At 68.5% G+C, this 443,910-nt stretch carries 419 protein-coding genes, 8 tRNA genes and 2 riboswitches (1 of these 429 only partly in view); of the genes, 178 read left to right on the top strand and 249 right to left on the bottom strand.

Translation table 11 applies throughout. From position 1 onward, the window contains the following. The 11 genes from AC1RL8_RS02135 to AC1RL8_RS02085 all read left to right on the top strand — a co-directional run. Nucleotides 1-1,102, top strand: partial view of an MFS transporter gene (locus tag AC1RL8_RS02135; RefSeq protein ID WP_492685681.1) — the 3' portion only. 329 nt of this gene lie to the left of the window's left edge; the window shows 1,102 of its 1,431 coding nt (coding positions 330-1,431); its start codon lies off the left edge, out of view; the stop codon is at nt 1,100-1,102. Between the two features lie 20 nt (nt 1,103-1,122). Continuing rightward, nucleotides 1,123-1,767 (top strand): paraquat-inducible protein A, encoded by a 645-nt coding sequence (locus tag AC1RL8_RS02130; protein WP_062480238.1) that lies wholly within the window; start codon nt 1,123-1,125, stop codon nt 1,765-1,767. A gap of 2 nt (nt 1,768-1,769) precedes the next feature. Then, a complete protein-coding gene (locus tag AC1RL8_RS02125; RefSeq protein WP_492685713.1) occupies nt 1,770-2,507 on the top strand; it encodes a paraquat-inducible protein A in 738 nt (245 codons plus the stop codon). Beyond that, nucleotides 2,504-4,165, top strand: coding sequence for a PqiB family protein (locus tag AC1RL8_RS02120; RefSeq protein WP_070060642.1), 1,662 nt, complete (start codon nt 2,504-2,506; stop codon nt 4,163-4,165). Before AC1RL8_RS02125 ends, AC1RL8_RS02120 begins: the two co-directional genes overlap by 4 nt. Then, nucleotides 4,162-4,791: a PqiC family protein gene (locus AC1RL8_RS02115; RefSeq protein WP_369628874.1), complete on the top strand. Its 630-nt coding sequence runs from the start codon at nt 4,162-4,164 to the stop codon at nt 4,789-4,791. The genes AC1RL8_RS02120 and AC1RL8_RS02115 overlap by 4 nt, the downstream gene beginning before the upstream one ends. A gap of 62 nt (nt 4,792-4,853) precedes the next feature. Beyond that, on the top strand, nt 4,854-6,464 hold the full coding sequence (locus AC1RL8_RS02110; RefSeq protein WP_492685680.1) for an MFS transporter: 1,611 nt from the start codon (nt 4,854-4,856) through the stop codon (nt 6,462-6,464). 19 nt (nt 6,465-6,483) lie between these two features. Continuing rightward, complete coding sequence (locus AC1RL8_RS02105) at nt 6,484-7,968, top strand: flavin-containing monooxygenase (RefSeq protein ID WP_492685679.1); 1,485 nt, start codon at nt 6,484-6,486, stop codon at nt 7,966-7,968. Between the two features lie 184 nt (nt 7,969-8,152). Beyond that, nucleotides 8,153-9,589, top strand: a complete 1,437-nt coding sequence (locus AC1RL8_RS02100; protein ID WP_492685678.1) for a PAN domain-containing protein — start codon at nt 8,153-8,155, stop codon at nt 9,587-9,589. A 211-nt stretch (nt 9,590-9,800) separates the two neighbouring features. Further along, nucleotides 9,801-10,310 (top strand): RNA polymerase sigma factor, encoded by a 510-nt coding sequence (locus tag AC1RL8_RS02095; protein ID WP_062480225.1) that lies wholly within the window; start codon nt 9,801-9,803, stop codon nt 10,308-10,310. A gap of 69 nt (nt 10,311-10,379) precedes the next feature. Then, the gene (locus tag AC1RL8_RS02090) at nt 10,380-11,396 is read left to right on the top strand and encodes a FecR family protein (RefSeq protein ID WP_492685677.1); all 1,017 of its coding nucleotides are present in this window, start codon (nt 10,380-10,382) and stop codon (nt 11,394-11,396) included. A gap of 103 nt (nt 11,397-11,499) precedes the next feature. Further along, nucleotides 11,500-13,917 (top strand): TonB-dependent siderophore receptor, encoded by a 2,418-nt coding sequence (locus AC1RL8_RS02085; protein ID WP_492685676.1) that lies wholly within the window; start codon nt 11,500-11,502, stop codon nt 13,915-13,917. A 1-nt stretch (nt 13,918) separates the two neighbouring features. Here the strand turns inward: AC1RL8_RS02085 and AC1RL8_RS02080 are convergent, their stop codons facing one another. Further along, on the bottom strand, nt 13,919-15,253 hold the full coding sequence (locus AC1RL8_RS02080) for a serine hydrolase domain-containing protein (RefSeq protein WP_492685675.1): 1,335 nt from the start codon (nt 15,251-15,253) through the stop codon (nt 13,919-13,921). 147 nt (nt 15,254-15,400) lie between these two features. Here AC1RL8_RS02080 and AC1RL8_RS02075 point away from each other — a divergent pair, with 147 nt between their 5' ends. Further along, a complete protein-coding gene (locus tag AC1RL8_RS02075) occupies nt 15,401-15,877 on the top strand; it encodes a VOC family protein (RefSeq protein ID WP_062480220.1) in 477 nt (158 codons plus the stop codon). Nucleotides 15,878-15,895: 18 nt separating this feature from the next. Here AC1RL8_RS02075 and AC1RL8_RS02070 read toward each other — a convergent pair whose 3' ends face one another. The 8 genes from AC1RL8_RS02070 to AC1RL8_RS02035 all read right to left on the bottom strand — a co-directional run bounded on the left by AC1RL8_RS02070 (nt 15,896) and on the right by AC1RL8_RS02035 (nt 21,603). Further along, the gene (locus AC1RL8_RS02070; protein WP_070060636.1) at nt 15,896-17,335 is read right to left on the bottom strand and encodes an MATE family efflux transporter; all 1,440 of its coding nucleotides are present in this window, start codon (nt 17,333-17,335) and stop codon (nt 15,896-15,898) included. Next, nucleotides 17,332-17,904: a DUF2239 family protein gene (locus tag AC1RL8_RS02065; protein ID WP_070060635.1), complete on the bottom strand. Its 573-nt coding sequence runs from the start codon at nt 17,902-17,904 to the stop codon at nt 17,332-17,334. The genes AC1RL8_RS02070 and AC1RL8_RS02065 overlap by 4 nt, the downstream gene beginning before the upstream one ends. Nucleotides 17,905-17,972: 68 nt before the next feature. Continuing rightward, nucleotides 17,973-18,413: a MarR family winged helix-turn-helix transcriptional regulator gene (locus AC1RL8_RS02060; RefSeq protein ID WP_492685674.1), complete on the bottom strand. Its 441-nt coding sequence runs from the start codon at nt 18,411-18,413 to the stop codon at nt 17,973-17,975. Beyond that, nucleotides 18,410-18,772, bottom strand: coding sequence for a GIY-YIG nuclease family protein (locus AC1RL8_RS02055; protein WP_492685673.1), 363 nt, complete (start codon nt 18,770-18,772; stop codon nt 18,410-18,412). The genes AC1RL8_RS02060 and AC1RL8_RS02055 overlap by 4 nt, the downstream gene beginning before the upstream one ends. A gap of 56 nt (nt 18,773-18,828) precedes the next feature. Further along, the gene (locus tag AC1RL8_RS02050) at nt 18,829-19,338 is read right to left on the bottom strand and encodes a hypothetical protein (RefSeq protein ID WP_095745288.1); all 510 of its coding nucleotides are present in this window, start codon (nt 19,336-19,338) and stop codon (nt 18,829-18,831) included. A 91-nt stretch (nt 19,339-19,429) separates the two neighbouring features. Then, nucleotides 19,430-19,768, bottom strand: a complete 339-nt coding sequence (locus AC1RL8_RS02045; protein ID WP_062480212.1) for a hypothetical protein — start codon at nt 19,766-19,768, stop codon at nt 19,430-19,432. A 23-nt stretch (nt 19,769-19,791) separates the two neighbouring features. Next, nucleotides 19,792-20,832, bottom strand: coding sequence for a hypothetical protein (locus AC1RL8_RS02040; RefSeq protein ID WP_492685672.1), 1,041 nt, complete (start codon nt 20,830-20,832; stop codon nt 19,792-19,794). A 78-nt stretch (nt 20,833-20,910) separates the two neighbouring features. Continuing rightward, the gene (locus AC1RL8_RS02035) at nt 20,911-21,603 is read right to left on the bottom strand and encodes a hypothetical protein (protein ID WP_062472930.1); all 693 of its coding nucleotides are present in this window, start codon (nt 21,601-21,603) and stop codon (nt 20,911-20,913) included. A gap of 379 nt (nt 21,604-21,982) precedes the next feature. On the opposite strand from AC1RL8_RS02035, the gene AC1RL8_RS02030 reads away from it, so the two are divergent. From AC1RL8_RS02030 to AC1RL8_RS02010, 5 genes are all read left to right on the top strand, one after another. Beyond that, on the top strand, nt 21,983-22,777 hold the full coding sequence (locus AC1RL8_RS02030; RefSeq protein WP_492685671.1) for a LuxR C-terminal-related transcriptional regulator: 795 nt from the start codon (nt 21,983-21,985) through the stop codon (nt 22,775-22,777). Between the two features lie 91 nt (nt 22,778-22,868). Next, nucleotides 22,869-23,786, top strand: a complete 918-nt coding sequence (locus tag AC1RL8_RS02025; protein ID WP_492685670.1) for a sensor histidine kinase — start codon at nt 22,869-22,871, stop codon at nt 23,784-23,786. Nucleotides 23,787-23,865: 79 nt separating this feature from the next. Next, a complete protein-coding gene (locus tag AC1RL8_RS02020) occupies nt 23,866-26,241 on the top strand; it encodes a Tex family protein (RefSeq protein ID WP_070060629.1) in 2,376 nt (791 codons plus the stop codon). Between the two features lie 40 nt (nt 26,242-26,281). Then, on the top strand, nt 26,282-27,358 hold the full coding sequence (locus tag AC1RL8_RS02015) for a phospholipase (RefSeq protein ID WP_492685669.1): 1,077 nt from the start codon (nt 26,282-26,284) through the stop codon (nt 27,356-27,358). A gap of 95 nt (nt 27,359-27,453) precedes the next feature. Beyond that, entirely contained in the window at nt 27,454-28,440 is a 987-nt protein-coding gene (locus AC1RL8_RS02010) for a tripartite tricarboxylate transporter substrate binding protein (RefSeq protein ID WP_159272713.1), read from the top strand. A gap of 15 nt (nt 28,441-28,455) precedes the next feature. Here the strand turns inward: AC1RL8_RS02010 and AC1RL8_RS02005 are convergent, their stop codons facing one another. The 7 genes from AC1RL8_RS02005 to gbd all read right to left on the bottom strand — a co-directional run bounded on the left by AC1RL8_RS02005 (nt 28,456) and on the right by gbd (nt 37,446). Continuing rightward, complete coding sequence (locus AC1RL8_RS02005) at nt 28,456-28,842, bottom strand: DUF4150 domain-containing protein (protein WP_056580973.1); 387 nt, start codon at nt 28,840-28,842, stop codon at nt 28,456-28,458. 21 nt (nt 28,843-28,863) lie between these two features. Next, the gene (locus tag AC1RL8_RS02000; RefSeq protein ID WP_492685668.1) at nt 28,864-29,550 is read right to left on the bottom strand and encodes a DUF3540 domain-containing protein; all 687 of its coding nucleotides are present in this window, start codon (nt 29,548-29,550) and stop codon (nt 28,864-28,866) included. After that, nucleotides 29,547-30,671, bottom strand: coding sequence for a pentapeptide repeat-containing protein (locus tag AC1RL8_RS01995; RefSeq protein ID WP_492685667.1), 1,125 nt, complete (start codon nt 30,669-30,671; stop codon nt 29,547-29,549). The genes AC1RL8_RS02000 and AC1RL8_RS01995 overlap by 4 nt, the downstream gene beginning before the upstream one ends. After that, a complete protein-coding gene (locus AC1RL8_RS01990) occupies nt 30,668-33,325 on the bottom strand; it encodes a DUF2169 family type VI secretion system accessory protein (protein ID WP_492685666.1) in 2,658 nt (885 codons plus the stop codon). The genes AC1RL8_RS01995 and AC1RL8_RS01990 overlap by 4 nt, the downstream gene beginning before the upstream one ends. A 5-nt stretch (nt 33,326-33,330) precedes the next feature. Then, the gene (locus tag AC1RL8_RS01985; protein WP_492685665.1) at nt 33,331-33,768 is read right to left on the bottom strand and encodes a hypothetical protein; all 438 of its coding nucleotides are present in this window, start codon (nt 33,766-33,768) and stop codon (nt 33,331-33,333) included. Between the two features lie 23 nt (nt 33,769-33,791). Further along, entirely contained in the window at nt 33,792-36,134 is a 2,343-nt protein-coding gene (locus tag AC1RL8_RS01980) for a type VI secretion system Vgr family protein (protein WP_492685664.1), read from the bottom strand. 175 nt (nt 36,135-36,309) lie between these two features. Beyond that, nucleotides 36,310-37,446, bottom strand: coding sequence for a 4-hydroxybutyrate dehydrogenase (gene gbd / locus AC1RL8_RS01975; protein WP_095947634.1), 1,137 nt, complete (start codon nt 37,444-37,446; stop codon nt 36,310-36,312). A gap of 63 nt (nt 37,447-37,509) precedes the next feature. On the opposite strand from gbd, the gene AC1RL8_RS01970 reads away from it, so the two are divergent. The 3 genes from AC1RL8_RS01970 to AC1RL8_RS01960 are packed head-to-tail and all read left to right on the top strand — an operon-like array spanning nt 37,510 to nt 40,228. Beyond that, complete coding sequence (locus AC1RL8_RS01970) at nt 37,510-38,382, top strand: 2-keto-4-pentenoate hydratase (RefSeq protein WP_492685663.1); 873 nt, start codon at nt 37,510-37,512, stop codon at nt 38,380-38,382. Nucleotides 38,383-38,432: 50 nt separating this feature from the next. Then, nucleotides 38,433-39,347 (top strand): alpha/beta hydrolase, encoded by a 915-nt coding sequence (locus AC1RL8_RS01965; RefSeq protein ID WP_492685712.1) that lies wholly within the window; start codon nt 38,433-38,435, stop codon nt 39,345-39,347. Next, nucleotides 39,344-40,228, top strand: coding sequence for a YbgC/FadM family acyl-CoA thioesterase (locus AC1RL8_RS01960; protein ID WP_492685662.1), 885 nt, complete (start codon nt 39,344-39,346; stop codon nt 40,226-40,228). Before AC1RL8_RS01965 ends, AC1RL8_RS01960 begins: the two co-directional genes overlap by 4 nt. Before the next feature lie 18 nt (nt 40,229-40,246). Here AC1RL8_RS01960 and AC1RL8_RS01955 read toward each other — a convergent pair whose 3' ends face one another. After that, entirely contained in the window at nt 40,247-41,176 is a 930-nt protein-coding gene (locus tag AC1RL8_RS01955; protein ID WP_492685661.1) for a hypothetical protein, read from the bottom strand. A 146-nt stretch (nt 41,177-41,322) separates the two neighbouring features. Next, a complete protein-coding gene (gene ygfZ / locus AC1RL8_RS01950; RefSeq protein ID WP_070060618.1) occupies nt 41,323-42,249 on the bottom strand; it encodes a CAF17-like 4Fe-4S cluster assembly/insertion protein YgfZ in 927 nt (308 codons plus the stop codon). 138 nt (nt 42,250-42,387) lie between these two features. Here ygfZ and mltG point away from each other — a divergent pair, with 138 nt between their 5' ends. The 6 genes from mltG (at nt 42,388) to AC1RL8_RS01920 (ending at nt 47,046) form a co-directional block, all read left to right on the top strand. Continuing rightward, nucleotides 42,388-43,410, top strand: a complete 1,023-nt coding sequence (mltG, locus tag AC1RL8_RS01945) for an endolytic transglycosylase MltG (protein ID WP_492685660.1) — start codon at nt 42,388-42,390, stop codon at nt 43,408-43,410. Next, complete coding sequence (gene tmk / locus AC1RL8_RS01940; RefSeq protein ID WP_492685659.1) at nt 43,407-44,078, top strand: dTMP kinase; 672 nt, start codon at nt 43,407-43,409, stop codon at nt 44,076-44,078. The genes mltG and tmk overlap by 4 nt, the downstream gene beginning before the upstream one ends. Beyond that, nucleotides 44,075-45,097, top strand: a complete 1,023-nt coding sequence (locus tag AC1RL8_RS01935; RefSeq protein ID WP_095947640.1) for a DNA polymerase III delta subunit-related protein — start codon at nt 44,075-44,077, stop codon at nt 45,095-45,097. Before tmk ends, AC1RL8_RS01935 begins: the two co-directional genes overlap by 4 nt. Then, complete coding sequence (locus AC1RL8_RS01930) at nt 45,094-45,477, top strand: PilZ domain-containing protein (protein ID WP_062472893.1); 384 nt, start codon at nt 45,094-45,096, stop codon at nt 45,475-45,477. Before AC1RL8_RS01935 ends, AC1RL8_RS01930 begins: the two co-directional genes overlap by 4 nt. 85 nt (nt 45,478-45,562) lie before the next feature. Continuing rightward, a complete protein-coding gene (locus tag AC1RL8_RS01925; protein ID WP_139705956.1) occupies nt 45,563-46,369 on the top strand; it encodes a TatD family hydrolase in 807 nt (268 codons plus the stop codon). After that, nucleotides 46,366-47,046, top strand: a complete 681-nt coding sequence (locus tag AC1RL8_RS01920) for an ankyrin repeat domain-containing protein (RefSeq protein WP_095745272.1) — start codon at nt 46,366-46,368, stop codon at nt 47,044-47,046. Before AC1RL8_RS01925 ends, AC1RL8_RS01920 begins: the two co-directional genes overlap by 4 nt. Nucleotides 47,047-47,059: 13 nt before the next feature. Here AC1RL8_RS01920 and AC1RL8_RS01915 read toward each other — a convergent pair whose 3' ends face one another. Then, nucleotides 47,060-47,662 carry a hypothetical protein gene (locus tag AC1RL8_RS01915; protein ID WP_492685658.1) on the bottom strand — a complete coding sequence of 201 codons (603 nt, stop codon included), beginning with the start codon at nt 47,660-47,662 and terminating at the stop codon, nt 47,060-47,062. Nucleotides 47,663-47,920: 258 nt separating this feature from the next. Beyond that, the gene (locus AC1RL8_RS01910) at nt 47,921-48,328 is read right to left on the bottom strand and encodes a RidA family protein (RefSeq protein WP_492685657.1); all 408 of its coding nucleotides are present in this window, start codon (nt 48,326-48,328) and stop codon (nt 47,921-47,923) included. 134 nt (nt 48,329-48,462) lie between these two features. Between AC1RL8_RS01910 and AC1RL8_RS01905 the strand changes: the two genes are divergently transcribed. Beyond that, complete coding sequence (locus tag AC1RL8_RS01905) at nt 48,463-49,401, top strand: LysR family transcriptional regulator (protein ID WP_492685656.1); 939 nt, start codon at nt 48,463-48,465, stop codon at nt 49,399-49,401. Here the strand turns inward: AC1RL8_RS01905 and AC1RL8_RS01900 are convergent. The 8 genes from AC1RL8_RS01900 to AC1RL8_RS01865 form a co-directional block, all read right to left on the bottom strand. Next, entirely contained in the window at nt 49,393-51,090 is a 1,698-nt protein-coding gene (locus AC1RL8_RS01900; RefSeq protein ID WP_492685655.1) for a long-chain fatty acid--CoA ligase, read from the bottom strand. The two genes, AC1RL8_RS01905 and AC1RL8_RS01900, sit on opposite strands and share 9 nt — an antisense overlap. A gap of 99 nt (nt 51,091-51,189) precedes the next feature. Next, nucleotides 51,190-51,639: a nuclear transport factor 2 family protein gene (locus AC1RL8_RS01895; RefSeq protein ID WP_492685654.1), complete on the bottom strand. Its 450-nt coding sequence runs from the start codon at nt 51,637-51,639 to the stop codon at nt 51,190-51,192. 53 nt (nt 51,640-51,692) lie between these two features. After that, nucleotides 51,693-52,304 (bottom strand): TetR/AcrR family transcriptional regulator, encoded by a 612-nt coding sequence (locus AC1RL8_RS01890; protein ID WP_492685653.1) that lies wholly within the window; start codon nt 52,302-52,304, stop codon nt 51,693-51,695. Nucleotides 52,305-52,404: 100 nt separating this feature from the next. Then, nucleotides 52,405-52,896: a nucleoside deaminase gene (locus tag AC1RL8_RS01885; protein WP_492685652.1), complete on the bottom strand. Its 492-nt coding sequence runs from the start codon at nt 52,894-52,896 to the stop codon at nt 52,405-52,407. 19 nt (nt 52,897-52,915) lie between these two features. Beyond that, nucleotides 52,916-53,251, bottom strand: coding sequence for a hydroxyisourate hydrolase (gene uraH, locus AC1RL8_RS01880; protein WP_062472877.1), 336 nt, complete (start codon nt 53,249-53,251; stop codon nt 52,916-52,918). A 48-nt stretch (nt 53,252-53,299) separates the two neighbouring features. Next, nucleotides 53,300-53,812, bottom strand: coding sequence for a hydroxyisourate hydrolase (locus AC1RL8_RS01875; RefSeq protein WP_492685651.1), 513 nt, complete (start codon nt 53,810-53,812; stop codon nt 53,300-53,302). Then, complete coding sequence (uraD, locus tag AC1RL8_RS01870; RefSeq protein ID WP_095947650.1) at nt 53,805-54,359, bottom strand: 2-oxo-4-hydroxy-4-carboxy-5-ureidoimidazoline decarboxylase; 555 nt, start codon at nt 54,357-54,359, stop codon at nt 53,805-53,807. Before uraD ends, AC1RL8_RS01875 begins: the two co-directional genes overlap by 8 nt. Before the next feature lie 50 nt (nt 54,360-54,409). Continuing rightward, nucleotides 54,410-55,741 carry an MFS transporter gene (locus AC1RL8_RS01865; RefSeq protein WP_070060608.1) on the bottom strand — a complete coding sequence of 444 codons (1,332 nt, stop codon included), beginning with the start codon at nt 55,739-55,741 and terminating at the stop codon, nt 54,410-54,412. 207 nt (nt 55,742-55,948) lie between these two features. Between AC1RL8_RS01865 and AC1RL8_RS01860 the strand changes: the two genes are divergently transcribed. Beyond that, the gene (locus tag AC1RL8_RS01860) at nt 55,949-56,911 is read left to right on the top strand and encodes a LysR family transcriptional regulator (RefSeq protein ID WP_062472868.1); all 963 of its coding nucleotides are present in this window, start codon (nt 55,949-55,951) and stop codon (nt 56,909-56,911) included. 16 nt (nt 56,912-56,927) lie between these two features. Here AC1RL8_RS01860 and AC1RL8_RS01855 read toward each other — a convergent pair whose 3' ends face one another. The 6 genes from AC1RL8_RS01855 to AC1RL8_RS01830 form a co-directional block, all read right to left on the bottom strand. After that, nucleotides 56,928-57,800 (bottom strand): response regulator transcription factor, encoded by an 873-nt coding sequence (locus AC1RL8_RS01855; RefSeq protein ID WP_492685650.1) that lies wholly within the window; start codon nt 57,798-57,800, stop codon nt 56,928-56,930. An 87-nt stretch (nt 57,801-57,887) separates the two neighbouring features. Continuing rightward, the gene (locus tag AC1RL8_RS01850) at nt 57,888-58,460 is read right to left on the bottom strand and encodes a DUF1120 domain-containing protein (protein WP_492685649.1); all 573 of its coding nucleotides are present in this window, start codon (nt 58,458-58,460) and stop codon (nt 57,888-57,890) included. Next, the gene (locus AC1RL8_RS01845; RefSeq protein WP_492685711.1) at nt 58,457-60,967 is read right to left on the bottom strand and encodes a fimbria/pilus outer membrane usher protein; all 2,511 of its coding nucleotides are present in this window, start codon (nt 60,965-60,967) and stop codon (nt 58,457-58,459) included. Before AC1RL8_RS01845 ends, AC1RL8_RS01850 begins: the two co-directional genes overlap by 4 nt. Before the next feature lie 29 nt (nt 60,968-60,996). Next, nucleotides 60,997-61,713 (bottom strand): fimbria/pilus chaperone family protein, encoded by a 717-nt coding sequence (locus AC1RL8_RS01840; protein WP_492685648.1) that lies wholly within the window; start codon nt 61,711-61,713, stop codon nt 60,997-60,999. A gap of 263 nt (nt 61,714-61,976) precedes the next feature. Then, entirely contained in the window at nt 61,977-62,642 is a 666-nt protein-coding gene (locus tag AC1RL8_RS01835; protein WP_492685647.1) for a DUF1120 domain-containing protein, read from the bottom strand. Nucleotides 62,643-62,782: 140 nt separating this feature from the next. Beyond that, entirely contained in the window at nt 62,783-63,787 is a 1,005-nt protein-coding gene (locus tag AC1RL8_RS01830) for a DUF1120 domain-containing protein (protein WP_492685646.1), read from the bottom strand. A 66-nt stretch (nt 63,788-63,853) separates the two neighbouring features. Here AC1RL8_RS01830 and AC1RL8_RS01825 point away from each other — a divergent pair, with 66 nt between their 5' ends. Together AC1RL8_RS01825 and AC1RL8_RS01820 are read left to right on the top strand one after the other, a co-directional pair. Then, complete coding sequence (locus tag AC1RL8_RS01825; RefSeq protein WP_216360057.1) at nt 63,854-64,531, top strand: response regulator transcription factor; 678 nt, start codon at nt 63,854-63,856, stop codon at nt 64,529-64,531. A gap of 50 nt (nt 64,532-64,581) precedes the next feature. Further along, entirely contained in the window at nt 64,582-66,900 is a 2,319-nt protein-coding gene (locus AC1RL8_RS01820) for an ATP-binding protein (protein ID WP_492685645.1), read from the top strand. Nucleotides 66,901-66,912: 12 nt separating this feature from the next. On the opposite strand, the gene AC1RL8_RS01815 is transcribed toward AC1RL8_RS01820, so the two are convergent. Next, a complete protein-coding gene (locus AC1RL8_RS01815; protein ID WP_095745258.1) occupies nt 66,913-67,800 on the bottom strand; it encodes a LysR family transcriptional regulator in 888 nt (295 codons plus the stop codon). 131 nt (nt 67,801-67,931) lie between these two features. On the opposite strand from AC1RL8_RS01815, the gene AC1RL8_RS01810 reads away from it, so the two are divergent. Beyond that, nucleotides 67,932-68,930, top strand: coding sequence for a tripartite tricarboxylate transporter substrate binding protein (locus tag AC1RL8_RS01810; protein WP_062472854.1), 999 nt, complete (start codon nt 67,932-67,934; stop codon nt 68,928-68,930). Beyond that, nucleotides 68,927-70,114 carry a M20 aminoacylase family protein gene (locus tag AC1RL8_RS01805; RefSeq protein ID WP_492685644.1) on the top strand — a complete coding sequence of 396 codons (1,188 nt, stop codon included), beginning with the start codon at nt 68,927-68,929 and terminating at the stop codon, nt 70,112-70,114. Before AC1RL8_RS01810 ends, AC1RL8_RS01805 begins: the two co-directional genes overlap by 4 nt. A gap of 4 nt (nt 70,115-70,118) precedes the next feature. On the opposite strand, the gene AC1RL8_RS01800 is transcribed toward AC1RL8_RS01805, so the two are convergent. After that, the gene (locus tag AC1RL8_RS01800; protein WP_492685643.1) at nt 70,119-71,003 is read right to left on the bottom strand and encodes an AraC family transcriptional regulator; all 885 of its coding nucleotides are present in this window, start codon (nt 71,001-71,003) and stop codon (nt 70,119-70,121) included. Between the two features lie 95 nt (nt 71,004-71,098). Here AC1RL8_RS01800 and AC1RL8_RS01795 point away from each other — a divergent pair, with 95 nt between their 5' ends. From AC1RL8_RS01795 to AC1RL8_RS01780, 4 genes are read left to right on the top strand one after another with little or no spacing between them, the layout of a single operon-like run. Continuing rightward, nucleotides 71,099-71,647: a carboxymuconolactone decarboxylase family protein gene (locus AC1RL8_RS01795; RefSeq protein ID WP_492685642.1), complete on the top strand. Its 549-nt coding sequence runs from the start codon at nt 71,099-71,101 to the stop codon at nt 71,645-71,647. A 1-nt stretch (nt 71,648) separates the two neighbouring features. Then, on the top strand, nt 71,649-72,200 hold the full coding sequence (locus tag AC1RL8_RS01790) for a redoxin family protein (protein ID WP_492685641.1): 552 nt from the start codon (nt 71,649-71,651) through the stop codon (nt 72,198-72,200). A gap of 22 nt (nt 72,201-72,222) precedes the next feature. Further along, complete coding sequence (locus AC1RL8_RS01785) at nt 72,223-72,915, top strand: glutamine amidotransferase (protein ID WP_492685640.1); 693 nt, start codon at nt 72,223-72,225, stop codon at nt 72,913-72,915. Beyond that, complete coding sequence (locus AC1RL8_RS01780; protein WP_492685639.1) at nt 72,912-73,619, top strand: MOSC domain-containing protein; 708 nt, start codon at nt 72,912-72,914, stop codon at nt 73,617-73,619. Before AC1RL8_RS01785 ends, AC1RL8_RS01780 begins: the two co-directional genes overlap by 4 nt. Before the next feature lie 7 nt (nt 73,620-73,626). Here AC1RL8_RS01780 and AC1RL8_RS01775 read toward each other — a convergent pair whose 3' ends face one another. Beyond that, on the bottom strand, nt 73,627-74,988 hold the full coding sequence (locus AC1RL8_RS01775) for a homoserine dehydrogenase (protein ID WP_492685638.1): 1,362 nt from the start codon (nt 74,986-74,988) through the stop codon (nt 73,627-73,629). Between the two features lie 319 nt (nt 74,989-75,307). On the opposite strand from AC1RL8_RS01775, the gene AC1RL8_RS01770 reads away from it, so the two are divergent. Genes AC1RL8_RS01770 through AC1RL8_RS01760 form a run of 3 tightly spaced genes read left to right on the top strand, consistent with a single transcriptional unit; the run spans nt 75,308 to nt 80,970 of the window. Further along, a complete protein-coding gene (locus tag AC1RL8_RS01770) occupies nt 75,308-78,001 on the top strand; it encodes a bifunctional acetate--CoA ligase family protein/GNAT family N-acetyltransferase (protein ID WP_492685637.1) in 2,694 nt (897 codons plus the stop codon). A 60-nt stretch (nt 78,002-78,061) separates the two neighbouring features. Then, nucleotides 78,062-79,075 carry an Lnb N-terminal periplasmic domain-containing protein gene (locus AC1RL8_RS01765; RefSeq protein ID WP_492685636.1) on the top strand — a complete coding sequence of 338 codons (1,014 nt, stop codon included), beginning with the start codon at nt 78,062-78,064 and terminating at the stop codon, nt 79,073-79,075. Continuing rightward, nucleotides 79,072-80,970 carry an esterase/lipase family protein gene (locus AC1RL8_RS01760; protein WP_492685635.1) on the top strand — a complete coding sequence of 633 codons (1,899 nt, stop codon included), beginning with the start codon at nt 79,072-79,074 and terminating at the stop codon, nt 80,968-80,970. The genes AC1RL8_RS01765 and AC1RL8_RS01760 overlap by 4 nt, the downstream gene beginning before the upstream one ends. Nucleotides 80,971-80,977: 7 nt before the next feature. Here AC1RL8_RS01760 and AC1RL8_RS01755 read toward each other — a convergent pair whose 3' ends face one another. From AC1RL8_RS01755 to AC1RL8_RS01685, 15 genes are all read right to left on the bottom strand, one after another. After that, nucleotides 80,978-82,744 (bottom strand): dipeptide ABC transporter ATP-binding protein, encoded by a 1,767-nt coding sequence (locus AC1RL8_RS01755; RefSeq protein ID WP_492685634.1) that lies wholly within the window; start codon nt 82,742-82,744, stop codon nt 80,978-80,980. Further along, nucleotides 82,741-83,682 carry an ABC transporter permease gene (locus AC1RL8_RS01750; RefSeq protein ID WP_492685633.1) on the bottom strand — a complete coding sequence of 314 codons (942 nt, stop codon included), beginning with the start codon at nt 83,680-83,682 and terminating at the stop codon, nt 82,741-82,743. Before AC1RL8_RS01750 ends, AC1RL8_RS01755 begins: the two co-directional genes overlap by 4 nt. Nucleotides 83,683-83,702: 20 nt before the next feature. Beyond that, nucleotides 83,703-84,668 (bottom strand): ABC transporter permease, encoded by a 966-nt coding sequence (locus AC1RL8_RS01745; protein ID WP_070060589.1) that lies wholly within the window; start codon nt 84,666-84,668, stop codon nt 83,703-83,705. Between the two features lie 25 nt (nt 84,669-84,693). Then, nucleotides 84,694-86,283, bottom strand: a complete 1,590-nt coding sequence (locus AC1RL8_RS01740; RefSeq protein WP_492685632.1) for an ABC transporter substrate-binding protein — start codon at nt 86,281-86,283, stop codon at nt 84,694-84,696. Between the two features lie 165 nt (nt 86,284-86,448). Continuing rightward, the gene (locus tag AC1RL8_RS01735; RefSeq protein ID WP_492685631.1) at nt 86,449-87,660 is read right to left on the bottom strand and encodes a YeeE/YedE family protein; all 1,212 of its coding nucleotides are present in this window, start codon (nt 87,658-87,660) and stop codon (nt 86,449-86,451) included. Nucleotides 87,661-87,787: 127 nt separating this feature from the next. Further along, the gene (locus tag AC1RL8_RS01730; protein WP_095947672.1) at nt 87,788-88,738 is read right to left on the bottom strand and encodes a sulfurtransferase; all 951 of its coding nucleotides are present in this window, start codon (nt 88,736-88,738) and stop codon (nt 87,788-87,790) included. A gap of 119 nt (nt 88,739-88,857) precedes the next feature. Then, nucleotides 88,858-89,901: an LLM class flavin-dependent oxidoreductase gene (locus AC1RL8_RS01725; protein WP_492685630.1), complete on the bottom strand. Its 1,044-nt coding sequence runs from the start codon at nt 89,899-89,901 to the stop codon at nt 88,858-88,860. A gap of 19 nt (nt 89,902-89,920) precedes the next feature. After that, nucleotides 89,921-90,847: an ABC transporter substrate-binding protein gene (locus AC1RL8_RS01720; protein ID WP_492685629.1), complete on the bottom strand. Its 927-nt coding sequence runs from the start codon at nt 90,845-90,847 to the stop codon at nt 89,921-89,923. A 12-nt stretch (nt 90,848-90,859) separates the two neighbouring features. Further along, a complete protein-coding gene (locus AC1RL8_RS01715) occupies nt 90,860-91,783 on the bottom strand; it encodes an ABC transporter substrate-binding protein (protein ID WP_492685628.1) in 924 nt (307 codons plus the stop codon). A 39-nt stretch (nt 91,784-91,822) separates the two neighbouring features. Next, on the bottom strand, nt 91,823-93,640 hold the full coding sequence (locus tag AC1RL8_RS01710) for an amino acid ABC transporter permease/ATP-binding protein (protein WP_492685627.1): 1,818 nt from the start codon (nt 93,638-93,640) through the stop codon (nt 91,823-91,825). Next, entirely contained in the window at nt 93,637-94,173 is a 537-nt protein-coding gene (locus tag AC1RL8_RS01705; RefSeq protein ID WP_492685626.1) for a GNAT family N-acetyltransferase, read from the bottom strand. Before AC1RL8_RS01705 ends, AC1RL8_RS01710 begins: the two co-directional genes overlap by 4 nt. Beyond that, the gene (locus AC1RL8_RS01700; RefSeq protein ID WP_492685625.1) at nt 94,170-95,390 is read right to left on the bottom strand and encodes a M20 aminoacylase family protein; all 1,221 of its coding nucleotides are present in this window, start codon (nt 95,388-95,390) and stop codon (nt 94,170-94,172) included. Before AC1RL8_RS01700 ends, AC1RL8_RS01705 begins: the two co-directional genes overlap by 4 nt. Continuing rightward, on the bottom strand, nt 95,390-96,730 hold the full coding sequence (locus AC1RL8_RS01695) for an LLM class flavin-dependent oxidoreductase (RefSeq protein ID WP_492685624.1): 1,341 nt from the start codon (nt 96,728-96,730) through the stop codon (nt 95,390-95,392). The genes AC1RL8_RS01700 and AC1RL8_RS01695 overlap by 1 nt, the downstream gene beginning before the upstream one ends. Nucleotides 96,731-96,764: 34 nt before the next feature. After that, a complete protein-coding gene (locus AC1RL8_RS01690; protein ID WP_489056844.1) occupies nt 96,765-97,772 on the bottom strand; it encodes an LLM class flavin-dependent oxidoreductase in 1,008 nt (335 codons plus the stop codon). 115 nt (nt 97,773-97,887) lie between these two features. Then, the gene (locus AC1RL8_RS01685; protein WP_062482175.1) at nt 97,888-98,088 is read right to left on the bottom strand and encodes a hypothetical protein; all 201 of its coding nucleotides are present in this window, start codon (nt 98,086-98,088) and stop codon (nt 97,888-97,890) included. A gap of 176 nt (nt 98,089-98,264) precedes the next feature. On the opposite strand from AC1RL8_RS01685, the gene AC1RL8_RS01680 reads away from it, so the two are divergent. Further along, nucleotides 98,265-98,471, top strand: coding sequence for a dodecin (locus AC1RL8_RS01680; RefSeq protein ID WP_062482179.1), 207 nt, complete (start codon nt 98,265-98,267; stop codon nt 98,469-98,471). 21 nt (nt 98,472-98,492) lie between these two features. On the opposite strand, the gene AC1RL8_RS01675 is transcribed toward AC1RL8_RS01680, so the two are convergent. After that, nucleotides 98,493-99,722 (bottom strand): class I SAM-dependent methyltransferase, encoded by a 1,230-nt coding sequence (locus AC1RL8_RS01675; RefSeq protein WP_487847011.1) that lies wholly within the window; start codon nt 99,720-99,722, stop codon nt 98,493-98,495. A gap of 161 nt (nt 99,723-99,883) precedes the next feature. Further along, on the bottom strand, nt 99,884-100,867 hold the full coding sequence (locus AC1RL8_RS01670) for an AraC family transcriptional regulator (protein WP_062482185.1): 984 nt from the start codon (nt 100,865-100,867) through the stop codon (nt 99,884-99,886). 236 nt (nt 100,868-101,103) lie between these two features. Here AC1RL8_RS01670 and AC1RL8_RS01665 point away from each other — a divergent pair, with 236 nt between their 5' ends. After that, nucleotides 101,104-102,156: an aldo/keto reductase gene (locus AC1RL8_RS01665; RefSeq protein WP_492685623.1), complete on the top strand. Its 1,053-nt coding sequence runs from the start codon at nt 101,104-101,106 to the stop codon at nt 102,154-102,156. On the opposite strand, the gene bioD is transcribed toward AC1RL8_RS01665, so the two are convergent. From bioD to AC1RL8_RS01630, 7 genes are all read right to left on the bottom strand, one after another. Then, entirely contained in the window at nt 102,139-102,897 is a 759-nt protein-coding gene (gene bioD, locus AC1RL8_RS01660) for a dethiobiotin synthase (protein WP_492685622.1), read from the bottom strand. The two genes, AC1RL8_RS01665 and bioD, sit on opposite strands and share 18 nt — an antisense overlap. Further along, complete coding sequence (gene bioF / locus AC1RL8_RS01655; protein ID WP_492685621.1) at nt 102,894-104,126, bottom strand: 8-amino-7-oxononanoate synthase; 1,233 nt, start codon at nt 104,124-104,126, stop codon at nt 102,894-102,896. The genes bioD and bioF overlap by 4 nt, the downstream gene beginning before the upstream one ends. After that, nucleotides 104,110-105,537 carry an adenosylmethionine--8-amino-7-oxononanoate transaminase gene (locus AC1RL8_RS01650; RefSeq protein WP_492685620.1) on the bottom strand — a complete coding sequence of 476 codons (1,428 nt, stop codon included), beginning with the start codon at nt 105,535-105,537 and terminating at the stop codon, nt 104,110-104,112. The genes bioF and AC1RL8_RS01650 overlap by 17 nt, the downstream gene beginning before the upstream one ends. 298 nt (nt 105,538-105,835) lie before the next feature. Further along, entirely contained in the window at nt 105,836-106,147 is a 312-nt protein-coding gene (locus AC1RL8_RS01645; RefSeq protein WP_492685619.1) for a plasmid stabilization protein, read from the bottom strand. 114 nt (nt 106,148-106,261) lie between these two features. Next, complete coding sequence (locus tag AC1RL8_RS01640; RefSeq protein WP_492685618.1) at nt 106,262-106,852, bottom strand: DUF4304 domain-containing protein; 591 nt, start codon at nt 106,850-106,852, stop codon at nt 106,262-106,264. After that, nucleotides 106,849-107,466, bottom strand: a complete 618-nt coding sequence (locus tag AC1RL8_RS01635) for an alpha-ketoglutarate-dependent dioxygenase AlkB (protein WP_492685617.1) — start codon at nt 107,464-107,466, stop codon at nt 106,849-106,851. Before AC1RL8_RS01635 ends, AC1RL8_RS01640 begins: the two co-directional genes overlap by 4 nt. Next, a complete protein-coding gene (locus AC1RL8_RS01630; protein WP_492685616.1) occupies nt 107,444-109,774 on the bottom strand; it encodes an ATP-dependent DNA helicase in 2,331 nt (776 codons plus the stop codon). The genes AC1RL8_RS01635 and AC1RL8_RS01630 overlap by 23 nt, the downstream gene beginning before the upstream one ends. A 141-nt stretch (nt 109,775-109,915) precedes the next feature. Here AC1RL8_RS01630 and AC1RL8_RS01625 point away from each other — a divergent pair, with 141 nt between their 5' ends. The 5 genes from AC1RL8_RS01625 (at nt 109,916) to AC1RL8_RS01605 (ending at nt 116,551) form a co-directional block, all read left to right on the top strand. Beyond that, on the top strand, nt 109,916-113,410 hold the full coding sequence (locus AC1RL8_RS01625; RefSeq protein ID WP_492685615.1) for a response regulator: 3,495 nt from the start codon (nt 109,916-109,918) through the stop codon (nt 113,408-113,410). Between the two features lie 47 nt (nt 113,411-113,457). Beyond that, nucleotides 113,458-114,288: a CheR family methyltransferase gene (locus tag AC1RL8_RS01620; protein WP_062480071.1), complete on the top strand. Its 831-nt coding sequence runs from the start codon at nt 113,458-113,460 to the stop codon at nt 114,286-114,288. Continuing rightward, the gene (locus AC1RL8_RS01615) at nt 114,285-114,899 is read left to right on the top strand and encodes a chemotaxis protein CheB (RefSeq protein ID WP_492685614.1); all 615 of its coding nucleotides are present in this window, start codon (nt 114,285-114,287) and stop codon (nt 114,897-114,899) included. Before AC1RL8_RS01620 ends, AC1RL8_RS01615 begins: the two co-directional genes overlap by 4 nt. Then, nucleotides 114,889-116,106 carry a hybrid sensor histidine kinase/response regulator gene (locus tag AC1RL8_RS01610; protein WP_492685613.1) on the top strand — a complete coding sequence of 406 codons (1,218 nt, stop codon included), beginning with the start codon at nt 114,889-114,891 and terminating at the stop codon, nt 116,104-116,106. The genes AC1RL8_RS01615 and AC1RL8_RS01610 overlap by 11 nt, the downstream gene beginning before the upstream one ends. A gap of 85 nt (nt 116,107-116,191) precedes the next feature. Further along, nucleotides 116,192-116,551: a response regulator gene (locus AC1RL8_RS01605; RefSeq protein ID WP_095745227.1), complete on the top strand. Its 360-nt coding sequence runs from the start codon at nt 116,192-116,194 to the stop codon at nt 116,549-116,551. A gap of 19 nt (nt 116,552-116,570) precedes the next feature. Here AC1RL8_RS01605 and AC1RL8_RS01600 read toward each other — a convergent pair whose 3' ends face one another. From AC1RL8_RS01600 to AC1RL8_RS01590, 3 genes are all read right to left on the bottom strand, one after another. Then, complete coding sequence (locus tag AC1RL8_RS01600; RefSeq protein WP_492685612.1) at nt 116,571-116,801, bottom strand: hypothetical protein; 231 nt, start codon at nt 116,799-116,801, stop codon at nt 116,571-116,573. A gap of 185 nt (nt 116,802-116,986) precedes the next feature. Continuing rightward, complete coding sequence (locus tag AC1RL8_RS01595; protein WP_307583582.1) at nt 116,987-117,337, bottom strand: hypothetical protein; 351 nt, start codon at nt 117,335-117,337, stop codon at nt 116,987-116,989. Nucleotides 117,338-117,459: 122 nt separating this feature from the next. After that, nucleotides 117,460-118,407: an adenylate/guanylate cyclase domain-containing protein gene (locus tag AC1RL8_RS01590; RefSeq protein ID WP_062480056.1), complete on the bottom strand. Its 948-nt coding sequence runs from the start codon at nt 118,405-118,407 to the stop codon at nt 117,460-117,462. Nucleotides 118,408-118,738: 331 nt separating this feature from the next. On the opposite strand from AC1RL8_RS01590, the gene AC1RL8_RS01585 reads away from it, so the two are divergent. Then, on the top strand, nt 118,739-119,074 hold the full coding sequence (locus AC1RL8_RS01585) for a hypothetical protein (protein ID WP_062480058.1): 336 nt from the start codon (nt 118,739-118,741) through the stop codon (nt 119,072-119,074). 54 nt (nt 119,075-119,128) lie between these two features. Here the strand turns inward: AC1RL8_RS01585 and AC1RL8_RS01580 are convergent, their stop codons facing one another. The 8 genes from AC1RL8_RS01580 to AC1RL8_RS01545 all read right to left on the bottom strand — a co-directional run bounded on the left by AC1RL8_RS01580 (nt 119,129) and on the right by AC1RL8_RS01545 (nt 125,584). After that, nucleotides 119,129-120,106: an LD-carboxypeptidase gene (locus tag AC1RL8_RS01580; protein WP_492685611.1), complete on the bottom strand. Its 978-nt coding sequence runs from the start codon at nt 120,104-120,106 to the stop codon at nt 119,129-119,131. Continuing rightward, entirely contained in the window at nt 120,103-121,218 is a 1,116-nt protein-coding gene (tadA, locus tag AC1RL8_RS01575) for a tRNA adenosine(34) deaminase TadA (RefSeq protein WP_492685610.1), read from the bottom strand. Before tadA ends, AC1RL8_RS01580 begins: the two co-directional genes overlap by 4 nt. Next, nucleotides 121,208-121,432 (bottom strand): hypothetical protein, encoded by a 225-nt coding sequence (locus tag AC1RL8_RS01570; protein ID WP_062480063.1) that lies wholly within the window; start codon nt 121,430-121,432, stop codon nt 121,208-121,210. The genes tadA and AC1RL8_RS01570 overlap by 11 nt, the downstream gene beginning before the upstream one ends. 1 nt (nt 121,433) lies before the next feature. Further along, complete coding sequence (locus AC1RL8_RS01565) at nt 121,434-122,069, bottom strand: FMN-binding negative transcriptional regulator (RefSeq protein WP_492685609.1); 636 nt, start codon at nt 122,067-122,069, stop codon at nt 121,434-121,436. A gap of 65 nt (nt 122,070-122,134) precedes the next feature. Further along, nucleotides 122,135-122,833 carry an ankyrin repeat domain-containing protein gene (locus AC1RL8_RS01560; protein ID WP_070060562.1) on the bottom strand — a complete coding sequence of 233 codons (699 nt, stop codon included), beginning with the start codon at nt 122,831-122,833 and terminating at the stop codon, nt 122,135-122,137. Continuing rightward, complete coding sequence (locus AC1RL8_RS01555; protein WP_056581174.1) at nt 122,833-123,333, bottom strand: GlcG/HbpS family heme-binding protein; 501 nt, start codon at nt 123,331-123,333, stop codon at nt 122,833-122,835. The genes AC1RL8_RS01560 and AC1RL8_RS01555 overlap by 1 nt, the downstream gene beginning before the upstream one ends. Before the next feature lie 116 nt (nt 123,334-123,449). Further along, nucleotides 123,450-124,109 (bottom strand): response regulator transcription factor, encoded by a 660-nt coding sequence (locus AC1RL8_RS01550; protein WP_492685608.1) that lies wholly within the window; start codon nt 124,107-124,109, stop codon nt 123,450-123,452. Then, entirely contained in the window at nt 124,106-125,584 is a 1,479-nt protein-coding gene (locus tag AC1RL8_RS01545; RefSeq protein WP_492685607.1) for a sensor histidine kinase, read from the bottom strand. The genes AC1RL8_RS01550 and AC1RL8_RS01545 overlap by 4 nt, the downstream gene beginning before the upstream one ends. A 61-nt stretch (nt 125,585-125,645) precedes the next feature. On the opposite strand from AC1RL8_RS01545, the gene AC1RL8_RS01540 reads away from it, so the two are divergent. Both AC1RL8_RS01540 and AC1RL8_RS01535 read left to right on the top strand, forming a co-directional pair. Then, nucleotides 125,646-126,710 carry a DUF72 domain-containing protein gene (locus AC1RL8_RS01540; protein WP_492685606.1) on the top strand — a complete coding sequence of 355 codons (1,065 nt, stop codon included), beginning with the start codon at nt 125,646-125,648 and terminating at the stop codon, nt 126,708-126,710. A 10-nt stretch (nt 126,711-126,720) separates the two neighbouring features. Further along, entirely contained in the window at nt 126,721-127,230 is a 510-nt protein-coding gene (locus AC1RL8_RS01535) for a GNAT family N-acetyltransferase (RefSeq protein ID WP_492685605.1), read from the top strand. Here AC1RL8_RS01535 and AC1RL8_RS01530 read toward each other — a convergent pair. The 13 genes from AC1RL8_RS01530 to icd form a co-directional block, all read right to left on the bottom strand. Continuing rightward, the gene (locus AC1RL8_RS01530) at nt 127,227-127,778 is read right to left on the bottom strand and encodes a GNAT family N-acetyltransferase (protein ID WP_492685604.1); all 552 of its coding nucleotides are present in this window, start codon (nt 127,776-127,778) and stop codon (nt 127,227-127,229) included. The two genes, AC1RL8_RS01535 and AC1RL8_RS01530, sit on opposite strands and share 4 nt — an antisense overlap. Continuing rightward, complete coding sequence (locus tag AC1RL8_RS01525) at nt 127,765-128,199, bottom strand: DUF3574 domain-containing protein (protein WP_492685603.1); 435 nt, start codon at nt 128,197-128,199, stop codon at nt 127,765-127,767. The genes AC1RL8_RS01530 and AC1RL8_RS01525 overlap by 14 nt, the downstream gene beginning before the upstream one ends. A gap of 19 nt (nt 128,200-128,218) precedes the next feature. Next, a complete protein-coding gene (gene sbcB, locus AC1RL8_RS01520; protein WP_159271896.1) occupies nt 128,219-129,658 on the bottom strand; it encodes an exodeoxyribonuclease I in 1,440 nt (479 codons plus the stop codon). Next, nucleotides 129,659-131,107 carry a cardiolipin synthase gene (gene cls, locus AC1RL8_RS01515; RefSeq protein ID WP_492685602.1) on the bottom strand — a complete coding sequence of 483 codons (1,449 nt, stop codon included), beginning with the start codon at nt 131,105-131,107 and terminating at the stop codon, nt 129,659-129,661. A gap of 100 nt (nt 131,108-131,207) precedes the next feature. Further along, complete coding sequence (gene clpA / locus AC1RL8_RS01510; RefSeq protein ID WP_062471453.1) at nt 131,208-133,529, bottom strand: ATP-dependent Clp protease ATP-binding subunit ClpA; 2,322 nt, start codon at nt 133,527-133,529, stop codon at nt 131,208-131,210. A 67-nt stretch (nt 133,530-133,596) separates the two neighbouring features. Then, a complete protein-coding gene (gene clpS / locus AC1RL8_RS01505; RefSeq protein ID WP_062471456.1) occupies nt 133,597-133,956 on the bottom strand; it encodes an ATP-dependent Clp protease adapter ClpS in 360 nt (119 codons plus the stop codon). Nucleotides 133,957-134,096: 140 nt separating this feature from the next. After that, nucleotides 134,097-134,681, bottom strand: coding sequence for a hypothetical protein (locus AC1RL8_RS01500; RefSeq protein ID WP_492685601.1), 585 nt, complete (start codon nt 134,679-134,681; stop codon nt 134,097-134,099). Further along, nucleotides 134,678-135,721 (bottom strand): type VI secretion system protein TssA, encoded by a 1,044-nt coding sequence (locus tag AC1RL8_RS01495; RefSeq protein WP_492685600.1) that lies wholly within the window; start codon nt 135,719-135,721, stop codon nt 134,678-134,680. The genes AC1RL8_RS01500 and AC1RL8_RS01495 overlap by 4 nt, the downstream gene beginning before the upstream one ends. Before the next feature lie 25 nt (nt 135,722-135,746). Continuing rightward, nucleotides 135,747-136,904: a type VI secretion system baseplate subunit TssG gene (tssG, locus tag AC1RL8_RS01490; protein WP_492685599.1), complete on the bottom strand. Its 1,158-nt coding sequence runs from the start codon at nt 136,902-136,904 to the stop codon at nt 135,747-135,749. Next, nucleotides 136,901-138,010, bottom strand: coding sequence for a TagK domain-containing protein (locus tag AC1RL8_RS01485; protein WP_492685598.1), 1,110 nt, complete (start codon nt 138,008-138,010; stop codon nt 136,901-136,903). The genes tssG and AC1RL8_RS01485 overlap by 4 nt, the downstream gene beginning before the upstream one ends. Then, entirely contained in the window at nt 138,007-138,738 is a 732-nt protein-coding gene (gene tagF / locus AC1RL8_RS01480) for a type VI secretion system-associated protein TagF (protein WP_492685597.1), read from the bottom strand. Before tagF ends, AC1RL8_RS01485 begins: the two co-directional genes overlap by 4 nt. 61 nt (nt 138,739-138,799) lie before the next feature. After that, nucleotides 138,800-141,292, bottom strand: a complete 2,493-nt coding sequence (gene tssH / locus AC1RL8_RS01475) for a type VI secretion system ATPase TssH (protein WP_492685596.1) — start codon at nt 141,290-141,292, stop codon at nt 138,800-138,802. Nucleotides 141,293-141,652: 360 nt separating this feature from the next. Beyond that, nucleotides 141,653-142,912, bottom strand: a complete 1,260-nt coding sequence (gene icd / locus AC1RL8_RS01470) for an NADP-dependent isocitrate dehydrogenase (protein ID WP_062471491.1) — start codon at nt 142,910-142,912, stop codon at nt 141,653-141,655. 219 nt (nt 142,913-143,131) lie between these two features. Here icd and AC1RL8_RS01465 point away from each other — a divergent pair, with 219 nt between their 5' ends. The 3 genes from AC1RL8_RS01465 (at nt 143,132) to AC1RL8_RS01455 (ending at nt 144,373) form a co-directional block, all read left to right on the top strand. Then, nucleotides 143,132-143,470 (top strand): hypothetical protein, encoded by a 339-nt coding sequence (locus tag AC1RL8_RS01465; protein WP_062471494.1) that lies wholly within the window; start codon nt 143,132-143,134, stop codon nt 143,468-143,470. A 152-nt stretch (nt 143,471-143,622) separates the two neighbouring features. Beyond that, complete coding sequence (locus AC1RL8_RS01460) at nt 143,623-143,811, top strand: hypothetical protein (protein ID WP_492685710.1); 189 nt, start codon at nt 143,623-143,625, stop codon at nt 143,809-143,811. 91 nt (nt 143,812-143,902) lie between these two features. Then, nucleotides 143,903-144,373 carry a DUF192 domain-containing protein gene (locus AC1RL8_RS01455; protein ID WP_082548869.1) on the top strand — a complete coding sequence of 157 codons (471 nt, stop codon included), beginning with the start codon at nt 143,903-143,905 and terminating at the stop codon, nt 144,371-144,373. Nucleotides 144,374-144,444: 71 nt separating this feature from the next. On the opposite strand, the gene AC1RL8_RS01450 is transcribed toward AC1RL8_RS01455, so the two are convergent. Continuing rightward, nucleotides 144,445-145,026, bottom strand: coding sequence for a superoxide dismutase (locus AC1RL8_RS01450; protein ID WP_101493049.1), 582 nt, complete (start codon nt 145,024-145,026; stop codon nt 144,445-144,447). 50 nt (nt 145,027-145,076) lie between these two features. Further along, a complete protein-coding gene (gene xseA / locus AC1RL8_RS01445; protein ID WP_492685595.1) occupies nt 145,077-146,390 on the bottom strand; it encodes an exodeoxyribonuclease VII large subunit in 1,314 nt (437 codons plus the stop codon). Nucleotides 146,391-146,702: 312 nt separating this feature from the next. On the opposite strand from xseA, the gene AC1RL8_RS01440 reads away from it, so the two are divergent. From AC1RL8_RS01440 to adk, 6 genes are all read left to right on the top strand, one after another. Then, nucleotides 146,703-147,335 (top strand): MotA/TolQ/ExbB proton channel family protein, encoded by a 633-nt coding sequence (locus AC1RL8_RS01440; RefSeq protein ID WP_070060550.1) that lies wholly within the window; start codon nt 146,703-146,705, stop codon nt 147,333-147,335. A gap of 145 nt (nt 147,336-147,480) precedes the next feature. Further along, a complete protein-coding gene (locus AC1RL8_RS01435) occupies nt 147,481-147,906 on the top strand; it encodes an ExbD/TolR family protein (RefSeq protein WP_062471507.1) in 426 nt (141 codons plus the stop codon). Beyond that, complete coding sequence (lpxK, locus tag AC1RL8_RS01430; RefSeq protein WP_492685594.1) at nt 147,907-148,902, top strand: tetraacyldisaccharide 4'-kinase; 996 nt, start codon at nt 147,907-147,909, stop codon at nt 148,900-148,902. Further along, nucleotides 148,883-149,065 (top strand): Trm112 family protein, encoded by a 183-nt coding sequence (locus AC1RL8_RS01425; RefSeq protein WP_013541700.1) that lies wholly within the window; start codon nt 148,883-148,885, stop codon nt 149,063-149,065. The genes lpxK and AC1RL8_RS01425 overlap by 20 nt, the downstream gene beginning before the upstream one ends. Continuing rightward, nucleotides 149,062-149,835 (top strand): 3-deoxy-manno-octulosonate cytidylyltransferase, encoded by a 774-nt coding sequence (kdsB, locus tag AC1RL8_RS01420; RefSeq protein ID WP_070060548.1) that lies wholly within the window; start codon nt 149,062-149,064, stop codon nt 149,833-149,835. The genes AC1RL8_RS01425 and kdsB overlap by 4 nt, the downstream gene beginning before the upstream one ends. Before the next feature lie 135 nt (nt 149,836-149,970). Beyond that, nucleotides 149,971-150,627 (top strand): adenylate kinase, encoded by a 657-nt coding sequence (adk, locus tag AC1RL8_RS01415; RefSeq protein ID WP_062471515.1) that lies wholly within the window; start codon nt 149,971-149,973, stop codon nt 150,625-150,627. Nucleotides 150,628-150,657: 30 nt separating this feature from the next. Here adk and AC1RL8_RS01410 read toward each other — a convergent pair whose 3' ends face one another. Then, nucleotides 150,658-151,644, bottom strand: a complete 987-nt coding sequence (locus tag AC1RL8_RS01410) for an asparaginase (RefSeq protein WP_492685593.1) — start codon at nt 151,642-151,644, stop codon at nt 150,658-150,660. Nucleotides 151,645-151,717: 73 nt separating this feature from the next. On the opposite strand from AC1RL8_RS01410, the gene lexA reads away from it, so the two are divergent. The 9 genes from lexA to AC1RL8_RS01365 all read left to right on the top strand — a co-directional run bounded on the left by lexA (nt 151,718) and on the right by AC1RL8_RS01365 (nt 160,937). Continuing rightward, complete coding sequence (gene lexA, locus AC1RL8_RS01405; RefSeq protein ID WP_062471522.1) at nt 151,718-152,401, top strand: transcriptional repressor LexA; 684 nt, start codon at nt 151,718-151,720, stop codon at nt 152,399-152,401. A gap of 144 nt (nt 152,402-152,545) precedes the next feature. After that, nucleotides 152,546-152,926, top strand: a complete 381-nt coding sequence (locus tag AC1RL8_RS01400; protein WP_354343614.1) for a hypothetical protein — start codon at nt 152,546-152,548, stop codon at nt 152,924-152,926. 167 nt (nt 152,927-153,093) lie between these two features. After that, the gene (locus AC1RL8_RS01395) at nt 153,094-154,101 is read left to right on the top strand and encodes a D-2-hydroxyacid dehydrogenase family protein (protein ID WP_062471528.1); all 1,008 of its coding nucleotides are present in this window, start codon (nt 153,094-153,096) and stop codon (nt 154,099-154,101) included. Nucleotides 154,102-154,105: 4 nt separating this feature from the next. After that, a complete protein-coding gene (locus AC1RL8_RS01390) occupies nt 154,106-155,266 on the top strand; it encodes an MFS transporter (protein WP_492685591.1) in 1,161 nt (386 codons plus the stop codon). 133 nt (nt 155,267-155,399) lie between these two features. Further along, nucleotides 155,400-156,920 (top strand): 3-hydroxyacyl-CoA dehydrogenase, encoded by a 1,521-nt coding sequence (locus AC1RL8_RS01385; RefSeq protein ID WP_070060543.1) that lies wholly within the window; start codon nt 155,400-155,402, stop codon nt 156,918-156,920. Between the two features lie 26 nt (nt 156,921-156,946). Further along, nucleotides 156,947-157,726, top strand: coding sequence for an oxepin-CoA hydrolase, alternative type (locus AC1RL8_RS01380; RefSeq protein ID WP_070060542.1), 780 nt, complete (start codon nt 156,947-156,949; stop codon nt 157,724-157,726). Between the two features lie 60 nt (nt 157,727-157,786). Then, nucleotides 157,787-158,506 (top strand): Crp/Fnr family transcriptional regulator, encoded by a 720-nt coding sequence (locus AC1RL8_RS01375; RefSeq protein WP_062471540.1) that lies wholly within the window; start codon nt 157,787-157,789, stop codon nt 158,504-158,506. Nucleotides 158,507-158,518: 12 nt separating this feature from the next. Further along, entirely contained in the window at nt 158,519-159,625 is a 1,107-nt protein-coding gene (locus tag AC1RL8_RS01370; RefSeq protein ID WP_492685588.1) for a phosphotransferase, read from the top strand. Nucleotides 159,626-159,659: 34 nt separating this feature from the next. Then, nucleotides 159,660-160,937: an acyl-CoA dehydrogenase family protein gene (locus tag AC1RL8_RS01365; RefSeq protein ID WP_062471546.1), complete on the top strand. Its 1,278-nt coding sequence runs from the start codon at nt 159,660-159,662 to the stop codon at nt 160,935-160,937. A gap of 102 nt (nt 160,938-161,039) precedes the next feature. Here AC1RL8_RS01365 and AC1RL8_RS01360 read toward each other — a convergent pair whose 3' ends face one another. From AC1RL8_RS01360 to AC1RL8_RS01340, 5 genes are all read right to left on the bottom strand, one after another. After that, nucleotides 161,040-161,534 (bottom strand): GNAT family N-acetyltransferase, encoded by a 495-nt coding sequence (locus AC1RL8_RS01360; protein WP_492685587.1) that lies wholly within the window; start codon nt 161,532-161,534, stop codon nt 161,040-161,042. Then, the gene (gene glmM, locus AC1RL8_RS01355) at nt 161,531-162,868 is read right to left on the bottom strand and encodes a phosphoglucosamine mutase (RefSeq protein ID WP_492685586.1); all 1,338 of its coding nucleotides are present in this window, start codon (nt 162,866-162,868) and stop codon (nt 161,531-161,533) included. Before glmM ends, AC1RL8_RS01360 begins: the two co-directional genes overlap by 4 nt. Beyond that, on the bottom strand, nt 162,865-163,677 hold the full coding sequence (gene folP / locus AC1RL8_RS01350) for a dihydropteroate synthase (protein WP_492685585.1): 813 nt from the start codon (nt 163,675-163,677) through the stop codon (nt 162,865-162,867). The genes glmM and folP overlap by 4 nt, the downstream gene beginning before the upstream one ends. A 115-nt stretch (nt 163,678-163,792) precedes the next feature. Further along, complete coding sequence (gene ftsH, locus AC1RL8_RS01345; RefSeq protein WP_062471558.1) at nt 163,793-165,709, bottom strand: ATP-dependent zinc metalloprotease FtsH; 1,917 nt, start codon at nt 165,707-165,709, stop codon at nt 163,793-163,795. Nucleotides 165,710-165,875: 166 nt separating this feature from the next. Then, nucleotides 165,876-166,544, bottom strand: a complete 669-nt coding sequence (locus AC1RL8_RS01340) for an RlmE family RNA methyltransferase (protein WP_307583523.1) — start codon at nt 166,542-166,544, stop codon at nt 165,876-165,878. A 33-nt stretch (nt 166,545-166,577) separates the two neighbouring features. On the opposite strand from AC1RL8_RS01340, the gene AC1RL8_RS01335 reads away from it, so the two are divergent. Continuing rightward, entirely contained in the window at nt 166,578-167,057 is a 480-nt protein-coding gene (locus tag AC1RL8_RS01335; protein ID WP_062471564.1) for a YhbY family RNA-binding protein, read from the top strand. A gap of 41 nt (nt 167,058-167,098) precedes the next feature. Further along, entirely contained in the window at nt 167,099-167,818 is a 720-nt protein-coding gene (locus AC1RL8_RS01330) for a glycosyltransferase (protein ID WP_167395020.1), read from the top strand. 37 nt (nt 167,819-167,855) lie between these two features. Here AC1RL8_RS01330 and AC1RL8_RS01325 read toward each other — a convergent pair whose 3' ends face one another. The 21 genes from AC1RL8_RS01325 to rpsB all read right to left on the bottom strand — a co-directional run bounded on the left by AC1RL8_RS01325 (nt 167,856) and on the right by rpsB (nt 189,574). Next, nucleotides 167,856-168,278, bottom strand: coding sequence for a DUF4149 domain-containing protein (locus tag AC1RL8_RS01325; RefSeq protein WP_095745195.1), 423 nt, complete (start codon nt 168,276-168,278; stop codon nt 167,856-167,858). 5 nt (nt 168,279-168,283) lie between these two features. Next, a complete protein-coding gene (gene greA / locus AC1RL8_RS01320) occupies nt 168,284-168,760 on the bottom strand; it encodes a transcription elongation factor GreA (RefSeq protein WP_056518766.1) in 477 nt (158 codons plus the stop codon). Nucleotides 168,761-168,826: 66 nt separating this feature from the next. Next, on the bottom strand, nt 168,827-169,696 hold the full coding sequence (gene kdoO / locus AC1RL8_RS01315; protein WP_095947722.1) for a Kdo hydroxylase KdoO: 870 nt from the start codon (nt 169,694-169,696) through the stop codon (nt 168,827-168,829). Nucleotides 169,697-169,708: 12 nt separating this feature from the next. Continuing rightward, entirely contained in the window at nt 169,709-172,957 is a 3,249-nt protein-coding gene (carB, locus tag AC1RL8_RS01310) for a carbamoyl-phosphate synthase large subunit (protein ID WP_095745193.1), read from the bottom strand. Then, a complete protein-coding gene (gene carA, locus AC1RL8_RS01305; protein WP_492685584.1) occupies nt 172,950-174,134 on the bottom strand; it encodes a glutamine-hydrolyzing carbamoyl-phosphate synthase small subunit in 1,185 nt (394 codons plus the stop codon). The genes carB and carA overlap by 8 nt, the downstream gene beginning before the upstream one ends. A 142-nt stretch (nt 174,135-174,276) precedes the next feature. Beyond that, nucleotides 174,277-175,062 (bottom strand): TrmH family RNA methyltransferase, encoded by a 786-nt coding sequence (locus AC1RL8_RS01300; RefSeq protein WP_492685583.1) that lies wholly within the window; start codon nt 175,060-175,062, stop codon nt 174,277-174,279. A 7-nt stretch (nt 175,063-175,069) separates the two neighbouring features. Continuing rightward, the gene (gene rnhB / locus AC1RL8_RS01295) at nt 175,070-175,801 is read right to left on the bottom strand and encodes a ribonuclease HII (RefSeq protein WP_492685582.1); all 732 of its coding nucleotides are present in this window, start codon (nt 175,799-175,801) and stop codon (nt 175,070-175,072) included. Further along, entirely contained in the window at nt 175,773-176,921 is a 1,149-nt protein-coding gene (gene lpxB / locus AC1RL8_RS01290; RefSeq protein ID WP_492685581.1) for a lipid-A-disaccharide synthase, read from the bottom strand. Before lpxB ends, rnhB begins: the two co-directional genes overlap by 29 nt. A gap of 10 nt (nt 176,922-176,931) precedes the next feature. Continuing rightward, entirely contained in the window at nt 176,932-177,720 is a 789-nt protein-coding gene (gene lpxA / locus AC1RL8_RS01285; protein ID WP_492685580.1) for an acyl-ACP--UDP-N-acetylglucosamine O-acyltransferase, read from the bottom strand. 25 nt (nt 177,721-177,745) lie between these two features. Continuing rightward, on the bottom strand, nt 177,746-178,201 hold the full coding sequence (fabZ, locus tag AC1RL8_RS01280) for a 3-hydroxyacyl-ACP dehydratase FabZ (RefSeq protein ID WP_056582588.1): 456 nt from the start codon (nt 178,199-178,201) through the stop codon (nt 177,746-177,748). Between the two features lie 23 nt (nt 178,202-178,224). Continuing rightward, entirely contained in the window at nt 178,225-179,202 is a 978-nt protein-coding gene (lpxD, locus tag AC1RL8_RS01275) for a UDP-3-O-(3-hydroxymyristoyl)glucosamine N-acyltransferase (protein WP_095947726.1), read from the bottom strand. Nucleotides 179,203-179,216: 14 nt separating this feature from the next. Continuing rightward, entirely contained in the window at nt 179,217-179,762 is a 546-nt protein-coding gene (locus AC1RL8_RS01270; RefSeq protein ID WP_070060531.1) for an OmpH/Skp family outer membrane protein, read from the bottom strand. Next, nucleotides 179,763-182,195, bottom strand: a complete 2,433-nt coding sequence (gene bamA / locus AC1RL8_RS01265; RefSeq protein ID WP_062471595.1) for an outer membrane protein assembly factor BamA — start codon at nt 182,193-182,195, stop codon at nt 179,763-179,765. It abuts the gene before it with no gap. A 38-nt stretch (nt 182,196-182,233) separates the two neighbouring features. Continuing rightward, entirely contained in the window at nt 182,234-183,607 is a 1,374-nt protein-coding gene (gene rseP / locus AC1RL8_RS01260; protein ID WP_492685579.1) for an RIP metalloprotease RseP, read from the bottom strand. A 24-nt stretch (nt 183,608-183,631) separates the two neighbouring features. Beyond that, nucleotides 183,632-184,819 (bottom strand): 1-deoxy-D-xylulose-5-phosphate reductoisomerase, encoded by a 1,188-nt coding sequence (gene ispC / locus AC1RL8_RS01255; protein ID WP_492685578.1) that lies wholly within the window; start codon nt 184,817-184,819, stop codon nt 183,632-183,634. Then, the gene (locus tag AC1RL8_RS01250; RefSeq protein ID WP_070060528.1) at nt 184,816-185,661 is read right to left on the bottom strand and encodes a phosphatidate cytidylyltransferase; all 846 of its coding nucleotides are present in this window, start codon (nt 185,659-185,661) and stop codon (nt 184,816-184,818) included. Before AC1RL8_RS01250 ends, ispC begins: the two co-directional genes overlap by 4 nt. Before the next feature lie 24 nt (nt 185,662-185,685). Continuing rightward, entirely contained in the window at nt 185,686-186,411 is a 726-nt protein-coding gene (gene uppS, locus AC1RL8_RS01245) for a polyprenyl diphosphate synthase (protein WP_159271921.1), read from the bottom strand. 8 nt (nt 186,412-186,419) lie between these two features. Then, a complete protein-coding gene (frr, locus tag AC1RL8_RS01240) occupies nt 186,420-186,980 on the bottom strand; it encodes a ribosome recycling factor (protein ID WP_062471609.1) in 561 nt (186 codons plus the stop codon). 11 nt (nt 186,981-186,991) lie between these two features. Beyond that, nucleotides 186,992-187,714 (bottom strand): UMP kinase, encoded by a 723-nt coding sequence (pyrH, locus tag AC1RL8_RS01235; protein WP_095947731.1) that lies wholly within the window; start codon nt 187,712-187,714, stop codon nt 186,992-186,994. A gap of 99 nt (nt 187,715-187,813) precedes the next feature. Continuing rightward, nucleotides 187,814-188,737 carry a translation elongation factor Ts gene (gene tsf, locus AC1RL8_RS01230; RefSeq protein ID WP_062471615.1) on the bottom strand — a complete coding sequence of 308 codons (924 nt, stop codon included), beginning with the start codon at nt 188,735-188,737 and terminating at the stop codon, nt 187,814-187,816. 81 nt (nt 188,738-188,818) lie between these two features. After that, the gene (rpsB, locus tag AC1RL8_RS01225; RefSeq protein ID WP_062471618.1) at nt 188,819-189,574 is read right to left on the bottom strand and encodes a 30S ribosomal protein S2; all 756 of its coding nucleotides are present in this window, start codon (nt 189,572-189,574) and stop codon (nt 188,819-188,821) included. Nucleotides 189,575-189,779: 205 nt separating this feature from the next. On the opposite strand from rpsB, the gene AC1RL8_RS01220 reads away from it, so the two are divergent. Beyond that, nucleotides 189,780-191,102: an amidase gene (locus AC1RL8_RS01220; RefSeq protein ID WP_492685577.1), complete on the top strand. Its 1,323-nt coding sequence runs from the start codon at nt 189,780-189,782 to the stop codon at nt 191,100-191,102. A gap of 57 nt (nt 191,103-191,159) precedes the next feature. Then, nucleotides 191,160-192,413: a D-amino acid dehydrogenase gene (locus tag AC1RL8_RS01215; RefSeq protein ID WP_095745186.1), complete on the top strand. Its 1,254-nt coding sequence runs from the start codon at nt 191,160-191,162 to the stop codon at nt 192,411-192,413. Here AC1RL8_RS01215 and AC1RL8_RS01210 read toward each other — a convergent pair. Next, the gene (locus tag AC1RL8_RS01210) at nt 192,403-192,822 is read right to left on the bottom strand and encodes a hypothetical protein (protein WP_492685576.1); all 420 of its coding nucleotides are present in this window, start codon (nt 192,820-192,822) and stop codon (nt 192,403-192,405) included. The genes AC1RL8_RS01215 and AC1RL8_RS01210 overlap by 11 nt on opposite strands. Nucleotides 192,823-192,865: 43 nt before the next feature. On the opposite strand from AC1RL8_RS01210, the gene AC1RL8_RS01205 reads away from it, so the two are divergent. Further along, the gene (locus AC1RL8_RS01205; RefSeq protein ID WP_492685575.1) at nt 192,866-194,329 is read left to right on the top strand and encodes an NAD(P)H-hydrate dehydratase; all 1,464 of its coding nucleotides are present in this window, start codon (nt 192,866-192,868) and stop codon (nt 194,327-194,329) included. A 9-nt stretch (nt 194,330-194,338) separates the two neighbouring features. Here AC1RL8_RS01205 and AC1RL8_RS01200 read toward each other — a convergent pair whose 3' ends face one another. Next, entirely contained in the window at nt 194,339-195,103 is a 765-nt protein-coding gene (locus AC1RL8_RS01200) for an SDR family oxidoreductase (RefSeq protein ID WP_062471631.1), read from the bottom strand. 67 nt (nt 195,104-195,170) lie between these two features. Further along, nucleotides 195,171-197,441 carry a ribonuclease R gene (gene rnr / locus AC1RL8_RS01195; RefSeq protein ID WP_492685574.1) on the bottom strand — a complete coding sequence of 757 codons (2,271 nt, stop codon included), beginning with the start codon at nt 197,439-197,441 and terminating at the stop codon, nt 195,171-195,173. 81 nt (nt 197,442-197,522) lie between these two features. Here rnr and AC1RL8_RS01190 point away from each other — a divergent pair. After that, a tRNA-Leu gene (locus tag AC1RL8_RS01190) sits at nt 197,523-197,607 on the top strand. 271 nt (nt 197,608-197,878) lie between these two features. After that, nucleotides 197,879-197,965 (top strand) — tRNA-Leu (locus AC1RL8_RS01185). Nucleotides 197,966-198,049: 84 nt separating this feature from the next. Here AC1RL8_RS01185 and rimO read toward each other — a convergent pair. The 6 genes from rimO to AC1RL8_RS01155 form a co-directional block, all read right to left on the bottom strand. Next, nucleotides 198,050-199,456: a 30S ribosomal protein S12 methylthiotransferase RimO gene (rimO, locus tag AC1RL8_RS01180; protein WP_492685573.1), complete on the bottom strand. Its 1,407-nt coding sequence runs from the start codon at nt 199,454-199,456 to the stop codon at nt 198,050-198,052. Between the two features lie 82 nt (nt 199,457-199,538). Then, entirely contained in the window at nt 199,539-200,099 is a 561-nt protein-coding gene (gene phaR / locus AC1RL8_RS01175; RefSeq protein WP_062480702.1) for a polyhydroxyalkanoate synthesis repressor PhaR, read from the bottom strand. A 69-nt stretch (nt 200,100-200,168) separates the two neighbouring features. Next, nucleotides 200,169-200,492 (bottom strand): hypothetical protein, encoded by a 324-nt coding sequence (locus tag AC1RL8_RS01170; RefSeq protein WP_307693744.1) that lies wholly within the window; start codon nt 200,490-200,492, stop codon nt 200,169-200,171. 267 nt (nt 200,493-200,759) lie between these two features. Continuing rightward, nucleotides 200,760-200,836 (bottom strand) — tRNA-Val (locus AC1RL8_RS01165). 38 nt (nt 200,837-200,874) lie between these two features. Continuing rightward, nucleotides 200,875-203,064 carry a RelA/SpoT family protein gene (locus AC1RL8_RS01160; RefSeq protein ID WP_062480706.1) on the bottom strand — a complete coding sequence of 730 codons (2,190 nt, stop codon included), beginning with the start codon at nt 203,062-203,064 and terminating at the stop codon, nt 200,875-200,877. Nucleotides 203,065-203,122: 58 nt separating this feature from the next. Then, complete coding sequence (locus tag AC1RL8_RS01155; protein ID WP_492685571.1) at nt 203,123-204,076, bottom strand: alpha/beta fold hydrolase; 954 nt, start codon at nt 204,074-204,076, stop codon at nt 203,123-203,125. 68 nt (nt 204,077-204,144) lie between these two features. Between AC1RL8_RS01155 and AC1RL8_RS01150 the strand changes: the two genes are divergently transcribed. Then, nucleotides 204,145-204,915 (top strand): 3-hydroxybutyrate dehydrogenase, encoded by a 771-nt coding sequence (locus AC1RL8_RS01150; RefSeq protein WP_492685570.1) that lies wholly within the window; start codon nt 204,145-204,147, stop codon nt 204,913-204,915. A gap of 64 nt (nt 204,916-204,979) precedes the next feature. On the opposite strand, the gene AC1RL8_RS01145 is transcribed toward AC1RL8_RS01150, so the two are convergent. Together AC1RL8_RS01145 and AC1RL8_RS01140 are read right to left on the bottom strand one after the other, a co-directional pair. Continuing rightward, nucleotides 204,980-205,687: an SIMPL domain-containing protein gene (locus AC1RL8_RS01145; protein ID WP_492685569.1), complete on the bottom strand. Its 708-nt coding sequence runs from the start codon at nt 205,685-205,687 to the stop codon at nt 204,980-204,982. A gap of 54 nt (nt 205,688-205,741) precedes the next feature. After that, entirely contained in the window at nt 205,742-206,179 is a 438-nt protein-coding gene (locus AC1RL8_RS01140) for a hypothetical protein (RefSeq protein ID WP_223301309.1), read from the bottom strand. A 95-nt stretch (nt 206,180-206,274) separates the two neighbouring features. On the opposite strand from AC1RL8_RS01140, the gene ompR reads away from it, so the two are divergent. After that, nucleotides 206,275-207,006, top strand: a complete 732-nt coding sequence (ompR, locus tag AC1RL8_RS01135) for an osmolarity response regulator transcription factor OmpR (RefSeq protein WP_007837017.1) — start codon at nt 206,275-206,277, stop codon at nt 207,004-207,006. A 77-nt stretch (nt 207,007-207,083) separates the two neighbouring features. Next, entirely contained in the window at nt 207,084-208,505 is a 1,422-nt protein-coding gene (locus tag AC1RL8_RS01130; protein ID WP_062480711.1) for a sensor histidine kinase, read from the top strand. A gap of 9 nt (nt 208,506-208,514) precedes the next feature. Here AC1RL8_RS01130 and ispF read toward each other — a convergent pair whose 3' ends face one another. Next, entirely contained in the window at nt 208,515-209,006 is a 492-nt protein-coding gene (ispF, locus tag AC1RL8_RS01125) for a 2-C-methyl-D-erythritol 2,4-cyclodiphosphate synthase (protein WP_070060518.1), read from the bottom strand. Next, complete coding sequence (ispD, locus tag AC1RL8_RS01120) at nt 209,003-209,716, bottom strand: 2-C-methyl-D-erythritol 4-phosphate cytidylyltransferase (RefSeq protein WP_062480715.1); 714 nt, start codon at nt 209,714-209,716, stop codon at nt 209,003-209,005. The genes ispF and ispD overlap by 4 nt, the downstream gene beginning before the upstream one ends. 118 nt (nt 209,717-209,834) lie before the next feature. On the opposite strand from ispD, the gene mfd reads away from it, so the two are divergent. From mfd to AC1RL8_RS01105, 3 genes are read left to right on the top strand one after another with little or no spacing between them, the layout of a single operon-like run. Beyond that, nucleotides 209,835-213,317, top strand: a complete 3,483-nt coding sequence (gene mfd, locus AC1RL8_RS01115; RefSeq protein WP_070060516.1) for a transcription-repair coupling factor — start codon at nt 209,835-209,837, stop codon at nt 213,315-213,317. Beyond that, on the top strand, nt 213,314-214,027 hold the full coding sequence (gene serB, locus AC1RL8_RS01110; protein WP_492685568.1) for a phosphoserine phosphatase SerB: 714 nt from the start codon (nt 213,314-213,316) through the stop codon (nt 214,025-214,027). Before mfd ends, serB begins: the two co-directional genes overlap by 4 nt. Next, a complete protein-coding gene (locus AC1RL8_RS01105; protein WP_492685567.1) occupies nt 214,024-215,088 on the top strand; it encodes an Ldh family oxidoreductase in 1,065 nt (354 codons plus the stop codon). The genes serB and AC1RL8_RS01105 overlap by 4 nt, the downstream gene beginning before the upstream one ends. A gap of 7 nt (nt 215,089-215,095) precedes the next feature. On the opposite strand, the gene AC1RL8_RS01100 is transcribed toward AC1RL8_RS01105, so the two are convergent. After that, nucleotides 215,096-215,422, bottom strand: a complete 327-nt coding sequence (locus AC1RL8_RS01100) for a DUF6172 family protein (protein ID WP_492685566.1) — start codon at nt 215,420-215,422, stop codon at nt 215,096-215,098. A 57-nt stretch (nt 215,423-215,479) separates the two neighbouring features. Between AC1RL8_RS01100 and AC1RL8_RS01095 the strand changes: the two genes are divergently transcribed. After that, entirely contained in the window at nt 215,480-215,707 is a 228-nt protein-coding gene (locus tag AC1RL8_RS01095) for a hypothetical protein (RefSeq protein WP_013541760.1), read from the top strand. Nucleotides 215,708-215,716: 9 nt separating this feature from the next. Here AC1RL8_RS01095 and AC1RL8_RS01090 read toward each other — a convergent pair whose 3' ends face one another. Further along, nucleotides 215,717-216,904, bottom strand: coding sequence for an aminotransferase-like domain-containing protein (locus AC1RL8_RS01090; protein ID WP_492685565.1), 1,188 nt, complete (start codon nt 216,902-216,904; stop codon nt 215,717-215,719). Between the two features lie 139 nt (nt 216,905-217,043). On the opposite strand from AC1RL8_RS01090, the gene AC1RL8_RS01085 reads away from it, so the two are divergent. The 4 genes from AC1RL8_RS01085 to AC1RL8_RS01070 are packed head-to-tail and all read left to right on the top strand — an operon-like array spanning nt 217,044 to nt 220,190. Continuing rightward, nucleotides 217,044-217,301, top strand: coding sequence for a helix-turn-helix domain-containing protein (locus AC1RL8_RS01085; protein WP_492685564.1), 258 nt, complete (start codon nt 217,044-217,046; stop codon nt 217,299-217,301). 9 nt (nt 217,302-217,310) lie between these two features. After that, nucleotides 217,311-218,666, top strand: coding sequence for a type II toxin-antitoxin system HipA family toxin (locus AC1RL8_RS01080; RefSeq protein ID WP_492685563.1), 1,356 nt, complete (start codon nt 217,311-217,313; stop codon nt 218,664-218,666). Next, nucleotides 218,663-219,310, top strand: a complete 648-nt coding sequence (gene nth, locus AC1RL8_RS01075) for an endonuclease III (protein ID WP_095745121.1) — start codon at nt 218,663-218,665, stop codon at nt 219,308-219,310. The genes AC1RL8_RS01080 and nth overlap by 4 nt, the downstream gene beginning before the upstream one ends. 22 nt (nt 219,311-219,332) lie before the next feature. Continuing rightward, nucleotides 219,333-220,190: an Ivy family c-type lysozyme inhibitor gene (locus AC1RL8_RS01070; protein WP_492685562.1), complete on the top strand. Its 858-nt coding sequence runs from the start codon at nt 219,333-219,335 to the stop codon at nt 220,188-220,190. Nucleotides 220,191-220,200: 10 nt separating this feature from the next. Here the strand turns inward: AC1RL8_RS01070 and AC1RL8_RS01065 are convergent, their stop codons facing one another. Genes AC1RL8_RS01065 through AC1RL8_RS01050 form a run of 4 tightly spaced genes read right to left on the bottom strand, consistent with a single transcriptional unit; the run spans nt 220,201 to nt 224,067 of the window. Then, nucleotides 220,201-220,773, bottom strand: coding sequence for a histidine phosphatase family protein (locus tag AC1RL8_RS01065; RefSeq protein ID WP_492685561.1), 573 nt, complete (start codon nt 220,771-220,773; stop codon nt 220,201-220,203). Beyond that, nucleotides 220,770-221,564, bottom strand: a complete 795-nt coding sequence (locus AC1RL8_RS01060) for an adenosylcobinamide-GDP ribazoletransferase (RefSeq protein WP_492685560.1) — start codon at nt 221,562-221,564, stop codon at nt 220,770-220,772. The genes AC1RL8_RS01065 and AC1RL8_RS01060 overlap by 4 nt, the downstream gene beginning before the upstream one ends. Beyond that, the gene (cobT, locus tag AC1RL8_RS01055; RefSeq protein WP_492685559.1) at nt 221,561-222,604 is read right to left on the bottom strand and encodes a nicotinate-nucleotide--dimethylbenzimidazole phosphoribosyltransferase; all 1,044 of its coding nucleotides are present in this window, start codon (nt 222,602-222,604) and stop codon (nt 221,561-221,563) included. The genes AC1RL8_RS01060 and cobT overlap by 4 nt, the downstream gene beginning before the upstream one ends. Then, a complete protein-coding gene (locus tag AC1RL8_RS01050; RefSeq protein ID WP_492685558.1) occupies nt 222,601-224,067 on the bottom strand; it encodes a cobyric acid synthase in 1,467 nt (488 codons plus the stop codon). The genes cobT and AC1RL8_RS01050 overlap by 4 nt, the downstream gene beginning before the upstream one ends. A 93-nt stretch (nt 224,068-224,160) precedes the next feature. On the opposite strand from AC1RL8_RS01050, the gene AC1RL8_RS01045 reads away from it, so the two are divergent. Continuing rightward, entirely contained in the window at nt 224,161-224,400 is a 240-nt protein-coding gene (locus AC1RL8_RS01045) for a hypothetical protein (RefSeq protein ID WP_492685557.1), read from the top strand. A 16-nt stretch (nt 224,401-224,416) separates the two neighbouring features. On the opposite strand, the gene AC1RL8_RS01040 is transcribed toward AC1RL8_RS01045, so the two are convergent. The 4 genes from AC1RL8_RS01040 to AC1RL8_RS01025 form a co-directional block, all read right to left on the bottom strand. Continuing rightward, the gene (locus tag AC1RL8_RS01040; RefSeq protein ID WP_159271940.1) at nt 224,417-225,880 is read right to left on the bottom strand and encodes an efflux transporter outer membrane subunit; all 1,464 of its coding nucleotides are present in this window, start codon (nt 225,878-225,880) and stop codon (nt 224,417-224,419) included. A gap of 25 nt (nt 225,881-225,905) precedes the next feature. Then, on the bottom strand, nt 225,906-229,178 hold the full coding sequence (locus AC1RL8_RS01035) for an efflux RND transporter permease subunit (RefSeq protein ID WP_492685556.1): 3,273 nt from the start codon (nt 229,176-229,178) through the stop codon (nt 225,906-225,908). 40 nt (nt 229,179-229,218) lie between these two features. Then, nucleotides 229,219-230,472, bottom strand: coding sequence for an efflux RND transporter periplasmic adaptor subunit (locus tag AC1RL8_RS01030; RefSeq protein WP_062479898.1), 1,254 nt, complete (start codon nt 230,470-230,472; stop codon nt 229,219-229,221). Between the two features lie 155 nt (nt 230,473-230,627). Further along, complete coding sequence (locus AC1RL8_RS01025; RefSeq protein WP_492685555.1) at nt 230,628-231,509, bottom strand: alpha/beta hydrolase fold domain-containing protein; 882 nt, start codon at nt 231,507-231,509, stop codon at nt 230,628-230,630. Nucleotides 231,510-231,690: 181 nt separating this feature from the next. Here AC1RL8_RS01025 and AC1RL8_RS01020 point away from each other — a divergent pair, with 181 nt between their 5' ends. Then, nucleotides 231,691-232,605: a LysR family transcriptional regulator gene (locus AC1RL8_RS01020; protein WP_070060504.1), complete on the top strand. Its 915-nt coding sequence runs from the start codon at nt 231,691-231,693 to the stop codon at nt 232,603-232,605. 69 nt (nt 232,606-232,674) lie between these two features. Here AC1RL8_RS01020 and AC1RL8_RS01015 read toward each other — a convergent pair whose 3' ends face one another. From AC1RL8_RS01015 to AC1RL8_RS00940, 16 genes are all read right to left on the bottom strand, one after another. Beyond that, nucleotides 232,675-233,139 (bottom strand): OsmC family protein, encoded by a 465-nt coding sequence (locus tag AC1RL8_RS01015; RefSeq protein ID WP_492685554.1) that lies wholly within the window; start codon nt 233,137-233,139, stop codon nt 232,675-232,677. A gap of 37 nt (nt 233,140-233,176) precedes the next feature. After that, the gene (locus AC1RL8_RS01010; RefSeq protein ID WP_095947756.1) at nt 233,177-233,905 is read right to left on the bottom strand and encodes an LrgB family protein; all 729 of its coding nucleotides are present in this window, start codon (nt 233,903-233,905) and stop codon (nt 233,177-233,179) included. Beyond that, complete coding sequence (locus tag AC1RL8_RS01005; RefSeq protein WP_056581435.1) at nt 233,902-234,255, bottom strand: CidA/LrgA family protein; 354 nt, start codon at nt 234,253-234,255, stop codon at nt 233,902-233,904. Before AC1RL8_RS01005 ends, AC1RL8_RS01010 begins: the two co-directional genes overlap by 4 nt. 54 nt (nt 234,256-234,309) lie before the next feature. Continuing rightward, nucleotides 234,310-235,326 carry an aminotransferase class I/II-fold pyridoxal phosphate-dependent enzyme gene (locus AC1RL8_RS01000; RefSeq protein ID WP_492685553.1) on the bottom strand — a complete coding sequence of 339 codons (1,017 nt, stop codon included), beginning with the start codon at nt 235,324-235,326 and terminating at the stop codon, nt 234,310-234,312. Further along, nucleotides 235,323-236,303, bottom strand: coding sequence for an adenosylcobinamide-phosphate synthase CbiB (gene cbiB, locus AC1RL8_RS00995; protein ID WP_492685551.1), 981 nt, complete (start codon nt 236,301-236,303; stop codon nt 235,323-235,325). The genes AC1RL8_RS01000 and cbiB overlap by 4 nt, the downstream gene beginning before the upstream one ends. 18 nt (nt 236,304-236,321) lie before the next feature. Then, complete coding sequence (gene cobN, locus AC1RL8_RS00990) at nt 236,322-240,311, bottom strand: cobaltochelatase subunit CobN (RefSeq protein WP_492685550.1); 3,990 nt, start codon at nt 240,309-240,311, stop codon at nt 236,322-236,324. Beyond that, complete coding sequence (locus AC1RL8_RS00985) at nt 240,308-240,661, bottom strand: DUF2149 domain-containing protein (protein ID WP_070060498.1); 354 nt, start codon at nt 240,659-240,661, stop codon at nt 240,308-240,310. Before AC1RL8_RS00985 ends, cobN begins: the two co-directional genes overlap by 4 nt. Then, nucleotides 240,658-241,131 (bottom strand): MotA/TolQ/ExbB proton channel family protein, encoded by a 474-nt coding sequence (locus AC1RL8_RS00980; RefSeq protein ID WP_095745109.1) that lies wholly within the window; start codon nt 241,129-241,131, stop codon nt 240,658-240,660. The genes AC1RL8_RS00985 and AC1RL8_RS00980 overlap by 4 nt, the downstream gene beginning before the upstream one ends. Continuing rightward, entirely contained in the window at nt 241,131-241,829 is a 699-nt protein-coding gene (bluB, locus tag AC1RL8_RS00975; protein WP_492685549.1) for a 5,6-dimethylbenzimidazole synthase, read from the bottom strand. The genes AC1RL8_RS00980 and bluB overlap by 1 nt, the downstream gene beginning before the upstream one ends. A 5-nt stretch (nt 241,830-241,834) precedes the next feature. Beyond that, entirely contained in the window at nt 241,835-242,404 is a 570-nt protein-coding gene (gene cobO / locus AC1RL8_RS00970; protein WP_062479880.1) for a cob(I)yrinic acid a,c-diamide adenosyltransferase, read from the bottom strand. 313 nt (nt 242,405-242,717) lie between these two features. Next, entirely contained in the window at nt 242,718-243,500 is a 783-nt protein-coding gene (locus AC1RL8_RS00965; RefSeq protein WP_492685548.1) for an ABC transporter ATP-binding protein, read from the bottom strand. Then, nucleotides 243,497-244,507, bottom strand: a complete 1,011-nt coding sequence (locus AC1RL8_RS00960; RefSeq protein ID WP_095747588.1) for a FecCD family ABC transporter permease — start codon at nt 244,505-244,507, stop codon at nt 243,497-243,499. Before AC1RL8_RS00960 ends, AC1RL8_RS00965 begins: the two co-directional genes overlap by 4 nt. A gap of 5 nt (nt 244,508-244,512) precedes the next feature. Further along, nucleotides 244,513-245,379, bottom strand: coding sequence for an ABC transporter substrate-binding protein (locus AC1RL8_RS00955; protein WP_492685709.1), 867 nt, complete (start codon nt 245,377-245,379; stop codon nt 244,513-244,515). An 11-nt stretch (nt 245,380-245,390) separates the two neighbouring features. Further along, a complete protein-coding gene (locus AC1RL8_RS00950) occupies nt 245,391-245,972 on the bottom strand; it encodes a bifunctional adenosylcobinamide kinase/adenosylcobinamide-phosphate guanylyltransferase (RefSeq protein WP_492685547.1) in 582 nt (193 codons plus the stop codon). Then, nucleotides 245,959-247,356 (bottom strand): cobyrinic acid a,c-diamide synthase CobB, encoded by a 1,398-nt coding sequence (locus AC1RL8_RS00945; protein WP_492685546.1) that lies wholly within the window; start codon nt 247,354-247,356, stop codon nt 245,959-245,961. Before AC1RL8_RS00945 ends, AC1RL8_RS00950 begins: the two co-directional genes overlap by 14 nt. Further along, on the bottom strand, nt 247,341-249,293 hold the full coding sequence (locus AC1RL8_RS00940; RefSeq protein ID WP_492685545.1) for a TonB-dependent receptor domain-containing protein: 1,953 nt from the start codon (nt 249,291-249,293) through the stop codon (nt 247,341-247,343). Before AC1RL8_RS00940 ends, AC1RL8_RS00945 begins: the two co-directional genes overlap by 16 nt. A gap of 72 nt (nt 249,294-249,365) precedes the next feature. Continuing rightward, nucleotides 249,366-249,605: riboswitch (cobalamin riboswitch) on the bottom strand. Between the two features lie 133 nt (nt 249,606-249,738). Here AC1RL8_RS00940 and AC1RL8_RS00935 point away from each other — a divergent pair. The 4 genes from AC1RL8_RS00935 (at nt 249,739) to AC1RL8_RS00920 (ending at nt 251,917) form a co-directional block, all read left to right on the top strand. Next, nucleotides 249,739-249,966 carry a hypothetical protein gene (locus AC1RL8_RS00935; protein WP_056581479.1) on the top strand — a complete coding sequence of 76 codons (228 nt, stop codon included), beginning with the start codon at nt 249,739-249,741 and terminating at the stop codon, nt 249,964-249,966. After that, nucleotides 249,963-250,298 carry a cell division protein ZapA gene (locus AC1RL8_RS00930; RefSeq protein ID WP_062480529.1) on the top strand — a complete coding sequence of 112 codons (336 nt, stop codon included), beginning with the start codon at nt 249,963-249,965 and terminating at the stop codon, nt 250,296-250,298. The genes AC1RL8_RS00935 and AC1RL8_RS00930 overlap by 4 nt, the downstream gene beginning before the upstream one ends. 292 nt (nt 250,299-250,590) lie before the next feature. Continuing rightward, entirely contained in the window at nt 250,591-251,418 is an 828-nt protein-coding gene (locus AC1RL8_RS00925; protein WP_070060491.1) for a sulfite exporter TauE/SafE family protein, read from the top strand. 73 nt (nt 251,419-251,491) lie between these two features. Further along, complete coding sequence (locus AC1RL8_RS00920; RefSeq protein ID WP_062480532.1) at nt 251,492-251,917, top strand: universal stress protein; 426 nt, start codon at nt 251,492-251,494, stop codon at nt 251,915-251,917. Nucleotides 251,918-251,962: 45 nt separating this feature from the next. Here the strand turns inward: AC1RL8_RS00920 and AC1RL8_RS00915 are convergent, their stop codons facing one another. Beyond that, nucleotides 251,963-252,928 (bottom strand): AraC-like ligand-binding domain-containing protein, encoded by a 966-nt coding sequence (locus tag AC1RL8_RS00915; protein WP_492685544.1) that lies wholly within the window; start codon nt 252,926-252,928, stop codon nt 251,963-251,965. Nucleotides 252,929-253,107: 179 nt separating this feature from the next. On the opposite strand from AC1RL8_RS00915, the gene AC1RL8_RS00910 reads away from it, so the two are divergent. Continuing rightward, entirely contained in the window at nt 253,108-254,112 is a 1,005-nt protein-coding gene (locus tag AC1RL8_RS00910) for a carbon-nitrogen hydrolase family protein (RefSeq protein ID WP_492685543.1), read from the top strand. A gap of 20 nt (nt 254,113-254,132) precedes the next feature. After that, on the top strand, nt 254,133-255,197 hold the full coding sequence (locus AC1RL8_RS00905; RefSeq protein ID WP_492685542.1) for a phenylacetaldoxime dehydratase family protein: 1,065 nt from the start codon (nt 254,133-254,135) through the stop codon (nt 255,195-255,197). A gap of 21 nt (nt 255,198-255,218) precedes the next feature. On the opposite strand, the gene AC1RL8_RS00900 is transcribed toward AC1RL8_RS00905, so the two are convergent. The 8 genes from AC1RL8_RS00900 to AC1RL8_RS00865 all read right to left on the bottom strand — a co-directional run bounded on the left by AC1RL8_RS00900 (nt 255,219) and on the right by AC1RL8_RS00865 (nt 262,995). After that, nucleotides 255,219-256,763, bottom strand: coding sequence for a malonate--CoA ligase (locus AC1RL8_RS00900; RefSeq protein ID WP_492685541.1), 1,545 nt, complete (start codon nt 256,761-256,763; stop codon nt 255,219-255,221). 27 nt (nt 256,764-256,790) lie between these two features. Beyond that, nucleotides 256,791-257,573, bottom strand: a complete 783-nt coding sequence (locus tag AC1RL8_RS00895; RefSeq protein ID WP_492685540.1) for an enoyl-CoA hydratase/isomerase family protein — start codon at nt 257,571-257,573, stop codon at nt 256,791-256,793. Continuing rightward, entirely contained in the window at nt 257,570-258,559 is a 990-nt protein-coding gene (locus tag AC1RL8_RS00890; RefSeq protein WP_062480542.1) for a Bug family tripartite tricarboxylate transporter substrate binding protein, read from the bottom strand. The genes AC1RL8_RS00895 and AC1RL8_RS00890 overlap by 4 nt, the downstream gene beginning before the upstream one ends. Before the next feature lie 93 nt (nt 258,560-258,652). Further along, nucleotides 258,653-260,119, bottom strand: a complete 1,467-nt coding sequence (locus AC1RL8_RS00885; RefSeq protein WP_492685539.1) for a malonyl-CoA decarboxylase — start codon at nt 260,117-260,119, stop codon at nt 258,653-258,655. A gap of 43 nt (nt 260,120-260,162) precedes the next feature. After that, nucleotides 260,163-260,831, bottom strand: coding sequence for a GntR family transcriptional regulator (locus tag AC1RL8_RS00880; RefSeq protein WP_062480546.1), 669 nt, complete (start codon nt 260,829-260,831; stop codon nt 260,163-260,165). A 190-nt stretch (nt 260,832-261,021) separates the two neighbouring features. After that, the gene (gene lgt / locus AC1RL8_RS00875; RefSeq protein WP_492685538.1) at nt 261,022-261,852 is read right to left on the bottom strand and encodes a prolipoprotein diacylglyceryl transferase; all 831 of its coding nucleotides are present in this window, start codon (nt 261,850-261,852) and stop codon (nt 261,022-261,024) included. A 57-nt stretch (nt 261,853-261,909) separates the two neighbouring features. Continuing rightward, a complete protein-coding gene (locus AC1RL8_RS00870; RefSeq protein WP_390344242.1) occupies nt 261,910-262,179 on the bottom strand; it encodes a hypothetical protein in 270 nt (89 codons plus the stop codon). 42 nt (nt 262,180-262,221) lie between these two features. After that, nucleotides 262,222-262,995: an SDR family oxidoreductase gene (locus AC1RL8_RS00865; protein WP_070060483.1), complete on the bottom strand. Its 774-nt coding sequence runs from the start codon at nt 262,993-262,995 to the stop codon at nt 262,222-262,224. Between the two features lie 140 nt (nt 262,996-263,135). Between AC1RL8_RS00865 and AC1RL8_RS00860 the strand changes: the two genes are divergently transcribed. After that, complete coding sequence (locus tag AC1RL8_RS00860; RefSeq protein ID WP_492685537.1) at nt 263,136-264,074, top strand: LysR family transcriptional regulator; 939 nt, start codon at nt 263,136-263,138, stop codon at nt 264,072-264,074. 3 nt (nt 264,075-264,077) lie between these two features. Here the strand turns inward: AC1RL8_RS00860 and AC1RL8_RS00855 are convergent, their stop codons facing one another. Continuing rightward, nucleotides 264,078-265,019 (bottom strand): LysR family transcriptional regulator, encoded by a 942-nt coding sequence (locus AC1RL8_RS00855; protein WP_139703735.1) that lies wholly within the window; start codon nt 265,017-265,019, stop codon nt 264,078-264,080. 105 nt (nt 265,020-265,124) lie between these two features. Here AC1RL8_RS00855 and ilvD point away from each other — a divergent pair, with 105 nt between their 5' ends. Further along, nucleotides 265,125-266,819: a dihydroxy-acid dehydratase gene (gene ilvD / locus AC1RL8_RS00850; RefSeq protein WP_062482642.1), complete on the top strand. Its 1,695-nt coding sequence runs from the start codon at nt 265,125-265,127 to the stop codon at nt 266,817-266,819. A gap of 7 nt (nt 266,820-266,826) precedes the next feature. On the opposite strand, the gene AC1RL8_RS00845 is transcribed toward ilvD, so the two are convergent. Together AC1RL8_RS00845 and AC1RL8_RS00840 are read right to left on the bottom strand one after the other, a co-directional pair. Further along, on the bottom strand, nt 266,827-267,645 hold the full coding sequence (locus AC1RL8_RS00845) for a DUF3592 domain-containing protein (protein ID WP_492685536.1): 819 nt from the start codon (nt 267,643-267,645) through the stop codon (nt 266,827-266,829). 46 nt (nt 267,646-267,691) lie between these two features. Beyond that, nucleotides 267,692-267,949: a TIGR04438 family Trp-rich protein gene (locus AC1RL8_RS00840; RefSeq protein ID WP_062482640.1), complete on the bottom strand. Its 258-nt coding sequence runs from the start codon at nt 267,947-267,949 to the stop codon at nt 267,692-267,694. A 107-nt stretch (nt 267,950-268,056) separates the two neighbouring features. Here AC1RL8_RS00840 and AC1RL8_RS00835 point away from each other — a divergent pair, with 107 nt between their 5' ends. After that, on the top strand, nt 268,057-268,362 hold the full coding sequence (locus AC1RL8_RS00835) for a c-type cytochrome (protein ID WP_492685535.1): 306 nt from the start codon (nt 268,057-268,059) through the stop codon (nt 268,360-268,362). 36 nt (nt 268,363-268,398) lie between these two features. Here AC1RL8_RS00835 and AC1RL8_RS00830 read toward each other — a convergent pair whose 3' ends face one another. Together AC1RL8_RS00830 and acs are read right to left on the bottom strand one after the other, a co-directional pair. Beyond that, nucleotides 268,399-268,899 (bottom strand): hypothetical protein, encoded by a 501-nt coding sequence (locus AC1RL8_RS00830; protein WP_062482638.1) that lies wholly within the window; start codon nt 268,897-268,899, stop codon nt 268,399-268,401. A 198-nt stretch (nt 268,900-269,097) separates the two neighbouring features. Next, entirely contained in the window at nt 269,098-271,095 is a 1,998-nt protein-coding gene (gene acs, locus AC1RL8_RS00825) for an acetate--CoA ligase (protein WP_159271966.1), read from the bottom strand. A 151-nt stretch (nt 271,096-271,246) separates the two neighbouring features. Here acs and AC1RL8_RS00820 point away from each other — a divergent pair, with 151 nt between their 5' ends. Continuing rightward, nucleotides 271,247-271,882, top strand: a complete 636-nt coding sequence (locus AC1RL8_RS00820) for a YqhA family protein (protein WP_062475803.1) — start codon at nt 271,247-271,249, stop codon at nt 271,880-271,882. On the opposite strand, the gene AC1RL8_RS00815 is transcribed toward AC1RL8_RS00820, so the two are convergent. Then, the gene (locus AC1RL8_RS00815) at nt 271,879-272,790 is read right to left on the bottom strand and encodes a LysR family transcriptional regulator (protein ID WP_095947779.1); all 912 of its coding nucleotides are present in this window, start codon (nt 272,788-272,790) and stop codon (nt 271,879-271,881) included. The genes AC1RL8_RS00820 and AC1RL8_RS00815 overlap by 4 nt on opposite strands. Before the next feature lie 107 nt (nt 272,791-272,897). Between AC1RL8_RS00815 and AC1RL8_RS00810 the strand changes: the two genes are divergently transcribed. Then, on the top strand, nt 272,898-273,515 hold the full coding sequence (locus tag AC1RL8_RS00810; protein ID WP_492685534.1) for an NAD(P)-dependent oxidoreductase: 618 nt from the start codon (nt 272,898-272,900) through the stop codon (nt 273,513-273,515). 65 nt (nt 273,516-273,580) lie between these two features. On the opposite strand, the gene fumC is transcribed toward AC1RL8_RS00810, so the two are convergent. After that, nucleotides 273,581-274,978: a class II fumarate hydratase gene (gene fumC, locus AC1RL8_RS00805; protein ID WP_492685532.1), complete on the bottom strand. Its 1,398-nt coding sequence runs from the start codon at nt 274,976-274,978 to the stop codon at nt 273,581-273,583. A gap of 557 nt (nt 274,979-275,535) precedes the next feature. On the opposite strand from fumC, the gene proV reads away from it, so the two are divergent. The 6 genes from proV (at nt 275,536) to AC1RL8_RS00775 (ending at nt 282,302) form a co-directional block, all read left to right on the top strand. Continuing rightward, nucleotides 275,536-276,789: a glycine betaine/L-proline ABC transporter ATP-binding protein ProV gene (gene proV / locus AC1RL8_RS00800; protein ID WP_062475815.1), complete on the top strand. Its 1,254-nt coding sequence runs from the start codon at nt 275,536-275,538 to the stop codon at nt 276,787-276,789. 21 nt (nt 276,790-276,810) lie between these two features. After that, the gene (gene proW, locus AC1RL8_RS00795; protein ID WP_139703721.1) at nt 276,811-277,998 is read left to right on the top strand and encodes a glycine betaine/L-proline ABC transporter permease ProW; all 1,188 of its coding nucleotides are present in this window, start codon (nt 276,811-276,813) and stop codon (nt 277,996-277,998) included. Between the two features lie 22 nt (nt 277,999-278,020). Beyond that, nucleotides 278,021-279,031 carry a glycine betaine/L-proline ABC transporter substrate-binding protein ProX gene (proX, locus tag AC1RL8_RS00790; protein ID WP_492685531.1) on the top strand — a complete coding sequence of 337 codons (1,011 nt, stop codon included), beginning with the start codon at nt 278,021-278,023 and terminating at the stop codon, nt 279,029-279,031. A 103-nt stretch (nt 279,032-279,134) separates the two neighbouring features. Continuing rightward, nucleotides 279,135-280,688 (top strand): fumarate hydratase, encoded by a 1,554-nt coding sequence (locus AC1RL8_RS00785; protein ID WP_062475824.1) that lies wholly within the window; start codon nt 279,135-279,137, stop codon nt 280,686-280,688. Continuing rightward, nucleotides 280,685-281,497 carry a glutamate racemase gene (gene murI / locus AC1RL8_RS00780; protein ID WP_354343527.1) on the top strand — a complete coding sequence of 271 codons (813 nt, stop codon included), beginning with the start codon at nt 280,685-280,687 and terminating at the stop codon, nt 281,495-281,497. Before AC1RL8_RS00785 ends, murI begins: the two co-directional genes overlap by 4 nt. 16 nt (nt 281,498-281,513) lie before the next feature. Beyond that, the gene (locus AC1RL8_RS00775) at nt 281,514-282,302 is read left to right on the top strand and encodes a PA3715 family protein (RefSeq protein ID WP_492685530.1); all 789 of its coding nucleotides are present in this window, start codon (nt 281,514-281,516) and stop codon (nt 282,300-282,302) included. A gap of 15 nt (nt 282,303-282,317) precedes the next feature. Here the strand turns inward: AC1RL8_RS00775 and AC1RL8_RS00770 are convergent, their stop codons facing one another. The 13 genes from AC1RL8_RS00770 to AC1RL8_RS00710 all read right to left on the bottom strand — a co-directional run bounded on the left by AC1RL8_RS00770 (nt 282,318) and on the right by AC1RL8_RS00710 (nt 297,662). Further along, entirely contained in the window at nt 282,318-283,634 is a 1,317-nt protein-coding gene (locus tag AC1RL8_RS00770; RefSeq protein ID WP_492685529.1) for an MFS transporter, read from the bottom strand. A gap of 29 nt (nt 283,635-283,663) precedes the next feature. Beyond that, complete coding sequence (locus tag AC1RL8_RS00765; RefSeq protein WP_095745079.1) at nt 283,664-284,302, bottom strand: DUF6806 family protein; 639 nt, start codon at nt 284,300-284,302, stop codon at nt 283,664-283,666. A 23-nt stretch (nt 284,303-284,325) separates the two neighbouring features. Continuing rightward, nucleotides 284,326-284,417 (bottom strand) — tRNA-Leu (locus AC1RL8_RS00760). A 98-nt stretch (nt 284,418-284,515) separates the two neighbouring features. Further along, a tRNA-Cys gene (locus tag AC1RL8_RS00755) sits at nt 284,516-284,589 on the bottom strand. Nucleotides 284,590-284,652: 63 nt separating this feature from the next. Beyond that, nucleotides 284,653-284,728 (bottom strand) — tRNA-Gly (locus tag AC1RL8_RS00750). A gap of 61 nt (nt 284,729-284,789) precedes the next feature. Continuing rightward, nucleotides 284,790-287,231, bottom strand: coding sequence for an endopeptidase La (lon, locus tag AC1RL8_RS00745; RefSeq protein WP_139703709.1), 2,442 nt, complete (start codon nt 287,229-287,231; stop codon nt 284,790-284,792). Between the two features lie 15 nt (nt 287,232-287,246). Beyond that, the gene (clpX, locus tag AC1RL8_RS00740) at nt 287,247-288,515 is read right to left on the bottom strand and encodes an ATP-dependent Clp protease ATP-binding subunit ClpX (protein ID WP_062475840.1); all 1,269 of its coding nucleotides are present in this window, start codon (nt 288,513-288,515) and stop codon (nt 287,247-287,249) included. 110 nt (nt 288,516-288,625) lie between these two features. Further along, nucleotides 288,626-289,234 (bottom strand): ATP-dependent Clp endopeptidase proteolytic subunit ClpP, encoded by a 609-nt coding sequence (gene clpP / locus AC1RL8_RS00735; protein ID WP_062475843.1) that lies wholly within the window; start codon nt 289,232-289,234, stop codon nt 288,626-288,628. Nucleotides 289,235-289,357: 123 nt separating this feature from the next. Then, a complete protein-coding gene (gene tig / locus AC1RL8_RS00730) occupies nt 289,358-290,671 on the bottom strand; it encodes a trigger factor (RefSeq protein ID WP_492685528.1) in 1,314 nt (437 codons plus the stop codon). Between the two features lie 26 nt (nt 290,672-290,697). Then, nucleotides 290,698-290,784: transfer RNA gene (locus tag AC1RL8_RS00725), tRNA-Leu, on the bottom strand. Nucleotides 290,785-290,987: 203 nt separating this feature from the next. Beyond that, on the bottom strand, nt 290,988-294,164 hold the full coding sequence (locus AC1RL8_RS00720) for an efflux RND transporter permease subunit (protein ID WP_492685527.1): 3,177 nt from the start codon (nt 294,162-294,164) through the stop codon (nt 290,988-290,990). After that, nucleotides 294,161-295,363, bottom strand: coding sequence for an efflux RND transporter periplasmic adaptor subunit (locus tag AC1RL8_RS00715; protein WP_492685526.1), 1,203 nt, complete (start codon nt 295,361-295,363; stop codon nt 294,161-294,163). The genes AC1RL8_RS00720 and AC1RL8_RS00715 overlap by 4 nt, the downstream gene beginning before the upstream one ends. A 376-nt stretch (nt 295,364-295,739) precedes the next feature. Next, the gene (locus tag AC1RL8_RS00710) at nt 295,740-297,662 is read right to left on the bottom strand and encodes a potassium transporter Kup (protein ID WP_492685708.1); all 1,923 of its coding nucleotides are present in this window, start codon (nt 297,660-297,662) and stop codon (nt 295,740-295,742) included. A 145-nt stretch (nt 297,663-297,807) separates the two neighbouring features. On the opposite strand from AC1RL8_RS00710, the gene hpnC reads away from it, so the two are divergent. Genes hpnC through AC1RL8_RS00690 form a run of 4 tightly spaced genes read left to right on the top strand, consistent with a single transcriptional unit; the run spans nt 297,808 to nt 301,102 of the window. Then, nucleotides 297,808-298,668: a squalene synthase HpnC gene (gene hpnC / locus AC1RL8_RS00705; protein WP_492685525.1), complete on the top strand. Its 861-nt coding sequence runs from the start codon at nt 297,808-297,810 to the stop codon at nt 298,666-298,668. Further along, nucleotides 298,665-299,504, top strand: a complete 840-nt coding sequence (gene hpnD, locus AC1RL8_RS00700; RefSeq protein WP_062475853.1) for a presqualene diphosphate synthase HpnD — start codon at nt 298,665-298,667, stop codon at nt 299,502-299,504. The genes hpnC and hpnD overlap by 4 nt, the downstream gene beginning before the upstream one ends. A 19-nt stretch (nt 299,505-299,523) precedes the next feature. Next, nucleotides 299,524-300,789 (top strand): hydroxysqualene dehydroxylase HpnE, encoded by a 1,266-nt coding sequence (hpnE, locus tag AC1RL8_RS00695; protein ID WP_492685524.1) that lies wholly within the window; start codon nt 299,524-299,526, stop codon nt 300,787-300,789. A 4-nt stretch (nt 300,790-300,793) separates the two neighbouring features. After that, complete coding sequence (locus AC1RL8_RS00690) at nt 300,794-301,102, top strand: hypothetical protein (RefSeq protein ID WP_095745072.1); 309 nt, start codon at nt 300,794-300,796, stop codon at nt 301,100-301,102. An 18-nt stretch (nt 301,103-301,120) separates the two neighbouring features. On the opposite strand, the gene AC1RL8_RS00685 is transcribed toward AC1RL8_RS00690, so the two are convergent. Continuing rightward, complete coding sequence (locus AC1RL8_RS00685) at nt 301,121-301,762, bottom strand: LysE family translocator (protein ID WP_062475861.1); 642 nt, start codon at nt 301,760-301,762, stop codon at nt 301,121-301,123. A 108-nt stretch (nt 301,763-301,870) separates the two neighbouring features. Here AC1RL8_RS00685 and AC1RL8_RS00680 point away from each other — a divergent pair, with 108 nt between their 5' ends. After that, complete coding sequence (locus tag AC1RL8_RS00680) at nt 301,871-302,176, top strand: NIPSNAP family protein (protein WP_062475864.1); 306 nt, start codon at nt 301,871-301,873, stop codon at nt 302,174-302,176. A 10-nt stretch (nt 302,177-302,186) separates the two neighbouring features. Here the strand turns inward: AC1RL8_RS00680 and AC1RL8_RS00675 are convergent, their stop codons facing one another. Continuing rightward, the gene (locus tag AC1RL8_RS00675) at nt 302,187-302,918 is read right to left on the bottom strand and encodes an HAD family hydrolase (protein ID WP_492685523.1); all 732 of its coding nucleotides are present in this window, start codon (nt 302,916-302,918) and stop codon (nt 302,187-302,189) included. A 15-nt stretch (nt 302,919-302,933) separates the two neighbouring features. Here AC1RL8_RS00675 and hemH point away from each other — a divergent pair, with 15 nt between their 5' ends. Together hemH and AC1RL8_RS00665 are read left to right on the top strand one after the other, a co-directional pair. Beyond that, nucleotides 302,934-303,974 (top strand): ferrochelatase, encoded by a 1,041-nt coding sequence (gene hemH / locus AC1RL8_RS00670; RefSeq protein WP_492685522.1) that lies wholly within the window; start codon nt 302,934-302,936, stop codon nt 303,972-303,974. Then, entirely contained in the window at nt 303,971-304,822 is an 852-nt protein-coding gene (locus AC1RL8_RS00665) for a class I SAM-dependent methyltransferase (RefSeq protein WP_492685521.1), read from the top strand. The genes hemH and AC1RL8_RS00665 overlap by 4 nt, the downstream gene beginning before the upstream one ends. 6 nt (nt 304,823-304,828) lie before the next feature. On the opposite strand, the gene AC1RL8_RS00660 is transcribed toward AC1RL8_RS00665, so the two are convergent. From AC1RL8_RS00660 to AC1RL8_RS00615, 10 genes are all read right to left on the bottom strand, one after another. Continuing rightward, entirely contained in the window at nt 304,829-305,335 is a 507-nt protein-coding gene (locus tag AC1RL8_RS00660; protein WP_492685520.1) for a DUF1993 domain-containing protein, read from the bottom strand. Nucleotides 305,336-305,387: 52 nt separating this feature from the next. Continuing rightward, the gene (locus tag AC1RL8_RS00655; protein WP_492685707.1) at nt 305,388-306,260 is read right to left on the bottom strand and encodes an alpha/beta fold hydrolase; all 873 of its coding nucleotides are present in this window, start codon (nt 306,258-306,260) and stop codon (nt 305,388-305,390) included. 23 nt (nt 306,261-306,283) lie between these two features. Continuing rightward, nucleotides 306,284-307,351 carry a branched-chain amino acid ABC transporter permease gene (locus tag AC1RL8_RS00650; RefSeq protein WP_062475876.1) on the bottom strand — a complete coding sequence of 356 codons (1,068 nt, stop codon included), beginning with the start codon at nt 307,349-307,351 and terminating at the stop codon, nt 306,284-306,286. A 13-nt stretch (nt 307,352-307,364) separates the two neighbouring features. Continuing rightward, the gene (locus tag AC1RL8_RS00645) at nt 307,365-308,345 is read right to left on the bottom strand and encodes a branched-chain amino acid ABC transporter permease (protein ID WP_062475880.1); all 981 of its coding nucleotides are present in this window, start codon (nt 308,343-308,345) and stop codon (nt 307,365-307,367) included. Continuing rightward, nucleotides 308,342-309,070: an ABC transporter ATP-binding protein gene (locus AC1RL8_RS00640; protein WP_070060450.1), complete on the bottom strand. Its 729-nt coding sequence runs from the start codon at nt 309,068-309,070 to the stop codon at nt 308,342-308,344. The genes AC1RL8_RS00645 and AC1RL8_RS00640 overlap by 4 nt, the downstream gene beginning before the upstream one ends. Then, nucleotides 309,067-309,831 carry an ABC transporter ATP-binding protein gene (locus AC1RL8_RS00635; RefSeq protein WP_492685519.1) on the bottom strand — a complete coding sequence of 255 codons (765 nt, stop codon included), beginning with the start codon at nt 309,829-309,831 and terminating at the stop codon, nt 309,067-309,069. Before AC1RL8_RS00635 ends, AC1RL8_RS00640 begins: the two co-directional genes overlap by 4 nt. Before the next feature lie 48 nt (nt 309,832-309,879). After that, on the bottom strand, nt 309,880-311,334 hold the full coding sequence (locus tag AC1RL8_RS00630; RefSeq protein ID WP_492685518.1) for an extracellular catalytic domain type 2 short-chain-length polyhydroxyalkanoate depolymerase: 1,455 nt from the start codon (nt 311,332-311,334) through the stop codon (nt 309,880-309,882). A gap of 256 nt (nt 311,335-311,590) precedes the next feature. Further along, nucleotides 311,591-312,778 (bottom strand): substrate-binding domain-containing protein, encoded by a 1,188-nt coding sequence (locus AC1RL8_RS00625; protein WP_070060448.1) that lies wholly within the window; start codon nt 312,776-312,778, stop codon nt 311,591-311,593. 156 nt (nt 312,779-312,934) lie between these two features. After that, complete coding sequence (locus AC1RL8_RS00620) at nt 312,935-313,201, bottom strand: hypothetical protein (RefSeq protein ID WP_492685517.1); 267 nt, start codon at nt 313,199-313,201, stop codon at nt 312,935-312,937. Next, nucleotides 313,198-314,739: a sigma-54 interaction domain-containing protein gene (locus tag AC1RL8_RS00615; protein ID WP_492685516.1), complete on the bottom strand. Its 1,542-nt coding sequence runs from the start codon at nt 314,737-314,739 to the stop codon at nt 313,198-313,200. Before AC1RL8_RS00615 ends, AC1RL8_RS00620 begins: the two co-directional genes overlap by 4 nt. A 128-nt stretch (nt 314,740-314,867) precedes the next feature. Here AC1RL8_RS00615 and AC1RL8_RS00610 point away from each other — a divergent pair, with 128 nt between their 5' ends. The 4 genes from AC1RL8_RS00610 to AC1RL8_RS00595 are packed head-to-tail and all read left to right on the top strand — an operon-like array spanning nt 314,868 to nt 321,389. Continuing rightward, a complete protein-coding gene (locus AC1RL8_RS00610; RefSeq protein WP_492685515.1) occupies nt 314,868-315,584 on the top strand; it encodes a TetR/AcrR family transcriptional regulator in 717 nt (238 codons plus the stop codon). After that, a complete protein-coding gene (locus AC1RL8_RS00605; RefSeq protein ID WP_492685514.1) occupies nt 315,581-317,074 on the top strand; it encodes an efflux transporter outer membrane subunit in 1,494 nt (497 codons plus the stop codon). The genes AC1RL8_RS00610 and AC1RL8_RS00605 overlap by 4 nt, the downstream gene beginning before the upstream one ends. Next, nucleotides 317,071-318,258, top strand: coding sequence for an efflux RND transporter periplasmic adaptor subunit (locus AC1RL8_RS00600; protein WP_492685513.1), 1,188 nt, complete (start codon nt 317,071-317,073; stop codon nt 318,256-318,258). Before AC1RL8_RS00605 ends, AC1RL8_RS00600 begins: the two co-directional genes overlap by 4 nt. Nucleotides 318,259-318,278: 20 nt before the next feature. Further along, the gene (locus tag AC1RL8_RS00595) at nt 318,279-321,389 is read left to right on the top strand and encodes an efflux RND transporter permease subunit (protein ID WP_369632618.1); all 3,111 of its coding nucleotides are present in this window, start codon (nt 318,279-318,281) and stop codon (nt 321,387-321,389) included. A gap of 30 nt (nt 321,390-321,419) precedes the next feature. Here the strand turns inward: AC1RL8_RS00595 and AC1RL8_RS00590 are convergent, their stop codons facing one another. From AC1RL8_RS00590 to AC1RL8_RS00575, 4 genes are all read right to left on the bottom strand, one after another. After that, nucleotides 321,420-321,755 carry a DMT family transporter gene (locus tag AC1RL8_RS00590; protein WP_095745062.1) on the bottom strand — a complete coding sequence of 112 codons (336 nt, stop codon included), beginning with the start codon at nt 321,753-321,755 and terminating at the stop codon, nt 321,420-321,422. Nucleotides 321,756-321,963: 208 nt separating this feature from the next. Continuing rightward, the gene (locus AC1RL8_RS00585; protein ID WP_492685512.1) at nt 321,964-323,487 is read right to left on the bottom strand and encodes a tripartite tricarboxylate transporter permease; all 1,524 of its coding nucleotides are present in this window, start codon (nt 323,485-323,487) and stop codon (nt 321,964-321,966) included. Nucleotides 323,488-323,502: 15 nt separating this feature from the next. Next, nucleotides 323,503-324,054 carry a tripartite tricarboxylate transporter TctB family protein gene (locus tag AC1RL8_RS00580; protein ID WP_492685511.1) on the bottom strand — a complete coding sequence of 184 codons (552 nt, stop codon included), beginning with the start codon at nt 324,052-324,054 and terminating at the stop codon, nt 323,503-323,505. A 142-nt stretch (nt 324,055-324,196) separates the two neighbouring features. Continuing rightward, complete coding sequence (locus AC1RL8_RS00575; RefSeq protein ID WP_070060440.1) at nt 324,197-325,156, bottom strand: Bug family tripartite tricarboxylate transporter substrate binding protein; 960 nt, start codon at nt 325,154-325,156, stop codon at nt 324,197-324,199. Between the two features lie 132 nt (nt 325,157-325,288). Here AC1RL8_RS00575 and AC1RL8_RS00570 point away from each other — a divergent pair, with 132 nt between their 5' ends. The 4 genes from AC1RL8_RS00570 to AC1RL8_RS00555 are packed head-to-tail and all read left to right on the top strand — an operon-like array spanning nt 325,289 to nt 328,750. After that, complete coding sequence (locus AC1RL8_RS00570; protein ID WP_062481159.1) at nt 325,289-325,969, top strand: response regulator transcription factor; 681 nt, start codon at nt 325,289-325,291, stop codon at nt 325,967-325,969. Nucleotides 325,970-325,989: 20 nt separating this feature from the next. Beyond that, on the top strand, nt 325,990-327,408 hold the full coding sequence (locus tag AC1RL8_RS00565) for a sensor histidine kinase (RefSeq protein WP_174543702.1): 1,419 nt from the start codon (nt 325,990-325,992) through the stop codon (nt 327,406-327,408). A gap of 19 nt (nt 327,409-327,427) precedes the next feature. After that, a complete protein-coding gene (locus AC1RL8_RS00560) occupies nt 327,428-327,895 on the top strand; it encodes an RNA-binding S4 domain-containing protein (RefSeq protein ID WP_062481157.1) in 468 nt (155 codons plus the stop codon). A gap of 48 nt (nt 327,896-327,943) precedes the next feature. Next, the gene (locus AC1RL8_RS00555) at nt 327,944-328,750 is read left to right on the top strand and encodes a PPK2 family polyphosphate kinase (protein WP_492685510.1); all 807 of its coding nucleotides are present in this window, start codon (nt 327,944-327,946) and stop codon (nt 328,748-328,750) included. Nucleotides 328,751-328,766: 16 nt separating this feature from the next. Here AC1RL8_RS00555 and AC1RL8_RS00550 read toward each other — a convergent pair whose 3' ends face one another. Next, nucleotides 328,767-329,447, bottom strand: coding sequence for a hypothetical protein (locus tag AC1RL8_RS00550; protein ID WP_492685509.1), 681 nt, complete (start codon nt 329,445-329,447; stop codon nt 328,767-328,769). A gap of 173 nt (nt 329,448-329,620) precedes the next feature. On the opposite strand from AC1RL8_RS00550, the gene AC1RL8_RS00545 reads away from it, so the two are divergent. Next, nucleotides 329,621-329,980: a c-type cytochrome gene (locus AC1RL8_RS00545; protein ID WP_492685508.1), complete on the top strand. Its 360-nt coding sequence runs from the start codon at nt 329,621-329,623 to the stop codon at nt 329,978-329,980. An 8-nt stretch (nt 329,981-329,988) separates the two neighbouring features. Here the strand turns inward: AC1RL8_RS00545 and AC1RL8_RS00540 are convergent, their stop codons facing one another. Next, nucleotides 329,989-330,777, bottom strand: a complete 789-nt coding sequence (locus AC1RL8_RS00540) for a winged helix-turn-helix transcriptional regulator (protein WP_139705350.1) — start codon at nt 330,775-330,777, stop codon at nt 329,989-329,991. 291 nt (nt 330,778-331,068) lie between these two features. Continuing rightward, entirely contained in the window at nt 331,069-332,094 is a 1,026-nt protein-coding gene (locus AC1RL8_RS00535; protein WP_062481146.1) for an AraC family transcriptional regulator, read from the bottom strand. 383 nt (nt 332,095-332,477) lie between these two features. Between AC1RL8_RS00535 and AC1RL8_RS00530 the strand changes: the two genes are divergently transcribed. From AC1RL8_RS00530 to AC1RL8_RS00520, 3 genes are all read left to right on the top strand, one after another. Then, nucleotides 332,478-333,128 carry a hypothetical protein gene (locus AC1RL8_RS00530; RefSeq protein ID WP_492685507.1) on the top strand — a complete coding sequence of 217 codons (651 nt, stop codon included), beginning with the start codon at nt 332,478-332,480 and terminating at the stop codon, nt 333,126-333,128. A gap of 158 nt (nt 333,129-333,286) precedes the next feature. Next, nucleotides 333,287-333,997, top strand: coding sequence for a Crp/Fnr family transcriptional regulator (locus tag AC1RL8_RS00525; protein ID WP_095745057.1), 711 nt, complete (start codon nt 333,287-333,289; stop codon nt 333,995-333,997). A gap of 42 nt (nt 333,998-334,039) precedes the next feature. Beyond that, entirely contained in the window at nt 334,040-334,774 is a 735-nt protein-coding gene (locus AC1RL8_RS00520) for an AP2 domain-containing protein (protein WP_492685506.1), read from the top strand. A 91-nt stretch (nt 334,775-334,865) separates the two neighbouring features. On the opposite strand, the gene AC1RL8_RS00515 is transcribed toward AC1RL8_RS00520, so the two are convergent. The 9 genes from AC1RL8_RS00515 to AC1RL8_RS00475 all read right to left on the bottom strand — a co-directional run bounded on the left by AC1RL8_RS00515 (nt 334,866) and on the right by AC1RL8_RS00475 (nt 342,053). Further along, nucleotides 334,866-335,120: a hypothetical protein gene (locus tag AC1RL8_RS00515; RefSeq protein ID WP_139140526.1), complete on the bottom strand. Its 255-nt coding sequence runs from the start codon at nt 335,118-335,120 to the stop codon at nt 334,866-334,868. A gap of 94 nt (nt 335,121-335,214) precedes the next feature. Beyond that, nucleotides 335,215-335,826, bottom strand: a complete 612-nt coding sequence (locus tag AC1RL8_RS00510) for an alkylhydroperoxidase domain protein (protein ID WP_492685505.1) — start codon at nt 335,824-335,826, stop codon at nt 335,215-335,217. Between the two features lie 7 nt (nt 335,827-335,833). After that, complete coding sequence (locus tag AC1RL8_RS00505) at nt 335,834-336,457, bottom strand: CMD domain protein (protein WP_492685504.1); 624 nt, start codon at nt 336,455-336,457, stop codon at nt 335,834-335,836. A 12-nt stretch (nt 336,458-336,469) separates the two neighbouring features. Further along, the gene (locus tag AC1RL8_RS00500) at nt 336,470-337,540 is read right to left on the bottom strand and encodes a putative FMN-dependent luciferase-like monooxygenase (RefSeq protein WP_492685503.1); all 1,071 of its coding nucleotides are present in this window, start codon (nt 337,538-337,540) and stop codon (nt 336,470-336,472) included. 104 nt (nt 337,541-337,644) lie between these two features. Continuing rightward, entirely contained in the window at nt 337,645-338,214 is a 570-nt protein-coding gene (locus tag AC1RL8_RS00495) for a hypothetical protein (protein WP_492685502.1), read from the bottom strand. A gap of 37 nt (nt 338,215-338,251) precedes the next feature. Beyond that, a complete protein-coding gene (locus AC1RL8_RS00490) occupies nt 338,252-339,010 on the bottom strand; it encodes a DUF899 domain-containing protein (RefSeq protein WP_159277173.1) in 759 nt (252 codons plus the stop codon). 26 nt (nt 339,011-339,036) lie between these two features. Further along, a complete protein-coding gene (locus AC1RL8_RS00485) occupies nt 339,037-339,729 on the bottom strand; it encodes a Vgb family protein (protein WP_070060429.1) in 693 nt (230 codons plus the stop codon). 46 nt (nt 339,730-339,775) lie between these two features. Continuing rightward, on the bottom strand, nt 339,776-340,996 hold the full coding sequence (locus AC1RL8_RS00480) for a helix-turn-helix domain-containing protein (RefSeq protein ID WP_492685501.1): 1,221 nt from the start codon (nt 340,994-340,996) through the stop codon (nt 339,776-339,778). Nucleotides 340,997-341,057: 61 nt separating this feature from the next. Further along, the gene (locus tag AC1RL8_RS00475; protein WP_492685500.1) at nt 341,058-342,053 is read right to left on the bottom strand and encodes a Bug family tripartite tricarboxylate transporter substrate binding protein; all 996 of its coding nucleotides are present in this window, start codon (nt 342,051-342,053) and stop codon (nt 341,058-341,060) included. A gap of 104 nt (nt 342,054-342,157) precedes the next feature. Between AC1RL8_RS00475 and AC1RL8_RS00470 the strand changes: the two genes are divergently transcribed. Then, nucleotides 342,158-343,087, top strand: a complete 930-nt coding sequence (locus AC1RL8_RS00470; RefSeq protein WP_307693819.1) for a LysR family transcriptional regulator — start codon at nt 342,158-342,160, stop codon at nt 343,085-343,087. Nucleotides 343,088-343,105: 18 nt separating this feature from the next. On the opposite strand, the gene AC1RL8_RS00465 is transcribed toward AC1RL8_RS00470, so the two are convergent. Together AC1RL8_RS00465 and AC1RL8_RS00460 are read right to left on the bottom strand one after the other, a co-directional pair. Beyond that, entirely contained in the window at nt 343,106-344,953 is a 1,848-nt protein-coding gene (locus AC1RL8_RS00465; RefSeq protein WP_492685499.1) for a sensor histidine kinase, read from the bottom strand. Nucleotides 344,954-344,964: 11 nt separating this feature from the next. Next, nucleotides 344,965-345,693: a LuxR C-terminal-related transcriptional regulator gene (locus AC1RL8_RS00460; protein WP_492685498.1), complete on the bottom strand. Its 729-nt coding sequence runs from the start codon at nt 345,691-345,693 to the stop codon at nt 344,965-344,967. A gap of 185 nt (nt 345,694-345,878) precedes the next feature. On the opposite strand from AC1RL8_RS00460, the gene AC1RL8_RS00455 reads away from it, so the two are divergent. The 5 genes from AC1RL8_RS00455 to AC1RL8_RS00435 all read left to right on the top strand — a co-directional run bounded on the left by AC1RL8_RS00455 (nt 345,879) and on the right by AC1RL8_RS00435 (nt 347,914). Beyond that, nucleotides 345,879-346,088, top strand: a complete 210-nt coding sequence (locus AC1RL8_RS00455) for a hypothetical protein (protein WP_139705507.1) — start codon at nt 345,879-345,881, stop codon at nt 346,086-346,088. 138 nt (nt 346,089-346,226) lie between these two features. Continuing rightward, complete coding sequence (locus AC1RL8_RS00450; protein WP_492685497.1) at nt 346,227-346,664, top strand: hypothetical protein; 438 nt, start codon at nt 346,227-346,229, stop codon at nt 346,662-346,664. Nucleotides 346,665-346,723: 59 nt separating this feature from the next. Continuing rightward, the gene (locus AC1RL8_RS00445) at nt 346,724-347,257 is read left to right on the top strand and encodes a nucleoside 2-deoxyribosyltransferase (RefSeq protein WP_095745045.1); all 534 of its coding nucleotides are present in this window, start codon (nt 346,724-346,726) and stop codon (nt 347,255-347,257) included. Between the two features lie 130 nt (nt 347,258-347,387). Further along, nucleotides 347,388-347,663 carry a hypothetical protein gene (locus AC1RL8_RS00440; protein ID WP_070060422.1) on the top strand — a complete coding sequence of 92 codons (276 nt, stop codon included), beginning with the start codon at nt 347,388-347,390 and terminating at the stop codon, nt 347,661-347,663. Between the two features lie 29 nt (nt 347,664-347,692). After that, nucleotides 347,693-347,914 (top strand): hypothetical protein, encoded by a 222-nt coding sequence (locus AC1RL8_RS00435; protein ID WP_062480937.1) that lies wholly within the window; start codon nt 347,693-347,695, stop codon nt 347,912-347,914. Nucleotides 347,915-348,033: 119 nt separating this feature from the next. Here AC1RL8_RS00435 and AC1RL8_RS00430 read toward each other — a convergent pair. From AC1RL8_RS00430 to cysS, 6 genes are all read right to left on the bottom strand, one after another. Next, nucleotides 348,034-348,126: transfer RNA gene (locus AC1RL8_RS00430), tRNA-Ser, on the bottom strand. A gap of 27 nt (nt 348,127-348,153) precedes the next feature. Continuing rightward, nucleotides 348,154-349,422, bottom strand: coding sequence for an aspartate kinase (locus tag AC1RL8_RS00425; RefSeq protein ID WP_062480939.1), 1,269 nt, complete (start codon nt 349,420-349,422; stop codon nt 348,154-348,156). A 55-nt stretch (nt 349,423-349,477) separates the two neighbouring features. Beyond that, nucleotides 349,478-350,455, bottom strand: coding sequence for a tRNA lysidine(34) synthetase TilS (gene tilS, locus AC1RL8_RS00420; RefSeq protein ID WP_492685496.1), 978 nt, complete (start codon nt 350,453-350,455; stop codon nt 349,478-349,480). Between the two features lie 20 nt (nt 350,456-350,475). After that, nucleotides 350,476-351,456 carry an acetyl-CoA carboxylase carboxyltransferase subunit alpha gene (locus AC1RL8_RS00415; RefSeq protein WP_056582036.1) on the bottom strand — a complete coding sequence of 327 codons (981 nt, stop codon included), beginning with the start codon at nt 351,454-351,456 and terminating at the stop codon, nt 350,476-350,478. Between the two features lie 157 nt (nt 351,457-351,613). Beyond that, nucleotides 351,614-352,285, bottom strand: coding sequence for a DNA-3-methyladenine glycosylase family protein (locus AC1RL8_RS00410; RefSeq protein ID WP_095947831.1), 672 nt, complete (start codon nt 352,283-352,285; stop codon nt 351,614-351,616). Next, entirely contained in the window at nt 352,282-353,658 is a 1,377-nt protein-coding gene (gene cysS, locus AC1RL8_RS00405) for a cysteine--tRNA ligase (protein ID WP_095947832.1), read from the bottom strand. The genes AC1RL8_RS00410 and cysS overlap by 4 nt, the downstream gene beginning before the upstream one ends. A gap of 196 nt (nt 353,659-353,854) precedes the next feature. On the opposite strand from cysS, the gene AC1RL8_RS00400 reads away from it, so the two are divergent. The 6 genes from AC1RL8_RS00400 (at nt 353,855) to AC1RL8_RS00375 (ending at nt 357,813) form a co-directional block, all read left to right on the top strand. Further along, nucleotides 353,855-354,445, top strand: coding sequence for a tetratricopeptide repeat protein (locus AC1RL8_RS00400; protein ID WP_492685495.1), 591 nt, complete (start codon nt 353,855-353,857; stop codon nt 354,443-354,445). A gap of 97 nt (nt 354,446-354,542) precedes the next feature. After that, nucleotides 354,543-355,139 (top strand): peptidylprolyl isomerase, encoded by a 597-nt coding sequence (locus AC1RL8_RS00395; protein ID WP_492685494.1) that lies wholly within the window; start codon nt 354,543-354,545, stop codon nt 355,137-355,139. Between the two features lie 27 nt (nt 355,140-355,166). Further along, nucleotides 355,167-355,679: a peptidylprolyl isomerase gene (locus AC1RL8_RS00390; RefSeq protein WP_070060416.1), complete on the top strand. Its 513-nt coding sequence runs from the start codon at nt 355,167-355,169 to the stop codon at nt 355,677-355,679. A gap of 25 nt (nt 355,680-355,704) precedes the next feature. Further along, complete coding sequence (locus tag AC1RL8_RS00385; RefSeq protein WP_492685493.1) at nt 355,705-356,481, top strand: UDP-2,3-diacylglucosamine diphosphatase; 777 nt, start codon at nt 355,705-355,707, stop codon at nt 356,479-356,481. Nucleotides 356,482-356,496: 15 nt separating this feature from the next. Then, entirely contained in the window at nt 356,497-357,288 is a 792-nt protein-coding gene (locus AC1RL8_RS00380) for a M90 family metallopeptidase (protein ID WP_492685492.1), read from the top strand. A gap of 231 nt (nt 357,289-357,519) precedes the next feature. Continuing rightward, a complete protein-coding gene (locus AC1RL8_RS00375) occupies nt 357,520-357,813 on the top strand; it encodes a GYD domain-containing protein (RefSeq protein WP_095745032.1) in 294 nt (97 codons plus the stop codon). 73 nt (nt 357,814-357,886) lie between these two features. Here the strand turns inward: AC1RL8_RS00375 and AC1RL8_RS00370 are convergent, their stop codons facing one another. The 3 genes from AC1RL8_RS00370 to AC1RL8_RS00360 are packed head-to-tail and all read right to left on the bottom strand — an operon-like array spanning nt 357,887 to nt 364,738. After that, nucleotides 357,887-360,727 carry a DUF349 domain-containing protein gene (locus AC1RL8_RS00370; RefSeq protein ID WP_492685491.1) on the bottom strand — a complete coding sequence of 947 codons (2,841 nt, stop codon included), beginning with the start codon at nt 360,725-360,727 and terminating at the stop codon, nt 357,887-357,889. Then, nucleotides 360,724-360,906 (bottom strand): hypothetical protein, encoded by a 183-nt coding sequence (locus tag AC1RL8_RS00365; protein WP_139705488.1) that lies wholly within the window; start codon nt 360,904-360,906, stop codon nt 360,724-360,726. Before AC1RL8_RS00365 ends, AC1RL8_RS00370 begins: the two co-directional genes overlap by 4 nt. Before the next feature lie 10 nt (nt 360,907-360,916). Continuing rightward, nucleotides 360,917-364,738 carry a DUF748 domain-containing protein gene (locus tag AC1RL8_RS00360; protein ID WP_492685490.1) on the bottom strand — a complete coding sequence of 1,274 codons (3,822 nt, stop codon included), beginning with the start codon at nt 364,736-364,738 and terminating at the stop codon, nt 360,917-360,919. A 712-nt stretch (nt 364,739-365,450) separates the two neighbouring features. Here AC1RL8_RS00360 and AC1RL8_RS00355 point away from each other — a divergent pair. From AC1RL8_RS00355 to AC1RL8_RS00285, 15 genes are all read left to right on the top strand, one after another. Continuing rightward, on the top strand, nt 365,451-366,311 hold the full coding sequence (locus AC1RL8_RS00355; RefSeq protein WP_492685489.1) for a lytic transglycosylase domain-containing protein: 861 nt from the start codon (nt 365,451-365,453) through the stop codon (nt 366,309-366,311). 49 nt (nt 366,312-366,360) lie between these two features. Further along, a riboswitch (ZMP/ZTP riboswitch) is annotated at nt 366,361-366,487 on the top strand. 38 nt (nt 366,488-366,525) lie between these two features. Next, nucleotides 366,526-367,770, top strand: a complete 1,245-nt coding sequence (gene glyA / locus AC1RL8_RS00350; RefSeq protein ID WP_139705484.1) for a serine hydroxymethyltransferase — start codon at nt 366,526-366,528, stop codon at nt 367,768-367,770. A gap of 33 nt (nt 367,771-367,803) precedes the next feature. Beyond that, nucleotides 367,804-368,247 carry a transcriptional regulator NrdR gene (gene nrdR, locus AC1RL8_RS00345; protein WP_007836918.1) on the top strand — a complete coding sequence of 148 codons (444 nt, stop codon included), beginning with the start codon at nt 367,804-367,806 and terminating at the stop codon, nt 368,245-368,247. A 40-nt stretch (nt 368,248-368,287) separates the two neighbouring features. Then, nucleotides 368,288-369,406 (top strand): bifunctional diaminohydroxyphosphoribosylaminopyrimidine deaminase/5-amino-6-(5-phosphoribosylamino)uracil reductase RibD, encoded by a 1,119-nt coding sequence (gene ribD / locus AC1RL8_RS00340; protein WP_492685488.1) that lies wholly within the window; start codon nt 368,288-368,290, stop codon nt 369,404-369,406. Between the two features lie 86 nt (nt 369,407-369,492). Continuing rightward, a complete protein-coding gene (locus AC1RL8_RS00335) occupies nt 369,493-370,164 on the top strand; it encodes a riboflavin synthase (RefSeq protein ID WP_492685487.1) in 672 nt (223 codons plus the stop codon). Beyond that, on the top strand, nt 370,161-371,315 hold the full coding sequence (gene ribBA, locus AC1RL8_RS00330; protein ID WP_492685486.1) for a bifunctional 3,4-dihydroxy-2-butanone-4-phosphate synthase/GTP cyclohydrolase II: 1,155 nt from the start codon (nt 370,161-370,163) through the stop codon (nt 371,313-371,315). The genes AC1RL8_RS00335 and ribBA overlap by 4 nt, the downstream gene beginning before the upstream one ends. A 6-nt stretch (nt 371,316-371,321) precedes the next feature. Then, the gene (gene ribH, locus AC1RL8_RS00325; protein WP_070060391.1) at nt 371,322-371,783 is read left to right on the top strand and encodes a 6,7-dimethyl-8-ribityllumazine synthase; all 462 of its coding nucleotides are present in this window, start codon (nt 371,322-371,324) and stop codon (nt 371,781-371,783) included. Next, on the top strand, nt 371,780-372,310 hold the full coding sequence (nusB, locus tag AC1RL8_RS00320) for a transcription antitermination factor NusB (RefSeq protein WP_062481565.1): 531 nt from the start codon (nt 371,780-371,782) through the stop codon (nt 372,308-372,310). Before ribH ends, nusB begins: the two co-directional genes overlap by 4 nt. Continuing rightward, complete coding sequence (locus AC1RL8_RS00315; RefSeq protein WP_492685485.1) at nt 372,307-373,494, top strand: pyridoxal phosphate-dependent aminotransferase; 1,188 nt, start codon at nt 372,307-372,309, stop codon at nt 373,492-373,494. Before nusB ends, AC1RL8_RS00315 begins: the two co-directional genes overlap by 4 nt. Nucleotides 373,495-373,555: 61 nt before the next feature. Then, complete coding sequence (gene ybgC / locus AC1RL8_RS00310; protein WP_062481580.1) at nt 373,556-374,014, top strand: tol-pal system-associated acyl-CoA thioesterase; 459 nt, start codon at nt 373,556-373,558, stop codon at nt 374,012-374,014. Further along, nucleotides 374,011-374,733: a protein TolQ gene (gene tolQ / locus AC1RL8_RS00305; RefSeq protein ID WP_070060387.1), complete on the top strand. Its 723-nt coding sequence runs from the start codon at nt 374,011-374,013 to the stop codon at nt 374,731-374,733. Before ybgC ends, tolQ begins: the two co-directional genes overlap by 4 nt. Before the next feature lie 34 nt (nt 374,734-374,767). Then, the gene (locus AC1RL8_RS00300; protein WP_492685484.1) at nt 374,768-375,205 is read left to right on the top strand and encodes an ExbD/TolR family protein; all 438 of its coding nucleotides are present in this window, start codon (nt 374,768-374,770) and stop codon (nt 375,203-375,205) included. A gap of 3 nt (nt 375,206-375,208) precedes the next feature. Beyond that, nucleotides 375,209-376,135, top strand: a complete 927-nt coding sequence (gene tolA / locus AC1RL8_RS00295) for a cell envelope integrity protein TolA (RefSeq protein ID WP_159277190.1) — start codon at nt 375,209-375,211, stop codon at nt 376,133-376,135. A 92-nt stretch (nt 376,136-376,227) separates the two neighbouring features. Next, the gene (locus AC1RL8_RS00290; protein WP_492685483.1) at nt 376,228-377,466 is read left to right on the top strand and encodes a M48 family metalloprotease; all 1,239 of its coding nucleotides are present in this window, start codon (nt 376,228-376,230) and stop codon (nt 377,464-377,466) included. After that, nucleotides 377,463-382,682 carry an AAA domain-containing protein gene (locus tag AC1RL8_RS00285; protein WP_492685482.1) on the top strand — a complete coding sequence of 1,740 codons (5,220 nt, stop codon included), beginning with the start codon at nt 377,463-377,465 and terminating at the stop codon, nt 382,680-382,682. The genes AC1RL8_RS00290 and AC1RL8_RS00285 overlap by 4 nt, the downstream gene beginning before the upstream one ends. Here the strand turns inward: AC1RL8_RS00285 and AC1RL8_RS00280 are convergent. Continuing rightward, nucleotides 382,666-383,037 carry a YgiW/YdeI family stress tolerance OB fold protein gene (locus AC1RL8_RS00280; protein WP_083259096.1) on the bottom strand — a complete coding sequence of 124 codons (372 nt, stop codon included), beginning with the start codon at nt 383,035-383,037 and terminating at the stop codon, nt 382,666-382,668. The genes AC1RL8_RS00285 and AC1RL8_RS00280 overlap by 17 nt on opposite strands. A gap of 95 nt (nt 383,038-383,132) precedes the next feature. Next, entirely contained in the window at nt 383,133-386,651 is a 3,519-nt protein-coding gene (dnaE, locus tag AC1RL8_RS00275) for a DNA polymerase III subunit alpha (RefSeq protein ID WP_492685481.1), read from the bottom strand. A gap of 61 nt (nt 386,652-386,712) precedes the next feature. Between dnaE and AC1RL8_RS00270 the strand changes: the two genes are divergently transcribed. Next, nucleotides 386,713-387,498: a sulfurtransferase gene (locus AC1RL8_RS00270; RefSeq protein ID WP_492685480.1), complete on the top strand. Its 786-nt coding sequence runs from the start codon at nt 386,713-386,715 to the stop codon at nt 387,496-387,498. A gap of 9 nt (nt 387,499-387,507) precedes the next feature. Here AC1RL8_RS00270 and AC1RL8_RS00265 read toward each other — a convergent pair whose 3' ends face one another. From AC1RL8_RS00265 to AC1RL8_RS00250, 4 genes are all read right to left on the bottom strand, one after another. Next, nucleotides 387,508-388,431 (bottom strand): pirin family protein, encoded by a 924-nt coding sequence (locus tag AC1RL8_RS00265; RefSeq protein WP_492685479.1) that lies wholly within the window; start codon nt 388,429-388,431, stop codon nt 387,508-387,510. A 35-nt stretch (nt 388,432-388,466) separates the two neighbouring features. Further along, nucleotides 388,467-389,018: a flavodoxin family protein gene (locus tag AC1RL8_RS00260; protein ID WP_070060379.1), complete on the bottom strand. Its 552-nt coding sequence runs from the start codon at nt 389,016-389,018 to the stop codon at nt 388,467-388,469. Between the two features lie 77 nt (nt 389,019-389,095). Further along, entirely contained in the window at nt 389,096-389,521 is a 426-nt protein-coding gene (locus AC1RL8_RS00255) for a DoxX family protein (protein ID WP_492685478.1), read from the bottom strand. Between the two features lie 55 nt (nt 389,522-389,576). Next, the gene (locus AC1RL8_RS00250; RefSeq protein WP_492685477.1) at nt 389,577-390,278 is read right to left on the bottom strand and encodes a pirin family protein; all 702 of its coding nucleotides are present in this window, start codon (nt 390,276-390,278) and stop codon (nt 389,577-389,579) included. 163 nt (nt 390,279-390,441) lie between these two features. On the opposite strand from AC1RL8_RS00250, the gene AC1RL8_RS00245 reads away from it, so the two are divergent. The 4 genes from AC1RL8_RS00245 (at nt 390,442) to trmB (ending at nt 394,285) form a co-directional block, all read left to right on the top strand. Next, a complete protein-coding gene (locus AC1RL8_RS00245; protein WP_062481635.1) occupies nt 390,442-391,395 on the top strand; it encodes a LysR family transcriptional regulator in 954 nt (317 codons plus the stop codon). 116 nt (nt 391,396-391,511) lie between these two features. After that, nucleotides 391,512-392,594 carry an NAD(P)/FAD-dependent oxidoreductase gene (locus tag AC1RL8_RS00240; protein WP_492685476.1) on the top strand — a complete coding sequence of 361 codons (1,083 nt, stop codon included), beginning with the start codon at nt 391,512-391,514 and terminating at the stop codon, nt 392,592-392,594. A 15-nt stretch (nt 392,595-392,609) separates the two neighbouring features. Beyond that, a complete protein-coding gene (gene gluQRS / locus AC1RL8_RS00235) occupies nt 392,610-393,515 on the top strand; it encodes a tRNA glutamyl-Q(34) synthetase GluQRS (RefSeq protein WP_492685475.1) in 906 nt (301 codons plus the stop codon). Then, nucleotides 393,512-394,285 (top strand): tRNA (guanosine(46)-N7)-methyltransferase TrmB, encoded by a 774-nt coding sequence (gene trmB / locus AC1RL8_RS00230; protein WP_492685474.1) that lies wholly within the window; start codon nt 393,512-393,514, stop codon nt 394,283-394,285. Before gluQRS ends, trmB begins: the two co-directional genes overlap by 4 nt. A 21-nt stretch (nt 394,286-394,306) precedes the next feature. On the opposite strand, the gene AC1RL8_RS00225 is transcribed toward trmB, so the two are convergent. After that, a complete protein-coding gene (locus AC1RL8_RS00225) occupies nt 394,307-394,810 on the bottom strand; it encodes an energy transducer TonB (protein WP_492685473.1) in 504 nt (167 codons plus the stop codon). Nucleotides 394,811-394,954: 144 nt separating this feature from the next. On the opposite strand from AC1RL8_RS00225, the gene AC1RL8_RS00220 reads away from it, so the two are divergent. Then, complete coding sequence (locus AC1RL8_RS00220) at nt 394,955-396,124, top strand: ABC transporter substrate-binding protein (RefSeq protein ID WP_492685472.1); 1,170 nt, start codon at nt 394,955-394,957, stop codon at nt 396,122-396,124. Between the two features lie 6 nt (nt 396,125-396,130). On the opposite strand, the gene AC1RL8_RS00215 is transcribed toward AC1RL8_RS00220, so the two are convergent. Beyond that, complete coding sequence (locus tag AC1RL8_RS00215; RefSeq protein ID WP_070060373.1) at nt 396,131-397,009, bottom strand: LysR family transcriptional regulator; 879 nt, start codon at nt 397,007-397,009, stop codon at nt 396,131-396,133. Nucleotides 397,010-397,084: 75 nt separating this feature from the next. Between AC1RL8_RS00215 and AC1RL8_RS00210 the strand changes: the two genes are divergently transcribed. Both AC1RL8_RS00210 and AC1RL8_RS00205 read left to right on the top strand, forming a co-directional pair. Continuing rightward, nucleotides 397,085-397,660, top strand: coding sequence for a GNAT family N-acetyltransferase (locus AC1RL8_RS00210; RefSeq protein ID WP_492685471.1), 576 nt, complete (start codon nt 397,085-397,087; stop codon nt 397,658-397,660). After that, nucleotides 397,657-399,180 carry an MFS transporter gene (locus tag AC1RL8_RS00205; protein WP_492685470.1) on the top strand — a complete coding sequence of 508 codons (1,524 nt, stop codon included), beginning with the start codon at nt 397,657-397,659 and terminating at the stop codon, nt 399,178-399,180. Before AC1RL8_RS00210 ends, AC1RL8_RS00205 begins: the two co-directional genes overlap by 4 nt. A gap of 6 nt (nt 399,181-399,186) precedes the next feature. Here AC1RL8_RS00205 and AC1RL8_RS00200 read toward each other — a convergent pair whose 3' ends face one another. After that, nucleotides 399,187-399,879 (bottom strand): alpha/beta hydrolase, encoded by a 693-nt coding sequence (locus AC1RL8_RS00200; RefSeq protein WP_492685469.1) that lies wholly within the window; start codon nt 399,877-399,879, stop codon nt 399,187-399,189. 102 nt (nt 399,880-399,981) lie between these two features. Next, nucleotides 399,982-400,704, bottom strand: a complete 723-nt coding sequence (locus AC1RL8_RS00195; RefSeq protein WP_062478356.1) for a Crp/Fnr family transcriptional regulator — start codon at nt 400,702-400,704, stop codon at nt 399,982-399,984. Between the two features lie 131 nt (nt 400,705-400,835). Here AC1RL8_RS00195 and AC1RL8_RS00190 point away from each other — a divergent pair, with 131 nt between their 5' ends. The 7 genes from AC1RL8_RS00190 to AC1RL8_RS00160 all read left to right on the top strand — a co-directional run bounded on the left by AC1RL8_RS00190 (nt 400,836) and on the right by AC1RL8_RS00160 (nt 409,241). Next, nucleotides 400,836-401,426: an HD domain-containing protein gene (locus AC1RL8_RS00190; protein WP_369647291.1), complete on the top strand. Its 591-nt coding sequence runs from the start codon at nt 400,836-400,838 to the stop codon at nt 401,424-401,426. 21 nt (nt 401,427-401,447) lie between these two features. Further along, entirely contained in the window at nt 401,448-402,215 is a 768-nt protein-coding gene (locus tag AC1RL8_RS00185; protein ID WP_070060369.1) for a class II aldolase/adducin family protein, read from the top strand. A 106-nt stretch (nt 402,216-402,321) separates the two neighbouring features. Then, on the top strand, nt 402,322-403,200 hold the full coding sequence (locus tag AC1RL8_RS00180) for a bile acid:sodium symporter family protein (protein WP_492685468.1): 879 nt from the start codon (nt 402,322-402,324) through the stop codon (nt 403,198-403,200). Between the two features lie 7 nt (nt 403,201-403,207). Then, nucleotides 403,208-404,134 carry a LysR family transcriptional regulator gene (locus AC1RL8_RS00175; protein WP_492685467.1) on the top strand — a complete coding sequence of 309 codons (927 nt, stop codon included), beginning with the start codon at nt 403,208-403,210 and terminating at the stop codon, nt 404,132-404,134. Between the two features lie 77 nt (nt 404,135-404,211). Then, nucleotides 404,212-405,639: an FAD-dependent tricarballylate dehydrogenase TcuA gene (tcuA, locus tag AC1RL8_RS00170; protein ID WP_492685466.1), complete on the top strand. Its 1,428-nt coding sequence runs from the start codon at nt 404,212-404,214 to the stop codon at nt 405,637-405,639. Further along, nucleotides 405,623-406,861 (top strand): tricarballylate utilization 4Fe-4S protein TcuB, encoded by a 1,239-nt coding sequence (tcuB, locus tag AC1RL8_RS00165; protein WP_492685465.1) that lies wholly within the window; start codon nt 405,623-405,625, stop codon nt 406,859-406,861. Before tcuA ends, tcuB begins: the two co-directional genes overlap by 17 nt. Before the next feature lie 100 nt (nt 406,862-406,961). Beyond that, on the top strand, nt 406,962-409,241 hold the full coding sequence (locus AC1RL8_RS00160; protein WP_492685464.1) for a glycoside hydrolase family 3 N-terminal domain-containing protein: 2,280 nt from the start codon (nt 406,962-406,964) through the stop codon (nt 409,239-409,241). A 273-nt stretch (nt 409,242-409,514) separates the two neighbouring features. On the opposite strand, the gene AC1RL8_RS00155 is transcribed toward AC1RL8_RS00160, so the two are convergent. The 6 genes from AC1RL8_RS00155 to AC1RL8_RS00130 all read right to left on the bottom strand — a co-directional run bounded on the left by AC1RL8_RS00155 (nt 409,515) and on the right by AC1RL8_RS00130 (nt 416,328). Continuing rightward, nucleotides 409,515-410,930, bottom strand: a complete 1,416-nt coding sequence (locus tag AC1RL8_RS00155; protein WP_492685463.1) for a YadA family autotransporter adhesin — start codon at nt 410,928-410,930, stop codon at nt 409,515-409,517. Between the two features lie 5 nt (nt 410,931-410,935). Continuing rightward, nucleotides 410,936-413,188 (bottom strand): phosphocholine-specific phospholipase C, encoded by a 2,253-nt coding sequence (locus AC1RL8_RS00150; RefSeq protein WP_492685462.1) that lies wholly within the window; start codon nt 413,186-413,188, stop codon nt 410,936-410,938. Between the two features lie 64 nt (nt 413,189-413,252). Further along, the gene (locus tag AC1RL8_RS00145) at nt 413,253-413,441 is read right to left on the bottom strand and encodes a hypothetical protein (protein ID WP_492685461.1); all 189 of its coding nucleotides are present in this window, start codon (nt 413,439-413,441) and stop codon (nt 413,253-413,255) included. Between the two features lie 147 nt (nt 413,442-413,588). Continuing rightward, on the bottom strand, nt 413,589-414,587 hold the full coding sequence (phnE, locus tag AC1RL8_RS00140) for a phosphonate ABC transporter, permease protein PhnE (RefSeq protein WP_492685460.1): 999 nt from the start codon (nt 414,585-414,587) through the stop codon (nt 413,589-413,591). Beyond that, a complete protein-coding gene (gene phnC / locus AC1RL8_RS00135; RefSeq protein WP_492685459.1) occupies nt 414,584-415,384 on the bottom strand; it encodes a phosphonate ABC transporter ATP-binding protein in 801 nt (266 codons plus the stop codon). The genes phnE and phnC overlap by 4 nt, the downstream gene beginning before the upstream one ends. An 8-nt stretch (nt 415,385-415,392) precedes the next feature. After that, the gene (locus AC1RL8_RS00130; protein ID WP_070060360.1) at nt 415,393-416,328 is read right to left on the bottom strand and encodes a phosphate/phosphite/phosphonate ABC transporter substrate-binding protein; all 936 of its coding nucleotides are present in this window, start codon (nt 416,326-416,328) and stop codon (nt 415,393-415,395) included. 186 nt (nt 416,329-416,514) lie between these two features. On the opposite strand from AC1RL8_RS00130, the gene AC1RL8_RS00125 reads away from it, so the two are divergent. Then, nucleotides 416,515-417,390 carry an HAD-IIA family hydrolase gene (locus AC1RL8_RS00125; RefSeq protein ID WP_492685458.1) on the top strand — a complete coding sequence of 292 codons (876 nt, stop codon included), beginning with the start codon at nt 416,515-416,517 and terminating at the stop codon, nt 417,388-417,390. Here the strand turns inward: AC1RL8_RS00125 and AC1RL8_RS00120 are convergent. Together AC1RL8_RS00120 and AC1RL8_RS00115 are read right to left on the bottom strand one after the other, a co-directional pair. Next, the gene (locus AC1RL8_RS00120; protein WP_174254369.1) at nt 417,327-418,247 is read right to left on the bottom strand and encodes a MurR/RpiR family transcriptional regulator; all 921 of its coding nucleotides are present in this window, start codon (nt 418,245-418,247) and stop codon (nt 417,327-417,329) included. The genes AC1RL8_RS00125 and AC1RL8_RS00120 overlap by 64 nt on opposite strands. Before the next feature lie 10 nt (nt 418,248-418,257). Then, nucleotides 418,258-419,223 (bottom strand): LysR family transcriptional regulator, encoded by a 966-nt coding sequence (locus AC1RL8_RS00115; RefSeq protein ID WP_492685457.1) that lies wholly within the window; start codon nt 419,221-419,223, stop codon nt 418,258-418,260. Nucleotides 419,224-419,329: 106 nt separating this feature from the next. On the opposite strand from AC1RL8_RS00115, the gene AC1RL8_RS00110 reads away from it, so the two are divergent. Genes AC1RL8_RS00110 through AC1RL8_RS00095 form a run of 4 tightly spaced genes read left to right on the top strand, consistent with a single transcriptional unit; the run spans nt 419,330 to nt 423,169 of the window. Continuing rightward, nucleotides 419,330-420,331 (top strand): hydroxyacid dehydrogenase, encoded by a 1,002-nt coding sequence (locus AC1RL8_RS00110; RefSeq protein WP_492685456.1) that lies wholly within the window; start codon nt 419,330-419,332, stop codon nt 420,329-420,331. Further along, a complete protein-coding gene (locus AC1RL8_RS00105) occupies nt 420,328-421,020 on the top strand; it encodes an RraA family protein (protein WP_492685455.1) in 693 nt (230 codons plus the stop codon). Before AC1RL8_RS00110 ends, AC1RL8_RS00105 begins: the two co-directional genes overlap by 4 nt. A 41-nt stretch (nt 421,021-421,061) precedes the next feature. Continuing rightward, nucleotides 421,062-422,039, top strand: a complete 978-nt coding sequence (locus AC1RL8_RS00100; protein WP_492685454.1) for a Bug family tripartite tricarboxylate transporter substrate binding protein — start codon at nt 421,062-421,064, stop codon at nt 422,037-422,039. Between the two features lie 5 nt (nt 422,040-422,044). Then, nucleotides 422,045-423,169 carry an NAD(P)/FAD-dependent oxidoreductase gene (locus AC1RL8_RS00095; RefSeq protein WP_492685453.1) on the top strand — a complete coding sequence of 375 codons (1,125 nt, stop codon included), beginning with the start codon at nt 422,045-422,047 and terminating at the stop codon, nt 423,167-423,169. Nucleotides 423,170-423,217: 48 nt separating this feature from the next. On the opposite strand, the gene AC1RL8_RS00090 is transcribed toward AC1RL8_RS00095, so the two are convergent. Continuing rightward, nucleotides 423,218-425,161, bottom strand: coding sequence for a tannase/feruloyl esterase family alpha/beta hydrolase (locus AC1RL8_RS00090; RefSeq protein WP_492685452.1), 1,944 nt, complete (start codon nt 425,159-425,161; stop codon nt 423,218-423,220). Between the two features lie 40 nt (nt 425,162-425,201). After that, complete coding sequence (locus tag AC1RL8_RS00085; protein WP_492685451.1) at nt 425,202-427,088, bottom strand: tannase/feruloyl esterase family alpha/beta hydrolase; 1,887 nt, start codon at nt 427,086-427,088, stop codon at nt 425,202-425,204. Between the two features lie 311 nt (nt 427,089-427,399). Here AC1RL8_RS00085 and AC1RL8_RS00080 point away from each other — a divergent pair, with 311 nt between their 5' ends. Continuing rightward, nucleotides 427,400-428,263 carry a helix-turn-helix domain-containing protein gene (locus AC1RL8_RS00080; RefSeq protein WP_492685450.1) on the top strand — a complete coding sequence of 288 codons (864 nt, stop codon included), beginning with the start codon at nt 427,400-427,402 and terminating at the stop codon, nt 428,261-428,263. Between the two features lie 89 nt (nt 428,264-428,352). Here AC1RL8_RS00080 and AC1RL8_RS00075 read toward each other — a convergent pair whose 3' ends face one another. The 8 genes from AC1RL8_RS00075 to urtA all read right to left on the bottom strand — a co-directional run bounded on the left by AC1RL8_RS00075 (nt 428,353) and on the right by urtA (nt 435,497). Then, nucleotides 428,353-428,703, bottom strand: coding sequence for a hypothetical protein (locus AC1RL8_RS00075; protein WP_056582144.1), 351 nt, complete (start codon nt 428,701-428,703; stop codon nt 428,353-428,355). Between the two features lie 230 nt (nt 428,704-428,933). Beyond that, nucleotides 428,934-429,278: a zinc ribbon domain-containing protein gene (locus AC1RL8_RS00070; RefSeq protein WP_492685449.1), complete on the bottom strand. Its 345-nt coding sequence runs from the start codon at nt 429,276-429,278 to the stop codon at nt 428,934-428,936. 4 nt (nt 429,279-429,282) lie between these two features. Then, the gene (fmdA, locus tag AC1RL8_RS00065) at nt 429,283-430,515 is read right to left on the bottom strand and encodes a formamidase (protein ID WP_307693859.1); all 1,233 of its coding nucleotides are present in this window, start codon (nt 430,513-430,515) and stop codon (nt 429,283-429,285) included. Nucleotides 430,516-430,539: 24 nt separating this feature from the next. After that, nucleotides 430,540-431,229 carry an urea ABC transporter ATP-binding subunit UrtE gene (gene urtE, locus AC1RL8_RS00060; protein ID WP_062478384.1) on the bottom strand — a complete coding sequence of 230 codons (690 nt, stop codon included), beginning with the start codon at nt 431,227-431,229 and terminating at the stop codon, nt 430,540-430,542. 15 nt (nt 431,230-431,244) lie between these two features. Further along, nucleotides 431,245-431,988, bottom strand: coding sequence for an urea ABC transporter ATP-binding protein UrtD (gene urtD / locus AC1RL8_RS00055; RefSeq protein ID WP_062478314.1), 744 nt, complete (start codon nt 431,986-431,988; stop codon nt 431,245-431,247). A gap of 21 nt (nt 431,989-432,009) precedes the next feature. After that, entirely contained in the window at nt 432,010-433,206 is a 1,197-nt protein-coding gene (gene urtC, locus AC1RL8_RS00050) for an urea ABC transporter permease subunit UrtC (protein ID WP_492685448.1), read from the bottom strand. 29 nt (nt 433,207-433,235) lie between these two features. Beyond that, nucleotides 433,236-434,150, bottom strand: a complete 915-nt coding sequence (gene urtB / locus AC1RL8_RS00045) for an urea ABC transporter permease subunit UrtB (protein WP_492685447.1) — start codon at nt 434,148-434,150, stop codon at nt 433,236-433,238. Between the two features lie 78 nt (nt 434,151-434,228). After that, nucleotides 434,229-435,497: an urea ABC transporter substrate-binding protein gene (gene urtA / locus AC1RL8_RS00040; RefSeq protein WP_390344418.1), complete on the bottom strand. Its 1,269-nt coding sequence runs from the start codon at nt 435,495-435,497 to the stop codon at nt 434,229-434,231. Between the two features lie 244 nt (nt 435,498-435,741). Here urtA and AC1RL8_RS00035 point away from each other — a divergent pair, with 244 nt between their 5' ends. The 7 genes from AC1RL8_RS00035 to AC1RL8_RS00005 all read left to right on the top strand — a co-directional run bounded on the left by AC1RL8_RS00035 (nt 435,742) and on the right by AC1RL8_RS00005 (nt 443,820). Beyond that, complete coding sequence (locus AC1RL8_RS00035; protein ID WP_492685446.1) at nt 435,742-439,137, top strand: hybrid sensor histidine kinase/response regulator; 3,396 nt, start codon at nt 435,742-435,744, stop codon at nt 439,135-439,137. Continuing rightward, nucleotides 439,109-440,002, top strand: coding sequence for a response regulator (locus tag AC1RL8_RS00030; protein WP_447743601.1), 894 nt, complete (start codon nt 439,109-439,111; stop codon nt 440,000-440,002). The genes AC1RL8_RS00035 and AC1RL8_RS00030 overlap by 29 nt, the downstream gene beginning before the upstream one ends. Nucleotides 440,003-440,094: 92 nt before the next feature. Beyond that, entirely contained in the window at nt 440,095-440,865 is a 771-nt protein-coding gene (locus AC1RL8_RS00025; protein WP_492685445.1) for a TIGR04325 family methyltransferase, read from the top strand. A gap of 107 nt (nt 440,866-440,972) precedes the next feature. Continuing rightward, the gene (locus AC1RL8_RS00020; protein ID WP_492685444.1) at nt 440,973-441,869 is read left to right on the top strand and encodes an SPFH domain-containing protein; all 897 of its coding nucleotides are present in this window, start codon (nt 440,973-440,975) and stop codon (nt 441,867-441,869) included. A 45-nt stretch (nt 441,870-441,914) separates the two neighbouring features. Next, nucleotides 441,915-442,118, top strand: a complete 204-nt coding sequence (locus AC1RL8_RS00015) for a type II toxin-antitoxin system antitoxin (protein WP_062474617.1) — start codon at nt 441,915-441,917, stop codon at nt 442,116-442,118. Nucleotides 442,119-442,167: 49 nt separating this feature from the next. Beyond that, the gene (locus AC1RL8_RS00010; RefSeq protein ID WP_095744989.1) at nt 442,168-443,016 is read left to right on the top strand and encodes a substrate-binding domain-containing protein; all 849 of its coding nucleotides are present in this window, start codon (nt 442,168-442,170) and stop codon (nt 443,014-443,016) included. 69 nt (nt 443,017-443,085) lie between these two features. Then, entirely contained in the window at nt 443,086-443,820 is a 735-nt protein-coding gene (locus AC1RL8_RS00005; protein WP_492685443.1) for a transporter substrate-binding domain-containing protein, read from the top strand. Nucleotides 443,821-443,910 lie beyond the last annotated feature (90 nt).

The following is a 443,910-nucleotide window of genomic DNA, read 5'->3' as shown; positions in this document are numbered from 1 at the left end:
TTCGCTCGCCACGCTGATCGCGTCGCGCGCGCTGCAGGGGCTGGGCGCGGCGGGGATCATGAGCGTCAACGCAGCGCTGGTGCGGCTCACGTTCCCCTCGGCGCAGCTGGGCCGGGGCATGGCCATCAATTCGCTGGTGGTCGCCACCTCGTCGGTGGCCGGGCCTTCGGTGGCGGCGGCGATCCTGTCGGTGGCGTCGTGGCCGTGGCTCTTCGCCATCAACGTGCCGCTGGGCATCGTCACTTTCGCACTCGGCATGCGCGCGCTGCCGTTCAACCGCGCGGCGCCGGCCGCGGGCACGCGCTTCTCGCCGATCGACGTGACGCTCAACGTGCTGATGTTCTCGCTGGTCTTCCTCGGCGTGGACCATCTGGGCGTGCGCGAGGGCGGGGTGCAGGCCACGGGCACGCCGTGGTCGGCCTGGGCCACGCTGGGCGCCGGGCTGGCGGTGGGCTTCGTCTACCTGCGGCGCCAGCGCACGCAGGCGGTGCCGCTCTTTCCCATCGACCTGCTGCGCATCCCGGTGTTCGCGCTCTCGATGGGCACCTCGGTGGCGGCGTTCTGCGCGCAGATGCTGGCGTACATCGCGCTGCCGTTTTTGCTGCTCGACGTGTACGGCCGCAGCCACATCGAGGCCGGCCTGCTGATCACGGCGTGGCCGCTGGCCATCGTGGTGATGGCGCCCATCGCCGGTCGGCTCATCGGGCGCTACCCCGACGGGCTGCTGGGCGGCATCGGCCTGGGCCTGCTGGCCACGGGCCTGGCGCTGCTCGCGGCGCTGCCGGCGCACCCGGGCAATGCCGACATCGCCTGGCGCATGGCGCTGTGCGGACTGGGCTTCGGTCTGTTCCAGTCGCCCAACAACCACACCATCGTGAGTTCGCCACCCGCGCACCGAAGTGGTGCGGCCAGCGGCATGCTGGGCACGGCGCGGCTCACGGGGCAGACGCTCGGGGCCGTGGTGCTGGCGGCGGTGTTCAGCGTCTGGAGCCCGCACGGCGGGCATGGCCCGGTGGTGGCGCTGGTGCTGGCGGCGGGCTGCGCGGCGGTGGCGGCGGTTTTCAGCAGTCTGCGGCTGAAGACGACAAGTCCGCATGCCTGAATAAGGTAGGGTACGGCCTCATGAAGGAAGTACCTGACACCGTGGTCTGTCCGGGCTGCGACGCGGTCTACGCCCGCACGCCGCTGGCGCCGCGCGACGTGGCCGAGTGCCCGCGCTGCGGCACCGAGCTCGACCGGCACCCGGGCGCGCAGCAGCGGCGCATCCTGCCGCTGACGGTCGCGAGCCTGATCATGTTCGCCATCGCCAACCTGTTTCCCATCGTCGAGATCGAGCTGCAGGGCCTGCGCAGCCAGACCACGCTGGCCGGCGCGGTGGTGGTGCTGAGCGCCGAGGGCATGTCGCCGGTGGCGCTGCTGGTGCTGGCCACGACCATCCTGTTTCCGCTGCTGCAGCTGTGCATCCTGGCCTACCTGCTGGTGCCGCTGGCCCGCGCGCACCGGCCCTGGGGCTTCGCGGTGCTGGTGCGCATGATGCAGTCGCTGCGGCCCTGGGGAATGATCGAGGTCTTCCTGCTCGGCGTGCTGGTGGCGATCGTCAAGCTGTCGAGCATGGCGACGGTGGTGCCGGGGCCCGCGCTGTGGGCCTTCGTGGCGCTCACCGTGACGCTCACGGCCGTGCTGTCGTTCAACCCCGGCGCGTTCTGGGAGATGACCTTCCGCAAAGCCGATGAAGAGGATGCAGCCGCGCCGGAGGTGCGCGCATGAACATGCGCGGGCTGCCCGCCCGCCTGGCCTCGGCACGTCCGTGGGAGGCGCAGGTCGACGACGAGCACGACCACGAGAACCCGGTGCCGACGGCCGCCGCGCTCGGCCTGCACGTCTGCACGCACTGCACGGCCGTCTGGCGCGATGCCGAAGATGGCGACGCCTGCGCCCGCTGCGGCACGCACCTGCACACGCGCAAGCCGCAGAGCCTGAACCGCACCTGGGCCTTCCTGATCGCGGCCTGCATCATGTACATCCCGGCCAATCTGCTGCCGGTGATGATCACGCGCACACTGTTCGGCGCGCAGTACGACACCATCCTGAGCGGCGTCATCTACTTCTGGGTGTCGGGCGCCTGGGGGCTGGCGGCCATCGTGTTCATCGCGAGCTTCCTGGTGCCGCTGTTCAAGCTGGCGGTACTGCTCTTGCTTGTGGTGCTGGCGCAGCGACGCAGCAACTGGCGCCGGCGCGAGCGGGCCAAGCTGTATCACATCATCGAGATCATCGGACGCTGGTCGATGCTCGACGTGTTCGTGGTGTCGCTGCTGACGGGGCTGGTGCAGATCCAGGGCTTCGCGGTCATCACCGCGGGCGTGGGCATTGCGGCCTTCGGCGCGGTGGTGGTGCTGACCATGCTGGCCTCGCTGAGCTTCGACCCGCGCCTGACGTGGGACGGCCCGGTGCCGCAAGCAGACACGGACGAACGACACATTGAAAGCAGGGAAGAAAAAATCGCATGAGTGAAGAAGACACGCAACCGCAAGACCGTCCGGCAGCGTCGGCCCCGCCCGCGCTGCCGAAGCCGAAAGTGGCGCGCCGCCGCGAATGGCTGCCCTCGCTGATCTGGCTGATTCCCATCGTCGCCGCGCTGGTCGGCGTGACGCTGGTGGCGCGCATCCTCATGGAGCGCGGCCCCGAGATCGTGCTCACCTTCAAGACGGCCGAGGGCCTCGAAGCCGGCAAGACCGCCGTGAAATACAAGGACGTGCAGATCGGCCTGGTGCAGAGCCTGCGGCTGGCGCGCGACCGCTCGCACGTGCGCGTGCTGGTGCAGCTCAACAAGGACGCCGAGGGCTTCACCTCGGCCGACTCGCGCTTCTGGGTGGTGCGGCCGCGGCTGGACACCTCGGGCATCTCGGGCCTGGGCACGCTGCTGTCGGGCGCCTACATCGGCGCCGACGCGGGTGTCGAGAAGGAAACCGCGGGTGAATTCACCGGCCTCGAAGCGCCGCCCATCGTCACGCGCGGCGACTCGGGCCAGCAGTTCCTGCTGCGCGCGCGCGACGTGGGCTCGCTCGACGTGGGTTCGCCCGTGTACTTCCGGCGCATCAAGGTCGGGCAGGTCGCGGCCTACGAACTCGACGGCGACGGCCGCGGCGTCACGCTGCGGGTGTTCGTGAACGCGCCGTACGACAAGTTCGTCGGCATGAACACGCGCTTCTGGCAGGCCAGCGGCATCGACGCGCAGCTCAGCGCCAGCGGCTTCACGCTGCGCACGCAATCGCTGGCCACCATCCTGCTCGGCGGCATCGCCTTCCAGGCCCCCGACGACGCCATGGGCCCGCTGGCCAAGGAGAACACCGCCTTCGTGCTGGCGCAGGACGAAAGCGCCGCCATGAAGGAGCCCGACGGCCCCTCGCAGACGCTGCTGATGTACTTCAACCAGTCGCTGCGCGGCCTCACGCCGGGCGCACCGGTCGACTTCCGCGGCGTGGTGCTGGGCGAGGTGAAATCCATCGGCGTCGAGTTCGACCGCGCCGAGCGCGAGTTCCGCATGCCGGTGCTGGTGCAGATCTACCCCGACCGCCTGCGCCGCCGTGAGAGCGGTGCCGGTGCGCAAGCCACGGAGTCGCGCGCGACGCAGCAGGAACGGCTGCGCTTCCTGGCCGAGAAGGGCCTGCGCGCCCAGCTGCGCAACGGCAACCTGCTGACCGGCCAGGTCTACGTGGCACTCGACTTCTTCCCGAAGGCGCCGCCCGCGAAGATCGACCTGTCGAAGAGCCCGATCGAGCTGCCGACCATCGCCAACGGCCTGGACGAAATCCAGTCGCAGGTGCAGGAAATCGCCACCAAGCTCAACAAGGTGCCCTACGAGCAGATCGCCACCGACCTGCGCACCACGCTGGCCACGCTCAACAAGACGCTCACCAGCACCGAGCAGACCGTCAGCCGCATCAACAGCGACGTGACGCCCGAGCTGGCCGCCGCCATGAAGGACGTGCGCAAGACCGTCAACTCGGCCGAACGCACGCTGGCCGACGACTCGCCGCTGCAGCAGGACATGCGCCAGACCCTGCGCGAGCTGACGCGCGCCGCCGGCTCGGTGCGCGTGCTGACCGACTACCTCGAACGCCATCCCGAATCGCTGCTGCGCGGCAAACCGGACGACAAGAAATGAAGACGACGACGACCTTCGCGCTCGCGGGCGCCGCCGCGTTGCTGCTGCTGGCAGGCTGCGCGAGCAAGCCCGACAGCTACTACACGCTGGCCAGCCCGCCCGCGCTCACCGACGCGGCGCCGCGCACTCCTGATGCCGCCGCGCCGCTGTACATCGAGCTCGCGCCCGTGGCCGTGCCCGAGCGGTTGGCGCGCCCGCAGATGGTGGTGCGCCGCCCGACCGGCGGCGTGCAGGTCGACGTGCTCGAGCAGCACCGCTGGGCCTCGTCCTTCGAGAACGAGCTGCGCGACGCGCTGGGCAGCGGCATTGCCAGCCGGCTCGGCGCGCTCGACGTCACGCAGGGCGGCCGCCAGACCTCGCAGCCCGTGTGGCGCGTGGCAGTGCAGGTGCGCCAGTTCGAGATGGTGGACGGCGGGCGCGTGGACGCCGGCTTCACCTGGACCCTGCGCCGCTCCGACGAGGCGCGCACGCTGGTGTGCCGGCTCGACGCGGGCGAGGCCACCGGCAGCGGCATGGACGCGCTGGCGCAGGGTGCGCAGCGCGTGACGGCCGCGGCGGCGGCGGCCATGGCGCGCAGTGTGAACGCGGCGCGGACGAACCCGGGTGCGACGGCGTGCGCGACCTGAGACTTTCACCTTTCCCCCATGGGGGAAGGCACCACGCCGGAATCCGATAGATCGGAGGCCCCATGGCACAGATTGGCAAGGCGCCCTGCGACGACACGCTGATCCTGCATGGGTCTCCATCTCCCACGGAAGAGGGCGCCTGCCCCGAAGCCTCCAAGCCCTGGGTGCTCGCCGCGGCCATCGTCGGCTCGAGCATGGCCTTCATCGACGGCACGGTGGTCAACGTTGCCTTGCCGGCCATCCAGGCCGATCTGTACGCCACGGCCTTCCAGGCGCAGTGGGTGGTCGAGTCGTACGCCTTGTTGCTCGCGGCGCTGCTGCTGGTGGGCGGCGCGCTCGGCGACCGCTACGGAAGGCGGCGCATCTTTGCCATCGGCGTTGTCGTGTTCGCTTTGTCGTCGGTGGGCTGTGCGCTCGCGGCCGACGTGCAGCAGCTCATCGCCGCACGCGCGATTCAAGGCATCGGCGGTGCGCTGCTGGTGCCGGGCAGCCTGGCGCTCATCAGTGCCTCGTTTCCCGAGAAGGAACGCGGCAAGGCCATCGGCACCTGGTCGGGCTTCAGCGGCATCACGGCGGCGGTGGGGCCGGTGCTGGGCGGCTTCCTGGTCGATCACTTCTCGTGGATCTGGGCCTTTCTCATCAACGTGCCGATGGCGCTGCTCGTGCTGTGGATCGTGCGCCGCCACGTGCCCGAGAGCAAAGGCGCCGCGGCGCGCGGCGGGCTCGATCTGTGGGGCGCGCTGCTGGCGACCGCCGGGCTGGGCGGCATCGTCTACGCCTTCATCGAGGCGCCCACGCAAAGCTGGCGTTCGCCGGCCGTGCTCGCGGCGTTGGTGACCGGTGTCGTGGGCAGTGTCGGCTTCGTCATCGCTGAACGTCGGGCGCGCACGCCGATGCTGCCGCTGTCGCTGCTGCGCATCGGCAACTTCAGCGGCGCCAACCTGCTGACGCTGCTGCTGTATGCGGCGCTGGGCGGCGGGCTGTATTTCTTTCCGCTCAACCTGATCCAGGTGCAGGGCTACTCGGCCACGGTGGCGGGCGCGGCGCTGCTGCCGTTCATCTTCCTGATGTTCGCGCTCTCGGGCTGGGCCGGGCAGCTGGTCGACCGCTTCGGGCCGCGTCTGCCGCTGGTCATCGGACCGGCCATCGCGGCCGTGGGCTTTGCGCTGTTCGCGCTGCCGGGCGTGGGCGCGAGCTACTGGAGCGGTTTCCTGCCCGCCGTGGTGGTGCTGGGTTTCGGCATGACGGTGACGGTCGCGCCGCTCACCACCACGGTCATGAACGCCGTGGGGCCCGACCTCGCGGGCGTGGCCTCGGGCGTGAACAACGCGGTGTCGCGCGCGGCGGCGGTGCTGGCGATCGCGGTGTTCGGCGCCATCATGGCCTGGGCCTTCGACGCGGCGCTGGCCGAGCGGCTGCAGGCGATGGGCGCGTCGGACGAGGTGCGATCTTTTCTTGCGGCCGAGCGCGACCGGCTGGCGGCGGCCGGTGCGCCGCCGGGGGCCGACGCGGCCACCGTCGCCGCCGTGAAGCGCGCGGTGGCCGAATCCTTCGTCGCGGGCTTTCGCTGGGTGATGCTGCTGAGCGCCGGCCTGGCCGTGCTGAGTGCCGTGAGCGCCTGGTTGATGATCCGGCGCGCGCCTGCAGAAAACCAAGACAACAACAAGCCATGAGACAGGAGACAAAGAACCGATGGAAGCAGCACAACCGGCCGACGCGCCGCCGCACGTCGATGTCCTGATCGTCGGTGCCGGCCTGTCCGGCATCGGCGCCGCCTGCCACCTGCAGGCGCAGTGCCCGGGCCGCAGCTACGCGATCCTCGAAGGGCGCGAACGCAGCGGCGGCACCTGGGACCTGTTCCGCTACCCGGGCGTGCGCTCCGACTCCGACATGTACACGCTGGGCTACGTGTTCCGCCCGTGGACGCAGGCCAAGGCGATCGCCGACGGCCCGTCGATCCTGCAGTACGTGCGCGACACCGCGCGCCAGCACGGCATCGACGACAAGATCCACTACCAGCACCGCGTGGTGCGCGCCGCCTGGTCGAGCGCGCAGGCCTGCTGGACGGTCGATGTGGAGCAGGGCCCCGACAAGCGGCTCGTTCAGTGGCGCTGCAACTTCCTGTTCCTGTGCAGCGGCTATTACCGCTACGAAGCGGGCTACACGCCCGACTTCGCCGGCATGGCCGACTTCAAGGGTCGCATCGTCCATCCGCAGCACTGGCCCGCCGACCTGGACCACGGCGGCCGGCGCGTGGTCGTGATCGGCAGCGGCGCCACCGCGATGACGCTGGTGCCCGCCATGGCGAAGACCGCCGCGCACGTCACGCTGCTGCAGCGCTCGCCGACCTACGTGGTGGCGCGCCCGGCCGAAGACCCCATTGCCAATCGCCTGCGGCGCCTGCTGCCGGCGATGGCCGCGTACCGCCTCACGCGCTGGAAGAACGTGACGCTCGGCATGCTGTTCTTCCGTCTCGCGCGGCGTAAGCCGGCGCGCGTCAGGCGCATGCTGCTGGGCGGCGTGCGCCACGCGCTCGGGCCCGGCTACGACGTCGCCACGCACTTCACGCCGCGCTACAACCCGTGGGACCAGCGCCTGTGCCTCGTGCCCGACGGCGACCTGTTCGCAGCGCTCAACGCGGGCCGCGCCTCGATGGTCACGGACCACATCGACACCTTCACGCCCGAGGGCCTGCGGCTGAAGTCGGGCCGCGAACTCAAGGCCGACATCATCGTCACCGCCACCGGTCTCGAACTGCAGGTGCTCGGCGGCATCGAACTGAGCGTGGACGGCCGCCGCGTCGACCCCGCAGCGACCTTCAACTACAAGGGCATGATGTACAGCGACGTGCCCAACCTGGCCTCGTCCTTCGGCTACACCAACGCCTCATGGACGCTCAAGTGCGACCTGACCTGCGCCTACGTCTGCCGGCTGCTGAACCACATGCACAAGCACGGCTGGCGGCAATGCACGCCGCACAACGCGGGCCCTGACCTGTCGCCCGAACCGTGGATCGATTTCAGCTCGGGCTACGTGCAGCGCTCGCTCGACAAGTTTCCCAAGCAGGGCACGCACACGCCGTGGAAACTGCACCAGAACTACCTGCGCGACATCCTCCTGCTGCGCCTCGGGCGCGTGGACGACGGGGTGATGGCGTTCTCGAACCGCGCGGTCTGATCGCGGCCTGACCGCGTTGCGTGACGCGGCGATGTATAGCTCTGCTCAATACAACATCGAAGATTTTTGAATTGGATCGATGGCAGGCGGCGGTGATTTACTCCGCCCGGCGTTGCACTCGCACTGAAAAAACGGCGAGGCGGTGCCCGGGAATCACCCCACGACCCTGTGATGAGGAGACCTCATGAAGTCATCGATCCGTGCATCCCTGGCGGGCCTGTTGTTCGCAGCGCTGGCAGGACATGCAAGCGCCGCCTCGCTGGACGCTTTCGCGGCCACGCCGAACGCCGCCATCTCCGGCAACAACATCGAGAACCTGACGCAGTCCACGCCCGAGATGTGCGCGTCGGCCTGCCTGGGCGCGCCACGCGGCGCCTGGTGCGTCTCGTTCGACTACAACAAGGCCGGCCAGAGCTGCGACCTGAGCGACAAGCGCGCCGCCGACGTGGGCGGGCTGAAGACCGACTACCCCGGCAACCCCTATGACCACTACAGCCTCAAGCCCGATCCGCTGAAGCCTTTCGCGCGCACGCCCAATGCGGCCATCAGCGGCTACAACACCGAAGCCCTGCAGTCCGTGACGCCCGCCGACTGCGCCAACGCCTGCACCGACGCGAGCCGCTCGTCGTGGTGCAAGTCCTTCGACTACCACAAGACCGCGCAGCGCTGCGACCTGAGCGACAAGCGCGCCAGCGACATCGGCGGCCTGAAGACCGACTACGTCGGCAATCCCTACGACCACTATTCGCTGATCGCGGGCGAGGGCGTTCCCAATCCCGTGCCCGGCAACAAGCACATCCTGCTGATCGGCATCGACGGCCTGCGCGGCGACGCCATCCAGTGCGCGGGCTGCGTGCAGACGCCGGCGATGTCGTCGCTGATCGCCGGCGGTGCCTTCCACGGCAACGTGCTGGCGGGCGGCACCAAGCAGGCGACCGTGAGCGGGCCCGGCTGGTCGTCGGTGTTCACCGGCTTCTGGGCCGACAAGCACGGCGTGACCTCGAACACCACCACCTTGCCGCTGAAGAAGACGCACGTGTTCGACCAGATCAAGGCGGCCTGGCCGACGGCCACGACGGCGGTGGTGGGCGACTGGTTCAACATCACCCACAACCTGCGCCCCGCGCTGGCCGACTTCGTGGTCGCCAACGCGGCCAAGAATTCGCAGCAGGCCACCGATGCCGTGAAGGGCTGGCTGAGCTGGAAGCACCCGCCAACGGCGATCTTCTACTACCTGCACAACGTCGACGTCCACGCGCCGAGCTACGACCCGCTCAATGCCTACTACCAGGGCAAGATCGCCGGCGAAGATCAGCAGATCCAGCAGGTGCTCACGGCGCTCACGTCGCGGCCGAACTACGCCAACGAGGAATGGCTGATCGTCGTCACCTCCGACCACGGCGGCACGGGCAGTGGCCACGGCGGGCAGACGGCAGGGGAACGCAGCACGCTGCTGATCCTGAACAACAACCACCAGAACCCGCTCAAGCCCAGCTACTGCGTGGGCAGCCTCGGGGGTACCGCATTGACGCAGGTGGACGGCACGACGCCGCACATCCTGGACTTTCTGGGGCTGCCGAACACCACCGAAGGGCAGAAGCACCCTGCGTGCGGCAACTGAGGCCGGACGAATCTGGAGAGCGCTGAAGGGGAGGGTAGCCCGCGCGCATGCCGTGTGCGGCAGGCGAAATGCCTACCCTTCGGCGATCAGCGGGTTGAACCCGCACATAATCTCGCGTTTTCTTTTGTTCTGAATCTCTCAGGTAGCCACGCCGTGTCGAAGCCAACCTGCCCCTGGACTTCGACCAACCCTTCCCGGCTGTGGTGCGCCCGTGTTCGAACGCTATTACCGCGAGCTGCTGAGCTTTCTGTCCCGCAAGGTACCCGACCGCGCCACCGCGGCCGACCTGGCGCAGGAGAGCTACGTGCGGGTGTACGAGGCGCAGCGCACGGGCAGCGTGGTGCGCGACCCGCGCGCGCTGCTGTATCGCACGGCCCGCAACCTCGTCACCGACCACCACCGCCGCACCAGCGTGCGCGCGGGCGGCGACACGGCGGCGCCCGATGACGCACCGCCCGACGCCGACGACTGCATCGGCCCGCCCACCTTCGAGCCCGACGCCATCCTGTCGTCCAGCCAGGGCATGGCGGCCATGGTCGAGACCATCGACCGGCTGCCTCCGCGCTGCCGCGAAGCCTTCGTGCTCTACAAGTTCGATGGGCTCTCGTACGCCGAGGTGGCTGCGCGCATGGGCATCTCGGTGCGGACGGTCGAGATGCAGTTGCGCATTGCGATGGAGGCGTGCTGGGCGTGCCTGGAGCGGACCCGTGGTTCAGAGTGAGATGAGACGCCCCATTACAGGGTTTGACCACGCTCGTGCGTCTACCCCCCTAAGAACGATCCCCACGTCATGACCCTCACGTCGCCTCCGTCCGAAGAAGCCCTGCGCCTGCGACAGGACGTGCTGGACTGGTTCGTCCGCCGCCAGCGCACGCACTGGAGCGCGTCCGACGAGCGCGCGTTCCAGGCCTGGCTCGGCGCCGATGCGCGCCATGGCGAGGCGTTTCGCGAATGGGAGTCGCGCTGGCGCGCCTTCGACGCGATCGCGCCCGAGACGGTCGCGAGCTGGCGCAGCGGCTTCGAAGGCCGCGCGCCCGCCGCACCCACGCGCCGCGGCTTCCTGAAACCGGCGGTTGTGCTGGGCGTTTCCGGCATGGCGGTCGGCGCCGGCTACCTCGGCTGGCGCCACCTGCAAGCCCAGCCCGTGTTCGAACAGGCCTTCGCCACCCGACGCGGCCAGCAGCTCGAGGCGCCGCTGCCCGACGGCTCCCGGCTGCGGCTGGACACCGCCACCCGCCTCGAAGTGCGCCTGTTCCGCGACCGCCGCGAGGTGACGCTGCTCGACGGGCAGGCGGTGTTCGCGGTGCAGTCCGATGCGAAACGCCCCTTCGACGTGCTGGCCGGTCCGCTGCGCGTGCGGGTGGTCGGCACGCGCTTCGCCGTGCGCCACACCCCCGGCATGCCGGGCGCCGACGGCACGCGGGTGTCGGTGGAAGAGGGCAAGGTGCGCGTGCTGCACCGGGCGCCGGATGCGACGAGCGAAGTCTTCCTGACCGCCGGCCGCCAGGTGGAAAGCGACGCGCAGGGCCGGTTCTCCGCCGTCTCGGCCGTGCCGCGCGACGGCATCGCGCCCTGGCGCGAGCACCGCCTGAGCTTCGTCGACACGCCGCTGGCCCGCGCGCTGGCCGAGCTGGAGCGTTACGGCAGCACCGGCCTGGTGGTGAACGACCCGGCCGTGGCGGCCCTGCGACTGAGCGGCACCTTCGACCCGCGGGACGCGCGCACGCTGCGGCGCGCCCTGGCCAGCGCCTTGCCGGTGCGGCTGAAGGACACCGGCACGGTCGCGGAAATCCTGCCGGCCCCCTGAAACAAAAGAATCAAGAATTTCTCGCCGGCACTACGGGGATTCCGCCGGCTCGTGCGTCAGCCCAGATAGGAACCATTTGCATTCACTACCTGGAAGACGTTCGATGACGAAGCGCTTGAGAACAAAGATGACACCCGCGCCGCTGGCCCTGGCCGTTGCACTGGCCGTACTGGCGAACGCGCCCCTGATGGCCCGGGCGCAGGGCGCGCCCCAGCCGATCCGCATCGCGGCCCAGCCGCTGGCCGAGGCGCTGAACGACTGGGCGCGGCAGACCCGCATCCAGCTGGTCGTGCAGCAGAGCCTGGTTGCGGGCAAGACCGCGCCCGCCATCTCGGGCAGCCTCACGGCCCGGCAGGCGCTCGACCGTTTGCTGGCGGGCAGCGGCCTGGCGGCCACGATGGAAGGCAATGCGGCGGTCATCAAGACCGCACCCACCACGGGCGGCACGTCCACGCTGCCGGCGGTGACCGTCGTGGCCGACGGCGAGGAAAGCGCCACGGGCCGTGTGCAGGGCTACGTCGCCAAGCGCAGCGCCACCGCCACCAAGACCGACACGCCGATCATCGAGACGCCGCAGTCGATCTCGGTCATCACGGCCGACCGCATCGAGGCCATCGGCGCCACCAACCTCAAGGACGCGCTGGGCTACACGCCGGGCGTGTCGACCACCACCTACGGCGCCGATTCGCGCTACGACTGGATCTCGCTGCGCGGCTTCGACGCCTATTCGCCGGGCTTCTACCTGGACGGCCTGCCGCTGCGCAACAACAGCACCTGGGGCGTGTGGCGCACCGAGAACTACGGCGCTGAACGCATCGAGCTGCTGCGCGGCCCGTCGTCGGTGCTGTACGGCATGAGCGGCCCCGGCGGGGTGGTGAACGTGGTCAGCAAGCGCCCGACGGCGGAGCCCGTGCGCGAGCTGCAGCTGCAGGTGGGCGACCATGCCCGCAAGCAGGTGGCGGGCGATTTCTCGGGCGCACTCGACGCCGACGGCAAGCTGCTGTACCGCATCACCGGCCTCGTGCGCGACGCGCAACTGCCGGCGGGCAAGGAGGCCGACGACCGCATGTACATCGCGCCCGCGCTCACCTGGAAGCCGTCGAGCGACACCACGCTCACCTTGCTGTCGCAGTTCTCGCGCACGCGCGGCGGGGTCTACACGCGCGCGCGGCCGCAGGTCGGCTCGCTCGATCCGACCGCGATCGGCACCACCATTCCCTCGAAGCTGTTCGTCGGCGAGCCCGGCTTCGACCGCTTCGACCAGGACCAGGAGATGGTCGGCTACCAGTTCGAGCACCGCATCAACGATACCTTCACGGTGCGGCAGAACGCGCGCTACGCGCACCAGAAGCTCGACTACACGGGCACGCAGCTGAAGGGCTTCATGGCGCTGAACCCCGAGGTGCCGAACGACCCGCTCAACTTCCAGCAGATGTCGCGCAGCGTGTTCGGCAGCCGCGAGAACATCGGCGCCCTGGCACTGGACAACCAGCTGCAGGCCGATTTCCGCCTGGGCGAGACACAGCACAAGGTGCTGGTCGGGCTGGACTACCAGCGCACCCGCATCGACCAGGTCACCTTCAGCGGCGGCAGCGCCTCGCCGCTGAACATCTACGCGCCGGTGTACGGCGGGCCGATCGAGCGGCCCGCGCCGTATTTCGACGGCATCACGCGGCTTGCGCAGACCGGCGTCTACCTGCAGGACCAGATCAAGTGGGGCGAGCGCTGGACGCTGACGCTGGGCGGGCGCTACGACACCGCCGACAGCACCGTGGACAGCCGCCTCGACGGCTCGCGCCAGCGCATGCGCGACCACAAGTTCACCAGCCGGGCCGGCCTGGTCTACCTGCACCCGAGCGGCTGGGCGCCGTACCTGAGCTACTCGGAGTCGTTCGCGCCCACGGCCACCATCGACCCGGCGTCGGGCGACCCGTTCAAGCCCGAAAGCGGCAAGCAATACGAGGCCGGCGTGCGCTACCAGCCCACGGGCAGCAAGGCGATGTACAGCGCCGCCATCTTCGACCTGCGGCGCAAGAACTACATCAGCTACGACGGCGAGTTCATGCCCAAGCAGACGGGCGAGATCTCGGTGCGCGGCCTGGAGCTCGAGGCCACGGCGGAGATCGCCTCGCGCCTGAACCTCACGGCGTCGTACAGCTACACGCCGCGGGCCATCGTCACGGCAAGCGCCAACTCGAAAGAGATCGGCAAGCAGGCCACGGCCGTGCCGCGCCACCGGCTGTCGGTGTGGGCGGACTACCGCTTCGCCGGCGGCGTGAAGGTGGGCCTGGGCGCGCGCTACACGGGTTCGAACTACGGCGACGGCGAGGCCGCGTGGCCGAGCAAGGTGCCGGCCTCGACGGTGTTCGACGCCATGCTCGGCTACGACATCGACCGCTGGAGCCTGGCGCTGAACCTGCGCAACCTGACCAACAAGACGTACTTCGCGAACTGCGGTTACCGCAACTGCTACTACGGCTACCCGCGCACGGCGACGGCCACGGCGACCTACCGCTGGTAGGTCAGCGACGCTGTGCCAAGAGGTGCCGCCCCAGCGCCTCGAAAGCCGGCAGCGTGACCGGGTCGTTCGCGGCGTTGCCCGCGATCGGGTGCGAGGCGTAGCGCACGATCACCATCTCGGCCTTCGGGTCGATGTAGATGCGCTGGCCGTGCACGCCGCGCGCCATGTAGGCGCCGTGGTCGTTGTGCGTGACCCACCACATGTCGCGGTAGCTCCAGCCTTGCAGCAGGGGGTAGCCGCCTTTGGTGAAGGCGGCCTTGTCGCCGCCGCGGCGGATGTCTTCGACGGCGGCCTTGGGCACGATCTGCCGGCCTTTCACGCGGCCGTCGTTGCGCAGCATCTCGCCGAAGCGCGCGAGGTCGCGCAGGCCAGTGTTCAGGCCGCCGCCCGCGAAGGGCGTGCCGATGGAATCGACGGTGAAGTAGGCGTCCTGCTCGGCGCCCAGGTGGCGCCAGATGCGTTCCGACAGCAACTGCGCCACGGTGCGACCGGTGGCCCGCGCGATCACCCAGCCCAGCACGTCGGAGTTGACGGTCTTGTAGCCGAAGCCTTCGCCATGCTTGCCCTCGGGTTGCACGGTCTGCAGGAACTCGTAGTAGCTGCGCGGGCCGGTGTAGTCCTTCGGCTTGGGCAGCGGGTTGCCGGCCTGCGCATGGGCCCAGACCTCGGCCTTCGGGTCGGCGTAGTCCTCGCTGAACTTCAGGCCCGTGGTCATGTCGAGCACCTGGCGCACGGTGGCGTTGCCGAAGGCCGAGGTCGCGAGTTCGGGCACGTAGTTGGCCACCGGCTTGTTGGCGTCGAGCGTGCCTTCGGCCACCAGCATCGCGCCCAGCGTGCCGACCACCGACTTGGTGACCGACATGGCGCCGTGCTGGCCGTCGTCTCTCAGCACGCCGAAGTAGCGCTCGTAGACCACGCGCCCGCGGTGCAGCACGAGGATGCCGTCGGTGTAGGTCGCGGCGAGCGATGCGTCCCAGGTCATGGGAGTCTTCGCATCGAGCGGCGTGAAGCGCAGCGTGTCGATGTCCTTGCGCAAGGCCTGGGGCAGGGCGGTGGGCGCACCGAGCCCGCGTGACGCGTTCACGGTCGGCATCAGCTGGCGGAAATTCGACACGCTCCAGCGCATCGCCGGAAATCGGAAATAGCTGCCGTCGTCGAAACGCAGCGTGCGGTCGGGTGGCGGCGGCGAACCGGTCATCCAGCCGAGCCTGGCGGGGTCGCTGGCGGCGGCATCGGGGTAGGTGGCATCGGCCGCGCCGGCCGACACCGCCAGGGTGGCGAGCGCGGCGGTCAGCAAAGCCTGGGCGCCAAGGCGGGTTCTGGAAGGGGCGAACATGGCAGTTCCGAAGCGGAGGACCGGCCCATTGTGGCCCGCGGCCTAGCCTGCGAACTTCCCACTGACAGCCGCGGCGCAGGTTGACAGGGCGCCGCTTCGGCTTTGATACTGAACCCTTCAGTTCATCATTCAACCCAAGGAGATTCCATGCAGAAGATCATTCCCTGCCTCTGGTTCGACGGCAACGGCGAGGAGGCGGTCAATTTCTACACCGCCATCTTTCCGAAGTCGCGCCTGACCGACACGCTGCTCTGGGGCGATGTGAATCCCGCCAAGAAGGGCAAGTTGCTCACGGCGACCTTCGAGCTCGACGGGCAGTCGTTCATGGTGCTCAACGGCGGGCCCGAGTACAAGATCACGCCGGCCATCTCGCTCATCGTGACCTGCGAGACGCAGGAGGAGGTCGACTATTACTGGGACAAGCTGCTCGAGGGCGGCGGCCAGCCGGTGCAGTGCGGCTGGCTCACCGACCGCTTCGGCGTATCGTGGCAGGTCACGCCGATGCCGCTCATCCGCATGTTCCAGGACAAGGACGCGGCCAAGGCGGCCCGCGCGATGGCGGCCATGATGAAGATGATCAAGCTCGACATCGCCACGGTGAAGAAGGCCTTCGACGGGGAGTGACCCCCGCCGAGGCGCCGATCAGACCAGCCGGCCGATCGGCTTCTTGCGCCACACCAGCCGGTAGTACGCGGTCTGCAGCAGCAGCATCGCGCCGAAGGTCACCGGGTAGGCGACCCAGATCCCGTCCAGGCCCATGCCAAAGTGGCGGCTCATGAGCCAGGCCACCGGCACTTCGACACCCAGGATGCAGACGATCGAGATCAGCGTCGGCACCAGCACCGAGCCGCTGGCGCGCATGATCCCCGAGATGGCCGAGGCCATGCCGAACAGCACCAGGCTCCACAGCATGATGTGCAGCAGGTTCTGCGCGATCTCGATCACCGGCGCGCTGGTGATGAAGAAGCCCATCAGCGGACGCGAGAACAGGTAGCCCAGCAGCACCAGCCCGCCCGTCAGCACGAGGTTCATGCCCAGCGCGGTCTGCACGATCGCGCCCAGCCGGTTGGCGCGGCCCGCACCGATGGCCTGCGCGCCGAGGATCGACGTGGTGATGGCGATCGAGATGGCCGGGAACTGCACGTAGGCCACCACCTGGTTCACCGCGCCGTACGCGGCCGTGGCGTTGGAGCCGTAGCTGTTGACCATCGACAGCAGCACCACTTCGGCCAGCGCCACCACGATCATCTGCACGCCGGTGGGCACACCGATCTTCAGCACCGCCTTCAGCAGCTGCGGCTGGATGCGCAGGCAGCGCACGAACTCCGCGTCAGGCGCGAGCGGGCTCTTTTTCTGGCGCAGCCGGAAGCCCAGCCACGTGGTCGCAACCGCGAACGACAGCACCGAGGCCCACGCGCCGGCCGCCACGCCCAACTGCGGCAGCCCGCCCCAGCCGCGGATGAGCGCGGGCGTGACCACCAGGCCGATGGCCGTGGAAATCAAGAGCGTCAGCAGCGGCGTGATGGTGTCGCCCACGCCGCGCAGCATGGCGGTAGCCAGCAGGAACAGGAACACGCCGGGCATCGCGATCAGCATGATGCGGGCGTAGCGCGTGGAGTCGGCCAGCACGTCGGGCGGCGTGCCCAGCATGGCCAGCATCGGCGTGGTGAACAGGCCCCCGAACACCGCGATCGCCAGCCCCAGCAGCAGACCCACCGTGAGCGTGGTGCCCGCCACCGCCTTGGCCTTGGCCGCGTCGCGCGCACCCCAGGCCTGGCCGATGAGCACCGAGGCGCCCGCGCCCAGGCCGATGATGAAGGCGATGAAGAAGAACATCACCGGGAAGAAGCTCGACACCGCCGCCAGCGCGCTCACGCCGAGCATCTGCCCGACGTAGACGTTGTTGATGGTGCCGGAGAGCGACTGCAGGATGTTGCTGAGCAACATCGGCGCCAGGAAGAACAGGAACACCTTCCACAGCGGACGCGGCGCACCCACCGGCGCCACGGGCACGCCGCGCAGTCCGCTCGGGTTGCCGGGGCTGGTGGAGGTGGTGCTGCTGCTGTCGGGCGCCGCGCTCATGCAGCACCCCAGCCACCGGCCGACAGCTTGTGCAGGTGCACGCGCAGGTCGGTGGGCCAGGGTTCCACGAGGTCGCTGAAGCGCTGATGCTCGCCCGCGAACAACGCGCGCGTGGCTTCCTCGAAGCCGGGCAGGTTGCCCGCGATGGCGGTCATGAAGCGGTAGGTGGCTTCGCGCGCGGCGCGCACCGTGTCGCGGTCGGCGTGCACGTGGCGTGCGTCGTCCACCAGCTTGCGCAGCGCCACCGAGGCGCCGCCCGGCTGGCGGCCGAGCCAGTCCCAGTGACGCGGCAGCAGCGTGACTTCGCGCGCCACCACGCCCAGGCGCGGACGACCAACGCCGCGCGGTGCGTCTTCGTGTTTCTCGGCTTCGAGCGCGGAGGTCTCGATGGCCTTCGGGTCGCGCAGGTCGACATCGAGCTGCTCGCCGGTCTGGTCGTCGAACACGAGGCAGGTGGCGGCGTCGCCGCGCTCGCGCAGTTGCGTGAGCACCTGGGCCTTGGTGCCGGCGGCGACGCGCTGGAAGCCGGCAAACGCAGTGAATGTGGTCGGTAGTTCGTCGGGTGACATGCAAATTCTTTTTGGGTTGTCGATCCGGGCGGAACGAAACGAGGTTCGTAATCTACCCGCAGGACGGTTCAGGCGTGCGGCGTGTCGTGATCGCACAGCACCCGCAGCGCGGCATGCAGGTCTGGCAGGCGTTGCGGGTCCAGCGATTTCACGACATCGACGCAGATCGCTTCGACGGTGGTGATGGCGGCTTGCATCAACTTCCTTCCGCCGCTGCGAATATTCGCATGGCGCCGGGGGTCGCCATCCGTTCCCGTCGTGCGCTCGGCCAGGCCGGTCTTTTCGAGCAGCACCATCTTGCGGATGAGCGCCGACATTGGCAACCCCAGCGTGTGCGCCAGCTCGGCCATCGGCATGGCGCCGTTGCCGGTACGCAGCAACAGGTGGAGCAGGGTGAAGTCGTCGTAGTCCAGCCCGTGGAAGGCGCCCAGGTCCTCGTTGAGTTTCAGGCTCAGGCTGGCGTGGGCGCGGCCGAGGTCGAGGCAAAAGCCCAGTGCGTCGGTGCTCATGGCGTGTTGTAGCCCTTCTCAGTGGTGCACTGGAGTTCCTCGCGCCAGAGCTCCAGCAGCTTTTCCAGTTCCGCCGCGCGGTCGAAGGCGGGGTCGTCGCGCTCCTTCACCCGGTCGATCACCTCGAAGCCGAAGTGCGTCGCGCCCTGCGCCACCCAGTCGCGCTGCAATGCCTTGTTGCGGTGCGAGCGCAGGTTCAGCTCGAAGCGGGCGCGGTTCATGGCGCCTTCGACGTCGAGGCTGCCGGCCACGTAGACGCGGCCGTCCATCAGGTTGCGGATCACGAAGACGCCGGCGGGGCGCACGCTGTCCTTGTATTGCTTGACCAGGGTACGCCTGGTGTGGGGAGATGGATTCATCTCCAAATATTACCCGGGCAAAATATAAAACACAATACACCCGGGTAAAAATAGATTCACTCGGCGCGCAGCCGATGCCAGCCGCGCAGCACCCGCCGGTGCACCGCCCGCACGATGCGCCAGGGGCGGCTTTCGCGCACGCGTGTCAGCACCTGGTCTTTCCAGCCTTTCCAGCGCGGGTACCAGCGGGCGAACCAGGCCAGCCGCATCAGCGAGCCCTCGACCAGCTGGAAGATCCGCGCGACCACGGCCGTGCCCGCGAGCTTGGCCAGCAGCAGCACGGCCATGCCGCTGAACGCGTGGCCGCGTCCGAACAGGAACAGCGCCAGCAGCTTCACCGGAAAGAGCAGCAGCATCGGCACGAAGAACGCCAGCAGCGCGCCCCAGGGCGGCAGCGCGCGCAGCAGGTTCTCGAGCCGCGCCCAGAAGGGCAGGCGCGCCAGCCGCGCAACCAGCGCCGCGAGCGGGGCCCAGCCCCATTCCTCGAACAGCAGCACCGGCACGAGGATCGTGGTGGCAACGGCGCGAAACAGGGCGCGCAAGGCGCGCACGAGGGGGTTGTGCATGCGCGAAGGGTATACGCACACGGCCGCGCGCCGCCGGGACCTTGCGGACCCTGCGGCGCATCGTGCGAAAAAGCGGCGTCTGCGCGCCTGTCTATTTGCGGCCGACGCTGCTGTCTTCCGCCGGCCGGAAGAACAGGTACTCGCCCCGGCCCAGTTCGGGCGTCACTTCGTAGCCGCTGCACCGCGTGACGTTGCACTGGATGATCACGACGCGCGGCCAGATGGTGGCCGAGGTCGGAAACCCCGGCATGTACTGCGGCACGTGCCAGACGCCGTAGTCGCCCACCGGCTCGGCGTTTTCCGTGCCGCTGGCGTTCTGCAGGCCGCTGCCCATGGGCATCCGCTCGATGCGGATGATCGGCGTGGCGGCGACCGACGCCGTCGCCACGCAACAGGCGGCCAGCCAGAGAGGAACGGTCCTGGTGTTCATGGTGATGGACTCCAGAGCCGACCTCATTGCGCGTCGGCCGGTGCCGAAGCCACCTCGTCGACCGGGTCAGCCGGCAGGCGGCGCGTGATGCGCGCTTCCAGGATGTCCGGCTGCGGGGCCACGGCGCTCGCCATGACCGGGGCCGGCTCCGCCGCAGGTGCCGCGGCTTCTTCGGCGGGCGCTGCGGCCACGGGGGCCGGTGCCACTTCCGGCGCAGACACCGGGACGGCGGTCGCGGCCGGTGCCGGTTGCGGTGCCGGCTGTTCCTGCGCCGGGGCTGCCATGGGCATCGCCTCGACCAGCGTGGCCGGTGGGGCGGGCTGCTGCACCGCCACGACCGGCGCGGGCGCCGGGGCCGGGGCCAACGCGACTGGCGCCGCAGGTGCGACGGGCGCCACCGGCTGGGGCACGGCCACCGCCACGGGGGCCGGCGCAGGTGCTGGAGCCGCGGCCACGGGCGCCACCGGCGCCGCCGGACGTGTCGCCACGGGCGCGCCGGCCGACGAGGCCTGCGGTCCGAACGCGCTCACGCGTTCTTCGGCGGTCATCGACTGCGGGCACTTCGAGCCGGTCATCTCCAGGGCCGCCTGGGCCGCCGGGTCCATGCAGTCCATGGCCAGCGACGCTGCCTTCATGCCCTTGTTCCAGAGCTCGCGGCTCATCTTCAGGCGCTTGCAGTGTTCGTCCGTCCAGGTGGTGCCGAAGCTCAGCCCGACCCCGGCGCCGTTGGCGCTGGCGCTGGTGCTGCCCATGCAGGTGTCGTTGCTGGTCGTCAGGTTCGGGCCGCTCACGGAGGGCACGTTCTTGACGGTGTAGCTGCCACGGTAGTCGACGGTGCTGGTCGTCGCGCCCGTGTTGTTGATGTTCTGTGTGCTGTTGCTGTCCACCGTGGCCCGGGAGGTGACTTCCGAGGGGGCGGAACTGTTGAAATTCACCGCCTGGGTGTTGCCCTGGGCGTTGGTGGTGGCTGAACTCTGCGACTGGTTGTTGGCGCCACCCGCCGTGGTCTGCGCCAAGGCGCCGGCGGACAGGCCCAGCAAGGTCAGGGCAATCAATGTTTTCATTTTTTCGACTCCTTTGGGAAGCAGGGGAGAGGCGTGCCCCTCCCCGTTTCTGGTCCAACAACCGATGGTCCGGATCGCTCAGGGAGCGTTGGCCGTTGCGCCGGAGATCGCGCCACCGGCGGTACCGCCACCGTTGCTGAAGCCCGCTGCGTTGCCCACGGCGAAGTTGATGACGCCCGTGGAACCGCCGGTCGAGCCCGACGTGGCCGAGGTCGTCGTGCCGTTGACGATGCCGTTGACCGCGCCCGAATTGGCGCTGAAGCCGGCCGTCGTGCCCGAGGTGCGCGTCACCACGGCCAGACCGCCGCCAGGACCTGCAGCGGTGGCTGCGGTGTTGTTGGTGGTGGAGCCGGCTGCGCCGCCTGCAGAGCCGCTCACGGGGTTGGCGCCGCCGCCGGCGTAGTTCGCATTGGCGCTCGAGGTCGCATTGGCCTGTGCATTCGCACCGCCTGCAGCCACGCCGTTGCCGGTCGTTGCTGCCACGCTGGTCACGCGTCCTTGCGTGGTGGCCGAGCCGCTGGCGGTGGCGCCGCCGACGCGCAGGAAGGCGTTGCCTGCTGCGCCACCCGCCGCGTTGGCCGTGGCCGACGAGGTGGAGCTGGCTGCGTTGTAGCTCAGTGCGCTGCCCGTTCCGGAGCTGGCGGCGACCGAGCCTGCCGAGCTGGAGGAGCCAGTCGTGGTGTTGGTGACGGCGAGCGCCACGCTGCTGCCAGTTGCGGTCCCGATGCCAGCCACGAGAACCACTGCCATGGCGATAAGAGTCTTCTTCATGATGCTTCCTCGATAGTGTTGAAACGAACCCGATCGCCGGGGAATCCGGCCATCAGCGACGGTCAGCGAGCACGGATTGAATGGATTCCGTTGCGACCGGGATGCAGTTTCAGCGGGGGGAAGGGATCGAAAAATGCCTCAGGCTGGGTAGTGCAAGGCTATGGCGAAAGCAATGTCCGAGGGCGTTTTGGGCGTTGGCAGAGAGCCGGTTCTAGGCCCTGTTCCCCTCGTGGGAACTATCACTTTGGTTCACAATCTGGCAATATTGCAACCGAAAGAAACCAAGGTAATCAAAAAAGCCGATAGCCGGAAAAAGAGTAGAAATCGATTAACTTTTGTTCACGAAGTCGCGACTTTTATCTGTGACAAGGGGGCTTAAATGGAAAACGATCTCGACATTTCATTGACCGATGTCGGTGGTGGCGCTAGGAAATTCTCCAATCCCGGCCAGTTCGGTGGGCTGCTGGCTCCCTCGGCGGATACCCTGCCGTGGCCGGACTACCTGACAGGCCAGGAAACCAAGCCTGTTCGTGTCCTGCTCGTCGACGACGACCCCTTTGTCCGCCGTGTCATCGCCCAGGAACTGCTGGGCGATCTGCGCATCCAGCTCGAAGGCCAGGCCGGCTCCCTGCGCGAGGGAAGGCGCCTCTTGATGCAGCATGAATTCGATGTGCTCATGGTCGACATCCGCCTCGGAGACGGCAGCGGATTCGAGCTCATCGAAGAGGCCAAGAAGCACCGCAGCGCCGCCGAGATCATCGTCATTTCCGCGCTGGAAGACGAGCCCCAGGTGCTGCACGCCTTCGAGCTCGGCGCCTCGGGTTACCTGGTGAAGAACGCCTGGTTCCAGAGCTATGCCCAGGCCGTGTTGCAGGTGGTGAATGGCGGGGCTGCTATCACCCCCCGGCTGGCGCGGCGGCTGCTCGTTCACCTGGACCACCAGCGCGCCAATCCGAGCCCGCTGCGCCCGCCGGACAGCAAGGCGACCCTGTCGGCACGGGAGCGCGAAGTGTTGCGACTTGTAGCCACGGGATATGTGACGGAAGAGATCGCCCTGCAGCTCACCATCAGTGCCCAGACGGTTAACGCGCACGTCAAGAACATCTACCGCAAGCTGCACGCCCATACCCGCGCGCAGGCCGTGAGTTTCGCCTCGCACCGGGGGCTGCTCTAGGGCGCGCTTCGGGCGCGCCGCGTTCGCAGCGGAGCCACCCATGCGCGCGCCCGCGCCCCCGCTCCCGCCGTATTTCCTGGAGGACCAGTTCGTGTGGCTTTCGATCGCCGCCTGGTGTGTGCTCCTGATCTGGCTGTGGCCGCGTGCCTCGCGCCAGCGGATGCTGCTGTGGGTCGGGCTCGCATTCGCGCTGCACCTGACGCCGGTGGTCGGGCAGGTGATTCGCGCGACCTCGGCGATCACCACACTGGGTACCGAGGTGCCGGCGGCCTTCTGGGCCCTGCAGGGTGTGAACGTCGCCGTGCTCTGCATGATCGTGGCCACCTGGTATTTCACGCGGCGCCGCCTCGTGCGCTACCGCCAGGCGCAGGCCGTGCTCGCCGAGCGCCGCCGCATCGCCAGCGACCTGCATGACGGCGTCGGCTCGCGGCTGGTGGCGCTCATGGCCAGCTACGACCCGCGCTCCGCCGACGCCCGCGAGCTGTCGATGGCCCTGCAGGCCTGCCTGCTGGAGCTGCAGCTGACGGTCGACTCCCTCGACGACCAAGCCGACACCAGCATCGGCGAGCGCCTGGGCCACCTGCGTTACCGGCTGCAACCGGCGTTCGACCGGCTCGGCATCACGCTCGTGTGGAACGTGCAGGACGTGGTGCTGGCGCCGCCGCTGTCGCCCGAGGCCGCGATGCAGCTGTGCCGCATCGCGCAGGAGGCCTTGTCCAACGTGCTGCGCCATTCGCAGGCGACCCGTGTGGAAGTGCGCTTCGGCCCGCGCGAGCGCTCGCACGGGCTGGTGCTCGAAGTGCTCGACGACGGCCGCGGCTTGGATGCGGCGGCGGCCGGCGAGGCCGGCGGCAAGGGCCTGCGCAGCATGCGCGAGCGCGCCGACGCGCTGCACGGCGAGCTGGCCGTCATGGACGCGGCGCCGCACGGGCTGCGCATCCGCCTCGTGATGCCCGGCGAAGTGCTGCCGCAGTCGGCGGTCGCGGCACCGGCTGAGAGCACGTTGTAACCATCCCGCACCGGTGCCCGGCGGGGGGCCTCGTCGCCTATGGCAAACTTCCGCGCTTTGCCAGGGACGCGCTCAAGACATGCAGAAAATCATTCGCCAGCTCGCCGTTGAAATCAAGGTCGGCGAGCACCAGGTGAAGGCCGCCGTCGAACTGCTCGACGAAGGCGCCACGGTTCCGTTCATTGCCCGCTATCGCAAGGAAGTCACGGGCGGCCTCGACGACATCCAGCTGCGCGAACTGGAAGCCCGGCTGTCTTACCTGCGCGAACTCGAAGACCGCCGCGTGGCGGTGCTCAAGGCCATCGACGAGCAGGGCAAGCTGACCCCCGAGCTGCGCGCCGCGATCGAATTCGCGCCCACCAAGCAGGAGCTCGAAGACCTGTACCTGCCGTTCAAGCAGAAGCGCCGCACCAAGGGCCAGATCGCCCGCGAATTCGGCATCGAGCCGCTGGCCGACAAGCTGCTGGCCGACCCCACGCTGGACCCGGCCGTCGAAGCCAAGGCCTTCCTGCAGCCCGCCACCACGCTGGACGACGGCAAGCCGGGCCCCGATTTCTCCACCGTGCCGCTCGTGCTCGACGGCGTGCGCGACATCCTGTCCGAGCGCTGGGCCGAAGACGCCGTGCTGGTGCAGCGCCTGCGCGAATGGCTCTGGAACGAAGGCCTGCTCAAGTCCACCCTGATGGCCGGCAAGGACGAGAACAACGCCGACATCGCCAAGTTCCGCGACTACTTCGACTACGACGAACCCATCGGCCGCGTGCCGTCGCACCGCGCCCTGGCCGTGTTCCGCGGCCGCGCGCTCGAGGTGCTCGACGCCAAGCTCGTGCTGCCCGTCGAGCCCGAGCCGGGCAAGCCCAGCATCGCCGAAGGCAAGATCGCGCTGCACCTGGGCTGGAGCCACGCCGCCCGCCCGGCCGACGACCTGCTGCGCAAGTGCGTGGCCTGGACCTGGCGCGTGAAGCTGGCGCTGTCGACCGAGCGTGACCTGTTCACCCGCCTGCGCGAAGACGCCGAAAAGGTCGCCATCAAGGTGTTCGCCGACAACCTGCGCGACCTGCTGCTGGCAGCCCCTGCCGGCCGGCGCGTCGTGATGGGCCTGGACCCCGGCATCCGCACCGGCGTGAAGGTGGCCGTGGTCGATTCGACCGGCAAGCTGGTCGAGACCGCCACCGTGTTCCCGCACGAACCGCGCAAGGACTGGGAAGGCTCGCTGCATACGCTGGGCAAGCTGTGCGCCAAGCACGGCGTGAACCTGATCGCCATCGGCAACGGCACCGCCAGCCGCGAAACCGACAAGCTGGCCGGCGACCTCATCAAGCTGCTGGCCAAGATGGCCGCGCAGGCCGGTGCGCCCGAAATGACGGTCGACAAGGTCGTGGTGAGCGAAGCCGGCGCCTCCGTGTATTCCGCCAGCGAATTCGCCTCGCAGGAAATGCCCGACGTGGACGTGAGCCTGCGCGGCGCCGCCTCCATCGCGCGCCGCCTGCAGGACCCGCTGGCCGAGCTCGTGAAGATCGACCCCAAGAGCATCGGCGTGGGCCAGTACCAGCACGACGTGAACCAGAGCGAACTCGCGCGCACCCTGCAGGCCGTGGTCGAGGACTGCGTGAACTCGGTGGGCGTCGACCTGAACACCGCCAGCGTGCCGCTGCTCAGCCGCGTGTCGGGCCTGTCGGCCAGCGTGGCCAAGGCCGTGGTGCGCTGGCGCGAGGCCAACGGTGCGTTCTCCACCCGCAAGCAACTGCTCGACGTGACCGGCTTCGGCCCCAAGGCCTTCGAGCAGAGCGCAGGCTTCCTGCGCATCCGCGACGGCGCCGACCCGCTGGACATCACCGGCGTGCACCCCGAAACGTATCCGCTGGTCGAGCAGATCATCGTCAAGACCGGCAAGCCGATCGCCGAGCTGATGGGCCGCGCCGACATGCTCAAGACGCTGAAGCCCGAGCTGTTCGCCAACGAGAAGTTCGGCGTCATCACGGTCAAGGACATCCTGGGCGAACTCGAGAAGCCCGGCCGCGACCCGCGCCCCGACTTCAAGGTGGCGCGCTTCAACGACGGCGTGGACGACATCTCCGACCTCACCGAGGGCATGATCCTCGAGGGCACCGTGAGCAACGTCGCCCAGTTCGGCGCCTTTGTCGACCTCGGTGTGCACCAGGACGGCCTGGTCCACGTGAGCCAGCTGAGCCACAAGTTCGTCAACGACGCCCGCGAAGTCGTCAAGACCGGCGACATCGTCAAGGTCAAGGTGATGGAAGTCGACGTGGCGCGCAAGCGCATCGGCCTGTCGATGAAGCTCGACGCAGCGCCCGCACGCCGCGACGGCCCGCGCGACAACCGCTTCGAAGGGGCAGGGCGCGGCCAGCAGCAACAAGGCCGGCGCGACAACTCGCCGCAGCCGGCGGGGCAGATGGCGAGTGCGTTTGCCAAGTTGCAGGGGTTGCGCAAGTAAGCCACCCGCGGACCGCACGTTTCTTGCAAACACCGCCGGCATGAAAGCCCTGCGCATCTACGCCGGCCCCGCGGCTCGTCAGCACATCGAGCAGCACGGCCTGCGTCCGCAGGACGTGCGCACCATCCCCGGCGCGGCGGGCGGGCCCAAGGGGCTGATCCTCGGGCCGCTCGATCGATTCATCTTCGGGCGCTGGCTCACGCAGTCGAGCCAGCCGGTGGACCTGGTGGGTGCGTCGATCGGCGCGTGGCGGCTGGCGACGGCCTGCCTGTCGGACCCGGAGGCGGCCTTCGGGCGCTTCGAGCACGACTACGTACGCCAGCAGTTCGAGGTGCCGCCGGGCCAGAAGCGGCTCAGCCCGCACCAACTCAGCGAACGTTTCGCGGAGAGCCTCGACACCTTCTACGGCGGACGCATCGGCGAGGTGCTGGGCCATGCGCGCTACCGGCTGCATGTGGTGACCTCGCGCGGGCGCCACATCCTGGGGCGCGAGGGCCGGGCGCGCACGCCGGTCGGCTACCTGGGCGCCTTCGCGAGCAACAGCCTGCACCGCAAGAGCCTGGGCGCCTGGCTGGAGCGCTGCGTGTTCTCCACGCCCGGCGCGGCCTTGCCCTTCGGCACGACCGAGTTCCGCACGCGCCAGCACGCGCTGAGCGAGGCCAACTTCAACCGGGTGCTGCAGGCCTCGTGCTCCATTCCGTTCCTGCTGGCGGCGGTGCACGACATTCCGGGCGCGCCGCGCGGCGCCTACTGGGACGGCGGCATCACCGACTACCACCTGCACCTGGACTACCAGCCGGCCGACGAAGGCATCGTGCTGTACCCGCACTTCCAGCAGGCCGTGGTGCCGGGCTGGCTCGACAAGGGACTGCGCTGGCGCCACAAGTCGACGCGCTTTCTCGATCGCATGGTGGTGCTCGCGCCCAACCCCGAGTGGGTGAAGACGCTGCCGCACGGCAAGCTGCCCGACCGCAAGGACTTCATCCGCTTCGCGAACGACGCGCAGGCGCGCATCGCGGCCTGGGGCCAGGCCACGCGCGAGGCCACGCGGCTGTCGGACGAGTTCGAAGCCTGGCTCGGCGACGACGGGCGCTCGCGCGACATCCTGCCGCTCTGAACCCAGCTTGTCCCGTCGGGGACAAACCCTGAGCTCCCGCGCAGGAGCGCGCTTCGAGAATGGTCCGATCCATGCCATCCGAAGGGTTCCCGACCATGCCGCACGCCACGCTCTCCCGCCGCCGTTTTTCCCTTGCCACCGCGGCCGCTGCCGCCAGCCTGGCCGCACCGTCTTTCGCGCAGAGCGCCTGGCCGAGCAAGCCGATCCGCATCGTCGTGCCCTACACGCCCGGCGGCTTCACCGACCAGATGGCGCGGCTGGTGCAGGCAGGCCTGCAGACGCGCCTGGGCCAGCCGGTGGTGATCGACAACAAGCCCGGCGCCAACAGCCTGATCGGCGTCGATGCCGTGGCCAAGGCCGCGCCCGACGGCAGCACCTTCGGTGTCGTCATCGCGGCCTACACGGCCAACACCACGCTGTACCCCAAGCTGCCCTACGACCCGCGCAAGGACCTCGTGGGCGTGTCGCTGATGGGGGTGTCGCCGCTGCTGGCGGCGGTCAACAACGACGCGCCGTTCAAGACCGCGCGCGAGCTCATCGACTACGCACGCAAGCACCCCGGCAAGGTGAGCTTCGGCTCCTCGGGCAACGGCTCGGCTGCGCACCTCACGAGCGAGCTGTGGAAGTCGCTCACGCAGACCTACATGATCCACATCCCGTACCGCGGCGCGGTGCCTGCGCTGACCGACCTGATGGGCGGGCAGATCCAGCTGTTCTTCGACGCGCCCACGGGCCTCATCAACCAGGGCAAGGCCGGCAAGGTGCGGCTGATCGGCGTGGCCGGCGACAAGCGCCTGCCGGCCGTGCCCGACGTCCCCACCTTCATCGAGCAGGGCTTCGCGGGCTTCACCGGCAGCACCTGGGCCGGCATGCTGGCGCCGGCGGGCACGCCGCGCGAGATCGTCAAGCGCATGTCGGAAGAGGTGGCGCGCATTATCAAGAGCGACGAAACGCGCGCCAAGCTCGATGCCATGGGCACCTTCCCGGCGGGCAGCACGCCCGAGGAGTTCGACGCCTTCATCGCCTCCGAGACCACCAAGTGGGGCAAGGTGATCCGCACGGCGGGCGTCAAGCTCGACTGAGCCTCCAGCGCTGTTTCAGGGCGCCAGCACCAGCACCTTGAACTGGCTGGGCACGATGCGCATGCCCACGATGTTGCAGCGGTTCTGCACCGCCAGGCTGGTCATGCGCGTGCACGGCGTGCCCTTGAGCAGCACCGTGAACGCGCCGGTGATGTGGCGCGACGGCCCCATCACGGTCTGCGACACCACGCCCATGAGCACGCCGGCGTTGTCGCCGTTGGTGATCGGCGTGGTGGTCGCCATGTTGTGCACGGGCGTGCCGCCGTACAGGATGTTCCAGGCGTTGGGCAGGGCCGTCGGCCCGAGCGCGATGTTGGGGTAGGGCACGGGCAGCGCGGGCGGTGTCTTGCAGACATCGGGAAACGCGAGGTCCATTCCCATCATCTGTGCGTTGGCGAACATGGTTCAGGCTCCTTGTCGGTATCAACCCATGTGGATCTGTTCGGCGTCGACCTTCACCAGCGCCTGGCTGGTGACGAAGGTGTTCTTGGCGTGCAGCCGCAGGCTTTGCGAGGCCTGCATGTCGATCTGGCCCGCACGCACCTGCTCGACCTCTTCGGTGAGGCGAAAGCTCGAGCGCGTGAGCAGGCTCAGGCGGTCGAGCACGGTCTCGAGCGTGCGGCCCACGAAGCGGGCGACCAGCGTGGTCACGCGCACTTCGGCGCCGCGGTAGGCCATGTCGGTGATGTCGACGGTCGCCTTGTCGGCCTGAAGTGCGAATGCGGACGCCTGCAGCGCGATGCTGCCGCGCCGCGAGCGGATCGTGAGGTCGCCGTCGGTCACAAGCTGCGACTGGCTGGGGTCGGCCTGCGTGACGACGGCGATCAGGAACAGCTGGTCGCGCTGCGGCCCGGCCACGAGCACGACATCGCCCACGGCGGGCTGCAGCAGGCAGCTCGCTGCGCGCGGGCAGTGCCAGGGCGCGCCGCCCGGCTGCGGTTCGACGACGAAGCGGCCGTCGGGCAGCGATTGCACGACGGTGCCGAGCGCGCTGCCGGTCCAGGCCGGTGCGGCGACCGCGGGCAGCGGCTTGCGCAGCAGCGCGTGCATCTCGGTCTCGGGCATATCCGACGACGGCGAAACAGGTTCGCGAAGGACTCGGTGATTCATGGCGGGGTGTCCTGTGGATCGGGCGGCAGCGGCCGGCCGAAGGTGTCGCGGCCGGCGCGTTGCGGGCGGCTCGCACGGGCGGCGGAAAAGCGCTCGGCCTCGAACAGCGCGGGGTCGCTGTCGAGCACGCCGAGGCGGTCGCTCCAGCGCACGCCGGTCTCGATTGCCCGGTGCATCTGGGTGCGGTGGAAGGTGGCGCCGCGCAGGTCGGCATCGGCGAGGTCGGCGTAGGAGAAATCCGCGTACACGAGGTGGCTGCGAGCGAACGCGGTGCGGCGGCAGCTCGCGCGGTGGAACACGCACTGTTCGAGCCGCGCATCCGACAGGTCGGCGTCGTCGAGCCGGGCACCGACCCACAGGCTCTGGTCGAAATGCCCGCCGCGCGCATCCACCCGGCGCAGGTCGGCTTCGGGGAACAGGCACTGCGGCGCCTGCACGCCCGACAGCACCGCGCCTTCGAGCTTCGCGCCCTTGAAGTTGCACTGGCTCAGGCGCGCACCGGCGAAGTTGCAGCCCGTGAGGTCTGCGTCGATGAACTGGCACAGATGGAACGACTGCGCCGAGAAGTCCTGCCCCGCGAGGTCGGCCTCGCCGAAGATCACGTTGTGGAAGCTCGCACCTTTGAAGCGCGTGCCGCGCAGCGCCGCGCGGTAGAAGACGGTGGTGTTCAGCGCCGTGTCGTCGAAGCGCGTGCCGTCGAGGCGGCATTCGCCGAACACCGCCTTCGTGAGGTCCGCGCGCTCGAAGCCCGCGCCGTCGAGCGTGCTCTGGTGAAAGGTGGCCTGGCTCGCCTGCGCCCCGGTCATGTCGACGCCGCTCAGGTCGGCCTCGGAGAAGACCGCGTGGCCCATCACCGCAGATTGCAGGCACGCGCGGGGCAGGGCGCAGCGGTGGAAGGCGGCGTGTTGCAGGTCGGCGGTGTCGAGCACCGCGTCGTCGAAGCGGCAGCTGTCGAACACCGACTCGCCCAGCCGCGCGCCGCGCAGGTTCGCCCGGCGGAAATCGCAGGCGCCGAAGCTGCCGCCGCGCAGGTCCACGCCGTCGAAGTCCATGCCCTGGAAGTCCTGGTCCTGGATGTGGTCGCCGCCGCGGAGCTTCGCTGCCAGCTCGGCCGGCGTCATCGCACCGGGTCCGCGGCGCGGCGCGGGAGGGTCTTGGCCTGTTCGAGGTGCGCGCCGTGCGTGTCGGTCACGCCGTCGATCAGGGTCTGCGAGACGTCGGCGCGGAACAGGTTGGCCTCGCGCAGGTCGGTGCGGACCAGGCGGGCTTTCTGCAGGCTGGCATGCATGAGGTTGGCGCCGCGCAGCGAGGCCTGCGTGAAGTCGGCACGGATGAAGAGGCTTTCGGGCGCGTCGCAGCCGCTGAGGTCGGCGCCAGTGAGGCTGCAGGCCGACAGGTCGCAGGTGTCGAGCGTGGCACGCACGAAGCGCGCGCCGTCCAGCGGCATCTCGCGCAGGCCGCATTGCACCAAGGTCGCGTCTTCGAAGTCCATGGTGCGCAGGCTGCTGGTGCCGACGAAGCAGGTGGTGTGCAGGGTGGCGCCGCGAAAGACGATGCCGGTGTCGCCCGGCGTGTGGGCCCAGGCGCAAGCTTCGAGCCGGGCGCCGCTGAAGTCGAGCCGCTCGGCGATGCACGAGATCAGCCCGACCTTGTGGAGCACGGCGCTGCGAAAGCTGCAGTCCTGCAGGCGGGTCTGTTCGAGGAAGGTCACGTAGGAAAGGCGCGCTGCATCGAAGCGGCAGTGGTCGACCTGAAGGCCGAGCACGGTCAGGTGCTCCAGCGAGGCTTGCGAGAAGTCGCAGTGATCGAAGTGCGTCTGCTCGAGCGTGGTGTGGTGCAGCTGCGCGCCGGTGAACACGGTGTGGACACATCGGGCCAGGCTGAGGTTCGCGCGGTGCAGCACGCAGCCCGCGAGCGAGGCCCGCGAAAGGCGCGCACGCACGAGCACGGCTTCGGTGGCATCCGCGCCGTCGAGCCGGGCGCCTTCGAGGTTCGCGTGTTCGAGCAGCGTGCGGTGCAGGCGCGCGCCGCGCAGGTCCATGCCCGACAGGTCGGCGCCGGTGAGGTCCATCTCCGAGAGGTCGCGCGTGGTGGTCATCGCGTCCTGCACGCGCTGGCGCGCCTCGGTGGCGCGTTCGCCTTCGAGCACGTCGGCCGGCGACTGGTGCTGCGCGCCCATTCGGTACATGTCGATCAGCCCGCGCTGGCCTTTCTCGACCACCTCCGCGAAGGCCTGCTGCTGCGCGGGCGGCAGTGCGGACGTGCCCGTTGCGGCGGCGATGCCGAACATGCCCTGCAGCACGGTCTGCGCGTCGAAGGCGGGCGGGCCCTTGGTCGTGGTGCGGTCGATGCCCGAGACCAACTCTGCGGAGTCGAAGCCGACCTGGCGTGACTCGGCCGCATTGAGTTGCCCCGCGCGTTCCAGCTCGCGCCGCCCGTCGTCGAGCGCCTTGCGCTGGTCCTGCGTGAAGCGCCGCGTGCGCTCGACGAACTCGGGCAGCTCGGCGAGCGTCGGCATCTTTCGGAATGGCTCGGGCATCGGCCGCTCGCGCAGTAGGCGCGGATCGTGGCCGGCCTCGCGCGCCTGCTGCATCAGGTCCGCGCGCAGCCGGTCGCCGCGCTCGCGCATGTTGCGCACGAGCGCGGATTCTTCGCCGTCGTCCAGCGTGTCGAGCCAGGGGCCGATGGCCTGCGCGGGCAGCAGCTCGTCGTCGCGGGCGGCATGCAGCGCGCCCGTCTCGGGATCGCAGCGGCGCTGGAGGAGGGCGAAGTAGTGCGCCAGCGGGCGCGGCGCATCGCCTGCGGCTTCGATGGCCGGCATCACGTGCGTCACGTCGTCGGCGTCGTCTTCCACGATGTCGATCTCGCCGTGGTGGATCAGCGCCACCTGCGCACGGTGCGGAACGAACCACGCCGTGGTGAGGCGCATGGGCACTTCGTCGAACTGCTCCGGCTCGCGGCCGGGGCCGCTTCGGCGCGCGATGAAGGCGCGTGCACGCCAGTCGGGCAAGCGCCCGCGCTGCACCGGCTGCGTGGGGTGCATGTGCCAGATCTCGTAGGGCGTGCCGCCGGGGATGTGGTCGCGCGCGGGCCAGCGCTGCTGCGGCGGCGCGGCGTTGAAGAAGCGCCAGTCCATGTCCTCCGAAAAACCGGGGAACAGATGCTCGCGCCAGTGGCCGTCGTACTGCCGGCCGATCAGGCGCATGCGGCTGGGCCGGGTCAGCTCGATCGGGCCGAAGCCGGCCGGCTCGGTCTCGCGGTCAGGGCGGTCGATGCGCTGCTGCGGGTCTTCGATGTTCGGCAGGCGCTGCACCTGCAGGCCGTTGACGGTCTCGTGGGCGTGGCCGATGCCCTGCGGGTTCTCGGCAAAGCCGGGGCCGCCATAGGCGCGCGTGGCGTCGAGCCGCATCGATTCGAAGGGCTGCGGCGCGGTGGCGCGGCCGTCGAGCCAGAAGCGGTCGCCGAACACCAGCAGCTGGCGCGAAAGCTCACCCATGCGCATCGCGACGGCGCAGGCGGTCTTGTCGTCCTGATGGTGCGTATAAGCGTGGGCCGTGGCCAGGAACTCGGCGTGGGGTTTGGGAATGCCCAGGTCGATGGCGCCCGTGGGGCCGAGCTCTTCGGCAGCGATCTTCCAGAACTCCGGCTCGGGCAGCAGCACGGGCGCGGCGTCCATCGACACCATGCCCATCAGCGTGACACCCAGGCGTTGCTGGCGGCCTCGCAGGAAGGGGCGCGTGATGACACTCAGCCGCAGCGGCTTGACGGTTTTCAAGGGGATCAGCTCCGTGCGGGGGCCACTTCGAGCGGCGTGCGCTGCCGGTCGACCGCCACCACGTGGGGGTGCGCCGGGTCCTGGACCAGGTGCAGGGTCGCGCCCGGCACCGCGAGGCGGGGCAGCAGCAGTTCGTCGACCAGCGTGCGCAGCACCACGCTCGGCACCGGGGACGACGGCGGCATCTGCAGCGTGAATTCGAGCGCCACCATGCGCTGGCCATGGCTGCCCGGGCTGGTGAGCTGGTGTTCGGAGCGCCGCACCTGCGCCACCACGCCGTGCGTGACCACGCCGGCAAGGCCCAGGCGTTCGCCGATGCGCCGTTCCTGCGTGTACTTGCGCTGCTCGCGCGTGGCCGTGACCACCACCGCGACGCCGGCCAGCAACGCCCCGCCCATCATCACCGCGAAGACGCTCCAGAGGACCTGTTCCCAGACGGGCATTGGCAATGCGATCGGTCGGCGGCTCAGACCTTGACGGTCATCGCCTTGGCCGCGAAGGCCAGGCCGCCGCTGGCGATCTTCATGCCGATGTTTGCGACCTTGAGCATCTTCCCCTCGATCTCGGTGGCCGAGTTCTGCGAGCGGAACACCGCCACGTCGAGCCGGATGCCCGAAAACTGCGAGTTGAGGATGTAGTTCTGCTGGCGCAGCCCCCACAGGTCGAGCGCCAGCCCGACCGCCGAGAAACGCGCCCCCACGCCGCCCGCGCGGTACCAGCGCCAGTCGTTGCTCTTGGCGTAGTTGTTGATGTAGGTCTTCGAGTTGTTCGTGTAGTCGTTCGTGATGTTCTTGTAGACCTTGGACGTCGTGTTGTAGACGTTCGTGTTGATCACGTGCTGCGTCGTGTTGTGGATGTGGTTCGTGGTGTTGAAGGTCACGTCCGGCGAGGTGTGGACCGTGGGGCCGGTCACCGTGGTGTTCGACGGACCGTTGACGTGCACGGTGTTCGACGTGTTGATGGTGTCGTTGCGGCCCGCGCTCACGAAGCGGATTTCCTGCCCGTCGATGGTGCCGTTGAAGCCGCCGCTGATGGCGAGCGTCACGCCGCCGGAGATGGTGTCGTTCAGCCCGCCGCTGAGCGTGCGCGTCTTGCCGCCCGTGATGCGCTGCGTCACGCCGCCGCTCACGGTTTCGCTGAAGCCGCCCGTCACGTCGCGCGTGTCGCCCCCGGTGATGGTTTCCGTCGCGCCGGCGGTGATGTCGCGCGTCTCGCCGTCCTGGTAGGTGGCCGACTCGTGGCCCTTGATGAGGGTGGTGCGGGTGCCGTCGGTGGTGTGGGTCTCGTCGGCTTCCACTTCGACATCGAGGTTGCGCTCGGCGTGCAGCAGGATCTGCTCGGCGCCTGCGCGGTCCTCGAAGCGCAGCATGTTGGCCTGGTTGGCTGCGCCGCCTGTGCTGGAGCGCGTGAGGATGCCGCTGGCCGTGGCGTTGGCGGGCAGTTCCCACGGCGGCATCTGGTCGCTGTTGTAGACGCGGCCGGTGATGATGGGGCGGTCGGGCTGGCCGCCGATGAAATCGACGATCACTTCCTGGCCCACGCGCGGCATGTGCATGGTGCCGTAGTTGGCGCCGGCCCAGTTGCTCGACACGCGCACCCAGCACGAGCTGTTCTCGTCCGACTGGCCGTAGCGGTCCCAGCGGAACTGCAGCTTCACGCGGCCGAAGCGGTCGGTCCAGATCTCTTCAGGGCCGACCACGGTGGCGGTCTGCGGGCCGTTGGTGCGCGGGCGCGGCGTGGTGCGCGCGGGGCGGTAGGGCACGGCCGAGGGCAGCACGGTGAAGTCGAACTCGCACACCGATTCGCTGCTGCCGCCGGTCGAGTATTCGGGCTCGCGCAGGTCGTAGCGCGTTCCGGTGACGAGGTACTCGCGGTTGTCGGTCTCGCGCGGGCAGTGCGTCATCTCGAACAGATGGCCCGGCGCCATGCCCACCACGTTGGTGTGGCCCGAGGCCAGCTCGTGCGCGCACTGCAGCTCCTGCAGGCGGATCTTCTCGTAGGCGTCGCCTTGCTGGTGCTCGCTGTAGCCGCCGAGCCATTCATAGACTTCGTAGGACGCGTGGTCGTGGCCCTTGGGGTCCTGCTGCACGCTCTGCAGCGAAGCGCGCGACTTCCTGAAGTCGAAGTCGTCGAGCATCACGCGGCCCGAGGTGATCTGCTCGGCCACGCGCCAGCGGTCGATGCAGGGCTCCAGCGCATTCACCACGCGGTCGCGCGGGCGGTAGGGAATGCGGGCGTGTCCCGGCAGCGGGTGGTAGCCGCCCGTGTCGTCGGCCAGCACCAGCAGGTGGGAGCCATTGCTGTGCTCGAAGTGGTACGCAATGCCTTCGTGCTCCATGAGGCGGCTCACGAAGGCGAAGTCGCTCTCCTGGTACTGCACGCAGTATTCCCACGGGCGGTAGCTGCCCGTGAGGCGCTTCTCGAACTGGAAGCCGTACTTGCCCAGCACCGCGTCGAGCACCTCGGGCACGCTCTGGTTCTGGAAGATGCGGCAGTCGGTGGTGCGCGTGAGGTACCACAGCCACGGCTGCACGAGCGCGCGGTAGATGTAGTGGCGGCCGGTTTCGTTCGCGCGCCCGACCAGCTCGAAGCGCACCACGGTGCCGTTGAGGTAGCGCGGCGCGCCGTCGTCGGCAACGGCCAGCGTGAGCGAGGTGCCGAGCAGGCGCTTCAGGTCGAGGTTGAAGCTGGTGCTGACCATGTCGACCTCGAACTCGAAGAGTTGCGAGAGTCCTTCGTTTCCCCGCATCGCGCGGAACTTGAGCTGCTCGGCGCTCAGGACGGTATGGACTTGGACGGTACGCGGCATTCGACACTTCCCTGACCCCTCGGGCTTTCACGGATGCGAAGCCTCTGCAGATGGGGCCAGGCCAGTATGAAAACGCCGCGTGTCACATCCATGACGCGCCACAGGCAAAAGGCCGTCGAAACGGCCTTTTGTGAAAGCGAATGCACGCCTGCGCAGCAGGAGTGACGCAAAGGTTTTACATCGACGCTTCGAGCATCGCCTTGTAGTCGTCGCGCGTGGCCAGCCGCGGATTGGTCTTGTGGCAATGGTCGGCCATGGCGCCGTCGATGATCTGTTCGAACATCGCGGGCGTCACGCCCACCTCGGCCAGGCCCTTGGGCAGGCCCAGGCGCGCGTTCATGTCGCGGATCGCGTGGCCGAGGTCGCCGGCCGAGTCCAGGTGCATGGCCTGCGCCATGCGCTGCAGGCGCTGTTCCTTCTGCACCGATTCGGCGCCCGAATTGAAGTGGATCACTGCCGGCAGGAAGAGGGCGTTGAGCGTGCCGTGGTGCAGGCGCGGATCGACGCCGCCCAGGCTGTGGCTCAGCGAGTGCACGCAGCCCAGGCCCTTCTGGAAGGCCATGGCGCCCTGCATCGACGCGCTCATGAGGTTCAGGCGCGCCTCGCGGTCGCTGCCATCTTTCGTCGCGCGCTCGATGTGACCCCACGCGCGCTCCAGGCCGTCGAGGCCGATGCCGTCGGCCGGCGGGTTGAAGGCGGCCGACATGAAGGTTTCCATGCAGTGCGCGATGGCGTCCATGCCGGTGGCGGCCGTGAGCCGGGGCGGCAGGCCGAGCGTGAGTTCGGGGTCGCAGATGGCGGCCTTGGGCATCAGGAACCAGCTGTGGAAGCCCAGCTTGCGGTGGTCGTCGACGATGACGATGGCGCCGCGCGCCACCTCGCTGCCGGTGCCGCTGGTGGTGGGCACGGCAATGAGTGGCACCGCGCGCTCGGTGATCTTGGGCGAGCCGCCTTCGATGGTGGCGTAGGTCTTGAGCGGGCCATCGTGCGTGGCCGCAATGGCCACGCCCTTGGCGCAGTCGATGGCCGAGCCGCCGCCCACGGCGATGAGGCCGTCGCAGCGGCCGCTGCGGTACAGCTCGACGGCGGCGCGCACCGCGGCCTCGGTCGGGTTGGACGGCGTCTGGTCGAACACCGAGACCTCGAGATCGGCGATGGCGTCGAGCGCCTTCTGCAGCACGCCGGCCGCGCGCACGCCGGCGTCGGTGACGATCAGGGGGCGGTTGATGCCGATGCGTGCGCACTCGCTCGACAGGAGCTTGATGGCGCCGAATTCGAACTGGATCTGGGTGAGGTATTGGATGAGGGCCATGAGGGGGAACGCCCGAGGGCAGTACGATTGCTGACCGTTCGAATCTAACAAGAGGGGACATTCTTGCCCACCAACAAAACCCTTGCGTCTGTCGCACTGGGCTCAGCGCTGCTGGCCGCCTCGGTCCAGGCTGCCTGCCTCAGCGACTCCCAGGTGGCCGACTTCGCCGCCGCGCAGGCGGCACGCACGCCCGCCGCCGACATCGAGAACCTCAACGAGGCCGACGCCACCTGCACGCGCGCCAAGCTCAACGTGCTGCATGCGCGCAACCTCGGTGACGTGGTCGGCTACAAGGCGGGCCTGACCAACCCCGCGGTGCAGAAGCGCTTCAACTACGACCAGCCGGTGTGGGGCGTGCTCTACCAGCGCATGCTGCTGGACAGCGGTGCGGTGGTCGATGCGGCCTTCGGCGCGCGGCCGCTGTTCGAGGCCGACATGCTGGTGCGCGTGAAGAGCGCCGACATCCACAAGGCGAAGACGCCGGCCGAGGTGCTGGCCAACATCGACCAGCTCATTCCCTTCATCGAGCTGCCCGACCTCGCGGTGCAGACGCCCTCGAAGCTCAACGGCCCGGGCGTGGCTGCGATCAACGTCGGTGCGCGGCTTGGCGTGCGCGGGCTGCCGGTCGATGTGCCGACCACGGCCGACGGGCAGTCCTGGATGCTCGAGAGCCTGCGCGACATGCGCGTGGTCATGAAGGATGGGCAGGGCAAGGAGCTGGCCACCGGCAAGGGATCGGACATCCTCGAGCACCCGCTCAACGCGGTGGTGTGGCTGGCCGGCGCGCTGGCCAAGGAAGGCATCGCGCTGAAGCCGGGCGACCTGATCAGCCTGGGCTCGTTCTCGCCGCTGCTGCCGCCCAAGGCCGGACAGACGGTGGTGGTGAGCTACGAAGGGCTGTCGCGCATGCAACCGGTGGTGGTGTCTTTCAAGTGAGCACGACCACGACAGCGAACCGCCTCGCGCAACCCGCACTCACCCCGAAGATGGCCGGCGTGGTCGAGCGCATGGCGCGCGCGGGCCATCCGCCGCTCGACCAGCTCACGCCCGACGAAGCCAAGGCCTCGTATGAAAAAGGCGCGGGCGTGCTCGAGGTGCCCAAGCCCGAGTTGGCGCGCATCGAAGACTTCCACATCGCCGCGCGCGACGGCCACGCGATGCCCGCGCGGCTGTACGCGCCGTCGGCCGAGGTGCTGCCGGTGCTCGTGTATTTCCACGGCGGCGGCTTCACGGTCGGCAACATCCGCACGCACGACACGCTGTGCCGCGTGCTCAGCCTCAAGAGCGGCTGCGCGGTGGTGTCGGTCGACTACCGGCTCGCGCCCGCGCACAAGTTTCCGACCGCGTCGAACGACGCCTGGGACGCCTTCCAGTTCATCGCCACGCAGGGCGCGAGCCTGGGCCTGGACGGCACGCGCCTGGCGGTGGGCGGCGACAGCGCGGGCGGCACGCTGGCGGCCGTGTGCGCCATCCTGGCGCGCGATGCCGGCCTGCCGGTGGCGCTGCAGCTGCTCATCTACCCCGGCATGGCCGCGCACCAGGACACCGAGTCGCACCGACGCCATGTCGACGGCCCGCTGCTGACCAAGGCCATGATCGACTTCTTCTTCGCCCAGTACGTGAACACGCCCGCCGACCGCGACGACTGGCGTTTCGCGCCCTTGCTGGCCGACGACGTCGACGACGTGGCGCCGGCCTGGATCGGGCTGGCCGAGGCCGACCCGGTGGTGGACGAAGGCATCGCCTACGCCGACAAGCTGCGCGCCGCGGGCGTGGCGGTCGACCTGGAAATCTACCGTGGCGTGATCCACGAATTCATCAAGATGGGCCGCGCGATTCCCGAGGCGCTGCAGGCGCAGAACGACGCGGCCCGCGCACTGAAAGAGGCATTGAATCCATGAGCGAGAACAACAACACCCCGGTCCACCGCGAGGACTTCCACTACTTCCACCGCCTGCGCGTGCGCTGGGCCGAGGTGGACATGCAGAAGATCGTCTTCAACGCGCACTACCTGATGTACTTCGACACCGCCATTGCCGACTACTGGCGCGCGATGGCGCTGCCGTACGAAGAGGCGATGCATTCGCTGGGCGGCGACCTGTACGTGCGCAAGGCGACCATCGACTTCCGCGCCTCGGCCCGCATGGACGACGTGATCGACGTGGGCATGAAGTGCGCGCGCATCGGCAACTCGTCGATCATTTTCCAGGGCGGCCTGTTCCGCCAGGACGAGTTCCTGGTGGGCTGCGAGCTCGTCTACGTGTTCGCCGACCCGGCCACGCAGACCTCGAAGCCGGTGCCCGCGGCGCTGCGCGAGACGCTGACGGCCTTCGAGGCCGGCGAGCCGATGCGCACCGTCGAGACCGGCGACTGGGCCACGCTCGGCGAAGGCGCGAGCGCGCTGCGCCGCGCCGTGTTCATAGAGGAACAGAACATTCCCAAGGAGCTGGAGTGGGACGCGCACGACGCCGTCGTGCTGCACGCGGTGGCGCGCAACCGGCTCGGCCAGGTCATCGGCACCGGCCGGCTGCTGCCCGCCGAGGACGGTGTCTCGCACATCGGCCGCATGGCGGTGCACCGCACCTTGCGCAGCGGCGGCCACGGCGCGGCCGTGGTGCAGGCGCTCGAAGACGCGGCCCGCGCACGCGGCGACCGCGAGGTGGCGCTCAATGCGCAGCGCAGCGCCGAGCGTTTCTATGCGCGGCTCGGCTACGCGGTGCACGGCCAGCCTTTCGAGGAAGCCGGCATTGCGCACATCCAGATGCGGCGCGCGCTGCGCTGAGCGCAGCAGCGCCTGCGCTCAGTAGCGGGCCGGCGGGTCCGGCACGTAGCCGGGGTCCGAGCCCGGGAAGGGCGAGGGGCCCGACGGGCGCGGCCAGCGCTGCGGCACCGGGATGACGCCCGCGGCGACCAGGTTCTCGCGGCTGTCGTAGCGGATGCGGATCACCTCGTCGGGCTGCGAGTTGGCGCGCTCGAAGGTCGTCTTGCCGACGTACGAGGTCTCGCGCCGTCCGTGGGCCGTGCCCAGGCTCGGGCTGGGCGCCGACTGGCGGGCCATGGCGCTGGCGGACGACTCGGCGGCCATGTCGGCATTGCCGGCGCTGCCGGCGGGTGGGGCCGCCTTGGCGCGCGCATCGCCCATCGACGACGGTGCCGGCGGCGCCTCGCTGCGCCGTTCGCGGCTGCTGTTGCCGCCGCTGTACTCGTCGCGCGACGGATAGGGCGTCACGACCGGCGGCGGCGGTTCCGGCCGGCGTTCGCGGAACATCGCGACGCCGATCACGCCCACGTCGTCGGGGCGGCCGGTGCGGCTCGCGTAGGAATTGCCGGCGGCGGCGAATTCGAAGGCCGCGATCTGCGAATCGCTCTTGCGCCAGCCCGCGATGTCGCTGCGCTCGCGCGGGCCGAACACATAGCCGTTCTGGCCGACGCCGGCGGTTTCGCCGGTGACGACGTTCACGCCGTCCACCGACATCACGGCCATGATGCGTTCGCCCATCGCGTTGCGCGCCCGGATCGCATAGCGCGCGCCAGGGCGGCCGGCCACCCAGTACTCGCCGCGGTGGCGGTAGATCGGCAGCTCGGCGCCGCTCGTGCGGTCGACGATGCTGATGTTCATGAGGCCGCCGATGCGGCTGGCACCGGAGGGGTACGGCCGCATCGGGCTTTCCGCCCCCGCCGACAGCGCGGTCAGGGCCAGGACGGTGGTGAGGAGAAGTCTGCGCTGCATCATGGTGGCTTCCTTGCCAGGAGTGGATCGATGCAGGCTTCTACGGCGGGGCCTCGCGAACGGGGTTAAGCGTCGCGCAAAAAAATGGCGCTGTCGGTGAGACAGCGCCAAGCGCCCCCGGAAAGAAGGCAGGGACGCAGGGGAAATCAGATGTCTTCGAGCAGCGGGTAGGGCAGCGGCTCGACCGACAGCGCCGGTCCGCCGGGCGCACCCGCATGCAGGCCGCCGGCCTCGAGTGCGGCGATCTGGATGGAAATGAGCGCCGACCAGCCGCCATCGGGCGCGGGCGCGGCCTGCGCCACGGTGCCCACGGGCTGTTCGGCGTCGTTGGCGGCGAACACCTCCTGGCCCGCGGCCAGCGGGGCGTCGGTCTGTGCGAGGTAGGTGCGGCGCTTGAGCGTGCCGCGGAACTGGCTGCGCGCCACGATTTCCTGGCCGGGGTAGCAGCCCTTCTTGAAGTTCACGCCGCCCACCGACTCGTAGTTGATCATCTGCGGCACGAAGGCCTCGATCACCGGCGTGGTCAGCGTGACGATGCCACTGCGCACCTCGCTCCAGGGCCACAGCGCGGCGTCGAGCGTCGGGCCCACGGGCGCCTTCTGGTCGGCCGGCGCGATCCACAGCGCGCGCGGCACGCCGTCGGCCGGGTACAGCGACACCACGCTGATGTCTTCGCCGATGGCCGTGCGGCGACCGGGCGGCAAGGCCGCATCGAGGCCGTTGGCGGTCAGGGCCGTGCCGGCCACGCCGTGCAGCGCGAACTGCTCGGTGGCGTCGGTCAGCTTGACCTTGGCGCGCAGCACGTACATCGACAGGCGCTTGAGCGTGGCCGCCAGGATGTCGCGGCTGCACACCAGCAGGATGAGTTCGGGTTGCGGGCGGATGCCGATGAAGCTGGCGATCACGCGGCCCTTGGCCGTGCAAAGCGCCGCCAGGCGGGCTTCTGTGGCACCGAGCAGAGAAAAATCCTGCGTGAGCTGGCCGTGCAGGAAGCTGGCGGCATCGGGGCCTTCGGCGCGGATCACGCCGAGGTGGGGCAGGGTGCTCACCCCGTTGAGAACGACTGTGGTCATCGCTGAATTATCATGGCCGTGCCTGTTCCTTCGGGGCGGCAGGGATTCCCCGTCGCAGCGACGGGGCCGGCCGTTCCCGCGGGTCGGTGTCCATCTGCTTGCCAGCCCTTTTTCTTCCTCCGTCTTTTCCTCGGATTCGTGCGCAGCTTCTTCCTCACGCTCTTCCTGCTCGTGGCCCTGGCCGTCCTGGCGCTCGGCGGCGCCGGTCTCTGGTGGGTGCACCAGCCGCTCAAGTTGCCGACGCCCAGCGTCGACCTGTCGGTGGAGCCCGGCACCACGCCGCGCGGCATTGCGCAGGCCGTGGCCGACACCGGTGTCGACGTGCAGCCGCAGCTGCTGTACCTGTGGTTCCGCGTCTCGGGGCAAGACCGCCAGATGCGCGCCGGCAGTTACGAACTGGAACGCGGTGTCACGCCCAAGCTGCTGCTCAACGTCCTGGTGCGCGGCGAGGAAGCCACGCGCAGCGTGGTGCTGGTCGAAGGCTGGAACATCCGCCAGGTGCGCGCCGCGCTCGCCAAGGCCGAGCAGCTCAAGCCCGAAAGCGTGGGCATGAGCGAAGACGCGCTGATGGCCGCGCTGGGCAAGCCGGGCCTGCACCCCGAAGGCCGCTTCTTCCCGGACACCTACACCTACTCGAAGGGCTCGACCGACATCGCGCTGCTGCAGCGCGCCATGCGGGCCATGGACAAGAAGCTCGAAGCCGCCTGGGCGGCACGCGCGGCCGATTTGCCGCTCAAATCGGCGGACGAGGCGCTTATTCTGGCCAGCATTGTCGAAAAGGAGACAGGCAAGGCCAACGACCGCGCGGAGATTGCCGCCGTCTTCACCAACCGGCTGCGCATCGGCATGCCGCTGCAGACCGACCCGACCGTGATCTACGGCATGGGCACCGCCTTCGACGGCAACCTGCGCAAGCGCGACCTGCAGACCGATACGCCCTGGAACACCTACACCCGAGGCGGCCTGCCGCCCACGCCGATCGCCATGCCCGGCAAGGCCGCGCTGCTGGCGGCCGTGCAGCCGGCGCAGAGCAAGTCGCTGTACTTCGTCTCGCGCGGCGACGGCACGAGCCAGTTCAGCAGTTCGCTCGACGACCACAACCGCGCGGTCAACCGCTACCAGCGAGGCGGTGGCAGCCCTCAACCCAAGGCGACCCAATGAGTGACACCGGTTTGTTTCTGACGCTGGAAGGCATCGACGGCGCGGGCAAGTCGAGCCACCTCGACGCGCTGGAAGCCCGCTTCAAGGCGCAGGGCCGCACCGTGGTGCGCACGCGCGAACCCGGCGGCACGCCGCTGGCGGAGACGCTGCGCGGGCTGGTGCTCGAGCAGCCGATGAACCCGCTGACCGAATCGCTGCTGGTGTTTGCGGCGCGTTGCGACCACATCGCGCAGGTCATCGAACCGGCGCTGGCGCGCGGCGAGGTCGTGCTGTGCGACCGTTTCACCGACGCCACCTTCGCCTACCAGGGCGCGGGGCGCGGCTTCGACACCGCCGTGCTGGCGACCCTCGAACAGTGGGTGCAGGCGGGCCGGGCCGGTGTGCCGGCTTCGCAACTGCTGCAGCCCCAAGTGACCGTGTGGTTCGACCTCGCCCCCGAGATCGCCGCCCAGCGCCTGGCCGGCGCGCGCGTGCCCGACAAGTTCGAAGCCCAGCCCGTCGAGTTCTTCCGCCGCGTGGCGCAGGGCTATGCAGACCGCGCCGCCGCCGATGCGTCGCGCTTCGTACGCATCGATGCGAGCCAGGCCCGCGACCAGGTCTGGCAACAGATCGACACGGCGCTGGTGGCGCGTGGCGTGCTGTCGCCGGTGCAGGGAGCGGCCCAATGAGCGAGCCGGTGAACACGCTGACCCCGTGGCTGCGCCAGCCCTTGGCCGAACTGCTGCGCCAGCGTGGCCATGCCTGGCTGCTGCAAGGCCCGTCGGGCATCGGCCAGTACGAACTCGCGCTGGCGCTCGCCGCCGCCTGGCTGTGCGAACAGCCGGTGGAGGAGGGCGGTGCCGCCTGCGGCCACTGCGCGAGCTGCCACGCCATCGAGGTCCGCACCCACGCCGATTTGTGCGTGCTGATGCCCGAGGTCGCGATGCAGGAACTGGGCTGGCCGCTCGACGAAAAGGCCCAGTCCGACATCGACGACAAGAAACGCAAGGCCAGCCGCGAGATCCGCGTCGAGGCCATGCGCGACGCGGTCGGCTTTGCCCAGCGCACCAGCGCGCGCGGCCGCGGCAAGGTCGTGCTCGTGTACCCGGCCGAGCGCATGAACACCATCACGGCCAACGCGCTGCTCAAGACGCTCGAGGAGCCCGTCGGCGACGTGCGTTTCGTGCTCGCCAGCGAGGCCGCGTGGCAGCTGCTGCCGACCATCCGCAGCCGCTGCCTGGGCTTCACGCTGCCCTGGCCCGAAACCGCCGAGGCCGAGGCCTGGCTGGTGGCGCAGGACGTGCCCGCCGCCGACGCCGCGCAACTGCTGCGTGCCGCGGGCGGACGGCCCAGCGATGCGCTGCGGCTGGCGCGCTCGGGCCAGTCACCCAAGGCGTGGTCGCTGCTGCCAAAGGCCGTGTCGCGCGGCGACGTGGGCGCGCTGGCCGACCAGGCGCCGGCCCAGGCCGTCGTCTCGCTGCAGAAGCTCTGCCACGACCTGATGGCCGTGGGCCACGGCGCCGAACCCCGATTCTTCGACGCGGCCGACCTGCCGCCGGCCCCGCACAAGCTGGCGCTGGCGCGCTGGTCGAAGTCGCTCGCCGCCGCCGCGCGGACCGCCGAGCACCCGTTCAACGCCGGCCTCATGCTCGAAGCGCTTGTGAGCGAGGCGCGAAGCACCCTAAACTCTGCCGCTCGCCGCCCATGAACCAACCTGTCGCTCCCGCCGCCGCTTCATCTGCCACGCCCGCCCGGCCGAGCGTCATCCAGCTCGCCATCAAGGAAAAGGGCGCGCTCTACGCGGCCTACATCCCGCTGTTTGCCGAGGGCGGCATCTTCATTCCGACCACGCGCGAGTACCGGCTGGGCGACGACGTCTACGTGCTGCTCACGCTGCCCGAAGACCCGCAGCGCTATCCGGTGGCTGGCAAGGTCGCCTGGATCACGCCGGCCCGCGCCGCCGGCAACCGGGCGCCGGGCGTCGGTGTGCGCTTTCCCTCGGACGAGAAGTCGCGCCAGCTGAAGGCGCGCATCGAAGCTGCGCTCGGTGGCTCCATGGCCTCCGACCGCCCGACCCAGACCATCTGAGTTCTTTCTCCGCCGCCGTCCCCGTGACGCGGAACTCCGGACACGGCGCGATCTCCCACAGGCGCGCCGCACTTCATCCTTTCCGATGTTCACCGACTCCCACTGCCACCTGACCTTTCCCGAATTCGCGGACCAGATGCCCCAGATCCGCGCCGCCATGGCCGCCGCCAAGGTCGACCGGGCGCTGTGCATCTGCACCAAGCTCGAGGAATTCGACGACGTGCAGGCCCTGGCCGCCAGCTACGACAACTTCTGGGCCAGCGTGGGCGTGCACCCCGACAACGAGGACATCGCCGAGCCCACCGTGGAAGACCTGGTGCGCCTGTCGGCGCGCCCGCGTGTCGTGGCCATCGGCGAGACCGGTCTTGACTATTACCAGATGGAAGAGCGCAAGGGCGGCCGCAGCATCGCCGACATGGAGTGGCAGCGCGACCGCTTCCGCGTGCACATCCGCGCCGCGCAGCAGACCCGCAAGCCGCTCATCATCCACACGCGTGACGCCTCGGCCGACACGCTGGCGATCCTCAAGGAGGAGGGCGAAGACGGCGCGGGCAGGGCGGCCGGCGGCGTATTCCATTGCTTCACCGAAACTGCCGAGGTGGCGCGCGCCGCGCTCGACCTGGGTTTCTACATCTCCTTTTCGGGCATCCTGACTTTCAAGAAAGCCCAGGACCTGCGCGACGTGGCGGCCTTCGTGCCGCTGGACCGCATGCTGATCGAGACCGACAGCCCCTACCTGGCGCCCGTGCCGTATCGCGGCAAGACCAACAACCCGTCGTACGTGCCCTTCGTGGCGCAACAGATCGCCGAACTGCGACAAATGCCCGTAGAGGACATCGCCAAGGCGACAAGCGACAACTTCGAAACATTGTTCAGGGAAGTCAAATCATGAAAAACTACTTTAAGAAGTCGATATATCTTGTTGTCATGGCTGCATCTTTTGCAGCGCATGCGGGTTCGTTCGAAGACTTTTTCCGCGCCGTGCGCGGCGACAACGCCAGCGGTGTGCGCACCCTGCTGAACCGCGGTTTCGACCCGAACACGCGCGACGAACACGGCCAGACCGGCTTGATGCTCGCGCTGCGCGAGCCGTCACCGAAGGTCATCCAGGTGCTGATGGAGTCGCCGCAGCTCAACGTCGACCTGGCCAACGCCAAGGACGAAACGCCGCTGATGTTGGCGTCGATCAAGGGCCAGCAAGACCTGGTGGTGCAACTGCTCAAGCGCGACGCTGCCGTCAACAAGACCGGCTGGGCACCGCTGCATTACGCCGCCAGCAGCGGGCAGCTGTCGATCATGAAGCTGCTGCTCGAGAACCACGCCTTCATCGACGCCCAGTCGCCCAACGGCACCACGCCGCTGATGATGGCCGCAATGTACGGATCGAACGACGCCGTGAAGCTGCTGCTGGCCGAAGGCGCGGATACGGCGATGAAGAACCAGCTCGGCATGACGGCGGTCGACTTTGCAGTGAAGGCCAATCGGGCTGAGTCTGCGGAGCTGATCAAGGCGGCTGGGGATGCGAAGGCGAATGGGGTGAAGGCGGTGCCGAAGGATGGGAAGTGGTGAGAGCCCGCGGGCCTCAGCAATCCTGACGCAGCAGAGGTTGAACACGGTCGCCCAGGTATCTGGACAGCCATATGCAGTGCTCTTGAAGGCTGTCTATTGGAATATCGCTGCCTAGCGATAGGGGCTTCTCATCCTGTCCTGGCAAGCGCGTGACCACGCTGAGATAACCCGCCGTGGCGTAGCTGGTGAGCGCCGTGGGGGTCACTGCGCGAATGGACTCAAACGGGACCACGGTGGTGCGCAGCTTTCGCAGTGGCGCCGTCTCGACATAACTGAGCTGCCTGGTTTCCGAATTGAAGCTGAAAGCGATCACTGTTTTTCTTGAGGTCGCGACCAGCAGCATGAGACCCGCGAGGCCGCTCGTCCCGAACAGCGGGATCCAGATCGCCGGATCAACGAACACGCCGGATGAAAACGGGTTCGCGCCGCTCGCGAGCGAGGCAAGGCTCGCCAGGCCAAGCCCGAGAAGATAGACGGGTGCGACCAACGCGAGTACCACCAAAGAGGCCGCGGCTGCCAACAGAAAGGAAGAACGAGCGCTCGATCCTTCCTTGCTTGATCGCCAGCAGAAGCAGCGGCTCATTTCTTCCTGACCGGCAAGGACGTTCGATGTCACTTGTGGGCGTTCCTTTTCTTGACGGGTTGGGCTTGGGGAGATGCTTGCCTGGGTTTCTTGAGTTCCGTCGACTGTACCGCAGTCCCTTCATATTGAACACAATGTGCATTATGTAAAATGACTTGTGAAGGTGCAGACCGTTTGGCGCTATGAACCTGAGAGCCTGGGCAGTCCTCGACCCGAGCCCAATGCCCTTCCGGCTCTCGCACTTCGCCCAGCCCTTCATTTCAAGCCTGAGCGAAGTTGCCCTGAGTCGAATCAGCTCAGCGTGCTCCCATCCGGCAGCTTCGCAATCACCTTGATCTCGAACTGAAAGCCATACAGCCACGTCACGCCGATCCCGGTCAGCGTCGGGTGCGGCGCTTCGCCCCAGTACTCGGGCACCAGCTTCCAGATCGTTTCGAAGTTCGATTCCGGATCGACGATGAAGACCGTCACGTCGACCACGTCGTCGAAGGTGCAGCCCGCGGCTTTCAGGATGGCGTTCAGGTTGTCGAAGGCGCGCCGCACCTGCGCTTCCAGCTCAGGCTCCGGCGAGCCGTCTTCGCGGCTGCCGACCTGCCCGGACACGAACAGGAAGCCGTTGGAGCGAACGGCTGGCGAATAGCGGTTGCGGTCATAGAGCGCCTGGCGCCCGGGGGGGAAAACGACGTCGCGTGAGGCCATAAGGTGCTTTCTTTCTGCGGTGAATGAGGACGATGCAGGGACTTTAGGAAGCCTCGCTTCGTCGATAAACGGGCAAAGCCAACAATCACTGTTTGCAGATTCCAAACAATCAATCGCCGCGCAGGAGCCCTCCCATGGACCGTTTCGATGCAATGCAAGCCTTCACCCGCGTGGTGGAAGCCGGCAGCTTCACCAAGGCCGCCGACACGCTGCACATGAGCAAGACCAGCGTGACGCAGTTGGTGCAGCAGCTGGAGGCGCGGCTGCGTGTGAAGCTGCTCCATCGCACGACGCGCAAGGTGAACGTCACGGCCGATGGCGCGGCGTACTACGAGCGTGCGGTGCGGCTGCTGGCCGACCTGGACGACGCCGAGACCAGCCTGTCGGGCGCCGCCGCCCTGCCCCGCGGCCGCCTTCGCGTGGACGTGCCCAGCCCGCTGGCCCGCATGATCCTGGTGCCCGCGCTGCCGGCCTTTCATGCGCGCTACCCCGACATCCAGCTCGACATGGGCGTCAGCGACCGCATGGTCGATGTGATCGGCGAGAACGTCGATTGCGTCGTGCGCGGCGGCGAGCTCACCGACCCCTCGCTCATGGCCCGCCGCGTGGGCGACCTGCAGCTTGGGGTTTATGCGGCGCCGGGCTATCTCGAACTGGCCGGCACGCCGACGCATCCGCGCGAGCTGGAAGACACGCACCACCGCATCGTCGGCTTCCTGTGGTCGCGCCACGGCAAGACCTTTCCGTACGCCATGCGCCGGGGCGACGAGCGCGTCGACGTGCAGGGCCGCTACGTGCTCTCGGTCGACGACGGCAACGCCTACCTCGCCGCGGGGCTGGCGGGCCTGGGCATCCTCTGGCTGCCGGACTACATGGCCGCGCCGCACCGGGCGCGCGGCGAACTGCTGCCGCTGTTCGAAGACTGGCGGCTCGATCCGATGCCGCTGTACGTGGCGTTCGCGCCGAACCGGCACGTGAGCGCCAAGCTGCGCGCGTTCATCGAGTGGATCGCCGGGCTGATGGCGCAGCATGCGCCGGTCATCGTTCGCCCGGGCCCGTCGGATTCACGTTGACGCAGCCTCTGCTTCTTGCAGCGCGCGCCACATCACCTTGCCGCTGCCGCTCTTGGGCAGCGCGTCGACGAACTGCACCACGCGCGGCGCCTTGTACGCCGCCATGTTCGCGGCGCACCAGTCGATGATGTCCTGCGCGCTCACCGGCGCTTGCGCAGGCTTCAGCACCACCAGCGCCTTGACCGATTCGCCGCGGTAGGCGTTGCGGGTCGCGATCACGCAGGCTTCCTGGATGGCCGGGTGGCGGAACATCAGCGCCTCCACCTCGGCCGGCCAGACCTTGAAGCCGCTCGCGTTGATCATCCGCTTGAGCCGGTCGGTGACGAAGAAGTAGCCCTCCCCGTCCACATGCCCCATGTCGCCGGAGCGGAAGAAGCGCTTGCCGTCGATCTCGATGAAAGCGGCCTCGGTGTCCGCCGGGCGCTTCCAGTAGCCCGCGAAGACCTGCGGCCCGTGGATCACGATCTCGCCCTGCGCACCCGGCGCGACCTCGTGGCCCGTGTCGGGGTCGATCACGCGCGCGTCGGTGCTCATGAACGGGATGCCCAGGCACTGCAGCTTGGGCGCATCAGGCGGGTTGTAGTGCGAGGGCGCGGCGGTTTCGGTGAGGCCGTAGGCCTCGACGTAGCGCAGGCCGTACTGCTCGAACAGCCGCTGCGCCACCGCCTGCGGCATCGCCGCCCCGCCGCCACCGATGGCGACCAGGCTCGACAGGTCGAAGCGCGCCACGTTCGGGCTGGCCAAGAGGTCGATGACCATGGTCGGGATGTTGGCCCAGTGCGTGACCTGGTGCGTGGCGATCAGCCGGCCCGCCAGTTCGCGGTCCCAGCGCGGCATGAGCACGGCCGTGGCGCCCACCTGCATCGCCGCGTGCATGACGCCGACCATGCCGGTGATGTGGAACATCGGCACGGCCACGAGGTGGATGCTCTGCGGCGTCACGTTGCCCCAGGCATTGATGGCCATCGCGTTGTGCATCGCGTTCGCGTGGCTGAGCATGCAGCCCTTGGGCTGGCCGGTCGTGCCGCTGGTGTAGGGCAACAGGGCCAGTGCGTCCGCATCGGCGCCGGCCACGGGCGGCGCTTGTTCGCAGGCCAGGCAGTCGGTCCACGCGTGCACCGCGCCACCGGCCAGCGTCGGCAGTTCGCGCCGCGGCAGCAGCCACGGCGCCCAGGCTGCCGGCATGTCCTGTTCCGACAGCGCGGCTGGGTCGAACGCATCGGTGAACTGGGTCACGACGAGGTGGCGCAGCTGCTGCGCCTGCGGCAAGGCATCGCTGGCTTTCGCGAGCTCGACCGCCAGGTCTGCCGTCGCGATCGCCACCTGCGCGTCGGGATCGACGATGAAATGCTTGAGCTCCTCGGCGCGGTTCATCGGGTTGACCGGCACCACCACGGCATCGGCGCGCAGGATCGCGAAATGCGCGATCACCAGCTGCGGGCAGTTCTGCATCGCCAGCAGCACACGGTCGCCGGGGCGCACGCCCAGCGCATGCAGGCCGGCCGACAGGCGCTCGACGGCGGCCCACAGCTGCGCATAGCTCAGTGTGCGGCCCATGAAGATGAGCGCCGCCTTGTCGGGAAAGCGGCGGGCATTGACCGCGAGGTTGTCCCACAGCGGCGTGCGCGCCGCGTGCAAGGCGCGAGGCAGGCGTCGGGGCCAGAACGTGTGATGCGGGCGGGTGTGCATGGCGTGCTCCTGGTGGGTGGTAACCGATCGTTGGGCGTGGCTGCGCCCTGCCCGCTTCCAACAAGCCGGAAGCGGGAGCGATGTTCGGGAACGAGACGGCTACGGCTGGCCGGGCGCGATGCCCGCGCGCGCAAAGGCGGCCTGCGACTGGGCGCCGTTCATGTAGACGTCCTTGCGCGTCACCTCGCCAGCGTCGTTGACGTCGACCACATCGAGCATCTCGACGCGCGCGGTGAACGGCTTCCCTGCCGTGTCCTTCAGTGGCAGCACCATCACCCACTCCAGCACCCAGTGGCGCGCGCCGAACAGGCTGCGCCGTAGCTCGAAGCTGAAGGGATAGCGGGCGAACACGCCGACGCAGTACTGGCGCAGCGCCTCGCGCCCACGCACCGGTGCGGAACCGTCGTGCAGCCAGTAGGTCGTGTCTTCGGAATGCAGCGACGCGATGCGGTCGGGGTCGCGTGTTTCCCATCCGACGTGGTAACGCGCGAATAACGCGTCGGTCCCCAGGGCGGGGTCGGCGGGATCGGTCTTGCCAGGAAACGCCATGTCTGTCTCCATCGGATGCGATGGAGAAAATTTACCGACTCAAAGTCGGTTTGTCAATCCGGGTGCAAATCCGACCCGTGTTGCTGCAGCCCGCACAGCATGGTTTCGAGCAACCGGCAGTGCAGCTGCACGGCGGCCACCGGGTCTTGCGCCGCCCCGCAGGCCAGCGCCGCTTCGGCCACTGCCCCGGCGATGAGCCGCGTGGCGGCCTCGATCTCTTCGGGCGGCGTGCCCGCCGGCATGATCGCCACGAGCCCGGTGCGGATCGAGTCCATGAAGTGGCGGTCGTCGATGCCGCGCCAGCGCTCCCAGCCGAGCACCACGGGCCCGTCGACCAGGATCAGCTGGCGCAGGCCTTCCTGCGTGGCCGCTTCGAGGTAGATGCGCAGGTTGGTCGCGATGGTGTGGGGCGAACGGTGCCCTTCGATGCGCTGGATGCGCGTGCCGAGTTCCGCCGCAAGCTCGGCCTGCACCGCATCGAGCACCGCCTCGAAGACGTCGTGCTTGGCGCGAAAGTGGTGATACAGGCCGCCCTTGGCGATCCCCGCGCCGGCCGCGATGTCGTCGATGCTGACGGCCGCGAACCCCCGCTCGATGAACAGCTGCCGCGCCGAGGCGAGGATGGCCCCGACGGTGGTTGCGCTGCGCTTGGCCTGCTGGACCATGTGCGTCTTTCTCCTCGATGGCTGCTGCGCCACGTGAACACGCGGGCAGTATGGCACGCAGCATCGGCCCGGCAGGCCCGGGCGCAGCGCTGTCTCCGGCTCAACCCGCCGGCTGCGCCACCTTGTGCCACGCCTCGTACAGGTCCTCGTCGCTTTCGTCGCGCACCGGCAGCGAATGCAGCTTCATCTCGCGCTGCTCCAGCGGCCGGGCGATCTCCACATAACCGCGCGCGGCCGACAGGTCAAAGGGCTCGCCGTCCTCGTTCGAGTAGGCGTAGAAGACCTCCTTCACGCCCGACAGGTACATCGCCGTCAGGCACATCGAGCACGGGTAGCCGCTGGCGTACACGGTGCAGCCCGACAGGTCGGTGCTCTTCAGGGCCTTGGCGGCGGCGCGCACGGCCTGCATCTCGGCGTGGGCCGAAGGGTCGCACAGGGCGTCCACTTCGTTGACGGCGGTGGCAATGACCTTGCCGTCGCGCGCGATCACGGCGCCGAAGGGCCAGGTCTTGCGCTCGCGGATGTTGCCCATGGCGAGGCGGATGGAGTCGAGCAGGTACGCACCTGCGTGGGGGTCATGGGATGTTGTCATTCAGGAAAAGCTCCCGCGGTCAGCTGCCGCGATAGGTGGAAAAAAACCAGGGGGCGCACAGCATCGGCACGTGGTAGTGCTGCGCGGCGTCGGCGATGGCGAAGCGCACGGGCACCACGTCCGACAGCGCATCGGCCGCCTTGAAGTGGTCCCCGACGTGGAACTGCAGCTCGAACTGCCCGGTGCGCGCGGAGGCGGCGGCCAGCATGGGCGCGTCGGTGCGGCCGTCGGCATTGGTGCGCGTGCTGTTCAGGCGCGTCGGCGGCGTGGTCGCCACGTCGTAGAGGTCGACCTTCAGCCCGACGAGCGGGCGGCCGGTGGTGATGTCGAGCACATGGGTGGTGATGCCGGTCATACGAAGAAAGCTCCTTGCAGACGATGGGAATGAACGGGGCCTGCTTGGTCAGCTGCCGCGCGAGTAGGTGTAGCTCCACGGGCCGAACTGGATCGGCAGGTGGATGCGCTCGGCCACGTTGGCCACGCGGATGCGCACCGGCAGCTTCGACAGGAACGGCGGCGTGGGCAGGCGCGACTGCTTGCGCGCAAAGTACTCGTCCACGTGCAGCAGCAGCTCGTAGTCGCCGGCGCGGTAGCTGTCGCCGATCAAGAGCGGCTCGTCGGAGCGGCCGTTGCCGTTCATGGTCACGGTGCGCAGCAGCTTGAAGCCGTCGCCCTCGCGCACCGAGAGATCGATGCGCAGGCCGGTCGCCGCGGCGCCGTGGAAGGTGTCGAGCGCATGCACGGTCAGGCGCGGACTCACGCCGTGCAGCACGATGGGGCCGCTGGCCTGGGCCGGGCCGACGGGTGCGGCCGTTTGTGCAACAGCACCGTGCGGCGCCAGGGCTGCGGCGCCGAGCGCGAGGCCCGACAGCGCGAAGCGACGGCGTGCGGGCAGGGAAATTTCTTTCTCAGGCATGGACCGCTCCTTGGGAGGTGGACGCACCCAGCAGCGTGTCGATGCGCCCGCGGGTGATGAGGCCGATCTGCGTCAGCGCCGCGCGGCGCTCGGCTTCGGTGGACTCGGCGGCGCGGCTGCGCAGCGCCTCGAAGATCTGGCCCTTGGTGCTGCGCCGCACCGCGATGATGAAAGGAAAGCCGTGCCGCTCGCGGTACACGCGGTTCAGCCGCTGGATCTCGGCCATCTCTTCGCGGCTCAGGGCGTTCAGGCCCGCACTGCCCTGCTCGCCGACCGACTCGGCGGTCATCGTGCCGGCCTGGGCTTCGCGGCCCGCCAGCTCGGGGTGGCCGCACAGGAAGGCCAGCTGCTGGGCGTCGGGTGCGCGGCGCACCACGTCGAGCATGGCTTCGTGCAACGCGTCGATGGTGGCAAAGGGCCGCAGCGACCAGGCCGAGCGTGCGACCCAGGGCGAGTTCTCGAAAGTCGGCCCGAGTGCGGCGACGAACGCGTCGCAGTCCATGGCGTTGAGCGCCTGGAGGTCGAAACGATGGGCGTGGGAAGGCATGGAGAGCATCTCCTTTGTATTCAGACAGTCAGACGAAGGGGTGGAAGGAATCAGCGCGCGGGCGTCTTGTGCAGGCGCGGCACGAACAGCAGGATCAGCACGGTGGCGCAGATCTCGACCGCCGCGACCACATACAGGCCCGGCGCCAGGCTGCCGGTGGCGGTCTTGATGAGGCCCAGCATCCACGGCGCGCCGAAGCCCGCGAGGTTGGCGATCGAGTTGATCAGCGCCACGCCGCCGGCGGCTGCAGTGCCGGCCAGGAAGCGGTTGGGCATCTGCCAGAACACGGGGATCGCGCTCATGGTACCGACGATGGCCAGCGTGAGGCCCGCCAGCACCAGGGCCGGGCTCTGGCGCAGGAACAGTGCCACCACCAGCAACGCCCCCGAACCCAGCGCCGCGGCCAGCGCGCAGTGGTAGCGCGACTCCTGGTGGCGGTCGGAGTGGAAGCCGTTCCAGATCATCCCGGCCGCGCCGCACAGGTAGGCGCCGGCCATGATCCAGCCCACGGTCAGCGGGTTGGTGAAGCCGATCTCTTTCACCAGCGTCGGGCCGTAGAAGGTCAGCGACGAGTTCGCCGCGATGATGCAGAAGAAGATCAGGATCAGCAGCCAGAACTTGCCGTTCTTCAGCGAGGCCAGCATGCTGTGCTCGCGGTGGCCCAGCGTCTTGCGGTCGCGTTCCAGGTCGTCGTGCACCAGCTGGCGTTCACGCGCCGTGAGCCAGTGGGCCTGCTCGGGGCGGTCGGTCAGGTAGAAGTAGGTGGCGATGCCGGCCAGCACCGAGGGAATGCCCTCGAGCAGCAGCACCCATTGCCAGCCGGCCCAGCCGTTCACGCCATGCATGTTGTTCATGATGGTGCCGGCCAGCGGCCCGCCGATCACGCCCGCGAAGGCCGAGGCCGACATGAACATGCCGAAGGCCTTGGCGCGCCGGCTGTCGGGGAACCAGTAGGTCAGGTACAGGATGATGCCGGGGTAGAAGCCCGCCTCGAACACGCCCAGCAGGAAGCGCAGCAGGTAGAACATCTCGGTGCTCTTCACGAACATCGTGGCGATCGAGGTCAGGCCCCAGCCGATCGTGATGCGCATGATGGTCTTCTTGGCGCCGATCTTCTGCAGCAGCAGGTTGCTGGGCACCTCGAAGAAGAAGTAGCCCAGGAAGAAGATCCCCGCGCCCAGCCCGTAGGCCGCTTCGCTCCACTTCAGGTCGTCCAGCATCGTCAGCTTGATGAAGCCGATGTTGACCCGGTCGATCCAGGCCAGCACCCACAGCAGCATCAGGAAGGGAATCAGGCGGAAGATGATCTTGCGGTAGATGCCGTCCAGTTCCGCCGTGGCGGTATGTTCCCGGACCGGCGCCATCGTGGCGTCCATGCTCATGGTTGTCTCCATTTCTAGGTGTGGACGGGACGCGCCGCCTGGGACCTTCTGTGGGTCCGCTTGCGGCTGCCGTTCCCGCTGGTGGCGAACTGTAGGCAGATATCGCGGCCCCGGATCACGCTCTCTAGAATGTGCGACATAACGGTTTGCAATGAGGGTCCTGCCGCCGGCAACGCCCCCAGAGGCATTTTTTTCCGCCCTGCCGCCATGTCACGCTCCCACGCTCCCGTCGACACCTACCTGCTGCGCGTGCTGGTCGCCCTGGTGGCCGAACGCAGCGTCTCCCGGGTGGCGGTGCGCATGAACCAGACCCAGCCCGCCATCAGCACCGCCCTGCGCCGGCTGCGCGAGGTGTTCGCCGACCCCATCCTGGTGCGCGAGCGCAGCGGCATGGTGCCCACCGAGCGGGCGCTGCAGCTGCGCGACCGCGCGCGCGGGGCGCTGCTCGAGATCGACCGCATGCTCTCGGGGCCCGAGCAGTTCGAGCCCGCCTCCAGCGCGATGACCTTCCACCTCGCGCTGCCCGACTACCTGGCGATGAGCTTCCTGGCCGACGTGACCACGCGGTTCCGCGCCGAGGCGCCGCATGCGCGGCTGGTGGTGCACCCGCTGAGCGTCACTTACGACTACGAGCGCGCGCTGGCGCAGGGCGAGCTCGACATCGTCATCGGCAACTGGCCGCAGCCACCCGACCGGCTGCACCTGTCGCTGCTGCTCGAGGACGACCTGATGTGCCTCATGGGCAAGAACAACCCGCTGGCCGCCAAGGGCGCCATGACGATGGAGCGCTACATCGCCGCGCGCCACGTGGTGCCCACGCCGTATGCGGCGTCGCAGCGCGGCGTGGTCGAGACGCACCTGGCCACCTTGCGCCAGACGCGCGAGGCCTGCATTGCCGTGCCCTACTTCACCGTGGCGCCGCACCTGCTGGTGGGCACCGACCTGGTCTTCACCACCGCGCGTCATTTCGCGATGCAGTTCGTGCACACGCTGCCGCTGGTGGCGGTGCCCGCGCCGCAGGGCTTTCCGCGCATGCGCTTCTACCAGCTGTGGCACGACCGCTCGCAGCACGAGCCGGCGCACCGCTGGTTGCGCGGCATCCTGGCGGCGGTGGCGTCGGGGCTGGCGCGGCCCGATGCGGCGGAAGCTGCCGCACCCGCGAGCGCCTAGGCTGACTGCCTTTCGCTCAGGCGGCCGAACCCGGCGCAGCGGCTGCGCTCCCCCACGCGCGTTCCCCTGCCCTTCGGACGGGTTCCCGCTGCCGGCGCCTGTTCTCTTCCGGCACGCTGGCCGTGGTGCTCAGCCGGTAGCCCTGCCCCGGGACCGCCTGCAGTTCCAACCCATGGCGTCCGGTGCCCAGGCCGAGCTTGCGACGCAGGCCGCACACGTTCGTGGAAAGCACCCCGGAGCCGCAGCGATGGCCGCTGTCCCAGACCAGCGCGCGCAGTGCGTGGTGGGTCAGGACCTGATCGACGTTCCTGAACAGCACGATGGCCAGGTCGAACTCATTGGGCGTCAATTCGACCCGGATGCCGGCCACCTGCGCGCTGTCTGCGGACAGGTCGAAGCGGAACGCACCCCACTCGACGAACTGGCCCGCCACCCGTGCCCGGTGCCACTGCAGGAAGCACCGCATCAGGAGGTACGCCTCTTCGAACGAAGACGGCGCCACCTCCACGTGGTCGGATTCGCGTGCATGCAGGACCGCCAGTTCACGCAGACCGCGCTTGCTGCCGCTCAGGACCAGGGGGCATTCCGGGCCCACCTGTTCCCGCACCTGGGCGATCAGCGCGCCCGCGGCGCCGGCGTCCACCGGGCAGGCCACGACCACGGCGTCGAAGCGAAGGTGGAGGTAACGGCGCGCCTGCATCAGTTCCAGTGCGCTGGTGAAGACCAGCGGCCAATGGCCGAGCCTGCGGATGGCCCGCCCCATCTGCTGTCGGGGCCGCAGTTCCGGGTCGATCACCGCAATGGTGGCGCACGTGGTCTCGCCCCACGTGATGGGCAGCCGCAGCGTGGAGGGGATGGCGGTAGGGACTGTGCAATGACTCTGCTTCAAGGATCGCTCCAGAGGTGGATGGATGGATCGGATGTCGAATCGCCTTGTGGGCAAGTCGACGGGGTGGTTTGCGCTCTGGACGACGGGCTAACGGCTCAGAACTTCGAAACGCCCCGCGCCTTCCCAGGTGCTCTCGGCACCCACGCGCGTGGCAGCAACTCCCACGAAGGGCTCGATCTCGAGCTGGACCGTGAGGCGTTGGCCCTGGGCCAGGCCGGCGCCGTCCATGGGCGACATGCGGTCGCCGGGCCGAAGGAGCGACGAGGGGGCCGCGCCCGTGGCGTCCGCCTGCGATGCGGCCAGGCGAACCGGCCTGCCGTCGAGTTGCGCCTGCACGATCCGGAGGGTGAAGCGGTCGTTCGCGGCAAACCGGAACCCCGTGTCGTCCGCCGCCGCGCCCTGGAACGACAGCGCCATCGCCGTGCGTTCGGCGCACACCGCCGTGAGCGCCACGAGGCGCTTGCCCAGCGAGGCCCGGGCGGGGTCGGGCTGGCGCTCCAGCAGCTGTGCGCGGGTCATTCGTCCGTAGTCGACGAGCGATTCGCTCAGTTGCGCGTCGCAGCGTGCCGAGGCTTGTGCATGCGCCGGCGTTGCTGCCAGCGCGACAAGTGCCATGCCGAACATCGCGCCCATTCGGTGCAGGCTTTTCATCGTGATCATTGGTGTGCTCCCATGGCCGTGCAGGTCGCATCGGCCGATTCAAAGTAGGCCGAGGCGTCTGGCTTTTCCGGCAGCGAAAACGCGAGCCGGCAGCTGTCCCCGTTCGACAGCGTGACCCGCAGGTCCGCGCCGTCCCGCACGTCGGGCAGAAAGACCTGCCCACCGTCGACGACCGAGGTGACGTACTGGTTGTCGCCGTCGACCACCGCCCCACCCTTCTCGAGCGCCTGCCCCGCGGGACCGATGGCTTTCAGCAGCACCCGGCGGGCGTTGACCACGCCGAAGCGGATGTGGTTCACCGATCCGCGGCCCGCATCGAGCTCCTGGTAGCCGTTCACCAGGTCGACGTTGCGGGGCAGCGACCGGGTCGCAACCTCCAGCCGGCTCGTGTGGTACGGGAACAGCTGCGGGGCCACCGCGCGACCCCACGCATCGGTCCACACCGGGCCTTGCGGCGTGCCGATCCGGACGCCGGACACGCCGCCCACCGAGACGATGCCGAAGGTGTCCTGCACGGGGTACGGCGAGAACGTGACGCCGTCCTTGTGAGCGACGATGCCGCCCTGCAGCTGCCCGCTGTAGGTGGTGCTCGCGCCGTTGCGCGAGAAGCCCAGGTTGGCCTGCGTGTAGCGCGGCAGCAGGCTCAGGCGCCCCGCGAAGTCGTTGCGCCCGTCGCGGCTGTCCCGCTCGGCCGAGACCTGGTAGCTCGTGGTGTCGTTGATGCGCTCGTTGAGCGTGACGCCGGCGCGGGTCCGGTCGTCGTAGCGGTTGACGTACGTCTTCACCGTCTTCGACCCCAGCGGAATGCTCACGGTGACATAGGCCGCATGCTTGTTGTCGAAGCGCCCGAGGTCGCCGGTGCTGCGCTCCACGTTGAGCGACACCGTCGCGTACGGGAACGACTTCACCCACGAGCCGATCACGCGCTGGATGTGGCGTCCGTCGAAGCTCGAGGAGGCCGAATAGGCCAGCCGGAAACCGCCAAGGCTCGCGTGGGTCCAGCCGACCGAGCCCGTGTACTGGCCCTTGTAGCGCTGGCGTGTCCAGCCGGTGTCGAACAGGTCCGGGTTCACCGTGTCCGCCAGGTCGCGAAAGCCCCGGGTCTGTTGCGTGGCGCTCATCGACGCAGACAAGGCGGGCGAGATCACGCTGCTCACCGACGCGTTGACCTGCGTGCCACGCACGCCCTCCCCCGTGGCGTTGGACACGGCCTGGCGAAACCCCGCCATCGTGCCCGGCACCACCATGCGATTCACCGCCCATGCCGCGGCCTGGTAGCGCGACGCCGCCATCGCACCCGCCGTCAGGTGCGTGCGCTTGTCGAGCGCCCAGGTGCCGGTGCCCGTCGCCACCCAGGGCTTGTCCTGCCGGTCGCCGTGGCCGTACGGGCGGTAACGACCGACCGCGAACGAATAGCCCGCTGTCGTGCGAAGCGCGGTCGCGCCCAGGGCGGCTGCCGGCACGGTGAACGGCCGCCGGGAACCGTCGGCCTCGATGACCGTGACTTCCAAGTCACTCGCGCCGCTGAGCAGCGGCAGGCCCGTGAGCGAAAACGGCCCCGGCGGGACCACGGTCGAGTAGATGAGCGCGTGGTTCTGCCGCACCTCGACGCGGGCCTGCGTGTGGGCGATGCCTTCGACCACGGCGCCGTTGTCGCGTGCGTCCGCGCGCAGGGCCTCTTCCGGGACGATCTGCACGCCCACGATCGGATCGCCCGGGAAGATCGAGCTGGCGATGGTGATCTGGCCGCCCTGCACCGTCGAGCCCAAGCCGGTCAGCGTCTTCTGGCCGTAGGCATACAGGTGCTGGAGCTTCTCCTTGCCGTTGTTCGAGGTGTAGCTCTGGCGGCTTCGGAAGATCCAGTCGCCGACGTTCAGGCCGGCCTCGGTGCCCAGCGAGTGGAAGCTGCTGGTGCCGCCGGCATGGCGGCTGTCCATCGTCAGCAGGTCGTAGTTCAGCAGGCCGGCGACGCCGCCGCTGCTGAAGGTGTCGGCCCGCTCGCGGGCCCGGAACGCATCGGTCGGCACGATGAGGCGGACCTCGTCCCTGCCGGGGCGCAACTCGACGATCGTGCTGGGAAACTGGCGCTGGAATTCATCGCAGGCCGTGGCGCCCGCAGCTGCGTTGTCCGCCGCGCGGCCCGCGACGAGGCCGGCCTTGTCCCGCAGCGTCTCGTCGAAGCACAGGCGGCCGTCCGCGTCGAAGGTGGCGGGCACCAGCCCGCGCCGCTCGCCGTTGACGAACAGCGTCACCACGCTCGTCCCGGCGCGAAAGCGGGCTTCATGCCGGAAGTAGTCCGCCAGCTTGGGGTCGATGCCGCGCTGCCTGAGCACGTCCAGGTCGAAGCCGGCGCCCTGCTTTTCCTTGATGAACTGCTCGATGACGTCGGCGCGGTCCTCGCCGGCCAGGGCAAAGGCCGACGGAGAAGCCAGCAGCACGCAGAGCATCGCCGGCAGGCCGGCCGAAGTGCCTTTCGCGCGCTCGCCCGTGACGGCCGCCGGGACCACGGTGCGCAAGGACGACAGCCCAGCCATCGTCAGTGCGCCGCGAGCCTGACGTCGTAGCTGGCCACGGTGAAGCCGTACACCGTCGCAGGCACCATCCGCACCGTGGCGGCCCCCTTCGCAGCGGCCGGCAGGGGCACTTCCACCGTCTCGCCGGGAAGCACGTGGGGGCGCGGCAACTCGACCGTCGCGGTCGACGGGAGCAGCTGGACCGCGGTGGCCAGGCGCACCACGTACGGGCTGTCGTTCACGACGCGCAGCGTGCCGGTCCCGACCGACCACTTCAGTCGCTTCCATGGATGATCGTCCTTCGCCAGGCCCTTGGGGTGGATCAGCACCGGCAGGTTCTGGCGCACGTTCATGGTCACGCGCAGGCCCGGTTCGGTGTTCTTCGGCGGGATGCCTTCGAAGATCACGCGCCGCAGGCGTTGCGTCTTCAGCGGCTCCTTGGTCTGCAGCAGAAAACGCACGAGCTGCGTTTCGCCCGGCTCGACCCGGGCGACCGGCGGGGTCACGATCAGCAGGGTGTCGTCGTCCCCGGGAATGCCCGTCAGCGATGTGAACATGAGCGCCGGCTTGGCGTCCGTGTTCTTGACGTTGATGCTGGCTTCGCCATCGCTCTCGTTGACGATGACGACCGAGGTCTCCGGCAGCATGCCCGCGGCATGCAGCGGCAACGGGGCAAGGCCCGCGATCAACGCGGTCGAGACAGACAGTGCGAAAACAAATCTGGCGGGGATGAAGTTCACGGTTCTCTTTCCTGTGGTCGGACGAGCGCGTCCGCCGTCTCGAAAGGGGCGCTTTCGAGAAGAATCAAAAATGGGGAGGGACCGACGGGCCGTTCGCCAGCCGTGGCACCGCGTCGATCCCGATCGGTCCGGACGCGATGCCGGCCGGTGCTCAATGCCGCAGCGGGCTCGAGAATGGGATGTCCTGGAAAGGGTTGCGCCAGGCGCCCTGCCCGGCACCACCCTGTATCGGGCGGAAGGACCGCCCGATACAGCCGTGTGGCTTACAGGTAGACGAGTTCGAACGTCGACAGGCCATCCAGCGGGATCGCGTGGGTCAACGGCAGGTTGCTGCCCTGGTCGATGGCGGTCACCACACCGATCTCGGTCGTGACGGACTTGTGGGCATTCGGCGTCGAAGACGCGACGCCGTTGACGGCCCCAATGAGCCTGCCCCCATCACCCGGCACGCCGGATACACCAAGGTGCCCCCAGGTAACGCCGCCGTCCTCGCTCGCAACGGTAAACGCGCCGCCTTGATCGGTCGTCTGACTCATGACCTTCAACGAATAGGCGCCAATCTTCTTGCCATCCGAAGTGCCCAAGCCGAACTTCATATTCGGGTTGGCCCCCTGGATGGTTGCAAGCGAAGTGACCGCGCTCGCGGCGCGTTCGTCGATCACCTTGAAGGCGAACCGCACAGGCGCGCCACAGGTCATGGTCAGTTGGATCGACTTTTCCGCGAGCGTGGTCTGGGCCGTCGGGTTCAGCGAGCTGGCGGGAATGTTGCCGTAGTCGACCACGCCACCGCCCGTGAAAACGGGCGTGCAAGGGGATGGCGTGATGGTGCCGGCGATCCGAAGCTCGGCACTGTCGGCGCTCGCCTGGCCGGGCACGAACATCACGGCGGCCACGCTGGCGACAGCGGCAAGAGTTGCAATTTTCTTCACGAATAATTTCCTCAAGAACTTCAAAAAAAGAGATTTCAACGAAGGATTCGTTGACGCCCGCCATGGCCCCGAAACGCTGCCCTTGACGGCAGAAGAAACAAGAGCGGAAAGGGATCGACGGGCTGTTCGTCAGCCGCTGCTTACAGGTAGACGAGTTCGAACGTCGACAGGCCATCCAGCGGGATCTGCTGGGTCAGCGGCAGGTTGCTGCCCTTGTCGATGGCGGTCACCACACGGATGTCGGCCGTGATGGCGGTGTGGGCGCCCGGCACCGTTCCCGTGGCACTGGCGGCGAAGGCAACGAGCGTGCCGCCGTCGCCGGTCATGCCGCCCGCAAAGTCCGACCAGGTGGCGCCGCCGTCCACGCTGTTGATGTGTTTGGTGCTGCCTTGATCGGCCGTCTCTTTCGTGATCTGCAACGAATAGGCGCCGATGTTCTTGCCATCCACAGCGCCCAAGCCGAACTTCGCGTTCGTGGCATACCCCGGGATGGTTTCCAACGCGGCGACCGCCGTCGCAGCGCGTTCGTCGATCACCTTGAAGCCGAACAGCACAGGCGCATCGCAGGTCAGCGTCAGCTGGGTCGACTTGTCCGCGAGCGTGGTCTGGGCCGTCGGATTCAGCGAGCCGGAGGGAATGTTGCCGTAGTCGACCACGCCGCCGCCTGTGAAAACGGGCGTGCAGGCGGCCGGAATGATGGTGCCGGCGATCCGGAGCTCGGCACTGTCGGCGCTCGCCTGGCCGGGCACGAACATCACGGCAGCCGCGCAGGTGGCAGCGGCAAGGGTTGCAATTTTCTTCACTGGTATGTCCTCAAGAACTTCAAAAAAGGGTTCAACGAAGGATTCGTTGAAACCCACCCATGGCCTCGAAACGATGCGTTTGACTGCACCGCAACGAACCCAATCCAACCGCCGATGCATCGGGTTTCGCGTTGCAAGGGCCTTGCGCCTCTTGCAGCGAGTGCCCTTGAAAGTGCGCACGGAAAGCGTGTGAGCGGCGGCGTGTTTTGTTCCGGTGAATTGTTCTTTTCGAGTGCTTTTCCCGATATAGAAATGCCACGAAAAATCGGGAGGTCGACTTAGGGATCGTTCGAAAATTCGAACCCGGGGCGGCGCGGGCTCGTACGGCGTGCGCTCACGCATCCCCTCGTTGTGATGGTGTCGACGTGGGGGCGAGCCGCCTACGATCCGCCCACTGGGAGGGTCCTCATGGCACACCACCTCGCCGCGCAGCCGCTGCGCCTGATGGTGCTCGACGACCACGCGGTCGTCCGGCATGGCCTGATCGCAAGATTGGCGGACGAGCCCGACCTGTCGGTGGTCGGCAGCCATGCCACCAGCCGCGAACTGCTCGATGCCCTGGCCACCGTGGCGGCCGATGTCGTGCTCGTGGATTTCTCGCTCGGCCCTTCGGACATCGACGGGCTCAACCTCCTGCGGGCACTGAAGGTCCGGCATCCGCGCAGCCGGACGATCGTCATCTCCGCGCACTACAGCGCGGCCACCGTGGCACTGGCGTTGAAAGCCGGCGCGCGCGGCTATGTCGGCAAGAGCCAGGAACTGGACGAGCTCGTAGCGGCCGTGCGCACGGTGAGCAAGGGCCGCATCCACCTGCATCCCGACATGGCAGCGGACATCGCCACCCTTTCCGAGGCCGCGTCGCCCCACACCGACGCCGAGGCGCTCACGAAGCATCCCCAGCTGTCCCCGCGCGAGCGCGAGGTGCTGCGCTGCTGTCTGGAAGGCCTGTCGGTCACGCAGATCGCCGCGAAGTTCTCCCGCAACGTGAACACCATCAGCACGCAGAAACACGCGGCGTTCCGCAAGCTGGGCATCCGCACGGACAACGAGCTGTTCAAGATCCGCCACCAGCTGGACAAGACATGAATCCCCGGCGCGCTCTCGGGCGAGCGGCCCGGTGGACGATGTGCGGCGCGATGGCCCTCCCCGCCGGCCCTGCCTGGGCGCAGGCGCAGCCCCTCTTCACCGACGAGGAACAGCGCTGGATGAACGCCAACCCCGTCGTGCGCTATGCCGCCGACACGCGGCTGAGCCCGCTGGAATCCATCGAGCACGGCCGCTACAAGGGATTGATCGCGGAGTACCTTGACGCGGTCGCGCGCAAGTCGGGCCTGCGCTTCGAGCTGCACGCCACCCCCGACTGGCAGGAGGCCCAGCAGGCCTTCCTCGACGGCAAGGTCGACATGTTCCCGAACGCCAGCGCCCAGCGCACCACGCGCGAGGTCGGCGCCCGGCTGCGCCTGACCGATCCCTTCTTCGTGGCGCAGACGATCATCGTCACGCGCACCGACGCCCCCTTCGTCCTGCACATGAAGGACCTGGACGGCAAGGTGGCGGCCGTGCGCGGCGGAGGTACCTACGCCCATGTCTTCGCCGAGCGCTACCCCGGCGTGCGCGTGCTGCCCACCAGCGAACCGATGGAAAGCCTCGATGCGGTGATCACCGGCGAGGCCTACGCCGCCATCGGCTCCGACGCGGTGTTTCTTCCCATGATGCGCCGCCGGCATGCGCGCCAGTTGAGCATCTCCGGCACGATCGGCGATCTCCTGTACGTGGCCCAGATGGGCGTTCGCGCCGACCTGCCGCTGCTGCATTCCATCGTGGAGAAGTCGCTCGCCAGCCTCTCGGCGGCGGAGACCGGCCAGATGAACGACCGGTGGCTGGAGCAGACCGACTTCGGCGAGCCCTCGCTGCTGTCGATCGTGCGCTACCGCCTGCCGCAGCTGTTGCTGCTGCTCGGCGGCGTCGTGCTGCTCGGCTGGTTCGCCTGGCGCGCCCGCGTGGCGCAGCGCGCCGCGCAGAAGAGCGAGCGCACCAAGTCGAACTTCCTGGCGGTCATGAGCCACGAGATCCGCACGCCCATGAACGCGGTGCTGGCCTCCATCGAGATGCTGGCGCACACGCCGCTGGATGCGCGCCAGAAGCGCTTCACGCGCACCGCCTCGGCGGCCGCCGAAGCCCTGCTGTCGCTGCTGGACGATGTGCTCGACCTCTCGAAGCTGGACGCCCGGCGCCTCGCGCTGGAACTGGTGCCTACCGATGTCGACGCGCTGGCGCAGAAGGTGGCGCATGTGGCGCGCGTGAACGCGCAGGACAAGCCGCTGGTCATCGCGGTGCGCACGCACAACCCCTCGGGCCGGCAGGTGCTGATCGACCCCACGCGCTTGCGGCAGGTGCTGCTGAACCTGCTGGGCAATGCCGTGAAATTCACCGAGCGCGGGCGCATCGACGTGACGCTGGAGCTTCTGGACGATGGCGACATGAACGGCCTGCTGACGGTCACGGTGAGCGACACCGGCATCGGCATCGCGCCCTCGCAGCAGGCCTCCCTCTTCGATGCGTATTCGCAGGCGGACAATTCCACGACCCGGCGCTTCGGCGGCACTGGCCTGGGGCTGACCATCTGCAAGGAGCTGGTCGAGTTGATGGGCGGCGAGATCCGGTTGAGCAGCCGGCTCGGCGCGGGCACCTCGGTCGAGTTCGCCCTGCCGGTGAAGCTCGTGGCGCCGGCACAAGAGGTTTCCAGGGACACCGCTGCGGCGCATGGCAAGCCGTCTTCCGGCCCTGCGGCCACCGTGCTGGTCGTGGAGGACCATCCAGGCAACCAGTTCATCATCGCGGAGCAGTTGCGCATGCTGGGCTACGACGCCCGGATCGAAGCCGACGGCGCGGCGGCACTGGCCGCGCTCGCGCCACCGCATCCCTTTGCGCTCGTGCTCATGGACTGCCACATGCCCGGGATGAGCGGCTACGAAGCGACGCGCCGCCTCCGAGAGAGCGAGCGAGAGGCAGGCGTCAGCCATCTGCCCGTGATCGCGATCTCGGCGGCGACCGACTCGGCGCACCTCGACGAATGCATGGAAAGCGGGATGGACGGCGTGCTCAAGAAACCGCTGCGCCTGGACGAACTGTCGAGCATGCTGCAGCTCTGGCTGGGCGGGGCGCCGTCGTCGCCGCAACGTCCCGACACGGCCTTGCCGCCGCAGTTTCACGAGGCCATGGCGGAAGACCTTGCGGCGCTGCGTCGGGCGTTTGCCGCGGGCGACACCGCGAGTGCGGCGCACCATGCGCACCGCATCAGGGGCGCGGCCTTGATGGTCGACGCTGCGGCCGTGGCGGCGCCGGCCGATGCGTTGGAAGAAATCGCTCGCGGCGAAACCCCTTCGGATCACATGCGCGTGGCGGACCTGCTGGACGAACTCCAGCTTGCGCTGTCGGCACAGGCGGCGCCCTGAGCAGACGGCGCCCTACGCCCCCGCCATCCGTTCCTTCATCAGCCGCCGAAGAATCGCCAGCGCCGGCGCCTCGGTGCGCTGGCGCAAGGTCACCAGCCCGAAGCGCGCCGTGCCGCGCATCGGCGGCTCCATCCGCAACTCGACCAGGTCGGGTGCCGACTCGTGCACCGCGAGCAGCACCGTGTCGCTCTGGCGCACCACGTCGGCGATGCTGGGCAGCTCCTCGCACTGCAGGGTCACGCAGTTGGCGGGATGCGCCTGCGGGCCGTAGGTTTCGACCAACCCGCGCGCCACCTCGTCGCTCAACGGCGTCGAGGCGATCGGGTAGCGCTGCACCGCCTCGAAACTCACGCCCTTGCGCAGCCGTGTGAGCGGATGGCCGCGGCGGCACAGGAAAGCGCCGCGCAGCTCGTACACGTGGGTCAGCACCAGGTCGGGCGCGGGCTTGAGCGCGCGCGCATCGACCACCAGCGCGTCCAGGCTGCGCTCGCGCAGCGCCTGCGCCAGCAGGTCGGTGCTGCCGCGCGCGATCACGGTGCGCACGGCCGGGTGGTGCGTCGCCATGTGCAGCAAAAAGGGCGTCATCAGCAGCGCGCCGGGCCCCGAGCCCAGCCCGATGCGCACCGTGCCGCCCTCGCCTTCGCGCATCTGCCGGCCACGGTCGCGCAGCGCCTCGGCCTCCGACACCAAAAGCCGCGCGCGCTCCAGCACCTCGCGCCCGAAGACCGTGAGCTCGTTGCGCCGGCCGATGCGGTCGAACAGCGGCATACCCAGTTCGTCCTCGAGCGCGCGCACGCTGCGGCTGAGCGCGGGCTGCGTCAGGTGCAGCGCCTGCGCCGACTGGCTGAACGAGCCCGTGTGGGCCAGCGAAATGAGGTGCCTCAGTTGAACCAGCGTCATGGCGAAAACCTCGTTTTCATGAATGCATTGGACTCATGCTAATGCAGCCAACAATGCATTGGACGTTGCGTCGGCCCGCTCCTAGCATTCCCCTGCATCCGGCCCCACGAGCCGGCACCACCCCAGGAGACATGACTTTGACGACGACTTCGCTCTTCCGATCCGCGCTGCTGCTCGGCTGCGGGCTGATGCTGGCGGCCGCGGGCCCCGCCCGCGCCGACGGCTTTCCCGCCAAGCCCGTGAACCTGATGGTTCCCTACCCGGCCGGCGGCCCCTCGGACGCCACCGCGCGCATCTTCACCGTGCCGCTGGGCAAGGCGCTGGGCCAGCAGGTGGTCGTGGAGAACCTGGGCGGCGTGAGCGGCGCCATGGCCGCGCAGAAGGTGCTGGCTGCGCCGGCCGACGGCTACTACCTCTTCCAAGGCTCGCCCAACGAGATCATCCTGGCGCCGCTGGCCAATGCGGCCGTGAAGCTCAAGGCCGAAGACTTCCGCATGGTGCACCCGGTGGCCGAGGCGGTGATGGTCTTCGTCGCCCGCAAGGACCTGCCTGCCAACAGCGTCGATGAGCTCATTGCGCTGGCGCGCAAGTCGCCCGACAAGCCGCTGTCGTACGGCAGCGTGGGCATCGGCTCGCTGTACCACCTGATCCTCGAGAAGGTGCAGCTGGACACCGGCGTGAAGCTCATGCACGCGCCTTACAAGGGCAACGCGCCGCTGCTGCAGGACATCGGCGGCGGCCAGGTCGACTTTGCAGTGCTGGTCTACAGCGCCGCCATGGGCGCGCTGGCCGACCAAGGCCGGCTGAAGATCCTCGGCCAGCTCGGCGGGCAACGCTCGGAGCTGCTGAAGAACGTGCCCACCGCCAGCGAAGGCAAAGAGCTGAAGAACGTCAACTACAAGACCTGGAGCGGCTTCTTCGTGCGCAAGAACACGCCCGAGGACGTGGTGCAGAAGCTGCACCAGGCCGTCGGCGCGGCGCTGAAGGAAACGAGCGTGCGCGAGCAGCTCGCGGCCCAGACGCAGCTGGCCTCGCCGCAGACGACGCTGGCCGAATCGGCGAAGTTCTACGAAGCCGAGACCGCGCGCTACCGCGACATCGCCAAGTCCATCCGACTGGAACCCCAATGAGCACCACCGCCCTCCTGAACGACCTGCACGCCAGCGCCGACACCTTCATCGGCATCCGCCGCGACATCCACCAGCACCCCGAGCTCGGCTTCGACGAGCACCGCACCTCGGCGCTGGTGGCCGAGAAGCTCGAAGCCTGGGGCTACACCGTCGAGCGCCACGTCGGCGGCACCGGCGTGGTGGGCCGGCTGGTGCGCGGCAGCGGCACGCGCCGCCTCGGCCTGCGCGCCGACATGGACGCCCTGCCCATCGACGAGGCCACGGGCCTGGCCTACGCCAGCGCGCACACGGGCGTGATGCACGCCTGCGGCCACGACGGCCACACGGCGATGCTGCTGGCGGCGGCGCAGCACCTGGCGGAACGCGGGCGCTTCGACGGCACGCTGAACCTGATCTTCCAGCCTGCCGAGGAAGGCGGCGGCGGCGCGGTGCGCATGATCGACGACGGCCTGTTCGAGCGCTACCCCTGCGACGCCATCTTCGCGATGCACAACATGCCCGGCATGGCGCAGGGCCGGCTGGCGATGCGCGAAGGCCCGGCCATGGCCTCGTCCGACTACGCCACCATCACCCTCACCGGCGTGGGCGGCCACGGCGCCATGCCGCACCGCGCGGCCGACCCCATCGTGGCCGCGGCCAGCATCGTGATGGCGCTGCAGAGCGTGGTCTCGCGCAACATCGATCCGCTGCAGATGGCGGTCGTCACGGTGGGCGCCATCCACGCGGGCAAGGCCAACAACGTGATCCCGCAAGGCGCCGTGCTCGAGGTGAGCGTGCGCGCCCTCGACCGCGAGGTGCGCAAGAAGATCGAAACCCGCATCAAGGCGCTGGTGGCCGCGCAGGCCGAGAGCTTCGGCGTGCAGGCGCAGATCGACTGGCGGCCCGGCTACGCGGTGCTGGTCAACACGCCCGAGGAAACCGCCTTTGCCCGCACCGTGGCCGAAGAACTCGTGGGCCCGGCACAGGTCACCTGGCAGACGCCGCCGCTGCCGGGCAGCGAAGACTTCGCCTTCATGCTGGAGCGCGTGCCCGGCTGCTACCTGCTCATCGGCAATGGCGACGGCGACGCGCACGGCGCCTGCATGGTCCACAACCCGGGCTATGACTTCAACGACAGCAACGTTGCGGTGGGCGGCGCCTACTGGGTGCTGCTGACCGAGCGCTTCCTGCGCGCCACGAACTGAACGTTCAAGAAGACTGCCGCGCGAGCCATTCGCGCGGCGACACGCCCACCTTCTGCGCGAACAGGCGCGACAGCGCCGAAGCGTTGGCGTAGCCGAGGCTGTCGGCAATCGTCTTGACCGACGCGCCCGTGCGCAGCTCGGCCTGCGCGATCGTCAGGCGCCACTGCGCCAGGTAGTCGGCGGGCGTCGCGCCCACCACCGACTTGAAGCGCGCGGCGAACGCGCTGCGCGACATGCCGGCCTCGGTGGCCATCTGTTCGAGCGGCCACGGCTCGCCCGGGCGCTCGTGCAGCGCGACCAGCACGCGCGCCAGCTGCGGGTCGCCCAGGCCCGTCAACAAGCCCGCAGGCACGCCGCTCTCCTGCGGATGGTCGAGCAGCCAGCGCAGCAGCTGGATCAGCACCACCTCGAACAGCCGGTCGGCCAGCAGGCGGTGCCCGCACAGCACGCGCCCGGTTTCCGCGAACAGCAGCGCCAGCGAAGCTTCGAGGCCGTCGACCGCATGCAGCGGCAGCCGCACCAGCGGCGGCAAGGCGCGCACCAGCGGGTGCGCCTCGCCGCCGTCGAAGTCGACCGTGGCGCAGACGAAGTCCGAGCCTTCCGTGGGCGCGTTGTGGAAGTCGTGTGCCAGCGGGCGCGGGTAGAACAGCAGGCTGGGCTCCTTCACGACCAGCTTGCGCGGCACACCGGCCGCGCGCACCGACGGCGCCGAATGCGTGACCACCATCTCGCCGCGCCGCATCACATGCAGGAAGCTGCGCCCTTCCTTCGCCGCGAAGTGCGTCACGCCGCACAGCGGCCCCGTGTGGAACAGGTGGGCCCGGACACGGAAGCGTTCGAGCAGGGACGAGAGCCTGTCGATGGGCGGTGGTGGCGGTGCGCTCGGCATTGGACGAAAAGGTATGTTGAATGGATGAAAGCGTTCAAATCATACGGATTCCCGGAAGACACTGCATCCATCGTCATCACCGGAAGGAAGTCTTCATGCCCCGCGTCAACCTCGTCACCGACACCGCCGCCACCGGCGACGCCCAGTCCTTGCTCTCTCAAGTCCACGGGGCCTTCGGCGCCACGCCCAACATGTTCCGCGCCGTCGCCAACTCGCCCGCGGCGCTGCGCAGCCTGTGGGGATCGTTCGGCGCGCTCGGCGGCGGCGTCATTCCGGCGCAGCTCGGCGAGCAGATCGCCGTGGCCATTGCCGACCGCAACGCCTGCCACTACTGCCTTGCAGCGCACACCGCGCTGGGCCGCAAGGCGGGCGTGTCGGCCGCCGACATGACCGCCGCACAGGCCGGCGAATCGGCCGACCCGCGCACGGCGGCGGCGCTGCGCTTTGCGCTCAAGCTCGTCGATGCGCGCGGCCAGGTCAACGACGCCGACGTGCAGGCCTTGCGGGCCGTGGGCTTCGACGACCGGCACATCGTCGAGATCCTGGCCCACGTCGCGCTGAACCTGTTCACCAACTACGTGAACGTGGCGTTCCAGGTGCCGGTGGATTTCCCGCAGGTGAAGCTGCGCACCGAGGCAGCCTGACATGGCCTGGCCGCGCCCCGAGGCGCCCGAGCTGCAGGTCGCGCAGTGGCTCAACACCGATGCGCCCGTCACGCTCGCGTCGCTGCGCGGCCGGGTCGTGGTGCTGCACGCGTTCCAGATGCTGTGCCCGGCCTGCGTATCGCACGGCCTGCCGCAGGCGAAGAAGACGCGGCAGCTGTTCGCCGCGAAAGACGTCGCGGTGATCGGCCTGCACTCGGTGTTCGAGCACCACGACGTCATGACGCCCGCCGCGCTCGACGCCTTCGTGCGCGAGTACCGCCTGGGTTTTCCCATCGGCATCGACCAGCCCTCGCCCACCGGTGGCATTCCCGCCACGATGCGCGACTACCAGTGGCAGGGCACGCCGAGCACGGTGCTGGTCGACCGGCAGGGGCGCCTGCGCATGAGCCACTTCGGTTTGATCGACGACATGGCTTTGGGCGCCGCCATCGGGCAGCTTGCGGCCGAAGAGGCGCCTGCGCACCTCATTGCGCAACCTGCAGACGATGCATCGCCAGACGGCCCGTGCGACGACACCGCCTGCCGCGCCTGAAAGAAGAAAGGACACTCGCCGCATGCCATGCATCGCCCTGCAACACCTCGCCTTCGAAGACCTCGGGCGCTTCGCCAACGTACTCACCCGGGCCGGCCACGCCATCGATTACCGGCAGGCGGGCCCGTCCGCGCTCCGCGCCGACGAGTGGCGCCACGCCGACCTCGTCGTGGTGCTCGGCGGTCCCATCGGGGCCTACGACACGGCGACCTACCCCTGGCTCGCCGAGGAGATCGCCGGCCTGCGCGAACGACTGGCGCTGCAGCGCCCCACGCTGGGCCTGTGCCTGGGCGCGCAGCTCATGGCCCGTGCGCTCGGCGCGCGCGTGTACCCGTCGGGGCACACGGAGATCGGTTGGGCGCCGGTCGACCTGAGCGCGGCGGGCCGAAGCTCGTGCCTCGCGGCGCTGGACGGCGAACCCGTGCTGCACTGGCACGGCGACACCTTCGACCTGCCGCCCGGCGCCGAACTTCTGGCAAGCACCGCGCGCACGCCGCACCAGGCGTTCCGCCACGGCCGCCATGCGCTCGCGCTGCAGTTCCACCCCGAGGCCGACCCCGCGCGCATCGAGCCCTGGCTCATCGGGCACCACCACGAACTGGCCGCGGCCGGCATCGACATCCCCGCGCTGCGCGCCCGCAGCGCCGAACTGGCCGACCTGCGCTCCGATGCCGCGACGCGCATGCTGGCGGCATGGCTGGATCAGCTCGCATGACGCAGCCCGCCCTGCCCATCGACGCGCTGCTGGTCGGCCCCGTGGCCCTGCTGCCCGACGGCCGCACGCGCAGCGGCATCCGCAAGACGCCCACGGCCGATGCGCTGTGGCTGTCGTCCACCGGCCTGCAGGGCGATGCGCAGGCCGACCTGCGCATCCACGGCGGTGTCGAGAAGGCCGTGCACCACTACCCGCGCGAGCACTACGCGGGTTGGGCGGCGGGTGGCGATCACAACGGGCTGCTGGCGCACGCGGGCGCCTTCGGCGAGAACATCTCGACCACAGGCTGGGACGAATCGACCGTGTGCATCGGCGACGTCGTGCAGCTCGGCGACGCGCGGGTGCAGGTGTCGCAGGGCCGGCAGCCCTGCTGGAAGCTTGACGCCCACTTCGGCAGGCCCGGCATGGCGCGCGAGATGCAGGCGCGCGGCTGCACGGGCTGGTACTACCGCGTGCTCGAACCCGGCTGGGTGCGGGCCGGCGCGATGGCCACGCGCGTGGAACGCCCGCACCCGGACTGGCCGCTGTCGCGCCTCATCGCGCTGCTGTTCTCGCGCGACGCGCGCTTCGCCCCCGAATGGGAACAGGCCGCCGCCCTGCCCGCCTTGGCCGAACGCTGGCGCGCCACCTTTCGCAAGCGGGTGGATGCGGGGCGCGTCGAAGACTGGGAGCCGCGGCTGCGCGCACCCGCGTCCGACCCCTGAGCGCCCTTCAGTCGTCGAGCGTTTCGACGCGCAGTGCGATCACCGGGCCTGCCACGAACGGGCTCGTCTGCAACGCGTGCAAGGCGAGATCGACCGCGCTTTGCAGCGCCGACTCGGTGATCACCAGCACCTGCGGCGCCGCATCCGCCGGCCCGTTCGCCAGCACCAGTTGCCGCACCGGCAGCCGCTGCGCGGCCAGCAGCTCGGCCACGGCCGCGATGTCGGTCGCCGCCTGCACCGGCACGCGCAGGTAGTGCGCGCTGCGCACGGCCGCGCGCGGCAGCACCGGCAGTTCGCGCACCGCATGCGCATGAAAGCCCGTGTGCGGCACGCGCTGGCCGGCGTGGGTGCCGTCCAGGCGCGCCACGTCGACGAGGTCGGCGATCACGGCCGAGGCGGTCTGCTCCGAACCGGCGCCCGCGCCGTAGTACATCGTGACGCCCGCCGCGTCGGCCTTGACCATGATGCCGTTCATCGAACCGTTGACCTGCGCGAGCAGGTGCGTCGCCGGCACCAGCGCGGGCTGTACGCGCAGCTCCACACCCTCTTCACGTCGGCGCGCCACGCCCAGCAGCTTCACGCGAAAGCCCAGCTGCTCGGCGCAGGCCACGTCCAGGCGCTGCAGCGCGGTGATGCCCTCGACCTGCGCATCGGCAAAGCGCACCGGCATGCCGAAGGCGTTGGCGGCCAGCAGCGCGGTCTTGTGGGCGGCGTCGACGCCCTGGATGTCGAAGGCCGGGTCGGCCTCGGCATAGCCCAGCGCCTGGGCCTGCGCGAGCGCGTCGCCGAAGTCCAGGCCCTCGTCGCGCATCTTGCTCAGGATGAAGTTGGTGGTGCCGTTGACGATGCCCGCCACCCACTCGATGCGGTTGGCCGTGAGGCCTTCGCGCAGCGCTTTCACGATGGGGATGCTCACCGCCACCGCGCCTTCGTACATCACGGCCACGCCATGCGCGCTGGCGGCGGCGAAGATCTCGGGGCCGTGCACAGCCAGCAGCGCCTTGTTGGCCGTGACCACGTGCTTGCCGTGCGCGATGGCCGCCAGCACCCAGTCGCGCGCCGGGCCGGTGCCGCCGGCCACCTCCACCACCACGTCGACATCGGGATCGGTGGCCACCTGCATCGGGTCGGCCGTGAGCGCCACGCCCTCGCCCACGATGCCCTGGGCGCGCGCGAGGTTGCGCGCCGCCACCACCGTCACCTCGATGCCGCGCCCGGCGCGGGCAGCAATGAGTGCCTGGTTGCGCGCCAGCACGCGGAAGGTGCCCGCGCCCACGGTGCCGATGCCGATCATGCCGACGCGCAGGGGGCGAATGGCCGCAGGATGGCTGGGCTGGGGCAGGAAGGACGAGACGGGATCGCGGTACATGGGCTTCTCCAAACAACGAACGAACAGGACAAAAACAAAAAAACCCAGCTGCCAGCTGGGTTTCGTTCATTCGGGAGAAGAGACACCAGGTGGCTGCCGGAGCGGCCACCCTGCGCGTGCTCAGGGGGCCGCGGCGGTCATGGTGGTAATCATTCGTGCATTCACTGCGTCGCTCGTTCGCACGCAGGCGGCGAACGGCATCGTGCGGCCGAGAACGGCGGCGCTGGATGCAGCAACGGGGGAAAGTGAAAGGCACGACATGAGCCGGCGAGTGTACACGCGGTGCTTGCGGCACGCCCCGATCCGGGCAAACTAGGGCATGGACAAGCATTTCCTGACCCCCCTGTTCGCCCCGGCGTCGATCGTGGCCTTCGTCGGCCAGCCCAGCGATCCGGGCGGCCAGACCGCCCTGGGCCGCACGCTGCGCGAAGCCTTCCGGGCCGACCGCTTCGACGGCACGCTGCGCTTTCTGGACGTGCGCACCCAGGGCACGCTCGAAGAGCTGGCGCAGACGCATGCCGACCTGGCGCTGATCGCGCTGGCGCCGCACGACGTGGCGGCCGCCCTCGAGATCGCGGGCCGCATCGGCTGCAAGGCCGCGGTGGTCATCTCCACCGGCATCGCCGCCGAGCAGGCCGCGCAGTGGCGCAAGATCGCGCGCCGCGAAGGCGTGCACCTGCTGGGCCCGAATTCGCTGGGCTTCCAGCGCCCGCCGCTGCACCTGAACGCCAGCGTGGCCGGCCCGCTCGCGCGCACCGGGCCGCTGGCGCTGGTGTCGCAGTCGGGCGCGCTCACGGCCTCGATGCTCGACTGGGCACGACAGAACGGCGTGGGCTTTTCCAGCGTGGTGTCGCTCGGGCCGCACACCTCGGTCGACATCCCGCAGGTGCTCGACTTCCTGGCCAACGATTCGTGCACGCACAGCATCATCGTGTACCTCGAAGGCATTGCCGACGCGCGCCGCTTCATGAGCGCGCTGCGCTCGGCCTCGCACGCCAAGCCGGTGGTGGTGCTCAAGGCGGGCCGCAAGCCGGCCGGCAACGAGGCCGCGCAGACGCACAGCGCCGCCATCGTGGGCAGCGACGACGTGTTCGACGCCGCCCTGCGCCGCGCGGGCGCGGTGCGGGTGCGCTCCTTCGTCGAGCTGTTCTCGGCCGCCAAGTGCCTGGCCTCGCGCTACCGGCCGGTGGGCAAGCGGCTGGCCGTGGTCACCAACGGCGGCGGCCCCGGCGTGCTCGCGGCCGACTGGATCAACGAGATCGGGCTCGACCTGGGCCGCCTCTCTGCACCCGCGCAGCGGTCGCTGCAGCCGTCGCTGCCGGCGCTCGCGTCGCTCACCGACCTCATCGACCTGTCGGAAGACGCCACGCCCGCGCACTTTCGCGCCGCCATCGACACCGCCTCGGCCGACAGCCAGATCGACGGCGTGCTCGCCATCTTCTCGCCCAAGGCCGGCGTCGACGCGGCCGCCACGGCGCGCGCGCTGGCCGACATTCCGCGCCCCATGCCCAAGCCGCTCTTGTCGTGCTGGATGGGCGACGCCTCGGTGGGCAATGCGCGGGCCGTGCTGGCCGAGGCCACCATCCCGAGCTTTCGCACGCCCGAGGCGGCCGTGGGCGCCTTCGGCAACATCGCGGCCTTCTACCAGAACCAGCAGCTGCTGCAGCAGACGCCGCCGCCGCTGTCGGCGCTGGCCAAGCCCGACATCGACGGCGCGCGCCTGCTCATCGAAAGCGTGCTGGCCGAGCGGCGCAAGGTGCTGACCGAGATGGAGTCGAAGTCGCTGCTGTCGTGCTTCCACATCCCGATCACGCGCACCCTGCTCGCACGCAGCGCCAACGAGGCCATGATGATCGCCACGCAGCTGGGCTTTCCGGTGGCGCTGAAGATCGACTCGCCCGACATCTCGCACAAGTCCGACGTCGAGGGCGTGGCGCTGAACGTGATGAACGGCACCAGCGCGCGCGACACCTACCTGGAGATGATGGAGCGCGTGGCGCGCCTGGCGCCCGACGCCCGCATCAACGGCGTGACCGTGCAGAAGATGGTGCGCGCGCGGCGCGGGCGCGAAATCTACGTAGGCCTGGTCACCGACCAGCCCTTCGGCCCGGTGATCGTCTTCGGCGCGGGCGGCACCATGATCGAGCTCATGAACGACCGCGCCATGGAGCTGCCGCCGCTGAACCAGTTCCTGGCGCGCCACCTCATCGAGCGCTCGCGCGTGGCCGAGACGCTGGGCGAATGGCGCGGCGCCAACGCGGTGAACATGGAGGCCATCGAGGACGTGCTGCTGCGCGTATCGGAAATGGTGTGCGAACTGCCCGAGCTGCGCGAGATGGACATCAACCCCATCATCGTGGACGAGCACGGCGCGGTGTCGGTCGATGCGCGCATCGTGGTCGACAGCAGCACGCAAGCCGTGGCGGGCCCGGTGGGCAACGGCTACCAGCACCTGGCCATCATGCCGTACCCCGCGCGCTACCGGCGCGAATGGCCGCTGCCCGGTGGCGGCGCGTACGTCGTGCGGCCGGTGCATCCGAACGATGCGCAGATACTGCAGGCGCTGGTGCAGGGCCTGTCGCCCGAAAGCCGCTGGTTCCGTTTCGTCTCGCGCTTCCACGAACTGCCGCCGTCGATGCTGTCGCGCTTCACGCTCATCGACTACGACCGCGAGATGGCGCTGGTCGCCACCGTGATGGAGCGCAGCACCGCGCCCGACGGCTCCGTGCTCGAGAGCGAGCGCATCGTGGGCGTGTCGCGCTACATCACCAACCCCGACCAGACCAGCTGCGAGTTCTCGCTCGTGGTGGCCGACGAGTTCAGCGGCAAGGGCATCGGCTCGCGTCTCATGGAAAGCATCATCGACGTGGCGCGCGACCGCGGCCTTTCCGAAATGGACGGGCTGGTGCTGGCCGGCAACCCCGACATGCTCAAGCTGGTGCGGCGGCTGGGCTTCTCGGTGAAGTCCTTCCCCGAGGACCCGGACTTCAAGCTCGTGACCTACCCGCTGTAGCCCGACGGCGGCGGCTGCAACTCGACGAGAATCGGCCGCCCTCCACCTCCGCGTTTCTTCATGCTCCGAATCCTTTTGCGCTCCCTCGGCCGTCTGCTGGTGAGCTTCGCCGTGCTGCTGTCGGCCGCCTGGGCCTGCGCGGCCCTCTGGTATCAGCTGCCCGCGACGCTGCCGCTCAAGGTCGGCGCGATGGTGCTGTGGGGCCTCTTCGGCCTGGCGGCGATCGTGCTGCTGTGGCGCGGCAAGGCCGGCCGCTCACTGCTGGCCTACGCCATCGGCTTCGTCGTGCTGCTCGAGTGGTGGGGCACCATCGCGCCCTCTCAGCATCGCGAATGGGCCGACGACGTGGCCCGCCACCTGAAGCCGCGCGTCGAGGGCAGCGTGGTCACGATGGAGAACGTGCGCAACTTCGACTGGCGCAGCGACACCGACTACACCGTGCGTTGGGACACGCGTCGCTACGACCTGGACCGCCTGCGCTCGGTCGACGTGTCGCTGTCGTACTGGACCGGCCCGGCCATCGCCCACACGCTGGTGTCCTTCGGCTTCGACGATGGCCAGTTCGTCACTTTCTCCATCGAGATCCGCAAGGAGCGCGGCGAAAGTTTCTCCTCCGTGGGCGGCTTCTTCAAGCAGTTCGAGAACAGCCTCGTGGCCGCCGACGAGCACGACATTCTGCGCGTGCGCACCAACGTGCGCGGCGAAGACGTCTACATGTACCGCGTGCACCTGCCGCAGGCCGAGATGCGTTCGCTGTTCCTGGGCTACGTGGGCGAAGCCAACGCGCTGGCGCGCGCACCGAGCTTCTACAACACGCTCACCGCCAACTGCACGACCATCGTCTACAGCCTCGCCCGGCACGTCGTGCCCGGCCTGCCGATGGACTACCGCCTGCTGGCCTCGGGCTACCTGCCCGAGTACCTGCACGACGTGGGCGGCCTGACGCCGGGGCTGAGCATGGAAGCGCTGCGCGCCGGCGGCCGCATCACCGACCGGGCCATCGCCACCGACCAGCAACCCGGTGTGAACTTCTCGCAGGCCATTCGCAACGGCCTGCCGGGCGTGGCGCCATGAGGCGCATCGGCTTCCCCGCGCTGCTGCTGGCGCTGTCGCTGCTCACGGGCTGCGCGGGCGTCACGGTCGGCACCATCTCGCCGGCCGACTACCTGGCGCAGCGGCGCGGCGACGTGCTCACCACCGGCCAGCTCAGCAGTTCGGCGCAAGAGGTGCTGCGCGTCATCGGCTCCGATGCCGACCAGTGCCGCAAGGACGGCCGCGCCTGCCGCCAGAACCTCGCCACCTCCGCCGGCCTGAGCGACGAGCAACGCATGTCGGCGCTGTCCGAGGTGTGGCTGCAACTGGCGCTGGCGGGCGGCGACGGCGGCCCGGCCGCGCAGCCCATGGCACCCGAGGCCATCGAGGCCTGGCTGGAAACCGCGCGCCACGCCTACGCCTACCTGTTCCACACGGCGCGCAAGCCGCGCGACCGCGCCTTCGAAGACCGCCAGACGCAGGTGCGCGACTACTACAACTACGCGGTGCAGCGCGCCATCACCGGCCTGTTCAGCCGCTACCGCAAGAGCGACATGTCGGTGGCCGCCATTCCGCAGGTGAGCGGCTGGCGCATCGACGCCGACCTGTCGGCGCTGCAGCTCGCGCCCGACGCGCCCCCGCCGAAAGAGCTGATTCCCGCCGCCTCGCTGACCTTCTCGGGCCTGCGCAACCTCTACCGCCGCGACGGCTTCGGCGCCGAGCTGGTCGCCGCGGGCGACGACCGCCCGACCGCGGCGCAGGCCGACGAAGACGCCCCGCCCTTCAGCGAGACGCCCTTCCCCGCCCTCACCGCGCTGCTGCAGTTCGACGGCGCCACGCTGCAAGACGTGCTGGCCACGCGCACGCTGCGCATCGCCGTGTTCGACCCCTACCGCACCAGCACGATCCGTTTGGCCGGCGAAGAGATTCCGCTGGCCGCCAACTTCACCTCGGGTTACGGCCTGTGGCTCGCTCGCTCCGACTTCGCGCTGCAGGCGCTGCGCAGCCTGTTCGGCGGTGCCGAGGGCCTGACCCGGCCGCACATCTACCTGATGCAGCCCTACGACCCGAAGCGCCGCACCATCGTCATGCTGCACGGCCTGGCCAGCAGCCCCGAGGCCTGGATCAACGTGGCGAACGAAGTGCTCGGCGACGAGACGCTGCGCCGCCGCTACCAGATCTGGCAGGTGTACTACCCGACCAACGCGCCGCTGCCGCTGAACAACCTGGCCATCCGCGAAGCCATCACGCAGACCTTGGCGCACTTCGATCCGCAGGGCCGCGCCGAGGCCTCGCGCAACCTCACGCTCATCGGCCACAGCATGGGCGGCGTGCTCTCGCGCCTGCTGGTGTCGTCGTCGGGCGACGTGCTGTGGGACGCGCTGCGCGAGGGCTACCCCATGCCGGCCGCGCAGCGCCGCCGCATCGAGGAAGGGCTGGGGCCCTACCTGCGCTTCGAGCCGCTGCCCCAAGTCAGCGACGCCATCTTCATCGCGTCGCCGCACCGCGGCACCTCGTTCGCCAACAAGCGCATCTCGCGCTGGGTGGCCAACCTCATCACGCTGCCGGTGGCCATGCTGGGTCAGCTCAACGACATCTCGCGCGAGCTGATGCGCGTGGCGCCCAGCTCGCAGGACATGGGTCCGCTGCGCATTCCCAACAGCATCGACAACCTCAGCGACCGCGATGCGTTCGTGCGCCTGTCGTCCGGGTTGCCGCTGAGTCCGAAGGTGCGCTACCACTCGATCATCGGCAACGACACGCCCGGCCTGCCGCTGGCCGAGTCGAGCGACGGCATCGTGCCCTACACCAGCGCGCACCTCGACGGCGCGGTGTCGGAGCTGGTGATTCCGTCGGCGCACAGCGTGCAGGAGCACCCGCTGGCGATTCTGGAGATCCGGCGCATCCTGCGCGAGCAGCTGCAGCGCGTGCCCTGAGGGCACTTCATGCCGTGGTGAGCACGGCCGCGGCCGGTGCGTGCCGCATGTCCGGCACCGCCGCCATCAACGCCTTCGTGTACGCATGCTTCGGCGCATCGAGCACCTCGGCGGCACTGCCCTGCTCCACCAGCCGCCCGCGCTGCATCACACCTACGTCGTCGCACATGTGGCGGATCACCGCGAGGTTGTGGCTGATCAGCAGGTAGGTCAGGCCGAACTCGTCCTGCAGGTCGCGCATGAGGTTCAGCACCTGGGCCTGCACCGAGACGTCGAGCGACGAGGTCGGTTCGTCGCAGACGATGAACTCGGGCTGGCTGGCCAGGGCCCGCGCGATGGCGATGCGCTGGCGCTGGCCGCCCGAGAACTGGTGCGGGTAGCGCCGTCCGTCGTCGGGCGACATGCGCACGCGGCGCAGCGCCTGGGCCACGCGCTCGGCGGTTTCGTCGGCGCTGGCGGCCAGGCCCAGCACCTCGACCGGCTCGGCGATGAGCCGATCCACGCGCCAGCGCGGGTTGAGGCTGGCATGCGGGTCCTGAAAGATCATCTGGAAGCGCCGGCGCAGCGCGGCCGTCTGCGCGGCGTCGCCCCAGCGGTCGATGCCGTCGAAATGCACCGTGCCGGCCGTGGGCCGCGTGAGGCCGGCGATCATGCGCGCCACGGTCGACTTACCCGAGCCCGACTCGCCGACCAGCCCGAAGGTGCGACCGCGCGCGATGTCGAAGCTCACGCCGTCGACCGCGTGCAGCACCTTCTTCGGCTGGCGCGCGAATGTGCGCACGAGCCAGCCGGCCGAGAGATCGAATTCGCGCGACAGGCCCTGCACGCGGATCAGCGGCGGGCTGTCGGCCAATGCTGGCGCCGCCACGGTCTCAGCCTGCGCGGGCGGCAGCGCGGCGGCCACGGCGATGTCCGCGCCGATCTCCGGCACCGGCAGCCGATGCAGCCTGTCGTGCACCGAAGGAATCGCGGCCATCAGTGCGCGCGTGTACGGCTCGCGCGGGCGGTCGAGCACCTGGCGCACCGGGCCGGTCTCGAGCACGCGGCCCTGGTACATCACCATCACGCGGTCGGCCGCCTCGGCGATCACGCCCATGTCGTGCGTGATGAGCATCGCGGCCGTGCCGCGCTCGCGGCAGACGCGCCGGAACACGCGGATCACCTGCGCCTGCACCGACACGTCGAGCGCGGTGGTGGGCTCGTCGGCAATCAGCAGCTGCGGCTCGGCGCACAGCGCGAGCGCAATCGCCACGCGCTGGCGCATGCCGCCCGAGAACTGGTGCGGGTACTGGTCGATGCGGCTTTCGGGGTCGGGAATCTCCACGTCGGCCAGCAGCGCCAGCGCGCGCCGGCGCGCCTCGGGCTCGCTCACGGGCAGGTGCGTGCGGATGGTTTCGATGAGGTGCCGGCCGATCGGGTAGACCGGGTTCAGGCTGGTCAGCGGGTCCTGGAACACGCTGCCGATGCGGCGCCCGCGCACGCGGCGCATGTCCTCGCCGCGCAGCGTGTCGATGCGCTCGCCATGCAGCTCGACCGTGCCGCCCGCGATGCGCCCCGGCGGCGGCACCAGCCCGATGACGGCCGCGCCGACCATCGACTTGCCCGCGCCCGACTCGCCGACCACGCCCAGGATTTCGCCCGGCGCGATCTCGAACGAGACGCCGCCCAGCACCTGCACCGTGCCCCGGTGCGTGTCGAAGGCCAGGTCCAGCCCGCGCACGCGCAGCACGGGCGTTTCGCCGCGGGGCGATGGCGAGGGGTCGCGCGCGCTCATTGCAGCCTCGGGTTCAAGGCGTCGCGCAGCCAGTCGCCCGCTAGGTTGACCGACAGCGCCAGCGCCAGCAGCACCAGCGCGGGAAACAGCAGGATCCACCACTCGCCCGAGAACAGGAAGCCCTGCCCGATGCGGATCAGCGTGCCCAGCGACGGTTGCGTGGGCGGCAGCCCCACGCCCAGGTACGACAGCGTCGATTCCGCCACGATGGCCAGCGCGAAGCTGATGGTGGCAATCACCAGCACCGGCGCCAGCAGGTTCGGCAGGATGTGCCGCACCAATATGCCGGTGCGCGAGCGGCCGATGATCTGCGCGGCGGCCACGTAGTCCTTGTGCTTCTCGAGCATCACGGCACCGCGCACCGTGCGCGCGTACTGCACCCATTCCGACAGCCCGATGGCCGCCACGATCACGTACACCGCCATGTCGTCGCGGTAGCCCTCGGGCAGCAGGCCGCGCGCAATGCCGAAGATCAAGAGCGCCACCAGCAGCACCGGAAAGGTCAGCTGCACGTCGGCCACGCGCATCACCAGCGTGTCGAACCAGCCGCCCGCATAGCCGGCCGCCAGCCCGAGTGGCACGCCGATGACCAGCGACAACCCGACCGCGCTCACGCCCACCAGCAGCGACATGCGCAGCCCGTAGAGGATGGCCGAGAACACGTCGCGCCCCTGGTCGTCTGCGCCCAATGGGTAGAACGCGCCCGAGGCGCCCTGCTGCCCCGGCGGCGTGAAGGCATCGATCAGGTCGAGCACGGCCGGGTCGAACGGGTCTTGCCGTGCGATCCACGGTGCGAACAGCGAGGCCAGCGCGACCAGCAGCAGCACGAAGGCGGCCAGCTGCACGGTGCGCGAGCGTGCGAAGGCGCGCAGCACGGGCGACTCGGCGTTGCGCCAGCGGCGCGGCGCGGGGGCGCCGGTCGGGGAAGGAAACGTCATTCGGAAAAGCAAGAAAGGAGTCAGGCGCGTCGCAGGCGCGGATCGACCAGCACGTACAGCAGGTCGACGATGAAATTGATCGCAACGTACAGCAGCGCGATCAGCAGCAGGTAGGCCGCCACCACCGGCACGTCCACCCCCTGGATCGAGGTGATGAACAGCAGGCCCACGCCTGGCCACTGGAACACCGTCTCGGTGACGATGGCAAAGGCCACCAGCGAGCCGATCTGCAGCCCCGTGATGGTGATGACCGGGATCAGCGTGTTGCGCAGCGCATGGCCGTAGTTCAGGTCGCGCTCGCGCAGCCCGCGCGCGCGGCCGAAGCGGATGTAGTCGGCGCGCAGCACCTCAAGCATCTCGGCGCGCACCAGCCGCATGATCAGCGTCAGCTTGTACAGGCCCAGCGTCAGCGCGGGCATCAGCAGCGAGGCCCAGCCCGAGGCCGTGAGCAGTCCGGTGCTCCAGCCACCCAGCTGCACCGTGTCGCCGCGTCCGAACGACGGCAGCCAGCGCAGCTCGACCGCGAACAGGTAGATGAGCCCGATGCCGATCAGGAAGGTGGGCAGCGACACGCCGACCAGCGACACCGCCATGACCGCGCGGCTGGCCACGCTGTCGCGCCGGATCGCGGTGTACACGCCCAGCGCCACGCCGCCCGCCACCGCCAGCACGGCCGCCACCAGCGCCAGTTCCAGCGTGGCCGGCAGCCGCTCGGCGATGAGCTCGACCACCGGCCGCTTGAGCCGGTACGACACGCCCAGGTCGCCCTGCAGCGCATGGCCGACATAGCGCAGGTACTGCACCGGCACCGGGCGGTCGAAACCCAGCTCGGCCGTCAGCGCGGCGCGCTCTTCCAGCGTGGCGTCTTCGCCGAGCAGGCTGATGGTCGGGTCGCCGATGTGGCGGAACACCAGGAAGGACACGAACGACACCGCCAGCAGCACCAGCACGGACTGGCCGAGCCGGCGCAAGAGATGAACCCACATGGTTTGCTTGCGTGCGTATGTTCGCTCAGGGCTTCGCCACCTTCACATTCTTGAAGAACACACTGCCGTCGGGGCTGACCGGAATGTCCAGCTTCGGGGTCGAGGCGAAGTTGAGCACCTGGTCGTGCAGCGCGATGTAGATGCGCTCCTTCTGCACCGTCTGCCAGATGCTTTTGATGGTGGCGTCGCGCTTGGCCTTGTCGCTCTCGGCGGCCAGCGACGCGATCTGTGCGTCGACCTCGGCGTTGCTGTAGCCGGTGGCGTTGGTCGGGCCGCGGCCGTCCTTGCCGCGCGTGTGCACCAGGTAATCGAAGATGTAGGCCGAGTCGTAGGTCGGCACGCCCCAGCCGAACAAGTAGAAGTCGGTGTCGGCCGAGTTGATGGCGGTGCTGTGCAGCGCGATCGGGCGCGCCGCCACCGTGGTCTTGATGCCGATGCGCCCGAGGAAGCCCGACACCGCCGTGCTGATGGCCTCGTCGTTCACGTAGCGGTCGTTCGGCGTGTGCAGCGTGATCGCAAAGCCGTTCGGGTAGCCGGCCTCGGCCAGCAGTTTCTTCGCCTGCGCCGCGTTGGCCTTCGGGTAGGCCGCGAAGCCCTTCTCGTAACCGTGCACGAACGGCGGCGCGATGATGCCCGAGGGGTTCGACAGGCCGCGCATCACCGCCGTCTTGATCGCGTCGCGGTCGATGGCCAGGCCGATGGCCTCGCGCACCTTCGGGTCGGCCAGCGGGTTCCTGCCCTTCACGTCGGCGTACTTGAGCTCCTTTGCGCCCACGTTCAGGCCCAGGAAGATCGAGCGATTCTCGGGCCCTTCGGTCACGCGCAGGCGCTTGTCGGCCTTCAGGCGGCCCACGTCCTGCGCGGGCAGGTCCTGAACAAAATCGACCTCGCCCGACAGCAGCGCGGCCACGCGCGTGGCGGGCGACTTGATCGGCACGTAGACCAGCTCGGTCACATCCAGCGGAAACTGGCCGCGGCCCCAGTACTGCGGAAACTGCTTGAGCACCGTGCGCGCATCGACCTCGCGCGAGGCCAGCACGTAGGGACCGGTGCCGTTCTCGTTGCGGGTGGCGAAGTTCTCGGTCTTGCTGGCCACGTCCTGCGACTGCTCGGCCTTGTTCGCCTTGGCCCAGGCTTCGTTCAGGATGAAGAGGTTCGTGAGGTTGTTCGGGAAGATCAGGTTCGGGCCCTTGGTGCGCACATGCACCGTGAGCGGATCGACCTTCTTCACCTCGGCCACCGACGACAGCAGCGACTTGAGCGCCGAGCTCGGCGCCTGTGCGCGCTGCAGCGAGAACACCACGTCGTCGGCCGTGAGCAGCGCGCCGTCATGGAACTTGACGCCGGGGCGCAGCTTGAACTCCCACACCGTCGGGTCGGCCGTGGCCTTCCACGAGGTGGCGAGCGCGGGCTGCAGCTTGCTGTCGGCGCCGCGCAGGATCAGCGGTTCGTAGATCTGGTGCAGCAGCCCGAAGTTGGTGCCGGTGTTGACCGCGTGCGGGTCGAGCGTGGCGGGGTCGGCACTGCGCGCCCAGCGCACGGTTTCGGCGGCGGCAACAGGCGCCTGCAGCAGGCCGGCGGCCAGCAGGGCCGCGGTCAGGAGTGGTCGGAGCATGGAATCCCTCGGGTGTTCTTTGGAAGAGAAGACGGGCGGACGACCGCGTGGGGCGGCGTTGTCCTGTGCCTGTGCGTGAGGGACTGTGCCCTGCCCTGCGCTGTCTCGAAAGAAGGACTCCGCATATGGAAATGCGGTGTCTGCGGCGTAGCGATGAACCGGGCGCTACGCCCTCGCCGCCAGCCGCTTCAATCGCAACCCACCCCACACCGCCAGCAGCACGCTCGCACCGAACACCCAGCCCGACAGCGCGCCGGCCATCGTGCCCGACAGCAGGTTGCCGACCGTGCAGCCCAGCCCGGTCATCGCGCCCCACCCCAGCAGCACGCCACCGCCAAGGCCACGCACCATCTGCCCCACGCTTGGCCACGCGGGCCTGAACTGCCCGCTCGCGAGCGCCGCAGCCAGCGCACCGGCCACGAGACCGCCAACCAGCAGCGCGTTGGGCGTCTGCCAGAGGCTTTCGACCACCGCCGTGACGCAGCCACCGAAACCGTCGAGCCCGTCCAGCCGCTGCGGCAGCAGGCTGTGCGCGTTGCCGAGGTCGCGCGCGACGCTGCCCAGCGCGGCAGTCACACCCAGCGGACGCAGCCGCAGCACCACGATCACAGCGATCGCGCCGACTGCGAGGCCGCCCCACGCATACGGCCAACGCCCGTGCAGCAGGCGGCGCGCGGCGCCGATGAAGCTGCGCGGCGTAGTCGACGCAGCTTCGCCCGCCGGCAGCTTCCGCCAGAGCCAGGCCGCGAGCGCCGCAAGCACCACCAGCTGCAGCGCGGCCGAGCCCGCATAGCCCAGGTGATGCGGCAGCCACACCACGGGCGCGGTGGCGATGGTGGCGCTGTAGAGCCAGTTCCAGCTGGTGAACCCCAACAGGAATCCCGCGCCAGCACCGAGCAGTGCAAAGGGTGCGGTCGGCGAGCCTTCGCCCAGCCGGTACCAGTGCGCGCTGATGCACGAGCCCGACACCACCATGCCTGCGCCGAAGGCCAGCCCTGCAAGCACGAGCGCGCCGCTGACCGGCCCGATGTGCGCATCGGGCGGCAGCCGCCCCGCCTGCGGCACGGGCAGCCAGCCGGTCATGACGACGTGCATGCCCACGGTGCCGACCGCCAGCGCGGCCACGATGGCCAGCAGGCCGCGCGCGTCGCCGCCTTCGAAGTAGTCGCGCGCATGGCAGTAGAAGCAGAAGCGCGAGCGCTGCAGCACCACACCGAGCACCGCGCCCAGCCCGAGCGCGAAGGCCAGCGCGCGGCCGCCGCTGCGCTCGCCGAGCAGGTGCACGCCGGCTGCGATCAGCAACAGCACGACGACCGCAGCGGCCAGGCCCGTGCGCGAAAGCGGCGCGGGCGCCGCATGGATTGACGAAGCGGACATGCCTCGGTCCCTCTTTCTTGGGTCCAAAAAAAAGCGAGCCCGAGGGCTCGCCCAATGTCGCTCATCAGAGAGGCCGCGAGGTCCCTCCAACGCCGACTCACCTCGAACTCATCTCACCTCAACTCATTCATTTGGACGCCCACACCGTGCCGGCCGGGTTGTTGACCGGCACGCCGACGGCGTTGCCGTACTCGGTCCACGAACCGTCGTAGTTGCGCACGTTCTTGTAGCCCAGGATCTTGTGCAGCGCGAACCACGTGTGGCTCGAGCGCTCGCCGATGCGGCAGTAGGTGATGGCCGGCTTGCTGCCGTCGATGCCCACAGCCGCGTAGATCGCCTTCAGCTCGGCAGCCGACTTGAAGGTGCCGTCTTCGTTCACCGCACGGCCCCAGGGCACGTTGGCCGCGCCGGGCACGTGGCCCGCGCGCACCGCCAGTTCGGCGGCGCCGGCCGGCGCGAAGATCTTGCCGCTGTACTCGTCGGCCGAGCGGATGTCGACCAGCTTCGCGTCGGAGCGGCCCTCGGCCACGGCCAGCACGTCGGCCAGCCGCGCGCGCAGCTGCGGGTTGGGCTGCGTCACCTTGAAGCGCGTGGCGACGTGCTCGGGCGCGCGGTTGTCGAGCACGCGGTTCTCGGCCTCCCACTTCTTGCGGCCGCCGTCGAGCAGCTTCACGTTTTGCACGCCGTACTGGTCGAACACCCAGGCGCCCCAGGCGGCGAACCAGTTGTTGGTGTCGCCGTAGAGGATCACGGTGGTGTCCTTGTCGACGCCGGCTGTCGACAGCAGCTTCTCGAATTCCGCCTGGCTCACGATGTCGCGGCGCACGCGGTCGTTGAGGTCGTTGTGCCACGAGAAGTTCACCGCGCCCGGAATGTGGCCGCGCTCGTACAGGCCCGGGTTCACGCTGACCTCGATCACGCGCAGCTTCGGGTTGCGCAGGTTCTTCTCGAGCCAGTCGGTGGAGACCAGTGGGCCGCTGCCGTCGGCCGAAGCCTGCGCGAAGGCCGACGGTGCGGTGGCCAGGAAGGTCAGCGTGGCGAGGGACGCGGCGCGCCACCATCTGCTGAAGATCGACATGCGGGACTCCTTGTGTTGAATGGAAGACATCTGAAACAGATCAGAGCGAACTCTAGGCAGGCAGCACGCGATCACCAACGAAGCGTTTGCGATAAGCGCATGCGCAAAGCGTCTGAGGCTCAGGCGAGCGCGAGCGCTTCATGTGGCAGCTCGGCGCGCACGCGCCAGCCCAGCTCGGGCGCGATGCGCACGGCGATGTCGTCCAGGATCTGCTCGTAGGCCTCGCTGTCGAAGTTGTAGGGCAGCTCCACGCGCAGCTCGCTCACCAGCGGCAGCACGGGGTCGCGGTGCAGGCGCTCCAGGATCTCGTCGGCGCTGCCCACGAGGTCGCCGGCGAACAGCGTGCGGCGTTCGCCCTGTGGCGACAGCGTGCGTTCGACACGGCCCGCAGCGAACGCGCGGTAGCGCCGCCGCGTGGCCGCATCGGCGCCGTCGAGCGGCACGATCACGCGGCCCAGCGCGATGCGCCCGCGCCGCGCGCCCGGCACTTCGCTGGCGCGGTAGCGCTCGACCAGCCCGGTCTGCGCCTCGAGGAAGTCGTCGGTGGTCTCGCCTGTGAGCACGTTGCCCAGCAGCAGGTGAAAGCCGTTGCGCCCCGCCCATTCGGCCGAGCGCAGCGACCCGCCGCCGTACCAGAGCCGCCCGACCAGGCCGGGTGCATAGGGCTGCACGCGCGGACGCACGCGCCCGCCGGCGGATTCGACCACCGTGTCTTCGTCGCCCAGCAGCACGTCTTCGAGGTTGGCGCGCAGCCGCGCCACGCGCTTGTGCGTGAAGTCGACCGTGGCCGGCGGTGCGTCCTGGAAGCGACCGCCCAGCAAGGCGCCGTGCGGCGGCGCGCCCGCGCTCAGGCCCACCTGCAGGCGACCGCGCGAGAGCACGTCGACGGTGGCCAGGTCTTCGGCGAGCCGGAACGGGTTTTCGTAGCCCATCTGGATCACGGCCGCGCCGAGTTCGATGCGGCGCGTGCGCTGCGTGGCGGCGGCCAGGAAGGTCGGCGCCGACGACACGGCACGCTCCAGGTGGCGCTGGCGCACCCAGGCGCTGTCGAAGCCGCGCCGCTCGCCGAATTCAAAGAGCCGCAGCGCGGCTTCGAGGCCGGCGTGCGGGTCGGCCTCGTCGTAGTTGCCGGGCGTGAGGAAACCGATGTGGTGGATGGTCATGGTCGTGTCGCTCGCGGGGTCAGAACTTCGGCAACCCCGGTGGGTTGACCTCCGATTTCGGCAGCGCCTCTTCGGCCAGGCGCCAGCGCGCGAGCGCCTTGGCGTAGGTGCCGTTGCGGATCAGGTTGTTGGCCGCGGTGGTGAGCGCCACCGCCAGGCCGCTGCCCTTGCGCGTGGCCACGGCCACGTCCGACTTCAACGGCCAGCCCGCGTTCACGGTGCCGGCCAGCCGCAGCTGCCCGTTCTTCGCGGCCTCGTAGGCCTGCGGTGCGTTGGGGTTGAAGTTGGCATCGACGCGCTTCGTCGTCACCGCCAGCCAGCGCGTCACATCGTCGTCGTAGTACTGGATCGACACCGGCTTCAGGCCTGCGGCCACGTTCTGCCGGTCCCATTCGAGCAGGATGCGCTCCTGGTTGGTGCCCGCGCCGGTCGTGAGCTTCAGGCCCGCCACGTCCTTCGGCTCCTTGATCGACTGGATGGCGCTGTCGGTGCGCACGTAGAAGCCGTGCAGGCCGAGCCGGTAGGTCGAGAAGTCGAACTTCTCCTTGCGCTGCTCGGTCACGCCCACGTTGGAGATCACGGCGTCGTACTTGCCCGAGCTCAGGCCCAGCGGCCAGTCGGCCCAGGCGACGGGCCGCAGCTCCAGCTTCAGGCCCAGCGCCTCGGCGATGAGGTGGGCAAAGTCGGGGTCGAAGCCCACCACCGTCTTCGCGTCGGTGGCGTAGGTGGAGATCGGCGGCGCGAACGGCGCGATGGCGATGGTGAGCACGCCCTCCTTCACGAACTTGAAGCTCGGTGGAATGGCGTTGATGGCCTCGGCGTCCTTGCCGGTGTGCAGGCGGCCCTTCTGCTCGGGGCTGAAGTCGAAGGTGTCGGCGGCATGCGCCGGCGCGAACGCCATCAGCCCGAGGGCGGCCAGCGCCCCCAGTGTCTTCTTGAGCGACATGGTCCCCTCCCCTCAGTTCTTCGGCAGGCCGGGCGGGTTGGTGCGCGCCACCTCGATGGCCTCGGAGGCCAGGTTCCAGCGCGACAGCGCCTTGCCGTAGTTGCCGTTTTTGATCTGCGTGTTCAGCGCCAGCGTCACGGCCTCGGCAATGCCCGAGCCCTTGCGCGAGGTGACGGCGATCTCGGCGTTGAGCGGCCAGCCGCCCGACACCAGGCCCGCGAGTCGCGTCTTGCCGTCGCGCGCCTCGTAGGCCGCGATGGCATTGGGGCCCACGTACGCATCGGCGCGGCCCGACTGGATGGCCAGGCGCTGCACAACATCGTCGTCGTAGTACTGGATCTCGATGGGCTTGAGGCCGGCGGCCAGGTTCTGCTTGTTCCAGCGCAGCAGGATCTGCTCCTGGTTCGTGCTGGCCGTCACGATGAGCTTCAGGCCCGCGATGTCCTTGGGCTCCTTGATGGCGCCGAGCTTGCTGTCCGACTTCACGTAGATGCCCAGCTGGTCGTTGCGGTAGGTCGAGAAGTCGAACTTCTCCTTGCGCTCCTCGGTCACGGTCACGTTGGACACCACCACGTCGAACTTGCCCGACTGCAGGCCCAGCGGCCAGTCGGCCCAGGCGGTGGACACCAGCTCCAGCTTGCGCCCCAGGCTGTCGGCCACGAGCTGCGCGATGTCGGGCGCGTTGCCCACGGGCGTCTTCGTGTCGGTGGCGTAGGCCGCGAACGGCAGCCGGCCGGTGGTGGTGCCCACGACGAGCACGCCTTCCTTCTGGAACTTGAAGTCCTTCGCGAGCCGCACGGCCTCGTCGATCTTCTGCGCGCGCGGGCGGCCCGGCTGCTCGGGGCTCAGGTCGGGCGCCGGGGCGGTCTGGGCCGTCGCGGCGATCGGCAGCAAGGCCGCCAGGAGAACGGACAGGAGAAGGCGTCGATGGGTCATGAAAAGCGGTCGGTTTGAAAAATGGGGAAGGGAAAAAACTCAGAGCACCTTGGCCAGGAACTCGGCCGTGCGTGGGTGCCGCGGTGCGTTGAACACCTGCTCGGGCGTGCCGGTCTCGAGGATGCGGCCCTGCTCCATGAAGACCACGGTGTCGGCCACCTCGCGGGCAAAGCCGATCTCGTGCGTCACGATGACCAGCGTGGTGCCGGAGCTCGCGAGCTCCTCGATCACCGCGAGCACCTCGCCCACCAGCTCGGGGTCGAGCGCCGAGGTGGGCTCGTCGAACAGCAGCACCTTGGGCTTGAGCGCCAGCGCCCGCGCAATGGCCACGCGCTGCTGCTGGCCGCCCGAGAGCTGGCGCGGGTAGGCGTCCTTGCGGTCGGCCAGGCCGACGCGCGCCAGCAGGTCGGTGGCCAGCGCCTCGGCCTCGGCGCGCGGCAGGCCGCGCACCGACTGCGGCGCCTCGACGATGTTCTCCAGCACCGTGAGGTGCGGGAACAGGTTGAAGTTCTGGAACACCATGCCCACGTCGACGCGGCGCGTGAGGATGTCTTTCTCGTGCAGCTCGTACAGCGTGTCGGCGTCGCGCCGGTAGCCGATGAGTTCGCCATCGATGGCAATGAAGCCGTCGTCCACGCGCTCCAGGTGGTTGATGGTGCGCAGCAGCGTCGACTTGCCCGAGCCCGAGGGGCCGAGGATCACGGTGACGCTGCCGCGCGGCGCGGTGAAGGTCACGTCGTCGAGCACCTGCAGCGCGCCGAAACGCTTGGACACGCCGTGGATCGTCACCTCGCCGCCCGGCGCGCGCGAGCCGTTCCAGCGCGGCACCTGTGCGGGCGCCGGCGCCGGTGCCGACACGGGCACCACGGCCGGCGCCCTGCCCCGCACCCACAGCCCGTGCACCACGCCGCCCAGCCACGAGCGCGGCGCATGGCGCAGCGCCCCGCGCGAAAAGTGCCGCTCGATGTAGTGCTGCGCCACCGACAGCACCGTGAGGATCACGAGGTACCACACGGTCGCCACCATGAGCAGCGGAATCACTTCCAGGTTGCGCCGGTAGATGATCTGGATCGTGTAGAACAGCTCGGGCAGCGCCAGGATGTAGAGGTTCGAGGTGCCCTTGGCCAGCCCGATGATGTCGTTGAAAGCCGTGGGCAGGATGCTGCGCATGGCCTGCGGCAGCACGATGCGCGAAGCCTGGCGCCGGCGCGAAAGGCCCAGTGCGGCTGCTGCCTCGAGCTGCCCCTGGTCCACCGACAGGATGCCCCCGCGCACGATCTCCGAGGCGAAGGCCGCCTGGTTCAGCGTGAGGCCCAGCAGCGCCGCCACGAAGGGGCTGATGAGCTGCGTGGTCGGGTACGAGAAGAACGTGAGGTCGGTGAACGGCACGCCCAGCGACACGGTCTCGTACAGGTAGCCCAGGTTGTTGATGATCAAGAGCAGCACGATCACCGGCACCGAACGAAAGAGCCAGGTGAACACCCAGGCCAGCCGCGCCAGCAGCGGCGAGCGCGACACCCGCGCCAGCGCCAGCCCCGTGCCGAAGAAGAAGCCCAGCACCGCGCCCAGCGCCGTGAGCAGCAGCGTGCGGCCCAGCCCGGCCAGCACCGGCTCCGAGAAGAACCACTGCGCGAACACCGGCCAGCCCCAGCGCGGGTTGGTGAGCACCGAATGCAGCACGAGGCCGATCACCGCCACCGCGAAGATGGTGCCGACGGTGCGCGCCGGGTAGGTCGCGGGGACGATGCGAAAGTGCGAGTAGTCGCCCTTGGCAGGCGGTGCCGCGTCGCTGCGGCGCAGGGGTGCCGTGGGGGTACGAGGCTCCGGACCGGCGTCGAGCACAGTGGTCGTGTTCATCGCGACACCGCCCCGCTCAGCGCCGCACCGGCACGGCCTTGCGCGGCCCACTGCGCCAGGTGCTTTTCGAACGGCAGCTTGCGCGGCGTCTCGGGGTCGGCGTCGTCCGTGAAGAGCGCCGTGTAGCCATGGCTGCGGTACAGGCCCACGGCCTCGGGCTGGCGAAAGCCGGTCGTGAGGTAGATGCGCTCGTAGCCCTGGCGCAGCACCTGCGCCTCCAGTTCGGCCAGCACGCGGCTCGCCAAGCCCTGGCGGCGCAGCGCGCCGTGCGTCCACACGCGCTTGAGCTCGGCGGTGCGTTCGTCGTGGCGCATGAAGGCACCGCCACCGATCGCCACGCCGTCGCGCAGCAGCAGCACGAAGTTGCCGTGCGGCGGCGCGAACACCTCGGGCGGGTAGCGGTCGATCTCGCGCGGCGCGCCGGGCTCGCGCAGCACGTCGCCGTAGCGGCTGTCGTACTCGATGGTGAGCCCTTCGATCAACGGCCGGGCCAGCGGGTCCAACGGCGTGGTGTAGAGAAACTGTTCGCTCATGGGGTGGTTTCCTGGGTGTCGCCGTCGGCGGAAAGAAAACGCTCGGCCAACCGGGCCCAGTACACGGCCGCGGGCGCGAGGATCGCGTCGTTGAAGTCGTAGCGCGGGCTGTGCAACGAGGCGCTTTCGCCGTTGCCGAAGAACACGTAGCTGCCGGGGCGCGCCTGCAGCATGTAGGCGAAGTCCTCACTGGCAGTGCGCGGGCGGAAGGCCGGGTCAACGCGCTGCGCGCCGAAGGTGTCCAGCGCCACGGCGCGCGCGAAGGCGGTTTCTTCGACGTGGTTGACCACCGGCGGAAAGCCCGGCCGGTAGTCCACCTCGGCCTGCGCGCCGAAGCTCTCGGCCTGTGCCCGCGCCAGCGCGGGGATGCGCTGCGCCAGCAGCGCGCGCACCTCGGGCTTGAACGAACGCGCCGTGAGCTTGAGCTCGACGGTGTTCGGGATCACGTTGGAGGCCTCGCCGCCGTGGATCGAGCCCACCGTGATCACGCCCATGTCCAGCGGATCGACGTTGCGTGACACCACGGTCTGCAGCGCCGCGATCAGGTGCGCACTCGCGACCACGGGGTCCACCGTCTCGTGCGGCTGCGCGCCGTGGCCGCCCTTGCCGCGCACCGTGATGTGGGCCTGGTCGATGGCCGCCATCGCGGGCCCGGTGACGCAGCCCACGTGCCCTGCCCCCACGCCGGGCCAGTTGTGCAGGCCGAACACGGCGTCGCACGGAAAGCGCGTGAACAGGCCCTCGTCGATCATCTTCTTGGCGCCCGCGCCGAGTTCTTCGGCGGGCTGGAAGATCAGGTGCAGCGTGCCGCGAAAAGCGCCCGTTTCGGCCAGGAAGCGCGCCGCCGCGAGCAGGATCGCCGTGTGCCCGTCATGGCCGCACGCATGCATCACGCCCGCGTTCTCGCTGGCGTACGGCAGGCCCGTGGCTTCGTGGATCGGTAGCGCGTCCATGTCGGCGCGGATGCCGAGGCTGCGCCCCGGCCCGCGCCGCAGCGTGCCCACCACGCCGGTGCCGGCCAGGCCGGTCGTGATCTCGTAGCCCCAGGCCGCGAGCCGCTCGGCCACGAGGGCCGAGGTGCGGTGCTCCTTGAACGACAGCTCGGGGTGCTGGTGAATGTCGCGCCGCAGCGCAATGAATTCGTCGCCGTAGCCGGCAATGGTCGATTCGACGCGGTGGATGTCCTTGAGGGCCGGTCGTGGCAGCGCGGCGCCCATCAGGCGGCCTTGCGCTCGGCGGTGGCGCCGCCCTGCGGCGCGGCATGGCGGCTCGCCTTGCGCGGCAGGCCCAGGTGGTCGCGCAAGGTCTGGCCGGGCAGCGTGCGCTGGTAGCGACCGCGCGCCTCCAGCGCCGGAATCACGAATTCGATGAAGTCGTCCAGCCCCTGCCCCAGCACCGGGAAGCCGAGGATGAAGCCGTCGGCCGCGCCCTCGTCCACCCAGCGGATGATCTCGTCGGCGATGCGCTCGCCCGTGCCCACGAACTGCGTGCGCGGCGTGGCGACTTCGAGCGCCACCTCGCGCAGCGTCTGGCCCTTGGCCTTGGCATTGGCCTTGATGCGGTCGGTGGTCGAGCGAAAGCTGTTGCGGCCGATCTCGCCCAGCTCGGGGAACGGCGCATCGAGCGGGTACTGGCTGAAGTCGTGGTGGTCGAAGAAGCGGCCCAGGTAGGCCAGCGCCTCCTCGACCGTCAGCAGCGCGCGGATGGCCAGGTACTTGGCCTCGGCCTCGGCTTCCGTGGCCGCCACCACCGGGCCGATGCCCGGGAAGATCTTCACGTCATCGGCTTGCCGCCCCTGCGCCACGGCGCTGGCCTTCACCTGCTTGAGGAAGGCGCGCGTGTCTTCGAGCGAGGGCGAATGCGTGAACACCGCGTCGGCGTACTTGCCCGCCAGGCCGATGCCCGCGTCCGACGAGCCGGCCTGGAAGATCACCGGCTGGCCCTGCGGCGAACGCTGGATGTTCAGCGGCCCCGCCACCTGGAAGAAGCGGCCCTTGTGGTCCAGCGTGTGCAGCTTGTCGCGGTCGAAGAAGCGGCCGCTCTCGCGGTCGCGCACGAAGGCGTCGTCGTCCCAGCTGTCCCACAGGCCCTGCGTCACGGCCAGGTACTCGTCGGCGATCTCGTAGCGCAGCGCGTGCTCGGGGTGGGCGCGGCTGTAGTTCTTCGCGCTGCCTTCCAGCGGCGTGGTCACCACGTTCCAGCCCGCGCGCCCGCCGCTGATGAGGTCGAGCGAGGCGAATTGCCGCGCCACTGTGAACGGGTCGCTGTATGAGCTGGAGATGGTGCCCGCCAGGCCGATCTTCGAGGTGACGGCGGCCAGCGCCGACAGGATCGAGATCGGCTCGAAGCGGTTGAGGAAGTGCGGAATCGACTTCTCGTTGATGTAGAGCCCGTCGGCCACGAAGGCGAAGGCGATGCCCGCGGCCTCCGCCTTCTGCGCGCTGCGGATGAAGAAGTCGAGGTTGACGCTGGCATCGGCCGGGCCGCCCGGGTGCTTCCAGGCATTCATGTGGCTGCCGGCCCCTTGCAGCATGACGCCGAACTGGATGTTGCTCATGACGATCGTTCTTGTGATGGGAAAAAGAAAAAACTCAGGCCAGTGCAGGCTCGCGGGCCTGCGCCAGCAGTTCGACCGCCGTGGCGCGCGCGCCGAAGTCCGCCACTGGGATGTCGATCACGAACTCCTCGATGCCGTGGCGCGCGCTGAGGGCTTCGAGCGCGTCGCGCACCTCGTCGCCGGTGCCGGCGATGACATGCGGGCGCCGTTCCTCGGTGCGGTAGTCGCTGGCACCGGCCTGGCGCGCGAACTCGGCGGCGGCCTCGAGGCTCGGCAGGTTCACGCTCTGGCCCGTGGGCAAGGTCACGCGGAAGCTGCGCAGCGCGCCCACGCGCTCGGCGGCCTCGTCGTGCGTTTCGGCGGCGAAGGCGAACAGCGCGAGCAGCGGTGCGCGGCCGGTCGCGCCGCGGTAGGCGTCGATCGATTGTTCGATGTTCACGGGGTCGCCGTTGAAGTGGCCCGCATAGACGAACTGCCAGCCCAGCCGCGCCGCGAGCAGCGCGCTCTCGGGGCTGCCGCCCAGCAGCACGCGCTGCGGCGCCACCGGCGGGAACGGCGTGGCCACGGCGCCGGCCAGCGCATGGTCGGCGGGCACGCCGTCGTGCAGGAAGGCATCGAGCTCGCGCAGGCGCGCTTCGAAATCGAGGGCCTTCGCCTTCGCCGGATCGTGCAGCGATTGCAGCGCCTTGCTGGTCAGCGGCAGGCCGCCCGGCGCCTTGCCGATGCCCAGGTCGACGCGGCCCGGCGCCAGCGAAGCCAGCACCTTGAAGGTCTCCGCCACCTTGAAGGGGCTGTAGTGCTGCAGCATGACGCCACCGGTGCCGATGCGGATGCGCGAGGTCTTGGCCAGCAGGTGGGAGGCCAGCACCTCGGGCGCCGAACCGGCGTAGGTGCGGTTGCCGTGGTGCTCGGCCAGCCAGTAGCGGCGGTAGCCCAGCCGTTCGGCGCGCCGGGCCAGCGCGATGGTGTGCTGGAACGCCTGCGCGGCGTCGGCACCTTCGGGGATCAGGCTCTTGTCGAGCAGGGACAGCGAGTAGGACACGGTGTTCGGCGATGGCGCAGTGGAAGCGGGTGTGCTTCAAATTCTGCGAGCCATCGCACGGGCCGTTTGCGCTGAATTCCTCTATCGATATCTGGAATCTGCGGGGTCGCGCGGCTCACCACGCATACGGCAGGAGCGCCGCCACGGCCGTGGCGTGCAGCCTCCTGCGCACGCGCAGCGGCACATGGCCATGCGGCGCGCGGCGTGCCACTTCATGCGGCGACGCCGGCGCGATGCACCAGGCGATGGCGGTCAGCGCGAGGACGTGGCGGGCCTGTGCGGCCGGGGATGAAGAGGCGACGGTGTGCAGTGGCATGGCGGGCGATTTCCCTGGATCAATGCCGCCGATTCTGCGAAGCGCCCGTGCCCTTGCCAACGACGGATTGCGAATGTCCTGATGCGGTTTGCATCGCATCCGCGCGCCCAAAGGTGTTGCCTCGCGCCCCCTGCGATGGCTACGATGGGCACGCAACCACCCAAGGAGCAGCCGCCATGTCGAACCATGTCTACAAGTCGCTCGAGCTGACGGGCTCGTCCAAGACCAGCATCGAGGACGCGGTGCAGACCGCCATCGCGAAGGCGCACGAGACGGTGCGCAACATCCAGTGGTTCACCGTCACCGAGACGCGCGGCCATGTGGTCGACGGCAAGGTCGCGCACTGGCAGGTGACGGTGAAGATCGGCTTCACGCTCGAGTAGCCGCAACGCGGCCTTGACGGGTCAGGCGCGCAGCGCCGAGGTGCCGTCGTAGATATAGCGACGCGACCACGGGAGCGTGCTTGCCGCCCTGCCCGCCTTGCGCCCGACGATCTGGTAGATCGCCACGTCGTCGTTCTCGAAGGCATAGGCGCAGCCCGCCAGGTAGATGCGCCAGATGCGGAACTTCTCTTCGTCGACCAGCGCACGCGCCTCGTCGGCATGGGCCTCGTAGGCGTCGCTCCAGTGGCGCAGCGTCTGTGCGTAGTGGCGGCGCAGGTTCTCCACGTCGAAAGCCTCGAGCCCGCCCTGCTGCATGGCCTGCAGCGCGAGGCTGATGTGCGGCAGCTCGCCGTTGGGGAACACATAGCGGTCGATGAAGTCGCCGCCGCCATACGACACGCCGCCGCCCTCGGGGTCGGACGAGGTGATGCCATGGTTCATGACGATGCCGTCGTCGGCCAGCAGCTGTTGCACGCGCTTGAAGTACTCGGGCAGGTTCTTGCGGCCCACGTGCTCGAACATGCCGACGCTGGTGATGCGGTCGAACTGGCCGGTCACGTCGCGGTAGTCCTGCAGGCGGATCTCGATGCGGTCTTGCAGGCCGGCGGCCTTCACGCGCTCGGTCGCGAGGTCGAACTGGTTCTGCGACAGCGTGACGCCCACGCAGCGCGCGCCGAACTTCTGCGCCGCGCGGATCACCAGCGCGCCCCAGCCGCAGCCGATGTCGAGCAGCGTCTGCCCGGGCTTGAGTTCGATCTTGGTGAGGATGTGGTCGATCTTCTTCAGCTGCGCGGTGGCCAGGTCTTCGTCGCCGTTCTCGAAGTAGGCGCACGAATAGACCATGTTCGCGTCGAGCCAGAGTTGGTAGAACGCGTTCGACACGTCGTAGTGGTACTCGATCGATTTCCTGTCCGACGACTTGGTGTGCGCGAAGTAGCGGGCCATGCTTTGCAGCGCGCCGCCGGGCTTGTCGAGCGAGGTCTTTGCCAGGCCGTAGGCAATGTCGATCACGTCGCTGAGCTTGCCTTCGATGTCGATCTTGCTCTTGACGTAGGCCTCGCCCAGGTTGTCGAGCGTGGGCTGCAGCATCAGCGACAGCGCCGCGGGCGATTTCACGTGCAGCGTGACCGCCGGCCCGCTGAAGTCACCGAAGTCGTAGGACTGGCCGTCCCACAGGGTGAGCCGCGCGGGCAGATTGGCCCGTGCGCGGACCGCGGCGCTCCACTGCGCCAGCTTCTTTTCCCAAAGCATGCATCTCTCCGAGTTGTTGAGTAGTCCCGCCTCCACGGGCGGACGGGTGCTGCAGCGAACAAAACGATAGCGAGAATTTGCGAAACCTGCATGGCCGCGACGACGCAAGAAATCGCGGCAGATGCTATAGGCGCACGGGCGCGATGCGACCGATGCAATGCCTAGGCGGCTTCCATCGAGGTCGCGTCGTTGCCGGCCTCGCCGAGCCAGCGGCGCTTGTCGCGCAGCGGCGGCGCGCCGAACATGCGGCCGTACTCGCGCGCGAACTGCGAGGGGCTTTCGTAGCCCACGTTGTGCGCGGCGCTGGCCACGTCGGTGCCGGCGATCAGCATCTGGCGGCGTGCCTCCTGCAGGCGCAGCTGCTTCTGGTACTGCAGCGGGCTCATCGCCGTCACGGCCTTGAAGTGGTGGTGGAACGACGACACGCTCATGTGCACCGCGCGCGCCATGTCTTCCACGCGCAGCGACTGCGCATAGTTGGTGCGCAGCGCGCTGATGGCTTTCGCGATGCGCTGCGTGTGGCTGTCGTGCAGCGCGATCTGGCGCAGCCGCGCGCCCTCGCCGTTCACCAGCAGCCGGTACATGATCTCGCGCTTGATGAGCGGCGCCATGATCGGAATGTCTTCGGGCGTGTCGAGCAGCCGCAGCAGGCGCAGCACGGGCTCCAGCACCGGCATGGCGATGCGGTTCACGTACATGCCGCGCGAGGCCGGCGCGTTGGCCTTGGCCGGCAGCTTCTCGTCGCCGATGAGGTCGCCGATCTCGTCGAGCGCCAGCTCCAGGCGCACGCCCAGGTAGGGCTCGTTCTCGCTGGTCACGCACACCTGGCCGCACACCGGCAGGTCGACCGAGGTGACGAGGTAGTTCATGGGGTCGTACACGTAGATGTCGTCGCCCACGATGATCCGCTTGGAGCCCTGCGCGATGAGGCCCAGCGCCGGCGTCGCGAAGCCGTGCTTGGGGCCGTCGGGCTTGCTGATGCAGTGCACCTGCAGGCCGGGCACGGCGCATTCGACCGTGCCGTCCTGGCCGCGCGTGATGTGGCGGATGAGCTGCACCAGCTCTTCGCGGGCGGCATCGAGTTCGGGTTCCAGCGGCATCGGCATGGCGAGGACGGTGGCGGTGTCGGGGGTTTCATCAGACATGGGTAGGCCTCTGACAAAGGGGTGCGGCCGCGGTGGCGGCCATGGAGGATTGGGCTGCCCGCAGCTTAGCGTCGCATCCTCTCCTTCGCACGGCCTGCGCACGAGGTCTGGAGAAATAGGCAAAGACTTTGCAGAAACGCGCTCGCCCGCCGGGGCGCGCCGGCGGGATACTTTTTCGCAACCGCCGGCATTCCTGACAGCCGGACGGCCCCTCCACCCGCAAAGGACAACTTTCGATGCAATACCGCCAATTCGGCCGCACCGGCCTCCTGGTTTCCGAACTCTGTCTCGGCACGATGACCTTCGGCGGCGCGCCGGGCATCTGGGACCACATCGGCCAGCTGCAACAAGGCGAGGCCGAAGGCCTCATCGGCCGCTCGCTCGACGCCGGCATCAACTTCCTCGACACGGCCGACGTGTACTCCGAGGGCCTGTCCGAGACCATCACCGGCCAGGCGCTGAAGAACCTGAAGGTGCCGCGCGACCGCGTGGTGGTCGCCACCAAGGTGCTGGGCGAAACCGGCAGCAAGGGCGTGAACTCGGCCGGCGCCTCGCGCTACCACATCATGGACGGCGTGAAGGCCAGCCTGAAGCGGCTGCAGCTGGACCACATCGACCTGTACCAGATCCACGGCATCGACCCGATCACGCCCATCGAGGAAACGGTGCGCGCGCTCGACGACCTCGTGCGCCAGGGCCACGTGCGCTACGTGGGCGTGTCGAACTGGGCCGCGTGGCAGATCGCCAAGGCGCTGGGCATCGCCGAGCGCGACCGGCTGGCGCGCTTCGAGTCGCTGCAGGCCTACTACACCGTGGCCGGGCGCGACCTGGAGCGCGAGCTGGTGCCCATGCTGCGCAGCGAGCAGCTCGGCCTGATGGTCTGGAGCCCGCTGGCCGGCGGCCTGCTCAGCGGCAAGGTCGACCGCCACACCGCCACCGCGCAAGGCAGCCGCCGCGCGAGCTTCGACTTTCCGCCGGTGAACGTGGAGCGCGCCTACGACTGCATCGACCTCATGCGCCAGTTCGCCGAGCCGCGCGGCGTGTCGGTGGCGCAGATCGCGCTGGCCTGGCTGCTGCACCAGCCGGTGGTGACCAGCGTGATCGTCGGCGCCAAGCGCAGCGACCAGCTCGACGACAACATCGCCGCCACCGAAGTGCGGCTCACGGCCGACGAACTCGCGGCGATCGACAAGGCCAGTGCGCTGGCGCCCGAGTACCCGGGCTGGATGCTGGCGCGCCAGGGCGGCGTGCGCGCCCAGCGGCTGGCCGACTCAGGCCGTCGCGGCTGACACGAGCGGGGCCTCGGTGCGACGCGCGGCATGGGCCGCGCTCGCCCGCAGCGCGCGCAGGTCGAGGTGTTCGGCGGCACGCGCCGCCGAGGGCTCGGCCAGGTGCGGCACCACGCCCAGCAGCGGCGCACCGAGCCGGGCGCGCAGCGTCTGCAGGTTGCCTTCGGGCGACAGCATCTGCGGCTCGACCACGCTCGCGACCCAGCCGGCCAGCACCAGCCCGCGCGCACGGATCGCTTCGGCGGTGAGCAGCGCATGGTTGAGGCAGCCCAGCCGCAGCCCGACCACGAGGATCACGGGCAGGCCCAGCGCCACCGCGAGGTCGGCCGTGTCCAGGTCGTCGCCCAGCGGCACGCAGAAGCCGCCCACGCCTTCCACCACCACCGCATCGGCCTGCGCCGACAGCCGCTCGAAGGCATCGAGCAGCACGGGCAGCGCGACCTGCACGCCCTCTTCCCGCGCCGCCAGGTGCGGCGACATCGGCGCCTTCAGCACGTAGGGGCAGCGCCAGGCCAGCGGCGCGGCGACGTTGCCGGCCGCCTGCAGGCGCTCGACGTCTTCGTTGCGCCATTCGCCGTCGATGGCATCGAGCCCCGCCGCCACCGGCTTCATGCCGACCGCGCGCAGGCCCGAGGCGGCCAGCAGTGCGAGCATGGCGCTGCTCACCAGCGTCTTGCCGACGCCGGTGTCGGTGCCGGTGACGAACCAGCGGCGCTGTGTCGCAGCTGCTGCCGTCGTCATGCGGCCTCCGGCCACGGTTCGGCCAGGGCCTCGCCCAGTGCACCGATGAGCCGCGCCACGTCGGCTTCGGTGTGGCTGGCCGACAGCGCGATGCGCAGCCGCGCGGTGCCCGCGGGCACCGTGGGCGGACGGATCGCGCCCACGCGCAGGCCGTGCGCGTCGAGCCGTTCCATGGTCTGCATGGCGCGCGCGTTGTCGCCCACGATGAGCGGCTGGATCGCGGTCGGCGAATCGGCCAGCCAGGCGCTGCCGTCGGCCGGCAGCACCTGCTTCAGGCCGCTGCGCAGCTGGGTGATGCGGGCGCGCAGTTGGGCGCGACGGCGCATGCCCTCCTCGCCCTCGATGAGCGCCAGGCTGGTGAGCAGCGCATGCGCCACCGCCGGCGGCGCTGCCGTGGTGAAGATGTAGGGCCGCGCGCGCTGCACCAGGAAATCGATCACCGTGCGGTGCGCCGCCACGAAGGCGCCCGACACGCCGGCCGCCTTGCCCAGCGTGCCGATGAGCACCAGCCGCTCGGAGCGCAGCGCCAGCGCCTGCAGCGCGCCGCGCCCGGTGGCGCCGAGCACGCCGAAGCCGTGCGCATCGTCGATCACCAGCCAGGCGTCGTGCTGCTCGGCCAGCGCGAGCAGGCCCGCCACCGGGGCGATGTGGCCGTCCATGCTGAAGACGGCGTCGCTCACGATGATCTTGACCGGCGCGTCGCAGGCGGCCAGTTGCGCGTCGAGCGCCTGCAGGTCGCAGTGCGGGTAGCGTTCCACGCGGGCGCGGGCCAGCCGCGCGCCGTCGATCAGCGAGGCGTGGTTCAGCGTCTCCGAGAAGATCACCGCCTCGCCGTCGCCCAGCGCAGACAGCACCGCCAGGTTGGCCATGTAGCCGGTGCAGAAGAACAGGCTGCGTGCCTCGGGAATGTGCGGCGCCATCCATTCGCCCAGCCGCTCCTCGAGCTGCGCATGGGCGCGCGAGTGGCCCAGGATGAGGTGCGAGCCGCCGCTGCCCGTGCCGTAGCGCGCCGCGCCTTCGGCCAGCGCCTCGGCCAGCGCGGGGTGCGCGGCCAGGCCCAGGTAGTCGTTGCTGCTGAAGCCGAGCATGGTGCGCGGCGCGTTGGCGCCGGCCAGCGTGAGGATCTGCTCGGGCGCGCAGGCGGTCTCGGCGATCTGCCGGCGGCGGCGCAGCGAGCGCGCGTCGAGCGCGGTGATCTCGTCCTGCAGTCGTTCAAGCAAGCGCAGCATCGCGGGCTCCTTCGTCGGCGCGGGCGCCGGGTGCGTGGGTGACAGCCTGGAGCGTGGCGAGCGTGCCGTCCACGAGCTGGTCGATCTCGTGGTCGGCGATGGCGTACGGCGGCATCAGGTACACGGTGGCGCCGATGGGCCGCATCAGCAGGCCGTGGTCGCGCGCCGCGAGATGGAAGCGCTCGGCAAAGCGCGCACCGGGCTCGCGCACGTCGAAGGCCGTGATCATTCCGCGCTGGCGCAGGTGGTCGATCGGCTGGCTGGCGAGCCCCTCGCGCAGCCGCGCCAGCAGGCGCGCGGACCGCGAGAGGTTGCGGTTCAGCGCGTCTTCCTGCTCGAACAGGTCGAGCGTGGCGAGCGCCGCGCGGCAGGCCAGCGCGTTGCCGGTGTAGGAATGCGAATGCAGGAAGCTGCGCGCGGCGTCGTCGTCGACGAAGCCCTGGTAGATGGCCTCGCGCGTCATCACCAGCGCCAGCGGCAGGTAGCCGCCGCTGATGCCCTTCGACAGGCACAGGAAGTCGGGCCAGATGCCGGCCTGCTCGCACGCGAAGAAGGTGCCGGTGCGCCCGCAGCCGACCGCGATCTCGTCGGCGATCAGGTGCACGCCGAAGCAGTCGCACAGCGCGCGCACACGGCGCAGGTAGGCCGGGTCGTGCATCGCCATGCCGGTGGCGCACTGCACCAGCGGCTCGACGATCACGGCGGCGATGCTGTCGTGTTGCGCGGCCAGGAGCGCCTCGAGCTCGTCGGCGGCGCGGTTGGCCACGGCGGCGGCGTCTTCGCCGGAGCGGGCAGCGCGCGCGTCGGGCGAGGCCACGAGGTGCGCGCTGGCGAGCAGCGGCGCGTAGGCGTCGCGGAACACGGGCACGTCGGTGACGTGCAGCGCGCCCAGCGTCTCGCCGTGGTAGCCGCCGCGCAGCGCCACGAAGCGGCGCTTGCCGGCGCGGCCCGCGTTGCGCCAGGCGTGGAAGCTCATCTTGAGCGCGATCTCCACGGCCGAGGCGCCGTCGGAGGCATAGAAGCAATGGCCCAGCGCATGGCCCGTGAGCGCCGCCAGCCGCTCGGCCAGCTCGACCGCCGGCGCGTGCGTGCAGCCGGCGAGCATCACGTGCGGTAGCGTGTCCAGTTGCGCCTTCAGTGCGGCATTGATCGCCGGGTGCGCATGGCCGAACAGGTTGACCCACCACGAGCTGGTGGCGTCGAGGTAGCGCCGGCCTTCGTGGTCGGTCAGCCAGACGCCCTCGCCCCGCGCGATGGGCAGCGGCGGCGCCACGTCGAGGCGGATGCTCTGGGTGCAGGGGTGCCAGACGTGGCGGCGGCTGCGCTGCTGCCAGTCGGCGTTGGCATTGGCGGCATCGGCACCTGCGGCGGCTGGCGCGGTCGTGGGGGAGAAAGCGTTCGAGGGAGGCACCCGCGCGTTCCTTTCTGGAGGGCAAGGCGGCGGATCGTATCGACGCGAACGCGCCCCGGCAAACGCCCGGAACGCGTGCGAAAAGAAGGCGGAATGACCGAGGTTGGGCGGTGTAGCGCGTGCGTTCAGGCCAACGTCGCGCAAGCTGGCGACTTCGTGCGGCCCCGCGCCGGCGCGGGGCCGACGCAAGTTGTCCGGCTGCCGTCACAGATGGCGAAGGAATGTCCGCTTTTCAGGGTGTGCGGTGGGTGGACTCCGCTTTTCGGACAGAAGATATGGCGGGTATTCGCAACCGGCTTCAGCCGCGCTTCTCGGCGTTGCGCTTGTGTGTGGCGGCGCCCTTCTTCGCGGAGGCCGAGCGTTCGGCGGCGGTGCGGTTCGCCGCGGCGGCGCCACCGAGGCGCCCGCCCTTGCGCGAGGGCCGGTGGTTCTCGGCCTTGCCGCGGCCCGCACCGCTCTTCTTGCCGCCGCCGGTCTCGGCATTCACCGTGGCCCAGGCACGGCGCTCGGCCTCGCCCTTGGCCACGCCGCGGTGCTCGTAGCCTGCCTCGATGTGCTCGGCCTTGCGTTTCTGCTTGTCCGTGTAGGACGACTTGTCGCCTCGTGGCATGTCTGCGCTCCTTCAATCAAAAGGGATGAAAGAAGCCTTCATGCTGGCCGCCTGTGAGCCGCCACGGGTCGGAAGAGGCAGGCGCTGCGCGTCAGCGCAGTCTGTCGTGCGGGCTCAGGCCGACAACACGTTCGCGAGGTCGGTCTTCAGGGCCGTGGCGCGTTCCGGCGCCCGCGCGAGCCCCGCCTCGACCAGCGCCTGTGCCCGTGCGCGGTCGCCCAGGTGCATCGCGATCCGTGCGAAGTGCAAGGCGGTGCGCGCATGGATCTGGTGCGGGTCGGTCTCGCGCAGCATCTGTTCGAAGCTCTGCGGATAGCTGCCATGCCGAGCGAAGAAGGCACGCCCCGGCCCTTCCCACTCGCTCACGATGAATTCGACGTTTTCTTCGGCCTCTTCTTTCGTCGCGCCATAGGTCCATCCGAACGCGGCGCCGGGCGGTGGGTCCAGGCGGTCGCGGAACACGCAGTGCGATTCTTCGAGCGCCTCGGGCGCCACCGGCGTTCCGCCCTCGGGCGGCAGGAAGTCCAGGTGCGCGCCGAGGTTCAGGTAGCAGGCCTTGCCGCCGCTCGCACCCTGCACGTTGAACACGTGGATCACCGGCCCGTCGATGCGCCGCAGCGTCTGGCCCGAACCCTGGAAGCCTTCGGCCTTGAGCACGGGAAAGAGGTGGTGCGTGAGCAGCTTGAGGAAGGTGGTGCGGTTCATGGCGCGCAGGGTCTCCGGGTACGCAAGGTGATCGAATAACGCAGGCCCTCGGTCGGGGCGATGGCATGTTGCCATGCCCAGCGCGCCGGCCCGCGCAGCAGGTACACGGAGCGCGGCTCGATGAGGAATTCGAGCGCGGCCGGCCCCGACGCGGGTGCGCCGGGCACGTAGGGCCTGAACTGCATCACCGCGTCGCCGTGCAGCGAGACGCCCACGATGTCCTCGAAGTCGGGCACGTCGCGGTGCCAGCCCAGCGGCGTGCCGGGGCGGTACTCGGCGATCAGCACGTGGGTGAGGTCTTCGGGCGCCAGGCCGGCCCACGCGGCGGCCTTTGCGCGCAGCGGGTGCAGCGCCTCGGGCAGCGGCGCGCCGGGCTTGAGGCGGTTGGTGTCGAAGTCGTAGCTGCCGCCGAAGCTGGTGCCGCGCCGGCGGGCGGTGTATTCCTTGTAGCGCATCTCCTTGAGCGGCAGGCCCTGCACGATGCGCAGCAGGCCGGCCTCCTCCTCGCGCGACAGGAACCCGGCTTCGTAGCGCAGGCCCTCGATGGCCGCCACGGGCGCCTCGCCGAACAGGTCGGGCTGGCCGGCGTGCTCAAGGCGTCGGGTGGCGCGCATCGTCTTCCCCGGCCTCCCCGGCCAGTTGCACATGCCACCAGCGCGGCAGCAGCTCGCGGATCTCCGCGCGCGCAAAGCGGTCGTCGAGCAGGTGCAGCACGCCCGTGTCGGCCTCGGTGCGGATCACGCGGCCGGCGGCCTGCACCACCTTCTGCAGGCCCGGGTAGAGGTAGGTGTACTCGTAGCCCTTGCCGAAGCGCGACTGCATGCGCTCGCGCGTGATCTCGTTGAGTTCGTTGTACTGGGGCAGCCCCAGGCTCGCAACGAAGGCGCCGATGAGCCGGCTGCCCGGCAGGTCGATGCCTTCGCCGAACGCGCCGCCGAGCACGGCGAAGCCGATGCCCTGCCCGCCTTCTTCGAAGCGCGCGACGAAATCGTGGCGGTCGGTTTCGCGCATGCCGCGCGTCTGCGTCCACACGGGCACGCCGGGGTGGCGCAGCGAGAACGCGGCGCAGGCCTTGTCCAGGTAGTCGAAGCTGCTGAAGAAGGCCAGGTAGTTGCCGGGCAGGCGTTCGAACTGCGCGCCGATGATGTCCGTCACATGGCGCAGCGAGCCGGCGCGGTCGCGAAAGCGCGTGGAGACGCCGGTCGCCACCTCGACGCGCAGTTGCTGGCCGCGAAACGGCGATTCGACGTCGAGCAGCGCCGTGTCTTCGGGCAGGCCGAGCGCATCGCGGTAGAACGCGAACGGCGCGAGCGTGCCCGAGAAGCAGGTGACCGACACCGCGTCCGCGAAGCGGCCTTCGAGGAAGGGCCCCGGCACGAGGTTGCGGATGGCCAGGCCGCGCTGCTCCTGCGTGGCGCCCAGCGTGCGTTCGAACACCGAGTGGTCGTCGAAGACCTCGGCCAGCCGCGCGAAGTGCAGCGCGTCGAAGAAGAAGCGCTGCAGCGGCCCCTGCGCCGCATCGGGCGTGGCGGCGAAGTGCTCGGCCATCGCGGTGTTGGCGGCCTGCAGGGTGCGCAGGAAGCGCTCGGGGATCTCGTCGGCGGTGTCGTAGCCGGCGGTCTGCGCCTGCTGCAGCGTGTCCCATTCGCGGAACAGCCGCGCCAGCGGGCCGCGCACGGCCGCGGGTGCGGCGCGGTGCGCTTCTTCCAGCGCCGCGCCTTCGAGCTTCGCGGTGTACATGCCGCGTGCGCGCTCCAGCAGGTTGTGGGCCTCGTCGACCAGCACGGCGACGCGCCAGCCGGCGTCCTTCATGCTGGCGAAGAGGAAGGCGCTGCTGTCGAAGTAGTAGTTGTAGTCGCCCACGACGACGTCGCTCCAGTGCGTCATTTCCTGCGCCAGGAAATAGGGGCACACCTCGTGCGCGAGCGCGACCCGCCGCAGCGCCTCGCGGTCGAGCCAGCCCACCTGCGCGGCCTCGGCGCGCGCGGCCGGCAGGCGGTCGTAGAAGCCGCGTGCCAGCGGGCAGGCCTCGCCGTGGCAGGCGCGGTCGGGGTACTCGCAGACCTTCTCGCGGGCCGCGAGCTCGAGCACGCGCGGCCGGTGCGCGCCGCCCTGTCCCAGCACGCGCAAGGCGTCCAGCGCCACAGGCCGGCCCGAGGTCTTGGCGGTGAGGAAGAACACCTTGTCGAGCTTGTGCGCCGCGCGCGCCTTGAGCAGCGGAAAGAGCGTGGCCAGCGTCTTGCCGATGCCCGTGGGCGCCTGCGCCAGCAGGCAGCGCCCGCCCACGGCGGCTCGGTAGACCGCCTCGGCCAGTTCGCGCTGGCCGGTGCGGAAGTCGGCGTGGGGAAACTCCAGCCGTGCCAGCGCGTCGTCGAGCGCGCCGCGGTGCGCGGCCTCGCGCTGCGCCCAGTCGCTGTAGCAGGCGCACAGGGTCTCGAAGTGCGTGCGCAGGGTGTCGCGCGTGTGCTGCTCTTCGAGCACCGTCTCGTCGCCGCTGGCCAGGTCGAGGTAGACCAGCGCGACGGTCAGGCTCTCGTGCCCTTCCTGTTCGCACAGCATCCAGCCGTAGCAGCGCACCTGGGCCCAGTGCAGCGCGCGGTGGTTGGCGCGGATGGCGTCGAAGTCGCCGCGGAAGGTCTTGATTTCTTCCACCCGCGCCTGCGCGGGGTCGTAGCCGTCGGCCCGGCCGCGCACGCGCAGCGTGCCGCAGGTGGTGGCCAGCGGCACCTCGCTCTGGTAGTCGCCGCCGCGCCGGGCCTGCACCAGCGCGTGGCCGGCCATGCCTTCGAACGCGCTGGGCGCAGGCACGAAGCGCAGGTCGAGATCGCCCGCTTTCGCGCCGAAGGCGCACAAGGCCTTGACGGACACGACGTGCGCCGCCGAAACGGCGGCTGACGGAGCGGAATGGAGGTCGGAAGGCATGCTGCCGATACTGGATGAAATCACAGTATAGCGAGCGCCGAATGCGGCAATACGTCACACAAATCGGTATCGAGGCCTTCTCCGACAGGTCAAATGATCTTTTTCGGCAAGACTTGACAAGTTTTGCTTACAAATGCATTCATGAAAACTCCCTCCGCGATCGACCCCGTCGAATTCGACCGCCTGCTCAGCCGCAACCTCAAGCTGCCGCTGCTGGGCGGACTGATCGGCGCCGTGGCGTTCGTCGCGCTGATCCTGTATCTGCTGACGAGCCTGAGCTGGGTCGAGCACACCGACCAGGTCACGCGCGCCGCCAGCGAACTGCAACGCCGTTCCATCGACATGGAAACGGGCATGCGCGGTTTCCTGATCACCGGCGAGGAGAGTTTTCTCGAGCCCTACCAGTCCGCCCTGCCGCGCCTGAAGGCCGACACCGACGCGCTGCGCCGCCAGGTGTCGGACAACCGCCAGCAGGTGGAGCGCGTCGACCGCATCGTCGGCCTGCAGGAGTCGTGGCTGACCTTCGCACGGGAAATGATCGAGGCGCGGCGCAACGGCGTCGATCCGCAGGCCACCGTCCGGCTGGGCCGCGGCAAGCGCCTAACCGACGACCTGCGCGCCGAGTTCACGGCCTTCATGGACACCGAGCAGACGCTGCGCTTCCAGCGCAACACCGAAGCCAACCGCACGAGCTGGTGGGTGGTCGGGCTGTTCCTTCTGTTCACGCTGGTGTACTCGGGCCTGGTGGCGTTCTTCGGTCGCCGCCAGCTGATGCGCCTGTCCGACAGCTACGACGTGGTGCTGGGCGAACAGGCGGCGCACGCCGAGCGCCTGTCGCAGGAGGCCTGGCTGCGCAATGCGCAGACCGAGCTGGTGGGCGAGCTGGTCGGCGAACTCAGTGCGCCGGACATGGGCCGCAAGATCCTGGCGTTCTTCTCGCGCCACCTCGGCAGCTCGGTCGGCGCGCTCTATGTGCGCGAGCGCCACGGCCCGCTGCGTCGCGCCGCGAGCTACGGTTTCTCCAGCGAGGCCGAAGCCTCGCCGCAGGTGTTCTCCCCCACCGAAAGCCTGATCGGCCAGGCGGCGGCCGAGCAGCGCCGCATGCTGATCGACCCGGTGCAGGCAGACTACCTGAAGGTCAACTCCGGCCTCGGCGAGATGGCGCCCAAGGCCGTGCTGCTGCTGCCGGTGGCGGCCGATGGCGCCGTCAACGGCGTGCTCGAACTCGGCCTGCCGGGCACGCCCGACGCGCGCAGCGAGCAGCTGTTCGACCTCGTGGCCGACGACATCGGCACCTCGCTCGCGGCGGCGCGCTACCGCGAGCAATTGCAGGACGTGCTGGCCGAGACCCAGCAGCTCAACGAGGAACTGCAGGTGCAGCAGGAAGAGCTGCGCACCGCCAACGAAGAGCTCGAAGAACAGTCGCGCGCCCTGCGCGCCTCGCAGGCCATGCTGGAGAACCAGCAAGCCGAGCTGGAACAGACCAACAGCCAGCTGTCGGAACGCACCGAAGCGCTCGACCAGCGCAACACCGCCCTGCGCCGCGTGCAGCGCGACCTGGAAGACCGCGCCGACGAGCTGCAGCGCGCCAGCCGCTACAAGTCGGAGTTCCTGGCGAACATGTCGCACGAGCTGCGCACGCCGCTGAACAGCGCGCTCATCCTGGCCAAGCTGCTGGGCGACAACCCGCAGGGCAACCTGTCGCTGGAGCAGGTGAAGTTCGCGGAATCGATCTACGCCTCGGGCAACGACCTGCTGGTGCTGATCAACGACATCCTGGACATCGCCAAGGTCGAGGCCGGCAAGCTCGAACTGGTACCTGAAGAGGTGCCGCTCGACAAGCTGGCCCAGAGCCTGGAAAGCACCTTCCGCCCGCTCGCGACCGACAAGAACCTGGAGTTCCGACTGGAGCTGCGGCCCGACGCGCCGGCCCTGCTGGTCACCGACCGGCAGCGCGTGGAGCAGATCCTGAAGAACCTGCTGTCGAACGCGATCAAGTTCACCGAGCGCGGCGAAGTGGCGCTCACGGTGTCGGCCACGGCCGACGGCGGCGCGGCCTTTGCGGTGCACGACTCGGGCATCGGCATCGACCCGCAGCAGCACGAGCTGATCTTCGAGGCCTTCCGCCAGGCCGACGGCACCACCAGCCGGCGCTACGGCGGCACAGGGCTGGGCCTGTCGATCTCGCGCGACCTCACGCAGCTGCTGGGCGGCTCGCTGACGGTGAAGAGCGAAGCCGGCCAGGGCAGCACCTTCACGCTGCAGCTGCCGCCGCGCGCGCCGCAGACGATGCCGGCGCCGGCCGTGCCGGTGGGCACGCTGCGTTCGGTGTCGACGTCTTCGCATGCGCCCGCTGTGCTGTCGCCGCCGCCGCTCGCGCCCCCTGCCCCCGCGCCCGTGGTGCCGGCCCCGCGCTTCGCGGACGACCGCTCGATTCCGCGCGACCAGGTGCGCCGCGTGCTGGTCATCGAGGACGAGCCGCAGTTCGCCCACATCCTGTACGACCTGGCGCACGAGCTGGGCTATCGCTGCCTGGTGGCGCACGGCGCGGCCGACGGCTTCGAGCTGGCCACGCAGTTCGTGCCCGACGCGATCCTGCTGGACATGCGCCTGCCCGACAGCACCGGCCTGGACGTGCTGCAAAAGCTCAAGGACTCGCCGCACACGCGCCACATCCCGATCCACGTGGTCTCGGCCGCCGACAACGCGCAGGCCGCGGCGCTGCACATGGGCGCCATCGGCTTCGCGCTGAAGCCGGCCACGCGCGAGGAGCTGACCAAGGTGTTCGGCCGGCTGGAAGAAAAGCTCACGCAGAAGGTCAAGGTCGTGCTGCTGGTGGAAGACGACGCCTTGCAGCGCGAGAGCGTGATCCGGCTGATCGGCGACGACGACATCGAGATCGTCGCCGTCGGCTCCGGCGAAGAGGCGCTGGCGCTGCTGCGCACGCGCGTGTTCGACTGCATGATCACCGACCTGCGGCTGCCCGACATGCAGGGCAGCGACCTGCTCAAGGCCATGGCCGCGGAAGAGATCGTGTCGTTCCCGCCGGTCATCGTCTACACCGGGCGCAACCTCACGCGCGACGAAGAAACCGAGCTGCAGCGCTACTCGCGCTCGATCATCATCAAGGGCGCGCGCTCGCCCGAGCGGCTGCTCGACGAGGTGACGCTGTTCCTGCACAAGGTGGAGGCCTCGCTGTCCAGCGAACGCCAGGGCATGCTGAAGACGGCGCGCGGGCGCGACCGCATCTTCGAGGGCCGCACCATCCTCCTGGTGGACGACGACGTGCGCAACATCTTCGCGCTCACCAGCGCGCTGGAGCAGCGCGGCGCCACGGTCGAGATCGGCCGCAACGGCCGCGAGGCACTGGAGCGCCTGGACCAGGTCAGCGAGATCGACCTCGTGCTGATGGACGTGATGATGCCGGAGATGGACGGCCTGGAAGCCACGCGCCACCTGCGCGCCGACCCGCGCTTCGCGAAGATGCCGGTGATCGCCATCACCGCCAAGGCCATGAAGGACGACCGCGACCAGTGCCTGGCCGCGGGCGCCAGCGACTACCTGGCCAAGCCGGTCGACCTGGAGCGCCTGTTCTCGCTGTTGCGCGTGTGGATGCCGAAGATGGAGCGCCTGTGACCCGCAAGCCCCTCCCCGCCGCGCTGCAGGACCCGGCCACCGCCCCCATGCAGCCCCAGCCGCTGAGCGACACCGAGATCGAGTTGCGCCTGCTGATGGAGGCCATCTACCTCAAGTACAGCTACGACTTCCGCAACTACACCACGGCCTCGCAGAAGCGCCGCGTGCTGTATGCGCTGGAGCAGCTCGAGCTGCCCAGCATCTCGGCGCTGCAGGACCGCGTCCTGCGCGACGCGGCGCTGTTCGGCCAGCTGCTGCAGTTCCTGACCATTCCCGTGAGCGAGATGTTCCGCGACCCGGCCTACTTCCTGGCGCTGCGCCGGCATGTGGTGCCGATCCTGCACACCTACCCGTCGGTCAAGGTGTGGGTCGCGGGCTGCAGCACGGGCGAAGAGGTGTTCTCGCTGGCCATCCTGCTGCGCGAGGAAGGCCTGCTCGAGCGCACGCAGATCTACGCCACCGACATCAACCCGGCCTCGCTCGAGAAGGCGCGCCAGGGCATCTTTCCGCTCGAGGCGATCCGCGGCTACACGGCCAACTACCAGCGCGCGGGTGGCCTGAGCGCGTTCTCCGACTACTACACGGCCGCCTACGAGGCCGCGCGCTTCGACCCCTCGCTGTGCGCCGACGTCATCTTTGCCGACCACAGCCTGGCCACCGACAGCGTGTTCGCCGAGACGCAGCTGGTGTCGTGCCGCAACGTACTGATCTACTTCAACCGCCAGCTGCAGGACCGCGCGCTCGGGCTGTTCCACGAGTCGCTGTCGCACCGCGGTTTTCTCGGCCTGGGTTCGAAGGAGAGCATCGACTTCTCGGGCTACGCCGACCGCTTCGACGCCCACGCCCGCGCCGAGCGCATCTACCGCAAGGTCGCATGAAGCGCGCCGGCACGCAGCACCGTCCGTTTCCGGTTCGCCGCGTCGAGGCCGTGGTGCTCGGCGCCTCGGCCGGCGGCATCGACGCGCTCAGCGCGGTGCTCGACGGCCTGCCGGCCAGCTGGCGCATTCCGATGGCGGTGGTGCTGCACCTGCCCGAATCGCACGAGAGCCACCTGGCCGAGATCTTCGCGCAGCGCCTGCCGATTCCCGTGCACGAAGCGCTCGACAAGATGCCGCTGGTGGACGGCTGCCTGTACTTCGCGCCGCCGGGCTACCACCTGTCGATCGAGCGCGGGCGCCGCTTTTCATTGAGCTGCGAGCCGCCCGTGCTGTTCTCGCGCCCGTCCATCGACGTGCTCATGGCCTCGGCCGCCGACGCCTACGGACCCTCGGTGGCCGGCTTTCTCATGACCGGCGCCAACGAGGACGGCGCCGAAGGCCTGCTGCGCATTCACCGCGCCGGCGGACTCACCGCCGTGCAAGACCCGAAAGAAGCCCTGGTTCCCACCATGCCCCTCGCCGCCATTGCGCGCCACGCCCCCGACCACGTGCTTCGGCTGCGCGACCTGCGCATCCTGCTGCAGCTACTGGAGCCCGCCCATGCCCATTGAGGTCGAAAGCAAGCTGCTGATCGTCGACGACCTGCCCGAGAACCTGCTGGCGCTCGAGGCGCTGATTCGCGCGCCCGGACGGCTGGTGTACCGCGCCGGTTCGGCCGAAGCCGCGCTGGCGCTGCTGCTGGAACACGAATTCGCGCTCGCCATCGTCGACGTGCAGATGCCCGGCATGAACGGCTTCGAGCTGGCCGAGCTGATGCGCGGCACCGAGCGCACGCGGCACATCCCGATCATCTTCGTGAGCGCCGCCGGGCGCGAGATGAACTACGCCTTCCAGGGCTACGAAAGCGGCGCGGTCGACTTCTTGCACAAGCCGCTCGACCCGCACGCGGTGGTCAGCAAGGTGAGCGTGTTCGTCGACCTGCACCAGCACCGCAAGGCGCTGCGCCATGAAATGGAATCGCTGGCCGCCGCACACCGCAAGCAGGAAGAGCTGGTGCAGCAGCTGCAGCACACGCAGCGCGAGCTGGAGCGCGCGGTGCGCATGCGCGACGACTTCATGTCGATGGTGTCGCACGAGCTGCGCACGCCGCTGAACACGCTCTACCTGGAGGCGCAGCTGCGGCAGCTGCACCTGTCCAAGGGCAAGCTCGACAGCTTCTCGCCCGAGAAGCTGCCCACCATGATCGAGCGCGACCAGCGGCAGATCCGCAACATGGTGCGGCTCATCGACGACATGCTCGACGTGACGCGGCTGCGCCGCGACGCGCTGTCGATCCAGACCAAGCCGGTCGACCTGGCCGAGCTGGCCCGCGCCGTGGTCGACAACCTGCGCCACCAGGCCGAGGCCGCGGGCTGCACCATCAGCCTGGACGCGCCCCCGGCGCTGCGCGGCGTGTGGGACGAGTTCCGCATCGAACAGGTGCTGACCAACCTCCTGACCAACGCGCTGCGCTACGGCGGCGGCAAGCCGGTCGAGATGACGGTGCGCCAGGACGGCGACCACGCGGTCGTGCGCGTGCGCGACCAGGGCATCGGCATCTCGCCCGAGGACCACCAGCGCATCTTCGAGCAGTTCGAGCGCACCGACGTCAGCCGCAAGCACGCGGCCGGCCTGGGCCTGGGGCTGTACATCACGCACAAGATCGTGAGCCTGCATGCGGGCCGCATCGGCGTGGAGAGCACGCCCGGCCACGGCGCGCGCTTTTTCGTCGAGCTGCCGCTGCAGCCGCCGCCCGCCTCGGCCGACAGCGGGAAGTAACAAACAAGGCCTCTGTTACGGATTCCGGTAGGTGCAGCGTCGATACTGCGGGATCGCAATCAATGGATGCCGAGAGAAAACAACTGTGAATGTGCTGATCGTCGACGACAACGAGGCCGCGGCCGACCTGCTGCGGGAGCTGCTGACGCTGCAGGATCACACCGCCCGCTGCACCTACACGGCACAACAGGCGCTGGACGCAGCGGCCGGCGAGCGCTTCGATGCGGCGCTGATCGACCTCACCCTGCCCGACTTCCCTGGCACCGAGGTGGCGCGCCGGCTGCGTGCCACCGCCGCCGAAGGCACGCCGCGGCTGCTGGTGGCGATTTCCGGTTTTTCGGAACGGGACGCGGCGAATGCGGCGCCGGGCGAGGTGCTGTTCGACCACCACCTGCAAAAGCCCATCGACATCGGGGCGCTCGAGCGCATCCTCGCGCCCAGCTGACCCGGCCTTCTATCGCCCTTCAGCGCATCGCGCGGTAGCGGTAGAGGCGAAAACCGTCCTTCTGGATGAAGCCGCTGGGTTCCCAGCCGCGTGCGAGTGCACGGTCGGTGATCTGCGCCATCTGCAGGCCGATGCTGTCCTGGAGGTTGTCCCCCACGGCCAGCTCGAACTTACGGAGTTCGCCGTCCAGGGCCTCCACCGCCGCAATGGCGGCGTCGACATCGGTGAAAGGCCGAACGCTGGTCTGCATTTTTTGTCGCTCCTTCGGCACTCTGCGCGCCTGTTGAACGATGCAAGGCAAGTGTCATGCCCCGGGCCTCAACCCTCCTGCAGGCATGAAATGAATTCTTTGATCTTACAAATGTGACTGAATGTGACGTTTTCGTCAGAGTTCACGCCAAGAATTGGCATGCCTGCAAGCTTGCGGGTGGCCGGTCAATCGCGGTCGTCATCGTCGTCGTCATCGTTCGGCGCACGGTAGGGATAGCCGGGGCCGTAGTACAGGCGCCCGCGCGGCGGGACGTAGATCGGGGCCGGCCGGTAGTACACGGGCGGCGGCGGACGGTAGTAGGCCCGCGGCGGTGGCGGTTCGTAGTAGATCGGGGCCGGGTACGCATAGACGGGCGGCGGCACGTAGTACGGCGGCGCATAGACCGCGCCGGGCGTGCCGATCTGTACCGACCAGCTCGTGCGCGCGCTGGCAGCGCCCGTGGCGAGCAGCGCGCCGGCCGCGATCGCGGCAACGGCGGCCCATCTGAATACAGAAGAATCACTTGGGGAATGCATGGTGGCTCCAGGCCTGGCGCGAACGGCGCCGGCGTGGTCCTGCAACGCCACACGTCCCCGCGTGGTGCACCTCGAAGCGCACCAGCTGGTTGCCAAACGTGAACGGGATTCCCAGTCGGCCTTCAGTTCACGATGGCCCGGCGCGACAGCATCACGTCGTCGCCCGTCGTGTTGAAGGCGATGGTCGGCGCGCTGAAGTCGCTCAGCGGCGCGCCCAGGCCGATCTCGCCGCGGCCATGCAGCACGCACTCGTCGCGCCGCAGCGCGATCTCGTGGCTCGGCCCGCCGTTGCCATGGAAGCGCACCCAGGTGCCGTAGGTGCTGACGTCGATCAGCACGCAACTGCCCTGCCGCTCCTCGATGCGCGCATGCAGCCGCGACACGCGCGGGTCGTTGACCACGAACTGCGCGTCGCCCACGCGACCCAGGTGAATCGGCAGCTGGTCGATGCGGAACATCGAGCGCACGTCGAGCCATGCGAGTTCGATGCGGCCGAAGGTGGAATCGGGCAGGCGCGCCGGCAGCAGCGCGGCCGGCACGGTGAGGAAGCTGGTCAGGTCTTCCTGCCAGTCGATGCGGTGGACGATCGACATCTCGGTGCGTCCGCGGATGCTGATCGGCCCGAGGTCGCGGTGCTGAACCGCGCCTTCATGCAGTTGCTGGATCACCGCCTCGGTGACCCAGATCTGGCCGGGGCCGGCCAGGTCGCTCAGGCGCGAGGCCAGGTTGACGGCGTCGCCGAAGCAGTCGCCCTCGACCTCGACCACATCGCCGCTGGCCACGCCGATCTGCAGCGCCATGCGCAGCGGCACGGGCCAGCCGGCCAGGCGCTTCTGGTGGTAGCGCTGCAATTCGATGACCGCGTGCGTGGCGGCGGCGCCGCTGGTGAAGATGGCGAACACGCCGTCGCCGAGCGATTTCACGACCCGGCCGCCGTGGGCCTCGCACACACGTCCGATCCATTGGGTCAGCCGCGTCACGGTCTCGGTGGCACGTGCATTCCCCATGGCCTCGAAGACCCTGGTACTTCCGGTCAAGTCCGCGAAAACGACTGTGGAATTGACACCCATACTGTTTTTTCTTGGCGGCAAGCGCTGGTTATGTTGCTCTGGACCTTTCGCCGCTCCTGCGAGAAGTTTCCCCGACATGCGCCTTCACATGCAAGGAACGATCCGCAGAAGCTTCTTGTTGACGCTGCATCGACTGGGCCAGCTTGGCGCATCGTGCAGATGAATGCCAAAGTTTTTTAATACTTTTGCGCTCAAAATTCAAATGACAACAAAAGAGACCGCTAAAGCTTGTTGTTTGCAAACAAGAAACGGTGTTTCACATCTTGTGTCCCGGCGAACTGAGGCTTAAGGTAGCGACCGTCTCAGCTCCCGGCAATACGCTTTTCGTGACATGCTGCTCTTTCGCCGCCTTTTTCAGCTCCTGAACGTACCCGGCCTGGGCTCGCGGCAGGTTGCGGAAAGTCAGCTCGGGCGCATCCGCACGGCGATGCTGTCGGTGCTCCAGGGGCGCGGTGGCCAATCGATCCAGCGCGTCAGCCAACGCGTGCGCTTTGCGGTCGATGTCGAGACCCTCTGGTACCTGCGTCAGGACGTGATGGTCGCGCTGAGCGCCATCGACGGCGAATCGGCCGCGCGGCGCCAGATGAAAGAAATCAACAGCATGTTCAAGGGCGGCCTGCCCGGCTCGATGGGCCCGCGCGTCCATCAGCGTTTCACCAACCAGTGATGTCCTGATCGGCCGGCATCGCAGCGCGGCACCGGTGGCCGCGTGCGTGCTGGCTCAATGGTCGTGGCCGTGATGGTCGTGACCGTGGTGATCATGGTCATGGTGGCCGTGCCGATGGCCCCACACCAGGAACACGTCGCGCCCCTCGGCGGCCAGCGCCACCTTCGCACCCACCGGCAGCAGCACCTTGGTCTGCACATGCCCGAACGGCAGGCCGGCAATGACCTGCACCTTCTTCAGGCTGGCGCGCAGCCGGTCGATCACCGTGTTCATGCCGAAGCCGCGGTCGTAGCCGGCGATGTTGCGCACGCCCGTGAACTGGCCGAACACGACGGCCTTCTGGCGCGCCAGCACGCCCGCGAGCTTCAGCTGGTCGAGCATGCGTTCGATGCGGTACGGGTGTTCGTTGGTGTCTTCGATGAAGAGCACGCCCTTGTCGACCACCGGGAAGTACGGCGTGCCCAGCAGGCTGGTCAGCACGCAGAGGTTGCCGCCCCAGAGCACGGCGTCTTCGACGGGCTTGACCTTGAGCTCGGCGTCGCGCGCCGGCATGCGCCAGCCGGTGCCCTCTCCCTGCCCGCTCAACAGGTCGTCGAAGCAGGCTTCCATGATGTCGTCGGCGCCGCCTTCGGCGCCGAAGTCTTCGCCGACCGCAGGGCCGGACCAGGTGACGGCGCCGTTCTTGGCCAGCAGTGCGTTCTGCAGGGCCGTGAAGTCGCTGCAGCCGACGAACTCAGTGCCCTTGTCGATGGCCTTGGCCAGCGCCTTGTACGGCAGCGCGTCGAGGATGCGCGTGAGGCCGTAGCCGCCGCGCGCGATCAGCGCCACGTCGGCGCCGCTGGCGGCCGCGCGCGAGATGGCGGCGAGCCGGGTGGCGTCGTCGCCCGCGAAACGCTGGTACGCCGAGAGCGCGGCTTCATCGACTTCGACTTCATGGCCCAGGGCCTTCAGCCGCGCCACACCGCGCCGGAAGGCGGCCTTGTCGCGGATGGCACTGGAGGGGGAATAGATGTAGATATGTTTGGACGTCACGTCGTCGAGTATCCCATTGCGTCCCGGATCTGCCGGGCCAGGGGGGCGGCCTGCGCGGCCGTAGGCCCGCCCGATGCCGCACGCGGACCGAGCGCGCGCAGCGCGGCTTCGTAGCCCCGGTCGGGGAACGGCGCGCGCCAGGCGTCCTTGGCGCGCACGCCGCTGTCGGGTGCGGCGAGTGTCGCGGTGAAGCGGCCTGGTGCCGCCGCTTGCAGCAGCGCCGCCAGTTCGCCGCCCGCCGCGCTGTGGACCAGCGCGAGCGGTTCGGGATGGACCTGGTCGAGCCACGTCAGCAGCACGTCGCGGTGCCATTCGAGCCGGTGCGTGGCTTCGCGCTTGGGCTTGTCGCTCTTGCCGAAACCGATCAGGTCGGGCACCAGCGTGCGCAGGCCGGGCGTGCCGACGAGGTGGCGGAAGAAGTAGCCCCACTCGCCCGGGCCATGCAGGCACAGGCAATCGGCCACGCGGCTGTCGCTGCCGGCCAGGCCGGTCTCGTCGACCCAGTGCAGGCGCCAGCCTTGCAAGATTGGCAAGTCCTGGGCGTGATGCGGCGCGAAGTCGAAATCGGTGAGCGCTGCAAAGCGTTCGTTGGGCGTGCGCAAGGCATCGTCGCGCAGCGGCTCGGCTTGCGCGCGTGCGACGCTGCGGCGTTGCTGGAAGAAGCGCTGCAGCAATGCGCTGCAGTCGTCGGCCAACACGCCGCCCTGCACGCGCGTGTGATGGTTCAGCTTCGGCTCGGCGAAGAGATCGAGCACCGAGCCCGCGGCGCCGGTCTTGGGGTCGGCGGCGCCGAACACCACGCGCGCCAACCGCGAATGCAGCATCGCGCCCGCGCACATCGCGCAGGGCTCGAGCGTGACGAAGAGCTCGCAGCCGTCGAGCCGGTAGTTGCCGAGCGCGGCGGCGCCAGCGCGCAATGCGTTGATCTCGGCATGTGCGCTCGGGTCGTGCTGCGCCACGGGCGTGTTGCGGCCGGTCGCGATGACCTGTCCGTCCTTCACCAGCACCGCGCCCACGGGCACCTCGCCCGCGTCGGCCGCGCGCTGCGCTTCCTGCAGCGCGAGCGCCATCCAGTGCGCGTCCGATGTCGATGCGGCCGGCTCAGTTGTCATCGGGCATCTTGCGGGCCTGGGCCGCGGCGTCGAGGGCGTCCTTGACCTGTTGCTGGACCTGCTGCGCCTGCGTGCGCGCATCGACAGCCGCCGGCGCAGATGCGCCAGGTGCGGCCGGTTGTTTGGCGATGGCGGTGCGCGACAGCTGCTGCTTCGCCAGCAGCCCGACGACCACCAGCGCGAGCACGAGGCCGATCAAACCGAACATCCGCATCTCAGCGCGCCTCCGGTGCGACGGCCATGCCGAGCCGGTCCATCCACACGGCCAGCGCCTGCTCGTCGGCCGAGCCCGCGCGATAGACCTCGCGCATCGCCGCATGCGATTCGGGCCGGTGCTGGTTGAGCTTGATCTTGCATTGCAGCGCCGTCACGTGCAGCTCGAAGCCCATGATGCCGGCCAGCATCTTGCGCTGGAACTCCTCGCCGAGGTCCTTCCATTGCTGGGCGTAGGCCGGCTCGTGGTCGCCGATGAGCTTCTTGAGCAGCGCGTCCTTGGCCTCGGGCGTCTCGACGAGCCGGGCTTCGACGGTGCAATGGACCGCGAGGTAGTTCCATGTCGGCACCCGCGCCAGGTCGGGATAGACCGAAGGCGACAGGTAGGCGTGCGGCCCCTGGAACACCACCACCGCGCGCGGCCGCGCCTGCAGGTAGCGCCAGTGCGGGTTGGGCTTGGCGCAGTGCCCCAGCAGCACCAGCGCATCGCCCTCTCGCGGCTCGGCCACGATGGGCAGATGGGTGACGAAGGGCAAGCCCTCGTCGTTATTCGAGATCAGGTTGGCAAAGGGATGCGCGCGCATCAGGCCCAGCGCGACGGCCGGGTCCTTGGCGTTGAACTGCGGAGGCATGTACATGGGGCGGGTTCCTCGTGGGGAGGTCCGATTGTCCCCGAGTCGCCCCCGGCTTGCGGTGCGGCAGGCTACTTGGCGCGTGCCGCTTCGAGCTGCTTCACCATCGCGGTGTAGCCACGCGCCTTGGCGAGCTGCAGCGGCGTGAGGCCCTGGCGGTCGGCCAGTTGCAGGTTGGCGCCGCCGGCGATCAGCGCGGCCAGCGTGCGCTGGTGGCGGGCGCCACCGTCGCCGAGCACGATCGATTCGATCACCGCCGTCCAGTGCAGGTTGTTCACGTGGTCCAGCGGCGCACCGGCCGCGACCAGCCGGCGCACGACCTCGTCGTGCCCCAGGTGCGCGGCGGCGATCAAGGCGGTGCCGTCGTAGCGGCTGGTGACCTGCCCGGGCTTGGCGCCCAGTTGCAGCAACAGCGTGAGCGTGGTCACGTCGTCGGCCACGGACGCGATGGTCACGGCGTCGTAGCGGTCGTCTTCGAGCAGGTCGATGTTCGCGCCCGCCTTGGCGAGCAGCGTCACGGCGTCGCGCTGGCGCGCATAGGTGGCGACCTGCAGCGGCGTGCGGCCGCGCGCGTCGCGCACATCGAGGCTGGCGCCGGAGGCGATCAGGCTCTTGAGCTTGGGCAGGTCGCCGTGCCAGGCGGCGCGGTGCAGGCCTTCGTAGGCCAGCACTTCGGCAGCCAGCGGCGGCACCTGGGCCGCCGCGCCGGGCGCGGCGCTCCAGCCGATCGCGGCGGCGAGCACCGCCGACCAGAGACCGCGCGCCGTCATCAGAGCTGGCCCTTGACCTTCTCGAGCGCGGCGTTGGCGCACTGCTCGTCGAGGTGGCCGCCGGGCGCACCGCCCACGCCCACGGCGCCGATCACTTCGTTGCCCGACTTGATCGGCACGCCGCCGCCCAGCAGCAGGAAGCCCGGCAGGTAGACGAGGTTGGCGGCGCCGGGGTTCTTCTGGGCGCCTTCCATCATGGCTTGCGTGGGGCTCTTGGCCGAAGCCGAGGTCCAGGCCTTGCGTTCGCTCGACGACAGCGTGTGCGGGCCGGCGTTGTCGGCGCGCTGCACGGCGCGCACGGTGCCGGCGCGGTCGACCACGGTGGCGGCCACGTTGTAGCCGTTGGCGGCGCAGGCAGCCACGGTTTCTGCGGCGATCTGGTTGGCCAGCGCGAGCGAGATGTTCTTCTCGGTGCGAACAGCGGGGGCCGGCGTCTGGGCCTGGGCGACGGAAGCAGCGAGCAGAACGGCGAGGCCGCCAACGCGGATGATCGATTGCATGTGTTGTTTCTCCAGTGATGAGAGGGTTCGTGCCGGCCTGTGCCGACCACGGTGTCACTGTAAAAAATAAGGTCCGCTGCAACCATTCGTACGGCTACGCCCGGCCCTCCGTAGAACTACGGAGCGCCCTCTTCTCCTACATCCGACGCCAGCACGGCGTAGCGCCGGATCAGCTGCGCGAGCGAGTCGCAATCGAGCTTGGCGAACAGGTTGGCGCGGTGGGTCTCGACGGTGCGCGGCGACAGCGCCAGCACGCGTGCGATCTCCTTGTTGGTGAGCCCCTGCACGATGAAGGCCAGCACCTCGCGCTCGCGCTCCGACAGCTGCGCCACCCGCTCGCGCGCGGCGTTGTCGGCCTGCGATCGCTCGCGCGTGCGCACATGCTGGCGCACGGCCTGCTGCAGGGCTTCGAGCAGCTGCTCGTCGTCCACCGGCTTCTCCAGGAACTCGGCCGCGCCGGCCTTGAAGGCGCGGCGGCACATCTCGACCGTGCCGTGGCCGGTCAGCATGATCACGGGCTGGTCGACGCCCTGCGCCACCAGCCGGTCGAGCACCGTGAGGCCGCTGATGCCGGGCATGCGCACGTCCAGCACGATGGCGCCGACGCTCGCGCGATCGAAGCCGTCGATGAAGGCCTGCGGATCGGCCCAGCCCTGCACGCGCAGGCCGACCGTGCCGATCAGCAGCGAGAGGCTGTCGCGCACGGCCTGGTCGTCGTCGATCAGGTGGATCAGGGGCGATTGGGGCTGGTCGGCAGTGGCGGTCAACGTGTTCATGTCGAGGGTGCCACCAGCGGCAGCAGCAAGGTGAAGCGCGCGCCACGCGGCGAGGCGTTGGCGGCGCTCAGGCTGCCGCCCATGCCGCTGACCAGCGTTTCGCTCAGGCTCAGGCCGAGGCCCAGGCCGCCTTCGCGCGTGCTGAAGAAAGGTTCGAACAGGCGCGGCAGCGCCTCGGGCGCGATGCCGCGGCCGTTGTCGGTGACGGTCAGCACGCCCTCCTCGCCGTTGCGACCGACCGAGACCACGAGGCGCCGCTCGGCCGCGGGCACGAGGTCCAGCGCCTGCATCGCGTTCATGAGCAGGTTGTGCACGATCTGCTCCAGCGCCACGGCCTCGGCCTGCACGCGCACAGGCGCCTGCGCGCTGGCATCGAACTGGGCCGCCACGCCGTGGCGCGCGAACTCGGGCGCCAGCAGGTGCATGGCGCTGCGCACCACCTCCTGCAACACCAGCGGCTTCACGTCGCCGCCGGCCTCGGGGCGTTCGATGACGCGGCGCAGGCGGCCGACCACGCCGGAGGCACGGCGGGCCTGCTCGACGGCCTGCCCCATCGCGTCGCGCGCGGTGGCGAGGTCGGGCGGGTCGTCGTCGAGCAGGCGGCGCGCGGCCTGGGCGTTGGCCAGCACGGCCGTGAGCGGTTGGTTGAGCTCGTGCGCCAGCCCGGCCGACAGCTCGCCCAGCGCATTGAGGCGCGCCACCTGGCCCAGGCGCAGCAGCTCCTCGGCGCGGCGCCGCGCGACGCGCTGGCGCTGCGCGGCCCACAGGCCCGCCAGCAACAGCGCCATCGCCACCGCCCAGCCGCCGATGGTGCGCCACGGCAGCTCGGCCCAGCCGACCTGGCGCTCGGCCACCAGCTCGAAAGGCTGGCTCGGCGACGCCAGTTCCTTGCTCAGGCTGTAGCGCCAGCCATGCGCGGCCGATTGGCCGTGTTGCAGCACCAGTTGCTGGCCGTCGCGCTGCAGGACCAGTCGCACGGGACTGCGCTGCGGGTTCATCGGCCAGTCGCGCCAGGGCACCGAGCCGACGAGGTCGATCTCGAGCGCGTAGCTCAGCGGCTCCGAGCCGATCACGAGCTGGTAGCGGCCGTGCGCCAGGTCGAGCACGGCCAGGTCGGCGCGGCGCTCGGCACGCGAGCGGGCCTCGGCGGCGGCCAGCGCGTCGGCGTGTTCGGCATCGGGCCAGGACTCATCGGCCGCGCGCCGCTGCACGCGCAGGATCGACGAGTACACCGACGGCAGGCGCCGCTCGGGGTAGTCGGCACCGGCGTTGGGCTCCAGCAAGGCGAGCGTGGCCAGCACGGCGTCGTACTGCACCACCTGCTGGCTCATGAGGCGGTGCGCGATGCGCGCGTCGGTCTCAAAATCCTGCTGGAGCCGGGTCAGCTCGGCGCGCGCGAACCACACGGCGCCGGCGGCCGTGAGCACCACCCAAGCCAGCCACCAACCGCCCCGCGTACGCAACCACTGTGTCATGGCGCGGATTGTGCCCGGCGCCGACGGGCCTCCCCGCTTGGCCGAAAATGCCAACCCAGACATGGCTGACGTGCAGGACTCCCTCTTTTCCGACCTCCCCGAACTTCCGCGCCCGGCCGAAGCGGCCGACGCGCCGGCGCCTTCGCCGAAGAAGCCGCGCGGCGCCACCGTGAAGCCGGTGGCCCCCGACGCGGCGCTGGTCGCCCTCGCCGCCGAGTTGCCGCCGCAGCTGCGCCTGGGCACCTCGTCGTGGAGCTATCCGGGCTGGGCCGGCCTGGTCTGGGACGGCGACTATGCCGAAACCGTGCTCTCGAAGAACGGCCTGTCGGCGCTCGCCCAGCACCCGCTGCTGCGCACCGTGAGCCTGGACCGCAACTTCTACCGCGCCCTCACCGCCAGCCAGTACGCGCGCTACGCGGCCATGGTGCCGGACGACTTCCGCTTCGTCGTGAAGGCCCCGAGCCTCGTGACCGACGCCACCGTGCGCGACGAAAGCGGCCGTGGCACGCAAGCCAACCCGGTGTTCCTGAGCCATGAGATCGCGCTGCAGGAGTTCGTGCAGCCGGCGCTCGACGGGCTGGGCCACCGCATCGGCGCGCTGGTGTTCCAGCTGAGCCCGATCCCCGCGCACCTGCTGGCCGACCAGCCCGCGCTGATCGCCCGCATCGGCGCGATGCTGGCGGCAATGCCCGACCTGAAGCCGATCGCGCCCGACGCCGTGCTCGCGGTCGAGGTGCGCGACCCGCAGCTGCTGTGCCCCGCCTTCGCCGACATGCTGCGCAGCGTGGGCGCGACCTTCTGCATGGGCCTGCACGCGAAGATGCCGCCCATCGAAGACCAGCTGCCGATGCTGCGCGCCCTGTGGCCCGGGCCGCTGGTGTGCCGATGGAACCTGCACCGCCGCCACGGCCGCTTCGGCTACGAAGACGCCGAAAAACTGTACGGCCCCTTCGACAAGGTGCTCGACCCCGACCCCGAAACCCGCGCCGCGCTGGCCAAGGTGATCGCCGGCACCACGGGCGCCGGACAGAACGCCTTCGTCACCGTGAGCAACAACGCCGAAGGCTGCGCGCCGCTGACCATCGCCTCGCTGGCGCAGGACATCGTCGACCGGATCTCCCGCTAGGACGCACGCCATGCCTTCGATCTCGTTCCGGCCCCTGCAATCCACGGATTTCGCGATGCTCCACGAGTGGCTGTGCCGCCCGCACGTGGCCGAATGGTGGACGCCGGTGCCGACGCTCGCCGAGGTCGAGGCCGACTTCACGCCGATGCTGGCGCCTGACTCGCCCGACCGCGGCTACATCGCACTGCGCGACGGGCGGCCCTTGGGATTCATCCAGTCGTACGTCGTGATGGGTTCGGGCGACGGCTGGTGGGAAAACGAACGCGACCCGGGCGCGCGCGGCATCGACCAGTTCCTGGCGCAGGCGGACCAGCTGGATCGCGGGCTCGGCAGCGCGATGGTCCGCGCCTTCACGAACCAGCTGTTCGCCGACCCGGCGGTGACGCGCATCCAGACAGATCCGTCGCCGCGCAACGCCCGCGCGATCCGCAGCTACGCCAAGGCCGGCTTCCGCGCGCTCGGCGAAGTGGTCACGCCCGACGGGCCCGCGCTGCTGATGGTGCGCGAGCGCGGCGACTAAGTCGAAGACTGTGTCGCGTCGAGGTCGCACCACATGTGGACCTTCGACGAGAACGCGCTATCGAGCACGGTGGCCATCGGCTCGACGCCAAAGACCTGGAAGCCGCAGCGCTCGTACAGCGCCTGCGCCGGGCGATTGCCTTCGGTCACCGTCAGCTGCACCACGCGCACGCCGTCGAGCGCGCGTGCATGCGCGAGCAAGGCCCGCACGAGTTGTCGCCCGGCGCCCGCGCGCCGCGCCGATTCCGCCACCACCATGCCGAACAAGCTCGTCTTGTGCCGCGTGCGCTGCCGCGATTCGCGGCCCAGCCCCGCCGCGCCGATCAGCGCGCCGGCGACATCGAAAGCGCCGTACACCACCTCGGCAGCGTCGGCGTCCGTGCGCAGGCGGGCCTCCCACCACGTCGGCGGCATGCGGGCGCGCTCTTCGACCGTGGAGGTGAAGGCTTCGGGGTGCCGCGCGTAGGCGTCGAGCATCAGCGCGCGGTAGGCCGGCGCATCGGCGGGAACCAGACGGCGAACGGTAGGAGCGGCTTCAGAAACGGGCACAGACGGACTGCCTTTCCTGCAACACCGCCTCTTGCGCGAAGCGCTGGCGGTAGGTGTCGATCAACGCGGCGATGGCCGTGTCGGCCTTCGCGTCGCGCTGGTGCAGCAGCACGACCAGCTTCGAGGGCTCGCGCACCGCATTCCCCGACGCACCGCGCCACTGGCCGGCGGCGTCGAGCACGGTGAAGCCTTGCGGAAAGGCCGGTGTGACGCGGGTGTCGAGAAAGTCGGCCCAGTCGGCGTCGGACACCTGACCGCCCGTGGGGATGGCGCGGCCAAAATAGAGGGTGTCGCGCTCGAAGGCGTCGAAGCCCGCGGCGCAGTGGCCGGACGGCCCTGCGGCGCAACCTGCAAGCACCGCAGCGGCCAGCGCACCCGCCATGCCTGCGCGAGACAGCCTGGGGCGTACGACGCGGTTCATGCCGGCCCTCGGTCTTGGTTCAGGCCTCGGGCGCGATCGACTCGGCGTACTCGTACAGCGCGCCCAGGATTTCCTCACCGCGCTCGTCGGCGTTCTCGGACAGCGCATCGACTTCGCTGAACAGCGCCTCGATGGTGCGCGCCCCGCCCTCGCCCTTGAACAGGCGCGCCACGCGCAGCGCTTCCCAGCGCTCGGTTTCTTCCTCGTTCAACGATTCGGGCCAGTTGCGTGCGCGGTAGCGGAAGAGGATTTCCTCGAGCCGCCCGTCGTCGAAGGCCACGCGCTCCTTGGCGAGCCCCTCGGGCGACAGCCCGCGCAGCTGGTTCAGGCGCCGGCGATCGCCGTTGCCGACAAAGCCGCCGTAAAGGTCCTCATCGACATCGGGCGTCGCCTCCTTCGGCCGGGAAAAAACCTGCGACCAGATCGCGCTCATGTCGGGCAGGTCACGCGCGATGGCGGCGTGGCGCATGGCGGTGTCCATGTCGACACCCCAGCGCTCGGCCATGGCCGGTGCCAGCGTGCGCAGGTTGCCGACCACCATCGGCGACTTGTTCAGGTGCACGCTCTTCATCGGCAGCCGCGTCATGCCCTCGGGCAGATCGGCGGTGCGCGTGAACAGGCGCAGGCGCAGCGTTTCTGCGTCGAGGTCGCGCAGCTCGCTCGGGTCTTGCGACAAGTCCCAGGCCAGCAGTTCGTTCTTGTTGGTCGGGTGGCTGGCCAGCGGCCACATCACGGCCAGGCAGCCGCGCTCGACCGGGAACATGCCCGACACATGCAGGAAGGGCTTGGCGGTCTCGCGCATCGCGGGCAGGCCGAGTTCCATCGCCACGCGGTCCTTCTTGTGCAGGCCGAAGGCGAAGTCGAAGAGCTTGGGCTGCTTGTCGCGGATGAGTCGCGCCAGCGCAATGGTGGCGCGCACGTCGGACAGCGCATCGTGCGCCGACTCGTGCAGCAGGCCGTTGGCGCGCGCCAGGTCTTCCAGCTTGAAGCTGGGCTTGCCGTCTTCCTTCTTCGGCCACTCGATGCCGTCGGGGCGCAGCGCATAGGTGAGGCGCACCACGTCGAGCAGGTCCCAGCGACCGCAGTCGTTCTGCCATTCGCGCGCGTAGGGGTCGATGAGGTTGCGCCAGAACAGGAAGCGCGTGACCTCGTCGTCGAAGCGGATGGTGTTGTAGCCCACGCCGATGGTGCCCGGCTGCGAGAAGGCCTGCTCGATGTGGGCCGCGAACTCGTGCTCGGGAATGCCGCGCTCCAGGCAGACCTGCGGCGTGATGCCAGTGATCAGGCAGGCCTCGGGGCTGGGCAGGTAGTCCGGCGCGGGCTTGCAATAGATCATCAGCGGCTCGCCGACCTCGTTGAGCTCGGCGTCGGTGCGGATGGCCGCGAACTGCGAGGGACGGTCGCGGCGCGGCACGGCGCCGAAGGTTTCGTAGTCGTGCCAGAGAAAGGTGTGGTTCATTCAGAGCAAGGGAGAAAACAGTCGCGCAATGGCATCGCCGAGGCGGCGCCAGAAAGTCTGCGGGCGGTGGGCGCGCACGGCGCCGGAGCTGTGCAGGTCGGTTTCGAACTGCGCCGCCAGCGGCTGGGTCAGCGCGGGCCCGTAGACCACGGCGCAGACCTCGAAGTTGAGCCGGAAGCTGCGGTTGTCGAAATTGGCGGTGCCGATCATCGCGCAATGGTCGTCGACCACCAGCGTCTTGGAGTGCAGCATGCGCTCCTTGTACTCCCAGATCTTGACGCCCGCGGCGATCAGCTCGTCGAAGTACGAACGCGCGGCGGCGCTCACGATGGCCGAATCGCTGCGGCGCGGCACGAGCAGCCGCACGTCGACACCGCGCAGCGCCGCGCTGGTCAGTGCCATCAGCGCAGGCTCGCCCGGCACGAAGTACGGCGTGGTGAGCCAGGCCCGGCGCGTGGCCGAATGGATGGCCTCGACGTGCATGCGGTGGATGGCCTCGAAGGCGTTGTCGGGGCCGCTGGTGACGATCTGCACCGGGATGTCGCCCGCCTCCACCTGGGGCAGCAGCGCGTCCAGGGCGGCGTCCGAGCGGTGCTGCTTTTCGCCGGTGGCGTAGCTCCAGTCCTCGAGGAAGGTGGTCTGCAGCCAGCGCACCGCACTGCCTTCGATGCGCACATGCACGTCGTGGTACGCGTCTTTCGGGTTGGTGCGCTTGTCTTCCTCGTCGGTGATGTTCACGCCGCCCGTGAAGCCCACGCGGCCGTCGCACACCACGATCTTGCGGTGGGTGCGGTAGTTGGTCACGGGGCGCAGGCGCCGGCCGATCTTGGTGTCGTGGAACAGCGCCACCTCCACGCCCGCCGCGTGCATCGGCGCCATGAACTTGCGGCCGATGCGCTTGGAGCCGAGCGCGTCGAGCAGCAGGCGCACCCGCACGCCGGACTGCGCGCGCTCGACCAGCAGGTCACGCAAGGCGGTGCCGATCCGGTCAGGCTCGAAGATGTAGTACTCGAGGTGGATGTGGTCGCGCGCCGCGCGCACGGCTTCGAAGATGGCGTCGAAGGTGCGCGCGCCGCCCGACAGCAGCTCGACGCCCGTGGCGCTCGACACCGGCAGGCCGCAGGCGGCGGTGCCCAGCCGGGCCATCTGCTGCAGCGCCGGCGGCGCATGCTGCGAGGCGTCACGCAGCCGCGCCAGGTCGGCCTGCGCATGCGCATTCGCGCGGTTGCGCAGGCGCTTGAGCCGCTGCTTGCGCAGCCGCTGCGGTCCCAGGAAGTAATAGACGATGAAGCCCGCGAACGGCAGCAGCGCCAGCGACAGGATCCAGCTCATGGTGGACACCGGCGCGCGCTTTTGCATCACGATCCAGATCGACAGCACGGCGATGTAGCCGCTCCACGCCAGGGAGAGGCCGGTTTTCCATTCGTGGCTGAGTTCGGGGAGGATCAAGGCAAGAGCGGTTGAAGGCGGAGTGTTTTCGGCCGGCCCAAAGAAAAAGGCCAGCAGCGAATGCTACCGGCCTTTGACTTCGTTCCTCAGAGAGGCGGGATCAGCCCGTGGCGGCTTCCTCGGCTTCGGGCTTCGACTTGCCTTCCTTCTTCGGGATCGGCTGGATGTCGAGCAGCACTTCGTCCTTCTCGTCGAGGTCGACTTCGAGGCGACCGCCGTCGGTCAGGCGACCGAACAGCAACTCGTCGGCCAGCGCACGACGGATCGTGTCCTGGATCAGGCGCTGCATCGGGCGTGCGCCCATCAGCGGATCGAAGCCCTTCTTCGCCAGGTGCTTGCGCAGCTTGTCGGTGAAGGTGACCTCGACCTTCTTCTCGCTGAGCTGGGTTTCCAGTTGCAGCAGGAACTTGTCGACCACGCGCAGGATGACCTGTTCGTCGAGCGCCTTGAAGTTGACGATGGCGTCCAGGCGGTTGCGGAATTCAGGCGTGAACAGGCGCTTGATGTCGCCCATTTCGTCGCCGGCCTGCCGCGCGTTCGTGAAGCCGATGGTCGCCTTGTTCATGGTCTCGGCACCCGCGTTCGTCGTCATGATGATGATGACGTTGCGGAAGTCGGCCTTGCGCCCGTTGTTGTCGGTCAGCGTGCCGTGGTCCATGACCTGCAGCAGCACGTTGAAGATGTCCGGGTGCGCCTTCTCGATTTCGTCGAGCAGCAGCACCGCGTGCGGCTTCTTCGTGACAGCCTCGGTCAGCAGGCCACCCTGGTCGAAACCGACGTAGCCCGGAGGCGCGCCGATCAGGCGGCTCACCGCGTGACGCTCCATATACTCCGACATGTCGAAGCGGATCAGCTCGATGCCCATGATGTAGGCCAGCTGCTTCGCCGCTTCGGTCTTGCCGACGCCCGTGGGGCCGGAGAACAGGAACGAGCCGATCGGCTTGTCGCCCTTGCCCAGGCCCGAACGCGCCATCTTGACTGCGGAGGCCAGCACTTCGAGTGCCTTGTCCTGGCCGAACACCACGCTCTTGAGGTCGCGCTCGATCGTCTGCAGCTTGCTGCGGTCGTCGTTGCTGACGTTGGCCGGGGGAATGCGCGCGATCTTCGCGACGATTTCCTCGACTTCGGTCTTGCTGATGGTCTTCTTGCGCTTGCTCGGCGGCAGGATGCGTTGCGCAGCACCGGCCTCGTCGATGACGTCGATGGCCTTGTCGGGCAGGTGACGGTCATTGATGTACTTGGCGCTGAGCTCGGCTGCAGCCTGCAGGGCCGCCACGGCGTACTTCACGCCATGGTGTTCCTCGAAGCGCGACTTCAAGCCCTTCAGGATGTCGACGGTTTCCTGCACCGACGGCTCGACCACGTCGACCTTCTGGAAACGACGCGACAGGGCCGCGTCCTTTTCGAAGATGCCGCGGTATTCCGTGAAGGTGGTGGCGCCGATGCACTTGAGCTGGCCGCTGGAGAGCGCCGGCTTGAGCAGGTTCGACGCATCGAGCGTGCCGCCCGAAGCTGCGCCCGCACCGATCAGGGTGTGGATTTCGTCGATGAACAGGATGGCGTTCGGCTTGTCCTTGAGCGACTTGAGCACGCCCTTCAGGCGCTGTTCGAAGTCACCGCGGTACTTGGTGCCGGCCAGCAGCGCGCCCATGTCGAGCGAGTAGACCTGCGCCTCGGCGAGGATCTCGGGCACGTCGCCCTGGGTGATGCGCCATGCCAAGCCTTCCGCGATTGCAGTCTTGCCCACGCCGGCCTCGCCCACGAGCAGCGGGTTGTTCTTGCGCCGGCGGCACAGGATCTGGATGACGCGCTCGACCTCGTATTCGCGGCCGATCAGCGGATCGATCTTGCCGTCCTTGGCGAGCTGGTTGAGGTTTTGCGTGAACTGCTCGAGCGGCGAGGCCTTCTCGTTGCGTTCGCCGCCACCCTCTTCGCCTTCGCCCTGAGGCGCTTCGCCGCTGCCCTTGACGGCTTCCGGCGGATCGCTCTTCTTGATGCCGTGGGCAATGAAATTGACCACGTCCAGTCGGGTGACGCCCTGCTGGTGCAGGTAGTACACGGCGTGCGAATCCTTCTCGCCGAAGATCGCGACCAGCACATTGGCGCCAGTGACTTCCTTCTTGCCGTTGCCGGTGGACTGCACATGCATGATGGCGCGCTGGATCACGCGCTGGAAACCCAGGGTGGGCTGGGTGTCTACATCATCGGTACCCGCCACTTGCGGCGTGTTGTCCTTGATGAAGTTGGTGAGCGACGCCCGCAGGTCGTCGACGTTCGCCGAGCAGGCGCGCAGAACTTCCGCGGCGCTCGGGTTGTCCAGCAAAGCGAGCAGCAGATGTTCCACGGTGATGAACTCGTGGCGTTGCTGCCGGGCCTCGACGAAGGCCATGTGCAAGCTGACTTCCAGTTCCTGGGCAATCATGTGATTTCCTTTTGCCTTGCTGTAAATAAGTTCTCAGATGGGTTGGAGCGCGTGCAATTCAACTGGTTCACGCGACCGGTTCGCTGACACATTGCAGCGGGTGCCCTGCCTGCTGCGCGGCCTCCATCACCTGATTGACCTTGGTGGCCGCCATGTCGCGGGAATAAACCCCACAGACACCCCGGCCATCGAGGTGGATCTTGAGCATGATCTGGGTCGCCGTTTCTCGGTCCTTGCTGAAGTACTCCTGCAGGATGACGATCACGAACTCCATCGGCGTGTAGTCGTCGTTCAGCATGACGACCTGGTACATCTGGGGCGGCGCCGTTTTTTGCGGGCGGCGCTCCAGAACGACCGAATCTCCGTCGTCGCCCGCCGGTTTCTGCGCCGGTGGGGTGCTGGGAGTTTTGGGAATTCTCGTTGCCATGAAAAAGATTCTATAGAGCGTGCAAGCACCGTGCCGACGCCAACAGACTTGGTGACGCCTATTCGACAAATCAAGAGGCATGCCTCGTGTACGACAGCACGAAGACGGACGTAAAAAAACCGGCAGGTTGCCGGTCTTTTTTACAGATTGCGCAGAACGGGACCTTTGGGCGCCGGCAATTTCCGGCCCGGCACCCGGGTCGGAACCGGCAGATCGGGCGGCAAGGCGTCGATTTCTTCGTCGGTGAGTTCGCGCTCGGGTGCCGACTCTGCTTCCTCGTGAACGGCGGCGGGCAACGCGAGCGGGACTGGCGAGTTCTGCAACTCCGAATCCTCGTGCAAGGCCGGTACTGGTGGCAATGGTCTCGGCCGCTGCGGGGGTGAGGGTACAACGGGCGGCGCAACCGGCCCTCCTCTTCTGCCCGCCAAAGGGGGGGGCGCTGGCGACAACGCCTGCCATTCAGCCATCCGCCGCGCATCTTGCTCAGCCTGCCACCGCGCCAGTGCCAAGCGTTGCGCTTTCTGATGTGCGGTCTGCTGCTGCCCGAGCAGCGTCAACTCGGCGCGGATCGCCAGCCGCACCTGTTCGCGCTCCGAATCCGAGGCACGGCGCTGCGCTTCGAGTTGCCTGCCGAGCCTGTGCGAGAACACCCAGAGGCCCAGCAAGGCGCCAGCGGCGCCGATCGCGAAGCAGATGACAAGAAAGTTGGCCTGAATCAGCGTCACAGCGAAGCCTCCTCGTCGGCATCCCATTTGCGCAGCAGATCAAGTGGAATGGCATCGGCCACCTGGGAAAACCGCAGGCCGGTCATGCGTTCGGCCTGCTTGAGCAACACGGCGACAGGACTGCTCGGTTCGTGGTTCTCGAACCATCGGCGGGCCTTGCGAATGTCACGCAGGATGTCGTCGCGTGTCGCCAGGCCCTCACCGGCTGGCGTGCTTGCCGGCCATGACGGAAGCGGATCAGATCTTGTTGCGGCCGCGACAGGCGGCGCCGATGCCCCGGTTCGCTGGAATGGGGCCAGCACCCGCACCAGCGCATGCAGCGGAGGCGCGTCCGACCCCAAGTGCTGGGCGGCCCAGGCGACGATCTGCGCCGCCGCCTCGGCCGCTTGCGCCAACAGGCGCAGCGGCGCCTGGTCGTCGCCCGACGCCGCGGCCGCGAGGTCTGCCAGCTGCTGCGCCATGGCCTCCGGACTGGCTGCGTCCGGCGCCCGGGGCATCGCAAAGGCGCGCTCGACTTCACGCACCGTCAGGTGCCGCGCAGCATTGGCGGCAATGACCACTTCGCGCACGTCGCTCAACAGGCCCTCCGGATCGGCCAATGCAGCGAGCGCGTTGGCACGCACGGCCGGGTCGCGCTCGCCTTCGATCACCAGCTGGGGATGCACTGCCTCGGGCCAGGTCCGGAGCGCCTCGACCAGCAGCACCAACGACTGCGCAAGCCCTGCCGCCTGCGCCAGCCGGGTGCGTGCGCGGCACAGCCAGACAAAGAGATTTATGTCCCGCGTCCGCAACAGCAGCCGACGGCAGTCCCGTTCGATCTCGGCCCAGTTCGGGGCGTCGGGTGCTCCGACGAACTGCCCGTATTGCGCATCGCCACGCAGGGACATGCGCGCCAGCAGGACGGCGTATTCGGCGTCGTATTCCAAGCTGGGGCCGCAAGGCGCTGTCGTGCTGAAAGGGGACAGCCGGTCGCCCGCCTCGCTGCGGGCGCGCGTGGCGTAGGCGGTGGGCTCGGCGTCGGTGTGGATGGGGGCAGTCATGGAGCAGGTTCTCCCAATGAAAGATTCAGCGCGCCGCGGCCGCTTGGCCGTGATGGCGCGAGCCGATGTACGCCTCGGGCTCGAACACCATGCCGACGGTGTAGCCGGGCGTCGAACGCGGCGCATCGACGGCAGGCCGCCCGTCTTCCGCGCGGCCGGAACCGCCGAGCCAGGTGGACCACCCGAGCTTCTCGGCGTCGTCGAGCCGTGCCGGCGGGGTGCTGTCGTTGCGCACACGCAGTTCCACCTCCCAGACGAATTCGTAGCCGACAAAGCCGCGCACCCATTCGACGAGCAGGCCCAAGTCCTGCCCCTGCGGGGTGAAACGCAGGTACTGCTCCAGGCTCAGCGGGCCAAGCACGAGCCGGAACTTGTTCTGCCGGTCGGCCACGACCTCCCCTGCCATGGCCCCGACGCCCATGATGCTGGAGGTCCGCGCGCGCCCCAGGTGGCTCTGGTCTTCGGGATCGATCCGGATCCAGTGGCGCACGAACTCCTGCAGCTGCACGGGCACGGCGAAAAAGTGCGCCAGCGTGGCGGCCAGCCCGTCGGGATTGCGGGCTTCGCGGGCCAGATGGGTCGAGGCCGCCAACCGGGCGTGCGCGGGCAGCACCGAATCGCGGATCTCGAGCGGGTCGTGCCCCGTCAGGCGTGCGATGTAGCGGCTGAACGCCTCGTCCTCCGACCGGTCGAGCCCGGCAGCGGCCTGCCCTTGCGCCCACGCCCGGTACATGTGCGTCAGGTAGCGGTGATGGAACAGGTCGAGAAAGTCCGCCAGGGTGCTGTCGTTGTGGTTTTCCGTGCGGTCTCGCACCAGTTCGGTGTAGTGCAGCGGCAACGGGCCGTTGGGGCCCAGGAGCCCGAGGCCGTACAGACGCACGACCGGCAGCGTCGGGTTGTTGCCGGACCGCGTCGGCGATGCTCCCGGCACCCGGCGCTCCGACTCACCGGGCAGCACCACGCTGGCGATTTCGCGCGGCGCGAAAGTCAAGGCCGCCGCCTGCCCCAGCCGGAACGGCTCCTGCTGAGGGCGCCTGGCCAAGCCGACGGGGGGATGCTGCAGGTGGGACGCGCCGAAGCGCCTCAACAGGGACAGGAAGCCGAACCTCCACGGCGCACGCCGCAATCGTCCCAGCATGTCTTGAAGCGTCCCGCCGGGGGCGGCCTCCGGGGATTTCGTCATGGCTTCCCCTCGCCTTCGTCGCTGTCCACGCGGTGCGGCGTTGTCGACCCCAGGTGAAGATGGCTGTCAGGCGACAGGTCATGGTGCTCTTGCCGTGTCAGGCTGGGCAATGGCGCACGGCTGTCGCGCGCCAGCTCCGGGGCGAACAGGCCCAGCACGTCCTCGGGCACCTCCTCGTCGAGCAAGCCTGATCTCACGAGGGGCTCGAAGTCTTCGATGATCCGGTCGATGCCCTCGCGCGGCAGCAGGATGTCGCGCAGCAACGGGTACGGCTCGGCCTGCCGACGCAAGTCATCGAGCGTGGGCGCGGCTTCGTTGCCCGATGCCAGCAGGCCCTCCCAGTCGACACGCCCCGAGAGTTGAGCGGGATCGCGCACGACGCGGACGAACTCCTCGTGCAGTTCGTCGAGCAGACTGGCCGGGCGGCCATCGCCACGGGCCGGCGGGATCGCCGGGCGCGCCGCAGGTCGTGCTTGCGCAGCCACGGGGGCATCACCGAGCAGCCCCGCCAGGACATCGGCAACGGGCGACGGCTGCGCCCCTGCGATGTCGAGAACGCCGAAGGGGTTCGCCAGCACATCCACGTGTTCGTCGCGCTCGCCGCCCTCCGGACGGTCGTTGAAGGCCAGTACACGCAGATCAAAGGGCGACGCGTCGGACGCGGGCGTGTGCGACGCCGCGCCCCGGTCGGCATCGGCGGAAGCGCGCCGGCCAGGCGCCTGCGTGCCCGGCTTCCTCACGTCGGCCGGAGCGCCTTGCTCGACCGTGAAACGCAACAGCCCGAGTTCCAGCGTGTCCCCCGGCGCGACCGGCACGCTCACTCCTGCGGGCACGCGCTCGCCCCGACACGCGCACATCAGCGTGTGGCTGCTGTTCGTCAAACGCCATTCCCCCGCACTGTCGCTCCATGCGATGCGGCACAGATTGGCCGCGCGCCATTGCGCTTCGCTCTGACGCTCCCCACACAGCTGAAGCGCATCGGCCATGCCGGCGCCGGAGGGAGGGATCGACAACGCGCCACGCCGCGGCTCCCCGTTGCTGTGCGTGAGTTGCAGGCGCAACGGCGTCTTTTCGGGGTCGCCCTCCCCTGTTTCCATGCGGATCATGGTGCGTCCCCCCAGAGCTTCTGCAATCGGTTGGCCGCCCCGATGAAGCGCCCTTGCGCGTCCTGCTGCCAGAACGCCATTTCCGCTCGGGCGCCCTGCAGCCGGTTCGGCCAGTCAGCCCATGGCAGAAAGCGAACGCCTTGCAGCGCCGCAGCGGGATCGTCCGGCAGCGCGGGCCCCGCCCCACGTTCGAGCAATGCCTGCATCTGCCTGCGCCGATGCGCGCGGTTGCTCTCGTCCTTCAATCCCGCACGCCCGTCCTGCGACTGTTGCGCGCGCCACAGCGCCCGCACTGTGCGCTCCAGCACGCGCAGATCGGCCGCCCCCTGGGCACAGGCATGCCGGGCCACGGCACGCGCAAGCCAGAACTGCCAATCCAGGGGCTCCTGCACCTGAGCGCCGAAGTGCGCCTGCGTCCAGCGTGGATGCGCCAGTTGATAGACGAGCAAAGGGTGGTGCCGCCCCACCTTGTCGACGGACGGCACGATCACCCCCAGCACGAAGCGCCGCCGCGCGAACGCCAGCGTTCCTGGCGGAAGCACGAAGGCGACGGGAATCGCCATGGCACGTGCCGTGGCGTCCGCCCCGGCATGGCGGCACTGCTGGGCCAGCCAAGGCATCCACGCGTCCGGCTCTCCGTGGCGGACGCCGCTGCGAACGAAATCCGCATGGCCGGGAAGTTTTCCCCAGATGGCGGGCGGGGTGACGTGCCACGCGGCACGCAGCATGCTCCACATCCGCATGGGTCAGGCTGCGCGTCCAGGGCAACGAAAGCCCTTGAGCACATCGCTACCGAGGGGATTCGGCTGACTGCCCGAACTGACATCGATCAAGGCCCTGCGGCCGTCGAACGCATATTCCACGCTCAATCGCCCCGGCGTGGCCGTGCTCACGATGCGCCCTTTCTCCAGAAGACGAAACAAGGCCCAACCGGCCAAGGAAGGCCGCAGGAAAGACCGTTCGCAGCGCCGGCTGGAGTGCATCGCGCAGGGCCTCGACATCGGGCGTCAGCAAGGGGTCTTCGCTCAGAGCGGCGATGAGTTCCGCACCAGTGTTGCTCGTCAACAGGATCGTGGTGTTTCGGAAATCGACACGACGCCCTTCCCCATCTTCCATCCACCCCTTGTCGAACACCTGATAGAAGATCTCGTGCACATCCGGGTGGGCTTTTTCCACCTCGTCGAGCAGGATCGTGCTGTAGGGCTTTCGGCGCACGGCCTCCGTGAGCACGCCACCTTCACCGAAGCCGACGTACCCCGGGGGCGCGCCTTTCAAAGTCGACACCGTGTGCGATTCCTGGAACTCGCTCATGTTGATGGTGATGAGGTTCTGCTCGCCGCCATACATGGCTTCGGCCAATGCCAATGCCGTTTCTGTCTTGCCCACACCCGAAGGGCCGGCCAGCAGGAAGACACCCACCGGCTTGTTCGGATCCGTCAGCCGCGCCCGCGCCGTCTGCATGCGCTCGGCGATCGCCGCGAGCGCAGGCCCCTGGCCGATCACGCGCGCTTCCAGTCGTGATTGAAGCGCAACGACTGCCGCGACCTCGTCGGTGACCATCCGCCCCACGGGAATTCCGGTCCAATCGGCCACGATGCCCGCCACCACGGCCTCGTCCACCTGGGGAAAAATCAGAGGCAACTCCTTCTGGTGCGCGGCAAGCTCGAGTTCGAGGGCCTCCAGCTGCGCCGAGGGTGCATTCCCTTCGGCGCAGCGCAGCTCTTTCGCCTCCTCCTTCTTCTTTGTCCGCAATCCATGAATCGTGCGAACCAGTGCAAGCTCGTCTTGCCATCGCGCTTCGTGCAAGGTCAACGCCTGCTGCGCGGCATCGAGTTGGGATCGAGCTTTGTCGAGGCGCAACGCTCTTGCATCACTCCCCTGGGCAACGACACCCTCCTGACGCAGCAGTTCGAGCTCGACCTGGAGGGCTGCGATGCAGTGCCGCCATTGCTCGACTTCAGGCGGCGGCGTGTGAAGCGACATGGCAACGCGCGCACATGCGGTGTCCAGGAGACTGATCGCCTTGTCGGGCAGCTGGCGTGCAGGGATGTAGCGATGCGACAGCGTCACGGCGGCGCGCACAGCCTCATCGAGCACGAGCACGCCGTGGTGCTCGGCAAAGGTGGCGACAAGGCCACGCACCATCTCGGTCGCAGCAATCTCGTCGGGCTCTGCCACCTGCAGCGTCTGAAAGCGTCGCGTCAGCGCCGGGTCTTTCTCGATGTGGCGCTTGTACTCGCTCCAGGTGGTGGCACCGATCGTGTGCAAGGTTCCTCGTGCAAGCGCTGGCTTGAGCAGGTTGGCGGCATCGCCGGTTCCGGATTGCCCGCCCGCACCGACCAAGGTGTGCACCTCGTCGATGAAGAGGATGACGGGCTGCACCGACTTGCCCGCCTCTTCCAGCAAGGCCTTGAGGCGGGACTCGAACTCCCCGCGCATGCTTGCGCCGGCCAACAAGGCTCCGACATCGAGGCTCCACAGGCGGCAGTTCTTCAGATCGGGAGGAACCTCGCCTTGCGCGATGGCCAATGCGAGCCCCTCGACCACCGCCGTCTTGCCGACGCCCGCATCTCCTGTGAGCAAGGGATTGTTCTGACGGCGACGCAGCAGGATGTCCACCATCGTGCGGATCTCGTGTCCGCGCCCGATGACCGGATCGATCCGCCCTTGAGACGCGCGCTCGGTCAGATCCGTGCAGTAGCGCCGCAACGCCGACTTTCCGTCCGACGCGGCATCCGCGAGTGCGGCACTGGCTTCTCCGGGCAGCGCTGATGGCAGACCGGAACCATCGTGCGGTCCTTCCTGCCCTTCGGGAGAACCGGCCACGATGGCATCGATGGCCTCCGTCAGTTGGTCTGCTGGGATTCTCTGGAATGCAGGCGAGATGCCAAGAAGCACGCGCCGCAAGTCTGACGTCTGAAGCAGCGCAGCAAGCAACCACGCACCACGCACGCAGTGCGCGCCGAACTCGAGACTGGAGAGCACCCACGCGCGCTCAATGGCAGCTTCGATGTGACTGGAAAAATCGGTCAGCGAGGTGGCACCGGATGGCAAGCTGGACAAGGCCGATGCGAAGTCTTTCTCAATGGCTTGCGCGTCGATCTGATAGTGCCGGCAGATGCGGTGCAGATCGCTGTCGTTGAGCTGCCAGAGTTGGTGAATCCAGTGCGTCAGTTCGACATAGGGATTGCCACGCAGCTTGGCAAATGCGGTGGCGGATTCGATGCCGCGAAACAAGGTGAGGTTGAGCTTGCCGAACAGCGCTCGCCGAGAGATCGTCATTGCGCGATCCGCCGTGCAGCGTGCACGCCCTGTTCGATCGAGTCGTCTGCGAGGCCCCCTGTTGCCGGGCAGATTCCTGCGTTCTTTTTCCCCACTTCGCGCCCCCTATGCTTCTTGGAATGGGCGCGATTCTGGCGGCTCGCCGCGAGGCAAACACAGCACAGTTTCTACCAATAGTTAAATGCAGGACGCTGCCTCTCGATCTGTGATGTTTGTCCGTGGCTCCTTACGTTCGGAAGACAAAGGAGGTATTTCAATAACGATATCGAGGATGCGACAGGCAAGAAAAAACCCTCGAGTCCTTTCGGAAGCTCGAGGGCTTGGCGTGGGCCTGACGCTTGTCGACGTCAGTGCTTGCAACTACATGTTGTCGATCATCACCTGGCCAAAACCGGAGCAGCTCACCTGCGTCGCGCCGTCCATCAGGCGCGCGAAGTCGTAGGTGACCTTCTTGCTGGCGATCGACTTTTCCATCGAGCTGATGATCAGGTCGGCCGCTTCGGTCCAGCCCATGTGGCGCAGCATCATTTCGGCAGACAGGATCTCGGAACCCGGGTTCACATAGTCCTTGCCGGCGTACTTGGGGGCCGTGCCGTGGGTGGCTTCGAACATGGCGACGGTGTCGCTCAGGTTCGCGCCCGGTGCGATGCCGATGCCGCCGACCTGTGCAGCCAGCGCGTCGGACACGTAGTCGCCGTTGAGGTTCAGCGTGGCGATCACGCTGTATTCGGCGGGACGCAGCAGGATCTGCTGCAGGAACGCGTCGGCGATGCTGTCCTTGACGGTGATTTCCTTGCCCGTCTTGGGGTTCTTGAACTTCATCCACGGGCCGCCGTCGATCAGCTCGGCGCCGAATTCCTTGGCGGCCAGGTTGTAGCCCCAGTCACGGAAGCCACCTTCGGTGAACTTCATGATGTTGCCCTTGTGGACCAGGGTCACGCTCGGCTTGTCGTTGTCGATCGCGTACTGGAAGGCCTTGCGCACGAGGCGCTCGGTGCCTTCGCGCGAGACGGGCTTGACGCCGATGCCCGAGGTGTTGGGGAAGCGGATCTTCTTGACGCCCATCTCGTCCTGCAGGAACTTGATGAGCTTCTTGGCCTTGTCGCTTTCGGCTTCGAACTCGATGCCGGCGTAGATGTCTTCCGAGTTCTCGCGGAAGATGACCATGTTGGTCTTGTGCGGCTCGCGCACCGGGCTGGGCACGCCCTCGAAGTACTGGATGGGCCGCAGGCAGACGTACAGGTCGAGTTCCTGGCGCAGCGCCACGTTCAGCGAGCGGATGCCGCCGCCGACGGGCGTGGTCAGCGGACCCTTGATGGACACCACGTAGTCGCGCACTGCATGCAGGGTTTCCTCGGGGAGCCACACGTCGGGGCCGTAGACCTTGGTCGACTTCTCGCCGGCGTAGACCTCCATCCAGTGGATCTTCTTCTTGCCGCCGTAGGCCTTGGCCACTGCGGCGTCCACCACCTTGAGCATCACCGGCGTGATGTCCAGCCCGGTGCCGTCGCCTTCGATGAACGGAATGATCGGCTGATCGGGCACATTGAGCGAATTGTCAGCGTTGACCGTGATCTTCTGGCCTTCGGTCGGGACTTTGATGTGCTGATAGCTGGACATGAGGGGGCTTGACTCCGGGAGTGACGTAATTCGAACGACTGTCTGCGAATTCAGACAGCGAGGGAGAATCGCTGTACAGCGCGCTAACAAATCGCTGTACATTTTAGACGCAACCCATCAGCGGACAATTGTCAACCGTAGGGCGATAGAGCCCGTTACTGGCTGACCTTCTGCTCGCCGGGAGGCGTTTCCAACCAATTCTCGATAGAGGAATCATCAATGAGCAAACTTCTCGCAGTCATGATCGCTGGCCTGTTCGCCGCTGGCGCGTACGCCCAGAACCCGGCCGGTACCACGCCCGAACAAGGCAACGCGACCAACAGCAAGCCGCAAGCTCGCGCTGAAGCCAAGAAGGAAGCCAAGCCCGCTGGTCAAGTGGCTCCCGCTGCTGGCGACATCGCCAAGACGCCCGAAGGCGGCGCCTTCGGTGCCGACAAGGCTGGCGTTGCTGGCGAAAAGCGCGCCAAGACCCGCGACGATCGTCGCCGCAACAAGGACGGCAGCGTGAAGCGCAAGGCCACCCAAGGCGGCACGCCTGACATGCCCGGCGCCAAGTAAGCCGGTCTGTCCCCCTAAGAAAAGCGCTCTCCAGAGCGCTTTTTTTCGTTCGCAGTTTTGTTCAACCACTGTCAACCGGGGTTCTTGAGGTCCGTTGAATGGAGGCCTTCCGCAGGGAGGTGATCCATATCAACAATCTCAAAGGATTTCTCATGAACAAGCTGATCGCAGCCCTGGTCGCCGGCCTCTTCGCAGCCGGTGCATTCGCCCAAGCCGCCGAACCCGCTTCCGCAGCGCCGGCCGCTCCCACCGTCCACAAAGCCAAGGCCAAGCACACGGTCAAGAAGCACAAGGTGCGCCACGTCTCCAAGGCCCACGCGGCCGCCGCCAAGAAGGTGTAAGCTTTCAAGCTCCCGGCAATGCCCGCTTCAGCGGGCATTTTTATTGGTCACGGGCCGACCTCGTGTGTCGCCGCCCCGAAAGAGTCATCCGATGTTTCAGCGTCTCGCCGCGCTGCTTCTGGTGTCCGCGTCCTTCCTGGCGCCGGCCCACGCGCAGCAGCAAATCCAACCGCAACCCCAAACCGATCTGGCACGCACGCAGTTGTCGGTCGGCCTCTACAAGATCGATGCGCAAGTGGCGCAATCGCCCCGCGAACGCGAGATCGGCCTCATGTTCCGCAAGACGATGCCGCAGGCCGAGGGCATGATCTTCGTCTTCGAGCAGCCGGCCACGCAGTGCTTCTGGATGCGCAACACCCTGTTGCCGCTGACCGCCGCCTTCGTGGCCGACGATGGCCGCATCGTCAATCTGGTCGACATGCAGCCGATGACCGAGAACTCGCACTGCTCCGAGGAGCCGGTGCGCTACGTGCTCGAGATGAACCAGGGCTGGTTCGCCAAGAAGAACATCAAAAAGGGTGCCAAGCTCGGCGGAGAGCTCTTCTCGGCCGCCAAGCGCTGAGCAATTGAGCGCCCGTAAAAAAGCCGACACGCAGGTCGGCTTTTTTTTCATAGCGAGCGCCAGGTCCGGCTTCAGCCGAAGTTCTTCGCCGCGAAATCCCAGTTGGCCAGCTTGGCCAGGAAGGTCTCGACGAACTTCGGGCGCAGGTTGCGGTAGTCGATGTAGTACGCGTGCTCCCACACGTCCACCGTCAGCAGCGCGGTGTCGGCGGTGGTCAGCGGCGTGCCGGCGGCGCCGGTGTTCACGATGTCCACCGAACCGTCGGCCTTCTTCACCAGCCACGTCCAGCCCGAGCCGAAGTTGCCCACGGCCGACTTCACGAAGGCTTCCTTGAAGGCATCGTAGCTACCCCACTTGGCATCGATGGCCTTGGCCAGCGCACCGGTGGGAGCGCCGCCGCCCTGGGGCTTCATGCAGTTCCAGAAGAAGGTGTGGTTCCAGATCTGCGCAGCGTTGTTGTAGATGCCGCCGCTGGACTTCTTGATGATCTCTTCGAGCGTCATCGCTTCGAACTCGGTGCCTTTTTGCAGGTTGTTCAGGTTCACCACGTAGGCGTTGTGGTGCTTGCCGTGGTGGTACTCGAGCGTTTCCTTCGAATACTCGGGGGCCAGTGCGTCGATGGCGTACGGCAGGGGTGGGAGCACATGTTCCATGGTTTTTTCTCGTGGGTTGGTTGTGGGGAATGAAGGATTCTAGGAAGTAATCAGGGGGGCGGCGTCAGACGCGTTCCCGTCGCGCCGCCGGGCGTCACGGTCAGGTCGACCGAGCCATCCGAAAGGCGTGCGACCACGGCATCGCCAGCCTTCAGGCTGCCTGCGCTGACGACCGCACGGCCTTCGCCATCGGTCAGCAAGGCATACCCGCGCTGCAGCACCAGGGCCGGGTCGAGCAGGCGCAGACGCAGGGCCACGCGCTCGAGCCGCTCGCGTCGCTGCGTCAGCGAACGCGCGAACTTCGCGGAAAAATCGGTGGCGATGGCCTGCGGCACCTGCGCCAATCGCTCCCGGCGCGACAGCACCGCGTAGTGCAACCGCTGCGCGTGGTGCGCCAGCCGCAACTGCTGGCGCGCGACCAGGCCCGACGGGCGGCCCAGCCGTGCGGCCGCCTGGTCCAGCCGTTGGCCGAGCACGTCGAGGCGCCCGCCCAGCGCATCGCCGAGCCGCTCGTCGAGCAGATCAAGCGCGCCGAGCCACAGGTCGCGCGGCGCGCTGACGAGTTCGGCGGCGGCCGTCGGCGTCGGCGCGCGCAGGTCGGCGCAGAAATCGGCGATGGTGAAATCGGTTTCGTGCCCCACGCCGCTGATCACCGGCACGGGACTTTGCACGATGGTGCGCGCCAGCGTTTCATCGTTGAAGGCCCAGAGGTCCTCGATCGAGCCACCGCCGCGCACCAGCAGGATCACGTCGACGGCCGGCTCCAGCGTGTAGAGCGACTGCAAGGCGCGCACCAGTTCGGCCGGCGCGTTGGCGCCCTGCACTGCCGCCGGCGCCAGCACCACGGGAATATGTGGCACACGCCGCCGCAGCGCGGTCACGACGTCATGCAGCGCCGCAGCCCCCAGCGAGGTGACAACGCCCACGGCACGCGGCATGGAGGGCAGCGCCCGTTTGCGCGCCGGGTCGAACAGGCCTTCGGCCTCGAGGCGTGCCTTGCGCTGCAGGAACTGCTCGAACAGCGCGCCCTGCCCCGCGCGCCGCAGGCTTTCGACCACCAGTTGCAGATCGCCGCGCGGTTCGTACACCGCCAGCCGGCCGCGCACTTCGACCTGGTCGCCGTCGCGCGGCGTGAAGTCGAGCAGACTCGCCGCGCGACGGAACATCGCGCAGCGCAGCTGGCCGGATTCGTCCTTGAGCGAGAAATAGCAATGACCGCTCGATGCACGCGAGAAACCGGAGATTTCCCCGCGCACCGAGACCGGGTTGAAGCGCGCATCGAGCGCATCGGCCACCGCGCGGCACAGCGCGCCCACGGCCCACACGCGCGGCCCGGGCGCGGCATTCGGCTCCCTGAAGCTCATCGCGCCCCTCCGCCGCCGAGCGCCACTCTTCCACAACGGGCGCCGCGCCCCCCGCTTTGGAGGGGTATGGTGGAACAGATGCACGAGTTCTCGTGCAAGCTGTTGATTTTATTAAAAAAAGTGCTGCTCAAAATTCAATCGATCTAACGGAAAGCCCGTCCCATGCGGGTTCGGAGTCATTGCGCAACGGGTTAATCACAAAGTTATCCACAGAATCTGTGCGTCCTTGCCGACACGCAAACAAGCCGCGAGCCGATGGTGGCTCGGTGGATAATCGCCGCGCATTTGCAGTCTACGGGCCGGAGGATTTTCTTGTTTTCCATCATTGTTGCCGCGGGCTGGCCAATCTGGCCATTGCTCGCCTGTTCGGTCATCGCACTCGCGCTGGTCATTGAACGTTTCACCAGCCTCAAGACCGTCAAGGTCCTGCCGCCGAAGCTGCTGGACGAGACCATCACCGTGTCGCGCGGCGCGGTTCCCGGCCCCGATGTCGTGACCAAACTGGAAAGCAACTCGATGCTCGGCCAGGTGCTGGCCGCCGGCCTGCGCGCGCTGAACGCCAACCCGCGCTGCACCGAAGAAGACCTGCGCGCCGCCATGGAGGCCTCGGGCCGCACCGTGGCGCACAAGCTGGAGCGCTACCTGCCGGCGCTGGCCACCATTGCCTCGGCGGCGCCGCTGCTCGGCCTGCTGGGCACGGTGATCGGCATGATCGAGATCTTCGGCTCGCAGTCGCCCGGCAGCGGTGCCGTCGGTTCGGGCAACCCGGCGCAGCTGGCGCACGGCATCTCGATCGCGCTGTACAACACGGCCTTCGGCCTGATCGTGGCCATCCCCACGCTGATCTTCTGGCGTTATTTCCGCAGCCGCGTCGACGAGTACCTGCTGAACCTCGAACTCTCGGGCGAGCGCTTCGCGCGCCACTTGAACGCACTTCGCAAATGACGGCCATCGCAGCAACCGACGGCCGCCACACCAGGGACACCGCGGAACCGGCTTCGCCGGGCCGCAGGTGTCGCCCCCGGAAGGGGGTTGGCGTAGCGACACGAAGTGCGCGCAGCCTGGGGGTGAGCCTATGACTCGGGGCCGCATGCAGTTTCGCCACGGCGCGCGCGACGAGCCGGAGATCAACCTGATCCCGTTCATCGACGTGCTGCTGGTCGTGCTGATCTTCCTGATGCTGTCGACCACCTACAGCAAGTTCACCGAGATGCAGCTGCGGCTGCCGACCGCGGACGTCGACGCCCAGCGCGACTACCCGAAAGAGGTGATCGTGGCGGTGTCGGCCGACGGCCGCTACGTGATCAACAAGTCGCCGCTGGCGGACCGCAGCGTCGACACCGTGGCCGCCGCGCTCGGCGCCGCCGCCACCGGCGGCAAGGACAGCGTCGTGATCATCAGCGCCGACGCAGCCAGCCCGCACCAGGCCGTGGTGACGGTGATGGAGGCCGCACGCCGTGCCGGCCTGATGCAGATCACCTTCGCCGCCCAGTCGACGGCCCAGGCCGGTCACTGAGTGTCGACCGGCGCGCGGCTGCAGGATGCCTGGCTGCGCCGCGGTGCGCTGGCCTGCCTGCTGTGGCCGCTGTCGCAGGTCTACGGCGCCCTCTTCGCGTTGCGGCGCGCCTTCTATCGATGGGGCTGGCAGAAAACCGAACGCGTGCCGGTACCCGTGATCGTGGTCGGCAATGTGATCGTGGGTGGAGCCGGCAAGACACCGGTCGTGATGGCCGTCGTGCGCCACCTTCAGGCGCGTGGCCTGCGGGTGGGCGTGGTGTCGCGCGGCTACGGCCGCCGCACCGACGACTGCCGCGAAGTCCAGGCTGACAGCGACCCGCAGGACGTCGGCGACGAACCCGCGCTGATCCACCATGCCACCGGCGCGCCGGTCTTCGTGGCCCGGCAGCGCATCGAGGCCGCACGCGCCCTGCTCGAACGGCACCCTGCGACGCAGGTCATCGTCAGCGACGACGGCCTGCAGCATCTGGCGCTGGCGCGCGACATCGAGATCTGCGTATTCGATGACCGCGGTGTCGGCAACGGCTGGCTGCTGCCCGCCGGTCCCTTGCGTGAGCCGTGGCCGCGCCATTGCGACCTGCTGTTGCACAGCGGCGAGCGGCCCGCCTTCGCCGACGGCTACACCGCCACCCGCGAACTGGCGCCGTACGCCCTCGCGAAGGACGGCCGACGCATCCCACTCGACACGCTCGCCGGCCAGCCCGTGATCGCGCTCGCTGCCATTGCACGGCCAGAGGCCTTCTTCACGATGCTGCGCGCACGCGGCCTGACGCTCGCGGACACCCTCGCGCTGCCTGACCACCACGATTTCACTGGCTGGCAACGCCCGGCCGACCCCGCCCTGCCGCTCGTCTGCACGGAAAAAGACGCCGTCAAGCTCTGGCAGCAGGCGCCCCACGCGCTCGCCGTGCCACTGCACTTCGAACCCTCGCCGGCGTTCTTCGCCGCCCTCGACGCAAAGCTATCATCGCTCGATGGATACCAAGCTGCTTGAACTGCTCGTCTGCCCCGTCACCAAGGGCCCGCTGACCTGGAACGCCGAGAAGCAGGAACTCTGCTCGCGCAGCGCGCGGCTGGCCTACCCGGTGCGCGACGGCATCCCGGTGCTGCTCGAGAACGAGGCCCGCACGCTGTCCGACGAAGAGCTGGGCCTGTGAGCTTCACCGTTCTGGTGCCGGCCCGGCTGGCTTCGACGCGACTTCCCAACAAACCGCTCGCCGATATCGCCGGCCTGCCCATGGTCGTGCGCGTGGCGCAACGTGCCCGCCAGTCCGGCGCCCTTCGCGTGGTGGTGGCCGGCGATGACGCTTCCATCATCGACGCCTGCAAGGCGCACGGCGTCGAGGCCCTGCTCACCCGCCAGGACCACCCCAGCGGCACCGACCGGCTGGCCGAAGCCTGCGAACAGCTCGGACTCGACGGTGACGCGATCGTCGTCAACGTGCAGGGCGACGAGCCGCTGATCGACCCCGCGCTGATCGACGCCGTTGCCGCCACGCTGGCCGCGCGCCCGCAGGCCGCGATGAGCACCGCCGTCCATGCGATCGACTCGCTGGCCGACTTCATGAACCCGAACGTGGTGAAGGCCGTGCTCGATGCGCAAGGCCATGCGCTCTATTTCAGCCGCGCGCCGATCCCCTGGTGGCGCGACGGCTCCTCGGGTGGTGCGGCGCCTTCGGTGCTGCCCAGCCCGGCACCGCTGCGCCACATCGGCATCTACGGCTATCGCGCAGGCTTCGTGCGGCAATTTCCGTTGCTGTCGCCCGCCCCTGTCGAAGCCACCGAGGCGCTCGAACAATTGCGTGCGCTGTGGCACGGACACCGTATCGCGGTGCATGTCAGCGATGTGGCCCCAGGCCCCGGGATCGACACGCCCGAAGACCTGGCACGCGTGCGCGCCGTCTTCGCGGCCGGCTCGCCTGCGTGAGCTGCAGGCCGCCCCGAGGGAGACGGCGGCAATTTGTCACGGGGACGCATGCTATCCTCGATGCAATTCCGCCTCGGCGCGCCTGAGGGTGCGCATGGGGCGCGACACAAAATCTAAGAACCTTCCGAGGACACCATGAGACTTATTTTGCTGGGCGCGCCCGGAGCAGGCAAAGGCACGCAAGCGACCTTCATCTGCCAGAAATATGGCATCCCCCAAATCTCGACCGGCGACATGTTGCGCGCCGCGGTCAAGGCAGGCACCCCCCTCGGGCTGCAGGCCAAGACGATCATGGATTCGGGTGCACTGGTCAGCGACGACCTGATCATCAACCTCGTGAAGGAACGCATCGCGCAGCCCGACTGCAACGGCGGTTTCCTGTTCGACGGCTTCCCGCGCACCATTCCACAGGCCGACGCCATGAAGGCGGCCGGCGTCAAGCTCGACTACGTGCTCGAGATCGACGTGCCCTTCGGCGACATCATCGAACGCATGAGCGGCCGCCGCTCGCACCCGGCATCGGGCCGCACCTACCACGTCAAGTTCAATCCGCCGAAGGTGGAAGGCAAGGACGACGTGACCGGTGAAGAGCTGATCCAGCGCGAAGACGACAAGGAAGAGACCGTGCGCAAGCGGCTCGACGTCTACAGCCAGCAGACCCGTCCGCTGGTCGACTATTACTCGGCCTGGGCCAAGACCGATCCGGCCGCTGCGCCAAAGTACCGCGCCATCCAGGGCGTGGGCACGGTCGACGAGATCACGCAGCGCGCGCTTGCCGCACTGAACAGCTGATCCAGCGGCTGATTCGTCAGCCTCGTTCTCCTAGCCGCCCTCCGACTCCGGCAGGGCGGCCACTCCCAACAGTTCCAGCACCAGCGCAACCCGCGCCTTCACCGGCGTGAGTGCGCCCGCATCCCGCAGCCCGTCACCGGGTTTCGGCAGGATGCGTCCGTTCGTGCAGCGCGTGGCGCGCAGCACTGCCACGCCGCCGTCCTGCGCCTTCAGCGCCGCGCCTTCCAGCGCGTGGTGCACGGTGCCGTTGCCGGTCGTGGCCACGACCAGCCCGCGCAAGGGCTCAGCCGACGGGAGCAGCAACGCCTCCACGATCGCACCGCTCGCGCCCGCGTGGCTCATGACGATCTCGACGCGGGGCCACGGCTTCGACACCGCCTCCAACCGCGCCGCATCGAGCGGCGCCCCCTGCGGCCATGCACCAACGCGCCGCACTTCGCCCTCCTCCACATAGCCGACCGGCCCCGCATCGCCCGACGCGAAGGCATCGAGGCGGTAGGTGTGCACCTTCTGCACATCGAGGCCGCTGTGGATCGTGCCCGCACACACCACCGTCACGCCCTGCGCGCCCGGCGTCGAGGCCACCGCGAGCGCGTCGCGCACGTTCTGCGGACCATCGGGCGACAGGGCCGTCGCCGGGCGCATCGCGCAGGTCAGCACCACCGGCTTGGCCGGCGCGAGCACGGCGTGCAGGAAGAAGGCGGTCTCTTCCAGCGTGTCGGTGCCGTGGGTGACCACGATGCCGGCCACGTCCGACTGCGCCAGCCAGTGTGCGCAGCGCGCGGCCAGCTGGCGCCAGGTGTCGGCGTCCATGTCCTTGCTGTCGAGCTGCGCGACCTGCTCCGCCACCAGCGTCACGCCGGCCGGCGCTTCGATGCCGCCCAGCAGGTCCGCCACGCCCACCTGCCCGGCGGTGTAGCCGATGTTGTCGCCGCTGCTGGCGGCCTTGCCGGCAATGGTGCCGCCGGTGCCCAGCACCACCACGCGGCGCGTCCCGGACGAAGAGGAATGAGTCATGGCTTGTCAACTTTTGAAAACTGGTTAAAAATACAGGTACTGGATATCTAGCCAGTGCCGCAAGGAAACCACTATGCAGTTCGCAGTGAAGCTTACCGCCCGCCAGCAGCAGATCCTGGACCTGATCCAGGGCGCCATCGCACGCACCGGTGCGCCGCCCACGCGCGCCGAAATCGCCAACGAGCTGGGCTTCAAGTCGGCCAACGCCGCCGAGGAGCACCTGCAGGCCCTGGCCCGCAAGGGCGTGATCGAACTCGTCAGCGGCACCTCGCGCGGCATCCGCCTCAAGGGCGATGCGCTGCGCTCGCTCCACGAAACGCGCCACCGCGAAGGCAACCAGTTCTCGCTCTCGCTGCCCGGCATGGCCCAGCTCGCGCTGCCGCTCATCGGCCGTGTCGCGGCGGGTTCGCCCATCCTCGCGCAAGAGCACGTCGACCAGACCTACTACGTCGAGAACACGCTCTTCCAGCGCCAACCCGACTACCTGCTCAAGGTGCGCGGCATGTCGATGCGCGACGCCGGCATCATGGACGGCGACCTGCTCGCCGTGCAGGCCACGAAGGAAGCGCGCAACGGCCAGATCGTGGTGGCACGCCTGGGCGAAGAAGTCACCGTGAAGCGCCTGAAGCGCAACAAGCAGGTGATCGAGCTGCACGCCGAGAACCCCGACTACCCGACCATCATCGTCCAGCCCGGCGAGCCCTTCGAGATCGAAGGCCTCGCGGTCGGCCTCATCCGCAACACGATGCTGATGTAGGCCCCGGGCCTGCTGTCCACACGCAGCAGCACCTCATCCGGCCGCGACAGGTGGCGGGCGTATGGCGCGAAGTCGCCATCACCCTGTCGTGACCGATTCAAGAAATCCTGCCTGTGTTCAACCTCATACTTTTTTGGAGTTCACATGGGAATCGCCCTCCTCGCCATCGCCGACCTCTGGTCGCCCCTGCAATCGCTGGCCACCCGCTGGATGCCCGCCCGCCGTCCCTCGCATGGTGAGAGCGGCGATGCAGCCGCTGGCCTGCGCTACGTGGCCATTCGCCCGGCCTGCACGGCGCGCACCGCTGGCAGCCCGGCGCCGACCGCGTCACCGTCCGCCGCCACGCCCGCCCGCCCGCTGCGCGTGGTCCGCGTGGTCGACCGGCAAGGCTCGCAGCGCGGCTGCGCCAACCGGGTCGTGATTTCCGGCCGCATGGCCGACGTGTGCGCCGAACTCGACCGGCTCGCCGCACTGGAAGCCGCGGAAACCGGGAGCGGCACGCCCCGCCCCAGCCACCTGCACTGAGAAAGTGCCAACGAACCCGCCGTGCCTGCGCACTCTGTGCGCCCCTCATGCGCACGGCGGATTCACTGGAATCGGCCTGAAACGGGCCTTCCGGCCGCCATCCGGCGCCGGGTATCCAAACGTTCACACGTGCGACGTGCCGATGCTGCGAGGCACAATGGCATGCCATGAACATTGTGATCCTCGACGACTACCAGGACGCCGTGCGCAAGCTGCAGTGCGCTGCCAAGCTGGACGCTTACGCCGCCAAGGTCTACACCAACACGGTCAAGGGCATCGGCCAACTGTCGGTTCGCCTCAAGGATGCGGACGTCATCGTGCTCATCCGCGAGCGCAGCCAGATCTCCCGCCAGCTCATCGAGAAGCTGCCCAAGCTCAAGCTGATTTCCCAGACCGGTCGCGTCGGCGGCCACATCGACGTCACGGCCTGCACCGAACGCGGTGTGGCGGTGGCCGAGGGCTCGGGCTCGCCGCAGGCGCCCGCCGAACTCACCTGGGCGCTGATCATGGCGGCCATGCGCCGCCTGCCGCAGTACATCAGCAACCTCAAGCACGGGGCCTGGCAGCAGTCGGGCCTCAAGTCGGCGTCGATGCCGCCGAATTTCGGCGTGGGCTCGGTGCTCAAGGGCAAGACGCTGTGCATCTGGGGCTATGGCCGCATCGGCCAGCTGGTGGCGCGCTACGGGCAGGCCTTCGGCATGCAGGTCGTAATCTGGGGCCGCGAGGCCAGCTGCGCCAAGGCGCGCTCCGACGGCTTCCAGGTGGCACAGAACCGCCACGAATTCTTTGCCGCCGCCGACGTGCTGTCGGTGCACCTGCGGCTCAACGAGGACACCCAGGGCCTCGTCAAGCTCGAAGACCTCTCGCGCATGAAGCCGACGGCGCTGTTCGTCAACACCTCGCGCGCCGAGCTGGTGGAGGCCGATGCCTTGCTGGCTGCGCTCAACCGCGGCCGCCCCGGGCTGGCGGCCATCGACGTGTTCGAGAGCGAACCGCCGCTGCAGGGCCATGCGCTGCTGCGGCTCGAGAACTGCATCTGCACGCCGCACATCGGCTACGTCGAGCAGGAAAGCTACGAAAGCTACTTCGGCCAGGCGTTCGACAACGTCGTGAGCTTCATCAAGGGCAACCCCACGAACATCGTGAACCCCGGCGCGCTGCAGGTCCGGCGGTGAGCGCATGAGCCGGCCCGCGCCGCAGCGAGGCGCGCTCTGGGCGCTGCTGGCCGGCAATTTCGTGATCGGCACGGGCGTGATGGTCGTGCCGGGCACCCTCAATGAGATCAGCGCCTCGCTGGCGGTCCAAGTCGCCACCGCAGGCCAGCTGATCAGCGCAGCCGCCTTCGTGATGTGCCTGGGCGCCCCGCTGCTGGCCGCCGCGGTCGCCGGCTGGGACCGCCGCAAGCTGCTGGCCCTCACTCTGCTCTGGTACGCCGCGTGGCACGTGGTCGCGGCGCTCGTGCCCAGCTTCGGCGCGTTGCTGCCGGTGCGCATGCTGACGGTGATCGCGCCCGCCATCTTCACGCCCCAGGCTGCGGCCTGCGCCGGCATGCTGGTGCCGCCCGAGCAGCGCGGGCGCGCCGTCACCTTCGTCTTTCTCGGCTGGTCGGTGGCCTCGGTGCTGGGCCTGCCGATCGGTGCGCTGATCGGTGGCCACCTGGGCTGGCGCATGGCCTTCATGGCCATCGCGGCGCTCAGCGTCGTGAGCGCCGCCTCGGTCTGGCTCACGCTGCCCAGCGGCATCCGGCCCGCCGCGCTCACGGCCGCCGCCTGGTCGCGCGTGCTGCGCAGCCCGGTACTGATGGGCATCGTGTCGGTCACGGCGCTGCAGGGCGTCGGCCAGTTCGTGCTGTTCAGCTATTTCGGCCCGCTGCTCAAGCAGGGCTTCGGCGCCGACGCCAATACGCTGAGCCTGATGTGGGCGCTGTTCGGCGCCTTCGGCCTGCTGGGCAACATGGTGGTGAGCCGCTACATCGACCGCGTCGGCGCCGGGCGCATGGTGCTGCTGACGACCGGGCTGATCGCGCTGAGCCTGCTGCTGTGGCCGCTGGCCAGCACGCTGGCGTGGCTGGCGGTGGTGCTCGTGCCCTGGGGCCTGGGCTGCTTTGCCACCAACTCCTCGCAGCAGGCGCGCCTCGTGGGGCTGGCGCCCGCCCTGGCGCCGGGCTCGGTGGCGCTCAACAGCTCGGGCATCTACATCGGCCAGGCCTTAGGCGCAGCACTCGGCGGCTGGCTGCTGGCGAACGACGCCACCGAGTGGATGAGCCGGGTCGGTTTTGCACTGATGCTGCTGGCCATGGGCCTGAGCTTCGCCATCGACCGCAGCCGCCGCCCGGCCTGAATCCGATGCCCCGCGTAACACCCGGGGCGCGGGCCTCCCGCGAGATTGCAAAATCGGAGCTTTCGTCCGCGTCGCGCACCCGCGCCGGCGCGGCCGCCCCGGACACCCACCAACCCATGAGAACCTTGATCCCATGACAGTGAACTACCCCCGAATCGGCGTGATCGGCGCCGGCGCCATGGGGCGCGGCATCGCGCAGATCGCCGCCCAGGCCGGCAGCGAAGTGCTGCTGCTCGACAGCTTCGCAGGCGCCGCCGAGCGTGGCCGCGAAGCCCTCGCCGCCCAATGGAACAAGCTGCACGAGAAGGGCAAGATCGACGCCCCCACGCGCGACGCCTACGTGGCGCGCGTGAAGGCGGTCGACGGCATGCAGGCGCTCGCAGGCTGCGACCTCGTGGTCGAGGCCGTGGTCGAGAACCTCGAGGTCAAGCGCACGCTGTTTCGCGAGCTCGAGGACGTGGTCGCGCCCACGGCCACGCTGGTCACCAACACCTCGTCGCTGTCGGTCACGGCCATCGCGGCCGGCCTGCAGCACCCCGCGCGCTTCGCGGGCTTCCACTTCTTCAACCCCGTGCCGCTGATGAAGGTGGTCGAGGTGGTGGCGGGCTTCAAGACCTCGCCCGAGGTCTGCCAGAAGCTGGCCGGCTACGCCACACAGATGGGCCACAGCGCCGTGCAGGCGCAGGACACGCCCGGCTTCATCGTCAACCACGCGGGCCGCGGCTACGGCACCGAGGCGCTGCGCATCGTCGGCGAAGGCGTGGCGGACTTCGCCACCATCGACCGCATCCTGAAGGACCAGGCAGGCTTTCGCCTCGGCCCCTTCGAGCTGCTCGACCTCACGGCGCTCGACGTGTCGCACCCGGTGATGGAGTCGATCTACCACCAGTACTTCGAAGAGCCGCGCTTCCGCCCGAGCGTGATCACCGCGCAGCGCCTGGCCGCCGGCGCACTCGGCCGCAAGACTGGCGAAGGCTTCTACCGCTATGAAGACGGCGTGATGCAGCAAACGCCCGAAGCGCCGGCGCCGGTGATCGAAGGCACGCCCGCGGTCTGGGTGTCGCCGCGCGCCGCGCGCCGCGCCGAGCTGCTGCGCCTGGTGAACACGCTGGGTGCGCAGATCGACAGCGGCAGCGCCCCCGCACCGCAGTCGATCATCCTGGTCGCGCCGCTGGGCTTCGACGTGACGACGGTCGCGGCGGTCGAGCGGTTGGACGCCACGCGCACCGTCGGCATCGACATGCTGATCGACGACGCCGCCACCAAGCGCCGCGTGCTCGCCACCAACCCGGCCACGCGCCGCGACGTGCGCGACGCCGCGCACGCCCTCTTCGCGCGCGACGGCAAGGCCGTGAGCGTGATCCGCGACAGCGGCGGCTTCGTCACGCAGCGCGTGATCGGCGCCATCGTCAACATCGCCGCCGACATGTGCCAGCAGCGCGTGTGCACGCCGGCCGACCTCGAGACCGCCGTGCAGCTGGGCCTGGGCTACCCGCGCGGCCCGCTCGCCATGGGCAACCTCTACGGGCCGACCAACATGCTCGAAGTGCTGTTCAACCTGCAGACCGTGTACGGCGACCCGCGCTATCGCCCGAGCCCGTGGCTACGCCGCCGCGGCGCGCTGGGCCTGAGCCTGCTGCACGAAGAAGAATAAATAACGAACGAACAGGCACACACGCCATGACCGCCGAACTCAAGAGCACCAGCGAAGGCAGCACCATGGTGCTGACCATCGTCAACCCGACCCAGCGCAATGCACTGGGCCCTGAGATCTATGCCGCCGGCATCGAGGCGCTGAACGGCGCCGAGAGCAGCGACGAGATCCGCAGCGTCGTCATCGTGGGCGAAGGCGCCTGGTTCTGCGCCGGCGGCTCGCTGCAGCGGCTGCTGGCCAACCGCCAGCTCGACCGCTCGGTGCAGGCCGAGAGCATCGAGGGCCTGCACAACTGGATCGACTCGATCCGCACCTTCCCCAAGCCGGTGATCGCGGCCGTCGAGGGCGCGGCGGCCGGCGCTGGCTTCTCGCTCGCGCTGGCCTGCGACTTCGTCGTGGCCGCGCGCGACGCCGTGTTCGCGGCCTCGTACAGCAACGTGGCGCTGTCGCCCGACGGTGGCCTCAGCTGGCACCTCGGGCAGGCGCTGCCGCGCCAGCTGGCGAGCGAATGGCTGATGAACGGCGAGCGCATCGAGGCCGCGCGCCTGCATGCCTTCGGCCTCGTCAACGAGCTCACCGACAGCGGACAGGCGCTGGCCGGCGCGATGGCCCTGGCCACGCGTCTGAACGCGCGTGCGCCGAATTCGCTGGCCAGCATCAAGGAGCTGCTGAGCGACGCGCGCGGCGCCACACTGGCGTCGCAGCTATCGCAGGAGCGCGATCATTTCGTGCGCAACCTGCACCACGCGAACGCGGGCATCGGCATCGCCGCGTTCCTCGACAAGACACCACCACGCTACGAGTGACGCCTGACGGCGTCGCTCCCGAGACACCCCACAGCTTTTCAGTCGCCGAGAGGACAGACCATGGACGACCCCATTCTTACCATCGAAGAACGTGAAGCGATCAACAGTGGTCGCTGGTTTTCTTCCCTATCTCCATCGCTACGGCACGACATCCTCCGATGCGCCTTTGTCAAACGCTACAAGGACGGCGACCTGCTCGCCGCGCGCGGCGACCCGCCCGAGCACTGGATCGCCTGTGCCAAGGGGGCGTTGCGCGTGAGCTCGACCGCGGTGTCGGGCAAGCAGGTGACGCTGACCTACGTCGAGCCAGGCATCTGGTTCGGCGACGTGGCGATGTTCGACGGGGAGCGGCGTACGCACGACACGTACTCGCACGGCGACACCACCGTGCTGTGCGTGGCGCGGGCCGATTTCCAGAAGATCCTGGCCACGCACGTCGAGCTGTACGAAGCGCTGATGCGGCTGCAGGCGCGCCGCATCCGCACGCTGTTCGGGCTGGTGGAAGACCTCAACACCCTGCCCTTGCGCGCACGCCTGGCCAAGCAGCTCATCCACCTGGTGCGCAGCTACGGCGTGCCCAACCTGGACGACGGCAGCCAGACGCGCATCGGCCTGCAACTGGCGCAGGAAGAACTCGCGCAATTGCTCGGCGCCTCGCGCCAGCGGGTCAACCAGGAACTCAAGACGATGGAGCGCGAGGGCACCATCCGGATCGAGCCGGCCGGACTGGTCGTGCTGGACCGCTCGGCGCTGATGCACATCTCTGAAGCAGACAACTAAAAAAGATTCGACATGAGCCAGGACTTCTCCAGTTTCATCGGCACCCGCGCGGTGTCCCAACAGCACACCTTCGACGTGGACGCGCTCGCGGCCTGGCTCGAAAAGAACCTCGAGGGCTTCCAGGGTCCGCTGACGGTCGAGATGTTCAAGGGCGGACAGTCGAACCCGACCTACAAGCTCGTCACGCCCACGCAGAGCTACGTGATGCGCGCCAAGCCCGGCCCGGTCGCCAAGCTGCTGCCCTCGGCCCATGCGGTCGAGCGCGAATACAAGGTGATGCGCGGCCTGCAGGGCACCGACGTGCCCGTGCCGCGCATGCACTGCCTGTGCGAAGACGAGTCCATCATCGGGCGCGCCTTCTACATCATGGAGTTCATGCAGGGCCGCGTGCTGTGGGACCAGTCGCTGCCCGGCTTCAGCAACGCCGAACGCGCGGCCTACTACGACGAGATGAACCGCGTCATCGCGGCACTGCACACGGTCGATTTCGCCGCCCGCGGCCTGGGCGACTACGGCAAGCCCGGCAATTATTTCGAGCGCCAGATCGGCCGCTGGAGCAAGCAGTACAAGGCCTCGGCCGATGGTGCCGGCGAACTGTCGCAGCCCATCGACGCCATGGAACGCCTGATCGACTGGCTCCCCGCCCACATGCCGGCAAGCGCACGTGACGAGACCAAGGTCTCGATCGTGCATGGCGACTACCGCCTGGACAACGTGATGTTCCATGCCACCGAGCCGCGCATCATCGCGGTGCTCGACTGGGAGCTCTCCACGCTGGGCCACCCGCTGGCCGACTTCAGCTACCACTGCATGTCGTGGCACATGCCCCCCACCACCGGCCGCGGCATCGGCGGCGTGGACGTGGCGGCGCTGGGCATTCCCACCGAGAGCGAATACATCGCCCGCTATTGCGAGCGCACGCGCATCAGCACGCCCGAGGCGCTGGCGCCCGACTGGAATTTCTACCAGGCCTACAACCTGTTTCGCATGGCCGCCATCCTGCAGGGCATTGCGAAACGCGTCGAAGCCGGTACTGCATCGAGCGAGCAAGCCGTGGCGTCCGCCCGTGGCGCACGGCCGATGGCCGAGATGGCCTGGCAATTTGCCCAAAAGGCATAGCCAGCCCTCCCCCTTAACCCCACCAGGAGACAGCATGGATTTCGAATATTCGGCCAAAACCAAGGAGCTTCAGAAGCGCGTTCTCGCCTTCATGGAAGACCACATCTACCCGGCCGAAGCCGAGTACAGCGCCGAACTGGCCGCCAACACGGTCGCCGGCAAGCGCTGGAGCGCCCTGCAGACCGTCGAGAAGCTCAAGGCCAAGGCCAAGGCCCAAGGCCTGTGGAACCTGTTCCTGCCAGTCGACAGCGCCTCGGCCTCGGGCTATGAGGGTGCGGGCCTGACCAATCAAGAATACGCCCCGCTGGCCGAGATCATGGGCCGGGTGCCATGGGCCTCCGAAGCCTTCAACTGCTCGGCGCCCGACACCGGCAACATGGAAACCATCGCCCGCTACGGCTCGGAAGAGATCAAGGCGCGCTGGCTCAAGCCGCTGCTCGAAGGCCAGATCCGCTCGGCCTTCGCGATGACCGAACCCGACGTCGCCTCCAGCGATGCCACCAACATCGCCACCCGCATCGAGCGCCAGGGCGACGAGTACGTCATCAACGGCCACAAGTGGTGGATCTCCGGTGCCGCCGACCCGCGCTGCGCCGTGTTCGTCACCATGGGCAAGACCGACCCCGAAGCGCCCAAGCACTCGCAGCAAAGCATGGTCATCGTGCCGGCCGATGCCAAGGGCATCCGCATCGTGCGCCCGCTGAACGTGATGGGCTACGACGACGCGCCGCACGGCCACGTCGAGATGTACTTCGAGAACGTGCGCGTGCCCGTGGGCAACATCCTGCTGGGCGAAGGCCGCGGCTTCGAGATCGCCCAGGGTCGCCTTGGCCCCGGACGCATCCACCACTGCATGCGCCTGATCGGCCTGGCCGAGCGCGCGCTCGAGCTGATGTGCAAGCGCGCCTCGTCGCGCGTGGCCTTCGGCAAGACCGTCGCCTCGCAGACCGTCACGCAGGAACGCATCGCCGAAGCGCGCTGCAAGATCGACATGGCCCGCCTGCTCACGCTGAAGGCCGCCTGGCTGATGGACGTGGCCGGCAACAAGGTCGCGCGCACCGAGATCGCCATGATCAAGGTGGTGGCGCCCACCATGGCCTGCCAGGTCATCGACTGGGCCATGCAGGTCCACGGCGGCGGCGGCATGTGCGACGACTTCCCGCTGGCCTCGGCCTATGCGCAGGCGCGCACGCTGCGCTTTGCCGACGGTCCGGACGAAGTGCACCGCAACGCGATCGCCAAGTGGGAGCTGGGCAAGTACGCCGCCGACAAGTCGGGCGCCACTGCCGACGCGCCTGTCACGCGCTTCTGATCCCGAAAAAAAGAAAGGGCGCGATCGCCGCGCCCTTCTCTTTCTAATCTGGCCATGCCGCCTACGCCTTGCGTCGGCGGCATTTTCATTGGCCTGGTTCAGTCAGAGCTTCTTCTGCAGGAAGACAGCGTGGCCGAATTCCGGATCGAGCTGGTAGCTGACGAAGCCTTCGCGCTCGTAGCTGCGCAGCGCGGGCGCATTGCCCGACAGCACCTCGAGCGTGAGCTTGCAGGCCCTGCGCCGGCGGGCTTCCTGCTCGACCTGCGCAAACATCTGCTGCGCCACGCGCTGGCCGCGGTGGCTGGCGCGCACGACCACGTCGTGCACGTTGACCAGCGGCTGGCAGGCGAAGGTCGAAAAGCCCTCGATGCAGTTGATCAGGCCCACGGGCGTTTCGCCGTCGAAGGCGAGCACGCTGAACGCCTGCGGACGCGCCGCCAGCGCGGCGGGCAGGCCTTCGCGCACCGACGCGGGCAACGGCGTGCCGCCGCCGGCGGGGTCGCGCGCGTAGCTGTCGAGCAGTTCGACCACGGCCGCAGCCTGCAGCGGATCGCGGTAGTCGGCCAGGCGGGTTTCGATGCGGCCCGTCGTCGTCATGCGGCGGGCTTGAGCGTGGCCGCGAGGCGCTCGGCGCAAGACTGCGATTGCTTCGGATCGCGCGCCTCGACCATCACGCGCACCAGCGGCTCGGTGCCACTCGCACGGATCAGCACGCGGCCCGCATCGCCCAGCTCGGCTTCGATGCGCTTCGTTTCGCTGGCGAGCGCTGTGTTGCTCTTCCAGTCCTGGTCGGGTGCGAGGCGCACGTTGATCAGCGTCTGCGGGAACAGCGTCACGCCTTCGAGCAGCTGCGCCACCGTCTTGCCGCTGCGCACGCAGGCCTGCAGCACCTGCAGCGCGCTGACGATGCCGTCGCCCGTGGTGTGGCGGTCGAGTGCCAGCAGGTGGCCTGAGCCTTCGCCGCCGAGCAGCCAGCCGCGCTTGTCGAGTTCTTCGAGCACGTAGCGGTCGCCGACCTTGGCGCGCACGAACTCGATGTCCTGTGCACGCAGGGCCATCTCGACGGCCTTGTTGGTCATGAGCGTGCCGACCACGCCCGCCGGCTTCTCGCCGCGCGCGATGCGTTCGGCCACCATCAGGTACAGCAGCTCGTCGCCGTTGAACAGGCGGCCGGTGGCATCGACCAGCTGCAGTCGGTCGGCGTCGCCGTCCAGGGCAATGCCGTAGTCGGCCTTCTGCGCCGTCACGGTGGCGACCAGTGCCTCGGGGTGCGTGGCGCCGAAGCCCTTGTTGATGTTGAGCCCGTCGGGCGCGCAGCCGATGCTGGTGACGTCCGCGCCCAGTTCGTGGAACACGTTCGGCGCCACCTGGTAGGCCGCGCCGTGGGCCGCATCGACCACCAGCTTCATGCCGCGCAGCGACAGGTCGTTGGCGAAGGTGCTCTTGCAGAACTCGATGTAGCGGCCGTCCGCGTCGTTGAGGCGGCGGGCCTTGCCCAGGTTGGCCGAATCCACCCAGACAGGCTCTTCTTCGAGCGCGGCCTCGACGGCCAGCTCCCAGGCGTCGTCGAGCTTGGTGCCCTGCGCGCTGAAGAACTTGATGCCGTTGTCGGGAAAGGCGTTATGGCTGGCGCTGATCACCACGCCCAGGCTGGCGCGCTGGGCGCGCGTGAGGTACGCCACGCCAGGCGTGGGCAGCGGGCCGAGCAGCACCACATCGACGCCGGCGGAGTTGAAGCCCGACTCGAGCGCCGACTCGAGCATGTAGCCCGAGATGCGGGTGTCCTTGCCGATCAGCACCGTGGGACGGGCATGGGTTTTCTTGAGCACGCGGCCGACGGCGTGTGCGAGGCGCAGCACGAAATCGGGGGTGATGGGCGATTGGCCGACCGTGCCGCGAATGCCGTCGGTGCCGAAATACTTACGGGTCATGTTGTTGCTCTTTGAAGGTGTTCTTGCGGTGCTTCCGCGCGCATGGCACGCCATACGGCGAGGGCGGCGACGGTGTCGCGCACGTCGTGCACCCGCACGACCGCTGCGCCCCGGTCCACTGCCAGCACGGCGGCTGCCACGCTGGGCACGGTACGCCCGGATGCATTGTCGATGCCGGTGACAGCCCCGATGGAGGACTTGCGGGACCAACCTAGCAACAAGGGGTAACCGGTTGCCAACAATTCCCGCTGTCGACCGAGGAGCGCGAAGTTCTGCGCCACGCTCTTGCCGAAACCGACGCCCGGATCGAGCGTGATGCGCGCAGGGTCGATGCCCAGCGCCGTCAGGGGCGCCAGTTGCGCGTCCCAGAAAGCCAGCACTTCGGGAATCACGTCGCCCTGCATCGGCAGCGCCTGCATGGTCTGCGGGTCGCGGTGCATGTGCATCAGGCAGATGCCGCAGGTCGGGTGCGCCGCCACGGCCTCGCGCGCGCCGGGTTGGCGCAGCGCCCAGATGTCGTTGACGATGTCCGCGCCCAGGTCGAGCACGGCGCGCATCACCTCGGGCTTGTAGGTGTCGATCGACAGCGGCACGTTCAGCTTCACGGCCTCGCGCACCACGGGCAGCACGCGCGCCATCTCGGCGTCGAGCGGCACGGCGGGGCTGCCGGGGCGGGTCGATTCACCGCCGATGTCGAGGATGTCGGCGCCCTCCTTCAGCAACTGCTCGCAGTGCTTCAGCGCGGTCTCGGTCGACGCGTGCGTGCCGCCATCGGAGAAGGAATCGGGCGTGACGTTGACGATGCCCATCACGCACGGCTGCGCGAGATCAATCCTGAAACGCGAGGTCTGCCAAACCGCACCATCTGGCTCACCATGGAAAACGGGGCCAGGGGCCCCGTTGTTGCTTGATTTCAAGCCCACCTCAAGCGGCGGTCGGCGCCGGATCAGGATTGACGGCCGGCGTGCCACCACTGCCGCCGCTGCCCGAAGGCGGAATGCGCGGCGTCCAGTCCTTGGGCGGACGCGGTGCACGGCCGGCCATGATGTCGTCGAGCTGTTCGCTGTCGATGGTTTCCCATTCGAGCAGCGCCTTGGCCATGGCGTGCATCTTGTCGCTGTTCTCTTCGATGAGGCGGCGCGCCAGGGCGTACTGCTCGTCGATGATGCGGCGCACCTCGCCATCGACCTTTTCCATGGTCTGTTCGCTCATGTTCGTGGTCTTGGTGACCGAGCGGCCCAGGAACACTTCGCCTTCGTTCTCGGCGTAGACCATCGGGCCCAGCGCGTCGGTCATGCCGTAGCGCGTGACCATGTCGCGGGCGATGGAGGTCGCGCGCTCGAAGTCGTTGCTGGCGCCGGTGGTCATCTGGTGCATGAACACTTCTTCGGCGATGCGGCCACCGAACAGCATGCTGATCTGGTTCAGCATGTACTCGCGGTCGTAGCTGTAGCGGTCCTGCGACGGCAGGCTCATGGTCACGCCGAGGGCGCGGCCACGCGGAATGATCGTGACCTTGTGGACCGGGTCGCACTTGGGCAGCAGCTTGCCGATGAGGGCGTGGCCGGACTCGTGGTAGGCCGTGTTGCGGCGCTCTTCCTCGGGCATGACCATGCTCTTGCGCTCGGGGCCCATGAAGATCTTGTCCTTGGCCTTCTCGAAGTCCTGCATCTCGACCACGCGCGCATTGCGGCGGGCGGCCATCAGGGCGGCTTCGTTGCACAGGTTGGCCAGGTCGGCACCCGACATGCCGGGCGTGCCGCGGGCGATCACGCTCGGGTTCACGTCCTGGCCCAGCGGGACCTTGCGCATGTGGACGGCCAGGATCTGCTCGCGGCCGCGGATGTCGGGCAGCGTGACGTACACCTGACGGTCGAAACGGCCCGGACGCAGCAGAGCAGCGTCGAGGATGTCGGGGCGGTTGGTGGCAGCCACCACGATCACGCCGAGGTTGGTTTCGAAGCCGTCCATCTCGACCAGCATCTGGTTGAGGGTTTGTTCGCGCTCGTCGTTGCCGCCGCCGAGGCCGGCGCCGCGCTGGCGACCCACCGCATCGATTTCATCGATGAAGATGATGCAGGGCGCGTTCTTCTTGGCGTTCTCGAACATGTCGCGCACACGTGCCGCGCCCACGCCGACGAACATTTCAACGAAGTCGGAACCCGAGATCGAGAAGAACGGCACCTTGGCTTCGCCGGCGATCGACTTGGCCAGCAGCGTCTTGCCGGTGCCCGGGGGGCCGACCAGCAGCAGGCCGCGCGGAATGCGGCCGCCGAGTTTCTGGAAGCGTTGCGGGTCTTTCAGGAAGTCGACGACTTCACGGACTTCTTCTTTTGCCTCGTCGCAGCCTGCGACGTCGGCGAAGGTCACCGTGTTGTTGTTCTCGTCCATCATGCGGGCCTTGCTCTTGCCGAAGCTGAACGCCCCGCCCTTGCCGCCGCCCTGCATCTGGCGCATGAAGTAGATCCACACCCCGATCAACAGCAGCATCGGGCCCCAGCTGACCAGCAGGGTCATGAGGAGCGAGCCCTCTTCGCGCGGCTTGACGTCGAACTTGACGTTGTGGTCGATCAGGTCGCCCACGAGGCCGCGGTCCAGGACCGTGGCGGTCGTGCGGATCTTGCGATCGTCGTTGGTGACGGCGACGATCTCGCCGCCGCCGGCGCCTTCAGGAATGATGGCGCTCTTGATCTGGTTGTTGCGGACCTGGTCCAGGAACTCGGAATAGCTCACCGTTCCCGAGCCGACGCCACCGCGGGTGTCGAACTGCTTGAACACAGTGAACAACACCATGGCAATGACGAGCCATACGGCAACTTTGGAAAACCACTGATTGTTCAAACGAAGCTCCAGTCGAAAGCGCGTGACGGGAATATGAAATACGCGCTGAGGGTACGCAATTGCGCCCCATTTTAGGCTTTTCAAGCTGCGAAAAGCGGACATTTCCCTATAGCAGCCATAGGCTGACAAGGGTTTGCGCCCCTGGAGGGCACGCTGCGGCAAGGTATCAATGCGTATCGGATGCCTTCAATCCCCTGCCGATGAGGAAGGTCTCGGCCGATTTGTCGCGCGATGCCTTGGGCTTGAGCGGCTTCACGACGCGGAAATTGGCCTTGAACATCTTGACCAATTCGTCGTACCCGCTGCCATGGAAGACCTTGGCCACCAATGCCCCTTCGGGCTTCATGTGGTTCTGGGCGAAGTCGATGGCCAGCTCGATCAGGTGCTCGACCCGGGCGGCGTCGGCCGAATGGATGCCCGACAAGTTGGGCGCCATGTCGGACACCACCAGGTCAGCCTTGCGGCCGTCCAGCACCGCCAGGAGCTGCGCCAGCAGCGCATCCTCGCGGAAATCGCCCTGCAGGAAGGTCACGCCTTCGATGGGCTCCATCGGCAGCAGGTCGAGCGAAATGATGGTGCCGTTGAGGTCGCCGACCGCCGCCCCGCCCGGCGACATGCGCCGCCGCAAGTACTGGCTCCAGGCGCCCGGGGTCGAGCCCAGGTCGACCACCAGCTGGCCGGGCTTGACCAGCCCGAGCGACTCGTCGATTTCCTTGAGCTTGTAAGCCGCGCGGGCGCGGTAGCCCTCTCTGGTCGCGAGCTTCACGTAGGGGTCGTTGATGTGGTCGTGAAGCCACGCCTTGTTGACTTTTTTGCTTTTGGCTTTGGTGCTCATGAGGGTGTTCGTGTACGCGTCGATAATACGGGGATGCCCGCCATTCAACTTACCCCTGCCGAGCGCAAGGTGCACCGCGCCGAAGCTCACCACCTGGATCCGATCGTCATGGTCGGTGGAGACGGGCTCACCCCTGCCGTGAAAAAGGAGGCCGACGCGGCCCTGAAGGCCCATGGCCTGATCAAGGTGCGCGTCTTCTCCGACGACCGCCTCGCCCGCGACGCCATGCTCCAGGAGCTCGCCGACGAGCTCGACGCCGCCCCGATCCAGCACATCGGCAAGCTGCTCGTGCTGTGGCGCCCGAAGCCCGAAAAAGAGCGTGTCATCGACGAAGACCGCATGCCCGGCCCGCGCGACGTGAAGATCGTCAAGTACAGCAAGCGCGGCGGCCAGCGCCCCGAAATCAAGACCCTGCGCGTGCTCGGCAACCAGCGCCTCACCCCTGGCGGCACCATCAAGCGCGCCAAGGCCAAGCGTCCGCTGTCGGCCAAGAAACGCAACCAGGCGGACTGAACTTGGTGGCAGCGCAAGGCGCCCAGCGCCATATCCTCTGCATGAAGTGGGGCACCAAGTACGGCCCCGAGTACGTCAACCGGCTCTACGCCATGGTGCGCCGCCACCTCAGCGGCGACTTCAAGTTCGTCTGCCTGACCGACGACGGCAACGGCATCCGCCCCGAAGTGACGTGCCTGCCGATTCCGCCACTCAACCTCCAGCTGGCCCCGGGCCAGCGCGACGGCGCCTGGAAGAAGCTCACGACCTTCGAGCAGGACCTGCACGGCCTGCGCGGCACCGCCCTCTTCCTGGACGTCGACGTGGTGATCGTCGGCAGCCTGGACGCCTTCTTCGAGCAGCCCGGCGAATTCCTGATCATTCACGACTACGCCCGCCCTTGGCGGCGCGAGCGGATCACGGGCAATTCATCGGTCTACCGCTTCGAGCTGGGCGCCCATGCCGACGTGCTGGCGTACTTCCGCGCCAACATGGACAAGGTGCAGGCCGAGTACCGCAACGAGCAGGCCTACCTGTCGGATGTGCTGCACAAGCAAGGAAAGCTGGCCTACTGGCCGGCCGCCTGGTGCCCGAGCTTCAAGTACCACGGCATCCCGACCTGGCCCACCAACTACTGGGAAGAGCCCTTCGTGCCCGAAGGCGCCCGCGTGATGGTGTTCCACGGCGAGTGCAACCCGCCCGATGCGCTGGCGGGACGGCGCAACCGCGCCTTCCGCTACATCCGGCCGGCGAGCTGGGTCGCCAAGCACTGGAAAGAGTAAAGCCGGAGGCGGCGGCGATCCGTGTCGCCGCCCCGGTTCAGCGTGGCGCCCGAGCGGCGGCGCCCATGCGCCACAGCAACGTGCCGGCGCACGCCCACTGAACGAAGTACATGCCCGTGCCCACGGCGTGCCACAGCTTGAGGTTGTCGCGCGCCACGATGCGCGGCGCCACGGCGTACTGCTGCAACAGCGCCAGCAGCAGCGCCGCCAGCACCAGGAAGATCGCAGTCAACACCGGCCCGGTCATGCCGTCGTCGGCCTTCTGGCGGAAATGGATCAGCAGGATCAGCCCGCAGCCGATGGCGATCCAGCTCTGCGCCTCGAACAGCTGGGCAGCGAAATTGCCCGCCACCGCCGGGTTGCCGAGCCGGGCGAACAGCATCGGCACCACCAGGAAGCCGATGGTGCTGAGGCTGCCCCACCAGAGGGCCGCCAGCATCAGCGCGACGCGGTCTTTCATCCGGCTCAGAGGTAGCGGACCGCCACGATCTCGTAGCGCTTGAGGCCGCCCGGCGCCTGCACTTCGGCCGTGTCGCCCTCTTCCTTGCCGATCAGCGCGCGCGCGATCGGGCTGGAGATGTTGATCAGGCCAAGCTTCAGGTCGGCTTCGTCTTCGCCCACGATCTGGTACTTGACGGCATCGCCCGACTCTTCTTCTTCGAGTTCGACGGTCGAGCCGAACACCACCTTGCCACCGGCATCGAGCTCGCTCGGGTCGATGATCTGCGCGGCCGAGAGCTTGCCTTCGACTTCCTGGATGCGGCCTTCGATGAAGCCCTGGCGGTCCTTGGCGACTTCGTATTCGGCGTTTTCGCTCAGGTCGCCCTGGGCACGCGCCTCGGAAATGGCGTTGATGACCCAGGGACGGTCGACCGTCTTGAGCTGGTGCAGTTCGGCGCGCAGTTTTTCAGCGCCGCGCTTGGTGATCGGAATGGTGGCCATGTTGTTGGTTCTCCATAAAGCGAAACCGCCGAACGCTGCCGTTCGGCGGTCGATTGAGGGAATTGATCAGACGAGTGTGCGTCCGGTCAGCCGGCTCAGGATGGCGAGCGGGCTCGATTCGGGATTGTATTGCTTCGATGCGGCCAGATGAAGGGTCTGCTCGAGCATGTACTGGCCCGCCATGACGGCGTGCGAGGTCTGGTCCGAGAAGCACACCCACACCGAACCGGGCGGGAATTTCGCCGTTTCCTGCGGCGAGTTTTCCTGGTACGCCATGTCCGACTTCATGCCGTCGTGCAGCTGCAGCATCAGGTGGTCGTACTCGCTGCGGAACGACTTGGTGACGTGCAGCGCCTGCAGCAGCTTGGCCTGCCAGCGCGCATAGGGCTTGGCCCGCGGCAGGAAGCGCTTGGCGATGTCCTCGAAAGGCTCGCCCACACGCCACACGCGCGGTGCGCCGTCGGGGTTGACGTTGGTGAACACGCGCAGGATGCGCTCGCCGTAGTTGGGCCGCGACGGGAATGCATCGACGTGCAGGCGCCGGTCGTCGGCGCGCCACGACTGCACGCGCGTCTCGACCTGGGCCGGCCGGTAGCTGGTCGGCGCCAGGCGCAAGGCCGGCGTGTAGTGCGGCAGCAGCCCATGGATGAGCTGCTGCGCCTGCGTGCGAAAACGCTTCACCATCGCCGCCGCGGCACGCTGCACCGCCTCGTCACCGACGGCGCCCTTGAGCTTGCCGTGGGCGTCGAGGCTGATGTTGCGCACGTCGGGCGACAGCAGGCTGGGCGTCAGCAGGCTGCGCTCTTCAGGCAGCAGCTCGAAGCCCAGCCGCGGGAAGTACAGCACCTTGCCGGCTTCCAGTTCCGCAATCCACGCCTCGTTGGGCGTGGCCGCATTCCAGTCCGCGAGGTCCAGTTCGACCAGCTGCGTTTCCATGGCGGTGCCCGGTCAGGCGGCGGCCAGCTGCGCGTGCATCTCCTGCACCGAGATCACGCCCAGCTCGTCCATGAAGCCCATGCCTTCGACCGCGGCTTCGGCGCCGAAGATCGTGGTGAAGGTGGTCACGCGCGCCAGCAGTGCCGAGGTGCGGATCTGGCGCGAGTCGGTGATCGCGTTGCGGCGCTCTTCCACCGTGTTGATGACCAAGGCAATCTCGTTGTTCTTGATCATGTCCACGATGTGCGGGCGGCCTTCGGTCACCTTGTTGACCGTCTCGCAGGCGATGCCGGCGGCGCTGATGGCCGCGGCGGTGCCCTTGGTGGCGACCAGTTCGAAGCCCAGCTTGGCCAGGCCGCGCGCCACTTCGACGGCGCGCGCCTTGTCGTTGTTCTTCACCGAGATGAAGGCCTTGCCCGACTTGGGCAACAGCGTACCCGCGCCCAGCTGCGACTTCACGAAGGCTTCGCCGAAGGTCTTGCCCACGCCCATGACTTCGCCGGTCGACTTCATCTCGGGGCCGAGGATGGTGTCAACGCCCGGGAACTTGACGAACGGGAACACGGCCTCCTTCACGCTGAAGTACGGCGGCGTCACTTCCTTGGTCACGCCCTGCGACGCGAGCGACTGGCCGGCCATGCAGCGTGCCGCCACCTTGGCCAGCTGGATGCCCGTGGCCTTGCTCACGTAAGGCACGGTGCGCGAGGCACGCGGGTTCACTTCGAGCACGTAGATGACGTCCTTGCCGTCCTTCTGCTGGATGGCGAACTGCACGTTCATCAGGCCGACCACGTTCAGCGCCTTGGCCATGGCAGCGCTCTGGCGCTTCAGCTCGGCCACCGTGTCGGCGTTCAGGCTGTAGGGCGGCAGCGAGCAGGCGGAGTCGCCCGAGTGCACGCCGGCCTGTTCGATGTGTTCCATCACGCCGCCGATCAACGTGCCGCCTTCGGCGTCGCGGATGCAGTCGACGTCGCATTCGACAGCGTCGTTCAGGAAGCGGTCGAGCAGCACCGGCGAGTCATTGCTGACCTTCACGGCCTCGCGCATGTAGCGCTCGAGGTCGCGCTGCTCGTGCACGATTTCCATCGCGCGGCCGCCGAGCACGTAGCTCGGGCGCACCACCAGCGGGTAGCCCAGGGCCGCAGCCTTTTCGAGCGCTTCGGGTTCGGTGCGCGCGGTGGCGTTCGGCGGCTGGCGCAGGCCCAGCTCGTGCAGCAGCTTCTGGAAGCGCTCACGGTCTTCGGCCGCGTCGATCATGTCGGGCGAGGTGCCGATGATCGGCACGCCGTTGGCTTCGAGGTCGAGCGCGAGCTTCAACGGCGTCTGGCCGCCGTACTGCACGATCACGCCGAGCGGCTTTTCCTTGTCGACGATCTCGAGCACGTCTTCGAGCGTCAGCGGCTCGAAGTACAGGCGGTCCGAGGTGTCGTAGTCGGTCGACACGGTCTCGGGGTTGCAGTTGACCATGATGGTCTCGTAGCCGTCTTCGCGCATGGCGAGCGCGGCATGCACGCAGCAGTAGTCGAACTCGATGCCCTGGCCGATGCGGTTGGGACCGCCGCCGAGCACCATGATCTTCTTCTTGTCGGTCGGGTCGGCCTCGCACTCGTCCTCGTAGGTCGAGTACATGTAGGCGGTGTTGGTCGCGAACTCGGCTGCGCAGGTGTCCACGCGCTTGTAGACCGGGCGCACGCCCAGGGCGCGGCGCTTCTCGCGGATGGCCGTGTCGGTGGTCTTGAGCTGCTTGGCCAGGCGACGGTCGGAGAAGCCCTTCTTCTTGAGCGCCAGCAGCGTGTCCTTGTCGATGTCGTCGAGCGACTTGGTTTCCAGTTCGAGTTCGATCTTCACGATCTCTTCGATCTGCACCAGGAACCACGGGTCGATCTTGGTCAGCGCGAACACTTCATCCACGCTCAGGCCCATGGCGAAGGCATCGCCCACGTACCAGATGCGCTCGGGACCGGGCTCGCCCAATTCCTTTTCGAGCACTTCGCGGTCCTGCGTCTTCTCGTTCAGGCCATCGACGCCCACTTCGAGGCCGCGCAGGGCCTTCTGGAACGATTCCTGGAAGGTGCGGCCCATGGCCATCACCTCGCCCACCGACTTCATCTGCGTCGTGAGACGCGAGTCGGCCTGCGGGAATTTTTCGAAAGCGAAACGCGGGATCTTGGTGACCACGTAGTCGATCGACGGTTCGAATGACGCAGGCGTGGCACCGCCGGTGATTTCGTTGCGCAGCTCGTCGAGCGTGTAGCCCACGGCCAGCTTGGCCGCGACCTTGGCGATCGGGAAGCCCGTGGCCTTGGAGGCCAGCGCCGAGGAGCGCGACACGCGCGGGTTCATCTCGATGACGACCATGCGGCCGTCCTTCGGGTTGATGGAGAACTGCACGTTCGAGCCGCCGGTGTCCACGCCGATCTCGCGCAGCACGGCCAGCGAGGCGTTGCGCAGGATCTGGTATTCCTTGTCGGACAGCGTCTGCGCGGGTGCCACGGTGATCGAGTCGCCGGTGTGCACGCCCATCGGGTCGAGGTTTTCGATCGAGCAGACGATGATGCAGTTGTCGGCCTTGTCGCGCACGACTTCCATCTCGTACTCTTTCCAGCCGAGCAGCGACTCTTCGATCAGCAGCTCGTTGGTCGGCGAGGCTTCGATGCCGCGCTTGCAGATGGTCTCGAACTCTTCCGGGTTGTAGGCGATGCCGCCGCCGGTGCCGCCCAGCGTGAAGCTGGGGCGGATGACGACCGGGAAGCCGACCGTCTTCTGCACGGCCCACGCCTCGTCGAGCGTGTGGGCGATGCCCGAACGCGCCGAGCCCAGGCCGATCTTGGTCATCGCGTCCTTGAACTTCAGGCGGTCCTCGGCCTTGTCGATGGCTTCGGGCGTGGCGCCGATCAGCTCGATCGGGCGGTTGGTGGCCGTGCCGGTGTACTTGTCGAGCACGCCGTTGCGCCACAGGTCGAGCGCGCAGTTCAGCGCGGTCTGGCCGCCCATGGTCGGCAGGATCGCGTCGGGGCGTTCCTTGGCGATGATCTTTTCAACCGTCTGCCAGGTGATGGGCTCGATGTAGGTGACGTCGGCCGTGGCCGGGTCGGTCATGATCGTCGCGGGATTGCTGTTGATCAGGATGACCTTGTAGCCCTCTTCGCGCAGCGCCTTGCAGGCTTGCACGCCGGAGTAGTCGAACTCGCAGGCCTGGCCGATGATGATCGGGCCGGCGCCGATGATGAGGATCGATTTGAGGTCGGTGCGCTTAGGCATTCTTGTGCTCCGTCTTGTGCTTTTCCATGAGTGCCGTGAAGCGATCGAACAGGTAGCCGATGTCGTGCGGGCCCGGCGAGGCTTCCGGGTGGCCCTGGAAGCAGAACGCGGGCTTGTCGGTGCGCGCCAGGCCCTGCAGCGTGTTGTCGAACAGGCTGATGTGGGTGGGACGCAGATTGGCCGGCAGCGACTTCTCGTCGACCGCGAAGCCGTGGTTCTGGCTGGTGATGCTCACGCGGCCGTTGTCCAGGTCCTTCACCGGATGGTTCGCGCCGTGGTGGCCGAACTTCATCTTGAAGGTCTTGGCGCCCGAGGCGAGCGCCATGATCTGGTGGCCCAGGCAGATGCCGAAGATGGGAATGCCGGTTTCGATCAGTTCCTTGACGGCGCTGATGGCGTAGTCGCAAGGCTCCGGGTCGCCGGGGCCGTTGGCCAGGAAGATGCCATCGGGCTTGAGCTTGAGCACGTCGGCCGCGGGCGTCTGCGCCGGCACCACGGTGATGCGCGCGCCGCGCTGCGCGATCATGCGCAGGATGTTCTTCTTGACGCCGTAGTCGAACGCGACCACGTGGAACTGCGGCGTGATCTGCACGCCGTAGCCCGCGCCGAGCTTCCACTCGGTCTCGGTCCATTCGTAGGTCTGCTTGACCGACACCACCTTGGCCAGGTCGAGGCCAGCCATGCTGGGCGCGGCCTTGGCGGCGGCGATGGCCTTGTCGATCAGCGCCTGCGTCACGGTCTCGCCCGCGGCCAGGCCCAGGATGCAGCCGTTCTGCGCGCCGTGAGTGCGCAGGTGGCGTGTGAGCTTGCGGGTGTCGATGTTCGCAATGGCCACCGTGTTGCCGGACACGAGGTACTCGGTCAGCGTGGCGGTCTTGCGGAAGTTGGACGCGACGAGGGGCAGGTCCTTGATGATCAGGCCCGCGGCATGGATCTTGTCGGCTTCGATGTCCTCGCCGTTGACACCATAGTTGCCGATGTGCGGATACGTCAGGGTGACGATCTGCTGGCAGTAGCTGGGGTCGGTGAGGATTTCCTGGTAACCGGTCATCGCGGTGTTGAACACCACTTCACCGGTCGTGGAGCCGGCGGCTCCGATCGAGTTGCCGAGAAAGACCGTGCCGTCTGCGAGCGCCAGGATGGCGGGCGGGAAACTTCCCTTGAGAGACAAAAGCACTGGGTTCTCCGGATGGTTACGGTCGCCCGGAGCCCCAGGCGCGTTGCCTGCGGACTGCTGCTTAAGGGGATTTTGGCGTTGAAGGCGGCCGGGCGACGCTGATTTGCGAGTAAGCCCCCGATTGTAGCCCGGACTGGGTGTGTTATTTGGCCTGCAGGGCTGCTCCGCTTGCGTGCAGGCAGATGGCGGCCGCCGCCGCCACGTTGAGCGACTCTTCGCCGCCCGGCTGCGCGATGCGGATGTGGTGGGCGGCCCGAGCCTCCAGCGCGGCCGAAACGCCCTGCCCTTCGTGGCCCATCAGCCAGGCGCAAGGGTGCGGCAGATCGGCCTTGTGCAGCCATTCGCCCCGGTGCGAGCTGGTGGCCACCAGCGGCACCTGCAGCGCATCGAGCGCGTCGATGTCCACGCCTTCGACCAGCCGCAGGCCGAAGTGGGCCCCCATGCCGGCGCGCAGCACCTTCGGCGCCCACAGCGCGGCCGTGCCCTTGAGCGCGATCACCTGGGTGAAGCCGAAAGCCGCCGCGCTGCGCAGGATGGAGCCGGCATTGCCGGCGTCCTGCAGGCGGTCGAGCACCACGCTCGGGGCGTCGGGGAGGATTTCGGGTCGCGGCGGCAGGTCGAGCACGAAGCCCATCGGCGCGGGCGACTCCAGGCCGCTGACTGCGCGCAGCAGGTCGTCGGCAACCACTACCGTTTTGATAGCACTCTGCACCCATTCGGCGGGCGCCGAGGGCCAGAACGCCTCCGAAAACACCGCCACCGCCGGTCGGACGCCGCGGGCCAGCGCTGCGCGACACAGGTGGTCGCCCTCGAGCCAGAGCCGGCCGAGCTTGCGATAGGCACCCGGGTCTTGCGCGAGCTTGCGCAGGTCCTTGAGCAAGGGGTTGTCGCGCGAGCTGATGTGGCTCGGGCCGGTGTCGGTGGTCATGGCGGGCTCAGGGGACGGCACGCGGATCGAGGCGTGCGCTGTGGTTTTCGGCGGCGCCGATCACGTGGGCGACCGAAACCTCGCCGGCCATGACGTTGACGGCTGAAGTTGCAGCAGCCGTGCGCGCCAGCGCCGCCGCCACCGGGCTGAACGACCGACGGTGATGCACGCAGGCGCCGTGGCGCTGGAGCGCCTCGAGGTGCTCGCGCGTGCCGTAGCCCTTGTGGCCGGCGAAGCCGTAGTGTGGAAATTCGTCGTGCAGTTGCGTGCAGAGCCGGTCGCGGTGCACCTTGGCCAGGATGGACGCGGCCGAGATCGCCTTGACCCGCGCGTCGCCCTTCACGATGGCCTCGGCCAGCACGTCGAGTCGGGGCAGCCGATTTCCGTCCACCAGCACCTTGACGGGCTTGAGCCGCAGGCCCTCGACCGCGCGACGCATCGCGAGCATCGTGGCCTGCAGGATGTTGAGGCTGTCGATCTCCTCGACCGAGGCCTGGGCGATCGAGCAGCACAGCGCCTTGGCCAGGATCTGGTCGTGCAGGCGTTCGCGCTGCAGGGCCGTGAGCGTCTTGGAGTCGGCCAGGCCACGGATCGGGCGCAGGTCGTCCAGGATCACGGCCGCGGCCACCACGGGACCGGCCAGCGGCCCGCGCCCTGCTTCATCGACGCCCGCCATCAGGCCGGGCGCGTCCCACACCAGCGGGGCCTGCTCAGCCTTCAAGAACTTTCTGGATCGCATCGGCGCACAGTGTGGGCGTGTCGCGCTGCAATTGCACATGCAGCGCTGAAAATCTTTGTTGCAGCGCCTGCGTCTTCGCGGGCGCGTCGAGCCACTCGAGCGTGGCGTTGGCCAGGGCCTCGGGCGAGGCGGCTTCCTGCAGCAGCTCGGGCACCACAAACTCGCGGCACAGGATGTTCGGCAGCCCGACCCAGGGCTGCAGCTGCTTGCGCTGCATGAGGCGCCACGAGAGCCCGTTCATGTTGTAGGCGATGACCATCGGGCGCTTGAACAGCGCCGCCTCGAGCGTGGCCGTGCCGCTGGCGATCAGCGTGACGTCGCAGGCGGCGAGCGCGGCATGGGACTGGCCGTCGAGCAGCTTCACCCGCCCTGCCATGCCGGCGGCCTGCAGCAGGCTTTCGACCTCGGCGCGCAACCCCGGCAGGATCGGCGCGATGAACTGTAGCTTCGGCTTGGCCTTCTGCATCAGCGCCGCGGCCGCGAAGAAGCGGGCCGCCAAGTAACGTATTTCCGAACGCCGGCTGCCGGGCAGCAGCGCAACAACCTGCGCCTCGGGGTCCAGCCCGAGTGCGGCGCGGGCGGCGGCGCGATCGGGCGTCATCGGGATCACGTTGGCAATCGGATGGCCCACATAGCTCGCGGCCACGCCCTGCTTTTCGAGCAATTCGGGCTCGAACGGGAAGATGCACAGCACGTGGTCGGCGGCGGCGCGGATCTTGTCGATGCGGTCGGCGCGCCAGGCCCAGATCGAGGGACAGACAAAATGAACCGTCTTGATGCCCTCGCTGCGCAGGCCGGCTTCGAGGTCGAGATTGAAATCGGGCGCATCGACACCGATGAACAGCTCGGGGCGCTCACGCAGCAGTCGGGCCTTGAGCTGGCGGCGGATGCCGGCGATCTCGGCGTAGTGCCGAAGCACCTCGATGTAGCCGCGCACCGCCAGCTTTTCCTGCGGCCACCAGCTCTGGAAGCCGTGGGCCAGCATGCGCGGACCGCCGATGCCGACGGTCCGCAAGGCCGGCCAGCGGGCTTCGAGGCCGTCGAGCAGCAAACCCGCGAGCAGGTCGCCGGACGCTTCGCCCGCGACCAGCGCGAAGCGGCGCTGTTCGTTCGTGCTCATCGCGCCCATGTCAGCGCGCGATGCCGCGCGTTGAATGAGCGAGGAAGGCCTCCATCAGCGCGACATCGCCGGCGGCCTCGGGCATTTCCGCCGCGAGCTCGGCGATGGCGGCGCGCGCCTCTTCGAGCGTCTTGCCCTGGCGGTACAGCAGGCGGTGCATCTGCTTGACCGCCGCGAGCCGCTGCGCCGAGAAATCGCGCCGGCGCAGGCCCACGATGTTGAACCCGCGAACCGCCAGCGGATTGCCGTCGACCAGCATGAAGGGTGGCACGTCCTGCGAGATCGCGCTCGCGAAGCCGACCATGGCGTGCGCGCCGACCGAGACGAACTGATGGATGCCCGTCAGGCCGCCGATCGTGACCCAGTCGGCCAGATGCACATGCCCTGCCAGCGTGGTGTTGTTGGACAACGTGGTGTGGTTGTCGACCTGGCAGTCGTGCGCGATGTGCGTGTACGCCATGATCCAGTTGTCGTTGCCGACACGCGTGATGCCCCCTGCCCCGGGCACGCCGAGGTTGAAGGTGCAGAACTCGCGGATCACGTTGCGGTCGCCGATGGTCAGCTCGGTCGGCTCGCCCGCGTATTTCTTGTCTTGCGGGATTGCGCCGAGCGACGAGAACTGGAAGATCCTGTTGTCGCGCCCGATGGTCGTGCGCCCTTCGATCACGCAATGCGCGCCGATGGTGGTGCCCGCGCCTATCCGCACGTGCGGGCCGATCACGGTGTAGGGACCGACCGACACCGAGGCGTCGAGTTGGGCCTTCGGGTCGACGATCGCGGTCGAATGAACCTGGGTCATGCCTTGCAAGAGACGATGAGCCGGATCAGCTGTTGATCTGGCGCATGGCGCACATCAGCGAGGCTTCGCACGCCAGTTCGCTGCCCACGAGCGCACGGCCCTTGAACTTCGAGATGCCGGCCTTCATGCGCTCGATCTCGACTTCCAGCGTGAGCTGGTCGCCCGGCTCCACGGGGCGCTTGAAGCGCGCGCCGTCGATGGCCGCAAAGTAGTAGACGGTGTTGTCGTCGGGCACGATGTCCAGCGAACGGAACGACAGCAGCGCCGCGGCCTGCGCCATGGCTTCGAGCATCAGCACGCCCGGCATCACCGGACGGTGCGGAAAGTGGCCGTTGAAGAAGGGCTCGTTCATCGTCACGTTCTTGAGGGCCGTGATGCGCTTGCCCTTCTCCATGCTCAACACCCGGTCCACAAGGAGAAACGGGTAGCGATGCGGCAGCAACTTGAGAATTTGGTGGATATCGAGCGTCGTGTCCGTCATGGTGTTCTGTTCCTGCATCGTCGTCATTGTTTCGAGGGGGCTTTTTCCAGCGCCTTCAGTCGTTCGCGCAGGCTATGCAACTGCTTGAGTGTTGCCGCATTCTTTTCCCAGTTCGCATTGTCATCGATCGGAAACATGCCGGTGTACTGGCCGGCCTTGCGGATGGAGCGTGTCACCACGGTCGCCGCCGACACATGCACGCCGTCGGCCACCGTGAGGTGGCCCAGCACGATGGCACCGCCGCCGAAGGTGCAGTGGGCACCGATGGTGGCGCTGCCGGCCACGCCGACGCAGCCCGCCATGGCAGTGTGCTTGCCGACGCGCACGTTGTGGCCGATTTGGATCAGGTTGTCGAGCTTCACGCCGTCTTCGATGACGGTGTCGTCGAGCGCGCCGCGGTCGATGCAGGTGTTGGCACCGATCTCGACGTCGTTGCCGATGCGCACCGCGCCCAGCTGCTCGATCTTGACCCAGGCGCCTTGGTGCGGCGCGAGGCCGAAGCCGTCGGCCCCGATCACCACGCCGGGATGCAGCAGGCAGCGCTCGCCGATGGTGCAGTCTTCGCTGACCGTGACGCGCGACTTCAGCACGGTGCCCGCGCCGATGCGCGCGCCCCGCTCCACCACGCACAGCGCGCCGATGCGCGCGGTGGCGTCGACATGGGCTTCGGGATGGATCACGGCGGAGGGATGGATGCGATCGGCTTCCGGGCGCGCATGGTGCGCTTTCCACAGCTGCGTCAGGCGCGCAAAGTAGTAGTACGGGTCGGGCGTGACGATGTAGGCGCCACGCGCCGCGGCAGCCTCGCGCATGGCGGGCGACACGATGACACAGGCCGCCTTGGAGGCGGCCAGTTCCTGCTGGTATTTGGGATGGCTCAGGAAGCTGAGCGCATCGGGCTGCGCATTCTGCAGCGGCGCGAGCCGCTCGATGGACAGCGTGGCATCTCCATGAAGCTCGCCCCCGAGGGCGTCAACGATGGCTCCGAGCTGCAGCGACACGCCGGTTCGCGGCGTTACTTGCCGGCCGCAGGCGCAGAGGAGCCGACCGACGCGTTGAGCGCCTTGATCACCTTGTCGGTGATGTCGTGCTTCGGGTTGATGTAGATCGCTTCCTGGAGGATGGCGTCGTACTTTTCAGCTTCGGCGACCTGCTTGACCACGCGGTTGGCGCGCTCGTAGACCTGCTGGAGCTCTTCGTTCTTGCGCGCGTTCAGGTCTTCCTGGAACTCGCGGCGCTTGCGCTGGAAGTCGCGGTCCTGGTCGACCAGCGAACGCTGGCGCGAGACGCGCTGGCTTTCCGACAGGGTCGGTGCCTCGCGCTCGAACTTCTCCGAGGCCGTTTTCAGTGCATCGCCCTGCACGGTCAGGTCCTTTTCGCGCTTGAGGAATTCAGCCTCGAGCTTGGCTTGCGCGGTCTTGGCCGGCTGCGCTTCGCGCAGCACACGGTCGGGGTTCACGAAACCGATGCGAAAGCTTTCCTGGGCCTGCGCGGGCGCAGCCATGAGGGCAAAAGCGGGAATCAGGAACGCGCCGGCGGCGGCGCGAATCAAATGCTTCATTTAGAAAGACGTTCCGATCTGGAATTGGAGGCGCTGAATTCTATCCTTCGGGATCACGACGAACCCGGTGCTCGGATCCGTCACTTCCTTCTGGGACTTGACGGGGAAGGCATAGGCCAGGCGCAGCGGGCCCAGCGGCGAGATCCAGCTGATGCCCAGGCCGACCGAGGCGCGCAGCTTCTTCTGGGCCTTCCACTGTTCGTCCGTCACGTTGGGTGCGCGGGAACCGAACACGTTACCGACGTCGAAGAAGCCGTACAGGCGCAGCGTGCGGTCGTTGCCGGCGCCGGGGAACGGCGTGCTCAGCTCGGCGTTGAAGATGGCCTTCTTGGTACCGCCCAGTGCCGCGCCTTCGGTCTGGCCGAGCAGCGGCTGGTCGCGCGGGCCCAGCGAGTTCTGCTCGAAACCGCGGATCGAACCCAGGCCACCGGCGTAGAAGTTCTTGAAGATCGGGTAGACCTTGCCACCGAAGGCCTTGGCATAACCCACTTCACCGTTGATGGCGAAGGTGTACTGCTTGTTGATCGCGAAGAACTGCTGGTACTGGTAGCTGGTCTTCAGGTACTTCATGTCGCCGCCCACGCCCAACTCGAGGTTGGCGCGCTGCAGACGACCGGTGGTCGGGACCAGCGCGCTGTCGCGGCTGTCGCGGCCCCAGCCCACGGTCAGCGGGATGCCCCAGACACTCTTCTGGTCGCAGCTGGTGACGAACCAGCCGGTCGCGTCCTTGCCGCAATGGAAGTAGTTCAGGTACGACTGCGGCGTGGTGAGGCCGGCGAGCGCCGAGCGGTTCGGGTCGAACGCGTAGCGCTCCAGGCCGACGCCGAAGAAGACGGTGTCGAGTTCGCTGAACGGCACGCCGAAACGGATCGAGGCGCCCTGGTTCACCAGCTTGTAGTCGCCGTCTTCGTTCGTGGAGTACGGACGCGTCGTCGTGTGGTAGACGCTGATCGTGCGCGAGATGCCGTCCTTCGTGAAGTACGGGTCGGTGGTGGTCAACGACAGCGTGCGGTTGTACTTGCTGGTGTTGACCTGCACGCCCAGGAAGTTGCCCGAGCCGAACACGTTTTCCTGCGAGATGCCGAAGGTCAACGCAACCTTTTCCGCGCTCGAGTAGCCAGCGCCCAGCTGCAGCGTGCCGGTGGGCTTTTCGGCCACGTTCACGGTCAGGTCGACCTGGTCGGGCGAGCCCGGCACTTCCTGGGTCTCGACGTTCACTTCGGTGAAGAAGCCCAGGCGGTCCACGCGGTCGCGCGAGACCTTGATCTTGTCGCCGTCGTACCACGAGGCTTCGAACTGGCGGAACTCGCGGCGGATCACTTCGTCGCGCGTCTTGTTGTTGCCGCCGACCGACACGCGGCGCACGTACACACGGCGCGAGGGCTCGGCCTGCAACGTGAGCGTGACGCGGTTGTTCACGCGGTCGATGTCCGGACGCGCCTGCACGCGGGCGAAGGCGTAGCCGAAGGTGCCGAAGTAGTCGCTGAAGGCCTTGGTGGTCTCGGTGACCTGCTCGCCGTTGTAGGGCTCGCCGGGCTTGATCGTGATGAGCGACTTGAACTCGTCGTCGCGGCCCAGGTAGTTGCCGTCGAGCTTGATGCCCGCCACCACGAACTTCTCGCCTTCGGTGATGTTCACCGTGACGCTCAGGTCCTTGCGGTCCGGCGAAATGGCGACCTGGGTCGAATCGATGCGGAACTCGAGGTAGCCGCGGGTGATGTAGTAGCTCTTCAGTGTCTCGAGGTCGGCGTTGAGCTTGGCGCGCGAGTACTGGTTCGACTTGGTGTACCAGCTCATGAAGCCGCCGCTGTCCTGGTCGAACAGGCTCAGCAGCGTCGATTCGCTGAAGGCCTTGTTGCCTACCACGTGCACTTCGCGGATGCGGGCGGATTCGCCTTCGGTCACGGTGAACGTCAGGTTCACGCGGTTGCGTTCGATGGGCGTGACCGTGGTCACGACGTTCGCGTTGTACAAGCTGCGGCTCACGTACTGGCGCTTGAGCTCCTGCTCGGCGCGGTCGGCCAGCGCCTTGTCGTACGGGCGGCCGTCGGCCAGCCCGATTTCACGCAGCGCCTTCTGCAGCGCCGCCTTGTCGAACTCCTTGGCGCCGACGAAGTCGACGTCGGCAATGGTGGGCCGCTCTTCGACGATCACCACCAACACGTTGCCGTTGACGTCGATGCGCACGTCCTTGAACAACCCCAGGTCGAACAGCGCACGGATCGCGGCCGAGCCGCGTTCGTCGCTGTAGGTGTCGCCCACACGCAGGGGCAGCGACCCGAAGATCGTGCCGGCCTCGACGCGTTGCAAGCCTTCGACGCGGATATCGCGCACCGTGAAAGGCTCGACGGCCCAAGCGGCCGTGGCCGCCAGCGTGCTGGCCACCACCGCGGCAACGCTACGCAGGCGAAAGCGACTGAAGTTTGTGTTCATCTGTGAATTGAGCCGGCACGGAAAGGGCCGGCAGAAAGTTAACCAAAGAGCCGCGTGACGTCGTTGAAGAGTGCGACCGACATCATCACCAGCAGCAAGGCGACACCGCCACGCTGCAGCCGTTCCATCCAGGCGTCGGAGACGCTTTTCCCGGTCAGGCCCTCCCAAAGATAATACATCAGGTGCCCCCCATCGAGGACCGGCAGCGGCATCAGGTTGAGCACCCCGAGGCTCACGCTGATGAGCGCGAGAAAGACCAGGTACTGCGTCAGACCGAGGCTGGCGGACTTGCCGGCGTAATCAGCAATTGTTAAGGGACCGCTCAGGTTCTTGATCGAGGCCTCGCCGATCAGCATCTTGCCCATCATGCGAACCGTGAGCGCGGACACCTCCCAGGTGCGCACCACGCCGCGCCAGACGCCGTCGATGACGCCCTGGCGCACCGTGACCATCTCGGGCGGCGCGCCAACGTAGGCGCCGATGCGAGCCACCTTGGTGGCGCCCTCTTCGCGCACTTCCGGCTTGACTTCGAGCGAGAGCGGCTGGCCGCCGCGCTGGAGTTGCCAGATCTGCGTGCGCGCCTGCCCGGTGGCATCGACCGAGGCCCGGATGACTTCGCGCAGCTGCTGCCCGTCGAGGATGGGGGTGTCGCCGATGGTCAGGACCAGGTCGCCGTTGCGCAGGCCCGAACGCTCGGCCGCGCTGCCCGCCATGACCTCGCCGATCTCAGGACGGGTCAGCGGTGCGACCACGCCGATCTTGCGGAACATCTGCGGATCGGCGTCCTTGGCCTCCATGCGGCTCAGCGGCAGGACCAGCTGGCGACCGGGCCGACCGCCCTCGCCCGCCACTTCGAGCGTGAGGTCGCGGCCGTCGAGCGCGCCGCGCGTCATGCGCCAGCGCAGGTCTTCGAAGGACTGGACCGGCGACAGGTCGCCATCGAAACCGGCCTGGGTGATGTGTTCGCCGCCGCGCAGGCCGGCCGCCTCGGCCAGCGACGCCGCCACGGGCCGGGCCAGCTTGGCCACGGGCTCGTCGACGCCGATCCAGTTGACCGCCGTGTACAGAACGACCGCCAGCAGCAGGTTGGCGATCGGACCGGCGGCCACGATGGCTGCGCGCGAGCGCAGTGGCTGGGTGTTGAAGGCGCGGTGCCGCTCCTCGGGCGCCACGGGGCCTTCGCGCTCGTCGAGCATCTTGACGTAGCCGCCGAACGGAAAGGCGCCAATCACGAACTCGGTCTGCTGCCCCGGATGCTGCCGCTTGGGCTGCCAGCGCAGGAGGGCCTTGCCGAAGCCGACCGAGAAGCGCTCCACCTCGACGCCGCAGGCCACGGCCACGCGGTAGTGGCCGTATTCATGGACCGCGATGAGGACGCCGAGAGCGACCACAAAAGCTATGACGGTGAGCATCGGGGTCCTCTGCGCAGTAGGGAATCAGGCCGCGAAACGTGCCGCGGCGGCATTGGCCGCCTCGCGGGCGCTGGCGTCGAGCGCCAGCAGGTCGGCCAGCGATGCCGGCTTGGAGGGCATGACCGCCTCTAAAGTTTCCAGGTTGACCGCATGAATGCGATCGAAACGCAGGCGCCGGTCGAGAAAGGCGGCCACCGCCACCTCGTTGGCCGCGTTCAGCACCGCCGTGGTGCCCGAAGCAGCGCGCAAGGCCTGCCACGCCAGGCCGAGGCCGGGGAACAGCGCAGGATCGGGCGTATCGAAGGTCAGCGAGCCCATCTGGCGAAAATCGAGCCGTGCCGCCCCGCTCTCGACGCGCTCCGGCCAGGCCAGCCCGACCGCGATCGGCACGCGCATGTCGGGCGTGCCGAGCTGGGCGATGACCGAGGCGTCGGTGAACTGCACCATCGAATGGACCACGCTCTGCGGGTGGATGACGACCTCGATCTGCTCCGGCGACACGCCGAACAGGTGTCGCGCCTCGATCACCTCGAGCGCCTTGTTCATCATCGTGGCCGAGTCGACCGAGATCTTGCGGCCCATGACCCAGTTCGGGTGCGCACAGGCCTGCTCGGGCGTCACGGCACCCAGCGTTTCAGGTGCGCGCGTGCGGAACGGGCCGCCCGAGGCGGTCAGGATGATCTTGTCGATGCGCCGCGCCCAGGTGGACGGGTCTTCGGGCAGCGACTGGAAAATGGCCGAATGCTCGCTGTCGATGGGCAGCAGCGTGGCGCCGCCCTCCTGCACCGTGCGCATGAACAGTTCGCCGCCGACGACCAGGGCTTCCTTGTTGGCCAGCAGCAGGCGCTTGCCGGCGCGCGCGGCGGCCAGGCACGGCGCCAGGCCGGCAGCACCGACGATGGCGGCCATCACGGCGTCGACTTCGTCATCCGACGCTATTTTTTCGAGAGCATCGTCGCCCATCAGGACGCGGGTCGGCAGGTTGTTCTGCTTGAGCTTTTCGGCCAGCAGCGCGGCATGCGGCGCACTGGCCATGACGGCGAAGCGCGGCGAGAAGCGCGCGCATTGGGCCAGCAGCTCGTCGACCTTGGTGGCCGCCGAGAGCGCAAACACCTCGAAGCGTTCGGGGTGGCGGGCAATGACGTCGAGCGTGCTGACACCGACCGAACCGGTCGAGCCAAGCACCGTGACACGTTGTTTGGGAGTGTTCACAGGAAAGCCAGCATCATGGCAATGGGAAGTGCCGGCAAGAGGGCATCCACGCGGTCGAGCACGCCGCCGTGGCCGGGCAGCAGCCGGCTGCTGTCCTTGGCGCCGGCGCTGCGCTTGATCAACGATTCGACGAGGTCGCCGACGACGCTCATCGCCGCCAGGAACACCGCCCCGATCAACAGCAGCCACCAGCCGCGCTCATGCAGGCGGGTGTAGAGGCTGGGCACCGTGGCGCCCAGGCTCTTGTCGGCCCAGACCCAGGCGAACGCCAGCACGATGACGCCGGCCATGCCGCCCCAGACACCTTCCCAGCTCTTGCCGGGGCTGATGGCGGGCGCCAGCTTGGCGCGCGTGAACTTCAGGCCGAAGGCGCGGCCGGCGAAATAGGCGAACACGTCCGCCACCCAGACCAGCACCAGGATCGACAGCAGGAAGTTGATGCCGACCATGCGTGCCTGCACCGCCGCGAGCCATGCGACCCACAGCGCCAGCAGGCCGCCCACCAGCCGCAGTCCGCGCGGAATGCGCGGCCAGCCGGGCACTGCGACGCGCAGCAGCGCCGCGCCGCCGAGCACCCAGGCCGCGCTGGCCAGGGACCACATGAGGAACAAGCGCTGCTCCAGCAGCCCCAGCCACCACGACAGCCCGCACAGCGCCACCATCTCGGCACCCAGGAACAGCGACATGCCCTGCCCATAGCCGTTCAGGCGCCCCCACTCCCACGCGGCGGCGCCGATCAGCACCAGCATCACGCAGGCGAAGGGAATGTGGTTTCGGTAGAACAGCGCCGGCAGCAGGATCGCGAGCAGCACGATCGCCGTGAGGATGCGTTGTTTGAGCATGCGGAAGGTGGTGTCGGGCCGTTGTCAGGCCGCGGAAGCCGAGACCTGCGCCGAGGTCTGGCCGAAGCGACGCTCGCGACCCTGGAACGCGGCAATGGCCTCGTCCAGCGCAGCCTCGTCGAACTCGGGCCACAGCTTGTCGCTGAAGAACAGCTCGGCGTAGGCACTCTGCCAAAGCAGGAAATTCGACAACCGCTGCTCGCCACCCGTGCGTATGAACAGGTCGGGGTCGGGCACGTGGGCCAGCGCCATGGCGCGATCGAGGTTCATCTCGGTCATGGGCAGGCCCTGCTCGGCGAGCTTGGCCGCGGCACGCGCGATGTCCCAGCGTCCGCCATAGTTGAAGCAGATGTTGAGAATCAGACGCGAGTTGTGGGCCGTGGTCTGCTCGGCCGACACCAGGCCGGCCACCATCTTGTCGGACAGGCCGGCGCGTTCGCCCACGAAATGCAGCCGCACGCCGTCGGCGTTAAGTCGCGGCACTTCGCGCGCCAGCGCCCCGACCATCAGCTGCATCAGGCCGGAGACTTCTTCAGGAGGACGGTTCCAGTTCTCCGAGGAGAACGCGAACACGGTGAGCACGCCCACGCCACGGTCGGCGCAGGCCTTGACGCAGCGCCGCAGCGACTCCACGCCCTGCTTGTGCCCCGCCACGCGAGGCAGGAAGCGCTTGGTGGCCCACCGGCCATTGCCATCCATGACGATGGCAACGTGGTGCGGAGGGGGCGTCGTCTGCGGCGAGGAGGCCATGCGGAGCCTCAAACGGCCATGATCTCCGCTTCTTTCGCGGCGACCAGACGGTCGATTTCCGCGATGTGCTTGTCGGTGACCTTCTGGATGTCGCCTTCGGCGCGCTTCTGGTCATCTTCCGAGGCCAGCTTGTCCTTCACGAGCTTCTTGACCGCCTCGTTCGCGTCACGACGCAGGTTGCGCGTGGCGATCTTGGCGCTTTCGCCTTCGTTGCGGACCAGTTTGGTCATTTCCTTGCGGCGCTCTTCGCTCATGGCGGGCAGCGGCACGCGGATCAGGTCGCCCATCGACGCGGGGTTCAGGCCCAGGTCGCTTTCGCGGATGGCCTTCTCGATCTTGGCGCCCATGCCCTTTTCCCAGGGCTGGACACTGATCGTGCGCGAGTCGAGCACCGACACGTTCGCCACCTGGCTCAGCGGCACCTGCGAGCCGTAGTACTCGACATGGATCGAGTCGAGCAGTGCCGAGTTGGCGCGGCCCGTGCGGATCTTGGTGAGGTTGTTCTGGAAGGCGGCGAGCGACTGGTTCATCTTCGCGTCGGTCGCACTGCGAATGTCTGCAATGGTCATCTCAATTACTCCTAGGCATGCACCAGCGTGCCCTCGTCCTCGCCCATCACGACGCGCTTGAGGGCGCCGTTCTTGAAGATCGAGAACACCTTGATCGGCAGCTTCTGGTCGCGGCACAGCGCGAAGGCCGTGGCGTCCATGATGCCGAGATTCTGCGCAATCGCCTCGTCGAAGGTGAGCGAGGCGTAGCGCGTGGCTTCGGGGTGGGTCTTGGGATCGGCGGTGTAGACGCCGTCCACCTTGGTCGCCTTGAGCACCAGCTCGGCGCCGATTTCGGCACCGCGTAGCGCGGCGGCCGTGTCGGTCGTGAAGAAGGGGTTACCGGTACCGGCCGCGAACACCACGACCTTGCCCTCTTCGAGGTACTGCAGGGCCTTGGGGCGCACATAGGGCTCGACCACCTGCTCGATGGCGATGGCGGACATCACGCGGGCCACGAGGCCCTGCTTGTTCATCGCGTCGGCCAGGGCCAGCGAGTTCATGACGGTGGCCAGCATGCCCATGTAGTCGGCCGTGGCGCGGTCCATGCCGACGGAGCCTCCCGCGACGCCGCGGAAGATGTTGCCGCCGCCGATCACGACCGCCACTTGGACACCCATGTTCACGACCTCGGCCACCTCTTCGACCATGCGCACGATGGTGGCGCGGTTGATGCCGAAGGCGTCATCGCCCATCAATGCCTCACCCGACAGCTTCAACAAGATCCGCTTGTGGGCTGGGCGGGCATCAGACATGGGCATTTTCCTTAGAGGGTTGGCGGGGGCGAGTGTAAAACGTGGCGGTGAAAAAGCGGCGGCACGCTGTCGCGCACCGCCGCTTGGAGGCCTGCCGGATCAGGCGGCAGCCTTGGCAGCAGCGACCTGGGCAGCGACTTCGGCAGCGAAGTCGTCGACCTTCTTCTCGATGCCTTCGCCGACCACGTACAGGGTGAAGCCCTTGATCGTGGTGTCGGCGGCCTTGAGCATCTGCTCGACGGTCTGCTTGTCGTTCTTCACGAACGGCTGGTTGTGCAGCGAGACTTCCTTGAGGTACTTCTGCACGCCGCCTTCGATGCGCTTGGCAACGATGTCGGCCGGCTGCGGCTTCTTGCCTTCGGCTTCGGCGACCTTGCGGTCTTCTTCAGCCTTGCCGGCGGCCACGGCGCGTTCTTTTTCGATCAGGTCGGCGGGCACGTCCGAGGCCTGGATGGCGACCGGCTTCATGGCGGCGATGTGCATCGCGACGTCCTTGGCCGAGGTGTCGTCACCTTCGAACTCGACCATCACGCCGATGCGCGTGCCGTGCAGGTACGAAGCCAGCTTGCCGTTGCCCGTGAAGTGCTTGAAGCGGCGGAAGCTCATGTTCTCGCCGATCTTGCCGATCAGGCCCTTGCGCACGTCTTCGAGCGTGGGGCCGAAACCGTCCTGCTCGTAAGCCAGCGCACCCAGCGCGGCGATGTCGGCGGGGTTGTTCTTGGCGACCAGCATCGCGGCAGCGTTGGCCATGGCCAGGAAGCTGTCGTTCTTGGTGACGAAGTCGGTTTCGCAGTTGATTTCGATCATGCCGCCGGCAGCGCCGTCGACGAAAGCCGTGACCACGCCTTCAGCGGTGATGCGGCCCGATGCCTTGCCAGCCTTGTTGCCGAGCTTGATGCGCAGCAGCTCTTCGGCCTTTTCCATGTTGCCGTCGGCCTCCGTCAGGGCCTTCTTGCATTCCATCATGGGCGCATCGGTCTTCGCGCGCAGTTCGCCGACCATGCTTGCGGTGATTGCAGCCATTTGTGTATCTCCGTAAATCCAAAAATCAGGTTAAAAAAAAGGGGCACCAAAGCCCCTTCTTCAGGCTCGCGAACGCGCCTATCAGGCCGAAGCGCCTTCTTCGACTTCGACGAATTCGTCGCCGCTGCCTTCAGCAACGGCCTTGACCACGTCACCGCCGGCGCTGTTGCGGCCTTCGATGATGGCGTCGGCGATGCCACGGGCGTACAGCGTGACGGCCTTCGACGAGTCGTCGTTGCCGGGGATCACGTAGTCGATGCCTTCGGGCGAGTGGTTGGAGTCGACCACACCGATCAGCGGGATGCCGAGCTTCTTGGCTTCGGCCACGGCAATCTTGTGGAAGCCCACGTCGATCACGAAGATGGCGTCGGGCAGCGCAGCCATGTCCTGGATGCCGCCGATGTCCTTCTCGAGCTTCGCGATTTCGCGCGAGAACGTGAGCTGTTCTTTCTTGCTCAGGCTGTCGAGGCCGGCTTCTTGCTGGGCCTTCATGTCCTTCAGACGCTTGATCGAGGTCTTGACGGTCTTGAAGTTGGTCAGCATGCCGCCGAGCCAGCGGGTGTCGACGAAAGGCACGCCGGCGCGGCGAGCTTCGGCAGCCACGATTTCACGGGCCTGGCGCTTCGTGCCGACCATCAGGATCGTGCCGCGGTTGGCCGTGAGTTGCTTGGCGTACTTCATCGCGTCCTGGAACATCGGGAGCGACTTTTCCAGGTTGATGATGTGAATCTTGTTGCGGTGACCGAAGATGAACGGAGCCATCTTGGGGTTCCAGAAGCGGGTTTGGTGACCGAAGTGGACACCGGCTTCCAGCATTTCGCGCATGGTGGTCGACATTGAATTTACTCCAAAGGTTGGGTCTAAAATCCAGCCCGTTTTGCGCCCCTTCGACGGGGTCGCAACACCTTGATTGGGCCGGTTTGCGGATGTGCTTGACTGGCGGCGACAAAACTGTCGCATAACCAGCGAAACCCAAAGAGTATAGCACGGCGGCCACCCCCTCCTCCCTCGAACCGAGCCGTTCCAAGGTACCCTCGACGCCATGAACGACCTTCACGCCACCCGTCTCACCCTTCTGGCTGGCGGTTCCGATGCGCGCACCGAAATGGAGCGCGCCATCGCCCTCTCCGAATCCCCGGCCTGCGCCCACGTTTTCACCCGCACGATGTTCGACGAGGCCCGCGCGGCCGCCGCCGCATCGGTGCCCGAAAGCCGGCTGGCCGGGCTTGCCTTCACCAGCAAGGATCTGTTCGACATCGCCGGCCAGCCGACACCCGCCGGATCGGCCGTGCTCTCGCACGCACCGGCCGCCCCGGCCGATGCGCTCGCCGTGGCGCGGCTGCGCGCCGCCGGCGGCGTGCTGACCGGGCGCACCAACATGACGGAGTTCGCCTTTTCCGGCGTCGGCGTCAACCCGCACCACGGCACGCCAGCCAACGCGAGCGACACCGCCACGCCACGCATTCCGGGCGGCTCGTCGTCCGGCGCGGCGATTTCGGTGGCAAGCGGCGCGGCCTTCATCGGCCTGGGCTCCGACACCGGCGGATCGATCCGCATCCCGGCCGCGCTGAACGGCATCGTCGGCTTCAAGAACACCGCCCGCCTCACGCCTGCCGACGGCGCGCTGCCCCTGTCGACCACGCTCGACACCGTCTGCGCCATGACCCGCTCGGTGCGCGACGCCGTCACCGCGCACGAAATCCTCTCGGCGCGGCAGGTGACGCCCGGCTCGGCGTCGCTGTCGACCTACCGGCTGGCCGTCGTGAAGAACGTCTTCCTCGACGACCTCGAGCCCACCGTGGCCACAGCCTTCGAGCGCTCCCTGGCCACCCTGCGCGCCACCGGCGCCCATATCCAGGAAATAGTGCTGCCCGAGCTGGCCGACCTGCAGAGCATCAACGCCACCGGCGGCTTCTCGGCGGCCGAGTCGTACGCCTGGCACAGGCTGCTGCTGGAACGCAGCGGCGCCGGCTACGACCCGCGCGTGGCGCAACGCATCCTGCGCGGCGCGGGCATGAAGGCGCACGAGTACATCGACCTGGTCCGCGCCCGCCGCGACTGGATCGCCCGCGTCGAGAAGGCGCTGGCACCGTTCGACGCCGTGGTGTCGCCGACTGTGCCGATCGCGGCGCCGTCCATCGCCAGCGTGGCACCGGGCGCCGAGCGCGACGACGAATTCTTCCGCGTCAACGCGCTGCTGCTGCGCAACCCGTCGATCATCAACATGCTCGACGGCTGCGCCCTTTCGCTGCCCTGCCAGGCCGACGGCGAACTGCCGGTCGGCCTGATGCTGTGGCACGGCGCGATGCACGACGACGCCGTGCTCGCGGTGGCCCTCCAGGCCGAACGCACGCTACAGAAATAACCGCTGTCACCGCCCGCCTCACGGGCGTCAGCCGCTTCTTTTATCTAGAACATTTCAATGAAAATCGCGATCGTGGGCGCCGGCATCGTCGGCGTCACCACCGCCTGGGAACTGGTTTCCGACGGCCATGAAGTGAGCGTGTTCGAGCGCCGCGGCGCCGCCGCCGAAGAGGCCAGCTTTGCCAACGCCGGCGTGGTCGCGCCGGGTTATGTCACGCCGTGGGCCGCACCGGGCATGCGCGGCAAGGTGCTGCGCTCGCTGCTGTCTTCGCACGGCGCCATCAAGCTGCGCTGGCCGCTGAGTTCGCGCGACCTCGGCTGGATGTCGCGCTGGCAGAAGGCCTGCAAGCTTGAGACCTACCTGGCCAACCGCGCCCGCATGCAGCGCCTGGCCTTCTACAGCCGCACCCGGCTGCACGCGGTGACCGAAGCGCGCGAGCTGAGCTACGAACGCAGCGACGGCTACCTGGTGCTGCTGCGTTCCAAGCGCGAGAAAAAACTGGTGCAGCCCGGACTCGAGGTGCTGCGTTCGGCCGGCAGCGTGTTCCGCGAGATCGACGCCGACGAGGCCCGCCTGATCGAGCCCGCGCTCAACCCCGACACCCCGCTGGCAGGCGCGATCCACCTGCCAGAAGACGAGGTCGCGAACTGCCGCCAGTTCGCGCTGCTGCTCAAGTGGGAAGCCGAGGCTTTGGGCGCGCAGTTCCATTTCAACTGCGACATCGCGCCGCTGAGCCGCGCCGCGCCCACCTCGCTGACGCTGGCCAGCGGCTCGGACGCGCTGCAGTTCGACGCCATCGTGGTCTGCGCCGGCCTGTCGTCCGCCACACTGCTGCGTCCGCTGGGACTGCGCATCCCACTGGCGCCGGTCTACGGTCACTCGGTCAGCGCCCCGGTGCGCGAGCCACTCAACGCGCCGCGCAGCGCGGTGATGGACGAACGCTACAAGGTCGCGATCTCCCGCCTGGGCCAGCGCGTGCGCGTGGCCGGCAGCGCCGAGATCGGCGGCTCGCCCGACGCCATGAGCCCGGCCGCGATCCAGACGCTCTACAAGGTGCTGCACGACTGGTTTCCGGGCGCGGCCACGTTGCAGTCGGGCATCCAGCAATGGAAAGGCGCCCGGCCGATGCTGCCCGACGGCCCACCGGTGCTGGGCGCCAGCGGCATTCCCGGCGTGTGGCTCAACCTGGGCCACGGCTCGAGCGGCTGGGCGCTGTCGTGCGGCAGCGCGCGCGTGCTCGGCGACCTGATCGGGGGGCAAGACCCGGGCATCGATCTCGAAGGCCTGGGGATCGAGCGGCTCAGTCTTTAGGACCCCAGCGGCGCAGTTGCTCGGGGGTGGCCGGTTTTTCCATCGGCAGTTCGGGCCGGGGTGCCCAGCGTTGGGCGATCAACCCCAGGATCGCCGGTGCGATCAGCCCGAAGAACACCAGCACCAGCAGGTCCAGCCCCAGCATTAGCCACTGCGTACCGGACCCTGCCTCGACCGGCACGTCGAGCCACCGGATCACGCCGATGCCATAGCCCACGCCCAGGGCCCAGGCGACGTCGCGCAGCGGCACCCGGCGCAACAGCTCGGCCAGCAGGAACAGCCCCCACACCACGATCAGCAGACCGACCGCCCAGACCACGCCAGCGATCGTCGCTGCGGCCGTGCCAACGAAGCCGGCCAGGCACGCCAGCAGCAGAACCAGCAACCAGCCGAAGGTCTTGAGCATCATCGGTCCATGATAGGAGGCGCGGCGTCGGCGGCACAATGGCTCGATGCATCGCATCACGTCCGTTAGCGCCGCCGACCTGTTCGACATTGCCGCCTCGCGTCGCATCGAACAGGCGGCCGCCTCCGCCCTTCCCCCTCACACGCTGATGCAGCGCGCCGGCCTCGCGGCGGCGCGGCTCGCAATGGCGCTCGCGCCGCACGCGCGAACGATCTGGATCGCCTGCGGCCCCGGGAACAACGGCGGCGACGGCTTCGAAGCCGCGGCGCAACTGCGTCATCGCGGCTTCTTTCCGGTCGTCACCTTCGTGGGCGATGAAGGCCGGCTGCCAGCGGATGCCAAGGCATCGCTGCAGCGTGCGCGCGATGCGGGCGTCAGCTTCGCTTCGGAGCCACCATCGAGCTTCGAGCTGGCGGTGGATGCGCTGCTCGGCATCGGATCAACCCGCCCACCCTCGGGCACGATGGCCGAATGGCTCGCGCGGATGCACGCGAGCGCCTCGCCGGTGCTCAGCATCGATGTACCCTCGGGCCTCGATGCCGACACTGGCACGCTGGCCTCCAGCGCAGATCAAGCACCGGCATCGGTCCGCACCACCCTCACCTTCCTCACGCTGAAACCCGGCTTGTTCACGGCGCAAGGCCGCGACGCAGCCGGCACGATGTGGTTCGACGATCTGGGCTGCCGCGCTTTCATCCAGGAGCGAGCGACGGCCCGCCTCGCAGGCGCGCCCGATATCCAGCCGCGCACCCACGCCTCGCACAAGGGCAGCTACGGGGATGTCGCGGTGATCGGCGGCGCTTCGGGCATGGCCGGCGCTGCGCTGCTGGCCGGCTCGGCCGCGCTCCATGGGGGCGCGGGACGCGTGTTCGTCGGATTGCTCGATCCCCGCGCAGCGCCGGTCGACACCTCGCAGCCGGAGCTGATGCTGCGCGACGCCCACGCGCTGGACCTCGCGGGCATGACGGTCGTGTGCGGCTGCGGTGGCGGCGATGCCGTGCGCGAACTGCTGCCGCGCGTGCTGTCGACGGCCGCCGCGCTGGTGCTCGACGCCGACGCACTCAACGCCATCGCCGCCGATCCGTCACTTCAGGCGCAGCTGATCGCGCGAGGCCAGGCCGGCGCTCCCACCGTGCTCACGCCGCATCCGTTGGAAGCCGCGCGCCTGCTCTGCGACACGACGGGTGGCGTGCAAGCCAACCGCCTCGCCGCGGCCCGTGCGCTGGCATCGCGCTTCGGCGCGGTGACAGTGCTCAAGGGGTCTGGAACAGTGATGGCCGATGCGGGCGACGAACCACCGGTCATCAATCCGACCGGCAATGCCCGCCTCGCCACCGCAGGCACCGGCGATGTGCTCGCCGGCATGATCGGCGCGGCGCTCGCGATGCGCCGCCCCGCGTTCGAGGCGGCGTGCGAGGCCGTCTGGCAGCACGGCCGCATCGCCGACCTGTGGCCGGCCGATGCTGCCCCGCTCACGGCGGGCTCGCTGGCCCGCCGCGCGCCCTACTGAGCGCAGGACTCAGCCGCGCCCCACGAAGGGCATCTTCGTGGCCATGATGGTGTGAAAGAGCACGTTGGCTTCCAGCGGCAGGTTCGCCATGTAGAGCACCGACTGGCCGACGATCTTGACGTCGATCAGTGGCTCGATCGCGAGCTCGCCGTTGGCCTGCGGTACGCCGGTGGCCATGCGCGCGGCCAGCTCGGTCATGGCATTGCCCACGTCCACCTGCCCCACCGCGATGTCGTACTTGCGGCCGTCGAGCGAAGCGGTCTTGGTCAGCCCTTCGACCGCGTGCTTGGTCGAGGTGTAGGCCGCGGAATTCGGCCGCGGCGTGGTCGCCGAGATCGACCCGTTGTTGATGATGCGGCCGCCCCGCGGCGTCTGCGCCTTCATCGTGCGAAAGGCCTGCTGGATGCAGAAGAACATGCCGGTGAGGTTGATGTCCACCACGCCCTTCCACTGCTCGGGCGTCCAGTCCTCGAACGGTCCCGGCGGGTTACCCACGCCGGCGTTGTTGAACAGCAGGTCGACGCGCCCGAAGCGCTCGACCGTGGCGCCGAACAGCGCCTGCACCGAGTCGGCATTGGCCACGTCGGTCGGCACCGCGAAGGCGCGCGCACCCGCGCCCGATTCTTCCGCCACCTGCTCCAGCGGCTCGAGGCGGCGCCCCGCAAGGGCCACGCTCCAGCCGTCCGCCAGCAGGGCCAGCGCGGCCGCACGGCCGATGCCCGACCCCGCGCCCGTGACGATCGCGATGCGGCCCTTGTTGTTTTCCACGCTCATGCTCCAAGTCTCCTTTTCAACTGATCCATACACACGGTAAGCAAACCGGTAGTGTGCACGGCGCGTCTCATCCGCGGCGGGGCTTGCGCCCCTTGCCCTGCATCTTGTTGGCGGCTTTCTTCACCGCCGACTTGAAGGCCTGCATGGCCGATTGCGGGCCGGCGGGCACCGCGGCAGCGCCGCCGCCACCGTGCTCCGATCGCGACTCACCACCGGCCTCCGCCTTGTGGCGGGAGCTTCGCTTGGCCGACGCCTTCACCGGCGCGCCGCCCTTGTCCTTCATGGCGCGCGAGGTCAGATCCTCGCCTTCGCGCACGAGGCGGAAGTCGATCTTGCGGCCATCGAGGTCGACGCGGCTCACCTGCACCCGCACCCGCGTGCCGATGGCGTAGCGGATGCCGGTGCGCTCGCCGCGCAACTCCTGGCGCATCTCGTCGAACTTGAAGTACTCGCCGCCGAGCTCGGTGATGTGGACCAGGCCCTCTACATACATCGCATCGAGCGTGACGAAGATGCCGAAGGTGGTGGCCGCGGTGACCACGCCGCCGTATTCCTCGCCGAGGTGCTCGCGCATGTACTTGCACTTGAGCCAGGCCTCGACGTCGCGACTGGCTTCGTCGGCACGGCGCTCGTTGGCGCTGCAATGCAGGCCGGCGGCTTCCCAGGCCAGCACTTCCTTGCTGGGCGCCACGGTCGCCTTCTGCGGTTTGTTGGTGGGCGCCTTGACGCGCGAGGCGAGCCGCTTGGCCAGCTTGGCATGCGCCTCGCCGGGCGTGGGCAGCATCGGCAGCTGGTAGCGCGTCTTGCCGAGGATCGCCTTGATCACGCGGTGCACCAGCAGGTCGGGATAGCGACGGATCGGGCTCGTGAAGTGCGTGTAGGCCTCGTAGGCCAGGCCGAAGTGGCCACTGTTGATCGGCGTGTAGATCGCCTGCTGCATCGAGCGCAGCAGCATGGTGTGGATCTGCTGCGCGTCGGGGCGCTCCTTGGTGGCTTCGGCGATCGCCTGGAACTCGCCGGGACGCGGCTCGTCGGTGATGCTCAGGCCGACACCCATGGCCTTCAGGTAGCCGCGCAGGATTTCCTTCTTCTCGGGCGTCGGGCCTTCGTGCACGCGGAACAGGCCCGGGTGCTTGCCTTCGGCGATGAAGTCGGCGCTGCAGACGTTGGCGGCGAGCATCGCCTCCTCGATCAGGCGGTGCGCCTCGTTGCGCGTGCGCGGCACGATCTTCTCGATGCGGCCGGCGTCGTCGCAGATGATCTGCGTCTCGGTGGTTTCGAAGTCGACCGCGCCGCGCTTGCCGCGCTGCTTGAGCAGGGCCTTGTAGACGTCGGCGAGGTTCAGCAGGTCCTTGACGCGCTCCTTGCGCTTGGCGGCTTCCGGGCCGCGCGTGTTGCCGAGGATGGCGGCCACTTCGGTGTACGTGAAGCGCGCATGGCTGAACATCACGGCCGGATAGAACTGGTAGGCGTAGATCTCGCCATCGGCTGCGACCAGCATGTCGCACACCATGCACAGGCGCTCGACCTCGGGGTTGAGCGAGCACAGGCCGTTCGACAGCTTCTCGGGGAGCATCGGGATCACGCGGCGCGGGAAGTAGACGCTGGTCGCGCGGTCGTACGCATCGATGTCGATGGCCGAGCCGGTCTGCACATAGGCGCTGACGTCGGCGATGGCCACCAGCAGTCGCCAACCCTTGCCACGGCCCACCTTCGCGGGCTCGCAGTACACGGCGTCGTCGAAGTCGCGGGCGTCTTCGCCGTCAATGGTGACGAGTGGCACGTCGGTGAGGTCGATGCGGCCCTTCTTGTCGGCGGGGCGCACCTTCTCGGGCAGGACCTTGGCCTGCGCCAGGCACTCCGCGGAAAACTCATGCGGCACGCCGTACTTGCGCACTGCGATTTCGATTTCCATGCCGGGGTCGTCGATCTCGCCCAGCACTTCTCTCACGCGGCCCACGGGCTGGCCGAACAAGGCCGGCGGCTCGGTGAGCTGAACGACCACCACCTGGCCCACCTTGGCGGGGCCGGTCGCGCCCTTCGGGATCAGGACGTCCTGGCCGTAGCGCTTGTCTTCCGGTGCAACGAGCCAGATCCCGCCTTCGTGCAACAGGCGGCCGATGATGGGCTGCTCGGGTCGCTCGACGATCTCGACCACGCGCCCCTCGGGGCGGCCGCGGCGGTCCTGTCGCACGATGCGCGCCTTGACGCGATCCTTGTGCAGCACCGCGCGCATCTCATTCGGCGGCAGGTAGATATCTGCCTCGCCGTCGTCGCGTTGCACGAAGCCGTGCCCATCGCGATGTCCTTGAACAGTTCCTTCGATTTCATCCAACAAGCTGCTGGAAGTGACATTATTTTTGATATGATCTCCTTCTTTCCTGAAATTCAAAACGTGACTGCTTCTGCAGTCATGTGGGCCCAGATGGCGGAATTGGTAGACGCACTAGTTTCAGGTACTAGCGAGTAACATCGTGGAGGTTCGAGTCCTCTTCTGGGCACCAAGTTTAAACAGACCTTTACCAGGTCATCCGATTGAAGCCACCGGTCTCCGGTGGCTTTTTTCATGGCCGCTCGAAACTGCATCAAACGGGAGACGCGATCGTCAGATCACGCCCCTTGATGCCGGCCATGCACGCACGATCGCACCCACCCGCCTTGGGCAGGACATCCGCCGCACGAGCGATGTCGCGCAGAAGTTGAAATTTCGACACGCTCAAAAGAGCGCGCCAAATTTGTGTATATAATCGTAGTCTTTGCTGAGAAGCAAAATTAGCCCAGATGGCGGAATTGGTAGACGCACTAGTTTCAGGTACTAGCGAGTAACATCGTGGAGGTTCGAGTCCTCTTCTCTGGGCACCAAGATTGAACAGACCCTTACCAGGTCTTCTGACAAAAGCCACCGGCCTCCGGTGGCTTTTTTCTTGGCCGTTTGAATCAGGCGCATCAAACGGGCAACGCGATCAGGTCGTGGCCTTCAGCGCCCACGATGCGTGCACGCGTGAACTCGCCGACCTTCATCGTCTTGCTGATCTTCTCGGGCGGCAGGAGGCGAACGGTGCCGTCGATCTCCGGTGCGTCGGCGTACGTGCGCCCCACCCCACCCTTGCGGCCCAGCGCCGGCGCTGAATCGACCAACACCTGCATCGTCGAGCCGATGCGCTTTTGCAGCTTGGCGATCGACACGGCCTCGGCCACCTCCATGAAGCGGGCGCGGCGCGCTTCGCGCTCGGCCTCGGGCAGCATGCCCGGAATGTCGTTGGCGGTGGCGCCCTCGACCGGGCTGTAGGCAAAGCAGCCGGCACGATCGATCTCGGCTTCGCGGATGAAGTCGAGCAGGTGCTCGAACTCCTGCTCCGTCTCGCCCGGGAAACCGGCGATGAAGGTGCTGCGGATCACGAGTTCGGGGCAGACCTCGCGCCAGCGTGCGATCCGCTCCAGGTTCTTCTCGCCGCTGGCCGGCCGCTTCATGCGCTTGAGCACGTCGGGGTGGCTGTGCTGCAACGGCACGTCGAGGTACGGCAGCACCAGGCCGCTCGCCATCAACGGAATGATTTCGTCGACGCTCGGATAGGGGTATACGTAGTGCAGGCGCACCCAGGCGCCATACGGCTCGGCAATTTCGCCCAGCGTGCGCACGAGTTCGAGCATGCGGGTCTTGACCGGCTTGCCGTCCCAGAAGCCGGTGCGGTACTTCACGTCGACGCCGTAGGCCGAGGTGTCCTGGCTGATCACCAGCAGTTCCTTCACGCCGCCCTCGAACAGGGCCTTGGCTTCGCTGAGCACATCGCCCACCGGACGCGAGACCAAGTCGCCGCGCATCGAGGGAATGATGCAGAAGGTGCAGCGGTGGTTGCAGCCTTCGCTGATCTTCAGGTAAGCGTAGTGCCGCGGCGTCAGCTTGAGGCCGGCCACGCCGAAGGTGTTCGGCACGAGGTCGATGAACGGATCGTGCGGCTTCGGCAGGTTGGCGTGCACGGCATCCATCACCTCTTGCGTGGCATGCGGGCCGGTGACGGCCAGCACGCTGGGATGCATCTGGCGCACGAGGTTGCCGCCCTGGTCGCCGGTCTTGGCGCCCAGGCAGCCGGTGACGATCACGCGGCCGTTCTCGGCGAGCGCTTCGCCGATGGTGTCCAGGCTTTCCTTCACGGCATCGTCGATGAAGCCGCAGGTGTTGACGATGACGAGGTCGGCGCCCTCGAAAGTCTTGGCGGTTTGATAGCCCTCGGCACTCAGCTGGGTCAGGATCAATTCGGAATCGGTCAAGGCCTTGGGGCAACCAAGGCTGACGAAGCCGACCTTGGGGGCGGTCGACGTGACGGTACGTTCAGGGGAGGCAACTTCGCTCATAGGCCTCTATTGTCCCAGCTATCGGTGACAGCGGGGCATTCATCGGGCAGTCACCCCATTCAGGCGGGCCGCCGCGCGGCGCTCAGGGGCGCTTGATGCCAAAGGCGCCCAGCACCTGCTCGGTGTTTTTCTGCATCTGCTCCTGCATCTGCAGGAAGACGTTCTTCGATTGCTCGACGTAGTTGCCCATCAGCCCCTGGATCATCGGCGACTGCATGGTCATGAAGCGCGACCACATCTCGGGCGTCAGGCCCTCGGCCTTTTCGGCGAGCTGGGCCTGCATCTCGGTCATGGCCTGGATGTTCTTCTCGAGGTAGGGGCCCATGTAGCCCTGCATGGCCTGGCCGTAGAAGCGGATGATGTTGGCCAGCACCTGCTCGGTGAACATCGGCGCGCCGCCGGCCTCTTCTTCCAGGATGATCTGCAGCAGGATGCTGCGCGTGAGGTCGTCGCCGGTCTTGGCGTCGCGCACCACGAACTGCGCGTTCTTGATGACCAGCTGCTTGACCTCGGTCAGCGTGATGTACGTGGATGTCTCCGTGTCGTAGAGCCGTCGGTTGGGGTACTTCTTGATCACACGCTGGACCGGCTTCACCCCGGACTTCTTGCTCTGCACTACAGACTCCTTCACATGGACGCCCATGTCATCGGATGATTCTAGGGAGCGGTTTTGCTGCATCGCGACAAGGTTTACCCTGACCGTGATTCTTCTTCAGGCATCCGACGCCGTCGCGTACTCGGCACCGCACGCATGACACGCTGCAGTTTCGGGACGCTCCGGGGTCGACAACCTGAATCGCAGCGGGATCTTCTGCCCGTAGACCACCCAGCACCGGGGGCAATGCTCCTGCCCCGCCGTCGGAAGATAGGCGCGTGCGCGCTGCTCGGCGCGCTCCTCGGTCACTGGCATGCCCTGTCGTTGTGCACGCGCCACTTCGCGTGCGGCCATGGTGTCGGCGCGGCCGGCGGCAAGGTCATTGATGCCGTAGACCGCGCGCGCGAATTCAAGAGGGGCTTGCTTGAGCAATGCGGCCACGCGGTGGTCGGCGTGCGCCCGATCAACTGGCGTTGATCGCGTATTCATCAGATCGCTTATCAAGGAAATTCGAGAAGGTTGGCAGACCGCTCAAGGTAGCACAACCACATGGCTCAGGCACCTTGCCTGCACCGCGCGAGGGGCCGCCCGTGAAAGGAGTTTTCGCTTGCGCCGATCACTCAGGACGACCGGGCTGATCCAGAGACAAACACGTCGCCCAAACGACGAACGGGTTGCAGCGAAATCGCTGCAACCCGTGTTTGAATTTGGTAGGCGCGATTGGATTCGAACCAACGACCCCCACCATGTCAAGGTGGTGCTCTAACCAACTGAGCTACGCGCCTAAGAGAAGCATCGAGTATAGCAGGAGAAATGGCCCTTTTCAGCGCCGACGTGCAGATCGCACACCAGTCACTGCAGTCACCACACTCAACACCTGCGTCAAACGCGCGGCATCGGCGATTTCCACGGTGAACGTCATCCACGCCGTGCCCTTGATCGACTGCGTCTGCACGCCGATCACGTTCATCTTCTCGCGCGCAAAGACATCGGAGATATCGCGCAGCAAACCTTGGCGGTCGGCCGCTTCCACTGCCACGTCGACTGCATAGACCGGTGCATCGGCGCCCTTCTTCGGCAGGCCCCATTCGACATCGATCACGCGTTCGCCGTCCTTCGCGGCCATCGTGCGGAAGTTGCTGCAATCCGCGCGATGCACGCTGACGCCATGGCCACGTGTGACGAAGCCACGGATGGCATCCGGTGGCGCCGGCTTGCAGCACTTGGCAAGCTGCGTCATCAGCGACGACACGCCCACCACGAGCACGCCGCCCTTGCCCGACTTCTCGCTGCCGCGCGCCTTCTTGATCTGCACGCCGTCGTCGGGATTCAGTGCCGGCTCGGGCGGACGCAGCAGCGTCTCGATGTTGCGCAGCGAAAACTCGTCCTTGCCGACCACCTCGAACAGATGGTCCGCCGACTTGAAGCCAAGCTGCGAAGCCAGGTCTTCGAGCCGCATGGCCGTCTTGCCTTCGCGCTGCAGCAGCTTCTCGACGGCTTCGCGTCCACGCGCCACGGTCTCGTGCGTGATCTGTGCGTTGAACCAGGCGCGCACCTTCGCGCGTGCGCGGTGGCTCGCCAGATAACCGAGCTCCGCATTCAGCCAGTCGCGCGACGGACCGCCTTCCTTGGCCGCCATGATCTCGACCGTCTGCCCGTTCGACAGCGGCGTGTTCAGCGGCACCATCGCGCCATCGACACGCGCACCGCGGCAGCGATGCCCCAGCGTCGTGTGCACCGTGTAGGCGAAGTCGACCGGCGTGGCGCCCTGCGGCAACTCGACGATGGCGGCATCGGGCGTGAGCACATAGATGCGGTCGTCGAACAGCCCCTGCCCCTGCAACCCACCCGACAGGTCGCGTTCCCAGGCCAGCAGCTGGCGCAGCACGGCGATCTTGGCGTCGTACTCGCCGCTCGCCCAGACACCGGCGTAGCCCTTGTGGCCCGCTTCCTTGTAAGCCCAGTGCGCGGCCACGCCATGTTCGGCGTGGTCGTGCATTTCCTCGGTGCGGATCTGGATCTCGATCGGCTTGCCCACCTTGCCGTCGACGATCTCGCGCACCACCGTGTGCAGCGACTGGTAGCCGTTGGGCTTGGGCCGTGCGATGTAGTCGTCGAACTCTTCGTCGATGGGCTGGAAGTGCGAGTGCACCCAGGCCAGCGCGGCATAGCAGTCCTTCACGTCCGGCACCACCACGCGCAGCGCGAGGATGTCGAAGACCTGCTCGAAGTCGAGCGACTTGCCGCGCATCTTCTTGACGATGCTGTAGATGTTCTTCGGGCGTCCCTGCACCGTGGCCTTGACGCCTTCGGCCTGCAGTTCGTGCTCCAGCTGCGAGCGCAACTGCTCGACGTGGCCTTCGCGCTCGATGCGCTTCTCGTCGAGCAGGCGGGCGATCAGTTTGTAGGTTTCGGGCTCGAGAAAGCGGAACGAGAGGTCTTCGATCTCCCACTTCACCTGCCAGATGCCCAGCCGGTTCGCGAGCGGCGCAAACACCTGCAGCGACTCGCGCGCCACGCTCTCGGGCGCGGGCTGCTTGCTGGCTGCCGCGTGCCGCAGCGTCTGCAGGCGCGAGGCCAGCCGCAGCATGACCACGCGCAGGTCGCGCGAAAACGCCAGCAGCATCTTGCGCACGTTCTCGGTCTGCGCGCCGGCGCCTTCGGCGTGGTGCCCTTGCGAGGCGGTGCGTGCCTGCTCCTGCACGCGCACGAGCTTGGTGGTCTCGACCGCGAGCGCTGCGAAGTTGTCGCCGAAGACCTTGGCGATCACTTCCTGCGGGCGGTTCAGGTGCTGGCAGGAATACACGAGGTAGCTCGCGGCCTGCATCGCCTCGGAGCCGCCCATCTTCGCAACGATGGCGGCCACCGCATCGGCGTGCGCCAGCGTGTTCTCGCCGGTGTCGAGCTTTTCGTCGGCGATCAGCGGCTCGGCGAACGCGCGGGCGCGCGCCAGCATGTTCTCCATGACCGGCGAGCGGTCGGCCGTGGCGGCCGACAGCGGGTAATCGACCATGACGCCGTCGGACAGGGGTGCCGTCTGAAGGTTCGCAGACTCTCGCTTCACGATGCCCTCAATCGAACAGGAAATTCGTGACGACGGCGACCTGTGCGGGATCGACGAAAGTCGGCGCGTGCCCCACGCCCTCGAACTCGACGAGCGTGGCACGCGGCCCGCGCTGCGTCATCGCCGCCGCCGTCTCGGGCGACAGCAGGTCGGACACCGCGCCGCGCGTGAGCAGCGCGCGCGCCTCGATGGCGTCGTACAGGCTCCACATCACCGCCCCGCCCTGCGCCGCGATCTCGGGCGTGATGGCGCGCAGCGGCACGCCGATGGCCGGGTCGTAGTGCAGCACCCAGGCGCCCTCGCCCACCGCGCCGGCGCTGGCGGTCTTGGCGGCACCGTCGACGCTGCGCTCGGACGCCGGCACCACCATGTGCTGCGACAGCGCGCGCCACTGCTCGGGCGTGTGCGGCCCGAACGTGGTCGACAGGGCCCACATCGCGTCGGCCGCGGCCTGCACGCTCGGAAACTGGCCGCTCTTGCCCACATACGCGCCGATGCGCTGGATGGCAGCGGGCTCGACCGTGGGACCGACATCGTTCGCGACGAAACGGCGAATGGGCCGTGGCAGCGGCAGCTCCTTGTGACCGGCCAGCACGAAGCCGATCAGCCCGCCCATGCTGGTGCCGACGTAGTCGAGCGTGTCGATGGGATGCTCGCCATGCAACTGCGCGATCAGCGTCACCATGTCTGCGGCATACACGGGCACTTGATAGAAAGCGGGATCGCGCAGCCAGTCGCTGCGCCCGCGCCCGACCACGTCGGGGCAGACCACGCGCACGTCGCCGCCCGCGCGCGCCACGATGGCCTGCGCGAGCACGTCGAAATCGCGCCCCTGACGGGTCAGCCCGTGCACGCAGATCACGACATGTGCGCTCTGCGCGTCACCCCATTGCCAATAGGCCATGCGATGACCGCCCTGGGCGTCGTTGCAGGCCACGTCGTGAAGGGTCGGTTCTGTCATGGAAACGGAGGGGTTCGGGTGCGGATAATGGTCTCGTTGCATCCTAATTCATCCGGAGATTGATCTTCATGCTCAAAGGCAAAACCGCGCTTGTCACGGGGTCCACCAGTGGCATTGGCTTCGCCATCGCCAAGGCGTTGGCCCAACAGGGCGCACACATCGTGCTCAACGGCTTCGGCGACGCCGACACTCCCAAGGCCCAGATCGAGGCGCTCGGCGTGCGCACCGAGTACCACGGGGCCGACATGAGCAAGCCCGACCAGATCGAGGACATGATGAAGTTCGCGGCGTCGAAGTTCGGCCGCGTCGACATCCTCGTCAACAACGCCGGCATCCAGCACGTGGCCAAGGTCGAGGACTTCCCGACCGAACGTTGGGACGCGATCCTCGCGATCAACCTCACGAGCGCCTTCCACACGACGCGCCTGGCGATCCCCGCGATGCGCGAGGCCAACTGGGGCCGCATCATCAACGTGGCGTCGGCGCACGGGCTCGTGGCCTCGGCGCAGAAGTCCGCCTATGTCGCAGCCAAGCACGGCATCGTCGGCCTGACCAAGTCGGTGGCGCTCGAAACCGCCACCACCGGCGTCACCTGCAACGCGATCAGCCCGGGCTGGGTGCTCACGGCGCTGGTGCAAAAGCAGATCGACGACCGCGCGGCCCGCGAAGGCATTTCAGCCCTCCAGGCGCAGAACGAATTGCTGGGGGAAAAGCAGCCCTCGCTGCAGTTCACGACGGTCGAGCAACTGGGCGGGCTGGCCGTCTTCCTGAGCTCTCCCGCGGCCGATCAGGTGCGGGGCGTCGCCTGGGCCATGGATGGCGGCTGGACGGCTCAGTAAATAAACAGAGACAACGAAAAAACGCCGGCGGCACTCGCTCGCCGGCGCTGCGCTCTTTGCCTTCTTACTTGAGCTGCACCGAGCCGGAGACGTTCACGACCACGCTGGTCTTGCCCGCTTCCACCGGCACGGCCGAATCGGCGGCCGAGAACGACTTGGCCTGCATGCCCATCACGCGCGGACGGATCGGGCCGCTGTCGTTCGCGTTCACCGACACCTCGCGCAGCGTGTAGCCGCCGAAGCCGAAGCCCTTGGCCAACTCGCCGGCCTTCTGCTTGAAGTTGTCGATGGCGATGTTCTGCGCCTCGGTCTCGGTCTTGGCGCGCTGTTCGCGGCTCAGGCCGAAACCGACGTTGCCCACGCTGAGCGTGCTGATGCGCCCGGCCGTCTGGGTGATGCGCGCGAAGTCGCGGCCTTCGAGCACGAGCTCGGTCGACCCCTGCCAGCCGTTGATCTTGCCGTCCTTGGTGTAGCGCGGCGAAAGGCTGAAGTTGCCGGTGCGCACGTCGAGCTGGCCCGGCTGCGCATTCTTCTTGGCCTCGGCCAGCGCGGCGTCCAGCGCCGTCTTGAGCTGGGTCTGCACGGTGCCCGCCTCGGCGGCGTCGCGCGTGGTGATGAGGGTCATGCTCAGCAGGTCTTGCTGAACTTCGACGGTGCCGGAGGCCGACAGCTGGAGCACGTTTTGTGGAGCAGGCATGACGGCATTCTGGGCCAAGGCGGCGCCGGCAAAGGTCAGCGCGGCGCAGGCCGCGATCAATTGAACAGTCTTCAAGACAGATTTCTCCCTGGTGGATGCGAGGAAAAGCCCTCGCCCGCGCCTTCTTCTTCAGTGGCGCAGGCTGCGCGGCGCGGTTTGCGGACTGGCGACGGGCTGCGGTACCGGCACGATGCGCTCGGCAGGCTGTGATTCTGCCGAATTCAGAAGAACACCCGTTCCCGCAGGCACCCACTGCCCCCGGACCTGCTGCCTCAGCTCGAAGAGTTCGCCCGCCGTGAGACGACGCCCCGCCAGCGCTTCGCCGCGGCGCTGCTCTTCCCGCTGGGCCGCCCGGTGCGCGGCCACGGCATCGCGCACTTCGCTGCGGCGCCCTTCACTGACCCGCAAAAACCCTTCGGAAGCGACGGACGTCGCACCACAGGCGCATGCGAAAAAAAGCAGAGGCAAGGCAGAAAAAGAAGGTCTCATCGCGCAATCGTCATAAGGCAGCACGGACTGTGCCACCGCCGGGCAAAGCCCGGATGACCAGACGGCGAGCGGCCGCAAGTTGTGTAACTTAGTGTCAACCACTACGGAATTCGGCAGCAATGGGGTCCTAACGCCTTCAGAATCGGCGCTGTTACAAATTCAACGTTGTAGAAATGACTCAAGTTCCCGCTCGCACCGACAAGATCGTGATCGTCGACGACGACGCCCGCATCCGCGACCTGCTGCGCCGCTACCTGACGCAGGAAGGATTCGAAGTGATCGTGGCCGAGGACGGCAAGGCGCTCAACCGCATCCTGTTGCGCGACACGGTCGACCTGATCGTGCTCGACCTGATGATGCCCGGCGAAGACGGCCTCTCCGTGTGCCGCCGTCTGCGTGCCGCCAACGACCGCACGCCGATCATCATGCTCACCGCCAAGGGTGAGGACGTGGACCGCATCGTCGGTCTCGAAGTCGGCGCCGACGACTACCTCGGCAAGCCCTTCAACCCGCGCGAACTGCTGGCCCGCGTGCACGCTGTGCTGCGCCGCCGTCCGCCGCTCGAGGCGCCCGGCGCCCCCTCCACCGAGAACGAGACCGTCACTTTCGGCCCGTTCGCCTTCGACCTCGGCTCGCGCACCCTGAAGAAGGACGGCGAAGAACTCTCGCTGACCACCGGCGAGTTCGCGATGCTGAAGGCGCTGGTGCGCCACCCGCGCCAGCCGCTGTCGCGCGAAAAGCTGGCCCAGCTGGCACGCGGCCGCGAATTCGAGCCCTTCGACCGCAGCCTGGACGTGCAGATCTCGCGCCTGCGCAAGCTGGTCGAGTCCGACGCCGCGGCGCCGCGCTACATCCAGACCGTCTGGGGCGTGGGCTACGTGTTCGTGCCGGACGGCACGGCCTGACGACCCGCTGAGAGGTGGCCATCGGCCTCCATTCCGCCCGACCTGACCCGGCCCAGGAGGACGGTGCGCAGGTCACGATGCCGAGCCCGCTCGAAGCGAGCGCGCAGCGTGACCGCCGCCCCGGCCTCAAGCTGGGTTTCAGCCTTTTCTGGCGCACCTTCTTCCTGCTCGCACTGCTGCTGATCGGCTGCACGGTCGCGTGGCTGCAGACCTTCCGCTCGCTCGAGTACGAGCCACGCGCCATCCAGACCGGACACCAGATCGCCTCGCTCGTGAACCTCACGCGCGCGGCGCTCGTGTACTCGGACGCGATCACGCGGGTCTCGCTGATCAAGACGCTGGCCGACCAGGAAGGCGTGCGCATCCTGCCGCGCGAGCCCAACGACCGCTTCCAGCCCTACACCAGCGGCGCGCTCGACGAGCGCGTCACCGAAGAGCTGATCGCCCAGCTCGGCGAAGGCACCACCGTCGCCAGCCGCGTGAACGACGAGCCGGGCCTGTGGATCGGCTTCACCATCGAGAGCGACACCTACTGGCTGCTGCTCGACCCCACGCGCTTCAGCCGCGTGGGCGGGCGCACTTGGCTGGTCTGGCTCAGCACGGCAATGGCGCTGTCGCTCGCCGGCGCGGCGCTGATCACGCGGCTCATCAACCTGCCGCTCAAGCAGCTGTCGCGCGCCACCTTGCAGGTGCGCGAGGGCGAGTACGAGGCGCACCGGCTCGACGAGCGTGCCCGCACCAACGAAATCCGCGCGGTGAACATCGGCTTCAACCGCATGGCCGACCAGCTCGCCAAGATCGAGCAGGACCGCGCCATCATGCTGGCCGGCATCTCGCACGACCTGCGCACGCCGCTCGCGCGGCTGCGGCTCGAAACCGAGATGAGCGTGGCCGACGAAGACGCGCGCGACCACATGGCCGCCGACATCGCGCAGCTCGACGCGATCATCGACAAGTTCCTCGACTACGCCCGCCCCGACCACGTCGACCAGCGCCCCGTGCTGCTGCGCGACGTGATCGACGCCTGCACCTACGCCGTACAGGACTACGAAGAGATGAACATCCACGTCGACGTGCCCGCCGACCTGAAGGTGATGGGCGACGAGGTGGAGCTCACGCGCGTGATCTCCAACCTGGTCGAGAACGCCCGGCGCTACGGCAAGACGCCGTCGACGGGCGTGGCCGACGTCACGATCCAGGCGCAGGCCAACAACGACGCGGTGCTGATCAAGGTGCGCGACCACGGCGCGGGCGTCGAGCCCGCCCTGCTCGTGCAGCTGACCAAGCCCTTCTTCCGCGGCGACGCAGCGCGCACCTCGGCGGCCGGCGCCGGCCTGGGGCTGTCGATCGTGGCGAAGAACATCGAGCGCATGGGCGGCACCTTCGCGCTCACCAGCACGCCGGGCCGGGGCCTCGCGGCCCACATCCGGATGCCGCGCGCGATGCCGGCGGGCAGCAGCAAGCCCGGCGAGGTGCCGGGCAAGAAGCAGGTCGCCTGAGGACGCGCGTCAGCGGTGCAGCAGCACCGCGGCGCGGGCTTCCATCGCCCGGCCCTCGCCCACCGGGCCGAGCTTCTCGGCCGTCTTGGCTTTCACATTGACCTGATCGAGCGCGATGCCCAGCGTGTCGGCGATGCGCTGGCACATGGCCGGGATGTGCGGCGCCAGCTTGGGCGCCTGCGCGATCACGGTGCTGTCGACGTTGCCGATTTCCCAGCCGGCGGCCCGCACGCGACGCGCCGCCTCGGCCAGCAGCACGGCCGAATCGGCGCCGCGGAACTGGGCGTCGGTGTCGGGAAAATGCCGGCCGATGTCGCCCAGCCCGGCCCCGCCGAGCAGCGCGTCGGTGATGGCGTGCAGCAGCACGTCGGCGTCCGAATGCCCGAGCAGGCCGGTGGTGTGCGGCACCTCGATGCCACCCAGGATGAGCTTGCGCCCCGCCACCAGCTGGTGAACGTCCCAGCCTTCGCCGATGCGGATGTTGAACGGTGTCGTCGTCATGCCATGGCCTTCTTGCGGCCGAGCAGCACCGCCTCGGCCAGTGCGAAATCTTCGGGGAAGGTGACCTTGAAGTTCTGCGCGCTGCCGGGCACCAGCAGCGGCGCCAGGCCGAGGGTCTCGATGGCGCTGGCCTCGTCGGTCACCACGTCGCCCACGCGCTCCAGCGCGTCGAGCAGCATGCCGATGCGGAACATCTGCGGCGTCTGGGCCAGCCACTTGTCGGCGCGCGGCAGGGTCTGGGTCGAGCGGCTGTCGGTCGACGAGACCTTCAGCGTGTCGGCCAGCCGCTGCGCCAGCAGGCCGCCGACGGCATCGTGCTCGCAGGCGGCGATGAGCGCCTCGATCTGGCTGGACGTGACCAGGCAGCGCGCCGCGTCGTGCACCAGCACCCAGTCGTGCGGCCCGGCGCCCTTCTGGCGCAGCGCCGCCAGGCCGTTGCGCACCGAGGCGGCGCGCGTCAGGCCGCCCACGCGCAGCAGGTATTCGCCGGTCACCGGGAAGCGCGGCAGCGCCGTCTGCACCTCGCGGTCGTCGGGCGACACCACCACGGCCACGCCCGCGAAACGCCCGGCCAGCGCGCGAAACGCGTCCACCGTGTGGGCCACCATCGACTGGCCCGCCAGGCGCCGGTACTGCTTGGGCTGCGCGCCGCCGGCGCGGTGGCCGGAACCGGCACACGGGATCAGCACGTAGAAACGGGAAGAAGACATGGAGGGTGCGGCACGGGCCGATGGCCGACAAGCGGATAAGGGGCCGCCATTCTAGAATTGACATTCGCACACCCCTCGCCGTCCGGCGCGGGGTGTCGTGCATTTTTCGAACCGCTCCATGGACCTCCCCCTTCTCCCGGCGGGCAAGCGTTTCACGCTGCCGCGTCCCCCGTTGTCCGCCGACGCGCTGATGCTGGCCCAGCTCGGCATGCGCGAGAAGGCCGCGGGTCGCGCCACCGCGATGTTCACCGCCGACGCGAACGACGCCCAGCGGCTCATCGACGAAATCGCCTTCTTCGCCCCCGAGCTGCGCTGCGCCCTGTTCCCCGACTGGGAAACGCTGCCCTACGACAGCTTCTCGCCGCACCAGGACCTGATCAGCGAGCGCCTGGCCACGCTGTGGCGCATCAGCCAGAAGGAGGCCGACGTGGTGCTGGTGCCCGCCACCACCGCGCTGTACCGGCTGGCGCCGCCCGCCTTCCTGGCCGGCTACACCTTCCAGTTCAAGGCCAAGCAGAAGCTGCAGGAGTCCAAGCTCAAGGCGCAGCTCACGCTGGCCGGCTACAGCCATGTGACGCAGGTGGTGAGCCCGGGCGAGTACGCGGTGCGCGGCGGCCTGATCGACCTGTTCCCGATGGGCTCGCCGGTGCCGTTCCGTGTCGACCTGTTCGACGACGAGATCGACTCCATCCGCACCTTCGACCCCGACACCCAGCGCAGCCTGTACCCCGTGCCCGAGGTGCGCCTGCTGCCGGGCCGCGAGTTCCCGATGGACGACGACGCCCGCGCGCGCTTTCGCAGCCGCTGGCGCGAACTGCTCGAGGGCGACCCGACCAAGAGCCGCATCTACAAGGACATGGGCAACGGCGTGGCCACCGCCGGCATCGAGTACTACCTGCCGCTGTTCTTCGACGAGACGGCCACGGTGTTCGACTACCTCGGCCCCGACGCCACCGTCGTGCTGCACGGCGACCTCGAACCCGCGTTCCAGCACTTCTGGCAGGACACCAACGAGCGCTACCGCCTGGTGCAGGGCGACCCCGAGCGCCCCGCGCTGCCGCCCGAGGCGCTGTTCCTCAACGCCGAGCAGTTCTACCAGCGCGCCAAGCCGCATGCGCAGCTCGCCATCCGTGGCGACATCGCCACCGACGCCCCCTACGCCGAGTTCGACAAGCTGCCGCCCTTTGCCGTCGTGCGCGGCGCCGAAGACCCGCTGGTCGGCCTGAAGGCCCACATCGCCGCCACGCCGCACCGCGTGCTGCTCATCGCCGAGAGCGACGGCCGCCGCGAGAGCCTGCTCGACTTCCTGCGCGCCAGCGGCGTGAACCCGCCGGCCTTCGACTCGCTGGCCGAGTTCGAAGCCTCGGGCGACGAAAAGATCGGCATCGCCACCGCCGCGCTGGCCTCGGGCTTCGCATGGCGCGAACAGGCGATCGACTTCGTCACCGAGACCGAGCTGTTCGCCACCGCGCCCACCACGCGCCGGCGCAACAAGAAGCAGGAACAGGTCAGCGACGTCGAAGCGCTGATCAAGGACCTGTCCGAACTCAACGTGGGCGACCCGGTGGTGCACAGCGCGCACGGCATCGGCCGCTACCGCGGCCTGATCCACATGGACCTGGGCCAGGGCACGGGCGCCGACGGCAAGCCGCTGCTGCAGGAAATGCTGCACCTGGAGTACGCCGACAAGGCCACGCTCTACGTGCCCGTGAGCCAGCTGCACCAGATCAGCCGCTACACCGGCGTGAGCGCCGACGAGGCGCCGCTGCACAAGCTGGGCTCCGGCCAGTGGGAAAAGGCCAAGCGCAAGGCCGCCGAACAGGTGCGCGACTCGGCCGCCGAGCTGCTCAACATCTACGCCCGCCGCGCCGCGCGCGAGGGCCACGCCTTCCGCTACTCGCCGGCCGACTACGAGGTGTTCGCCAACGACTTCGGCTTCCAGGAAACCGCCGACCAGAAGGCCGCCATCCACGCCGTGGTGCAGGACATGATCTCGCCCCAGCCGATGGACCGCCTCGTGTGCGGCGACGTGGGCTTCGGCAAGACCGAGGTCGCGCTGCGCGCCGCCTTCATCGCCGTCACCGGCGGCAAGCAGGTGGCGTTTCTCGCGCCGACCACGCTGCTGGCCGAGCAGCACTACCAGACGCTGGTCGACCGCTTTGCCAAGTGGCCGGTGAAGGTGGCCGAGATGAGCCGCTTCCGCTCCGCCAAGGAAATCACCGCCGCCGCCAAGGGCCTGGCCGAGGGCCAGGTCGACATCGTGGTCGGCACGCACAAGCTGCTCTCGCAGTCGGTCAAGTTCAAGAACCTGGGCCTGCTCATCATCGACGAGGAGCACCGTTTCGGCGTGCGCCACAAGGAGGCGATGAAGGCGATGCGCGCCGAGGTCGACGTGCTCACGCTCACCGCCACGCCGATTCCGCGCACGCTGGGCATGGCGCTCGAAGGCCTGCGCGACCTGAGCGTGATCGCCACCGCGCCGCAGCGCCGGCTGGCCATCAAGACCTTCGTGCGCAACGAGGGCACCGGCGTGATCCGCGAAGCCGTGCTGCGCGAATTGAAGCGCGGCGGCCAGGTCTACTTCCTGCACAACGAGGTCGAGACCATCGAGAACCGGCGCCAGAAGCTCGAAGAAATCCTGCCCGAGGCCCGCATCGCCGTGGCCCATGGCCAGATGCCCGAGCGCGAGCTGGAGCGCGTGATGCGCGACTTCGTGGCCCAGCGCTACAACATGCTGCTGTGCTCGACCATCATCGAGACCGGCATCGACGTGCCCACCGCCAACACCATCGTGATGAGCCGCGCCGACAAGTTCGGCCTGGCGCAGCTGCACCAGCTGCGCGGCCGCGTCGGTCGCTCGCACCACCAGGCCTATGCCTACCTCATGGTGCCCGACACCGAGGGCCTGACCAAGCAGGCCTCGCAGCGGCTCGAGGCGATCCAGCAGATGGAAGAACTGGGCTCGGGCTTCTACCTGGCGATGCACGACCTGGAGATTCGCGGCACGGGCGAAGTGCTCGGCGAGAACCAGAGCGGCAACATGATGGAGATCGGCTTCCAGCTCTACAACGAGATGCTCAGTGAAGCCGTGCGCTCGCTGAAGGCCGGGCAGGAGCCCGACCTGCTCTCGCCGCTGTCGGTCACCACCGAGATCAACCTGCACGCCCCGGCCCTGCTGCCCGACGATTACTGTGGCGACGTGCACCTGCGGCTGTCGTTCTACAAGAAGCTCGCCACCGCGAAGAACCCGGACCAGATCGACACGCTGCTGGAAGAAATCGTCGACCGCTTCGGCAAGCTGCCGCCGCAGGCGCAGACGCTGATCGACACGCACCGCCTGCGCGTGCTCGCGCGGCCCTACGGCGTGGTCAAGGTCGACGCGGCGCCGGGCATCATCAACATCACCTTCCGCAAGGACGCGCCGGTGGACGGCATGGCCATCATCCAGTTGATCCAGAAGAACAAGCACATCAAGCTCGCCGGCAACGAGAAGCTGCGCATCGAGCGCGAACTCAAGGAGCCGAAGGACCGCGCCCAGATGGTGCGCGACGTGCTGCGCAGCCTCGGACAACCCCTCGTCAAGGAAACCGCCCCCGCATGAGCGCTACGACTGAAATCTCCCCCGGCCTCGTCCTACAGCGCGTGAAGCCGCCGCTGAAGCTCGCCGATTTCAAGCTGATCGCGTTCGACATGGACTCGACGCTGATCAACATCGAGTGCATCGACGAGATCGCCGATGCCGTCGGCAAGAAGGCCGAGGTGGCCGCGATCACCGAGGCCACGATGCGCGGCGAGATCAAGGACTTCAAGGAAAGCCTGCGCCGCCGCGTGGCGCTGCTGCAGGGCGTGCCCGTGGCCGCGCTGCAGCAGGTGTACGACGAGCGCCTGAAGCTCAACCCCGGCGCCACCGAACTAGTGGCGGCCTGCAAGAAGGCCGGCCTCAAGGTGCTGCTGGTGTCGGGCGGCTTCACCTTCTTCGCCAACCGCGTGAAGGACCGCCTGGGCATCGACTTCGCGCGCTCCAACCTGCTCGACGAAGCCGACGGCCAGCTCACCGGCCAGGTCGTGACGCAAAGCTGGGGCGACATCTGCGACGGCGCCGAAAAGCGCCGCACGCTGCTCGAAGTGGCCTCGCTCATGGGCATCTCGCCGCAGGAAACCATCGCCGTGGGCGACGGTGCCAACGACCTGCCGATGATGGGCGAGGCCGGGCTGTCGGTGGCCTATCACGCCAAGCCGAAGGTGCGCGAGCAGGCCATGGTGGCGATCAACCAAGGCGGGCTCGACCGCGTGCTGGAGATCCTGAAATGACAGACGCCGCCCCGCTGTACCGCGCCGACGCGCTGCGCGACTACGCCAGCGCCCTGCTGCAGAAAGCGGGGCTCGCGGCCTCGATGGCCGACAGCGTGGCGCGCACGCTGGTCGAAGGCGACCTGCTGGGCCACGACACGCACGGCCTCGCGCTGCTGGCCGGCTATGTGAAAGAAATCGAATCGGGCGGCATGACGCGCGACGGTGCGCCCGAGGTGCTGTCCGACCGCCCCGCCGCCGTGCTGTGGGATGGCAAGCGCCTGCCCGGGCCCTGGCTCATGGACCAGGGCATGGACCTGCTGGTGCCGCGTGCGCGCGAACTGGGCACCGCCTCGCTCGTGATCCGCCGCAGCCACCACATCGCCTGCCTCGCCGTCTACATGCTGCGCGCGCTGCAGGAAGACATGCTGATGCTGCTGGCCTGCTCCGACCCCAACACCGCCAGCGTCGCGCCCTTCGGCGGCACGCAGGCCGTGTTCACGCCGAACCCGCTGGCGATGGGCTTTCCGCTGTCGCAGGGCGGCGTGATGGTCGACATCTCGGCCTCGATCACCACCAACGGCATGAGCAACCGCAAGCGCGCGGCCGGCGAGACCTTCGCCGAGGAATGGCTCATCGATGCATCAGGCAAGCCGTCGAACAACCCGCAGGTGCTGTTCGACCAGCCGCCCGGCACGCTGCTGCCCGTGGGCGGCCTGAGCCATGGCCACAAGGGCTACGGCATGGCGCTGCTGGTCGAGACGCTCACGGCCGGCCTCGCGGGCCACGGCCGCGCCGACCCGCCCGAAGGCTGGGGCGCGACGGTGCACCTCACACTGCACGACCTGAACGCCTTCGGCGGCAAGGCCGCCTTCCTGCGCCAGATGGACCACGTGGCCGAAAAGTGCCGCAACAACGCGCCCATCGACCCGGCCAGGCCTGTGCGGCTGCCGGGTGAAGGCGGGTTGAAGCGTCGGGAAGCGCAATCGGCGAACGGGGTGCGGCTGCACCCGTCGATTGCGCGCTCGCTGCAGGAAGCGGAGCAGCGGCATGGCCTGCGGCTGGCGCAGGCGCTGATCTGACGAAGGCTTATTCCTCGTCGTTCTCGGTGGTGCGATCGGCGGCACCCGCGGGCCGCGGCTGGCGCTTGCCGGGCTTGGCCAGGATCTCGATGTAGAACTGCTTGCCGCCCTCTTTCACCACACCGTCGATGAGGCCGGTGATGGCCGTGAGGTAGATGGTTTCGGCGGATTCCTGGGCGCTGCCGAACCGGCAGTCGAAGTCCCAGAAGTCGGCGCCTTCGGGCAGGTCGCGGCGGCGCTCGCGCTTGATGTACTTGCGGATCTCGTGCTTGACGGCTTCGAGGAGACGGTCGGGGTGCTTGCCCTCGACCTGAAGCTGGAAGGTTTTTCTCATGGGTGATGGTAACCCGCTGTGTAAAGTCGGCGGTTCAAATGGAAAGCAGGTGAAGACATGGCACGCGCAAACGACTGGGCAAGCAAGGTGATGGCATTGGTGAACGGCGGCAACGCCCCGGCGGCCATTGCGCAGATCAAGGTCGCGCCCTCGGTCAAGGATCTGAAGGCGCTGCAGACCATCATGACGCTCTCCAAAATGAAAGGCCGCTATCCGAACGTGGATGCGGCCATTTCAGACAACCTGGACCTGCTGGCAGCGCCCCGGCTGCACCGGTCCCCCTGAACGTCGGCGTTACAGGGCCTGGCCGAGGCGCTTCACGCCCTCTTCGATCTTCTCGATGTCGGCCGTGGCAAAGCTCAGGCGCAGTGTCGCCACATCGGGCTTCTCGGCGAAGAACGGCGCGCCGGGCACGAAGGCCACCAGCTTCTCGATCGCACGCTTGGCCAGCTCGTTGGCATCGGCCAGCTTGCCGTTGGCGCCCGTCAGGCGCGCCCAGAAGAACAAACCGCCGTTGGGCTGCGTGAAGCTCACCGCATCGCCCAGCTCGCGCGCCAGCGCGGCGCCCATGGCCTGCGCGCGCTGGCCGTAGACCTCGCGCACATGCGCCAGCGTGCCGGGCATGCGGCCGCTCTTGAGGTACTGCGCGGCCGTGGCCTGCGCGAAGGTGCTGGTGTGGGCGTCGCTGAACTGCTTGCACATCGTCGCCTTGGCCAGCAGCTCGGGCGGCGCGATCATCCAGCCGATGCGCAGGCCGGGGCTGAGCACCTTGCTCAGGCTGCCGCAATGCGCCAGCAGCTCGCGGCTGCCAGGCACATCCTTGCTCAGCGACATGATCGACGGCGGCGGCGCTTCGCCGAAGTACAGGTCGCCGTAGGGGTCGTCCTCGACGATCAGCGTCTGGTACTTCACGGCCAGCTCGAGCACCTTCTTGCGGCGCTCCAGGCTCAGCATGGCGCCGCTGGGGTTGCCGAAGGTGGGGATCAGGTAGACGAACTTCGGCTTGTGCTCAGCGATGAGCTTCTCGAGCTCATCGGTCTTCACGCCGTTGGCGTCAATGGGCGCGCTGATGAGCTGCGCGCCGTACAGGCGAAAGCACTGGATGGTGGCCAGGAAGGTCGGGCCTTCGACGATCACCTTGTCACCGGGCGAGATCATGGTTTTGCCGAGCAAGTCGAGCGCCTGCTGGCTGCCGGTGGTGACGATGAGGCCGCTGGGGTCCACGTCGACGCCCTTGGTCTTCATGAAGGAACTGAGCTGGTTGCGCAGCGGCTCGTAGCCTTCGGTGGCGCCATATTGCAAGGCCGCGCCGGGCTCTTCGGCCAGCGCCTTCTGGCTCGCCTCCTTCAGGCCCTCGACGTCGAACATGGCGCTGTCGGGAAAGCCGCCCGCAAAACTGATGATGCCGGGCTTGCCCAGCAGCTTGAAGAGTTCGCGGATGGCGGAGGTTTCGACGTTGTCGAGGCGGGAGGCGAATTGCATGGTCAGTCTCACTTTCTGGGCGTCATTGTCGCGAAAGCAGCAGGCAATAAAACTGCGTAGATTTATCACCTTTCAACGATATATTGACAATATCGCCCAAAGACGATAATTTGTATTTACCACCTCAAGGCGGTAAACGATGGACTCCCTCATACATTCTCCGACCCAGCTTTCCGCACACCTGAAGTCGCTGCGCAAGGCCCGCCGGCTGACACAGGCGCAGCTCGGGGCGCTGATCGGCGTCGGCCAGACCCGCATGGCCGACATCGAAAAGAATCCGGGCGCGGTCAACGTGGCCCAGCTGCTCGAGGTGCTGCATGCGCTCGATACGCGCCTGCTGCTGACCTCCGCCGACAAGGCCTCCCCCAGCGCCGCACCGGGCGCCGCCGACTGGTAGCCGCCGCCCATGGCCCATCCCGCGCTCGACATCTGGATGAACGGCGAGTACGTCGGCGCCTGGTTCTGGACACGAACCGGCGTGCCGGCCCTGCGCTACGACGACGCGTGGCTACGCTCGCCCAACGTGCGTGCGCTGTCGCTGTCGCTGCCGATCCCGCACGGCGAGAAAGAACTGCGGGGTCCCGCGGTCGAGAACTACTTCGACAACCTCCTGCCCGACAGCGACCGCATCCGCGAACGTCTGCGCCGGCGTTTTCGCACGGCCAGCATCGAGGCCGCCGACCTGCTCGCGGCCATCGGGCGCGACTGTGTCGGCGCCGTGCAACTGCTCCCTGCCGGCCAGACACCGGAGCCCTTCGACCGCGTCGACAGTGAAGCCCTGACGGAAGACCGCGTGGCGCAACTGCTGCGCAATGTCACCAGCGATCCGGTGCTTGGGCAACGCGACGATGCTGCCGACGACGACTTTCGCATCTCGATCGCGGGCGCACAGGAAAAGACCGCATTGCTGCGCATCGGCGATCGATGGCACCGCCCGCACGGCGCCACGCCGACCACGCACATCCTCAAGCTGCCGCTCGGGCTGGTCGGCAACATGCGCGCGGACATGACCCACTCCGTGGAGAACGAGTGGCTCTGTGCGCGGCTGATGACGGCCTTCGGCTTCGATGTGGCCCCGACCGCCATCGGCCGTTTCGGCGACCAGAAGGCACTGGTGGTCGAGCGCTTCGACCGTCGCTGGATGGACCAAGGTCGTTGGATCGCGCGCCTGCCCCAGGAAGACTTCTGCCAGGCCAGCGGACTGCCCGCAACGCTGAAATACGAGAGCGACGGCGGACCGGGCATCCGGCAATGCCTGTCGCTGCTCGCGGGCAGCAGCGATGCACGAAAGGACAAGGCCATCTTCGTGCGCGTGCAACTGGCGTTCTGGCTGCTGGCTGCGACGGACGGGCACGCCAAGAATTATTCGATCTTCCTGCGCCGAGGAGGCGGCTACGACATGACGCCGCTGTACGACATGCTGTCGATGTGGCCCATCATCGGCAATGGGCCCACCCTCGTGTCCGCGCACAAGGCGCGCCTTGCGATGGCCCTGCGCGGCAAGAATGCCCACTACACGCTGCAGAGCATCCAGACACGCCACTGGCAGGCGCTCGCAGCCCAATCGGGCGTGCCCGATGCCTTCGACACCTTGTGCAGCCTGGTCGCTGATGCGCCGCTCGCGTTGCAGCGGGTCGAGAAGGAACTGCCACCGGACTTCCCCGAGCCGGTATGGCACGCCGTCGAGGCGGGCGTGAGGGCGCAATGCATGCGCTTCGAGGCCGGTCTCGACCAGGCACAGAATTCCACGAAGGCCCCATGAAAAAATCCGACATCCCCCTCTTCTTCGCCACCCTGCAGGCCGCCAACCCCGAGCCGCGCACGGAGCTCGAATACACCACGCCCTTCGAACTGCTGGCCGCCGTGCTGCTGTCGGCGCAGGCCACCGACGTGGGGGTGAACAAGGCGACGCGCCGGCTGTATCCGGTGGCGAACACGCCGCAGGCGATCCTCGACCTCGGAGTGGAAGGGCTGGAGTCGTACATCAAGACGATCGGGCTGTACCGCAGCAAGGCCAAGCACCTGATCGAGGCCTGCCGCATGCTGGTCGAGCTGCATGGCGGCGAAGTGCCGCGCACGCGCGCCGAGCTCGAAGCGCTGCCGGGCGTGGGGCGCAAGACGGCCAACGTGGTGCTCAACGTGGCCTTCGGCGAGGAGACCATCGCGGTCGACACGCACATCTTCCGCATCGGCAATCGCACCGGACTCGCACCCGGCAAGACGCCGCTGGACGTGGAACTCAAGCTCGAAAAGCGCATCCCACCCGAATTCCGCCTGCACGCGCACCACTGGCTGATCCTGCACGGGCGCTATGTCTGCGTGGCGCGCAAGCCGCGCTGCTGGGAATGCGCGGTCTCCACCTTCTGCTCGTTCAAGCCCAAGACGCCGGCCCCCAAGACCGCCTGAGCGGCATCACACCACCTCGCACATGACGACGACAACGACTTTCAAGAAGACGCCTTCCGCCGCCCTCCTCTTCCTCGCAGCGCTGTGCAGCGCGGGCGCCGCCTGGTCGCGCGACGGCGTGCTGCCGCCCGAGACGATGGCGCTCTACGGCGGACGCTGGTCCACCAATTGCGCCGACGCGGCGGCACCGACGCTGCAGGTGCGCGAGGACATGCTGATCGCCGAGCGCGGCAAGCGCCGCGTCGTCGGCCGCCAGCCGGACACGGCGCACAGCTTCTTCGGCAACCAGGCGCCGCCGCCGAACTTCGATGTGGCGCTGATGAGCCGCGTGGGCAAGGGCGACAACGCGATGATGAATTTCCTGGTCTTTCGCGATGCGCGCGGCCAGTCGATCACGCTGAAGGCCGACAAGCCGGTCATGGGCCAGCTGGGGCCGGAGCTGATGAGGCAGCGCTACTGGCGCTGCGATGGTGCGGCGCGCGCCGCGGCGTCGCCCGCCGAACCCGCAGCCGCCGCCCCCAAGCCGCCGGCACCGGCCACGGGCAGCCCGGCCGCCCTCGCCCGGGGTCCCGCGATGGACAAGGCTTGGCGCGCCGCGCTGGGCGCGCGCGAAACCGAGCGCTGGCTGGTGCGCCGCGAAGGCCCGTCGCCCGAGCCGCAATGGGTGACGGTGGACGGCACGCGCTACCTGCTGCACGCCTTCTGCAAGCCGCACGACTGCTACGACCACAACGCGATCGCGCTGTACGACCAGGGCTCGGGCCGGCTCTACGGCCTGGTGCAACGCAACGGGCAGAACCAGCTCCTGGGCGGCCCCTCGCCGCAGTTCGCGGGGCAGCTCGATCGTCTCTGGCGCGAGCAGTGGCGCGCCAAGAACTGACAGCGCCTCGTCAGCCGACCGGCGCGGCGACCACGCGCCAGTCGCCGAAGGCCGCCGCGTCGTTGGGCCATTGATCGGCCCGTTCGGGGCACGTCACGCCCTGCGACAGCAACTGCACCGCGCGCAGCACGCCGGCATGCGTGACCCACAGCGCATCGGCGCCGGTCGCCAGCCAGTCGGCATGCGCCGAGGCCACGCGCTGCATGAAGGTGCGCACGCTCTCGCCGTCGCCTCCTGCGGGGGCATCGGCAAAACGATTCGTCCAGGCCTCGAATTCCTCACGGGCCACGGCCGACCACAGGCGCCCTTCCCAGGCGCCAAAACTCATCTCGGCCAACCGCGCATCGCGCCGCACCGACAGATCGGGCCGCAGTGCGACGATGGCGTCCGCCAGCATGCCGCAGCGCCGCAGCGGCGAACTCCACAACGCGATGCCGGCCGGCAGCACCGCGGCGATGCGCGCGGCCGCGGCCTGCGTGCCGTCCGCGTGGGCATCGAGGTCGGTCGCGCCGTAGCACAGGCCCGCCGGCGCGATCACCGGCGCGTGGCGCTGCAGCCAGAGCTGGGCGGTCGCGGTGCTCATGCCTTCCACGCCAGCGCGAGGTAGATCGCCAGCTCGCACACCTGCTGCGTCGCGCCGAGCCCGTCGCCCGTGAAGCCCTGCAGCCGACGCACGAAAAGCCGCGCCATCCAGCCACCGGCGAGCACCAGCGCCACGAGCGCCGCGCCCACGTGCACCGCGTCGTGCGCGCACAGCAGCAGCGCCACGGCGGGTGCGGCCCAGAGCACGGCGACGAGCAGCGCACCGCCGCTGATGGCGTCGGCCAGCGGCTTGGCCTTGCTGCCGCTGCTGTCGCCCACGTAGGGCAGCCAGCGGATCAGGAACAGCGGCGCCAGCCGCGACAGCACGTGCGCGCCGACGATGGACACCGCCACCACGTCCAGCCCGCGCGCGGCCAGCGCAGCCAACAGGCCGAACTTCAGGCCCAGCGCCAGCACCAGCGCGACCGCACCGAAGGCGCCGATGCGCGAGTCCTTCATGATCTCCAGCGCGCGCTCGCGGCTGGCCGAGCCACCGAGGCCGTCGGCCACATCGGCCAGGCCGTCTTCATGGAAGGCGCCTGTGAGCATCACGGTGGCGACGGTGCTCAGCACCGCCGCGACAAGCGCCCCTGCCACGCCCGGCAGGCCGGCCCCCGCGGCAACGAACACGGCCGCCGCCACCCCACCCGCGATCCAGCCGATGGCCGGCAGGTGCGCCGCGGCGGCGCGCAGCATCTGCGGGCTGAAGCCGACCCAGGCCGCGAGTTTTCCCGTCACCGGCACGCGGGTGAAGAACTGGACCGCCAGCAGGAAATGGCGCACGCCGTTCATTGCTGGCGCGACACGCCCGCCGATTCGAAGCTCGCCATCTCGCGCAGGATGCGGCAGGCCGATTCGAGCAATGGCCACGCGAGCGCGCCGCCCGAGCCCTCGCCCAGGCGCAGGTCGAGGTTCAGCAAGGGCTCGAGCCCGAGGTGCTTCAGCAGCAGCGTGTGCCCCGGCTCGGCCGAGCTGTGCGCCGCCACGCAGCGCTGCGTCACCTGCGGCCGGACCGCCTGGGCGACCAGCACGGCGGCGCTGGCGATGAAGCCGTCGACCACGATCACGCGCCGCTCCTGCGCCGCCTGCAGCACGGCGCCGACCAGCGTCGCCACCTCGAAGCCGCCGAACGCGGCCAGCGCGTCGAGCGGCGCGGTCGCGCCCGCGTGCAGGGCGAGCACCTCGCGCAGCACCTCGCGCTTGCGCGCCAGGCCGTCGGCGTCGAGCCCCGTGCCGGCGCCGGTGCACAGGCCGATGTCCAGCCCGGCCAGGCGCGACAGCAGCAGCGCGGCGGACGAGCTGTTGCCGATGCCCATTTCGCCCAGCAGCAGCGCGTTGCCCGGCAGCGCGTGCACCACCTCGCGGCCGTTGGCGATGGCCTGGGCGCACTGCTCGGACGTCATGGCGGGGCCGGCCGAAGCGTCGGCCGTGCCGGCGGCGATGCGCCGCGACACCAGGCCGGGGCGCGGCTGGAAGTCGCGCCGCACGCCGCAATCGACCACGGTGAGCGCCAGGCCGTGCTGGCGCGCCAGCACGCTGACGGCCGCGCCGCCGGCCAGGAAGTTCTCGACCATCTGCCAGGTCACGTCGCTCGGGTAGGCCGACACGCCGCGCGCCGCCAGCCCGTGGTCGCCCGCGCACACCAGCATCTGCGGCGCGTCGAGCACGGGCTGCTCGGTGCCCAGGATGGTGCCGATGCGCAGCGCCAACGCTTCGAGGCGGCCCAGTGCGCCGACGGGCTTGGTCTTGTTGTCGAGCGCGGCCTGCAGGCGGGCCGCGAGCGCGGCGTCGGCGATGTCTGGAATGGCGGGAATCAAATCGGTGTCGGTCATGCGATCAGGCCGGCGAGCACGCCGGCGTCGAAGTGGGTGTCGATGAAGTCGGCCAGGCCGTCGAAGGTGGCGTCCAGCGTGGGCGCCGTGGTGCCGAACAGCGCCTGCAGCGCGGCCGGGTCTTCGAACAGGCCGTGCAAATAAAGGCCCAGCACGTTGCCGCGCGCGTTCTGCCAGGCCAGGCCCTCGGGCATCACGGCGCGGCCGTCGTGGGCCAGCTGGGGATGGGCGGCCGTCTGGCCGTGGTGAATTTCGTAGCCAGCGATGCGCACGCCCGCCAGCGCGGCCCAAGGGCCCGCGGCGAGGTCTGCCGAGAAGGTCGCCGCGCGGTGTTGCACGGTCTTCTCGCGCTCGAACACGGTCACCAGCGGCAGCAGGCCGAGCCCGGGTGCGTTGCCGTCGATGCCGTGCGGATCGACCAGCGCCTCACCCAGCATCTGCAGCCCGCCGCACACACCCAGCACCGCGCCGCCGCGCCCGGCGTGCTCGGCCACCGCGCGGTCCAGCCCCTGCGCGCGCAGCCAGGCCAGGTCGCCGCTCGTGTGCTTGGAGCCCGGCAGCACGATCCAGTCGGCGCCCGCCACGTCGGCCGGCGTGCGGGCCCAGACCAGGCGCACGCCGGGCACGTTCTTCAGCGCCTGGAATTCGTCGAGGTTGCTCAGGCGCGGGTACGCCACCACCGCCACGGTGCGCGTGACCACGCCGCTGGCGCGGCTGCGGTCGTCGAACACGCCGTCTTCCTCGGGCAGGCCGTGCTGCCACCACATGGGCAGCGTGGCCACCGTGGGCACGCCGGTCAGTTCTTGCAGCTGCTGTGGCGCGGGGGCCAGCAGCGACGCGTCGCCCCGGAACTTGTTGAGCACGAAGCCATGGATGAGCGCCCGGTCGGCCTCGGGCAGCAGCGCCCAGGTGCCGTACAGGTGGGCGAAGGCGCCGCCGCGGTCGATATCGGTCGCCAGCAGGCAGCGCGCCTGGGCATGGCGGGCGACGCGCAGGTTGACGATGTCGCTGGCCATGAGGTTGATCTCGGCCGGCGAACCGGCGCCTTCGATGACGACCACGTCGTTCTCGGCGCGCAGTTCGTCGAAGGCCTGCGCGATCTGCGGCCAGACGCGCTCACTGCGCCCGCGCCACGGCAGGGTCGACAGCGCCTCGTTCACCTGCCCCATCAGCACCACCTGGCTGTGGGTGTCGCGCTCGGGCTTGAGCAGCAGCGGGTTCATGCGCACGTCGGGCACGGCGTTGGCGGCCAGGGCCTGGAAGTACTGGGCGCTGCCGATCTCGCCGCCCTCGACCACGCGGGCGTTGTTGCTCATGTTCTGCGCCTTGAACGGCGCCACCCGCAGCCCTTGGCGGGCATACCACCGGCACAGCGCGGTGGCCAGCCAGCTCTTGCCGGCGCCGCTGGTGGTGCCCAGGACCATGACGCAGCGCGCCGGCCCGCTTGTCGCTCTAGAACTCATCCGGGGATTGTCGTTGAGCGCTGAACCGAATCCGGAAAGCCGAATCGGACGTACCAAGGGGTGCGGCCCGCTGCGGGCCGCATCCGCCAAGCCATGTCCGCCCTCAACGATCTGGCGCTGACGGTCGAGGAACGCGAGCCGGGCCGGTTCTACTGGCTCCTGCTCGAAGCCGTCCACGACACCGGCAGCACCTCCGACACGCTCGGCTACCGGCCGCTGCGGGTGGCTGCGCGCCCGCAGGACAGCTATTCGAGCGCACTCGCGCTGGGGGCGGTGGCGCTGAAACAGGCTGCCGCCACGGCGACGCATCCGGGCCCTGGCGACGGCGCCTGAGTCCGGATCGACCCGATCAGCGGGTCGCCACCTTCTCCGTGGCCGGCACTTCCCAGCCGCCGCCGATGGCGCGGATCAGCCCCACGGTCGCCTGGTACTGGGCCGACTTCACCTGCAACGCCTGGCGCCGGTTGCGCAGCTCGCTGCGGCGCGCGTCGAGCAGGTCGAGCTGGCTCACGTAGCCGTTGCGGTAGCGCGTGTCCGACAGGCTGGTGGCGCGCTGGGCCGAGGTCACGGCCTGCGCCTGCACCACCGACTGCTCCTGCAGGATGCGGATGGCGGCCAGCTGGTCTTCGACTTCTTGGAACGCCACCAGCACCTGCGAGCGGTAGCTGGCGAGCGCACCGTCGAGCTGGGCGTTGGCGCCCTGCACGCCGGCCTCGCGGCGTCCGCCGTCGAAGATCGGCAGCGACAGCAGCGCGCCCACGCCCCACGAACGGGCCGACCACTTGAAGAGGTCGCCGATCTCGGGCGAGGCGTAGCCGGCCGCGCCGGTCAGCGAGATGTTCGGGAACCACGCGGTCTGCGCCACGCCCACGCGGGCCTGCGCCGCCATGACGGCGCTCTGCGCGGCCGACACGTCGGGCCGGCGCGTGAGCACGGTGGACGGCACGCCCGGCGGGATCACCGGCAGCGCGGTGGCCCAGTCGTCGGGCCGCATGCCGAAGCTGGAGGCCGAATCGCCCACCAGCACGGCCAGCGCATGCTCCACCTGCGCGCGCTGGCGGTCGAGCGCGAGCGCGTCCGACTCGGTGGACGACACCTCGGTCTGCACGCGCGCCACATCGAGCTCGGCGATGTCGCCGGCCTGCTGGCGGCGCTGCGTGAGGCGCAGCGTGTCGCGGTAGGCGGCGACCGATTCGCGCACCAGCACGCGCTCGGCGTCGAGCGCGCGCAGCTGCAGGTAGGTCTGTGCCACCTCGGCCTGCACCGCGAGCCGGGTGCTCTGCAGCAGCGCCTCGCGGCCGGCCGCGTCGAGCTTGGCCGCATCGGCCGCGCCCGAGAGGCGGCCGAACAGGTCGACCTCGTACGAGAACGTGGCGCCGATGTTGGTCATGGTGCCCGGCCGGGTGCTGGCCGTGGCCTTGTCCAGGCCCGCACCGCGGTTGGCGCCGGCGCCCAGGCCGATCTGCGGCAGGCGGTCGGCCTGGGCGCTGCGCGCCAGCGCGCGGGCCTCGGCCAGCCGCGCGGCGGCGGCCTGGATGTTGGTGTTGTCGACCTCGGCGCGCTGGATCAGCGTGTTGAGCACCGGGTCGTTGAACGCCAGCCACCACTCGCCGCGCGGCTGCGCCTCGGCGGGCGTGGCCCGGGTGAAGCCGGCCGGCGCCGTGGCACCCGGCTGTTCCTTGAACTGCGCCGCGGTCGGCACCGTGGGCATGCCCGAAGGCACGCTGGCGCAACCGGCCAGCACCAGGGCCGCCACCAGCGGCAACACGGCGGCGCGCAAGGGGCGCATCAGGGTTGGGATTGCGAATGTCATGGACAACCTTCTTTCTTCTTGTCGATCAGTCATGCGCGCCATGCGAGGGGCGCGGCGAGGCCGGCACCGGGTGCAGACCGCCACCACCGCCACCGTGCGAAGGCGCCACCGGATGGTCGGCCGACACGAAGTCGTCGCCGTGCGGCACTTCGCCGTGCAGCTTGAGCGGCCGGTTGCCCGCCAGGCGGCGCATCAGCACATAGAACACCGGCGTCAGGAACAGGCCGAAGGCCGTCACGCCGATCATTCCGGCGAACACCGCCACGCCCATCGCCTTGCGCATCTCGGAGCCGGCACCGGTCGAGAGCACCAGGGGCAGCACGCCCATCACGAAGGCCAGCGAGGTCATCAGGATCGGGCGCAGGCGCAGGCGGCTGGCTTCGATCGCGGCCTGGATCGGCGTGCGTCCGGCGAACTCCAGCTCCCGTGCGAACTCCACGATCAGGATCGCGTTCTTCGCACTCAACCCCACCAGCACGATCAACCCGATCTGCGTGAAGACGTTGTTGTCGCCTCCCGAGATCCACACGCCCGCCATCGCGGCCATGATGCCCATCGGCACGATCAGGATGATCGCGATCGGCAGCGTCAGGCTTTCGTACTGCGCGGCCAGCACCAGGAACACCAGCAGGATCGCCAGCGGGAACACCAGGAAGGCGGAGTTGCCGGCCAGGATTTCCTGGTAGGTCAGCTCGGTCCACTCGAAGCTCACGCCCTTGGGCAACGTCTCGGCCGCGATCTTGGTGATCACGTCCTGCGCCTGGCCCGACGAATAGCCGGGGGCCGGGCCACCGTTGATGTCGGCGGCCAGGTAGCCGTTGTAGCGCATGGCGCGTTCCGGACCGAAGGTCGAGTTGACCTTCATCAGCGCGGCCAGCGGCACCATCTCGCCCGAGGTCGAGCGCACCTTCAGCATGCCCACGTCTTCGGCACGGGCGCGGTAAGGCGCATCGGCCTGGACGCGCACGGAGTACGTGCGGCCGAACTTGTTGAAGTCGTTGGCGTACAGGCTACCGAGGTAGATCTGCATCGTGTCGAAGATGTCCGTCACCGGCACGCCGAGCTGGCGCGCCTTGGTGCGGTCGATGTCGGCGTACAGCTGCGGCACGTTGACCTGCCAGCTCGTGAACATGCCCGTCAGCTCAGGCGCTGCATACGCCTTGGCCATGAAGGCCTTCACTGCGACGTCCATCTGGTCGTAGCCGACCGAGGCACGGTCTTCGATCTGCAGCTTGAAGCCGCCGGTCGTGCCCAGGCCTGCCACCGGCGGCGGCGGGAACATCACGATGAACGCGTCCTGGATGCTCGAGAACGCACCGTTGAGCTGGCCAGCCACCGCGCCGCCGCTCTGGTCGGCGCGCTTGCGCTGGTCGAAGGGCTTGAGCGTGGCGAACACGATGCCCGAGTTCGAGCTGTTGGTGAAGCCGTTGATCGACAGGCCCGGGAACGCAATGGCGTCTTCCACGTTCGGGTTCTTCTTCATGATCTCGCCCATGCGGGTGATCACCTCTTCCGTGCGGTCGAGCGTGGCACCGTCGGGCAGCTGGGCAAAACCGATGAGGTACTGCTTGTCCTGCGCCGGCACGAAGCCGCTGGGCACGGCCTTGAAGAGGCCGAAGGTCACACCGACCAGCGCGAGGTAGATCACCAGCATCAGCGTCTTGCGCGAGATCACGCGCTTGACGCCGCCGCTGTAGGCCTCGGAGCCGCGATGGAAGAACTTGTTGAAGCCGCGGAACAGCCAGCCGAAGGCCTTGTCCATGCCGCGCGTCAGGGCGTCCTTCGGTTGGTCGTGGCCGCGCAGCAGCAATGCGGCAAGGGCCGGCGACAGCGTCAGCGAGTTGATGGCCGAGATCACCGTCGAGATCGCGATGGTCACCGCGAACTGCTTGTAGAACTGGCCCGTGAGACCGCTGATGAAAGCCAGCGGCACGAACACGGCCACGAGCACCAGTGCGATCGCGATGATGGGGCCCGACACTTCGCGCATGGCGCGGTACGTGGCCTCACGCGGCGTGAGCCCCGCCTCGATGTTGCGCTCGACGTTCTCCACCACCACGATGGCGTCGTCCACCACGATGCCGATCGCCAGCACCAGCCCGAACAGGCTCAGCGCGTTGATCGAGAAACCGAGGATGTGCAGCACCGCGAAGGTACCGATCACCGACACCGGCACGGCCAGCAGCGGAATGATCGACGCGCGCCAGGTTTGCAGGAACAGGATCACCACGAGCACCACCAGCGCGATGGCTTCGAGCAGCGTGTGAATCACCGATTCGATCGATGCGCGCACGAACTGCGTCGGGTCGTAGGCGATGCGGTATTCCAGGCCTTCGGGCATGCTCTTGTTCAGCTCTTCCATCGTCTTGCGAACGTTGGACGAGATGTCTAGCGCGTTGGAGCCCGGTGCCTGGAACACGCCCATGCCGACGGCCGGGTCGTTGTTCAGCAGCGAACGCAGCGAGTAGTCGGCGGCGCCCATTTCGAGGCGGCCGATGTCGCGAAGGCGCGTGACGGCGCCGTCGGTGCCGCTCTTGACGATGATGTCGCCGAACTCTTCTTCGCTCTGCAGGCGCCCTTGCGCATTGATCGACAGCTGCATGTCCACGCCCGACAGGCCCGGCGATGCGCCGACCACGCCGGCCGCGGCCTGCACGTTCTGGCCACGAATGGCAGCCACCACGTCGGAAGCCGAGAGGCCACGCTGCGCGACCTTCTGCGGGTCGAGCCAGACGCGCATGGAGTAGTCGCCGCCGCCGAAGATCTGCACCTGGCCCACGCCTTCGATGCGCGCCAGCGGGTCCTTCACGTTCAGCACCGCGTAGTTGCGCAGGTAGTTGATGTCGTAGCGGTTGTTCGGCGAGACGAGGTGAACCACCATCGTCAGGTCGGGTGCGCTCTTGACGGTCGTGATACCGAGGCGCCGCACTTCTTCGGGCAGGCGCGGCTCGGCTTGCGAGACGCGGTTCTGCACGAGTTGCTGGGCCTTGTCGGGATCGGTGCCGAGGCGGAAGGTGACGGTCAGCGTCATCACGCCGTCGGTCGTCGCCTGGCTGCCCATGTAGAGCATGCCTTCGACGCCGTTGATCTGCTCTTCGAGCGGCGTGGCCACCGTTTCAGCGATCACCTTCGGGTTGGCGCCCGGGTACGTTGCGCGCACCACCACCGAAGGCGGCGCGACTTCGGGGTACTCCGAGATCGGCAGACCGCGCAGCGCAATCAGGCCCGCGATCAGCATCAGTAGCGACAGCACGCCGGCAAAGATCGGCCTGTCGATGAAGAATTTTGAGAGATTCATGTTGGTTCTCCGGCGGGCGCCAGGGCGCCCTCCTCCGAAATCAGGACTTCGCGGCCTCGGCCACGCGTTCCGGTTGTTGTTGCTTCGTATCGAGCTTGGCGTCCATGGTCACGGTCTGCGGCACCACCAGCGCACCCGGGCGGATGTGCTGCAGGCCGTTCACCACCACGCGGTCGCCGGCCTTCAGGCCCTTGCTCACCACGCGCAGGCCGTTGATGGGCGCGCCCAGCGTCACCTCGCGGTACATGGCCTTGTTGTCGTCGCCCACGACCATCACGAACTTCTTGTTCTGGTCGGTGCCGATGGCACGCTCGCTCACCAGCAGCGCGGTGTCGTTGCGGGCCTGGCCCATGCGGATGCGGGCGAACTGGCCGGGAATGAGCGCGCCGTCCTTGTTGTCGAACGAAGCGCGCACACGCACGGTGCCGCTGCGGGCGTCGACCTGGTTGTCGATCAGCTGCAGCTTGCCGGTGAAGGGCGTGCCTTCGAGGCCGGCGGTGCCCATCTGCACGGGGATCGTGTCGATCTGGCCGCGGGCGCCGGCGTTGGCCGGCAGGTCCTTCAGCGCGCGAGTGATGACCTGCTCGTCGGCATCGAAGCTCGCGTAGATCGGGCTCACCGACACCAGCGTGGTCAGCACGGGCGCGCCGGGGCCGGCGGCCACCAGGTTGCCCACGGTCACCTCGAGCTTGCCGATGCGGCCCGAGACCGGTGCGCGCACCTGGGTGTAGCCCAGGCTCAGGCGTGCGGTCTGCAGCGAGGCTTGCGCGGCGCGCAGGTTGGCTTCGGCTTCGCGGCCGGCGTTCACGCGCTCGTCGAGTTCACGCTGCGCGATGGCCTGCTCGTCCCACAGGCGGCGGGCACGTTCCTGCTCGCTGCGGCTGAAGGCCTGGCGGGCCTGTGCCGACGCCACCTGCGCTTCGGCACGCTCCACCTCGGCGGCGTACGGCGCGGGGTCGATGGTGATGAGCAGGTCGCCCTGCTTCACCAGCGCGCCTTCGCGGAAGTGCACCGCCTGCACGGCGCCCGCCACGCGGGAGCGCACATCGACGCGCTGCACGGCTTCGAGGCGGCCCGAGAACTCGTCCCAGGCGTTGATCTCGCTCGACGCCACGGTGGCGACCGACACCGGCGTGCCCTGTTGCGCGGCGACCGGGGCGGTGGCCTCGGCCTTGAAGCTGTACATGCCCACCACCGCGGCGGCCACGGCCAGCACCGCGGTGAGGCCGGTGACGGCGGGCCACAGCCCCTTACGGGTGATGGAAGACAGCGATTGTTCGTTCTTGTTCGACATGATGGTTCGTCCTTCTCGATGACTTTTTCGGGATGCAACAGGCCATCCCGGCGCCGGCGGCGTCAGGAGGCGGAATTCAGAGAACAGAAAGCCCTGCCACCCGCCTCGGTGGAGGCGGCGGCTTGGTTCAGGGGGCGGAGCGGACCCTCGCGGGCCTAGCTGGGCTCAGGGACCGCCGGGGGCGGTGTGGTGGCGCTGAAGAACTCGCGGAAGTGCTGCTGTACGCTGGCTTCGCAGGATGCGCATCCCACAGCCTCGGTGTCGTACAGCGCCTTGGGCCAGTTGTCGGCGCCGGTCAGCACGCTGCTCGTGACCTCGATGCCGGCCGAGCGCAGACGGCCCGCGAAGGTCATGGCCTCGTCGCGCATCGCGTCGTCGGGCCCCACCAGCACCAGCGCCGGTGCCAGGGCGGCCAGCCGCAGCGATCCGCTGGGCACCGCATAGGGGTGCGTGGCGTTCGACGGACAGCTCAGGTACTTGGCCCAGCCCGTGGCCCAGCGGCACTCGGCGGCGTCGTTGGTCGCGTTGCGCAGCGAGGCGGTGCCGGCGCACGGGTCGAGCATGGGCGACAGCAGGATCTGGCCTGCCAGCGGCGGATGGGCGCGGTCGCGGGCCACCAGGGCCACGCTGGCCGCCAGGTTGCCACCGGCCTCTTCGCCGGCCAGGTACACCTGGGCGCCCTTGCCGCCGAGCTTCACGCGTTGCTTGTAGAGCCATTCGAGCGCCGCATAACCCACCTCGACCGGTTCCGGGAACGGGGCTGCCGGGGCCAGCGGGTAGTCCAGCGAAACCACCACCGCACCCGCGCCGGCCAGCAGCCGGGCCACGTTGCGGCCGTTGTCCAGGTTGCCGCAGATGAAGGTGCCGCCATGGAAGTGCAGCACCAGCGGCACGGTCTCGCCCCGCGGACGCTGACCGTAGACACGGGCAGCCACGGGCTCGCGGCCGGGCAGCTCGATCGACAGATCGGACTCCACGCCTTGCGCCGCGGCAAGCGCAGTAGCTTCAGCGGACCGGGACGATGGACGGGGTGACATGGGCGACCTCAGGGGGATGGGCGATGGTTGAAATATAAGGCGCTACAAGCGCGTTGAAACAGGAAACACAGCCCTACTCTGTTTCCAAACGGAGAACAATCAGGCATACCGTAGGGGCGCATTCCTTGTGTGAGAATCCGCCTCCTTCCGGCATACGCCGGTCTCCCTGAACAGGCATTCGATGGATCAAATCCAGGCAATGCGGATCTTTGTCCGCGTGGTCGAAGCCGGCACCTTCACCCGTGCCGCCGACTCTCTGGCCCTGCCCAAGGGCACCGTCACCAAGCAGATCCAGGCGCTGGAATCGCGCCTGCGCGTGAAGCTGCTCAACCGCACGACGCGGCGCGTCACCGTCACGCCCGACGGCGCCGCCTACTTCGAGCGCGCCGCGCGGCTGCTGAACGACTTCGACGACATGGAAGCCAGCATGACGAATGCGCAGGCCAACCCCACGGGGCGGCTGCGCATCGACGTGGGCACCTCGGTGGCCCAGCAGATCATCCTGCCCAACCTGGCCAGCTTCTGCGACCGCTACCCCGACATCCAGGTCGATTTGGGCGTGAGCGACCGCACCGTCGACCTGATCAGCGACAACGTCGACTGCGTGATCCGCGCCGGCGAGCTCAGCGACCAGTCGCTGGTGGCGCGCCGCATCGGCACCCTGCACTTCGTCACCGTGGCCTCGCCGGCCTACATCAAGCGCTATGGTGCGCCGCAGCATCCCAACGACATCGAGAAGCGCCACCACGTCGTGAGCTACTTCTCGGGCACCACCCGGCGCGTGTACCCGCACGAGTTCAAGAAGGGCGACGAGTACATCGAGCTCAACGGCCCCTACCGCGTGTCGGTCAACGAGAGCAACGCCCACATGACGGCCGTGCTCGCGGGCTTCGGTTTGTCGCAGTGCATCACCTTCACCGCCGAGCCGCTGCTGGAAAGCGGCGAACTCGTCGAGGTGCTGGCCGACTGGCAGCGCGACCCGCTGCCGATCCACGTGGTGTACCCGCCGAACCGGCACCTGAGCGCGAAGGTGCGGGCGTTTGTGGACTGGGCGGCGGATCTGTTTGCGAAGAATCCGCGGTTGCAGAGGCGCTGAGGGGCGCCTTTCCCGGCCTCCTCTCAGGGCTGGATCAGCGCTGCCAAGGCGTGCGGAGAGCGATTCTTGTCAGTCGACCGGCTCGCACCGCACCTCGGTCTTCACCGAATTCGCAATGAAGCACTCCTCATGCGCCCGATGGTGCAAGTGTTCGATCTGCTCGCGCGTGGGCAGGTTGTCGCCCGAAAAACTCACCTGCGGACGCAGCGTGACCACAGTCATCGCCATCTTTCCCTCGGCGTTCTTCTCCATCACCCCCGTGGCCGCATCGACATAGCGGTCGGCCACGAACTTGCGTTTCACCGCCATGGTGAGGAACCACAGCATGTGGCAGCTGGACAGCGAGGCCACGAACATCTCTTCCGGATCGACCGCCGACGCGTCGGAGTACGGCAGCGGCACCACGTGCGGCGATGAAGAGCCCGGCACCTGCGCCCCGCCGTCGAAGCGCAGCACGTGATGGCGGCTGTAGGTGTTGGCCAGGAAGTCCTGGTCGCCCCGCTCCCAGACGATCTCGGCGGTGTACTCGGACATGGGTCGTGCTCCTCGATGGATGAATGAACGATGGATGTCAGACGGTCATCAGCTTCACGATCAGCGGCACCAGCAGCGCGGTCGCGATGCCGTTGAGCCCCATCGCCAGGGCCGAGAACGCGCCCGCGGTCTCGTTCACCTGGATGGCGCGCGCCGTGCCGATGCCGTGCGCCGCCATGCCGACGGCAAAGCCGCGCACGGCGGGTTCCTTGATGCGCAGCAGGTTCAGCAAACCCGTCGCCATGATCGCCCCCGAGATGCCGGCGATGGCCGCGGCCACGGCCGCCAGCGACGGCAGGCCGCCGATCTTCTCGGCCACGCCCATCGCGATCGGCATGGTGGCCGACTTGGGCGCGAGCGACATCAGGAGCTCGCGCGAACCGCCGAGCACCCAGCCGATGCCGATGGCCGACACGATGGCGGCCACCGAGCCCACCAGCAGCGCCACGCCGATCGGCAGCCACAGGCGCCGCAGCCGGCCGACCTGGCTGTACAGCGGCACGGCCAGCGCCACGGTGGCCGGGCCGATCAGGAAGTGGACGAACTTGGCGCCCTCGAAGTAAGTGTCGTACGGCGTGCGCGTGAGCAGCAGCACGCCCACGATGACGATCACCGACACCAGCACCGGGTTGACCATCGGGTTGCGCCCGCTGCGCGCGTGCAGCCACAGCGCGCCCAGGTAGGCCAGCAGCGTGAGCGACAGCCACAGCAGCGGCGACTGGGCCAGGAAGACCCAGATTTCAGACAGTTTGGCGGGCGCGTTCATTCAGCGTCCTTGCCGGTGATGCGGATCATCCAGCGCAGCGTGAGCGCGGTCACCGCCATGGTGAAGGCGCCGCCCACGACGCCGGCCGCCAGGAACGGCAGCCACTCGCGCCCCACCCGCTCGAAATGCAGCATGACGCCGGTCACCGCCGGGATGAACAGCAGCATCAGGTTGCGCAGCAGGTGGCCCGAGGTGTCGGTCAGTTCCTGCGGCACGCCGCCGCGCACCAGCAGGCCGACGAACAGCAGCAGCATGCCGATCAGCGGACCGGGAATCGGCAGCGACAGCCACTGCACGAGCAGTTCGCCGGCAAGCTGGCACAGGAAGAGCGTGGTGATCGCGTAGAGCATGGGCCTGTTCGTTTTCCTTTTCTTGAGACGGCCCTATTGTGGTGCGAGGTGCGTTCAGCCGCTGTGTCGTGCGGCGCTGGCCCTCGCCCACGCAGCCTTCAAGGCCTGCTGACTGGCCGGCGGCAGCACGCCCAGGCGCAGGTGCCCCGGCAGGCCGAAGGACGCGCAATCACGCAGCTTGATGCCCTCGGCGCGCAGCGCGGCGGCGCGGGGCGGGTATGGCACGTCGGGCTGCGCACCGAAGAAGTTGGCGTCGCCGGACAGCACCTGCCAGCCCAGCGATTCGCACACGGCGCGCTGCCGCGCCTTCCAGTCGCGCAGGATGTCGAGGCTGCGCGCCAGCCAACCTTGCGCTTCGTCGGTGGTCCAGGTCGTGAGCAGCGCGACGCCGTGCGTGCCCAGCGGCCACGACGGCGCGAGGCGCGCGAGCCGCTCCAGCAGCGGACCAGCGACGTCGCTGTTCGCGGGTGCGATGGCGTAGGCGGCGCGGATACCCGTGAGGCCCATGGCCTTGTTCGGCGTCCACAGCTGCCAGAGGCGGTCGCGCTGCGCGGCGTCGTGCGAGGGCTGGCCTTCGAGTCGCAGCGGTTCGTAGGCCATGTCGAGCACGCAGACGGCATCGCTGGCGGCATGCTGCGCGATGTCGGGCTGCGGCTGGCCAAACGGACTCGACGGTTCGCAGCACCAGCGCAGCACGGCGCCGTCGGCCTTTTCGGGTGCGCGCCGCACGCCGAGGCCCCAGGCCAAGGCCGAACGTTCGTAGTCGCCGTAGCTGTGCGCGGGCAGCCAGACCTCTCCGCCGCCTACTTGCGCCACAGCGGCGCTGATGCGGTGGATGAATTCGCTCCCGCTCGCGGCGATCGCGATGCGCTCCACCGACACGCCGTGGAAATCGGCAAGCGCGGAACGCAGCGCGGTGTAGCGCGGATCGGGATAGTGCGCCGCGTCGGCTTCGCGCAGCGCGGCCAGCACCGCAGGACACGAGCCGACCGCGTTGCCGTTGGTCGAGAAGTCGTGCGGCGCGGCACCGGTCTCATCGGGGCCGCCATGCACCATGGTCGGGTTCGTCATGCCCACCTCGCCAGCAACGGCGACAGCATCGCCAGCGAGGCGACCACCGCCAGCCCCCACGCCGCCCGCTCGCCGAGCTGCGCGGTGCGTGCGGTGTCGGCCGACGTGGCGGCGCGCCCTTCCCCGTTCAGTGCATACACACCCGGCTTTGCAAGCCGCACGCCCAGCAGCAGCGCCATCGCCCCCATCGGCCAGCCGCTGTTGGGCGACGGCGTGCGGCGCGCCTCGCGGGCCACGCCGCGCGGCCAGCGGCCGGCCGCGAGGGCCAGCAACAGCACAGTGAGGCGCGCGGGCAGCCACGAGAGCACATCGTCGGCGCGCGCGGCCCACTTGCCGAACCAGGTCCAGTCGCGCCCGCCGCGTTCGCCGCGGTAGCCCCACATGGCATCGGCGGTGTTGGCGAAACGGTAGAGCGCCGCGCCCGGCAGGCCGAACAGCACGAACCAGAACACGGGCGCCACCAGCGAGTCGTTGAGGTTCTCGGCCAGCGACTCGATGGCGCTCTCGCGCACCTCGCGTTCGCTCAGCACCGAGACGTCGCGGCTCACGAGGCGCGCGAGCCGTGCGCGGCCCGCCTCGAGCGATTCGCCCAGCGCGGCTTCGACCGCCAGCACCTCGTCGCGCAGCATGCGCCACGCAAAGAGCGGCTTGAACGCAAGCCCGAGCACCACGGCCATGGCCCAGACCGGCAACCACTGCATCGCCAGGCTCTGCACCGCCGACGCGACGGCGAACGCGGCCATCGCGCCGACGCACCAGCCGAGCGCGCCCATCGCGAAGCCCGGCAGGTCGCGCAGCTTCGCGTCGGCGGCGCGCGGTGCGAGGCGGCTGCCGATCCAGTCTAGGTAGCGGCCCATCCACACGACCGGATGCAGCGCAGCCGGCGGCTCGCCCAGCCAGCGGTCGACGGCCAGTGCCAGCCACAAGGCGGCGACCAGCACGAGGGCGAAGACGGTGAAGGGATCGAGCGCGGGCATGGCAGGCATTCTCGTGAATCAGGCGGCGGGCATGGCCCGGCCGCGCCGCCATTGCACCAGCGCGCCGACAGCCAGTAGCAAGGCGGCGCCGAATGCGGCGAGCAGGCGCGGTAGCACGGCGGACGGCGGCGGGGGCGATGGGGTGTCGGCGATGGGCTTCAGCTGGAGGCCGGCCACCGGTTGCGCGAGGTCCGCTGCGGCGGGCGATTCGGGTACGGGCTGGGTCGCTTCGACGGGCGTGATGGCGGGTGCGGCGACGACCGGTGCAGGAGCAGTGACAGACGACGGCGCCAACGCAGCCTGCGCAAACCGCTGCACCGCCTCGTTCCGCTCGCGCAGTCCCGTGGCGCGCACCGCCTCCGTGTAGGCCTGCGCCAGCTCGCGCCGCGTCGCGGCATCGGGCGCCCAGTAGTTCAGTCGCACGGCATCGAGCATGCGTTCCAGCGTCTGCGCGAAGGCGGCGCGGTTCTCGCGCTCCAGCCACTGGCGCGTGCCGAGCTTGTAGGTGTCGCGCACATAGACCTCGTGCAGCGACTGCCAGTGGTCCGCGCGCACGGCGGCGGGCGCGGTCGCCTGCCAGCCCCAGAGGAACTGCGCGGTCTTGAGCACCTGCAGCGCGCCGCTGTAGCCCTCGGCCTTCTGCGCCTCGATCCATTGCGGGTGCAGGTAGCGCGTCTGCATCTCGCGTGCGATGGCGCCGGCGGCGGTGTCGGTGCGCACGGCCGCGCCGTCGCGCAGGTTCTGCACGTACAGCGCCGGGTCCTTGCCCGTGAGATGGCGCACGGCCAGCGCGATGCCGCCCAGGTACTGGAACGGGTCGTCGTTGGTCAGCACGCCGTAGAGGTTGGAGGTGCGCGCCATCAGCGCCGCATCGACCTGCGCGAGGTTGCCCGCGAAGGCGCCCGGGCGCGTGGCGCCGTCGAGGTCGCGCCCGTAGGCATGGCCCATGCGGTCCATGTAGAGCCCGGCCATCTGCGCGTCGCCGCCGCCGCGCTGCTGGCCCTTCCAGAGCTCGGTGGCGAGCACCGCTTCCTCGAGCCCGGCGCCGTAGCTGCCCTGCTCGTTCGAGAACACGCGCGCGGTCGACCAGCGCCGCGCCTCGGCCGCCGTCGCGCCCTCGGCGCGCAGCGTGCGCGCCATCGCTTCGCTGTGCTGCGCGACGGCGTTGCCGGGCTCGTCGAGCGCGGCCACCTGCTGCACGGCCTCGTCGAGCCAGCGCATCACGTGCGGGAACTGGTCGCGGTACGAGCCGGTGACGCTGATCAGCACGTCCATGCGCGGCCGCTTCAGCACCGCGGCCGGCACGATCTCGATGCCGACCATGCGCCCGGCCTCGTCCCAGCGCGGCTTCACGCCGAGTGCGTGAAAGGCCTGGCTCTCGGTCACGCCCTGGTGGCGCGAGGCCTCGCCAGCCCAGAGCGTGAAGGCGATCTTCTGCGGCGCACGGCCGCCGTGGGTGCGGGCGTGCGCGGCGATCCAGTCGTCCATCGCGGCGACGCCGGTGTCCCAGGCGGCGCGCGTGGGCACGCGGCTGGGGTCGAAGCCGTAGAGGTTGCGCCCAGTCGGCAGGCTGTCGGGGTCGCGCACCGGGTCGCCGCCGTAGCGCGATTTCAGGTAGCGGCCGTCGAGCGCGGTGAGCAGGCCTTCGATCTCCTCGTTGTGGGCCAGCACCGCATCGAGCGCGCGGGCCCGTGCAGCCAGGGTGCGCAGAGGTTCAGAGTCGGCCGTGTCGTTGCCCGCCAGCACGGCCTCCAGCCAGCGCGCAGGCTTCGAGGCCGCGATGCCCTGCGCATCGGTGAGGAACATCTCGTCGAGGTCTTCGCCCATCGCCTGCGCCACGGGCCTGCCGAGGATCTGCAGGATCGTCTGGCGCCGCCGCTGCGCATCGGGCGCCTCGCCGAAGGTGGCCAGGCCCAGCGGCTGCGCGGTCTGCGCCAGCTCGTCGAGGTACGGATGCAGCACGGCGATGAAACCGGCGAAATCGGCGCGGATGCGCGCGGGCGTCCATTGCAGGTCGCGGTCGTAATGCTGCGCGACGAAGTCGGCCGTCAGGCGCCGTTCCAGCGCGGTCTTCACCGCGCCGGGCGACAGCGTTTCCCAGTCATGCAGGCGCTCGTGCATGTCCCGCACGCCGGGGCGAAAGCCCGCTGGCGCGAACATGGGTGTCGAGTGGCTCACCATCGTCGCGCGGCCGCGGCGCTTGGCGGTGGTCGCCTCGCCGAGGTTGTCCATGATGTACGGATAGACGTTGGGCACGTCGCCCAGCGCGAGCAACGGATCGTCCTGCACCGAGAGCCCGCGTTCCTTGCCCGCCGACCACTCGACCGTGCCGTGCGTGCCCACGTGCACCAACGCGTCGGCGCCGAAGCGGGTGCGCAGCCACAGGTAGATGGCGAGGTAGCCGTGGCTCAGCGGCACGGCCGCGCGGTGGTACACCTGCTGCGCCTTGCCGGCCACCTGCGTGCCGGGCTCGAAGCGCGGCGGCTGGCGCAGCACGACCACCTGGCCGAACTGCACGCGCGGCACCACGAAGGCCGGTGCGCCGGCCACAGGCCGCAGCATCGTCGAGGCCTCGGGCGGGCCCCAGTAGGCCTCGATGCGGCGTTGCGTTTCGACAGGCAGCGCGCGGAACCACGCGAGGTACTGCGACAGCGGCAGCGCGTCGGCCAGGCCTTGATCGAGCAGCGGCTGCAGCGCGTCGCCGCCTTGCGCCGTCGGGTAGTAGGCCGTCATCGTGGCCTGCACCTGCGCGATGACTTTGTCTGCGCCCGGCGCCTCGGTGCGATAGCCGGCCGCCTGCATCGCGGAGAGCATCCGGTCGACGCTGCGCGGCACGTTGAGGAACGACGCGCCGAAGTTCGCCTCGCCCGGCGGGTAGTTGTAGACCAGCATCGCCACGCGGCGCTCGGCGGCGGGCGTGCGACGCAGGCTTAGCAGCGCGGCGGCCTTGTCGGCCACGGCGTCGATCTGCGCGGGCAGCGGTTGCAGGCTGCCGGTAGCGGCGTCGCGCGCGGTGACCAGCATCGGGTCGGTCATGCCCGCGAGTTCGCTCGGGCTGTAGTAGGCCGCGATGTCGGTCTGCGCGAGGCCGTCCTTGCTGCGCGCCCACTGCGCCGCGTCCATGGCCAGCGAGGGCAGCGTCTGCAGCACGGGCACGCCGATGCGTTCGAGTTCGGCCTTGCGTTCGTTCGGGCTGAACACCAGCGCGGCGTTGACGAGGAGGTCGGCGACGCGACGCTCGCCCTCGCCGGCGTGCGTCATGCGGAAGAACAGGTCCTTCTGCTGGCGCGGGCCGTAGAAAGCGTAGGCGCGCAGGCCGCGTTGTGCGAGCGTGCCGATCAGGCCGTCGAGCCAGCTGGTGTCGTCGCTGGTGAGCGTGGCGCTGTTGACGGCGATGGCGACGGTGCCTTGACCGCCAGGCAACGCCTCGACGGCTGCGATGCTGCTTTCGACGCGTGGCCAGTCGGGGTGATAGAAGCCCGCGAGCGGCAACGGCACGGGGTCGGGCAGCCCGGCGGCATCGCCGATCCGCGCCATCGCCTGGACCGAGGCTTTCAGATTCGCTTCGCCCGGGAAACGCCAGTAGGCACGCAAGCGCTGCGCCCAGGCCGCATCGACGCCGCGTTCGGCTGCGAGCGGTGGCACCTCGGGTGGTTTCTGGCCTTTCGCCACGAGGGCGAATTCACCGATCTGCACATAGGGAACGGAGGTTCGCTCGATGACATCGCCGAAGCGCGCCGCCGCCGACTGCGCGACGCTGAGGTGCGGCGCATCGATGACCAGCAAGCGCGCACCGTCGAGCGCGGCGGCCAGCGTCTCGGGCGTGTCCTGCGCAGCCGACACCACCTGCAGCTGCACGCCAGCTTCACGCGCCGCCGCTTGCAGCCGCACCACGCGTGCAGGCGACACCAGCGCCGTGCTCAACACCACCACGCGCGACCCGGCCGCCACCGCAGGCTGCGCCATCAGGCACAGGAGCCCGAGCCAGAAGACGAAAAGCCGCGTCACTTCCCGCCCGGCGCCGGCACCGCGTCCGCCGGCACGTAGATCATCGTGCCGTCCTTCAGGCGCCAGGCGGTGCCGGCCTTTTCGCCGTCGCCCTGCCCCGTCGCGCCGCTGGCCTTGAAGCGCGTGACCTTCCGGCCTTCGCGCGTGATGATCTCCATGTCGGGCTGGCCCTCGTGGCGGATGACCGTCACCTTGTCCTGCGAGAACGGGTTCACCGGGTTGTTGATGACCGCGATCATCAGCATGCCGATGACGACCATGAAGACGTCGATCAGGTTGATGGTCGAGAGCACCGGGTCGTCGTCATCGCTGTCTAGGCTGCTCAGAATGGAGAACTGCCGTCGGCTCATGACAACCGGTCCCGCGCGTCGAGCAGCATCACCAGCTCGCGCATGAGCCAGCGGCGGCGCACCGTGTAGACCACGAAGGTGATCGAGGCCGAGGCCAGTGCCACGATCACGGCCGCGAACGCGGGCGCCAGGCTCTGCGCCACGCCCTGCGATTCGCCCGAGGCTACGGCCACGAGCGCCGGGCCCATGGGGATCATGGTGGCGATCAGCCCCAGCATCGGCGCCACGCGGCTGCACAGGCGCACGCCCTCGAGCTGCTTGAGCACGACCAGCTCCATCTGCTCCTGGCTGGCCTGCGCGTGGCGCTGCAGCACCAGCGCGCGCGACGGGTCGCGGCGGCGCTGCCACCACTCGATGCCGAAGGCGCCGAGGCAGTACACCGCATAGACAAAAGACAGCAGCACGCCGAGCGTCACGGGCCAGAGGAACAGCCGCGCGAGTTCGAAGAGAACGGTGTCGAAAGCCAGCATCAGGTGGGCTCCACGCAAGAAGATGAAGTGGAAGAAGGATCGAACAGGTCCGACGGACGGCCCCAGCTTTCGTCGAACACCAGCGAGGCCAGCGGCGCGCGCCGGGCCCAGCGCTCACGCTGCAGCATCGGCTCTTCGTAGAACGCATGCACCGGGCCCAGGCACAGCAAGGCGATCGGCTCGGCGCCTTCGGGCAGGCCGAGCAGCACGCCCAGTTCGGCGGGGTCGAACAGCGACACCCAGCCCATGCCCAGCCCTTCGGCACGCGCGGCGAGCCAGAGGTTCTGGATCGCGCAGGAGGCCGAGGCCAGGTCCATCTGCGGCAGGGTGCGGCGGCCGAACACATGCGGCTCGCGACCGTCGGCCAGCGTCACCACCAGCAGCTCCGCCGCATCGAGCACGCCCTGCACCTTGAGGCGCATGAACTCGTCTTCGCGCTGGCCGAGCGCGCGGGCGGTGAGCACGCGTTCGCGCTCGACCACTTCGTGCAGTTGCCGGCGCAGCCCTTCGCCGCGCACGCGGATGAAGCGCCACGGCTGCATGAAGCCGACGCTGGGCGCGTGGTGCGCGGCGTCGAGCAGGCGGCGCAGCACCTCGGGCGGCACCTCACCGCCCGCGAAGTGGCGCATGTCGCGCCGCTCGTGGATGGCGCGGTACACCGCCTTCGCCTCGTCGGCTGCGAACGCATGCGCCACCATCGGGGTCAGTCCTCGATGCCGCGCTGTGCCGGGATGCCGGCCTTGAACGCGTGCTTGACCATCTGCATCTCGGTGACGGTGTCGGCCAGCTCGATGATCTCGGGCGGGCAGCGGCGGCCGGTGAGAGCGACGTGCACGTGCTTGGGGCGCGCGCGCAAGGTCTCGAGCACGCCTTCGAGCGGCAGCCAGCCGTAGATCAGCGGGTAGGTGATCTCGTCGAGCACCACGAGGAAGAAGTCGCCCGACAGGATCGCGGCCTTGGCCTTTTCCCAGCCGTCGCGCGCCAGCTGGCCCGAGCGCTCGAGGTCCTGGCTCTTCCAGCTGAAGCCGTCGCCCAGGCCTTCGATGGGAATGCCGATCTGCTCGAACATGCGGTGCTCGCCGAAGCGCGCCGAAGGCACCTTCATGAACTGGTAGATCTTCACGGCCTTGCCACGGCCGTGTGCGCGCAGCGCGAGGCCGAAGGCTGCCGTGCTCTTGCCCTTGCCGTCGCCCGTGTTGACGATGACGATGCCGCGGCGTTCGCCTTCGGGCTTTTCGTAGGGCTTTTCGCTGGGAGGGGTTTCTATTTGCATGAGGGGTTCCGTTCTTGGGTGTTCTTGTGTCCGTTGTTCAGGGCGTGTGCACAGGCCACCGGGTACTTCCCTCCGCGAATGTCCCCCGGGCTTCGCCCTCCTCCTTGATTTCGCTGCGGGAAGCACCCGGTGTCCTGCGCACGATGGGCGCTGTCGTTGTGCTTGTCGATCAACAGCTGCACTGCCCCACGTTCACGTCGATGGGGTGCCTTGCGCAGCGAAATCAAGGAGGAGGCCGCAGGCCGGGGGACATTCGCGGAGCAAGGTGCCCCGTCGGCGGGAGCGCGCCCTGAATGACTCGATGCGCGAGGCTTCATAACGGCAACGCGATCCATTGGTCCGCCACGCGATGCACGCGAATGCGATGGTCGAACACCTGCTCCAGCGCCTGGTGAGTTTCAGGGTCGGAGCAGGCACCGTGATGCGTCACCCGCCCCCGATTCATCACCACCAATTCGTCCGCAGCCAGCGCCATCGGCAGCTCGTGCAACACGCTGACCACGGTGCGGCCTTCCGCCACCAGTGCACGCGCCGTCTGCATCCAGTCGGCCTGATGCGGCGGATCGAGGTTGGCCAGCGGCTCGTCCATCAGCAGCAGCTCGGCCTCGACCGCCAGCGCGCGCGCCAGCAGCACGCGCTGGCGCTCGCCTCCCGACAGCTGCCCCAGCGGACGGTCGCGCCAGTCCCAGGCCTGGGTGCTGCGCAATGCGCGCTCCACCGCATCGCGATCGGCTTCGCTGGGTGCCGCGAGCCAGCGCTGATGAGGCAGCCGCCCGAGCATGGCGACGTCGTAGACCATCAAATCGTCGGCACTGCCCTCGCCCGTGCCGCTCTGGCCCAGCCATGACAAACGCCGTGCGCGCACGCGGGCCGGCACGGCCGCCTGCGCCTCGCCGAAGAGCCGCACTTCGCCGCGATGTGCAAGCAACCCTGCCAGCGCTTTCAACAACGTCGACTTGCCGGCGCCGTTCGGCCCGACGATGCTGGTCCAGCGGCCGGCCGCAAGCGCCAGGTCGATGCCGTGCAGCACCTCGACCGACCCGAGCGTGGCGCTGAGACCGTGCGCTTCGAGCGCGGCTGATGAGGTGCGGCTCACAGTCCGCCTCCCTTCGCGCCGCGCCGGTGCATCAGCCACAGCAGGTAGCTGCCGCCGAGCACCGCGGTGAGCACGCCCACCGGCAGTTCCTGCGGCGCGATCAGCCAGCGCGCCAGCAGGTCGGCCGCCATCAGCAGCAGCCCGCCCATCAACGCCGACAGCACGATCAGCCGCGCATGCGTGGTCTTGACCACCGAGCGCACCAGGTGCGGCGCGGCCAGGCCGACAAAAGCGATCAGGCCGGTCTGCGCGACGGCGGCGCCGGTCGCCAGTGCCAACACGGCCACCAGCGCGGCGCGCATGGCGCCCAGCGGCAGGCCCAGGCTGCGTGCCGTGGCCTCGCCCAGCGCCAGGCCGTCGAGCACCGGCGCGAGCGCCCAGGCCAGCAGCAGGCAGGCCGCGCCGACCGCCGCCATCACGGCGCAGGCGGCCCAGCCGACCAGGCCAGTGCTGCCGAGCACGAAGCCCTGCAGCGCCTGAAGAATGTCGGCCGAGGCGATGGTGATGAGGTCCTTGGCGGCGCCCAGCACCACGCCGACGATCACCCCCGCGAGCAGCAGCCGCAAGGTCTGCTGCACGCCGCGCGCCAGCGTGAGCGTGAGCAGCACCGCGGCCACCGCGCCGACGAAGGCCGCGCCGGTGAGCCCCAGGCGCATCACCCATTGCGTGCTGGTGACGGAGCCGCCGAACAGCATCAGCGCCAGCGCCACGGCGAGCGACGCGCCCGAGGCGCTGCCCAGCAGGTACGGGTCGGCCAGCGGGTTGCGGAACAGGCCCTGCGCCACCGCGCCCGCAAGCCCGAGCAGCGCGCCCGCCAGCCATGCGCCGAGGGTGCGCGGCAAGCGGATGTCCCACACGATCTGCAGCGCCACCGGGTCGTGCCGCGCGGACAGCAGGCTCTGGAAACCGGTGCTGCCAATGCCCAGGCCGAAGAGCAGCAGCGCCGCGCCCAGCACCAGCAGGCCGGCACCGAGCAGCAGCACGCGACGCAGGTGCGCGGAATGCATGCCGCTCACCGCCCCTTGTCCGCCAGGCACTGCGCCATCAGGCGCGCGGCCTCGTCCATGCGTGGGCCGGGGCGCACGACCACGTCGGTCTGCTCGGCGTCGAAGCGGCACACGCGGCCTTCGCGCACCGCGCGGATGCCGCCCCAGCCGGGTCGCTGCTCCAGCCCCATGGCGCTGCGCACGCTGACCATGATGAGGTCGGGGTTCGCGCGCACCACGAACTCGGGGTTGAGCTTGGGAAAGGGGCCGAGCGACGCCGGCACGATGTTCTTCACGCCCAGCCGCGCGAGCGTCTCGCCGATGAAGGACGAATCGCCCGCCGCGTAGGGGCCGGTGTTGACCTCGAAGTACACGCGCAGGCCCTTGGCGCTGGCGGGCAGCGACTGGGCCGCGGCCGACACCGCCGCGTCGATGGCGCGCCACACGGCGGGCGCCTCGTGCGTGCCGAGCACCTGGTCGAGTGCGCCCAGCACGCGGCGCACGTCGGCATGGCTCTTGGGTTCGAGCACGATCACCTTCAGGCCCAGTGCCTCGAGCCGCTGCGTGACGCGCGACGATTTGGCGAGCAGCACCACGTCGGGCTTGAGCGCGACGATGGCTTCGACATTCGGATCGATCCCGCCGCCAAGCTGCGGCAGCGCGCGCACCTGCGCGGGCGAATTGGAATAACGGTCGACGCCGATCAGACGGTCGCAGGCGCCGAGCGCGCAGACGCCTTCGGTCAGCGACGGCAGCAGCGAGACGATGCGCTGCGGCGCTTGCGCCAAGTGCACGGTAACGCCGCGCTCATCGACCACATCGACGGCCTGCGCCGCCTGCGCGCCCACCACCAGGGCGAGCCCGAGCAACGACGCTCGCAACCAGGTCTTCATGCGATCGAAGCTCATGCGCCGGGCGCCTTCAGCGTCAGCGGCAGGCCGGCGACCATCAGCGTCGCGCGGTGGCAGGCGGCCGCCACGTCCTGGTTCAGCCGGCCGAGCACATCGACGAAGGCACGGGTCTCGCGGCCGAGCGGGATCACGCCCAGGCCGATTTCGTTGCCGACCAGCACCACCGGCCCGCGCGCCTCGCGCAGCGCGATGAGCAGCAGCGTGGCGTGCGCCGAGGGCGTGCGTGTGACCACGGCGGCGCCTTCGGTGCGCAGCGGCATCAGCAGGTTGGTGAGCCACAGCGTGAGGCAGTCGACCACCACGAGCGTGTCGGGCGCGCTCTGCGTGACGATGGCGCGCCCCAGCTCGATCGGCTCCTCGAGGGTCTGCAGACCGGGCACGCGCTCGGCGCGGTCGACCTGGTGGCGCGCGATGCGCTCGCGCATCTCGTCGTCGTGGGCCTGCGCGGTGGCGATCAGCACCGCGCGGCGCGATGCGGGCGCCTGGGCCAGCCAGTCGGCCGCGCGCTGTTCGGCGCGGCGCGACTTGCCGCTTTTCTGGCCGCCGAGGATGAATTCGTGCTCAGTGAGGGGCATCGGGGGGCGCCTGTGCGGCGTGGCTGTCGAGTTCGAGGGGCATGGCGCTGAAGAGCCGCGCGGTCGCTTCCGGGCTGGACGCGAACCACGCATGGAAGTAGCTCGCGCGCACGGGGCCGTGCACGTACAGCGCCTCGCCGCCGCGCGTGCCGACAGTGCGCGCGACGGGCGCGAGCGGCGTCTCGCAGCGCGAGTAGTGGAAGGTGTGGCCGCGCAGGGCGTGCACGCCCAGGTCGAGCTGCTGCGGGCCCAAGCCGGCCAGCCGCTTCTGCATGACGGCCCGCCCCGGCAGCACGCCCCAGAGGCGGTGCACGTCGGTCGGCTCGGCGTCGTCGCGCGTGGCGAGTTCGTCGAACAGCGCCATCATGCCGCCGCATTCGGCCCAGATCGGCTTGCCGGCCGTGACGTGGTTGGCGAGCGAGAGTCGCAACCGGTCGCTGGCCGACAGCACGGCCGCATGCAGCTCGGGGTAGCCGCCGGGCAGCCATGCGGCGTCGCAGGGCGGCAGCGGTTCGTCGGCCAGCGGCGAGAAGAACGCGAGCCGCGCACCGAGGGCCTCGAGCACCTCGAGGTTGGCCGGGTAGATGAACGAGAACGCCGTGTCGCGCGCGATGGCGATGGTGCGCCCGGCCAGCAGCGGCGCGACGGGCGCCGTCGGCGCGGGCTCGAAGCGTACCTGCGGCAGCTGCCCGGGCGCGCGCTGCCCCAGCGGCGTGGCGGCGAGCACGTCGGCCGCGGCATCGAGCCGCACCATTGCGTCGCCGAGTTCGGCCGCGCCGACCAGCCCCAGGTGGCGTTCGGGCAGCGCGAAATCGGCGCTGCGCGGCAAGGCGCCGAGCCAGTCGCCGGGCTCGCGCAAGGCGTCTTTCAGCATGTCGGCATGGCGCTCGCCGGCCACGCGGTTGGCGAGCACGCCGGCCCAGGGCAGGCCCGGGCGGAAGTTCTGCAGGCCGTAGGCCAGCGCGCCGAAAGTGCCGGTCATGGCTTGCGCGTCGATCACGGCCAGCACCGGCAGGCCCAGGCGCTCGGCCAGCTCGGCCGCGCTGGGCGTGCCGTCGAACAGGCCCATCACGCCTTCGACGATCACCAGGTCGGCCTCGCTCGCGGCGGCATGCAGGCGCGCGCGGCAGTCGGCTTCGCCGGTCATCCACAGGTCGAGCGAATGCACCGGCGCGCCGGTGGCCAGCGCGAGCCAGTGCGGATCGAGGAAGTCGGGACCGCACTTGAAGGCCCGCACGCGGCGGCCCTGGCGCACGTGCAGCCGCGCCAGCGCGGCCGCGACCGTGGTCTTGCCCTGCCCCGAGGCCGGCGCGGCCACGAGCACCGCGGCGCAGGTGACGGCTGCGCCGGGCGAGGAGCGACGGGTGTTTACTGCGGAGTCCACTTGAGTCCGACGTACGCGGTGCGGCCCCCGGTGGCGTAGAGCCGTGCGAACTGGTAGTCCTTGTCGCCCACATTGTCCACGCGCGCCACCAGGTTCAGGTCGCGCATGATCTGCTTGCTGGCCGACAGGTTCAGCAGCGTGTAGCCGCCCAGCTTGACGGTGTTGGCCGCGTCGTCGTAGCGCTTGCCCGAGCTTTGGAGCTCGGCGCCCAGCGTCCAGCCGGCGATGCGCCAGTCGGCGCCCAGCGTGCCGTGGGCCCGGGCGCGGCGTGCCAGCAGGTGGTCGGTGGCGAGGTCGCGCGGGTCCTGGTAGTCGAGCGAGGCGCGCAGCGTGACGTCGCCGATGCGGTGGCCGCCCGTGAGCGTCACGCCCTGGTAGCGCGCACGCGCCGTGCTGGCGTAGCAGCCGAACGACGACTGGCAGCCCTTGGCGCTGCCGTCGAACACGATCAGGTTCTGCACCCGGTTGCGGTACAGCACGATGCCGGCCTGCGTGGCGCCGGCCGTGTACTGCAGGCCCAGCTCGACGTTGCGGCTCGATTCGGGTTGCAGGCTCGCCAGGCCGTATTCGCTGAAGCGCTGGTACAGCGTGGGCGCGCGGAACGCGGTGCCGGCCGACACGGTGGCGCGCAGGCTCGGCGTGATGGCGTAGCCGTAGGCGGCGCTGCCGGTGGTCTTGCCACCGAACTCGCTGTCGTCGTCATGGCGCACGTGCAGCTGCAGCGAATGCGGGCCCTTCACGTAGCCGTAGCCCAGTGCGGCGGCGTTCTGCGAGCGGTCGCGCGAGAACAGCTTGGCCGAGGTGGTCGGCGCGTTTTCGAGCGCGTCTTCGCGGCGCTCGAGCGTGGCGGTCACCAGGTGCGCGCCGAAGCGGAATTCGTTCTGGAACAGGTAGCCGCGCAGGCGGGTTTCGGTGCGATAGAACGAGGGCTGGGTCTTGTAGACCGTTTGCGAATCGGTCACCTGCAGGCGGGTGCTGTAGATGTCGTTCCACTTGGCCGACCAGGTCAGGCCGGCGGTGCGCAGCTCGTTGGTCGACACGTCGTTGCGGAAGGTGATCGGCGGCTTGGTGCGAAAGCTCACCGACGGGTCGTAGGCGGCCGCGGTGTTGCTGGTGAGCAAAGTGGCGTCGATGCGCTGGTCGGGCGCGATCTGGAAACCCAGCTTCAGGTTGCCCGAGGTGCTGCGGTAGCCGTCGCGGTCGGGGTTGGTGAAGCCGTCCTTCGAGGGCGTGCGCTTGGCGATCGGCTGGATGTTGAAGCCCTTGCTTTCTTCATGCGCCACGCCGAACGAGTAGTCGAGCAGGCCCGACTTGCCGCTCACGCCGCCTTCGATCCGGCGCAGGCCGTGGCTGCCGAAGCCGATGCCGGCGTAGGGCGACACGCCCTCCTCGCCGCGCTTGGTGAAGAGCTGGATCACGCCGCCCACGGCGTCCGAGCCGTACACCGCGGCGGCCGGGCCGCGCAGCACTTCGATGCGGTCGATCTGCGCGAGCGGAATGCCTTCCCAGCCGGCGCCGCCGGTCGATTGCGAATCGATGCGCACGCCATCGAGGTAGACCGCGGTGAAGCGCGATTCGGCGCCGCGGATGAACACGCTGGTGGCGTTGCCCACGCCGCCGCTGCGCGAGATCTCCATGCCGGGCAGGCGCGCCAGCACGTCGGCCACGCCGGTCGCGCCGCTGCGCTCGATGGTCTTGCGGTCGACGATGGAGACATCGCCCACCAGGTCCGACAGCGCCTGCGGCGTGCGGTTGGCGGTGACGACGGTCTCGTCGAGCGTGGCAGATGCTGCTGCGGCGGCTTGCGCCTGCGCGGCCAGCGGCACCAGCGCCAGACCGCCGAAGGCCGAAGCCAGGGCGAGCGTCAGCGGCAGGCACGCGGGACGGTTGCGGCGCACGCTGGCGCGGCCGCTGGAGAGGGAAACACAGGAAATCATGGGGTGAACCGAACGAACTTCTATGCCCTGGCCGGCTTCCCCGCCGGCGCCATGGGCGTCATGGCTGCCGATGCGGCAGCCGCCTTGTTGGCCGGTATCCGGGCTGGCAGATCGACCCTTTGCCGCCTTCCCAGGCACCTGTTTCAGGGCGCCCAGTGGCTGGATGGAAAGGGGTGACGCGTTGCGGCGTCGTCTGCTTGACCGTTGCGGGGGCAGCGCAGGCGGCTTCGGCCCCGGGGGGCGTCCACTCCTGCTTCCCGTTGAACTGCGCCGTGCGAACCACGCCGCGAGCACCAACGGGCGAGATTTTAGGCCCACGGGGCGGGCACGCCACACCGGGTTTGATCGCAGGCGGCGCAGGCCCCAGAATCTCGGCCACGTCCGGTGCGCGCCCCGCGCGGTGCGCCGGATGTTCCGAATTCCCGGGAAACTACAATCGCCAACCATGCCCGCCTCCAGCCCCATCGACCAGATCGCCGAGCGTGTGGAACGCCTGCTCGTGCGTCACGAAGAGGTGCAGCGCACCAACGCGCTGCTGCAGGAACAGGTCGATGCGCTCACGCGTGAACGCGACGGCCTGAAGTCGCGGCTCGCCGCGGCCCGCACCCGCCTCGATGCCCTGCTCGAACGGCTGCCGGCCGAACCCCCTTCCGAAGATTCCCATCACGCATGAAGCAGATTGAAGTACAGATCATGGGCCAGAGCTATTTGCTCGGCTGTCCCGACGGCGGCGAAGCGCAACTGCGCGAGGCCGTCGACCGCGTGGACGCGGCCATGTGCAAGATCCGCGACGCGGGCAAGGTGAAGGCCCGCGACCGCATCGCCGTGCTCGCCTCGCTGAACCTGGCTTTCGATCTCGCGGCCCAGCAGGCCGCTGCTGCCGCCGCACCGGCCCCCGTCGCGGCCAGCAGCACGGAAGAAACCGCCACCGACACCGACCCGAAGGCGGCCCAGCTCATTCAGAGACTCGATCAGGCCCTGGCGGGCGATGGACATTTGCTCTGAGGGCACGCGGCCCGGCACATCCGGGGCGTAAAATCCGTTTTGTCTGCAGACGTGTCGGGCTTAATATTTCCTTGTTCCAATGCTCTCCGGAGCCGGGCTTGGTACATCGCTTGACGGGCGTGATCATCTCGCGTCAGATGAACCCGAAGTCCGGCTGCCCTCGCCCACCTGAACCCTGGTTCAGGATGCGGGTCCGGCACACCATCTGCAGACACCTTTTCCCGCCACGGCCCCCTGCTTCACCGCACGGGGCCGTTGCTTTTTCAGCCGCTCGTTCTTTCCCCATCCTCCCGTGAACCTCGCTGCCCTGCTCGACCCGCTCCTGATCGCCGAACTCGCCGCGCTCGGCCTGGGCACCGGTTTCCTCGCCGGCCTCCTGGGCATCGGCGGCGGCATGCTGATGGTGCCGTTCATCACGATCATCATGGGCCAGCGCGGCGTGCCGGCCGACCTGGCGGTGAAGATGGCGATCGCGACCTCGATGGCGACGATCATCTTCACGTCGGTGTCCAGCGTGCGCGCGCACCACAAGCGCGGCGCGGTGCGCTGGGACATCGTGCAGCGCCTGGCCCCCGGCATCGTCATCGGCAGCCTCGCGGGCAGCCTGGGCGTGTTCGCGCTGCTCAAGGGCACGGCGCTGGCCATCTTCTTCGCACTGTTCGTGGGCTTCTCGGCCACGCAGATGTTCCTCGACAAGAAACCCAAGCCCACGCGCCAGATGCCGGGCACCGGGGGCCAGCTCGCAGCGGGCGGCATCATCGGCTTCATCTCGGGCCTGGTGGGCGCGGGCGGCGGCTTCATCAGCGTGCCGTTCATGACCTGGTGCAACGTGGCGATCCACAACGCGGTGGCGACCAGCGCGGCGCTGGGCTTTCCGATTGCGGTGGCCAACGTGCTGGGCTATGTGCTCAGCGGCCAGTCGGTGCAGGGCCTGCCGGCCGGCGCCTTCGGCTACATCTGGCTGCCCGCGCTCGTGGTGATCGCGGCCTGCAGCGTGTTCACCGCGCCGTTGGGCGCCAAGGCCGCGCACAGCCTGCCGGTGAAGAAGCTCAAGCGCGTGTTCGCGAGCATCCTGTACCTGCTGGCCGCCTACATGCTCTGGAAGGGCCTGCGGGGCTGAGGCATATCAAACACTCGCTGGCTTTCCTGTGCCATCCTATGCGGCACTTGTTCACAGTCGTAGAAGGAAAGCCATGAAAATCCTCATTGCAGTCGACGGCAGCGCCTACACGCAAAAGGCCCTCAACTATCTGCTCGCCAACCGCGCCATGTTCGTGGACGGCCATGAGCTGGTGGTGGTCAATGTCTGCACCGGCATCTCCGGCCACGTGGCACGCCACCTGAGCAAGGAAATCGTCACCGAGTACTACGCCGAGGAAAACGCCAAGGTGCTCGACCCGGTGAAGGCCTGGTTCGCCGAGAAAGGCGTGGCCAACTTCACTGCCGATGCGCGCCACGGCCACGCGGCCGAGGAAATCCTCAAGTCGGCCACCGAATCGAAGGCCGAGCTGATCGTGCTGGGCACGCACGGCCACGGCATCCTGGGCCGCGCACTGATGGGTTCGGTCGCGACCAAGGTCGTGGCCGAGACCGACATCTCGGTGCTGCTGGTCCAGTAAGAAGACCCGACCGCCCCGGCGACGGCCGATGCGCCGTGGCCGCGGTCACTGCGGCGAGCGCTGCCGCCGCCATTCGCGCGGCGAACACCCGAAGCGCTCGCGAAACGCGCGGCTGAAATGCGCCGCGTCGTTGAACCCCCTCCCGTACGCGATCTCTCCCACGGGCCGCCCTGCCAGGCGCGGCTCCAGCAGGTCGCGGCTGCATGCGTCGAGCCGGCGCTCCCAGATGTACTGCGAGGGCGTCAGCGGCTCGCTCTTGAACACGCGGTGGATGTGGCTCACCGACATGCCCAGCTGCGCCGCCAGCGTGCCCACCGACAGCGTCGGATCGGCCAGCTGCTCGTCGATGCGCTGCTTCACGCGCGCGAGGTGGTACGCCGTGAGCTTGCTGAGCGCCGGTGCGTGCGCCGCGGGCAGCGTCTGCAGGCCGGCCACCAGGATGTTCTGCACGCCATGGGCCACCGCCAGCGCCGAGGCCGGCTGCAGCGCGTCGAAGTCCTCGCGCAGCGTGCGGATCATGCCCAGCAGCAGGTGCCCCGCGCCCTCGCGCCCTGACACCGTGGTGGCCGTGAGCGCTTCGGTGTCGCGCAGTTCGCTGCGCAGCCGCTCGCCGGGCAGCTTGAGCACGATCTGCTCGAAGGGCTGGTCGAACAGCAGCTGGTAAGGCCGCGTGCTGTCGTACAGCGCGAAGTCGCCGGCGCCGAGCACGGCGTCGCGCCCGTCCTGGCGCACCACGCCCTGCCCGCGCGCCTGGATGCTCACGAGAAAACAGTCGTCGCTCGACGCCGCGATGTGGCCCGGCGTGCGCATCACCTTCTGCGCCCGCGAGGTCACGACCGACATGCCGAGGCCGGGCAGTGCGTGCTGGCGGATGCTGCCCTCGAAGTCGCCGCCGTCGCCGGTGCGCACCGCGTCGCATTCGAGCTGCACGTAGACGTTGCAGATCATGTCGGTCCAGTACGCGAGCCGCTGGTCGCGCGGGACGGCATCGGTGCTGAGCAAGGGGGTCATCGGGGTCCTCGGAAGGCCTTCGCAAGGCACATGCAACGCTGGAACAAGAACGCCGCCAATCCGGGTCAAGGCGTTCCGGCGGCGCGAATTTACGCTTCATGCAACCCGCATGCCACCGCGCAAACCCGGTGCGCACAGTGGGGATTTCGTTACGTTCATTGCCCCCTGGAGAACACCCCATGCCGACCACCGTCCACCCCCAGCTCCGCGTCGCCGCCGTGCAGGCCGCGCCTGTTTTCCTCGACCTCGACGCCACCATCGACAAGACCGTCGACCTCATGGCGCAGGCCGCGAAACAGGGCGTGCAGCTCATCGCCTTTCCCGAGACCTGGGTGCCGGGCTACCCGTGGTGGGTCTGGCTCGATTCGCCGGCGTGGGGCATGCAGTTCGTGCAGCGCTATCACGACAACTCGCTGGTCATCGGCTCGCCCGAGTTCGAACGCCTGCAGGCGGCGGCGCGCCAGCACAAGATCTGGCTCTCGCTCGGCTACAGCGAGAAAGCGGCGGGCAGCCTGTACATCGCGCAGGCACTGATCGACGACCAGGGCCGCACCGTGCAGACGCGTCGCAAGCTCAAGCCCACGCACGTGGAACGCACCGTGTTCGGCGAAGGCGACGGCGCCGACCTGCACGTGGTCCAGACGCCGCTGGGCAACATCGGCTCGCTGTGCTGCTGGGAACACCTGCAGCCGCTGAGCAAGTACGCGATGTACGCGCAGAACGAGCAGATCCACTGCGGCGCATGGCCGAGCTTTTCGCTCTACCGCGGCGCGGCCTACGCGCTGGGCCATGAGGTCAACAACGCCGCGAGCCAGGTGTATGCAGTCGAGGGCGGCTGCTTCGTCATCGCGCCCTGCGCCACGGTGTCGAAGGCCATGAGCGAGCTGATGTGCACCGACGACGGCAAGCGGCAGATGCTGGGCGTCGGCGGCGGGCATGCGCGCATCTACGGCCCGGACGGTTCGCCGCTGGGCACGCCGCTGGCCGAGGACGCCGAAGGCCTGGTGATCGCCGACATCGACCTGGGCATGATCGCGCTCGCCAAGGCGGCGGCCGACCCGAGCGGTCACTATTCGCGGCCCGACGTCACGCAGCTGCTGCTGAACAAGACGCGGCGCACGCCCGTGGTGGTGCAGCTCACGCCGGAGCCCGAGGGCAGCGTGCCCGAGCCGGTCGTGGCCTGAGCCGACCACGGAGCCGCACCATGGAATCGGCCATTCCCGAGCACCTGCGCTGCCCGCGCACCCGCGAGCGCCGCGTGGCAGACGACCACACCCCGCCCTACCCCGGCTGGTCGGCGCGCGCGCCCGCGGCGACGACCCAGGTCGTGATGGGCTACTTCGGCGTGCAGTCGCGCGGTCCGGCGATGCAGGGTCGGGCCTGCGCCGCGCTCCTGAAGATCGCCCGCGACTTCGCCCTGCCCGACGGGCCCGGCCACCACGACCTGGCCCATTGCGTCGACGCCGACGGGTACGACAACCTGATCGCGATCGCCTACTGGCGCGATGCAGCGGCGTTCGCGCGCTGGTGTGCCACGCCCGCCATCGAGGCCTGGTGGAACGCCGACGAGCGCTTGCATGAAGGCCTCGGCTACTTCCGCGAAATCGCCACCCCGCGTGCTGCGCACTTCGAGACCCTGTTCAGCACGCCCGACCGCCTCGAGGGCATCGGCGTGGTGATGGGCGGTGTGAGCGGCGAACTGCAGGAGCACGGCTACTGGGGGTCGATGCGCGATCGACTCCCGCTCGCGCAGGCCGACGCGCTCGCGCCTTCGGGCACGCGCGCGGTGATCGCCGGCACGCCTGCGTCAGGCCAGCGCGTGCGCATCGCGGGCCACACGCACCTCGCGATGATCCGTTCGGGCCAGGAATGGACCGAGACCACCGGCCAGGAACGCCAGCGCTACCTGGAAGACATGGCCCCGGTGCTGCGCGAAGGCATGGACTTCCTGCGCGACCAGGGCCTGCCCATCGGCTGCTACAGCAACCGCTTCATGCACCACCTCGACGCACACGGTGCACCGCTGCAGAAATCCTTCGGTCTGAGCTACTGGCGCTCGCTGGCCGACATGGAGCGCTGGGCCGAGTCGCACCCGACGCACGTCGCGATCTTCGGCAGCTTCATGCGCTATGTGCAGGCGCTGAACTTCGAGCTGCGCCTGCGCCTGTACCACGAGGTGTCGGTGCTGAAGGCCGACGAGCAAAGCTACGAGTACATCAACTGCCACGCGCGCAGCGGGCTGATGAACGGGCTCGCGCCCGCCGCCTGAAGCCTGGGCGCGCGGCGGGGCTCAGGCGGCGAACAGCCCCTTGTGCTCCGCCCGCAGCAGCGCCTTCTGCACCTTGCCCATCGTGTTGCGCGGCAGCTCCGGCACGACGAAGCAGCGCTTGGGGATCTTGAAGTTCGCCAGCTTGGCCTTGAGCTCGGCCACGATGGCGTCGGCGTCGATCGTGGCGCCGCCCTTGGGGATCACGATGGCCACGCCCACTTCGCCGAAGTCGGGGTGCGGCACGCCGATGACGGCGCTTTCGGCCACGCCGGCCATCTCGTTGATGTAGCCCTCGATCTCGGCCGGGTAGACGTTGTAGCCGCCGCTGATGATCAGGTCCTTGCTGCGCCCGACGATGGTGATGTAGCCGCGCGCATCGATCTTGCCCACGTCACCGGTCTTGAAGAAGCCGTCGGAGGTGAACTCTTCCTTCGTCTTCTCAGGCATGCGCCAGTAGCCGGCGAACACGTTGGGGCCCTTCACCTGGATGCCGCCGATCTCATCGACCGGCAAATCCTTGCCCTCGTCGTCGCGCACGCGCAGCTGCACGCCGGGCAGCGCGAAGCCGACGGTGCCGCCGCGGCGCTCGCCCTTGGCGGCGTCATACGGGTTGGACGTGAGCATGGCGGTCTCGCTCATGCCGTAGCGTTCCAGGATGGTGTGGCCGGTGCGCTCGCGCCATTCGTCGAAGGTCTCGATGAGCAGCGGCGCCGAGCCCGCGACGAACAGGCGCATGGTGCGCACCGCCTCGCGCGTGAGGCCCGGCTCGGCCAGCAGGCGCACGTAGAGCGTGGGCACACCCATGAACACGGTGGCCTCGGGCAGCTTGGCGACGATGCGCTTGGGGTCGAACTTCGAGAACCACAGGATCTTGCTGCCGTTGAGCAGCGCGCCGTGCAACGCCACGAACAGGCCGTGCACGTGGAAGATCGGCAGCGCGTGGATCAGCACGTCGCCCTTCGTCCAGCCCCAGTAGTCCTTGAGCACTTCGGCGTTCGACAGCAGGTTGCGGTGCGTGAGCATCGCGCCCTTGCTGCGGCCGGTGGTGCCGCTGGTGTACAGGATGGCGGCGAGGTCGTCGGGCTTCTTGAGCGCGACGGCATGCCGGTCGCTGCAGCGCGCCGCCGCGTCGAGCAGCGTGCCGGTGCGGTCGTCGTCCAGCGTGAACACGTGGCGCGTGCCGGCCGCCTCGGCGATGGGGCGCACCCAGGCCGCGTTGCGGCCGGTGCACACGACCACGGCGGGCTCGGCGTTGCCGATGAAGTACTCGATCTCGGCGCTCTGGTAGGCCGTGTTGAGCGGCAGGAACACGTAGCCCGCGCGCAGGGTCGCGAGGTACAGCAGCATGGCTTCGACCGATTTCTCGACCTGCACGGCGACGCGCGCACCCTTCTCGAGCTTGAGGCCGTCGAGCAGGTTGGCGATCATCGCGCTGGCGCGGTCGAGGTCGCGCCACGAGTAATGCAGGCCGTTCTCGGTCTCGACCGCGATGGCGTCGAGGTCGGCGGGAAAGGCGGCGCGCAAGGCGGCGAACAGGTTGGCGTTGGGGGAGGACTTCGTCTTCATCATCTTCGTCATCATCAAACGGCAGGCTCAGGAAGGTCGGAAATTCGGAGGGCGCTTGGCCAGGAAGGCATCGATGCCTTCGCGGTGCTCGGCGCTGTCGGCATAGTCATACGCGGTGGCCAGCAGCTGCTGTGCAGCCGCGCCGCCGCTCTTGAGTGCGGTGAAGGTGGCCTTATGCAGGCGCGCGGCCTGCGGCGACAGCGCGGCAATGCGCGCCGCATGGGCCTGCGCGGCGGCCGGCACCTCGGCGTCGGGCAGCACATGCAGGAGAAAACCGGCGTCGTACAGCCGCTGCGCGCCATGCACGCCGGCGGCCAGCAGCATGTCACGCGCGAGCACGTCGCCGATGGCGCCATGCACCAGCGCGGCTTCGCGCGGCGCCATGGGGAAGCCCAGCTTCGCGATGGGTGCGCCGAACTTCGCCGACGCGCCGGCCAGGCGGATGTCGCAGCAACTCGCGATCTCGACGCCGGCGCCCATGCAGACGCCTTCGATCTGGGCCACCAGCGGCAGCGGGCAGTCGAGCATCGCCTGCAGCGCGGCCCAGACTTCGTTCTCGTGGAATTCGCGCAGGCTCGCTTCCTCGAAGCGGAACGAGGGGTACTCGGAGATGTCGCCGCCCGCGCAGAAGGCACCGCCCTCCCCGCGCACGACGACGCAGCGCAGCGCGGTGTCGCCGTGCAGGTCGTCGAACACCGCGCGCAGCGCGCGCCACATGGCGCGCGTCATCGCATTGAGACGCCCCGGGTTCGACAGCGTGACGAGCGCCACGGCGCCTTCGCGGCGCAGCGAGACCTGCCGCTCGGTCATTCGAGCTTGGCGCCCGAGGCCTTCACGACGGTCGCCCATCGCTTGATCTCGGCGTTGACGAAGCGGCCGTAGGCGGCGTTCGTGACGTTCGGGATCTCGGAGCCGTTCTGGGCCCAGATGGCCTTCAGCTCGTCGGTGCCCAGCGCCTTCTTCATCGTGTCGATGATCTGCGTCTGCGCTTCGGCCGGCGTGCCCTTGGGCGCCCACAGGCCGTACCAGGTGGTGACGGTGTAGTCGGGCAGCCCGACCTCGGCGGCGCAGGGCACGTCGGGGAACGCGGGGTTGCGCTTGGCACCGGCCACCATGAGCGCCTTGATGCGGCCGCCCTTGATGTGCTGCGCGGAAGAACCCAGGCCGTCGAACATCAGGTCGACGTTGCCCGCGATCAGGTCGGACAGCGCCGGGCCCGCGCCGCGGTACGGAATGTGCGTGATGAAGGTGCCGGTCTGCAGCTTGAACAACTCGCCCGCCAGGTGGTGCGAGGTGCCCGAGCCGGCCGAGCCGTAGTTGAGCTTGCCGGGGTTGCGCTTGGCAGTGGCAATGAGCTCCTGGATGGTCGCGGCCTGCACCCGCTTCGGGTTGACCACCACCACCTGCGGCACGTTGGCCAGCAGCATCAGGGGCACGAAGTCTTTTTCAAGGTCGTAGTCGAGCTTGGGGTAGATCGACGGCGCGATCGCGTGGTGCACGGCGCCCATGAAGAGCGAGTAGCCGTCGGCCGGCAGCTTGGCCGCGATGCTCGCGCCCACGGTGCCGCCGGCGCCGCCGCGGTTGTCGATGACCAGCGTCTGGCCCGCCGCGCGGGAGAACTGGGCCGACAGCGGACGCGCGAAGGCGTCGGTGCCTCCGCCGGCCGGGAACGGCACCACCATGGTCACGGGCTTGGTCGGCCAGCCCTGGGCACGTGCGCCACCGCACAGGGCCACGGCCCCGGCTGCTGCGGCGACGCGCAGCACATCGCGTCGTTGAAAACTCTGTTGCGTCATCTGTCTCGTCTCCTGTCGTCGTCGTTGTAGATGTTGCCGCCCTCCGGCGGTCAAGGTGCGGGCCGCAGCGCTGCCGCGGCGAAGCGAACGGACTCAGCCTTTTTTGAGGAACAGGCCTTCGATGTCTCCCGAAACCGCGATCTTGCCTTCGGCCAGCCAGGTGCGATGCCGGTCCAGGCGCTTGAGGTCGTACAGGTAGTTGACCATGAGGCCGTACGACTGCTTGAGCCCCTTGGCCGACGGGTCGCCGGCCCAGTTGAGCCGCTCGACGCGCGCGCCATTGCCTAGGTGGAAGCGCGCGACCGGGTCGGCCGGCGTGCCGTCGACCAGCGTGCGGCCCAGGTATTCGGCGGTGGCCTGCAGCAGCCACTGGCGCAGCGGCGATTTCGCGTCGAGTTCTGCGGCCGCGTCGACCGCGGCCAGCAGGCGCTCGGCCGTGGGCGGCACCGAGCCGACGAGGCGGCCGAGTTCGGCTTCGCGCTTCTCGTCCAGGCGCGGCAGCAGCTCGGCGGCGTTCTTGGCGAGCCACGCGCGCAGGCCCGGAATGGGCGACAGCGTGGCAAAGGTCTTCAGGCGCGGCAGCTCGTCCTGCAGGGTCTCGACCACGCGCTTGATGAGCGAGTCGCCGAAGCTCACGCCGCGCAGGCCGGTCTGCGTGTTGCTGATCGAATAGAAGATCGCCGTGGTGGCCTTGGCCGGCTGCACCGGCACGGCGGCCTCGTCGAGCAGCGGCATGATGCCTTCGCTGATGCGGTCGACCAGCGCCACCTCGACGAAGATGAGCGGCTCGTTCGGCAGGCGCGGATGGAAGAAGCCGTAGCAGCGGCGGTCGCTGTCGTCGAGCCGGTTCTTCACGTCGGACCAGCTCTTGATGTCGTGCACCGCCTCGTAGCGGATGAGCTTCTCGATCAGCGAGGCCGGCGAGTTCCAGTCGATGCGGCGCAGCTCGAGAAAAGCCACGTCGAACCAGGTGGAAAACAGGTGCTCCAGCTCGGCCTCGAGCGCGAGCAGGCGCTTGTCGGACTTCAGGCACGGCAGCAGGTCGGCGCGCAGGTCGACCAAAAAGCGCATGCCGCCGGGCTCGACCGCGAAGCGCTGCAGCAGCCGCATGCGCGGCGACACCAGCGCGCGGCGCAGGCGCAGCTCGGCCTGCCCTTCGTCGGGCGTGCCGACGGCGCTCTGGTGCTGATCGCGCGCGCTCTTGAGCTTGCCCGCGTCGGCGGCGAAATGCTCGCTCATGAGCGCCCAGTAGTCGCGGCGCTCTTCGGGCGAAGCGCCGGCGTAGGCCTGCGCGATGGCATGGGCGCGGCGGCCGCCCTCGACCTCGCTCACGCGCGGATCGATCACCGCCTGCAGCTCGGCCAGCACGCGGCGCAGCGTGCGCGGCGACAGCGCCTCGTCGGCCTTGCGCAGCGTGGCCTGCAGCCGCTCGGCGGTGGTGCGGGCGCTGGGCTTGGGCGTGTGACGGGCCGGGCCTTTCGTGGCGCCGTTGCTCGCCACGGGAACCTTGGACGATTCGCCCATGCGCAGGCGCGCCTGGAACCACTCGGTCGCACTCATCGATCTGCTCCTGTGCCGTTGACTGTGTCGGTGCTGATGCGTGTCACGGCATCACCCGGGATTTCTGCTGTTGCATGACTTCGCGCAATGCTTCGCGCTGGCGCGTCATGTGGGTGCGCATGGCGGCGTCGGCGCCTTCGCTGTCGCGCGCCTTGAGCGCGGCGAACACGGCCAGGTGCTCCGACAGGCTCTGGTCGAGCCGCCCCGGCGCGTGCAGCTGCTGCAGCCGCGCCAGCTTCAGGATCTTGCGCAGGTCGCCGATCACCTGCGCCAGCCACTTGTTGTCGGCGAGCTTGATGATCGCCTCGTGAATGATGTGGTTGGTGGCGTAGTAGTCGTTGATGCGCCGCGCCTTGGCGTGGCGCACCAGGCGCTCGTGCAGCGCGTCGAGCTCGTTCAGCTCGGCGTCGCTGGCGTTGCGCGCGGCCTCGTAGGCGCAGCGCCCTTCGAGCAGCGCGATCACCGGAAAGATTTCGTCCAGGTCGCGCTCGGTCACCTCGTTCACGAAGCAACCGCGGCGCGGCTCGTGGCGCAGCAGGCCTTCGGCGGTGAGTACCTTCAGCGCCTCGCGCAGCGGCGTGCGCGAGATCGACAGCCGCTCGCACAGGGCCACCTCGTCCACGAAGCTGCCGGGCGACAGCGTGCCGTCGAAGATCTGCTCGCGCAGCGTGGCGGCGACTTCGTCGTGGAGGGAATTGGGGACCAGGCGCATGCGTGAAGGACTCGGAAAGTCGGTGGGCGTTTCGCGTAATTTCCTGTAATTACGCATAATTGTGAGTGCATGGTTAACGCAATGCAAGGGCCGCGCCCTGCCCTTGCGGCCCGGAATTACCCTGAGACCGACGAAAAAAAGCGGCGCCCACCCGAAGGTGCCGCGCCGCGTTGTGCGGGGTGTGGAGAGGTCAGGCGCGCGCGGTGCTGCCCGTCTTGCCGGCGCGGCCGAACCAGAACCACAGCGCGATGCCGGCGATCACCATCGGCACGCTGAGCCACTGGCCCTGGCTCAGGCTGAGTGCGCGCAGGCCCAGGAAATCGTCGGGCTCCCGGAAGTACTCGGCCACGAAGCGCAGCACGCCATAGCCGATGAGGAACACCGCGGCCACCTGCCCCTGCTTGCGCTCCTTGCGCGCATAGAGCCACATCACGACGAACAGCAGCAGGCCTTCGAGCAGGAACTGGTAGACCTGCGACGGGTGGCGCGGCAGCATCGAGCCGCTTTGCGGGAACACCATGCCCCAGGGCAGCTCGGGGCTGCTGAAGCGGCCCCACAGCTCGCCGTTGATGAAGTTGCCCACGCGGCCCGCGGCCAGGCCGGTCGGCACGCAGGGCGCGACGAAGTCCATCACCTGCCAGAACGGCCGCGCACGCGAGCGCGAGAACCACACCATGGCGCCGATCACGCCGAGCAGGCCGCCATGAAAGCTCATGCCGCCCTGCCAAACATAAAGAATCTCGAGCGGGTGCGTGAGGTAGTACTCGGGCTTGTAGAACAGGCAGTAGCCGAGCCGGCCACCGACGATCACGCCCATGACGCCCAGGAACAGGATGTCCTCGATGTCCTTGCGTTGCCACACGCCGGCCGTGGCCAGCGAGCGGAACGGCTCGTGGTGCAGGCGGCGCGTGCCCAGAAAGTAAAACAGCGCGAAGGCCGCCAGGTAGGTCAGGCCGTACCAGTGGATGGCCACCGGCCCCAGCTGCAAGGCGATGGGATTGATCTGCGGATACATGAGCATCCGACGATTGTGCCGTGGCGCAATGACGCCGCGGCCGCGGGGGCATTCAGGGCAATGTCAGCGCCCGAACTTCCACCACAGCAACCCCGCCACCAGGGCCGGCACTGCGAAGACGAACAGGAAGATCGGCAGCTCCTCGGCCACCGAATACCCGGCCTTGAGCACGCCCACGGCCATGTTGATGCCCGCGCCGACGAACCACGCCGGAATGAACCATTTGGCCGCCGCGGCCAGCGCCATCGACGAGCCGTCGCCCATGAAGCGGCCGGCCAGAAGAAACACCACCAGCAGCGCGAAGCCGCCCCCCATCACCATGACCGTGTGCATTTGCGTTGTCCTCCTGGGCGCATCTTGCCGGATATCGACGGGTCAGCGCGTGGTGTAGCCACCGTTGGCGAAGATGGTCTGGCCCGTGATCCACCAGCCCTCGGTGACCAGGAAGCGGACGATGGGTGCGATGTCCTCGATGTCGGTCAGGCCCTTCTTCGAGTACTTGCTCAGCGCGGCGGCGCTGCTGTGGTACGCCACGGCCTCGGGGCTTTCCTGGCCGTAGAAGAACGGCGTGTCCATCGGGCCCGGGCCGATGGCATTCACCGAGATGCCGCGGTCGCCGAACTCCTTGGAGGCCGCGCGCGTGTAGTGCTCCACCGCCGCCTTCGCCGCCGGGTAGATCGCATAGAACGGCGTGTAGGCCGCCAGCAGCGAGCTCACCAGCGTCACGATGCTGCCGCCGTCGGCCAGCGTGCGGCCGGCCTGCTGGATGAAGAAGAAAGCCGCCTTGGCATTGGCGTCGAAGCTCTTGTCGTAGTCGGCTTCGGTGATGTCCAGGATCGGCTTCTTGATCACCACGCCCGCCGTGTTGATCGCCAGGTCGACCTGGCCGAAGTGCTTCACGGCCTGGTCGAACAGCTTCACGTTGTTCTCGACCACCGCGAGGTCGCCCTGCACCAGCAGCGTGTCGGCGCCCTTGGCCTTCAGCGCGGCGGCGGTCTGCTCTGCCTCGGCGCGCGAACCGTCGCTGTTGTAGTGGATGGCGATGCCGCGGGCGCCGCCGTCCACCAGCTGGTGGGCGATGAGGGCACCGAGGTTCTTGCCGCCGCCGGCAATGACGGCGACCTTGTTCGTGAGCGTGCGTGCGGACATGGAAGGATTCCTTTGAGTGAGTGAAAGACCCGGGACGGGATGTGTGACGAGCCGCCAGTCTATTGATCGCCAAGTTGCGGATAAATCATTCATTCAAGGCTAGACTGTTCTGAAAACCAAGAACAATCAGCCCCGCCGCCATGGACCGCATCGAACTCCTCCAGGTCTTCCTGCGCGTGGCCGAAACCGGCAGCTTCACGCGCGCCGCCGACCGGCTGGCGCTGCCGCGCGCCACCATCTCGACCGCCATCCAGCAGCTCGAGGCGCGCCTGGGTTCGCGCCTGCTGCACCGCACCACGCGCCGCGTCGGCCTCACGCCCGACGGGGAGGTGCTGCTCGAGCGGGCCCGTGCGCTGGTGGCCGACATGGAAGACATGGAACAGCAGTTCCAGCCCGCGCACAGCAGCGTGAGCGGCCGGCTCAAGGTCGACGTGCCCAGCCGCATCGCGCGCCTGCTGATCGCGCCGGCGCTGCCCGACTTCTTTGCACGCCACCCGGCGGTCGAACTGGAACTCGGTTCCAGCGACCGCGCGGTCGACCTCGTGCTCGAAGGCGTGGACTGCGCCCTGCGCGTCGGCCCGCTCGCCAGCAGCAGCCTCGTGGCCCGGCCGCTGGGGCATTTCACGCTCATCAACTGCGCCAGCCCCGCCTACCTCGCGCGCCACGGCACGCCGCGCACGCCGGCCGACCTGCCGCAGCACGTGGCGGTCAACTACGCCTCGCCGACCAGCGGCCGGGCCGCGCCGTGGGAGTGGCAAGTGCGCGACGGCGAGACCCAGGTACTGCGCCTGCGCAGCCAGGTGGCGGCGAACAACGCCGAGACCTACATCGCCTGCGCGCTGGCGGGGTTGGGGCTGATCCAGATCCCGGCCTACGACGTGCGCGAGCACCTCGCGGCCGGCGAACTGGTGGAAGTGCTGCCCGACGCACGCGCCGAGCCGCTGCCGGTGCACCTCGTCTACCCGCACCGGCGCAATCTGTCGCGGCGGGTGCAGGCCTTCGCGGGATGGCTCGACGCGCTGCTGGCGGCCTCGCTCGATGCGCCCTCGCCCGTTGGCCGGGCGGCGCGCAGCGCCTGAGCCTTACGCCGGCACGCGCCCGGCCCGCTCGCGCACGAAGGCCACGAAGCGCGCCAGCGCCGGGTGCGCGGCCTGCGCGGGCCACACGAGGCTGGTCTCGCACACCGGCAAGGTCACGCGGCGGCGCCCCACGCCCTTGAACTCGTGGACCTGCCGGTAGACCACGCCCGCGCGCCGGAACTGCATCACGCTGTGCGGCACCCAGGCCGCGCCGATACCGCCCGACACGAGGTTGACGATGGTCTGCATCTGGATCGCCTCCTGCGCCACCTGGGGCGTCCGCCCGGCCGCGTGGTACAGGTCGAAGATCGCGTCGTGCAGCGAGGGCACGATGCGGCGCGGAAAGATCACCAGCGGCTCGTCCAGCACCTCGGCCAGCGGCACGGGCCGCGCCTCGGCCAGCCGGTGCTGGGCGGGCAGCGCGAGCACCAGCGGCTCCACCTCGACGGGCAGGCAGGCCAACCCCGGCGGCGCGGCGCCCGGCGAATGCAACATCAGGCCGGCGTCGATCTCGCCGCGCGCGAAGGCCTCGAGCTGCACGTCGCCGGTGGCCTCGACCAGCTCCAGCGCCACCTCCGGACACAGCACGCGGAACTCGCGCACCCAGGCCGGCAGCTGTTCGAAACCGACCGTCGAAACGAAGGCGATGCGCACGCGCCCCACCTGCCCCGCCGCCGCCGCGCGCGCCCGTGCCGGCAGCGCCTGGGCGCGCGCCAGCAGCTCGCGCACGTCGGGCAGCAGCGCCTCGCCGGCCGGCGTGAGCGCCACGCGGCGGCGTGTGCGGTCGAACAGCACCACGCCCAGCGTTTTCTCGAGCTGGGCAATGGCCTGCGTGACCGGCGGCTGCGTCATGTGCAGGCGCTGGGCGGCGCGACCGAAGTGCAGCTCTTCGGCCACAGCCACGAACTGGCGCCAGGCGCGCAGGTCGATGAGGGCTTCATTCATATGCCAAGCATATCAATCCAAGCTTCAAATTGGATTGGAACCAATCAATCAGAAGTCCGATACTTGGCGCTCCCCTCACGATCTCCCCACGACAGAAGAGACACCATGGACACCAAGACCATCCAGATCAACCGCCGCAGCGCGAACATCACCGAAGGCAAGAGCCGCGCCCCCAACCGCTCGATGTTCTACGCCATGGGCTACGAGGAAGGCGACTTCAAGAAGCCGATGGTCGGCGTCGCCAACGGCCACAGCACCATCACGCCCTGCAACTCGGGCCTGCAGAAGCTGGCCGACGCGGCCATCGCGGGCATCGAGGAAGCCGGCGGCAACGCGCAGGTGTTCGGCACCCCCACCATCTCCGACGGCATGGCGATGGGCACCGAAGGCATGAAGTACTCGCTGGTGAGCCGCGAGGTCATCTCCGACTGCATCGAGACCTGCGTCGGCGGCCAGTGGATGGACGGCGTGCTGGTGGTCGGCGGCTGCGACAAGAACATGCCCGGCGGCCTCATGGGCATGCTGCGCGCCAACGTGCCCGCCATCTACGTCTACGGCGGCACCATCCTGCCGGGCCGCTACAAGGGCCAGGACCTGAACATCGTCAGCGTGTTCGAGGCCGTGGGCCAGAACGCCGCGGGCAACATGAGCGACGAAGACCTGCACGAGATCGAAAAGCGCGCCATTCCCGGCACCGGCTCGTGCGGCGGCATGTACACGGCCAACACGATGTCGAGCGCGTTCGAGGCGCTGGGCATCTCGCTGCCCTACTCGTCGACCATGGCGAACCCGCACGACGAGAAGGCCAACTCGGCCAAGGAATCGGCCAAGGTGCTGATCGAGGCGATCAAGAAAGACCTGAAGCCGCGCGACATCGTGACCAAGAAGGCCATCGAGAACGCGGTGGCGGTCATCATGGCCACCGGCGGCTCGACCAACGCGGTGCTGCACTTCCTGGCCATCGCTCACGCCGCTGGCGTGGAGTGGTCCATCGACGACTTCGAGCGCATGCGCAAGAAGGTCCCTGTGATCTGCGACCTGAAGCCCTCGGGCAAGTACCTCGCGGTCGACCTGCACCAGGCCGGCGGCATTCCGCAGGTCATGAAGGTGCTGCTCAAGGCCGGCCTGCTGCACGGCGACTGCATCACCATCAGCGGCCAGACCATCGCCGAAGTGCTCAAGGACGTGCCCGACGTGCCGCGCGCCGACCAGGACGTGATCCGCCCGATCGACAACCCGATGTACGAAGAAGGCCACCTGGCCATCCTGAAGGGCAACCTGTCGCCCGAAGGCGCAGTCGCCAAGATCACCGGCCTGAAGAACCCGGTCATCACCGGCCCGGCGCGCGTGTTCGACGACGAGCAGTCGGCGCTGCAGGCCATCCTGGCCGGCAAGATCGTCGCCGGCGACGTGATGGTGCTGCGCTACCTCGGCCCCAAGGGCGGCCCGGGCATGCCGGAAATGCTGGCCCCCACGGGCGCGCTGATCGGCGCGGGCCTGGGCGAAAGCGTCGGCCTCATCACCGACGGCCGCTTCTCGGGCGGCACCTGGGGCATGGTGGTCGGCCACGTTGCGCCCGAAGCGGCGGCGGGCGGCACCATCGCGTTCGTGAACGAAGGCGACTCGATCACCATCGACGCGCACGAACTGAAGCTCGAACTCAACGTGCCCGAAGCCGAACTCGCCAAGCGCCGCGAAGGCTGGACGCCGCCGGCCCCGCGCTACACGCGCGGCGTGCAGGCCAAGTTCGCGTTCAACGCCTCGAGCGCGAGCTCGGGCGCGGTGCTCGACAAGTTCTGAAGCGGCATCAGCCCATCATCCAAGCGCCGTAGCCGAAGGCAGCAAAGCCCAGGCCGACGATCGCGAAGATGGCCCGGGCTTCGAAATCCATCGCCGGGGGAAAGCTCTGCACGACGAAGTGCAGCAGCGCCCCCGCGCCGATGGTGAGAAAACCCGCACCGAACTGCTTCATCGCACTGTCGTCGGGATAGAGAAACACCAGCGCGAAGCCGGCCAGGAACACCACGTTCGCCAGCACCGTGCCGCGCGTGCGCCATTTCTTCTGTGTGGGCGTCGCCTCGCGCACCGGCGCCGGCCGGCCCCTGCGGCCTTCCTTGAGCGCCATGCCGGCGAAAAACAGGCCGAACATCGTCGGAAAGCCGCCGAAGAGGCCGAGCCCCCAGACGATGCCCCACATGTTCTGGAAATCGGCCACCAGTGCCTGGGCCGGATCGGCGGTGCTGTAGCGCACCTCGACCGCATCGCCCCATTCCTTGTCCGACAGGCTGCCGCCCAGCCCCTTGACGCGGCGTTTCTGCCCGTCGGCTGCGGTGTATTCGACGAGGGGCGCGCGCGTGGTGGTGACGTAGCCTTTGCTGTCCTTGCTGCGCTCTTCCACGAACTCGACCAGGCTGCCCTGCGTGCTGGCCGTGCCCGCGATCGACTGGTAGCGCTGCCAGCCCACCGTGACCGCGCCGTACAGGCCGGCGCAGCCGATCAGCAAGGCGCCAATGCCTGCGCCCCAGAAGAAGGTCTTGAAACGCCCGACCAGCGCGCCGACAGCCGGCCCGACCAGCAGCGACAGCCCGAAGACGAGCAAGGCGTGGGTGGCGGCTTCGTCGTCCATGGCGCGCGTCCTGTCGGCATGCGGCGCGGGTGACGGAGCCGCGGGGTCAGCGGCGCGGGCGCTGCTGCCCGTTGCTGGTGCGAAGGCCCATGTTGGTCTTCTGGCGGTCGATGCGCGCCTGCTTGCGCCGCTCTTCGCGCTCGATGACCTTGCGCTTGGTATAGCCCGACGAATCGGCCCAGGCCCACCAGGCCAGCGCCAGCGCGAACGGGCTCAGCACGATCCACCAGCTCCAGCCGGCGACCATTCCCACTTCGAAATATTTGAGGGCTACACCGAGCAGGCCCAAGAGCAGAAACCACATCGCGAATACCCTCCGAGTTGGTCGGTATCGCCGCCGGTGCGTGTGCACCGCGCTACCTACAATCGCGTTGGATCGAATGTAACTCAGCCCTTACGAAAACAGTCCCCATGAAAAGAACGATGTTGATGGCAGCCCTGGGCCTCGGCCTCGCGGCGCCCGCCTTTGCCGACCTGGCCCTCGCCACGTCGAAGAACTGCATGAGCTGCCACGCGGTCGAACGCAAGGTGCTCGGGCCGTCGTTCAAGGACATCGCGGCCAAGTACAAGGACGACAAGGGCGCGGCCAGCTCGCTGGCCACCAAGATCATCAAGGGCGGCTCGGGCGTGTGGGGCCCGGTGCCGATGCCGGCCAACAACCAGGTCAGCGAAGCCGATGCGAAGAAGCTCGCGGCCTGGGTGTTGTCGACGAAGTAATCGGCAGCAAAACGAAGCGCGCAGCGGCGCGCCCGCTCAGATGCTCGGGTTGATGTCGCTCGGCACCGGACGGCGTTCGATGCGGTCCTCGAGCTGCCCGATGTGCGCCGCCACCGTGTTGTCGGTCTGGTCCGAACGCAGCTTGACCGCGCTTTCCAGCTGATCCATGCGCGCCAGCAGCGCGGTGTGCCGGTCGGCGTTGTGCGACATGTGCTGCTTCTCCTGCGCTTCCAGGAAGTTGCGCAGCTCGGTGAAGCGCGAGGCCTCGGCCTTGTCGGCGAGGTCGCGCTGGGTCTGCATTTCCTTCGTGTGGCGCTTGGTCTCCAGCAGCACCGAGCTGTGCAGGTACAGCACGTACACGAGGAAGAAGGCCGCGAGCACGGCCGTGAGCCCCAGCATGATCAGCCCCAGCGGCGCCGACACGCTCATGAAGCCCAGCCACACGTCGGTGGGTGCCGACAACGTGCCCCAGTTCAGCGCGGCAAGCCCCGCGATGAGCAGCACGATGACAAAAAGAAAAGCGGATCTCACGCCCATGTGGCGCCTCCTTGCAAACAACCGATCACGATGACAAAGACCGCGCGCCTGTCAGGGCACGCGGTGACAACATCGGTTTTACCTCAGCCAGGAGGCCGCTTTGGTGCACATGGCCGCACAAACGGCCATGTCCTACACCTCGATACAGCAGGTTCGTGACAACTGTTCCGGAATGGCCGGATTCGGCCAACCCAGGGTTCAGTTCGTCTCGGACAGCTGATCGAGGATCGCCGGGTTCTCCAGCGTCGAGGTGTCCTGCGTGATCGCCTCGCCCTTCGCGATGCTGCGCAGCAGGCGCCGCATGATCTTGCCGCTGCGCGTCTTGGGCAGGTTGTCGCCGAAGCGGATGTCCTTGGGCTTGGCGATGGGGCCGATTTCCTTGGCGACCCACGCGCGCAGCTCGTTGGCGATCTGCTTGGCTTCCTCGCCGGTCGGGCGCGCGCGCTTGAGCACCACGAAGGCGCACACGGCCTCGCCCGTCACGTCGTCGGGGCGGCCCACCACCGCGGCTTCGGCCACGAGGTCGGTCTTTGACACCAGCGCCGATTCGATTTCCATCGTGCCCAGGCGGTGGCCCGACACGTTGAGCACGTCGTCGATGCGGCCCGTGATGCGGAAGTAGCCGCGGTCGGCACTGCGCACCGCGCCGTCGCCGGCCAGGTAGATCGTGCCGCCCATTTCCTCGGGGAAATAGCTCTTCTTGAAGCGCTCGGGGTCGTTCCAGATGGTGCGGATCATCGAGGGCCACGGGCGCTTGATGACCAGCATGCCGCCCGCGCCGTTGGGCAGGTCCTTGCCCGTCTCGTCGACGATCGCAGCCATGATGCCCGGCAGCGGCAAGGTGCACGAGCCCGGCACCAGCGGCGTGGCGCCCGGCAGCGGCGTGATGACGTGGCCGCCGGTCTCGGTCTGCCAGAAGGTGTCGACGATCGGGCAGCGCTCGCCGCCGATGTTCCGGTGGTACCACATCCACGCTTCGGGATTGATCGGCTCGCCGACCGAACCGAGGATGCGCAGGCTGGTCAGGTCCCAGTTCTTCGGGTGCACTTTTTCGTCGCCTTCGGCCGCCTTGATGAGCGAGCGGATCGCGGTGGGCGCGGTGTAGAAGATCGAGACCTTGTGCTTCTGGATCATTTCCCAGAAGCGCCCCGCATGCGGGAAGGTCGGGATGCCTTCGAACACCACCTGCGTGGCGCCGGCCGCGAGCGGGCCGTAGGCAACGTAGGTGTGGCCGGTGATCCAGCCGATGTCTGCGGTGCACCAGAACAGGTCTTCGGGACGGATGTCGAAGGTCCAGTCCATCGTGAGCTTGGCCCACAGCAGGTAGCCGCCGGTGGCGTGCTGCACGCCCTTGGGCTTGCCGGTGGAGCCCGAGGTGTAGAGGATGAACAGCGGGTGCTCGGCATTGACCGGCACGGGCGCGCACTCGGTGCTCTGCCCGGCCAGCGCTTCGGTGAAGGTCTTGTCGCGGCCCTCGACGCGGTTCCACGCGGTGGGCGTGCGCTCGTACACGAGCACGGTCTTGAGCGTGTCGCAGCCGCCCAGCGCGATGCCGTCGTCCACGATGGCCTTCAGCGGCAGCTCCTTGCCGCCGCGCAGCTGGTAATTGGCGGTGATGACGGCCACGGCGCCCGCGTCGATGATGCGTTCCTGCAGCGCCTTGGCCGAGAAGCCGCCGAACACCACGCTGTGGGTGGCGCCGATGCGCGCGCAGGCCTGCATGGCGACCACGCCCTCGATGGTCATCGGCATGTAGATGATGACGCGGTCGCCCTTGCGGATGCCCTGCGCCTTGAGCGCGTTGGCGAACTGGCTCACGCGGGCCAGCAGTTCCTTGTAGGTGACGCGGGTGACGGCGCCGTCGTCGGCTTCGAAGACGATGGCGGTCTTGTTCTCGACGGGGGTGCCGATGTGCTTGTCCAGGCAGTTGGCGCTGGCGTTGAGTTCACCGTCGCCGAACCATTCGTAGAACGGCGCCTTCGATTCGTCCAGGGTGCGGGTGAAGGGCTTGGTCCACTGGAGGTTGTCCTTGGCCAGGCGGGTCCAGAAGCCTTCGAAGTCCTGTTCGGCTTCCTTGCACAGCGCCTCGTAGGCGGCCATGCCGGCAATGCGGGCGCCTTCGGTGGCGCGGGCGTCGGGCGGGAACACGCGGTTCTCGACCAGGACGGATTCAATGTTCTTCGATGCGCTGCTCATGCTCTTGTCTCCTGATTGAATGCGGCCGTAATGTCGGGGCACGCACTTACGGGCCACTGACGGGGTCGATGTTAGTTCGCAGGGTTATCACGAGTGCGTCACTGGGAGACCTCTAGAATCGCCCGACTTTTTACATCTGTCTTCTTACTTCATGTCCGCCCCCGATCCTTTCGACGCCCGGAACGCGCCCGTACCAGCACGCAGTTCCCCGCTGAAGCCACTGCCCCGGCTCATCTTCGCGAGCCGCTGGCTGCAGCTGCCGCTGTACCTGGGGCTGATCGTGGCGCAGGGGGTGTACGTGGTGCACTTCCTGGTCGAGCTGCTGCACCTGGTCGAAGCCGCCTTCGGCAACAAGGACGCGCTGCAGGCCCTGATCGCGAGCATCGGCTACAAGACCACCGCACCGGTCGGCGCGCTCAACGAGACGGTGATCATGCTGGTGGTGCTGGCGCTGATCGACGTGGTGATGATCTCCAACCTGCTGATCATGGTGATCGTGGGCGGCTACGAGACCTTCGTGAGCCGCATGGACCTCGAAGGCCACCAGGACCAGCCCGAGTGGCTGAGCCACGTGAACGCCTCGGTGCTCAAGGTGAAGCTGGCCACCGCCATCATCGGCATCAGCTCGATCCACCTGCTCAAGACCTTCATCAACGCGGACAACTACACCGACAAGGTGCTGATCGCGCAGACCGTGATCCACATCGCGTTCCTGTTCTCGGCCATGGCCATCGCCTACACCGACAAGCTGATGAACGAGGCGGCCGCCGCCAACGCCCACCACTAGGAAGGCGTGTCCCAGGCCGGCACTTCGGTGAAGCGCTCGGCCAGGAAATCGAGCAAGGTGCGCAGCGCAGACGGCATGTGCTTGCGTGAGGCGTACACCGCATACACCCCCAGCACCTGCGGCTCGTGATCGGGAAAGAGCGACACCAGCTCGCCCGATTGCAACAACCCCGACGTCAGATAGGTGGGCAGCATCGCGATGCCCGCCCCGGCCCGCGCCAGCGCCATCAGGCTGGCCGCGTCGTTGGTCGAGAGGTTGCCGGCCACGGCCACCGAGACCGGCAGGCCGTCGGCCTTGCGCGTGAAGTTCCACAGGCTGCGGCCGAAATACGAATGCGTGAGGCAGTTGCGCTGCGCCAGCTCTTCCACGCGCTGCGGCTGGCCGTGCGCCTTCAGGTAATCGGGTGTCGCGCAGACCACCGAGCGGCACACCGAGAGCCGGCGTGCGATGAGGTTCGGATCGATCTCGGACGACACGCGGATCGCAAGGTCGATGCGCTCGTCGACCAGGTTCACCGCGCGGTCGAGCAGCACCAGGTCGACCGCCACGCCCGGATAGCGCCGCACGTAGTCGGCCACCGCGCCGGCCAGCTGCGCCTGCGCGAACGAGGTGCTGGCGGTGATGCGCAACTGCCCGCTCGGCGCCTCGGCCGGGTGGCGCACCGCCGCCTGCATGTCGCCCGCGAGTTCGAGCACCTGGCGGCAGCGCGGCAGCAGCTCCTCGCCCGCCGCCGTGAGACTGAGGCGCCGCGTCGTGCGGTGCAGCAGGCGCGCGCCGGTCCATTGCTCCAGTTCGGCCACGTAGCGCGTGACCACCGGGCGCGACAGGTCGAGCTTGTCGGCCGCGGCTGAGAGGCTGCCCGCGTCCACCACGGTCACGAACACCCGCATTGCGTTCAATCGGTCCATTCGAACGATTTTAGGAATAAAGAAGCGCGGAATTCGAGGTATTTCTTTCGAAACCAGAAACCTAAGATGCGGTTCATCCCCTTCCCAACTTTTGACTGGAGTCCCTCATGAGCCACATCGCCATCCTCGGCGCCACCGGACGTGCCGGCGGCCGCCTTCTCGAAGAAGCGCTGCGCCGCGGCCACACCGTGACGGCCATTGCCCGCCATGCCAGCGCAAAGCTGGCCGGCCGTGCCAACGTCAAGACCGTCGATGTCGACGCGCTCGACGCCGCCGCCCTCGAAAAGGCCGTGGCCGGGCATGACGCCGTGTTCAGCGCCGCGCATTTCGCCACCGTGCCGCCCGCGGCCGTCATCGAGCCTGTGAAGCGCGCGGGCGTGAAGCGCCTGCTGGTGGTCGGCGGCGCCGGCAGCCTGTTCGCAGCGCCCGGCCTGAAGGTGATCGACACGCCGAACTTCCCCGATGCCTACCGCGCCGAAGCCACGGCCGGCGGCGTGTTCCTGGACGCGCTGCGCAACGAGAAGGACCTCGACTGGACCTTCCTGTCGCCCTCGGCCGAATTCGTCGAAGGCGAGCGCACCGGCAAGTTCCGCCTCGGCAAGGACGACCTGCTCGTGAGCGCCGAGGGCCGCAGCTGGATCTCCTTCGAGGACTACGCGATCGCGTTCATCGACGAACTCGAGAAGCCCGCACACTCGCGCCAGCGCTACACGATCGGCTACTGATCGATCGGCCGGCAACGAAAAAGGACCCTCGCGGGTCCTTTTTTCATTGGGGGTTGCGGAGCGGATCAGCGACCGGTCATGTTCTCCGGCACCACCCACTGGTCGAACTGCTCGGCCGTCAGGTGCCCCGACGCAATCGCCGCCTCACGCAGGCTCGTGCCTTCCTTGTGCGCCTTCTTCGCAATGTAGGCCGACTTGTCGTAGCCGATGTGCGTGTTCAGCGCCGTCACCAGCATCAGCGAGCGCTGCACCAGCTCCGTGATGCGTTCGCGGTTCGGCTCGATGCCCACGGCGCAGTGGTCGTTGAAGCTCACCATGCCGTCGGCCAGCAGGCGCACGCTCTGCAGGAAGTTGTGCGCCACCATCGGGCGGAACACGTTCAGCTCGAAGTTGCCCGAGGCGCCGCCGATGTTGATGGCGACATCGTTGCCGAACACCTGCGCGGCCAGCATCGTCACGGCCTCGCTCTGGGTCGGATTGACCTTGCCCGGCATGATCGACGAGCCGGGTTCGTTCTCGGGAATGCTCAGCTCGCCGATGCCGCTGCGCGGGCCGCTCGCGAGCCAGCGCACGTCATTGGCGATCTTGTTCATGCTGGCGGCGAGCGTCTTGAGCGCGCCGTGGGCATGCACCAGCGCGTCGACACTGGCCATGGCTTCGAACTTGTTCGGCGCGGTCACGAACGGCAGGTTCGTGAGCTTCGCGAGTTCGGCCGCGACCTGCTCCGCATAGCCCTTGGGTGCATTGAGCCCGGTGCCGACGGCCGTGCCGCCCAGCGCCAGTTCGCACAGGTGCGGCAGCGCGGCGCGCACGTGCGCCTCGCCGTGCGCCAGCTGCGCCACGTAGCCCGAGAACTCCTGGCCCAGCGTGAGCGGCGTGGCGTCCTGCAGGTGGGTGCGGCCGATCTTCACGATGTCGGCGAAGTCCTCGGCCTTCTTCGCCAGCGTGCCGCGCAGCTTGGCGATGGCGGGCAGCAGCTTGTGCGTGATGGCTTCCACGGCTGCCACGTGCATGGCGGTGGGGAACACGTCGTTGCTCGACTGGCTGCGGTTCACGTCGTCGTTCGGGTGCACTAGGCGCCCTTCCCCGCGCTCGCCGCCGAGCAGCTCGCTGGCGCGGTTGGCCAGCACCTCGTTGACGTTCATGTTGCTCTGCGTGCCCGAGCCGGTCTGCCAGACCACCAGCGGGAACTCGCCCGGGTGCTTGCCGGCGATAACCTCGTCAGCCGCGGCCACGATGGCGTTCGTCTTCGTCTCGTCCTGCAGGCCCAGCGCGTGGTTGACCACGGCCGATGCGCGTTTGACCTGGGCCAGCGCCTTGATGATCTCGCGCGGCTGCTGCTCGCCGGAGATGTCGAAGTTCTGTAGCGAGCGCTGCGTCTGTGCGCCCCACAGCTTGTCGGCCGGCACGTCGATCGGGCCGAAGGTGTCGCGCTCGGCACGGGTCTTGGGAGAAGTCGTCATGAGAAAATGGCTCCACAGTCTTGGATGGTTGCGCCCGCTCACCGGGCGCGGTGCCGAGTATGGTCTCAATAAGAATGGCTCGCATCTGACGAGGCCTTTCGCCCGGGTCCCACAGACACGATACGCCCGTGGGTTGACTCGCGTCATGCCAAAAAGTTATAATTAGCGGCTTCCGACGACCAACAAGTCATGTTGGTCACCCTTGCACTACTCGCGGATCAGCGAATCCCGTCGCGGTGCAAGGCCCTTCACGCCGGGCCCAGCCCGGCAAACCGGCCGGATCTTTTTTCCGGCCCCATTGCCACGTCACGCTCATCCAGGCGGCGCCCCTCGACCAGGCCCGTTGTCTGCGAATGAAGCATCCGGCGGGCACTGGCTTCGTCGCCAAGTCGTCTTCAGTGCCTGTCGGCAGCCCTCGGGGCTCGCCGGGCCATTGCATGCGCATGCGCAATCTTCATGCGCGCTGTCGGGCAGCTCCCTCATCGGGCTGATGGCGTGGCCGTTGCCGCCCTCCGGGGCGGTGCTGTGTCCACCCTTCACTCAAGGAGCCCCGGCATATGGCCAAAGGAATTCTCATCGACCATGTCTTCAAGGTGTTCGGCGACTCGCCCGAACAAGCCCTCGAGCTGGTCCGCCAAGGTTTTTCCAAGAAGGAAATCCTGGCGAAGACCGGCCAGTCGATCGGCGTGTTCGATGCCACCTTCGAGATCCAGGCCGGCGAGATCTTTGTGATCATGGGCCTGTCGGGCTCGGGCAAGTCGACGCTGGTGCGCCTGCTGAACCGGCTCATCGAGCCGACCGCCGGGCGCATCGTGATCGACGGCGCCGACATCAACGAGCACTCCGACAGCAAGCTGCGCGCGCTGCGCCGCAAGGACATCAGCATGGTGTTCCAGTCGTTCGCGCTCATGCCGCACATGACGGTGCGCGAGAACACCGCCTTCGGCCTGGAGCTGTCGGGCACGCGCAAGAAAGACCGCCTCGCACAGGCCGACCTCGCGCTCGCGCAGGTGGGCCTTTCGGGCTGGGGCGACAGCTACCCCGACGAGCTCTCGGGCGGCATGCAGCAGCGCGTGGGCCTGGCGCGCGCGCTGGCGTCCGACCCGTCGATCCTGCTGATGGACGAGGCCTTCTCTGCGCTCGACCCGATCATCCGCACCGAGATGCAGTCGGAGCTGCTGCGGCTGCAGCAGGTGCAGCGCCGCACCATCGTCTTCATCTCGCACGACCTGGACGAAGCCATGCGCATCGGCGACCGCATCGCGATCATGAAGGACGGCCACGTGATCCAGGTCGGCACGCCCGACGAGATCCTGCGCACCCCGGCCGACGACTACGTGCGCAGCTTCGTGCGCGGCGTGGACGCGGCGGCGGTGTTCAAGGCGGCCGACATCGCGCGCAAGTCGCTCACCGTGGTGTGCGAGCACCCCGAGCGCGGCGCGCGCGCGGCGCTCAAGCTGCTCGAAGACCAGGACCGCGACTTCGCCTACGTGACCAGCCCGACCAAGCGCTTCCTGGGCGTGGTCTCGGCCGACACGCTGCGCGGTGCGCTCGACGGGCATTCGGGCCCGCTCGGCTTGCAGCACGCCTTCCTCGAGGACCTGCCGCGCATCGACGCCGAAGCCCCCGTGGCCGGCCTGATCGGCCAGCTCGCGCAGGCGCCGTGCGCACTGCCGGTGGTGGCCGGCGACGGCCGCTTCTGCGGCGCGATCAGCAAGACGACGCTGCTGCGCTTCCTCGACCGCGACACGCCGCCGATCGAACCCGTCTCGCCGCATGCCGCGCCCGCACTCGCCGCCGAGCCGCACTGAATTCACGAAGGACCTTGAACGATGAACGACACCACATTGCCTTCCGACCTGAACGCGCCCCTGCTGGACACCCCCGTCCTGGACACGCCTGCCGCGCCCCCTGTTGCCCTCGACCCGTGGGAAGCGATCTCCGCCGCGCCTGACACCTCGGCCGCCAGCGCCTGGCTCGATGCCCCGGCGAACACCGCGCACGCCCTTGCCGGCCAAGCCGACACCGCCACCAACGGCTTCGCGCTGCACCGCCTGTGGGACGGCTCGCTGCCCGTCGAGGCCTGGATCAACCAGGGCCTCGGCTGGGTGGTGGAGCACTTCCGCCCCTTCTTCCAGACCGTGCGCCTGCCCATCGACAGCACGCTCAACTCGGTGCAAGGCCTGCTCACCGCCCTGCCTGCGCTGCCGATGATCGCGCTCATCGGCCTGCTCGCCTGGCAGTTCGCCGGCCGCGCGCTGGCCATCGGCACCGTCGTGTCGCTGATGCTGGTGACCGTGCTGGGCATCTGGCCCGAAGCCATGGTCACGCTGTCGCTGGTGCTGACCTCGCTGGTGTTCTGCATGGTCATCGGCCTGCCGCTGGGCGTGCTGCTGGCCAGCAGCGACCGGGCCCAGCGCGTGATGCGCCCGGTGCTCGACGCCATGCAGACCACGCCGGCCTTCGTCTACTTGGTGCCGGTGGTGATGCTGTTCGGCATCGGCAACGTGCCGGGCGTGATCGTGACCATCGTCTTCGCGCTCGCCCCGCTGGTGCGCCTGACCAACCTCGGCCTGCGCCAGGTGCGACCCGACCTCATCGAGGCCGCGCGCGCCTACGGCGCCTCGCCCTGGCAGATGCTCGTGAAGGTGAAGCTGCCACTGGCCATGCCCTCGATCATGGCGGGCATCAACCAGGCGCTGATGCTGTCGCTGTCGATGGTGGTGATCGCCTCGATGATCGCCGTGGGCGGCCTGGGCCAGATGGTGTTGCGCGGCATCGGCCGGCTCGACATGGGCCTGGCCACCGTCGGCGGCCTGGGCATCGTGCTGCTGGCGATCACGCTGGACCGCCTGACGCAGGCCATGGGCAAGTCGCGCCGCAGCGCCGGCCACCGCTGGTGGCACACCGGCCCGGCCGGCTTCGCGCTGCGCACGCTGCAGCGCCTCGTTGGCACGCCCTCGCGCGGCGAGCAGCACGCCAACGACGCCGTGCCCGCCCTTTCCACGCAAGCGCACTGACCGCCCCACAGGACATCCACGCATGAAGACCACCCGCCTCTTCCTTGCCCGCGGCCTCCTGGCGCTGGGCCTTATCGCCTTCGGTGCGACCGCACAGGCCGCCAACGACCTGCCCGGCCAGGGCGTCACCGTTCAGCCGCTGAAAAGCTCGCTCGCCGAGGAAGCCTTCCAGACGCTGCTGGTGATGCGCGCGCTCGAAAAGCTCGGCTACAAGGTCGAGCCGATGAAAGACCTGGAGCCCGCCACCGAGCACCTGGCCATTGCCAATGGCGACGCCACCTTCATGGCCAACCACTGGAGCCTGCTGCATGCCGACTTCTACAAGAACAGCGGCGGCGACGCCAGGCTATGGCGCCAAGGCACGTACTCCGACGGCGCGGTGCAGGGCTACCTGATCGACCGCAAGACCGCCGAGCAATACAACATCACCAACCTCGCGCAGCTGAAAGACCCCGCCATCGCCAAGCTGTTCGATGCCGACGGCGACGGCAAGGCCGACCTCACCGGCTGCAACCCCGGCTGGGGCTGCGAACTGGCCATCGAGAACCACCTGAACGCCTACCAGCTGCGCGACAGCGTGACCCACAAGCAGGGCAGCTACGCGGCGCTCATGGCCGACACCATCGCGCGCTTCAAGCAGGACAAGCCGATCCTCTACTACACCTGGACGCCCTACTGGGTCAGCGCCGTGCTGCGCCCGGGCGCCGACGTGGTCTGGCTGCAGGTGCCCTTCTCGCCCGCACAGGCCGGCGCGCAGGTCGACACCCGGTTGCCCAACGGCCGCAACTACGGCTTCCTGGCCAACGAGCAGCGCATCGTCGCCAACCGGGCCTTCATCGAGAAGAACCCCGCCGCCGGCCGCCTGTTCGAGGTGATGAAGCTGCCGATCGGCGACATCAACGCGCAGAACCTGCGCATGAGCGAAGGTGCGAACAGCATGCAGGACGTGACGCGCCACACCGACGGGTGGATTCGGGTGCACCAGGCGACGTTCGATGGGTGGATTGCGCAGGCGCGCGCCGCCGCCCGGTAACACGGCCTCCCCCCCGCGCCGGCGCCCTTTCGCCCGGCGCCGGCCTGCGGTATTGGTGGCTGAGATAATCGAGGGCGTTCCCCCTCCAAGAAGACTCCCCACCATGACGACCACGATCCAGCAGGCCGACCTGATCGAATCGATCAGCGCCGCGCTCCAGTACATCAGCTACTACCACCCCGCGGACTACATTGCCCACTTGGCCAAGGCCTACGAGCGCGAGCAGAGTCCCGCCGCCAAGGACGCCATTGCGCAGATCCTGACCAACAGCAAGATGAGCGCCACGGGCCACCGCCCGATCTGCCAGGACACCGGCATCGTCAACGTGTTCCTCAAGGTGGGCATGGACGTGCGCTGGGGCGGCTTCACCGGCTCGCTGGACGACGCCATCAACGAAGGCGTGCGCCGCGGCTACAACCACCCCGACAACACGCTGCGCGCCTCGGTCGTGGGCGACCCGCAGTTCGATCGCAAGAACACCAAGGACAACACGCCCGCGGTGATCTTCACCGAGATCGTGCCGGGCAACACCGTCGAAGTGACGGTGGCCGCCAAGGGCGGCGGCAGCGAGAACAAGAGCAAGCTGGTCATGCTGAACCCCGGCGACAGCGTGGTCGACTGGGTGCTCAAGACCGTGCCGACCATGGGCGCCGGCTGGTGCCCGCCCGGCATGCTGGGCATCGGCATCGGCGGCACGGCCGAGAAGGCCGCATTGATGGCCAAGGAAAGCCTGATGGACGACCTGGACATGCACGAGCTGCAGGCCAAGGCCGCCTCGGGCGCCGAGCTCAGCAAGGTCGAGGCGCTGCGCCTCGAACTGTTCGAGAAGGTCAATGCCCTGGGCATCGGCGCGCAGGGCCTGGGCGGCCTGGCCACCGTGCTCGACGTCAAGATCCAGATGTACCCCACGCACGCGGCCAGCAAGCCCGTGGCGATGATCCCCAACTGCGCGGCCACACGCCACGCGCACTTCGTGATGGACGGCAGCGGCCCGGTCTACCTCGATCCGCCGTCGCTCGACCTGTGGCCCGACGTGAACTGGGCGCCCGACGAAAAGAAGAGCAAGCGCGTCAACCTCGACCAGCTCACGCCCGCCGAAGTGGCGAGCTGGAAGCCCGGCGACACGCTGCTGCTGAACGGCAAGATGCTCACCGGCCGAGACGCCGCGCACAAGCGCATCCAGGGCATGCTGGCCAAGGGTGAGAAGCTGCCGGTCGACTTCAAGAACCGCGTCATCTACTACGTCGGCCCGGTCGATCCGGTCGGCAACGAAGCCGTGGGCCCCGCCGGCCCGACCACCGCCACGCGCATGGACGGCTTCACCGAGATGATGCTGGCCGAAACGGGCCTGATCGCCATGATCGGCAAGGCCGAGCGCGGCCCGGTCGCCATCGAGGCGATCAAGAAGCACAAGAGCGCCTACCTCATGGCCGTGGGCGGCGCCGCCTACCTCGTGAGCAAGGCCATCAAGACCGCCAAGGTGGTGGGCTTCGAAGACCTGGGCATGGAAGCCATCTACGAATTCGACGTAGTCGACATGCCCGTGACGGTGGCGGTCGATGCCGGCGGCACCAGCGCGCACATCACCGGCCCGGCCGAATGGCAAAAGCGCATCGCCAGCGGCGAGTTCAAGACCATTCCGCTGGAAGTCGCTTGAACCCGGTCGGCGTGTTCGACAGCGGCGTCGGGGGGCTGAGCACGCTCGCCGCGCTGCAGGCCGAGCTGCCGACTGAACGCTTCGTCTACTTCGCCGACACCGCGAACGCGCCGTATGGCGAACGCGGCGACGCCTACGTCATCGCGCACTCGCGCCAGGTGGTCGAACACCTGCTGCGTGCGCACGACATCAAGGCGCTGGTGGTGGCCTGCAACACGGCCACCACGGCGGCGATCCACGTGCTGCGCGCCGAATTCCCCGCACTGCCCATCGTGGGCCTGGAGCCGGCGCTCAAGCCCGCCGTGGCAACGAGCCGCACGGGCCACATCGCGGTGCTGGCCACGCGCGGCACGCTGGCCAGCGCCCGCTACGCGGCCCTGCGCGAATCCTTCGGCGGCTCGGCCACCGTGCGGCCCGTGCCGTGCGACGGCCTCGTGAAGGCCATCGAAGGCTTCGACAACCCTGGCATCGCCGCGCTGTGCGCGCGCTACATGGCGCAGGCCGGCCCGTTCGGCGACGGCGCGGGCCAGGTCGACACCGTGGTGCTCGGCTGCACGCACTACCCCCTCGTGAAAGACGAGCTGCAGCGCCACGCACCGCCGACGCTGCGCTTCATCGACACCGGCGCACCGGTCGCGCAGCAGACGCGCCGCGTGCTGGCGTCACTCGGCCGGCTGGCCGACGACGGCAGCGAAGGCGGGTTGGTGCTCGAGAGCAGCGGCGACCTGGCGGTGCTCGAAGCCGCCGCGGCGCGCTGGCTGCCTGCACGCGCGCAAGGCGCTTCGGTGCCGGCGGCGAACGCGGCCTGACATCCACTCACCCGCCATGCGCGCCCTCTTCTTCCTGCGTCATGCACTGGTCCTGCTGGGCCTGGCCTCAGCCGCCGGCCTGGGCCACGCCGCCTGCGAAAGCGGGCTGGCCGAGCGCATGCACGCCAAGCTCTATCCGAAGCAGCCGCTCGACGAGCGGCTGGCCGCCTGCAAGGTCTGGCCGGCGTTTCCCGGCCGCAGCATCGTGGTGCTGCCCATGCCGCGCGAGACCACGGACAAGGGCGCCAAGGTCTTCGACCTCGCGCTGCTGCTGATCCAGCGGCCCGACAACGGCAACACCGACCGCGACACGGTGATCGGGCGGATCTTCCTGCCCGAGGCGCTCGACGAAGACGCCACCACCGCAATCCAGGAGATTCGCGTCGACACCTCGCGCTACGTGCTGTCGCCCGACACGCGCGCCTTCGGCCTGCGCGTGCGCTACCGCGGCAACAGCACGACCTCGGGCCCGCAAGCCAGCGAGACCGTGCGCCTGTACGTGCAGCGCGGCAACAAGCTGCAGCAGGTGCTGCAGGAGATCGAGCTCGATCACGACAACGGCGGCTGGGACGCCACCTGCACCGGCCACTTCGAGAAGCTGCGCACCATGCTGTCGGTCGCGCGCACCACGAGCAACGGCTTGGCCGACCTGCAGCTGTCGCGCACGCTGGTGCAAAGCCGCGCGCAGGAACAGGAAGACCAGGGTTGCGTCGAGAAGGCGCTGCCCGCGAAGTTCAGCACCGTGACGCTGCGCTATGACGGCGAGCGCTTCAAGGTGCCGAAGTCGCTGCAGCAGACGCCCTGAGGCGCCGGGGCGCCGCTATCGCGCAGCAGCCTTGTCGTGCAGCGCAGCCCTACGGCCGCGTTGCATGTCGATCGGCAGCAGCAGCAACAGCCCGCCGATGAACAGCACCGCGGTCGAGAGGATCGCGATGCGCTGGTTGCCGCCGGTGGCCCAGGTGATGGCGCCGAAGCTCAGCGGGCCGATGATGCTGGCCAGGCGCGTGGCAAAGGTCCAGAGGCCGAAGAATTCGGCCAGCTGCTGTGGCGGCGCGAGGTAACCCGTCATCGCGCGCCCGGCCGACTGGCTCGAGCCCATCGCCAGCCCCGCGATGGCGGCGGCCCACCAGAAGCCGCCCTTGGTCGTGACCCATGCGGCAATCACGCACACCGCGATCCACGCGAGCAGCGTCGCGGCCAGCGACACCTTGTGGCCGATGCGGTCCTGCACGTAGCCGAAGCCGAAGGCGCCGAGCGCGGCCGCGATGTTGAGCACGAAGATCAGCACCATCGTCTCGCTCGCGACGAAGCCGATCACCTGCTCGGCGTAGATCGCGGCCAGCGTGATTGCGACCGCCACGCCGCCCTGGTAGCAGACGGTACAGACCAGCAGCCACATGAAGTCGCGGTAGGCGCGCGCCTGCTGGAAGGTTGCGCGCAATTGCCGCCAGGCGCTGTCCTGGCCGCGGCGGGCCTGCGGCACGGCGCGTTCGGGCAGCAGCGCGAAGGTGACGCAGGCGGCCACGCCGTAGATCGCCGCCGTGATCAGCATGGTGACCGGCACGAAGTGCGCCGCCGGCAGCCCGCGCGCTTGCGACCACAGCACGTACGCCAGGCACAGCCCCAGCGCCAGCATGCCGCCGACATAGCCGAAGGCCCAGCCCCAGCCGCTCACCTTGCCCATGCCTTCGGCCGTCGCCAGCTCGGGCAGGAAGGCGCCGGTCAGCGACTCGCCGTAGGAATAGAACGCGTTGGAGACGATCACCAGCGCCACCGCGAGCGCAACGCCCATCGCGCCGCCCGCGAAGCCCGGCGTGAGCGCCAGAGCCGCCGTGGCGAGCACGCAGCCCGTGGTCGTCATGACCAGCACGCGCTTCTTGGCGGCACGCAGGTCGGCCCAGGCGCCGATGGCGGGCATCGTGAGCATCACGATGGCGTACGAGGTGCTGAGGGCCGCGGTCCATGCGAAGGTGGCCCATGGCGCGCCCTTGGCGATGCCGCCCACGAAGTAGGCGGCGAACACCGCCGTGATCACGACCGTGGTGTAGCCCGAGTTCGCGAAGTCGTACATCGCCCAGCCGAACACCTCGCGCTTGCGCACGCCGGGGCGCAACGCGGAGGCTGGGAACAGGGCCATGCGGCCTTGGGACCGGGCGGAGTGAAGGGTTAGTGCAGGTGGCGCGGACGACGGCCACCGCCGTGACCACCACCGCTGCCGCCGCCGGCCCCACCGGCACCGCGCGGACGCTTGCCGATTTCGAGCGAGTTCACGAGCGCGTCGAAACGGTCGCTGAAGAGGCGGTCGATTTCGGCAACCACGCCGCCCAACTCGGCACCGTCGAAGTGGCGTTCCATGAGGTTGACCACGTCTTCGACCAGCAGGTCGCGCTGCACCTGCATGATCGCGGCCGGGTTGGGGCCCACGAACAGCATCAGGAAGTCGTCGCGCGATTCTTCGTCGGGATCACCCTCTTCTTCGTCGAAATCGGTGTCGTAGAAGGTGACTTCGATCGCGGCGCCGCGCTCGGAGAGTTCGTTCAGGCCCATGCACATCTCGTCGAGCGCCTGGCGGAAGTCTTCGTCGCCCGGCACGGTCCAGCAGATCTGCAGCGTGTGGTCCTTCTGCTCGAAGCGGATGCCGGGTTCTTCTTCGTAGGTGCTGGTGGCACCGTCGGCCAGCGATTTGGCGCCTGCGTATTTCCAGAGCGGCCGCAGCGCCTCCTGGATCTGCTCGAAGCTCACGTCCGAGCGCAGCGGCACATCGCCATGCACATGGATCTCAAATGGAGCGTTGTAGCGAGGCATCAAATACTCCCTTGTAAATATGGTGGTACCCGGAACGGGGGTCGAACCCGTATGCCCCGATTAAGGAAGCGGCGGATTTTAAGTCCGATGTGTCTACCAATTTCACCATCCGGGCCTCGGGTTGAACATCGACGATAACCCAAATGAAACAAGCCCCGGCAACGTCGGTTGGCGGGGCTTGTGTATCGGAGCCGATCGGTCTTGACGAGAGGGTGGAGGCGCGACCCGGAGTCGAACCGGGCTAGACGGATTTGCAATCCGTTGCATAACCGCTTTGCTATCGCGCCACGCTGAATAACGAAATCGAACTGCGAAAAAAAGGGAAGCTGCTTGCTTCCCTTTTTCAAAACTGGAGCGGGAAAAGAGTCTCGAACTCTCGACCTCAACCTTGGCAAGGTTGCGCTCTACCAACTGAGCTATTCCCGCGTTTCGAGCCTCAAATTATATACCAGTTTTTTGAGGCTTCACAAGTTCTGCAATCAATCGATCAATGTTTGACCGAGCCTTCGACGGCCGGCGCACCGGCGCGCTGCTTGGCCAGTTCGGCCACCGCAGCAGCCGAAGCGGCCACCTCTTCGTCGGACAGCGGCTCGGGCATCTTCTCGAGCGCGATCTCGAGCACCTTGTCGATCCACTTCACCGGCACGATCTCGAGGCCGTTCTTCACGTTCTCGGGAATGTCCTGCAGGTCCTTGGCGTTCTCTTCGGGGATCAGCACGGTCTTGATGCCGCCGCGCAGGGCGGCCAGCAGCTTTTCCTTCAGGCCGCCGATGGCGGTGACTTCGCCGCGCAGCGTGATCTCGCCAGTCATCGCGACGTCGGCACGCACCGGGATGCCCGTGAGCGCCGACACGAAGGCCGTCGTCATCGCCGCACCTGCGCTCGGGCCGTCCTTGGGCGTGGCGCCGTCGGGCACGTGGATGTGGATGTCGCGCTTCTCGAACACCTCGTCCTTGATACCCAGGCGGCGCGAGCGGCTGCGCACCACGGTGCGCGCGGCCTCGACCGATTCCTTCATCACGTCGCCCAGCGAACCGGTGCGGCTGATCACGCCCTTGCCGGGCATGGTCACGGCCTCGATCGTCAGCAGGTCGCCGCCGACTTCGGTCCACGCAAGGCCGACCACCTGGCCGACCTGGTTCTGCTTCTCGGCCAGGCCGAAGCTGTACTTGCGCACGCCGAGGAACTCGTTGAGGTTCTCGCCGTCGACCGTGACCTTGGGCGTCAGTTGCTTGAGCAGCAGACCCTTCACCACCTTGCGGCAGATCTTGGACAGCTCGCGCTCGAGCGAACGCACGCCGGCTTCACGCGTGTAGTAGCGCACGATGTCGCGCACGGCGGCTTCGGTGACGGCCAGTTCGTCGTCCTTCACGCCGTTGTTCTTCATCTGCTTGGGCAGCAGGTACTTGATCGCGATGTTGGTCTTCTCGTCCTCGGTGTAGCCCGAGAGGCGGATGACTTCCATGCGGTCCAGCAGCGCCGGCGGGATGTTCATCGAGTTCGAGGTGGCGACGAACATGACGTCGCTCAGGTCGAAGTCGACTTCCACGTAGTGGTCGCCGAAGGTGTGGTTCTGCTCCGGGTCGAGCACTTCGAGCAGCGCGCTCGACGGATCGCCGCGAAAGTCCGTGCCCAGCTTGTCGATTTCGTCCAGCAGGAACAGCGGATTGCGCGTGCCGATCTTGCTCAGCCCCTGCAGCACCTTGCCCGGCAGCGCGCCGATGTAGGTGCGGCGGTGGCCGCGGATCTCGGCCTCGTCACGCATGCCGCCCAGCGCCATGCGGGTGTACTTGCGGCCGGTCGCCTTCGCGATCGACTGCCCCAGCGAGGTCTTGCCGACACCCGGTGGGCCCACGAGGCACAGGATGGGTGCCTTCACCTTGTCGACGCGTTGCTGCACCGCGAGGTATTCAAGGATGCGGTCCTTGACCTTCTCGAGGCCGTAATGGTCGGCATTGAGCACGGCCTCGGCATTGGCCAGGTCATGCTTGATCTTGGTCTTCTTGCTCCACGGCAGGCTGATGAGCACGTCGATGTAGTTGCGCACCACCGTGGCTTCGGCCGACATGGGCGACATGAGCTTGAGCTTCTTGAGCTCGCCCTCGGCCTTCTTCAGGCCTTCCTTGGACATCTTGGCGAGCTTGATCTTCTTCTCGATCTCCTCGATGTCCGCGCCCTCTTCGCCTTCGCCGAGCTCCTTCTGGATGGCCTTGACCTGCTCGTTGAGGTAGAAGTCGCGCTGGTTCTTCTCCATCTGGCGCTTCACGCGGCCGCGGATCTTCTTGTCGACATTCAGGATGTCGACTTCGCGCTCGAGCTGGCCGAACAGGTTTTCCAGGCGCGCCTTGACGTCGTCCAGGTCGAGCACGGCCTGCTTGTTGTCCAGCTTGAGCGGCAGGTGGGCGGCGATGGTGTCGGCCAGGCGGCCGGCATCGTCGATGCTCGAGATCGAAGTCAGGATCTCGGGCGGGATCTTCTTGTTCAGCTTGACGTACTGGTCGAACTGCTGCATCACCGCACGGCGCAGCGCCTCGACCTCGGTGCCCTTCTCGCCGCCTTCGGGCGCCTCGACGGGCGTCACGTTGGCCGAAAAATGGGTTTCACCGTCATCGATGCGGTTCACGCGCGCGCGCTGCTGGCCTTCGACCAGCACCTTCACGGTGCCGTCGGGCAGCTTGAGCATCTGCAGGATGGTCGAGACGCAGCCGACCTCGAACATGTCCTCGACCGAGGGCTCGTCCTTGGCGGCGGCCTTCTGGGCCACCAGCATGATGCGGCGCTCGGCCTCCATCGCCAGCTCGAGCGCCTTGATGCTCTTCGGGCGACCCACGAAGAGCGGGATCACCATGTGGGGAAACACCACGACGTCCCGCAGCGGCAGCAGCGGCAGGTCGAGGGCTTCGGGGGGCAATGGGGTATGACCAGACATGAGCGTCCTTGTCCTTTAGGCCTTTTTCGCCGTTTCGCGGTACACGAGCAGCGGGGGCTTGTTTTCGTCGATGGTCGATTCCTCGACCACCACCTTGTCGACATTGGTCGCGTTCGGCAATTCGAACATGGTGTCGATCAGCGACTGTTCAAGGATCGAGCGCAGGCCGCGCGCACCGGTCTTGCGGGCCAGCGCCTTGCGGGCGATCGCCTTGAGCGCCGCGGGACGGATTTCAAGGTCCACGCCCTCCATCTGCAGCAGCTTGGTGAACTGCTTCACCACCGCATTCTTGGGCTCGGTCAGGATCTGCACCAGCGCGTCTTCGCTCAGCTCGGCCAGCGAGGCGACCACGGGCATGCGGCCCACGAGTTCGGGGATCAGGCCGAACTTGATCAGGTCTTCGGGCTCGACTTCGCGGAACACCTCGGTGATGCTGCGCTGGGCCTTGCTCTTCACTGCGGCGCCGAAGCCGATACCCGAGGCCTCGGTGCGGTTTTCGATGACCTTCTCCAGGCCCGCAAAGGCGCCGCCGCAGATGAACAGGATGTTGGTCGTGTCGATCTGCAGGAAGTCCTGGTTCGGGTGCTTGCGCCCGCCCTGGGGCGGCACGCTGGCCATGGTGCCTTCGATGAGCTTCAGCAATGCCTGCTGCACGCCCTCGCCCGACACGTCGCGGGTGATCGAGGGGTTGTCGGACTTGCGCGAGATCTTGTCGATTTCGTCGATGTAGACGATGCCGCGCTGGGCACGCTCGACCTCGTAGTTGCAGCTTTGCAGCAGCTTCTGGATGATGTTCTCGACGTCCTCGCCCACATAACCGGCCTCGGTCAGCGTGGTGGCGTCGGCCATCACGAAGGGCACGTCGAGCATGCGCGCGAGCGTTTGCGCCAGCAGCGTCTTGCCCGAGCCCGTGGGGCCGATCAAGAGGATGTTGCTCTTGCTGAGCTCGACCTCGTCGCCCTTGGTGTTCTTTTCCTTGTGACGCAGGCGCTTGTAGTGGTTGTAGACCGCCACCGACAGCATGCGCTTGGCCGGCTCCTGGCCGATCACGTAGTTGTCGAGGTTGGTCTTGATCTCCAGCGGCGTGGGCAGGTCGCTGCGCGCGTCGCGCGCTTCCTCACCGGCCGGCAGCTCGTCACGGATGATCTCGTTGCACAGGTCGATGCATTCGTCGCAGATGAAGACCGAAGGGCCCGCGATCAGCTTCTTGACCTCATGCTGGCTCTTGCCGCAGAACGAGCAATAAAGCGTTTTTTCGCTGGAGGTGCCTTTTTTTTCGGCCATGGACTTTTGCCTCGTGACAGGGTATGGACAATGATAACTAAACAAAAACGGCGTTTCCCGTGTGGGAAACGCCGTTTTTGCCATTCTGGCGCCCGCGGCGCCGGGCGGCTTTAACCGCGCTGGGAGACGACCTGGTCGACTAGGCCGTAATCCTTGGCCTCGTCGGCAGTCAGGAAATAGTCGCGCTCGGTGTCCGACTTGACCTTTTCCAGCGGCTGGCCGGTGCGTTCGGCCAGGATGCGGTTCATCTGGTCCTTGGTGCGCAGGATGTCGCGCGCATGGATCTCGATGTCGGTGGCCTGGCCGCGTGCGCCGCCGAGCACCTGGTGGATCATGATCTTCGAGTTGGGCAGCGAGAAACGCTTGCCCTTCTCGCCGGCCGCCAGCAGGAAGGCGCCCATGCTGGCCGCAAAGCCCAGGCACATGGTCGACACCGACGGCTTGATGAACTGCATGGTGTCGTAGATCGCCATGCCGGCGCTCACGCTGCCGCCCGGGGAGTTGATGTAGAACGAAATGTCCTTGTCCGGGTTCTCGCTCTCGAGGAACAGCAGCTGGGCCACCACGAGGTTGGCGGTCTGGTCGTTGACCTCGCCCACCAGGAAGATGATGCGTTCCTTGAGGAGACGCGAGTAGATGTCATACGACCGCTCGCCGCGGCCCGACTGCTCGACGACCATCGGGATCATGCCGAGGCCTTGAATTTCCTGTGCGCTCATGAATTTGCTCTCCGGAAAATGGATTCGTTCGCTCTGATTGAACTGTACGCCTGAGTGAAATGGGGCTCGTGCCGCAAAGCACAAGCCCCATCGGCGTTGCTGCATGCAGCGACGGAAACCAGCTTACTGCTGCTGTGCCATCAGTTCGTCGAACGACACCGACTTTTCGTTGACCTTGGCCCTGCCCAGCACGAAGTCGGTCACGTTGTTCTCGATGACCACGGCCTCGACTTCCGCCAGGCGGTTGTTGTCGCTGAAGTACCAGCGAACGACGTCTTGCGGCTTCTCGTAGCTGGCGGCCAGCTCGTCGATGTGGGCCTTGATCTGCTCGGGCTTGGCTTGCAGGTTGTTGGCACGCACCAGCTCGGCCACGACCAGGCCCAGGCGCACGCGGCGCTCGGCTTGCGGGCGGAACACTTCCTCGGGGATCGGGGCCTTGTCGGCGTCCTTGATGCCGCGCTGCTTGAGCTCGGCGCGGGCGCCTTCGATCATGCGGGCGACTTCCGACTGCACGCTGGCGTTCGGCAGGTCGAGTTCGGCGTTGGCCACCAGGGCGTCCATCACGGCGTTCTTGTTGCGGGCCAGCAGGCGGAACTTCACTTCGCGCTCGAGGTTGCGCTTGATGTCGGCGCGCAGGCCTTCCACGGTGGCTTCGGCGATGCCGAGCGACTTGGCCAGCTGCTCGTTGACTTCGGGCAGGTGCGAAGCTTCGATCTTCTTCACGGTGACCATGAAGTCGGCTTGCTTGCCGGCCACGTCCTTGCCGTGGTAATCGGCCGGGAACGACAGCGGGAAGGTGCGGCTGTCGCCGGACTTCATGCCGCGCACGGCGTCTTCGAATTCCTTGAGCATCTGGCCTTCGCCGACGACGAACTGGAAGTCTTCGGCCTTGCCGCCCTGGAAGGGTTCGCCGTCGATCTTGCCTTCGAAGTCGACCGTCACGCGGTCGTTGTCTTCGGCCACGGCGTCCTGGGCGCGCTGGGCGAAGGTACGGCGCTGCTTGCGCAGGATGTCCAGGGTCTTGTCGATGGCTTCGTCGCCGACTTCGGCCGACAGCTTCTCGACTTCAGCGCCCGACAGGTCGTTGATCTTGACTTCGGGGAACACTTCGAAGACCGCGTCGAAGGCGAGCTGGCCTTCGGGCGACTCTTCCTTCTCGGTGATGCGGGGCTGGCCGGCAACGCGCAGCTTGGCTTCGTTCGCGGCTTGCGAGAAAGCCTCGCCGACCTTGTCGTTCATGACTTCGTAGTGCACCGAGTACCCGTAGCGCTGGGCCACGACGTTCATCGGCACCTTGCCGGGACGGAAGCCGTCCATCTTGACGGTGCGCGCGAGCTTCTTGAGGCGCGAATCGACTTCGTTCTGGATGGTGCCGACCGGCAGGGTCAGCGTGATCTTGCGTTCGAGCTTCTCGAGAGTTTCAACGTTCACGGTCATGGTGTCTTCCTTGTGAGGGGTGTGGCTGGTGCGCGGGGCCGGACTCGAACCGGCACGTTCTTGCGAACGTCAGGACCTAAACCTGGTGCGTCTACCAATTTCGCCACCCGCGCGATGCCAAATTTCAGGTGAATGCAAAGGCGGACGGCCTCGGCGCTGCGGAAAACCGCTGGCCCAAGACCGTCCGCCTGAAATCGGTCAACCGCGCATTTTAAACGCAAGAATGGGGGGCTTCCGGCTTCCCCTTTGGGGGATTTCACCCACTCTCGCGCAAGGGATACGGGCCGCGCGAAAACGGCCCGTGAAAAGCGCCTTTTCAGGCGGCAGCGGTTTGCGGCTCCCGCTTGATGCGGAAGGCCGCGGCATACATGGCCGGCAGCGCCAGCAGCGTCAGCACGGTGGCCACGATCAGCCCGCCCATGATGGCCACGGCCATCGGGCCCCAGAACACGCTGCGCGACAGCGGGATCATCGCCAGCACCGCCGCCGCGGCGGTGAGCACGATGGGGCGCAGGCGCCGCACCGCCGACTCGACGATCGCGTCCCAGGCCGGCACGCCGGCGGCGCGGTCGAGCTCGATCTGGTCGATCAGGATCACGGCGTTGCGCTGGATCATGCCCATCAGTGCGATCACGCCGAGCAGCGCCACGAAGCCGAAAGGCCGGTTCAGCAGCAGCAGCGCGGCAGCCACGCCGGCGATGCCCATCGGGCCGGTGATGAACACCAGCAGCGAGCGGCTGAAGCTGTGCAGCTGCAGCATCAGCAGCGTGAACACCAGGAACAGCATGATCGGCACGCCCGCCACGATCGAGGCCGAGCCCTTGGAGCTTTCCTCCACGGCGCCGGCCACCTCGATGCGGTAGCCGCCCTGCCCGGCCGCATGCCAGCCGGCTTCCAGCTCGCGCAGTTTCGGCAGCAGCTGCTCGGTCACGGTGGCGCCCTGCAGGCCTTCCACCACGTCGCCCTGCACGGTGATGGCGTAGTCGCGGTTCTCGCGCCACATCACGCCGGGCTCCCAGGTGAACACCGGCCGGGCGATCTGCGTGAGCGGGATCGAACGGCCCGTGGTCGTCGGGATGTAGGCGTTGCCGATGTCCGAGATGGCCTCGCGTTCGTCGGCCGACTGGCGCAGCACGATGTCGATCAGCAAATCGTTCTCGCGGTACTGGCCGACCGTGGTGCCGCTGAACATGGTGCGCGAAGCCTGGGCGATGGCCTGGCTGGTCACGCCGAGCGCACGCGCCTTGGCCTGGTCGATCTCCAGGCGGATCACCTTGACCGACTCGTTCCAGTTGTCGTTCACGCCGCGCATGTTGGGGCTCTCGCGCAGCACGGCCTTCACCTCGTCGGCACGGGCGCGCAGCTGGGCGGGCTCGGTGCCGATCACGCGGAACTGCACCGGGTACGGCACCGGCGGGCCGTTGGGCAGCAGCTTGACGCGGCCGCGCACCTCGGGGAATTCCTCGGCCAGCAAGGCGGGCAGGCGCAGGCGCAACGTTTCGCGCACCTTCAGGTCCTTGGCCAGCACGATGAGCTGCGACACGTTGGTCTGCGGAAACACCTGGTCCAGCGGCAGGTAGAAGCGCGGCACGCCGGAGCCGATCCAGGTGCTGACGGTCTTCACGCCCTCTTCCTTCATCACGCGCTGCTCGACGCGCTTGGCCACCTCTTCGTTGGCGGCGAACGAGGTGCCTTCGGGGAACCAGATGTCCACCATGATCTCGGGCCGGCTCGAATCGGGGAAGAACTGCTGCTGCACCTTGCCCATGCCGACGATGCCCAGCGCAAAGATCAGCACGGTGGCGCCGATGGTCAGCCAGCGGTGCTGCACGCACCAGTTCACCGCGCGGCGGAAGCTGTTGTAGAACGGCGTGTCGAACAGCTCGTGCGGCGGCGCGTCAGGGTCGTGCGGCTTCACCTTGAGCAGCAGCGTGCCCAGGTACGGCACGAAGTACACCGACACGATCCACGACAGCACCAGCGCGATCACCGTCACCGCGAAGATTGCGAAGGTGTATTCGCCCGTCACCGACTTGGCGATGCCGATCGGCAGGAAGCCCGCCGCCGTGATGAGCGTGCCCGTGAGCATCGGCTTGGCCGTGACGTCGTAGGCGAAGGTGGCGGCGCGGACCTTGTCGTAGCCCTCTTCCATCTTCCGCACCATCATCTCCACGGCAATGATCGCGTCGTCCACCAGGAGGCCGAGCGCGATGATCAGCGACCCCAGCGATATCTTGTGCAGCCCGATGCCGAAGTAGTTCATGGCCAGGAAGGTCACGGCCAGCACCAGCGGGATGGTGATGGCCACCACCAGCCCCGGGCGCATGTCGATGTACCAGCCGAAACGCCCGCCCTTGTGCAGGCCGAGCGCGATGATGCTCACGGCCAGCACGATGGCCACGGCCTCGATGAGCACGCCGACGAATTCGTTGACCGAGCTGGCCACCGACACCGGCTGGTCCTGCACCTGCGCCAGCTTCACGCCGGCCGGCAGGCGCTGGTCGATGGTGGCGGTGGTGGCCTTGAGCGCCTTGCCCAGCGCGATGATGTCGCCGCCCTTGGCCATCGACACACCGAGCGCAATCACTTCCTTGCCCTGGTGGTGCACCTTGACGGCCGGCGGATCGACGTAGCCGCGGCGGATCTCGGCGATGTCGCCGAGCTTGATCTGGTTGCCCGAGCTGCCGCGGATCGGCATCTCGCGCAGCTGCTCGACGCTGGTGAACTGGCCGCCCACGCGCACCTGCACCACGTCCAGCGGCGACTGGATCGTGCCGGCGCTTTCGACCGCGTTCTGCGAGCCGAGCTGGGCCAGCACGGCGTTGAAGTCGAGCCCCAGCTGGGCCAGGCGCTTCTGCGAGATCTCGATGAAAACCTTCTCATCCTGCACGCCGAACTGGTCGACCTTGGCCACGTCCTTCACGCGCAGCAGCTGCTGGCGCACGTCGTCGGCCAGCGTCTTGAGCTCGGCGTAGCTGAAGCCTTCGCTTTCCAGCGCGTAGATCACGCCGTAGACGTCGCCGAAGTCGTCATTGAAGAACGGCCCCTGCACACCCGCGGGCAAGGTGCCGCGCATGTCGCCGATCTTCTTGCGCACCGTGTACCAGACGTTGGCCACCTCGGCGGCCTTCGACGAATCCTTGATCTGGAAAATGATCTGCGACTCGCCGGGCTTGGAGTAGCTGCGGATCTTGTCGGCGTACGGCGCTTCCTGCAGCGTGCGCTCCAGCTTGTCGGTGACCTGCTCGGCCACCTGTTGCGCGGTGGCGCCGGGCCAGTAGGTACGCACGACCATGGCACGGAAGGTGAACGGCGGGTCTTCGTCCTGGCCGAGCTGGAAGTACGCGAACGCGCCCAGCACCATCAGCACCACCATCAGGTAGCGCGTGAGGGGCGCGTGGTCCAGCGCCCATTTGGAAAGGTTGAAGCCGGGCGACTTGTACTCAGACTCAGGCGCCGGGGTTGTCGCGGGGGTCGCTGGGCCTTCCGTCATTTGGCGGCACCCGTTGCGATCTCCTTCTTCGTCGCGGCCACGGCCTCGACAGCCTGCTGCTTCGCCTGCGCCTGCTGCTGGCCATTGGCGGCGGCCGCCATGGCCTCCTTCGACTGGTAGATGGTGACCTTCTGCCCCGGCGACAGCACGTGCACGCCCGCGGCCACGACCATCATCCCGGTCGCCAGGCCCGAACCGATCACCGCTTCATTGCCGTCGGCCGTGACCACCTGCACCGGCTGCGAGCGCACGGTCATGCTGTCCTTGTCGAGCACCCAGACTGCGGAGCCCTTGCCTTCCTGGCGCAGTGCGCTGGTCGGCAGCTTGATCACCGCGACGTCGGTGCGGGCCAGGGCCTGTGGCCTGGCATAGACGGTGGCACCGAGCGCCGGCGAGGTCGCGGCGTCGATCGACACCTTGACCGAGTAGGTGCGCGTGACCGCGTCGGCACTGGCCGCCACCTCGCGCACCAGGCCCTGCAGCACCTCGCCGCCGGACCAGCCGCGCACCGCGACCGGCGAGCCGGGCTTGATCAGCGCGGCGCGATCTTCAGGCACCGCGAACACCACGTCGCGCGCGCCGTCCTGGGCGATGCGCACGACCGGCGTGCCGGCCTGCACCACCTGGCCCGGCTCGGCCTCGATGGCCGTGATGATGCCTGCCACGTCGGCCACCAGCGTCGTGTAGCTGGCCTGGTTGCCTTGCGAGGCCAGTTGCGCCTGCGCCTGCTCGAGCTGGGCCTGGGCGGCCTTCCAGGTGGTTTCGCGGCGTTCCAGTTCGGCGCCGCTGATGAAGTTCTGCGATCGCAGTTCGGTGTAGCGCTTCAGGTCGGCGGCTGCGAGGTCGCGGTTGGTCAGCGCGGCGGCCTGCTGGGCACGGGCGGCCTCGGCGGCCAGGCGGTAGTCCTGCGGATCGAGCTGGGCCAGCACCTGGCCGGCCTGCACGTGCTGGCCGAGCTCGGCCTGGCGGCGGATGATCTTGCCCGCCACCCGGAAGCCCAGGCGCGATTCGACCCGGGCCCGCACCTCGGCCGAGAACTCGGGCTGGGCGTCGTAGTCGCTGGTGCCGACGGTCACGAACTTGACCGCCCTCACGGGCTCCTGGGCGGGCGGTTTCGGCGAACAGCCGGCCAGAAAGATGGCGGGAAGCAGCAGCCAGGCGGCGCTGCGGGCACGGAGTGAGGCGGCGGAGGCGGTCATGAGACACCCAAGAAGAGAGGAACCGGGTCATTAATGACCCACCGGTTAGTAATCTAGGGTAAACGTTAAACAGTGTCAATGACCCGCCGGTCAGTTGACCATGTTGGCGCCAGGGCCTGTTCACCCTATTTCTGGCGTCGCGTTGGCCGGCAAAGGGGCTGGCTGCAAGGCGCCCGTGCGCAGCAAGGCTCATGCCTTGCAAGTGCGGGCAACGCCGCAGACGGCCCCTTTGCCGGCCAACCCGGAGGGAAGGTCTGCCAGGGCGGGCCACTCAGCGTTGCGCTCCTTGCGTGCGCGCATGCACACGCGGCGTCACGCGCCTTGATTGGCCCGCCCTGGCAGACCTTCGCGACGCCAGAAATAGGGTGAACAGGCCCTAGGTTCTCTGCCCCATCTCCACCAACCGGTTGTCGGGAAGCTCGAAGTAATCGGATGCCCGGCCCGCGTTGCGCTGCAGCCAGCCGAACAGCACCCGTCGCACCGGGTTCATGCCCGGCAGGTTCTCCTCGCCCACCGAGGCGCGGGAGACGAAGTACGAGGTCTTCATCGAGTCGATGGCCAGGGTCTTCTGGTAGGCCAGGATGCGGATGAACTCGGGCACGTCGGCCCGCTCCATGAAGCCGTGGCGCGCGGTGACCACCCAGATGCCGTCCATCAGCTGCTCGGCCTCGATGCGCAGGCGTGCGTCCACGCGCGGCGTGTCGCACGAGAGCACGCGCAGCACGATCACCTGCTCGTGCAGCACCTGGTTGTGCTTGAGGTTGTGCAGCAACGCGTGCGGCACCGCCGTGGCGTCGGGGTTCAGGAACACGGCCGTGCCGCTCACCCGGTGCGGCATGTTCAGCGCCAGCGAATCGACGAAGGGGCGCAGCGGCAGGCTGTCGGCCGCCGCCGCCTCCAGGCCCAGGCGCCGGCCCTTGGCCCAGGTGGTGAACAGCACCATCACCCCGGCCGCCACCGCCAGCGTGAGCCAGCCGCCCTCGGCCACCTTCAGGCTGTTGGACACCACGAAGGTCAGGTCGACCGCCGCGAAGGCCGCCACGCCGACCGCCACCGCCACCTTGTTCCAGCGCCACAGGCCCCAGGCCACGATGCCGGCCAGCAATGTGGTCGTCACCATCGTGATCGACACCGCGATGCCATACGCCGCCGACAGCGCGCCCGAACTGCGGAAGCCCAGCACCAGCAGCAGCACGCCGACCATCAACAACCAGTTGACCGCGGGCACGTAGATCTGCCCGATGGCCGTGCCCGAGGTCTGCACCACGCGCATGCGCGGCAGGTAGCCCATGCGCATCGCCTGCGCGGTGAGCGAGAAGGCGCCCGAGATCACCGCCTGCGACGCGATCACCGTGGCCATGGCGGCCAGTACCACCATCGGCAGCACGCCCCACGAGGGAAAGAGCCGGAAGAACGGGTTGTCGATGGCCGCCGGGTTCGCCAGCACCAGCGCGCCCTGTCCGAAGTAGTTGAGCACCAGCCCCGGCAGCGCGATGAAGAGCCACGCGAGACGGATCGGCCTGGCGCCGAAGTGCCCCATGTCGGCATACAGCGCCTCGCCGCCCGTGAACGCCAGGAACACCGCGCCCAGCACGGCCAGCGATTGCGCCCGGTGCACCACCAGGAAGCCCACCGCCCGGCGCGGGTCGAGCGCCGCCAGCACCTGCGGTTGCTGCAGCACCTGCCACAGCCCTGCCACGCCCAGCACCAGGAACCACAGCAGCATCACCGGCCCGAAGATCTTGCCGACCACGCCCGTGCCCTTCTTCTGCACCATGAACAGCCCGACGAGGATGGCCAGCGTGATCGGGATCACCACGCGCTGCAGCACCGGCGCCTGCACCTCCAGGCCCTCGACCGCCGACAGCACCGAGATCGCCGGCGTGATGAGGCTGTCGCCATAGAACATGGCCGCGCCCACCAGGCCCAGAACCCCGATCCCGCGCCACACCCAGGGCCGGGTCTTCGGGCCGGAAACGGCGTTGCGCGCCAGCGCCTGCAGCGCCAGGATGCCGCCCTCGCCGTCGTGGTCGGCGCGCAGCACGAACACCACGTACTTGAGCGTCACCACGAACATCAGGCCCCAGAAGATCAGCGACAGCAGGCCCAGCACCGCGTCGGGCGAGAACGGCACGCCGTGCTCGGGGTTCATCGTTTCCTTGAAGGCGTACAACGGCGAGGTGCCGATGTCGCCGAAGACGACGCCCAGCGCCGCGATCATCAAACCGGGCCCGGCCGCGTGTGCCGTGTCGCCCGAAGCGGGAAGCGAAGTCCCGGAAGCCGCGGCAGTTGCTTTCATCGTCATGGGCGAAAGAGAGATGGAAAGTGGCGACGCCACGAGCATAGTGCCCGGACATGACGTCGCCGACAATCGTGGCGTGTCCGCCACTCCTCCTGCCAATCCTCGTCATGCCGCCGCGCCGGCCCATTACGAAAACTTCCCCGTGGCCTCCTGGCTGTGCCCGCCGCACCTGCGCCCGCCCATCGCCGCGATCTACCACTTCGCGCGCACCGCCGACGACATCGCCGACGAGGGCGACGCCTCGCCCGATGCGCGCCTGGCCGAGCTGCGCGCCTACCGCGAGGAACTGGCCGCCGCCGCGCGCGGCGACGCGCTGCCCGACTCGCGCTGGCCCCACGTGTTCGGCCCGCTGGCCTGGGCCATCACCGAGTACCGCCTGCCCGAAGACCTGCTCGCCGACCTGCTCAGCGCTTTCATGCAGGACATCGAGAAGACCCGCGACCGCGGCACCTACGCCGACCGCGCCGAGCTGCTCGACTACTGCCGCCGCTCCGCCAACCCGGTCGGCCGGCTGCTGCTGCACCTGTACGGCGTGACCGATGCGCAGGCGCTGGCCCAGAGCGACGCCATCTGCAGCGCGCTGCAGCTCATCAACTTCTGGCAGGACCCGAGCGTCGACCTGCCGCGCGGGCGCTTCTACTTTCCGCGCACCGACTGCGCGCGGCGCGGCCTGACCTCGGAGCATTTCAAAGTCTTCGCGCCGCTGTCTTCCGCGCCGCCGCCGCAGGAAGCTATCAATCTGATAGCAGTGGTGGCCTTCTGGGCGCGCGAGCTCATGACCGAGGGCGCCCCGCTCGTGCACCGCCTGCCGGGCCGCGTGGGCTGGGAGCTGCGCCTGGTCGTGCAGGGCGGCCTGCGCATCCTGGACAAGATCGAGGACCTGGGCTTCGACACCTTCACGCAGCGCCCCACCGTCGGCAAGGCCGACGCACCCGTGCTGCTCTGGAAGGCATGGCGGATGCGGAGACAATCACGGCCCATGAAAGCAGCGCCTCCCCGATGAATCCCGAGCAATACGTGCAAGACAAGGCCGCCGCTTCGGGCAGCAGTTTCTATTACGCCTTCCTGTTCCTGCCCAAGCCGCGGCGCGCCGCGATCACGGCTTTTTATGCCTTCTGCCGCGAGGTCGACGACGTGGTCGACGAGGTTTCCGACCCCGGCGTGGCCGCCACCAAGCTCGCCTGGTGGCGCACCGAAGTCGCCCAGGCCTTCGCCGGCACGCCGCGCCACCCGGTCATGCAGGCGCTCATGCCGCATGCCGCCACCTACGGCATCGAGGCGCGCCAACTCAACGAAGTGATCGACGGCTGCCAGATGGACCTGGACCAGACCCGCTACCTCGACTTTCCCGGCCTCGCGCGCTACTGCCACCTGGTGGCCGGCGTGGTCGGCGAAGTCGCGGCGCGCATCTTCGGCCAGACCGATCCGCAGACCACCGCCTACGCCCACAAGCTCGGCCTGGCGCTGCAGCTCACCAACATCCTGCGCGACGTCGGCGAAGACGCGCTGCGCGGTCGCATCTACCTGCCGGTCAACGAGCTGCAGCAGTTCGACGTGAAGGCGCACGAAATTCTCAACCGCGTGCACTCCGACCGTTTTGTCGCGCTCATGAAGTTCCAGGCCCAGCGCGCCCACGCCGCCTACGACGAGGCGCTGGCCCTGCTGCCGCTGGCCGACCGCCGCACCCAGAAGCCCGGCCTGATGATGGCCAGCATCTACCGCACGCTGCTGCGCGAGATCGAGCGTGACGACTTCCAGGTGCTCAACCAGCGCATCAGCCTGACGCCCGTGCGCAAGTTCTGGCTGGCCTGGAAAGTCCAGGCGCTGGGCCGGATATGACGCCCCACCCTTCGTGCCCATGAGGCTCGCCGTCATCGGCGCCGGCTGGGCCGGCCTGGCCTGCGCCGTCGAGGCCACGCGCCTCGGCCACGCCGTCACCCTGTTCGAGGCCGCGCCGATGGCCGGCGGGCGGGCGCGGCGGGTCGATCACATGCACGGCATGGCGCTCGACAACGGCCAGCACATCCTGATCGGCGCCTACACCGCCACGCTGGCGCTCGTGCGCGACGTGGGGGTCGATGTCGACACCGCCTTGCAGCGCCTGCCGCTGTCGCTGCGCTTTGCCGACGGCGGCGGGTTGCAGCTGCCCGCGGGCCGGCCGCCGCCGCTCGACCTGCTCATCGGCATCTTCACCGCGCGCGGCTGGAGATGGCGCGACAAGGCCGCGCTGCTGGTCACCGCCGTGCGCTGGCGCCTCGCGGGCTTTCGCTGCGCGCCCGGCACCAGCGTCGCCACGCTGTGCGCCGGCCTCACGCCGCGCGTGATGCACGAACTCATCGAGCCGCTGTGCGTCTCGGCGCTCAACACGCCCGTGCCGCAATCGAGCGGCCAGGTGTTCCTGCGCGTGCTGCACGACGCGCTGTTCAGCGGGCGCGGCGGTGCCGACCTGCTGCTGCCGCGCGTGGACCTCGGCGCCCTGCTGCCCGATGCCGCACTGGCCTGGCTCGCCCGGCACGACGCGACCGCACGCATCGGGCACCGCGTGCGCGCCATCGCGCCCGAGGGCGACCGGTGGCGCGTCGATGACGAGGTCTTCGACCAGGCCGTGCTGGCCTGCGCGCCCTGGGACGCGGCGCGCCTCGTGCGTGCCACCGGCCTGCCGGCCGCATCGCGCTGGTGCAACGTCACCGAATCGCTGCGCTTCGAGGCGATTGCCACGGTCTACGTGCGCGGCGCGGCGCCGCTGGCCGAGCCGATGCTTGCGCTGCGCAGCCAGCCGGGCAGCGCGCCGGCCCAGTTCGTGTTCGACCGCGGCCAGCTCGGCGGGCCGGCCGGCGTGCTCGCCTTCGTCGTGAGCGCCAACGAAACGCCCCGCGAGACGCTCGAGAAACAGGTGCTCGCGCAAGCCGGCGCGCAGCTCGGGCAGCCCGGCCTCACGCCGATCCAGACCGTGGTCGAAAAGCGCGCCACCTTCGCCTGCACGCCCGGCCTGGCCCGCCCGCCGGCCGCCATCGCGCCGGGGCTGCAGGCCTGCGGCGACTACACCGAAGGCCCCTATCCCGCCACGCTCGAAGGCGCGGTCCTCAACGGACTGGCCGTCGCGCGCGCACTTACCACGCCGTGACCCCATGACCACGACCCTGCGCTACCTGGATTTCGACTACAGCGAAGACACCGAAGACCACGGCACCTTCGACGCCATGGCCTCGACCCCACCCGAGCGCACGCCCGAGGTGGAAGCCGAGATCGCGCAGGTGCTGGCCTGGGCCGAGGCCACCTTCCCCGGTGCGCGCGGCGCGCTCGACGACGGTGCGGTGTGGGACTGCGACGTGCAGCGCACGCGGGAAGACAACCCACGCCTGGACACCCTCACGCTCTCGCTCAGCGGCACCGCCGATTTCTGCGCGGCACTGCGCGAGCGCTTCGGGCTCGACTGAAGAAAGTCGGCGGCGTTCTCAGGCCGTCTTGTTGCGCAGGCGCAGCAGGCTCAACCCCAGCAGCACGAAGGCGCCGCCCGACACGCGGTTGAACAGCTGCGCGCGCTTCGGGTTCGCGAACTGCTTCTTCAGCAGGCGCGCCAGCAGCACGTACGAGCCATGCGCCAGCACCGAGCCGGCCGCGAAGGTCGTGGTGAGCACGGCGAACTGCGTGAGGATCGGCGCGTCGTGCGTGAGGAACTGCGGGAACAGCGCCGAGAAGAACAGGATGCCCTTCGGGTTGGTCAGCGCCACCGTCACGCCGTGCCCGAACAGCCGGCGCGCGGAACGCGAAGGTGCCGGCGCGGCCGACGGCTGCAGCTCGGCGAACACGCTCGTGCGGCTGCGCCACTGCCGGATGCCCAGGTACACGAGGTAGCCCGCACCCGCCACCTTCAGCACCATGAAGGCCGTGGCCGAGGTGTTGAGCACCACGCCCAGCCCGCCCATCGCAGCGGCCGAGACCAGGAAGAGCCCGCAGGCGTTGCCCAGCGAACTGATCATCGCGCGACGCGGGCCGACGGAGATGGCGTTGGAGACCGCGAGCAGCACGGCCGGACCGGGCGTGAAGGCGACGACCAGGGTCACGCCGCAAAAGAGGAGCCAGGTGGAGAGATGCATGGGAGGAAATTCGCGCGAAAGCAATGAAAGGAGGCCGTCGCAAAACTATAGTCCGGGCAGCCGCGCGCCGCTCGGGCCGCGCCGATAGTCCCCTGACATTCCTCACCCATGATCACCTGCTACCTGCGCTACATCGTCGATCCCTTCAAGCTCAAGGAATTCGAGCACTACGGCAAGCTCTGGATTCCGCTGGTCGAGAAGTTCGGCGGCCAGCACCACGGCTACTTCCTGCCGTCCGAAGGCGCGAACAACGTGGCGCTGGCGATGTTCAGCTTCCCGAGCCTGGCCGCGTACGAGACCTACCGCGCCGACTCGATGCAGGACGCCGACTGCCAGGCCGCCTTCCGCTATGCGGAGGAAACCCGCTGCATCGTCAGCTACGAACGCAGCTTCTTCCGACCCGTGTTCCGCTGACCGCGGAGGTTCAGGCGCCCAGCGCGATGCACAGCGCGTGCAGGTTGGGCACGATCAGCTGCGGACGCGCGCCGTGCTCCCACGGGCGCTCGTCGCGCACCAGCCAGGCGGCCTGCATGCCGGCGTTGAGCGCGCCCACCACGTCGAGCGCGGCATCGTCGCCCACGTGCAGCACGTCTTTCGGCAGCAGGCCGACCGAGGCCGCCGCGGCGCGGAAGATCGGCGCATGCGGCTTGCCGCTGCCGAACGCGCGCGCATTGAAGGCGGTGCGGAACCACCGCCCGACGCCGGTCTTGTGGATGTCGGCGTTGCCGTTCGACACCGCCACCAGCGGGTAGCGCTCGCTGAGCCACTTGAGCGCCGGCAGCGCGTCGTCGTACAGCGTGACGCGCTGGCGCTCTTCGAAGAAAGCGTCGAAGGCCGGATCGGCCAGCGCCGGGTCTTCGCCCGCGCGCACGAGCGCCGTGCGGATCGACTCGCGGCGCAGCGCGCTCAGGTCGTGCGCGAGGTCGGAGCGCTCCTTGGCGGTGGCTTCGCGCAGCTCGCGCAGCACGCCCGGCGTGAGCAGCAGCGAGGCCGTCTTGGGCGCCTCGCGCAGCAGCCATTCGTGCAGCACGCGCTCGGCGCGTTCGATGGTCGGCCAGATCGGCCACAGGGTGTCGTCGAGGTCGAGCGTGATCGCCGAGATGCGCGAGATGTCGAGCGGCGTGGCGCCGCCGGGCGCCGGGGAAGCGGAATTCATACCTGAGAATATCGCATGCCTCTCGCCTCCCAAGACAGCCAGTACAGCAAGAACGACCGCGCCGCCGTGCTCTGGTGCAACCTCGGCTCACCCGATGCCCCCACCGCCGCCGCGGTGCGCCCCTACCTCGCCGACTTCCTGGGCGACCCGCGCGTGGTCGAGATTCCCAGGGCGCTGTGGGCGCTGATCCTGCACGGCATCATCCTGCGCACGCGGCCCGCGAAGTCGGCCGCGAAGTACGCCAGCATCTGGCTGCCCGAGGGCTCGCCGCTCAAGGTCTGGACGCAGAAGCAGGCCACCCTGCTGGCCGGCTGGCTCGGCGAGCGCGGCCACCGCGTGACGGTGCGCGACGCGATGCGCTACGCCAACCCGTCGATCGCCTCGCGGCTCGATGCGCTGCAAGCCGAAGGCGCCACGCGCGTGCTGGTGCTGCAGGCCTACCCGCAATACTCGGCCACCACCACGGCCAGCGTGATCGACGCCGTGAACGCCTGGAGCCGCCGCCAGCGCCACGTGCCCGAGTTCCGCTTCGTCAACCAGTACCACGACGACCCCGCCTACATCGAGGCGCTCGCGCAAGGCATCGAGAAGCACTGGAAGACCGAAGGCCGCGGCGAGCTGCTGGTGATGAGCTTCCACGGCATTCCCGCGCGCAACATCGCGCTGGGCGATCCCTACGAGGCGCAGTGCCTCGAGACTGCGCGCCTGCTTGCGGCGCGGCTGGGCCTGGCGTCCACGCAGTACCGCACGACCTTCCAGTCGCGCTTCGGCCGCGCCAAGTGGCTGGAGCCCTACACCGAGCCCACCCTGCGCGAACTCGGGACGCGCGGCGTGAAGCACGTCGACGTGGTGTGCCCGGGCTTTCCGGCCGACTGTCTCGAGACCCTCGAAGAGATCGCCATGGAAGGCCGCGAAGCCTTCCTGCACGCGGGCGGCGAGCGCTTCGGCTACATCCCCTGCCTCAACGACAGCCCGGCGTGGATCACCGCGCTCACGGGCATCGCCGAACGCCACCTGGCGGGCTGGCCCACCCGCCCCGACACGACCACGCCATGAAGAAAGACCTGCACGAAGCCAACCGCCAGTCGTGGAACGCCGCCACGGTGGCGCACAACAGCCACAAGGGCGACCAGGCCGCCTTCTTCCGCGCGGGCGGCTCCACGCTGTTCCCCGAGGAAAGCGCCCTGCTCGGCGACGTGAACGGCCTGTCGGTGCTGCACCTGCAGTGCAACGCGGGACAGGACAGCCTGAGCATCGCGCGCCGCGGCGCCCGCGTGACCGGCGTCGACATCTCCGACGAGGCCATCGACTTCGCCACCCGGCTCTCGGCCGAGTCGGGCGTCGCGGCGCGCTTCGAACGTGCGGACGTCTACGACTACTTCGAGGCCGCCGCCGCGCGCGGCGAGCGCCACGACCTCGTGTTCTGCTCGTACGGCACGCTGTGCTGGCTGTCCGACATCGGCGCCTGGGCGCGCGGCGTGGCACAGCTGCTCAAGCCCGGCGGTCGCTTCGTGATCGTCGAGTTCCATCCATTCGCGCTGGTGTTCGACCCGCAGTGGAAGTTCCACTACGACTACTTCAACGACGCGCCTGTGCCCGAGGAAGGCGTGGGCGACTACGTGGCCGAATCGGGCGACGGCCTCATGCCGGACGACCGACCGGTGCCCGGCGTGCAAGGCTTTCGCAACCCGCACCCGAGCTTCGAGTTCACCTGGGGCGTGGGCCAGGTGACGACCGCGCTCGCGCAGGCGGGCCTGGCCATCGAGCGCTTCGAGGAGTACCCGTACACCAACGGCTGGAAGCCCTTCGAGGGCATGCGCGAACTCGGCGGACGGCGCATGGCCCCGCCCGAAGGCATGCCGCGCATTCCGCTGATGTACGCGCTGGCGGCCCGCCGCGCCTGAGCGAACTCAGAAGCGGCCGAGGTAGTCCAGCTTGCCGATGGGCACGCCCTTGTGGCGCAGCACGTCGTAGGCGGTGGTCACGTGGAAGAAGAAATTCGGCAGCGCGAACTGCAGCAGGTAGCGCTGCGCGGTGAAGTGCGCCTCGCCTTCGCGCGCCTTGATGGTCACGGGGCGCTCTTCCTGGCCATCGATGAGCGCGCGGTCCACGCCGGCCAGGAACTCCTGCGTCTTCACGATGCGCGCCAGCAGCTCGTCCCAGGTCTTTTCCTCGTCGGGAAAGCTCGGGGCCGTGATGCCCGCGATGCGCGCCGTGCCCAGCTTGGAGGCGTCGCTCGCGCGCTGGATCTGGCCGGCCAGCGTGAGCATGTCGGGCGCCAGCCGCGCCTCGACCAGCGTCGCCGGATCGATGCCCTGGGCCTTCGCATGCGCGAGGCTCTTGTCGAGCAGGTGGGTGAGTTGCCCGAGTCCGCGGGTGAAAACCGGCACGGACAGGTCGTACATCGAGAGGGCCATGGCGAGGTGATCTTGGAGTTGAAGTCGGCCGGATTGTGATCCGGCCATGCCTTCAACGACCGGCCGCGCGGATAAACCCTTCGATCGGGTCCAGTTGTTCCGCCACGTTGAGCGCGGGCGCGTGGCCGCAGCCCTGCACCTCGATCACCTGCAGACGCCCGGCCGCGCCCGGCCCGCGCCGGTGCATCTCGTCGATCACCTCCGGCAGCACCAGGTCGGACTCGGCGCCGCGCAGGCACAGCACCGGCGCCTCGATCACGTCGTAGTGCGGCCAGATCAGGTAGTCGTTGTCGTGCGCGCTGAACTGCTTGACCATGGCCGGGTCGTAGTGCGGCGTGACGCGGCCGTCGGCCAGGCGGCGCGTGGAGCTTTCGGTCAGGCGGCGCCACTGCGCGTCGCTGAGCCAGCCGTAGGGCTTGTAGACCGTGCGGAAGAAGGCCTCCAGCTCGGCCACCGTGGCAAAGGCCGGCGGGTCGCCGGCATAGGCGCGGATGCGCTCGATGGCGGCCTGCGCGAGCTGCGGCGCGTTGTCGTTGAGCGTGAGGCTGGCGATGCGCGCCTTCATGCGCGGCTCGAACAGGCCCGACGCGCAGACCGTGCCGATCGCGCCGCCCATCGAAGTGCCCACCCAGTGCACGCGGCCCAGCCGCAACTCGTCGCACAGCGCATTGGCCAGCCTTGCGTAGAACGCGAGCGTGTATTCCTCGTCGGGCGACGGGCTCCACTGGCTCAGGCCGCGGCCTAGGGTGTCGGGGCAGATCACGCGAAAGCCTCGCGCCGCGAAGTGCTGCGCCAACTCGTCCATGTCGCGGCTGGTGCGCGCCAGGCCGTGCCAGGCGATGACGACGGGGGCGTTGGCGGCGCCCCAATCGAGCCAGTGAATTTCACGACCTGCGAGTTGTGCGTAGTGCGATGTCGGCGTCATGGTGCTGTTGTTGTTGCCGTCGCTCATTTCGCCGCCCTCGCCCGCAGCTTGCCGACGATGCCGGTCGGGAAGTAGTAGACCGACAGCACGAACAGCACGCCCAGCCACAGCAGCCAGCGGTCGGGCGACAGCAGCGCCGCGAGCCACGGCAGGCCGCTGGCCGCCTCGTTGCCCAGGCGCAGCAGGTCCTGCAGGTAGCTCTGCGCCACCACGAACAGCACCGCGCCGATGGCCGCGCCGTAGATCGTGCCCATGCCGCCGATCACCACGATGAGCAGCACGTCGATCATGATCTCGAAGCTCAGCGAGGTGTCGGGCCCGTTGTAGCGCAGCCAGATGGCGAGCATCGCGCCGGCCAGCGTGGCGAACAGCGCCGACAGCACGGCGGCCGTGGTGCGGTACACCACCACGCGGTAGCCGATGGCCTCGGCGCGGAACTCGTTCTCGCGGATGGCCTGCAGCACGCGGCCGAAGGGCGAGTTCACGATGCGCAGCATCGCCAGCACCAGCACCACCGCCGCCACGAACAGCAGGTAGTAGCACAGCAGGCGCCCGTCGAGCGAGACACCGAGGAACGGCTCTTCGGCGAACTCGAAGCTCGGCGAGATCAGCTCGGGCAGCTTGAAGGTCAGACCGTCTTCACCGCCGGTGAAGTCCGACAGCTGCGAGGCCAGCGTCTGGAACGCCGAGGCCACGGCCAGCGTGATCATCGCGAAGAAGATCGCGCGCACCCGCAGCGAAAAGAGGCCGATGGCCAGCGAGAGCACCAGCGAGATCGCGAGCGACGCGCCCAGCCCCACCAGCACCGCGCCCCAGTTGGGCCCCAGCCGCGAGGCCGAGATGGCGATGCCGTAGGCGCCGATGCCGAAGAACATCGTGTGCGCGAAGCTCACGATGCCGGTGTAGCCCAGCAGCAGGTCGAAGCTCGCGACCAGCACCACGAACACCAGGATCTTGGCCGCGACGCTGAGCGCCTTCACGCCCGGGAACAGGAACGGCGCGAAGGCCAGCGCCAGGAACAGGGCCAGCAGCAGCAGCGCCAGCAGGCGGCTGCGCGGCATGTCGTTGGAAAGAAGTCGTTTCAGGAACATGACGGCTTTCTCCTCAACGGTTCGCCACGGGGTACACGCCCTGCGGGCGCCACAGCAGCACGGCCACCATGAGGAAGATGCTCGCGAACTGCGTGAGCGTGGGCAGCAGGAAGCCGATGTAGTTGGTCATGAGCCCCACCAGCAGCGCGCCGAGCAGCGCCCCACCGGTCGAACCCAGCCCGCCGATGATGATCACGATGAAGATCAGCACGTTGACCTGCGCGCCCATCTGCGGCACCAGGTTCTGCTGGAACAGGCCCCACATCACGCCGCCCAGGCCGGCCAGCGCGCTGCCCACCACGAACACGCCCACGAACAGGCGCCCGATGCGGTAGCCCAGCGACTCGACCATCTCGCGGTCCTGCACGCCGGCGCGGATCAAGAGGCCGATCTTGGTGCGGCCCAGCGTCCAGGCCAGCACGCCGAACACCACCACGCCCACGGCCACCGCGAGCAGGCGGTACTTGCTGATGGCCGCGTCGCCGATCAGCAGCGAGCCGCGCAGCGCCTCGGGCAGCGGCAGCGGAATCTGCGCCGGGCCCCAGATCACCTTGATGAGCTCTTCGCCGATGATCATGCCGCCCATGGTGATGAGGATCTGCTTCAGGTGCTGGCCGTACACCGGCCGCACGATGAAGCGCTCGAAGGCCAGGCCGATGGCGCCGGCCACCGCCATCGCGGCGAGCATGGCCGGGAACACGGCCACGAGGTTGCGCCACAGCTCGCCCGAGCCGGTCCAGTCGCCCATGAGGCCCAGCACGCTGCTGGCCACGAAGGCGCCCAGCGCAATGAACACACCGTGGCCGAAGTTAAGCACGTCCATCAGGCCGAACACCAGCGTGAGGCCCGAGGCGATGATGAAGATGATCATGCCCATCGCCAGGCCCGCCACCGTGAGCGTGAGCCAGGTCGAGACCGAGCCGGTGAGCGGCAACGCGACGAGCGCGAGGATGGGGGCAAGAAGCAGTGGCTTCCAGTCGAAGTCGAGTTTCATAGGGCGAGTCCGAGCAGCGATTGCTGCAGTTGCGCATCGGCGGAGAACGCGGCCATCGAGCCGCTGTGCACCACGCGGCCGTTGTCCATCACCGCGACGGTGTCGCCCAGGCGCTGGGCGAAGTGGATGTTCTGTTCGACCAGCAGGATCGTCACGCCGCTCGCCTTGAGCTCGCCGAAGGCCTCGATCATGTTGTTGATCATCACGGGCGCCAGGCCCTTGCTGGGCTCGTCGATGATGAGCAGCTGGCGCGGCTCGACGATGGCGCGCGACACGGCCAGCATCTGCTTCTGTCCGCCCGACAGCTTGCCGGCCGGGTGGTTCCAGAATTTCTCGACCGCGGGAAAGAGCTTGAAGATCCACTTCAGCCGCGTGTCGTCGATGGCGTCGGCGTTCTTGGCGCCGCGCGCGGCCAGCACCATGTTCTCCTTCACCGTGAGGTCGGAGAAGATGCCCATGTTCTCGGGCACGTAGGCCACGCCGAGTTCGGCGATCTGCGGCGTGTGCAGGGCCGTGATGTCCTTGCCGGCGAACTGCACCCTGCCCTGCGACGCATGCCACAGGCCCATGATGGTGCGCAGCGTGGTGGTCTTGCCTGCGCCGTTGCGGCCCAGCAGCATGGTGAGCTGGCCCTTGGGCACGGCCAGGTCGACGCCGTGCAGGATGTGGTACGCCCCGATGTGCGTCTGCACGCCTTCCAGGGTCAACAGGTTGTCGGTGCTCATGCGGCCTCCTTCGCGATGCCCAGGTAGGCCTCCTGCACCACCGGCGAGGCGATCACCTCGGCCGGTTCGCCGTCTGCCACGAGCGTGCCGTTGTGCAGCACGATGATGCGGTCCGCGAGTTCGCGCACCACGTCCATCTTGTGTTCGACCAGCAGGATGGTCTTGGTCTTGTCCTGCTTGAGCTTGCGGATCAGGTCGAGGATGACGGGCGCCTCGGCCGCGTGCATGCCGGCCGTGGGCTCGTCGAACATGAAGACCTTGGGTTCGAGCGCCATCAGCAGCGCCACCTCGAGCTTGCGCTGGTCGCCGTGCGGCAAGCTGGCCACCGTGGCGCGAGCGCGCGGCTCCAGCGCCACGTCGGCCAGGATCTGCTCGGCGCGTTCGGTCAGCGCCTTGTGGTCGCTCCAGATGCTCCACAGATTGAGCCCGTGGCGGTGCGCGCCGGCGCGCGTGGCCTGCACCGCGAGGCGCACGTTCTCCAGCACCGTGAGGTTCGGGAACAGATTGGTGAGCTGGAACGCGCGCCCCAGCCCGGCGTGCGTGCGCGCCGACGGCGACAGGTGCGACAACGGTTGCCCGTCGAGCGACACCGTGCCGGCCGTGGCCTTGAGCTGCCCGGAGATCAGGTTGAAGTAAGTGGTCTTGCCCGCGCCGTTGGGGCCGACGATGGCCGTCAGCGTGCCTGGCGCGAATGCGCAGCTCACGCTGTTGACGGCCACGTGCCCTCCGAAGCGGATGGTCAGATCCCGGGTCTCAAGCATTGTGGAAAGGTCCTTGCGAATCGAAAAATCAGAAGTGGGTGAACGACCTCAACAGGTGCCGATCACGTAGTAGTTGGTGCCCGTCTGCTTCAGCGTGGTCATGGCGTAGATGTTCCACAGGCCCATCGACTGGCCCGAGCCGTTGGCATAGGTCAGCCCCCACAGCGCATAGGCGCGTCCGGCGATGGTGTGGGTGTAGTTGCTCGCGGTGTAGCACGTGCCCCCGCCGCCCGGGCCCGCCGTGGTCGCGCCCGTGGCGGCCGCCGACATCGCGCCTTCGACGTTGCTCGCGTTCAGCGCGGCCACGGTCCAGCTGTAGGTGGTCGACGCGGCCAGGCCGGTGTCGGTGTAGCTGGTGCTCGTCACCGGCGAGGCGTTGACCTTACTGCCGCCGCGGTACACGTTGTAGCCCGAAGCGCCCGACACGCCGGCCCAGCCGATCACCATGCTGCTGCTGGTCGCGCCCGAGGTGCCCACGCCGGTGGGCGCCGGCAGCCCGCCGCCGCCGGCCGAGCCGGTCACGCGGTCGATCATGGCCTTCATGGCGGCCATCTGCGGGCCCGACTTCTTGGCGTAGTTGGCGCTGTCGTAACCCCACCAGTCCCAGCAGCTGTTGGTGGCCGCGGTGCTGGTCTGCGGGTAGATCAGGATGATGTTGTTGGTGTCGGCCCAGCGGTTGTAGCCCGTCTTCTTCACGTACTGGTCACTCACGTCGGTGTAGTTCTGCTTGCAGCCGTGCAGCACCAGGTGCACGCGGCACGAGGTCGTGGTGCAGGCCTGCGGCACGTAGAGCCAGCCGGTGGCGGCCACGCCGTGGCCGGTGACGAACTCCGACTGGTTGAACTCGGTGAAGGTGCCGCCCAGCGCGCCGTTGTTGCGCGGGTTCAGCGGACCATACAGCTGCGTGAGGATCTCGCCCGCGAGGTCGAAGCCGCAGTTGTTGATGTACGGCGCGGCCGTGGTGCTGCAGGCGCCGCCGTAGTCGTCGGTGACCATCGCGTGGCCCGCGCCGAGGTTGTTCTTGTAGACCGTGTTGGCGGCCGGCACGAAGCTCTGGTAATACGTCTTCAGGTCGTCCATCACCGGCTGCTTGACGGTGTTGTCGGAGGTGCCCGAGAACAGGTAGACCTTGGAGTTCGTGAGGTTCGACACCGGGTCGATCGCACCGCTGGCGGCCCAGCTGTTGGTGGTGCTCACGAGCGTGGAGACCGGGATGCTGGTGCTGTGCGTCATGCAGCGCCCGGTGGCATTGACCACCGAGCCTTCGGCGCAGTAGTACGGACCGCCGGCGACCACGCCCGCGCCGCGCTTGAAGGTGGCCGAATAGGCCACGTGCAATTGCACCGCCATGAAGCCGCCGGCCGACAGGCCGGACACGCTCACCTCCGCCGGGTTGGCGCCCAGTGCCGGCAGCGGCACGGCCGCCGTCGCGGCCTGCGCCGCCGCCGTGATCACCGCTGCTGCGGCAAACCCCTTCCAGTTGTTCCATCGCATCGCTGGCATCGCTGTCTCCTTCTGTTGTGTTTGATCGAACGCTTGCTTGCAGACTGACGAATCGGCCGTGGAGCGCGGCAACTTGCGCGGACGCAGGCTGGCGCTTCGCCCGGCGGCCATCCGGGGCGAAAAGGGAAGCAGCGATTTCTGAGTCGCCGCATGTTCAAGTGAACACCGCGGAACCGGCTTTGCCGGGCCGCTGGTGTTGCCCCCGGTAGGGGGTTGGCGTAGCGACACGAAGTGCGCGCAGCCTGGGGGCGAGCTCTTACCTCTTGTTCTTGATGGGGATGTCCATCTCTTCCGGCTTGATCTCGTGCACCAGCTCGGGCACGCCCCATGCGAACGCGGGGTCGGCCTTGATCTTGAAGTGGTACATCGACTGCATCGCCTGGTGGTCTTCCTTGCGGAAGGTCATCTTGCCCTTGGGCGTGTCGAAGCTCATGCCTTCCATGGTGCTGATGAGCTTGTTGGTGCCGGTGTCGCCGTTGGTCTTCTTCAGCGCCGTCACCACTGCCATCGCGGCCGAGAAACCGCCGGCCGTGAAGAAGTCCGGCGGCGTCTTGAATTCCTTGTAGTGGGCCGCGACCATCGCCTCGTTCACCGGGTTCTTCGGAATGCCGAAGTAATAGTAGGCCGCGCCTTCCATGCCCGGCAGCGACTTGTAGGCCGCCATGGCCGGCAGGATGTTGCCGCCGGTGGCGATCTCGATGCCGTAGCGCTTCAGGTCGAGGTCCACGATCTTGAACGGGTTGCCCGCGCCGGCCCAGACGATCCAGATGATCTTGCGGCCCGGCTGGTCCTTGAGCTTGTCGATCAGGCGCTGCGCGCCGGCCGTGAAGTCGGTGGTGGCGGGCGGCAGGTATTCCTCGTGCGCGAGCTTGGCTTTCTTCAGCGCGGCGCCGAAGGCCTTCACGCCGTCGCGGCCGAAGGCGTTGTCCTGCGCCAGCGTGGCGACGGTGACGCCGGCCTTGTCGATGGCCACGGCATTGGAGATGGCGTCCTGGCTCGAGTTGCGGCCGGTGCGGAAGATGTACTTGTTCCACTTGTCGCCGGTGATCGAGTCGGCCACGGCGGGCTCGACGATCAGGATCTTCTTGTACTCCTCGGCCACCGGCAGCATGGCCAGCGCCACGCCCGAAGCGGTCGGGCCGACGGCGAGCGCGGCCTTGTCGTCGGAGTACGCGGCGGCCAGCAGCGACTTGCCCAGGTCGGGCTTGCCCTGGTCGTCCTTCTCGATGACCACGAGCTTCTTGCCGTTGACCATCATCGTGCCGCCGGTGGCGTAGTTCAGGCCCATCATCAGGCCGGTCTGCGTCTGCTTGCCGTAGGCCTCCAGCGCGCCGGTCTTGCTGTAGACGTGGGCGATGCGGATCTCGTTCGATTGAGCCCAGGCGGGCATGGTGGCGACGGTGGCGCCCAGGGCGGCCAGGGCGATGAGGTGGCGACGGTGCATGTCTTGTCTCCTGATAAAGGTGACTGAATATTGCACAGTTCGTGCCACCCATCTAAGCCATTGATAACAAAGGCTTCCTCATTCGGGCGCAACCGGTTTCGCCTGATTTCAGTGCATTCGTGCTGTCTTATTTTCAGACAACTGTCTGCTGATCAGTCAGGGTTTCCCAGCAGAGTCGCGGCGTGCCGCGAGCCAGCTTTCGAACTCGCGCTCGGCCCGCATCCGCAGCTCATTGCGCGTGTGGTTGCACACCGCGTGCGCCAGGCGCCGATGCTTCTTCTGGCGCACGCCGCCCATCGTGGCGTCGAGCAGGTGTTCGATGGTGGCCGACTCGGGGCGTCCGTGCGGCTCGTCGAAGTCCATCGGCAGCCCGCACCAGTGGCAGTTCGGGCCGAAGGTGGAACGCAGCGCCTTCACGCTCATGACAACCCCATCCCCGTCATGCGCTCGTACAACGTGGCGCGCGAAATGCCCAGCAGCCGCGAGGTCGCGAGCTTGTTGCCGCCGGTGCTTTCGAGCGCGGCAGCGATCGCCTTGCGTTCCAGCTCGGCCACCTGCTGCGACAGCGGCCGAAGCAACGCCGCCTCCTGGTCGACGTCGCGCAGGCTGTGCGAGGTGTCGGGCGCCTCGATCTGCTCCAGCCCCGCTTCGCGCAGGATGCGTTCGAGCTGCGCCGCGTCGATGCGCTGCGAGTCGCTGCGCATCGTCACCTGCTCCAGCACGTTGCGCAGCTCGCGGATGTTGCCGCGCCAGTGCTGGCCGGCCAGGAGCGCGAGCGCGTCGGGCGTGAGCTCGGGCGGCGCCTCGCCGCTGCGCAGCGCCATGTCTTCGCCCAGCGCCTCGACCAGCGCCGGGATGTCGCTGCGCCGCTCGCGCAGCGGCGGCACGCGCAGCGGCAGCACGTTGAGGCGGTAATACAGGTCTTCGCGGAACAGGCCGCGGCGCACCAGCTCGGGCAGGTCGCGCGAGGTGGCGGCGATCACGCGGGCGTCGAAGGGAATCAGCTTGTTGGAGCCCAGCGGCTCGATCTCGCCCTCCTGCAGCGCGCGCAGCAGCTTGGCCTGCAGGCCCAGCGGCATGTCGCCGATCTCGTCGAGGAACAGGCTGCCGCCGTCGGCCAGCTTGAACTTGCCTTCGCGCCCGCGCTTGTCGGCGCCGGTGAAGGCGCCGGGCGCAAAGCCGAAGAACTCGGCCTCGAGCAGCGTGTCGGGCACGGCCGCGATGTTGACGCTGACGAACTGCCCCTTGGCGCGCGTCGACGACGCGTGGATCGCATGCGCCAGCAGTTCCTTGCCGGTGCCGGTCTCGCCCAGCAGCAGCACCGGGCTGGTGGACTGCGCGGCGCGGCGCGCGTGGCGCTTCACCTCCACGGCCGCCGGGCTGCTGCCGATGAAGCTCGCGAAGGTGTACTTGGAACGGCGCTGGCCGTCGGGCGCGTGCTGGTACAGCGGGTTGTTGCGCTGGCTGGCCAGCTCGCGGCGGGCGTCGTCGAGGTCGCGCTGCAGCAGCGCGAACTTGCTGATGAGCGGTTGCAGCGTGGTCTCGGGCTGGTCGAACAGCACGATGCCGATGGCGCCGATGACCTTGCCCAGGCCCTCCCCGTCTTCGCGCTCCTCGCGCAGCGGGATGCGGCTCACGACGAAGGTGCCAGCCTTGTTGGTCAGCAGGTCGATGAGGATCGGCTCGCCCGTTTCGAGCACGCGGCGCATCATGGTGTTGGGGATCACGTCCTCGACCATGTGGCCCATGAACTCGTCGATGGACGAGAAACCCAGCGCCGGCAGGAAGCGGCGGTAGCCCTCGTTCACCCAGACGATGCGCCCGCTGCGGTCGACCAGGAACATGCCCTGGCTGATGCTCGAAAACAGATGAAACATCGAACGCGCGGCGAGCGCGAGGATGCCTTCGGCGTCCAGGGGCAAGGCGGGCGGCGGTGCGGCGGCGGAGGGAACGGCGGACATGCGCGGATCGTACTGTGTGCGGCCCCCGCCCCTGCCGCGCGCAGGCCCACATGCAACCAAAAACAAAAGCCTTCAGCAAGCCTTAAGTAAATCAATCGTTTGATTTCAATCATGCTCTAATCGCGCCGATGAACGCCAGGGACCCCCTCACGCCAACGCCCGTACCCTCGCCGCGCCGCGCCCCCCGCAGCGACGGCGCCGAGGCGCGCCACCGCCTGCTGCACACCGCGCTGCGGCTGTTCGCCCAGAACGGTTTCGCCAAGACCTCGATCCGCGAGATCGCACGCGAGGCCGGCGTGAACGTCTCGGCCATCAGCTACTACTTCGGCGACAAGGAGGGGCTGTACTCCGCCACCTTCAACGAGCCGATGGGCAGCGATTCGAACGACCTGGTGGCCGCCTGCAACGTGCCCGGCCAGTCGCTCGAAGCCACGCTGCGCATCTGCATGGTGGCCATGATCGACCCGCTCAAGCAGGGCGAGATCGTGCGCCAGTGCATCCAGCTGCACATGCGCGAGATGCTGGAGCCCACCAGCCAGTGGGCCAAGGAGCTGGAGCGCGACATCAAGGGCCCGCACCGCGCCATCGTCGAGCTGCTGTGCCGCCACCTGCAGGTGGCGCGCGCCGACGACGACATCCACCGCCTGACCTTCGCGATCACCGGGCTGTCGATGCAGCTGTACGTGAGCCAGGATTTCATCGAGGCCCTGCGCCCGTCGCTGCTGCGCACGCCGCGCGCCATCGACACCTGGGCCGACCGGCTCACGGGCTACGCGATGGCGCTGGTCCAGGCCGAAACCGCACGCCGCCGCCAGGTGGCCGCCGAGCAGAGAAAGAAGCCATGAGACGACTCCGACGGATTGCACTTGTTCTGAGCCTGCCGCTGGGCCTCGGCCTTGCCGGCTGCGGCCTGACGCGCCCGCCCGCCGCGGTGCAGGCGCCCTTCCCCGCGCAGTGGCACGCGCCCCTGCCCCACGGCGGCTCGCTCGCCGCGCTGGCCGAGTGGTGGCGCCAGCTGGACGACCCGCTGCTGGTCGAGCTGATCGCCGCCGCCGAAACCGCCAGCCCCACCCTTGCGAGCGCCGCGGCGCGCGTGGCCGAGGCGCGTTCCACGCGCGTGCAGGCCGGCGCGGCGCTGCTGCCCAGCCTGGACGGCACGGCGTCGGCCAGCCGCGGCGTCTCGGGCTCGTCGTTCGGCGCGAGCGGTTCTTCGAGCAGCAGCAGCAGCGCCTCCACCGCGCCGGTCACCACGCTGCAGGCCGGCCTGCAGTCGAAGTGGGAGATCGACCTGTTCGGCCGCCTGCGCGCCGACCGCGACGCGGCCCAGCAGAAGCTGGACAGCGCCACCGCCAAGTGGCACGACGCCCGCGTCGCCGTGGCGGCCGAAACGGCCAACGCTTATTTCGCCGAACGCGCCTGCCAGCAGCAGCTGAACGTGTCCGAGTCGGATGCCAAGTCGCGCGGCGAAACGGCGCGGCTCACCGACCTGTCGGCGCGCGCCGGCTTCACCGCACCGGCCGATGCGGCACTCGCGCGTGCCAGCGCCTCCGACGCCTCGGGCCGCCTCACGCAACAGCGCGCCCTGTGCGCGGTGCAGCGCAAGGCGCTGGTGGCGCTCAGCGGGCTCGACGAACCCACGCTGGCGCAGAAGCTCGCGGCCTCGCCCACGCAGCGCGCGCTGCCGGTGGTCGGCGCCATCGCCAGCGTGCCGGCGCAGGCGCTCTCGCAACGGCCCGACGTGTACGCGGCCGAACTCGGCGTGGCCGCGGCCAGCGCCGAGGTGGGCTCCGCCGAAGCCGAGCGCTATCCCAAGCTCACGCTCTCGGGCTCGATCGGCCGCATGCAGATCCGCACCAGCGGCTTTCGCGAATCGCTCGACACCTGGACGGTCGGGCCGCTGTCGCTCACCGTGCCGCTGCTCGACGGCGGCGCGCGCGCGGCCAACTCCGAGGCTGCCAAGGCGCGCTACACCGAGGCCGTGTCGCTGTACCGCGCCAACGTGCGCCAGGCGGTGCGCGAGGTCGAGGAAGCCCTGGTGAACCTCGACGCCACCACCGCGCGCAGCACCGACGCCGACAGCGCGGTGAAGAACTACCAGGCCTCGTTCGACGCCACCCAGGCCCGCTACAGCAGCGGCCTGGCCAGCCTGTTCGAGCTCGAGGACTCGCGGCGCACGCTGTTCGCCGCGCAGACCGCGCGCGTCTCGCTACAGCGCGAGAGCACCGAAGCCTGGGTTTCGCTGTACCGCTCGATGGGCGGCGGCTGGAGCCGCCCCGCCGAAGCATCGTCCTCTATGACCACCACCCCGGCCGCCAAGGTCGCGACGTCGCCATGAAAACAATGAAGCGTTCCACCCTTGTCCTCGCGCTGCTGGCGCTCGTCGTCGTTGTCGCCGCAGGCCTGTGGCTCACCCGCAAGCCGGCCGACGACAAGGCCGCACCCGCCGCGAAAGGCCCCGCCCAGCGCCCGGCCCTGACCGTTTCGGTCGCCAAGCCCGAGGCCACCGAGCTGACCGTCACGCTGGCCGCCAACGGCAACGTGGCGGCCTGGCAGGAGGCCGTGATCGGCTCCGAATCGAACGGCCTGAAGCTGGCCGAGGTGCGCGTCAACGTGGGCGACACCGTGAAGAAGGGCCAGGTGCTCGCGGTGTTCTCGCCCGAGACGGTGCAGGCCGACATCGCGCAGGCGCGCGCCTCGCTGGCCGAGGCCCGCGCCTCGGCGGCCGACGCCGCCGGCAACGCCGCGCGTGCTCGCACGCTGCAGGCCACGGGCGCGCTGAGCCAGCAGCAGATCAACCAGTACCAGACCACCGAGCAGACCGCCAAGGCGCGCGCCGAGGCGGCCGAGGCCGTGCTGGCCGCGCAGCAGGTGCGCGGGCGCAACACGCAGGTGCTGGCGCCCGACGACGGCGTGATCTCCGCGCGCACCGCCACCGTGGGCAGCGTGGTGGGCGCCGGCACCGAGCTGTTCCGCCTGATCCGCCAGGGCCGGCTCGAATGGCGCGCCGAAGTCACCTCGGCCGAGCTGGGCCGCGTCGCCGTGGGCACGCCGGCCTTCGTGGTCAGCGCCAGCGGCGCACAGGTGAAGGGCACGGTGCGCAGCATCGCGCCCACGGTCGACCCGCAGACGCGCGCGGCGCTGGTCTACGTCGACCTGCCCAACGTGCAGCAGAACACCGGCGTGAAGGCCGGCATGTTCGCGCGCGGCGACTTCGAGCTCGGCCGCAGTTCCGCGCCGACCGTGCCACAAAGCGCGATCGTGCCGCGCGACGGCTTCAACAACGTCTTCACGCTGCTGCCCGACGGCCGCGTGGCGCAGCTCAAGGTGCAGACCGGCCGCCGCCTGAAGGACCGCGTGGAGATCACCAGCGCCCTGCCCGAGGGCGTGCAGATCGTGGTGCAGGGCGCGGGCTTCCTCAACGACGGCGACCTGGTGCGCGTGGTGGACGCCACGCCCGCTGCGACGCCTGCGTCCGCCACCCCGGCGAAGGCGGGGGCATCCGCGCCTTCGCCTAAATAAGCAAGCACAAGGAACACGCCATGAACGTTTCCGCCTGGTCCATACGCAACCCCATTCCGGCGGTGATGCTGTTCGTGCTGCTCACCTTCGGGGGGCTGCTGTCGTTCAACGCCATGAAGGTGCAGAACTTCCCGGACATCGACCTGCCGACCGTCACCGTCTCCGCCTCGCTGCCGGGCGCCGCGCCCTCACAGCTGGAGACCGATGTCGCGCGAAAGCTCGAGAACTCCATCGCCACCATCCAGGGCCTGAAGCACATCACGACCAAGGTGCAGGACGGCGCCGCCACGCTGATCGTCGAGTTCCGCCTCGAGAAGCCCGTGCAGGAGGCCGTGGACGACGTGCGCTCGGCCGTGCAGAAGGTGCGCGCCGACCTGCCCGCCGACGTGCGCGACCCGGTCGTCACCAAGCTCGACTTCGCGGCCCAGCCGGTGCTGGCCTTCACCATCGCCTCGTCGCGCATGGACAACGAGGCGCTGAGCTGGTTCGTCGACAACGACATCACCAAGAAGCTGCTCGCGCTGCCCGGCGTGGGCGCGGTGAACCGCGTGGGCGGCGTCACGCGCCAGGTGCACATCGACCTCGACCCGGCCAAGCTGCAGGCGCTGGGCGCCTCGGCGGCCGACATCTCGCGCCAGCTGCGCCAGGTGCAGACCGAAAGCGCGGGCGGGCGCATCGACCTGGGCGGCAGCGAACAGCCGGTGCGCACCATGGCCACCGTGCAGTCGGCCGACCAGCTCGCCGACATGCAGATCGCGCTGAGCGACGGCCGCCGCATCCGCCTGGACCAGGTGGCGCGCATCAGCGACACCATCGCCGAGCCGCGCGCTGCCGCGCTGCTCAACGGCAAGCCGGTGGTCGGCTTCGAGGTGGCCCGCAGCCGCGGCGCCAGCGAGGTCGAAGTGGGCCGCGCCATTCAAAAGGCGCTGGCCGACCTGCGCGTGCAGCGCCCCGACATCGAGTTGACCGAGGCCTTCAACTTCGTCGATCCGGTGGAAGAAGAATACGACGGCTCGCTGCACCTGCTGTACGAAGGCGCCATCCTCGCGGTGATCGTGGTGTGGCTCTTCCTGCGCGACTGGCGCGCCACCTTCGTCTCGGCCGTGGCGCTGCCGATGTCGGTGATTCCGGCTTTCGTCGGCATGTACCTGCTGGGCTTCTCGGTCAACGTGATCTCGCTGCTCGCGCTCTCGCTGGTGGTCGGCATATTGGTGGACGACGCCATCGTGGAGGTCGAGAACATCGTGCGCCACCTGCGCATGGGCAAGTCGCCCTACCAGGCGGCCATGGAAGCGGCGGATGAAATCGGTCTGGCCGTGATCGCCACCACCTTCACGCTGATCGCGGTGTTCCTGCCCACGGCCTTCATGAGCGGCGTGGCCGGCAAGTTCTTCAAGCAGTTCGGCTGGACCGCCTCGCTCGCGGTGTTCGCTTCGCTGGTGGTGGCGCGGGTGCTCACGCCGATGATGGCGGCCTACATCCTCAAGCCCATCGTCGGCGCCGAGAAGGAGCCGGGCTGGCTGCGCTGGTACATGCGCGCCGTGGAGTGGAGCACGCACCACCGCTTCAAGACGATGGTGATGGCCACCCTCTTCTTCTTCGGTTCGCTGGCGATGATCCCGCTGCTCAAGACCGGCTTCATCCCGGCCGACGACAACTCGCAGACGCAGGTCTACCTGTCACTGCCGCCGGGCTCCACGCTGGCGCAGACCACGGCCGCGGCCGAGGAAACGCGCCGCCGCGTGATGAAGATCAACCACGTGAAGAGCGTCTACACCACGGTGGCGGGCGGCAGCGCCGGCGGCGACCCGTTCGCGAACTTCGGCACGCCCGAGACGCGCAAGGCCACGCTGACGATCCAGCTCGACCCGCGCGGCGACCGGCCGCGCAAGCAGGTGATCGAGAAAGAGATCCGCACCGCGCTCGAAACCCTGCCCGGCGTGCGCAGCACCGTGGGCCTGGGCGGCTCGGGCGAGAAGTACATCCTGGTGCTCACGGGCGAAGACCCGGTGGCGCTGTCGGCCGCCGCGGGCGCGGTCGAGAAAGACCTGCGCACCATTCCCGGCCTGGGCAACATCACCTCGACCGCGAGCCTGATCCGCCCCGAGATCGCCGTGCGCCCCGACTTCGCGCGCGCCGCCGACCTGGGCGTGACCAGCTCGGCCATCGCCGAGACCTTGCGCGTGGCCACGCTGGGTGACTACGACCAGGCGCTGGCCAAGCTCAACCTCGCGCAGCGGCAGGTGCCGATCGTGGTGAAGCTCGAAGACTCGGCGCGGCAAGACCTCGACCTCATCGGGCGTCTGTCGGTGCCGGGCGCGCGCGGGCCCGTCATGCTGAGCCAGGTGGCCTCGCTCACGATGGAAGGCGGCCCGGCCGTCATCGACCGCTACGACCGTTCGCGCAACGTCAACTTCGAGATCGAGCTGTCGGGCGTGGGCCTGGGCGACGCCAAGACGGCCGTCGAGGCCCTGCCCTCGATCCAGAAGCTGCCGCCCGGCGTGCGCATCGCCGAGGTGGGCGACGCCGAAGTGATGACCGAGCTGTTCGCCAGCTTCGGCCTGGCGATGCTCACGGGCGTGTTGTGCATCTACATCGTGCTGGTGCTGCTGTTCAAGGACTTCCTGCACCCGGTGACCATCCTGTGCGCGCTGCCGCTCGCGCTGGGCGGGGCCTTCGTGGGCCTCTTGATCGGGCAGAAGGCGCTGTCGATGCCCTCGCTGATCGGCCTGATCATGCTGATGGGCATCGCCACGAAGAACTCCATTCTTCTGGTGGAGTACGCCATCGTGGCGCGCCGCGACCACGGCATGAGCCGCTGGGACGCGCTGCGCGACGCCTGCCACAAGCGCGCCCGGCCCATCATCATGACCACGCTCGCCATGGGCGCCGGCATGCTGCCCATTGCCGTGGGCTTTGGCGCCGCCGACTCGAGCTTCCGCTCGCCGATGGCGATGGCGGTGATCGGCGGGCTGATCACTTCCACGGTGCTGAGCCTGCTGGTGGTGCCAGCGGTGTTCACCTACGTGGACGACATCGAGCACTGGATCCGCCGCACCGTGCGCAAGGTGCGCGGGCAGCCGGCCGATCCGCACATCGACGACGACCTGGTCGAGGCGCCGCAGCGCTGACACCTCCGAGTGCGGGCAGCGGTGAACCCGCTACCGCGCCTCGATGTTCAGCACCACCACGCCCGCCACGATGGCCAGCAGGCCGACCACGCGCGTCAGCGTGACCGCCTCGCCGAACCAGACCATGCCGGCGACCGCGATCAGCGCGGTGCCGGCACCGGCCCAGACCGCGTAGCCCAGCCCCACATCCAGTTCGCGTACCGCGAGCGACATGAGCCAGATCGCGCCGGCGTAGCAGGCGGCGGTGAGCAGCGATGGCAACAGGCGGGTGAAACCTTCGGCATGGCGAAGGGCGATAGTGCCGGCGACTTCCGCCGCCACGCTGGCCGCAAGCAGCAGCCAGGCCAGAGTCTGTGGACTCTTCATGGGAATACCTCGTCACACCCCTGCCGTACCGGGCATGGAATGCGGGCGATGCAAGCGGTACCCCGAACGAAGCCGCCATTCTGGGGACATGCGGCGACGCGGTGATGACTGCGCGGTCAAGCCCCTTGGCGCCGCAGGCGCATTCAAAAAAAATGCCGCGGGCGCCAATCGCCCGCGGCATGTGAACCGAAAAAGAAAGCCGGTCGCGTCAGGCGTCCAGCTGCGCCAGCCGCTTCAGCTTGCGTTCGCTCATGCGCTTGGCCAGGCGCGGCAGCACCAGCACGGCGACGATGGCGATGATCACCACGATCGACTCGGGGCGCTGGAAGAACACGATCGGGCTGCCCTGCCCCATGGCAATCGCGTTGCGCAGGTTGGCTTCGGCGAGCGGGCCGAGGATCATGCCGACCACCACGGGGGCGGTCGGGAAGTCGAAGCGCCGCATCACCACGCCCAAGAGGCCGATGCCGAACAGCAGGAACAGGTCGAAGGTGTTCTGGCGCATGCCGTACGCACCCACGGTCGCGAAGATCAGGATGCCGGCGTACAGCTGCGGCTTCGGGATCTTGAGCAGCTTGACCCACAGGCCGACCATCGGCAGGTTCAGCACCAGCAGCATCAGGTTGCCGATGTACAGCGAGGCGATCAGCGCCCAGACCAGCGCGGCCGAGGTGGTGAACAGCTGCGGGCCCGGCTGGATGCCGTAGTTCTGGAACGCGCCCAGCATGATGGCCGTGGTGTTCGAGGTGGGAATGCCCAGCGTGAGCAGCGGGATCAGCGCGGCGGTCACGGTGGCGTTGTTGGCGGCCTCGGGGCCGGCCACGCCTTCGATGGCGCCGGTGGTGCCGAACTCGGCCTTGGCATCGGCGTCTTTGGCGAGCTTCTTCTCGGTGGCGTAGCTCAGGAAAGTCGGAATCTCGGTGCCGCCGGCCGGAATGCAGCCGAAGGGCGTGCCGATGGCCGCGCCGCGCAGCCAGGCGGGAATGGAACGCTTCCAGTCGCGGCCGGTCATGTGCACGCGGGTCAGCTTGTTCTGGCCCTCGACCACGCGGCCTTCGTACAGCACGGCGTACAGCACCTCGGCCACCGCAAACAGGCCCACCGCCACCAGCACGATCTCGATGCCGTCGAGCAGTTCGGGCATGTTGCCGGTGTAGCGGCCCTGGCCGGTGATCTGGTCCAGGCCGACGCAGCCGATGGCCAGGCCGACGAACAGCGCCGTCATGCCGCGCAGCGTGCTCTTGCCCAGCACCGCGCTCACCGTGGTGAAGGCCAGCAGCATCAAGAGGAAGTACTCAGGTGCCGCCAGGCGCACGGCGTAGTCGGCCACGAAGGGCGCGAACAGCGTGACGACCACGGTGGCGATGGTGCCGGCCACGAAGGAGCCGATGGCGGCGGTGGCGAGCGCGGCGCCCGCGCGGCCGCTCTTCGCCATCTTGTTGCCTTCCATCGCCGTGACCATGCTGGCGGTTTCGCCGGGCGTGTTCAGCAGGATCGAGGTGGTCGAGCCGCCGTACATGGCGCCGTAGTAGATGCCCGAGAAGAAGATCATCGAGGCCGTGATGTCGACCTTGCCGGTGATCGGCAGCAGCATGGCCACCGCCACGGCGGGGCCGATGCCGGGCAGCACGCCCACCGCCGTGCCCAGGGCACAGCCGATGAGGCACCACAGCAGGTTGATGGGGGTGATCGCGGCCGCGAAGCCGGTCATCAGTGCGTTGAAGATATCCATTTGGCGTGGCTCCGCTCAGATCCAGCCGGTGCTGGTGAGACCCGGCAGGCTGATGGCCAGGAACTTGGTGAACATCCAGAAGACCGGGGCCGAGATCGCCAGGCCGGTCACCAAGTCGGTGACCCAGGTGGCCGGTGCGTTGACCTTGGCCTGCCCGGCGGCGCGGCGCAGGCCCTGCACGGCCAGCAGGTAGCACAGCGCGCAGCTCAGGATGAAGCCGATGCTGGTGATGAGCGCCGCATTGAGCAGCAGGCCCGCCGCCACCCAGATGAAGCCGGGCCAGTAGGCGGTGTCGGCACCGGAGGGCGCGTCGAGCTCGCGGAAGCCGCCGCTGAACGCTTCCCAGGTGATCCACGCGCCGCAGACCATCAGGACGATCGAGACCATCCAGGGCAGGAAGTTGGGGCCGACGCCGCCGTAGCCGGCTTCGGAAGAAATGCCGATGGCGCCGAAGGCCAGCGCAGCGCCGGTCAGCAGCACGCCGAGGCCGACGACGTATTGCGGCCAGCGGGCCGCGCCGAAGGTGGCCTCAGCGGGACGTGAGACCGAGGATTCTGGAGTTGTCATTTTTTGCTCCCGCAGTCGTGGGGAAAAAGAAGGCCCCTTCCAGAAACACCGCAAACCGGCTTTGCCGGGCCGCGGGTGTTGCCCCCGGAAGGGGGTTGGCGTGCACGACACGAAGTGCGCGCAGCCTGGGGGCGACTCAAACTCAGACCATGCCGGACTTGGCCATGATGGCGCGCAGGCTGGCGAAGTCGTCGTCGACGAACTTGGCGAACGCGTCACCCGACAGCACGGCCGGCGTCCAGTCGTTCTTCTTGAGCGACTCGGCCCACGACGGGCTCTTGAGCGCGGCCAGCACCATGTCGGTCAGCGCCTTGCGCTGCTCGGCCGAGATACCGGGCGCGCCGTACACGCCGCGCCAGTTGCCGATCTCGACGTCGATGCCCTGTTCCTTCAGGGTCGGCACATTGATGCCCGGCAGGCGCTGGGCGGAGGTGACAGCAATGGGTTTCATCTTGCCGGCGGCGATGTACTCGGCGAACTCGCTGTAGCCGCTGCCGCCAATGGTGACGTTGCCGCCCAGGATGGCGGCGGTGGCTTCACCGCCTCCGCGGAAGGCCACGTAGTTGATCTTCGACGGATCGGCGCCGACCTTCTGCGCGATCATGGCCGCGGCGATGTGCTCGGTGGAGCCGCGCGAACCGCCGCCCCACTTGACGCTGCCCGGGTCTTTCTTGAGCTGCTCGACCACGTCCTTCATGGTCTTGAAGGGCGAGTTCGACGGCAGCACGAACACGTTGTATTCGGTGGTCAGGCGCGCGATGGGCGTGGCCTGCGACAGGTTGACCGGCGGCTTGCCGGTGATGATGCCGCCCAGCATGACCGAGCCCATGACCATCAGCGCGTTGGCGTCGCCCTTGGAGCCGTTGACGAACTGGGCCAGGCCCAGCGCACCGGCGGCACCGCCCTTGTTGTCGTAGGCGACGGTGTCGGCCACCTTGGCGTCGGTCAGGGCCTTGCCCAGCGCGCGGCCGGTGGTGTCCCAGCCGCCACCCGGGTTGGCCGGGATCATCATCTTGACGTTGGCGGCAGCGCGCGCCGACAGCGGCAAGGCGCCGGCAGCGGCCAGTGCGGCCAGGGACTTCAAAAAGGTATCGCGACGCATCGTTGGTGTCTCCTGAGAACTTGGGAACGGATGGAACCTGACTTGGACCTGAGCCGCTATCATGCGCCGCCCCGCTGTCAGTTGGCTGTCCACCAGACTGGGGAAAACACCGAAGTACCGACCCCTGCCCGTATGAAGCTGCTGCTCGTCGAAGACGACCCCTCGATGCAAATCACCCTGCAGCGCACCCTCGGGCGACGCCGCATCGACGTGCGCATCTGCGGCGACGGCGCGCAGGCGATCGCGCAGTGGCGCGCCGTCGAGCCCGACGTGGTCGCGCTCGACCTGAGCCTGCCTCACGTCGACGGCCTGCAGGTGCTGGCCCAGGCGCGCGCCGAGGGCCTGCGCACGCCGGTGCTGCTGCTGACCGCGCGCGGCACGGTGGGCGACCGCATCATGGGCCTGAACGCCGGCGCGGACGACTACCTGCCCAAGCCCTTCGACCTGGACGAGCTCGAGGCCCGCATCCGCGCGCTGCGTCGGCGCAGCCTGAGCGCGGGGCCCGACCCCACGCTGAATCCGCTGGAGGTCGGCAGCCTGCGCTTCGAGCCCGACAACGGCGCCGTCTACCACCGCTCGGAACTGCTCGAGCTCACGCCGCGCGAGCTCGCGCTGCTCAAGGCGCTGATGATGAAACCCGGCCACGCGGTCACCAAGGAGCGCCTGTTCGAGCTGGTGTTCCCGGGCGAATCCGAGGTGCAGTACGAGGCCATCGAGGTGGTCGTGTACCGCCTGCGCAAGAAGCTGGTGGGCACCGGCACGGTGCTGATGACGATGCGCGGCCTGGGCTATCTCTTGCGGGCCGAGACTTGAGGGCGGCCCTGCGGCGCACGATGTCGTCCCTGCGCGCGCGGCTCCTGCTCGGCATCCTGGTGCCGGTGGCCGTGTTCGTCGTGATCAACAGCGTGAGCCTGTACCGCCAGAGCCTGGCGGCCGCCACCACCGCCTACGACCGCACGCTGCTGGCCTCGGCCAAGACCATCGGCGAGCAGCTCGACGTGGAAGGCTACGACGACATGGCGCGGCTGCGCGCGATCGTGCCCTACTCCGCGCTCGAGGCCTTCGAGGCCGACAACCGCAGCCGGCTGTTCTACCGCGTCTCGGCGCTGGACGGCGAGATGGTCTCGGGCTTTGCCGAGCTGCCCTTCTGGCGCGGGCGCATCCCCGACCGCGGGGCGTATGCGGCGCTGGTCGACTTCTACGACGCCGAGTTTCGCGGCCAGCCGGTGCGCGTCGCCGTGATGCTGCAGCCGGTGGCCAGCGCGCGCGGCCGCGGCATGGCCGTGGTGCAGGTGGCCGAAACATTGGAGTTGCGCGAGACGCTGGTGCGCAAGCTGCTGCTCGACATGCTCTGGCGCCAGCTGCTGCTGATGGGCGTGATCGCGCTGGTCACCGTGGTCGTGGTGCAGCGCGCCACGCGGCCGGTGCGCGAACTCGGCGAAGCCATCGAGCGGCGCCCCGAAGACGACCTCTCGCCCATCGACGCGCCCGGCGCCCCGGCCGAGCTGCGCCCGCTGATCGACGCCACCACCGAGGTCATGGGCCGGTTGCAGCGCCTGCTCGATCACCAGAAACGCTTCGTGCGCGACAGCGCCCACCAGCTGCGCACGCCGCTGGCGGTGCTGAAGGCGCAGGTGCAGTCGGCGCGCCGTGGCGACGTGGCGCCCGAGCAGGCGCTGGTCGAGATCAGCCAGACCGTCGAGCGCGCCACCACGCTGGCCAACCAGATGCTCTCGCTGGCCAAGGTGGAGCAGTTGCGCCAGCAGCCCGAGTCGGCGCTGCTCGACCTGGGCGACGTGGTGCGCCACATCGCGCTCGACCTGTCGCCGCTGGTGGCCGACAAGGCGCTCGACTTCGAGCTGGCCGCCGACGACGCCGTGACCGTGCGCGCGCACCAGTGGATGCTGCAGGAGCTCACGCGCAACCTGCTGCACAACGCCATCAAGCACAGCCCCGCGGGCGCGCCGCTTTCGGTGCGCGTGCATGCCGAGGGCGACGAGGCCGTGCTCACCGTGCGCGACGACGGTCCGGGCATTTCCGCCGAGCTGCGCCAGCGCCTGTTCGCGCCGTTCTCGGCGGGCAACACCGCCAGCGGCTCGGGCCTGGGCCTGGCGATCTGCCGCGAGATCGTTCTGGCCCTGGGTGGACGCATCAGCCTCGACAACCGCACGGTACCCAACCCCGGCGGCGCCGATCGCGTGACCGGGCTCGATGCCGTGGTGCGGCTGCCGCTGTCGCGCCACAATGGCTGACCTTTCTTTTCCGACCTTCATGGACCGTCTGCGCATCGACAAGTGGCTCTGGGCCGCCCGCTTCTTCAAGACCCGCTCGCTGGCCGCGGACGAAATCGGCAAGAACCGCATCCAGGTGAACGGCGAGGTCGCCAAGGCCTCGCGCGAGGTCAAGGCCGGCGACACCGTCGCCATGCGCCTGGGCCCGCTCACGCGGACCGTGACCGTGCGCGGCCTCAGCGGCCAGCGCGGCCCGGCGCCCGTGGCCCAGCAGCTGTACGAGGAAACGCCCGAGAGCCTGGCGGCGCAGGCCGCCTTCCGCGAGCAGCGCCGCATGGGCAGCGAGCCGGCCCTGGCCATCGAGCAGGGCCGCCCGACCAAGCGCGACCGGCGCGAGATCGACGGCGTGCGCCACCAGGCCGAGTGGGACAACCGCTGGAGCGCGTCGATCGACGAAAGCAACGGCGACGACGACCACCCGCCGCCGCGCGGCCGGCCGCAACGCTGATTCGCGTACCCTGCGGGCTTCGTTTCTTTTTTGACGGAGCGCCCGCAGATGTCCAAGTTCAAGAAGTACCGCGTCGGCAGCAAGTTCAAGCTCTCGCGCATCGACCCCGACGACTCGCCCTTTCTCACGGGTGACGAGTCGGCCCAGCGTGCCGAGCTCGACACCCTGGCCGTCGAGCTCGACGAACTGCAGGACGTGCTGCACGCCGAAGGCCGGCGCAAGGTGCTGCTGGTGCTGCAGGGCATGGACACCAGCGGCAAGGACGGCACGGTGCGCTGGGTGTTCTCGCGCACCTCGCCGCTGGGCGTGCGGGTGACGGCCTTCAAGGCGCCGAGCGAGGACGAACGCGCGCACGACTACCTCTGGCGTTGCCACGCCGCCGTGCCGCGCACCGGCGAGATCATGGTGTGGAACCGCAGCCACTACGAGGACGTGCTGGTGCCCGTGGTCGAAGGCTGGATCGACGGCGACGAGGCCCGCCGCCGCTATGCGCAGATCAACGATTTCGAGCGGCTGCTCACCGAAACCGGCACGGTCGTCGTCAAGTGCATGCTGCACATCGACAAGGACGAGCAGCGCGAACGGCTGCAGGCCCGCATCGACACGCCCGGCAAGCAATGGAAGTTCAGCATGGGCGACCTCGAGGTGCGCACCAAGTGGGCCGACTACCAGAAGGCCTATCAGAACGCGCTGGCCGCCACCTCGAGCGAGCACGCGCCGTGGCACGTGATCCCGGCCAACAGCAAGCGGCACCGCAACATGATGATTGCGCAGCTGCTCGTGAAGACACTGCGCGACATGAAGCTGAAGGCCCCGCCGCCCGACCCGGCGCTCAAGGGCATGGTCGTGAAGTGAGCCTGGAGGGGCCGGCTCAGGAGCGGCGCACGGGCGCCGTGGGGCGCATCGGCGTCTGCGCCAGCACGCGGCAGTTGCCGAACTCGCAGCGCACGGCCCAGGCCACGCCGGTGGTGCACGGCACGCTGTAGTTCTCGTAGCCCGGGCCCTTGGCCGTCAGCTCGGCGCGCGGCTGCACGTTGCAGCGGCCGGCCTTGGCCAGACGTTCCACGTTGTAGGTGTCGATGCCCGTGCGACGCGGCTTGAGCGCGAGCACGGGGTTGAAGGTGTTGCCGTAGAACGTGTCCTGCACGTTCGGGTCGAGGTTGCGGTAGCCGCGCTTGGCCATGCAATGGACGATGGCGATCTGCTGGTGCTCGGCGATCAGCGCGCTGCTGGGGCGGGTGTTCCAGTCGATGACGGCGGCGCTGATGCCGGTGTACGAGGCCGCGGCGACGATGCCCTGGCCGTGCACCGTGATCAGGCCCAGGCCGAGCGCGGCCCACATGGCGTCACCCGATTCGCTGCGCGCGGTGATGCGGGTGGCGGCGGTGCGGCAGTCGGCCACGTCGCTGTCGTAGCGCACCTTGTCCACGCCTTCCATGGCCACCATCGGCACGTACGACATGCCGGTGCCCTGGCCGGGCCCGGGCGGCGGTGCGCTGGCGCATCCGGCCAGAACCACGGTGGCCAATGCAATGCTGAGCGGCAGCTTCATGGGAATCCCTCGTCCTCTTCGCGGTAGTTGCGAGGGATTTAACCATACATATAGTTACTCTTGAATCGACTTGTCGCGAATGAGAGACGACCTCCAGACGGGGCATTCGGGCGACGATCCGGGGTCTGCGACAGGGCAAGGTACAGTTTTCACCCCTCCCCGGTTTCCCCTCCATGCCCTGTATTCCCCGGCTTTCCGCTCCCCACTTTCTCTCGATCGCACTCGCTGCCGCATCCTTCGGTGCCGCAGCCCAGCAGCCGCAACTTTCCGCTGTCGACCTGGCCCGCAAGAACGCCTGCATGGCCTGCCATGGCCTGGTGCACAAGCAGGTCGGGCCGGGCTTCGCGCAGATCGCCGAGCGCTATCGCGGCGACGCCGCCGCGCCGGCACGGCTGGCCGAGAAGATCCGCAACGGCAGCGTCGGCACCTGGGGCCGCGTGATCATGCCGCGCCAGTCGCTGGTGTCGGAGGCCGACGCGCAGGTGCTCGCGCGCTGGGTGCTGGCGCAGCCGCAACAGCCACCCGCGCGCTGAATCGCAGCTCAGGTCGACAGCTGCGACGGCGCGGCCGACGCCACCCGGAAATCCGCCGGGAACGTCCAGGTGCCGGGCGCCTCGCGCTTGCCCAGCTGGCTCAATTGATAGCCCATGCCCCACACCGCGTGCAGCGACAGGCCGTGCGGCTGGTCGACATACAACCCGAGCTTGCGGCGCAGCTTCGACACGTTGGCGTCCAGCGTGCGCGAACCGGCGGCCACACCGCTTTGCCAGCCGATCATTTCCAGGTGCTCCCGGTCCAGCGGCCGGTTCATGTGGCGGAAGAATTCGGCCGCGAGGTCGAATTCGATCGGCGTCAGGCGAATCTCGGTGCCGGCCACGTCGACCATGTCGAACGGCGACAACAGGCTGAATTCCTGCCAGTCGAGGCTGCGCGGCACCACCGGCCGATTGCGCTGGCGCAGAAAGAATTCGAGCATGAAGTACATCTCCTCGAAGGTCGACGGCTCCGGCAGCACGGCGTCGTCGGGGCCGGCGTGCAACAGCGACAACCCGCGGATCTGCCGCTTGCGCGCGCTCATGATCAATGGCGTGTGGTAGCGCAGCGTTTCACGCACCTGGCCCACGAGTTTTTGCACGTCGTCGGGCGCCGACGGAATTGAAAGCAGCAGCGCCTCGAAATTACCGCCGGGCGCCACCTGCGAAATCAATTCGTCGACATGCGCAAATGCGACGGGCGTATAACCCAGCATCTTGACGGCACGACTGGCGTGCCACCGCGTTCGGGGAGAGGGGTCCAACACTGCAATGTGCGGGGAGTTTTGCTCAAACATTGAAAATTACCTTGCACACCGTGGCGTCACAAACTTCTATTTTTGCCCCGTTGGCGGGGAAATCGACTTTCATCATTCAACCCTTCAGGAATAAATTGCTCTGAATTGTTGAAGGCAGACGCATTTTTTTACGAATGCATTTCCAACCTGCGCAATTCCTTGGGAAGTGAATCTATTCCCAAATAAATTTCACAGGTATGAATGAAGAGAACAGAAATATGAGGATCGGGCACGGCGGCCACGCCATGCACCCATCCACCGGCCAGGGCGGCCGGGCCGGCGGCGCGCCGGTCAGCTGACGAGCAACGTGCCGTCTGCCGCGGCCTGCCCCTGCTGCAGGGCAAAGGTGCGCGGCGTGCAGCCGTACTTCTTGCGGAAGACGAGGCCGAAGTAGGCCGGGTCCGCAAAGCCGCAGTCGTAGGCGACCTGGGCGACGAACCTGCGTGCGCCCTCGGGGCTGCGCAGCATGCGGGCCGCGGCCTCGAGCCGGTCGTTCTGCAGGGTTTCGAGAAAGGTCATGCCGCGCGCGGCCTTGGCGAACACCTTGTGCACGTAGCGCACCGACACGTTGAAGCTGGCGGCCAGCTTCTGCGCGTCGATCTCGGTGTCGGCGTGGTGCTCGCGAATCCAGGCGCGCATGCGGGCGTGCAGGTCGCCGTCGCGCGGCGACACGCGCTCGCCCAGCGCGCCCGGCTGCGCCCTCAGGCCGTTCTGTTCCAGCGAGAACGACAGCATCGACATCAGGTGCTCACCGAGCAGCTGGCGCTGCGCGGGGCTCTGGATGCTGCACAGGTGCTCCACGTCCAGCGCCCGCAGGTAGCCCGACAGCATCCCGGCCCAGCCCTTGGCGCCGGCCAGCCGCAGGTCGGTGGACTGGTCCGCATGCGGCAGCCAGCGGTTCACCACCGCTTCCGACAGGCCCAGCGTCCATGAGTTGGTGGCCTCGGTCGAGCGCAGGCGCAGCGGCTGCCAGGAGTCGATCAGGACCATGTCGCCCGCGGCCAGTTCGATGCGCTGGCGCTGCTCGCTGATGGCTAGGCCGCCGTCAAGCTTGATCAGCAGGTGATAGGGATAGACCTCGGCGCCCATGAGCTGGCTCGGGCCCGTGCGCTCGATGGTCGCGCCGCTGCCGTGCACGCGCATGAAGGCCATCCCGGCCGTGTCGACGATGGTGAGTTCCTGCTGGAAGTGGCTGCGCTCGGGGCTGTCCAGCCGCCCCACGTGCGGGCCGATCTCGTCGGCCCAGAAGGCGAACCCGTCTTTGCGCGACACCATGCCGGTGTGAAAGCGCTGGATGCGACTGTCGGTGTCGGACATGCGGCACGCCCCTCTTCCTCCATGCAGCCGGCGCCACGCCAGAAGCCGCGGGTCACGAACGGGAACTCCCGATTTTTTCCTGACAGGTCCGCGTGGACCTCGGATAATTTTTACAAACGATAACAGAGATAACAGCCCGGGTGTTCGGGGGGATGACGCACCGCGCCCACCGGCGCAAGCCACGGTTCCACGCCTTGCCGATCGCCGGTCGGCAGGTCGGTCCGGGCCCGCTTCGCCCTTCGGCCGGCGCTCGCGGCGGGCAATTGCATCCGGATGTGACTCGCGACACATCCGCGCCGCGAAAGCGAATGTCAAAGAAGGGCGCGATTCGTAGCATTCCTTCGGATCGAACGTCAACCGGAACTCTCTCTACTGGGGATGAAATGGCTGCCTTGTTTTTCACGGAACTCGAACCTTTCGGCACGCGATGGCGCGCAGCGCTGGCGTCCTGCCTGCCAGCGCTGCGCCGCGATGCCGAAGTGGTGCGGCCTTCGCCCCCCCCACCGGCGGACCGGGTGTGTGCGCTGGTCTTCATCGCCAACCTCGCGCAGCTTGCCGACTCCGACGGCCCGGAGGTGGCGGCGGGCGTGAGCCGCGAGATCCGGCGCCGGCTCTTCGCGGCCTTCCCGCCGTCGGGCGACACCGACCTGAGCTGCTTGCGCGACGACTGCTTTCTGCTGCGAACCCGCCACGCGCGGCTGGACGACCTGCTGGCCGCGCTCGGGCGCGAGCCGATCCTCGTGAAGGGCATCGCCGCGCAGCCGCAGCTGCATGCCGACTGGATCGCCCTGCGCGACAGCGGGCCGATGAGCCCGGCCGAGATCGAACTGGCACTGTGGGCCGCACAACCGCATCCCGCGCCGACGGCCAAGGGGCGGCCTGCGAGCGACGTCGTGGTGGACGACATCGAGCACGTGTACGACCTGCGCATTGCGCGACAGGGAGATGCCCTGTGGCTGCGCGAGCGCTGTCTGCGAGGTGCCGAGGAACGGGCCCGGATCGACACGCTGTTCGCGCAGCTCCAGCCCGGCTGAGATGGCCTTGCCGCCTTCAGCCCATCGCAGCCCGGCCCGGCGAAGGGGCGCCCGATGGCGAGTCGCCCCGGGGGCGCCGCACCGTCCTGTTCCTTGACCGCCGCCCGTGGATTCGCCCATGAGAACGAACCGCCGATGGTCTCGCAACCCCCTTGGCCATGTATCTCCATCCCCTGATCGCCAGCGTGCCGCCCGACGAGCGCGCCGCCTTGATTCGCAGCAGCGCGCTGCATTCCTACCGGCGCAACGAGATCGTGCTGCAGGCGGACACGCACACCGACCGCATCTACTGCGTGGCCACGGGCCTGCTGCGCGCGGTCGACAGGGACGTGACGACCGATTTCATCCGCCGGGGCGATTTCTTCCTCGGCCCCTCGCTGGGCGAGAACAGCTACCAGGCCACCTCGACGCTGGTGGCCGCCCTGCCCTCGTCCGTCTACCACCTGCCGGTGGCCGCGGTGCGCCGGCTGTGCGCGCTGTACCCCGAGGTGACCATGGGCCTGCTGGAGATCGCGATGAAGCGCGTCGCCATGGTGCGCGGGCAGCTGCGCCGCATCTCATCGCTGTCGTCCGAAAGCCTCGTGAGCCGCGTGCTGCACGAGCTGACGCAGCTGGCGCCTGCGGCCACCGGTGGCTACGACAAGCGCATCACGCAGGCAGTGATCGCGTCGTACTCGGGGCTCTCGCGCGAGGTCGTCAACAAGACCATGCGCGACATGGAAAGCCGCGGGCTGGTGCGCCGCGACGATCAGGGCGTGCACGTGCCGCCGACCTTCGCCTCGACCGATTTCGGCAGCCTGCCGCCGGACGCCCACGAGCTCTCCGACGAACTCTGCGCCTGGAACGGCGACAGCCCCGAAGCGCCGTGACGCGCCGCCTTCATCGGCCCTGACACAAGGACAGCACCGACGATGCCCAAAGGAATTCCGAACCCCATCGACATGTATGGCATTTCGCCCCGCCCCTGGGGCTTCGAGGTGTCGCTCGTGCGAAACGGCGTGCGCTACGCGCGCCTCTTCGGCCACGCCAGCTACGGCGGCCCCCAGCAGGCGCTGCGACGCGCCCAGGCCTGGCGCGACACCATCGTGAAGGAGCATCCGCCGGTCGCGCGCAAGGACCGCGCGCAGACCCTGCGCAACAACAACAAGACGGGCGAGCCCGGCGTCTTCAGCCGCTTGTCCGCGCAAGGCAAGCCGGTGGCCTGGCTGGCCAAGACCTACCTCGGGAACGAGGAAATCCTGCGCGCCGAATTCGACCTCGCCGACTGGGGCCCCGCGGCCCGCGCGCATGCCATCGGCGAGCGGCAACGCCAGCTCGGCCGCATGGTCGGCCTCGCGCGGCTGCACCCCGCCGAAGAAGCCATCCGCCGGCGCCCGCCGCCCGACGACGAAGCGGCGCTGCCGCCCAAGCGCTCGAAGTCGGAGATCGTGCGACGCAACAACACGAGCGGCGTCAGCGGCGTGCAGTTCAAGACGCCGCGCGCGGGCCATCCCGGGTACTGGGTGGCGATCACCTACTCGGCGGGCAAGGGCAGCGTGAGCCGCTCGTTCTCGGTGCGCACGCTCGGCTACGAGGTGGCGCGCGACATGGCGATTGCCGAACGCCAGCAGCAGTTGCAGGCGAAGACGTCGGACGACGACGCCTGAGCGGCAGCAGCGTCCTGGCGAGGATTTGCAACGCCGCCCTGGCGTGAAAAGCGCGATTTCATGCGCAGTTATTTGCGGGACACCACACCAGCTAGCGCTGGTTCTGCTGCTCGCTCCTGTGCGCAATGACCGCATCGCGCACCGCGCGCTTCGGCGCCAGCTGCGGCTTGCCGCAACCGCTGCAGCGATAGAAGCGCAGGCCGGGCAGGAACTTCATCCACGACCGCCGGTGGATGCGCTCCAGCCCGGCCAGTCCGCATCGGCAGCGGACGAAAGGATTGCCGAAGGCCGGGCCGGGCGCGCGGCCGTGGCGTGTCGTTGCGTACCCAGGAGCGTCGGTGTGCATGCGGGTCATCGTGCCGACCCAGGGGCACGCCGCACGCCCGACTGTGATCCCGCTCACTTGCCGCCGCAACAAATCCGCGCGCGGCGGCGCGGGCCTACGTGACAGCAGGCGCCTGCGGTTCGCCCAGCGAGAGCATCAGGCGGTTGGCCCAGTTGAAGAAGGCCGCGCCATGCACGACATCGGCAATCGCCAGGTCGTCCAGCCCCTGCGCGCGCAAGGCGTCGACATGCGCGGCCCCAAAGGTCGACGGCGTGGCCGACAGCGCGACCGAGGCCTGCACGATCGCATTCCATCGCGCGCCCAGGTCGGCCTGCACGCCCTCGTCGAGCAGGCGCTGCACGTCGTCCGTGCGCTGCGAGAAATGCGAGGCGAAGCGCGCATGCACCGAGGCGCAGTAGATGCAGCCGTTGAAGCGCGAGGCCGCGGCGGCCGAGAGCTCGCGCTCGGCGCGCGGCAGGCCGGCGTCGGGGTTGTAGAAGATGTCCTTGTCGGTGCGCGTGCGCGCGCCGAGGATGTCGGGGTCGCGTGCCAGCAGGCGGAAGTACGGCGACTTGGCGCGCGATGCGTCGACGAGGCCTGCGTAGTGGCGCTCGGTCAGCTCGTCTTCGGGCAGCGGTTCGAGCCAGGGCAGCCATTCGAGCTGCGCCTGCGTGAAGGCGCGCGGGTGCGTGTTGTGGGGATGGGTCAGGGTCGATTCGGTGCTCATGGGGCGCTCATGCAGAAGGGGTGGCCAGCGCGCGCAGGCCGACGACGACGCGGATCTGGAACGCAAGGAACGCCACCAGCTGCGACAACGTGACGATCTCCGTGGTGCGCCATCCCGCATCGAGCAGCGCCTGCAATGCGGCCGGACTGGCGTCGCGCGGGTGGAAGACCAGCAGGTGCGCATGCGCAAGGCCAGCCGACAGCCGTTCGCCCAACACCGCGCGCTGCGCCGCATCGACGGCGTAGACCGGGCCGGCCGCGTCTTCCACGCTGAGCGGACCTTCCGGATAGCGGCCATACGGCCCTTGCGTGGCACCGCGTGCAACCTCGGCCCCGATGGCCCTCGCCACGCCCTGCCCCGCCAAGGCCTCGGCATAGAAGCGCGCCACCTCGGGCTGCCCATGCAATCCGGCGACGAAGGTCGCGACGGCGAAACGGTCTGCGATCTCGAAGTGCCCGGCGACGGGCTCGGTCGGCGCGAACAGCGCCAGGTAGCTCTGCTGCGCCTGCGTGCGCGCCTGCTCGCGCTGCGCGCGCAGCCGGGCGAGCGCACTGCCGGGCGCGATGCCCACCAGCCGGTCGATCACGTCGACAGCCTCGGGAACGGGAGAAGAAGAAACAACGACATTCATGGAAACAACAGCCTAGAGAAGCGCAAGCGATTGAAGGTCCGGCACGCCCGTGTCGCGCGCCCAGCCCAGGGCCGGTGCGACGACCGTGGCGGTCAGTTCGATGGAACGCAGGATGGCCGCATGCGGCGGATCGACCGAATGCACCTGGCACACGAGGTCGGTCACGCGCGCGAGCGTGCGGTCGGCGCGCAGCGAGGCGATCACGTCGTCGGGCGCGCCGACATGCACGTCGTACGCGGCGATCAGCTGCTCAAGCGGCGCATCGGCGCGGACGCGGTCGGCCAGGCCGATCTGCCCCGTGACGGCGGCCTGCACCACCGCGCGGCGCAGCCCGGTCTCGGCCAGGCGCAGCGCCTCCTTGCGGGTGTCCGCCACGAACACGCTGCGCGAGCCCACGATGCGCGGTGTGCGCCCCGGCGGCAGCGCGGCCAGGTAGGCGTCGATGATCGGGTCCTGCAGGTCGGCCAGCGATGCATCGGGCGCCTGCGCGGTACGCGGCTGCGTGCGCGAGAGCATCAGCCCGTCGCCGGCCGTGCCCGCGCGCGTGCCGCCACTCACCGAGAACGTGGCCTGCCAGAGCCGGCCGAGCAGTTGCGCGCCCGCCGGGTACAGCGTGTCGTCGCCGGGCAGCGGCCGGCCGGCCCAGGCGTCGCGCACCGTGGCGAGCTGCCGTTCGAACAGCGCCGCGCGGTCGTCGCTGTCCAGCCCGAAGGCCGCGAAGGACGCGGGCGTGCCGCCCGTGCCGACGCCCACTTCGAGCCGACCGCCCGAGAGCAGGTCCAGCACGATCGCATCTTCGGCCGTGCGCACCGCGTTCTCCAGCGGCAGCGTGACGATGCCCGTGCCCAGGCGGATGCGCCGCGTGCGTGAGGCCACGTGCGCGAGGAAGACGAAGGGCGACGGCAGGCCGCCCTCGTGTTCATGGAAATGGTGCTGCGCCACCCAGGCGGAATCGAAGCCGAAGGCCTCGGCATGGGCGATCTGCGCGGTGACGAGGCGGTAGCGCTCGGCGGCGGGGACATCGTCGAGCAGCCGGCTGAAGAAGCCGAGCCGCTTGCGCGGGGAAGTGAAGGTACCGGGCATCCGAAGGCCTGTGGGGTCGAGAGCCTTCGAGTGTTGCGCCGCAGGCCGCTCGTATGGAACGCCGGTTTTCGCGTTTGCTTATGCGCTTTGCGCGCATCGCGCGTTCAGTGCGGCATCGCAGGTGATCGCCGTGTGAAGCGCCGCAGCCAGCCCACGCCCGCCCCGGCGCCGACGGCCATCAGCCCGGTGGTGGCCAGCATCGCCGCCGTGTGGAGCGCGACGGCGGCGAGCGCCGGCACGAGCGAACCACTCATCGCGCCCTTCGCTGCATCGCCCATGCACAGCGGGATCAGCGCCGGCACCAGCATCAGCCCGGCACCGTGCGCGGTGGACATCATGAAAGACCACAGCGCCAGCCCCGCATGCCCCGCCGGCGCACGCGCCATGGCGGGCAGGCGCCCCGACAGGTGAACAAGCGCGCCCCCCGCGAACAACCCGCCGGCCAGCCACTGCAACAGGCCCCGGTCCATCGACAGGCCGAAGGCGACCGCAATGACCACGAGCGCCACTGAGGCGACGTGCCCGACACCGATCGGCCACAGCGCCCGCAGCGCCTGCGCCCGGTCGTGCGAACGCAGGCCCCAGGCGGCGGCGAACATCCAGCCGGTGGTGGGGTTCAGGCCGTGCAGGACGCCCATTCCCGCTACCGCCAGCCAGGGCCAGAGGCTTGCCATGATGCGGACCGATCGGCACGCCAGGTCGCGCGCTTTCTTAGGACTGCGCGTGGCAGCAACCACCCGCCGCCGCAACAGGCGCGGGCTCGTAGCGGTCGTGGTGACGGATCCAGTCCATCGCGTAGGACGGGTTGTGCTCGTCGCGGCCCTTGGGCACGAGGTCGAGCATGTTGTAGGTGCCCATCATCACTTCCACGCCGCGACCGTAGGTCGAGTAGGTGTGGAACACGTCGCCGGCGTCGTCCTTGAAGAACACGCTGACGCCGGGTGCCTCCTCGCTCGGGAACGGCTGCTTCACGTAGTTGTAGGCAACGGCGCCGCTGGCCATTTCGTCGGGCGTGAAGCTCACGCCGAAGTCGTGGTTGAAGTCGTTGTCGTGCGACGAGACCCAGGCGAACTGCCAGCCCATGCGTCGGCGGAAGGCCTCGATGTGGGCGAGCGGCGCGCGCGAGACGGCCACCAGCGTGACGTCGCGGTGCTCGAGGTGCACGCGCATGCCGTCGGAATGGTCGGCCATGAACGAGCAGCTCTGGCAGCCCTGCTCCCAGTCGGGGCCGAACATGAAGTGCTGCACGAGCAGCTGGCGGCGGCCTTCGAACAGGTCGGCCAGCGGGCGGCGACCTTGAGGGGTGTCGAAGACGTAGGCCTTCTCGACGCGGGTCCACGGCAACGCGCGGCGCTCTTCGGCGATGCGGTCGCGCAGCTGGGTCAGTTCCTTCTCGCGCGCCAGCAGCGACTTGCGCGCGTCGATCCAGCGCTCGGGGGTCACGACGGTGTGATTCACTGGGGTGTTCATGGTGTGCTCCTTGGCGTGTGTGTCGTTCAGGCCGTGGCCGTCTTCGGGCGGCGCACCGCGCGGACCTTGCTGGCCCGGCCGTCGCCGGCGTAGAAGAGCCCCGCGCCGTCGGACTCCAGGCCGCTCACGCCGACGCCGCTGGGCATTTCCAGCCGCGCGATCACGTCGCCGCTGGCGGGGTCGATGCGGCGGATGTCGCTCTGGTCGCCTTCCCAGGTGCCGTGCCAGAGTTCGCCGTCGACCCAGGTCACGCCCGTGACGAAGCGGTTCGATTCGATGGTGCGGCGGATCGCGCCCGTCGCCGGGTCGATCTGGTGGATCTTGCGGTCGCGGTACTCGCCCACCCAGAGGCTGCCTTCGGCCCAGGTGAGGCCCGAGTCGGAGCCGTTGCCGGGCGCGGGAATCGAGGCCAGCACCTTGCCGGTGGCGGCGTCGATCTTGTCGATGCGCGCCTCGACGATCTGATAGAAGCAGGTGCCGTCGAAGGCGGTGCCGGCGTCGCAGGCGACGTCGATGCGGCGCGTGGCTTCGCCGCTCGCGGGGTCGAAGGCGACCAGTTGCCCGCCGGTGGCGGCCCACACCTGGTGGCCGTCGTGCGTCACGCCGTGGATGCGCTCCACGCCTTCGAACGGGCCGTACTCGCGCACGATCTGCGCGGCCTGCACGGCGCCTTCGAAACGGTCCTTGCCTGCCTTCTTGCTCTGACTGCTACTGCTCATGGTGGGCTCCTGTAGGTGCGCCACGGGGTAGCGCATGAGCCCGACTCTATTCAATCGGCAGCGCGGCGGGGAGTAACAAGATCGTCGTGAATCCCGCCAGCGGCGGGGCCAGCCAGCGGCGCGCCCTCGCCTGCCCGATGGCGCGCACGCGCCGTTCGGCCTCGAGCTCGGCCAGCGCGCGCTGCACGGTGCGCTGGCTCGCGCCCAGCGCCAGTGCGAGCGCCGAGGTCGACCAGGCCGCGCCGTCGGACAGCAGCGCCACCAGCGAAGCCTGCTCGCCGTCGATGGGCGGTGCCAGCACCACCACCGGACGCGCATCCAGAGGCTGGAGGATGAAGCCCTGCGGCGTGGCCTCGATGCGCGCCATCGGCTTGACGAGCGCGCGCAGCCGGCCGATCTCGACGCGCAGCCGCGCGCGGTGCGTTTCGTCGGGGTCGCGGGTGCGGAAGGCGTCGGCGATCAGCGCGTCGCGGTCGACATCGCCGGGCCAGGCCGCGGCCAGCGCGCGCGCCAGCGAGAACAGCACCGGCCGGCGCGCGAGCGAACGCCAGGTGTCGCCGCCCCCCACACCGCGTCGGCAGGCATCGACGACGAGCGCATCGGACGCGAGCAATGCTTCGACTTCGTCGAGGCGCAGGGCCTGTTCGCCGCTTGCAGCGATGCGTCGTGCGGCGGGACGTTCGAGCGCGGCGCGCGCCTCCGCCACCTCGGCCAGCAGCGCCGGCACGCGCGCACGCCAGGCCGCGTCGTGCGCGCGGTCGAGCGCCGCGCGTGCCGCGGCGGTGCGCAGCGAACGCAGGGCCAGTTCCGCCGATGCCAGCTCGGCCACCGCCGCCAGCAACGGCGGCAGGCTGTGCCCGTCGAGCAGCGACAGCGCGGCGGCGGCCTCGTCGAGCCGGCCGAGCAGCAGCAGCCGGCGCGCCGCGATGAGCCGCGCCTGCAGCGCATTGGCCAGGTCGTCGCGCGCCTCGAGCGTGGCGGCCGCCGCAGTCAGCGCGCGCGGCGAGCCGCCCAGGTCGCGCATCGCGAGTGCCACCTCGGCCTCGGCGACGACGCAGCGGGCACGTGCCAGTTCTTCGTGCGCCCCGAAGCCGCTCGCGGCACGCCGCAGCAGCTCGCGTGCACGCGGGTGCTCGCCGAGCTGGGCCATGGCGATGCCGCGCAGCGCGAGCGCCGGTGGGTCGTCGCGCAGGGCCACGCGCTTGAGGGCGCCCAGCGCGTCGCCGGCAGCGAGCGCGCGCGCGGAGGCGGCGATGAGGGAATCCATGGGGCGACAGGCTACAACACCGCCGGTGCGCCGCGGCCCGCCCCCTCACGAGGCGGCGTCGTCAGTCCAGCGAGATGCCGCGCTCACGGATCAGCGCGTGCCACTTCTTCGTCTCGGCGAAGGCGTAGGTCTTCATCAGCACGCTGTCGCTCGGCACCGGCTCCCAGCCGCCTTCCTGCAGCCTCTTGCGCACGCCCTCGTTGCCCAGCGCGGCCTGCATCTCCTTGGAAAGGCGCTCCTGGATCGCCGCGGGCGTGCTGGCCGGCACGACCAGCCCCTGCCATGCGTAGGCTTCCGAATCCTTGAAGCCCTGCTCGCCCACCGTGGGCACGGCAGGCAGGATCGGCAGGCGCTTGGCGCTGAACGCCATCAGCGGAATGACCTTCCCTGCCTGGATGGCGCTGAGCCCCGAGGAGGTATCGACGACCATCAGCGGCACCTGTCCGCCCATCAGGTCCTGCAGCGCAGGCGCGGCGCCGCGATACGGCACATGCATCGTCGACAGGCCGCTTCGGCTCAGGAACAGCTCCATCGCCAGGTGGTGCGGGCTGCCGTTGCCCGGCGAGGCGTACGACAGCGTGCCCGGCTTGCTCTTGAGCTGCTCCATCAGGGCACCGATGGTCTTGAGGTTCGTCGAGGGCGCCGCCACCAGGACCAGCGGCGTGCGCGCCATCAGGCCGAGCATCGCGAAGTCGCGGTCGACGGCATAGGGCAGCTTCTTGTAGAGCGCGGGGTTGTACACGAGCACGCCGTTGTCGGCCGTGAACACGGTGTAGCCGTCGCCCGGCGACCGGGCCGTGACCTCGGCGCCGATGATGGCGCCGGCACCGGCGCGGTTGTCGACGATCACCGGCTGGCCGGCCTGCACCGACATCTGCGCGCCGATGGTGCGGGCCAGGAAGTCGCTGCCGCCCCCGGCGGGGTAGCCGACGATCCACTTGATCGGCTTGGACGGAAAGGCCTGCGCCTGCGCTTGCGCGGGAGCCCCCGCGAAAGCAAGCGCGGCGGCCGCGAGCGAAAGAAAACCGCGGCGCGCAAGGCGATGAGAAACGGGCATGAACGATGTCTCCTGGCAGTGGTTGTTGTGATGGCGCTGCGATTGGATGCGAGCTTCATTCATGGTTCAATCAGATATTTCTTTCCCACTTATCGGACAAACCGATGAATGTCACGTTGCGCCAATTGCGCGCCTTCATCGCGGTGGCCCGCGCCGGCAGCGTGACCGAGGCCGCCCTGCGGCTGCACATCACGCAGTCGGCACTGAGCGGCCTCATCAAGGACCTGGAGTCGAACCTGGGCGTGCAGATGCTTCACCGCACGACGCGCAGGCTGCAGCTCTCCAGCGCGGGCGAGGTGTTCCTGCCGATGGCCGAGCGCATCCTGCAAGACCTGGGCATGGCGCTCGATGCGGTGTCCGACCTGCGCGAGCTGCGCACCGGCACCGTGCGCATCGCAGTGCCGCAGGTGATGGCGTGCACGGTCATGCCGGAAATCATGGCCGCCTTCGCCCGGAAGTACCCCGGCATCCGCGTGCGCCTGCAGGACTCGATGGTCGAAAGCGTGCTGGGCCGGCTCATCAACGGCGACGTGGACCTGGCCATCGGCCCCGAGCGCGACGCGCCCGCCAACGTGGTGGCGCGCACGCTCTTCACCCTGCCCTTCCTCGCGGTGCTGCCTCCGGGGCATCCGCTCACCAAAAAGCAAAGGGTCGCCTGGAGCGACCTGGTCCGCTACCCCGTGATCTCGCTGCAGGGCGAATACACGCAGCTGCTCAGCGCCGAGCTGTATGCGTCGCCGGGTCGGCTGGAGTTCAGCCCGACGCATGAAGTCGCCTTCCTGACGACGGCGCTGAGCATGGTCGAGCACGGCCTGGGCGTGACCACCTGCCTGCCGTATGCGGGCGTGCTGCTGCAGCGCCAGCAACTCGAATTCCGTCCGCTCGTCACGCCCGTGCTCAGCCGCAAGTTCCAGGTGTGGCTCAACAAGGACCGGGGACTCTCGCCGTCGGCGCAGGAGTTTCTGGACTTCCTGCTGCAGCACATCGAAGACCATCCGGCGCCCGAGGTGCGCGCGTTCCGCAAGGCGCGCTGAGCACGCGCGCAGCGCGCCTCAGCTGCTGCCAGCGCCCATCACGGGTGCCTGCACCCTCGCCGCCAGCCGCGTGCCGCCATCGCCCGCATCGATCTGCAGCGTGCCACCGATGCGCGCCATGCGCGCCTGCATGCTGCGCAGGCCCAGTCCGCCGATCGATGAGGCGACCGTCACCGCGTCGAAGCCCACGCCGTCGTCCTCGACGCTCAGCAGCACGCCCGCTTCGCCATCGGCCAGCAGCTGCACGCGCAGGGTCCGTGCGCGGCTGTGCTTCACCACGTTGGCCAGCGCCTCCTCGAGCAGGCGCGTGAGGCCCAGCACCTGGCGCGCAGACAGCGCACAGGGCCAGGCCGCGGGGGTCTGCCAGTGGCTGCGCACGCCCATCTCCTCGAACAGGCGGCCGAAGCGGTGGCGCATCGGCGCCAGCCATTGCGTGGGCGTGGCGGCGACCGGGGCCGCGCCGCCGCTGTGGGTGTCGATGATCTGGCGCAGGTCGTCGCGCAGCGACTTGAACATCGACAGGTACTGCGGCCGCTGCAGCGCCTCGCCCGACTGTTCCACCAGCGCGATCGAGCGCACCAGCGAACTGCCCAGGCCGTCGTGCAGGTCGTGCGCCACGCTCAGGCGCTCGTGCAGCCGCACGTTGTCGAGCTCCAGGCGATGTTCGCGGCTGAGCGTGTCGGCCAGCTCGGTGCGCGCCCCGCGCACTTCGCGCGCCAGCTCGTCGTTGAAGCTCTCGACACGGCGCAGGCTGCGCGTGAAGCCACCCGCCAGGATGAGCGACATGCCGATCATGATCAGCGGCGCCGTGACCACGGTGTAGCCGAAGCGGTCGTCGATGACGCGCAGGATCATCAGCGCGTCGTGCACCGCGGCCACCAGGAAGCCGAAGGCGCACAGGGCCAGCAGCAGGTGCTCGGTTTTCTTCGTGTCGAGCGCGCGCAGGATGAACTGCACGCACACGGCCATGAAGAGCAGCGAATACACGATGAACACCGCCAGCGTCGCGACCGACAGCGCAGGCTGCGGCAGCAGCGCGATCGCCGCCACGGCCAGCGCGGCCACGGCCCACAGCGCGCGGCTCAGGCGCGGAAAGCGCTGGCCGCCAAAGTGCCACATGAACATGCAGAAGCAACTCACGTACAGGACCATCCAGGCCGTGATCCAGCGCGACCAGGCGTCGGTGGAGGCGAACGGCCACGGCAAGGTGCTGACGACGGTGTTGCTCGCGAACACCAGCCAGGCGATGGCGCTGAGCGCGTACCAGCCGTAGGCAACCTCTTGCCGGCGCATGAGCCACAGCACGAGGAAGAAGCAGCCCAGCGTGATCGAGATGACGAGGTTGACCGCGGGCAGCACGCGCGCGAACAGGCGGCGTTCGTCGTGGTACGCCACCGCCGCGTCCGCCGTGCCGAGCACCACGCGGCCCAGCCCCGAGCCGTACATGCTGCCGCCCACCACCTGCACCCACAGCGTGTTGGTGCCGGGGTTCAGTGCGGCGGCCGGCAGGAAGAAGACGCGCGGCGTGTTCCAGCTGCGGCTCAGCGGCTCGACCAGGCTGGCGTCGCGCCAGAGCAGGTTGTCGTTCAGCGAGATCGCGCCGGCCATGCTCAGGTAGTCGAAGGCCACGCCCAGCTGCGGCGCGTCGTCGCGGCCCGCGCAGGGGCGCTGCCAGTCGATGCGGTACCACACGATGCCCTCGAAACCGGGCCAGCGCGTGGCCCAGTGGTCGGGCAGCGTCACCGGCTGCCAGCCATCGATGGGCGGCGGTGCTTCAGGCCCCGCGCCGGCGGTGGCGCGCACGGCCCGCACGCTGTCGATGTGCGGTGCGCACGCCTCGGCCGCCCATGCCGTGTGCGCGAACAACCACCACAGGCTCAGGCCAGCAAGCCACGCGAACGCGCTGCGAAAACGGCGCGCGTGCGCGAGGAAACGGTGAGCTTGCGGTAGATGTTCTTGATGTGGCATTCGACGGTGTGCCGCGACAGGAAGATCTGCTCGGCTATCTCGCGGTTGGTCAGGCCTTCGGCAACCAGCTGGAGGATCTGCAGTTCGCGCGCGGTCAGCACATCTTCGCCGACGCGACCCGGCGTGGCCGGCGGCGCCTGCGTGAGGTCGAGGATGCGCCGCGCGATGAACGGATCGATCGGCGCCCCGCCGCGCAGCACGCTGCGGATCGACAGCAGCAACTCCAGGTCGTCGCGCTCCTTGAGCACGTAGCCGGTGGCGCCGGCGCGCAGCGCGTTGAGGATCAGGTCGTCGGTGCTCCAGGCGGAGATCACGAGGATGCCGGGGCCGTCGTCGGCGTTCATTGCCGCACCGGTCGGCGCGCTCATCTGCGCGATCAGCTCCACGCCGTTGCCGTCGGGCAGGCCCAGGTCGACCAGCGCGAGCGCGAACGACTGGCGCGCGAGTTCGATGCGCGCATCGGCCAGCGTGGCCGCGAGCACCAGCACGTCGTTGCCGTAGCCCAGCTGGTTCAGGATGCCGACGATGCGCCGCTGCATCAGCGCGTCGTCCTCGACGATGAGCACGGGCGCCGGCAGGTCGGGGCTGGGCGGCGGCGTCATCGCCGGGCCGTCGGGGTGGGGAGGGAAAGCGGGCATCAGGACGGTTCGGACAAGGGGGCAAGCATGCCCGAATCATCACCCAGGCTCCGCGCGCGAGGCTGCAGTGTCCCCTCGCCGTGGCCCTGCGGCCATCACCAGATCTGGGGGTTCTGGTGGCACGGCGCGGCATCGGTCGGCCTTCGCCTACAGACAGGCACCACGCGAGCGGACATGGTGGCGCCATGACACATCCGATCGAACTCATCATCGACGAGCCGGCTCCCGGATCCTTTGTCTGGCGGCTGCTTGAAACCGACACCGACGGTGCGCATCCCACCGTCCTTCGCTGCGCCTTCGACCCGGTCGAGAGCTACGAGCTCGCCCTGGCGTCGGGACAGCGCGCCCTGCGCAGCGAGATGCGCGCGCACGGCACTACAACGGAAGGCCACTGAGCGTCAGCATGCGCTGACGGCGGCTTCGCGAGGCGTCCTACCGCTCTCGCGTCGTCGGTTCCTAGGATGGTTTTCGGGCGCCGGTTCTCTTGCGCTTGTCGCAGTGAAGCAACCGCCGGCGCCTTCAAGGAGATGACCATGCAAAGAAAGCTCATGTGGATGTGCGCCGTTGCCGTGTCCTGTCTCACGGCCGTGTCGGCACAAGCGCAAGTGAACCCGCCGCCCGCGGCCACGGTCGATCCGGCGGTCGCCGAATACAAGGCGGCCCGCGACAAGATCTCGGCCGACTACAAGACCGACCGCGCCGCTTGCGATGCCATGAAGGACAACGCCAAGGATGTCTGCGTCGAGGAAGCCAAGGGCAAGGAAAAGATCGCCAAGGCCGAGCTCGACCAGAAGATGAAGCCCAGCGACGGCAACGCCCGCAAAGTGGCCGAAGCCAAGGTGGAAGTGGCCTACAGCATCGCCAAGGAAAAATGCGACGACCAGAAGGGCGAGGCCAAGTCGACCTGCGTGAAGCAGGCCAAGGCCGAAGAAAGCAAGGGCATGGCCGAAGTCAAGGCGATGAAGAAGTAACCAGCCGGGCCGCAGCCCTTCCCGTTGGCGCTGGCCGGGGGCGGTCGCATACTCGACAGATGCCCTCCTCTTCCACGCGTCCACGGGTCTACCTCGCCGGCCCCGACGTGTTCCGGCCCGACGCCGCGCAGTACTTTGCCGCGCTGGCACTGGCCTGCGACGCGCTCGGCATGACGGCCGTGCCGCCGTTCGACGGCAAGGCGGCCGGCCCCGACCCCGCGCGCCGGATCTACGAAGAAAACATGAAGCTGCTGCGGTCGGCGGACGGCGTCATTGCCAACCTCGCGCCGTTTCGCGGGCTGGAGCCCGACTCGGGCACGGTGTTCGAGGTCGGCGTGGCCATCGCCCTGGGCCTTCCGGTGGCCGCCTACGGCGTTCCGCCAGGCACCTATGCGCAGCGCGCCGCCACGGCGGGCGTCGTCGGCCGCGACCCGGACGGCAGCCTGCGCGACCCCGAGGGCACGCTGATCGAGGATTTCGGGCTGCCGCTGAACCTGATGCTGGCCTGCTCGGTGCGCTTTGCGGACCTGGCGACCGACGCTTTGCGGGTGCTGGCCGAGGTGCTGGGGTCTGCACCTGCCCAGCGGCAGTGAGCCAAAATTCGTGAAATAAGTCACAAATCAAAGGCAGGACATCACCAATTCTGGGGAGAAAGCCCCGAGAAGTAAGCCTTTTAGCCTCTTTTTGCGTTGGACACGCCAACGCCCCAAAAAGGAGGCCCGGATGCCCCCCTCAGATCAACAAGCAGTTTTCGAAGCGGCGGGCCGCCTGGGTTCCATGGAGGTCCTGACCACGCAGACCAGCGCCGTCGTCTCGATGCTGCGCGCGCTGTACGCCGCGCACCCCGAGCCGGCCAAGGTCCGCTACCACTTCGACCGGCTGATCGGCCAACTGCTGACCAGCCCCTACCTCAGCCACGACCCGGATCACGCGCTGATCCTCCAGGACACGGCCGCGACCCTCGTGCGGCCACCGCTCGAACCCGACCCGGTGCGCTGAGCACCGATGCACACCCAGGAGACACTGAAATGAGTTTTGAAAAAATCAAGCTCCGGTTCGGCCGGTCGTTCCGTCGCGGCGATCGCGTCGTCTGCGAAGGCCGGCTCGGCACCATCACCGGAGCGACCTATCCGCATGTGCGGGTGCGCTTCGACGGCCGGCAGATTGCGGTGCCTTGCGATCCTTGCGAACTGCATGTGGGCACGGCGCCGATCGCGACGCTGTCCGCACTCGAACCGCAGCCGTCCTGAAGACATCGCCTCGCCTTTTCGGCGGGCAGCCACGCATTGCGAGCAGACGCAAAAAAGCCCCGACTGGCGGGGCTCTTTTGGGCTGTTTGATCACTGCAAGGTGATCAGGAAGCCAATCCTGGCGGAACCGGAGGGATTCGAACCCTCGATGAGGCTCTACACCCCATACTCCCTTAGCAGGGGAGCACCTTCGGCCACTCGGTCACAGTTCCTGAAAGCAACCGCAATTATGCCATTACTTAAGCGCTCGGTTGGTCCAGATCGAACGCTTTATGCAGTGCGCGCACTGCCAATTCCATATATTTTTCGTCGATCACGACCGAGGTCTTGATTTCGCTGGTCGAGATCATCTGGATGTTGATGCCCTCTTCGCTCAACACACGGAACATCTTGCTCGCAACACCCACGTGGCTGCGCATGCCGATGCCCACGATGCTGACCTTGCAGATCTTGGTGTCGCCCACGATTTCGGTGGCGCCCAGCGAAGGCATCACCTTCGACTCGAGCAGTTCGACCGTGCGCGCGAACTCGTTGCGATGCACGGTGAAGCTGAAGTCGGTCTTGCCGTCCTTGCTGAGGTTCTGGATGATCACGTCGACTTCGATGTTGGCGTCAGCCACTGCACCGAGGATGTGGTACGCGATGCCCGGCTTGTCGGGCACGCCGAGCACCGAGATCTTGGCTTCGTCGCGATTGAATGCGATGCCGGATACGACGGCTTGTTCCATGTTTTCGTCTTCCTCGAAAGTGATCAGCGTGCCGGACTTGGCCTCTTCATTGATGTCGATGTCCCATGCGGTGAAGCTCGAAAGCACACGCAGCGGCACCTTGTACTTGCCGGCGAATTCCACCGAGCGGATTTGCAGCACCTTGGAGCCCAGGCTGGCCATCTCGAGCATCTCTTCGAAGCTCACGGTGGTCAGGCGGCGCGCGTCGGGCTCGACGCGCGGGTCGGTGGTGTAGACGCCGTCGACGTCGGTGTAGATCAGGCACTCGCTGGCCTTCATGGCCGCCGCGATGGCCACCGCCGAGGTGTCGCTGCCGCCACGGCCCAGCGTGGTGATGTTGCCTTCGTCGTCCACGCCCTGGAAGCCGGTGATGACCACCACGCGACCGGCTGCGAGGTCGGCGCGCACCTTGGCGTCGTCGATGCTCTCGATGCGGGCCTTGGTGTACGAGTTGTCGGTGCGCACCGACACCTGCCAGCCCGCGTAGCTCACCGACTCCACGCCTTCGGCCTGCAGCGCCATGGCCAGCAATGCCGACGATGCCTGTTCGCCGGTGGAGGCGAGCATGTCGAGTTCGCGGTGATAGGCCACGCCGGGTTTGCCCGGGGAGAGCTCCTTGGCAAGACCGAGCAGGCGGTTGGTTTCGCCGCTCATGGCGCTGGGCACCACGATCATCTGGTGACCCGCACGCGCCCATTTGGCGACGCGCTTGGCGACATTGCGGATGCGCTCGGTCGAGCCCATCGACGTGCCGCCGTATTTGTGAACGATCAATGCCATGGATGAAATCAGAGAAAGATAAAGGGCCGCCTGGAAAGCGGCGCCCTGCAAGCCGTCAGAGCGAAGTCTTCAGCGAGGGCGGGGCATTGTACCAATGCAGCCGCTCTCCCCTGCGCTCGGCGAAGCCCGCGCCCACCTTGAGGTGGATGCGGTGACCGCGCGTGGTGCAGGCGCGGACCTGGTCCAGCAGCTGGTCGAGCTGCGCCGCGCTCGGTGCGCAGCCGTGCGACTGCATGAGCCAGTGGCGCAGCACGTTGGCCTGCCGCGCGCGGGACAGCGCCTGCAGCGGCCGGATCTGCGGCGGCTCGCCCACCAAGGCGAGGTCTTGCGCCGCCAGTTCGCTCAGCAGCTGCTGGGCCTGCGCCGCGTGGCCGATGCTGCGCGCAAAGGTGGCGCGAAACTGGGGAAAAGCTTCTGCCAATGCAGGCAGCAGCACGGCGCGGATGCGGTTGCGGGTGTAGCGCGCGTCGGCGTTGCTCGGGTCTTCGATCCACGGCAACTGCTGCTGCGCCAACCAGTTGCGGATGTCGGCCGTCGGCACTGCGAGCAGCGGCCGATGAATGTTCAATCCGTCGCGCACCGCATGCGCCGGCATCGCGGCCAGGCCCGGCAGGCCGGCACCGCGGGACAGCGCCAGCAGCAGCGTCTCGACCTGGTCATCGGCATGGTGCCCCAGCGCGATGGACGACACTGCGGGCCGCGCGCCGTCGGCCCGTGCCATGGCCGCATACGCGTCATAACGTGCGCGCCGCGCTGCATCCTCGGGGCTGTCGCCCGGCGCATGCCGCGCATCGACGCGGTGCGTCATCAACGGCACACCGAGCCGCTCGCAGACCTGCGTGCACTGCCGCTCGAAGTCGTCGGCCGCCGCCTGCAGCCCGTGATGCACATGAAAGGCGATCACCTGCCCCGGCCATCGCGCCGCGCAGGCCGCGAGCAAGGCGGTCGAATCCGCACCGCCGCTGAAGCCGACGGCCAGCGGCAGGCTCGCCGGTTCGAACGCGGCCATGGCGCGTTCGAAGGCTTCGCTCATGATGGAAAAGGGAAAGCCGCTCAGCGGCTGTTGTCGGCCTTGGTGTCGTTGAACCGGCCGTAGCTCTGCAGGCGCTCGTAGCGGCGGTCCAGCAGTTCCTTCGTCTTCAGGTCGCTGACCTGGCGGAAGGCGTCGTTGAGCGCGCGCTTGAGGAACGCGGCCATCTGGCGATGGTCGCGGTGCGCGCCGCCGACGGGTTCGTTGACGATCTTGTCGACCAGGCCCAGCGCCTTCAGGCGGTGCGCCGTGATGCCCAGGGCATCTGCGGCTTCCTGCGCCTTGTCGCTGGTCTTCCAGAGAATGGACGCGCAGCCTTCGGGGCTGATCACCGAGTAGATCGAGTACTGCAGCATCACGAGCTGGTCGCCGACCGAAATGGCCAGCGCGCCGCCCGAACCGCCTTCACCGATGATGGTGACGATGATGGGTACCTCGAGCTGCGCCATCTCGAAAATATTGCGGCCGATGGCTTCCGACTGGCCGCGCTCTTCGGCGTCGATGCCGGGGTAGGCGCCGGGCGTATCGACGAAGGTGAACACCGGCAGCTTGAATTTCTCGGCCGTCTTCATGAGACGCAGCGCCTTGCGGTAACCCTCGGGCTTGCTCATGCCGAAGTTGCGCGCGGTGCGCTCCTTCGTGTCGCGACCCTTCTGGTGACCGAGCACCATGCAGGGCACGCCGTTGAAGCGTGCAAGGCCACCGACGATCGACAGGTCGTCCGAGAAATGGCGGTCGCCATGCAGCTCGACGAAGTCCGTGAAGATTTCGTTGACGTAGTCGAGCGTGTACGGGCGCTCCGGATGCCGTGCGATCTTGGTGATCTGCCAGGGCGTCAGGTCGCTGTAGATGTCTTTGGTGAGTTGCTGGCTTTTCTTGCCGAGCTGATCGATTTCTTCCGAGATGTCGACCGCCGATTCGGTCTGTACATAACGCAGTTCTTCGATCTTTGTTTCGAGTTCAGCAATGGGCTGCTCGAAGTCGAGGAAGGTTCGTTTCGCCAACGTCTTCTCCTGTTTATTTCATCAATTGACCGGCCATCCGGCTCTTTTGCATTTATTCCAGAAACACCGAGGAACCGGCTTTGCCGGGCCTGCGGTGTTGCCCCCTCGAAGGGGGTTGGCGAAGCGACACGAAGTGCGCGAAGCCTGGGGGTGATCCTTAGTAAACGACCGGCACGGGGTCCAGCGATCGCCAAATATACCAAGTCGCCACGCTGCAATACGGCGCCCAGGCCACGGCGACATCGCGGGCATCGCTGCGGCTGACCGGGTCGCCCGAAAAATAGTTCACGCTGATGCCGTTGAGCAGGCCCTGGTCGTCGACCGGCAGCACATTCGGGCGCATCAGGTGGAAGATGAGGAACATCTCGGCAGTCCAGCGGCTGATGCCGCGGATCGCCACGAGCTCCTCGATGATGAGCTCGTCCGACATGTCTTTCCAGCGATCGACGTGCACGGTGCCCGAATCGAAATTCAGGGCCAGGTCGACCAGGTATTCGATCTTGCGCGCCGACAGCCCGGCGCCGCGCATGTCGTCGACCTTGAGCTTGAGCACGTTGGCCGGCGTGAGCTTGCGCGGCAGCGCCGCGAACTTGTCCCAGGTCGACTGCGCGGCCTTCACCGAGATCTGCTGGCCCACGATGCTGCGCGCCAGCGTGGTGAAGGCGTCGCCGCGCGACTCGAGGCAGGCCTCGCCGAACTTCGGAATGAGCCGCTTCATCACGCGGTCTTTCTTGGCCAGGTGCTTGCAGGCTTCCTCCCAATAGTCCGGCGTGTAGATGCGCACGCTGGTCTGCTGGGTGGCGGGTACGGGGTTCGTCGTTCCGTTCACTGTGCAGCCGCCCAGGTCGTTCCCGTGGGCGAATCCTTGAGCACGATGCCCTGCTCGAGGAGTTCCTGGCGAATGCGATCGGCCTCGGCGAAATTCTTCGCCGCCTTGGCCGCCGCGCGTGCATCGATCTTCGACTGGATGGTGGCTTCGTCGAGCGTGGTGCCCGCCTGCAGGAACGCCTTCGGATCGCCTTGCAGCAAGCCCAGCGTGCCAGCCAGCGCCTTGAGCAGGCCCGCGGTGTCGGCGGACTTGGTGCGGTTGACCTCGCCGGCCAGCTCGAACAGCACGGCGATGGCTTCGGGCGTGCCGAAGTCTTCGTCCATCGCCGCCTTGAAACGCGCCGCGTGGGGCTGCGTCCAGTCGATGGCCACGGTCGCGGGTGCGACCAGGTCGAGCGCGGTGTACAGGCGCTTGAGCGAGTTGCGCGCGTCGTCGAGGTGCGCATCGCTGTAGTTGAGCGCGCTGCGGTAATGCGTGCGCACGAGGAAGAAACGCAGGCTCTCGGCGTCGTACTTCTGCAGCACTTCGCGGATGGTGAAGAAGTTGCCCAGGCTCTTGGACATCTTCTCGTTGTCCACGCGCACGAAGCCGTTGTGCACCCAGAAACGCGATAGCGGCTTGCCATTGGCGCCTTCGCTCTGCGCGATTTCGTTCTCGTGGTGCGGGAACTGCAGGTCGGCGCCGCCGCCATGGATGTCGAAAGTCTCGCCGAGCGTGGCGCAGCTCATGGCCGAGCACTCGATGTGCCAGCCCGGACGGCCGGTGCCGAAGGGGCTGTCCCACTTGGCGTCGTCGGGCTCGGTCGGCTTGGCGGACTTCCAGAGCACGAAGTCGAGCGGGTCCTGCTTGCCGTCGAGCACCGCGACGCGTTCGCCTGCATGCAGTTCGTCGAGCGACTTGCCAGAGAGCTTGCCGTAGCCGGGGAACTTGCGCACGGCGTAGTTCACGTCGCCGTTGTCCGAGCGGTAGGCCAGGCCCTTGCGTTCCAGCGTCTCGATGATGCCGAGCATCTGCGGCACGTATTCGGTGGCGCGCGGCTCGATGGTCGGCGGCTCGATGCGCAGCGCGCCGATGTCCTCGTGCATGGCCGCGATCACCTCGTCGGTCAGCGCGCGGATGGTGATGCCGCGCTGGACCGCGCGGGCGATGATCTTGTCGTCGATGTCGGTGATGTTGCGCACGTAGGTCACGGCATAGCCGCTGGCGCGCAGCCAGCGCTGCACCACGTCGAACGCCATCATCATGCGGGCGTGGCCGATGTGGCACAGGTCATAGACGGTCATGCCGCACACGTACATGCGAACCTGTCCAGGTTGCAGGGGGGAGAAATCCTCCAATTCACGCGACAGCGTGTTGTAGATGCGCAGACTCATGGGACTCGGAAAGCGTTGATTCGCGCACGTGCGGTACGGGCGAGCAACGGTGTATTTCAGGGGTGACGGGGGGCGTGGCTACGAGGGGTTCGACGTGGCCCCTCGGCTACAATGCGACGCAGTATAAACGGCTGCCGCCGCGCAGCATCCGGGTGTTCTCCAGGCCCCCGCTCCCCCCCAATCCTGCCGAGGCTTCATGAAGCACGCCGCGTTCTCCAGACTCCCCATCGCCTTTGCACTGCTCTTCGGTCTGTGGGGCTTCGCCGCGCACGCCAACGACTACGACGACGTCAACCTCCTGCTGCGCCAGGGCAAGTCCGCCGAGGCGCTGGCCAAGGCCGACACCTACATCGCCGGCAAGCCGCGCGACCCGCAGATGCGCTTCCTGCGCGGCGTGATCCTCACCGAGCAGAACAAGACCGCCGACGCGATCACCGCGTTCACGCAGCTCACGCAGGACTTTCCGGAACTGCCCGAGCCCTACAACAACCTCGCGGCCCTGTACGCGTCGCAGAGCAAGTTCGACCAGGCCCGCGCCGCGCTCGAAACCGCGCTCAAGCTCAGCCCCAACTACGCCACCGCGCACGAGAACCTCGGCGACGTGTACGCGCGCCTGGCGGCCCAGGAATACCAGCGTGCCCAGCAGTTCGTCACCACCAATGCGAGCGTCGCGCCCAAGCTCGCGCTGATCCGCCAGATCTTCACGCCCAAGGCCGCGGCCGATGCGGCCGTGCTGCCGGCCGCGCCGCCCGAAGTGCGCAAGCCCGTGGGCCGCACGACCAAGTAACAGCCTCTTGCAATCCGGCGGTGCGCACACAGTTGCCTCCCAACCTGCGCCATCGCAGGCCCACCGCCCTCCCCTCCACCCGCACACGGAGCCTCATTTGACGACCTCTGCACTTTCCCGTTTCAGCCGCCGCGGCGCCCTCGCACTGGCCGCGGCCCTGGCCTTCGGCGCCGCCGCCGGCGCGCACGCCCAGCAGGCCGCCCCGCGCGTCAAGCTCGCCACCTCGGCGGGCGACATCGTGGTCGAACTCGATGCGGCCAAGGCTCCCAAGACGGTCGAAAACTTCCTGCAGTACGTCAAGGACAAGCACTACGACGGCACGGTGTTCCACCGCGTCATCGACGGCTTCATGATCCAGGGCGGCGGCTTCACGGCCGACCTGCAGCAAAAGCCCACGCGCCCGCCGATCCCGCTCGAGGCCAACAACGGCCTGAAGAACGACAAGTACACGATCGCGATGGCCCGCACCGGCAACCCCAATTCGGCCACCTCGCAGTTCTTCATCAACGTGAAGAACAACGATTCGCTCAACGCGCCCAACCCCGACGGCTACGGCTACACCGTGTTCGGCAAGGTCGTCGCCGGCACCGACGTGGTCGACAAGATCCGCGCCGTGCAGACCGGCAACCAGGGCGGCATGCAGAACGTGCCCGTCGAAACCCTCACCATCAAGTCCGCCACGCTGGCGAAGTAATCCCGTTTCCGAAGAAGGAGCTAACTCATGAGCAACCCCCAAGTCGAACTGCACATCAAGAACTACGGCGTCATCACGCTCGAACTCGACGGCGTGAAGGCACCGAAGTCGACCGCCAACTTCATCGAGTACGTGAAGAAGGGCCACTACGACAACACGGTGTTCCACCGCGTGATCCCCGGCTTCATGGTGCAAGGCGGCGGTTTCGAGCCCGGCATGAAGCAAAAGCCCACCGGCGCCGAGATCGAGAACGAAGCCAACAACGGCCTCAAGAACGCCAACTACACCGTGGCGATGGCCCGCACCAGCGCACCGCACTCAGCCACCGCCCAGTTCTTCATCAACGTGGCCGACAACGGCTTCCTGAACCACACCGCCCCCTCGGCACAGGGCTGGGGCTACGCGGTGTTCGGCAAGGTCACCGGCGGCACCGATGTCGTCGACAAGATCAAGGCCGTGAAGACGGGCCGCAAGGGCTTCCATGACGACGTGCCCCTCGAGGACGTCGTGATCGAAAAGGCAGTCGTCACTGTCGAGTGATGCACCTCAGGCACGGCGCAGCGGCATGACCCCGGTGGCGAACCCGGCTTTCTCCGAGCTGGTGGCGCCGCCCGCGTGGCGCACCGTCGACCTGATTTCCGACCTGCACCTGCAGGCCAGCGAGCTGGCCACCTTCGAGGCCTGGCAGGGCTACCTGCAGACCACGCCGGCCGATGCGCTGGTCATCCTCGGCGACCTGTTCGAGGTGTGGGTGGGCGACGATGCCGCCGCCCAGCCCGGCTTCGAGGCGCAGTGCGCCGAGCTGCTGCAGCGCACCGCGCAGCGCCTGCCGGTGTTCTTCATGCACGGCAACCGCGACTTCCTCGTCGGCAAGGCCTTTGCCGCGCAATGCGGCCTGACGCTGCTCGACGACCCCACGGTGCTGGTGCTGCACGGCGAACGCTGGCTGCTGAGCCATGGCGACGCGCTCTGTCTCGAAGACACGGACTACCTCCAGTTTCGCGCTCAGGTGCGCACGCCCGAATGGCAGGCCGCGTTCCTCGCACGCCCGCTGGAAGAGCGCCGCGCCCTCGCCCGCGCCATCCGCGCACAGAGCGAAGACCGCAAGCGCGATCCCTCGACCCTCTGGGCCGACGTGGACGCCGACGCTGCCCGCCAATGGCTGCAGCACGCGGGCGCCAGCGCGCTGATCCACGGCCACACCCACCGCCCCGCCGTCCACGACCTGGGCCACGGCCTGCGTCGCATCGTGCTGAGCGACTGGGACGCCGCAGCCCATCCGGCGCGCGCGCAACTGCTGTGCCTGTCGGCCGCCGGCGCACAGCGCGTCGACCTGCGCTAAGCACACCGAACGCCGATGTTCAAGTGGCTGCGCCGGCTGCGCACCCTGCCCCCGATTCCCGACGCCGCCTGGCGCACCACGCTCACGCGCTACGCCTTCCTGGGCGCGTTGCCGCCTGCACAGCAGCAACAGCTGCGCACGCTGGCGGCCGAGTTCCTGCGGGACAAGGAATTCCATGGCACGCAGGGCTTCGTCATCACCGACGAGGTGGCGCTGGCCATCGCGGCGCAGGCCGTGCTGCCGGTGTTGCATCTGAAGGACGGGCTCGACTGGTACGACGATTTCGTCGGCATCGTGGTGCACCCGTCCGAGGTGGTGGCGCCGCGCAAGGTCGTCGATGACGCGCTGGTCGTGCACGAGTACGAAGAGGTCGTCGCCGGCGAGGCGATGGACCAGGGCCCCGTGATGCTCAGCTGGCAGGACGTGCTCGCGAGCAGCGTCAGCAGCGAGGGCGGCTACAACGTCGTGATCCACGAGTTCGCCCACAAGATCGATATGCGCAACGGCATCGCCGACGGCTGCCCGCCGCTGCCGGCCGGCTTCATGGGCCGGCGCAGCGCGCGCGAGGCGCGTGCGGCCTGGATGGCGGTGCTGCAGCCGGCCTACGACGACTTCCGCGAGAAGACCATCCTTGCCGAACGCTTCGGTGCCGAGCCGCCCTGGCTCGACGATTACGGCGCAACCTCGATCAGCGAGTTCTTCGCGGTGGCCTGCGAGGCCTACTTCGTGAACCGGCCGAACTTCGCGCGGGACTTCCCGGCGGTGCTGGTTCTCTTCGATGCGTTCTTTCGGCCTGCGCAGGCCTGACCGCCCCTCACATCTGGTTTCCTTGCTTGCGCGCGCGATCGCGGTCCGCATACCTCGTCCTGAGTAGGCGCGGATCGGGAGCGCCTTGCCTTTGCAGGCCCCCGGCGTAGCATCGCTGCGGCCATCGCCCTCCACAGCGTCGCTGCGCGCCTGATGACCTGGAGCGTCGCCATCGGGGGCGGCGTTGCTTCATGTGATTCGCCCCCGCGGATAACAACACAGGAGCAGAAAATGGTGACCTATATCGGCATGCTGAGCTTCACGGACAAGGGCATCCAGAGCGTCAAGGAAACCACCAAACGCGCTGCCGCCGCCAAGGAAACCGCCCAGAAGCTCGGCGTCAACATGCGCGAGATCTTCTGGACCATGGGCGACTGCGATGTGGTCTGCGTGCTGGAGTCCGAGGACGAGCAGGCGCTCTGTGCATTCAGTCTGGCCATCGCCATGCAGGGCAATGTGCGCACGCGCTCCCTGCGCGCCTATACCGCCGGGGAAATGGACAAGATCCTGGCCAAATTGCCTTGAGCCGGGACGGGTCGACACGCATGAAAAAGCCCGCACGCGGCGGGCTTCTTTCTCGTGAGCGCGCGCGGGCGCCTTACTTGCGCAGCAAGGCCTTCAGCGCGTTCTGCAGACGGCGTGCGGTGGCGGCGTCATGCGCGGCGGCGAGCACCTTGCCGGCGTCCTGACCCCAGGTCTGGGCCGGCGTCGGATCGCCGCGCTTCGTCAGCAGCTTGAGCTGCAGCGCGCGGCGTGCATCGAGTTGCTCGGCGGGCGTCGGCACTTCGGCGGCCATCTCCAGGCGCAACAGCGCTTCGGCAGCATCGCTCGCGGCGGCCGTCGGTGCGGCACCCACGGCTTGCGACCATTGTGTGCGCACGGCCGGCGTCACGGCACGACCCAGTTCCTGCACGCTCGGCAGGCGCGCGGCATCGCGCTGCTCCCAGGCGCCGAGCACCTGCGTGAGCGCTTCGCCGTGGGCCTGCGCGGCCAGCTTGCGCAGCGCCATGTCGGCACGCTCGAGCGCTTCGCGCTGGGCGCGGAAGGCGGCATCGCCCAGACGCGGGCCGCGGTCTTCGCGCGGCGGACGGTCGCCGAAACGGCCACCGCCCGGCGCGCCGCGATCGCCACCACGGGCATCGGGACGCGGGCCGCCACGGTCGTTCGGGCGGCCGGGGCCGCCGGCACCGGGACGGCCACCGTCGCGGCGATCACCGAAGCGACCCGTGCCGCGAGCAGCCGGTGCGGCTTCGGCCTTCTTGCTGCTCGGCCGGTCGTCGCCACGCATGGCGACCACGGGCTTGGGTGCGGGCTTCGGCGGCGCGGCCGGTGCGACGCTTGCGGCTTCACCTGCTTCGTGCGCGGCGCTATCGCTGCGGGCCGAAGCATCGGCGCCGTCTGCGGGAGCGACCAGGTCGGGCGCGTCGGCCACTGCTGCCGCGGGTGCGGACGGCGTGGCTTCGGCATCGCTCGAACCCGGCGTCTGCTCGGCGCTTTCGCCGAACTCGGCAGCAGCCTGGCCGGGAGCTTCGACACCGGTCGCGCCGACCGAGGGGCCGTCGCTCGTGGTGGCGGGTGCCGGCGCGGGCACTTCACCGCGCAGTGCGGCTTCGAGGCCGGCGATGGCGGCGCGGATCTTCTGTGCGTCGCCGCCGGCATTGGCCGCGTCGAGCGCCTTGGAGGCCTCGAGCACATGGCGGTCGTGCTCGCTCATGGCGGCCGACGCCTTTTCGCGCTCGACCGTCTTGCGGTTGAAGGCTTCGTCGATGGGGGCGCGGAACGCGTCCCACAGCTTCTGTTCGTGGCGGCGATCGAGCGGCACGCTCTGCGCCTCGTGCTGCCAGCGCTGCTGCAGCGCCTTCACGGCGTCGATGCGCAGCATCGGCTGGGCGCCCAGCTCGGTGGCTTCGGCGATCATGGCCTGGCGACGTTCGACGCTGGCCTTCTGAGCGGTTTCGAACGGGGCACGGGCGGCACCGAAGGCTTCATTCCACAGCGGTTGCAGCTCGGCGAACACCTTCTCGCCCACGTGGCCGGCATCGCGCCAGCGGTCGGCGAACTGGTGCAGCGCGCGGTTGTGCGCCTTCAGGTCGGTGGCGCCGGCATGGGCGGCAGCCCAGGCCTTGACCTCTTCGATGAGCGCGACGCGCAGGGCGCGGTGTTCGGCGGCATCGGCGCGCACCTTCTCGAGCCAGGCCTCGACGACCTTGTGGGCTTCGTTGCAGGCTTCGTCGAAACGCTTCCACAGCGCGTGGTTCGGCACGCCGCCCTGGTCGGCCTGCTTCCACTGGTCGCGCAGGGCGCGCAGGGTTTCCTGCATCTTGCGGCCACCAAGGGCCTGGCCTTCGGGGCGCTTGAGCAGGCCTTCGGCCTTGGCGACGAGGTCTTCGCGCACCTTGTCGGCGCTCCAGCGCTGCCAGCCTTCGAGTTCGCCGGCGGCGACCAGTGCGGCATGCACGCGGGCTTCGAGCGGCGCGTCGACCAGCTTGCCGTGTTCCTTGAGCACGGCGCGCAGCGCAGCGGCGGCGCCGGCACTGGCCTTGCCGTGGCCTTCGGCGGTTTCCTGTTCGAGCTTGGCGAGGGCGGCCTGCACGGCGTCTTGCGCCGCGGCGCGCACGGCCGGGTCGACCTTGGGTGCGGCGGGACGGGCAGGTGCGGCAGCCTTGGGAGCCACCACCTCGCCGCGTGCGGCGCGCAGTTCGTCGGCCCAGACGGGCACCGGGGGCAAAGGCGCGGCAGCATCGGCGGCCGCAGCCACGGCATGCGCCAGCGCGCCGTGGAACGAATCGGACACCACGAGCAGCTGCGACTTGGAGGCTTCGAGCTGGGGCGCGAACTTGGCGTCGAGGCTGTTCCAGTTGGCGTCGGCCACGATGTCGGCGGCCTGCTGCTGCCAGTGGGTCACGTCGGCGCGCAGCGATTCCTCGGCGGCCTGGGCGTCCTTCCAGCCCTTGGTGGACAGCACTTCGAAGCGCTGGGCCAGCAGGACAGCGGCTTCGCGGTGGACCTGCGCGCGGTGCTGCAGGTCTTCGATGCCCTTGACGCGCTCGGCCAGCTGGGCCTTCAGCCCGGCCAGCGGTTCGCGCGACAGCGGTGCGCCGGCCTTGGCGGCGTCACGCTGCCAGGCCAGTGCGTCGGCGATGTTGAGCTTGGACTGCGCCAGCAGCGTTTCGGCCTTCTGCGCCCATTCGGCGGCGATGGCTTCCTGGCCCTTGGCGCGTTTGATTTCGTCGAGCTTTTCGCGCAGCAGGCGCGCGGCGCCCTTGTCGCGGCCGCTCAACTCCTTGAAGACCTCTTGCATCTGCTCGGACGAAGGGTTGCCCGCGAGCCAGTCGCGGATGCGCGCGGCGCGCTCGCCCGAGGTCGGCGCGGTGAAGGCGCCGCCGGTGAGCGTGTCGAGGGCCTGGAGGTCGTGTGGCTTGGAAGAAGTAGAGGTCACTGCGCGAAATCGTTGTCTTGGTAGAGAAAGCGAAGGCGCCGGCAAAGGCCGGCGCACATCGACATTTTCACCCAGTTGGCGAACAGCCCGCCGAATTCCGTGTCGGAACTGCGGCGCGCACCGTTCAGCGGGCTGAAAAGGGCCCGCAGGATATATGGCAAGGCGAGGCGAAAAGCCAAGCCCCGCCGGCTATTTCATGGTCAGGCTCAGCTCGGCGCCGGGCTTCCAGTCGCTGCCGCTGGCCGTGGTGCGCACGGCCCCCAGGAACAGGCGTTCGCTCGGCAGCTTCTGCGCCAGCAGGTAGTCGCGCACCACGGCGCCGCGCTCGACGGCGAGCTGGCGCATCGATTCCTCGTCGACCGGCACGCTGGCCAGCAACAGGTTTTCCATTTCCTTCACCGGCAGGTCCTTGGCCAGGCCGACCATGTTGCGCGGCTTGGTGATGTCGGAGCGCTTGTAGACGGCCGTGAGCAGCTCCGGGTATTCGGCATCGGTCACCGGCGCCACCTCGGTGCCGGTCTGGCCGCCGCGCACCGCGACGCGGCGCTTCTCGGCCTGGGTCAGCTGGCGCAGGCGCTGGCGCTGGTAGGCGTCGCGCTCCTTCTCGAGGCTGGAGGTACCCACCACCGTCATCTGCAGCGTCGGCCGCTCGGTCAGGGCCTTCACGACCTTGTCCAGGCTTTCCTTGGCGCCGCTGCTCAGCGTGGAACTGCCGGGCTCGAAGGTGATGGCGCTCGAGTCGCCGCTGCCGCCACCGCCCAGGCCGCCGGTCAGCAGGCTGAACGGCGCGGTCACGGCCTTGACGATCAGGTTGACCACCGCCTTGAAGATCAGCGGGCCGATGCTGAACTGCGGGTCGTTGAGCGAGCCGCGCAGCGGCAGGTCGACGTCGATCACGCCGTTGCGGTCGGCCAGCAAGGTCACGGCCAGGCGCACGGGCAGGCTGTTGGGCGCGCCAGCCACCTCGTCGCCGAACTTCAGCTGGTTGAGCACCAGCTTGTTGGTGGCGGTGAGCTGGCCGTCGGGCGCGATCTTGTAGTTGACGTCCATGCTCATCTTGCCGCGCTCGATGCCGTGGCCCGCGTAGCGCACCGAGTACGGCGACAGCGGCGCGAGGTCGAGGTCGCGCATCTTGGCCGTGATGTCGAGTTCGAGCGGCTTGGCCAGCGGATTGAGCTTGCCGGTGATTTCCAGCGCCGCGGTCTGCTGCGCCTTGCCGCGCAACTCGAGGTCGGCCAGCGCCGGTCGACCGCCCTGCCCGTTCGGCGGGTTCGACGAGAAGGAGCTGAGCTTGCCGGTCAGCTCGCTCAGGTCGGCCGAGTAGTTGGGCTTGACGAACAGGTCGGTGAAGTCGATCTTGCCGTTGACCAGGCTCATCGGACCGAAGTTGATGACCGGCGCCGGGCCGCTGTCGGCCGCCGGCGCGGCAGCCACGACGGGTGCGGACGCAGCCGGCGCAGGCTCGGGCGCGCCGCCGACCATGGCTTCGGCCGACACTGGCGCACCGCCCGAAGCCCGCTGTGGCGCCGAGGCGGCTGGCGCGCGGGTCGTGGTGGTCGTGCCACCCGGGCCCTTTTTGGTGCTGGCTTCGGCGGCGGTGGCCGCGGCGGCCTTCGAGGCTTCCTCGCCCTTCTTGGTCAGGCTCAGCAGGTTCAGGCGGCCGGTGGGGTCGACGATCACGCGGGCGAAGAAGTCGGTCAGCGTGGTTTCGCGCACGTCCACCGTCGGGGCCGCGTTGGGTGCGAGGCTGACCTGCAGGCCGCGCAGGCTCAGGGTCTTCCAGCTCAGCAGCTGGCTGTTGTTGCGGTCGAAGCCCGGCGACTGGGTCAGCGAGACACTGTTGGCGCGGAAGTCGTCCAGCGCGGTGTCGCCGGCCAGCTTCAGGCTCATGCCGGCCGGCGCGCTCGCGTAGCGCACCGTGCCGCGGTAGTTCGCGAAGGCGCGGCGGATGTCGACATTGAGCGCGTCGGCGTAGTAGGCCTTGAAGGCATGCGCCGGGAACGACGCCACCTCGAGCCGCCCTTCGGCCGCCAGCGGCTTGAGCACGATGTTGCCCTTGTAGTCGAAGCGCCCCGGGTCCGCGCGGCGGCCCGCGCCGATGCGGCCCGACACCTGCAGCGGCGAGACGGTGTTGGTGTCGGGTGCGATCTTCTGGGCCAGCAGCTTGAAGGCCGTGACCTCGATCGCCACCGGCGCCGAGCCGGCCTTGTCCGCATAGGACAGGCTGCCGTTGTCGACCGCCAGCGTGCCCAGCGTCAGCGCCCAGGGCTTGGTGTTGGCGCTGTTGGGACGCGCTGCGCCGGCGTCGGCCGGCTTGGGCGCCGCCACCTTGGCGCCGCCGGCCGGGGTCTTCAGCCAGCGCTCGAACATCCAGCGCTTCTCGTTGTCGCGCTCGACGCTCACCTTGGGGTTGGTCGCGGTGAACGACGCGATGTTCAAGGTGTGCCTGGTCATGTCGACCTCGGCGTCGACCAGCTCGAAGCGCCCGACGCTGGCCAGCGCGGTCTTGGCCTGGGTCAGCGCCAGGCCGTCGGCGGCCAGGCGGCGCGCCTTGAACTTCAGATCGGGCTGGGCCCAGGACACGTCGATCTGGCCGCTGAGCTTGCCGTCGAGCGTGGGCTCCAGGCTCTGCGCCAGGTACGGCGCAGCCAGCGACAGCGGCAGCGCCTCGACCTCGGTCTGCACGTCGGCGACCTTGTCGGTGGCGTTGCCCTTGAACTTCAGCGTGGCGCCCGCGACGGCAGTGCTGCCGTCGAACTGCGCGGGCTTTTCCATGGGCCAGGTGACGGCCGTGAGGTTGATGCCGAGGTCGGTGAGGTCGATGGCTGCAGCGGGCTTGACGGTTTCGTCGCGCCAGCCGACACGGCCGCCGTCGAGCGCGATCTTGTCGACCTGCACCTTGAGCTTGGGCTTCTCGGCGACCGGCTTGCCGCCCGGGGCGCTGGCCGCGGGCGCCGGCAGCGGCGCCGCCTTTTCGGCCGCGCCGGTCGCCGGGTCGGTGGCCATCAGGTTGAGCTGGCCGGCGGCGTCGCGCGCCACCACCAGCTGCGGCTTGGCCAGCGCGACCTCGCTCAGGTGAAACACCGACTCCAGCGGTCGCACGTCGGCCAGCGCCAGCTTGAGCGAGTCGAAGCCCAGCAGGTCGCGCCCGCGGGCGTCGCCCAGCTTGGCGCCATGGGCCTCGACCGTGCCGGTGAGCTTCAGGCCGATGGTGCTGGTCTGCTGGAAATCGATCTTCAGGTCGGCATCGAGGCTGCCGGCCTGCAGCTTCACCGGCAGGCCGCCGGGGATGTAGCCCAGGTACGGCACGAGGTCCAGCCCCTTGAACTGCACGTGGGCGTCGGTCTTGCGGCTTTGCGCGAACGGGGTCGTGAAGGCGGCCGAATCGAACTGGCTGCCGTTGAGCGCAAAGGCCAGCTTGGGCTCGGTCGTGATCTCGCGCTTGGAGGCGAGGTTGCTCAGGAACGGCACATCCAACATGAAGCCGCGCAGCTCATGCCGGCGCTTGACGGTCTGGTCGTCGAAGTCGACCGCACCATCCTTGATTGAGATGTTGTAGATCGCAAAGCGTGCGGGCTCGGCCTTCGGGTCAGGCGGCGGGCCCGAGGCCAGCTTGGCCAGGATGTCGTCGATGTCGTACTTGCCGTCGGCCAGGTGCGTGAGCAGCACCGCGGGTGCCTCGACCGTCACCGCGTCGATCACCGGCGCCAGGCGGAAGAGCGATTGCAATTCGGCGTCGGCATAGATGCGCTTGATGGCCACCTGCGGCTGCTTGCCGTCGGCGGTGGCGATGCGCAGGTCATTCAGTGCGAGCTCGAGCGTCCAGGGCTTGAAGTCGATCTTGCCGACGGTGACCTGCCGGCCCAGCTTTTCGCTCGCGATCTTCTGGAGCTGGCTCTTGGCGATCGGCGGCACCGCCAGCCACGCGATGGCCCACAGGGCCAACACCACCAGCAACGCGACGACCCCACGCCGCACCCATTTGTTCTGTTTGATCGAAGCAGCATCCATCCGCAGAAGTGTGCCGCAAACAGATGCCAACAAAGTCTGCCGAAACGTGAATGCGTTCCCTTTTGGCGAGGCGTTGTGATGCGAAGGCAATCACCGCCGGCATGGATAGGCCGAAAGTGCGCGCCCCGAAAACAAGAAAGCCCGGTGAGTCGACGAAGTGTCTTGTCACCGGGCTTGATGGCGGGCTCAAAACCCATGCCATCGATTCGCGCGACCGGAAGTAATGGTTCCCGCCGTGCTGGCAGCAAGAGATTGCCGCCGTGGAGTCCTCCATCGTTCGAGTCCTTGACTTGCACCTCGGACTGCCTGACTTCGGAAAAACGCCTGAAACCTCAGGCCCGTCCAGATTAGGCGTCTCACCCTTCCTTTGCAAATCCCTTTTCCAAGGGATTTCCCGTAGGCCCGCTCCCCTTGGAAGCCCCTCGGACGGGGGGATTCTTCAAGCACTTATTAACATATGAAACCAAATCCTTATGCTTGACCGTGTATTTAGCCACGATAGAATCCCGCCTGCCCTTGCTGCCGGACGCAGCAGGGCCTCCCTGAATCCGCTGCCGAATTCCACCGGCGTGATCAGGCCGCCGCGCTCCCTACCCCACACCCCCTCCATGCGCGGAGCCTGATTCGTACATACCAATCCAAGCGCCGCTGCCTTCATCCACCGCCCTTTCAGGCGCTGCATGCTAGGTGCCGCACAGAAAGGAAAAAAGCGATGAGCAAGGCGTTTGATGCCACAGCCCGCGGGCTACGGACCTTCGTGTCCGATGTGGCAGACGGCTTTTTTGAAATCACCCACAACGGGTTTGCGCTGGTCGGCCTGGCCATCGTGTTCGCGGCCCTCGCCCTCGTGGCGCGCCCCGACCTGCGCAAGACCGGTGAGGAACAACTGATGGGCTGGCTGCAGTCGCGCAAGCCCGCGCCCGAACCCACGGACCTCGAGCCGACCGCCATCGAGCGGACCACGGCCGCGAGCCCCGACGAGCTGCCCAAGCAGCAGGCGGCGGTGGCCTACTGGCTCAGCAAGAAATACCGCGTCGCGGCCGAGCCGCTGAGCGTGCTGGTCTCCGAGGCCTACCAGATCGGCAAGCGCACCAAGCTCGACCCGACGCTGATCCTGGCCATCATGGCCATCGAGTCCAGCTTCAACCCGTTCGCGCAAAGCCACGTCGGCGCCCAGGGCCTGATGCAGGTCATGACCCGCGTGCACGGCGACAAGTACGAAAGCGCGGGCGGCACGCTCACCGCCTTCGACCCCGTGACCAACATGCGCGTCGGCGTGAAGGTGCTGCAGGAATGCATCGCCCGCGCCGGCTCGCTCGAAGGCGGCCTGCGCTACTACGTGGGCGCCGCCAACCTCGACGACGACGGCGGCTATGCCGCCAAGGTGCTGGCCGAGCACGAGCGCCTGCGCCAGGTTGCCGCCGGCCGCGCGCCGTCGACGATGGTCGTGCCGCCGCCGACCACGGCGCGCGCACAGCCGATTCCGGTCGTGGCGCCGGCCAAGCCCGTGGGTGAAGAGCCTGCCACCGGCAGCGAGCCGGCCAAGGTCGCCCTGCTCTCCGCAGTTTCCTGAGGCCTTGCCAGCCTTCCCGGCCCGGATGCGTGCGGGCCTGCGCTACACTCGGCCTGTACGCGACTGGCGATAGGCGCAGCACCCTGAAAAAGGTGCCACGCGCTGACGTGGAATACCACTGGGAAGCGTGCCGCCTGGCCACAACAGGCGTTCAGCCGTTCGCCTGGGCAGCCCTTGTTTGGTTGAACAAGGACCTCGTCTTCAAAGGACTGCCATGTACCAACGCAATATCCTGGTCGAACAGACCGATCCCGAAATCTGGGCTGCGATTCAAGCCGAAAACGCGCGCCAGGAACACCACATCGAGCTGATCGCCAGCGAGAACTACGCCTCGCCGGCCGTCATGGCCGCCCAGGGCTCGCAGCTCACTAATAAGTACGCCGAAGGCTACCCGGGCAAGCGCTATTACGGCGGCTGCGAGCACGTCGACGTGGCCGAGCAACTGGCCATCGACCGCGTCAAGCAGATCTTCGGCGCCGACGCCGCCAACGTGCAGCCGCACTGCGGTGCCTCGGCCAACGAAGCCGTGATGCTCGCCTTCCTGAAGCCCGGCGACACCATCATGGGCATGAGCCTGGCCGAAGGCGGTCACCTGACCCACGGCATGCCTCTCAACATGAGCGGCAAGTGGTTCAACGTGGTGAGCTACGGCCTGGACGCCAACGAAGCCATCGACTACGACGCAATGGAACGCAAGGCACATGAGCACATGCCCAAGCTGATCATCGCGGGCGCCTCGGCCTACTCGCTGCACATCGACTTCGAGCGCTTCGCCAAGGTCGCCAAGGACGTCGGCGCGATCTTCATGGTCGACATCGCCCACTACGCCGGCCTCGTGGCCGCGGGCGTGTACCCGAACCCGGTGCCGCACGCCGACATCGTGACCTCGACCACGCACAAGAGCCTGCGCGGCCCGCGCGGCGGCATCATCCTGATGAAGTCGCAGCACGAGAAGGCGATCAACAGCGCCATCTTCCCCGGCCTGCAAGGCGGCCCGCTGATGCACGTGATCGCCGCCAAGGCCGTCGCGTTCAAGGAAGCCCTGACGCCCGAGTTCAAGGCCTACCAGCAACAGGTGGTCAAGAACGCCCAGATCGTGGCCGACACCCTCACCGCGCGCGGCCTGCGCATCGTGAGCGGACGCACCGAAAGCCACGTCATGCTGGTCGACCTGCGTTCCAAGGGCATCACCGGCAAGGAAGCCGAAGCCGTGCTGGGCGCCGCCCACATGACGATCAACAAGAACGCGATCCCCAACGACCCGGAAAAGCCGATGGTCACCAGCGGCGTGCGCATCGGCACCCCCGCCATGACCACCCGCGGCTTCAAGGACGAAGAGGCCCGCATCACGGCGAACCTGGTGGCCGACGTGCTCGAGAACCCGCGCGACGCGGCGAACATCGACGCGGTGCGCGCCAAGGTCCACGCCTTGACGAGCCGCTTCCCTGTCTACCGTTGATTTCGTAATCAGAAGAAGAGAAGCACTGGCCGCATGAAATGCCCTTTTTGCGGTCATCTCGAAACGCAGGTCGTCGAGACCCGCGTTTCGGAAGACGCCGACTTCGTCCGCAGGCGCCGCCAGTGCAGCGCCTGCGACAAACGCTTCACCACGTATGAGCGCCCCGACGTCAACTTCCCCGTCGTGGTCAAGAAGGACGGCAGCCGCGCCGACTTCGACTCGACCAAGGTGCGCGCCTCGATGATGCTGGCGCTGCGCAAGCGCCCCGTGAGCATCGAGCAGATCGACAACGCCCTGCTGCGCATCGAACAGAAACTCCTGGCCAGCGGCCTGCGCGAAATCGACTCGACGAAGGTCGGCGAGCTCGTGATGCGCGAACTCAAGAAACTCGACAAGGTCGCCTACGTGCGCTTTGCCTCGGTGTACCGCAGCTTCGAGGACGTGGACGAGTTCCGGCAGCTGCTGCGCGATATCTGAGCGGCGCGCCGACCCGCGCAGCCTTTTTCGCTCCGTACCCATGCCCTCTTCCGAACACATCGCGACCGCTCTGCGGCTGGCCGCCTCCGCGATCCGCCTGACCGACCCGAATCCGCGCGTCGGCTGCGTGCTGTGCGACGCCGACGGCCATGTGATCGGACAGGGCCACACCCAACAAGCCGGCGGCCCGCATGCCGAGGTGATGGCGCTGCGCGACGCGCAGGCCCAGGGCCATTCGACCGCGGGCGCCACCGCCTACGTCACGCTCGAACCCTGCTCTCACCACGGCCGCACCGGCCCCTGCTGCGACGCACTGGTCGCCGCCGGCGTGCGCCGCGTCGTGGCCTCGCTCGCCGACCCGAACCCGCTCGTGGCGGGACAAGGCTTCGAGCGCCTGCGTGCGGCGGGCGTCGAGGTCGAGGTCGGACCGGGCGCCGACGAATCCCGCGAGCTCAACATCGGCTTCTTCAGCCGCATGATCCGCCAGCAGCCCTGGGTTCGAATGAAGATCGCCGCCTCGATCGACGGCCGCACCGGCCTGCACAACGGCGTGAGCCAGTGGATCACCGGCGAGGCCGCGCGCGCCGACGGCCACGCCTGGCGGGCCCGCACCGGTGCGGTGCTGACCGGCGTCGGCACGCTGCTCGAAGACAACCCGCGCCTGGACGTGCGCCTGGTCGACACACCGCGCCAGCCCCACCTCGTGGTGGTCGACAGCCACCTCCAGACCTCGCCCGACGCTCACATTTTCATAGCTGGCCGCGCCGTCTGGATCTACGCCGCCAGCCGGCACAACGAAGAAAAGGCGGCCGCGCTCGAAGCCCGCGGTGCCACCATCACCTGCCTGCCCAACCTGCACGGCAAGGTCGACCTGCCCGCGATGCTCAAGGACCTCGCGGCGCGCGGCGTCAACGAGCTGCATGTCGAATCGGGCCACAAGCTCAACGGCTCGCTGCTGCGCGAAGGCTGCGTGGACGAGCTGCTGGTGTACCTGGCGCCCAAGCTGATCGGCAGCGGGCTCGACATCGCCAGCCACCTGCACGCCGAGGGCCCGCTCACCTCGCTGGCGGGCGCGCTGCCGCTCGAATTCAAGTCGGTGGACATGCTGGGGCCCGACCTGCGCATCGTCGCGCGCGTCGCCGGCCGCGACCGCTTCTGAGCCGCCGCCCACGCGGCGCGGCACATTCGCAGCCGCAAACCGGCCCTTCGGGCCGAAGACCCCTCGATGTCTGCGAAAATGTGGAAATGTTCACCGGAATCATCACCGGCGTGGGGCGCATCGCCGCCATCCACGACCTCGGCACCTCCTCCTCCTACGGCAAGCGACTCAGCATCGAGGTGCCCGACGGCTACCTCGACGACGTCGGGCTCGGCGACAGCATCGCGCTCAACGGCGCCTGCATGACGGTCACCACGCTCGCACCTGAACGCGGGCAATTCACCATCGACATTTCCGCGGAGTCCCTCGACAAGACGGCCGGCCTGACCGACGAAGGCAGCCGCATCAACCTCGAGAAGGCCCTGCGCGCGAGCGACCGCCTCGGCGGCCACATCGTCTCGGGCCACGTGGACGGCATCGGCCACGTGAGCTTCTTCGCGCCGGTCGGCGAAAGCTGGGAGCTGCGCGTGGTCGCACCGCCCGCGCTGGCGCGCTTCCTGGCCTACAAGGGCTCGATCACCATCAACGGCGTGAGCCTCACGGTCAACAGCGTGAGCGACATCGCCGATGGCGCCGAAGTCAGCATCAACCTGATCCCGCACACCGTGGAAAACACCTCCCTCGGCGGCCTGAAGGCCGGCTCGAAGGTCAACCTCGAAATCGACACCGTGGCGCGCTACGTGGAGCGCATGCTTCAGGCCGGCATGCTCACCCCCTCTCTGACGTCTTCCACGTCTCCCAAGGACACTTCGAAATGAACGCCTCCGTCACGCCGATCGGCGCCCCGCGCGCCGACCGTGCACCCGCACCGATCTCCCCGGTCGAAGACATCGTGGCCGAGCTGGCCGCCGGTCGCATGGTCATCCTCGTGGACGAGGAAGACCGCGAGAACGAAGGCGACATCGTCATCGCCGCCGACCACATCACCGCCGAAGCCATCAACTTCATGGCCCGTCACGCGCGCGGCCTGATCTGCCTCACGCTCTCGCGCGAGATGTGCGAGCGGTTGCAGCTGCCGCCGATGGTCCAGCGCAACGGCGCCAAGCATTCCACGGCCTTCACCGTCTCCATCGAGGCCGCCGAAGGCGTGACCACCGGCATCTCGGCCGCCGACCGCGCCCGCACCGTGCAGGCCGCCGTGGCGCGCAACGCCGTGGCCGCCGACCTGGTGCAGCCCGGCCACATCTTCCCGCTGCAGGCGGTGGACGGCGGCGTGCTCATGCGCGCCGGCCACACCGAAGCCGGCTGCGACCTGGCCGCCATGGCCGGCTGCTCGCCTGCCTCGGTGATCTGCGAGGTGATGAACGAAGACGGCACGATGGCCCGCCTGCCCGACCTGCAGATCTTCGCGGCCGAGCACGGCCTCAAGATCGGCACCATCGCCGCGCTCATCGAGCACCGCAGCCGCGTCGAATCGCTGGTCGAAAAAGTCGGCTGCCGCGAGATCCAGACCAACTGGGGCGTCTTCACGGCCCACGCCTTCGTCGACAAGCCCAGCCGCGGCGTGCACCTCGCGTTGGTGCGCGGCCAGTGGGCGCCTGAAGACACGGTGTCGGTGCGCGTGCACGAGCCGCTGTCGGTGCTCGACGCGCTCGAAGTCAACCGCCCGATGCACTCCTGGAGCCTGGACGCCAGCCTCTCGCACATCGCGAACGAAGGCAAGGGCGTGGCCGTGCTGCTGAACTGCGGCGAAACCGCGGCCGAGCTGCTCGCGCAGTTCGACGGCACCGCGCGCCCCGCGCAAGCGCCCGAGCGCGGTCGCATGGACCTGCGCAACTACGGCATCGGCGCGCAGATCCTGCGCGAATGCGGCGTGCACAAGATGAACCTGCTCGGCGCGCCGCGTCGCATGCCGAGCATGGCCGCCGGCTTCGGCCTCGAGATCGCCGGTTACCTCACGAAAGACTGAACGACCATGCAAGGTTCCAACAAGGGCGAGATCACGCTCAACGGCAAAGGCCTGCGCATCGGCATCGTGCAGGCGCGCTTCAACGCCGACATCACCGACGCACTGGCCACGGCCTGCCTGTCGGAGCTCGAGGCGCTCGGCGTGGCCGCGTCCGACATCCATCATGTGCAGGTGCCCGGCGCGCTCGAAGTGCCCGTGGCACTGCAGGCGCTCGCCGAGCGCGGCGGCTACCACGCGCTCGTGGCGCTGGGCTGCATCATCCGCGGCGAGACCTACCACTTCGAACTGGTGGCCAACGAATCGGGCGCGAGCGTGAGCCGCGTCGCGCTCGACTACCGCCTGCCCATCGCCAACGCGATCCTCACGACCGAAAACCTCGAACAGGCCGTCGCCCGTCAGACCGACAAGGGCCGCGACGCAGCCCAGGTGGCGGTCGAGATGGCACAACTGCTGGCCACCCTTTCATGACCGAAGACACCTCCAAGTCCGCCAAGCCCCGCCAGTCGCGCACCGGCCTCACCAGCACGGGCGCACGCAAGGCCGCGGCCAAGTCGAACCGCAGCCGCGCACGCGAGTTCGCGCTGCAGGCGCTCTACCAGCACCTGGTGGGCCGCAACGACCCGACCGACATCGACCACTTCACGCGCGACCTCGCGGGCTTCCACAAGGCCGACGCGGCGCACTACGACGCGCTGCTGCACGGCTCGATCAACGGTGCCGAACAGCTCGACGCGCTGATCCTGCCGCTGCTGGACCGCAAGTTCGCAGAGATCTCGCCCATCGAGCACGCCGTGATGTGGATCGGCGTGTACGAGTTCCAGAACTGCCCCGACGTGCCGTGGCGCGTGGTGCTCAACGAGTGCATCGAACTCGCCAAGGAATTCGGCGGCACCGACGGCCACAAGTACGTGAACGCCGTGCTCAACGGCCTGGCGCCGCAGCTGCGTCCGCTCGAAGTGGAAGCCGACCGGGCCACCGGCAAGGCGCGCCCATGAGGATCTCGACGCGCGCGCAGCGCATCGAACCGTTCTATGTGATGGAGGTGGCGAAAGCCGCCGGCGTGTTGGCCCGCGAAGTGGCCCACACCGACCGTCCGATGATCTTCCTGAACATCGGCGAGCCCGACTTCACCGCCCCGCCCCTCGTGCAGGAAGCTGCGGCCCGCGCCGTGCGCGCTGGCGCCACGCAGTACACGCAGGCCACCGGCCTCGATCATCTGCGCGAGCGCATCAGCGGCTGGTACAAGCAGCGCTTCAATGTCGACGTGCCGGCGCGCCGCATCGTCGTCACGGCCGGTGCCTCGGCCGCGCTGCAGCTGGCCTGCCTCGCGCTCATCGAATCGGGCGACGAGATCCTGATGCCCGACCCGAGCTACCCCTGCAACCGCCACTTCGTGAGCGCTGCGGACGGCAAGGCCGTGCTGGTGCCGACCACGGCCGAGGAGCGCTTTCAGCTCACCGCCGCCAAGGTCGAGGCCGCCTGGACCGACAAGACACGCGGCGTGCTGCTGGCCTCGCCCTCGAACCCGACCGGCACCTCGATCGCGCCCGACGAGCTGCGCCGCATCCACGAGGTGGTGTCGCAGCGTGGCGGCATCACGCTGATCGACGAGATCTACCTGGGCCTGTCGTACGACGATGCGTTCGGGCAGACGGCGCTGGCCATCGACGACAACGTCATCAGCATCAACAGCTTCAGCAAGTACTTCAACATGACCGGCTGGCGCCTGGGCTGGCTGGTGGTGCCCGAAGTGCTGGTGCCGGTGGTCGAGCGCCTGGCGCAGAACCTCTTCATCTGCGCGAGCACGGTGTCGCAGTACGCCGCGCTGGCCTGCTTCGAGGCCGAGAGCATCACCGAGTACGAACGCCGCCGCGCCGAATTCAAGGCACGCCGCGACTGGTTCATTCCACAACTGAACGCGCTGGGCCTGAACGTGCCCGTGGTGCCCGACGGCGCCTTCTACGCCTGGGCCGACTGCACGAGCGTGGCCGACAAGCTCGGCATCTCGGGCAGCTGGGACTTCGCCTTCGAGACCATGAAGCGCGCCCACCTGGCCGTGACGCCGGGCCGCGACTTCGGCACGGCCGAAACCGCGAAGTTCGTGCGCTTTTCCACCGCCAGTTCGATGGCGCACCTGCAGGAATCGGTCGAGCGCCTGCGGGCCATGATCGCCCAATGAGCGTAGCGCCGGGCCGCCCCAAGCAAGCTCGCGCCGCAGTGCGAAGCACGGAGGCATGCAAGTGACTTTCGAGTTTCCGATCCGCGTCTACTGGGAAGACACCGATGCGGGCGGCATCGTGTTCTACGCCAACTACCTGAAGTTCATGGAGCGCGGTCGCACCGAGTGGCTGCGCTCCCTGGGCGTCGAGCAGCGCAAGCTCAAGGAAGCCACCGGCGGCCAGTTCGTGGTGAGCGAAACGCAGCTCAAATACCATCGGCCCTCGCGGCTGGACGACGAACTGCTGGTTACAGCCGAGCTGCGGCAACTGGGCACTGCGTCGTTGATAATCGGTCAGCGCGTGCTATCAAAAACAGAGCAAGAACGCACCGGGGCCGCGGCACCGGTCTTGCTTTGCGAAGGCACGATCCGCATCGGCTGGGTGGACGCCGCCACCTTGCGCCCTGCGCGCATTCCGGCCCAAGTTTCGGGAACCCTCGAGCACTCCAGCGGCTCCATGACTCAACCTTTCAAGCCATGAACCAAGATCTCTCCATCATCAATCTCCTGCTCCACGCCAGCTTCGTGGTGCAACTGGTCGTGCTGCTGCTGGTGATCGTGTCGGTCGCCAGCTGGGCCGCCATCATCCGCAAGTACTTCGCCCTCAAGCGCATCCGCGTGCTCAACGACGACTTCGAGCGCGAGTTCTGGTCGGGCACCAGCCTGAACGAGCTGTTCGCCTCGGCGGCGCAGAACGCCAAGTTCGCCGGCCCCATGGAGCGCATCTTTGCCTCCGGCATGCGCGAGTACCAGAAGCTGCGCGAGCGCCACGTGACCGACGCGGCCACGCTGCTCGACGGCGCCCGCCGCGCCATGCGCGCGAGCTTCCAGCGCGAACTCGACGCGGCCGAGCAGAACCTGTCGTTCCTGGCCACCGTCGGCTCGGTGTCGCCGTACGTGGGCCTGTTCGGCACGGTCTGGGGGATCATGCATGCCTTCACCGGCCTGGCCGCCCTCACGCAGGTGACGCTGGCCACCGTGGCGCCCGGCATCGCCGAAGCGCTGGTGGCCACGGCCATCGGCCTGTTCGCCGCCATTCCTGCGGTGGTCGGCTACAACCGCTTCGCGCGCGAGATCGACAAGATCGCCATCGCCCTGGAAACCTACATCGAAGAGTTCTCCAACATCCTGCAGCGTAACCTCTCGGCCAACCCCGGCGCCGTGACGCCCGCCGCCTCGGTCACCGCCGCGAACCGCTGAAGAGCGGCGCGCACAAGACAAAGGACGCGACGACATGCCCGCCGTTTCATCCCGCGGCCGCGGCCGCCGCACGATCAACGAGATCAACATGGTCCCGTTCATCGACGTGATGCTGGTGCTGCTGATCATCTTCATGGTCACGGCCCCGCTCATCACGCCGAGCGTGATCAACCTGCCGACGGTCGACCGCGCCAACAAGCAGCCCGACAAGCCCATCGAGATCGTCATCAAGAGCGACGACGAAGTGCAGATCAAGAAAGACCCGTCCACCGGCACCGGCGGCGCGTCGATCCCCATGACGCAGATCGGCTCGGCGGCCAAGGCCGCGCAAGGCGGCGACGCCCAGCGCCCCGTGGTCATCAGCGCCGACAAGTCGGTGAAGTACGAAACCGTCGTGAAGGCGATGAACCAGCTCAAGCGCAACGGCATCGAGCGCGTGGGGCTGTCGGTCACGACCACGGGCGGCAAATAAGGCATGTCGCTCGCCCTGGATCGCCCCGAGTTCGCGCCGCCGCCGCAACGCGGCACGCCCCGCGCGGTTGCGCTTGCCCTCATTGCCCATGCGCTGCTGATCGCCGCCCTCACCTGGGGCGTGCGCTGGCGCAGCGAAGCCGACGACGGCGCGGTCGATGCCGAGCTGTGGTCCACCACGGTGATGCAGGCCGCCCCGCGCCTGTCGGTGCCGGAGCCGCCGGCCCCCGTGCCTGCACCGCCGCCGCCTGCGCCCGCACCGCCCCCGCCGCCTCCCCCGGCCGTCAAGCCACCCGAGCCGGCGCCCGCCCCTGCGCCCGACATCGCGCTGGAGCGCGAGAAGAAGCTCAAGGAACAGAAGGCGCAGAAGGAGCGCGAGCTCGAGCAGCAGCGCGTGCAGCAGCAAAAGAAGAAGGAGCTCGAGGCCAAGGAGCGCGCCGAGGACGAAGCCGAGCGCAAGAAAGAGCAGCAGAAGAAGCTGGCCGAGCAGAAGAAGCAGCAGGAAGCCGAAGCCAAGCAGGCCGAAGCGAAGAAGGCGGAGGCGGCCGCCAAGCAGGCCGCCGCCGACCGCGCCGCGACGCTCAAGCGCATGCAGGGCCTGGCGGGCGCCAGCGGCAGCGACGATGCCAAGGGCAACGCCCAGCGCTCGTCCGGCCCGTCCAGCGGCTATGCCGGCCGCATTGCCGCTGCCGTACGCCCGAACATCACCTTCCCCGATGCCGACAGCGTGAACGGCAACCCCGAGGCCGAGTTCGAAGTGCGGCTGGCACCCGACGGCACCATCGTCGGCGTCAAGCTCGCCAAGTCCAGCGGCCTGCCGGCCTGGGACGAAGCGGCCGAACGCGGCCTGCGCAAGACCGACAAGCTGCCGCGCGACACGGACGGGCGCATCTTCCCGTCGCTCATCGTCACGCTCAAGCCCAAGCGTTGACCCCCGCAATCACCCACATCGTGGGTGATTGCAAGCGACACCACCCGCTCGTTTAGGATCGTCGGCAACTCATTGTTGCTGGCGCTCCTGACATGGTTGACTCTTTCCCTGCCGTTCGCCTCCAAGACCTGACGCCGCTGCCCTACCAGCAGGCACTGGCCGCCCACCTCCAGGCGAACGAACCCGAGGCCTGGCGCTGGGCCGCTTCGGCCGAAGCGCGCGAAGAACACACGGCCGCCATGCGCGCCGAGCTGCTGCGCAGCGCCTACCGGCTCGATGCCGACGCGCACCCCGACCTGCATGCCGACGCCACCCTGGCTGCGCAGCGGCTGGGCGTCACCGCGCGCATCACGCTCTACCAGGCCCCGTCCGGCGACGGCGCGGCCATGAACGCCGCGATCTACGTCGTGCCGGGCGAGGCGCACATCGTGCTCTCGGGTCCGCTGCTCGAAAAGCTGCAGCCGCCTGAGCGGCAGGCCGTGCTCGGCCACGAGCTCGCGCACTACCTGCTGTGGGAGCGCGACGGCGGCAAGCACCACGTGGTCGATCGACTGCTGCACGCCACCGCGGCCGACCCGCGCGCCGACGCGAGCCACCTGCAGGCCGCGCGGCGCCATGCGCTGTACACCGAGGCCTTTGCCGACCGCGGCGGCTGCGTGGCCTGCGGCGCGCTCGAGCCCGCCGTGAGCGCGCTCATCAAGATCGAGACCGGCCTCACGCAGGTCAACGTGGCGAGCTACCTGGCGCAGGCGGAGGAGATCTGCGCCGATCCCGGCAACAAGGCGCTGCAGACGCGCGGCGTGAGCCACCCCGAGGTGTTCGTGCGCGCCCGCGCGCTGCGCCTGTGGGCCGGCCGCGAACACGACGCCGACAAATGGCTGGCCGCCGCGCTCGAAGGTCCGCTCGACCTGGCCACACTCGACATGCTCGGCCAGCAGCGCGTGAGCGCGCTCACGCGCGGCACCCTGGCGCAGCTTCTGCAGCGGCCCGTGCTGCAGTCGGAATCGCTGCTGGCGCATGCGCGCCGCTTCTTCCCCGACTTCGCGCCGCCCACGTCGGCGATGCCGCTGCCCGAGCCCGCGCCCGCCGGCTTGCACGACTACCTGGCCAGCGTGCTGGTCGACTTCGTCGCCGCCGATCCCGAGATGGACGACGTCACCCTCGCCGCCGCCTTGGGCCTGGCCGATGCACTCGGCTGCGACACGCCCTTCGAACAGCGCGTGCTGAAGGACCTGGGTCTGTCCAAACGCAACTTCACCCGCGTCAAACGCGACGCCGCCGCCCTGCTCGACAGGGCCGCCACATCTTCTTCGCAGGCCGCCGCCGCATGACCCTCGCTCCCGCCCCGCTCCTGCAACTGCTCGCCACCGCCGAGGCCCACGGCGGCCTGCAGACCGACGACGTGCTCAAGCTCGTGCTGCCGCTGCTGCGCGAGGTCTCGGCCCTGCACGAACTCGGCCACGTCGCCGCGCTCGGCAACGCCTTCGCCTACCGCGTGACCGACGCGCCCGCCGAACCCGCGCTGGCGCTCGTCCAGCCTGAAGGCACGGCACCACGTCGCCATCCCGAGGCCATCGCGCCACTCGAACAACCCGCCGCCTCCGTGCTGCGCGTGGTCGGCGAAACGCGCCTGACCGTCGATGCCGAAGCCGGCGTCGCGCTCGAGAACCTCGCGGTGATGCCCGATGCCGGCCCCGACACCGTGCCCACGCGCCCCGTCTACCTGCCCGGCTACGCCGCGTGGGAACTGCGCCTGGGCCACCACGACGCGCTCGGCGACATCCTGTGCCTGGGCCAGGTGCTGGCCAGCCTGTCATGCGGGCTCGACTTCACCGACGGCGACGACCTGACCCGCTTTGCCACGCACCGCGGCAACCTGTTCGAGCTGAACCGCCGGCTGCACCCCGTGGTGGCCGCCGTGATCTTCGAGATGACCGCGCTCGACCGCCACGAACGCGCACGCGACCTGCCCTCGGTCATCCGCCGCCTCGAGACCTACCGCGACCAGCCGGTCGACCTCGGGCTGGACCGCATCGCGCCGGCAAGGGACGGCGCGGGCCAGCGCCGCCAGGCGATCCAGCTGCACCTGCGCGACCGCCTGTTCGACCTCTCGCGGCGCAACCGCCTGCTGTACTTCAAGCCGACGCAGGCGCATGTGAACCTCACCGTCGCCAGCGTGCCGCTGGTGGTCGACCTGAACAGCATCCGCACCGACCAGCTGTGCGTGTGGGACGGCCGCTTTGCCGCCGACATCGCCAGCTGCGACCCCGTGCCACTCGCGCGCTGGCTGCGCTTCGAAGACCAGCCCTACCTGCCCGGCGCGCTCGACCGCATCCTGCAGGAGGCGCGGCGCGACCGGGCCGAGTACGGCTTCTCGCAGCTGTCGCTGGTGATCGCCTTCCTGCGCTGGCACAACCTCAAGGAGGGCGAGGCCGAACGCGCCGAGCGCATCGCCTCGCCGCTGCTGATGCTGCCGGTGGAGCTGACGCGCAAGAAAGGCGTGCGCGACCAGTACCTGCTCGAAGCCTCGGCCAGCGAGGCGCAAGTGAACCCCACGCTGCGCCACCACCTGCGCCAGCTCTACGGCATCGCGCTGCCCGAGACGGTGGACCTGCGCGAGACCTCGCTCGAGCAGTTCCACGCGCAGCTGTCGGCGCAGATCGCGCAGAGCGAGCCCGGCGTGCAGCTGCGGCTCGTGAAGCAGCCCGAGATCGCCGTGATGCACCAGCGCGCGCGCCAGCGGCTCGAACAGTTCAAGCGCCGCACGCGCATGCGCTCGCCCTCGGCGGTGCCGGTGGCCTCGCAAGACTTCAGCTACGCGCAGGACGACTTCCGCCCGCGCGGGCTGCAGCTGTTCCATGCGCGCGTGCGCCCCGTGCCGCTGCCGGTGCGCGAAGCCGTCGGCGGTCCGCCGCAGCCGCGCGCGCCGCAGATGGCGGCCACGGCGGTCGACGACAGCGAGCGCAAGACCTTCGCGCTGCGCGAGAGCAGCGGCAACCCCTACCAGTGGGACATCGACCTCACGGCCGTGACGCTGGGCAACTTCAACCACCGCAAGATGTCGCTGGTGCGCGACTACTCGGGGCTGGCCGAATCCGACCTGGCGAGCGAGGCCTTCGACCGCGTGTTCTCGCTGCAGCCGCGCCGCGTCGACGGCGAGACGCCGCCCGCGCTGCCACTGGCCGACCAGTGGCCCGTGGTGCAGGCCGACGCCACGCAGACCGCCGCGGTGGCGCTGGCGCGCACCGGCACCAGCTACATCATCCAGGGCCCGCCGGGCACGGGGAAGTCGCAGACCATCACCAACCTGATCGCCGACTACGTGGGCCGCGGCCAGCGTGTGCTCTTCGTGTGCGAGAAGCGCGCCGCCATCGACGTCGTGTTCCACCGCTTGCGCCAGCAGGGGCTGGACGAGCTGTGCTGCATGATCCACGACTCGCAGGGCGACAAGAAGGCCTTCGTGCAGAACCTGCGCAAGACCTACGAGCTGTGGCTCGAAGCGCCCGGCACGCTGGCGCAGGAAAGCACCGAGCGCACGCAGGTGCTCGACGCCATGGACCTCGACCTGCGCGCGCTCGAGCGCTTCGACGCCGCCATGCACGACGTGCCCGAACACATCGCGGTGACGCTGCGCGAACTGCTGTCGCGGCTGGTGGCGCTCAAGGCCGGCGACCCGTCGCTCACACCGCTGCAAGCCGAAGCACTGCCCGCCTTCGCGGCTTGGCGCCGGCATGCGGAGCTGGTGTCGCGCCTGCACCTGGCCGTGACCGAAAGCCTGGGCGCGCCCAGCTTCGCGCAGCATGTGTTCGCGCAGCTCGCGCCCTCGCTGCTGGCGCAGGAGAAACCGCTGGCGCGGCTGGTCGAGCGCAGCGAACGCGCCATCGACCTGAGCGCCCCCTGCCGCGACGCGCTGGTCGATGCCTGGCCACCGCTGGCCGAGGCCGGCGTGCTGTGGCGCGATGCGCTCGCCGTGGTGGCCAATTCGCGCAGCGTCGCGGCACTGGCCGCGCGCGGCCAGCTGGCGCTGCTCGACGCGGCGCACCCGAGCAGCCTCGCGCTCGGCAACGCACTGAACGAAAGACGCACGCTGCAGCAGGCGCTCGACGCGCAGCTGCAGCGCACCGCCCACTGGCGCGACAAGCTCTCGCCCGGCGACACCGAAGCCGCGCTGGCGCAGGCCCGCGCACAGCAGGGCTCGCTGCTGCGCTGGCTGCAGCCCTCGTGGTGGCGCCTGTCGGGCGAACTCAAGCGCCGCTACGACTTCGCCGCCCATGCCGTGCGTCCGCAGCCCAGCCAGATCCTCGAAGACCTGCGCGCCGAACAGGCCGCGCGCACCGCGCTCGACCAGCAGGCGGCGCGCCTCGAGGCCGACTACGGCTGCACCGACGCCGAGGCCTTCGCGCAGCAGCTGCAGGCGATGCGCGGCATCGATGCCGGCGCCGGCCTGCGCGCGGCGTTCCAGGCCCATCTGCGCACCGACGCGGGCCGCCGCAGCGTCGAACAGCTCGTCGCCGCCGCACCGCGTGTCGACACGCTCGAGGCCCTCTGGCGCGACCTGCTGCACGACGCCGGCGCGCAACCGCTGGACGCGCTCGACGCCCTGGCCCGCACGCTGCGCGACCAGGCCGACGCGCTGCCGTCGGTGCTCCAGCCGCTGCAGGAACTGGCCGAGGCCGACCCGGCCGTGGCCGCCGCGCTGCGCACCCTGCCGCTACCGCCCGAGGCCATCGAGTACGCCGTCGCGCGCGAAGGGCTGGAGCGCGTGTACCGCACCGAGCGCTGGCTGCCGCGCTTCGACGGCGCCACGCTCGCGCGCCATGCGCAGCGCCTGGGCGAAAGCGAACGCAAGCTGCTCGAACGCAACGCGCGCACGCTCTCCGCCGCGGTGCGCCAGCGCTTCCGCGACCATGTGCAAAAGAGCGCCCTGCCCGCCAGCCAGCTCGACGCCGACGGCAAGGTCTTCAAGAAGAACTACAACGCGGGCCGCCGCGAGCTCGAGCACGAGTTCGGCAAGACCATGCGCTACAAGGCGATCCGCGAACTGGCCAGCGGCGACACCGGCCGCGTGGTGCGCGACATGAAGCCGATCTGGCTCATGAGCCCGCTGTCGGTGTCCGACACGCTGCCGCTCGCGGCCGACCTGTTCGACGTGGTGATCTTCGACGAGGCCAGCCAGATCCCGGTCGAAGAAGCCGTGCCCGCGCTGTACCGCGCGCCGCAGATCATCGTGGTGGGCGACGAGATGCAGCTGCCGCCCACGAGCTTCTTCTCGTCGGGCCGCGACGCCGAGGAAGACACCGTGTCGGTGGCAGGCGACGATGCGGAGAACGGCGAGGAAGGCGAGCGCATCGCCGTCGTGCTCGACGCCGACAGCCTGCTGAACCAGGGCGCGCGCAACCTGCCGGCCACGCTGCTGGCCTGGCACTATCGCAGCCGCTACGAATCGCTCATCGGTTTTTCGAACGCGGCCTTCTACGCGGGCAACCTGTACACCATTCCCGACCGCAGCCTGCCCGCGCCCGAACGCGGCGAGATCGTGGTGCAGTCGCGCAGCCCGACCGACGAGTCCGTGAAGGCGCAGGTCGACGCCCTGCTCTCGCGCGCCATCAGCTTCCACCGCGTGGCCGATGCGGTGTACGAGAACCGCATCAACGACGGCGAAGCGCGCCACATCGCGCAGCTGGTGCGCGAACTGCTCAAGCGCGAGACCGGGCGCAGCCTCGGGATCGTGGCGTTCTCGGAAGCGCAACAGGGCGAGATCGAGGAAGAGCTGAACGCGCTCGGCGCGGTCGATGCCGACTTTGCGGCGCGGCTGGAGGCCGAGTACGTGCGCGAGGAAGACGACCAGTTCTGCGGCCTCTTCATCAAGAACCTGGAGAACGTGCAGGGCGACGAGCGCGACATCATCATCCTCAGCATCTGCTACGGCCCCAACCCCGAGGGCCGCATGCTGATGAACTTCGGCCCCATCAACCAGCGCGGCGGCGAGAAGCGCCTGAACGTGATCTTCAGCCGCGCCAAGCACCACATGGCGGTGGTCTCGACCATCCGCCACGAGGCGATCACCAACGACCACAACGAGGGCGCAGCGGCGCTGAAGAACTTCCTGCGCTATGCCGAGTGCCTGTCACGCGGCGACGAGGACACGGCGCGGCGCGTGCTCGAAGGCATGAACCCGCTGGCGCGCGGCCACGTGGCGCGGCAGGCGCGTACGGACGAGGTCACGGCGCAGATCGCGCAGGCACTGCGCGCACGCGGCCATGCGGTGGACGAACAGGTGGGGCAGTCGCGCTTTCGCTGCGACCTCGCGGTGCGCGCGGCGGGCCAGGGCCACTATGCGCTGGGCCTCCTCGTGGACGGTGCGGCGCAGGAAGGCACGCGCCACAACGTGCTGGAACGCTACGTCTCGCGTCCGCGCATCCTCGATGCTTTCGGCTGGCAGGTGATGCAGGTGCTGGCCAAGGACTGGCTGCACGCCCCCGAGGCCGTGCTCGACCAGGTCGAGCAGGCGCTCGGGAAAAAGGCGGGGGTCAGCGCAGGACGGTGATGACGCGCTTGACGTCGAGTTCGGTCTTGCCGGTGAGCCGGTCCTTGTCGAACTCGCCGCTGAGCTCGACGCGCACCTTGTCGTCGATCTTCACGCCCGGCGGGAAGTACTTGGCGTCGATCTCGACCTTCAGGCGCCCCGTGTCGTCGGCAAAGGTGTAGTGCTCGCCGCCGTCGTGCGAGACGATGAAGCCGCGCACCGTGGCGTGCTGGTCGTCCTGGCCGGTCTCGATCAGCTGCTTGACCGTCAGGTTCGGCACCGAGCTCGGGCCGGCGTACTGGGCCCAGGCCGCGGCCATGGGCAGCGCCACGCCGAACGTCAACGCGGTGGTCTTGAGGATCTTCTTGAAATGCATGCGGTCATTCCTCCTGTGAGTGGCCCAAGGCCAGGTTGCAACAGACTGATGGACCGCGTGCAGGCCCCGAGGTTCCCCGGGGCCGCGCGATCCGATCAATCGTAGATGACCTGCGCCTTGCCCGCTTCGGCCTGCGCGGTCCAGCTCGCGAGCGCCGCATCGGTCGGGAAGAACTTGGCGCGCTCGCCCAATTGCAACTCGACCTGCGCCCCGCCCCGCGCCATCGACAGGCGCACGGGCAGGCCGTGCACCAGGTCACCGACTTCGGTCTGCTCGGTGCGCGCCGGAAAGTCTTTCAGGAGGCGCGCGATCTCGGGCACCTTGCCGTTGACCGCCACGCGCAGGAACTTGCCGAAGCGGCAGCGCGCCGAGGCCAGGTCCCACACCTGCTGCACCTGGAAGCGCGCCTCGAAGCCGCCGCGCGCAGGCTGCAGCTTGCCGCTCACGATGACGAGCTCATCGTCCTTCAGCGTGTTGCGGTTGGCGTTGATGAGCGCCTCGTCGGCCGTGGCGTCGATCGACTCCGACTTGTCGTCCAGCTTGAAGATCGCCAGCCGGCCGCGCTGGCCGTTGATGACGCGGAAGTCACTCACGATGCCGGCGATGACCTGCGGGTCGCGGCTGTCGAGCAGGTCGCCGATCTCGCGCTTGCAGAAGCGCCGCACCTCGTGCGAGACCTCGTCGAACAGGTGGCCCGACAGGTAGAAGCCGACGGCCGTCTTCTCGAAGGTCAGTCGCTCTTTCACGCCCCAGGGCGTGGCGTCGACCAGGTCGGGCTCCTGCGTGGCCGAACCGTGCTCGCAGTCGCCGAAGATGTCGGCCTGCGAAGCATTGGCCGCCGTGGCAATGGCGAACTCGAAGGCGCGGTCGACCGAGGCGATGAGCGAGGCGCGGTTCTGCTGGATGGCGTCGAACGCGCCGGCCTTGATAAGCGCTTCGACCGTGCGCTTATTGATGCGCTGGCGGTCGATGCGCACGCAGAAGTCGTACAGGCTCTTGAACGGCCCACCCTCTTCGCGCGCCCGCACCACGGCCTCGACCGCGAGCTGGCCCGTGCCCTTCACGGCGCCCAGGCCATACCGGATGATCCGGTTGGTAACGGGCTCGAAGCGGTAGTTGCCGCGGTTCACGTCCGGCGGCTCGAAGGTGATGTTGAAGTTCTTCTGGGCGTCTTCGAACAAGAGCTTGAGCTTGTCCGTGTCGTCCATTTCCACGGTCATATTCGCGCAGAAGAACTCGGCCGTGTAGTGGACCTTGAGCCAGCCCGTGTGGTACGCCAGCAGCGAGTAGGCGGCGGCGTGCGACTTGTTGAAGCCGTAGCCCGCGAACTTCTCCATCAAGTCGAAGATTTCGTCGGCCTTGTCCTGCACGATGCCGTGCGTGGCCAGGGCGCCCGCGCGGAACTTCTCGCGGTGCTCGGCCATTTCCTCGAGCTTCTTCTTGCCCATCGCGCGGCGCAGCAAGTCGGCGCCGCCGAGCGAGTAGCCGCCCAGGATCTGCGCGGTCTGCATCACCTGCTCCTGGTAGACCATGATCCCGTAGGTCTCGGAGAGCATCTCGGCCACGGCCGGGTGCGGGTACTCCACGTCTTCGCGGCCGTGCTTGCGCGCCACGAAGCTGGGAATCAGGTCCATCGGGCCCGGACGGTACAGCGCGTTCAGCGCGATCAGGTCTTCCAGGCGCGTGGGCCGCGCGTCCTTCAGCATGCCCTGCATGCCGCGGGATTCAAACTGGAACACGGCCTCGGTCTTGCCGTCGGAGAACAGGCGGTAGGTCGGCCCGTCGTTCAGCGGGATGTTCTCGAACGCGAAGTTCTCCTGCCCCTTGTGGCGCTTCATGATGAACTCGCGCGCGATCTCCAGGATCGTGAGCGTGGCCAGGCCCAAGAAGTCGAACTTCACGAGGCCGATGGCTTCGACGTCGTCCTTGTCGTACTGGCTCACGGCCGATTCGCTGCCGGGCTGCTGGTACAGCGGGCAGAAGTCGGTGAGCTTGCCCGGCGCAATGAGCACGCCGCCGGCGTGCATGCCGATGTTGCGGGTCATGCCTTCGAGCTTCTGCGCGAGCTCGACCAGCATGCGCACTTCTTCTTCCTTCTCGATGCGCTCCGCCAGCTGCGGCTCCATCTCGATGGCGTAGTTGTTCTTGTCGCCCTCGATCTTGGTCGCGGGCGGGTACTGCAGCGTCACCGACATGCCCGGCTTGTTCGGAATCAGCTTGCTGATGCCGTCGCAGAACATGTAGCTCATGTCGAGCACGCGGCCAACGTCGCGGATGGCCGCGCGCGCGGCCATGGTGCCGAAGGTGGCGATCTGGCTCACGGCGTTGCGGCCGTACTTGTCCTTCACGTAGTCGATCACGCGGTCCCGGTTGCCCTGGCAGAAGTCGATGTCGAAGTCGGGCATCGAGACGCGTTCGGGGTTCAGGAAACGTTCGAACAGCAGCTTGTATTCGAGCGGGTCGAGGTCGGTGATCTTCAGCGCGTAGGCCACGAGCGAACCCGCACCCGAGCCCCGGCCCGGGCCCACGGGGCAGCCGTTGTTCTTGGCCCACTGGATGAAGTCGCCCACGATCAGGAAGTAGCCGGGGAAGCCCATGTTCAGGATCGTGTTGATCTCGAACTCCAGGCGCTCCACGTAGCGTGCCCGTTCGGCCTCGCGCTTGGCTTCATCGGGGTACAGGTGCTTCAGCCGCACTTCCAGGCCGGCGAACGACTCCTGACGGAAGAAGTCATCGATCGGCATGCGCACGCCTTCGCTGATGAAAGGCGTGGGAAAATCGGGCAGCTGCGGCTTGCCGAGCACCAGCGTGAGGTTGCAGCGCTTGGCGATCTCGACCGTGTTGGCCAGCGCGCTGGGCACGTCGGCAAAGAGCGCCTGCATCTCGGCGCTCGACTTGAAGTACTGCTCTTCGGTGAACTTGCGCACGCGGCGCGGGTTGCCAAGAATTTCGCCTTCGGAAATGCACACGCGCGCCTCGTGCGCCTCGTAGTCCTGGCGTTCGGCGAACTGCACCGGGTGCGTGGCGACCACCGGCAGCTTCAGTCGGGCGGCGAGCTTCACGGCCGCGATCACATGCGGCTCGTCTTCGGGGCGGCCGGCGCGCTGCAGCTCGATGTAGAAGCGGTGCGGGAACATGCCCGCGAGTTGCAGCGCCAGTTCGGCGGCGCGCTCTTCCTGGCCCTGCAACAGCGGCTGGCCCAGCGGCCCGGCCTGCGCGCCCGACAGCGCGATCAGCCCGCCCTGCAGTTCCTGCAGCCATTCGAGCTTGCAGGCCGCCTGCGACTGGCCGCGGCTCACGTTCTGCGTCCAGGCCCGGGCCAGCAGCTCCGACAGGTTAAGGTAGCCCTCCATGTTCTGCACCAGCAGAATGAGGCGGGTCAGCGCGCCGGGCTCCTTGCCCAGCCCGTCGATGAAGATTTCAGCGCCGATGACGGGCTTGACGCCCTTGCCCCGGCCCTGCTTATAGAACTTGACCGTCCCGAACAGGTTGTTCAGGTCGGTGATGGCCAGCGCGGGCTGCTTGTCGGCAGCGGCGGCCTTGATGACTTCGTCGATTCGATTCGTGCCATCGACGACGGAAAACTCGGTGTGCAGACGCAGGTGAACAAACATCCGTCGATTGTAGGAAGCGCCACCCCACGATGTGGTGCGGTGATCCCTACAATCCCGCCCCGTGCAAGAGATTTTGAATATCGCCGCCTACAAGTTCGTGGGCATCAACGACAGCCCCGTGCTGCGTGAGACCCTGCGCGACCGTGCGCAGGCCCTGGGCCTGATGGGCACGGTCCTGCTGGCGCCCGAAGGTATCAACCTGTTTCTGGCGGGGACGGCGCAGGCCATCCACGCCTTCCTGGCCGACCTGCGCGCCGACGCGCGCTTTGCCGACCTCGAAACCAAGGAAAGCTGGTCGGCCACGCAGCCCTTCCGGCGCATGCTGGTGAAGCTCAAGCGCGAGATCATCCGCATGGACCACCCCGCGATCCAGCCCGCCGCCGGCCGCGCGCCCGGCGTGGACGCGCCCACGCTCAAACGCTGGCTCGACCAGGGCCACGACGACGAGGGCCGCGAGATCGTGATGCTGGACACGCGCAACGACTTCGAAGTCGACGAAGGCACCTTCGACGGCGCGATCGACTGGCGCATCACCAAGTTCACCGAATTCCCGCCCGCCCTGAAGGCGCACCGCGCCGACTTCGAGGGCAAGACGGTGGTGAGCTTCTGCACCGGCGGCATCCGCTGCGAGAAGGCCGCCATCCTCATGCGCGAGGAAGGCGTGGAGCACGTGCTGCAGCTCGAAGGCGGCATCCTCAAGTACTTCGAGGACGTCGGCGGAGCGCACTACCACGGCGACTGCTTCGTGTTCGACGGCCGCCGGGCGCTGGCGCCCGACCTCAGCGCGCGCGCATCGGACGCCAGCGCCCGGGCCTCGGAAGACCCGGACATCGGCATCAAACAATAAACGGAAGGCTCAGACCGGCGTCGTGCCCGTGTCGGGCTCGCGCACGCCGAAGGGCTTGCCCGGCAGCGGAATGAACTCGGTCTCGCCGGGCACGTGGCCCATGCGCTGCGCGGCCCAGTCGGCGCCGGCTTCGAGGATGCGCTCGCGCCGGCTCGAAACGAAATTCCAGGTGATGTAGCGCGGGCCGTCCAGCGGCTCGCCGCCGATCACCATCAGGCGCACGGCCGTGTCGGCAGTGAACACCGCGCCCTGCCCGTCGGGCAGCACCGCCATCGTGTGAGCGGGGGCGGGCTCGCCGTTCACCTGCGCATCGGCATCGACCATATAGACCGCCAGTTCGGGCGCCAGCGCGGGCAGCTCGAAACGGCCGCCGGCCGGCAGCGCGATGTCCAGGTAGACCGTCTGCGCCAGCGTCTTCACCGGCGAGCGCACGCCGAAGGCCTCGCCCACCAGCACGCGCACGGGCACGCCCTGCACCGTCAGCTCGGGAATGGCGTCGGCCGGCGTGTGCTCGAAGCTGGGCTCGACCTCTTCATGGGCCTGCGGCAGCGCGGCCCACAGCTGCAGGCCGTGGTTCACGAAAGTGTCGGCCAGCAGGCGCTCGGGCTTGCGCTCGGAGTGCACGATGCCGCGCCCCGCGGTCATCCAGTTGATGGCGCCGGGCAAGATCTCCTGCACGCTGCCGAGGCTGTCGCGGTGCATCATCGCGCCCTCGAACAGGTAGGTGACCGTCGACAGGCCGATGTGCGGGTGCGGGCGCACGTCGTGCGCGTTGCCGGGCTGCTCGGTGGCCGGGCCGAAGTGGTCGAAGAACACGAAGGGCCCGACCGAGCGGCGCTGCGCCGCCGGCAGCACGCGCCGCACGTTGAACCCGCCACCCAGGTCCTTGTCGTGGGGCCGCAGCAGTTGGATTTCGGGGATGGTGTCGGTCATCGTGGTGTCCTTGTGGGCGAAGGTTCGGTGGGGCGTTATGCGCGCGATCTTGCCACCGCGCCGACGCGCTCGCCGAAGGCGCGTGCCGTCTCGAGGTCGCCCTTGGGCATCTCGGCCGGGCTCGCGTCCGAGGGCGACTGCGTGAGCAGGCCGCCGTAGCCGCCGACGTAGTTCATCGCGTCGCGCGTGGCCGCCTTGTTGTTGGTCGGCAGGATGCCCATGCTGACCCAGATGCCGCTGTGCTGCATGGCCAGCGTCCACAGGTAGGTCATGGTCGTGACCTTGTCGCCGTTCATCGTGGCGCTGTTGGTGAAGCCGGCGAAGAGCTTGTCTTTCCAGCCTTGCGTGTACCAGACCTTGGACGACGCGTCGGCGAATTTCTTGAACTGCCAGCTCACGCCGCCCATGTAGGTCGGCGAGCCGAAGATGATCGCGTCGGCCGCGGCCAGCGTCTCCCAGCCACCGGCCGGCAGGTTGCCGTCGGCGTCGATGGCGAGCAGCTGCGCGCCCGCCCCATCGGCCACGGCCTGGGCCACGCGCTGGGTGTGGCCGTAGCCGGAATGGAAGACAACGACGATGTTTGCCATGAAACGGATTTCCTCAAAGAAGCGATGAAGTCAGCAGGCCGCGCCCACGAGGTGTGCGCGGCCTGGGTGGAGCGAGCTTACTTTTTATCGATGCTGAAACGGCCGGCGCCGAAGGCCGCGAAAGCCAGCAGGCCGCCTGCGATCGCGATGTTCTTGAAGAACATCAGCTGGTTCACGAAGGCCTTGTCGGCGGGCATGCCCCAGTAGTTGTGGAACATCACGGCCGCGGCCACGGTGAAGATCGCCAGCACGATGGCCGACAGACGCGTCTTGAAGCCGACCAGCAGCAGCAGGCCGAGCCCCAGTTCCACGACGATCGCGATCACCGCCGCGACCTGCGGCAGCGGCGCGCCCACCGAGGAGATGTACCCCACGGTGCCGGCGAAGCCCATGAGCTTGCCGAAGCCTGCGGGCACGAACAGCGCTGCAAGCAGCACGCGGCCGATGAGTGCCAGGGTGTCCTGGGCGGCGTTGGGGGCGGTGGTTGTGGTGGTAATGGCCATGGTGAAACTCCTCGTTGGTTGTTGAAGCGAAAGGAACAAAGAAAAGGACGCCGTCTCAGGCTGTCAGGTCGAACACCAGCACTTCGGCATCCTTGCCGGCGCCGAGCGTGAGTTGCGATTCGCCTTCGAGCATCGCGGCGTCGCCGCCCACGAGCTTCTGGCCGTTGACTTCGAGCTCGCCGCGCACCAGGTGCACGTAGCTCTTGCGTTGCGGGTCGAGCGCCAGGCTGGCGGTTTCGCTGCCGTCGAACAGGCCGGCGAACAGGCGCGCGTCGGCGTTCACCGTCACCGAGCCGTCACGGCCGTCGGGCGAGGCCACCAGGCGCAGGGTGCCGCGCTTTTCGGCGTCGCTGAACTGCTTCTGCTCGTAGCCGGGGGTGATGCCGCGTTCCTTGGGCTCGATCCAGATCTGCAGGAAGTGCGTGGTCTGGTCGGCTTTGTGGTTGAACTCGCTGTGCATCACACCACGGCCGGCGCTCATGCGCTGCACGTCGCCCGGCGGAATGGATTCGATGTTGCCCATGCTGTCCTTGTGCGCGAGTTCGCCCGAGAGCACGTAGCTGATGATCTCCATGTCGCGGTGGCCGTGGGTGCCGAAGCCGGCGCCCGCCGCCACGCGGTCTTCGTTGATCACCCGCAGGTTGCCGAAGCCCATGTAGGCCGGATCGTAGTACCCGGCGAAGGAAAAGCTGTGGAACGAGCGCAGCCAGCCATGGTCGGCATAACCGCGTTCCTGGGATTTACGCACTTGCAACATATCGAACTCCTTGCTGCCCCACCCGGTTCGGGCGCCGGGGCTTTCGTCGTGGGCCGCGCCGGATGCGCAGCGGATGAGAAGAATTCTGGACCTCCATCCCCCTCTGAAAGACGCCCGGTTTTGATGGCATCATTCAAATTATTTGAATGATGGAGCCCACCCCATGACGAGCGCCCGAGACGTCCTCACCCCCGACGCGCTGGCCATGCTGCAGACCGTGGCCACCACCGGCAGCTTCGCCGCCGCCGCGCGCGCGCTCGGCCTGGTGCCCAGCGCGTTGAGCTACCGCGTGCGCCAGATCGAGGACGCGCTCGACGTGCTGCTGTTCGACCGCAGCGCGCGCCAGGCCCGCATCACCGAGGCCGGCGCCGAACTGCTGCGCGAGGCCGCGCGCCTGCTCGGCGAAATCGACGCCGTGGCCAACCGCGTGAAGCGCGTGGCCACCGGCTGGGAGCCGATGCTGACCATCGCGGTCGACAGCGTGATCGCGCGCGACCCGCTGCTCGACCTGTGCACCGCCTTCTTCGCGCTCGAGCCGCCCACGCGCCTGAAGCTGCGCGACGAGACGCTGCTCGGCACCATCGAGGCGCTGACCAGCGGCGAGGCCGACCTGGCGATCGGCGCGGTGCTCGATGCCGCGAGCCTGGCCTTCACCGCCACCGGCATCCGCAGCCGGCCGATCGGCGAACTGCGCTTCGTGTTCGCGGTGGCACCGCACCATCCGCTCGCGCGCCTGCCGCAGCCGCTGAGCGACGCGGTGCTGCGCCAGCACCGCGCGGTGGCCGCGGCCGACTCGGTGCGCAGCGGGCCGAGCATGACCGTGAACCTCGTCGGCGGGCAGGACGTGCTCACCGTGCCCAGCATGCAGGCCAAGATCGCCGCGCAGCTGCACGGCCTGGGCGGCGGCTTCTTGCCCGAGCCGATGGCGCGGCCCTACATCGAGGCCGGCCACCTCGTCGAGCTGCAGACCGAACGCCAGCCGCCGCTGGGCACCATGCACTGCGCGTGGCGCGTGCGCAGCGCGGGCAAGCCGGGGCGCGCGCTCGCATGGTGGCTCGCGCAGTTCGAGCACGAGGGCACGCGCAAGGCGCTGCTCGAACGGCACCGGGGCCGTTGAACGCCACGCGATGACGGCGTCATAAGGGTCGCCCCCAGCCCGGGGACGCGCGCAGACCGAGGTAGAGTGTGCACGGCCTCCTCAGTCATCACCCTGTCAAAAGAAAAGAGTCCGCCATGCCCAAAGCCAAAGCCCGCGCCACCGCCGACCGCCACCGAACTCCCGCCGCCGCCCGCCATTTCGCCGTGATCGGCGCCGGCATTGCCGGCGTGGCCTGTGCCCGCACGCTGATGCAGGCCGGGCACCGTGTCACGGTGTTCGAACGCGAGGCCACGCCGGGCGGGCGGATGGCGAGCATCGACACCGCCTTCGGCCGCTTCGACAGCGGCGCCCAATACTTCACCGTGCGCGACCCGCGCTTTGCCCAGGTGCTGGCCACCACGCCCGCGCTGTGCCGCCCCTGGAGCGCCAACCTCGTGCGCGTGCTCGACGCCCACGGCCGCGTGGCCGAGGCGGCGCTGCCCTCGCTGGAGCCGCACTGGGTCGCCCAACCCGGCATGGACGCGCTCGTGGCACACTGGGCCGCACCGCTCGGCGAGCAGCTCGTCACCAACACCCAGGTCACCCGCATCGAGCCCGATGCGCTCGACGCCACCCGCTGGCAGCTGCGCACCGCCGGCGCGGACGATTCGCAGCACGTGTACTCCGGCTTCGACGCCGTGCTGTTGGCCGTGCCGCCCGCACGCACCCGCGAACTGCTGGCCGGCGGCGACCGCTCGGCCACGCTGAGCCGCAAGATCGAACCCGTGCGCATCGCGCCCTGCTGGACGCTGATGATCGCCTTCCCCCAGGCCAACCAGGCCAACATGTCGCACCTCGGCCCGCAATGGAACGTGGCGCGCAGCACCCACCACCGCGTGGCGTGGCTGGCGCGTGAATCGTCCAAGCCCGGCCGCGAGCGCGTCGAGCGCTGGACCCTGCAGGCCAGCGCCACCTGGTCGGAAGAACACCTGCGCGACACGCCCGCACGCATCGAGGCCAAGCTGCTGCGCGCCTTCTCGGAAATCACCGGCATCCACGCCACGCCCAGCCATGCCAAGGCGCGCTGCTGGCCCGAGGCGCAGACGCAGGTGCCCGTGGGCCAGACCCACCTGTGGGACGCCAAGGCCCGCATCGGCATCGCGGGTGACTGGTGCATCGGCCACCGCGTGGAAGACGGTTTCGTGTCGGGCCTGTCGCTGGCCCTTGCCGTTCTCTAGGTCCTCCAAGAAAGGATGCGGGCCACCGGCCGCTTCGCCCCCTCGCCCACCGGCCCGCTGCACGCCGGCTCGCTGGTGGCCGCGCTCGCGAGCTGGCTCGACGTGCGTGCGCGCGGCGACAGTGCGCGCTGGCTGGTCCGCATCGAGGACGCCGACACCGAGCGCTGCCTGCCCGGCATGGGCGAGCACATCCTGCGGCAACTCGCCGATTGCGCCCTGCTCCCCGACGAGCCGCCCGAGTGGCAGACGCAGCGCACCGCGCACTATGAAGCGGCGCTGGCCGCGCTGCAGCCGCGCGGCCTCACCTACCCCTGCGGCTGCTCGCGCAAGGACATCGACGTGGCCCTGGCCCGGCTCGGCCATGCGCACGAGCGCCATGGCGAGCGCGTCTACCCCGGCACCTGCCGCGACGGCCTGCACGGCAAGCCCGCACGCGCCTGGCGCTTTGCCGCGCACCGCATGCCGGCCGGCGACCTGCACTGGCACGACCGCCGCCTCGGCCCGCAGCGGCAGGACGTGCAGCGCGAGGTCGGCGACTTCGTGCTGCGCCGCGCCGACGGCCCCTGGGCCTACCAGCTGGCCGTGGTGGTCGACGACGCCGAACAGGGTGTGACCGACGTGGTGCGCGGCGAAGACCTGGCCGACAACACGGCGCGCCAGATCCTGCTGCAGCAGGCGCTCGGCCTGCCCACGCCGAGCTACCTGCACACGCCGCTGGTGCGTGGCGCCGACGGCGACAAGCTCTCCAAGCAGAACGGCGCCACGGCCATCGACACCGCCACGCCGCAGGCCGCGCTGGCCGCGCTCGACACCGCCGCGCGCGCGCTCGGGCTGCGCCCCACCGCCGCCGGCCACTGCACCGCCGCCCTGGCCGGCTGGGTGCCCGAATGGCGCGATCTCTACAATTCGCGGCCCTCATGAACATTCCCGACACCGTGTCCAACGACCTCCCGCCCGGCGACGACCTGCCCGCATCCCCCGAAGACGACGCCACCGACGGCAAGCCGCACCCGCTGCACCGCCGGCTCAAGAGCTTCGTGAAGCGCGCCGGCCGCACCACCGACGGCCAGGCCCGCGCCTTCGCCGAGCTGGGCCCGCTGTTCCTCGTGCCCTACACGCCCGAGCGGCTCGACCTCACGGCGGCCTTCGGCGGCCGCGTGGGCCCGACGGTGCTGGAGATCGGCTTCGGCATGGGCGAGGCCACGGCCCACATCGCCACGGTGCTGCCCGAGACCAACTTCCTGTGCTGCGAGGTGCACGAGCCCGGCGTGGGCGCGCTGCTCAAGCGCATCGGCGAGCAGTCGATCTCGAACATCCGCATCTGCGCGCACGACGCGGTCGACGTGATCGACCACATGCTGCAGCCCGGCACGCTGGCCGGCGTGCATGTGTTCTTTCCCGACCCGTGGCACAAGAAGCGCCACAACAAGCGCCGCCTGATCCAGCCCGAGTTCGTGACCAAGCTGGCGCAGCACCTGCGCCCCGGCGGCTACATCCACTGCGCCACCGACTGGCAGCCCTACGCCGAGCAGATGCTCGAAGTGCTGGGCGCCGAGCCCCTGCTGCGCAACACCGTGCCGGACACCGGCTACGCGCCCAAGCCGGCGTACCGCCCGCTCACCAAGTTCGAGAACCGCGGCCTCAAGCTGGGCCACGGCGTGTGGGACCTGGTGTTCGAAAAACGCGCCTGAGCGCGCGTCACCTTCCCCCGCTCACTCGACGAGCTTGAAGCGGAACGGCAGCCGCATGCGGGCGCGCACCGCACGCCCGTCCGCCGTGCGCGCCGGGTCGAAGTGCCATCCCTTGAGCGAATCGGTCGCCGCCTGCGACAGCAGCGGGTGCGGCGAGCGTTCGACGCGGATGTCTTCGGGCTTGCCGTCCACGCCGACGAAGAAGGCCGTGACCACCAGGCCCTCGATGCCCTCTTCCACCAGCGCGGACGGATAGCTGGGGTAGCGGCGCTGGCGGATCACCGGCTCCGTCACGGCAGCGTCTGCCGCGGCCCGCGGATCGGCGCGCGGCGCCGCCATGAGGGTCGGCCCCGACGGCAATGCCATCGGCGGCCCCGCCAGTGGCAGCGGTGGCGGCTCGATCGTCGATGGCGGCGGCAGGGGCGGCGGCTCGATCATCGGTTGCGGCGGCTGCGGCGCAGCCACGGGCACGAAGACCTCCGGCGCGGGCAGCGCCTTTTCCACCACCTTCGATGGGGGCGACACGACGCACCCGGTGAGCGCCGCGCACATCCCTCCCAGAACCCAGGACACAGTTGTTTTCATCAGGGCAATTCTGGAGCACCCGCGCCTTCCGCCCTGGCCTCGAAATTGCTACACTTTTTTACTATTGTTAGCAAAAGGTAGCCAATGAACGCGTCTCGCAGGACATGGCTGGGAAAAGCCTCCGCAACGCTGCTTCTGGGAAGCGGCCTCGGCATCACCCGTCCCTTGCTGGCACAGACGCCACGCCCGGCCGCCGCCGGGGCCCGCATCGTCCTGCTCGGCCAGTCGGTGCCGCTCACCGGCAGCGCCAACGAGATCGGCAACGCCTTCGCGGCCGGCAGCCGGCTCGCCGTGAGTGACTTCAACACGCGCAACGCCGCCACCGGCCTGCAACTGAAGCTGCTGCAGCTGGACGACGGCTACGACGCCGCGCGCGCCACCACCAACGCCCGCACCCTGCTGGGCGCGAACAAGGCCGACATGCTGTTCGGCTTTGTCGGCACCGCCAGCAGCGAGGCCGGCGCCAAGGTGGCCACGCAGCAAGGCAGCCTGCTCTTTGCGCCCTTCGCCGCCTCCGACACGCTGCGCGGCCCCGAGCATCCGAACGTGTTCCATGTGCGCCCCGGCATGATCGACGAGGCCCTCAAGATCGTGCGCCAATGCGCCACCGTGGGGCAGCAACGCATCGCGCTGGTGGGCGACGACGACGCCATGGGCCGCGCCGGCTTGGCCGCCGTGCAGCAGGCCGTCACCGAACTCAAGCTGCCGCCGCTGGTCGCGAGCGCGCTGGTGCCTGCCGGCGCCGACAAGCTCGACGCCGCGCTGAAGACCGTGCAGCAGCAGACGCCCCAGGCCATCGTGCTGGTGTCGCTCTCGGGCACCACGGCCAGCGCCATCCGCAAGCTGCGCAAGAGCGGCTACACGGGCAACTTCATGGCCTTCTCGATCGTCGGCATCGACCCGCTCTACGCCGAGCTGGGCAAGGACATCGGCGGCATCGTGATCTCGCAGGTGGTGCCCTCGCCGCGCCCCTCGGCCATTCCGATCGTCAAGGAGTACCTCGCGGCGGTCGACAACTCCGACCAGACCGCGTCGTACGAAGGGCTCGAGGGCTTCATCGCCGCCAAGGCCGCGGGCGAGGCGGTACGGCGCGCGGGCCGCGGCTTCAACACCGCGACCCTGCAGCGCACGATGACGGCGATGACCGACTACGACGTGGGCGGCTTCCGCATCAACCTGCGCCCCGGCCTGCGCGACAACGTGCGCAGCATCGACCTGATCAGCATCTCGGCCGACGGTCGCGTGCTCCGCTGAAGCGCCTCACACCGCGCTGTCGCGCAGCAGCTCGGTGAAGCGCTGCTGCACGTACAGCGCCGTCGCGCCGAGCGGGCGCCCCTGCAGCCACAGCATGCGCACCGACAAGCGCGGCAAGGCCAGCGACGGGCACGGCACTTCCTTCAGCGCCTTGCTGAAGCCTTCGTAGCGCGCGATGTTGATGGGCAGCACGGCCCAGCCCAGGTTGTCGGCCACCATCTCGGCCGTGCTGTAGAAGCTGTCGGAGCGCCACACGCGCGGGCTGTAGGCCACCTCGTGCACGTCGTCCGCGTGCATCAGCAGCTGGCGTTGCCGCGCCAGGTCCTGCCGCCGCACCGTGCGGCCGTCGGCCAGCGGGTGGTCGCTGGCCACGAACACGCCCTGGCGCACGCTGCCGATGTGGCGCTGGTCGAAGCTCGCGCGCACCGGGCCGCGGTCGAAGTGAAAAGCCACGCTGGCGCGCTCCTGCTCGACGTAGTCGGCCACCTCGGTCGCGGTGCCGTTGAGCAGCGTGAGTTCGAGGCTCGGAAACTTCACCGACAGCTCGCGCATCAGCGTGCCGATGGCGGTGTACGGCAGGGCTTCGTCCAGCGCCAGCGACAGCGCGGCCTCGTCGCCTTCGTGCAGCGAGCGGGCGCGCTGGTCGAGCTGCTCGGCCTGCCGCAGCAGCTCGCGCGCTTCGAGCAGCAGCACCCGGCCCGCGTCTGACAGCTGCGCGTTGCGGCGCGAGCGGTCGAACAGCGCCACGCCAAGGTCGACCTCGAGCAGCCCGATGGCGGTGCTCACGGCCGACTGGGCCTTGCCCAGGTGGCGCGCCGCGGCCGAGAACGAGCCGCACTCGGCGGTCGTCACGAACTGGCGCAATTGGTCGACGGTCCATTCCATTTCGGCCACCTACTCATCTATTTATCAGATGGATTTCATCTTTATTCATTCATTTTAATGGCGCAACATGGCGTCATGACGAATGCAAACAACAAGACGACACCGGCGTTCGAACTGAGCTGGTGCAGTGACCCTTCCCAGGCGCAGGCGTTGACCGCCCTGTTCCTGCAGCAACTTTCCCCCTCCTACATCTCGCACTCGGAGTTGCAGGAGCAGCGCGCCGTGGCCCTCGGCGAATGGCGCGCCGACCTGCCCGCTGTCTTCATGGCGCAAGTGCGCGAGACCCTGGCGCTGGACCCGGCCACCGCCCACGCACGCGTGGCCGTCGCGCGAACCGATGGCGCACTGGCCGGCTTCGCGCTGGTGTCCATCGACGACACCCGTCGCGCCGCGCGCAGCTTCGCGACGCTCGACGACCTCGTCGTCGATGCGCGCTTCCAGGGCCTGGGCCTGGGCGGCCAACTCTTCGATTGGGTCTGCGCCGAGCTGCAGCGCCACGGCATCCAGCGCCTCTTTCTCGAAAGCGGCATCGGCAACGCGCGTGCGCACGACTTCTTCCACGCTCGCGGCTGCGAGACGGTCTCGGTGACGATGCTCAAGGAACTGGACGGCGCCACCGCACAGTCGCACGACCGGAGGGCCACGCCATGAACGGCTTGAACCCCACCGCAAAGAAATGGATCACGCTCGGCATCGTCTCGATGGCGCTGCTGCTGATCGTGGTCGACATGACCGTGCTCTACACGGCGCTGCCCACGCTCACGCACGACCTGGCCGCGTCGGCCACCGAAAAGCTCTGGATCCTCAACGCGTACACCGTGGTCGTGTCCGGCTTCCTGCTGGGCATGGGCGCGCTGGGCGACCGCGTGGGCTACCGGCGCATGTTCGTCGCGGGCCTGGCCGTGTTCGGCGTGGCCTCGCTGTGCGCGGCCTACGCGCCGAACCCGGCCGTCCTCATCGCCGCGCGGGCCCTCCTGGGCGTGGGCGCGTCGATGATGATGCCGGCCACGCTGGCGATCCTGCGGCTGGTGTTCACCGACGAGCGCGAGCGCGCCGTGGCCATCGGCGTGTGGGCCTCGGTGGCCTCGGGCGGCGCGGCGCTCGGGCCGGTCGTGGGCGGCGTGCTGCTCGAGTACTTCTGGTGGGGTTCGGTGTTCCTCATCAACGTGCCCGTGGTGGTGCTCGCGCTGGTGCTGGCCCTGTGGCTGCTGCCGACGCAGAAGAACACCGGCACGCGCCCCTGGGACTTCATCGGCTCGGTGCAGGTGCTGGCGGGGCTGGTCTTCCTCGTGCTGACCATCAAGGAACTCACGAAGTTCGCGCCCTCAGTCACGGCGGCCGCCATCACCGGCGCGCTCGCCGTGGTGGCCATGGCCCTGTTCGTGCGACGCCAGCGGCGCAGCAGCGCGCCGCTGATCGACTTCCGCCTGTTCCGCAACGCCTACTTCTCGGGCGGCGTGATCGCGGCCATCGTGGCCTCGGTGGCGCTGATCGGTGTCGAGCTGGTGTTCAGCCAGCGGCTGCAGCTGGTGGTCGGCCTCACGCCGCTGCAGGCGGGCCTCACCCTGCTGCCGCTGCCGCTGGCCGCGTTCGTGGCGGGGCCGCTCGCGGGCCTGCTGCTGGCACGCATCGGCTCGCGCCCCGTCATCCTGGGCGGCCTCGTGACCACGGCGCTGGCGCTGTGCGCGCTGGCACTGGCGGTCGATGCCGCAGGCCTGCTCAAGCCGGCCATCCTGGTGCTGCTGGGGCTGGGCGTGGGCGCGACCATCACGGCGGCGTCCAACGCGGTCATGAACAACGCGCCCGTCGAACACGCCGGCATGGCGGCGTCGATCGAAGAGGTGTCGTACGAACTCGGCGGCGTGCTGGGCATCGCGCTGCTGGGCAGCGTGCTCTCGGCGAGCTACACGGCCGCGCTGGTGATTCCCGACGGCCTGGCCGTGCCGGCTTCGGCCGGCGACAGCATCGATGCCGCGCTGCTGGCCGCAGAAACGCTGCCCGCGCCGATCGCCTCGCAGCTCGTGGCGCTCGCGCACACGGCCTTCGACCAGGCCTTCTTCTCGGTGATGGGCGTCGCCGTGGCGATCGTGATTGCAGCAGCCTGCGCCGTGGCGTTCCTCGGCTGGCGGGCCCGCTCGACGGCTGCGCAGCGCACCGAGCGCTGCGCGTAGCCGGCCTCAGGCAGCGCTCGCGGCTTCGTCGATGAGCGCCGCCACGGCCTGCGGCTGCGAGGCCAGCGAGGCGTGGCTGGCCGCCAGCGTGATGACCTTCTTCGCGCCCAGGCGCGCCGACATGCGCTCCTGGTTCATGGGCGAGATCATGCGGTCCTCGCTCGAGATCTGGTACCACGACGGCTTCTTCTTCCAGGCCGGCGCCGTGATGGTGTCGCCGAAGGTGCTGGCCAGCGGCGCCTTCTGCGTCAGGCCCATCACCAGGCCTTCTTCGGCGCTCAGGTCCTGGCAGAAGCTCTCGTGGTATTTCTCGGGGATCACCCACAGGTAGCCGTCGCTGTCGGGCGCCAGGTTGGGCACGGCCACGGGCGGATGCTCCTGCGTGATGCCGCCGGGGCTTTCGCCCGCGTCGGGTGCGAAGGCGGCGATGTAGACCAGCCCCACCACATTGGGCAGGTCGCCAGCCTGCGTGATCACCGCGCCGCCGTACGAGTGGCCGACCAGCAGCACCGGCCCCTGCACCTGCGCCACCATCTTGCGCGTGCGCTCGGCGTCGTCGGCCAGCGAAGTCAGCGGCAGCTCGACTGCGCGGATGGCCGTGTGGCCCTTGCGCAGCAGCTCCACGATGACGTTGTGCCAATGCGCCGCACCACCCCAGAAACCATGGACCAGGACGACCGTCGGTTTGTTGTTGCTCATGATTCGCCACCTTCCAGTGAAGAAATAAGACACCGGGCCGCCGGAATGACGGGCCGGGAAAGTCTTATACGCCTGCGCCCTGCCCGCGCTGTGACAAGACCCTCAGCCCGTGCGCACCAACCCCTGCAGTGCCTCGAGCGACAGCAGTTCGATGCGCCCGTAGCCCAGCGACACCACGCCCTCGGTGGCCAGCGCATTGAGCTCCTTGGACAGCGTCTGGCGCGTCACGCCGAGCATCATGGCCAGCGCCTCCTGCGACAGCATGAGCTCGTGCCGCAGGTGCACCGACTGCGTGGCGTCGCCGCGCGCCAGCACCAGCAGCCGGTGCGCCACGCGCGCACGCAGGCTGCGCAAGGTGGCGTCTTCGGCCAGGCCGTAGAGCATGCGCACGCGCGCGGCCAGCATGGCGGCGATGGCGTTGGAAAACACCACGTCGCGCATCTGCCGCACGAAGGCCTCGGGCGGCACCACCAGCAGGTCGAGCGCTTCGAGCGCGGTGGCGTCGTGCGTGCGCGGCGAGCCGTCGATGAGCGTGATCTCGCCGAACCAGTTGCCCGGCTCCAGCACCGCCAGGATCGCCTCGCGCCCGTCCTGGCGCAGTGACGAGATCTTGATCGTGCCCGCCACCAGCCCGTAGAAGCCGCCGCCCGCCGCATGGATCGGGTCGCCCTGGCGGAACACCATGGTGCCGCGGCGCACATGCAGCAACTCGGCCGCGCCCAGCAGCGCGTCGCGCTGTGCGCGCGGCATGCTGGTGAACCAGGGGTTGCCGTCGAGCGCGGCGCGGTGCGCGGCCGACAGGCGCGGCTTGGTCGAGGTGGCCATGGGCAAAAAGGGAAGAGAAAAGGCGCCCGGAGGCGGGTTTACCAGAACCTCGCATTGTCAAATTCTTGACAGTTGAAGGTCAAGCGCAGGTCTACAGTGGCCGCCATCCCCAAGAACGGAGACCCCACACGATGAACGCACGGGCAAGTTTCAAGCGCATGCAGGACAGCACGCGCGAAGACTGGCAACTGATCGGCGGCGAGTTCATGCAGTTCGCGGGCGGCCTGCCCGCACGCGTGATCAAGCACCTGCAGATCCTCGAAGGCGACTACGGCGGCTTTCCGGTCGACCGCTACACCCACTCGCTGCAGACCGCCACGCGCGCGCTGCGCGACGGCCGCGACGAGGAGTACGTGGTGTGCGCGCTGCTGCACGACATCGGCGACACGCTGGGCAGCTTCAACCACCCCGACATCGCCGCCGCCATCCTCAAGCCCTTCGTGAGCGAGGCCAACCACTGGATGGTCCAGAACCACGGCATCTTCCAGGGCCACTATTTCTTCCACCACATCGGGCTGGACCGCGACATGCGCGATAGCTTCAAGGACCACCCGCACTACGAGCGCACGGCCGAGTTCTGCGCGCTCTACGACAACCCGGCCTTCGACCCGAAGGCCGAGACCCTGCCCATCAGCGAGTTCGAGCCCATGCTGCGCCGCCTGATGGCGCAGCCCAAGCAGAGCGTCTACAAGACGGTGCTGCAAGAGCCAGCCGCCGCCTGATCACGACAAAGGACACCTCATATGAACGCCACCTCCGCCTCCGAAATCCAGAAGCTCGTCTCCGCCGAAGAATGGCAGCTGCGCGTCGACCTCGCCGCCTGCTACCGCCTGGTGGCGCTGTACGGCTGGAGCGACCTCGTCTTCACGCACATCAGCGCGCGCGTGCCCGGCCCCGAGCACCACTTCCTGATCAACCCCTACGGCCTGATGTTCGACGAGATCACGGCCTCGAGCCTGGTCAAGGTCGACCAGCAGTGCAACAAGATCATCGACTCGCCCTACCCCGTGAACCCGGCCGGCTTCGTGATCCACAGCGCCGTGCATGCCGCGCGCGAAGACATCCAGTGCGTGCTGCACACCCACACCCGCGCCGGCATCGCCGTGAGCGCGCAGAAGAACGGCGTGCTGCCCATCAGCCAGCAGTCGACCTTCGTGCTGGCCTCGCTGGCCTACCACGACTACGAAGGCGTGGCCTTCCGCGACGACGAGAAGCCGCGCCTGCAGGCCGACATGGGCCACGCCAACTTCCTCATGCTGCGCAACCACGGCCTGCTGACCTGCGGCAAGACCATTGCCGACGCCTTCCTTTCGATGTACACCTTCGAGAACACCTGCCAGATCCAGATCGCCGCGCAGGCCGGCGGCGGTGAACTCACGCACGTGGACCCGAGGATCATCGACGGCGTGGGCCAGGCCATGAAGGTGCAAAGCGGCGGCTTGGGCGGCATGTTCGTCTGGCCTTCGCTGATCCGCAAACTCGACCGCATCGACGACAGCTACAAACAATAAGACGCGTCGACCCCGGTTTTGTACGGCTGCCAGCGCCCGCGCGACGGGTGCCGGCAGCCATTTTTTTAAGCGCGTTCAAGAAGAACGACAGAGGAGACAACACCCCATGGACACCACGCTCATCGTGACCCGGTTCCTGTTCGGCGCGCTCGCGCTCGTGATGTTCGGGCTGGGGCTGTCGCTCTCGCTCGCCGATTTCCGGCGCCTGTTCAAGCACCCGAAGGCCGTGACCATCGCGCTCGTGCTGCAGGTCATCGGCCTGCCGCTGGCCTGCTACGCGATCATCGTGGGCTTCGGCCTGTCGCCGGTGTTCGCCATCGGGCTCATGCTGCTGGCGGCCTCGCCGGGCGGCATCTCGGCCAACCTGTTCTCGCACCTGTTCGGCGGCAACGTGGCGATGAACATCTCGCTCACGGCCGTGAACACGCTGCTGTCGATCATCACGCTGCCGCTCATCGCCAACTGGGCCATCGGCCACTTCGCGCAGAGCGGCCAGGTGGTGCCGCTGCAGACGCGCAAGCTGGTCGAGGTGATCGCCATCGTGCTGGTGCCGGTGGCCATCGGCATGGTCGTCGCGTCGCGCCGGCCCGGCTTCGCGGCGCGCATGGAGAAGCCGACCAAGATCTTCAGCGCCGTGGTGCTCGCGGTGGTCACGGTGCTGGCCATTGCCAACGAGTGGAAGAACATCACCACCACCTTCGCCGAGATCGGCGTGCCGGTGCTGCTGTTCAACCTCGTGAGCCTGCTGGCCGGCTACTACCTGAGCCGCGCCGCCGGCCTGGACAAGCCGCTGGCCACCGCCATCAGCTACGAGATCGGCATCCACAACTCCACGCTGGCGATCTTCATCGCGGTGAGCGTGCTGGGGAGCTTTCCGCTCGCGCTGCCGGCCGCCATCTACTCGGTCGTGATGTACATCACCGCCCCACTGTTCGGATGGCTGTTGCTCCGGCGCGGCCAGCCCGCCGCCGTGCCTGCGCCATGATGCGCGGATGGAACTGAGACAACTGCGCTACTTCGTCAAGGTCTGCGAGCTGCGCAGCATGGGCCGCGCGGCCGTGGAGCTGGGGGTGGTCACCTCGGCGCTGAGCCAGCAGATCAGCCGGCTCGAAAGCGAACTCTCGACCCGCCTGCTGCGCCGCCACTCGACCGGCGTCATGCCTACCGACGCCGGCCTGGCCTTCCTGCACCAGGCGCAGCTCACCTTGCGCCACGCCGACGACGCCGTGCGCACGGCGCAGCAGGCGCGGCTGTCGGGCCATGTGAGCGTGGGCCTGGCGCCCACCACCGCCACCGTGCTGGGCGTGCCGCTGATGCAGGCCATGCAGGCGCGCTACCCCGAGGTGCGGCTGCACATGGTCGAGGCGCTGTCGGGCCACCTCACGACCATGCTGCACGCGCGCCAGCTCGACCTGGCCGTGCTGTTCCAGACCGACACGCCGCGGCGCTGGAGCGTGTCGCCGCTGCTGGCCGAAAAGCTCTTCGTGATCGCGTCGCCCGCACTCACGCCGCGCCCCACGGGAAAGAAGGTGCGCCTGTCGCAGCTGGCCGAGGTGCCGCTGATCCTGCCCAGCGGCAGCCACGGCCTGCGCGCCACGCTGATGGCCGCCTTTGCGCGGGCGCGCGTGGCGCCGCGCATCGTGGCCGAGGTCGACGGCCTGGCGCTGCTGATGGACGCGGTGCGCGCCGGCCACGGCGCCACCATCCAGCCCGGCGCCGCCACGGCGCGGCACGACCGCGACGACCTCGAGCTCACGCAGATTTCGGACGCGCATGTCGGGCGCCGCAACCTGCTCGTGAGCCTGTCGGACGACGAGCTCTCGCCCGCCGCGCTGGCCGCGCGCGTGGTGGTCGCCGAAACGGCGCGCACACTGGTGAGCGAAGGCCGTTGGGCTGGGGCAAGTCTTCTCGAAAGCTGAACACCTGTTGCCTCTTTCGGCCTTTCGCGTGAAGGCCGTGCTCCCTAAAGTCTCCTGCATTCCAAGGAGACCCACGAGTGATAGACGTACTGGTTGTCGGTGGCGGCAATGCCGCGCTGTGCGCCGCGCTGATGGCGCGCGAAGCCGGCGCATCGGTGCTGCTGCTGGAGGCCTCGCCCAAAGCATGGCGCGGCGGCAATTCGCAGCACACCCGCAACCTGCGCTGCATGCACGACGCGCCGCAGGACGTGCTGGTCGAGGCCTACCCTGAAGAAGAGTACTGGCAAGACCTGCTGAAGGTGACCGGCGGTCTCACCGACGAGCACCTCGCCCGCCTCGTGATCCGCGCCTCGTCGAACTGCCGCGACTGGATGCGCCGCCACGGCGTGCGCTTCCAACCGCCGCTGTCGGGTGCGCTGCATGTGGCGCGCACCAACGCCTTCTTCATGGGCGGCGGCAAGGCGCTGGTGAACGCGTATTTCCGCAGCGCCGAGAAACTCGGCGTGCAGATCCGCTACGACACGCCCGTCGCCTCGGTCGAACGCGACGGCGAGCGCTTCGTCGCCGTGCGCACCGAGGCCGGCGAGCGCATCGCGGCCAGGAGCTGCGTGCTGGCCTCGGGCGGCTTCGAATCGAACCGCGAATGGCTGCGCGAGGCCTGGGGCCAGAACGAGCGCGGCGAATGGCCGGCCGACAACTTCCTCATCCGCGGCACGCGCTTCAACCAGGGCGTGCTGCTCAGGCACATGATCGACGCGGGTGCCGACAGCATCGGCGACCCGTCGCAGGGCCACATGGTGGCCATCGATGCGCGCGCACCGCTGTACGACGGCGGCATCTGCACGCGCATCGACTGCGTGTCGCTCGGCGTGGTGGTCAACCGCGACGCGCAGCGCTTCTACGACGAGGGCGAAGACTTCTGGCCCAAGCGCTATGCGATCTGGGGCCGCCTCGTGGCGCAGCAGCCGGGGCAGATCGCGTGGTCGGTCATCGACCAGCAGGCGGTCGGGCGCTTCATGCCGCCGGTGTTCCCCGGCACGCAGGCGGGCACGCTCGGCGAACTCGCGCAGAAGATCGGCCTGGACGAAGCCGCCTTCGTGCGCACCGTGCAGGACTACAACGCCGCCTGCCGCGTTGGCCGCTTCGACCACACGGCGCTGGACGACTGCCACACCGAGGGCATCGCGCCGGCAAAGACGCACTGGGCGCGCCCGATCGACACGGCGCCCTTCCATGCGTATCCGCTGCGCCCCGGCATCACCTTCACGTACCTGGGCCTCAAGGTGGACGAGACCGCCGCCGTGCGCTTCGGCGGCCGGCCGAGCCCCAACCTCTTCGTGGCCGGCGAGATGATGGCCGGCAACGTGCTCGGCCAGGGCTACACGGCCGGCGTGGGCATGAGCATCGGCACGGCCTTCGGGCGCATCGCCGGCACGCAGGCTGCGCGTGCGGCAAAGAACCATTCGAAGAATTCTCCGGAGACCGCCCTTGCAGCAGCTCACTGACCTCGTCGCACGCGCCCGTGCGGATGCCGATGGCATCGGCAGCACCCCGTCGCCATCGCAGCGCGTGATCCCGATCCAGCCCGCCCTGCCGCTCACTGCTTCCGAGGGCGAGGTCGCGCGCATCCTGCAGATCTGCAACGCCTGTCGCTACTGCGAAGGCTTCTGCGCCGTGTTCCCCGCCATGACGCGCCGGCTCGAATTCGGCAAGGCCGACACGCACTACCTTGCCAACCTGTGCCACAACTGCGGCGCCTGCCTGCATGCCTGCCAGTACGCACCGCCGCACGAGTTCGCCGTGAACGTGCCGCAGGCAATGGCGCAGGTGCGCTTGCAGACCTACCACGACTACGCCTGGCCGCCCGCGATGGGTGCGCTCTACAAGCGGGCCGGGCTCACCGTCGCATTGGCGCTGGCAGGCGGGCTCGCGCTGTTCCTCGTGCTGGCCGTGGCGATGTCGGGTTCGCTCCTGCACGCGCCGCTCGCGGGCAACTTCTACGCGATCTTTCCGCACAACTTCCTGGCACTGCTGTTCGGCGCGGTGTTCCTGTTCGTGATGTTCGCGCTGGCCATGGGCACGCGCCGCTTCTGGCGCGAGGTCTCGCCCGCGAACGCCCCGGGCAACGCGCCCGACCTGCCGGGCGTGCGCCGCGCAGCGAGCGCCGAAGCCGCGCACGACGCGCTGCGCCTGAAGTATCTCGATGGCGGCCATGGCGAAGGCTGCAACAACGCCGACGACCGCTTCACGCTCTGGCGCCGGCGCTTCCATCACTTCACCTTCTACGGCTTCATGTTGTGCTTCGCCTCCACCTGCGTGGCGACGCTGTACCACTACCTGTTCGACCTGCATGCGCCCTATGCGCTCACGAGCCTGCCCGTGCTGCTGGGCACCACGGGCGGCATCGGCCTCGTGATCGGCCCTGTCGGCCTGTTGTGGCTCAACCTGCGGCGCCACGCCGCGCACGGCGACGCGGCGCAGCGGCCGATGGACCGCGGCTTCATCGCGCTACTGCTGCTCACGAGCCTCACCGGACTGGCCCTGCTGGCCTGGCGCGACACGCGCTTCATGGCGCTGCTGCTGGCGGTGCACCTGGGCGTGGTGATGGCGCTCTTTCTCACGCTGCCCTACGGCAAGTTCGCGCACGGCATCTTCCGCTGCGCGGCGCTCCTGAAGTTCGCCATCGAGAAGCGACTGCCCAGCCGGTTGCGGCTGGGTGCGGACTGACCGGCACGGCCTGAAGGGGCCAGGGTCGGACAAGGCCCTACGCCCAGGGCGGAAACCCGCTGGCCGGGGCGAGCGGGCGTTGTCTGCAGAATAGGCGGCCATGCATGTTCGAAAAGCCGCCGTTCTCGCCCTCGTCCTGTCCGCCCTCTCCCTCCCCGCCATCGCGGCGTCCATTCCCAAAGACCTGAAGCCCTCCGGCGCCGCCGAAGCCCGCATCGAATCGCTGATCGCGCGCATGACGCTGCAGGAAAAGGCCGGCCAGCTCAGCCTCTACGGCCCGGCCGACATCAACACGCCGAACAACCCGCAGGCCGGCTGGCGCAACGGGCAGCAGGAGACCGAGGACGTGCGCAACGGGCGCCTCACGGGCCTGTTCAACAACGCCGGCCTCGAAGGCAAGCGGCGGCTGCAGCAGGTGGCGGTGCGCGAGTCGCGGCTGGGCATTCCGCTGATCTTCGGCGCCGACGTGATCCACGGCTTTCGCACCATCTTCCCGATGCCGCTGGCCGAGGCCTCGAGCTGGGAGCCCGCGCTGGCCGAGCGCACCGCGCGCGCGGCAGCGGTCGAGGCCACGGCCGACGGCTTTCGCTGGACCTTCGCGCCCATGGTCGACATCGCGCGCGATGCGCGCTGGGGCCGCGGCCTCGAAGGCGTGGGCGAAGACCCGTACCTGGCGCGCCAGTTCGCGGCGGCGCGCGTGCGCGGCTTCCAGGGCAGCAGCCTCGCGAACGCCGATTCGATGCTGGCCACGCCCAAGCACTTCGCGGCCTACGGCGCGGCCGAGGGCGGGCTCGACTACAACACGAGCGAAATCTCCGAACGCACGCTGCGCGAGGTCTACCTGCCGCCGTTTCGCGCAGCCCTCGATGCGGGCGCGCTGTCGGTCATGAGCGCCTTCAACGAGATCGGCGGCGTGCCCTCGACCGCCAACCCCGCGCTGCTCACCGGCGTGCTGCGCGACGAGTGGAAGTTCAAGGGCTTCGTGGTGTCGGACTACACGGCCGACGAAGAGCTCATCGAGCACGGCCACGCCGCCAACGGCCGCGAGGCCGCCAAGCTGGCCTTCATGGCGGGCACCGACGTGAGCATGCAAAGCGGCCTGTACATCCGCCACCTGCCTGACCTCGTGGCCTCGGGCGAGGTGCCGATGGCGCGGCTCGACGAGGCCGTGCGGCGCGTGCTGCGGGTCAAGCTCAAGCTCGGCCTTTTCGACGACCCGATGCGCGGCCTCGACGGTCCGCCGGCCGCGCAGCGCGTGGAGAACCCCGAGTTCATCGCGCTGGCCCGCGAGAGCGCGCGCCGTTCCATCGTGATGCTGAAGAACGAGGGCCAGCTGCTGCCACTCGCGAAAACCGGCCCGCAGAAGATCGCGCTGATCGGCCCCTTCGCCGAAGGCACGAAGGACCTGATGGGCTCCTGGAGCCTGTTCCCGGGCCAGTCCGCGCCCGTGGGCATCGACGAAGGCCTGCACGCCGCGCTGGGCACCGAGGCCTCGCGGTTGAGCGTCACGCGCGGTGCGAACGTCGAGTCGCCGCTGCCTGGCGGCATCGAGGCCGCCGTGGCCGCCGCGCGCGACGCCGACGTGGTGGTGCTGGCCATCGGCGAGAGCCAGAAGATGTCGGGCGAGTCGCGCTCGCGCAGCGACATCGGCCTGCCGCAGGCCCAGCAAGACCTGGCCGAAGCCGTGGCCGCCACGGGCAAACCGGTGGTCGTTCTGCTGAGCAACGGCCGCGCGATGGCGCTCAAGGGGGCGGTGCGCAACGCGCGCGCCATTCTCGTGACCTGGTTCCTCGGCGTGCAGACCGGCCACGCGATCGCCGACGTGGTGTTCGGCGACGCCAACCCCTCGGGCCGCCTGCCCGTGAGCTTTCCGCAGACTGCCGGCCAGGTGCCCTACTACTACGCCCACAAGCGCACCGGCCGCCCCTCGCCCGAGGGCGCGCCGGGCACGGCCTTCAAGACCCGCTACCTGGACGCCACGAACGAGGCGCTGTACCCCTTCGGCTTCGGCATCGGCTATGCGCCGGTGCGCTACGACCAGGTCGAGCTGAGCACGGACCGCCTCGCCATGGGCAAGACCTTGCGCGTGCGCGCGACCGTCACCAACACGGGGACGCGCGCGGCGGAAGAAGTGGTGCAGCTGTACCTGGCGCAGCGCGCCGCGAGCGTGACGCGGCCGGTGCGCGAGTTGAAGAATTTCCGCAAGGTGCGGATTGCGCCGGGCGCTTCGGAGGTGGTCGAGTTCAATGTCGGCAATGACGACCTGCAGTTTCTGGGGCGGGACATGAAGCCTGTTGTCGAACCGGGTGAGTTCGACTTGTGGGTTGCGCCTTCGGCTGCGGATGGGATTCGCAAGCGCTTCGTTCTCACGCGGGAGTGAAATCTTCAGGGCACGTGCACAGGCCACCGGGTACTTCCCTCCGCGAATGTCCCCCGGGGCTGCGCCTCACGCCCTCCTCCTTGGTTTCGCTGCGGGAAGCACCCAGTGTCCTGCGCACACCGAGCGCTGTCGTCGTGCGGGCCGATCAACGACCGCACTGATGACGATCACGTCGATGGGGTGCCTTGCGCAGCGAAATCAAGGAGGAGCCGAAGGCGGGGGACATTCGCGGAGCAAGGCACCCCGTCGGCGGGATCGTCGCCCTGAACAAGCTCAGTCGAACACCCCCGTGAACGCCACCCGGCTCACTACGCCCGAACTGCTCGCACCCACCCCCAGCGTCACGCTGTAGCGCCCATCCTGCGAGGTCCGGCGAATCGATCCCCCCATCGCGCTTTCACTGCGGAAGTTGCCCAGCCCCACGGCGTAGCTGATCTTCCCCGGCACGACAGGCGCAGCCTCCATGGCAGCAACGCCTGCGATGCCCGCATAGGCACGCCGCGCGTTCTCATCCATCTGGCTTTGCAGACGCGCGGCCGTGAAGTCGGTGTAGGCCTTGCCCAGCGGCAGGCCCTGCGCGGCGACGGTGTCGGTGTACGCATTGGCCGCGCTCACGCCCTGCTGCACCATGCCCTGCACCTGGCCCACGTTGGTCGCGTCGTCGGGCGCGCTGCCGGGCGCCACGCCGGTGAGCTGGCGGTTGCCCAGCGCCACCTCGCCAGCCGACGACTGCAGCCCGCTCATGCCCACGGCCACGTAGTTCGACTGCGCGCCGCGCGTGGTCGTGCTGCCCGCGCCGAGCGCCACGCTGTTGGCGTGAGAAGCCGATGCGTTGCTGCCAAGGGCAATGGCGTTGTCGGCACTCGCGCGCGCGGCGCTGCCCAGCGAGATCGCCTGGTTCGCGTTGACGTACACGCCGGCGTCGGCACCGATCGCGATGTTGCCGCTGCCCATGACGTTCTGGCCCGCGCCACTGCCCTGCGCGATGTTGTGGCTGCCCACCACGCCCTGGCCGGCCGCCGTGCCCAGCGCCAGGTTCTGGTTGCCCTGCACGCCGCCGCCCGCGGCCTGGCCCATGGCCACGTTGTTGCTGCCCGCCACCTGCGCGCCGGCCATCTGCCCCGAGGCCTGGTTGCCCGAGCCGGTGACGCCGCTGCCCGCGCCCTGCCCCGTGGCCAGGTTGTTGCTGCCGGTCACGTTGCGGCCCGCGTCGCCGCCGTAGGCCTTGTTGGCGTTGCCGGTCACGTTGCGCCCGGCGTTGCTGCCGTAGGCCTCGTTGCCGTTGCCCTTCACATCGGTGCCGGCCCAGAAGCCGACAGCGTTGTTGTAGTCGCCGGTCACGTTCTGGCCCGCGCTGCGGCCCATCGACTGGTTCCAGCCGCCGACCACGTTGGTGCCCGCGTAGTAGCCGATGGCCTGGTTGGCGTTCTTGCCCGACACGCCGGTGCCGGCGCCCTCGCCGATGGCCAGGTTCCAGTTGGTGCTGACGTTGTTGCCCGCGCCCTTGCCGAAGGCCAGGTCGTTGCTGCCCGTGACGCCGGTGGTGCCGGCCTTGTCGCCGATGCCCAGGTTGCCCTTGGCCGGGTCCCAGGTGATTGGCTGGGCCGAGGCGATGCCCATGCCGGCGACCGAGCCGAGGGCCACGGCCAGCCCGAGCAGGGTATGCGTGCTGTTGTTCTTGCGCTTCATGACGCTCAGGCCTTCAGGTGCAGGGCCATCGCCGGATCGCTCACGCCGGGCTTGCCGGTCTCGACGCGGCCCGCGAAGCGGCGCTCGGTGTGCCCGGCGCTGACGGTGAAGTCGTACCAGTAGCCGCTCTTGTCCAGGCTCCAGTGCAGCATGCCGGTGGCGCCCGGCGCGACCTCGAGCGTCCAGGGGCCGTCGTTGCGGTACGCGTTGGCCGTCACCGTGACCTTGCCGGCCGCCTTGCCGTTGTTGTGCACCTTCAGGTAGACCTGCCCGTCGACCGGCTCGTAGCAGACCTGCACCTCGGGCTTGAAGCCGGCGGTGTCGAAGGCCAGTGCGTCGCCCTGGAAGCTGCGCACGTAGCCATTGGTGCTGTACACCCACAGGTCGTACTTGCCGCTGTCGCTGGCGCCGGTGTTCCAGTAGTCGGCCAGCTGCTTGCCGGCTTCGACCGTGTAGCGGCGCGGGATGCGGTCCAGGTGCAGCTTGTCGTACACATGGAACACGGCGCCCTGCGTGCCGGAGTTCGCGAACACCAGCTGCACGAGGCCGCGCGGCTCGACGCGTGCGCTGGTGTGCAGCTCGTAGGGCAGCGCGCGCGAGAAGCGCGTGCCGGTCTCCTGGTACAGCGGCTGCGGCGTGGCGGGGGCGTTCCTCACGGGGGCCGTGGGCAGCAGCCGCTGCGCCGCATTGATCGCAGGGAAGTTGCTCGTGTCGGGCAGCTTGGGAACGACCGGGTCGTTCGGGCTCACGAAGTCGAAGCAGGTCGTGAGGTCGCCGCACACGGCGCGGTGCCACGGGCTGATCGCATCCACGGTGATGTCGAAGCGCTTCTCGAGGAAGCGGCCGACCGAGGTGTGGTCGAACACCTGCGAGTTGACCCAGCCGCCCTTGCTCCACGGCGACACCACGTACATCGGCACGCGCGAGCTCAGGCCCCAGGGGCGGATCTTGCCGGTGGTGGTGTTGTCGGCGGCGGCCAGGTAGCTGCCCACCGAGGCGTCGAAGTACTCGCCCTCCAGCGGCACGGTCGACTCGCCCATGAGCGTGCCGTTGGCGTCGTACGAGGGCACGGCCGGCATGGCCAGGTGGTCGAAGAAACCGTCGTTCTCGTCGAAGGTCACGAACAGCGCGGTCTTGCTCCACACGGCCGGGTTGGACGTGAGCGCGTCCAGCACGTCGGCGATGAAGTCGGCGGCGCCGGCCGTGCCTTCGCTGCTGCCGGGGTGCTCGGCCAGCGCCTGCGTGGGCAGCACCCACGAGACGTCCGGCAATTTGCCCGTCATCACGTCCTGCTTGAGCTGGGCCAGGAAGTTGGTGGCGCCGTCGGCCGTGTCGGGGCCGCCCGTGAGGCCGTGCTCATAGATCGGCGAGCCCGGCTGCGCGGTGCGGAAGCTCTCGAAGGCCAGGCAGCCGTGCATGGCGCCCGTCCAGTTGTTGTTCATGTTCTGGTAGATGTGCCAGCTGACGCCCTTCTTCTCTAGCAGGTCGGGCAGCGTGTCCCACTTGAAGGCGTTGTTGACGTACTTGTAGTTGTAGTCGCCCGTGATCGGGTCTTTCTGGCCGGAGCCGTCGGCCTCCTGCGGGCGGTTTGCCACCCAGTTGGACGGCTTGGGCCAGCAGCGCGAGTTCACCGGTTCGGAGTCGGTGTCGGTGCTGTTGATGCCCTTCTTGCGCAGCTCCGGGTTGAAGTTGGAGCCCGACCAGAACACGATGCGGTTGGGGTCGGTGCCGGTGAGGATGGAGCAGTGGTAGCCATCGCACACCGTGAAGGCATCGGCCAGCGCGAACTGGAACGGGATGTCTTCGCGCAGGTAGTAGCCCATCGTGGCCTGGTTCTTGAACTGGATCCAGCGGTCCATCTTTCCCTGGTTCCATGCGGCTTGCTGGTCGGGAAAGTTGTGCGGCGTGCCCGAGCCGATCAGCGCATTGGCAATCGTCGAATCGCGGCGGAACGGCGGAATCTCCGCGCCGCCCGCGGGGTTCGACTGGAAGTACACCGACTTGCCGTTGGCCAGCGGAATCGGAAAGCGGTCGCCGAAACCGCGCACGCCGCGCAGCGTGCCGAAGTAGTGGTCGAAGCTGCGGTTCTCCTGCATCAGGATCACGACGTGCTTGATGTCCTTGATGGTGCCGGTGTCGACCGCGGCCTCGACGGCGAGCGCCTTGCGGATCGTGGGCGGCAAGAGGGTGAGGGCCGATGCCGCGCCGACGGCACCGGCCGACTTGCGGAAGAAATCGCGACGGTTGGAGGGGTTCATGGGGTGTCTTTCAACGCGAGGACAGAACAGAAGAAATGGAAGGCGTGTGGATGAAGCGCGCAGCTCAGGGCGCGCACTTCAGCGCCGGCGTCGGGCCGGGTGGCTCCGGCGTGGTGGTCGGGGGCGTGGGGCCGGTGGGCGGCAGCACCGGCAGGCCGCCGCCACCGCCGCTTCCGCCGCCGCATGCGGCGAGGCTCAGGCACAGGAGAAAGCCCGCCGCAGCGAGGCCATACCGGGAAGAACGTGAGGTCATGAAGGTGTCCTTTTCTGGATCGAAGGGGCGTGGAAGGAAAAGCAAGGCGAAGCCGGGCCGTGCAGGCCTCGAAGGGCTTGCACCGGAACGGGAAGAAACGGGGAGAACTCGGGTGCCCGAAGTGGGCGGATGGGTGGGTGTCAGCGCTCAGGCATAGCGGCTGCGCAGCCGGGCTGCGACCCTGTCGAGCACGAGCACCGTGAGGAAGATCGCGATCAGGATCGTTCCAACGTGCGCGTAGTTGTACATGTCGTAGCGGCCCTTCAGCTCCTGGCCGATGCCGCCCGCGCCCACCAGCCCCACCACGGTGGCCATGCGCACGTTGCGGTCGAGGATGTACAGCGTGTAGGCAATGAACTGCGGCATCACCTGCGGCAGCACCGCGAAGCGCATCACCTTCAGCTTGCTGGCGCCGATGGCACGCAGCGCTTCCTGCGGCTTGTCGTCGGCGGTCTCGATGTCTTCGGCGTAGAACTTGCCAAGGAAGCCCGCCGAATGCAGTGCCAATGCGAGCACGCCGGCGATGGGACCGAAGCCGTAGGCCAGCACCAGGAACAGCGCGCTCACCAGCTCGGGCACTGCGCGGAACATGCCGACCACGCCACGCGCCAGCGTGTAGACGGCGCGGTTCGGCGTGTAGTTCTTCGCGCTGCACCAGGCCAGCGGCGCGCTCAGCACGATGGCCAGCAGCGTCGCCCAGATGGCGATCTCGAAGGTCTCTAGCATCTTCACCGCCACATGCCAGAGGTAGCCGAAGGGCTCGACCAGCACTTCGCGCCGGTCGACCACCTCTTCCATCTGCAGCGTCTGCGGGTTGAGCTTGGGCTGGCGCGACTCCTCGGTCTCGACATGCGAGAACCACGGCAGCCGCTCGCGATCGAAGCCTTCGATGCGCGACACCTCGGTGCGCTCCGACACCTGCGGCGGAAAGAGCGACTTGGCGATGGTGCCCAGGCCCGACAGCACCTGCGACTGCTCGCGCAGGCCGACGGCCGCGAGCACGCCCTCGCCCGTGAGCGACAGCATGCGGCCCATTTCGACGCGCTGGCCGGCGAAGAAGCCGACCACCACCACGAGCAGCAGCACGGCGAGGCTGCGGACGCCGAAGGGGCGCGGCAGGTCCCAGGCGGATGCGGGGCGGCTCATGGCACCAGCTCCAGCGCGCCGGCATGCAGCGGCAACGGTGCTTCGGGCGCGGGCCGCGCGGGCGCCGGCGTGCGGCCATAGACCGCATCGAACACCTTCGGGTCGAAGGCCGCGGGCGCGCCGTCGAACACCACCGCGCCGTGGCGCAGCGCGACGATGCGGTCGGCGAACTCGCAGGCCAGCTCGATCTGGTGCAGGCTGCACAGCACGGTGGTGCCGCGCTCGCGGGCCTGCGTGCGCAGCAGCGACAGCACGTCGTGGCTGGTCTGCGGGTCGAGGCTGGCCACGGGTTCGTCGGCCAGCACCAGCGGCGGCTCGAGCATGAAGGCGCGCGCGATGCCCACGCGCTGCTGCTGGCCGCCCGAGAGTTCGCTCACGCGGCGCAGCAGGTGCTGCTCCTGCAGCCCGACCGATTCGATCAGCGCGCAGGCCTTGGCGCGCTGCGCCTCGGTGAACAGCCCGAGCAGCGCGCGCCACGTCGGCACCGCGGGCAGCGCGCCGGCCAGCACGTTGTCAGCCACGGTGGAACGCAGCACCAGGTTGAACTGCTGGTGGATCATGCCGATGCGCGGGCGGATGCGGGCCAGCGAGTGGGCGGCGATCTGCACGCCCTCGACCTGCACCGCGCCCTGCGTGGGTTTGACCAGCCCGTTGGCCATGCGCAGCAGCGTCGACTTGCCCGCGCCCGAGGCGCCCAGCACCACGCAGAACTGCCCCGCCGGCACCTGCAGCGACACGCCGTCGAGCGCGCGCGTGCCGTCGGCGTAGTGCATGGCGACCGATTCGAAATTCAGCATGGCGACGCTCAACGCTCGGCGGACTTGGCGAGGATGCGGCCCTTGAGCTCGTCGGTCAGCAGGCCGAGCTTCTCGGCGGCGACGTTGAACTCGGCTTCCGAGAACTTGGTGTCGTAGCCGTCGATCTTGCCGCCGCCGTAGCCGCGGATCATGTCGGGCGTGACGCCGGGGGCCTTGTTCACGGTCTGGAAGGCATCTTTCAGCTTCGCCTTCAGCGGCTCGGGCAGCTTCGAGTTGAGCGCCAGCGGCGGGTACGGAATGGGCATGCTGCGTGCCACCACCTTCACCGTCTTCGGATCGACCACGCCCTGCTTCACGGCCTTCTCGTAGGAGTCGAACGAGAGCGAGGCCACGTCGACCTGGTCCTGCACCAGCGCGGCCAGGCTGCTGGCGTGGCTGCCGGTCATGCGGATGGCGCCGAGGTCCTTGGCCGGGTCCATGCCGGCGTCGAGCAGCATCGCGACCTGGAAGGTGAAACTCGAGGCCGAGTTGACGTCGCCGAAGGCCACGCGCTTGCCCTTGAGGTCCTTGACCGAGGCGATGGGCGCGTTGGCCTTGGCGAACATGCCCGCGTAGTAGACCGAGGCGCCCTTCTCCACGCCCACGGCCAACAGCTGCGCGCAGCCGCGCTTGTTCGCCTGCACATACGACACGGGGCCGAAGAAGGCGATGTCGGCGAGCTGGTTGCACATGCCCTCGACCACCGCGCCGTACGACTGGCCGACCTTGAGGTCGAAGTTCAGGCCGGTGCTGCGCGTGATGGCGTTGAACACCGGCGCGTAGTCGGCCTTGGTGCCCGACTCGGTGCCGCCGTCGGCCGGGATCAGCAGCACGCGCAGCGGCCGCTCGCGCGAGCCGTCGGCCACCGATTGGGCCTGCGCCGCCAGCGGCAGCGCGGCAGTCAGCGAGAGGGCGGCGGCCGCAAGGGCCAGGAGCTTTTTCATGGTCGGTTCCTTCGTTTGGAAAGCGGTGGGCGTGCGGTTGCAACGCCCCGATGAAGAGAACTTTAGGAGCCGCAGATGACAGGGAAATGAAATAAGCTCATTTCAAAATTCAAATATCACTGAGCAATATTCAATAGAATCCGCCGCCACGGCCGAGCCCCAAGACGGCCCCACTCCCGGAGATCCATGAGCACGCATCACACGACAACAGGGACCATGAACAGCAGCGGCATCCAGGCGCTGGCGCAGGCCCGCCACCTGCTGGTCGACCTCGACGGCACGCTGGTGCGCCAGCAGGAAGCCATCGATGGCGCGGCCCGCCTGCTGGCGCACTTCCACGACCGCTACGCCATCGTGTCCAACAACTCCACACACACGGCGCAGGGCCTGTCGGTGCGGCTGCGCAAGCTGGGCCTGCGCGTGCCGCCCGAGCGCATCGTGCTGGCCGGCGAACTCGCGGTGCGCCAGCTGGCACAACAGCATCCGCAGGCGCGCGTGCTGCTGGCCGCCAGCGCTGCCCTGCAGCGCTACGCGCGCGCGCAGGGCTGCCGGCTGGTGTCCGCGGAGGCCGAAGCCGACGTCGTGCTGCTCGCACTCGACATGCACTTCAGCCACGCGCGCCTGTCGGTCATCGCGAACGCACTGCGGCGCGGCGCCAGGCTGATGGTGACCAATGCCGACGCCACGCACCCGGGCCCGCACGGCCGCGTGGTGCCCGAGACCGGCGCGCTGCTCGCGGCCGTGGTCGCGGCCAGCGGCGTGCAGCCGTGGTGCGTGGTCGGCAAGCCCGCGCCGCTGCTGTTCGAGGAAGGCCTGCGCCGCCTCGGCGCGCACGCCAGGCGCACGGTGGTGGTCGGCGACAACCCGCTGACCGACGGCGAAGGCGCCGCGCGGCTCGGCTTGGCCTGCGTGCTGGTGGGTGAATCGCCGGGGGCGGTGGCGCCCACGGTGGCCGGGCTGCTCGCGCCGCCCGTCTCAGAAGCAGTGGAACCTGCGCCTCAGTACCGCTTGAGCGAGAGCACGTCGAAGGTCTGGCGCAGCGTGCGCACCGAGGTGTCGTAGTCCGACAGCGCCAGACAGGCGATCAGCACGTCGATGATCGCCAGCTGCGCGAGCCGGCTCGTCATCGCCTCGGTGCGGAAGTTGGTTTCGCGCGCCATGGTGAACAGCAGCACATCGGCAAAGGCCTGGATCGGCGACTTGCCGAAGTTGGTGATGCACACCGTGGCCGCGCCCGCCTCCTTCGCGAGGCGCGTGGCCGTCACCGTCTCGTGCGTGCTGCCCGAGTGCGAAATCGTCAGCACCGCCGTCTTCGCATTCGTGAGCGAGGCGCTGATGGCCTGCACGTGCGAATCGACCACCACCTTGGCATTGAGGCCGATGCGCAGCATGCGGTAGTGCGCGTCCTCGGCGATGGTGGCCGAGCTGCCGATGCCGTAGATCTCGATGCGCTCGGCCTTGCGAAACAGCTGCACCGCGCGCTCCATCGCCTTCGCGTCGAGCATCGACTGCGTGTCGTGCAGCGTCTGCACGTTGCTCTGGAAGATCTTGCGGATGACCGCGTCCGCCTTGTCCTGCGGGTCGAGGTCTTCGTGGATGAACTGCACCGGCCGCACGATCTCCTGCGCCAGCGCGATCTTGATCTGCTGGAAGCCCGTGGCACCCAGGTTCTTGCACAGGCCGACGATGCTGCCCTCGCTCGAACCGGTGCGCTCGGCCACCTCGCTCACCGACATGTGGACCACCTCGCGCGGGTTCTTCACGATGAAGTCGGCGATGCGCTGGCCCACGGGGCCCAGCGAGGACCAGAGGGTTTCGATACGCGCCAGCACCGCCGAGACCTGGCCGTCGGGCACCTCGGGCGGCGGTGCGCCGGTGGCCTTGGTGCTGGCGGGTCGGGAGGGGCTGTTGCGCTTCATGGCCACAAGCTTACCCGCGCCCGATGGCGCTTTTGTGCCGTACAGCGGCTGGAGCCTGGCCCGACAGCGCCGACGAAAAAAGCTGCGCCCCTTCGCTGCGCAGCAAGGTCACGAGGCGCCGCGCCGCCGGCGACAGGTAGCCCTCCTTGCGGTACGTGACGCCCAGGTGGCGGCGCAGCGTGGTCTCCTTGAGCGGCACTTCGCGCAGCGTGCCTTCGCGCCCAGGCGCACCGAGCGTGTGGCGTGACAGGAAGCTCAGCAGGTCGGTGCGCGAGATCAGGCGCGGCAGCAGCGGGATCGAGTTCGCGTTGACCTGCACCGCAGGCAGCGGCAGCCCGCGCGACTGAAACGCCGCGTCGAGCCACTGGCGGCTGGGAATGGGGTCGGCGGGCAGCACCCAGCGCCATTGCAGGAGCGACTTCATCGTGATCTTCGGCAGCTCGAACACGGGGTGCTGCGGGCTGGCGGCGACCACCACCACATCCTCGACGATGGAATGCGTGACGAAGGCCGGATCGTGCTCGGGCATGAGGCCGATCAAGAGGTCGATGGCGCCTTCGCGCAGCCGCTCGCGCAGCGCCATGCTGGGCGCGACGGTGATGTCGATGCGGGTGTCGCCGGCCTCGGCCAGCAGCAGATTGCACACCTCGGGCAGCACATGGTCGGCCGCAATGGGCCCGCTGCCGATGCGCACATGGCCCGCGTTGCCCTTGGCGAAATCGCTCACTTCGCGCAGCGCCTCCTCGGTGGCGCCGCGCAGCAGCCGGGCACGCGCCAGCAGCACCTCGCCCACCGCCGTGAGCTGGATGCCCCGGCCCTTGCGCTCGAACAGCGCGCTGCCGAAGGCCTCCTCGAGCCGCTGCACCGCCTTGGTCAGCGCGGGCTGCGTGCGCCCGAGCTTGTCGGCGGCCTGGCCCAGGTGGCCGGTGTCGGCGACCACCTCGAAATATTTCAGGTCGCGCAACTGGATGTCCATTCATAGCTCCGAGGAATCGTTGAATGAACATTATCGATTGGACGGAATGAATGGTGATTTCCACAATCCAGCTCATACCGACCCTCGAACGACCCTCTCTCTCTCCATGAACCCCACTGTCCTGGTCACTGCGCCACGGCTTGCCAAGGCCGGCGCCGACCTTCTCGCCGAAGCCGGCGCCCGCGTCATCTACCTTGCGAATGCAGACAGCGTTGAAGAAGTCGAGCGCGTGATGGCGAGCGAACCCATCGACGCCGTCATCTCGCGCACCGTGCAACTGTCGGCCCTCGCCATCGCTTCGTGCCCCACGCTGAAGGTGATTTCAAAGCACGGCGTGGGCGTGAGCAACATCGACGTCGAGGCCGCTACTGCGCGCGGCATTCCGGTCTACGTCACGCCCGGCGCCAACGCGCAGTCGGTCGCCGAGATGACGCTCGGCCTGATGCTCGCCGCCGCCCGCCGCATCGGCTGGATGGACCGCGAACTGCACGACGGCCGCTGGTCGCGCGCACAAGACGGCGTGGAGCTGCACGGCAAGACGCTGGGCCTGGTCGGCTTCGGCCAGATCGGCCAGCGCGTGGCCCGGGTCGGCCTCGCGCTCGGCATGCAGGTGGCCGCGTTCGACCCGGCCCTCGGCGAAGGCCCGAGCCCAGTGGCCGGCGTGCGCCTGCTGCCTTCGTTCGATGCGCTGCTGCCGCTGAGCGATGTGCTCAGCCTGCACGTGCCGCTCAACCGACACACGCGCCAGATGCTCGGCGCCGCGCAGCTTGCGGCGCTGCCGCGCGGCGCGATCGTCGTCAACACGGCGCGCGGCGAGGTGATCGACGAACCCGCGCTCATCGCGGCGCTGCAATGCGGCCAGCTGTACGCGGCCGGCCTCGACACCATGGCCGACGAACCCCTGCCCGCCGGCAGCCCGCTGGCCGCCCTGCCCAACGTGGTGCTCACGCCGCATGTCGGCGGCTCCACGCCCGCGGCGCTCGCGGGCATGGCCAGCGGCGCCGCACGCAACGTGCTGGGCTGGCTGCAAGGCTGTCCGGTCGATCCTTCGGCTTGCGTGAACCCGCAGGTCCTGTCTTCCCCCCTTCTGCACGGAATCACCGCATGACCGCCCCGCTCTCCTGGCCGTCCGGCTACCGCATCAACCCGCGCGCGTCCGGCCCAGACGCCGCCCTCGTCGACGCTTTCCGCACGCTGCCCGTGGCCGCCATCGGCGATGCGATGAGCCGCAATGTCGGCACCGTCGGGCTGCGCCAGTACCACGCGCGACTCGACACGGTGCTGTGCGGCCCCGCCGTCACCGTGCGCGTGCGGCCCGGCGACAACCTGATGATCCACAAGGCGCTGATGATGGTCGCGCCGGGCGACGTGCTCGTGATCGACGGCGGCGGCGACGTCACGCAGGCGCTGGTCGGCGGCCTGATGCGCACCACCTGCATCGCGCGCCAGCTGGCGGGCCTCGTCATCGACGGCGCGGTGCGCGACCTGTGCGAATGGGCCGAAGACGGCATGCCGATCTTCGCGCGAGGCCACACGCACCGCGGGCCGAGCAAGGACGGCCCCGGTGAGGTGAACGTGCCCGTCTCGTGCGCGGGCCTGGTCGTGATGCCGGGCGACCTCGTGGTGGGCGACGCCGACGGCGTCATCGCGGTGCCGGCCGCCGAAGCGGCCGACGTGCTCGAGAAGACGCGGGCCCACCTGGCGCGCGAAGCAAAGATCCGCGAGACCAACCGCACCGGCACCGCCGACCCCGAGCGCTTCGACGCCGTGCTGCGCGCCAAGGGCCTGCCGGTCTGAACGGCAGCCACGAGATCACAAGAACCCCCAGGAGACAAGACATGAACCGAAGAGACTTTCTGCAGACCACCGCCTTCGCATCCATCGCCCAAACGGCGGGCATGGCCTACGCGCAAGGCGATTGGCCGCAACGCCCCGTGAAGCTGGTGGTGCCCTTCACGCCCGGCGGCGGCACCGACGCGACCTCGCGCCTGATTGCCGAACGCCTCACCTCGCTCGAGCGCTGGACCGTCGTCGTCGACAACAAGCCCGGCGCGGCCGGCAACATCGGCCTCGACGCCGTGGCCAAGGCCACGCCCGACGGCTACACGATCGGCATGGGGCAAACGTCGAACCTCACGATCAACCCCTGGCTCTATTCGAAGATGCCCTTCGAGGCGCTGAAAGACTTTTCGCCCATCGCCGAAGTGGCCTCGCAACCCGTCGTGCTCGCCGTGCGCGCGGACTCGCCGCTGCGCACGCTGGCCGACTTCATCAAAGCCGCGAAGGCGAAGCCGGGCGAGTTCAGCATCGCGCAGGCCGGCAACGGCACCGTGGGGCACCTGGCCGGCGAAATGCTGGCGCGCCGCGCGGGCATCAAGCTCATGCAGGTGCCCTACAAGGGCGCAGGCCCGGCCATGAACGACCTGATCAGCGGGCAGATCGCGCTGTACTTCGGCAGCAGCGTTTCGGTGATGTCGCAGCTGTCGAACGGCCGCGCCCGCGCGCTGGCCGTCACCTCGGCCAAGCGCCTGCCCGCACTGCCGAACGTGCCCACCGTGGCCGAACAGGGTTTCGCGGGCTTCGAGGCCACGACCTGGGTCGGCCTCGTCGGACCGGTAGGGTTGCCCGCCGACGTGGTCAACCGCATCAACGCTGCGGTCGTAAAGACGGTGGCACGCAAGGACGTGCAGGACAAGCTCGCGCAGGAAGGCAGCGTGCCCGCCAGCGGCACGCCGCAGCAGTTCGACGCCTACATCCGCGCCGAGCACGCCAAGTGGGGCGCGCTGATCCGCGAAGCCGACATCAAGCTGGACTGAGCCGCATGGACCGGATCGACTGCGTCGTGATCGGCGCCGGCGTGGTGGGCCTGGCCATCGCACGATCGCTCGCCATGGCCGGGCGCGAGGTGGTGATCCTCGAGGCCGAGCACGCCATCGGCACGCATACCAGCGCGCGCAATTCGGAGGTGATCCACGCGGGCATCTCGTATGCGCCCGGCTCGCTCAAGGGCCGGCTGTGCGTGGCGGGCAAGGCCGCGCTGTACGCCTACTGCGCCGAACGCGGCATCGGCCACCAGCGCATCGGCAAGCTGATCGTGGCGGTGCAGGACTCGGAGCTGCCCGAGCTCGACAAATACGTCGCGCTCGGCGCGGCCCACGGCGTGACCGACCTGCGCATCCTCGACGCCGCCGAGGCACGCGACATGGAGCCCGAGGTGGCCTGCGTCGGCGCCCTGCACTCGCCCTCGACGGGCATCGTCGACAGCCACGCGCTGATGCTGTCGTACCTGGGCGACGCGGAACGTGCGGGTGCCTCGCTTGCCTTGCAGAGCCGTGTGCTGGCCGCGCGGCCCACGCCAGACGGCCTGGTGGTCGAGGTGGGCGGCGCGGAAGCAACGAGCGCGCTGTGCAACACGGTGGTGAACGCGGCGGGGTTGGGTGCGCAGCAGGTGGCATCGCGGATCGACGGCATGCCGGCCGGCCTGGTGCCACCGCTGTACTACGCGATTGGCCACTACTTCTCGCTGGCGCGCAAATCGCCCTTCCGCCATCTCGTGTACCCGACCGGGCGTGAAGGCGCCTTGCGCGCCCACGTGACGCTCGACCTCGGTGGGCAATGCAAGTTCGGGCCGGACCTGAGCTGGCGCGACGGCATCGACTACAGCTTCGACGCTTCGCGCGAAGCCGCCTTCTACCAATCGGTGCGCCGCTACTACCCTGCCCTGCAGGACGGTGAGTTGCAGCCGGGTTACACCGGCATCCGCCCACGCCTGGCCGGCCCCGGTTCTTCAATGCACAACACGGCGACGGATTTCGTGATCCAGACGCCGCAGGATCACGGCATCGCGGGGCTGGTGAATCTGTTCGGCATCGAGTCGCCGGGGCTGACGGCGTCGCTCGCGTTGGGCGCGCATGTTGCGGGCCTCGTGGCGAAGATGCATCCGTAAAAAAAACGGGCCCGAGGGCCCGTTCCTTCTGAAGACGTCTCCATTCAATCAGGAGCATGCATAGCTTGCGGCCTGCCTCGGATTGCCGCTTTGGAAGGTCGCCTTCTGCGGGTACGGGCAGATCGGCTGACTGATGGGCGTCGGGCTTCCCGCAAGCGAGTTCAGCACGATGCGGTCGGGCACGATGCCCTTTTCGACCCAGTCCGTCATCAGGCCGTACATCTGTCCGGGCGTGAGCGCAGGTGGGGTCGCCGCTTCATTGGACGTCGCATTCACCGAGCCATGTCCATTGCCGGGCAGCAGGTAGAAGCGATAAAAGTCCTGGACATTCGCCGCGCCGCCCATCTGGTTCAACACCCGCTGGTAGTAGTTGACGGAGCCCATCGAGAAGATCAGCTCGTCGTTGACACCGTGGTAATGGAGCAGCTTGCCACCACGCTTCTTGAACGCTGTCAGGTCCGGGTTGTCCGTGTTGATGTCCGCGAACCGCGGCTGCAGCGCCACGCCCCGATCGAAGGCGTTGGAGAGCTGCGCGTACGACAAGGACTTCCAGCCGTTCACACCGTTGCTCGTGGCGTTCCTGAAGTTGGGCCCCGCGAGCCTGGCGTCCTGCAGTTCCAATGCGACCTGGTCGGTGCCGACGGTGAATGCGGCGTTCGGGTTCGCCAGGCCGAAGGGAATGCCCGTCACCTTGGTGAATGACGCCTGATAAAGCGATGTGCCGCGCGGCAGTCCGTACCACTTCTGCGTGCCGCCCAACGTGACGTTCCAGCCGTTGTCGACGGCCGGGTCCGGCACGCTGCCATCGGCCGTCATGCCGTACCAGATCTTGTTGATGGCCTGCGCCTGGTCCCCGTTGACGCAGGATGGCGAGTGGCTGGTGCCCACCACCCCGGCGCTGCCTGCCGCACCCGAGCAAAGCACGGTGGCGTCCTTCGTCGGGTCGTACCTGCATTGCGAGTCGTCGAGGATGTAGCCCAGGTGCTGCCCACCCACCACGTCGCAGGCATTGATGGCTGCGTTGGACACCAGGTCCTGCTGCTCGTAGGTCGGGATCGCGATGCCCTTGTCCACGAGGTCGCGCTGCCAGACGATCTGCGGATAGAGTTCCGCGGTGGTGAACTTCGTCCAGTTGAGCGCGGGCACCGCGGCAATGATGCCGTCGAAGTCGTCCGGATTGGCCTGGGCGGCCTTGATGGCCTGGCGCCCGCCGGTGGAGGCTCCGTCGAAATAAGAGTATTTCGGCGCGGAGCCGTAGTAGGCCGTCGCGAGTGCCTTGGCCTTCACGGCCATTTCATGCACGCTGCGCTCCGAGAAGTCTTTCCACAGCGCCGTGTTGATGGTGCCATCCGGGTTCATCGCCCACGAGCCGCTGCCCGTCGGGTCGGTATGGCCCATGTTCTCGGACGCCGTGACAGCGCCTTCGGTGCCGGCAATGGCCGACGCCCTGCGCACGTCGTTCGCGGCAGCCGTGGCGCTCAGCTCCGAGGTCGAGCCTTCGAGCGACCCGCCGAAGCCGCCGTTGCCGGTGGCATGAAAGCGGCCATTCCAGTTCGCCTTGGCAGGCAGCCAGACTTCGATGCCGATGCCTGGCGATGTCGATGGCGCCTCGGCGGGGCCTGCGTTGCCTGGCCCGACATTGAGCTTGACCAGGCACAGATCGTTGGCCGCGGTGCTGGTCGTTGCAGTGGCGGTTCCGCTCAACAGCAGCGGCTCGCCTTTCTTGAACGACTTCACCAGCAGCACAGTGGTCTGGCTGTCCGGTTTGAAGTGGGTCTGGATGGAGTCGTCGCATGCGAGCTGCGGCGCCGGCCCGGGTGGCGCGGGAGGTGCGTTCGCAGCCGCGATGGCGGCAGCAATCGCCGCGGCTTGTGCCGCGTCGTTGCCGCCTCCGCCGCCGCCTCCGCATGCGGCGATCAGGCCGATGCAGGCGACGCTCACCATCAGGCGTCGGCAGCGCACGTGCGCGGGGTTCGTTGTAGTGGGGGTCATCGAAGGTCTCCTGTCGTTGTGGTGGGGCGCAGGCGCCGGTTCATCGGCATGCGTAGCTCGCGGCCACGAGCGGATCGCCACTCGCGAAGGTGATCTTCTTGGGATAGGCGCACAGCGGAAGGCTCTTGGCCACCGGCGACGACGGCAAGGTCTGCGCAGCGAGCACGTCGGGCGCCACGCCCTTCTCGACCCAGGCCTGCAGCGCCGCATAGAGCTGGCGGCGGTCCGGCACCGGTGGATGCGCATCAGGGTTCGTCGTCCCGTTGAAGTACCGGGTCGTGAAGTCGTTGCAGAAGAAGGTGCCGTTCAGGCAGATGAAGCCGTGCCCCATCGCAGGAACCAGGTACAGGCGATAGAAGTCCTGGGCCGAGGCCAGCCCTCCCATCCGGGCGACGACGCGTTCGAAGTAGTCGATGGAGCCCTGCGGCATGATCGCGCCGTCCGCCATGCCGTGGTAGTGAAGGATCTTGCCGCCGCGCGCCTTGAATGCCGACAGGTCCGGGTTGTCGGCGTCGACATGGTCGAACGCGCCCTGCAGCGCGGTGCCACGGTCGAAGGCATTCGACAGTTGCGCGTACGACAGGCTCTTCCACTTCGAAGCGCCGTTGCCCGACGCGTTCACGAACGTGGGGCCCGCCAGGCTCGCGTCTTGCAGATTGAGCGCGACGGTTTCGGCGGCAATGAAGAACGGCCCGTCCGGGGATGCCACGGTGCCCAGACCGGTGCCGCGCGGATAGCCGTACCAGCGGCGCGTCCCCGACAGGCCCGTGTCCCAGCCGTTGTCCAGCGCGGGATCGGGCACGCTGCCATCCGAGGTCATGCCGTACCAGATCTTGTTCATCGCAGTCGCCTGCGCAAGATTGACGCAGTCCGGCGTGGTGTTCGTGCCGGCTGCGGCGCCATTGCCGGTGACGCCCTGGCATAGCACCTTGGCATCCTTGGTGGGATCGTAGCGGCACTGCGCGTCGTCAAGGATGAAGCCCAGGTGCTGGCCGCCGACCACGTCGCACGCGTTGATCGCTGCATTGGAGACGAGGTTCTGCTGGCCCGTCGTGAGCGGCACGCCGCCGAGGTCGCGCTGGAACACGATCTGCGGATACAGGTCGGCCGTGATGAAGCGGGTCCAGTTGTTGGCAGGAAACGCCACCAGGATGCCGTCGAAGTCCGCCGGGTTGACCTGTGGTGAGCCCAACGCCTGCCGGCCTCCCATCGAGCCGCCGTCGAAGTACGCATACAGCGGGGCCGCGCCGTAGTACGCCTTGGCCAGGGCCTTGCTCTTCACGGCCATTTCATGAACGCTGCGCGTCGAGAAGTCGCGCCACTGCACCGTGTTGATCGTCCCGTCGGGGTTCATCGCGAACGAGCCGCCGTGCGCGGTGTCTGCATGGCCCGTGTCCGTGGTGACGCTGACTGCGCCCTCCGACGCTGCGACTGCCGCGGCGCTGCCTCCCGCATTCAACTGGTTCTGCAGCTTCGTGGTCGATCCTTCGTTCCCGCCGCCCCAACCACCGCTGCCGAGGGCGTGCACACGCTGGTTCCAGTTGGCAGGCGTCGGCAGCCAGATCTCCAGGCCAATGCCGGCGGAGGTCGAAGGCGCTTCCGCCGGGCCGGGATTGCCCGGCCCCACGTTGAGCTTCACGAGACAGAGGTCATTCCCGGCCGTCGGCGTGTCGGCGGTCACCGCCTCCGTCAACGCCAGCGGGTCTCCCTTCCTGAATGCCTTGACCAACAGTACGGTTGTCTGGTCGTCGGGCTTGAAGCCGGTCTTGATCGTGTCGTCGCAAGCGAGCACCGTGGGGCCGGAGGGCTGCGTGGGTGGCGTGGGCGTTGCGATCGGCGCCGCCACGAAGGCCGGCCCGTTGCTGCTGCCGCCGCAGCCCGCCAGCACCGCCGCAAGGGCCATGGCGGCCCCCATCTGCCAGGCCATTCGCCTGGGGCGCCGCACATCCGATCGTGGGGATTGAAAGGTCGATTTCACCGCTGTCTCCTGTCGCACTTTTATGTGAAGTAAATTGCATCAAAGCAAACCCGCGGCACGCTGTCCGTGTTGCCGCTGAGCGACGATAGGAGATGGGGTTGGGCATTTCTATCGAAAACCCGCCGCTTTCTTCTAGAAACGGGTGGCAAGGGCAAAGGATTACCCTATCCGGCGCCCTTAGACACATGCACTAAGCTGCACTTTTCAAGCGATGCGAAGCGCCGTTTCGCAGCTGGAATCCGTACTCAAGAAGCGATGCCATGGCCGGCTTTTCTGTGGAAAGTGGAACGTTCCCCCCGCTGGCGAACGCGGATCCGGGGTGGTGCGGCCTGCCCATCACGCTGGAGCGCTTGCCCGCAGACGCCGAAGTCATCGGGGCGGTCTGCATCGAGCCGTCGCTGGCGGTGGTTCGCGCCGGCAGCGGCAAGCGATGGTTCACGACCGCCGGGCGCTCGCGCGAGTTGCGCTCCGCACCCGCCATGGTCGAGCTGTACGAAGTTGGCTGCCGCATCGATCAGGCCCGGTGGGCCGGCACGCCAGGGGAAGTCATTGCCGTGCAGTTGCCCGCCGCGCGATTGAACGGCCTGCTGCACGGCGATGTGCCGCCGATCCAACTCCAGACACGCTACGAGCTCTTCGATCCGACGGTGTCGAACCTCGTCAATGCGCTGTGGAACGAGGCTGTCGACGCCTCACCGGTCGGGCGGCGCTATGTCGAGGGGTTGACGCTCGCGCTGGTCGGGCTGCTCAGCGAGCGCTACAGCGCGACCCCGCCGAAGCAAGCGGCACGCACCGGCAAGTTCGGCGCGCGCGACACCGAGCGGCTGCGCGCGGTCATCACGGAACAGCTGTCGGACGATCTCCCCATCAGCCGGCTTGCCGCGTCGCTGTCGATGAGCCCGTACCTCTTCGCAAAGATGTTCAAGGCGACCTTCGGGCGGCCGCCCCACGCCTTCATCCTCGAACAACGCATCGAAGCGGCCACGCGCGTGTTGCGCGCACAGCGGGACCGGCCGCTGGCGGAAATTGCCAATGCATTCGGCTTCAGCAGCCAGGCACATTTCACCGAAGCGTTTCGCCGCCGGACCGGCACGACACCGGCGCGCTGGCGCAAGGACGCCTAGGCGAAGGACAGCGATCCGCGACCGCACAAAAAAACGGGCCCGAGGGCCCGTTCCTTTTTGTCAGCCCCCGAAGGAGCTGAGTCGACCAATTACAGGCCAGCCTGGCGCGTGAACGACACGCTGGGCTTCTTGTACGCAGCCGGCACTTCGTCGCGGTAGAACGCGCGGCGGTCGAGGCTGGCGAGCGGGTCGTGGGCCTTGGCGACGGCTTCAGCGCGGATCGTCGAGCGGTCGGCGGTCGAGGTGAAGGTCTGTGCGCCGGCGGTGGCGCCGTCGCTGTACTCGTTGCCGGCGCGGGCGGCGGCCACGGCTTGCGACGCGACTTCCGAACGCGAGAGGGTCGAGTTCACGGTGTGCACGCCGTCATAGGTTTCGGCGTGGGCACCGGCAACAGCCAGGAGCGAGAGCGCAACGGCGGCGAGGGTCTTCGAGGCATTCATTTCAATCTCCTTCAGGTGGTGTGTCGATGGGATGAAGTTTGAGCCTGAAGCGCCCCAAAAAACGGCAGCAAAAGGAATCGCGGCGTTCACGGGATTGAAACAATCGCGCACCGCCCGCGCATGCGATGCGGCGGCCTACCCCCTCTCCTCCCGAGGGAACGCACGAGAAAGTTCTCGCTGCCGGCATTCCTTGCATGCGCCTCGCGCATGCAAGGAATGCACGCCGAACCTCAGTGCGAGATCATCCAGGGCCGCCGCGACGGGGCCGATTTCGCACCGTTCGGCGCGGTCTGCGTGGCACTGCGCCGCGACGATCCCGAGCAGCAACCGCAGCCCGAGGGATGGCGCAGCCGCGCGTAGTCGCGCGAGCTCGACGGCTCGTGCCGCGCGCGTTCGTTGGTGGCCATCGCGTGGCGCGTGTCGGCGGCCATCAGCGCCAGGCGCGGCGCGGCCGTGAACACGCGCGGCGAGGCGCTGCCGCAATCGGGGCAGGCGGCGGGCTCGTCGCGCTGGCCCGAAGGCCGCAGCGATTCGAAGCCGCCGCACTGCCCGCAGGCGTAGTCGTAGGTCGGCATGGCGTCAGCGCAGGTCGTGCGACAGCGGCATGTCGATGCTGCCGTCGATGAACTTCACCGGCCCCGAGGCGTTCGGGTTGATGTCGAAGTCGAAGATGCCCGTGGGCAGCCACAGCGTGGCGCACGAGTTGGGCACGTCGACCACGCCGCTGATGTGGCCCTGCACGGGCGCGGTGCCCAAAATCGAATAGGCCTGCGCGCCCGAGTAGCCGAACTTCTTCAGGTACTCGATGGCATTCAGGCAGGCCTGGCGGTAGGCCACGTTCACGTCCAGGTAGTGCTGCTTGCCGCTCTCGTCGACCGAGATGCCTTCGAAGATCAGGTAGTCGTTGTACTGCGGCGTGATCGGGCTGGGCTTGAAGATCGGGTTCTTGATGCCGTACTTCGCCATGCCGCCCTTGATGAGCGTGACCTTCATGTGCACCCAGCCGGCCATCTCGATGGCGCCGCAGAAGGTGATCTCGCCGTCGCCCTGGCTGAAGTGCAGGTCGCCCACGCTCAGGCCCGCGCCGTCGACGTACACGGGGAAGAACACCTTCGAGCCGCGCGACAGGTCCTTGATGTCGCAGTTGCCGCCGTGCTCGCGCGGCGGCACGGTGCGCGCGCCCTCGGCGGCGGCCTTCGCCCTCGCCTCGCCCGTCATCTTGCCCATGTGGGCGGTGCCGGCGAACGGCGGGTTGGCCAGGCCGGGCACGCGATCCGGGTCGGTGGCGATGAGCTTGCCTTCGCGCTCGTTCCACATGTCGAGCATGGGCTTGTCGGGCAGGCAGCCGATGAGGCCGGGGTGGATCAGGCCCGCGAAGTTCACGCCCGGAATGTGGCGCGAGCTCGTGAACATGCCCTTGAAGTCCCAGATCGATTTCTGCGCTTCAGGAAAGTGATCAGTCAGGAAGCCGCCGCCGTTCTTCTTCGAGAAGAAGCCGTTGAAGCCCCACAGGCTGTCCTGCTTGGCGCCGATGTCGAGCAGGTCGACCACCAGCAGGTCGCCGGGCTCCGCGCCCTTCACGCCCACCGGGCCCGAGAGGTAGTGCACCGTGCTCAGGTCGATGTCGCGCACGTCGTCGGCGCTGTCGTTGTTCTTGATGAAGCCGCCGGTCCAGTCGAAGGTCTCCAGGATGAAGTCGTCGCCCGGGTTGACCCAGCAGGCCATCGGAATGTCCGGGTGCCAGCGGTTGTGGATGTTCTCGTTCTCCGTAGGCGGCTTGGTCAGGTCGACCTTGATCAGCGTGTCCGTCATGTGCAGTGGCTCCTGGGGTTGTGGTTAGACAGAGAGATAGGCTTTGATGTGTTCCACATCGGTCTTGTCGCGCGCGGTCTCGTGCACGAGCCGGCCGCCTTCGATGACGAACAGCCGGTCGGCCACGTCCATCGCGAAGCTCAGCACCTGCTCGGACACGACGATGGTGATGCCGCGCAGCTTGCGGATCTCGTTGAGCGCCTTGGCGATGTCCTTGATGATCGAAGGCTGGATGCCTTCGGTAGGCTCGTCGAGCAGCAGCACCTTCGGGTCGGTGACGAGCGCGCGTGCAATCGCCAGCTGCTGCTGCTGGCCGCCCGAGAGGTTGCCGCCCTTGCGGCTCTTCATGTCCCACAGCACGGGGAACAGCGCGTAGATCTCTTCGGGGATGCGCCGGGTCTTCGAGTTCTCCAGGCCGGTCTGGATGTTCTCTTCCACCGTCAGCGTCGGGAAGATCATCCGGCCCTGCGGCACGTACGCGATGCCCTTGGCCACGCGGCGAAAGCTCTCGTCGCGCGACACGTCCTGCCCCGCCACTTCGATGCGTCCGCTCTTGATCGGCAGCACGCCCATGAGGCTCTTGAACAGCGTGGTCTTGCCCATGCCGTTGCGGCCCATGATGGCGATGGTTTCGTTGGCATGGCCCACGAACGAGATGCCGTGCAGCGCCTCGCTCTGGCCGTAGGCGGTGTGCAGGTCGTCGACCTTCAGCATGATGGTGCTCATGGTTCAGTGGCCCAGATAAACGTCGATGACCTTCGGGTCGGCCTGCACCTTCTCCATCGGCCCTTCGGCCAGGATCTTTCCCTGGTGCATCACGGTGACCTTGTGCGCGATCTGCTTCACGAAGGCCATGTCGTGCTCGATGACGATCACGGCGCGGTTGCGGCAGATGCGCTGGAGCAGGTCGGCCGTGAGCTCGCGTTCGCGCGCGCTCATGCCGGCAATGGGCTCGTCGAGCATCAGCAGCTCGGGCTCCTGCATCAGCAGCATGCCGATCTCGAGCCACTGCTTCTGGCCGTGGCTCAGGAGGCCGGCTTCTGTGCCGAGCTTGTCGGCCAGGCCGATCTCCGTGGCGATCGCCTGCACCTTGCCCTTGACCTCGTCGTCGCACTGGAAGGCCAGCGCGCCGAACACCGAGCGGCCCTTCGGAAACGACACCTCCAGGTTCTGGAACACGCTGAGGTTCTCGTAGATCGACGGCGTCTGGAACTTGCGCCCGATGCCCAGCCGCACGCGCTTGTGCTCGGCCATCTTCGTGAGCTCGGTGTTCTTGAACTTGATGCTGCCGGCGCTGGCGCGCGTCTTGCCGCAGATCAGGTCGAGCAGCGTGGTCTTGCCGGCGCCGTTGGGGCCGATGATCACGCGCAACTCGTTCTTGTCGATGTACAGCGTCAGGTCGTCGATGGCCTTGAAGCCGTCGAAGGAGACGCTGAGGTCTTCCACGGCGAGGGCGAAGTCGGTGTTGCTCATGAGGTGGGGCTCCGGTGTCGGTCAGGCGCGCTGGCGGCCGATGCCTTCGGGCAGCACGGGCTCGGCCTGCGGCGTGGCGACGGGTGAAGGGGCCGACACGGCGGCGGGCGGCGGCTTCGTCGCGGCGTCGCGCAGGGCCTGGCGGCGCGAGGCCCACCACGGCTTGATCGTGTCTTCCCACAGGCCCGCCAGGCCCATCGGGAAGGCCATGGTCACGCCGATGAAGAGCGCGGCCATCAGGAACAGCCACAGGTCGGGAAAGCTCTCGGAGAACAGCGTCTTGCCCGCGTTCACCAGCAGCGCGCCGTACACCGCGCCCACCAGGCTCATGCGGCCGCCGACGGCGCAGAAGATCACCATCTCGATCGAGGGCACGATGCCCACGAAGCTCGGCGACATGAAGCCCACCTGCAGCGCGAACATCGCGCCGCCGATGCCCGAGAGCCCGGCCGCCAGGCAGAAGGTGAAGACCTTGAAGTTCGACACGTCGTAGCCCGAGAAGCGCACGCGGTCTTCCTTGTCGCGCATGGCCAGCAGCAGCGTGCCCAGCTTGCTGGTCTGCACCCAGCGGCACAGCAGGATGCTTGCCACCAGCAGGCCCACGCAAACGTAATACAGCACGTACTTGGCGCCGTCGGTGCGCGTGTCCCAGCCCAGCATCGTCTTCAGGTCGGTCATGCCGTTCACGCCGCCCGTGTAGCCCTGCTGGCCGATGATGAGCACGGTGCAGATCAGCGCAACCGCCTGCGTGATGATCGCGAAATACACGCCGCCCACGCGCCGCTTGAACATCGCGAAACTCACGAGCCAGGCCAGGGCCATCGGCGCCAGCACCACCAGCGCAAGGCTCAGCGGAAGGCTCTTGAACGGCAGCCACAGCGCGGGCAGCTCGGTGATCTGGTTCCAGTCCATGAAGTCCGGAATGCCGGGCGTCGACTGGATCTTGGTGGTGACGGGGTCGGAGGCTTCGAGCTTGAGGAACATCGCCATCGCATAGCCGCCGATGCCGAAAAACACGCCCTGCCCCAGGCTCAGCACGCCGCCGTAGCCCCACACCATGACGAGGCCCACGGCCACGAAGGCGTAGCTGAGGTACTTGCCCACGAGGTTGAGGCGAAAGATGTCGAGCGAGAGCGGCAGCACGACCGCCAGCAGCAGCACCAGGAGCAGCAGGCTGCCGAGCTGGTAGCGCAGGATCGAGGCCTTGATGAAATTCATCGGAACGTTCTCCAAAACAGGAATCGGGTTCAGCGGCGGACCTTGACTGCGAACAGTCCCTGCGGTCGCATCATGAGAATCAGCACGATCAGCGACAGCGTCAGCACCTTGGCCATCGAGCCGGTCATGAAGAACTCCGAGATCGACTGGGTCTGCGCAATGCCGAAGGCCGAGACCACCGTGCCCAGCAGGCTGGCCGCGCCGCCGAAGGTGACGACCAGGAAGGCGTCGACGATGTACAGCGAGCCCGAGGTCGGCCCGGTCGAGCCGATGGTGGTGAAGGCCGCGCCCGCCACGCCGGCAATGCCGCAGCCGATGGCGAAGGTGAGGCGGTCGGTCTTCTGGGTGTCGATGCCGGTGGCGTTGGCCATGGTGCGGTTGGCCACGGTGGCGCGCACCCGCAGGCCCCAGCGGCTCTTGTGCAAGGCGATGAGCACGCCGCCCGTGACCAGCGCGGTGAGCGCCAGCACGAACAGGCCGTTGATCGGAATGTCCAGGCCCTCGTGCGGCGTCCACGAGCCCATGAGCCACTCGGGCAGCGTGGGGCTCACCTCCTTCGGGCCGATGAAGGTGCGAAAGATCTGCTGCAGGCCCAGGCTCACGCCCCAGGTGGCGAGCAGCGTGTCGAGCGGGCGCTTGTACAGGTGGCGGATCAGCGCCCACTCCACGAGCCAGCCCGCGATGAAGGCGAACACGAAGGCCAGCCCGATCGCGATCGGAAAGTAGTACGGCATGAGCGAGGGCGCCATGCGCTCGGTCACCTGCGCGGCCAGGAAGATCGAGTAGGCGCCGATGGTCATGAACTCGCCATGCGCCATGTTGATCACGCCCATCTGCCCGAAGATGATCGCGAGCCCGAGGCCCATGAGCAGCAGCACCGCGAAGAGGCTCAGCCCCGCGAAGCCCTGCATCAGGCCGATGTTCATCATGTCCGACAGCGTCATGGCGGAAGTTCCGGAGTGTGGGTATTGGCGCCCTCTCCCGCACGCGGGAGAGGGTTGGGGTGAGGGCCTGCGGCCTACTTACTGGTAGCCCTTGGGGAACGGATCGGGCTTGATGAGCTCGCCCGATTCCGCAACGACCTTGAAGCTGCCATCGAGCTGCCCCTGCCCGATGCGCGCCTTGCTCCACAAGTGATGGTTCGCATCCAGCTTCACGTAGCCCTCCGGCGCCGTCTTCAGCTCGATGCCCGGCGACGCCGCCACCACCTTGTCGATGTCGAAGCTGCCCGCCTTCTCCACCGCGGCCTTCCACAGCCACGGGCCGAGGTAGCCGGCCTGCGTCACGTCGCCGATCACCGCGTCCTTGCCGTACTTGGCCTTGAAGGCGGCCACGAACTTCTTGTTGTTCTCGTTGTCCAGCGACTGGAAGTACTTCATCGACGAATAGAAGCCCGCGAAGTTCTCGCCGCCCACGCCGGTCATTTCGTCCTCGGTCACGGCCAGCGTCAGCAGGAACTGCTTGTCGCCAGTGATGCCCGCGGCCTTGAGCTGCTTGTAGAACGCCACGTTCGAGCCGCCCACCACGGCCGCGAAGATGCAGTCGGGCTTGGCCACCTTGATCTTGTTGATCAGCGAGTTGAAGTTGGTGTGGCCCAGCGGGTAGTACTCCTCGCCCTTGACCGAACCCTTCTGGAAGTTCTCGATGTGCTTGCGCGCGATCTTCATCGAGGTGCGCGGCCAGATGTAATCGGAACCGACGAGGAAGAAGGTCTTGGCCTTCTTCTCCTTCGCGCCCCAATCGAGGCCCCAGATGATCTGCTGCGTGGCCTCCTGGCCCGTGTAGATCACGTTCTTGCTCTGCTCCAGGCCTTCGTAGAAGGTCGGGTAGTACAGGAGGCCGTTCTCTTTTTCGAACACCGGCAGCACAGCCTTGCGCGAGGCGCTGGTCCAGCAGCCGAACACGGCCGCGACCTTGTCGTTGACCAGCAGCTTCTTCGACTTCTCGGCGAAGGTGGGCCAGTCGGAGGCGCCGTCTTCCTTGATGACCTTGATCTTGCGGCCCAGGATGCCGCCCATCGCGTTGATCTGGTCGATGGCGAGCTGCTCGGCCTGGATGGAGCCGGTCTCCGAAATGGCCATGGTGCCGGTGGACGAATGCAGCTGGCCCACCGTGACTTCGGTGTCGGTCACCGCGAGCTTGGTGGTGTTGACCTTGGCCGTGGGGAACTGACCCTGGCCGAAGCTCAGGCCGCTCAGCCCCATCACGGGCAGCGCGGCGGCGCCCTGCAGCAGGCGGCGGCGGCGCAGGGCCATGGCATCGAGGGAAGAAGGATCGGAATCACGCGACATCAGGAACTCCAGGCAGGTTGAAAGAAGAGTGAGCCGCGCACCATCGCAGTGCATCGGACGGTGCTGCGAGCACCATGGCTGGTACTTTAGAAATCACTTGCCTCTGCGCGAATACGTCATTCAACGTAGCGATGCGCCCCCGCCCGGGCCGCAGACTCGCGAGCAGACAAGGCACGGGACAGCAGGGAGCGCTTCTTGCTGTACCTGCCGCATGCCACCGTTGCCGCCGCCGCGAGAACCCGCCATGACATCCGTCTCCGGACAGAAGATCTTTCGCATCCGCCGCGACTACAACGCCTGGGTCGCGAACGAAACGCTGGAGGACTACGCGCTGCGCTACACGCCGCGCAGCTTTCGCAAGTGGTCGGAGTTCCGCGTGGCCAACGCGGCCTTCGGCGCCACCTCGTTCCTGGCGCTGGAAGCCATCGGCGGCGCGATCGCGCTGAGCTACGGCTTCTCGAACGCGCTGTGGGCGATCCTGGTGGTGGGGCTCATCACCTTCCTCACGGGCCTGCCCATTTCGTACTACGCGGCGCGGCACGGCGTGGACATGGACCTGCTCACGCGCGGCGCGGGCTTCGGCTACCTGGGCTCCACGCTCACCTCGCTGATCTACGCGAGCTTCACTTTCATCTTCTTCGCGCTCGAAGCGGCCATCCTCGCGCTGGCGCTGCAGATGTACCTCGACTGGCCGCTGTGGCTGCTGTACCTGGTGTCGTCGATCGTGATCATTCCGCTGGTGGCGCGCGGCATCACGCTGATCTCGGGGCTGCAGCTGTGGACACAGCCGATCTGGATCGTGCTGTTCGTCTGTCCCTTCATCGCGGTGATGGTGAAGAAGCCCGAGCTGTACGCCGACTTCACCGGCCTCGTGGGCCGCACTTCGGACAGCAGCGGCTTCGATCCGCTGATGTTCGGCGCTGCCGCCACCGTGGCTTTCTCGCTCGTGGTGCAGATCGGCGAGCAGGTCGACTACCTGCGCTTCCTGCCCGAGAAGACCGCCGCCAACCGCGGTCGCTGGTGGACGGCGGTGCTGGTCGCGGGGCCGGGCTGGATCGTGCCGGGCATGCTGAAGATGATGGGCGGCGCGTTCCTGGCCTTCCTGGCGTTGCAGCACGAGATTCCGGCCAACCACGCGATCGAGCCCACGCAGATGTACCTCACGGGCTTCTCGTACGTGCTGCGCGACCCGGCGTGGGTGCTGGGCATCACGGTGCTGTTCGTGGTCGTGTCGCAGATGAAGATCAACCTGACCAACGCCTATGCGGGGTCGCTCGCGTGGTCGAACTTCTTTGCGCGCCTCACGCACAGCCACCCGGGGCGCGTGGTGTGGCTGGTGTTCAACGTGGCCATCGCGATCCTGCTGATGGCGCTGGGCGTGTTCGCCGCGCTGGAGCACGTGCTGGGCTTCTACAGCAACATCGCCATCGCCTGGGTCGGCGCGCTGGTGGCCGACCTGGTCATCAACAAGCCGCTGGGCTGGAGCCCGAAGACCATCGAGTTCAAGCGCGCGCACCTGTACGACATCAACCCCGTGGGCCTGGTCGCGATGCTGGTGGCGGCGGCGCTCGCGATGCTGGCCTACTCGGGCGCACTCGGCCAGTGGGCACGGGCCTTCTCGCCCTTCATCGCGCTGGCCACGGCCATGGCCGTGTCACCCCTGCTGGCGTGGCGGACGCGCGGTCGCTACTACCTGGCGCGCACCGACATCGACCGCTGGACGCCGGGCCAGAGCGTGAAGTGCTCGGTGTGCGACAACAGCTTCGAGTCGGAAGACATGGCGCATTGCCCGGCCTACAGCGCACCGATCTGCTCGCTGTGCTGCACGCTCGAATCGCGCTGCCACGACCGCTGCAAGACCGACTCGCGCGCCGCCGAGCAGATGAGCGGCTGGCTGCAGGCGCTGCTGCCGCCCGCGCTGTCGGCGCGGCTGAACTTCCGCGTCGCGCACTACCTGCTGGTCGCCACCTCGCTCATCGCGTTGCTGGCCACGGTGGTGGGCGTGGTCTACGCGCAGGAGGCCATCGCGGGCACCATCGATTCGGCGATGGCGACGGCCTTTCTCAAAGTGTTCGCGCTGCTCTCGGTGATCGCCGCCGTGGCCGCGTGGTGGGTGGTGCTGGGCAGCGAGAGCCGGCAGATGGCGCAGGAAGAATCGAACCGCCACAACAACCTGCTGGCCCTGGAGATCGAAGCGCACCGCCGCACCGACGCCGCGCTGCAGACCGCCAAGGAAGCCGCCGAGGCCGCCAACCAGGCCAAGACCCGCTACGTGGCCGGCATGACGCACGAGCTGCGCACGCCGCTCAACAGCATCCTGGGCTACTCGCAGATCCTGCTCAAGGGCGGCGACGCGGCCCTGCCGCCGCGCGAGGCGGTGCAGACCATCCACCGCAGCGGCGAGCACATGCTGGGCCTCATCGACGGGCTGCTCGACCTGGCGCGCATCGAGGCCGGCCGGCTGCAGCTGGAGCCCTCGCCGCTGGCGCTGCCGGCCTTTCTCGACCAGGTGGTGCAGATGGTGCGGCCGCAGGCCGAGGCCAAGGGCCTGGCGTTCGTCTACACGCATGCGGGCCGCCTGCCGCCGTGGGTGCATGCCGACGTGAAGTGGCTACGCCAGATTCTCATCAACCTGCTGACCAACGCCGTGCGCTTCACCGACAGCGGCACCGTCACGCTGCACGTCGACGCGCGGCGCGAGGTGCTGCGCTTCGACGTGGTCGACACCGGCATCGGCGTGGCGCCGCAGGACCGCCAGCGCATCTTCCTGCCCTTCGAGCGCGGCGCCGCGGGCCGCCGGCGTGGCGAGCCGGGCACGGGGCTGGGCCTGACCATCACCGGGCTGCTCACCTCGCTCATGGGCGGCGAGCTCAAGCTGGCGTCGACCTCGTCGGCGGGCAGCACCTTCAGCGTGCGCGTGTACCTGCGTGAGGTGGCTGACCCCGGCCCGCAGGCGGGCTCACGCGAGCCGGTGTCGGGCTACCTGGGCGAACGCCGCACGCTGCTGGTGGTGGACGACCAGCCGGTGCAGCGCCAGATGCTTGCCGGCATGCTCGCGCCGCTGGGCTTCACGGTGCGCGAGGCGGCCAGCGGCACCGAGTGCCTGGACAGCCTGCGCGAAGAGCTGCCCTCGGCCATCCTGCTGGACCTGACGATGGACGACATGGACGGCTGGCAGACCGCGCGCTCGGTGCGGGCCTCGGGCTTTGCCGAGCTGCCGATCATCATCGTCTCGGCCAACATGTTCGAGAACCAGGCCGACCGGTTGCGCGCCGCGGGCTGCCAGGCCTTCGTGGGCAAGCCGGTGATCGAATCGGAACTCATCGCCACGCTGGAGCGGCACCTGGGCCTCGAATGGCTGGCGACCGGCGACGCCCTGCCGCCGCCCGCCGACCCCGACGCGAACCCGGTGCGCCCGCCCCTGCTCGCGCTCGGCGAAGACGACCGCGCCGACCTCATGCGCCTGGTGCAGATGGGCCACGTGCGTGGCCTGCACACCGCGCTCGACCGGCTGGCCGCGGCCTCGCCCGCGGCGGCGGCCACCTGCACCTGGCTGCGCGGCATGGTCGCGCGCTTCGAACTCGACAACCTCCGCAACGCACTGGCAGAAGATGCAGACACTCCCCTTGCCCGGTCATGAATCCGAACGCCCCGTCGTGCTGGTGGTGGACGACGCCCCCAGCAGCCTGGGCATGCTGTGCGACACGCTCGAGGCCAGCGGCTACACCGTGCTGGTGGCGGCCGACGGCGAGGCCGCGCTGCAGCGGCTCGAGCTGGTGGTGCCCGACGCGATCCTGCTCGACGGCCTGATGCCCGGCCTCTCGGGCTTCGAGACCTGCCGGCGCATCAAGGCCAACGCGGCGCTGGCGCACATCCCGGTGCTGTTCATGACGGGCCTGTCGGAAACCGCGCACGTGGTCGAGGGCTTCGAGTGCGGCGGCGTCGACTACGTGGTGAAGCCGATCCGCGCGCAGGAGGTGCTGGCGCGGCTGCACACCCACACGCGCAACGCCCGCATCACGCGCATGGCGCGCGACGCGGTCGACGTGGCGGGCATGGGCGTGGTGTTCGTCGACACGCGCGGGCGCATCGCCTGGCGCTCGCCGCAGGCTGCGCTGTGGCTGCATGCGCTCGAAGACCCGGTGGCGCCGGGGCGCCTGCCCGCGTCGGTGGAGCCTGCGCTGGCGCCGGGCGCGTCGATCGCCATCGGCACCGCCACGGGCATGCGCCTGTCGGTGCGCAACCTGGGCGCGGCGGCGCTGGGCGAGACCATGCTGCTGTTCGCCATCCAGCGCGAAGGCCCGGCCGCGCGCCTGGCCGACGCGGCCCTCACGCCGCGCGAGACCGAGGTGCTGTCCTGGCTCGCCAAGGGCAAGACCAACCGTGACATCGGCGAGATCCTGGGCACCAGCCCGCGCACGGTGAACAAGCACCTGGAGCACATCTTCGAGAAGCTGGGCGTGGAGACCCGCGCGGCGGCTGCGGCACTGGCGAGCGGCATGTAAAGCCCCACGGGGTAACCGCCCCCGCGGCACTGGGCTATCGCCCCCCAAAGGCGCCGGTTGCGCTCAGAATGCGAAAGCCACAGGAGAGAGAGATGCTTTCAAGCCTGCTGACCTTCCCGCCCCGCGAAAGCGCCTACCGGCGCAAGTTCCTGAACAACACGGACGAGAACCTCTTCATGGGGTCGTTCGAGAGCTTCGAGGCGGCCGAGGCCGGCGCGCCGCCCTCCAAGGCCGTCGGCTACGCCAATGCCGACGCGGGCGAGCTCTACAGCCCGCAGATCTATTTCTACGACTACCCTGGCCTCTTCTGGCTCGGCCGCTCCATCGACGCGGGCCTGACGCGCGTGTTCGACCTGGGCGGGCACGTCGGCATCAAGTACTACGCCTTCCGGCGCGTGCTGAGCTACCCCGACACCCTGAGCTGGACGGTGTGCGACGTGCCCGGCGTGGTCGAGAGCGGCCGCGCGATGGCCGTCAAGCGCGAGGCGACCGCGCAGCTCGGCTTCACCACCGACTACCGCGACGCGAGCGGCTGCGACGTGCTGTACGTGTCGGGCAGCCTGCAGTACCTGCCGGTGCGCATGGACGCGATTCTTTCCGCGCTCGCCGTGAAGCCCCGGCGCATCGTCATGAACACCACGGCCGTGCACCCCGAGCGCACGATCTACACGCTCAACAGCATCGGCGTGGCCGTGTGCGCCTACCGCATCCAGCACCACGACGAGCTGCTGGCCGACCTGGCACGCGCCGGCTACCGCAAGCGCGACGTGTGGCGCAACGAGGGCAAGCCGATCGAGGTGCCCTTCGTCGATGGCGGCGACAAGCCTTACTACGCGGGCTGCTGCTTCGACCTCATCGCCTGATTGCCTGATCGCCCGCGGGTGCATCGGCCCGGCCCTGCCCGGGCTCGAAAACCGCTTGACGGCCTCCGAAAAGATATTAAAGTGATATCACTTTTAACGGAGGCCCCATGCAAGACACGACCCCCACCCCACCGCGCAAGGTCCGCAAGGAGCGCCCCTACCGGTCCGTCAACGGCTACGGCCTCGTGGCCGTGTCGCTGGTGCTGATCGGGCTCGGCGCCTGGGCCCTCGTGCAGCGGATGATGCCGCTGCCCATGAACGTCTTGCTGATCGTCGCGGGCGTGGCGCTGCTGCCGGGGCTGTACATGCTGCAGCCGAACGAGGGCATCATCCTCACGCTGTTCGGCGAGTACCAGGGCACCGACCGCACCGAGGGCCTGCGCTGGACCAACCCGTTCCAGGCCGGCCAGAAGATCTCACTGCGCGCGCGCAACCTGAACACGCCGCCGCTGAAGGTGAACGACAAGCGCGGCAACCCGGTGGAGATCGGCGCGGCCGTGGTCTGGCGCGTGCACGACACGGCGCAGGCCGTGTTCGAGATCGACGACTACAACAAGTTCGTCGCCATCCAGTCCGAAGCCGCCATCCGCCACCTGGCCACGCTCTACGCCTACGACAGCGGCGACGACCTGCAAAGCGACGAGGTCACGCTGCGCGCCGGCCTGGACGTGGTGGCCGACGCCCTCAAGGCCGAGCTGAACCAGCGCTTTGCCAGCGCCGGCGTCGAGGTGCTCGATGCCAAGCTCACCCACCTGGCCTATGCGCCCGAGATCGCCCAGGTGATGCTGCGGCGCCAGCAGGCGGTGGCCATCGTGAGCGCGCGGCACCAGATCGTGGCGGGCGCGGTGGGCATGGTCGAGGCCGCCCTCAAGGGGCTGTCGGAGCGCAACCTCGTCGTGCTCGACGACGAGCGCAAGGCCTCGATGGTGTCGAACCTGCTGGTGGTACTGTGCTCGGACCGCGAAACCCAGCCCGTGGTCAACACGGGCACGCTCTACACCTGATGCATCCACGGCCCCCGCTCACCGCCGCCACCTCGTTGTTCCCTGATGGCCAGTCCCGGTAAGAAGTCCTATCCGCTGCGCATCGATCCGGCCCTGTGGGCCGAGATCGAGCGGCTGGCGGCCCAGGAGCTGCGCAGCGCGAACGCGCAGGTCGAGTTCCTGCTGCGCGAAGGGCTGGCGAAGCGGGGGCGGCTGCCGGCGGCGGCTGCGCCCGCCAAGGACGCGGACCCGCCCAAGCCCTCGCGCTAGTAGTAACCCCGAATTTCCTGAAGGCCGATTGACAGCCTCGGCCCCTACGATGGCACGGCACGATCTTCAGGAGACACACGCCGTGACAGCCTTCGCCTTCCCCCGTTCCGCCCTGACCCGCCGCGCCGCCCTGGCGCTGGCCGCCTCCTTCGCGCTCGCTGGTTGCGTCAGCACCCCACCCGCCGCCACGGGCGACATCCACGTCATGACCTCCGGCGGCTTCACCGCCGCCTACAACGAGCTGCGCCCCGGCTTCGAGCGCAGCACCGGGCGCAGCGTGAAGACGGCCTACGGCGCGTCGATGGGCAACGCCAGCGATTCGATTCCCAGCCGCCTGGGGCGCAACGAGCCCGCCGACGTGGTGATCCTGGCGCGCCCCGCGCTCGATGCGCTGGTGGCGCAGGGCAAGGTGGTGGCGGGCAGCCAGGTCGACCTGGTGCGTTCGTCGATCGGTTTCGCGGTGCGCAAGGGCGCGCCCAAGCCGGACATCGGCACGGTCGACGCGCTCAAGCGCACGCTGCTCGCGGCGCCGTCGATCGCCTATTCGGCGAGCGCGAGCGGCACCTACTACGAGACCGAGCTGCTCAAGACGCTGGGCATCGAGGACCAGGTCAAGCCCAAGAGCAAGCGCATCCTGAGCGAGCGCGTGGGCACGGTGGTGGCGCGCGGCGACGCGGCCCTCGGCCTGCAGCAGGTGAGCGAGCTGCTGCCCATCGAGGGCATCGACTACATCGGCCCGCTGCCCGCCGAAGTGCAGCGCGTGACGGTGTTCTCGGCCGGCGTGGCCACGGCCTCGAAGCAGCCCGAGGCGGCGCGCCAGCTGATCCGCTACCTCAACGCGCCGGCCGCGGCGCCGACGATCGCGAAGACGGGGCTGGAGCCCATGTCCGCGCGCTGAACTGCGGCTTCACGGCCCGTAAACTGGCGGCCTTCATCCCCTCCTTCCTCTTTCCGACGAACGGACGCCATGACCACATCGCCCTCTTCCGCCCTCGTGACCGCCTTTGCGCCCAGCGGCACGCTGCGCGCCTCGATCAACCTCGGCAACCCGATCCTGGCCAACAAGGACGCCACCACGGGCGAGCCGGTCGGCGTGTCGATCGACCTGGCCCGCGAGTTCGCGCGGCGCCTTGGCGTGGGCATCGAACTGGTGGTGTTCGAGAAGGCCGCGGCCTCGGTGGACGCGGTGAAGAACGAGAAGGCCGACATCGGTTTCTTCGCAGTCGATCCGGCGCGCAGCGAAGGGCTGCGCTTCACGGCGCCTTATGTGCTGATCGAGGGCAGCTACCTCGTGCCCGAATCCTCTGCGCTGACCGACAACGCGCAGGTCGATGCTGCAGGCCGCCGCATCTCGGTCGGCTCCGGGAGCGCCTACGACCTGTTCCTCACGCGCGAGATCAAGGCGGCCGAGATCGTGCGCCTTCAGGGCGCGGGGCCTGCGCTCGCTGCATTGCGCGCGGGCCAGGTCGAGGTGGCGGCGGGCATTCGCCAACTGCTCGAAGGCGAAGCGGCCCGCGCACCGGGGGTGCGTGTGCTGCCGGGGCACTTCATGGTGATCCAGCAGGCGATGGGGACGCCGGCCAGCCGGGGGGCCGAGGCGCAGGCGCTGCTCTCTTCCTTTGTCGAAGAGATGAAGGCTTCGGGCTTTGTGGCCGATGCGTTGAAACGCCATCGCATCGAAGGCGCGATCGTTGCGCCGTAACTAGGCGCTCTTTTTCAGGGCGCGTGCACAGGCCACCGGGTACTTCCCTCCGCGAATGTCCCCCGGCCTGCGGCCTCCTCCTTGATTTCG

It is taken from the genome of Variovorax sp. GW822-FHT04E09, assembly GCF_058800845.1.
Note: the sequence above shows the minus strand (reverse complement) of the source record. Positions and strands in the feature narration are given on the sequence as shown.

Coding starts and splice junctions, on each gene's coding strand:
- AC1RL8_RS02130 (WP_062480238.1), top strand. CDS start 1,123: ATGAAGGAAGTACCTGACACCGTGGTCTGTCCGGGCTGCGACGCGGTC.
- AC1RL8_RS02125 (WP_492685713.1), top strand. CDS start 1,770: ATGCGCGGGCTGCCCGCCCGCCTGGCCTCGGCACGTCCGTGGGAGGCG.
- AC1RL8_RS02120 (WP_070060642.1), top strand. CDS start 2,504: ATGAGTGAAGAAGACACGCAACCGCAAGACCGTCCGGCAGCGTCGGCC.
- AC1RL8_RS02115 (WP_369628874.1), top strand. CDS start 4,162: ATGAAGACGACGACGACCTTCGCGCTCGCGGGCGCCGCCGCGTTGCTG.
- AC1RL8_RS02110 (WP_492685680.1), top strand. CDS start 4,854: ATGGCACAGATTGGCAAGGCGCCCTGCGACGACACGCTGATCCTGCAT.
- AC1RL8_RS02105 (WP_492685679.1), top strand. CDS start 6,484: ATGGAAGCAGCACAACCGGCCGACGCGCCGCCGCACGTCGATGTCCTG.
- AC1RL8_RS02100 (WP_492685678.1), top strand. CDS start 8,153: ATGAAGTCATCGATCCGTGCATCCCTGGCGGGCCTGTTGTTCGCAGCG.
- AC1RL8_RS02090 (WP_492685677.1), top strand. CDS start 10,380: ATGACCCTCACGTCGCCTCCGTCCGAAGAAGCCCTGCGCCTGCGACAG.
- AC1RL8_RS02085 (WP_492685676.1), top strand. CDS start 11,500: ATGACGAAGCGCTTGAGAACAAAGATGACACCCGCGCCGCTGGCCCTG.
- AC1RL8_RS02080 (WP_492685675.1), bottom strand. CDS start 15,253: ATGTTCGCCCCTTCCAGAACCCGCCTTGGCGCCCAGGCTTTGCTGACC.
- AC1RL8_RS02075 (WP_062480220.1), top strand. CDS start 15,401: ATGCAGAAGATCATTCCCTGCCTCTGGTTCGACGGCAACGGCGAGGAG.
- AC1RL8_RS02070 (WP_070060636.1), bottom strand. CDS start 17,335: ATGAGCGCGGCGCCCGACAGCAGCAGCACCACCTCCACCAGCCCCGGC.
- AC1RL8_RS02065 (WP_070060635.1), bottom strand. CDS start 17,904: ATGTCACCCGACGAACTACCGACCACATTCACTGCGTTTGCCGGCTTC.
- AC1RL8_RS02060 (WP_492685674.1), bottom strand. CDS start 18,413: ATGAGCACCGACGCACTGGGCTTTTGCCTCGACCTCGGCCGCGCCCAC.
- AC1RL8_RS02055 (WP_492685673.1), bottom strand. CDS start 18,772: ATGAATCCATCTCCCCACACCAGGCGTACCCTGGTCAAGCAATACAAG.
- AC1RL8_RS02050 (WP_095745288.1), bottom strand. CDS start 19,338: ATGCACAACCCCCTCGTGCGCGCCTTGCGCGCCCTGTTTCGCGCCGTT.
- AC1RL8_RS02045 (WP_062480212.1), bottom strand. CDS start 19,768: ATGAACACCAGGACCGTTCCTCTCTGGCTGGCCGCCTGTTGCGTGGCG.
- AC1RL8_RS02040 (WP_492685672.1), bottom strand. CDS start 20,832: ATGAAAACATTGATTGCCCTGACCTTGCTGGGCCTGTCCGCCGGCGCC.
- AC1RL8_RS02035 (WP_062472930.1), bottom strand. CDS start 21,603: ATGAAGAAGACTCTTATCGCCATGGCAGTGGTTCTCGTGGCTGGCATC.
- AC1RL8_RS02030 (WP_492685671.1), top strand. CDS start 21,983: ATGGAAAACGATCTCGACATTTCATTGACCGATGTCGGTGGTGGCGCT.
- AC1RL8_RS02020 (WP_070060629.1), top strand. CDS start 23,866: ATGCAGAAAATCATTCGCCAGCTCGCCGTTGAAATCAAGGTCGGCGAG.
- AC1RL8_RS02015 (WP_492685669.1), top strand. CDS start 26,282: ATGAAAGCCCTGCGCATCTACGCCGGCCCCGCGGCTCGTCAGCACATC.
- AC1RL8_RS02010 (WP_159272713.1), top strand. CDS start 27,454: ATGCCGCACGCCACGCTCTCCCGCCGCCGTTTTTCCCTTGCCACCGCG.
- AC1RL8_RS02005 (WP_056580973.1), bottom strand. CDS start 28,842: ATGTTCGCCAACGCACAGATGATGGGAATGGACCTCGCGTTTCCCGAT.
- AC1RL8_RS02000 (WP_492685668.1), bottom strand. CDS start 29,550: ATGAATCACCGAGTCCTTCGCGAACCTGTTTCGCCGTCGTCGGATATG.
- AC1RL8_RS01995 (WP_492685667.1), bottom strand. CDS start 30,671: ATGACGCCGGCCGAGCTGGCAGCGAAGCTCCGCGGCGGCGACCACATC.
- AC1RL8_RS01985 (WP_492685665.1), bottom strand. CDS start 33,768: ATGCCCGTCTGGGAACAGGTCCTCTGGAGCGTCTTCGCGGTGATGATG.
- AC1RL8_RS01980 (WP_492685664.1), bottom strand. CDS start 36,134: ATGCCGCGTACCGTCCAAGTCCATACCGTCCTGAGCGCCGAGCAGCTC.
- gbd (WP_095947634.1), bottom strand. CDS start 37,446: ATGGCCCTCATCCAATACCTCACCCAGATCCAGTTCGAATTCGGCGCC.
- AC1RL8_RS01965 (WP_492685712.1), top strand. CDS start 38,433: ATGGCCGGCGTGGTCGAGCGCATGGCGCGCGCGGGCCATCCGCCGCTC.
- AC1RL8_RS01960 (WP_492685662.1), top strand. CDS start 39,344: ATGAGCGAGAACAACAACACCCCGGTCCACCGCGAGGACTTCCACTAC.
- AC1RL8_RS01955 (WP_492685661.1), bottom strand. CDS start 41,176: ATGCAGCGCAGACTTCTCCTCACCACCGTCCTGGCCCTGACCGCGCTG.
- ygfZ (WP_070060618.1), bottom strand. CDS start 42,249: ATGACCACAGTCGTTCTCAACGGGGTGAGCACCCTGCCCCACCTCGGC.
- tmk (WP_492685659.1), top strand. CDS start 43,407: ATGAGTGACACCGGTTTGTTTCTGACGCTGGAAGGCATCGACGGCGCG.
- AC1RL8_RS01935 (WP_095947640.1), top strand. CDS start 44,075: ATGAGCGAGCCGGTGAACACGCTGACCCCGTGGCTGCGCCAGCCCTTG.
- AC1RL8_RS01930 (WP_062472893.1), top strand. CDS start 45,094: ATGAACCAACCTGTCGCTCCCGCCGCCGCTTCATCTGCCACGCCCGCC.
- AC1RL8_RS01925 (WP_139705956.1), top strand. CDS start 45,563: ATGTTCACCGACTCCCACTGCCACCTGACCTTTCCCGAATTCGCGGAC.
- AC1RL8_RS01920 (WP_095745272.1), top strand. CDS start 46,366: ATGAAAAACTACTTTAAGAAGTCGATATATCTTGTTGTCATGGCTGCA.
- AC1RL8_RS01910 (WP_492685657.1), bottom strand. CDS start 48,328: ATGGCCTCACGCGACGTCGTTTTCCCCCCCGGGCGCCAGGCGCTCTAT.
- AC1RL8_RS01905 (WP_492685656.1), top strand. CDS start 48,463: ATGGACCGTTTCGATGCAATGCAAGCCTTCACCCGCGTGGTGGAAGCC.
- AC1RL8_RS01900 (WP_492685655.1), bottom strand. CDS start 51,090: ATGCACACCCGCCCGCATCACACGTTCTGGCCCCGACGCCTGCCTCGC.
- AC1RL8_RS01895 (WP_492685654.1), bottom strand. CDS start 51,639: ATGGCGTTTCCTGGCAAGACCGATCCCGCCGACCCCGCCCTGGGGACC.
- AC1RL8_RS01890 (WP_492685653.1), bottom strand. CDS start 52,304: ATGGTCCAGCAGGCCAAGCGCAGCGCAACCACCGTCGGGGCCATCCTC.
- AC1RL8_RS01885 (WP_492685652.1), bottom strand. CDS start 52,896: ATGACAACATCCCATGACCCCCACGCAGGTGCGTACCTGCTCGACTCC.
- uraH (WP_062472877.1), bottom strand. CDS start 53,251: ATGACCGGCATCACCACCCATGTGCTCGACATCACCACCGGCCGCCCG.
- AC1RL8_RS01875 (WP_492685651.1), bottom strand. CDS start 53,812: ATGCCTGAGAAAGAAATTTCCCTGCCCGCACGCCGTCGCTTCGCGCTG.
- uraD (WP_095947650.1), bottom strand. CDS start 54,359: ATGCCTTCCCACGCCCATCGTTTCGACCTCCAGGCGCTCAACGCCATG.
- AC1RL8_RS01865 (WP_070060608.1), bottom strand. CDS start 55,741: ATGAGCATGGACGCCACGATGGCGCCGGTCCGGGAACATACCGCCACG.
- AC1RL8_RS01860 (WP_062472868.1), top strand. CDS start 55,949: ATGTCACGCTCCCACGCTCCCGTCGACACCTACCTGCTGCGCGTGCTG.
- AC1RL8_RS01850 (WP_492685649.1), bottom strand. CDS start 58,460: ATGATCACGATGAAAAGCCTGCACCGAATGGGCGCGATGTTCGGCATG.
- AC1RL8_RS01830 (WP_492685646.1), bottom strand. CDS start 63,787: ATGCGTGAGCGCACGCCGTACGAGCCCGCGCCGCCCCGGGTTCGAATT.
- AC1RL8_RS01825 (WP_216360057.1), top strand. CDS start 63,854: ATGGCACACCACCTCGCCGCGCAGCCGCTGCGCCTGATGGTGCTCGAC.
- AC1RL8_RS01820 (WP_492685645.1), top strand. CDS start 64,582: ATGGCCCTCCCCGCCGGCCCTGCCTGGGCGCAGGCGCAGCCCCTCTTC.
- AC1RL8_RS01815 (WP_095745258.1), bottom strand. CDS start 67,800: ATGACGCTGGTTCAACTGAGGCACCTCATTTCGCTGGCCCACACGGGC.
- AC1RL8_RS01810 (WP_062472854.1), top strand. CDS start 67,932: ATGACTTTGACGACGACTTCGCTCTTCCGATCCGCGCTGCTGCTCGGC.
- AC1RL8_RS01805 (WP_492685644.1), top strand. CDS start 68,927: ATGAGCACCACCGCCCTCCTGAACGACCTGCACGCCAGCGCCGACACC.
- AC1RL8_RS01800 (WP_492685643.1), bottom strand. CDS start 71,003: ATGCCGAGCGCACCGCCACCACCGCCCATCGACAGGCTCTCGTCCCTG.
- AC1RL8_RS01795 (WP_492685642.1), top strand. CDS start 71,099: ATGCCCCGCGTCAACCTCGTCACCGACACCGCCGCCACCGGCGACGCC.
- AC1RL8_RS01790 (WP_492685641.1), top strand. CDS start 71,649: ATGGCCTGGCCGCGCCCCGAGGCGCCCGAGCTGCAGGTCGCGCAGTGG.
- AC1RL8_RS01785 (WP_492685640.1), top strand. CDS start 72,223: ATGCCATGCATCGCCCTGCAACACCTCGCCTTCGAAGACCTCGGGCGC.
- AC1RL8_RS01780 (WP_492685639.1), top strand. CDS start 72,912: ATGACGCAGCCCGCCCTGCCCATCGACGCGCTGCTGGTCGGCCCCGTG.
- AC1RL8_RS01775 (WP_492685638.1), bottom strand. CDS start 74,988: ATGTACCGCGATCCCGTCTCGTCCTTCCTGCCCCAGCCCAGCCATCCT.
- AC1RL8_RS01770 (WP_492685637.1), top strand. CDS start 75,308: ATGGACAAGCATTTCCTGACCCCCCTGTTCGCCCCGGCGTCGATCGTG.
- AC1RL8_RS01765 (WP_492685636.1), top strand. CDS start 78,062: ATGCTCCGAATCCTTTTGCGCTCCCTCGGCCGTCTGCTGGTGAGCTTC.
- AC1RL8_RS01760 (WP_492685635.1), top strand. CDS start 79,072: ATGAGGCGCATCGGCTTCCCCGCGCTGCTGCTGGCGCTGTCGCTGCTC.
- AC1RL8_RS01755 (WP_492685634.1), bottom strand. CDS start 82,744: ATGAGCGCGCGCGACCCCTCGCCATCGCCCCGCGGCGAAACGCCCGTG.
- AC1RL8_RS01750 (WP_492685633.1), bottom strand. CDS start 83,682: ATGACGTTTCCTTCCCCGACCGGCGCCCCCGCGCCGCGCCGCTGGCGC.
- AC1RL8_RS01745 (WP_070060589.1), bottom strand. CDS start 84,668: ATGTGGGTTCATCTCTTGCGCCGGCTCGGCCAGTCCGTGCTGGTGCTG.
- AC1RL8_RS01740 (WP_492685632.1), bottom strand. CDS start 86,283: ATGCTCCGACCACTCCTGACCGCGGCCCTGCTGGCCGCCGGCCTGCTG.
- AC1RL8_RS01735 (WP_492685631.1), bottom strand. CDS start 87,660: ATGTCCGCTTCGTCAATCCATGCGGCGCCCGCGCCGCTTTCGCGCACG.
- AC1RL8_RS01730 (WP_095947672.1), bottom strand. CDS start 88,738: ATGTCGATCTTCAGCAGATGGTGGCGCGCCGCGTCCCTCGCCACGCTG.
- AC1RL8_RS01725 (WP_492685630.1), bottom strand. CDS start 89,901: ATGACCATCCACCACATCGGTTTCCTCACGCCCGGCAACTACGACGAG.
- AC1RL8_RS01720 (WP_492685629.1), bottom strand. CDS start 90,847: ATGTCGCTCAAGAAGACACTGGGGGCGCTGGCCGCCCTCGGGCTGATG.
- AC1RL8_RS01715 (WP_492685628.1), bottom strand. CDS start 91,783: ATGACCCATCGACGCCTTCTCCTGTCCGTTCTCCTGGCGGCCTTGCTG.
- AC1RL8_RS01710 (WP_492685627.1), bottom strand. CDS start 93,640: ATGAACACGACCACTGTGCTCGACGCCGGTCCGGAGCCTCGTACCCCC.
- AC1RL8_RS01705 (WP_492685626.1), bottom strand. CDS start 94,173: ATGAGCGAACAGTTTCTCTACACCACGCCGTTGGACCCGCTGGCCCGG.
- AC1RL8_RS01700 (WP_492685625.1), bottom strand. CDS start 95,390: ATGGGCGCCGCGCTGCCACGACCGGCCCTCAAGGACATCCACCGCGTC.
- AC1RL8_RS01695 (WP_492685624.1), bottom strand. CDS start 96,730: ATGAGCAACATCCAGTTCGGCGTCATGCTGCAAGGGGCCGGCAGCCAC.
- AC1RL8_RS01685 (WP_062482175.1), bottom strand. CDS start 98,088: ATGCCACTGCACACCGTCGCCTCTTCATCCCCGGCCGCACAGGCCCGC.
- AC1RL8_RS01680 (WP_062482179.1), top strand. CDS start 98,265: ATGTCGAACCATGTCTACAAGTCGCTCGAGCTGACGGGCTCGTCCAAG.
- AC1RL8_RS01675 (WP_487847011.1), bottom strand. CDS start 99,722: ATGCTTTGGGAAAAGAAGCTGGCGCAGTGGAGCGCCGCGGTCCGCGCA.
- AC1RL8_RS01670 (WP_062482185.1), bottom strand. CDS start 100,867: ATGTCTGATGAAACCCCCGACACCGCCACCGTCCTCGCCATGCCGATG.
- AC1RL8_RS01665 (WP_492685623.1), top strand. CDS start 101,104: ATGCAATACCGCCAATTCGGCCGCACCGGCCTCCTGGTTTCCGAACTC.
- bioD (WP_492685622.1), bottom strand. CDS start 102,897: ATGACGACGGCAGCAGCTGCGACACAGCGCCGCTGGTTCGTCACCGGC.
- bioF (WP_492685621.1), bottom strand. CDS start 104,126: ATGCTGCGCTTGCTTGAACGACTGCAGGACGAGATCACCGCGCTCGAC.
- AC1RL8_RS01645 (WP_492685619.1), bottom strand. CDS start 106,147: ATGCCACGAGGCGACAAGTCGTCCTACACGGACAAGCAGAAACGCAAG.
- AC1RL8_RS01640 (WP_492685618.1), bottom strand. CDS start 106,852: ATGAACCGCACCACCTTCCTCAAGCTGCTCACGCACCACCTCTTTCCC.
- AC1RL8_RS01635 (WP_492685617.1), bottom strand. CDS start 107,466: ATGCGCGCCACCCGACGCCTTGAGCACGCCGGCCAGCCCGACCTGTTC.
- AC1RL8_RS01630 (WP_492685616.1), bottom strand. CDS start 109,774: ATGCCTTCCGACCTCCATTCCGCTCCGTCAGCCGCCGTTTCGGCGGCG.
- AC1RL8_RS01625 (WP_492685615.1), top strand. CDS start 109,916: ATGAAAACTCCCTCCGCGATCGACCCCGTCGAATTCGACCGCCTGCTC.
- AC1RL8_RS01620 (WP_062480071.1), top strand. CDS start 113,458: ATGCAGCCCCAGCCGCTGAGCGACACCGAGATCGAGTTGCGCCTGCTG.
- AC1RL8_RS01615 (WP_492685614.1), top strand. CDS start 114,285: ATGAAGCGCGCCGGCACGCAGCACCGTCCGTTTCCGGTTCGCCGCGTC.
- AC1RL8_RS01610 (WP_492685613.1), top strand. CDS start 114,889: ATGCCCATTGAGGTCGAAAGCAAGCTGCTGATCGTCGACGACCTGCCC.
- AC1RL8_RS01600 (WP_492685612.1), bottom strand. CDS start 116,801: ATGCAGACCAGCGTTCGGCCTTTCACCGATGTCGACGCCGCCATTGCG.
- AC1RL8_RS01595 (WP_307583582.1), bottom strand. CDS start 117,337: ATGCATTCCCCAAGTGATTCTTCTGTATTCAGATGGGCCGCCGTTGCC.
- AC1RL8_RS01590 (WP_062480056.1), bottom strand. CDS start 118,407: ATGGGTGTCAATTCCACAGTCGTTTTCGCGGACTTGACCGGAAGTACC.
- AC1RL8_RS01585 (WP_062480058.1), top strand. CDS start 118,739: ATGCTGCTCTTTCGCCGCCTTTTTCAGCTCCTGAACGTACCCGGCCTG.
- tadA (WP_492685610.1), bottom strand. CDS start 121,218: ATGACAACTGAGCCGGCCGCATCGACATCGGACGCGCACTGGATGGCG.
- AC1RL8_RS01570 (WP_062480063.1), bottom strand. CDS start 121,432: ATGCGGATGTTCGGTTTGATCGGCCTCGTGCTCGCGCTGGTGGTCGTC.
- AC1RL8_RS01565 (WP_492685609.1), bottom strand. CDS start 122,069: ATGTACATGCCTCCGCAGTTCAACGCCAAGGACCCGGCCGTCGCGCTG.
- AC1RL8_RS01560 (WP_070060562.1), bottom strand. CDS start 122,833: ATGACGGCGCGCGGTCTCTGGTCGGCGGTGCTCGCCGCCGCGATCGGC.
- AC1RL8_RS01555 (WP_056581174.1), bottom strand. CDS start 123,333: ATGCAATCGATCATCCGCGTTGGCGGCCTCGCCGTTCTGCTCGCTGCT.
- AC1RL8_RS01550 (WP_492685608.1), bottom strand. CDS start 124,109: ATGAACACGTTGACCGCCACTGCCGACCAGCCCCAATCGCCCCTGATC.
- AC1RL8_RS01545 (WP_492685607.1), bottom strand. CDS start 125,584: ATGACACAGTGGTTGCGTACGCGGGGCGGTTGGTGGCTGGCTTGGGTG.
- AC1RL8_RS01540 (WP_492685606.1), top strand. CDS start 125,646: ATGGCTGACGTGCAGGACTCCCTCTTTTCCGACCTCCCCGAACTTCCG.
- AC1RL8_RS01535 (WP_492685605.1), top strand. CDS start 126,721: ATGCCTTCGATCTCGTTCCGGCCCCTGCAATCCACGGATTTCGCGATG.
- AC1RL8_RS01525 (WP_492685603.1), bottom strand. CDS start 128,199: ATGAACCGCGTCGTACGCCCCAGGCTGTCTCGCGCAGGCATGGCGGGT.
- sbcB (WP_159271896.1), bottom strand. CDS start 129,658: ATGAACCACACCTTTCTCTGGCACGACTACGAAACCTTCGGCGCCGTG.
- clpA (WP_062471453.1), bottom strand. CDS start 133,529: ATGATTGCCCAGGAACTGGAAGTCAGCTTGCACATGGCCTTCGTCGAG.
- clpS (WP_062471456.1), bottom strand. CDS start 133,956: ATGGCAACGAGAATTCCCAAAACTCCCAGCACCCCACCGGCGCAGAAA.
- AC1RL8_RS01495 (WP_492685600.1), bottom strand. CDS start 135,721: ATGACTGCCCCCATCCACACCGACGCCGAGCCCACCGCCTACGCCACG.
- tssG (WP_492685599.1), bottom strand. CDS start 136,904: ATGACGAAATCCCCGGAGGCCGCCCCCGGCGGGACGCTTCAAGACATG.
- AC1RL8_RS01485 (WP_492685598.1), bottom strand. CDS start 138,010: ATGATCCGCATGGAAACAGGGGAGGGCGACCCCGAAAAGACGCCGTTG.
- tagF (WP_492685597.1), bottom strand. CDS start 138,738: ATGCTGCGTGCCGCGTGGCACGTCACCCCGCCCGCCATCTGGGGAAAA.
- tssH (WP_492685596.1), bottom strand. CDS start 141,292: ATGACGATCTCTCGGCGAGCGCTGTTCGGCAAGCTCAACCTCACCTTG.
- icd (WP_062471491.1), bottom strand. CDS start 142,912: ATGTCCAGCTATCAGCACATCAAAGTCCCGACCGAAGGCCAGAAGATC.
- AC1RL8_RS01465 (WP_062471494.1), top strand. CDS start 143,132: ATGAGCAAACTTCTCGCAGTCATGATCGCTGGCCTGTTCGCCGCTGGC.
- AC1RL8_RS01460 (WP_492685710.1), top strand. CDS start 143,623: ATGAACAAGCTGATCGCAGCCCTGGTCGCCGGCCTCTTCGCAGCCGGT.
- AC1RL8_RS01455 (WP_082548869.1), top strand. CDS start 143,903: ATGTTTCAGCGTCTCGCCGCGCTGCTTCTGGTGTCCGCGTCCTTCCTG.
- AC1RL8_RS01450 (WP_101493049.1), bottom strand. CDS start 145,026: ATGGAACATGTGCTCCCACCCCTGCCGTACGCCATCGACGCACTGGCC.
- xseA (WP_492685595.1), bottom strand. CDS start 146,390: ATGAGCTTCAGGGAGCCGAATGCCGCGCCCGGGCCGCGCGTGTGGGCC.
- AC1RL8_RS01435 (WP_062471507.1), top strand. CDS start 147,481: ATGCAGTTTCGCCACGGCGCGCGCGACGAGCCGGAGATCAACCTGATC.
- AC1RL8_RS01425 (WP_013541700.1), top strand. CDS start 148,883: ATGGATACCAAGCTGCTTGAACTGCTCGTCTGCCCCGTCACCAAGGGC.
- adk (WP_062471515.1), top strand. CDS start 149,971: ATGAGACTTATTTTGCTGGGCGCGCCCGGAGCAGGCAAAGGCACGCAA.
- AC1RL8_RS01410 (WP_492685593.1), bottom strand. CDS start 151,644: ATGACTCATTCCTCTTCGTCCGGGACGCGCCGCGTGGTGGTGCTGGGC.
- lexA (WP_062471522.1), top strand. CDS start 151,718: ATGCAGTTCGCAGTGAAGCTTACCGCCCGCCAGCAGCAGATCCTGGAC.
- AC1RL8_RS01400 (WP_354343614.1), top strand. CDS start 152,546: ATGGGAATCGCCCTCCTCGCCATCGCCGACCTCTGGTCGCCCCTGCAA.
- AC1RL8_RS01395 (WP_062471528.1), top strand. CDS start 153,094: ATGAACATTGTGATCCTCGACGACTACCAGGACGCCGTGCGCAAGCTG.
- AC1RL8_RS01390 (WP_492685591.1), top strand. CDS start 154,106: ATGAGCCGGCCCGCGCCGCAGCGAGGCGCGCTCTGGGCGCTGCTGGCC.
- AC1RL8_RS01385 (WP_070060543.1), top strand. CDS start 155,400: ATGACAGTGAACTACCCCCGAATCGGCGTGATCGGCGCCGGCGCCATG.
- AC1RL8_RS01380 (WP_070060542.1), top strand. CDS start 156,947: ATGACCGCCGAACTCAAGAGCACCAGCGAAGGCAGCACCATGGTGCTG.
- AC1RL8_RS01375 (WP_062471540.1), top strand. CDS start 157,787: ATGGACGACCCCATTCTTACCATCGAAGAACGTGAAGCGATCAACAGT.
- AC1RL8_RS01370 (WP_492685588.1), top strand. CDS start 158,519: ATGAGCCAGGACTTCTCCAGTTTCATCGGCACCCGCGCGGTGTCCCAA.
- AC1RL8_RS01365 (WP_062471546.1), top strand. CDS start 159,660: ATGGATTTCGAATATTCGGCCAAAACCAAGGAGCTTCAGAAGCGCGTT.
- AC1RL8_RS01360 (WP_492685587.1), bottom strand. CDS start 161,534: ATGACGACGACGGGCCGCATCGAAACCCGCCTGGCCGACTACCGCGAT.
- glmM (WP_492685586.1), bottom strand. CDS start 162,868: ATGACCCGTAAGTATTTCGGCACCGACGGCATTCGCGGCACGGTCGGC.
- folP (WP_492685585.1), bottom strand. CDS start 163,677: ATGGGCATCGTCAACGTCACGCCCGATTCCTTCTCCGATGGCGGCACG.
- AC1RL8_RS01340 (WP_307583523.1), bottom strand. CDS start 166,544: ATGAGCACCAAAGCCAAAAGCAAAAAAGTCAACAAGGCGTGGCTTCAC.
- AC1RL8_RS01335 (WP_062471564.1), top strand. CDS start 166,578: ATGCCCGCCATTCAACTTACCCCTGCCGAGCGCAAGGTGCACCGCGCC.
- AC1RL8_RS01330 (WP_167395020.1), top strand. CDS start 167,099: ATGAAGTGGGGCACCAAGTACGGCCCCGAGTACGTCAACCGGCTCTAC.
- AC1RL8_RS01325 (WP_095745195.1), bottom strand. CDS start 168,278: ATGAAAGACCGCGTCGCGCTGATGCTGGCGGCCCTCTGGTGGGGCAGC.
- greA (WP_056518766.1), bottom strand. CDS start 168,760: ATGGCCACCATTCCGATCACCAAGCGCGGCGCTGAAAAACTGCGCGCC.
- kdoO (WP_095947722.1), bottom strand. CDS start 169,696: ATGGAAACGCAGCTGGTCGAACTGGACCTCGCGGACTGGAATGCGGCC.
- carB (WP_095745193.1), bottom strand. CDS start 172,957: ATGCCTAAGCGCACCGACCTCAAATCGATCCTCATCATCGGCGCCGGC.
- AC1RL8_RS01300 (WP_492685583.1), bottom strand. CDS start 175,062: ATGACCACCGACACCGGCCCGAGCCACATCAGCTCGCGCGACAACCCC.
- rnhB (WP_492685582.1), bottom strand. CDS start 175,801: ATGCGATCCAGAAAGTTCTTGAAGGCTGAGCAGGCCCCGCTGGTGTGG.
- lpxB (WP_492685581.1), bottom strand. CDS start 176,921: ATGAGCACGAACGAACAGCGCCGCTTCGCGCTGGTCGCGGGCGAAGCG.
- lpxA (WP_492685580.1), bottom strand. CDS start 177,720: ATGACCCAGGTTCATTCGACCGCGATCGTCGACCCGAAGGCCCAACTC.
- fabZ (WP_056582588.1), bottom strand. CDS start 178,201: ATGACGGACACGACGCTCGATATCCACCAAATTCTCAAGTTGCTGCCG.
- AC1RL8_RS01270 (WP_070060531.1), bottom strand. CDS start 179,762: ATGAAGCATTTGATTCGCGCCGCCGCCGGCGCGTTCCTGATTCCCGCT.
- bamA (WP_062471595.1), bottom strand. CDS start 182,195: ATGAACACAAACTTCAGTCGCTTTCGCCTGCGTAGCGTTGCCGCGGTG.
- rseP (WP_492685579.1), bottom strand. CDS start 183,607: ATGCTCACCGTCATAGCTTTTGTGGTCGCTCTCGGCGTCCTCATCGCG.
- AC1RL8_RS01250 (WP_070060528.1), bottom strand. CDS start 185,661: ATGCTCAAACAACGCATCCTCACGGCGATCGTGCTGCTCGCGATCCTG.
- uppS (WP_159271921.1), bottom strand. CDS start 186,411: ATGGCCTCCTCGCCGCAGACGACGCCCCCTCCGCACCACGTTGCCATC.
- frr (WP_062471609.1), bottom strand. CDS start 186,980: ATGACCATTGCAGACATTCGCAGTGCGACCGACGCGAAGATGAACCAG.
- pyrH (WP_095947731.1), bottom strand. CDS start 187,714: ATGTCTGATGCCCGCCCAGCCCACAAGCGGATCTTGTTGAAGCTGTCG.
- tsf (WP_062471615.1), bottom strand. CDS start 188,737: ATGGCTGCAATCACCGCAAGCATGGTCGGCGAACTGCGCGCGAAGACC.
- rpsB (WP_062471618.1), bottom strand. CDS start 189,574: ATGTCGACCACCATGCGCGAAATGCTGGAAGCCGGTGTCCACTTCGGT.
- AC1RL8_RS01220 (WP_492685577.1), top strand. CDS start 189,780: ATGAACGACCTTCACGCCACCCGTCTCACCCTTCTGGCTGGCGGTTCC.
- AC1RL8_RS01215 (WP_095745186.1), top strand. CDS start 191,160: ATGAAAATCGCGATCGTGGGCGCCGGCATCGTCGGCGTCACCACCGCC.
- AC1RL8_RS01210 (WP_492685576.1), bottom strand. CDS start 192,822: ATGATGCTCAAGACCTTCGGCTGGTTGCTGGTTCTGCTGCTGGCGTGC.
- AC1RL8_RS01205 (WP_492685575.1), top strand. CDS start 192,866: ATGCATCGCATCACGTCCGTTAGCGCCGCCGACCTGTTCGACATTGCC.
- AC1RL8_RS01200 (WP_062471631.1), bottom strand. CDS start 195,103: ATGAGCGTGGAAAACAACAAGGGCCGCATCGCGATCGTCACGGGCGCG.
- rimO (WP_492685573.1), bottom strand. CDS start 199,456: ATGAGCGAAGTTGCCTCCCCTGAACGTACCGTCACGTCGACCGCCCCC.
- phaR (WP_062480702.1), bottom strand. CDS start 200,099: ATGGGCGTCCATGTGAAGGAGTCTGTAGTGCAGAGCAAGAAGTCCGGG.
- AC1RL8_RS01160 (WP_062480706.1), bottom strand. CDS start 203,064: ATGGTCGATTACCCGCTGTCGGCCGCCACGGCCGACCGCTCGCCGGTC.
- AC1RL8_RS01155 (WP_492685571.1), bottom strand. CDS start 204,076: ATGACAGAACCGACCCTTCACGACGTGGCCTGCAACGACGCCCAGGGC.
- AC1RL8_RS01150 (WP_492685570.1), top strand. CDS start 204,145: ATGCTCAAAGGCAAAACCGCGCTTGTCACGGGGTCCACCAGTGGCATT.
- ompR (WP_007837017.1), top strand. CDS start 206,275: ATGACTCAAGTTCCCGCTCGCACCGACAAGATCGTGATCGTCGACGAC.
- AC1RL8_RS01130 (WP_062480711.1), top strand. CDS start 207,084: ATGCCGAGCCCGCTCGAAGCGAGCGCGCAGCGTGACCGCCGCCCCGGC.
- ispF (WP_070060518.1), bottom strand. CDS start 209,006: ATGACGACGACACCGTTCAACATCCGCATCGGCGAAGGCTGGGACGTT.
- ispD (WP_062480715.1), bottom strand. CDS start 209,716: ATGTCTTCTTCCCGTTTCTACGTGCTGATCCCGTGTGCCGGTTCCGGC.
- mfd (WP_070060516.1), top strand. CDS start 209,835: ATGGACCTCCCCCTTCTCCCGGCGGGCAAGCGTTTCACGCTGCCGCGT.
- serB (WP_492685568.1), top strand. CDS start 213,314: ATGAGCGCTACGACTGAAATCTCCCCCGGCCTCGTCCTACAGCGCGTG.
- AC1RL8_RS01105 (WP_492685567.1), top strand. CDS start 214,024: ATGACAGACGCCGCCCCGCTGTACCGCGCCGACGCGCTGCGCGACTAC.
- AC1RL8_RS01100 (WP_492685566.1), bottom strand. CDS start 215,422: ATGAGAAAAACCTTCCAGCTTCAGGTCGAGGGCAAGCACCCCGACCGT.
- AC1RL8_RS01095 (WP_013541760.1), top strand. CDS start 215,480: ATGGCACGCGCAAACGACTGGGCAAGCAAGGTGATGGCATTGGTGAAC.
- AC1RL8_RS01090 (WP_492685565.1), bottom strand. CDS start 216,904: ATGCAATTCGCCTCCCGCCTCGACAACGTCGAAACCTCCGCCATCCGC.
- AC1RL8_RS01085 (WP_492685564.1), top strand. CDS start 217,044: ATGGACTCCCTCATACATTCTCCGACCCAGCTTTCCGCACACCTGAAG.
- AC1RL8_RS01080 (WP_492685563.1), top strand. CDS start 217,311: ATGGCCCATCCCGCGCTCGACATCTGGATGAACGGCGAGTACGTCGGC.
- nth (WP_095745121.1), top strand. CDS start 218,663: ATGAAAAAATCCGACATCCCCCTCTTCTTCGCCACCCTGCAGGCCGCC.
- AC1RL8_RS01070 (WP_492685562.1), top strand. CDS start 219,333: ATGACGACGACAACGACTTTCAAGAAGACGCCTTCCGCCGCCCTCCTC.
- AC1RL8_RS01065 (WP_492685561.1), bottom strand. CDS start 220,773: ATGAGCACCGCGACCGCCCAGCTCTGGCTGCAGCGCCACGCGCCGGTG.
- AC1RL8_RS01060 (WP_492685560.1), bottom strand. CDS start 221,564: ATGAACGGCGTGCGCCATTTCCTGCTGGCGGTCCAGTTCTTCACCCGC.
- cobT (WP_492685559.1), bottom strand. CDS start 222,604: ATGACCGACACCGATTTGATTCCCGCCATTCCAGACATCGCCGACGCC.
- AC1RL8_RS01050 (WP_492685558.1), bottom strand. CDS start 224,067: ATGAGTTCTAGAGCGACAAGCGGGCCGGCGCGCTGCGTCATGGTCCTG.
- AC1RL8_RS01045 (WP_492685557.1), top strand. CDS start 224,161: ATGTCCGCCCTCAACGATCTGGCGCTGACGGTCGAGGAACGCGAGCCG.
- AC1RL8_RS01040 (WP_159271940.1), bottom strand. CDS start 225,880: ATGACATTCGCAATCCCAACCCTGATGCGCCCCTTGCGCGCCGCCGTG.
- AC1RL8_RS01035 (WP_492685556.1), bottom strand. CDS start 229,178: ATGAATCTCTCAAAATTCTTCATCGACAGGCCGATCTTTGCCGGCGTG.
- AC1RL8_RS01030 (WP_062479898.1), bottom strand. CDS start 230,472: ATGTCGAACAAGAACGAACAATCGCTGTCTTCCATCACCCGTAAGGGG.
- AC1RL8_RS01025 (WP_492685555.1), bottom strand. CDS start 231,509: ATGTCACCCCGTCCATCGTCCCGGTCCGCTGAAGCTACTGCGCTTGCC.
- AC1RL8_RS01020 (WP_070060504.1), top strand. CDS start 231,691: ATGGATCAAATCCAGGCAATGCGGATCTTTGTCCGCGTGGTCGAAGCC.
- AC1RL8_RS01015 (WP_492685554.1), bottom strand. CDS start 233,139: ATGTCCGAGTACACCGCCGAGATCGTCTGGGAGCGGGGCGACCAGGAC.
- AC1RL8_RS01010 (WP_095947756.1), bottom strand. CDS start 233,905: ATGAACGCGCCCGCCAAACTGTCTGAAATCTGGGTCTTCCTGGCCCAG.
- AC1RL8_RS01005 (WP_056581435.1), bottom strand. CDS start 234,255: ATGCTCTACGCGATCACCACGCTCTTCCTGTGCCAGCTTGCCGGCGAA.
- AC1RL8_RS01000 (WP_492685553.1), bottom strand. CDS start 235,326: ATGACGAACCCGACCATGGTGCATGGCGGCCCCGATGAGACCGGTGCC.
- cbiB (WP_492685551.1), bottom strand. CDS start 236,303: ATGCCCGCGCTCGATCCCTTCACCGTCTTCGCCCTCGTGCTGGTCGCC.
- AC1RL8_RS00985 (WP_070060498.1), bottom strand. CDS start 240,661: ATGAGCCGACGGCAGTTCTCCATTCTGAGCAGCCTAGACAGCGATGAC.
- AC1RL8_RS00980 (WP_095745109.1), bottom strand. CDS start 241,131: ATGCTGGCTTTCGACACCGTTCTCTTCGAACTCGCGCGGCTGTTCCTC.
- bluB (WP_492685549.1), bottom strand. CDS start 241,829: ATGGTGGCGCATGCGTTCGCAGCCGACGAGGCGAAGGCGGTGTACCGC.
- cobO (WP_062479880.1), bottom strand. CDS start 242,404: ATGCAAATAGAAACCCCTCCCAGCGAAAAGCCCTACGAAAAGCCCGAA.
- AC1RL8_RS00960 (WP_095747588.1), bottom strand. CDS start 244,507: ATGCATTCCGCGCACCTGCGTCGCGTGCTGCTGCTCGGTGCCGGCCTG.
- AC1RL8_RS00955 (WP_492685709.1), bottom strand. CDS start 245,379: ATGAAGACCTGGTTGCGAGCGTCGTTGCTCGGGCTCGCCCTGGTGGTG.
- AC1RL8_RS00950 (WP_492685547.1), bottom strand. CDS start 245,972: ATGCCCCTCACTGAGCACGAATTCATCCTCGGCGGCCAGAAAAGCGGC.
- AC1RL8_RS00940 (WP_492685545.1), bottom strand. CDS start 249,293: ATGATTTCCTGTGTTTCCCTCTCCAGCGGCCGCGCCAGCGTGCGCCGC.
- AC1RL8_RS00935 (WP_056581479.1), top strand. CDS start 249,739: ATGCCCGCCTCCAGCCCCATCGACCAGATCGCCGAGCGTGTGGAACGC.
- AC1RL8_RS00930 (WP_062480529.1), top strand. CDS start 249,963: ATGAAGCAGATTGAAGTACAGATCATGGGCCAGAGCTATTTGCTCGGC.
- AC1RL8_RS00920 (WP_062480532.1), top strand. CDS start 251,492: ATGAAAATCCTCATTGCAGTCGACGGCAGCGCCTACACGCAAAAGGCC.
- AC1RL8_RS00915 (WP_492685544.1), bottom strand. CDS start 252,928: ATGACCCCCTTGCTCAGCACCGATGCCGTCCCGCGCGACCAGCGGCTC.
- AC1RL8_RS00910 (WP_492685543.1), top strand. CDS start 253,108: ATGCCGACCACCGTCCACCCCCAGCTCCGCGTCGCCGCCGTGCAGGCC.
- AC1RL8_RS00905 (WP_492685542.1), top strand. CDS start 254,133: ATGGAATCGGCCATTCCCGAGCACCTGCGCTGCCCGCGCACCCGCGAG.
- AC1RL8_RS00900 (WP_492685541.1), bottom strand. CDS start 256,763: ATGAAGACGAAGTCCTCCCCCAACGCCAACCTGTTCGCCGCCTTGCGC.
- AC1RL8_RS00895 (WP_492685540.1), bottom strand. CDS start 257,573: ATGACCGAGCGGCAGGTCTCGCTGCGCCGCGAAGGCGCCGTGGCGCTC.
- AC1RL8_RS00890 (WP_062480542.1), bottom strand. CDS start 258,559: ATGACGCAACAGAGTTTTCAACGACGCGATGTGCTGCGCGTCGCCGCA.
- AC1RL8_RS00885 (WP_492685539.1), bottom strand. CDS start 260,119: ATGAGTGCGACCGAGTGGTTCCAGGCGCGCCTGCGCATGGGCGAATCG.
- AC1RL8_RS00880 (WP_062480546.1), bottom strand. CDS start 260,831: ATGCGCCTGGTCCCCAATTCCCTCCACGACGAAGTCGCCGCCACGCTG.
- lgt (WP_492685538.1), bottom strand. CDS start 261,852: ATGCTCATGTATCCGCAGATCAATCCCATCGCCTTGCAGCTGGGGCCG.
- AC1RL8_RS00870 (WP_390344242.1), bottom strand. CDS start 262,179: ATGCACACGGTCATGGTGATGGGGGGCGGCTTCGCGCTGCTGGTGGTG.
- AC1RL8_RS00865 (WP_070060483.1), bottom strand. CDS start 262,995: ATGTCCGCACGCACGCTCACGAACAAGGTCGCCGTCATTGCCGGCGGC.
- AC1RL8_RS00860 (WP_492685537.1), top strand. CDS start 263,136: ATGGACCGCATCGAACTCCTCCAGGTCTTCCTGCGCGTGGCCGAAACC.
- AC1RL8_RS00855 (WP_139703735.1), bottom strand. CDS start 265,019: ATGAATGAAGCCCTCATCGACCTGCGCGCCTGGCGCCAGTTCGTGGCT.
- ilvD (WP_062482642.1), top strand. CDS start 265,125: ATGGACACCAAGACCATCCAGATCAACCGCCGCAGCGCGAACATCACC.
- AC1RL8_RS00845 (WP_492685536.1), bottom strand. CDS start 267,645: ATGGACGACGAAGCCGCCACCCACGCCTTGCTCGTCTTCGGGCTGTCG.
- AC1RL8_RS00840 (WP_062482640.1), bottom strand. CDS start 267,949: ATGTGGTTTCTGCTCTTGGGCCTGCTCGGTGTAGCCCTCAAATATTTC.
- AC1RL8_RS00835 (WP_492685535.1), top strand. CDS start 268,057: ATGAAAAGAACGATGTTGATGGCAGCCCTGGGCCTCGGCCTCGCGGCG.
- AC1RL8_RS00830 (WP_062482638.1), bottom strand. CDS start 268,899: ATGGGCGTGAGATCCGCTTTTCTTTTTGTCATCGTGCTGCTCATCGCG.
- acs (WP_159271966.1), bottom strand. CDS start 271,095: ATGAGCAGCGCATCGAAGAACATTGAATCCGTCCTGGTCGAGAACCGC.
- AC1RL8_RS00820 (WP_062475803.1), top strand. CDS start 271,247: ATGTCCGCCCCCGATCCTTTCGACGCCCGGAACGCGCCCGTACCAGCA.
- AC1RL8_RS00815 (WP_095947779.1), bottom strand. CDS start 272,790: ATGGACCGATTGAACGCAATGCGGGTGTTCGTGACCGTGGTGGACGCG.
- AC1RL8_RS00810 (WP_492685534.1), top strand. CDS start 272,898: ATGAGCCACATCGCCATCCTCGGCGCCACCGGACGTGCCGGCGGCCGC.
- fumC (WP_492685532.1), bottom strand. CDS start 274,978: ATGACGACTTCTCCCAAGACCCGTGCCGAGCGCGACACCTTCGGCCCG.
- proV (WP_062475815.1), top strand. CDS start 275,536: ATGGCCAAAGGAATTCTCATCGACCATGTCTTCAAGGTGTTCGGCGAC.
- proW (WP_139703721.1), top strand. CDS start 276,811: ATGAACGACACCACATTGCCTTCCGACCTGAACGCGCCCCTGCTGGAC.
- proX (WP_492685531.1), top strand. CDS start 278,021: ATGAAGACCACCCGCCTCTTCCTTGCCCGCGGCCTCCTGGCGCTGGGC.
- AC1RL8_RS00785 (WP_062475824.1), top strand. CDS start 279,135: ATGACGACCACGATCCAGCAGGCCGACCTGATCGAATCGATCAGCGCC.
- AC1RL8_RS00775 (WP_492685530.1), top strand. CDS start 281,514: ATGCGCGCCCTCTTCTTCCTGCGTCATGCACTGGTCCTGCTGGGCCTG.
- AC1RL8_RS00770 (WP_492685529.1), bottom strand. CDS start 283,634: ATGGCCCTGTTCCCAGCCTCCGCGTTGCGCCCCGGCGTGCGCAAGCGC.
- AC1RL8_RS00765 (WP_095745079.1), bottom strand. CDS start 284,302: ATGCCTCGCTACAACGCTCCATTTGAGATCCATGTGCATGGCGATGTG.
- lon (WP_139703709.1), bottom strand. CDS start 287,231: ATGTCTGGTCATACCCCATTGCCCCCCGAAGCCCTCGACCTGCCGCTG.
- clpX (WP_062475840.1), bottom strand. CDS start 288,515: ATGGCCGAAAAAAAAGGCACCTCCAGCGAAAAAACGCTTTATTGCTCG.
- clpP (WP_062475843.1), bottom strand. CDS start 289,234: ATGAGCGCACAGGAAATTCAAGGCCTCGGCATGATCCCGATGGTCGTC.
- tig (WP_492685528.1), bottom strand. CDS start 290,671: ATGACCGTGAACGTTGAAACTCTCGAGAAGCTCGAACGCAAGATCACG.
- AC1RL8_RS00720 (WP_492685527.1), bottom strand. CDS start 294,164: ATGACGGAAGGCCCAGCGACCCCCGCGACAACCCCGGCGCCTGAGTCT.
- AC1RL8_RS00715 (WP_492685526.1), bottom strand. CDS start 295,363: ATGACCGCCTCCGCCGCCTCACTCCGTGCCCGCAGCGCCGCCTGGCTG.
- AC1RL8_RS00710 (WP_492685708.1), bottom strand. CDS start 297,662: ATGAAAGCAACTGCCGCGGCTTCCGGGACTTCGCTTCCCGCTTCGGGC.
- hpnD (WP_062475853.1), top strand. CDS start 298,665: ATGAATCCCGAGCAATACGTGCAAGACAAGGCCGCCGCTTCGGGCAGC.
- hpnE (WP_492685524.1), top strand. CDS start 299,524: ATGAGGCTCGCCGTCATCGGCGCCGGCTGGGCCGGCCTGGCCTGCGCC.
- AC1RL8_RS00690 (WP_095745072.1), top strand. CDS start 300,794: ATGACCACGACCCTGCGCTACCTGGATTTCGACTACAGCGAAGACACC.
- AC1RL8_RS00685 (WP_062475861.1), bottom strand. CDS start 301,762: ATGCATCTCTCCACCTGGCTCCTCTTTTGCGGCGTGACCCTGGTCGTC.
- AC1RL8_RS00680 (WP_062475864.1), top strand. CDS start 301,871: ATGATCACCTGCTACCTGCGCTACATCGTCGATCCCTTCAAGCTCAAG.
- AC1RL8_RS00675 (WP_492685523.1), bottom strand. CDS start 302,918: ATGAATTCCGCTTCCCCGGCGCCCGGCGGCGCCACGCCGCTCGACATC.
- hemH (WP_492685522.1), top strand. CDS start 302,934: ATGCCTCTCGCCTCCCAAGACAGCCAGTACAGCAAGAACGACCGCGCC.
- AC1RL8_RS00665 (WP_492685521.1), top strand. CDS start 303,971: ATGAAGAAAGACCTGCACGAAGCCAACCGCCAGTCGTGGAACGCCGCC.
- AC1RL8_RS00660 (WP_492685520.1), bottom strand. CDS start 305,335: ATGGCCCTCTCGATGTACGACCTGTCCGTGCCGGTTTTCACCCGCGGA.
- AC1RL8_RS00655 (WP_492685707.1), bottom strand. CDS start 306,260: ATGACGCCGACATCGCACTACGCACAACTCGCAGGTCGTGAAATTCAC.
- AC1RL8_RS00650 (WP_062475876.1), bottom strand. CDS start 307,351: ATGTTCCTGAAACGACTTCTTTCCAACGACATGCCGCGCAGCCGCCTG.
- AC1RL8_RS00645 (WP_062475880.1), bottom strand. CDS start 308,345: ATGAAACTCGACTTCGACTGGAAGCCACTGCTTCTTGCCCCCATCCTC.
- AC1RL8_RS00640 (WP_070060450.1), bottom strand. CDS start 309,070: ATGAGCACCGACAACCTGTTGACCCTGGAAGGCGTGCAGACGCACATC.
- AC1RL8_RS00635 (WP_492685519.1), bottom strand. CDS start 309,831: ATGCTTGAGACCCGGGATCTGACCATCCGCTTCGGAGGGCACGTGGCC.
- AC1RL8_RS00630 (WP_492685518.1), bottom strand. CDS start 311,334: ATGCCAGCGATGCGATGGAACAACTGGAAGGGGTTTGCCGCAGCAGCG.
- AC1RL8_RS00625 (WP_070060448.1), bottom strand. CDS start 312,778: ATGCACCGTCGCCACCTCATCGCCCTGGCCGCCCTGGGCGCCACCGTC.
- AC1RL8_RS00620 (WP_492685517.1), bottom strand. CDS start 313,201: ATGAGCGTGAAGGCGCTGCGTTCCACCTTCGGCCCGAACTGCCACTGG.
- AC1RL8_RS00615 (WP_492685516.1), bottom strand. CDS start 314,739: ATGTCCGCCGTTCCCTCCGCCGCCGCACCGCCGCCCGCCTTGCCCCTG.
- AC1RL8_RS00610 (WP_492685515.1), top strand. CDS start 314,868: ATGAACGCCAGGGACCCCCTCACGCCAACGCCCGTACCCTCGCCGCGC.
- AC1RL8_RS00605 (WP_492685514.1), top strand. CDS start 315,581: ATGAGACGACTCCGACGGATTGCACTTGTTCTGAGCCTGCCGCTGGGC.
- AC1RL8_RS00600 (WP_492685513.1), top strand. CDS start 317,071: ATGAAAACAATGAAGCGTTCCACCCTTGTCCTCGCGCTGCTGGCGCTC.
- AC1RL8_RS00595 (WP_369632618.1), top strand. CDS start 318,279: ATGAACGTTTCCGCCTGGTCCATACGCAACCCCATTCCGGCGGTGATG.
- AC1RL8_RS00590 (WP_095745062.1), bottom strand. CDS start 321,755: ATGAAGAGTCCACAGACTCTGGCCTGGCTGCTGCTTGCGGCCAGCGTG.
- AC1RL8_RS00585 (WP_492685512.1), bottom strand. CDS start 323,487: ATGGATATCTTCAACGCACTGATGACCGGCTTCGCGGCCGCGATCACC.
- AC1RL8_RS00580 (WP_492685511.1), bottom strand. CDS start 324,054: ATGACAACTCCAGAATCCTCGGTCTCACGTCCCGCTGAGGCCACCTTC.
- AC1RL8_RS00575 (WP_070060440.1), bottom strand. CDS start 325,156: ATGCGTCGCGATACCTTTTTGAAGTCCCTGGCCGCACTGGCCGCTGCC.
- AC1RL8_RS00570 (WP_062481159.1), top strand. CDS start 325,289: ATGAAGCTGCTGCTCGTCGAAGACGACCCCTCGATGCAAATCACCCTG.
- AC1RL8_RS00565 (WP_174543702.1), top strand. CDS start 325,990: ATGTCGTCCCTGCGCGCGCGGCTCCTGCTCGGCATCCTGGTGCCGGTG.
- AC1RL8_RS00560 (WP_062481157.1), top strand. CDS start 327,428: ATGGACCGTCTGCGCATCGACAAGTGGCTCTGGGCCGCCCGCTTCTTC.
- AC1RL8_RS00555 (WP_492685510.1), top strand. CDS start 327,944: ATGTCCAAGTTCAAGAAGTACCGCGTCGGCAGCAAGTTCAAGCTCTCG.
- AC1RL8_RS00550 (WP_492685509.1), bottom strand. CDS start 329,447: ATGAAGCTGCCGCTCAGCATTGCATTGGCCACCGTGGTTCTGGCCGGA.
- AC1RL8_RS00545 (WP_492685508.1), top strand. CDS start 329,621: ATGCCCTGTATTCCCCGGCTTTCCGCTCCCCACTTTCTCTCGATCGCA.
- AC1RL8_RS00540 (WP_139705350.1), bottom strand. CDS start 330,777: ATGTTTGAGCAAAACTCCCCGCACATTGCAGTGTTGGACCCCTCTCCC.
- AC1RL8_RS00535 (WP_062481146.1), bottom strand. CDS start 332,094: ATGTCCGACACCGACAGTCGCATCCAGCGCTTTCACACCGGCATGGTG.
- AC1RL8_RS00530 (WP_492685507.1), top strand. CDS start 332,478: ATGGCTGCCTTGTTTTTCACGGAACTCGAACCTTTCGGCACGCGATGG.
- AC1RL8_RS00525 (WP_095745057.1), top strand. CDS start 333,287: ATGTATCTCCATCCCCTGATCGCCAGCGTGCCGCCCGACGAGCGCGCC.
- AC1RL8_RS00520 (WP_492685506.1), top strand. CDS start 334,040: ATGCCCAAAGGAATTCCGAACCCCATCGACATGTATGGCATTTCGCCC.
- AC1RL8_RS00515 (WP_139140526.1), bottom strand. CDS start 335,120: ATGCACACCGACGCTCCTGGGTACGCAACGACACGCCACGGCCGCGCG.
- AC1RL8_RS00510 (WP_492685505.1), bottom strand. CDS start 335,826: ATGAGCACCGAATCGACCCTGACCCATCCCCACAACACGCACCCGCGC.
- AC1RL8_RS00505 (WP_492685504.1), bottom strand. CDS start 336,457: ATGAATGTCGTTGTTTCTTCTTCTCCCGTTCCCGAGGCTGTCGACGTG.
- AC1RL8_RS00500 (WP_492685503.1), bottom strand. CDS start 337,540: ATGCCCGGTACCTTCACTTCCCCGCGCAAGCGGCTCGGCTTCTTCAGC.
- AC1RL8_RS00495 (WP_492685502.1), bottom strand. CDS start 338,214: ATGGCAAGCCTCTGGCCCTGGCTGGCGGTAGCGGGAATGGGCGTCCTG.
- AC1RL8_RS00490 (WP_159277173.1), bottom strand. CDS start 339,010: ATGAACACCCCAGTGAATCACACCGTCGTGACCCCCGAGCGCTGGATC.
- AC1RL8_RS00485 (WP_070060429.1), bottom strand. CDS start 339,729: ATGAGCAGTAGCAGTCAGAGCAAGAAGGCAGGCAAGGACCGTTTCGAA.
- AC1RL8_RS00480 (WP_492685501.1), bottom strand. CDS start 340,996: ATGGATTCCCTCATCGCCGCCTCCGCGCGCGCGCTCGCTGCCGGCGAC.
- AC1RL8_RS00475 (WP_492685500.1), bottom strand. CDS start 342,053: ATGCCCGTTTCTCATCGCCTTGCGCGCCGCGGTTTTCTTTCGCTCGCG.
- AC1RL8_RS00470 (WP_307693819.1), top strand. CDS start 342,158: ATGAATGTCACGTTGCGCCAATTGCGCGCCTTCATCGCGGTGGCCCGC.
- AC1RL8_RS00460 (WP_492685498.1), bottom strand. CDS start 345,693: ATGCCCGCTTTCCCTCCCCACCCCGACGGCCCGGCGATGACGCCGCCG.
- AC1RL8_RS00455 (WP_139705507.1), top strand. CDS start 345,879: ATGACACATCCGATCGAACTCATCATCGACGAGCCGGCTCCCGGATCC.
- AC1RL8_RS00450 (WP_492685497.1), top strand. CDS start 346,227: ATGCAAAGAAAGCTCATGTGGATGTGCGCCGTTGCCGTGTCCTGTCTC.
- AC1RL8_RS00445 (WP_095745045.1), top strand. CDS start 346,724: ATGCCCTCCTCTTCCACGCGTCCACGGGTCTACCTCGCCGGCCCCGAC.
- AC1RL8_RS00440 (WP_070060422.1), top strand. CDS start 347,388: ATGCCCCCCTCAGATCAACAAGCAGTTTTCGAAGCGGCGGGCCGCCTG.
- AC1RL8_RS00435 (WP_062480937.1), top strand. CDS start 347,693: ATGAGTTTTGAAAAAATCAAGCTCCGGTTCGGCCGGTCGTTCCGTCGC.
- AC1RL8_RS00425 (WP_062480939.1), bottom strand. CDS start 349,422: ATGGCATTGATCGTTCACAAATACGGCGGCACGTCGATGGGCTCGACC.
- tilS (WP_492685496.1), bottom strand. CDS start 350,455: ATGAGCGAAGCCTTCGAACGCGCCATGGCCGCGTTCGAACCGGCGAGC.
- cysS (WP_095947832.1), bottom strand. CDS start 353,658: ATGAGTCTGCGCATCTACAACACGCTGTCGCGTGAATTGGAGGATTTC.
- AC1RL8_RS00400 (WP_492685495.1), top strand. CDS start 353,855: ATGAAGCACGCCGCGTTCTCCAGACTCCCCATCGCCTTTGCACTGCTC.
- AC1RL8_RS00390 (WP_070060416.1), top strand. CDS start 355,167: ATGAGCAACCCCCAAGTCGAACTGCACATCAAGAACTACGGCGTCATC.
- AC1RL8_RS00385 (WP_492685493.1), top strand. CDS start 355,705: ATGACCCCGGTGGCGAACCCGGCTTTCTCCGAGCTGGTGGCGCCGCCC.
- AC1RL8_RS00380 (WP_492685492.1), top strand. CDS start 356,497: ATGTTCAAGTGGCTGCGCCGGCTGCGCACCCTGCCCCCGATTCCCGAC.
- AC1RL8_RS00375 (WP_095745032.1), top strand. CDS start 357,520: ATGGTGACCTATATCGGCATGCTGAGCTTCACGGACAAGGGCATCCAG.
- AC1RL8_RS00360 (WP_492685490.1), bottom strand. CDS start 364,738: ATGGATGCTGCTTCGATCAAACAGAACAAATGGGTGCGGCGTGGGGTC.
- AC1RL8_RS00355 (WP_492685489.1), top strand. CDS start 365,451: ATGAGCAAGGCGTTTGATGCCACAGCCCGCGGGCTACGGACCTTCGTG.
- glyA (WP_139705484.1), top strand. CDS start 366,526: ATGTACCAACGCAATATCCTGGTCGAACAGACCGATCCCGAAATCTGG.
- nrdR (WP_007836918.1), top strand. CDS start 367,804: ATGAAATGCCCTTTTTGCGGTCATCTCGAAACGCAGGTCGTCGAGACC.
- ribD (WP_492685488.1), top strand. CDS start 368,288: ATGCCCTCTTCCGAACACATCGCGACCGCTCTGCGGCTGGCCGCCTCC.
- AC1RL8_RS00335 (WP_492685487.1), top strand. CDS start 369,493: ATGTTCACCGGAATCATCACCGGCGTGGGGCGCATCGCCGCCATCCAC.
- ribBA (WP_492685486.1), top strand. CDS start 370,161: ATGAACGCCTCCGTCACGCCGATCGGCGCCCCGCGCGCCGACCGTGCA.
- ribH (WP_070060391.1), top strand. CDS start 371,322: ATGCAAGGTTCCAACAAGGGCGAGATCACGCTCAACGGCAAAGGCCTG.
- nusB (WP_062481565.1), top strand. CDS start 371,780: ATGACCGAAGACACCTCCAAGTCCGCCAAGCCCCGCCAGTCGCGCACC.
- AC1RL8_RS00315 (WP_492685485.1), top strand. CDS start 372,307: ATGAGGATCTCGACGCGCGCGCAGCGCATCGAACCGTTCTATGTGATG.
- tolQ (WP_070060387.1), top strand. CDS start 374,011: ATGAACCAAGATCTCTCCATCATCAATCTCCTGCTCCACGCCAGCTTC.
- AC1RL8_RS00300 (WP_492685484.1), top strand. CDS start 374,768: ATGCCCGCCGTTTCATCCCGCGGCCGCGGCCGCCGCACGATCAACGAG.
- tolA (WP_159277190.1), top strand. CDS start 375,209: ATGTCGCTCGCCCTGGATCGCCCCGAGTTCGCGCCGCCGCCGCAACGC.
- AC1RL8_RS00290 (WP_492685483.1), top strand. CDS start 376,228: ATGGTTGACTCTTTCCCTGCCGTTCGCCTCCAAGACCTGACGCCGCTG.
- AC1RL8_RS00285 (WP_492685482.1), top strand. CDS start 377,463: ATGACCCTCGCTCCCGCCCCGCTCCTGCAACTGCTCGCCACCGCCGAG.
- AC1RL8_RS00280 (WP_083259096.1), bottom strand. CDS start 383,037: ATGCATTTCAAGAAGATCCTCAAGACCACCGCGTTGACGTTCGGCGTG.
- dnaE (WP_492685481.1), bottom strand. CDS start 386,651: ATGTTTGTTCACCTGCGTCTGCACACCGAGTTTTCCGTCGTCGATGGC.
- AC1RL8_RS00265 (WP_492685479.1), bottom strand. CDS start 388,431: ATGACCGACACCATCCCCGAAATCCAACTGCTGCGGCCCCACGACAAG.
- AC1RL8_RS00260 (WP_070060379.1), bottom strand. CDS start 389,018: ATGGCAAACATCGTCGTTGTCTTCCATTCCGGCTACGGCCACACCCAG.
- AC1RL8_RS00255 (WP_492685478.1), bottom strand. CDS start 389,521: ATGGCCATTACCACCACAACCACCGCCCCCAACGCCGCCCAGGACACC.
- AC1RL8_RS00250 (WP_492685477.1), bottom strand. CDS start 390,278: ATGTTGCAAGTGCGTAAATCCCAGGAACGCGGTTATGCCGACCATGGC.
- AC1RL8_RS00245 (WP_062481635.1), top strand. CDS start 390,442: ATGACGAGCGCCCGAGACGTCCTCACCCCCGACGCGCTGGCCATGCTG.
- AC1RL8_RS00240 (WP_492685476.1), top strand. CDS start 391,512: ATGCCCAAAGCCAAAGCCCGCGCCACCGCCGACCGCCACCGAACTCCC.
- gluQRS (WP_492685475.1), top strand. CDS start 392,610: ATGCGGGCCACCGGCCGCTTCGCCCCCTCGCCCACCGGCCCGCTGCAC.
- trmB (WP_492685474.1), top strand. CDS start 393,512: ATGAACATTCCCGACACCGTGTCCAACGACCTCCCGCCCGGCGACGAC.
- AC1RL8_RS00220 (WP_492685472.1), top strand. CDS start 394,955: ATGAACGCGTCTCGCAGGACATGGCTGGGAAAAGCCTCCGCAACGCTG.
- AC1RL8_RS00215 (WP_070060373.1), bottom strand. CDS start 397,009: ATGGAATGGACCGTCGACCAATTGCGCCAGTTCGTGACGACCGCCGAG.
- AC1RL8_RS00210 (WP_492685471.1), top strand. CDS start 397,085: ATGACGAATGCAAACAACAAGACGACACCGGCGTTCGAACTGAGCTGG.
- AC1RL8_RS00205 (WP_492685470.1), top strand. CDS start 397,657: ATGAACGGCTTGAACCCCACCGCAAAGAAATGGATCACGCTCGGCATC.
- AC1RL8_RS00200 (WP_492685469.1), bottom strand. CDS start 399,879: ATGAGCAACAACAAACCGACGGTCGTCCTGGTCCATGGTTTCTGGGGT.
- AC1RL8_RS00195 (WP_062478356.1), bottom strand. CDS start 400,704: ATGGCCACCTCGACCAAGCCGCGCCTGTCGGCCGCGCACCGCGCCGCG.
- AC1RL8_RS00190 (WP_369647291.1), top strand. CDS start 400,836: ATGAACGCACGGGCAAGTTTCAAGCGCATGCAGGACAGCACGCGCGAA.
- AC1RL8_RS00185 (WP_070060369.1), top strand. CDS start 401,448: ATGAACGCCACCTCCGCCTCCGAAATCCAGAAGCTCGTCTCCGCCGAA.
- AC1RL8_RS00180 (WP_492685468.1), top strand. CDS start 402,322: ATGGACACCACGCTCATCGTGACCCGGTTCCTGTTCGGCGCGCTCGCG.
- AC1RL8_RS00175 (WP_492685467.1), top strand. CDS start 403,208: ATGGAACTGAGACAACTGCGCTACTTCGTCAAGGTCTGCGAGCTGCGC.
- AC1RL8_RS00160 (WP_492685464.1), top strand. CDS start 406,962: ATGCATGTTCGAAAAGCCGCCGTTCTCGCCCTCGTCCTGTCCGCCCTC.
- AC1RL8_RS00155 (WP_492685463.1), bottom strand. CDS start 410,930: ATGAAGCGCAAGAACAACAGCACGCATACCCTGCTCGGGCTGGCCGTG.
- AC1RL8_RS00150 (WP_492685462.1), bottom strand. CDS start 413,188: ATGAACCCCTCCAACCGTCGCGATTTCTTCCGCAAGTCGGCCGGTGCC.
- AC1RL8_RS00145 (WP_492685461.1), bottom strand. CDS start 413,441: ATGACCTCACGTTCTTCCCGGTATGGCCTCGCTGCGGCGGGCTTTCTC.
- phnE (WP_492685460.1), bottom strand. CDS start 414,587: ATGAGCCGCCCCGCATCCGCCTGGGACCTGCCGCGCCCCTTCGGCGTC.
- phnC (WP_492685459.1), bottom strand. CDS start 415,384: ATGCTGAATTTCGAATCGGTCGCCATGCACTACGCCGACGGCACGCGC.
- AC1RL8_RS00130 (WP_070060360.1), bottom strand. CDS start 416,328: ATGAAAAAGCTCCTGGCCCTTGCGGCCGCCGCCCTCTCGCTGACTGCC.
- AC1RL8_RS00125 (WP_492685458.1), top strand. CDS start 416,515: ATGAGCACGCATCACACGACAACAGGGACCATGAACAGCAGCGGCATC.
- AC1RL8_RS00120 (WP_174254369.1), bottom strand. CDS start 418,247: ATGAAGCGCAACAGCCCCTCCCGACCCGCCAGCACCAAGGCCACCGGC.
- AC1RL8_RS00115 (WP_492685457.1), bottom strand. CDS start 419,223: ATGGACATCCAGTTGCGCGACCTGAAATATTTCGAGGTGGTCGCCGAC.
- AC1RL8_RS00110 (WP_492685456.1), top strand. CDS start 419,330: ATGAACCCCACTGTCCTGGTCACTGCGCCACGGCTTGCCAAGGCCGGC.
- AC1RL8_RS00105 (WP_492685455.1), top strand. CDS start 420,328: ATGACCGCCCCGCTCTCCTGGCCGTCCGGCTACCGCATCAACCCGCGC.
- AC1RL8_RS00100 (WP_492685454.1), top strand. CDS start 421,062: ATGAACCGAAGAGACTTTCTGCAGACCACCGCCTTCGCATCCATCGCC.
- AC1RL8_RS00095 (WP_492685453.1), top strand. CDS start 422,045: ATGGACCGGATCGACTGCGTCGTGATCGGCGCCGGCGTGGTGGGCCTG.
- AC1RL8_RS00090 (WP_492685452.1), bottom strand. CDS start 425,161: ATGACCCCCACTACAACGAACCCCGCGCACGTGCGCTGCCGACGCCTG.
- AC1RL8_RS00085 (WP_492685451.1), bottom strand. CDS start 427,088: ATGGCCTGGCAGATGGGGGCCGCCATGGCCCTTGCGGCGGTGCTGGCG.
- AC1RL8_RS00080 (WP_492685450.1), top strand. CDS start 427,400: ATGGCCGGCTTTTCTGTGGAAAGTGGAACGTTCCCCCCGCTGGCGAAC.
- AC1RL8_RS00075 (WP_056582144.1), bottom strand. CDS start 428,703: ATGAATGCCTCGAAGACCCTCGCCGCCGTTGCGCTCTCGCTCCTGGCT.
- AC1RL8_RS00070 (WP_492685449.1), bottom strand. CDS start 429,278: ATGCCGACCTACGACTACGCCTGCGGGCAGTGCGGCGGCTTCGAATCG.
- fmdA (WP_307693859.1), bottom strand. CDS start 430,515: ATGACGGACACGCTGATCAAGGTCGACCTGACCAAGCCGCCTACGGAG.
- urtE (WP_062478384.1), bottom strand. CDS start 431,229: ATGCTGAAGGTCGACGACCTGCACACCGCCTACGGCCAGAGCGAGGCG.
- urtD (WP_062478314.1), bottom strand. CDS start 431,988: ATGAGCAACACCGACTTCGCCCTCGCCGTGGAAGACCTCAGCGTCTCC.
- urtC (WP_492685448.1), bottom strand. CDS start 433,206: ATGAATTTCATCAAGGCCTCGATCCTGCGCTACCAGCTCGGCAGCCTG.
- urtB (WP_492685447.1), bottom strand. CDS start 434,150: ATGACGCTGTCGGACATGATGAACATCGGCCTGATGCAGGGCTTCGCG.
- urtA (WP_390344418.1), bottom strand. CDS start 435,497: ATGTCGCGTGATTCCGATCCTTCTTCCCTCGATGCCATGGCCCTGCGC.
- AC1RL8_RS00035 (WP_492685446.1), top strand. CDS start 435,742: ATGACATCCGTCTCCGGACAGAAGATCTTTCGCATCCGCCGCGACTAC.
- AC1RL8_RS00030 (WP_447743601.1), top strand. CDS start 439,109: ATGCAGACACTCCCCTTGCCCGGTCATGAATCCGAACGCCCCGTCGTG.
- AC1RL8_RS00025 (WP_492685445.1), top strand. CDS start 440,095: ATGCTTTCAAGCCTGCTGACCTTCCCGCCCCGCGAAAGCGCCTACCGG.
- AC1RL8_RS00020 (WP_492685444.1), top strand. CDS start 440,973: ATGCAAGACACGACCCCCACCCCACCGCGCAAGGTCCGCAAGGAGCGC.
- AC1RL8_RS00015 (WP_062474617.1), top strand. CDS start 441,915: ATGGCCAGTCCCGGTAAGAAGTCCTATCCGCTGCGCATCGATCCGGCC.
- AC1RL8_RS00010 (WP_095744989.1), top strand. CDS start 442,168: ATGGCACGGCACGATCTTCAGGAGACACACGCCGTGACAGCCTTCGCC.
- AC1RL8_RS00005 (WP_492685443.1), top strand. CDS start 443,086: ATGACCACATCGCCCTCTTCCGCCCTCGTGACCGCCTTTGCGCCCAGC.